This window comes from Actinoplanes sichuanensis, from assembly GCF_033097365.1.
Lineage (GTDB): Bacteria > Actinomycetota > Actinomycetes > Mycobacteriales > Micromonosporaceae > Actinoplanes > Actinoplanes sichuanensis.
This window is the reverse complement of record NZ_AP028461.1, coordinates 1,664,481-2,125,853: the sequence shown is the minus strand read 5'-3', so window position 1 is coordinate 2,125,853 and position 461,373 is coordinate 1,664,481. Positions and strand designations below refer to the sequence as shown.

The 461,373-nt window shown below is 70.3% G+C and carries 396 protein-coding genes and 6 pseudogenes (2 of these 402 running past the window's edge); 194 read left to right on the top strand and 208 right to left on the bottom strand.

The features are described 5' to 3' along the window. Positions 1-367, top strand: partial view of a DoxX family protein gene (locus tag Q0Z83_RS09305; protein WP_317793427.1) — the 3' portion only. The gene continues 38 nt to the left of window position 1, outside the view; 367 of the gene's 405 nt are visible here — the last part of the coding sequence; its start codon lies off the left edge, out of view; the stop codon is at positions 365-367. Here Q0Z83_RS09305 and Q0Z83_RS09300 read toward each other — a convergent pair. From Q0Z83_RS09300 to Q0Z83_RS09275, 6 genes are read right to left on the bottom strand one after another with little or no spacing between them, the layout of a single operon-like run. Next, positions 336-1,112, bottom strand: a complete 777-nt coding sequence (locus tag Q0Z83_RS09300) for a hypothetical protein (protein WP_317793426.1) — start codon at positions 1,110-1,112, stop codon at positions 336-338. The genes Q0Z83_RS09305 and Q0Z83_RS09300 overlap by 32 nt on opposite strands. Next, entirely contained in the window at positions 1,109-2,200 is a 1,092-nt protein-coding gene (locus Q0Z83_RS09295; RefSeq protein ID WP_317793425.1) for a glycosyltransferase family 4 protein, read from the bottom strand. Before Q0Z83_RS09295 ends, Q0Z83_RS09300 begins: the two co-directional genes overlap by 4 nt. Next, positions 2,200-2,538 (bottom strand): hypothetical protein, encoded by a 339-nt coding sequence (locus Q0Z83_RS09290; protein WP_317793424.1) that lies wholly within the window; start codon positions 2,536-2,538, stop codon positions 2,200-2,202. Before Q0Z83_RS09290 ends, Q0Z83_RS09295 begins: the two co-directional genes overlap by 1 nt. Beyond that, entirely contained in the window at positions 2,535-3,245 is a 711-nt protein-coding gene (locus Q0Z83_RS09285; protein WP_317793423.1) for a hypothetical protein, read from the bottom strand. Before Q0Z83_RS09285 ends, Q0Z83_RS09290 begins: the two co-directional genes overlap by 4 nt. Positions 3,246-3,257: 12 nt before the next feature. Continuing rightward, positions 3,258-4,403: a glycosyltransferase gene (locus tag Q0Z83_RS09280; protein WP_317793422.1), complete on the bottom strand. Its 1,146-nt coding sequence runs from the start codon at positions 4,401-4,403 to the stop codon at positions 3,258-3,260. Next, positions 4,396-5,385, bottom strand: coding sequence for an NAD-dependent epimerase/dehydratase family protein (locus Q0Z83_RS09275; protein WP_317793421.1), 990 nt, complete (start codon positions 5,383-5,385; stop codon positions 4,396-4,398). Before Q0Z83_RS09275 ends, Q0Z83_RS09280 begins: the two co-directional genes overlap by 8 nt. A gap of 147 nt (positions 5,386-5,532) precedes the next feature. On the opposite strand from Q0Z83_RS09275, the gene Q0Z83_RS09270 reads away from it, so the two are divergent. Both Q0Z83_RS09270 and Q0Z83_RS09265 read left to right on the top strand, forming a co-directional pair. Beyond that, positions 5,533-6,930, top strand: coding sequence for a hypothetical protein (locus Q0Z83_RS09270; protein ID WP_317793420.1), 1,398 nt, complete (start codon positions 5,533-5,535; stop codon positions 6,928-6,930). Then, on the top strand, positions 6,927-7,265 hold the full coding sequence (locus Q0Z83_RS09265; protein WP_317793419.1) for a hypothetical protein: 339 nt from the start codon (positions 6,927-6,929) through the stop codon (positions 7,263-7,265). Before Q0Z83_RS09270 ends, Q0Z83_RS09265 begins: the two co-directional genes overlap by 4 nt. 4 nt (positions 7,266-7,269) lie before the next feature. On the opposite strand, the gene Q0Z83_RS09260 is transcribed toward Q0Z83_RS09265, so the two are convergent. Continuing rightward, positions 7,270-7,494, bottom strand: a complete 225-nt coding sequence (locus Q0Z83_RS09260) for a hypothetical protein (protein ID WP_317793418.1) — start codon at positions 7,492-7,494, stop codon at positions 7,270-7,272. 175 nt (positions 7,495-7,669) lie between these two features. Here Q0Z83_RS09260 and Q0Z83_RS09255 point away from each other — a divergent pair, with 175 nt between their 5' ends. Further along, positions 7,670-8,992: an alcohol dehydrogenase catalytic domain-containing protein gene (locus tag Q0Z83_RS09255; RefSeq protein WP_317793416.1), complete on the top strand. Its 1,323-nt coding sequence runs from the start codon at positions 7,670-7,672 to the stop codon at positions 8,990-8,992. Here the strand turns inward: Q0Z83_RS09255 and Q0Z83_RS09250 are convergent. Further along, positions 8,985-9,773, bottom strand: a complete 789-nt coding sequence (locus Q0Z83_RS09250) for an SAM-dependent methyltransferase (RefSeq protein ID WP_317793415.1) — start codon at positions 9,771-9,773, stop codon at positions 8,985-8,987. The two genes, Q0Z83_RS09255 and Q0Z83_RS09250, sit on opposite strands and share 8 nt — an antisense overlap. A 263-nt stretch (positions 9,774-10,036) precedes the next feature. Here Q0Z83_RS09250 and Q0Z83_RS09245 point away from each other — a divergent pair, with 263 nt between their 5' ends. Further along, positions 10,037-11,614, top strand: coding sequence for a flavin monoamine oxidase family protein (locus Q0Z83_RS09245; RefSeq protein ID WP_317793414.1), 1,578 nt, complete (start codon positions 10,037-10,039; stop codon positions 11,612-11,614). A 92-nt stretch (positions 11,615-11,706) separates the two neighbouring features. On the opposite strand, the gene Q0Z83_RS09240 is transcribed toward Q0Z83_RS09245, so the two are convergent. The 14 genes from Q0Z83_RS09240 to Q0Z83_RS09175 form a co-directional block, all read right to left on the bottom strand. Continuing rightward, positions 11,707-14,388, bottom strand: a complete 2,682-nt coding sequence (locus Q0Z83_RS09240) for an FtsX-like permease family protein (protein ID WP_317793413.1) — start codon at positions 14,386-14,388, stop codon at positions 11,707-11,709. After that, positions 14,385-15,140 carry an ABC transporter ATP-binding protein gene (locus Q0Z83_RS09235; RefSeq protein WP_317793412.1) on the bottom strand — a complete coding sequence of 252 codons (756 nt, stop codon included), beginning with the start codon at positions 15,138-15,140 and terminating at the stop codon, positions 14,385-14,387. Before Q0Z83_RS09235 ends, Q0Z83_RS09240 begins: the two co-directional genes overlap by 4 nt. 100 nt (positions 15,141-15,240) lie before the next feature. Continuing rightward, positions 15,241-15,885, bottom strand: a complete 645-nt coding sequence (locus tag Q0Z83_RS09230; RefSeq protein ID WP_317793411.1) for a response regulator transcription factor — start codon at positions 15,883-15,885, stop codon at positions 15,241-15,243. Then, complete coding sequence (locus tag Q0Z83_RS09225; RefSeq protein WP_317793410.1) at positions 15,873-17,102, bottom strand: sensor histidine kinase; 1,230 nt, start codon at positions 17,100-17,102, stop codon at positions 15,873-15,875. The genes Q0Z83_RS09230 and Q0Z83_RS09225 overlap by 13 nt, the downstream gene beginning before the upstream one ends. Positions 17,103-17,234: 132 nt before the next feature. Further along, entirely contained in the window at positions 17,235-17,669 is a 435-nt protein-coding gene (locus tag Q0Z83_RS09220; protein ID WP_317793409.1) for a hypothetical protein, read from the bottom strand. Beyond that, entirely contained in the window at positions 17,666-20,215 is a 2,550-nt protein-coding gene (locus tag Q0Z83_RS09215) for a putative bifunctional diguanylate cyclase/phosphodiesterase (protein WP_317793408.1), read from the bottom strand. Before Q0Z83_RS09215 ends, Q0Z83_RS09220 begins: the two co-directional genes overlap by 4 nt. Before the next feature lie 81 nt (positions 20,216-20,296). Continuing rightward, on the bottom strand, positions 20,297-21,817 hold the full coding sequence (locus Q0Z83_RS09210; protein ID WP_317793407.1) for a S8 family serine peptidase: 1,521 nt from the start codon (positions 21,815-21,817) through the stop codon (positions 20,297-20,299). Positions 21,818-21,904: 87 nt separating this feature from the next. Beyond that, positions 21,905-22,246, bottom strand: a complete 342-nt coding sequence (locus Q0Z83_RS09205; protein WP_317793406.1) for a hypothetical protein — start codon at positions 22,244-22,246, stop codon at positions 21,905-21,907. 9 nt (positions 22,247-22,255) lie between these two features. Continuing rightward, positions 22,256-22,894: an alpha/beta hydrolase gene (locus tag Q0Z83_RS09200; protein WP_317793405.1), complete on the bottom strand. Its 639-nt coding sequence runs from the start codon at positions 22,892-22,894 to the stop codon at positions 22,256-22,258. A 66-nt stretch (positions 22,895-22,960) separates the two neighbouring features. Beyond that, the gene (locus Q0Z83_RS09195) at positions 22,961-24,124 is read right to left on the bottom strand and encodes an RNA polymerase sigma factor (protein ID WP_317793403.1); all 1,164 of its coding nucleotides are present in this window, start codon (positions 24,122-24,124) and stop codon (positions 22,961-22,963) included. A gap of 9 nt (positions 24,125-24,133) precedes the next feature. Then, complete coding sequence (locus Q0Z83_RS09190; RefSeq protein ID WP_317793402.1) at positions 24,134-24,541, bottom strand: YciI family protein; 408 nt, start codon at positions 24,539-24,541, stop codon at positions 24,134-24,136. 83 nt (positions 24,542-24,624) lie between these two features. Next, positions 24,625-24,840: a hypothetical protein gene (locus tag Q0Z83_RS09185; protein ID WP_317793401.1), complete on the bottom strand. Its 216-nt coding sequence runs from the start codon at positions 24,838-24,840 to the stop codon at positions 24,625-24,627. Positions 24,841-24,853: 13 nt separating this feature from the next. After that, on the bottom strand, positions 24,854-26,092 hold the full coding sequence (locus Q0Z83_RS09180) for an MFS transporter (protein WP_317793400.1): 1,239 nt from the start codon (positions 26,090-26,092) through the stop codon (positions 24,854-24,856). A gap of 18 nt (positions 26,093-26,110) precedes the next feature. Next, on the bottom strand, positions 26,111-26,572 hold the full coding sequence (locus Q0Z83_RS09175) for a MarR family winged helix-turn-helix transcriptional regulator (RefSeq protein ID WP_317793399.1): 462 nt from the start codon (positions 26,570-26,572) through the stop codon (positions 26,111-26,113). Positions 26,573-26,683: 111 nt separating this feature from the next. Here Q0Z83_RS09175 and Q0Z83_RS09170 point away from each other — a divergent pair, with 111 nt between their 5' ends. Together Q0Z83_RS09170 and Q0Z83_RS09165 are read left to right on the top strand one after the other, a co-directional pair. Next, positions 26,684-27,985, top strand: a complete 1,302-nt coding sequence (locus tag Q0Z83_RS09170; RefSeq protein WP_317793398.1) for an MFS transporter — start codon at positions 26,684-26,686, stop codon at positions 27,983-27,985. 21 nt (positions 27,986-28,006) lie between these two features. Continuing rightward, on the top strand, positions 28,007-29,326 hold the full coding sequence (locus Q0Z83_RS09165; protein WP_317793397.1) for a hypothetical protein: 1,320 nt from the start codon (positions 28,007-28,009) through the stop codon (positions 29,324-29,326). Positions 29,327-29,427: 101 nt separating this feature from the next. On the opposite strand, the gene Q0Z83_RS09160 is transcribed toward Q0Z83_RS09165, so the two are convergent. Together Q0Z83_RS09160 and Q0Z83_RS09155 are read right to left on the bottom strand one after the other, a co-directional pair. After that, positions 29,428-30,153 carry a phosphatase PAP2 family protein gene (locus tag Q0Z83_RS09160; protein ID WP_317793396.1) on the bottom strand — a complete coding sequence of 242 codons (726 nt, stop codon included), beginning with the start codon at positions 30,151-30,153 and terminating at the stop codon, positions 29,428-29,430. Next, complete coding sequence (locus tag Q0Z83_RS09155) at positions 30,153-31,142, bottom strand: hypothetical protein (protein WP_317793395.1); 990 nt, start codon at positions 31,140-31,142, stop codon at positions 30,153-30,155. Before Q0Z83_RS09155 ends, Q0Z83_RS09160 begins: the two co-directional genes overlap by 1 nt. Before the next feature lie 50 nt (positions 31,143-31,192). Here Q0Z83_RS09155 and Q0Z83_RS09150 point away from each other — a divergent pair, with 50 nt between their 5' ends. From Q0Z83_RS09150 to Q0Z83_RS09135, 4 genes are all read left to right on the top strand, one after another. Continuing rightward, complete coding sequence (locus tag Q0Z83_RS09150) at positions 31,193-31,675, top strand: metalloregulator ArsR/SmtB family transcription factor (RefSeq protein ID WP_317793394.1); 483 nt, start codon at positions 31,193-31,195, stop codon at positions 31,673-31,675. Beyond that, positions 31,672-32,169, top strand: coding sequence for an SRPBCC family protein (locus Q0Z83_RS09145; protein WP_317793393.1), 498 nt, complete (start codon positions 31,672-31,674; stop codon positions 32,167-32,169). The genes Q0Z83_RS09150 and Q0Z83_RS09145 overlap by 4 nt, the downstream gene beginning before the upstream one ends. A gap of 58 nt (positions 32,170-32,227) precedes the next feature. Next, positions 32,228-33,646, top strand: a complete 1,419-nt coding sequence (locus tag Q0Z83_RS09140; RefSeq protein WP_317793392.1) for a GGDEF domain-containing protein — start codon at positions 32,228-32,230, stop codon at positions 33,644-33,646. A gap of 63 nt (positions 33,647-33,709) precedes the next feature. Continuing rightward, positions 33,710-33,895 (top strand): hypothetical protein, encoded by a 186-nt coding sequence (locus tag Q0Z83_RS09135; RefSeq protein WP_317793391.1) that lies wholly within the window; start codon positions 33,710-33,712, stop codon positions 33,893-33,895. Here Q0Z83_RS09135 and Q0Z83_RS09130 read toward each other — a convergent pair. Then, entirely contained in the window at positions 33,889-34,449 is a 561-nt protein-coding gene (locus Q0Z83_RS09130) for a TetR/AcrR family transcriptional regulator (protein ID WP_317793390.1), read from the bottom strand. The genes Q0Z83_RS09135 and Q0Z83_RS09130 overlap by 7 nt on opposite strands. A 91-nt stretch (positions 34,450-34,540) precedes the next feature. On the opposite strand from Q0Z83_RS09130, the gene Q0Z83_RS09125 reads away from it, so the two are divergent. Next, the gene (locus Q0Z83_RS09125) at positions 34,541-35,443 is read left to right on the top strand and encodes an SDR family oxidoreductase (protein ID WP_317793389.1); all 903 of its coding nucleotides are present in this window, start codon (positions 34,541-34,543) and stop codon (positions 35,441-35,443) included. A gap of 10 nt (positions 35,444-35,453) precedes the next feature. Here Q0Z83_RS09125 and Q0Z83_RS09120 read toward each other — a convergent pair whose 3' ends face one another. Beyond that, positions 35,454-37,391, bottom strand: a complete 1,938-nt coding sequence (locus Q0Z83_RS09120) for an ABC transporter ATP-binding protein (protein ID WP_378078620.1) — start codon at positions 37,389-37,391, stop codon at positions 35,454-35,456. Positions 37,392-37,501: 110 nt separating this feature from the next. On the opposite strand from Q0Z83_RS09120, the gene Q0Z83_RS09115 reads away from it, so the two are divergent. Then, on the top strand, positions 37,502-38,515 hold the full coding sequence (locus Q0Z83_RS09115) for a hypothetical protein (protein WP_317793388.1): 1,014 nt from the start codon (positions 37,502-37,504) through the stop codon (positions 38,513-38,515). Here the strand turns inward: Q0Z83_RS09115 and Q0Z83_RS09110 are convergent. Both Q0Z83_RS09110 and Q0Z83_RS09105 read right to left on the bottom strand, forming a co-directional pair. Beyond that, complete coding sequence (locus Q0Z83_RS09110) at positions 38,496-38,924, bottom strand: PPOX class F420-dependent oxidoreductase (RefSeq protein WP_317793387.1); 429 nt, start codon at positions 38,922-38,924, stop codon at positions 38,496-38,498. The genes Q0Z83_RS09115 and Q0Z83_RS09110 overlap by 20 nt on opposite strands. 15 nt (positions 38,925-38,939) lie before the next feature. Continuing rightward, the gene (locus Q0Z83_RS09105) at positions 38,940-39,446 is read right to left on the bottom strand and encodes a TetR/AcrR family transcriptional regulator (protein WP_317793386.1); all 507 of its coding nucleotides are present in this window, start codon (positions 39,444-39,446) and stop codon (positions 38,940-38,942) included. 121 nt (positions 39,447-39,567) lie between these two features. Between Q0Z83_RS09105 and Q0Z83_RS09100 the strand changes: the two genes are divergently transcribed. Continuing rightward, positions 39,568-40,497 carry an oxidoreductase gene (locus Q0Z83_RS09100; protein ID WP_317793385.1) on the top strand — a complete coding sequence of 310 codons (930 nt, stop codon included), beginning with the start codon at positions 39,568-39,570 and terminating at the stop codon, positions 40,495-40,497. Between the two features lie 158 nt (positions 40,498-40,655). Here the strand turns inward: Q0Z83_RS09100 and Q0Z83_RS09095 are convergent, their stop codons facing one another. Next, positions 40,656-41,720: a flagellar M-ring protein FliF C-terminal domain-containing protein gene (locus Q0Z83_RS09095; RefSeq protein WP_317793384.1), complete on the bottom strand. Its 1,065-nt coding sequence runs from the start codon at positions 41,718-41,720 to the stop codon at positions 40,656-40,658. A 673-nt stretch (positions 41,721-42,393) separates the two neighbouring features. Here Q0Z83_RS09095 and Q0Z83_RS09090 point away from each other — a divergent pair. The 4 genes from Q0Z83_RS09090 (at position 42,394) to Q0Z83_RS09075 (ending at position 46,218) form a co-directional block, all read left to right on the top strand. Next, positions 42,394-43,350 carry a pectate lyase family protein gene (locus Q0Z83_RS09090; RefSeq protein ID WP_317793383.1) on the top strand — a complete coding sequence of 319 codons (957 nt, stop codon included), beginning with the start codon at positions 42,394-42,396 and terminating at the stop codon, positions 43,348-43,350. An 89-nt stretch (positions 43,351-43,439) separates the two neighbouring features. Next, positions 43,440-43,937 carry a GNAT family N-acetyltransferase gene (locus Q0Z83_RS09085; protein ID WP_317793382.1) on the top strand — a complete coding sequence of 166 codons (498 nt, stop codon included), beginning with the start codon at positions 43,440-43,442 and terminating at the stop codon, positions 43,935-43,937. Between the two features lie 126 nt (positions 43,938-44,063). After that, positions 44,064-44,387 (top strand): STAS domain-containing protein, encoded by a 324-nt coding sequence (locus Q0Z83_RS09080; protein ID WP_317793381.1) that lies wholly within the window; start codon positions 44,064-44,066, stop codon positions 44,385-44,387. A 226-nt stretch (positions 44,388-44,613) separates the two neighbouring features. Beyond that, entirely contained in the window at positions 44,614-46,218 is a 1,605-nt protein-coding gene (locus Q0Z83_RS09075; RefSeq protein WP_317793380.1) for a GGDEF domain-containing protein, read from the top strand. Between the two features lie 48 nt (positions 46,219-46,266). Here the strand turns inward: Q0Z83_RS09075 and Q0Z83_RS09070 are convergent, their stop codons facing one another. From Q0Z83_RS09070 to Q0Z83_RS09055, 4 genes are read right to left on the bottom strand one after another with little or no spacing between them, the layout of a single operon-like run. Then, positions 46,267-47,589, bottom strand: coding sequence for an NAD-dependent succinate-semialdehyde dehydrogenase (locus Q0Z83_RS09070; protein WP_317793379.1), 1,323 nt, complete (start codon positions 47,587-47,589; stop codon positions 46,267-46,269). Further along, entirely contained in the window at positions 47,586-47,966 is a 381-nt protein-coding gene (locus Q0Z83_RS09065; RefSeq protein ID WP_317793378.1) for a YybH family protein, read from the bottom strand. The genes Q0Z83_RS09070 and Q0Z83_RS09065 overlap by 4 nt, the downstream gene beginning before the upstream one ends. Next, positions 47,963-48,934, bottom strand: coding sequence for an agmatinase (speB, locus tag Q0Z83_RS09060; protein ID WP_317793377.1), 972 nt, complete (start codon positions 48,932-48,934; stop codon positions 47,963-47,965). The genes Q0Z83_RS09065 and speB overlap by 4 nt, the downstream gene beginning before the upstream one ends. 8 nt (positions 48,935-48,942) lie before the next feature. Next, positions 48,943-50,475: a purine-cytosine permease family protein gene (locus Q0Z83_RS09055; RefSeq protein ID WP_317793376.1), complete on the bottom strand. Its 1,533-nt coding sequence runs from the start codon at positions 50,473-50,475 to the stop codon at positions 48,943-48,945. Between the two features lie 158 nt (positions 50,476-50,633). Between Q0Z83_RS09055 and Q0Z83_RS09050 the strand changes: the two genes are divergently transcribed. From Q0Z83_RS09050 to Q0Z83_RS09040, 3 genes are all read left to right on the top strand, one after another. Continuing rightward, complete coding sequence (locus Q0Z83_RS09050) at positions 50,634-51,806, top strand: RNA-guided endonuclease InsQ/TnpB family protein (protein WP_317793375.1); 1,173 nt, start codon at positions 50,634-50,636, stop codon at positions 51,804-51,806. Between the two features lie 183 nt (positions 51,807-51,989). Then, complete coding sequence (locus tag Q0Z83_RS09045; RefSeq protein WP_317793374.1) at positions 51,990-52,640, top strand: cyclase family protein; 651 nt, start codon at positions 51,990-51,992, stop codon at positions 52,638-52,640. Continuing rightward, positions 52,641-53,219 (top strand): helix-turn-helix domain-containing protein, encoded by a 579-nt coding sequence (locus Q0Z83_RS09040; protein ID WP_317793373.1) that lies wholly within the window; start codon positions 52,641-52,643, stop codon positions 53,217-53,219. 62 nt (positions 53,220-53,281) lie between these two features. Here the strand turns inward: Q0Z83_RS09040 and Q0Z83_RS09035 are convergent, their stop codons facing one another. The 3 genes and pseudogenes from Q0Z83_RS09035 to Q0Z83_RS55745 all read right to left on the bottom strand — a co-directional run. Continuing rightward, positions 53,282-53,992, bottom strand: coding sequence for a CPBP family intramembrane glutamic endopeptidase (locus tag Q0Z83_RS09035; RefSeq protein WP_317793372.1), 711 nt, complete (start codon positions 53,990-53,992; stop codon positions 53,282-53,284). A gap of 62 nt (positions 53,993-54,054) precedes the next feature. Beyond that, complete coding sequence (locus tag Q0Z83_RS09030) at positions 54,055-54,762, bottom strand: amidohydrolase family protein (protein ID WP_317793371.1); 708 nt, start codon at positions 54,760-54,762, stop codon at positions 54,055-54,057. Between the two features lie 163 nt (positions 54,763-54,925). Continuing rightward, positions 54,926-55,066, bottom strand: a pseudogene (locus Q0Z83_RS55745) (amidohydrolase family protein); the annotation flags it as partial. Between Q0Z83_RS55745 and Q0Z83_RS09025 the strand changes: the two are divergent. The 5 genes from Q0Z83_RS09025 (at position 55,037) to Q0Z83_RS09005 (ending at position 58,905) form a co-directional block, all read left to right on the top strand. Continuing rightward, positions 55,037-55,411 carry a hypothetical protein gene (locus tag Q0Z83_RS09025; protein WP_317793370.1) on the top strand — a complete coding sequence of 125 codons (375 nt, stop codon included), beginning with the start codon at positions 55,037-55,039 and terminating at the stop codon, positions 55,409-55,411. The pseudogene Q0Z83_RS55745 and the gene Q0Z83_RS09025 overlap by 30 nt on opposite strands. A gap of 9 nt (positions 55,412-55,420) precedes the next feature. Continuing rightward, positions 55,421-55,921, top strand: a complete 501-nt coding sequence (locus Q0Z83_RS09020; RefSeq protein WP_317793369.1) for a MarR family winged helix-turn-helix transcriptional regulator — start codon at positions 55,421-55,423, stop codon at positions 55,919-55,921. A gap of 83 nt (positions 55,922-56,004) precedes the next feature. After that, a complete protein-coding gene (locus tag Q0Z83_RS09015) occupies positions 56,005-56,583 on the top strand; it encodes a Pr6Pr family membrane protein (protein ID WP_317793368.1) in 579 nt (192 codons plus the stop codon). A gap of 78 nt (positions 56,584-56,661) precedes the next feature. Further along, positions 56,662-57,690, top strand: a complete 1,029-nt coding sequence (locus tag Q0Z83_RS09010) for a hypothetical protein (RefSeq protein WP_317793367.1) — start codon at positions 56,662-56,664, stop codon at positions 57,688-57,690. 24 nt (positions 57,691-57,714) lie between these two features. Then, complete coding sequence (locus tag Q0Z83_RS09005; protein WP_317793366.1) at positions 57,715-58,905, top strand: CaiB/BaiF CoA transferase family protein; 1,191 nt, start codon at positions 57,715-57,717, stop codon at positions 58,903-58,905. Here the strand turns inward: Q0Z83_RS09005 and Q0Z83_RS09000 are convergent. From Q0Z83_RS09000 to Q0Z83_RS08980, 5 genes are read right to left on the bottom strand one after another with little or no spacing between them, the layout of a single operon-like run. Beyond that, positions 58,856-59,068 carry a ferredoxin gene (locus Q0Z83_RS09000; protein ID WP_317793365.1) on the bottom strand — a complete coding sequence of 71 codons (213 nt, stop codon included), beginning with the start codon at positions 59,066-59,068 and terminating at the stop codon, positions 58,856-58,858. The genes Q0Z83_RS09005 and Q0Z83_RS09000 overlap by 50 nt on opposite strands. Further along, positions 59,065-60,216 carry an NADH-ubiquinone oxidoreductase-F iron-sulfur binding region domain-containing protein gene (locus Q0Z83_RS08995; protein ID WP_317793364.1) on the bottom strand — a complete coding sequence of 384 codons (1,152 nt, stop codon included), beginning with the start codon at positions 60,214-60,216 and terminating at the stop codon, positions 59,065-59,067. Before Q0Z83_RS08995 ends, Q0Z83_RS09000 begins: the two co-directional genes overlap by 4 nt. Positions 60,217-60,227: 11 nt before the next feature. Continuing rightward, positions 60,228-60,803, bottom strand: coding sequence for a ferric reductase-like transmembrane domain-containing protein (locus tag Q0Z83_RS08990; protein ID WP_317793363.1), 576 nt, complete (start codon positions 60,801-60,803; stop codon positions 60,228-60,230). After that, positions 60,800-61,714, bottom strand: a complete 915-nt coding sequence (locus tag Q0Z83_RS08985) for an FAD:protein FMN transferase (protein ID WP_317793362.1) — start codon at positions 61,712-61,714, stop codon at positions 60,800-60,802. The genes Q0Z83_RS08990 and Q0Z83_RS08985 overlap by 4 nt, the downstream gene beginning before the upstream one ends. 1 nt (position 61,715) lies before the next feature. Beyond that, on the bottom strand, positions 61,716-61,961 hold the full coding sequence (locus Q0Z83_RS08980) for a hypothetical protein (protein ID WP_317793361.1): 246 nt from the start codon (positions 61,959-61,961) through the stop codon (positions 61,716-61,718). A 111-nt stretch (positions 61,962-62,072) separates the two neighbouring features. Between Q0Z83_RS08980 and Q0Z83_RS08975 the strand changes: the two genes are divergently transcribed. From Q0Z83_RS08975 to Q0Z83_RS08965, 3 genes are all read left to right on the top strand, one after another. Next, complete coding sequence (locus Q0Z83_RS08975) at positions 62,073-62,918, top strand: NAD(P)-dependent oxidoreductase (RefSeq protein ID WP_317793360.1); 846 nt, start codon at positions 62,073-62,075, stop codon at positions 62,916-62,918. Between the two features lie 65 nt (positions 62,919-62,983). After that, positions 62,984-63,679: a tyrosine-protein phosphatase gene (locus tag Q0Z83_RS08970; protein ID WP_317793359.1), complete on the top strand. Its 696-nt coding sequence runs from the start codon at positions 62,984-62,986 to the stop codon at positions 63,677-63,679. 62 nt (positions 63,680-63,741) lie between these two features. Then, complete coding sequence (locus Q0Z83_RS08965) at positions 63,742-63,915, top strand: CsbD family protein (protein WP_317793358.1); 174 nt, start codon at positions 63,742-63,744, stop codon at positions 63,913-63,915. 53 nt (positions 63,916-63,968) lie between these two features. Here the strand turns inward: Q0Z83_RS08965 and Q0Z83_RS08960 are convergent, their stop codons facing one another. Beyond that, positions 63,969-64,418, bottom strand: a complete 450-nt coding sequence (locus Q0Z83_RS08960) for a lamin tail domain-containing protein (RefSeq protein WP_317793357.1) — start codon at positions 64,416-64,418, stop codon at positions 63,969-63,971. A 182-nt stretch (positions 64,419-64,600) separates the two neighbouring features. Between Q0Z83_RS08960 and Q0Z83_RS08955 the strand changes: the two genes are divergently transcribed. Genes Q0Z83_RS08955 through Q0Z83_RS08940 form a run of 4 tightly spaced genes read left to right on the top strand, consistent with a single transcriptional unit; the run spans position 64,601 to position 68,918 of the window. After that, positions 64,601-65,623: a cation diffusion facilitator family transporter gene (locus Q0Z83_RS08955; protein WP_317793356.1), complete on the top strand. Its 1,023-nt coding sequence runs from the start codon at positions 64,601-64,603 to the stop codon at positions 65,621-65,623. A 9-nt stretch (positions 65,624-65,632) separates the two neighbouring features. After that, positions 65,633-65,989, top strand: a complete 357-nt coding sequence (locus Q0Z83_RS08950) for a VOC family protein (RefSeq protein WP_317793355.1) — start codon at positions 65,633-65,635, stop codon at positions 65,987-65,989. Between the two features lie 50 nt (positions 65,990-66,039). After that, positions 66,040-66,690, top strand: a complete 651-nt coding sequence (locus Q0Z83_RS08945; RefSeq protein ID WP_317793354.1) for an AbfB domain-containing protein — start codon at positions 66,040-66,042, stop codon at positions 66,688-66,690. Positions 66,691-66,716: 26 nt separating this feature from the next. Beyond that, positions 66,717-68,918, top strand: a complete 2,202-nt coding sequence (locus tag Q0Z83_RS08940) for an ATP-binding protein (RefSeq protein ID WP_317793353.1) — start codon at positions 66,717-66,719, stop codon at positions 68,916-68,918. Here the strand turns inward: Q0Z83_RS08940 and Q0Z83_RS08935 are convergent. Both Q0Z83_RS08935 and Q0Z83_RS08930 read right to left on the bottom strand, forming a co-directional pair. Then, positions 68,837-69,295 carry a response regulator gene (locus tag Q0Z83_RS08935; RefSeq protein ID WP_317793352.1) on the bottom strand — a complete coding sequence of 153 codons (459 nt, stop codon included), beginning with the start codon at positions 69,293-69,295 and terminating at the stop codon, positions 68,837-68,839. The two genes, Q0Z83_RS08940 and Q0Z83_RS08935, sit on opposite strands and share 82 nt — an antisense overlap. Next, entirely contained in the window at positions 69,288-70,886 is a 1,599-nt protein-coding gene (locus Q0Z83_RS08930) for a PP2C family protein-serine/threonine phosphatase (RefSeq protein WP_317793351.1), read from the bottom strand. The genes Q0Z83_RS08935 and Q0Z83_RS08930 overlap by 8 nt, the downstream gene beginning before the upstream one ends. 235 nt (positions 70,887-71,121) lie before the next feature. Here Q0Z83_RS08930 and Q0Z83_RS08925 point away from each other — a divergent pair, with 235 nt between their 5' ends. The 3 genes from Q0Z83_RS08925 to Q0Z83_RS08915 all read left to right on the top strand — a co-directional run bounded on the left by Q0Z83_RS08925 (position 71,122) and on the right by Q0Z83_RS08915 (position 72,796). Further along, complete coding sequence (locus Q0Z83_RS08925) at positions 71,122-72,294, top strand: helix-turn-helix domain-containing protein (protein WP_317793350.1); 1,173 nt, start codon at positions 71,122-71,124, stop codon at positions 72,292-72,294. 143 nt (positions 72,295-72,437) lie between these two features. Continuing rightward, positions 72,438-72,605: a hypothetical protein gene (locus Q0Z83_RS08920; protein WP_317793349.1), complete on the top strand. Its 168-nt coding sequence runs from the start codon at positions 72,438-72,440 to the stop codon at positions 72,603-72,605. Between the two features lie 59 nt (positions 72,606-72,664). Beyond that, positions 72,665-72,796, top strand: coding sequence for a hypothetical protein (locus Q0Z83_RS08915; protein WP_317793348.1), 132 nt, complete (start codon positions 72,665-72,667; stop codon positions 72,794-72,796). On the opposite strand, the gene Q0Z83_RS08910 is transcribed toward Q0Z83_RS08915, so the two are convergent. After that, entirely contained in the window at positions 72,775-77,265 is a 4,491-nt protein-coding gene (locus tag Q0Z83_RS08910; protein ID WP_317793347.1) for a glycoside hydrolase family 2 TIM barrel-domain containing protein, read from the bottom strand. The two genes, Q0Z83_RS08915 and Q0Z83_RS08910, sit on opposite strands and share 22 nt — an antisense overlap. A 174-nt stretch (positions 77,266-77,439) precedes the next feature. Between Q0Z83_RS08910 and Q0Z83_RS08905 the strand changes: the two genes are divergently transcribed. Then, a complete protein-coding gene (locus Q0Z83_RS08905) occupies positions 77,440-77,721 on the top strand; it encodes a hypothetical protein (protein ID WP_317793346.1) in 282 nt (93 codons plus the stop codon). 9 nt (positions 77,722-77,730) lie between these two features. On the opposite strand, the gene Q0Z83_RS08900 is transcribed toward Q0Z83_RS08905, so the two are convergent. Then, positions 77,731-78,672 (bottom strand): S1 family peptidase, encoded by a 942-nt coding sequence (locus Q0Z83_RS08900; RefSeq protein WP_317797056.1) that lies wholly within the window; start codon positions 78,670-78,672, stop codon positions 77,731-77,733. A gap of 199 nt (positions 78,673-78,871) precedes the next feature. On the opposite strand from Q0Z83_RS08900, the gene Q0Z83_RS08895 reads away from it, so the two are divergent. Together Q0Z83_RS08895 and Q0Z83_RS08890 are read left to right on the top strand one after the other, a co-directional pair. Then, positions 78,872-79,348, top strand: coding sequence for a nucleoside deaminase (locus Q0Z83_RS08895; protein ID WP_317793345.1), 477 nt, complete (start codon positions 78,872-78,874; stop codon positions 79,346-79,348). A 49-nt stretch (positions 79,349-79,397) separates the two neighbouring features. Continuing rightward, on the top strand, positions 79,398-79,886 hold the full coding sequence (locus Q0Z83_RS08890; protein WP_317793344.1) for a hypothetical protein: 489 nt from the start codon (positions 79,398-79,400) through the stop codon (positions 79,884-79,886). On the opposite strand, the gene Q0Z83_RS08885 is transcribed toward Q0Z83_RS08890, so the two are convergent. Then, positions 79,876-80,748 (bottom strand): alpha/beta hydrolase, encoded by an 873-nt coding sequence (locus Q0Z83_RS08885; RefSeq protein ID WP_317793343.1) that lies wholly within the window; start codon positions 80,746-80,748, stop codon positions 79,876-79,878. The genes Q0Z83_RS08890 and Q0Z83_RS08885 overlap by 11 nt on opposite strands. A gap of 53 nt (positions 80,749-80,801) precedes the next feature. Beyond that, positions 80,802-81,245, bottom strand: a complete 444-nt coding sequence (locus Q0Z83_RS08880) for a PRC-barrel domain-containing protein (protein ID WP_317793341.1) — start codon at positions 81,243-81,245, stop codon at positions 80,802-80,804. A 180-nt stretch (positions 81,246-81,425) separates the two neighbouring features. Between Q0Z83_RS08880 and Q0Z83_RS08875 the strand changes: the two genes are divergently transcribed. The 3 genes from Q0Z83_RS08875 (at position 81,426) to Q0Z83_RS08865 (ending at position 82,978) form a co-directional block, all read left to right on the top strand. Continuing rightward, complete coding sequence (locus Q0Z83_RS08875; protein ID WP_317793340.1) at positions 81,426-81,806, top strand: YciI family protein; 381 nt, start codon at positions 81,426-81,428, stop codon at positions 81,804-81,806. Between the two features lie 48 nt (positions 81,807-81,854). Continuing rightward, positions 81,855-82,373 carry a hypothetical protein gene (locus tag Q0Z83_RS08870; protein WP_317793339.1) on the top strand — a complete coding sequence of 173 codons (519 nt, stop codon included), beginning with the start codon at positions 81,855-81,857 and terminating at the stop codon, positions 82,371-82,373. 128 nt (positions 82,374-82,501) lie between these two features. Continuing rightward, positions 82,502-82,978 (top strand): hypothetical protein, encoded by a 477-nt coding sequence (locus tag Q0Z83_RS08865; protein WP_317793338.1) that lies wholly within the window; start codon positions 82,502-82,504, stop codon positions 82,976-82,978. On the opposite strand, the gene Q0Z83_RS08860 is transcribed toward Q0Z83_RS08865, so the two are convergent. Together Q0Z83_RS08860 and Q0Z83_RS08855 are read right to left on the bottom strand one after the other, a co-directional pair. Further along, positions 82,969-83,403: an SRPBCC family protein gene (locus tag Q0Z83_RS08860; RefSeq protein ID WP_317793337.1), complete on the bottom strand. Its 435-nt coding sequence runs from the start codon at positions 83,401-83,403 to the stop codon at positions 82,969-82,971. The two genes, Q0Z83_RS08865 and Q0Z83_RS08860, sit on opposite strands and share 10 nt — an antisense overlap. 45 nt (positions 83,404-83,448) lie before the next feature. Next, on the bottom strand, positions 83,449-84,108 hold the full coding sequence (locus tag Q0Z83_RS08855) for a hypothetical protein (RefSeq protein WP_317793336.1): 660 nt from the start codon (positions 84,106-84,108) through the stop codon (positions 83,449-83,451). Positions 84,109-84,313: 205 nt separating this feature from the next. Here Q0Z83_RS08855 and Q0Z83_RS08850 point away from each other — a divergent pair, with 205 nt between their 5' ends. The 4 genes from Q0Z83_RS08850 (at position 84,314) to Q0Z83_RS08835 (ending at position 88,538) form a co-directional block, all read left to right on the top strand. Then, the gene (locus Q0Z83_RS08850) at positions 84,314-84,805 is read left to right on the top strand and encodes a CAP domain-containing protein (RefSeq protein ID WP_317793335.1); all 492 of its coding nucleotides are present in this window, start codon (positions 84,314-84,316) and stop codon (positions 84,803-84,805) included. A 120-nt stretch (positions 84,806-84,925) separates the two neighbouring features. Further along, a complete protein-coding gene (locus tag Q0Z83_RS08845) occupies positions 84,926-85,930 on the top strand; it encodes a 2-dehydropantoate 2-reductase (protein ID WP_317793334.1) in 1,005 nt (334 codons plus the stop codon). Between the two features lie 24 nt (positions 85,931-85,954). Then, a complete protein-coding gene (gene gcl / locus Q0Z83_RS08840; RefSeq protein WP_317793333.1) occupies positions 85,955-87,640 on the top strand; it encodes a glyoxylate carboligase in 1,686 nt (561 codons plus the stop codon). A 157-nt stretch (positions 87,641-87,797) separates the two neighbouring features. Further along, a complete protein-coding gene (locus Q0Z83_RS08835; RefSeq protein WP_317793332.1) occupies positions 87,798-88,538 on the top strand; it encodes a GntR family transcriptional regulator in 741 nt (246 codons plus the stop codon). Between the two features lie 110 nt (positions 88,539-88,648). Here Q0Z83_RS08835 and Q0Z83_RS08830 read toward each other — a convergent pair. Both Q0Z83_RS08830 and oxc read right to left on the bottom strand, forming a co-directional pair. Further along, a pseudogene (locus Q0Z83_RS08830) lies at positions 88,649-89,872 on the bottom strand (RNA-guided endonuclease TnpB family protein). A 55-nt stretch (positions 89,873-89,927) separates the two neighbouring features. Next, a complete protein-coding gene (gene oxc / locus Q0Z83_RS08825) occupies positions 89,928-91,664 on the bottom strand; it encodes an oxalyl-CoA decarboxylase (protein WP_317793331.1) in 1,737 nt (578 codons plus the stop codon). A gap of 236 nt (positions 91,665-91,900) precedes the next feature. Here oxc and Q0Z83_RS08820 point away from each other — a divergent pair, with 236 nt between their 5' ends. Then, positions 91,901-92,110 carry a hypothetical protein gene (locus Q0Z83_RS08820; RefSeq protein ID WP_317793330.1) on the top strand — a complete coding sequence of 70 codons (210 nt, stop codon included), beginning with the start codon at positions 91,901-91,903 and terminating at the stop codon, positions 92,108-92,110. A gap of 3 nt (positions 92,111-92,113) precedes the next feature. Here Q0Z83_RS08820 and Q0Z83_RS08815 read toward each other — a convergent pair whose 3' ends face one another. The 5 genes from Q0Z83_RS08815 to frc all read right to left on the bottom strand — a co-directional run bounded on the left by Q0Z83_RS08815 (position 92,114) and on the right by frc (position 98,640). Then, positions 92,114-93,070 (bottom strand): TerC family protein, encoded by a 957-nt coding sequence (locus Q0Z83_RS08815; protein WP_317793329.1) that lies wholly within the window; start codon positions 93,068-93,070, stop codon positions 92,114-92,116. Then, positions 93,067-93,618: a hypothetical protein gene (locus Q0Z83_RS08810; protein ID WP_317793328.1), complete on the bottom strand. Its 552-nt coding sequence runs from the start codon at positions 93,616-93,618 to the stop codon at positions 93,067-93,069. Before Q0Z83_RS08810 ends, Q0Z83_RS08815 begins: the two co-directional genes overlap by 4 nt. Beyond that, positions 93,618-95,141 (bottom strand): Nramp family divalent metal transporter, encoded by a 1,524-nt coding sequence (locus Q0Z83_RS08805; RefSeq protein WP_317793327.1) that lies wholly within the window; start codon positions 95,139-95,141, stop codon positions 93,618-93,620. Before Q0Z83_RS08805 ends, Q0Z83_RS08810 begins: the two co-directional genes overlap by 1 nt. An 88-nt stretch (positions 95,142-95,229) precedes the next feature. Further along, complete coding sequence (locus tag Q0Z83_RS08800; protein WP_317793326.1) at positions 95,230-97,383, bottom strand: acetate--CoA ligase family protein; 2,154 nt, start codon at positions 97,381-97,383, stop codon at positions 95,230-95,232. 27 nt (positions 97,384-97,410) lie between these two features. Continuing rightward, entirely contained in the window at positions 97,411-98,640 is a 1,230-nt protein-coding gene (gene frc / locus Q0Z83_RS08795) for a formyl-CoA transferase (protein WP_317793325.1), read from the bottom strand. A 192-nt stretch (positions 98,641-98,832) separates the two neighbouring features. Here frc and sucC point away from each other — a divergent pair, with 192 nt between their 5' ends. Both sucC and sucD read left to right on the top strand, forming a co-directional pair. Further along, positions 98,833-99,999 (top strand): ADP-forming succinate--CoA ligase subunit beta, encoded by a 1,167-nt coding sequence (gene sucC / locus Q0Z83_RS08790; protein WP_317793324.1) that lies wholly within the window; start codon positions 98,833-98,835, stop codon positions 99,997-99,999. A gap of 5 nt (positions 100,000-100,004) precedes the next feature. Beyond that, positions 100,005-100,877 carry a succinate--CoA ligase subunit alpha gene (gene sucD, locus Q0Z83_RS08785; RefSeq protein ID WP_317793323.1) on the top strand — a complete coding sequence of 291 codons (873 nt, stop codon included), beginning with the start codon at positions 100,005-100,007 and terminating at the stop codon, positions 100,875-100,877. Positions 100,878-101,045: 168 nt separating this feature from the next. On the opposite strand, the gene fdhD is transcribed toward sucD, so the two are convergent. Together fdhD and Q0Z83_RS08775 are read right to left on the bottom strand one after the other, a co-directional pair. Next, positions 101,046-101,897 carry a formate dehydrogenase accessory sulfurtransferase FdhD gene (gene fdhD, locus Q0Z83_RS08780; RefSeq protein WP_317793322.1) on the bottom strand — a complete coding sequence of 284 codons (852 nt, stop codon included), beginning with the start codon at positions 101,895-101,897 and terminating at the stop codon, positions 101,046-101,048. Positions 101,898-101,985: 88 nt separating this feature from the next. Further along, positions 101,986-103,338, bottom strand: coding sequence for an MFS transporter (locus Q0Z83_RS08775; protein ID WP_317793321.1), 1,353 nt, complete (start codon positions 103,336-103,338; stop codon positions 101,986-101,988). Positions 103,339-103,492: 154 nt separating this feature from the next. Here Q0Z83_RS08775 and Q0Z83_RS08770 point away from each other — a divergent pair, with 154 nt between their 5' ends. After that, the gene (locus Q0Z83_RS08770; protein WP_317793320.1) at positions 103,493-104,710 is read left to right on the top strand and encodes a molybdopterin molybdotransferase MoeA; all 1,218 of its coding nucleotides are present in this window, start codon (positions 103,493-103,495) and stop codon (positions 104,708-104,710) included. Here Q0Z83_RS08770 and Q0Z83_RS08765 read toward each other — a convergent pair. From Q0Z83_RS08765 to Q0Z83_RS08735, 7 genes are read right to left on the bottom strand one after another with little or no spacing between them, the layout of a single operon-like run. After that, a complete protein-coding gene (locus Q0Z83_RS08765) occupies positions 104,705-105,601 on the bottom strand; it encodes a 2-hydroxy-3-oxopropionate reductase (protein ID WP_317793319.1) in 897 nt (298 codons plus the stop codon). The two genes, Q0Z83_RS08770 and Q0Z83_RS08765, sit on opposite strands and share 6 nt — an antisense overlap. Beyond that, positions 105,598-106,428 carry a hydroxypyruvate isomerase family protein gene (locus Q0Z83_RS08760; protein WP_317793318.1) on the bottom strand — a complete coding sequence of 277 codons (831 nt, stop codon included), beginning with the start codon at positions 106,426-106,428 and terminating at the stop codon, positions 105,598-105,600. The genes Q0Z83_RS08765 and Q0Z83_RS08760 overlap by 4 nt, the downstream gene beginning before the upstream one ends. A gap of 9 nt (positions 106,429-106,437) precedes the next feature. Then, positions 106,438-106,644: a formate dehydrogenase subunit delta gene (locus Q0Z83_RS08755; RefSeq protein WP_317793317.1), complete on the bottom strand. Its 207-nt coding sequence runs from the start codon at positions 106,642-106,644 to the stop codon at positions 106,438-106,440. Positions 106,645-106,647: 3 nt separating this feature from the next. After that, on the bottom strand, positions 106,648-109,419 hold the full coding sequence (gene fdhF, locus Q0Z83_RS08750) for a formate dehydrogenase subunit alpha (protein ID WP_317793316.1): 2,772 nt from the start codon (positions 109,417-109,419) through the stop codon (positions 106,648-106,650). Continuing rightward, a complete protein-coding gene (locus tag Q0Z83_RS08745) occupies positions 109,416-110,546 on the bottom strand; it encodes a complex I 51 kDa subunit family protein (protein WP_317793315.1) in 1,131 nt (376 codons plus the stop codon). Before Q0Z83_RS08745 ends, fdhF begins: the two co-directional genes overlap by 4 nt. Then, the gene (locus Q0Z83_RS08740; protein WP_317793314.1) at positions 110,543-110,965 is read right to left on the bottom strand and encodes a thioredoxin domain-containing protein; all 423 of its coding nucleotides are present in this window, start codon (positions 110,963-110,965) and stop codon (positions 110,543-110,545) included. Before Q0Z83_RS08740 ends, Q0Z83_RS08745 begins: the two co-directional genes overlap by 4 nt. Then, a complete protein-coding gene (locus Q0Z83_RS08735; protein ID WP_317793313.1) occupies positions 110,965-111,405 on the bottom strand; it encodes an NAD(P)H-dependent oxidoreductase subunit E in 441 nt (146 codons plus the stop codon). The genes Q0Z83_RS08740 and Q0Z83_RS08735 overlap by 1 nt, the downstream gene beginning before the upstream one ends. A 210-nt stretch (positions 111,406-111,615) precedes the next feature. On the opposite strand from Q0Z83_RS08735, the gene Q0Z83_RS08730 reads away from it, so the two are divergent. Then, positions 111,616-115,065 carry an NACHT and WD40 repeat domain-containing protein gene (locus Q0Z83_RS08730; RefSeq protein ID WP_317793312.1) on the top strand — a complete coding sequence of 1,150 codons (3,450 nt, stop codon included), beginning with the start codon at positions 111,616-111,618 and terminating at the stop codon, positions 115,063-115,065. A 60-nt stretch (positions 115,066-115,125) separates the two neighbouring features. On the opposite strand, the gene pntB is transcribed toward Q0Z83_RS08730, so the two are convergent. The 4 genes from pntB to Q0Z83_RS08710 form a co-directional block, all read right to left on the bottom strand. After that, entirely contained in the window at positions 115,126-116,559 is a 1,434-nt protein-coding gene (gene pntB / locus Q0Z83_RS08725; protein WP_317793311.1) for a Re/Si-specific NAD(P)(+) transhydrogenase subunit beta, read from the bottom strand. 2 nt (positions 116,560-116,561) lie between these two features. Further along, a complete protein-coding gene (locus Q0Z83_RS08720; protein ID WP_317793310.1) occupies positions 116,562-118,076 on the bottom strand; it encodes a Re/Si-specific NAD(P)(+) transhydrogenase subunit alpha in 1,515 nt (504 codons plus the stop codon). Positions 118,077-118,286: 210 nt separating this feature from the next. Next, positions 118,287-118,853: a hypothetical protein gene (locus Q0Z83_RS08715; protein WP_317793309.1), complete on the bottom strand. Its 567-nt coding sequence runs from the start codon at positions 118,851-118,853 to the stop codon at positions 118,287-118,289. Beyond that, positions 118,850-119,605: a hypothetical protein gene (locus Q0Z83_RS08710; RefSeq protein ID WP_317793308.1), complete on the bottom strand. Its 756-nt coding sequence runs from the start codon at positions 119,603-119,605 to the stop codon at positions 118,850-118,852. The genes Q0Z83_RS08715 and Q0Z83_RS08710 overlap by 4 nt, the downstream gene beginning before the upstream one ends. Before the next feature lie 178 nt (positions 119,606-119,783). Between Q0Z83_RS08710 and Q0Z83_RS08705 the strand changes: the two genes are divergently transcribed. After that, positions 119,784-121,346 (top strand): pectate lyase family protein, encoded by a 1,563-nt coding sequence (locus Q0Z83_RS08705; protein WP_317793307.1) that lies wholly within the window; start codon positions 119,784-119,786, stop codon positions 121,344-121,346. A gap of 205 nt (positions 121,347-121,551) precedes the next feature. Here Q0Z83_RS08705 and Q0Z83_RS08700 read toward each other — a convergent pair whose 3' ends face one another. Further along, positions 121,552-122,253: a hypothetical protein gene (locus Q0Z83_RS08700; RefSeq protein ID WP_317793306.1), complete on the bottom strand. Its 702-nt coding sequence runs from the start codon at positions 122,251-122,253 to the stop codon at positions 121,552-121,554. 204 nt (positions 122,254-122,457) lie between these two features. Next, positions 122,458-123,336 carry a helix-turn-helix transcriptional regulator gene (locus tag Q0Z83_RS08695; RefSeq protein WP_317793305.1) on the bottom strand — a complete coding sequence of 293 codons (879 nt, stop codon included), beginning with the start codon at positions 123,334-123,336 and terminating at the stop codon, positions 122,458-122,460. A 185-nt stretch (positions 123,337-123,521) separates the two neighbouring features. On the opposite strand from Q0Z83_RS08695, the gene Q0Z83_RS08690 reads away from it, so the two are divergent. From Q0Z83_RS08690 to Q0Z83_RS08670, 5 genes are all read left to right on the top strand, one after another. After that, a complete protein-coding gene (locus Q0Z83_RS08690) occupies positions 123,522-124,415 on the top strand; it encodes an oxidoreductase (protein ID WP_317793304.1) in 894 nt (297 codons plus the stop codon). 155 nt (positions 124,416-124,570) lie between these two features. Beyond that, positions 124,571-125,008, top strand: coding sequence for a chemotaxis protein CheW (locus tag Q0Z83_RS08685; RefSeq protein WP_317793303.1), 438 nt, complete (start codon positions 124,571-124,573; stop codon positions 125,006-125,008). A 51-nt stretch (positions 125,009-125,059) separates the two neighbouring features. Then, on the top strand, positions 125,060-125,257 hold the full coding sequence (locus Q0Z83_RS08680; protein ID WP_317793302.1) for a helix-turn-helix transcriptional regulator: 198 nt from the start codon (positions 125,060-125,062) through the stop codon (positions 125,255-125,257). A 10-nt stretch (positions 125,258-125,267) separates the two neighbouring features. Then, complete coding sequence (locus tag Q0Z83_RS08675; protein WP_317793301.1) at positions 125,268-125,867, top strand: YdeI/OmpD-associated family protein; 600 nt, start codon at positions 125,268-125,270, stop codon at positions 125,865-125,867. 30 nt (positions 125,868-125,897) lie between these two features. After that, positions 125,898-126,593, top strand: coding sequence for an MmpS family transport accessory protein (locus Q0Z83_RS08670; protein WP_317793300.1), 696 nt, complete (start codon positions 125,898-125,900; stop codon positions 126,591-126,593). Between the two features lies 1 nt (position 126,594). Here the strand turns inward: Q0Z83_RS08670 and Q0Z83_RS08665 are convergent, their stop codons facing one another. Both Q0Z83_RS08665 and Q0Z83_RS08660 read right to left on the bottom strand, forming a co-directional pair. Further along, on the bottom strand, positions 126,595-127,248 hold the full coding sequence (locus tag Q0Z83_RS08665) for a hypothetical protein (protein ID WP_317793299.1): 654 nt from the start codon (positions 127,246-127,248) through the stop codon (positions 126,595-126,597). After that, positions 127,238-127,648, bottom strand: a complete 411-nt coding sequence (locus tag Q0Z83_RS08660; protein ID WP_317793298.1) for an MmcQ/YjbR family DNA-binding protein — start codon at positions 127,646-127,648, stop codon at positions 127,238-127,240. Before Q0Z83_RS08660 ends, Q0Z83_RS08665 begins: the two co-directional genes overlap by 11 nt. Positions 127,649-127,766: 118 nt before the next feature. On the opposite strand from Q0Z83_RS08660, the gene Q0Z83_RS08655 reads away from it, so the two are divergent. Further along, positions 127,767-129,539: a S8 family serine peptidase gene (locus tag Q0Z83_RS08655; protein WP_317793297.1), complete on the top strand. Its 1,773-nt coding sequence runs from the start codon at positions 127,767-127,769 to the stop codon at positions 129,537-129,539. Positions 129,540-129,599: 60 nt separating this feature from the next. Here Q0Z83_RS08655 and nadE read toward each other — a convergent pair whose 3' ends face one another. Further along, positions 129,600-130,421 carry an ammonia-dependent NAD(+) synthetase gene (gene nadE, locus Q0Z83_RS08650; RefSeq protein ID WP_317793296.1) on the bottom strand — a complete coding sequence of 274 codons (822 nt, stop codon included), beginning with the start codon at positions 130,419-130,421 and terminating at the stop codon, positions 129,600-129,602. A gap of 35 nt (positions 130,422-130,456) precedes the next feature. Continuing rightward, positions 130,457-131,458: an NAD(P)H-dependent glycerol-3-phosphate dehydrogenase gene (locus tag Q0Z83_RS08645; RefSeq protein ID WP_317793295.1), complete on the bottom strand. Its 1,002-nt coding sequence runs from the start codon at positions 131,456-131,458 to the stop codon at positions 130,457-130,459. Between the two features lie 170 nt (positions 131,459-131,628). Here Q0Z83_RS08645 and Q0Z83_RS08640 point away from each other — a divergent pair. Further along, positions 131,629-132,621: pseudogene (locus tag Q0Z83_RS08640) on the top strand (MFS transporter); the annotation flags it as partial. Between the two features lie 16 nt (positions 132,622-132,637). On the opposite strand, the gene Q0Z83_RS08635 reads toward Q0Z83_RS08640, so the two are convergent. Both Q0Z83_RS08635 and Q0Z83_RS08630 read right to left on the bottom strand, forming a co-directional pair. After that, positions 132,638-133,837, bottom strand: a complete 1,200-nt coding sequence (locus tag Q0Z83_RS08635; RefSeq protein WP_317793294.1) for a hypothetical protein — start codon at positions 133,835-133,837, stop codon at positions 132,638-132,640. Further along, positions 133,834-134,946: an XRE family transcriptional regulator gene (locus tag Q0Z83_RS08630; RefSeq protein WP_317793293.1), complete on the bottom strand. Its 1,113-nt coding sequence runs from the start codon at positions 134,944-134,946 to the stop codon at positions 133,834-133,836. Before Q0Z83_RS08630 ends, Q0Z83_RS08635 begins: the two co-directional genes overlap by 4 nt. A gap of 695 nt (positions 134,947-135,641) precedes the next feature. Between Q0Z83_RS08630 and Q0Z83_RS08625 the strand changes: the two genes are divergently transcribed. From Q0Z83_RS08625 to Q0Z83_RS08610, 5 genes and pseudogenes are all read left to right on the top strand, one after another. Further along, a complete protein-coding gene (locus Q0Z83_RS08625) occupies positions 135,642-136,646 on the top strand; it encodes a multicopper oxidase domain-containing protein (RefSeq protein WP_317793292.1) in 1,005 nt (334 codons plus the stop codon). Continuing rightward, on the top strand, positions 136,643-140,563 hold the full coding sequence (locus tag Q0Z83_RS08620; protein ID WP_317793291.1) for a ThuA domain-containing protein: 3,921 nt from the start codon (positions 136,643-136,645) through the stop codon (positions 140,561-140,563). Before Q0Z83_RS08625 ends, Q0Z83_RS08620 begins: the two co-directional genes overlap by 4 nt. A gap of 153 nt (positions 140,564-140,716) precedes the next feature. Beyond that, positions 140,717-141,550, top strand: a pseudogene (locus Q0Z83_RS56070) (cupredoxin domain-containing protein); the annotation flags it as partial. Further along, positions 141,545-142,123 carry an OmpL47-type beta-barrel domain-containing protein gene (locus Q0Z83_RS56065; protein WP_449701865.1) on the top strand — a complete coding sequence of 193 codons (579 nt, stop codon included), beginning with the start codon at positions 141,545-141,547 and terminating at the stop codon, positions 142,121-142,123. The pseudogene Q0Z83_RS56070 and the gene Q0Z83_RS56065, both read left to right, overlap by 6 nt. After that, a complete protein-coding gene (locus Q0Z83_RS08610) occupies positions 142,120-143,094 on the top strand; it encodes a hypothetical protein (RefSeq protein ID WP_317793289.1) in 975 nt (324 codons plus the stop codon). Before Q0Z83_RS56065 ends, Q0Z83_RS08610 begins: the two co-directional genes overlap by 4 nt. 115 nt (positions 143,095-143,209) lie before the next feature. Here the strand turns inward: Q0Z83_RS08610 and Q0Z83_RS08605 are convergent, their stop codons facing one another. Beyond that, positions 143,210-143,791 carry an AAA family ATPase gene (locus tag Q0Z83_RS08605; RefSeq protein WP_317793288.1) on the bottom strand — a complete coding sequence of 194 codons (582 nt, stop codon included), beginning with the start codon at positions 143,789-143,791 and terminating at the stop codon, positions 143,210-143,212. A gap of 73 nt (positions 143,792-143,864) precedes the next feature. Here Q0Z83_RS08605 and Q0Z83_RS08600 point away from each other — a divergent pair, with 73 nt between their 5' ends. Further along, positions 143,865-145,322, top strand: a complete 1,458-nt coding sequence (locus tag Q0Z83_RS08600; RefSeq protein ID WP_317793287.1) for a cryptochrome/photolyase family protein — start codon at positions 143,865-143,867, stop codon at positions 145,320-145,322. Between the two features lie 16 nt (positions 145,323-145,338). On the opposite strand, the gene Q0Z83_RS08595 is transcribed toward Q0Z83_RS08600, so the two are convergent. Next, complete coding sequence (locus Q0Z83_RS08595; protein ID WP_317793286.1) at positions 145,339-145,599, bottom strand: 2Fe-2S iron-sulfur cluster-binding protein; 261 nt, start codon at positions 145,597-145,599, stop codon at positions 145,339-145,341. After that, positions 145,590-146,441 carry an FAD binding domain-containing protein gene (locus Q0Z83_RS08590; protein ID WP_317793285.1) on the bottom strand — a complete coding sequence of 284 codons (852 nt, stop codon included), beginning with the start codon at positions 146,439-146,441 and terminating at the stop codon, positions 145,590-145,592. Before Q0Z83_RS08590 ends, Q0Z83_RS08595 begins: the two co-directional genes overlap by 10 nt. Positions 146,442-146,568: 127 nt before the next feature. Here Q0Z83_RS08590 and Q0Z83_RS08585 point away from each other — a divergent pair, with 127 nt between their 5' ends. Genes Q0Z83_RS08585 through Q0Z83_RS08575 form a run of 3 tightly spaced genes read left to right on the top strand, consistent with a single transcriptional unit; the run spans position 146,569 to position 148,893 of the window. Beyond that, positions 146,569-146,889, top strand: coding sequence for a PadR family transcriptional regulator (locus Q0Z83_RS08585; protein WP_317797055.1), 321 nt, complete (start codon positions 146,569-146,571; stop codon positions 146,887-146,889). Positions 146,890-146,912: 23 nt separating this feature from the next. Further along, positions 146,913-147,980, top strand: a complete 1,068-nt coding sequence (locus tag Q0Z83_RS08580) for a hypothetical protein (RefSeq protein ID WP_317793284.1) — start codon at positions 146,913-146,915, stop codon at positions 147,978-147,980. 28 nt (positions 147,981-148,008) lie between these two features. Further along, complete coding sequence (locus tag Q0Z83_RS08575) at positions 148,009-148,893, top strand: phosphotransferase family protein (RefSeq protein ID WP_317793283.1); 885 nt, start codon at positions 148,009-148,011, stop codon at positions 148,891-148,893. 101 nt (positions 148,894-148,994) lie between these two features. Here Q0Z83_RS08575 and Q0Z83_RS08570 read toward each other — a convergent pair whose 3' ends face one another. Beyond that, a complete protein-coding gene (locus Q0Z83_RS08570) occupies positions 148,995-149,759 on the bottom strand; it encodes a 2-phosphosulfolactate phosphatase (protein ID WP_317793282.1) in 765 nt (254 codons plus the stop codon). A 39-nt stretch (positions 149,760-149,798) separates the two neighbouring features. Here Q0Z83_RS08570 and Q0Z83_RS08565 point away from each other — a divergent pair, with 39 nt between their 5' ends. Beyond that, positions 149,799-150,869 (top strand): hypothetical protein, encoded by a 1,071-nt coding sequence (locus Q0Z83_RS08565; protein ID WP_317793281.1) that lies wholly within the window; start codon positions 149,799-149,801, stop codon positions 150,867-150,869. Here Q0Z83_RS08565 and Q0Z83_RS08560 read toward each other — a convergent pair. After that, on the bottom strand, positions 150,866-151,609 hold the full coding sequence (locus Q0Z83_RS08560) for a TIGR03943 family putative permease subunit (RefSeq protein WP_317793280.1): 744 nt from the start codon (positions 151,607-151,609) through the stop codon (positions 150,866-150,868). The genes Q0Z83_RS08565 and Q0Z83_RS08560 overlap by 4 nt on opposite strands. Next, a complete protein-coding gene (locus Q0Z83_RS08555) occupies positions 151,606-152,604 on the bottom strand; it encodes a permease (protein ID WP_317793279.1) in 999 nt (332 codons plus the stop codon). The genes Q0Z83_RS08560 and Q0Z83_RS08555 overlap by 4 nt, the downstream gene beginning before the upstream one ends. 83 nt (positions 152,605-152,687) lie before the next feature. Between Q0Z83_RS08555 and Q0Z83_RS08550 the strand changes: the two genes are divergently transcribed. After that, complete coding sequence (locus Q0Z83_RS08550) at positions 152,688-154,319, top strand: sensor domain-containing diguanylate cyclase (protein ID WP_317793278.1); 1,632 nt, start codon at positions 152,688-152,690, stop codon at positions 154,317-154,319. A 57-nt stretch (positions 154,320-154,376) separates the two neighbouring features. On the opposite strand, the gene Q0Z83_RS08545 is transcribed toward Q0Z83_RS08550, so the two are convergent. Together Q0Z83_RS08545 and Q0Z83_RS08540 are read right to left on the bottom strand one after the other, a co-directional pair. Beyond that, positions 154,377-154,535, bottom strand: a complete 159-nt coding sequence (locus Q0Z83_RS08545) for a hypothetical protein (protein ID WP_317793277.1) — start codon at positions 154,533-154,535, stop codon at positions 154,377-154,379. Between the two features lie 40 nt (positions 154,536-154,575). Further along, entirely contained in the window at positions 154,576-155,202 is a 627-nt protein-coding gene (locus tag Q0Z83_RS08540) for a flavodoxin family protein (RefSeq protein WP_317793276.1), read from the bottom strand. 148 nt (positions 155,203-155,350) lie between these two features. Here Q0Z83_RS08540 and Q0Z83_RS08535 point away from each other — a divergent pair, with 148 nt between their 5' ends. Next, positions 155,351-156,610, top strand: a complete 1,260-nt coding sequence (locus Q0Z83_RS08535; protein ID WP_317793275.1) for a flavin monoamine oxidase family protein — start codon at positions 155,351-155,353, stop codon at positions 156,608-156,610. Positions 156,611-156,618: 8 nt separating this feature from the next. Here the strand turns inward: Q0Z83_RS08535 and Q0Z83_RS08530 are convergent, their stop codons facing one another. Continuing rightward, complete coding sequence (locus tag Q0Z83_RS08530; protein ID WP_317793274.1) at positions 156,619-157,569, bottom strand: ABC transporter substrate-binding protein; 951 nt, start codon at positions 157,567-157,569, stop codon at positions 156,619-156,621. A gap of 101 nt (positions 157,570-157,670) precedes the next feature. Here Q0Z83_RS08530 and Q0Z83_RS08525 point away from each other — a divergent pair, with 101 nt between their 5' ends. The 12 genes from Q0Z83_RS08525 (at position 157,671) to fxsT (ending at position 174,969) form a co-directional block, all read left to right on the top strand. Further along, positions 157,671-159,515, top strand: a complete 1,845-nt coding sequence (locus Q0Z83_RS08525; RefSeq protein ID WP_317793273.1) for a sensor domain-containing diguanylate cyclase — start codon at positions 157,671-157,673, stop codon at positions 159,513-159,515. Between the two features lie 40 nt (positions 159,516-159,555). Beyond that, positions 159,556-159,948, top strand: a complete 393-nt coding sequence (locus Q0Z83_RS08520; RefSeq protein ID WP_317793272.1) for a hypothetical protein — start codon at positions 159,556-159,558, stop codon at positions 159,946-159,948. Further along, a complete protein-coding gene (locus Q0Z83_RS08515) occupies positions 159,945-160,898 on the top strand; it encodes a hypothetical protein (RefSeq protein ID WP_317793271.1) in 954 nt (317 codons plus the stop codon). Before Q0Z83_RS08520 ends, Q0Z83_RS08515 begins: the two co-directional genes overlap by 4 nt. Then, the gene (locus tag Q0Z83_RS08510) at positions 160,895-161,845 is read left to right on the top strand and encodes an AAA family ATPase (RefSeq protein ID WP_317793270.1); all 951 of its coding nucleotides are present in this window, start codon (positions 160,895-160,897) and stop codon (positions 161,843-161,845) included. Before Q0Z83_RS08515 ends, Q0Z83_RS08510 begins: the two co-directional genes overlap by 4 nt. Then, entirely contained in the window at positions 161,832-163,634 is a 1,803-nt protein-coding gene (locus Q0Z83_RS08505; protein WP_317793269.1) for a hypothetical protein, read from the top strand. The genes Q0Z83_RS08510 and Q0Z83_RS08505 overlap by 14 nt, the downstream gene beginning before the upstream one ends. Then, a complete protein-coding gene (locus tag Q0Z83_RS08500; RefSeq protein WP_317793268.1) occupies positions 163,631-164,887 on the top strand; it encodes a hypothetical protein in 1,257 nt (418 codons plus the stop codon). The genes Q0Z83_RS08505 and Q0Z83_RS08500 overlap by 4 nt, the downstream gene beginning before the upstream one ends. Beyond that, complete coding sequence (locus tag Q0Z83_RS08495; protein ID WP_317793267.1) at positions 164,884-165,972, top strand: TIR domain-containing protein; 1,089 nt, start codon at positions 164,884-164,886, stop codon at positions 165,970-165,972. Before Q0Z83_RS08500 ends, Q0Z83_RS08495 begins: the two co-directional genes overlap by 4 nt. 335 nt (positions 165,973-166,307) lie before the next feature. After that, the gene (locus Q0Z83_RS08490) at positions 166,308-168,473 is read left to right on the top strand and encodes an FxsB family cyclophane-forming radical SAM/SPASM peptide maturase (RefSeq protein WP_317793266.1); all 2,166 of its coding nucleotides are present in this window, start codon (positions 166,308-166,310) and stop codon (positions 168,471-168,473) included. Next, entirely contained in the window at positions 168,470-169,264 is a 795-nt protein-coding gene (locus tag Q0Z83_RS08485) for an aminoglycoside N(3)-acetyltransferase (protein ID WP_317793265.1), read from the top strand. The genes Q0Z83_RS08490 and Q0Z83_RS08485 overlap by 4 nt, the downstream gene beginning before the upstream one ends. Continuing rightward, entirely contained in the window at positions 169,261-169,944 is a 684-nt protein-coding gene (locus tag Q0Z83_RS08480) for a TIR domain-containing protein (RefSeq protein ID WP_317793264.1), read from the top strand. Before Q0Z83_RS08485 ends, Q0Z83_RS08480 begins: the two co-directional genes overlap by 4 nt. Beyond that, the gene (locus tag Q0Z83_RS08475) at positions 169,941-171,116 is read left to right on the top strand and encodes a TIR-like protein FxsC (protein WP_317793263.1); all 1,176 of its coding nucleotides are present in this window, start codon (positions 169,941-169,943) and stop codon (positions 171,114-171,116) included. The genes Q0Z83_RS08480 and Q0Z83_RS08475 overlap by 4 nt, the downstream gene beginning before the upstream one ends. Next, entirely contained in the window at positions 171,109-174,969 is a 3,861-nt protein-coding gene (gene fxsT / locus Q0Z83_RS08470; RefSeq protein WP_317793262.1) for an FxSxx-COOH system tetratricopeptide repeat protein, read from the top strand. The genes Q0Z83_RS08475 and fxsT overlap by 8 nt, the downstream gene beginning before the upstream one ends. Here the strand turns inward: fxsT and Q0Z83_RS08465 are convergent. Both Q0Z83_RS08465 and Q0Z83_RS08460 read right to left on the bottom strand, forming a co-directional pair. Further along, positions 174,966-175,622: a response regulator gene (locus Q0Z83_RS08465; RefSeq protein ID WP_317793261.1), complete on the bottom strand. Its 657-nt coding sequence runs from the start codon at positions 175,620-175,622 to the stop codon at positions 174,966-174,968. The genes fxsT and Q0Z83_RS08465 overlap by 4 nt on opposite strands. Further along, positions 175,619-176,842 carry a sensor histidine kinase gene (locus Q0Z83_RS08460; RefSeq protein WP_317797054.1) on the bottom strand — a complete coding sequence of 408 codons (1,224 nt, stop codon included), beginning with the start codon at positions 176,840-176,842 and terminating at the stop codon, positions 175,619-175,621. Before Q0Z83_RS08460 ends, Q0Z83_RS08465 begins: the two co-directional genes overlap by 4 nt. 156 nt (positions 176,843-176,998) lie before the next feature. Here Q0Z83_RS08460 and Q0Z83_RS08455 point away from each other — a divergent pair, with 156 nt between their 5' ends. Both Q0Z83_RS08455 and Q0Z83_RS08450 read left to right on the top strand, forming a co-directional pair. Then, positions 176,999-177,655, top strand: a complete 657-nt coding sequence (locus Q0Z83_RS08455) for an ABC transporter ATP-binding protein (RefSeq protein WP_317793260.1) — start codon at positions 176,999-177,001, stop codon at positions 177,653-177,655. Continuing rightward, positions 177,652-179,982 (top strand): ABC transporter permease, encoded by a 2,331-nt coding sequence (locus Q0Z83_RS08450; RefSeq protein ID WP_317793259.1) that lies wholly within the window; start codon positions 177,652-177,654, stop codon positions 179,980-179,982. Before Q0Z83_RS08455 ends, Q0Z83_RS08450 begins: the two co-directional genes overlap by 4 nt. A gap of 58 nt (positions 179,983-180,040) precedes the next feature. Here the strand turns inward: Q0Z83_RS08450 and Q0Z83_RS08445 are convergent, their stop codons facing one another. Then, positions 180,041-180,949: an alpha/beta fold hydrolase gene (locus tag Q0Z83_RS08445; protein ID WP_317793258.1), complete on the bottom strand. Its 909-nt coding sequence runs from the start codon at positions 180,947-180,949 to the stop codon at positions 180,041-180,043. A gap of 238 nt (positions 180,950-181,187) precedes the next feature. On the opposite strand from Q0Z83_RS08445, the gene Q0Z83_RS08440 reads away from it, so the two are divergent. Both Q0Z83_RS08440 and Q0Z83_RS08435 read left to right on the top strand, forming a co-directional pair. Beyond that, the gene (locus Q0Z83_RS08440; protein ID WP_317793257.1) at positions 181,188-182,570 is read left to right on the top strand and encodes a class I SAM-dependent DNA methyltransferase; all 1,383 of its coding nucleotides are present in this window, start codon (positions 181,188-181,190) and stop codon (positions 182,568-182,570) included. Continuing rightward, complete coding sequence (locus tag Q0Z83_RS08435; protein WP_317793256.1) at positions 182,567-183,823, top strand: restriction endonuclease subunit S; 1,257 nt, start codon at positions 182,567-182,569, stop codon at positions 183,821-183,823. The genes Q0Z83_RS08440 and Q0Z83_RS08435 overlap by 4 nt, the downstream gene beginning before the upstream one ends. Here the strand turns inward: Q0Z83_RS08435 and Q0Z83_RS08430 are convergent. Genes Q0Z83_RS08430 through Q0Z83_RS08420 form a run of 3 tightly spaced genes read right to left on the bottom strand, consistent with a single transcriptional unit; the run spans position 183,748 to position 187,117 of the window. Beyond that, positions 183,748-184,662 carry a pectate lyase family protein gene (locus Q0Z83_RS08430; protein ID WP_317793255.1) on the bottom strand — a complete coding sequence of 305 codons (915 nt, stop codon included), beginning with the start codon at positions 184,660-184,662 and terminating at the stop codon, positions 183,748-183,750. The two genes, Q0Z83_RS08435 and Q0Z83_RS08430, sit on opposite strands and share 76 nt — an antisense overlap. Continuing rightward, a complete protein-coding gene (locus tag Q0Z83_RS08425) occupies positions 184,662-185,579 on the bottom strand; it encodes a pectate lyase family protein (protein ID WP_449701864.1) in 918 nt (305 codons plus the stop codon). The genes Q0Z83_RS08430 and Q0Z83_RS08425 overlap by 1 nt, the downstream gene beginning before the upstream one ends. 2 nt (positions 185,580-185,581) lie before the next feature. Continuing rightward, complete coding sequence (locus tag Q0Z83_RS08420) at positions 185,582-187,117, bottom strand: pectate lyase family protein (protein WP_317793253.1); 1,536 nt, start codon at positions 187,115-187,117, stop codon at positions 185,582-185,584. A 287-nt stretch (positions 187,118-187,404) separates the two neighbouring features. Between Q0Z83_RS08420 and Q0Z83_RS08415 the strand changes: the two genes are divergently transcribed. After that, a complete protein-coding gene (locus Q0Z83_RS08415) occupies positions 187,405-188,586 on the top strand; it encodes a right-handed parallel beta-helix repeat-containing protein (RefSeq protein ID WP_317793252.1) in 1,182 nt (393 codons plus the stop codon). 758 nt (positions 188,587-189,344) lie between these two features. Further along, positions 189,345-191,435: an ATP-binding protein gene (locus Q0Z83_RS08410; RefSeq protein ID WP_317793251.1), complete on the top strand. Its 2,091-nt coding sequence runs from the start codon at positions 189,345-189,347 to the stop codon at positions 191,433-191,435. Between the two features lie 186 nt (positions 191,436-191,621). On the opposite strand, the gene Q0Z83_RS08405 is transcribed toward Q0Z83_RS08410, so the two are convergent. The 3 genes from Q0Z83_RS08405 to Q0Z83_RS08395 are packed head-to-tail and all read right to left on the bottom strand — an operon-like array spanning position 191,622 to position 194,696. Next, the gene (locus Q0Z83_RS08405; RefSeq protein WP_317793250.1) at positions 191,622-192,551 is read right to left on the bottom strand and encodes a WD40 repeat domain-containing protein; all 930 of its coding nucleotides are present in this window, start codon (positions 192,549-192,551) and stop codon (positions 191,622-191,624) included. A 10-nt stretch (positions 192,552-192,561) separates the two neighbouring features. Beyond that, positions 192,562-193,530 carry an acetylxylan esterase gene (locus Q0Z83_RS08400; RefSeq protein WP_317793249.1) on the bottom strand — a complete coding sequence of 323 codons (969 nt, stop codon included), beginning with the start codon at positions 193,528-193,530 and terminating at the stop codon, positions 192,562-192,564. Positions 193,531-193,538: 8 nt separating this feature from the next. Further along, a complete protein-coding gene (locus Q0Z83_RS08395; RefSeq protein ID WP_317793248.1) occupies positions 193,539-194,696 on the bottom strand; it encodes a LacI family DNA-binding transcriptional regulator in 1,158 nt (385 codons plus the stop codon). Positions 194,697-194,898: 202 nt separating this feature from the next. Here Q0Z83_RS08395 and Q0Z83_RS08390 point away from each other — a divergent pair, with 202 nt between their 5' ends. The 6 genes from Q0Z83_RS08390 to Q0Z83_RS08365 are packed head-to-tail and all read left to right on the top strand — an operon-like array spanning position 194,899 to position 202,553. Further along, positions 194,899-195,870, top strand: coding sequence for an ABC transporter permease (locus Q0Z83_RS08390; RefSeq protein ID WP_317793247.1), 972 nt, complete (start codon positions 194,899-194,901; stop codon positions 195,868-195,870). Next, on the top strand, positions 195,864-196,736 hold the full coding sequence (locus Q0Z83_RS08385; protein ID WP_317793246.1) for a carbohydrate ABC transporter permease: 873 nt from the start codon (positions 195,864-195,866) through the stop codon (positions 196,734-196,736). Before Q0Z83_RS08390 ends, Q0Z83_RS08385 begins: the two co-directional genes overlap by 7 nt. 12 nt (positions 196,737-196,748) lie before the next feature. Then, a complete protein-coding gene (locus Q0Z83_RS08380) occupies positions 196,749-198,389 on the top strand; it encodes an ABC transporter substrate-binding protein (protein ID WP_317793245.1) in 1,641 nt (546 codons plus the stop codon). Further along, a complete protein-coding gene (locus tag Q0Z83_RS08375) occupies positions 198,386-199,864 on the top strand; it encodes a GH39 family glycosyl hydrolase (RefSeq protein WP_317793244.1) in 1,479 nt (492 codons plus the stop codon). The genes Q0Z83_RS08380 and Q0Z83_RS08375 overlap by 4 nt, the downstream gene beginning before the upstream one ends. A gap of 5 nt (positions 199,865-199,869) precedes the next feature. Further along, the gene (locus Q0Z83_RS08370; protein WP_317797053.1) at positions 199,870-200,508 is read left to right on the top strand and encodes a hypothetical protein; all 639 of its coding nucleotides are present in this window, start codon (positions 199,870-199,872) and stop codon (positions 200,506-200,508) included. Beyond that, positions 200,505-202,553 (top strand): beta-galactosidase, encoded by a 2,049-nt coding sequence (locus Q0Z83_RS08365; protein ID WP_317793243.1) that lies wholly within the window; start codon positions 200,505-200,507, stop codon positions 202,551-202,553. The genes Q0Z83_RS08370 and Q0Z83_RS08365 overlap by 4 nt, the downstream gene beginning before the upstream one ends. On the opposite strand, the gene Q0Z83_RS08360 is transcribed toward Q0Z83_RS08365, so the two are convergent. Continuing rightward, entirely contained in the window at positions 202,466-203,032 is a 567-nt protein-coding gene (locus Q0Z83_RS08360; protein ID WP_317793242.1) for a hypothetical protein, read from the bottom strand. The genes Q0Z83_RS08365 and Q0Z83_RS08360 overlap by 88 nt on opposite strands. Positions 203,033-203,086: 54 nt before the next feature. Further along, positions 203,087-203,773, bottom strand: coding sequence for a hypothetical protein (locus Q0Z83_RS08355; protein WP_317793241.1), 687 nt, complete (start codon positions 203,771-203,773; stop codon positions 203,087-203,089). Between the two features lie 199 nt (positions 203,774-203,972). On the opposite strand from Q0Z83_RS08355, the gene Q0Z83_RS08350 reads away from it, so the two are divergent. Further along, a complete protein-coding gene (locus tag Q0Z83_RS08350) occupies positions 203,973-204,299 on the top strand; it encodes a hypothetical protein (protein WP_317793240.1) in 327 nt (108 codons plus the stop codon). Between the two features lies 1 nt (position 204,300). Then, positions 204,301-205,227 (top strand): hypothetical protein, encoded by a 927-nt coding sequence (locus tag Q0Z83_RS08345; RefSeq protein WP_317793239.1) that lies wholly within the window; start codon positions 204,301-204,303, stop codon positions 205,225-205,227. On the opposite strand, the gene Q0Z83_RS08340 is transcribed toward Q0Z83_RS08345, so the two are convergent. Together Q0Z83_RS08340 and Q0Z83_RS08335 are read right to left on the bottom strand one after the other, a co-directional pair. Continuing rightward, complete coding sequence (locus tag Q0Z83_RS08340; protein WP_317793238.1) at positions 205,220-205,894, bottom strand: LiaF transmembrane domain-containing protein; 675 nt, start codon at positions 205,892-205,894, stop codon at positions 205,220-205,222. The two genes, Q0Z83_RS08345 and Q0Z83_RS08340, sit on opposite strands and share 8 nt — an antisense overlap. A gap of 70 nt (positions 205,895-205,964) precedes the next feature. Further along, a complete protein-coding gene (locus Q0Z83_RS08335; protein WP_317793237.1) occupies positions 205,965-207,977 on the bottom strand; it encodes an alpha-glucuronidase in 2,013 nt (670 codons plus the stop codon). A gap of 270 nt (positions 207,978-208,247) precedes the next feature. Between Q0Z83_RS08335 and Q0Z83_RS08330 the strand changes: the two genes are divergently transcribed. Next, complete coding sequence (locus Q0Z83_RS08330; protein ID WP_317793236.1) at positions 208,248-210,446, top strand: rhamnogalacturonan lyase; 2,199 nt, start codon at positions 208,248-208,250, stop codon at positions 210,444-210,446. On the opposite strand, the gene Q0Z83_RS08325 is transcribed toward Q0Z83_RS08330, so the two are convergent. Together Q0Z83_RS08325 and Q0Z83_RS08320 are read right to left on the bottom strand one after the other, a co-directional pair. After that, entirely contained in the window at positions 210,389-211,597 is a 1,209-nt protein-coding gene (locus Q0Z83_RS08325) for an NAD(P)-binding domain-containing protein (protein WP_317793235.1), read from the bottom strand. The genes Q0Z83_RS08330 and Q0Z83_RS08325 overlap by 58 nt on opposite strands. A gap of 2 nt (positions 211,598-211,599) precedes the next feature. Further along, entirely contained in the window at positions 211,600-212,145 is a 546-nt protein-coding gene (locus Q0Z83_RS08320) for an OsmC family protein (protein ID WP_317793234.1), read from the bottom strand. 87 nt (positions 212,146-212,232) lie between these two features. Here Q0Z83_RS08320 and metX point away from each other — a divergent pair, with 87 nt between their 5' ends. The 4 genes from metX (at position 212,233) to Q0Z83_RS08300 (ending at position 216,041) form a co-directional block, all read left to right on the top strand. Beyond that, complete coding sequence (metX, locus tag Q0Z83_RS08315; RefSeq protein ID WP_317793233.1) at positions 212,233-213,351, top strand: homoserine O-acetyltransferase MetX; 1,119 nt, start codon at positions 212,233-212,235, stop codon at positions 213,349-213,351. Continuing rightward, positions 213,348-214,646 carry an O-acetylhomoserine aminocarboxypropyltransferase/cysteine synthase family protein gene (locus Q0Z83_RS08310; protein WP_317793232.1) on the top strand — a complete coding sequence of 433 codons (1,299 nt, stop codon included), beginning with the start codon at positions 213,348-213,350 and terminating at the stop codon, positions 214,644-214,646. The genes metX and Q0Z83_RS08310 overlap by 4 nt, the downstream gene beginning before the upstream one ends. Beyond that, positions 214,643-215,113, top strand: coding sequence for a CoA-binding protein (locus Q0Z83_RS08305; protein ID WP_317793231.1), 471 nt, complete (start codon positions 214,643-214,645; stop codon positions 215,111-215,113). The genes Q0Z83_RS08310 and Q0Z83_RS08305 overlap by 4 nt, the downstream gene beginning before the upstream one ends. A gap of 91 nt (positions 215,114-215,204) precedes the next feature. Further along, positions 215,205-216,041, top strand: a complete 837-nt coding sequence (locus Q0Z83_RS08300) for an SGNH/GDSL hydrolase family protein (protein ID WP_317793230.1) — start codon at positions 215,205-215,207, stop codon at positions 216,039-216,041. An 88-nt stretch (positions 216,042-216,129) separates the two neighbouring features. Here the strand turns inward: Q0Z83_RS08300 and Q0Z83_RS08295 are convergent, their stop codons facing one another. The 3 genes from Q0Z83_RS08295 to Q0Z83_RS08285 form a co-directional block, all read right to left on the bottom strand. Beyond that, a complete protein-coding gene (locus tag Q0Z83_RS08295; protein ID WP_317793229.1) occupies positions 216,130-217,023 on the bottom strand; it encodes a helix-turn-helix transcriptional regulator in 894 nt (297 codons plus the stop codon). Between the two features lie 70 nt (positions 217,024-217,093). Beyond that, positions 217,094-217,867 (bottom strand): SDR family oxidoreductase, encoded by a 774-nt coding sequence (locus tag Q0Z83_RS08290; RefSeq protein ID WP_317793228.1) that lies wholly within the window; start codon positions 217,865-217,867, stop codon positions 217,094-217,096. A gap of 102 nt (positions 217,868-217,969) precedes the next feature. Further along, entirely contained in the window at positions 217,970-218,986 is a 1,017-nt protein-coding gene (locus tag Q0Z83_RS08285; protein ID WP_317793227.1) for a zinc-dependent alcohol dehydrogenase, read from the bottom strand. Between the two features lie 57 nt (positions 218,987-219,043). On the opposite strand from Q0Z83_RS08285, the gene Q0Z83_RS08280 reads away from it, so the two are divergent. The 3 genes from Q0Z83_RS08280 (at position 219,044) to Q0Z83_RS08270 (ending at position 221,648) form a co-directional block, all read left to right on the top strand. Next, positions 219,044-219,931 carry a LacI family DNA-binding transcriptional regulator gene (locus Q0Z83_RS08280; protein ID WP_317793226.1) on the top strand — a complete coding sequence of 296 codons (888 nt, stop codon included), beginning with the start codon at positions 219,044-219,046 and terminating at the stop codon, positions 219,929-219,931. A 200-nt stretch (positions 219,932-220,131) separates the two neighbouring features. Then, a complete protein-coding gene (locus Q0Z83_RS08275) occupies positions 220,132-221,106 on the top strand; it encodes a helix-turn-helix domain-containing protein (RefSeq protein WP_317793225.1) in 975 nt (324 codons plus the stop codon). Further along, entirely contained in the window at positions 221,103-221,648 is a 546-nt protein-coding gene (locus tag Q0Z83_RS08270; protein ID WP_317793224.1) for a cysteine hydrolase family protein, read from the top strand. The genes Q0Z83_RS08275 and Q0Z83_RS08270 overlap by 4 nt, the downstream gene beginning before the upstream one ends. Here Q0Z83_RS08270 and Q0Z83_RS08265 read toward each other — a convergent pair. The 5 genes from Q0Z83_RS08265 to Q0Z83_RS08245 all read right to left on the bottom strand — a co-directional run bounded on the left by Q0Z83_RS08265 (position 221,611) and on the right by Q0Z83_RS08245 (position 224,170). Then, a complete protein-coding gene (locus Q0Z83_RS08265; protein ID WP_317793223.1) occupies positions 221,611-222,411 on the bottom strand; it encodes a hypothetical protein in 801 nt (266 codons plus the stop codon). The two genes, Q0Z83_RS08270 and Q0Z83_RS08265, sit on opposite strands and share 38 nt — an antisense overlap. Beyond that, a complete protein-coding gene (locus Q0Z83_RS08260) occupies positions 222,405-222,590 on the bottom strand; it encodes a hypothetical protein (RefSeq protein WP_317793222.1) in 186 nt (61 codons plus the stop codon). Before Q0Z83_RS08260 ends, Q0Z83_RS08265 begins: the two co-directional genes overlap by 7 nt. Before the next feature lie 261 nt (positions 222,591-222,851). Continuing rightward, positions 222,852-223,469: a hypothetical protein gene (locus Q0Z83_RS08255; protein WP_317793221.1), complete on the bottom strand. Its 618-nt coding sequence runs from the start codon at positions 223,467-223,469 to the stop codon at positions 222,852-222,854. Next, positions 223,357-223,749, bottom strand: coding sequence for a hypothetical protein (locus Q0Z83_RS08250; RefSeq protein ID WP_317793220.1), 393 nt, complete (start codon positions 223,747-223,749; stop codon positions 223,357-223,359). The genes Q0Z83_RS08255 and Q0Z83_RS08250 overlap by 113 nt, the downstream gene beginning before the upstream one ends. A gap of 10 nt (positions 223,750-223,759) precedes the next feature. After that, complete coding sequence (locus Q0Z83_RS08245) at positions 223,760-224,170, bottom strand: hypothetical protein (RefSeq protein WP_317793219.1); 411 nt, start codon at positions 224,168-224,170, stop codon at positions 223,760-223,762. 194 nt (positions 224,171-224,364) lie between these two features. Here Q0Z83_RS08245 and Q0Z83_RS08240 point away from each other — a divergent pair, with 194 nt between their 5' ends. Then, entirely contained in the window at positions 224,365-224,670 is a 306-nt protein-coding gene (locus Q0Z83_RS08240; protein WP_317793218.1) for a hypothetical protein, read from the top strand. Between the two features lie 143 nt (positions 224,671-224,813). Further along, the gene (locus tag Q0Z83_RS08235) at positions 224,814-226,295 is read left to right on the top strand and encodes a cellulase family glycosylhydrolase (protein WP_317793217.1); all 1,482 of its coding nucleotides are present in this window, start codon (positions 224,814-224,816) and stop codon (positions 226,293-226,295) included. An 82-nt stretch (positions 226,296-226,377) separates the two neighbouring features. Here Q0Z83_RS08235 and Q0Z83_RS08230 read toward each other — a convergent pair whose 3' ends face one another. Next, on the bottom strand, positions 226,378-227,232 hold the full coding sequence (locus Q0Z83_RS08230) for a LysR family transcriptional regulator (RefSeq protein ID WP_317793216.1): 855 nt from the start codon (positions 227,230-227,232) through the stop codon (positions 226,378-226,380). A gap of 69 nt (positions 227,233-227,301) precedes the next feature. On the opposite strand from Q0Z83_RS08230, the gene Q0Z83_RS08225 reads away from it, so the two are divergent. The 4 genes from Q0Z83_RS08225 (at position 227,302) to Q0Z83_RS08210 (ending at position 231,538) form a co-directional block, all read left to right on the top strand. Next, positions 227,302-228,192, top strand: coding sequence for an EamA family transporter (locus tag Q0Z83_RS08225; RefSeq protein WP_317793215.1), 891 nt, complete (start codon positions 227,302-227,304; stop codon positions 228,190-228,192). 825 nt (positions 228,193-229,017) lie between these two features. Beyond that, positions 229,018-229,518 (top strand): hypothetical protein, encoded by a 501-nt coding sequence (locus Q0Z83_RS08220; protein WP_317793214.1) that lies wholly within the window; start codon positions 229,018-229,020, stop codon positions 229,516-229,518. Positions 229,519-229,695: 177 nt separating this feature from the next. After that, positions 229,696-230,115: an SHOCT domain-containing protein gene (locus Q0Z83_RS08215; protein ID WP_317793213.1), complete on the top strand. Its 420-nt coding sequence runs from the start codon at positions 229,696-229,698 to the stop codon at positions 230,113-230,115. Positions 230,116-230,233: 118 nt separating this feature from the next. Then, positions 230,234-231,538 (top strand): vanadium-dependent haloperoxidase, encoded by a 1,305-nt coding sequence (locus Q0Z83_RS08210; protein ID WP_317793212.1) that lies wholly within the window; start codon positions 230,234-230,236, stop codon positions 231,536-231,538. A gap of 28 nt (positions 231,539-231,566) precedes the next feature. Here the strand turns inward: Q0Z83_RS08210 and Q0Z83_RS08205 are convergent, their stop codons facing one another. Then, positions 231,567-232,946 (bottom strand): SGNH/GDSL hydrolase family protein, encoded by a 1,380-nt coding sequence (locus Q0Z83_RS08205; RefSeq protein ID WP_317793211.1) that lies wholly within the window; start codon positions 232,944-232,946, stop codon positions 231,567-231,569. Positions 232,947-232,994: 48 nt separating this feature from the next. Here Q0Z83_RS08205 and Q0Z83_RS08200 point away from each other — a divergent pair, with 48 nt between their 5' ends. The 3 genes from Q0Z83_RS08200 to Q0Z83_RS08190 are packed head-to-tail and all read left to right on the top strand — an operon-like array spanning position 232,995 to position 235,520. Next, positions 232,995-233,837: an oxidoreductase gene (locus tag Q0Z83_RS08200; RefSeq protein WP_317793210.1), complete on the top strand. Its 843-nt coding sequence runs from the start codon at positions 232,995-232,997 to the stop codon at positions 233,835-233,837. A gap of 28 nt (positions 233,838-233,865) precedes the next feature. Further along, entirely contained in the window at positions 233,866-234,567 is a 702-nt protein-coding gene (locus tag Q0Z83_RS08195) for a TetR/AcrR family transcriptional regulator (RefSeq protein WP_317793209.1), read from the top strand. 44 nt (positions 234,568-234,611) lie between these two features. After that, complete coding sequence (locus tag Q0Z83_RS08190) at positions 234,612-235,520, top strand: hypothetical protein (RefSeq protein WP_317793208.1); 909 nt, start codon at positions 234,612-234,614, stop codon at positions 235,518-235,520. Between the two features lies 1 nt (position 235,521). On the opposite strand, the gene Q0Z83_RS08185 is transcribed toward Q0Z83_RS08190, so the two are convergent. The 3 genes from Q0Z83_RS08185 to Q0Z83_RS08175 form a co-directional block, all read right to left on the bottom strand. Next, on the bottom strand, positions 235,522-236,124 hold the full coding sequence (locus Q0Z83_RS08185; RefSeq protein WP_317793207.1) for a TetR/AcrR family transcriptional regulator: 603 nt from the start codon (positions 236,122-236,124) through the stop codon (positions 235,522-235,524). A gap of 72 nt (positions 236,125-236,196) precedes the next feature. After that, positions 236,197-236,778, bottom strand: coding sequence for a hypothetical protein (locus tag Q0Z83_RS08180; RefSeq protein ID WP_317793206.1), 582 nt, complete (start codon positions 236,776-236,778; stop codon positions 236,197-236,199). A gap of 79 nt (positions 236,779-236,857) precedes the next feature. Beyond that, positions 236,858-237,055 carry a ferredoxin gene (locus tag Q0Z83_RS08175; RefSeq protein ID WP_317793205.1) on the bottom strand — a complete coding sequence of 66 codons (198 nt, stop codon included), beginning with the start codon at positions 237,053-237,055 and terminating at the stop codon, positions 236,858-236,860. A gap of 91 nt (positions 237,056-237,146) precedes the next feature. Between Q0Z83_RS08175 and Q0Z83_RS08170 the strand changes: the two genes are divergently transcribed. Next, positions 237,147-238,325, top strand: coding sequence for a cytochrome P450 (locus tag Q0Z83_RS08170; RefSeq protein ID WP_317793204.1), 1,179 nt, complete (start codon positions 237,147-237,149; stop codon positions 238,323-238,325). A 42-nt stretch (positions 238,326-238,367) separates the two neighbouring features. After that, entirely contained in the window at positions 238,368-242,381 is a 4,014-nt protein-coding gene (locus Q0Z83_RS08165; protein ID WP_317793203.1) for a PAS domain S-box protein, read from the top strand. A 6-nt stretch (positions 242,382-242,387) separates the two neighbouring features. On the opposite strand, the gene Q0Z83_RS08160 is transcribed toward Q0Z83_RS08165, so the two are convergent. Then, on the bottom strand, positions 242,388-243,464 hold the full coding sequence (locus tag Q0Z83_RS08160; RefSeq protein WP_317793202.1) for an ROK family transcriptional regulator: 1,077 nt from the start codon (positions 243,462-243,464) through the stop codon (positions 242,388-242,390). A 46-nt stretch (positions 243,465-243,510) separates the two neighbouring features. Between Q0Z83_RS08160 and Q0Z83_RS08155 the strand changes: the two genes are divergently transcribed. Then, positions 243,511-244,740 (top strand): MFS transporter, encoded by a 1,230-nt coding sequence (locus tag Q0Z83_RS08155; RefSeq protein WP_317793201.1) that lies wholly within the window; start codon positions 243,511-243,513, stop codon positions 244,738-244,740. Between the two features lie 244 nt (positions 244,741-244,984). Here the strand turns inward: Q0Z83_RS08155 and Q0Z83_RS08150 are convergent, their stop codons facing one another. Continuing rightward, entirely contained in the window at positions 244,985-245,827 is an 843-nt protein-coding gene (locus Q0Z83_RS08150; RefSeq protein ID WP_317793200.1) for a glycosyltransferase, read from the bottom strand. Next, positions 245,778-246,071: a hypothetical protein gene (locus Q0Z83_RS08145; RefSeq protein ID WP_317793199.1), complete on the bottom strand. Its 294-nt coding sequence runs from the start codon at positions 246,069-246,071 to the stop codon at positions 245,778-245,780. Before Q0Z83_RS08145 ends, Q0Z83_RS08150 begins: the two co-directional genes overlap by 50 nt. Before the next feature lie 81 nt (positions 246,072-246,152). On the opposite strand from Q0Z83_RS08145, the gene Q0Z83_RS08140 reads away from it, so the two are divergent. Further along, positions 246,153-246,410 carry a DNA-binding protein gene (locus Q0Z83_RS08140; protein ID WP_317793198.1) on the top strand — a complete coding sequence of 86 codons (258 nt, stop codon included), beginning with the start codon at positions 246,153-246,155 and terminating at the stop codon, positions 246,408-246,410. Here the strand turns inward: Q0Z83_RS08140 and Q0Z83_RS08135 are convergent. Further along, the gene (locus tag Q0Z83_RS08135) at positions 246,358-247,215 is read right to left on the bottom strand and encodes a Clp protease N-terminal domain-containing protein (RefSeq protein WP_317793197.1); all 858 of its coding nucleotides are present in this window, start codon (positions 247,213-247,215) and stop codon (positions 246,358-246,360) included. The two genes, Q0Z83_RS08140 and Q0Z83_RS08135, sit on opposite strands and share 53 nt — an antisense overlap. Positions 247,216-247,504: 289 nt before the next feature. Next, complete coding sequence (locus tag Q0Z83_RS08130; protein ID WP_317793196.1) at positions 247,505-248,533, bottom strand: calcium-binding protein; 1,029 nt, start codon at positions 248,531-248,533, stop codon at positions 247,505-247,507. Positions 248,534-248,643: 110 nt separating this feature from the next. Here Q0Z83_RS08130 and Q0Z83_RS08125 point away from each other — a divergent pair, with 110 nt between their 5' ends. Next, the gene (locus tag Q0Z83_RS08125; RefSeq protein ID WP_317793195.1) at positions 248,644-249,402 is read left to right on the top strand and encodes a group II truncated hemoglobin; all 759 of its coding nucleotides are present in this window, start codon (positions 248,644-248,646) and stop codon (positions 249,400-249,402) included. Positions 249,403-249,427: 25 nt separating this feature from the next. Here the strand turns inward: Q0Z83_RS08125 and Q0Z83_RS08120 are convergent, their stop codons facing one another. Next, complete coding sequence (locus Q0Z83_RS08120; RefSeq protein ID WP_317793194.1) at positions 249,428-251,278, bottom strand: AfsR/SARP family transcriptional regulator; 1,851 nt, start codon at positions 251,276-251,278, stop codon at positions 249,428-249,430. 146 nt (positions 251,279-251,424) lie between these two features. Between Q0Z83_RS08120 and Q0Z83_RS08115 the strand changes: the two genes are divergently transcribed. Beyond that, positions 251,425-253,017: a methyl-accepting chemotaxis protein gene (locus tag Q0Z83_RS08115; RefSeq protein WP_317793193.1), complete on the top strand. Its 1,593-nt coding sequence runs from the start codon at positions 251,425-251,427 to the stop codon at positions 253,015-253,017. A 4-nt stretch (positions 253,018-253,021) separates the two neighbouring features. Here Q0Z83_RS08115 and Q0Z83_RS08110 read toward each other — a convergent pair whose 3' ends face one another. From Q0Z83_RS08110 to Q0Z83_RS08100, 3 genes are all read right to left on the bottom strand, one after another. After that, positions 253,022-254,401 (bottom strand): DUF4082 domain-containing protein, encoded by a 1,380-nt coding sequence (locus tag Q0Z83_RS08110; protein WP_317793192.1) that lies wholly within the window; start codon positions 254,399-254,401, stop codon positions 253,022-253,024. A gap of 93 nt (positions 254,402-254,494) precedes the next feature. Next, complete coding sequence (locus tag Q0Z83_RS08105) at positions 254,495-255,892, bottom strand: family 43 glycosylhydrolase (protein WP_317793191.1); 1,398 nt, start codon at positions 255,890-255,892, stop codon at positions 254,495-254,497. A gap of 102 nt (positions 255,893-255,994) precedes the next feature. Beyond that, positions 255,995-256,810 carry an NAD(P)H-binding protein gene (locus tag Q0Z83_RS08100; RefSeq protein ID WP_317793190.1) on the bottom strand — a complete coding sequence of 272 codons (816 nt, stop codon included), beginning with the start codon at positions 256,808-256,810 and terminating at the stop codon, positions 255,995-255,997. A 61-nt stretch (positions 256,811-256,871) separates the two neighbouring features. Here Q0Z83_RS08100 and Q0Z83_RS08095 point away from each other — a divergent pair, with 61 nt between their 5' ends. Then, the gene (locus tag Q0Z83_RS08095; protein ID WP_317793189.1) at positions 256,872-257,453 is read left to right on the top strand and encodes an AraC family transcriptional regulator; all 582 of its coding nucleotides are present in this window, start codon (positions 256,872-256,874) and stop codon (positions 257,451-257,453) included. 22 nt (positions 257,454-257,475) lie between these two features. Here Q0Z83_RS08095 and Q0Z83_RS08090 read toward each other — a convergent pair whose 3' ends face one another. The 5 genes from Q0Z83_RS08090 to Q0Z83_RS08070 are packed head-to-tail and all read right to left on the bottom strand — an operon-like array spanning position 257,476 to position 261,498. Further along, positions 257,476-258,378 carry a quinone oxidoreductase family protein gene (locus tag Q0Z83_RS08090; RefSeq protein ID WP_317793188.1) on the bottom strand — a complete coding sequence of 301 codons (903 nt, stop codon included), beginning with the start codon at positions 258,376-258,378 and terminating at the stop codon, positions 257,476-257,478. Next, a complete protein-coding gene (locus Q0Z83_RS08085; protein WP_317793187.1) occupies positions 258,375-258,737 on the bottom strand; it encodes a hypothetical protein in 363 nt (120 codons plus the stop codon). Before Q0Z83_RS08085 ends, Q0Z83_RS08090 begins: the two co-directional genes overlap by 4 nt. Continuing rightward, positions 258,734-259,597: a DODA-type extradiol aromatic ring-opening family dioxygenase gene (locus Q0Z83_RS08080; RefSeq protein WP_317793186.1), complete on the bottom strand. Its 864-nt coding sequence runs from the start codon at positions 259,595-259,597 to the stop codon at positions 258,734-258,736. The genes Q0Z83_RS08085 and Q0Z83_RS08080 overlap by 4 nt, the downstream gene beginning before the upstream one ends. 12 nt (positions 259,598-259,609) lie before the next feature. Further along, positions 259,610-260,377 (bottom strand): citryl-CoA lyase, encoded by a 768-nt coding sequence (locus Q0Z83_RS08075; protein WP_317793185.1) that lies wholly within the window; start codon positions 260,375-260,377, stop codon positions 259,610-259,612. Further along, a complete protein-coding gene (locus Q0Z83_RS08070; RefSeq protein ID WP_317793184.1) occupies positions 260,362-261,498 on the bottom strand; it encodes a CaiB/BaiF CoA transferase family protein in 1,137 nt (378 codons plus the stop codon). The genes Q0Z83_RS08075 and Q0Z83_RS08070 overlap by 16 nt, the downstream gene beginning before the upstream one ends. Positions 261,499-261,674: 176 nt before the next feature. Here Q0Z83_RS08070 and Q0Z83_RS08065 point away from each other — a divergent pair, with 176 nt between their 5' ends. The 4 genes from Q0Z83_RS08065 (at position 261,675) to Q0Z83_RS08050 (ending at position 267,180) form a co-directional block, all read left to right on the top strand. Continuing rightward, positions 261,675-263,099 carry an amidohydrolase family protein gene (locus tag Q0Z83_RS08065; protein ID WP_317793183.1) on the top strand — a complete coding sequence of 475 codons (1,425 nt, stop codon included), beginning with the start codon at positions 261,675-261,677 and terminating at the stop codon, positions 263,097-263,099. A gap of 13 nt (positions 263,100-263,112) precedes the next feature. Beyond that, positions 263,113-263,931, top strand: a complete 819-nt coding sequence (locus Q0Z83_RS08060) for an IclR family transcriptional regulator domain-containing protein (RefSeq protein ID WP_317793182.1) — start codon at positions 263,113-263,115, stop codon at positions 263,929-263,931. 97 nt (positions 263,932-264,028) lie between these two features. Continuing rightward, on the top strand, positions 264,029-265,201 hold the full coding sequence (locus tag Q0Z83_RS08055; RefSeq protein WP_317793181.1) for a UDP-N-acetylglucosamine--N-acetylmuramyl-(pentapeptide) pyrophosphoryl-undecaprenol N-acetylglucosamine transferase: 1,173 nt from the start codon (positions 264,029-264,031) through the stop codon (positions 265,199-265,201). Between the two features lie 20 nt (positions 265,202-265,221). After that, complete coding sequence (locus Q0Z83_RS08050) at positions 265,222-267,180, top strand: HEAT repeat domain-containing protein (RefSeq protein ID WP_317793180.1); 1,959 nt, start codon at positions 265,222-265,224, stop codon at positions 267,178-267,180. Positions 267,181-267,380: 200 nt separating this feature from the next. Here Q0Z83_RS08050 and Q0Z83_RS08045 read toward each other — a convergent pair whose 3' ends face one another. Then, positions 267,381-267,953 carry a TetR/AcrR family transcriptional regulator gene (locus tag Q0Z83_RS08045; RefSeq protein ID WP_317793179.1) on the bottom strand — a complete coding sequence of 191 codons (573 nt, stop codon included), beginning with the start codon at positions 267,951-267,953 and terminating at the stop codon, positions 267,381-267,383. 63 nt (positions 267,954-268,016) lie between these two features. Between Q0Z83_RS08045 and Q0Z83_RS08040 the strand changes: the two genes are divergently transcribed. Beyond that, positions 268,017-269,063: an FAD-dependent monooxygenase gene (locus Q0Z83_RS08040; protein ID WP_317793178.1), complete on the top strand. Its 1,047-nt coding sequence runs from the start codon at positions 268,017-268,019 to the stop codon at positions 269,061-269,063. Here the strand turns inward: Q0Z83_RS08040 and Q0Z83_RS08035 are convergent. Both Q0Z83_RS08035 and Q0Z83_RS08030 read right to left on the bottom strand, forming a co-directional pair. Next, complete coding sequence (locus Q0Z83_RS08035; RefSeq protein WP_317793177.1) at positions 269,025-269,246, bottom strand: hypothetical protein; 222 nt, start codon at positions 269,244-269,246, stop codon at positions 269,025-269,027. The two genes, Q0Z83_RS08040 and Q0Z83_RS08035, sit on opposite strands and share 39 nt — an antisense overlap. Positions 269,247-269,374: 128 nt before the next feature. Beyond that, positions 269,375-270,052: a hypothetical protein gene (locus Q0Z83_RS08030; protein WP_317793176.1), complete on the bottom strand. Its 678-nt coding sequence runs from the start codon at positions 270,050-270,052 to the stop codon at positions 269,375-269,377. 64 nt (positions 270,053-270,116) lie between these two features. Between Q0Z83_RS08030 and Q0Z83_RS08025 the strand changes: the two genes are divergently transcribed. Continuing rightward, complete coding sequence (locus Q0Z83_RS08025) at positions 270,117-271,040, top strand: hypothetical protein (protein WP_317793175.1); 924 nt, start codon at positions 270,117-270,119, stop codon at positions 271,038-271,040. 171 nt (positions 271,041-271,211) lie between these two features. On the opposite strand, the gene Q0Z83_RS08020 is transcribed toward Q0Z83_RS08025, so the two are convergent. Both Q0Z83_RS08020 and Q0Z83_RS08015 read right to left on the bottom strand, forming a co-directional pair. Then, a complete protein-coding gene (locus Q0Z83_RS08020) occupies positions 271,212-273,428 on the bottom strand; it encodes a DUF6055 domain-containing protein (RefSeq protein WP_317793174.1) in 2,217 nt (738 codons plus the stop codon). Between the two features lie 186 nt (positions 273,429-273,614). Then, positions 273,615-275,039: a hypothetical protein gene (locus Q0Z83_RS08015; protein WP_317793173.1), complete on the bottom strand. Its 1,425-nt coding sequence runs from the start codon at positions 275,037-275,039 to the stop codon at positions 273,615-273,617. Between the two features lie 193 nt (positions 275,040-275,232). Here Q0Z83_RS08015 and Q0Z83_RS08010 point away from each other — a divergent pair, with 193 nt between their 5' ends. After that, entirely contained in the window at positions 275,233-277,485 is a 2,253-nt protein-coding gene (locus Q0Z83_RS08010) for an RNA polymerase sigma factor (protein WP_317793172.1), read from the top strand. A gap of 92 nt (positions 277,486-277,577) precedes the next feature. Here Q0Z83_RS08010 and Q0Z83_RS08005 read toward each other — a convergent pair whose 3' ends face one another. Both Q0Z83_RS08005 and Q0Z83_RS08000 read right to left on the bottom strand, forming a co-directional pair. Next, positions 277,578-278,807 (bottom strand): RNA polymerase sigma factor, encoded by a 1,230-nt coding sequence (locus tag Q0Z83_RS08005; protein WP_317793171.1) that lies wholly within the window; start codon positions 278,805-278,807, stop codon positions 277,578-277,580. Then, positions 278,804-279,127 carry a YciI family protein gene (locus Q0Z83_RS08000; RefSeq protein ID WP_317793170.1) on the bottom strand — a complete coding sequence of 108 codons (324 nt, stop codon included), beginning with the start codon at positions 279,125-279,127 and terminating at the stop codon, positions 278,804-278,806. Before Q0Z83_RS08000 ends, Q0Z83_RS08005 begins: the two co-directional genes overlap by 4 nt. A 105-nt stretch (positions 279,128-279,232) precedes the next feature. Between Q0Z83_RS08000 and Q0Z83_RS07995 the strand changes: the two genes are divergently transcribed. Then, positions 279,233-279,616 (top strand): ankyrin repeat domain-containing protein, encoded by a 384-nt coding sequence (locus Q0Z83_RS07995; RefSeq protein ID WP_317793169.1) that lies wholly within the window; start codon positions 279,233-279,235, stop codon positions 279,614-279,616. Here Q0Z83_RS07995 and Q0Z83_RS07990 read toward each other — a convergent pair. Next, positions 279,613-281,133, bottom strand: a complete 1,521-nt coding sequence (locus tag Q0Z83_RS07990; protein ID WP_317793168.1) for a class I SAM-dependent methyltransferase — start codon at positions 281,131-281,133, stop codon at positions 279,613-279,615. The two genes, Q0Z83_RS07995 and Q0Z83_RS07990, sit on opposite strands and share 4 nt — an antisense overlap. 222 nt (positions 281,134-281,355) lie before the next feature. Here Q0Z83_RS07990 and Q0Z83_RS07985 point away from each other — a divergent pair, with 222 nt between their 5' ends. The 6 genes from Q0Z83_RS07985 to Q0Z83_RS07960 all read left to right on the top strand — a co-directional run bounded on the left by Q0Z83_RS07985 (position 281,356) and on the right by Q0Z83_RS07960 (position 287,574). Beyond that, on the top strand, positions 281,356-282,645 hold the full coding sequence (locus Q0Z83_RS07985) for an ABC transporter substrate-binding protein (RefSeq protein WP_317793167.1): 1,290 nt from the start codon (positions 281,356-281,358) through the stop codon (positions 282,643-282,645). Between the two features lie 14 nt (positions 282,646-282,659). Next, entirely contained in the window at positions 282,660-283,628 is a 969-nt protein-coding gene (locus tag Q0Z83_RS07980) for a carbohydrate ABC transporter permease (protein ID WP_378078618.1), read from the top strand. 2 nt (positions 283,629-283,630) lie between these two features. Then, complete coding sequence (locus tag Q0Z83_RS07975; protein ID WP_317793165.1) at positions 283,631-284,473, top strand: carbohydrate ABC transporter permease; 843 nt, start codon at positions 283,631-283,633, stop codon at positions 284,471-284,473. Positions 284,474-284,503: 30 nt separating this feature from the next. Then, positions 284,504-285,106 (top strand): TetR/AcrR family transcriptional regulator, encoded by a 603-nt coding sequence (locus Q0Z83_RS07970; RefSeq protein ID WP_317793164.1) that lies wholly within the window; start codon positions 284,504-284,506, stop codon positions 285,104-285,106. A gap of 153 nt (positions 285,107-285,259) precedes the next feature. After that, the gene (locus tag Q0Z83_RS07965; protein WP_317793163.1) at positions 285,260-286,018 is read left to right on the top strand and encodes a 3-hydroxyacyl-CoA dehydrogenase; all 759 of its coding nucleotides are present in this window, start codon (positions 285,260-285,262) and stop codon (positions 286,016-286,018) included. Between the two features lie 176 nt (positions 286,019-286,194). Continuing rightward, positions 286,195-287,574 (top strand): stress response protein, encoded by a 1,380-nt coding sequence (locus tag Q0Z83_RS07960; protein WP_317793162.1) that lies wholly within the window; start codon positions 286,195-286,197, stop codon positions 287,572-287,574. A gap of 240 nt (positions 287,575-287,814) precedes the next feature. Here Q0Z83_RS07960 and Q0Z83_RS07955 read toward each other — a convergent pair whose 3' ends face one another. The 9 genes from Q0Z83_RS07955 to Q0Z83_RS07915 form a co-directional block, all read right to left on the bottom strand. After that, entirely contained in the window at positions 287,815-288,762 is a 948-nt protein-coding gene (locus tag Q0Z83_RS07955; RefSeq protein WP_317793161.1) for a COG1470 family protein, read from the bottom strand. Positions 288,763-288,773: 11 nt separating this feature from the next. Further along, entirely contained in the window at positions 288,774-289,382 is a 609-nt protein-coding gene (locus Q0Z83_RS07950; protein WP_317797052.1) for a hypothetical protein, read from the bottom strand. Positions 289,383-289,387: 5 nt separating this feature from the next. Beyond that, a complete protein-coding gene (locus Q0Z83_RS07945) occupies positions 289,388-292,411 on the bottom strand; it encodes a family 43 glycosylhydrolase (protein ID WP_317793160.1) in 3,024 nt (1,007 codons plus the stop codon). Between the two features lie 42 nt (positions 292,412-292,453). Next, positions 292,454-297,871 (bottom strand): Ig-like domain-containing protein, encoded by a 5,418-nt coding sequence (locus Q0Z83_RS07940; protein WP_317793159.1) that lies wholly within the window; start codon positions 297,869-297,871, stop codon positions 292,454-292,456. A gap of 15 nt (positions 297,872-297,886) precedes the next feature. Next, positions 297,887-300,340, bottom strand: a complete 2,454-nt coding sequence (locus Q0Z83_RS07935; protein WP_317793158.1) for a beta-L-arabinofuranosidase domain-containing protein — start codon at positions 300,338-300,340, stop codon at positions 297,887-297,889. Positions 300,341-300,415: 75 nt separating this feature from the next. After that, entirely contained in the window at positions 300,416-302,299 is a 1,884-nt protein-coding gene (locus Q0Z83_RS07930) for a glycoside hydrolase family 127 protein (protein ID WP_317793157.1), read from the bottom strand. 8 nt (positions 302,300-302,307) lie between these two features. Continuing rightward, a complete protein-coding gene (locus tag Q0Z83_RS07925; protein WP_317793156.1) occupies positions 302,308-303,114 on the bottom strand; it encodes a carbohydrate ABC transporter permease in 807 nt (268 codons plus the stop codon). A 4-nt stretch (positions 303,115-303,118) separates the two neighbouring features. Beyond that, a complete protein-coding gene (locus Q0Z83_RS07920; RefSeq protein ID WP_317793155.1) occupies positions 303,119-304,027 on the bottom strand; it encodes a carbohydrate ABC transporter permease in 909 nt (302 codons plus the stop codon). Beyond that, positions 304,024-305,316: an ABC transporter substrate-binding protein gene (locus Q0Z83_RS07915; RefSeq protein ID WP_317793154.1), complete on the bottom strand. Its 1,293-nt coding sequence runs from the start codon at positions 305,314-305,316 to the stop codon at positions 304,024-304,026. The genes Q0Z83_RS07920 and Q0Z83_RS07915 overlap by 4 nt, the downstream gene beginning before the upstream one ends. A gap of 259 nt (positions 305,317-305,575) precedes the next feature. On the opposite strand from Q0Z83_RS07915, the gene Q0Z83_RS07910 reads away from it, so the two are divergent. Together Q0Z83_RS07910 and Q0Z83_RS07905 are read left to right on the top strand one after the other, a co-directional pair. Continuing rightward, on the top strand, positions 305,576-306,394 hold the full coding sequence (locus Q0Z83_RS07910; RefSeq protein ID WP_317793153.1) for a hypothetical protein: 819 nt from the start codon (positions 305,576-305,578) through the stop codon (positions 306,392-306,394). A gap of 108 nt (positions 306,395-306,502) precedes the next feature. After that, a complete protein-coding gene (locus Q0Z83_RS07905; RefSeq protein ID WP_317793152.1) occupies positions 306,503-307,045 on the top strand; it encodes a 2'-5' RNA ligase family protein in 543 nt (180 codons plus the stop codon). 86 nt (positions 307,046-307,131) lie between these two features. Here Q0Z83_RS07905 and Q0Z83_RS07900 read toward each other — a convergent pair whose 3' ends face one another. The 3 genes from Q0Z83_RS07900 to Q0Z83_RS07890 are packed head-to-tail and all read right to left on the bottom strand — an operon-like array spanning position 307,132 to position 309,731. Next, positions 307,132-308,292 (bottom strand): hypothetical protein, encoded by a 1,161-nt coding sequence (locus Q0Z83_RS07900; protein WP_317793151.1) that lies wholly within the window; start codon positions 308,290-308,292, stop codon positions 307,132-307,134. 18 nt (positions 308,293-308,310) lie between these two features. Further along, a complete protein-coding gene (locus Q0Z83_RS07895) occupies positions 308,311-308,823 on the bottom strand; it encodes a SigE family RNA polymerase sigma factor (protein ID WP_317793150.1) in 513 nt (170 codons plus the stop codon). Between the two features lie 50 nt (positions 308,824-308,873). After that, on the bottom strand, positions 308,874-309,731 hold the full coding sequence (locus Q0Z83_RS07890) for a phosphotransferase (RefSeq protein ID WP_317793149.1): 858 nt from the start codon (positions 309,729-309,731) through the stop codon (positions 308,874-308,876). 79 nt (positions 309,732-309,810) lie between these two features. Between Q0Z83_RS07890 and Q0Z83_RS07885 the strand changes: the two genes are divergently transcribed. After that, on the top strand, positions 309,811-310,407 hold the full coding sequence (locus tag Q0Z83_RS07885) for a hypothetical protein (protein WP_317793148.1): 597 nt from the start codon (positions 309,811-309,813) through the stop codon (positions 310,405-310,407). Between the two features lie 3 nt (positions 310,408-310,410). Here Q0Z83_RS07885 and Q0Z83_RS07880 read toward each other — a convergent pair whose 3' ends face one another. The 5 genes from Q0Z83_RS07880 to Q0Z83_RS07860 are packed head-to-tail and all read right to left on the bottom strand — an operon-like array spanning position 310,411 to position 317,501. Then, positions 310,411-312,204 (bottom strand): protein kinase domain-containing protein, encoded by a 1,794-nt coding sequence (locus tag Q0Z83_RS07880; RefSeq protein ID WP_317793147.1) that lies wholly within the window; start codon positions 312,202-312,204, stop codon positions 310,411-310,413. Beyond that, entirely contained in the window at positions 312,201-313,991 is a 1,791-nt protein-coding gene (locus tag Q0Z83_RS07875) for a vWA domain-containing protein (RefSeq protein ID WP_317793146.1), read from the bottom strand. Before Q0Z83_RS07875 ends, Q0Z83_RS07880 begins: the two co-directional genes overlap by 4 nt. Continuing rightward, positions 313,988-315,286 carry a hypothetical protein gene (locus Q0Z83_RS07870; protein WP_317793145.1) on the bottom strand — a complete coding sequence of 433 codons (1,299 nt, stop codon included), beginning with the start codon at positions 315,284-315,286 and terminating at the stop codon, positions 313,988-313,990. Before Q0Z83_RS07870 ends, Q0Z83_RS07875 begins: the two co-directional genes overlap by 4 nt. After that, complete coding sequence (locus tag Q0Z83_RS07865; protein ID WP_317793144.1) at positions 315,283-316,353, bottom strand: hypothetical protein; 1,071 nt, start codon at positions 316,351-316,353, stop codon at positions 315,283-315,285. The genes Q0Z83_RS07870 and Q0Z83_RS07865 overlap by 4 nt, the downstream gene beginning before the upstream one ends. Positions 316,354-316,412: 59 nt before the next feature. Further along, a complete protein-coding gene (locus Q0Z83_RS07860; RefSeq protein WP_378078617.1) occupies positions 316,413-317,501 on the bottom strand; it encodes a hypothetical protein in 1,089 nt (362 codons plus the stop codon). Between the two features lie 190 nt (positions 317,502-317,691). Between Q0Z83_RS07860 and Q0Z83_RS07855 the strand changes: the two genes are divergently transcribed. Next, entirely contained in the window at positions 317,692-318,573 is an 882-nt protein-coding gene (locus Q0Z83_RS07855; protein WP_317793142.1) for a hypothetical protein, read from the top strand. A 125-nt stretch (positions 318,574-318,698) separates the two neighbouring features. Continuing rightward, positions 318,699-319,265, top strand: a complete 567-nt coding sequence (locus tag Q0Z83_RS07850; RefSeq protein ID WP_317793141.1) for a GNAT family N-acetyltransferase — start codon at positions 318,699-318,701, stop codon at positions 319,263-319,265. Here Q0Z83_RS07850 and Q0Z83_RS07845 read toward each other — a convergent pair. After that, positions 319,260-320,102 carry a LacI family DNA-binding transcriptional regulator gene (locus Q0Z83_RS07845; protein ID WP_317793140.1) on the bottom strand — a complete coding sequence of 281 codons (843 nt, stop codon included), beginning with the start codon at positions 320,100-320,102 and terminating at the stop codon, positions 319,260-319,262. The genes Q0Z83_RS07850 and Q0Z83_RS07845 overlap by 6 nt on opposite strands. Beyond that, complete coding sequence (locus tag Q0Z83_RS07840) at positions 320,102-322,570, bottom strand: glycoside hydrolase family 2 protein (RefSeq protein WP_317793139.1); 2,469 nt, start codon at positions 322,568-322,570, stop codon at positions 320,102-320,104. Before Q0Z83_RS07840 ends, Q0Z83_RS07845 begins: the two co-directional genes overlap by 1 nt. Positions 322,571-322,679: 109 nt before the next feature. On the opposite strand from Q0Z83_RS07840, the gene Q0Z83_RS07835 reads away from it, so the two are divergent. The 3 genes from Q0Z83_RS07835 to Q0Z83_RS07825 are packed head-to-tail and all read left to right on the top strand — an operon-like array spanning position 322,680 to position 326,812. Then, complete coding sequence (locus Q0Z83_RS07835) at positions 322,680-324,812, top strand: alpha-galactosidase (RefSeq protein WP_317793138.1); 2,133 nt, start codon at positions 322,680-322,682, stop codon at positions 324,810-324,812. Next, positions 324,809-326,221, top strand: a complete 1,413-nt coding sequence (locus Q0Z83_RS07830; protein WP_317793137.1) for an ROK family transcriptional regulator — start codon at positions 324,809-324,811, stop codon at positions 326,219-326,221. Before Q0Z83_RS07835 ends, Q0Z83_RS07830 begins: the two co-directional genes overlap by 4 nt. A 24-nt stretch (positions 326,222-326,245) precedes the next feature. Beyond that, positions 326,246-326,812 (top strand): hypothetical protein, encoded by a 567-nt coding sequence (locus Q0Z83_RS07825; RefSeq protein WP_317793136.1) that lies wholly within the window; start codon positions 326,246-326,248, stop codon positions 326,810-326,812. Positions 326,813-326,845: 33 nt separating this feature from the next. Here Q0Z83_RS07825 and Q0Z83_RS07820 read toward each other — a convergent pair whose 3' ends face one another. Then, the gene (locus Q0Z83_RS07820; RefSeq protein ID WP_317793135.1) at positions 326,846-327,427 is read right to left on the bottom strand and encodes a hypothetical protein; all 582 of its coding nucleotides are present in this window, start codon (positions 327,425-327,427) and stop codon (positions 326,846-326,848) included. Between the two features lie 103 nt (positions 327,428-327,530). Here Q0Z83_RS07820 and Q0Z83_RS07815 point away from each other — a divergent pair, with 103 nt between their 5' ends. Both Q0Z83_RS07815 and Q0Z83_RS07810 read left to right on the top strand, forming a co-directional pair. Next, entirely contained in the window at positions 327,531-328,169 is a 639-nt protein-coding gene (locus Q0Z83_RS07815) for a HEAT repeat domain-containing protein (RefSeq protein ID WP_317797051.1), read from the top strand. Positions 328,170-328,232: 63 nt separating this feature from the next. Next, a complete protein-coding gene (locus Q0Z83_RS07810) occupies positions 328,233-329,213 on the top strand; it encodes a HEAT repeat domain-containing protein (protein WP_317793134.1) in 981 nt (326 codons plus the stop codon). A gap of 7 nt (positions 329,214-329,220) precedes the next feature. Here Q0Z83_RS07810 and Q0Z83_RS07805 read toward each other — a convergent pair whose 3' ends face one another. Both Q0Z83_RS07805 and map read right to left on the bottom strand, forming a co-directional pair. Beyond that, the gene (locus Q0Z83_RS07805) at positions 329,221-330,027 is read right to left on the bottom strand and encodes an endonuclease/exonuclease/phosphatase family protein (RefSeq protein WP_317793133.1); all 807 of its coding nucleotides are present in this window, start codon (positions 330,025-330,027) and stop codon (positions 329,221-329,223) included. A gap of 88 nt (positions 330,028-330,115) precedes the next feature. After that, positions 330,116-330,883, bottom strand: coding sequence for a type I methionyl aminopeptidase (gene map, locus Q0Z83_RS07800; protein WP_317793132.1), 768 nt, complete (start codon positions 330,881-330,883; stop codon positions 330,116-330,118). A 64-nt stretch (positions 330,884-330,947) separates the two neighbouring features. On the opposite strand from map, the gene Q0Z83_RS07795 reads away from it, so the two are divergent. Beyond that, positions 330,948-331,214, top strand: a complete 267-nt coding sequence (locus Q0Z83_RS07795; RefSeq protein WP_317793131.1) for a helix-turn-helix domain-containing protein — start codon at positions 330,948-330,950, stop codon at positions 331,212-331,214. Here the strand turns inward: Q0Z83_RS07795 and Q0Z83_RS07790 are convergent. From Q0Z83_RS07790 to Q0Z83_RS07770, 5 genes are read right to left on the bottom strand one after another with little or no spacing between them, the layout of a single operon-like run. Then, positions 331,202-332,008, bottom strand: coding sequence for an ABC transporter ATP-binding protein (locus Q0Z83_RS07790; RefSeq protein WP_317793130.1), 807 nt, complete (start codon positions 332,006-332,008; stop codon positions 331,202-331,204). The two genes, Q0Z83_RS07795 and Q0Z83_RS07790, sit on opposite strands and share 13 nt — an antisense overlap. Continuing rightward, positions 332,005-332,919: an ABC transporter ATP-binding protein gene (locus tag Q0Z83_RS07785; protein WP_317793129.1), complete on the bottom strand. Its 915-nt coding sequence runs from the start codon at positions 332,917-332,919 to the stop codon at positions 332,005-332,007. Before Q0Z83_RS07785 ends, Q0Z83_RS07790 begins: the two co-directional genes overlap by 4 nt. Then, complete coding sequence (locus Q0Z83_RS07780) at positions 332,916-333,794, bottom strand: ABC transporter permease (RefSeq protein WP_317793128.1); 879 nt, start codon at positions 333,792-333,794, stop codon at positions 332,916-332,918. The genes Q0Z83_RS07785 and Q0Z83_RS07780 overlap by 4 nt, the downstream gene beginning before the upstream one ends. Beyond that, the gene (locus Q0Z83_RS07775; RefSeq protein ID WP_317793127.1) at positions 333,791-334,780 is read right to left on the bottom strand and encodes an ABC transporter permease; all 990 of its coding nucleotides are present in this window, start codon (positions 334,778-334,780) and stop codon (positions 333,791-333,793) included. Before Q0Z83_RS07775 ends, Q0Z83_RS07780 begins: the two co-directional genes overlap by 4 nt. Positions 334,781-334,784: 4 nt before the next feature. Continuing rightward, positions 334,785-336,452: an ABC transporter substrate-binding protein gene (locus Q0Z83_RS07770; protein WP_317793126.1), complete on the bottom strand. Its 1,668-nt coding sequence runs from the start codon at positions 336,450-336,452 to the stop codon at positions 334,785-334,787. 205 nt (positions 336,453-336,657) lie between these two features. Here Q0Z83_RS07770 and Q0Z83_RS07765 point away from each other — a divergent pair, with 205 nt between their 5' ends. Both Q0Z83_RS07765 and Q0Z83_RS07760 read left to right on the top strand, forming a co-directional pair. Next, positions 336,658-338,034: a cellulase family glycosylhydrolase gene (locus Q0Z83_RS07765; protein ID WP_317793125.1), complete on the top strand. Its 1,377-nt coding sequence runs from the start codon at positions 336,658-336,660 to the stop codon at positions 338,032-338,034. A 93-nt stretch (positions 338,035-338,127) separates the two neighbouring features. Further along, positions 338,128-339,741: a methyl-accepting chemotaxis protein gene (locus Q0Z83_RS07760; protein ID WP_317793124.1), complete on the top strand. Its 1,614-nt coding sequence runs from the start codon at positions 338,128-338,130 to the stop codon at positions 339,739-339,741. Between the two features lie 20 nt (positions 339,742-339,761). On the opposite strand, the gene Q0Z83_RS07755 is transcribed toward Q0Z83_RS07760, so the two are convergent. The 3 genes from Q0Z83_RS07755 to Q0Z83_RS07745 form a co-directional block, all read right to left on the bottom strand. After that, positions 339,762-340,829: a DUF2855 family protein gene (locus Q0Z83_RS07755; protein WP_317793123.1), complete on the bottom strand. Its 1,068-nt coding sequence runs from the start codon at positions 340,827-340,829 to the stop codon at positions 339,762-339,764. 60 nt (positions 340,830-340,889) lie between these two features. After that, a complete protein-coding gene (locus Q0Z83_RS55740; RefSeq protein ID WP_378078599.1) occupies positions 340,890-341,258 on the bottom strand; it encodes a ClpX C4-type zinc finger protein in 369 nt (122 codons plus the stop codon). Between the two features lie 106 nt (positions 341,259-341,364). Next, positions 341,365-341,790 carry a hypothetical protein gene (locus Q0Z83_RS07745; protein ID WP_317793122.1) on the bottom strand — a complete coding sequence of 142 codons (426 nt, stop codon included), beginning with the start codon at positions 341,788-341,790 and terminating at the stop codon, positions 341,365-341,367. A gap of 115 nt (positions 341,791-341,905) precedes the next feature. On the opposite strand from Q0Z83_RS07745, the gene Q0Z83_RS07740 reads away from it, so the two are divergent. The 13 genes from Q0Z83_RS07740 to Q0Z83_RS07680 all read left to right on the top strand — a co-directional run bounded on the left by Q0Z83_RS07740 (position 341,906) and on the right by Q0Z83_RS07680 (position 351,082). After that, positions 341,906-343,135 (top strand): ROK family transcriptional regulator, encoded by a 1,230-nt coding sequence (locus tag Q0Z83_RS07740; RefSeq protein ID WP_317793121.1) that lies wholly within the window; start codon positions 341,906-341,908, stop codon positions 343,133-343,135. An 88-nt stretch (positions 343,136-343,223) separates the two neighbouring features. Further along, on the top strand, positions 343,224-343,709 hold the full coding sequence (locus Q0Z83_RS07735) for a flavin reductase family protein (RefSeq protein ID WP_317793120.1): 486 nt from the start codon (positions 343,224-343,226) through the stop codon (positions 343,707-343,709). Positions 343,710-343,733: 24 nt separating this feature from the next. Continuing rightward, a complete protein-coding gene (locus Q0Z83_RS07730) occupies positions 343,734-344,798 on the top strand; it encodes an ABC transporter substrate-binding protein (RefSeq protein ID WP_317793119.1) in 1,065 nt (354 codons plus the stop codon). Further along, a complete protein-coding gene (locus Q0Z83_RS07725; protein ID WP_317793118.1) occupies positions 344,795-345,637 on the top strand; it encodes an ABC transporter permease in 843 nt (280 codons plus the stop codon). The genes Q0Z83_RS07730 and Q0Z83_RS07725 overlap by 4 nt, the downstream gene beginning before the upstream one ends. Further along, positions 345,613-346,347, top strand: coding sequence for an ABC transporter ATP-binding protein (locus Q0Z83_RS07720; protein WP_317793117.1), 735 nt, complete (start codon positions 345,613-345,615; stop codon positions 346,345-346,347). The genes Q0Z83_RS07725 and Q0Z83_RS07720 overlap by 25 nt, the downstream gene beginning before the upstream one ends. 51 nt (positions 346,348-346,398) lie before the next feature. Continuing rightward, the gene (locus Q0Z83_RS07715; protein ID WP_317793116.1) at positions 346,399-347,730 is read left to right on the top strand and encodes an LLM class flavin-dependent oxidoreductase; all 1,332 of its coding nucleotides are present in this window, start codon (positions 346,399-346,401) and stop codon (positions 347,728-347,730) included. Then, positions 347,730-348,788, top strand: coding sequence for an LLM class flavin-dependent oxidoreductase (locus Q0Z83_RS07710; RefSeq protein ID WP_317793115.1), 1,059 nt, complete (start codon positions 347,730-347,732; stop codon positions 348,786-348,788). Before Q0Z83_RS07715 ends, Q0Z83_RS07710 begins: the two co-directional genes overlap by 1 nt. Positions 348,789-348,792: 4 nt before the next feature. Beyond that, positions 348,793-349,110 (top strand): hypothetical protein, encoded by a 318-nt coding sequence (locus tag Q0Z83_RS07705; RefSeq protein WP_317793114.1) that lies wholly within the window; start codon positions 348,793-348,795, stop codon positions 349,108-349,110. Continuing rightward, on the top strand, positions 348,996-349,424 hold the full coding sequence (locus Q0Z83_RS07700) for a PAS domain S-box protein (RefSeq protein WP_317797050.1): 429 nt from the start codon (positions 348,996-348,998) through the stop codon (positions 349,422-349,424). The genes Q0Z83_RS07705 and Q0Z83_RS07700 overlap by 115 nt, the downstream gene beginning before the upstream one ends. Next, on the top strand, positions 349,421-349,702 hold the full coding sequence (locus Q0Z83_RS07695; protein ID WP_317793113.1) for a sensor histidine kinase: 282 nt from the start codon (positions 349,421-349,423) through the stop codon (positions 349,700-349,702). Before Q0Z83_RS07700 ends, Q0Z83_RS07695 begins: the two co-directional genes overlap by 4 nt. Further along, positions 349,680-350,084: a YccF domain-containing protein gene (locus Q0Z83_RS07690; protein ID WP_317793112.1), complete on the top strand. Its 405-nt coding sequence runs from the start codon at positions 349,680-349,682 to the stop codon at positions 350,082-350,084. The genes Q0Z83_RS07695 and Q0Z83_RS07690 overlap by 23 nt, the downstream gene beginning before the upstream one ends. A 19-nt stretch (positions 350,085-350,103) precedes the next feature. Then, a complete protein-coding gene (locus Q0Z83_RS07685; RefSeq protein ID WP_317793111.1) occupies positions 350,104-350,442 on the top strand; it encodes a hypothetical protein in 339 nt (112 codons plus the stop codon). 64 nt (positions 350,443-350,506) lie between these two features. Next, positions 350,507-351,082 (top strand): alpha/beta fold hydrolase, encoded by a 576-nt coding sequence (locus Q0Z83_RS07680; RefSeq protein WP_317793110.1) that lies wholly within the window; start codon positions 350,507-350,509, stop codon positions 351,080-351,082. A gap of 5 nt (positions 351,083-351,087) precedes the next feature. On the opposite strand, the gene Q0Z83_RS07675 is transcribed toward Q0Z83_RS07680, so the two are convergent. The 3 genes from Q0Z83_RS07675 to Q0Z83_RS07665 are packed head-to-tail and all read right to left on the bottom strand — an operon-like array spanning position 351,088 to position 354,703. Continuing rightward, positions 351,088-351,297, bottom strand: a complete 210-nt coding sequence (locus Q0Z83_RS07675; protein ID WP_317793109.1) for a dodecin — start codon at positions 351,295-351,297, stop codon at positions 351,088-351,090. Between the two features lie 41 nt (positions 351,298-351,338). Then, positions 351,339-352,208, bottom strand: coding sequence for a LysR family transcriptional regulator (locus tag Q0Z83_RS07670; RefSeq protein WP_317793108.1), 870 nt, complete (start codon positions 352,206-352,208; stop codon positions 351,339-351,341). Beyond that, on the bottom strand, positions 352,208-354,703 hold the full coding sequence (locus Q0Z83_RS07665) for a LuxR C-terminal-related transcriptional regulator (RefSeq protein ID WP_317793106.1): 2,496 nt from the start codon (positions 354,701-354,703) through the stop codon (positions 352,208-352,210). The genes Q0Z83_RS07670 and Q0Z83_RS07665 overlap by 1 nt, the downstream gene beginning before the upstream one ends. A gap of 290 nt (positions 354,704-354,993) precedes the next feature. Here Q0Z83_RS07665 and ppk2 point away from each other — a divergent pair, with 290 nt between their 5' ends. The 9 genes from ppk2 to Q0Z83_RS07620 all read left to right on the top strand — a co-directional run bounded on the left by ppk2 (position 354,994) and on the right by Q0Z83_RS07620 (position 364,679). Then, complete coding sequence (gene ppk2 / locus Q0Z83_RS07660) at positions 354,994-355,854, top strand: polyphosphate kinase 2 (RefSeq protein ID WP_317793105.1); 861 nt, start codon at positions 354,994-354,996, stop codon at positions 355,852-355,854. A 151-nt stretch (positions 355,855-356,005) separates the two neighbouring features. Continuing rightward, on the top strand, positions 356,006-357,043 hold the full coding sequence (locus Q0Z83_RS07655) for an iron-siderophore ABC transporter substrate-binding protein (RefSeq protein ID WP_317793104.1): 1,038 nt from the start codon (positions 356,006-356,008) through the stop codon (positions 357,041-357,043). Continuing rightward, complete coding sequence (locus tag Q0Z83_RS07650; RefSeq protein WP_317793103.1) at positions 357,043-358,086, top strand: FecCD family ABC transporter permease; 1,044 nt, start codon at positions 357,043-357,045, stop codon at positions 358,084-358,086. Before Q0Z83_RS07655 ends, Q0Z83_RS07650 begins: the two co-directional genes overlap by 1 nt. Further along, positions 358,083-359,117: a FecCD family ABC transporter permease gene (locus tag Q0Z83_RS07645; RefSeq protein ID WP_317793102.1), complete on the top strand. Its 1,035-nt coding sequence runs from the start codon at positions 358,083-358,085 to the stop codon at positions 359,115-359,117. Before Q0Z83_RS07650 ends, Q0Z83_RS07645 begins: the two co-directional genes overlap by 4 nt. 358 nt (positions 359,118-359,475) lie before the next feature. Further along, positions 359,476-360,288: an ABC transporter ATP-binding protein gene (locus Q0Z83_RS07640; RefSeq protein WP_317793101.1), complete on the top strand. Its 813-nt coding sequence runs from the start codon at positions 359,476-359,478 to the stop codon at positions 360,286-360,288. A 337-nt stretch (positions 360,289-360,625) separates the two neighbouring features. After that, the gene (locus Q0Z83_RS07635) at positions 360,626-361,165 is read left to right on the top strand and encodes a GrpB family protein (protein ID WP_317793100.1); all 540 of its coding nucleotides are present in this window, start codon (positions 360,626-360,628) and stop codon (positions 361,163-361,165) included. 45 nt (positions 361,166-361,210) lie between these two features. Then, entirely contained in the window at positions 361,211-361,732 is a 522-nt protein-coding gene (locus Q0Z83_RS07630; protein ID WP_317793099.1) for a PadR family transcriptional regulator, read from the top strand. Between the two features lie 20 nt (positions 361,733-361,752). Continuing rightward, complete coding sequence (locus tag Q0Z83_RS07625) at positions 361,753-362,436, top strand: ABC transporter ATP-binding protein (protein ID WP_317793098.1); 684 nt, start codon at positions 361,753-361,755, stop codon at positions 362,434-362,436. Beyond that, positions 362,433-364,679 (top strand): ABC transporter permease, encoded by a 2,247-nt coding sequence (locus Q0Z83_RS07620; RefSeq protein WP_317793097.1) that lies wholly within the window; start codon positions 362,433-362,435, stop codon positions 364,677-364,679. Before Q0Z83_RS07625 ends, Q0Z83_RS07620 begins: the two co-directional genes overlap by 4 nt. 333 nt (positions 364,680-365,012) lie before the next feature. Here the strand turns inward: Q0Z83_RS07620 and Q0Z83_RS07615 are convergent, their stop codons facing one another. The 3 genes from Q0Z83_RS07615 to Q0Z83_RS07605 form a co-directional block, all read right to left on the bottom strand. Next, positions 365,013-365,897 (bottom strand): VC0807 family protein, encoded by an 885-nt coding sequence (locus tag Q0Z83_RS07615; protein ID WP_317793096.1) that lies wholly within the window; start codon positions 365,895-365,897, stop codon positions 365,013-365,015. 276 nt (positions 365,898-366,173) lie between these two features. Next, positions 366,174-367,697: a histidine kinase N-terminal 7TM domain-containing diguanylate cyclase gene (locus Q0Z83_RS07610; RefSeq protein ID WP_317793095.1), complete on the bottom strand. Its 1,524-nt coding sequence runs from the start codon at positions 367,695-367,697 to the stop codon at positions 366,174-366,176. Positions 367,698-367,817: 120 nt separating this feature from the next. Then, positions 367,818-368,354, bottom strand: coding sequence for a hypothetical protein (locus Q0Z83_RS07605; protein ID WP_317793094.1), 537 nt, complete (start codon positions 368,352-368,354; stop codon positions 367,818-367,820). 17 nt (positions 368,355-368,371) lie between these two features. Between Q0Z83_RS07605 and Q0Z83_RS07600 the strand changes: the two genes are divergently transcribed. Further along, the gene (locus Q0Z83_RS07600) at positions 368,372-369,010 is read left to right on the top strand and encodes a TetR/AcrR family transcriptional regulator (protein WP_317793093.1); all 639 of its coding nucleotides are present in this window, start codon (positions 368,372-368,374) and stop codon (positions 369,008-369,010) included. Between the two features lie 75 nt (positions 369,011-369,085). Here the strand turns inward: Q0Z83_RS07600 and Q0Z83_RS07595 are convergent, their stop codons facing one another. From Q0Z83_RS07595 to Q0Z83_RS07580, 4 genes are read right to left on the bottom strand one after another with little or no spacing between them, the layout of a single operon-like run. Beyond that, positions 369,086-370,066, bottom strand: a complete 981-nt coding sequence (locus Q0Z83_RS07595; RefSeq protein WP_317793092.1) for an ABC transporter permease — start codon at positions 370,064-370,066, stop codon at positions 369,086-369,088. 29 nt (positions 370,067-370,095) lie between these two features. Further along, entirely contained in the window at positions 370,096-371,052 is a 957-nt protein-coding gene (locus tag Q0Z83_RS07590) for an ABC transporter permease (RefSeq protein WP_317793091.1), read from the bottom strand. Beyond that, a complete protein-coding gene (locus tag Q0Z83_RS07585; RefSeq protein ID WP_317793090.1) occupies positions 371,049-372,578 on the bottom strand; it encodes a sugar ABC transporter ATP-binding protein in 1,530 nt (509 codons plus the stop codon). Before Q0Z83_RS07585 ends, Q0Z83_RS07590 begins: the two co-directional genes overlap by 4 nt. A gap of 59 nt (positions 372,579-372,637) precedes the next feature. Beyond that, positions 372,638-373,723, bottom strand: coding sequence for an ABC transporter substrate-binding protein (locus Q0Z83_RS07580; protein WP_317793089.1), 1,086 nt, complete (start codon positions 373,721-373,723; stop codon positions 372,638-372,640). A gap of 316 nt (positions 373,724-374,039) precedes the next feature. On the opposite strand from Q0Z83_RS07580, the gene Q0Z83_RS07575 reads away from it, so the two are divergent. Both Q0Z83_RS07575 and Q0Z83_RS07570 read left to right on the top strand, forming a co-directional pair. Then, positions 374,040-375,578 (top strand): ricin-type beta-trefoil lectin domain protein, encoded by a 1,539-nt coding sequence (locus tag Q0Z83_RS07575; RefSeq protein ID WP_317793088.1) that lies wholly within the window; start codon positions 374,040-374,042, stop codon positions 375,576-375,578. A gap of 122 nt (positions 375,579-375,700) precedes the next feature. Beyond that, positions 375,701-377,080: pseudogene (locus tag Q0Z83_RS07570) on the top strand (diguanylate cyclase); the annotation flags it as partial. Positions 377,081-377,097: 17 nt separating this feature from the next. Here the strand turns inward: Q0Z83_RS07570 and Q0Z83_RS07565 are convergent. Further along, the gene (locus Q0Z83_RS07565) at positions 377,098-377,730 is read right to left on the bottom strand and encodes a gamma carbonic anhydrase family protein (RefSeq protein ID WP_317793087.1); all 633 of its coding nucleotides are present in this window, start codon (positions 377,728-377,730) and stop codon (positions 377,098-377,100) included. A 142-nt stretch (positions 377,731-377,872) separates the two neighbouring features. Between Q0Z83_RS07565 and Q0Z83_RS07560 the strand changes: the two genes are divergently transcribed. Both Q0Z83_RS07560 and Q0Z83_RS07555 read left to right on the top strand, forming a co-directional pair. After that, the gene (locus Q0Z83_RS07560) at positions 377,873-378,214 is read left to right on the top strand and encodes a hypothetical protein (protein ID WP_317793086.1); all 342 of its coding nucleotides are present in this window, start codon (positions 377,873-377,875) and stop codon (positions 378,212-378,214) included. 52 nt (positions 378,215-378,266) lie between these two features. Beyond that, positions 378,267-381,173 (top strand): sensor histidine kinase, encoded by a 2,907-nt coding sequence (locus Q0Z83_RS07555; RefSeq protein ID WP_317793085.1) that lies wholly within the window; start codon positions 378,267-378,269, stop codon positions 381,171-381,173. On the opposite strand, the gene Q0Z83_RS07550 is transcribed toward Q0Z83_RS07555, so the two are convergent. Continuing rightward, positions 381,154-382,464: a lipase family protein gene (locus Q0Z83_RS07550; RefSeq protein ID WP_317793084.1), complete on the bottom strand. Its 1,311-nt coding sequence runs from the start codon at positions 382,462-382,464 to the stop codon at positions 381,154-381,156. The genes Q0Z83_RS07555 and Q0Z83_RS07550 overlap by 20 nt on opposite strands. 79 nt (positions 382,465-382,543) lie before the next feature. Next, positions 382,544-383,227, bottom strand: a complete 684-nt coding sequence (locus tag Q0Z83_RS07545) for a TetR/AcrR family transcriptional regulator (protein WP_317793083.1) — start codon at positions 383,225-383,227, stop codon at positions 382,544-382,546. A 74-nt stretch (positions 383,228-383,301) separates the two neighbouring features. Between Q0Z83_RS07545 and Q0Z83_RS07540 the strand changes: the two genes are divergently transcribed. From Q0Z83_RS07540 to Q0Z83_RS07530, 3 genes are all read left to right on the top strand, one after another. Further along, positions 383,302-384,081: an SDR family oxidoreductase gene (locus Q0Z83_RS07540; protein ID WP_317793082.1), complete on the top strand. Its 780-nt coding sequence runs from the start codon at positions 383,302-383,304 to the stop codon at positions 384,079-384,081. Positions 384,082-384,165: 84 nt separating this feature from the next. Further along, a complete protein-coding gene (locus Q0Z83_RS07535; RefSeq protein ID WP_317793081.1) occupies positions 384,166-384,807 on the top strand; it encodes a hypothetical protein in 642 nt (213 codons plus the stop codon). A gap of 43 nt (positions 384,808-384,850) precedes the next feature. After that, positions 384,851-385,255 (top strand): hypothetical protein, encoded by a 405-nt coding sequence (locus Q0Z83_RS07530; protein ID WP_317793080.1) that lies wholly within the window; start codon positions 384,851-384,853, stop codon positions 385,253-385,255. Here Q0Z83_RS07530 and Q0Z83_RS07525 read toward each other — a convergent pair. Next, positions 385,219-386,823 carry an FAD-binding protein gene (locus Q0Z83_RS07525; RefSeq protein WP_317793079.1) on the bottom strand — a complete coding sequence of 535 codons (1,605 nt, stop codon included), beginning with the start codon at positions 386,821-386,823 and terminating at the stop codon, positions 385,219-385,221. The genes Q0Z83_RS07530 and Q0Z83_RS07525 overlap by 37 nt on opposite strands. A 97-nt stretch (positions 386,824-386,920) precedes the next feature. On the opposite strand from Q0Z83_RS07525, the gene Q0Z83_RS07520 reads away from it, so the two are divergent. The 4 genes from Q0Z83_RS07520 (at position 386,921) to Q0Z83_RS07505 (ending at position 389,623) form a co-directional block, all read left to right on the top strand. Continuing rightward, positions 386,921-387,457, top strand: a complete 537-nt coding sequence (locus tag Q0Z83_RS07520) for a TetR/AcrR family transcriptional regulator (protein ID WP_317793078.1) — start codon at positions 386,921-386,923, stop codon at positions 387,455-387,457. Next, on the top strand, positions 387,457-388,056 hold the full coding sequence (locus Q0Z83_RS07515) for a class I SAM-dependent methyltransferase (RefSeq protein WP_317793077.1): 600 nt from the start codon (positions 387,457-387,459) through the stop codon (positions 388,054-388,056). Before Q0Z83_RS07520 ends, Q0Z83_RS07515 begins: the two co-directional genes overlap by 1 nt. A 121-nt stretch (positions 388,057-388,177) precedes the next feature. Next, positions 388,178-388,885: a VIT1/CCC1 transporter family protein gene (locus tag Q0Z83_RS07510; protein WP_317793076.1), complete on the top strand. Its 708-nt coding sequence runs from the start codon at positions 388,178-388,180 to the stop codon at positions 388,883-388,885. 15 nt (positions 388,886-388,900) lie between these two features. Then, a complete protein-coding gene (locus Q0Z83_RS07505; protein WP_317793075.1) occupies positions 388,901-389,623 on the top strand; it encodes a helix-turn-helix domain-containing protein in 723 nt (240 codons plus the stop codon). On the opposite strand, the gene Q0Z83_RS07500 is transcribed toward Q0Z83_RS07505, so the two are convergent. Next, entirely contained in the window at positions 389,605-390,183 is a 579-nt protein-coding gene (locus Q0Z83_RS07500) for a dihydrofolate reductase family protein (protein ID WP_317793074.1), read from the bottom strand. The two genes, Q0Z83_RS07505 and Q0Z83_RS07500, sit on opposite strands and share 19 nt — an antisense overlap. 147 nt (positions 390,184-390,330) lie before the next feature. Here Q0Z83_RS07500 and Q0Z83_RS07495 point away from each other — a divergent pair, with 147 nt between their 5' ends. From Q0Z83_RS07495 to Q0Z83_RS07480, 4 genes are all read left to right on the top strand, one after another. Next, positions 390,331-391,029, top strand: a complete 699-nt coding sequence (locus tag Q0Z83_RS07495; protein ID WP_317793073.1) for an SDR family NAD(P)-dependent oxidoreductase — start codon at positions 390,331-390,333, stop codon at positions 391,027-391,029. A 74-nt stretch (positions 391,030-391,103) separates the two neighbouring features. Then, positions 391,104-392,090, top strand: a complete 987-nt coding sequence (locus tag Q0Z83_RS07490; RefSeq protein ID WP_317793072.1) for an ATP-binding cassette domain-containing protein — start codon at positions 391,104-391,106, stop codon at positions 392,088-392,090. Beyond that, complete coding sequence (locus tag Q0Z83_RS07485; protein WP_317793071.1) at positions 392,087-393,094, top strand: ABC transporter permease subunit; 1,008 nt, start codon at positions 392,087-392,089, stop codon at positions 393,092-393,094. The genes Q0Z83_RS07490 and Q0Z83_RS07485 overlap by 4 nt, the downstream gene beginning before the upstream one ends. A 308-nt stretch (positions 393,095-393,402) precedes the next feature. Beyond that, positions 393,403-394,275 carry a LysR family transcriptional regulator gene (locus Q0Z83_RS07480; protein ID WP_317793070.1) on the top strand — a complete coding sequence of 291 codons (873 nt, stop codon included), beginning with the start codon at positions 393,403-393,405 and terminating at the stop codon, positions 394,273-394,275. 8 nt (positions 394,276-394,283) lie between these two features. Here the strand turns inward: Q0Z83_RS07480 and Q0Z83_RS07475 are convergent, their stop codons facing one another. The 3 genes from Q0Z83_RS07475 to Q0Z83_RS07465 form a co-directional block, all read right to left on the bottom strand. Then, positions 394,284-395,498: a hypothetical protein gene (locus Q0Z83_RS07475; protein ID WP_317793069.1), complete on the bottom strand. Its 1,215-nt coding sequence runs from the start codon at positions 395,496-395,498 to the stop codon at positions 394,284-394,286. A gap of 70 nt (positions 395,499-395,568) precedes the next feature. Continuing rightward, positions 395,569-396,342 (bottom strand): hypothetical protein, encoded by a 774-nt coding sequence (locus Q0Z83_RS07470; RefSeq protein WP_317793068.1) that lies wholly within the window; start codon positions 396,340-396,342, stop codon positions 395,569-395,571. Between the two features lie 190 nt (positions 396,343-396,532). Further along, complete coding sequence (locus tag Q0Z83_RS07465) at positions 396,533-397,339, bottom strand: MBL fold metallo-hydrolase (protein ID WP_317793067.1); 807 nt, start codon at positions 397,337-397,339, stop codon at positions 396,533-396,535. A gap of 207 nt (positions 397,340-397,546) precedes the next feature. Here Q0Z83_RS07465 and Q0Z83_RS07460 point away from each other — a divergent pair, with 207 nt between their 5' ends. Next, positions 397,547-397,999 (top strand): hemerythrin domain-containing protein, encoded by a 453-nt coding sequence (locus Q0Z83_RS07460; protein WP_317793066.1) that lies wholly within the window; start codon positions 397,547-397,549, stop codon positions 397,997-397,999. Between the two features lie 30 nt (positions 398,000-398,029). Here the strand turns inward: Q0Z83_RS07460 and Q0Z83_RS07455 are convergent, their stop codons facing one another. After that, positions 398,030-398,992 carry a winged helix-turn-helix domain-containing protein gene (locus Q0Z83_RS07455; protein WP_317793065.1) on the bottom strand — a complete coding sequence of 321 codons (963 nt, stop codon included), beginning with the start codon at positions 398,990-398,992 and terminating at the stop codon, positions 398,030-398,032. 64 nt (positions 398,993-399,056) lie between these two features. Between Q0Z83_RS07455 and Q0Z83_RS07450 the strand changes: the two genes are divergently transcribed. After that, positions 399,057-400,037: an aldo/keto reductase gene (locus Q0Z83_RS07450; protein WP_317793064.1), complete on the top strand. Its 981-nt coding sequence runs from the start codon at positions 399,057-399,059 to the stop codon at positions 400,035-400,037. 73 nt (positions 400,038-400,110) lie between these two features. Here Q0Z83_RS07450 and Q0Z83_RS07445 read toward each other — a convergent pair whose 3' ends face one another. The 6 genes from Q0Z83_RS07445 to Q0Z83_RS07420 all read right to left on the bottom strand — a co-directional run bounded on the left by Q0Z83_RS07445 (position 400,111) and on the right by Q0Z83_RS07420 (position 408,685). Beyond that, entirely contained in the window at positions 400,111-402,726 is a 2,616-nt protein-coding gene (locus Q0Z83_RS07445) for a S8 family serine peptidase (protein ID WP_317793063.1), read from the bottom strand. Positions 402,727-402,870: 144 nt separating this feature from the next. Continuing rightward, positions 402,871-403,794 (bottom strand): hypothetical protein, encoded by a 924-nt coding sequence (locus Q0Z83_RS07440; protein WP_317793062.1) that lies wholly within the window; start codon positions 403,792-403,794, stop codon positions 402,871-402,873. Between the two features lie 175 nt (positions 403,795-403,969). After that, complete coding sequence (locus Q0Z83_RS07435) at positions 403,970-404,617, bottom strand: carboxypeptidase-like regulatory domain-containing protein (RefSeq protein WP_317793061.1); 648 nt, start codon at positions 404,615-404,617, stop codon at positions 403,970-403,972. A 19-nt stretch (positions 404,618-404,636) separates the two neighbouring features. Continuing rightward, complete coding sequence (amaB, locus tag Q0Z83_RS07430) at positions 404,637-406,151, bottom strand: L-piperidine-6-carboxylate dehydrogenase (RefSeq protein ID WP_317793060.1); 1,515 nt, start codon at positions 406,149-406,151, stop codon at positions 404,637-404,639. Next, positions 406,148-407,545 carry a 2-oxoadipate dioxygenase/decarboxylase gene (hglS, locus tag Q0Z83_RS07425; protein WP_317793059.1) on the bottom strand — a complete coding sequence of 466 codons (1,398 nt, stop codon included), beginning with the start codon at positions 407,543-407,545 and terminating at the stop codon, positions 406,148-406,150. The genes amaB and hglS overlap by 4 nt, the downstream gene beginning before the upstream one ends. Before the next feature lie 9 nt (positions 407,546-407,554). Then, a complete protein-coding gene (locus Q0Z83_RS07420; protein WP_317793058.1) occupies positions 407,555-408,685 on the bottom strand; it encodes an NAD(P)/FAD-dependent oxidoreductase in 1,131 nt (376 codons plus the stop codon). 72 nt (positions 408,686-408,757) lie between these two features. Here Q0Z83_RS07420 and Q0Z83_RS07415 point away from each other — a divergent pair. After that, a pseudogene (locus Q0Z83_RS07415) lies at positions 408,758-409,579 on the top strand (LysR family transcriptional regulator); the annotation flags it as partial. A 9-nt stretch (positions 409,580-409,588) separates the two neighbouring features. Here Q0Z83_RS07415 and Q0Z83_RS07410 read toward each other — a convergent pair. Further along, entirely contained in the window at positions 409,589-410,632 is a 1,044-nt protein-coding gene (locus Q0Z83_RS07410; protein WP_317793057.1) for an NAD(P)H-binding protein, read from the bottom strand. A 41-nt stretch (positions 410,633-410,673) separates the two neighbouring features. Here Q0Z83_RS07410 and Q0Z83_RS07405 point away from each other — a divergent pair, with 41 nt between their 5' ends. Next, positions 410,674-411,288 (top strand): TetR/AcrR family transcriptional regulator, encoded by a 615-nt coding sequence (locus tag Q0Z83_RS07405; RefSeq protein ID WP_317793056.1) that lies wholly within the window; start codon positions 410,674-410,676, stop codon positions 411,286-411,288. A gap of 379 nt (positions 411,289-411,667) precedes the next feature. Here the strand turns inward: Q0Z83_RS07405 and Q0Z83_RS07400 are convergent, their stop codons facing one another. The 11 genes from Q0Z83_RS07400 to Q0Z83_RS07345 all read right to left on the bottom strand — a co-directional run bounded on the left by Q0Z83_RS07400 (position 411,668) and on the right by Q0Z83_RS07345 (position 453,088). Next, a complete protein-coding gene (locus Q0Z83_RS07400) occupies positions 411,668-412,153 on the bottom strand; it encodes a hypothetical protein (protein WP_317793055.1) in 486 nt (161 codons plus the stop codon). Positions 412,154-412,237: 84 nt separating this feature from the next. Then, positions 412,238-412,627, bottom strand: coding sequence for a hypothetical protein (locus Q0Z83_RS07395; RefSeq protein ID WP_317793054.1), 390 nt, complete (start codon positions 412,625-412,627; stop codon positions 412,238-412,240). 199 nt (positions 412,628-412,826) lie between these two features. After that, on the bottom strand, positions 412,827-414,041 hold the full coding sequence (locus tag Q0Z83_RS07385; RefSeq protein WP_317793053.1) for an ISAs1 family transposase: 1,215 nt from the start codon (positions 414,039-414,041) through the stop codon (positions 412,827-412,829). Positions 414,042-414,442: 401 nt separating this feature from the next. Then, on the bottom strand, positions 414,443-415,105 hold the full coding sequence (locus Q0Z83_RS07380; RefSeq protein ID WP_317793052.1) for a hypothetical protein: 663 nt from the start codon (positions 415,103-415,105) through the stop codon (positions 414,443-414,445). Further along, complete coding sequence (locus tag Q0Z83_RS07375) at positions 415,090-426,615, bottom strand: LamG-like jellyroll fold domain-containing protein (RefSeq protein ID WP_317793051.1); 11,526 nt, start codon at positions 426,613-426,615, stop codon at positions 415,090-415,092. Before Q0Z83_RS07375 ends, Q0Z83_RS07380 begins: the two co-directional genes overlap by 16 nt. A gap of 306 nt (positions 426,616-426,921) precedes the next feature. After that, positions 426,922-427,182: a hypothetical protein gene (locus Q0Z83_RS07370; RefSeq protein ID WP_317793050.1), complete on the bottom strand. Its 261-nt coding sequence runs from the start codon at positions 427,180-427,182 to the stop codon at positions 426,922-426,924. A 44-nt stretch (positions 427,183-427,226) separates the two neighbouring features. Beyond that, positions 427,227-428,021, bottom strand: a complete 795-nt coding sequence (locus Q0Z83_RS07365) for an RHS repeat-associated core domain-containing protein (RefSeq protein ID WP_317793049.1) — start codon at positions 428,019-428,021, stop codon at positions 427,227-427,229. A 294-nt stretch (positions 428,022-428,315) separates the two neighbouring features. After that, positions 428,316-439,787 carry a ricin-type beta-trefoil lectin domain protein gene (locus Q0Z83_RS07360; RefSeq protein ID WP_317793048.1) on the bottom strand — a complete coding sequence of 3,824 codons (11,472 nt, stop codon included), beginning with the start codon at positions 439,785-439,787 and terminating at the stop codon, positions 428,316-428,318. A gap of 196 nt (positions 439,788-439,983) precedes the next feature. Beyond that, on the bottom strand, positions 439,984-448,296 hold the full coding sequence (locus tag Q0Z83_RS07355) for a DUF7507 domain-containing protein (RefSeq protein ID WP_317793047.1): 8,313 nt from the start codon (positions 448,294-448,296) through the stop codon (positions 439,984-439,986). Between the two features lie 221 nt (positions 448,297-448,517). Next, positions 448,518-450,716, bottom strand: a complete 2,199-nt coding sequence (locus tag Q0Z83_RS07350; protein ID WP_317793046.1) for a DUF6055 domain-containing protein — start codon at positions 450,714-450,716, stop codon at positions 448,518-448,520. Between the two features lie 152 nt (positions 450,717-450,868). Continuing rightward, the gene (locus tag Q0Z83_RS07345; protein WP_317793045.1) at positions 450,869-453,088 is read right to left on the bottom strand and encodes a putative bifunctional diguanylate cyclase/phosphodiesterase; all 2,220 of its coding nucleotides are present in this window, start codon (positions 453,086-453,088) and stop codon (positions 450,869-450,871) included. A gap of 133 nt (positions 453,089-453,221) precedes the next feature. On the opposite strand from Q0Z83_RS07345, the gene Q0Z83_RS07340 reads away from it, so the two are divergent. Next, positions 453,222-455,426 carry an ATP-binding cassette domain-containing protein gene (locus Q0Z83_RS07340; RefSeq protein WP_317793044.1) on the top strand — a complete coding sequence of 735 codons (2,205 nt, stop codon included), beginning with the start codon at positions 453,222-453,224 and terminating at the stop codon, positions 455,424-455,426. Positions 455,427-455,542: 116 nt separating this feature from the next. Beyond that, positions 455,543-456,586 (top strand): NAD(P)-dependent alcohol dehydrogenase, encoded by a 1,044-nt coding sequence (locus tag Q0Z83_RS07335; RefSeq protein ID WP_317797049.1) that lies wholly within the window; start codon positions 455,543-455,545, stop codon positions 456,584-456,586. Between the two features lie 302 nt (positions 456,587-456,888). Here the strand turns inward: Q0Z83_RS07335 and Q0Z83_RS07330 are convergent, their stop codons facing one another. From Q0Z83_RS07330 to Q0Z83_RS07320, 3 genes are read right to left on the bottom strand one after another with little or no spacing between them, the layout of a single operon-like run. Beyond that, entirely contained in the window at positions 456,889-457,872 is a 984-nt protein-coding gene (locus tag Q0Z83_RS07330) for an aldo/keto reductase (RefSeq protein ID WP_317793043.1), read from the bottom strand. 47 nt (positions 457,873-457,919) lie between these two features. Next, positions 457,920-458,804, bottom strand: a complete 885-nt coding sequence (locus Q0Z83_RS07325; RefSeq protein ID WP_317793042.1) for an aldo/keto reductase — start codon at positions 458,802-458,804, stop codon at positions 457,920-457,922. Then, the gene (locus tag Q0Z83_RS07320) at positions 458,801-459,211 is read right to left on the bottom strand and encodes a DUF2255 family protein (RefSeq protein WP_317793041.1); all 411 of its coding nucleotides are present in this window, start codon (positions 459,209-459,211) and stop codon (positions 458,801-458,803) included. Before Q0Z83_RS07320 ends, Q0Z83_RS07325 begins: the two co-directional genes overlap by 4 nt. A gap of 100 nt (positions 459,212-459,311) precedes the next feature. On the opposite strand from Q0Z83_RS07320, the gene Q0Z83_RS07315 reads away from it, so the two are divergent. Next, positions 459,312-460,184, top strand: coding sequence for a helix-turn-helix domain-containing protein (locus Q0Z83_RS07315; protein WP_317793040.1), 873 nt, complete (start codon positions 459,312-459,314; stop codon positions 460,182-460,184). Positions 460,185-460,422: 238 nt separating this feature from the next. Here the strand turns inward: Q0Z83_RS07315 and Q0Z83_RS07310 are convergent, their stop codons facing one another. Then, positions 460,423-460,929: a GNAT family N-acetyltransferase gene (locus Q0Z83_RS07310; protein ID WP_317793039.1), complete on the bottom strand. Its 507-nt coding sequence runs from the start codon at positions 460,927-460,929 to the stop codon at positions 460,423-460,425. A gap of 54 nt (positions 460,930-460,983) precedes the next feature. Between Q0Z83_RS07310 and Q0Z83_RS07305 the strand changes: the two genes are divergently transcribed. Beyond that, positions 460,984-461,373, top strand: partial view of a TetR/AcrR family transcriptional regulator gene (locus Q0Z83_RS07305; protein WP_317793038.1) — the 5' portion only. Its footprint extends 327 nt past the window's final position; only the first 390 of its 717 coding nucleotides appear in the window; it begins with the start codon at positions 460,984-460,986; its stop codon lies beyond the right edge, outside the window.

The following is a 461,373-nucleotide window of genomic DNA, read 5'->3' as shown; positions in this document are numbered from 1 at the left end:
CCGGACCCTCTGGGCCTTCCAGGGACTGCTCGGGGTGTTCCTGATCGTCGCCTCGGCGGCGCCCAAGCTCGTCGGCGAGGCCTACGCCGTGCAGACGTTCGAGGACATGGGCGCGCCCACCTGGTTCCGCTACTTCATCGGCGTGGTCGAACTCGCCGGTGGCATCGGCCTGCTCGTCCCCCGCCTGGCCGGGCTCGCCGCGATCGGGCTGGCGCTGCTCATGGTCGGTGCCGGCATCACCCAGGTGTTCATCCTGCACAACGGCGCCCAGGCGCTGACCCCGGTGATCATCTTCGCGATGTGCGTCTTCATCGCCTGGGGCCGCCGCGACTCGATCAGCCGGCTCTGGCGGCGGCGGCTCGGGTGAACTGGTCGTCGAAACGGCGCGGGAACGGCAGCATCAGGTGCCGGGACCGCCAGGGGGCCATCTGACGGACGGCGTTGAATCCGGCCGCGGTGATCACCCGGTCCGCGGTGGGGAACAACGGCCACGCGGGGTACGGGCTGACGTGCGCGACGTCCACCGGCAGGTCGGTGGGCCGAGCCGGGGACACCAGGACCAGCCGGGGGTGGACTCCTTCGGCGGCGGCGCAGTCCCGGGCGTACCCGATGAGCTCGTGGATCTCCGGCGGCGGGCCGGAGTGCACGATCAACCAGGAGCCGTCGGGGACGTCGCGGACCGGCGGGCACGGCGGGTCGGTCAGCTCGAGTGGCGTGCACCGGCCGGTGAGGTATGAACGATGGTCCGGCGTCAGGTCCTCCAGCAGCCGGGTCTCATCGAAGGCGATCGGTTCGTCGGGGAGCCGGGGCCGGTAGGCGTCCCAGCGCAGCAGACGGGCCAGATACACGGTCCGGGTGCCGGCCGGGACCGACGCCGCGGACAGTTCGCCGTCGAGCCCGGCCGGGAAGGCGTCCACCACGAGCGTCGACGGGCGCAACGACGCCAGTGCGGCGGCGGGCATGATCCGGTGCGGGCCGAGGACGCGCGGGTCGGCGGTGAACGGCGACGTGGTCAGGATCGTCGCCGTCTCGCCGGGATGGCACGTGTGCAGGTAGGCACGGATCCGGGTGAGGTGCCCGAGCCCACCGCCCTGCACATAACAGGCGATCACCGCACGGATTCCAGGACCTTCAGGTAGCCGTCGGTCTCGCCGGTGACGCCGAACCGGTCGCGGACCCGCCGTGCACCCGCCGCGCCGAGAGCCGCCAGATCGGCGTCGGTGGCGGTCGCGGCCCGGTGGACGGCGGCCCGGCAGGCGTGCGGGTCGCCGGCCGGGAACCGGAAGCCGATCTCGTCGTCGACCAGGTCGGCGAGGCCGCCCGCGTCCGAGGTGAGCAGCGGGACGCCGAGGGCGGCGGCTTCCAGGGCGACGTTCGGCAGGCCGTCGTAGAACGACGGCAGAGCGACCAGGTCGCACGACGCGTAGACGGAAAGCAGCTGGTAGCGGTCCCGGAACGGCAGGACGGTGTGCGCAACCGACGGATGCGCGGCCAGCCACTCGCCGATGCCGGGCTCCAGGTCACCGGCCAGGATCAGGTGGAAACGGTCGGCGGGCAGGGCGTCGAGCAGCAGCCGTACGCCCTTCTTGTTCTTGAGCTGCCCGATCACGCCGATCGTGCGGTGGTGTGCGGCCACGTGCGCGGCCCGCCAGGTCTCGGCGGCGCGCTGTTCGGACGGCAGGATCCGCCACTCGGTGGTGTCGATGCCGTTGGCCACCCAGGTGACCGGGGTGGCCGGGGCGAGGGCGGTCACCTGCGGCGCCGTCGACGCGGCGACGACACACACGTGCGCCGACGAGCGCAGCGCCTCGAGGACGATCGACTGGCGGCGCAGGGAGAACACGCCGGTGTCGAAGTCGTTGCCGCGCAGCAGCGTGACCAGGGGCAGGCCGCCCCACCTGGCGTAGACCGGCGCGGCCAGCATCGGATAGGTGCCGCCGAACGCGACGACGTGCGTGTAGTCGCCGATGCGCGGCTGCAGCGTGGTCCAGAGGTGGCGCAGCGCGTGTTCCGGGTCGTCGGTGAGCGGCACCACGAGCAGGCCGTCCTCCCGCGACGCGGTGGTCGACGTGCGGCGGCTCAGGTGCACGACGTCGACGGCGACACCGGCGGCGCGCAGCCCTCGGACGATGCGATCGCACGAGTTGGCCATGCCGCCGGGGCTGGGAGGGTGATTCTCGGTCACCCAGAGCAGCCGCATCAACTGTCCACCAGGGCGTCGTCACCGTCGTCGAGGTAGTCCTGCGAGGCACCCGCGTTCGGGTCGAAGGCGGCCCGGTCGTAGCTGTCGAAACTCGTGTACCAGACGGTGTCGGCATACTGCTCGGCGGACCGGTGGCGGTAGGCGCGACGGCGCTGGGCGGCGACCGCGGCCGGGTGGCTGAGCTGGTTGCGGGCCGCCGCGCACTCCGGGCACTGGCCGCCCTCGGCGATGTGGTCGGCGCAGATCGCCCGGCCGCAGGCGGGACAGCCGGCGACGGCCATCCGCCCGCACTTGCCGAGGGTGAAGAAGCCGGTGGTGACCGCACAGGGCGTCATCGTGCACTCCAGCGGAACGGTTCGGTGGCCACGGCCAGGATCCAGTCGACCTGCTCGTGCGGGCTCTGCGGTTTGCGGGTCACCTTGGCGGCGGCGGTCACGCTGCGGCGCGGGCCGTCGCGGACCACCGTCCGGATCCAGGGCGGCGGCGGGGACGCGGGGCGTCGGCCCGGTGCGTCCGGGGGCAGCTTGCGCCGTACCTTGATGATCTGCACCTGCTTGGTCTTGCGTTTGATCTTGGTCTTGCCGCGCGGGTTGCGTTTGGTGACCCGGCGGGTCCGGACCCGGTCGACGACCAGCACCTCCAGGACACTGCCGTCGCGCAGGTCGGCGCGCAGCCGCAACCACGGATCGATGCTCCAGGTGTCGGTGGCCGACTTCACCGGCGGGCGAACCGGCAGGTCACGCGGCGGATGGCTCTTGCCCGGCGCCTCGTGGCCGCGCAGGTCGGCGGTGACCGACAGGGTGCCCTTACGGCCCAGGTCGGTGCAGATCTCGGCGATCAGCGGCACGATCACGTCGAGCATCCGCGGCGGCAACGCCCATTTCGAGCGGGTGACCAGGCCGGCGTGTCGGTGCAGGCTGGCGGTCAGCGCCAGCCATCCGTCGGCGGGCTGCGTCGCGGTGAACCCGCGCTCGTGGATGAGCGCCTGGTGCAGCGGATGGAATCCGGCGATCGCGGCCTTCTGCTTGCGCCAGAAGAACATGACCGGAACCTATCAGTGCCCCACTACCAGGTCATAGACGCCGGACAGCCGGGATCGCGCGTGCTTCCAGGTGTATCCGTCGATGATCTTCTGCCGGGAGCGGTCACCGAGGTCGCGGCCGATTTCCGGGTATTCCAGGAGCACCCGGATGGCACGGGACAGTTCGGCGGGACGACCCGGCGGCACGAACCGGCCCAGATCACCCAGAACCTCGCGGATCACCGGCAGATCGGAGGCGACCACCGCGGTGCCGGCCGCCATCGACTCCCACACCTTGATCGGACTGCAGCCCTGCACCAGGTTGCGCGGGGTGGCGGTCAGCGGCGCCACCGACAACTCGGCGTGGGCCAGCCAGCCCGCCACCTCCTCGTGCGGGAGCTGGAAACGCCAGATCACCGGGATGTTCAGATTCTCCGCCAGGCGGACCAGCGGGCGGGCCCGCGACCGCGTCACCGACGAGCACACCACGAGCGACAGGTCGGTCAGATCGGCCAGCCGGGCGAACGCCCGCAACAACACGTCGACACCCTGCCACGGTTGCAGCGCGCCGACATAGACCACATATCGGCCCGGCGCGTCAGGTGGGCGCGGCACGTCGGGCGCCACCGGATCGGCACCGTTCGGGATCAGATGCACGCGGTCCGGCGTCACGCCGCGTTCGGTCACGGCATTCTTGATCTGGTACGACGGAACGACCACCGCCTCGGCACGACGCAGGCAGTGCTCCTCCATCTCACGAATCTTCGCCAACGTCGACGGGGCGGCCATCGGCCACGCGTAGGGCAACTCGATCGACGGCAGACCGTTCGCCTCGTAGACCAGTCTCGCGTCCGTGGTCAGGGCCGGCAGGGCGCTCCACGGATCGCGGACATGGCAGATCTCCAGGGTGTCCAGGTGCGCGGCGAGCCGGTCGGCGGCCCAGGTGGAGAAGGCCTGCGCGCGGTCCAGCAGGTTCGGCACGGCCTCGGTGAACCGGACGATCTCCACGCCGTGCTCCCGCTGGTAGGCGGGCAGGTCGCCACCACCCAGCACGCACAGCAGGCCGCCGCCGTAGCGCTCGAACAACTCGGCCGCCATGTGCCGGATGTGCACCGCCGAGCCCTTGGCCGACGGAAACCTGTCGAACGCGAGATAGGCGGCGCGGTGCCCGTCAGCCACGGTCTGCTCCCTCGCTGCCCTGCCTCGGCCGGCTGTCCTGTCGGTCCTTCTCTCGGTCCTTCTCTCGGTCCTTCTCTCGGCGCTGCTGCTCGTGCCACGCGATCTGCCGGGTCAGGCCCTCGTCCAGGTCGGTCGTCGCGGTCCAGCCGAGCACGGTGGCCGCGCGGGCGGTGCCGGCCCAGGTGCGGGTCACGTCGCCCGGGGCCGGGTCCTTCGGCACCAGCGGTGGTGGGGTGCCGAGCAGCGTACCGATGCGATCGAGGGCGTCTCGCAGGCGGACGGTGACCGGATGGCCGACGTTGAGAATGGTGCCGGCGGGCAGCGGCGCGGTCGCCGCGCGGATGGTCGCGTCGACGACGTCACCGACGAACGTGAAGGACCGGCTCTGGCCGCCGTCACCGTAGAGCGGCGCCGGCGAGCCGTCCAGCGCGGCCTCGATGAACCTGTGAAACGCCATGTCCGGGCGCTGCCGCGGCCCGTAGACCGAGAAATACCGAAGGATGACGACGTCGCCACCGGCTCGCCGCGCGAGATCCTCGGCGTCCGATTTCGATCGCGCGTACGGGCTACGCGGGTCGATCGGGTCGTCCTCGGTACAGGGCCGGTCGGCGTCGCCGTAGACCGACGAACTGGACGCCAGCACGAAGCGGGGCCGGGTGGCCGCGCACGCGTCGAGCAGACGCGCCGTGGCGGTGACGTTGTCCCGCTCGGTATCGGCGGCACCCGCCCCGAACGACGTCCGCACGCCGGGACGACCGGCCAGATGCAGGACGGCGTCGGCGTCGGCCAGCGGCGCCAGATCAGCCGTCGCGAGATCACAATCAGTCACCGTGATGCCGGTCCGGGCGAGCTCGGCGAGGTTGGCCGGGCAGGCGCCCCGCGATCGGGCGTCGACCGCCAGCACCTCGTGCCCGACGGCGGCCAGCGCCTGGGCGAGGTGACTGCCGATGAAGCCCGCCGCCCCCGTGACCACAACCCGCACAGACGCACTGTAGTGGCTGCCCGAACTGGCACGGTCCGGTCATCCCCTGTCCGCGCCGGTCGCGGAGTGCCAGTCTCGATGCAGCACACGGAGTCTGGGGGGTGTCCGGTGTACCGAGAGCAGCGACGGCAACGCGAGTCCCGACCGGTGTCGAGTCCCCCAGCACAACCCCTGACCGACCAGGTCCCGGCCGACTCGCTCGGCGGCTACCTGCTGCGCAACCAACCGGTGCCCCGGGCGACCGGGCTCGGCAGCTCCCTGGCCGCCTGGCTGCTGCGGCCCCGCGACCCGGAGCCCGACCCCGAGTCCGGCTTTCCGCTGGACCGGGTCGTCGAAACCCGCGGGTTGGAGGTGGAGAGCCGGCCGGATCGGGTCTACCCGCGGCGGTGGCCCGGCGCGGCACGCGCCGACGAGGTGCGGCCGGACTACCACGGGGTGGGGAGACTGCAGGTCGCCACGCACGCGCACGGCGAGATCAACACCCGGGGGCTCGGGCTGATGTTCCCGGCGCACACCGTGCACGCGCGCAACTCGACGGCGGTCGTCGTCGGGAACGACTGCGAGCTCACCCAGGTCGACCACGTCCACATCCGGCAGGCGGTGATCGCCGACGACGACGCGCTGCGGTCCCGGCAGGTCGCTCGGATTCTCGCGAAAGCCGAACCGGGGAAGGACAACACCCGGGTGGTACGTGCCCTGCGATCGGTCCTGCGACGGCTGGTCGAGCGGCCGGAGGAGAAGGGACCGGTGCAGGCCTCGCGGCGCCTTCGGGCGGACTGCACCGCGGAGATCTACGACTGCGAGTCGGTGCAACTCGGGGACGACGCGATGACCCGGCTCGACTCGCACTACGTCGTCGAGCGCACGGTGATCCCGGCCGGAGCGCTGCTCGCCGACAGCGAGGAACTGGCCGCCCGGTATGTCGGCGTCGTCGCCGGGACGGATCCGGATCCGGGTGTGCTCGCCGAGTTCCTCTGCGACCTGGTCGGCGCCGCCGCGGATGCGACGGACGACAACCTGCTGGGGTACGCCGACGGGCTGCCCCGGCAACCGGCGACCCTGCTGGGGCTGTTCGGGATGTCGACGGTCGACGACATGACCAGCATCATGATCGGTACCGGCAATCGACTGCACGCCGAACTCGACCTGACCACGGCACGGTTGAACCTCGCCGACTCGCTCACCGATCGGCTCACCGAGCATCGCGCCGATCTTGCGGATGCCGCTTCCCGGCCGCCCGAACCACCGGCTCCACCTTCGGTCTCCCGCCCGGCCCAAACACCGGCTCCACCCTCGGCCTCCCGCCCGCCCCGACCACCGGCTCCACCCTCGGCCTCCCGCCCGGCCCAACCACCTATTCCGCCTTCGGCCTCCCGTCCGGCCGAACCACCGGCTCCACCCTCGGCTTCCCGCCCGGCCCAACCACCGGCTCCACCCTCGGCTTCCCGCCCGGCCCAACCACCGGCTCCACCCTCGGCTTCCCGCCCGGCCCAACCACCGGCTCCACCTTCGGAGGATGAGCTCGGCTGGGGGTGGTGGCGGTGAGGATGTGGCTGGCCGCTGGTGGTTTCGCGGTGGCGTTCGTGTCCGCCGGGGTCTTCTTCGGGACCCGTGACTCGCTCAGCGACGCCGATCAGTGGGCGAGTATCGGCAGCTTCCTACTCGCTCTGGCCACGCTGGGGACGACCGCGGTCCTGGCACTGCGCCAACGGCCCCCGGACGAGGCACCGCCCGACCGGATCACCATCAAGAACCTCCGCAGCAGCGGAAACGTCCAAATCGGCGATGGTACGAGCGCGACGGTCACCAGCAACCACTACTCGACGCCGCCGATCCCCTCGTCGCCTCACCCTTCGGTGCCGCCCGGCTCTGCGGAGTGACCGGTCAGCGGCGGTTACGTGGATGGTTCTTCGCGGTGCGCTCATTGCCGTGCCGATAATTGCCGGTCAGGCGGGCCATCAGCTCCTGCGGGTCCTCATTGTCGACGTCGGCCAGGAACCGGGCCGCCTTCGCGCCGCGCAACAGTCCGGCCGGGCGGCCGTGGTGCAGCATCTCCACGTCGCCGTTCTTGCGTATCCGGTAGGTGAATCCCTCAGGAGCATTCGTCACCGGCGGATCCTCGCCCACCCACGGCGCCTGGCACCAGCGAATTAGCAGGTCACTCGGACCGTCGGGGTCGGCGTCGACGACGGTACGGACGGCTCGATCAGCTGGTGATCGTCTTCGGTCGGTTGCCGGTAGGGAATCGGCATGCGGCGACGGTGGCGGCTGAGAGGATGTGTCGATGCGTGCCGTGGTGTTCGATGCGATCGAGGGTCAGCCCGAGGTTCGGGAGGTGCCGGACCCGACGCCGCCGCCGGGTGGGGTGGTGGTCCGGGTGATGGCGACCGGGCTGTGCCGCAGCGACTGGCATGCCTGGGCCGGTCATGACGAGATCACGTTGCCGCACGTGCCCGGGCACGAACTGGCCGGGGTGGTGTCGGCGGTCGGTGCGGGCGTCTCCCGGTGGGCGGTCGGGGATCGGGTGACGGTTCCGTTCGTCTGTGGGTGCGGGCGCTGTTCGTGGTGTCTGAGCGGGCAGGCGCAGGTGTGTCCCGAGCAGCAGCAACCTGGTTTCACACACTGGGGGTCGTTTGCTGAACAGGTCCTTCTGCACGCTGCCGACACTAATCTCGTGGCCGTTCCGGATCGGGTCGGCTTCGAGGCGGCGGCCGGGCTGGGGTGCCGGTTCGCCACGGCGTATCGGGCGCTCGCCCACCGCGCGAATGTCACCGCAGGCGAATGGGTGACCGTCATCGGCGCCGGCGGCGTCGGATTGAGCTCGGTGATGATCGCCCGCGCCCTGGGCGCCCGGGTGATCGCCGTGGACCGCAACCCGGCCGCTCTCGCCGTCGCGGCCGGCCTCGGGGCGGAGTACACCCTGCTCACCTCGCCGACCGGCGAGGCCTCACCCTTCTCCCTCACCGCAGCCACACCCGCCGCCGGCGCCCCTGCTCTGACCCCAGGCACCGCCACGCCCACCGCCGGGGCCTCCGCCCTGACCTCCGGCATCGCCGCGCCCGCCTTCGGTGCCTCTGCTCTCACGCCGGACACCGCCACGCCCACCGCCGGGGCCTCCGCTCTGGCCCCAGGCATCGCCGTGCCCACCGCCGGGGGCCTTCCTCTCGCGCCGAACATCGCCGCGCCCACCGCCGGGGGCCTTCCTCTCACGCCGGTTTTCGGCGTGTCGGACGCTGTCGCCGAACTCACCGGCGGTGGCGGCGACGTCTCCGTCGACGCGGTCGGTGGGGAACAGACCTGCGCCGACGCGATCCTGAGCCTGCGCCGCCGGGGTCGGCATGTGCAGGTCGGGCTCCTGCCGCCGGTCGACGGGCATCCCCGCGTACCGATGGCCCGGGTGATCGGCTGGGAACTCGATGTCCTCGGCAGCCACGGGATGGCGGCGGCCGACTATCCGGAGATGATGGCGCTCATCGCCGCGGGTCGTCTGGAGCCCCAACGCCTGATCGAGCGGACCATCGGCCTGACCGAGGCGGCCACCCTGCTGCCGGTCTTCGACCAGGCCACCGTCGCGGGCATGACGATGATCGACCCGCGTCTCATTTGAGGGCCACTCCCCCGTACATGTAAACGGCCGCGTCGTCGACGCCCTTGTCGGCGGCGACCGGTTTCCAATGGTGCACCGGGACCACACCCGGCTCCACCAGGTCGAACCCGCTGAACAGCGCCTCGACCCCCTCGCGGGTGCGGGCGATCACCGGCACCCCGTTCTGGTTGTAGGTCCGAACCGTCCCCGCGCCCGCCGGATCGTTCTCGACCGTGACCGCCGACAGCGCCAGCGCACTCCCGGCCGGAAGCGGCGCCATCAGCTGTCCGATGATGGCGCGCGCCTGGTCGTCGTCGATCACATGTTGGAGCACCGCGATGATCGTGAGCGCAACCGGCCGGGTCAGGTCGAAGCCCTTGACCACAGCGTCGTCCCGCAGAATCGACTCCGGCTGCCGCAGATCGGCGTCCAGGTAGGAGACCGCACCGGTGCCCACCGGGGTGAGCAGCGCCCGGGCATGGCTGAGGACGAGCGGGTCGTTGTCCACGTAGACGACAGTCGCCTCCGGAACCATCCGCTGGACGACCTCGTGCAGATTGGGCGAGGTGGGCAGCCCGGTGCCGACATCGAGGAACTGCCTGATCCCGCGGTCGGCCAGGAACCCGACGACCTTCGCCATGAACCTACGATTGGCCCGCATCGAGATCGGCAGCGCCGGTGTGTGTTTCAGGATCTCCTCGGCCACCCGCCGGTCGGCCTCGAAGTTGTCCTTACCGCCGAGCAGGTAGTCGTAGATCCGTGCGGAATGTGGTCGATCGGTCTGGAGGTCGCCGGGCGGCATGGAAGCTCCTCGAAACGTTCAGCGGGGCTTTAACTTGACATACCGGGCATGAATCTCGCTACCCCACCCAACCGACCCTCCGCGCTCGCGCTTCTCCGCTCGTACTTTGTGGCCGCCTCGCTTCATCGATTCCGCAACCCCTCCCCATTTCGCCCCTTTTAATACCTCTCGGATATCGACTGTCGCCGCTTCCGGATCCGCCGGTTACCAAGCCGCAACAATTGATAGACGTCTGTGTTATTCGTCAGCGCAAGGCTCAGACGATGAGTAACGGGGAACTCACACGCCGTCGCTTTCTCACCTCGGTCGGTGTCACTGGTGGCGCCGGCGCCCTCTTCGCCACGATGGGTGCGCTCGGACAGGCCCCGGCCCGCACCCCGACCCCTGAGTTCAACGCGCCGCGACAGGCCGACTTCCATCTGACCGGCCGCGCAGCACGCCGGGTCGTCATCCTGGGCGGCGGCATCGCCGGCCTCACAGCAGCCTACGAACTGGGCAAAGCCGGCTACGACTGCACGATCCTGGAAGCCCGCGACGTGGCAGGCGGCCGAAACCTGACGATCCGTGGTGGCCGCACCGAGACCGACCTCGACGGCCACACCCAGCGGGCCGACTTCTCCTCCGGCACCTATCTGAACGCCGGTCCGGCCCGGATCGCGCAGTGGATGGTCACCCTCGATTACTGTCGCGAACTGGGCGTACCGATCCAGCCATTCGTCAACGCCAACGCCGACACGCTGATCTACAACGAGGCGGCCGGAGCTCCGGTCCGATTCCGGACCGCGAAGGCCGACGTCTACGGGTACGTCTCCGAGCTGCTCGCCAAGGCCACCGACCAGGGCGCGCTCGACACCGTACTGACCGCCGAGGACAAGGCCCGGCTGCTGTCCTTCCTGGAGGACTTCGGCGACATCGGGGCCGAACACGATTATGTCGGGTCCACCAGGCGGGGCTTCTCCCCGTACCCCGGCGCGGGCGAGGACCATGGCACGCCGCTGCCCGGACCGGCGTCGCTGTCCGACGTCTTCGCCAGTGAGGTCGGCCGGTATCTCAGCTTCGAATTCGGCTACGACCAGGCGATGATGATGTTCCAGCCGGTCGGCGGCATGGACCGGATCGCCGCCGCTCTCACCACGAAGATCGGACCGCGGCGGGTACGCCTCGGCGCCCAGGTCACCAAGATCACCACTCGGGCCTCCGACGTGACGGTCGGCTACCGCCAGGACGGCCGGGACCAGTCGATCACCGCGGACTTCTGCATCGTCGCCCTCCCGCCGAACGTGATGACTCGCGTCCCGCACAACCTGGGGCCGGACATCACCGCGGCCCTCGCCGCGTTCCTCCCCTTCGCCGCCGGCAAGATCGGTCTGGAGTACCGGAGCCGCTGGTGGGAGACGGACCTGCGGATCTACGGCGGCAGCACCCAGACCGACCTCGACATCGGCCAGATCTGGTACCCGTCGCATGACTTCCATGCCCCACGCGGCCTGCTGGTCGGCTACTACAACTTCGGTGAGACGGCCGAGTCCTACGGCTCCCTGTCTCCGGCCGAGCGAACCGCCCGAGCTCTCACCCAGGGCGCGAAGATCCACGGCGCCAAGTACCGCACTGAGCTGGCCTCGTCCTTCTCGGTCGCCTGGAACCGCACGCCCCACCTGGAGGCCGCCTGGAACTACGCGCCGTGGAACGACAGCACCGCCTTCCGTCTGCTCCTGAAGCCGGCCGGCCGAGTCTATTTCGCCGGCGACTGGCTTTCTCAGGCCGTCGCGTGGCAACACGGAGCCTTCCTCTCCGCCCGAGCCACGGTGACCGCCCTGCACAAACGAGTCCTCACCGCTTGACCCACCCACCTCCGCACAGTTGCTCGCCGACGGACGGCCGGCGCACGGATCCATCAAGTTCGTTGCGTAGGACGAAGCGGTCATGCGAACTGCTACTCCTTCATTCCGATGTGCTCGACCGGCGGCACACGGAGCAGGCGGGCGATCGGAAGGATCGTCGTCGCGAGAGCCAGGAATGCCGTGCCACCGAGGACGGCGACCAGGCCCATCGGCGGCACGTAGGGCACGACACTTCCGGTGAGCGCGCGCACCACGCTGCTCAGGGTGAGTGCTGCGATCGCCCCACCGAGCAGAACCGCGACACCGAGCAGTCCGACCTGTTCCGCGTTGATCATGAGTTTGATCTGGCGCCGCGTCACGCCGGTCAGCCGCAACACGGCGATCTCGCGGCGCCGCGCCAGGGCGGCCATGACCATCGTGTTGGCTGCTGCGACCACGGTGTATCCGACCATCACGGCGATCAGCAATCGATTGAGCCAGGCGCTGAGCGCCAGGTCCTTCGCGAGACCACCGGTCAGGGCAGCGGTGTCGACCAGAGCGCTTCCCGGATGGGCCGCCGCCATCTCGCGCAACGCGGCATCAGCGGACGGCGAGGCGCTGATCAAGATCTGATCGTCGAGGTTCGTCGCAGTGTGTCCCGCCACGGTGGTCCGGGGCAGGACCACATCCCCGAAGCCGAGACCGCGCTCGTAGATCGCGGCGATCCGGACGTCGACCGGTGTGCCGTCACCGAGCCGCAACGCGACCTTCTCGCCCAGCTCCCAGCCGAACGTCGAGGCGTGCGTCCGCGACACCGCCACGGTCCCGTCGTGCAGGTCGGCGAGGCTACCCTCGGCCACCCCGAGATCGAGCGTCGCCGCCAGCCCGGCCGGGTCCACCGCCCGCGCGCCGATCGTCTCGCCGTCGCCCATCAGGGAGACGACGACGCTGGTGTGCCGGACGGGAGTCGCCGCGCGTACCCCCGGAATCGCACGAACCTCGACCACCGCGGAGTCGGACAGGCCCACGCCGGCGACCAGCGCTCGCGTAGCGAGCAGCCCGGACCGGCTCTGCGCGACCGCCTGACGCTCCAGGTTGTTCTGCAGGAACCACACCGACCCACCGAACCCGACCGCTAGAACCAGCGAAGTCAGGACAGTGGCCGCACCTCGCGCGTTGGCACGCAGATTGGCCGCAGCCAGATAGCCGCTGGTCCCGAACACCATCCGCAGTGGTGAAGCGAGCGCCCGCGAAGTCGCGGCGTTGATCCACGGCGCCAGCAGAGCAACCGCGAGGACGAACAGGTACAGCATCCCCAACGCGGCTCCGAGAGCGGTCTGACCGCTGGCGGCGACCGCTGCGAACGCCGTGGATCCAGCGGCCGCCAGCGCCGACAGCCCGCTGATCCATCGAGCCCGTCCGGCGGGCGCCGGTTCGGCCGCCACCTCGCTCAGGGCTTCAGCCGGCTTGATGCCGCTGATCCGCCGCGCGGCCAGCAGCCCGGCGAGCACTGCCGAGACCAGGATTACCGCTGCGGCCGCCGCCCCCGCGATCACACCCGGCGACATCGGGAAGCCGACAGGAACGAACCCCCGGCCGGTGATTTCGCCGGTCAGCCAGTGCGTAGTCACCAGACCCACCGGGACTCCGACTGCCGAGGCCACCAGCGCGAGCAGCGCGGACTCCATCATGATCATGCGGCGCACCTGGCCCGGTGTGGCCGCGACGGCCCGCACCAAGGCCAGATCACGGCGGCGGTGGCGCACGCTGAGGCCGATGGTCGCCGCGACCACGAAAACGACCAGCAGAATCACGTAACCGCCGAACGACGCCCCGACCTGGATCAGCAGTCCCGCGGCGGCTTGATCTGCCGACCGTTCGGCACGCCCGCTATCCGCACGGCTCAACACCTGAAGGTCCTCGGACATCTGTCCTCGCGGCACGCCGATGTCCTCTGACGCGGGACCACTCGGCGCCCCGGTGCCCTCGGATGCGCGACCACTCGGCGCCCCGATGTCCTCGGATGCCGAATCGCTCGACACCCGGGCCGCCCCGACGACCTGGTTCACCCGCTCACCGAGTCGGCCCAGGTCGGTGCCGGGAGCGGCGACCACCCCAACAGCACTGACCGCCCCGCGATGCGGCGCGAGATCCGCAGCGTGCGCGTCAGTGAAGAACACCGCCGCGCCATCGTTCCCTCGGGCCAGACCACTGATCCGATACGTCCGAAGCACTCCCCCGACGACCAATCGGACCTGCTCACCGACCCGAACCGGCCCGGTGCCCAGCCCGGCCCCGCTTTCCGGGCCGGGAGCTGTGTCCGGGTTGGCGGGCGTGCCCTGGGTGTTACCGAGGACCACCTCGTCGTCGCGGGCTGGCGCCTGGCCGTCCACCAGCGCGAACGGGGTGAGCACCGAACTTGCCCACCCACGGCCCGACAGGGGTGACCCAGTGGTGGTGTGGACCGGGATGTTCTCGTCGACCGCGACCCTCGCGACGCCCTCGATGTTCCGAAGTCGGCCGGCGAGTTCGGCGGGCACGGTGCCGCCCTCGGGCAGCGCGACGCTGCTGCGATAGATCTCCCCGTCGAACTCCCGGCTGGTGAAAGTGGTTTCGGGCTGGGCGATGACGAGATCGGCGGCCGCATAGCGAGCCGGAGCAGGGTGGTACCGCAATCCGGATTCGACGAGCGTGCCCATGGCGGTGAGGATCAGGGCGCCCAGGGCCAGCGCCAGAAGTGTGGCGACGGACGAGCCGGGACGGTGACGCAGCATCCGGGCGGCGAGCGAGATCATCGGATCACCGCCCGGCTACGGCCGAGGGCGGCGAGGTGCTCGGCGATCCGGTCGGCGCCGGGCTGTGGGATGTCGTGCACGATCCGCCCGTCGGCGAGCACCAGCACCCGGTCCGCGTAGGAGGCCGCCACCGGGTCGTGAGTAACCATGACGACGGTCTGGCCGTGCTCGTCGACGATGCCGCGCAGCAGGATCATCACCTCGGCGGCCGTGTTCGTGTCGAGTGCTCCGGTCGGCTCGTCACAGAAGATCACTTCGGGCCGGGAGGCGAGCGCACGGGCGATCGCGACGCGCTGCTGCTGGCCACCGGAGAGTGCCGACGGTCGGTGCCGCAGTCGGTGACCGAGACCGACCCGTTCGACGACCTGGGTGATCCAGGCCCGGTCGGGGCGGACGCCGGCCAGGCGCAACGGCAGCAGGATGTTCTCCTCGACGGTGAGTGCGCCGATCAGGTTGAACGCCTGGAAGACGAACCCGATCCGGCTCCGGCGCAACTCGGTCAGCCTGGTCTCGGAAAGCTGGGACAGCTCGGTCCCGCCGATCCACACGCTGCCCTCGGTCGGCCGGTCCAGGCCGGCCGCGGCCTGCAGTAACGTGCTTTTCCCGGACCCGGACGGCCCCATGATCGCGGTGAAGGTGCCGCGATGGAATGCCGCCTCGACTCCGGCGAGCGCGTGCACCGGTTCGCCGTCGGCGTGATAGGTGCGAGTGAGCCCGGTGACGCGTACCGCGGGCTCGGTGTGGACGGACATTCGCTGGCCTCTCCGTATGTTTTCGGTTCCGCGGAGAAGTCTGTTGTCTCGGGCAGTCGCACAAAATGAAGCGAACTGCCCAACACCGGTACAGCAGGCACTACTTCTCGAGGTAGCGCAGCACGGCGGTCACCCTCCGATCGGCACGGTCGTCGGGAGCGAGCCCGAGTTTGGCGAAGATGCTGCGGATGTGTTTGTGGACGGCGCCGTCGGTGACGAAGAGCCGCTCGGCGATGGCCGAGTTGCCCAGTCCCTCGGCCATCAGTGCGAGCACCTCACGCTCCCGTGCGCTGAGGGAGGCGAGCGTGTCGTCGGGCCGGGAGCGGGCCAGTAGCTGGCCGACCACTTCCGGGTCGATGGCGGTGCCTCCGTCGGCCACTCGGTGCAGCGCGTCGAGGAACTCCTCGACCCGACCGACACGTTCCTTGAGCAGGTAGCCGAGTCCTGCTGAACCGTTCGCCAGCAGATCGGTGGCGAACGCCTGCTCCACGTAGGCGGAGAGAACGAGAACGGCCAGGCCGGGCTGTCGGCGGCGGGCCTCGACCGCGGCGACTATGCCCTCGTCGGTGTGGGTCGGCGGCATGCGGACGTCGACGATCGCCACATCGGGTCGGTGCTCGCCGACAGATGTCAGGAACGGGCCCGGCGAGTCGGTGGTGGCGACGACGTCCAGTCCCTCGGCCCGAAGCAGCAGGGCCAGGCCCTCACGCAGCAGGGCATCATCCTCGGCGATCACGATCCGCACGGCAGCTCCACATCCAACGTCGTCGGCCCACCAGAGGGGCTGGAGATCAGGAAGCGGCCATCGTAGGCCTCGACACGTCTACGAATGCCGCCCAGACCGGAGCCGCCGGTCTCGTCAGCACCACCCTTGCCGTCGTCGCTGACCCGCAGGCGCAACCGGTCGCCGCCGCGACGCACGGTCACCGTCACAGCGGTGGCGGCGCTGTGTTTCACCACGTTGGTGAGTGCCTCGGCGACCACGAAGTAGGCGGTCGCCTCGACCGACACGGCGCACCGGCCGGGCACGTCCACATCGATTTCGCACGGCACCGCGCAACTGCCGGCCAGCCCGGCCAGGGCCCCGGTCAAGCCGCGGTCGTCGAGCACCGGCGGAAGGATGCCGCGCACCACCGTCCGTAGCTCGGCGAGTGCCTGCTCGGTGGCCTCCTGTGCGCGGTCGAGGATGTCGGCGACCGCGTCCGGGTTACGGGTCTGGGCCCGGCGGGCCGCACCGATCAGCACATTGAGAGCGACCAGGCGATTCTGTGTGCCGTCGTGCAGAGAACGCTCGATGCGACGCAGCTCGACAGCGTGCGCGTCGAGGGCCGCCGCTCGGGTGGCGGTCAGCTCGGCCACCCGACGGGACAGGTCGACATCACCGGCCGGCGGAAGCAGCCGTCGGCCGGGCAGCGCCTGGAGCCGAGCGATCCTCGGCCCGAGGAGCACGGCCACGACGGCGAACCCGACACCGACCAAGGCGACGCCCAATGCGCCGGTCAGGTCGTCGACCCGCCACCAGACCATGCCGGGTGCGCCCAGCTCGGGGTCGATCGCCCAGAACCACAGCGGAAAGGTGACGTCCTCCACCGCGTAGACGGGAAGGCTGATGCCGATGGCGCCGAGCATGAACCCGACGGTGCCGTGCCAGGTCAGCCAGGCCAGCTCACGACGCACGCCCTGATCGCGCAGCGCCTCGCGCAGACCGGCGGGCAGCGGCGGCGGACCGACCAGCGCGGGACCCCACCTGCTGAGCCGGGCGCGCTCACGGTCGGCAACCATTCGGGCGACCCGGAACACCGTCGGAACCAACGGCAGACCGACACCGACCAGGCTCAGCGCCGCCACCACGGCCGCCCAGATCAAGGCGCCGAGAGCGAGCAGGGCGGTGCCCAGACCACCGACGACACGCTCGAGGGCATCGACGGCGGCGCGTAGTCGGCGCCAGTTCTCCTGCGGCATGCGACGAACGATAGGCCGCCGCAACGGCCGCGGCAGTAGCGCAGGCTATACCTCGGAGAGTAACTCTGGCGGGATGGTCGGAGCCCACCGGCGGCTCATAACGTGGCCGGCATGGATGAGACCCGCACCTGGCTACGGCCGGCGCTCTGGGCGCTGCTGATCGTCTGCCTCGCCGCCAATGGCATCACGTCCAGCCTGGGCGTCGACGTCTTCGTCGCCTCCGGATTCGGTCTGGCGACGCTCGCTTGCGCCGCGGCCCTGGCGGCGCAGCATTACCGATCCCGCTGACCAGATCACCCGCAGGTAACAGCCGGCCACCACGGCCAGGAGACCGAACGCGAGGACGTTGACATGCACCGGGACCAACTCGGTGTAGGTGCCGTCGGCCCAGTGACACCGGTGCGAGAGCGGCACCCACGACCAGCTGGATGACGGGTGGCCCAGCGGCTTCCCCGAGCAGTATTCGCTGAGTGCCCGCAGGTCGAGCAGGTGGCTCACCCACATGCCGTAGAGGTAGGCGCTGACCGAGCCGACCAGTGCCGCGAAGAACAGGACGGCGTGCTTCAAACCGACAGCCGCCCTCCGGCCCGGGTGGTGGTCAGCCAGGTGAGGAACTCGACGGGAGGGATCGGCTTGGAGATCAGATATCCCTGGATCGCGTGGCAGCCGTGCCGGCGTAGGTAGTCGAGCTCGTCCTGCTCCTCGACACCTTCGGCGACGACGGTCAGGTCCAGGGCATGCGCCAGTTGCAGAGCAGCGTCGGTGACAGCACGCCGGGAACGGTCGGTGACGATATGTCGTACGAAACTCTTGTCGATCTTCACCTCGTGGATGGGCAGGTGCGCGAGCCGCCCCAACGACGAATGGCCGGTGCCGAAGTCGTCGATGGAGAGCTTCACGCCGAGGCCGTGCAGGGCGTCGAGGGTGCGCCGGGCGTTGGTCGGGTCGGCCATCAAGGCGTTTTCGGTGATCTCCAGGGTCAGTGCGGCCGCGGGCAGCCCGTGCCGGTGCAGGGCCTGTTCGACCCGGCCGGTCAGGGCCGCGTCGGTGAGCATGTCCGGCGACAGGTTGACCGCGACCGACAGTTCGTGGCCCAGTCCCCGCCAGGTCGCACAGTCGGCGAGTGCCGTGTCGAGCACGTGGCGGGTCAGTGGCTCGATCAGGCGAGCCTGCTCGGCGAGGGGGATGAACTCGTCCGGCGGGACCGGCCGGCCGTCGTGCTGCCAGCGGACGAGTGCCTCGGCGCCGAGGACCCGGCCGGTGGTCGGGTCGACCTTCGGCTGGTAGACGACGGTCAGCGTGCCCGCGTCGACGGCGACGCGGAGTCCGGCCATCAGGGCGAGGCGGCGCGCAGTGTCGTGGTCGTCCTCCGGGCGGTAGACGCGAACACCACAGCGGGAGTCCTTGGCGGCGTACATGGCGAGGTCGGCGCGACGCAGCAGGCGGTCGGCGTCGACGCCGTGTTCTGGAGCGACGCAGACGCCGATGCTGACCTGCACGTCCAGTTCGAGGTCACCGACCGGGGCGGGCAGTTCGACGGTACGGCGGACGTCCTCGGCGAGCGCGACGATCGCCTCCTGGCTGCCGGCGTCCCGGATGATCAGGGCGAATTCGTCGCCGCCGAAGCGGGAGACCATGCCGAGGTGGCCGTAACGGTCCTGCAGACGATGGCCGATCTGGCGCAGCAGGTCGTCGCCGGTGTCATGGCCGAGGCCGTCGTTGACATCCTTGAAGCGGTCCAGGTCGAGGAGCAGGACCCCGACCGTCCTGTTGTCGGCGACGGCGGCATCGGTGGCCTGCTGGAGGTCGGCCAGGTAGCTTTGCCGATTGGGCAGCCCGGTGAGCGGGTCGTGCGCGGCGGTGTGCCGCAGCCGCTCCAGCAGCCGCGCCTCGGACAGAGCGCCGCCGGCATGAGACGCCATCGTCTGAAGCAGGCGCAGGTGGTCGTCGCTGAATTCGGGAGTGTCGGCCATGCCCTCGACGAGGTAGAGGACGCCCGTCAAGTCGCCGAGACGTACCGGCACCGCAATCGAGTCGGGCAGCAGCACCGGCGTACCCGAGCGGGCAGGCTGCCACCATTCGCCCCCCGAGACCGGCCCGACACCAGCCGAAACGGGCTCGGCACCGACACCTCTGAGGATCGGCTCGGCACCGGGTCCGGGGAAAGGGCCGCTGATGTCAGGACCACCGCTGATCGGCGTGATGTCGAACTGTTCGCGGCCGTGCAGGCGCATCCGGACCAGTCGGCCGTCCTGCGGGACGATCAGAGCGGCCTCCTCCGCGCGGACCACGTCGCGGGCCTGGCCGAGTACGGTGCGGGCCACCTCTCGGGCATCGGTGAGGCCGTCCAGCGAGCTAGTGAACCGGTAGAGGTCCTCGACCTGCTGGTGGGTTCGGGTCTGCTGGGCGTAGCGGTCGAAGACCCGGTAGGCGGCGAAGACCAGCACGCCCAGCAGCAAGCCGGCCCAGATCTGCTGGCGAACCAGCAGAGCGGTCACGAGCGCGAGCGTGGTGGAGACCGCGACCAGTGGCATCTGCAGGAGTTCTTTGACGTCGGCGCTCATCAGCCGGCGCCATTCCCGGCTGTCGTCGTGCAGCGCGATGACCGCGCTGATCAGCACGATCGAGACCAGGTCGGCGACGAAGGTCGCGGCGAACGCCGCCGCCCATCCGAGGGGCCCGTACGGGTCGGCGGCGCCGCCGAGCAGGTGGAAGACCGTGGCGGCCATGGTGGCCTGGGTCAGGTAGAGGGCCGTGTTGAAGACGAGCTTGCTGCCCCGCTGGCCTCGGAGCACGGTCAGCCCGGCGAGCCCGCCGATCAGCCGCACCAGCACCAGCAGCGCTGGATGGATCATGAGGAAGCTGAGGACCAGCGGAATCTCGCTCAGGCTCATCGTGTGCGCACCCCGGCGGACCGGGAACTTGACGGTGAACCGCTCAGCCAGGGCGAACAGCACTGCCAGGACGCCGAGCAGCACCGGACTCGCGCCGTGCGGCGGGGGCGGCCCGATCAGCCGCCACGTCGCCGCCTGCACGAGCACGACTACGACGGCCAGCGCCGCCGAGAGGGCGAGGACACGGGCGCGGGGTGTACGAGCTCCCTCGCTTGGCATGTTCCTCCCCTCCCGGCTGTTCGTCCTCCATGTCGGCTGTGTTGCGCCGAGGTTGAGCGAACGTGCGCGGTGGTGCCTTGGTCAGGCCCAGCTTCGGCCCGCCCACGACCGGCCGGCCCAGGTGCCGCCGTTCCAGGAGCGGCCGGTCCAGGTGCCGCCGTTCCAGGAGCGGCCGGCCCAGCTGTCGCCCGCCCAGGAGCGCCCGGCCCACGATCTGCCGGTCCAGGTGGCGAGGGCCCAGGTGCTCGACGCCCAGGACGTGCCGGTGTAGGACGACCCGGACCACACCGAACCGTTCCAGGTGCCGCCGGTCCACGCCTTGCCGTTGCGGGCGTTGACCACCCAGGTCACCGGCACCCACGGCATGCCGAAGATGTCGCGTTCACCGGTGAGTTCCACACCGGTTGCACCGTCGGCGACGTGGCTGGTGCCCCGGGAGGCCTCCAGCGATCCGAGTCCGGTCGCGGCCGGCCACACCTGCGTAGCGTTCAACGGTGCGATCAGGGTGGCGGCCTCCGCGATGTCCAGCTGTCCGGCACCCGAGCCGATCGGGTCGGGCTTGGCCAGCGGGTCGGCGGTCCTGATGAGCAGTTGCTTGACCTGGTCAGGAGTGAGTCCGGGGCGCTGCTGAAGAAGAAGGGCCACCGATCCGGAGACCACTGCGGCAGCCTGCGAGGTGCCACTGCCGCGGAACAGCTTGTCGCCGACGCGGGCGGCCGGGTATTGGGTGTCGATGTACGAACCGGGTGCCCGCAGCGACACCAGGGACCGGCCGGTGGCGATCAGATCGGGGTGCCGGAGGACGGTGCCGCGGTTGCTGAACGTGGCAAGTGTGTCGTCGGTGCGGGTCTCCGTGCCGTTCGAGTCGGCGGCGCCGACCGCGAGGACGTAGGGGTTGGCCGCGGGCATGGTCACTCGGGCGGTGCCGTCGTTGCCGGTGCTGGCAACCACGACGATGCCCTTCTTCCAGGCTGTCTCGACCGCGTACGACAGCGGGTCGATCAGCGACGGTTGGATCGAATCGGTGCCGAACGACAGGTTCAGGACCCGGATGTTGAGGCCCGGATCGTTGCGGTGTGCGACCACCCAGTCGATGGCCGCGATGACCTGGGAGACATCGACGGCGCCGTCGTAGGCGGCGGTCTTCACATTGATCAGGTGCGCGCCGGGGGCCACGCCTTCGAAACCGCCGGCCGGGTCGGAGCCGGCGATGATGCCGGCCATGTGGGTGCCGTGCCCGTAGGTGTCGGAGTATTGCAGGCCGGGAGTCTGCGATTCGAACGACAGGTCTGGGCCGTTGATCACCTTTCCGGGTTGGTTCAGGCCGGGCACCGGGGCGATTCCCGAGTCGATCAGAGCGACGCCGATACCGGCGCCGGTCAGCGATGCCGTGTCGACGGTTCCGTTCTTCACCTTGCCGCCGGCGGCGCTTCGCACCGCGGCGATGGCGGCGTTGCCCCCACCGATGTCGATCCAGGCGTTGCCGGCCAGCTCCACTGCCGGCTCGGCCGCCTGCGCCGGGCCGGCGCCGAACGGGGTCGTGGCCAGCAACGCCGCCATCACACCCATTCCGGTTCGCCGGACCCACCGTCTGGTCTCCACCATCCGCTCCCTTCCTCCCATGACGCGTTGCGGTGCATCGGCAGGGCGCCCCGGGACCTGAACCTTTCGGCTGGGAAATGCTCCGGCTCACCCCACGAACCGGAACGCGGGGCAGACCGGCGAGGCAGGACAGACGCGCCGAGAGGAGACAGAAGGGACGAAGGTCAGGGAGTGGTAGAGCGGGCTGGGAAGGACCGAGCCGTCCGAGCCGAACACGCCGTGAGCCCGCAGGTGCGTAACGGTCAGGGCCGACACCGAGTGGTAGAGCAGCGCGCCCTCGATGGTCAGGTTCCGCGGGGCGGTCGAATTCTGCCACTCGGCGTGTCCGGCGAACCCCTCGTCGCCGTGGTCGAGCGGGTCGATGACCCGACCGGTCGAAGTGATCGCGGAGCGCCAGGATCCGGCGGCCGGCAGCTCCCCCAGACGCATTTTGGGAGGCTAGCGGTATCCCACGAGGCGATCGGCCAGGTCGCCGGGCCGGCTCAGCGCTGGAGTGTGCCCACCGTCGATCTCGTCGGGGACGATTCCGAGACGTTCCCGGGCGACGCGGCGCTGGTAGGCGACCGGCAGCAGACGGTCGTCGCGACAGATCAGGACCTTCGTGGGTACGGCCGGCCAGGCTCGCATCGGCGTCGGCTCGCCGAGACGCGTCTCGGACTGTGCCCGGCCCCGAGCCCGGGCCTCGGCCGCCAGTTCCGGCGGGACGTCCTGATAGAAGACGTCGTCGTGGGGCTCGCGCGGCTCCCGGTCCCAGCCGGTGGCGGCCCAGTAGGCGGTGACGGCCTCACCCGGCGCCGGGATGAGCGGCGCGACCAGGATCATCAACCGCGCCGATACCTGTTCGCAGACCAGCGGTGCGGTGAACCCGCCGAGCGACTGCCCGACTATCACGAGGTCGGTGCGGTCCCCGATCGCCGAGATCACCGAGTCGGCGTATTCGGCGAGCCCCGCGGCGTCGTCGTCGCAGGGCAGGTCCGGCGCGATGCTGTCGTGCCCACGAGCGCGCAGTTCGGCCTGCACGAGGTGCCAGTACCAGCCGACGTCGCCGGCCCCGTGGATCAGCACGAACGTGGACACCGTGTCCTCCTTGATCTCCTGGGAGAGAACCTGATGTTGATCATCAATCGGACGGGACTCGGAAGGTCAGGAATCGGGCGGCCGCGAATCGCGGGCGTTGAGGCGCGCCGCCTGCCGTGTCAGATGATCGCGCTCGGCCAGGTTGGTGGCCTGGCGGGCGGCTACGGCGTACATCTGGGCTGCCTGGTTGTGATCGCCTGCCTTCTCGTGCAGGTAGGCCGCCGCCGCCGTGTGACGCGGAAGGGTCGCGTCGAGTTCGGCGAGGGCCGCCAGGCCCGCATGCGCACCGTCGGCCTCGCCGACCGCCACCGCCCGGTTGAGCCGCGCCACCGGATTGCCGGTGAGCTGGACGAGTTCGTCGTACCACTCGACGATCTGTACCCAGTCGGTCTCGTCCGCAGTCGGTGCGTCCGCGTGCAGCGCCGCGATCGCGGCCTGTGCCTGGAATTCGCCGAGCCGGTCCCGGGAGAGCGCCGTCTGGAGGATCGCCACGCCCTCGCTGATCATCGTGGTGTCCCAGCGGTCCCGGTCCTGTTCGGCGAGGGGCACGAGGCTGCCGTCCGGGGCGGTTCGGGCGGCACGGCGCGCGTGGTGGAGCAGCATGAGCGCGAGCAGTCCGGCGACTTCCGGATGGTCGATGGCGGTGGCGAGCCGGCGGGTGAGCCGGATCGCCTCGGTGGCCAGGTCGACGTCGCCGGTGTAGCCCTCGTTGAAGACCAGGTAGAGCACACGCAGCACGGTGGCGACGTCGCCCGGCCGGTCGAGGCGCACCCCGGCGACGGTCCGTTTGGCCCGACTGATCCGCTGTGCCATGGTCGCCTCGGGTACCAGGTAGGCGTCGGCGATCTGCCTGGTCGTGAGCCCACCGACAGCCCGCAGGGTGAGCGCGACGGCCGACGCCGGAGTCAGCGACGGGTGCGCGCACAGGAAGTAGAGCTGGAGCGTGTCGTCGGTGAACGTGGCCGGCCCGGCCGGCGGTTCCTGGTCGACGAGGTCCTCGCGCCGACGCCGGGCGGCGTCGGCGCGAGCCACATCCAGGAACCGCCGCCAGGCGACGGTGATGAGCCAGCCTTTCGGATCACGAGGCGGATCATCCGGCCAGACACGCAGGGCTTCGACCAGAGCGTCCTGCACGGCGTCCTCGGCCGCCGCGAAGTCGGCTCCGCGACGGACGAGGATCGCGAGGACGGCCGGTGTGAGTTCCCGGAGTCCCGCCTGGGCGAGTGTCATGGGGTGCCGTCACTCCGTGACGGTCGGCGGCATGTGCAGGAACGGACGCAGTTCGAGCCACTCATGAATCGGCTTGCCGCCGGCGCCGGGTGCCGCGGACAGTTCGCCGGCGAGTTCGACGGCCCGCTCGTAGCTGTCCACGTCGATGATCATCCAGCCGGCGATCAGGTCCTTGGTCTCCGGGAACGGCCCATCGGTGACCGGCGGACGGCCCTCGCCGTCGTAACGGACCCAGGCGCCTTCGGGGGCGAGCGCGTCACCGCTGACGAACTCGCCGCTCTCCTCGAGGCGGGCCGCGAAATCGTTCATGTACTTGATGTGTGCGGAGATCTCCTCCGGCGTCCACTTCTCCATCGGCACGTCGTTGACCGCGGCCGGGCCGCCACGGTAGTGCTTGAGCAGCAGGTACTTCGCCATGATGGGTTTCTCCCGGGTTCGGTGTGCGACCCATTGTGGTCGCGCTTCGTCCCGGGGACGGAGCCGCACACGCGTTCTCGACATCAGTCCTCGGAATTTCTTCCCGGGTTGATGCGGGAGCGGGCGAACTCGAAGACGGCGATCACCGCGACGGAGATGCCGAGCGCCACGTACCAGCGGCTGACCAGGGTGCCTTCGAAACGCTCCAGGCGGAACACCACATTGAGGACGGCCAGGACGACCAGCCAGCTGATCTCGACGGTCCAGTCTTTCCAGGTGACCTTGCGCTCCGTTGTCATGCCGGAAATTCTTCTAGGCGGCGGCCTTCGGCGGATCTTGCTGCGGCTGGATCTCGGCATATACCTCAGGTGGTATCCGGATCAGGAGAAGCGGGCTGACCAGGATCAACACTCCGGCGACGACAAGACCGATCCGCGCGCTGGTCAGATCGGCGAGGAGTCCGGCGAGGGCGCTGAGCGCGGCGATGGCCAGGCCGGTGCTGATCGCCCAGGCGGTGAGGGTGCGGGCCAGCAGCGGGGCCGGCGTGTGTTCGAGCCGGTAGGTGCCGAGCACCGGGTTGTACAGGCTCATGCAGATGATGATCACCAGTTCGAGCACGATCACGGTCACCAGGCCTGCCACACCCGGCTGCACGAAAGCGAGCCCGAGCAGCCACACGGCCCGCAGCGTGCCGACGACTCGCAACACCCACGGTCGGCCTCGGGTGGCCACGACCCGGCGGGCGAGGCGGGAGCCGATCAGACCTCCGAGGCAGGGTACGGCGAAGGCGAGCCCGTATTGCCAGGGCGGGAACCCGAGCTCACCGAGCATGAGCACGGCCAGCAGCGGCTCGGTGGCCATGATCAGTCCACTGACGAGCAGGTGGTTGAGAAAGAGCGCCCGCAGCCCCGGATGGCCGAGCAGGTGCCGCCAGCCGTCGACGACCTCGCGGGCGCGGAGCCGGGCGGCGGCCCCGGCGAGGGGCGGCGTTTCCGGCACCCGGATCCCGAGGAGGCACAGCGCCGACAGCAGATAGCTGACCGCGTCCGCGATGACGGTGACGACCGGCCCGAACAGTCCGATCGCCGCCCCACCGAGCGGCGGCCCGACCGCGATCGAGCTCCAGTTCGTCGACTCGAACCGCGAGTTGGCCACCAGCAGTTCAGCGGGCGGCACGAGCCCTTTGAGGTGTGCCCCGGCGGCGGCGTTGAACGCGATCTTGCCGGCCGCGGCGACAGCCGAGACGATCAGCAGCTGACCGAAGGTGAGTGCGTCGAGGGCGTACGCGAGTGGGATGGTCAGCAGCACCCCGAACCGTACGAGATCCATCAGGATCATGACGGGCCGTTTGCGCCGGAACTCCATCCACGGTCCGAGAGGCACCGCGAGCAGCGCCCCCACGGCCGGCCCGATCGCCGCGAGCGCCGACACCTGCCCCGGCCCGACTTCGAGTACGAGCACCGCGATCAGCGGCAACGCCCCGAAGGCGAACCCCGACCCGTAGGCACTGACCGCATACGACGCCCACAACCACCGGAACCCCCGCGACACCCGAGCAGGTTACCGGCGTCAGCCCTCAGCCGCGCGACCGCCGAACGCCACTTTCGTGAGCAATCCGGTGAGCGTCTTCCGCTCGTCGTCGGTGAGGCCGGCAAAGGTGGAGTCGCCCGCCGCCCGTATCTCGACGAGCGCCTGTTCGAGCAGTTCGAGTCCGGCCTCGGTGGCCACGATGATCCGCGATCGACGGTCACGTTCGTCCGGCCGGCGCTCGACGAGACCACGTCCCTGGAGGTCGTCGACGAGGGCGACCACCTGGCTGGGGTCGAGCCCGAGGAAGTCGCTGAGCTCGCGCTGCGACGGCCCGAATCCCTGACTGGCGAGCCACAGCACGGACAGCGACCGGACTTTCAGCTGAAACCCCGCGAGCCGTGCGTTGGCCACCCCGCTGGTCACCGCGCGCGCCCGGGCCAGCAGGAACGCCGGGTCCGCAGCGAGGTCCGAACCGAGCAGTCGATGAGGGGGGTCGGTCATGGTTCGGAGCCTATCCGAGTCTCGCACAGAAGTTGAGGAGTCCAATCATTGACTTTCTCAACTAAATGGGTCCACGATGGCCCGAGATCCCTCCCATCGAGGCAGGCCAATATGGATCTCGCAACGAAAGAAACCAGTGAGGTACGCCGGGTCGTCTTCTCCAGCTACCTCGGAAGCACCATCGAGTTCTACGACTTCCTCCTGTACGGCACCGCAGCCGCCCTGGTCTTCCCGGCCGTCTTCTTCTCCGGCCTGGATCCGCTGACCTCGGTGCTGTTCTCGTTCGGCACGTTCGCCGCCGGCTACCTGGCACGGCCGGTCGGCGGCATCCTGTTCGGCCACTTCGGTGACCGGATCGGCCGCAAACGCATGCTCGTGGTCACCATGTTCCTGATGGGCGTCGCGTCGTTCCTGATCGGCCTGATCCCGAGCGCCGCGGTGATCGGCGGCTGGTCCGCGGTCCTGCTGATCACCCTGCGTGTGGTGCAGGGCATCGCGGTCGGCGGCGAGTGGGGCGGCGCCGCCCTGATGGCCCTGGAACACTCCGGCGGCAGCCGCCGCGGCCTGGCGGCGTCGTTCGTCAACGCCGGCGCACCCAGCGGCGCAGTGCTCGGCAGCCTGATGCTGGGCCTGTTCTCGCTGCTGCCACCGGACCAGTTCCTGTCCTGGGGCTGGCGGATCCCGTTCCTGATGTCGGCGATTCTGCTGGTCATCGGCTTGTGGGTGCGCGCGTCGGTCTCGGAGAGCCCGGTTTTCCTGCGGGCGCTCGACGAAGCCGCCCGCAAGCCACCGAGCCTGCCGATCCTGTCGGTGCTGCGCCGCCCACGGGCGCTGATCCTGACCACGTTCGGCGCCGGCGCGGCGTTCGCGTTCCAGGTCGGCATGGCCACGTTCGCCCAGACCTACGCCGTCTCGCACGGCACGGCCCGCCCATCGGTGCTGCTCGGCTTCTCGGTCGCGTCGTTCTTGGCGATCTTCGCGGTGATCGGTGCCGGCTGGCTGTCCGATCGCTTCGGCCGCCGCCCGGTCCTGCTCGCCGGGGCGATCGGCTGGGGCCTGCTGGCCTTCCCACTGTTCAAGCTGTGGGGGTCCGGCAACGGGTTGTTGGTCTTCACCGGCTTCGCGGTGGGTCTGGGTCTGCAATCGCTGATGTACGGGCCGCTGGGCGCCTTCATCTCCGAGCAGTTCGGCACCGGCGCCCGCTACACCGGAGCGTCCCTCGGCTACCAACTGGCCACCCTGATCGGCGGCGGCTTCACCCCGGCCATCCTCGCCTCGCTCTACGCCGGCACCGGCGGCACCACGATCACCCCGGTCGCCACCTACCTGATCATCGCGGCCGCCGTCAGCGCGATCGCCGTCGTGCTGATCCGCGAGGGCCGCCGCCACGACCTGACCACCGTCACCCACTGACCCCGACAGTAGGGAGACGCGATGAAACGCCTGCTCCTGACGCTGATCCTGGCCGTCGCCACGCTGGCCGGCCTGCCGTCGGCCGCATCCGCCGCGCCACCCGGCGAGTATCAGGGCACCCTCGCCAGCGGCGCGACCTGGCTCGGCCACGTCCCCGCCGACTGGAACGGCACGGTCCTGCTCTTCGCCCACGGCTTCGGCCCGCTGCGCCCACAGGACGCCCCCGACGATCAAACCCGGCAGATCCTTCTTTCCGAGGGGTACGCCACTCTCGGTTCCTCCTACTCGGGGCCGACCTGGTGGGCCCTGGAGACGGCGGAGGACGACCAGTTCGCGGCCCTCGACGCGTTCACGGCCGTCCTCGGTGCCGAGCCACGGCGCACGATCGCCGTCGGCCGGTCGATGGGCGGCCTGGTCAGCACCAGGCAAGGGCACCGGCCGCGCGGCGAGATCGACGGGGTGCTCACGACCTGCGGCATCGTCGCGGGCGGCGTCAACCTGAACAACTACCAACTGGACGGCCTGCACGCCATCACCGAATTGCTGGCCTCCGACCGTACCATCCCTCTTGTCCGTTATGACTCGCCGGAGCAGGCCGCGCAGGCCGCAACCGACGTCGTCGCCGCCGTGACCGAAGCCCAGGCGACGCCGCCGGGACGGGCCCGGATCGCGCTGGCGGCCGCGTTGTTCAACGTGTCCGGCGGAGCCGGCACGCCCGCCGCCCAACAGGAGCGGCAGTTCCAGCAACTGGTGGCCGGTGGCGCACTGAACCGGTATGTGACCGCGCGGCAACAGATCGAACTGTCCGCGGGCGGCAACAGCGCCTGGAACCGTGGGGTCGACTACCGTGCACTGCTGGCGGGCAGCAGCCGTGCGGGCCATGTGCGAGCGCTGTATCGGGAGGCCGGCCTGGATCTACGGGCCGACCTGAACCGGCTGACCGCCACCGCCGACATCACCGCCGACCCGTGGGCGGTCGCCGACCTGGGCAGATCGTCGATGCCGAACGGTGAGCTACGGGTGCCGCTCCTGACGATCCACACGCTGATCGACGAACTGGTGCCGGTCGAGCAGGTCGACTGGTACACCGAGCACGGCCGGCATCGTGGTGACCTGCTGCGCAGCCTGTATGTCGACGGTGCGGGTCACTGCACGTTCCGGACCAGCGAGAATCTGGCCGCACTGCACGTTCTGGAATACCGTCTCGATCATGGCCGCTGGCCGGGTGATCCGGCCGCGTTCGGCGCCGGTTACCCAGGCGGCGATCCAAGGTTCGTCCGATTCGCCCCGGACAGGCTGACCGGCGGGATCGGAGAGCCGGGTCGGCTCGGCCGCGTATGAGGCCGGGAGGGCTGGGCCGTGGGTGAGGCCGGCCGGGACGGCTCGGCCGCGGATGACGCCGGCCGGGACGGCTCGGCCGCGGATGAGGTCCGCCGGGCTGATCAACCGGAGGGAGAGTGAGACGAGTCCGGGCGCTCGGCCGGTGGATGCGCTGAGCCGGGCCAGGGTAGGAACGCGGTCAGGGTGATCGCGGTGGAGACCAGCAGAACACTGCCCACGATGTCGAGGACGTAATGGTTTGCGGTGGCGATCACCACGGCCACCATGAGCAGCGGAAAGGTCCACGCGAGCAGGGCCGCGCGGGGGTGGGTGACCCGAAGCGCGGTCCACACCGCGAACGCGCACCACAGTGACCAGCCCACGTGCATGCTCGGCATCGCCGTCCAGCCGCCCGCGCGGGAGGCGTGGCCGACGATGCCGTAGAGCGCGACGATGTCGACCGTCCCGGGCAACGCGAACCGGGGCGGCGACATCGGCACCGCCCAATAGACCGGGAGGACCAGGACCATCATCAGGATCATGGCCCTACGCACCCGGCGGTAGACGGCGACGTCGCGGCGGAACACCCAGATCAGCACGCCCGCCACCACCAGGTAGTAGGCGCGGTAGAACCAGGCCGCCGCCTGGGCGAGCCCGACGTGCCCGGCCAGCCACTGGTTGACCGGCAGCACGATGTCGAGGTGCAAGGCCCGTTCGATCGACTGCAGGGTCGACGCGTTGGCGGTCGCGGCCAGATGCGCACGTCCGACCAGACTGTGCAGCCACGCGAACACCCCGAACCAGGCCAGCAGCCCGAGCACCTCGGCGATCGTCCGCCGACGTGACATCAGCCCAGTTCCCACAGGTGCACGGCGTCCCGGCTCGCCGTCGCCCAGACCCCGGGACCGGCCGGAAGAGCCGGACCGGCCGAAAGAGCGGCACCGGCCGGTGCGACCGGATAGGTGATCGGCCCGTCGGCGGTCATCGTCGCAAGGTCGATCAGCCAGTGCTCCCCCTCGTCGATGCCGACCACAGCCGCCGACTCCCAGGGAAAGGCGCCCTGAAAACCCCAGACCACCTCGCCGGTACGGAGGAGGCCCAGCTGTGTGTCGTCGGCCGTCAGGTGCAGGTTGATCCCGCGCATGTCGAGGTCGGCGGTGAGGAACCGCTCACCGGACGGGCTGACGTCGAGCAGGATGCTCTCCGGCAGATGCCGCACGGTGAGCTCCTCACCGTCCCAGTGCCCCCACAGCACCGGCGAGTCCTCCTCGCCCTCGGCGATGGTCAGTCCCATAAGCGCCGGGTCCGGATGCGGGCAGTGATACGACGCCGAGGCGACGGTCCCGGTCGGCACGCGGGCCAGCACCGTGCCGTCGGAGGCGTCCAGGACCAGCCATTCCTCGGGTTCGTCCTCGTGGTCGTCGGTGCGCACGTGGGCCCAGACCAGCCGCCCGTCCGGCGAGAACGCGGCGGAGCCGTGGCTCGGATACCGGTGATCGGGGTCGTCGGCGTACTCCTCGAACGACGTGTGGACGACGTCGCACATCGCGTCGGACCAGCAGCCGTGCCGCAGCTCCCAGCGGACGGCTCCGGCGCTGTCGACGGCCCGCAACGCGTGGGTGCCGGCGAAGACGACCACGTCGCCGTCGGGTGCGACCGCCACCGAGCCCCAGCGACGCGGCCAGGGTGCCGGGAAGCGGCGATCCCCGACGGCGACCTCGGCGTTACCTCGCTGGACCAGCAGAGTCCGCCCGGCCAGACGGCGCACCTCGGGTTCGTCGGCGGTGGACGGATCCAAGGGCGCGGGCAGCGTGGCGACAAGGCGGGCGACAGGCATGCCACACGATAGCGTCGCCGAAAGCGTAACTAGTAGGTTACGCTTCACGGGTGGACGAGGTGGCGGGCGCGATCGCGGATCCGGTGCGGCGGGAGATCCTGCTCATGCTGCGCGACGAGCCGCTGTCGGCCGGGCAGATCGCCGCCCGGTTCGCGATCAGCCGGCCCGCGATCAGCCGCCACCTGCGGGTGCTCCGCGACGCCGGGCTGGTGCGCGACACCGCCGACGGCCGCCGCCGGGTCTACACGCTGGTCACCGAGCCACTCGACGAGCTCACCGGCTGGCTGGCGCGACTGACCAGGCCGTCCGGGTGGCAACACCGATTCGACGCCCTGGAGACCGAGGTCCACCGCACCCGCCGCGAACGGCGCACCACGGCACCCGCCGAAACCGCCGCCGCACCCACAAGAGCAGCCGCGCCCAGAAGAACAGCGACCGCATCCACGAACACAGCCGCGCCCACAAGAACAGCCGCCGCATCCACAAGAACAGCCGCCCTGCCCGCAGAGGCAGCAGAAGAGGAGATCGCGTGAGCCCGACCCCGACCGGACGCCTGTTCGGCGACGACCTGGTTCTGACCCGTACCTTCCGTGCCCCCATCGACGACGTGTGGGCGAGCGTGACCGAGCCGGAGCGCACGGCCCGATGGTTCGGCCCGTGGAAGGGCGACGCCGCGCCGGGCAACTCGATCCAGGTGCAGATGGCCCTCGAGGAGGGCGCGCCCTGGATGGACATGACGATCGACGCGTGCGAGCAGCCGCACAGACTGGGGCTGTCAGCCGTCGACGACTACGGAGCGTGGCACCTGGAGTTGGAGCTGACCGAGACCGACGGGGTGACCGAGCTGCGGTTCACCCAGCACCTGACCGGCACCGAGAACGTCGGCGAGGTCGGCCCGGGCTGGGAGTATTACCTGGACACGCTGGTCGCCTCCCGGGAGGGCCGGCCACTGCCGGACTTCGGCGAGTATTTCCCGGCCCAGCGGGAGCACTTCGAGTCACAGCGGACGGCGAAGCCGGGCGACTGAGGCCGGGCTCACTGACAGTCGTTCACAGATCCTGAGCCGGCCTGCCGACGGTGTGCACATGACGACCGGCAGGATCTGGGGCTTTCTCGGCGGGGCGACCTCCGCCGTGACCGGCCTGGTGATCACATACGACACGACCTTCGGCAACGTGCTCTACCTCATCACCTACGTGACGATGTGCGTGATGGCGTGGATCGCCGTCGCGCGCATCGAGGCCGGCCCGGACCGCCACCCGTGGGTGCTGGCCGCCACCGCGCAGGCGTTGTGGCTGCTCGGCGACGTCATCGAGATGGCCTACTTCTACCTGTCGTCGACGGGTGTGCCGCCGGTGGGGCCGGCCGACGCGTTCTGGCTGGCCGGCTACCCGCTGCTGGCGGTCGCGTTGACCATGATGGCCCGCCGCCGGGCGCCCGGCCAGCTGCGCGGAGCGGTGCTCGACGGGCTCACCCTGACCGTGGCCGCCGGGCTGGCGAGCTGGCAGTTCCTGATCTCGCCGATCCTCGGCACCGGCCTGGGCCTGGCCGAGTCGGTCGTGCCGCCGCTGTACCCGATCGCCGACGTGGCGCTGCTCGCCGGTGTGCTGTTCATCGCGCTGTCCCCGGGCGGCCGGGGCACACCGACCCGTCTGCTGCTCGGCGCCGTCGGCCTGTACCTGGCGATCGACATCGGGTACAACGTGCTGCCGCTGTTCCTCGACTACAGCGTCGTCGCCCGGATCGGCCCACTGATCATGCTGGGCAACGCGCTGATCATCGCGGCGTCACTGCACCCGGCGCGGGCCGAACTGACCCGTCCCGGCCGGCGGGTGAACGTGCTGCACCCGTCCCGGGTCCTCTTCCTCGGCCTGGCGTTCCTGAGCGCGCCGACGCTGAGCGTGGTCAAGTCGGGTGTCGACCACAACGCGGTGATCGCGCTGGTCGCGACCGCGTTGAGCACGGCTTTCGTGCTGACCAGGTTCACCATCGCGGTCCGGGAGCAGGAGAGGGCCCAGGCACAGCTCGCCTATCAGGCTCGGCATGACCCGCTGACGGGTCTCGCCAACCGCAGTGTGCTCACCGACCGGCTGGAGCGCCCCGGCCCGGTCGCCGTCCTCTACCTGGACCTGGACGGGTTCAAGGAGGTCAACGACTCGTACGGGCACGAGGCGGGCGACCTGGTGCTGTCGACCGTGGCGACCCGGTTGTCGGCTGCGGTCCGTACCACCGACCTGGTCGTCCGTCTCGGTGGCGACGAATTCGTGCTGCTCTGCCCGGACCTGCCGCAGACCGAGGCGGTCCGTCTGGCCGAACGGGTCCTGGAGGACGTGGCCCGGCCGATCGAGTTCCAGGGGGCGGTCCTGGACATCGGCGCGAGCGTCGGCATCGCCGAGGACGCGCCGGACCGTGACGTGCTGCGCACCGCCGACATGGCCATGTACGAGGCGAAGAAGCAGGGTCGCGGCCGCTGGGTGGTGGCCGGGGCATCGTCCGATCACTGACAGTGCGTATTAGTCACGTGGTCGGCGGCCTCTGGAAGCTGAAGCCCTCGAAGGGAGTGTCGGATGGCCGCAACACGGGCGGACCTGCTGGAGATCCGCCACCACGACGATCGCATCAGCCGGTACGAGGAGGTCACCTACTGTGCCTGGGTCGGCGGGGTGACCGTCTACCGCGACGGCGCCGAGATAGCCAGGCACGACGACGTCCTCGGTGCGCTGGCGTTACGGCGCGCGGCCACCGGTCACTGAACGAGCAGGGCCTGCAGGCGGGCGAGGACCGCGTTCTGGATCTCCTTGAAGGTGCGGCGCTCGCCCTCGGCCACCCACAGGGCGAACGACGTGCGGAACACGGTCACGCCCGCTTCGGCGGCCAGGGCGGCGCTCGCCGCGTCGACACCGCGGGCGGTCAGCGCGCGGGTCAATGACACCGCCAGCGACGACATCTTGAGCAGCTCGCGTTCCTGCAGGGCGACGTTCGCCGCGATCACCGACCGGCGGGCCCGGGACCAGGGCCGGCGCTCCTCGGGGAAGAGCGTGGCCGCGCCGTCGAGGACGCCGACGATCATCGTCATCGGCTCGTCGGTGTCGTCCGGCAGGGCGCTGAGGAACACCCGCTCGAATTCGTCCTGGTCGACGAAGAGCACCTCACGCTTGTCGGCGAAGTGGCGGAAGAAGGTCCGCTCGGTCAGTCCGGCGGCCGCCGCGATCTCGGCGACGGTCGTCCCGTCATATCCCTGGGTGAGGAAAAGGCCGAGTGCCGCGTCCCTGAGGCGCTCGGAAGCGCCGCTCTGCCATCTCCCCATGATTCCCATCATAGTGATGTCAGAAGCTGACATCACGGTGTAGCGTCATGTCAGTCACTGACATCACCTGCTTCACCTGAGGAGGCACGCCATGCGCGTGTTCGTCACCGGAGCCACCGGCTGGATCGGCTCGTACACCGTCGACGAGCTGCTCGCCGCCGGCCACCAGGTCCTCGGCCTCGCCCGCACCGACTCCGGCGAGGCGTCACTGCGGGCCAAGGGCGCGCGCACTCTGCGCGGCGACCTCGACGACCTGGCCGCGCTGCGCCGCGGCACCGAGGACGCCGACGCGGTCGTCCACCTGGCCAACAAACACGACTGGGCGAATCCGGCGGAATCCAACCGGGCCGAGCGCGCCGCCGTCGAGACCCTCGCCGAGGCACTCACCGGCTCGGACCGGCCGTTCGTCTTCGCCTCCGGGCTCGCCTCACTGGCGCTCGGCCGTCCCTCGACCGAAAGTGATCCGTCACCGTTCAGCGGACCCGACGCACCGCGGGGCGGCGCCGAGAATCGAGCGTTCGAGTACGCCGAGCGCGGCGTCCGGGCCATCGCGGCGCGCTTCTCCCCCACCGTGCACGGCACCGGCGACCACGGTTTCATCGCCTTGCTGGTCGCGGCCGCCCGCCGGACCGGCGTCTCCGGCTACGTCGGCGACGGCACCTCGGCGTGGTCCGCGGTGCACGTCACCGACGCGGCCCGACTGGTCCGACTCGGCCTGGAGAAGGCACCGGCGGGCACCCGCCTGCACGTCGTCGCCGAGGAGGCGGTGACCGCCCGGGACATCGCCGAGGCCATCGGCCGCCACCTGGACCTGCCGGTGAAACCGATCGCCGAGGACGACGCGGTCGACCATTTCGGGTTCATCGGCCGGTTCTTCGCCCTGGACATGTCGGCGTCCAGCGCGATCACCCGGTCGACCTTCGACTGGCACCCCACCGGCCCCACCCTGCTCGAGGACCTGGCCGCCGGCGCCTACGCCCACGCCGGCCGGTAGTCGGCGGACCTCACGACGCGGTCTGGTAGCCGGACGCCTGCATGGTGAACAACTGGGCGTAGAGGCCGGCCGCCGCCATCAACTCGTGGTGGGTACCGGACTCGACGAGCGCCCCACGATCCAGGACGAAGATCTGATCGGCGTGGGTGATGTTGGCCAGCCGATGCGTGATCAGGATCGTGGTGCGCTTGCCCTGGCGGTCACGCAGCGCCCGGAACAGCGCCTCCTCGGCCCGCGGGTCCAGCGCCGACGACGGCTCGTCCATGATCAGTAGTGGCGCGTCACGGAGGAAGGCACGGGCCGCGGTGATCCGCTGCCACTGCCCACCGGACAGGTCCTGTCCGTCTTTGAATGTCCGGTCGAGCAGTGTGTCGTACCCATGCGGGAGGTCTTCGATCATCTGATGGGCCGCGGCCCGCAGCGCGGCAGCCTCGATGCGCACCGGATCAGCAGGCGCGTCGACATCACCCATCGCGATGTTGGTCGCCGCACTGAACGGCCACCGATTGTGATCCTGCAGGGCGACCGCGACGTGCGAGAGCAGTCCCGCGCCGTCCCACTCGGGATAGGGCCGCCCGTTCCAGGAAACCGTCCCGGACGTGGGAGCACGCAGCCCGGCGACGATGGCGGCGAGCGTCGACTTGCCCGAACCGTTCTCCCCGACCAGCGCGATCGTCTCCCCGGCACGGATACTCAGCGTCACCTCGTCGAGCGCCGGTTTGTCACGGTCCGGATAGCACAGCGACACGTTGTCGACGGCGAGGACCCGCAGCGCCTCGGGAACCGGCGCGGTCCGCGCCTCCGGCAGGTGAGCGGCGGCCGTCGTCAGGAACCTGATGTACTCGTTGAAGAACTGGCCGCTGGCGTACACCCGGTCGATCTGGAACGTGACCTGCGCCAGCGACCGCTGGGCGGCCTGCACCGCGATCACACACGTCGCGGCGGCCGCGAGCGGGATCCGCCCGTTCAGCAGCAGAGCGCCGAGCAGCACGTACACCCCGGTCAGAGCGATGCCGCCGATCGCCGCACCGACGCTGGTCGTGGTGGTGACCCGCTGCGCGACCCGCAGTTCCGCCGCGATCTGCGCACCCATCACCCGGTCATAGAGACCGAGCAGAAAACCCCTGAGGCCGTACGTCCGGAGTTCCGCCGCCGCATCCCGTTCCGCCATCAGGCGCTGGAGCACCCACTGCCGGCGCCGCCGGGTCGAGCTGGCCAGATAGCTCTGGAATCGGACATGCCCGGCCCGCAGCGCGGCGTACCCGGTCGGCACCGTGGCCACCACCAGCGCCAGCAGCAGCATCGGGTGGACGGTGACCACCGCGACCGTGACGGCGATCAGGCTGACCAGACCGGCGAACAGGTTCATCGTGTTCTGTACCAGTTCGATCGCCGCCTCGGTGCCACGGGTGGCCCGCTCCATCCCCTCGGCGAACGTGTCGTCGTCGAACGCCTTCAGGTCCACCGCCGTGGTGTGCTCGAACAACTCACGCTCCACCAGCAGGTGCACGCGTGGGGTGAGGCCGTTCAACCCGTACCCGGTGAGCATGCCCAACCCACCGCGGACCGCCGCCGCGGCAGCCAGCCAGATCAGCGCCGGCATCGCGGCCCGCACCCGATCGGGTGTCGGACCCCCGGCGAACAGCTCGATGAGGACGCGCTGGGTCGCGATGAGGCCGAAGGCCGCCATCGCACCGGCGCCGGCCGTGGCGACCGTGACCAGCAGCGTGCGCGCCGGGTCGGCCCGCCAGGCCACCCGGACCGCCTTCGCGATCAGGCCCGGTAGCTCGGTGAACAGGCCGAGCATGCCGGATTCGGCACGGGCCCGGACGCCGGTCTCCCACCAGCTCGGGCGTAGTTCGGGCAGGACGGCGTCGGTGCGCGGGGCGGGGATCCGAGTCACCCCTCTACCGGTACCGGACGGCGGGCCGACCCGGCTGCCGGCCATCCCGCCGGGTCCCCCGATCCGGGGGTTGGTCAACCCGGCGGACCTGCTGTGCGACAGCCGGCGCATCGACGCTCGCAACATCGACGGTTGCCGGATCACGAGGGAGTCACATGCTGCTGCTGAGTGCGGCGCTCGGGTTGGTGCTGCTGGTAGCCCTGGTCACGCCCGGACCCGCCAACCGCGCCGGTCGGCGATACCCGTGGGCCGGTTTCGGCGCGCCGTTCGCGGTGCTGGCCGGTTCGCTGGTGATGCCGCTGCCGATCGTGCCGCTGCTGGCCGGCGCGCAGCCGTGGCAGTGGGCGCCGGCGGTGGCCGCGCCGTTCGCCGCGTACGCGATGGCCCGCCGGGTCAGCCCGCCGTGGTGGAAACGCTGGCACGGCTGGCTGGTAGGCCGGGCGGCGCTGCTGTCGTTCCTGGTGGCGGGGGTGGAACTGACGGTGGTCAGCCGGGCCGTGCCGGCGACCGAGCAGGCCGCCCGGATCTGGATCGTGTCGCTGATCGCGACCGCCGGATATCTGGCCTGCTGGCGGGTGGCGGACACCGGGTACTGGCCGGTGCTGCTGATCCGGGACGCGGTGGGCCTGCTGGTCGTCGCGGGGGCGGGCACCTGGTGGCAGCGGCGGTACGACCTGGACGGTCCGGCCACCACGCTGCTGATCGGGGCGGTCGCCGCGGTGGGCGTGTCGTCGCTGCTGGCCGGGCTGTGGCGGCTGGTCCGCTGGCTGCGGCACGGACCGCCGTCGTGGCCGCGACCACCCGGTCTCGCCACCTGGCCACCGCAGCCCGGTCAGGTGTGGAACGCCACGGTCGACCGGGAGGACCGGCCGGTCGTGGTGTGGGAGCTCAAGCGGCACTGCGCCTACGTACTGCCGGTCGATCCGGTCGAGGGGCCGCGCGAGCACATGCGGCTGCCCCTGGCCGAATGGCATCGGGTGCTCAGCGACGACGCCTGGCTGTCGCTGCGGATCACAGCGGTGCCGTACACCGGTTTCCGCAGCGTGCGGGGCCGATGCCCGGATCGGTTCTGGGAGCGGATGGGCCGCCGGACCCTCAGCGGGCCGGACGCTCCGGAGGCGCCCACCCTGCGGTCGGCGGCCGGTTTTCTCAGTCGGCCACGCCGGTGAAGCCGCTGACCTTCTCCAGACGGAGGCGGACCAGCAGCTCGCCCTCGACGGCGTTGCGGGCGCCGTAGCCGTCGGCCAGGTCCGGGCCCATGTATCGCTCGGCGATGCGGGTCGCCCAGACCCGCATGTCGGCCAGGTCGGTGGTGATGGTCACCGGGCCGCGGACCGTCACATAGGCGTACGGCGCGGCCTCCTCGTCGACACACAGTGCGGCCCGGCCGTCGCGCGCCAGCGCTCGGCCCTTCACCGTGTCGGCGCCGGTGTTGAAGACCAGGTCGTCGCCGTCGAGCACGAACCAGATCGGCACGACGTGTGGGGACCCGTCCGCCCGTACCGTCGCGAGTTTTCCGGTCCGCGTGCCGGCCGAGAGGAAGTCGCGGACCTCGGCCGTCGTCATCGCTTTCGCCATGCCTGCATTCTGCCGTCAGCCGGTTCGCAGGCCGGCGCACACCACGTCGATGATCCGGTCGAGGGATTCCCGGTCGGCGGCCGGATGGGCCTGACAACCGACAATCAGCGCTTTCAGGTCGGGATAGACGATATCAGCCCGGACCGCACCGGCCTGCTGAGCGCGTCCGAGTAGCTCCTGAAGCCGGCCACGGACATCGTGACCAGCCTCGGCCCCCGCTTCATCGAGGTCGAGGCCGGCGCCGGCGAGCGCCTCGGCCAACCCTCGATTGTCCGCCCCGGCACGCACCAGCGACGCGAAGAACCTGAAGAACGCCTCACCCGGCGCCCGCTGCTCGGCGAGCTCGTCGGCCTCCGCGGTCAGCCCGGCCATCCGCTCCAGCAGGATCGCCGCGAACAGCGCCTCCTTGGTCGGAAAATGCCTGCTCACGGTCCCCGTCCCGACCCCTGCACGGCGGGCGATCTCATGCACCGGAACGGCCAGCCCTTCGGCGGCGAACACCTCCGCGGCGACCTCCAGCACCCGGGCACGGTTGCGGCGGGCGTCGGCGCGCAGCTCTCTCGGCACTACTGCTCCATTGGTAAACGGGACGGCCATCCCGTATATTCGGTTCACGCTTCTCATCCGGAATGGGAGTGACAGCATGGCACGACGCTGGACCGAAACGGATGTTCCCGACCTGCACGGCCGCATCGCGGTGATCACCGGGGGCAACACCGGCCTCGGTTTCGAGACCGCCCGAGTTCTGGCCACCCGAGGCGCCACCGTGGTCCTGGCCTGCCGAGATCAAACCCGTGCGACATCCGCGGCGGCCCGGCTTCCCGGGCACGCCGAGACCCTGCACCTAGACCTTTCCGACCCCCTTTCGGTACGCCGTGCGGGCACCGAGCTACGCGAGAGGCATCCACGGGTCGACCTGCTCATCAACAACGCCGGAGCTCTGCAGCCTCGGCACGCGCTGACACCTGACGGCTGGGAGCTGACCCTGGCCACGAATCATCTGGGGCCGTTCGCATTCACCGGCCTGATCCTCGACACCCTGCTGCCGGTCGCCGGTTCCCGCATCGTGACCGTCAGCAGCATCGGCCACCGATACGGCTCGGGGGTGATCAACTTCGACGATCTGCACGCCGGCCCGCCCCGAGCCGCCTATTTCCAGTCCAAACTGGCCAATCTGATGTTCACCTACGAGCTGCAGCGCCGCCTCACCGCCGCTGGAGCCCCGACGATCGCGGTGGCGGCCCACCCAGGCAACGCACGCACCGAGTTCGGCCGCGCACTACCCCGCGTGCAGCAGGCGCTGATGAGCCCACGGTTGAGCTTCCTGACATGGTGGTTGATGCAGAGCCCAGCCGTGGGCGCCCTGGCCACCCTACGAGCAGCAACCGACCCGGCCACGTCCGGCGGCGATTTCTACGGCCCACCGGGTCGCCGGCAGTTCACCGGCCATCCAGAGCTGATCGAGCCATCACCGGAGGCCCGTTCCGCGCCGGCCCAGCAGCGCCTGTGGCAAGAGTCCCAACGCCTCACCGGAATCACGTATCCGCTACCCCAGCCCGCATCCGCCCCCTGAGCGTCAACGCAGCCGTCGATCGCCGCGCCGGCGTTTCGGCGCGGCGGCGTTTCGGCGCGGCGGCGTTTCGGCGCGGCGGCGTTTCGGCGCGGCGGCGTTTCGGCGCGGCGGCGTTTCGGCGCGGCGCCCTCGTCCTGGGGGTGGCGCCGCCTGCTCCGCTACGGTCTGCCGTCGGCTCCAGGGGTAGTCCAGCCTCGGAGTACTGCCGCGGCACGGTCCGGGTCCGCACTGGTCAGCTGCTGGATGGTGCGTTGCCGTCCGAGGGTGTCCGGCTTCGAGTCCACGGCTGCGGCGGTGACGGTCACGGCCTCGACGACGATCGGAGCCCGCCTGTTCAGCTGGGCGCGTGCCTGCTGCAGGCGGTCGTTCTCCAGCGACATTTGGGCGCGGTGCCGGCTTCGACGCCGACCGGCCAAGGCCAGAAGCAGGCCCAGGAGAAGCAGCCCGCTCAACCCGCAGGCCGGCAGCGCGTAGCGGCTGAGCAGCGTGCCGCCGTCGGCAGCCGCGGCGGACGTAGTCGGCGCTGCGGTCGTCGGGAATGGCACGGCGGACACGGCCACCACATCGCCGCGGGCAGGGTCGACGCCGGCCGCCGCGCTCACCAGTTTCCGCAGTTGCACCAGGTTGATGTTCTGGCCGGCGGCGGCGTCGACCAGAACGGCGATGTTCAGCTTCTTGACGGACCCGGGGGCGTTGCGACGGGATTCCCGGACCGAGTTCAGCGCATTGGTCCGTTCGGTGCTGCTGCTCTCGTAGCGAGTACCGCCACCACTGGTGTAGACGCGGCTGCTGAGGCGTTCGGTCAACGCGCCGACAGACGGATCCCGGGTGTAGGTCGTGCTGACCGACTCGACCTGGCTGAAGTCCAGTTCGGCGGCAGTGGTGACGACGGCATGCCCGGGGCCGACGAGCGTGTCCAGCATCCGCTGCAGTGAGGTGTCGAGACGGTCCTGGAATGCCGCGGTGGCCGTGTCGTTTCCGGTCACGAGGCGGGGAGCCGACTGCACGGGCGCGACCGCCCGCACAGGGGCGCCCCTGACCGAGACAGCCTGCGCAGAGGCGACCCCGACCGAGACAGCCTGCGCAGAGGCGACCCCGACCGAGACAGCCTGCGCAGAGGCGACCCGGACCGAGGCAGCCTGGGCCGGGGCAGCCACCAGGACGGCCGCGAGAGCTGCGGCCGCGATGCCTCCGAACGCGGCCCGCGCGTGACGGACCGTCATGACGGCCCTTCTCCCCGATCCACCGAACCGGAGACGATCCGGACCGGACATGGCAACCCTTTCGATCGACGGCGTCGTGCCGTGCCGCCGGGGCGACGAGGTGCACGTCTCCACAGCGGCGTTGCAGGAGATCATCGACCGGCCCGACCGAAACTGAACCATTCCGTGACAGGGCCACAACGGCGTGCCGTCCCGCCGGATCCGAAAGTCGGAAACATCGCTCACACCGAAGCCCGGCGCTCCGCCGAACTCGGACATTCACCCCCGCCGGGAACGGGCGCGACCGAGAACGCCGGGGCGAGCGCACCCGACCGGCGACCGCGTTCACCGACCGGAACCCGACACCATCAATCGATCTTGAACGGCGGTACCCACCGGCGGCATCCGGGCATCCAGCACGGACGATGCGAATACACCGTCCAGACGATCAACCGCGCAGGTGGGCGCAGGGAACGACCCGACGAGACTCCGGGGCGGGAACGTTCCCAACACTCATTGACAGAGTTCGATTGCAGCGCTTACCGTCACCCGAGGAAAGCGCTTACCCGCAGCGTACGGCCGGACCCACCGATCCGGCCGCGCGCCGGTCGCCATTCCCCAGGCGAGGGTCGGCGCCGTCCACCCCCATTGCCGCCACCCCGGGCGGCATCCGTCCCCCAACGGAGGATCCCCCATGTCCACACGGAGAACCGTCCTCTCCGCCCTGTCCGCCGGCGTCCTGGCCGCGGGTGGACTCGCCGTCGCCACCCAGGCGCCGGTGTGGGCCGCCGAGTCCAGCCCGGTCGGCTTCGCCAGCATGAACGGCGGAACCAGTGGCGGCTCGTCGTCCACCGTGGTCACCGTGACCACCGCCTCGGCGCTCAAGTCGGCGCTGAGCTCGAGCACGTCGCAGACCGTCCGGGTGTCCGGCCTGATCTCGATCTCCGGCATGTACAGCGTCGCCTCCAACAAGACGGTCATCGGTGTCGGATCCGGTTCCGGCATCACCGGCGGCGGGCTCAACCTGTCCGGCGTACGCAACGTGATCATCCGCAACATGGTGTTCCGCAACGCCAGTGACGACTCGATCAACGTCCAGTCGTCGACCACGAACGTGTGGATCGACCACAACGACCTGGCCAGCGGCTACGACGGCCTGATCGACATCAAGCGCGGCTCGGACTTCATCACCGTCTCGTGGAACCGGCTGCACAACCACGACAAGTCGATGCTGCTCGGCCACAGCGACGACAACGCGTCCGAGGACACCGGGCACCTGCGGGTGACCTACGTGCACAACTGGTTCGAGGGCACCGGACAGCGCCACCCCCGGGTCCGGTTCGCGAACCCGGTGCACGTGCTGAACAACTACTACAGCAACATCGGGTCGTACGGCGTCGCCTCGACCGAGAACGCCGGCGTCTACGTCGAGCGCAACTACTTCGAGAACGTCGCTACCCCGACGGTCACCCAGACCGGTGACTCGGACTCCGGCAACCTGAAGGTCCTCAACAACTACAAGGTCAACTCGGGTACGGAGCAGGTCCGCAACGGCGCCAGCGTCGCGGCGATCCCCTACTCGTACACCCCGGAGGCCAACAGCTCGGTCAAGGCGACCGTCACCGCGGGCGCCGGCACCGGAAAGATCTGACCCCCTCTGCCCCACCCCGGCGGTGCCCGCTCCTGTCGAGCGGGCACCGCCCCTTTTTGGCAGGATCATCCCCGCGGAGGTGGTGAGGGATGACCGGGATCCGACTGGCCGAGATGACCGACGAACACGCCGACCAGGTGCTCGACATCTACCGCCTGGGCATCGGCACGGGCGACGCGACGTTCGAGACCGAGGCGCCGACCTGGGCGAGGTTCCTCGCCGGCAAGCTGCCCGGTCACCGTTTCGTGGCACTCGACGAGTCCGACCGGGTCGCCGGTTGGATCGGCTGCGGACGGGTCTCCGAGCGCGCCGCGTACGCCGGGGTCGTCGAGCACTCCGTCTACGTACACCCGGATGCGGGCGGCCGGGGCATCGGCCGCATCCTGTTGCGGACCTTGATCGACTCCACCGAGGCGGCCGGGATCTGGACGATCCAATCGGGCGTCTTCCCGGAGAACACGCCGAGCCTCGCACTGCACGCGGCATGCGGTTTCCGGGTGATCGGCACCCGGGAGCGGGTCGGCCGTCTGCACGGCCGCTGGCGTGACGTGACCCTGCTGGAGCGCCGGAGTCCGGTCGTCACCTGAAGGCGTGATCCGGAACCTGGGAATTCCCCATGACTGCGGTGAATCGGACGCACCATGGGTCGACGTCGACGGCGGAAGGACCTACCGTGGACGGCCCGGAAACATTCGGGTAACTGGAGGTTCGGCATGACCGCCAGCGCACTCGACGTCACCACCACCTCCGACGGAACCCTCGTCATCCACCTCCGCTGCCTGAGCGCCGACGAGGACGCGACCGAGCTGAGGCGGACCCTGATCCACGCCATCCGGCACATCCGCCCCTCGTTTCTGGTGCTGGATCTGGCCGACGTCCGCGAGTTGGACCCGATCAACCTGGGCGCCCTGGCCGCGGCCTGCAACCTCGGCGACGACCATCAGGTGACCGTCTTCGTCGACCACATCTCGGCGCCGACGGCGATGCGCCTGACCGCGGCGGGAGTACCCACCCACCGCATCCGCCACATCCTCTGACCGGCTGGTCCGCAGAACTGCCCGGGCCCTCGGGAGAACAGCACGGGGAACCAGCCGTAGAGGTTGACGGCGACCGGCAATATTCTTTGCTGATCGGTGAACGGTTCGCGGGCAAGTCCGCTCAGATCGCCCCGGGCCGGGCCGACGGAAAGGAAACGTCACAGCCTCGGGGAGTTCGTATGCCGCAGTCGTGGAACCCATGTCGCGACGGCGGCCGGGACGAATCATGACCCGTGCCCTACCGGCCGCGGCACCGGGCCAGGCCGACCTTCTCCAGCAGGCCCTCGTCCACTTCGATCAATCCGAGCCGCTCTCGGCACGGGAGCTCGCGACGACCGTGGCCGAGGGGGACGACGACGCGTTGCGGGCGCAGGCGCTGGCCCTGCTGGTCCGGTGCCATCTGGTGCTCGACGAGCACGTCGAGGTGCTGGCGCTGGCCCGGGACGCGCTCGACCTGTGCTGGCGGATCGGTGACCGGGCCAGTGAGGCCATCGTGCACGCCACCGTCGCCCGGAGTCTGCTGTTCACCTGTGACCCGGTGAGTGCGATGGAAGAGATCATGACGGCGATCGAGGTGGCCGAGGCCAGCGGCGACCTGACCGCCCGGATGCTGTCCACCGGCACCGCCGGGACGATCTACTACTACCTGGAGCAGTACCACCACTGCATCGAGTTCTGTGAGCGGGCCGCGGAGATGGCCCGGATCCTCGGCGACGAGATCACCAACGGCGCCATGATCGACACCATGGCCTGCGCCAACATGTGTCTGGCCGAGGAGGCCCGCGCCGAAGGGGACGAGGATCGTGCGCAGGCGATCAGTGGGATAGCGCAGGACCAGTCGCGGGAGGCCATCACGATCGCCCGCCGCCGGGGACATCGCCGGCACGAGGTGATCGCGCTGGGCAATCTCGCCGAGAGCCTGTCCTTCTCCGGCCGCACCGACGAAGCCCTGGAACTGCTCAGCGGCTGGCAGCTCGACCCGGCCCGGGAGTCGCAGTCGATCATCACGCACCTGCTCGACACGCACGGCAGTGTCTGCCTGGCCAGCGGCCGGTACGACGAGGCGATCGGCCACCTGCGCGCGGCGATGGCGGCGGCGGAGAGCAAGAACAGCAAGATGGTGTCGGCCGAGCACCTGGCCGACGCCTACGAACGCAACGGCGATCTGCGCGGGGCGCTGGACACGTACAAACTCTTCCACGCGCTGTCCAAGGAGGTGGCGTCCGAGGCGGCCAAACGCAGCGGGAGCATCGCCGTGGTGCGGATGGAGACGGCGCAGGCCAAGGCCGCGGCCGAGGAGGAACGCGCCCGGGTCACCGCGTTGCAGCACGCCAATCAGGAGCTGCTGCGGCAGAGCCTGGAGGATCCGCTGACCGGGCTGGCCAACCGCCGGCACCTGGACGAGGTGATGGCCGCCGGGCTCGCCGGCCACGCGATCATTCTGGTCGACGTCGATCACTTCAAGCGGGTCAACGACGAGTACTCGCACCTGGTCGGCGACCGGGTGCTGCGGCTGCTCGCCGGTCTGCTGCGGTCCGCCTGCCGGGCCGAGGACACCGTGGTGCGGTTCGGCGGCGAGGAGTTCGCGGTGCTGCTGTCCGGTTCTGATCTGGCCAACGCGATGGCCACGGCGGAACGGCTGCGCTCGGAGGTGGCCGCCCACTTCTGGGGCGAGGTGGTGCCCGACCTGACGGTCACGGTGAGTATCGGCCTGGCTCTGGGTGACGAGTCGATCGACCCGGCTGTCGTGCTCGGGCACGCCGACGAGCGTCTTTACGCCGCCAAGCGGGCCGGCCGCAACCGGGTGCACGGCCCCACCGAAACGCCGTAGTGAGAAGCGGCGCGCAGCCCCAGGGGGCCGGGCTGCGCGCCACCGGACTCAGGCGACGGTGCGGATCAGCTTGCGGTTGAGGAACTCCTCGATGCCGTACCGTCCGAGCTCCCGGCCGAAACCGGACCGCTTGACGCCGCCGAACGGCAACTCGGGCCCCTCGGCCCCGACCCCGTTGATGAAGACCATGCCGGTGTCGAGGCGGTCGGCGACGCGGCGGGCCTGCGCGGGGTCACCGGTGAAGACATAGGATCCGAGGCCGTACGGGCTGTCGTTCGCGATCTCCACGGCATGATCCTCGTCGCGCGCCCGGATCACGACGGCGACCGGCCCGAACAGCTCCTCGTGGAAGCTCTCGAGCCCGGTCAGCACACCCGGCGGGTACCAGGCGCCGTTGCGCTCACCGGCCGTGGCGAGGCTGGCGCCGCCCGCGACCGCATCGGCGACCTGCTCTTCCAGCCGGACGGCGGCGGCCGCCGAGGACAACGGAGCGGCCGGGGTTGCCAGCACCGCCGCGGTGAACCGCTCGACGAATTCGTCATACAGGTCCTGGTGGACGATGAACCGCTTGCCGGCGTTGCAGGCCTGCCCGTTGTTGTCGACCCGGGCGGTGACCGCGGCCGCCACCGTGGCGTCCAGGTCGTCGGCGCCGAGGACGATGAACGGGTCGGACCCGCCGAGCTCGAGGACGACCTTCTTCAGGTGGCGGCCGGCGATCTCGGCGACCGCGGCGCCGGCCCGCTCCGAGCCGGTGAGCGAGACGCCCCGCACCCGCGGGTCGGCGATGACCTGCTCGATCTGCTCGTTGGTGGCGTAGATGTTGACGTAGGCGCCGTCCGGGAACCCGGCGTCGGCGAAGATCTTCGCGAGCAGGGCCGCCGACGACGGGCACTGCGGGGCGTGCTTGAGGACGACCGTGTTGCCGGCGACCAGGTTGGGGCCGGCGAATCGGGCGACCTGGTAGGCCGGGTAGTTCCACGGCATGATCCCGAGGATCACACCGACCGGCCGCCGCTGGATCACCGCCGACCCGTCGCCGTCGAGCAGCTTGATCTCCTCGTCGGCCAGGAACCCGGCGGCGTTGTCGGCGTAGAACTGGTAGATCGACGCGCTGAAGTCGACCTCACCGAGCGCGTCCTCGAAGGGTTTGCCCATCTCCTGCTGGATGGTGCGGGCCAGCTCGTCGCGGCGCTCGGTGTGCAGCTCGGCGACCCGGGCGATCAGGGCGGCCCGTTCGGCGACGGACAGCGACGACGTGCGGTACGAGTCGTGCGCGAGACCGACGGCGGCGGCCACGTCGGCGTCGGTGGCTGTGGGGTAGGTGGTGACGACCGCGCCGGTGGCGGGATCGACGACTTGGTAGAGGCTCACTCGGGGGCTCCGCTCAGGTGCTCGTGGACGGCCAGCCACTGTCCGTCACGCTTGTGGAAGACGATGGTCTCCCGTTCGTCGAGGGTCTGCTCGGCGCCGTCGAGACGGACGACCGTGCGGACCCGGTGGGTGAAGATCGCGACATCCTCCCCCACAGGCTGCACGTGCTGGTCCGTGGACTCGCAGGAGAGCACCCGGAAACCATCGCGCTCCCATCCGTACCACAGCTGCTCATAATCGGACAGCGACCGGACGGGCTGCGCGGTGGTGTGGAAGACGAACGTCGCGTCGGCGGCGAAGCCGCGGAAGTAGCCGACGGTGTCGTGGGCGCCGAACGCCGCGACGATGCGGGCGGCCGCTTCGAGGACCTGGGTCATGAGTCTTTCCGGGGAGCGAGGGCGGACAGGATCTCGTAGACGGTGTGAGCCGCGGCGATGCCGGTGATCTCGGCGTGGTCGTAGGCGGGAGCGACCTCGACCACGTCAGCGCCGACCAGGTTGAGGTCGGCGAATCCGCGCAGCGTGGCGAGCAGCTCACGGCTGGTCATACCGCCTGCTTCGGGCGTGCCGGTGCCCGGCGCGAAGGCCGGGTCGAGCACGTCGATGTCGATGGAGAGGTAGACCGGCCGGTCACCGACCCGGTCGCGGATGCGCTCGACGATGCCGCGCGCGCCCAGGTCGTCGATCTCCACGCTGGGCACCACGTGAAAGCCCAGCTCGCGGTCGTCGTGCAGGTCACGGCTGGAGTAGAGCGGGCCGCGGGTGCCGACGTGCAGGCAGCCGGACGTGTCGATCAGGCCCTCCTCGGACGCCCGCCGGAACGGAGTGCCGTGGGTGTGTGACGCCCCGAAGTAGGTGTCCCAGGTGTCCAGGTGGGCGTCGAAGTGGACGACCGCGACCGGTCCGTGTTTCGCCGCGACCGCCCGGAGCAGCGGCAACGCGATGGTGTGGTCGCCGCCGAGGGAGACCAGGCGACCGGCCCGTTCCAGCATCGCCCGAGCCCCGGCCTCGACCTGCGTGATCGCCTCGTCGAGGGAGAAGGGGTTGACCGCCAGGTCGCCGGCGTCGACGACCTGCTGGCTCGCGAACGGCGACACGTCGGCGGCCGGGTTGTAGGGCCGCAGCAACCGTGATGATTCCCGGACATGGGTGGGGCCGAACCGGGCACCCGGACGGTACGAGACACCGGCGTCGAACGGGACACCGATGATCGCCACGTCGACGTCGGAGACCTCGTCGATACGGGGCAGCCGGGCGAACGTGGCCGGGCCGGCGAACCGGGGGACGACGGTCGCGTCGACCTGACCGACGCGACCGTCCTGGACGATACGGGGAACGGAGGACATGGACTTCCTTACTCGGTGGCGCCGGTGCGCGCCTTGACGCGGTGCTCGGAGGCGGCGTGGTCGTCGACGATCGCCGGCATCTCGGCCTCGGCGGCCGGGACACCGCGCGGCCCGTCCGGACCGAAGACGTAGCGGGGCTCGGGGAACAGATGGATCAGTGCGAGGTACAGGACGGCGGCGGTGCCGATGGAGACCGGGAGGCTGATGTCGATGCCGCCCGCGACGTTGCGGAACGGGCCCTCGATCAGCGGTGGGTAGTTGGCGAACAGCAGGCCGAGGATCGCGGCCGGGATCCAGGCGGCCATGCCGCGCCAGTTGACGCCGTTGCCGAACCAGTAGGCGCCGCCGATCCGGCCCTGGTTGAACACCTGCAGGTCGGCCTCGCGGTAGTGGCCGCGCCGGACGACATACCCGATCGTCATGATGATCATCCACGGGGTGGTGCAGATGACGATAGCGCCGACGAACGCGTTCACACTGGCCAGCAGGTCGAAGGCGAGCCGCCCGACGAGGATGAAGACGAAGGCCAGGCCGCCGATGACCAGCGACGCCTGCACCCGGTTGAGCCGCGGGAAGACCGACGAGAAGTCCAGGCCGGTGCCGTAGAGCGAGGTGATGCCGGTGGACAGGCCGCCGAGGAACGCCACCACGATCAGCAGCAACGCATACCACGCCGGGGAGACGTTGATCAGGGCGACGATGTAGTCGGCCTCGCCGGCGACCAGGGTCGCGGTGAAGACGCCGAACAGGAACGGCACGAGCGTGGCGAGCTGAGCGCCGAAGGTGGCCGCGAGCAGGCGGGACGGCTTGGTGGCGGCCGGGATGTAGCGGGACCAGTCACCGAGGAACGCGCCGAACGAGATCGGGTTGCCCATCACGATCAGGGCGGAGAGCACGAACGTCGGCCAGAACGAACCCAGTGCGTACGCCTCCGGGCCCGGGTTGTAGCCGAAATCGAGCGTTCCACTGTACGCCAGAACGCCGAGGAGTATCAGGGCCGTGTTGCCGTAGACGACGATTTTGTTGACCAGCAGCATGAACGCGTAGCCGTAGATCACGACGACGATGACGATCGCGCCGAGGATCGCGTAGACCACTCCGCGCAGCAGGTCGGAGTCGTCCACGCCGGCCAGCCGGACCAGTGCGCCCACCACCGCGTCGCCGCTGACCCACACCGAGATCGAGTAGAAGGCGATCGCGGTGAGCAGGGACAGGAACGAGCCGACGATCCGGCCGCGGACCCCGAAGTGTGCGCCTGAGGCGACCGCGTTGTTGGTGCCGGTGAGCGGCCCGAACAGGCCCATCGGGGCGAGGAAGACCGATCCGACCAGGACACCGAGGACGGTCGCGGCGACCGCCTGCCAGAGGGAGAGACCGAGGAGTACGGGAAAGGTGCCCAGGATGACGGTGGCGAACGTGTTCGCCCCGCCGAACTGGATGCGGAAGAGGTCGAGGGGACGGGAGTGCCGGTGTGCCGCCGGAATGGTGTCGATGCCGTGCTGCTCGACCTCGGTGACCCTGGGTCGCTGTATGTCTGTCATCGGATTCCTTCCGGGGATACTCCGGCCTTCAGGCCGGGGAGGAAACGGAATGTCCTGCGTAGCAGGGCAGGGGTAGCCGATTCGCCGTCCCGGCGGATCGGCGTCAGGACGACTGCCCCTCTGCCGAGGCACTCGTACGGGTGTTCTATCCTTTGTGGATGGCCGAGGGGGTGGAGCGCGGTTACCGCTACCGCTTCTACCCCACCCCGGCCCAGGCGCAGTTGTTGACGAAGACGTTCGGGTGTGTGCGGCTGGTCTACAACCTGGGGTTGGAGGCCCGCCAGGACGCCTGGCAGTCCCGGCAGGAGACGCTCGGTTACGGTGCGACGTCGGCTTTGCTGACCGGCTGGAAGAAGACGCCGGAGTTCGCGTTTTTGAATGAGGTGTCGTGTGTGCCGTTGCAGCAGACACTGCGGCACCTCGATACCGCCTACACAAAGTTCTTCGCCGGCCAGACGAGGTTTCCGCGGTTCAAATCGAAGAAGCGGTCGCGAAGGTCGGCGGAGTTCACCAGCAGTGCCTTCACGTTTCGTGACGGTGAGTTGCGGCTGGCGAAGCTGATGGACACCCCGTTGGCGGTGGTGTGGTCGCGGCCCCTGCCCGCCGGTGTGGCGCCGAAGACGGTGACGGTGTCGCAGGACCGTGCCGGCCGCTGGTTCGAGTCGTTGCGGGTCGAGGTGCCCTCCGCCATCGCCCCGGCCGCTACCGGCAGGGTCGGGATCGACGCCGGAATCAACCGGCTGTTGACCCTGTCCACTGGTGAGCCGGTGGACAATCCACGTCACGAGCGGCGGGAGCGGGCCGCTCTGGTGCGGGCGCAGCGGGAGTTGGCGCGTAAGGAGAAGGGTTCCCGTAACAGGGAGAAGGCGCGGTTGAGGGTGGCGCGGGTGCATGCCCGCATCGCTGACCGGCGCCGGGATGTGTGGCATCAGGTGACGACTCGGCTCGTGCGCGAAAATCAAGTGCTCGTGATCGAGGACCTCGCGGTGTCCAACATGCTCCGCAACCACACGCTGGCGCGGGCGATCAGCGACGCGTCCTGGCGTATGTTCCGCACCCTGCTGGAATACAAGGCCGCCGAGTACGGGCGGACGCTGATCGCGGTGCCGCGTTGGTATCCGTCGACCCGGTTGTGTTCGGTGTGCGGGGTGCGGGCGGACAAGATGGCGTTGTCGGTGCGGGCATGGACCTGTACCGGCTGCGGGACCGGGCATGATCGGGACGTGAATGCGGCCCGCAACATTTTGGCCGCCGGGCAGGCGGTGACGGCCTGTGTAGCTGATGTCAGACCTCAACGGGGAACCACCTCCCGGGCGGGCAGCCGGCGATGAAACAGGAACGACTCTGGGGCGACCCAGTGGAATCCCCGCCCCTTCAGGACGGGGAGATGTCAAGGCGGTTGTCCTTCGCTGAGGAACGCTGTTGCGGGGAGAGTAGGCGTAAGTTTCATCCCACGCAACGGCTGTTGCATGGAGGGCTACTCGGTTTGCCATCCTGTTAACGAAGGGAAAAACATGCGCGTCCGCCGCATCGTCGATCTGTCCGTGCCGGTCGGCGCCGGAACACAGATATATCCGGGCGATCCTGAACCGCGGCTGAACGTGCATGCCACCGTGCCGACCGACGGTTTCAACCTGCTGCGCATCGAGATGGGTTCGCAGACCGGCACCCACGTGGACGCGCCGTACCACTTCCGGGATGACGCGCCCCGCCTGCACGAACTCGACCTGGGCCTGTTCACCGGGCCGGGCGTGGTCCTCGACGTGCGCGGCCTGGCGCCCCGCACCCCGATCACCTGGGACCTGATCGACCCGGCCGGTCTCGGACCCGGCGTGATCGCGCTGATCTGCACCGGATGGTCACGGTTCTACGGCACCGAGGCGTACTTCGATCACCCGTACCTCGACGCCGACGCCTGCCGGAACATGCTCGACCTGGGTGTCCGCACGTTCTGTGTGGACGCCGTCAACATCGACGAGACACCTTCGGAGATCGGCTACCCGGTGCACCACCTGATCGCGAAGGCGGGCGGCGTGATCGGCGAGAACTTCCGCAACCTGGAACTGATCGACTTCCCCGACCCCCTGGTGTCCTGTCTGCCGATCGCCTTGGAGAATGCAGACGGGGCGCCGGTACGGGCGGTCGCGTGCGAGTTGGAGGACTGAATGGCTGGCCAGGTCCGGCGGGTGGCCCAGCCACCGGCCTCCGGCGCGGCGATCGGCGGCCGGCTGCGCGCCGCCCGGCAGACACGCGGTCTCACCCTGCAGCAGGTCGCCGACGCCACCACCCTGAACAAGGGTTTCATCAGTCGGCTGGAGCGCGACGAGGTGTCGCCGTCGGTGGCGTCGCTCGTCTCGATCTGCGAGGTGCTCGGCATCCGGGTCGGCGAGCTGTTCGAGCCGCCCGCGACGTCACTGGTCCGCGCCGGCGAGGGCCGCCCGATCAACTTCGGCGGCACCGACGTCCGCGAGCTGCTGCTCACCCCCGGCACGCAGAGCCAGCTGCAGGTCATCCACTCGACGATCGCGCCCGGCGGCAACGGTGGCGAGGAGCTGTACACGCTCGACTGCGAGGTCGAGTTCGTCTACGTGATCAGCGGCAGCCTGGAGATCCGGCTCTCCGCGGAGACCGTCCTGCTGAGCAGCGGTGACGCCTTCACCTTCCCCGGCCGCGAGCCGCACACCTGGGTGAACGCCACCTCCGGCGCCACCGAGGTGGTCTGGGTCCTCGCCCCCGCGCCGTAACCGGTCCGGCCGGCCGTGAGTGCTGTCCCGCGACGCCCGCGCCGGCACTCACGACCAGCCGGCTAGGTGAGGCGGGCGGCGGCCAGGCCGGCGGTGATCAGCAGGCCCAGGCCGTTCGTCGCCCAATGCAGGGCCGCCGCGGCCAGCAGACTGCCGCTGCGACGGCGCAGCTCGCACAGCAGCAGACCGGCCAGTGCGGTGAACCCGACCGCCCCCGCGACGGCCAGCACCTGGCCGGTCAGCCCGGTGCCGAGGACGCTACTGACCGCGCCGTTCGCGCTGTTCAGACGCAGGGACGGCAGAATGTGCCACAGACCGAACAGCGCCGACGACGTGATGCTCGCCCAGACCGCGCCGCGATGCCGGTTGACCAGGCCCATCAGCACTCCCCGGAAGGCGACCTCCTCCAGCAGGACGGTGCCGAGCGGCACCACCACGAACGCGGTCAGCAGCGCGGCACTCAGATGCAGGTGGTAACGCACGTCCTGGAAGGCGGGCCGGGTGAACGGGATCGCCGCGCCGACGGCGTAGACGACGGCGACCACCGCGATGGCGCCGAGGGCATATTTCAAACCCGGCACCAGGGTACGGCGGGACAGCCCCAACTCGTGCCAGGTGAGGCCGGTGCGGCGGGCGAACAGGACCAGTCCCAGCGCGACCAGCGGACCGGCGATCAGGCCGGTGCCGTGCGGGCCGTACTTGTTGGCGACGTTGACCGTGACGAGCACGGCCACGACGGCGCCGAGAACGAGAAGGGAACGGGGACGGGTCACGAGGACAAGACGGTACCCGGGAACCGCGCCACAATCCGGGTAAACGTCACGGCGTGTGAACTTCAACTCGTCACGGAGAGAATCCGGCGAGTGGCACGGCGGAGTTCGGGCAGGTCGAGGACGGTCAGGCGACCATCGTGTTTCACCACCCGGCCGTCGACGATCACGGTGTGCACATCCGGCACACCCAGACAGGTGACCACCGCACCGGTGACGTCGGTGTCACCCGGCAGGGGGGCGAGCCCGTCGAGCAGGATCAGATCGGCACGGCGACCGGTTTCGATCAGGCCGATCTCGCCGCCCAAGCCGATCGCGCGGGCGCTGTCGATGGTGGCGGCGGCCAGCACGTCGGCGGCCGGATGCATGGTTCCGGAGTCCATGCGGTGCTGACGGAGGGTGTCGCGCATCGGCTCGAACAGGTCGGGCGGGGCGTTGACCACGACGTCGGTGCCCAGCCCGGCTCGGCCACCGGCGGCGCGCAGAGTGGACCACGGTGACCGGCCGTGACCCATGGTCGCCTCGACGATCGGCGTGACGGTGACCCCGGTGCCGGTGTCGGCCAGCAGTTTCGCCTCGTCGGAGGTCATCCCGTTGACGTGGACGAGGTTCAGGTGCGGGCCGAGCAGGCCGGCTCCGTCCAGCGCCGCCACCTGGCCACCACCGGCGTGCATGGTGGCGAGCACCCCGCTCTCTCTGGCGGACGCGATCTCTCGCCTCGCGTCGTCCGGGGTGCCGATGGCCGTACAGAAAATGGCTTTTGCTTGGGTCACGCGCCCTCGTGTGGCGGCCGGGTGATCGTGACCGACGACGGCGCGGATGCCGGCGGCGCCGTAGGCGTCGAGGACCGCTTCGGCGTGCGACGGTGACCTGATACACGTTGTTGAAGTCGAGGACCGTGGTGATGCCCGCGTCGAGGGCCTCGGCCGCGCCGAGCAGGGTGGCGAGGCGCGCCTGCTCGGGGTCGAGGCGCCGGGCCAGCACCTGGTCGAAGTAGGCGGGCAGGGTCATGTCCGGGCCGAGGCCGCGCAACGGAGCCTGCCAGACATGCCGGTGACCGTCGACGAGGCCGGGCACCGCGACGAGCCCGGTCGCGTCGATCACGCGCCCGGGCGCGCCGTGAGCGTGACCCGATCCGCCATGAGCGTGACCGGACCCGTCGTGAGCCTGACCGGACCCGCCGTGAGCGTGGCCCGACCCGCCATGAGTGCGATCGGGTCCGAATCGAGCGCGATCGGGTCCGAAATGCGCCTCGACGAACCGGCCGCCGTCGATGCCGATGTCCGCGTGGCCGCCGGTGAGCAACCGGGCGTTGCGAATCAGAAGATCCACTTTGCCTCCCTAGAAAGCTTTTTCAAAAGCTATTACAGAAGCTTTCATAAATGCAAGCCGGATCGTCCGGCGACCGACGGGCGCACGTAGGATTGCTCGGTGACCAGGGACGTGGTGGACGAGATCGCCGGAGCGTGGGACGCCGAACTGCCCGGCGTCGTCGGCGCCGAACTGGCCGTCAGCAAACGCGCCGCCCGACTGTCCGCGCTGCTCAACGCCCCGGTCGAGGCCCGGCTGGCGCGACTCGGACTGACCAAGGCGGAGTACGACATTCTGGCCGTGCTGCGGTCGGCCGGCGAACCCTACCGGCTACGTCCGTCGGTGCTCACCCAACGGCTCGCGCTCACCTCCGGCGGCACCAGCAACGTGCTGCGGCGGCTGACCGCCGCCGGGCTGATCGAGCGCGACCCGGACCCGTCCGACGCGCGCAGCTCCTGGGTGCGCCTGTCGGCCGACGGCGCCGTCAAGGCCGAGGAGGCGGTGCGCGCGGCGAGCGCCGCCCAGACCGCGCTGCTACGCGACGTCCCGCCCGAGGTCACGGCCACCGCCATCACCGCCCTGCGGGACATTCTGATCGCTCTGGGTGACACGGCCGACTGAACTCCTGGCGGCCGGACGGCGTACGACCGGGCATGGGAACGCGCGTGCACGCCAGTCCGCAATGGTGGTGGCGGATATCGATCGTGCTGGCAGCCGTCGTCGGGCTGTACAGCGCCGACTACCCGATCCTGGCGTACACCACGCAGAGTTCGGTCATCGCGATCGGCTACTACTGCGGGGTCCTCTACTGGATGCACCGCCGGGTGACGGTCGAGGCTGCGGCACCCCGGCTGCGGGTGGCGGTGCTGTCCTGGGTCCTGCTGAGCGGGCTGGTGCTGCACTTCGTGCTGGCCGGCGGCGCGAACCCGATTCCCGGCGTGCTCACCGGCGATCCGGCCGACGTCTCGTCGTTCCTGCTGCACTACGTGCTGCCGATCATGGTGTTCGCCGACTGGCTGCTGTTCCGCCCGTACGGCCAGGCCCGCTGGCGTGACCTGCCGGGCTGGATGCTGTTCCCGCTCGGCTACGCGGCGATCGTGCTGGCCCGCGGCGCGCTGGTGACCGGGCGCTACCCGTACCCGTTCCTGAATCCGGACCGCCGCGGCTGGGATGGCGTCGGTCTGTGGATCGCCGCGCTGGCCGTCGCGTTCGCCCTGGTGGCAGCCCTGCTGATCGCCACCGATCGACTGCGCCGCCCGAAAATGCCCACGCAGGGTCATTAACTGATCGCGCGTTTGAACCGTCGACGCTACGTGTCCGTATCTTGCACGGGGAATCACATCGATGGGGGGACGGGCGTGGTGGATCGCGACGACGGGCAGCGCCCGAGACTGCGGATAGCCGGCTACGTGTCGGGTCACGCGGAACCGGTGGACGGCCAGGAGCCCGCCCCGGTCGCCGAACCCGGCCCCACGCCGCGACCACTGCCCATGACGCTCCCGAACATCTCCGACTACTGGCCGGACCGGGGTCGACGGCCGGCACCCGCGGCACCGCCGGAACCCCGTGAGCGGCACCGGAAACGGCCGGTCATCACGGTCGGGCTACTCGCCGGGCTGGTGATCACCGGCACTCTCCTGCTGACCCGCCCCGATTCCCCGCCCGACCGGCAGCAACAGGAGCTGGCCGCACCGGCGAGCACCACCACCACTCAGCCGACCACCGCCCCGGTCAGCGTCGCTCCCTCCACCACCGCGCCGACCACACCGGCCGCCCCGGCCCCGGCGCCGCCGCCCGATCAGCCCGAGAAGATCACCGCGGCCAGGTTCGTACTCACCACCGGCGTCACCCGGCTCGACGTCCGTACCGCCGACCTGGACGGCGACGACTTCCGGGTCACCACCCCCAAGGACTCCGGCCTCGACGTGGACGCCGACTTCAAGGACGGCACCCTCAGCGTCAGCGCCGAACCGGACGGCCGGGAGAACGGCAGCGGCCGGGTCGACGTGCTGCTCAGTAAGGACATCGTGTGGCGGCTGCGGATGGGCGCGGGCGTGCACACCGCGACGTTCGACATGAACGGCGGCACGGTCAGCGACATCGACCTGATCGGTGGCGCGCAGACCATCGAGATCGAACTGGGCCGCCTCGACCGTACGCTGCCGATCCTGATGGCCGGTGGAGTGCACACCTGGAAGATCCGCACGTCCGAGAAGGTGCCGGTGAAGGTGGCCTTCACCGGCGGCGCCGGTGACGTCACCCTCTACGGCGACGAGAAGGGCGGGGTGAGCGGCGGCGACACCGTCCGCAAGGGCGACCTGGACGACGAACCGGGGCTGAACATCGACGCCGAGGCGGGTATCGGCTTCCTTGACATCTCCCGCGACTGACGTCTCCTCGGTAGCGTCCCGGTCATGACCGCTCCCCTGGACGGCCTGCTGGTCGCCGACTTCAGCCGGGTCCTGGCCGGGCCGCTCGCCACGATGACGCTGGCCGACCTGGGCGCCACGGTCGTCAAGGTGGAACGCCCGGGCAGCGGCGACGACACCCGCGGCTGGGGTCCGCCGTGGACGGCCGGTTCGTCGGCGTACTTCGACGGACTCAACCGGAGCAAATACAGTCTCGCCCTCGACCTGACCGCCGACCGGGACCTGTCGGCCGCCCGTGAGCTCGCGGCCCGCGCCGACGTGCTGGTGCACAACCTGCGACCGGCCGGGATGCGCGGGTTCGGGCTCGACTACGAGACGGTCGCGGAGATCAACCCGGCGGTCGTCTACTGCACGGTCACCGGATTCGGGCCGGACACCGACCTGCCCGGCTACGACTTCCTGGTGCAGGCCGTCGGCGGCCTGATGAGCATCACCGGCGATCCGCACGGTGATCCGACGAAGGCCGGGGTCGCGCTGGTCGACGTGCTGACCGCCAAGGACGCGACGATCGGCATCCTGGCCGCGCTGCACAAACGCGAACGTACCGGCCACGGCGACCACGTCCAGGTGAACCTGCTGTCCAGCCTGCTCGGCAGCCTGGTCAACCAGGCCTCCGGATACCTGGCGACAGGCACCGCGCCGGGCCGGATGGGCAACCGGCATCCGTCGATCGCCCCCTACGAGACCCTGCGTTGCGCGGACGGGCCGATCGCGGTGGCCTGCGGCAACGACCGCCAGTTCGGCCGGCTCTGCGCTGAGCTGGGGATCGCGTCGGTGGCCGGGGATCCGCGGTTCGCCGACAATCCGGCCCGGGTCGCCCATCGCGACGAACTGGTCGCCGCCCTGGAGAAGGCGCTGGCCGCCGACACCGCCGCGAACTGGGAACGGCGTCTGACCGCCGCGGGGGTCCCGGCCGGGCTGGTCGGCGACATCGGCGACGCGATCCGCCGGGCCGACTCCCACGGTCTGGAACCGCTGGTCGCGCTGCCGAGCGGCGGTGCCCAGATCCGCCACCCGATCACCTGGACCCGGGCGTCGGTCGCCCGCGCCGCCGACCCGCCCGCCCTCGGCGAGCACACCGAGACCCTGCGGGCCTGGCTCTCCGACACCTCCGGAGCACCACTCCCTAGCCTTCCGCGCGGACCAGGCGCAACGCCAGCGCCGGGCAACGGCTGACCGCCTCGCGGGCTTCGCCCGCCAGAGCCACCGGCACGGTCAGGTCACCGCCGGTCCGCGCGGCCGGATAGCCCCAATCGTCCTCCACCAGCAGTTCCGGCAGGAGTTCGGTGCACAGCCCCCGCCCGTCGCAGGCCGTCCAGTCGATGTGCAGCCGGTTCATCGCCCCTCCTCGGCCAGGCAGTGTCCGGACAGGTGCGCGGCGACGTCGGTGTCGAAGGCGCGCATCGCGCTCAGGACCAGACGGGCCGTGCCGTCCGGGTGGCGGCAGGCACCCCGGCCGGTGACCAGCCGGGCCAGGCGGTCCACCTCGGCGGGCAGCCCCGGCCGAACCCGGCGCAGCGCCAGGTCGGAGAGGGTCTGCGCCATCCGGGGCAGGCCGTTGACACACGGGCCGCACTGCCCGGCGACCGCCCCGGCCAGGTAGCTCGCGATCCGGGCGCTCTCCACCAGCCCGCAGGACCCGGCCGGCAAGGCGACCACCACACCCGCGCCCGGGGAGGCGCCGTAGCGGGCCATCGCGGCCCGGCTGACCGGTAGATCGGGGTCGGCCGGCACCCAGCCGCCGTGATATCCGCCGACCAGGACCGCCCGCAACCGGCCGGTCGGTCCACCGGCGGCGGCGATCAGGTCACCGAGCCGGACGCCGTACCCGGCTTCGACGACCGCCCCGGGCCGTCGCACCGCGCCGCTGATCGTGGCCAGGAAGGTGCCCGGCTCGTCGGCGGTTCCGGCGGCCCGGAACCAGCCCGGCCCGTACCGTGCGATCAGCGCCAGATGGGCGAGTGTCTCGACGTTCTGGACCAGGGTCGGCGCGCCGCCGGCGCCGGACTCGGTGATCCGGATCCGCTTGTCGGCCGGCACCGCGTCGCGCCCGGTGACCGCCGCGACCGCCGCCGACTCCTCACCGGAGACGAACGCGTCGGGCGCGGTCCGGAGCTCGACCGGAAGCGATCTCAGTGAGCTGTGGGCCCCGGCCGGTGCGTACAGGTAGGTGGTTCGCGCTCCGACCGCCCGGGCGACCAGCTCGAGCCCGTCCACGATCAGGTCGGGCGCCGCGGTGAGCAGGGCCTTGTCCTTGCCGGAAGCCGGTTCGCCCTCGGCGGCGTTCGCGATCACCACGGCCGGTCGGCCGGCGGCGGCGACCGCGGCGAGTTTGCGCCACACCGGGAAACCCGCTCCCCCACGCCCGGTGATCCCGGCGTCGCGGGCCATGGCGATGATCTCGGCGCCGGTCAGTGCGGGCAGCGGTCCGTGCCCCGAACCGCTCGACAGTCGTGACTCCGACGCGACGACCGAACTGGTGGTCATACGGCTCTCCTTCAACGAGAAAGGGTCAAGGGGCGACGGCGGGCCGCTCGGCCCGCGAAGGCCTCGAAACCGGCGGAGGTACGCCAGACGACCGCCGCCACCACGACGGCGAGGCAGGCGAGCGAGATCGCCCACAGCCACCAGGTGCCCGAGTCACTTCCGGCGCCGAGACCGTGGGCGAGGGCGACCGGCCAGCAGAGGTAGCCCGCCCAGTGCACGGCCCGCCAGGCCGGGGCTCCGATCCGGTGCCGGAGCAGGCTGGTCGCCACGATCGCGAGGATCAGGTCCAGGGCCACCGTGCCGAGCCCCTGCCAGAACGGGCTGTACTCGCCGACGAACGGCACCACCAGATCGATCAGGTCCAGCTTCGCGTACGAGTCGAACAGCAGCGCGACCACGTGGCCGGCCAGAAACACCACGCTGAGCAGGGCGGCGTTGCGGTGGACCAGGCTGACCGCGAAACGCGGCAACCCGAACGCCGGCCGTCCGGACCGGGCACCGACACCGAGCGCCACCACCACGGTCAGCAGGATCAGCGAGACGACCCCGCTGCCCCGGGCGAAATACCAGAGCGCGTCGTCGCTCATCGCGGCCACCCGCCGAGTTCGACGACCTCCAGCGACGGGCTGACCAGCCGGCTCGGCACGTCTCGCAACAGTGCCGGGGCGTCGTGCCCGCGAACGATCGCGGCCGTGCTGAGCGTATTGGCCCGCAGGCAACTGAACGCCGCCACCGACACCGTCCGCCAGACGCGCGCCGCCGGCCGCCCGGTGGCCGGGTCGACGATGTGGTGCACCAGCTCACCGGGCCGCCCCCAGGTGCGCCCGGCGGTGCTGGAGGTGGCCAGGGCGGCCCCCGCGGGCAGCCGGATCGTGCACGCCGGGTCACCGGACCGGTCCTGCACCAGCACCTGCCAGCCACCGTCCGGGGCGGGTCCGGCGGTGGCGATGTCCCCGCCCAGCGCGACCAGCACCCCGGTGCCGAGCCGTTCGGCGATCCGGGTGGCGGCCCGGTCGGCGGCGACCGCCTTGGCGGTGGCCCCGAGATCGAGCAGAACCCCGTGCGGAACGGTCAGCTCCCGCCCGAGCAACCGGACCGACCGCCAGTCCGGAGCCGGGAAGACCCGGACGCCGGTGCCCACGACCCGACCCGCGAGCCGCGCGAAGTCCCGGTCGTAGCCGAGTGCGCAGAGCGCGCCGCCGACGGTCGGGTCGACCGCCCCGCCGGTCTGCCGGGCCGCGTCCAGGGCGGCGCCGACCAGTTCGGCGAGCAGTGAGCTGACCACGATCGGCCGCCCGCCGCCCCGGCACACGTCCCGGATCTCGGAGTCCGGCCGGAACCGGCTGCACGCCGCGTCGACCGCTGCCAACTCGGTCCGGAGCAGGTCGGCGGCCCGGTCACGCCGTGCCGGGTCGGTGACGACCAGCCGGGCCACGGTTCCCCAGACGTCCCACTGCGCGGTGTCCGCGCCGACCGGGAGTGTCTCGACGAGCGGCATCTCAGGAACCTCCCGAGGTCGCCTGCGAGCTGCTGCCGCTGTCGCCGCTGGAGACGACCGGCGAGTCGGTGGCCGCCGAGGAGCTCGAAGACGATGACGATGACGATGACGTCGACGAAGCCGACGTGGTCGACGACGAATCGGCCGCCTGTGCCGCCAGGCCGATCCCGGCGGTGGCCGCCAGACCCGCCACGACCAGGGCTCCGGTCACCAGTGTGGCGCGTCGTCGCCCGATGTCCCGCTGCATGTGATCCCCCTTCATCCGGTTCCGGGGACAACCCTGCGCGCGAAGTCTCGCCGACACCTTTGTGATCCCTGTGCGGTGTCTGTCAGTGTCGCCGGGCAGTAGGTTGCGTAGATGAAGATCATTGGGCTGGTCGGTGCCGGCCACATGGGTGCGGGACTCGGCTGGGCGTTGCGAGCGGGCGGGCACGATGTCGTCACGTCGCTGGCGGGCCGTTCGGAGCGCACCGGCCGCCTGGCCCGCGACGCCGGGTTGCGGCTGCTCCCCGGTCTCACCGACGTGCTGGCCGAGGCGGACGTGGTCCTCGTCGTCACCCCGCCCGGTGCCGCGCTCGACGCGGCCCGGGAGATCGCCGCTGCCGCCGAGGGAACGGCCCGTCCGCTGGTCGTGGACATGAACGCCGTCTCCCCGTCAACCGTGACCGCGTCCGCGGAGGTGCTGACCGCGGCGGGTTTCGACCTCGTCGACGGCGCGATCTCCGGCCCGCCGCCCACGGTCCGGCCCGGAGCGCGGCTCTACCTGTCCGGGCCACGGGCCGCCGAGGTCGCGGATCTGCGGTGGACACACGCCGGCCCGGTGGTGGTCGGCGACCGGGTCGGCGCGGCGAGCGCGGTGAAGATGTCCACCGCGTCGGTGTACAAGGGGCTGATGGGCCTGATGACCCAGGCGGTACGGGCGGCGGCCGCACACGGTGTGCTGGAGCCGGTGATGGCCGACCTCGGGGAGGAGTTCGGTACGCCGTACGAGATGGCGCTCGCCGCGGCCAAGGCCCACCGTTACGTCGCGGAGATGCGGGAGATCGCGCTGTCGCAGTCGGCGGCGGGTCTGCCGCCGGCGTTGTTCGAGGCGTTCGCCGAGGTCTGGTCGGACATCGCGACCCGGCCGCTGGCCGCAGACGATCCGGAGACCGTGCCCCGGGAGATCACCGCCCGCCGGATCGCCGACGGCCTGACCGACTGATCGGATCCACTCGACCGCGACCCGCGACAGTCCACTGCGGAGCCCCGCTGTGGCAGGCTCTCGGCGTGGGCATCGATCGGGATCTGGACTGGGACGGCTGTGTCAACGTCCGCGACCTGGGTGGGCTGCCGACCGGCGACGGTCGGGTCACCAGGCGCGGTTCGATCGTGCGGGCGGACAGTCTGGATCGGCTGAGCGCCGACGGGTGGGCGGCCCTGCACGCCTACGGTGTCCGCACGGTCGTGGATCTCCGGGAGGCCGACGAGCGTACCGCCGAGGTGGTCCGCCCGGACGGGATCACCGTGGTGACCGTGGCGCTGGACGACAACGACGACGCCGACTTCTGGTATCGGCTGATCGACGACGAGGCCGACGGCACACCGCTCTACTACCGTTCGTTCCTGGAGCACAAGTCCGATCGCTGTGTGCTGGCGCTGACCGAGGTGGCCCGGGCCGCGCCCGGTGCGGTGGTGGTGCACTGTGGGATCGGCCGGGACCGGACCGGGCTGATCGCTCTGTTGCTGCTGGCTCTGGCCGGGGTGACCGCGGACGCGATCGTCGCCGACTACACGTTGAGCGAGGCCCGCCTGCGCGCCTATTTCGGCGACGAACGGGATCCGATCGCCGAGCGGCTGGCCGAGCAGGGCACCACGATCGGCGAGGTGCTGCACCGGCTCCTCGACGGCTTCGATGTGGACTCCGGGCTGGCACTGACGGACGCGGACCGGGCGGCGATCCGGGCACGACTTCTGGGTGACTGACGATTGAGGCCGGGATTCACGGGTATGGCCATACACGTACATCCGTGATCTGGAGGTGTCCGATGGCTTTCGATGACAAGGTCGACAACAAGGCCGAGGAGATCGGCGGCAAGGTCAAGGAGGGCGTCGGCAAGGCCACCGACGACGAACGCCTCGAGGCCGAGGGCAAGGCCGACCAGAGCAGCGCGAACCTCAAGCAGGCCGGCGAGAAGATCAAGGACGTCTTCCGTTCCTGACGGACCTCCTCACCGTGGGCCCGGACCGCTGCGGCGGTCCGGGCCGCAGTGTTTCAGCAGTTCACGTTGGTACGGCCGACCTGCGCCGTCCACCCGCAGGTGTCCTGGACGGTGCCGCCCCGGGTGCGCAGGGTGGCCGTGTCGCCGGCGTTGTTCCACACGTAACCGCCGGAGTTCCAGTACCGGTGGGTGGCGGTGTCGGTGCCCTTGCCGGTGTGCAGGTAGAGCACACCGCCCCGGCCGGCGATGGTGACGTTGTCGAAGGTGTAGGACCGCACCTCGTCGGCGACCCGCCAGCCTTTCAGGTTGACCGCCGTCGTACCGGTGTTGACCAGGGCGATCCACTCCGCGTTGAGGCTGCCGTTGGTGCGGTCGTCCTTACCCGGCGAGTCGTACTGGACACTCTGGAACCGCAGTGCCGGGGCGGCGGCCTGGACGGGCGCGGCCAGGGAGAGGGCGGCTCCGAGGGCGACGATGACGACCCCGGGCAATGGGCGAAGCATGCGATCTCCTGTCAGGCTGGTCGGAAAGCCGCATTCTTCCCGTCCGACCTGATAATCCGCTGAACAACACGCGCGGTTCACTCTTCCGAGGCACCCGACCACAACTGCCAACTCCGCGTTTCTGCAGGTGATTGGCAGTTGCCGGGTTGTCGCGGCGCTAGTGGCGGGCGTACGGTGTCCGGGTGGCCGAACACGAGCACCACCACCCGCACCGGCACGGTCTCCGCCATCTGCTGAAACCGCACTCGCACGACACCGCCGACCGGGTCGACAGCGCCCTGGAGGCCTCCCGTGACGGCCTGCGGGCGCTGTGGATCTCCCTGGCCGGGCTCGGAGTCACCGCCGCCGTGCAGGCCGTGATCGTGGCGATGTCCGGTTCGGTGGCCCTGCTCGGCGACACCGTGCACAACGTCGCCGACGCGCTCACCGCGGTTCCACTGGGTCTCGCGTTCTGGCTCGGTCGGCGGGCCGCGACCAGGGCGTACACCTATGGTTTCGGCCGTGCCGAGGATCTCGCCGGGGTGCTGATCGTGGCGGTGATCGCCGCGTCCGCGGTCGCGTCGGCGTGGTTCGCCGTCGACCGGCTGATGCATCCGCAGGCCCTCAGCCACCTGCCGTGGGTGCTGGCCGCCGGGATCGTCGGGTTCGCCGGCAACGAGATCGTGGCCCGCTACCGGATCGCGGTGGGCCGCCGGATCGGCTCGGCGGCGCTCGTGGCCGACGGGCTGCACGCCCGGACCGACGGGTTCACCTCGCTCGCCGTGGTGGCCGCCGCGGGTGGCGCGTGGCTCGGCTGGGGCTGGGCCGACCCGGTGGTCGGCATCGCGATCACGGTGGCGATCCTGTTCGTGCTCAAGGGCGCGGCCCGGCAGGTCTACCACCGGCTGATGGACCGGGTCGATCCGGATCTGGTCGACCACGCCGAGCAGCATCTGCGCGAGATCGACGGGGTGCGTGACGTGTCCGGGCTGCGGCTGCGCTGGATCGGCCATTCGCTGCACGCCGAGGCCGGCATCGTCGTCGACGCCCACCTGTCGCTGCTGGCCGCGCACGAGATCGCCGCCGACGCCGAGCACCAGCTCACCCACCACGTCCCCCGCCTGACATCGGCGATCGTGCACGTCGACCCGGACAGTCATCCCGGCGACGGCCACCACACCGAGCTGTCCCACGAGCCGCGGAGGAATGCCGTACCGGCGGGCTGATGTGCCCCGATGAAACTTCGCCATCTCGGCCTGCCGGTGCGTGATCACGAGCGCAGCCTGGCCTTCTACACCCGCTGGTTCGGTTTCGACCCGGCGAGCGCCACGACGTATCCGGACGGCACCGTGATCGTCCGTGACGCCGACGGTTTCGATCTCGCACTGCACCCCGTCACCGAGGTCGGGCCGGCGCCCGGATTCCTCCATTTCGGGTTCGCGCTGGCCGACGCCGAGGCCGTGCGTGACCTGCACGGCCGGCTACTGGCCGCCGGTGTCCCGGTGATCGAGTTCGACGAGGAGCCCGAGCTGGTGTCCCTCAAGTGCCTCGACCCGGACGGCTGGCGCGTGGAGGTCTACTGGGAGCCCTGATCCGCGCCCGGTAACGTTCGCGGACGGAAGCAGTGGAAGAGGAGACATCGATGACCGACCAGGCTCCCGGGCCGCAGCGGCCCGGCACCGTCTACGGGCGCGGCGGTGTGGATGTCCGTAAGGGCGAGCCGGACCGGCTGCCCCGGGCCATGATCGCCGGCGTCGGTGTGGGTGTGGTCGCCGTCCTCGGGCTCGGCTACGCGGCGTGGAGCAGCACCGGCGGCGGCGAGGAGAAACCCGCGGCCGCGGCGACGACGACCGCCCCGGCCGCCCCCACGGCCGTCCCGGAGTCGACAGTGACGGCGAAACCGCAGCTGGCCGCCGGTTCCTGGCTGCTGTCGCCACTCGGTGACGAGGACACCTATCTGACCGCCAACGGGGATTACGCGAAGATGTCCCCGGCCGATCCGGCCACGCTGACGGTGAGCGCCGGTCTGGCCGACGACACCTGCTTCTCGTTCCGGCTCGAGGATGGCCGCTACCTGCGGCATTTCGACTACCGGCTGCGGTTCGACGCCTCCGACGACTCGGATCTGTTCCGGTCCGACGCCACGTTCTGCCAGGAGGCCGGCACCGACGTCGGCACGGTCCGGCTGCGCTCCAAGAACTACCCGGACCATCTGGTGCATCGGCGCGACGACGAGTCGCTCTACATCGACAAGGAATCGGGGACGTCGTTCATGGTGCAGGTGCCGTCCTGAGCACGCCGGGCTGGCTACCCGAGCGTGTGGTCGCGGCCGAGCACGAGGCCGGCGGCGGTTTCGACCTGACGGCCTGTGTGCAGGAGCCGATCCATCTGCTGGGCGGCGTCCAGTCGTACGGCGCCCTGATCGCGATCCAAACCGGCATGATCACGGTGACCAGCGAGAACGCCGAGCGGATGCTCGGCGTCACCGACCTGCTCGGCACCCCGGCGACCCGTCTGCTGGACGCGGCTCAGCTGACCGCGTTGGAGGCACTGACCGACGCGGACACCGGGCAGACCGCGATGATGCCGGTGACCACGACGGCCGAGGCCGGCGCCGCCCGGTTCGACGTGACGGTGCACCGGTCGGACGGGTTGCTGGTGCTGGAGTTCGAGCCGGCCGGCGCGGCCCACGACTTCCCGGCGATCTACACCCCGATCCGGCAGGCGCTGATCCGGCTGCAGATGGCGGGCACGGTGGTCGAGGCCTGCCGGGCCGCGGTGCGCGAAGTCCGGGCGATCACCGGATACGACCGGGTGGTCGCCTACCGGTTCGAGACGCTGGACGGCCCGGGTGAGGTGATCGCCGAGGACGTGGCCGACGGCGGGGAGCCCTGGCTGGGCCTGTGGTTCCCGGCCACCGACATCCCGCCGCAGGCCCGCCGGCTTTATGAGCGCAACTGGATCCGGGTGATCGCCGACGCCGACGACACGACCGCGCGCCTGTCCGGGCCGATCGACCTGTCGATGTCGGTGCTGCGCACGGTGTCGCCGTTCCACCTGGAGTACCTACGCAACATCGGGGTCCGCTCGTCGATGTCGGTGTCGCTGCTGTCCGGCGGCCGACTGTGGGGGCTGATCGCCTGTCACGGCCGCGACGTCACCACACTGAGCCCACAGGTCCGGGCGGCGTGCGAGTTCTTCGGGGTGGCGTTGTCCCTGCATCTGGCGGCGCTGCGGGAGCGCGACGGCGCGGCCGCACGGGACCGGTCGCGAACCTTGATCGCCCGCCTGCTGGAGAACGCGTCGGCCGGTCCGACCCGGTCGTGGCCACTCGATCCGGACGGCATGGCCGGGGTCATCGGCTGTGACGCGGTGCTGATCCGCGCCGAGGGCCGGGTGTCGGTGCACGGCACCGATCCGGGGCCGGAGCTGGTGGGCGCGCTGCTCGCGGCGCTGCCGGTGCCGCACGGGGGCACGCTGTGGCACAGCGATCGGCTCGGTGAGGATCTGCCCGAACTGGCCGGCCGGTCCCCGGCGCTGTGCGGTGCGCTGGTGCTGCCCTCCGGCCCGGACGGCGATCTGATCGTGTGGCTGCGCGGCGAGCGGACCGTGTCGCGGCGCTGGGCCACCGACCCGGACCAGCCGGTGATGCTGGGTCCGCACGGCCGGCGGCTGACCCCGCGCGGGTCGACGGCGGTATATCTGGCGTCGGTACGAGGGCGGAGCCTGCCCTGGTCGGCGAACGATCTGGCGATGGCGGTCGAGCTGGGCCGGGCCGTGGTCGGGGTGGCGGTGGCGCAAGCCCGGCGGGTGTCCGCCCTGAATGTGGAGTTGACCCGGAGCAACGTCGACCTGGACTCGTTCGCGCACGCGGCCGCCCACGACCTGAAGGAACCGTTACGCGGGATCGCGAACACGGCGACGTTCATCGCCGAGGACGCGGCCGACGCGCTGGACGAGGTGACCGCACGGCGGCTCGCGTCCATCCAGCGGCTCGCGGCACGGATGGATGAGCTGCTCAACGCCCTTCTGTACTACTCGCGCCTGGGGCGTACCGACCTGCATCGGGAGAAGCTGGACCTACGGGAGGCGGTGACCCGGGCGATGGAGGTGGCCGGTCCACGGCTGCGGGAGGCCGACATGACGGTCGCGTTGCCCGCCTCCGGCACGACGATCACCGCCGACCCGGTGCTGCTCGATCAGGTGCTGGTGAACCTGCTGGTGAATGCGGCGAAGTACGCGCGCCCGGACGGTCCACGGTCGGTGTCGGTGACCGGTGGCGACGAGCTGGTCGTCCAGGACAACGGCATCGGCATGCCGCCGCATCTGCGGGAGCAGGCGTTCCAGCTGTTCCGGCGGCTGCATCCGGCGACCGCCGGGTTCGACGGCTCGGGCGCGGGCCTGGCGATCGTGCGCCGGATCGTGGAGCGGCACGGCGGTCAGGTCTGGGCGGAGGACTCCCCCGGCGGCGGCGCGACCATCCGGGCCACGTTCCCCGACCGGGCCCGCGATCTCCAGTAGTCGAGGGTCTGGCTGAGCACGCTCTGGAAGAGGGCGAAGTTCAGCGGCTTGTAGACGTAACTGTCGGCCCCGGCGGCGTGGCAGGCGTCCGCCTCGGCCTGGTCCTCCGACGACGTGAACACGACCAGGCGCAGTTCGTCGAGGTCGGGCCGGGCCCGGATCGAGCGGATCACGTCGAGGCCGCTCTCGCCGGGCATGTTGAGGTCGAGCAGGACGAGCCATGGCCGTTCCCGGCCGGGTTCGGAGAGCCCGGCCAGCACGTCGGCGCCGGAACGGTGGAACTCGCGCCGCAGCGCCGGGTGCGACCGGCTGATCGCCCGTTCGATGGCCTCGACGTCCTCGTCGCTGTCCTCGACCACATAAATGAGGTCACTCATCGTGAACCGGCCCTTTCGCGCGGATCGCCAGGACCGCGATGTCGTCGGTGCCTGACCCGCCGAAGGCGGCTGATGCCGTGCTCAACTGGTGGACCAGTTCGCTCAGCGGGCGGCCCCGGAGCCGGTCGAGAGTCTCGCCGAGCGCCTGGTCCTCGAACATCACACCGTGCGTGTCGCGGCTCTCGGTCAGCCCGTCGGTGAACAGGATCAGCGTGTCACCCGGAGCCAGGACCAGCCGGGACTCACCGAGCCGCGGTTCGGGGAGCACCCCGAGCGGTGACCCGCCGCCGGTGCCGCGCTCCGGGCCGGAGGCGTGCCGCATCACCACCGGAGCGGGATGCCCCGCGGACACCCAGTCGACCTCGACCCCGTCGCCGGTGAGCCGGAGCCGCGCCACGCCGGCCGTGACGAACCGCCACGATCCGTCCAGCCGCAGTCGAGCGTTGAGCCTGGTCATCGCCCGGATCGGGGTGGCACCCTCCTGCAGCAGCGCGGCCAGCGTGTGCCGGGCCATCCCGGTCAACGCGGCGGCGTCCACACCACGCCCGCAGACGTCACCGACCAGCGCGGCCACGCTGCCGTCAGCGCCGGACACCACGTCGTAGAAGTCACCGCCCACCTCGAGGATCCGGTCGCCGACCAGGTAGGAGGCGGCGAGCTCGAGCCCGCCGACGTCCGGCAGCCGGGTGGGCAGCAGATGCTGCTGCATGGTGACGACATCCCGGCGCCGCCGCTCGTACCGGGTGCCGTTGTCGATCGCGAGCGCCGCCCGGGACGCCAGGTCACGCAGGAACGAGGTCGGCGGAATCGCGCTCGCGTCCCGGTCGAAGAGGAAGACCAGCGCACCGACGATCTCCCCGCGGGCCCGCAGCGGTTGCAGGTCGACCGACCGGGTGGACAGCAGGGTGGTGTCGGCGGGCGGCGCCGTGCCACCGAGGATCGTCCGGCCGACCAGGTGGTCCAGGTGGGCGACGACGGCCGGATCGGCGAGCAGCGCGGACAGCCGGCGCATGTCGACGTGCACCGAGCTGCGCAGCACCGGCCGCCCGTCCTCGGTCACGAACACGAGACAGCCCTCGGCGATCGCCGGAACCGCCATCCGCGGCACCCGCTGCATCGTCTGGGTGGTGTCGAGGACCTGATCCATCTGCAGCGAGGCCTCGGCCAGCAGCGCGTCGCGAGTCTGCTGCGCCTGCTCGACCCGCCGCTGCCCGAGCAGCCGGATCGCCTCGCGGGTCACCTCGATCACCTGCCCGAGACAGGCGCGGACGACCGGCACGTCAGCGCTCGCGTCGACGGCCACGAGGATGGTGCCGGCGGCTTCCCCGGCCAGGTCGAACCGGTCCCGCAGCACCTCCGAGAAGCCCAATTCGGACAACCCTCCAGCGGTACGCCCAGAGGCGATCGCCCGAGCCAGCTCCCGATTGGCCCCTTCCAGCGGAACACCGGTCCACCGGTATTCGAGAACCGAGTCGTCCGGCCCGTGCCGCAGCCCCCAGACGGCGACCACACCGGACAGCGCCTGCAGGGGCGGCAGAATCAGCTGGGCGAGCTCATCCCGGGCACTGATGCGCCCGACGGAGGTCCACATCCGGTGCAGCGTCGCAGCCCACCCCAGATCGGCATCCCCCACCGCCAGTCACCCTCCCAGCCCCCACCAACCACGCCCTGTTTATATCGCCGATCCGTGATCAGCGTAAACGGCCCCGCTCGCCACACCCCGCCGAGTGGCCGGGCCGTCGCCGTCCTGGAGTACCTTCGACCCCGGCGGCCGAGTTCCTGCCGCTGTGTCACCCGCCCTGACCGGAAAGCAGGGATGTGAGCCTGTGACCGACCGCTTCGCCGGTGAGCTGAACCGGCTCCGGACTCAGCGCGACCTGTCCTATCGCCGGTTGGCCGCGCTCTCCAGCGTCAGCTCCAGCCACATCTGTGACCTGGAGAAGGGTCTGCGCCGACCCACTCGCGAGATAGCCGCCGCTCTCGACCGGGCGCTCGACGCCCGTGGTCTCCTGTCCGCGGCGCTGCGTGTTCCGATACGCGACGACGTCGAGGGAGAGTTCGAGGCACTGGAGTTGGCTCAGCGTGCGGCTGCTTCGGATGTCAGCGGGGCAGTCCTCGACCGGCTCGACACCATCGCCGACCAACTGGCGATGTCCTATGCCACGACCGCTCCGGCCGAGTTGTTGCCGCGTGTGCGGAGGCATCTGCGCTACATCGATCATCTGCTGGCCGGCCGGAAGACACTGGAACAGCATCGGCGCCTGCTGATCGCCGGTGGCTGGCTGTCGCTGTTGCGGGCCACTCTGCACATCGACTTGAGACAGCGGGCCGCGGCCGCCGCGCATCTGGACACCGCCGCCGCGCTCGCCGATCAGGCCGATCATCCGGAGATCGCCGCCTGGTGTCTGGAGACGCAAGCGTGGGATGAGCTGACGCGCGGAAACTATCGGGCCACCGTCGAATTGTCCCAGCACGCCCAGGCGATCGCCCCGGCCGGTGGGTCGGCGATCGTGCAGGCGACCGCCCAGGAGGGACGGGCGTGGGCGCGGCTCGGCCAGCAGACGGCCACCCGCGACGCACTGGCCCGGGTGGAGTGGATGGCGGAGCATCGCCCGGCCCCGGAGCATCCGGAACATCACTATCAATACGATCCGGGAAAGATGCACAGCTACACCGCGACCACTCTGTCGTGGGCGGGCGACCCGGCGGCGGAACGGGTCGCGCGCGAGGTGATCACCGAACTGGAGGCCGAGGACGCCCGGCCCCGGCGCATCGCGTCAGCCCGGCTGGACCTGGGATTGGCACTGCTCTCCAGCGACCGCCCGCGCCCGGATGAGGCAGCCGCCGAGGCACGCACCGCGATTCGCTCGGGAAACGTGGTTCCGTCCAACTGGTGGCGCGTCGAGGAACTGGTGTCCGGTGTGGTGCATGCGGGCGCGCCGGAAGGCCCGGATTTAGTCGAGGAGGCCACGGCAGCCCGGCCCGCCCGGGGGGACTGACCCACGCTGTCCGCACAGCTGCGGACACCGCAGCACCTCTTGCGGACAGCGAATCCCGCCGTCCGCGCCCTTCGCTCCGCGACGATCGGACCACCAGCGGCACCATGAACCCGCCGCACCGATCCGTTGGGCAGGAGACGTCGATGCTGACCGAGTTGTTGCGATTGTTGTTGTGGCGGCGGCGGGTGCGGAACGCCCGAGCGTGGCGGGAGGCCGAGCGGCGGCAGGCCGCCGAGCGTTCCGGCGCGATCCAGAGGATTCTCGACCAGGCAGTCGGCGAGTCCGATCGTGTCCGGCCGGGTGGGGCATGAATCTGCGGCCGATCCTGACCGTCGGCCCACGGCGGCTACCGGAAGACGGATGGGCCCCCGTGTGGATCGACACCGGCGCCGGACCCGGCTATGTGACTCTGGTGCCGAACCACTGGCTGGCCCTCTCCCCCGCCGACGACGGCGAGGGAGAGGGCGCGATCTACCGGCTTCAGCCCTGCGACGAGGGCTGAGGAGCGCACAGGAGGCGGGCGGCGGCCCAGTCGCCGTGGTCGGCTCCGTTGCCGTCTCCGGAATCGGTGATCCGGAGTTCCAGGCGGGTCCCTCCGGTCACGTCGGCCTCGATCGGCTGGGCCGACGCCGAACCGGTCAAGCGGCCGGTGGAGGCCTTCCGGACACCGTCGACCCAGACCTCGAACGTGATCGAGCCGGAGTTGCCCATCTCATCGTCTACGCCGACGTCGGCGCGGAACGTGGTGCAGGAGCGGCCGGTCAGGTCGAGCGCCACCTTCGACACCGCGTGGGCGCCGAGGCCCTTGTCGTAGACGACACCGCCCAGGGTGAGCGGGCGGCCGTCGCCGGCCGGTTGTTCGGCGTTGCTGCGGTCGCGTTCGACCGGGCCCCAACCGTTCGTCGTCTCCAGGAACGGCAGGTCACTGACCCAGGACGAGCCGGCCGGCAGCGGGGTGCCGACCGTCGCCGAGGCGGTCACCGTGCTGTCGAAACCGGTGGTGGTCGTCGAGGTCACCGACGCGGTCAGGGTGTGCCGGCCCCAGTCGGTTCCGGCGGGGACGGTGATCTGGAACGTCGCGGTCTCGGGGCTCCCGGCCGCCACCTCGCCGAGCGGTACCGAGGCCGGGGTGATCTGCCAGCCGTCCGGTACGTCCAGGGTCACCGCCACGTCTCGCAGCGGTGCGGCACAGCGCGCGTCCACCCGTACCGTCGCGGTGGTGGTGTCTGCCGTGAGGGTGACGTCGGGCGGGCAGGGAGCGGCCGCGGACGGTGACGGTAGGCGACCGTCGGCCAGGGGCCGGAGGATCAGCGAGTAGTCGTAGGCCGCGGTCGGTGACAGCCGGTAGGGAGTGAGGACCGAGTTGGGGGTCTCGCCCATGCCCGTCTCACCGGTTGCCGCGTGCAGGGTCACCCAGCCCTTGTTGCGGACGAAGGGCAGCTGGTGGGCGTATTCGGCGCGGTCCAGGTCGTCGTGGCGGGTGACGCTGACGTCCAGGTCGGCGCCGGTCGGGCTACCCACCAGCAGACCCGTGCGGTGACCGTCGGTGAGGGCGGCCCAGCGGGTTCCGGTGTGGTTGCCGCCGGCCTGCGGACGGGCGTAGGGGACGTACTGGTCGTCGACCGTGCTGCGCCAGACGCCGACGGTGGCGGCGCTGACCCGGTCGTTGTACGTCTCGTGCGGCCCGGTCCCGTACCAGGTGAAGTCGTCGAGCGACTCGGGCACCTTGACCTGGACGCCGACGCGGGGCAGGTAGGGCAGTGCCCCGGCCCGGCTGCCGCGGGCCTGCACCTGATGGTCGAGGGTGATCGTGCCGTTGCCGTCGACGCGGTAGCGCAGGGTCTGCCCGACGGCGAAGACGTCAGCCAGCCCGGGGGCCGCCGCCGTGCTACGGACGGTGACGATCACCTGATCGCCGTCGACCTTCGCGGTGACGTCCTCCACGGTGGTGGCCAGACGGTCGAGGCCGACCTCGTGCCAGATATTGCGGTCGGCGGTGCCCCAGCCGTACGTCTCGTTGCTGGTCGGCGGCCGGTAGACGTCGAGTTCCGGGCCGGCGTTGAGTAGTTCGCGTCCGTCGGCGGCGAGTGAGGTGAGTGCACCGTTCTCGAACCGGTAGCGCCAGCCCTGACCACGAACGGTGATCGTCTTCGAAGAGAGGGAGAGCAGCGGGGCACGGCGGGCGACGGCGGGCAGGATGCCGGGCACGACCCGGCCGCCGGCGGCGAACTGTTCGCGGGCCACGACCCAGCCACGCTCGGCCCAGGGCAGGTCCTGGACGGTCGCGGCGGACACGTTCAGCCAGCGTTCCCGGTCGTGCGGGTTGGCCGGGACCGAGCCCAGGTCGAGGTCGACGCTCTGGCCCGCGGCGAGGGTGACGTCCCGGGTGCCGCCGCGCAGCCGCTTGTCGATCTCGGTCAGTGACCAGGTGAGCCGCAGTCGTCGGGTGCCGGCCGGCTGTTCGTTGAGCACCCGGACCCGGCCGGCCGACACGTCCACGGCGGTGATCCGGATCGGTGAGTGCGACCAGGCCACCTCCTCGGTCTCCGGCTGCAGAACCCGGCCGGAGGAGACCATGCCGTCGGTGCCGGACAGGCTCAGGCCGAGGCTGAGGAAGTCGCCGCGCCGCTGGGACCGGTCGAAGTCCAGGGCGAGGACCGGGTCCGGGCCGGTGCCGTAGATGCGCACGTCGTCGACCAGGCCGCGCCCGGTCCGTACCTTGAGGTCGTCCTGCTGGGTCTCGGCGTTGCGGCCGATGTTGACCTCGTAGAGTCCGGGGTCGATCGCGCCGGTCCGGGCGGTGGTCGCGACCGGCGTGTCGTCGATCCGCAGTTCCAGCTTCGCGCCGTCGTACACGCCGGTGACCCGGTGCCATTGGCCGTACCAGTCGGCGGGCACGTCGGCGGCGGCCCAGACGTTGTTCACGCCGAATTCGAGGGTGTCCTGGTCACGCATCTGCAGGGCGTAGGCGCGGCCCTTCGTGACGATCGGGAAACTGCCCGCCCATTCGCCGGGCTTCACCCAGGCGTCGAGGGTGACCTTCTCGGTGAGGTCGAGGCGCCGGTCGCGGAACACGTCGACGAAGTCGTCGAGGCTGGACAGGCTGATCGCCTTACCGCGGTGGCCGTCGACGAAGGTGGGCTTGCCGACCAGGAACGACTGGATCCGGTTGGCCGACGTGTCGGGGGTCAGGATCAGCGGCTGGCGCAGGTCCTGTTCGGCCCAGTCCCAGACGAAACCGCCCTGCATCGACGGTTCGCGGCGGGCGATGGCCCAGAACTCGTCGAAGTTGCCCATGCTGTTGCCCATCGCGTGGGCGTACTCGCCCATCACGATCGGTTTGGTGCCGGTCTTCGCCTTGTTCTCGACCGATGCCGGGGTCGGGTAGCGGGGGCCGCTGACGTCGGCGAACGGCGCGTCACCGTCGGGTGAGTTCGACTGGTGGTAGAGCGGGCGGGTCGGCTCGTTGGCGTCGGCCCACTCGGCCATCGCATAGTGCGCGGTGCCGAGGCCCGCCTCGTTGCCGGTGTCCCAGAGGATCACGCTGGGATGGTTCTTGTCGCGGGCGATCATCGCCTGGAACCGGTCGGCGAACGCGGCCGCCCATTCCGGTTTCGACGCGAGACAGACGCTCGGGCAGTTCTCCCGCGAGTGGGTCTCGATGTCGACCTCGTCGTCCACGTACAGGCCGTAGCGGTCGGCCAGGTCGTAGAAGTACGGGTCGGCCGGGTAGTGGGAGGTGCGTACCGCGTTGACGTGCAGGCGTTTCATCAGGAACACGTCGTTGCGCTGCGCCTCGCGGGTGACGTGCCGGCCGGTGTCCGGGTCGGTCTCCGAACGGTTGACACCCTTGATCAGGATGCGTTTCCCGTTGACCAGGAGCTGCTTGTCCCGGATCTCGATCTCCCGGAACCCGACCGTCTGCGCGGTGATGTGCGCCGCCCGTCCGTCGGGTTCGAGCAGTTCGAGGGCGAGCGTGTAGAGGTTCGGGTCCTCGGCGGTCCACTGCGCCGGGCTCGTCACCCGGGCGGTCAGCGTGATCCGGTCCTGGTCGGCCGGCTGGGTCATCGTGGTGACGGTCCGCCCGGCGGCGTCCCGCAGCGTGCCGCGCACCGTCCAGCCGTCGTGGGTGGCGCCGGCCAGGTCGATCCGGGCGCTCAGGGTGGCATCCCGGAAATCAGGATCAAAGTCGGTCGTGATGTACGCGTCCCGAAGGCGCACCGGTTCGGTCCGGTAGAGCGTGACGTCGCGGAAGATGCCGCTGTACCGCCACTGGTCGTAGTCCTCCAGGTAGGCGCCGGCACCCCAGCGGTGCACCTGCACGGCGATGGTGTTGCGTCCGGGCTTGAGCAGTTCGGTCACGTCGAACTCGGCCGGGGTGTAGCCGCCCTGGTCGTACCCCGCGTAAACGCCGTTGACCCAGACGAAGTAACCGCTGGTCACACCCTCGAAGCGAAGGAATTCCCGGCCGCCGGCCCAGTTCTTCGGCACGTCGAAGGTGCGCAGGTAGGCGCCCGTCGGGTTGACGTCCTTCGGCACGAAGGGCGGGTTGTCCGGCCAGATCTCCTCCGGGATGTTGCGGAACATCGGGTGGTCCACGAAGTCGGACTGCCAGGTGTGCGGCACGGTCACCTTCGGCCAGCCGGAGCTGTCGAAACCGTCCGCGGCGAACCCGGCCGGTACGTCGTCGGGCCGATCGAAGAGCTTCATCCGCCAGCCGCCGTTCAGGCTGGTCACATACGGCGACCGCGCGTCGTGCGAGGTGGCGTCCCGGACCGCGGTCGCCACGTCGCCGTAGGGCCGCAGGTCAGCGTGCGGGGCCTGCTGCCCCTCGCCGGTCATCCGCGGATCCTCCAGGTAGCGGTACACGTCGGCCGGGCTCTGCGGTCCGGCCGCCGCCTGCGCACCCGTCGCTGGAACCGCTATGAATCCGACAAGAAGCGTCAGAACCGAACCCACGATCCGCCACATTCGGGCTCCCTCCGATGGCACGGCGATCAGACTCGTAACATGTTCGACCAGAACTGAACATGTTCGAAGCGATTGCGACGTTACAACAGAGTCACGGAACATGGAACCGGGTCGATGCGGGCTCATTCGCGGCGGATGACGACGCGCCCGAATCCGAGCGGGGAGCATGACGGCATGCGCTTCATGGCGAACTCGCGCCCCGGACCGGGCGTGACACCCGAACAGCTCAGGATCTTCTTCAAGGAGAACGCGTTCTCCAGGCCGTCCTGGAACCTCGTCCAGCGGCGGGTGGTGGTTCAGGTCGCGGTCAAGACCGGCGACGTCCCCGGCGTCGTGCTGTTCCTCGACGTCGACACCCACCAGGAGGCCGCCGACGTGGTGAACGACCTCGACGCGGTCCGCAAGGGCCTGCTCACGTTCGACCTCGACCCGATCGGCGAGGACCTGCGGCTCTGAGCGGACCGGTCAGCGGCGGCGACGGTGGTGGCCGCGGTTGCGCCTGTTACGGCGACCGGAAGCGATCAGCACCACGACGAAGCCGACCGCCACCGCCGGGATGGTCACCAGGACGACCGGTGAGAACCCGCCGAGGGTCGCGGCAGGCGTCGGGGGTGCAGCCTGGACCGACGATCCATCGGTACGGCCGGACGGCTTGCGGGTCTTCGACGGCGCGGTCGTGGCCGCCAGATCGTCCTTGATCACCGACTTGACCCACGGGGCGATGGCGTCCACCCGGGTGGCGATGTCCGGCCCGGCGTGCGGGCAGTCCGGGCCTCGGCTGACCACGCCGATGAGCACGACCCCGTCATCGCCCTCGGTGAAATACGGCCCACCGGAGTCCCGCTCGCACGGGCTGGTGGTGGCTCGGGGCGCGACCCCGGACAGGCCCATCTCGGTGTCGTCCACCGACGTGACCTCGAATCGCCCGGTGCGCAGCCGGTCGGGGGTCTGCGTGGCCTGTGGGTTCGTGAAGCCGTACCCCACCAGCCTGGCCTTCTGCCCTTCGGCCGGTTTTCTGCTCCCCAGCGTGAGCGGGTCGATCTTGGTGATCGCCTTGTCGATCCGGATCAGGGCGACGTCGGCCTGGCCGTGCTGGACCACCTCGACGACGTCCGCGGTGAACCCGTCCTTGCTGGTCAGATCGGCCCGGCCGACGGCGACGAAGGTCTTCTCGGCGACCGTGTGCGACACCCGGTTGCCGTCGAGGTCGCGGAAGCAGTGCGCCGCGGTGATCACCCAGTGGGGTGAGATCAGCCCGCCGGAGCAGGAGCTGTCACGCTTGCCGCCGTCCGCCGTGGGGATGCCGATCGTGGAGATCTTGACCGCGAACGGATAGCGCCCGTCGGGCACCGCCTCACCGTTGGCGATGGCGTAGGCGGGCGCCGGTAGAGCGGCCGCTCCGATCATCACGGCGGCCACTCCGGCGAGAAATCTCCCTGTCGTTTTCAACGGCTGTGGAGCGTAAACGAGCCGCGCAAGCCCCCGCATGCATGAACCTCCTAGAACGTCTGCCCGGCAAGACGAGCCGGGACGCCGGAAGGTTGCATCACGCAGAGTGGTACGTGACGTGAGCGACGGTCGTTCACCACCGATAGGGTTGAGCCTCATGGGAATCACCGACGACGATCTGACTCACCTCCGCCGCTGCGTCGACCTGGCCCGCGAAGCGGTCGCCGACGGTGACGAGCCGTTCGGATCGGTGCTGGTCGCGGCCGACGGCGAGGTCCTTTTCGAGGACCGTAACCGGGTCCGTAACGGCGACGCCACCCAGCATCCGGAGTTTGCGATCTCCCGGTGGGCGGCGGCCCACCTGACTCCCGAGGAGCGGGCCGCGGCGACCGTCTACACGTCGGGTGAGCACTGCCCGATGTGTGCGGCAAGTCACGGCTGGGTCGGTCTGGGGCGGATCGTCTACGCGGCGTCGAGCGGCCAGCTGGTCGGCTGGCTCACCGAGTGGGACGTGCCGCCCGGCCCGGTGGCGCCGCTGCCGATCGCCGCGGTGGTGCCCGGCGCCCGGGTCGACGGGCCGGCGCCGATCTTCGAGGCCGAGCTGCGTGACCTCCATCGAGGCCGTTTCCAATAGCCGCCCACGCGAGACCCGGCCGCCAGCCATGATGGCTGGGGGTGAAATCATGAAAATCACGACATACGCGCTGGTGGCGGCGCTGTCCACGGCCGGTCTCGCACTGACCGGGACAGCGGCGCGGGCCGAGACCACCTGCGGCACGCAGCACGCGATCGAGTTCGACACGCCCGGGTTCGACACCGATTTCCGGGTCCGGATCTGCATCTACCACGGGTCGTCGACGCGCGGGGCGTACGCGGGCGTCTCGTGGCAGAACGGCGGTGACGACACCACCGACGGGCGCCGCAAGTTCGACCTGCTGGATGTCCATTTCGATCTGCGGCAGGGCACCGAGTCGCTGGGACACGGGTCGTGTGACCTGACCCGGCGGGTGAACAGTGACGAGAGCGCCCTGTTCACCTGCGAGGCCGTGTACCGGGAGTCACCGGTCCAGGGCGGCTGGAGCGCCACCGGGTATCTGCTCTACAACGTGGACCGGGACGGGGCCGGCGACATGCGGGTCGACCTGCCCGGCTCACCCACCGTCAGGAACTGACCGGCTTCTCCAGGGCCGACCGCAGGAACTCGGCCGTCTCGTCGACGGCCTGCGTCACGTAGGGCTCGACGTCGTACAGGTCGATGTGCCGGCCGGCGTCGAGCCAGTGCATCCGTTTCGGGCCGGTGGCCTGCTCGTACAGCGCCTCGGCCAGTTCCGGAGAGCAGTAGTCGTCCTTGCGGCCGTGCACCACGAGCAGCGGCGTACGGGCCAGCAGCGGCGCCGCGCCGAGAGCGTCGAAGGTCATCAGCGAGTGCAGCGAACCGTGGGTGACCCGGTTCTCCCAGTGCTCGGCGGCCGACCGTTCGGTGCCGTAGTAGGCGTACGGCTCGTCGCCGCCCATCGCCGCGGGCGCCCCGCCCGACGCCACCGCCGGCAACTCCTCGTCCCAGCGCTCGATGAACGAGGCGAGCGCCTGCCGGTAGCCGTCCGGGTCGCCGGCCGCGAACCGCGCCGGGCTGTTGTAGGCGCCGGCGATCCCGGCCACCGCCCGCAGCCGGGGGTCGGCGGCCGCGGCCCGGACCGCGTAGCCGCCGCCGAGACAGATGCCGACGACCCCGATCCGGTTCGGGTCGACCGCCTGATGCTCGGCCAGCACGGTCACCGCGGCCCGCAGATCGGCGAGCTTGCCCTGGGTGTCCTCGTGTGCCCGGCGTCCCGCGCTCTGCCCGAAGCCCCGATGGTCGAACGCCAGAGTGGTGATGCCACGCTCGTGCAGGCGGGCCGCGTACAGCCCGGTGACCTGCTCTTTCACCCCGGTGAACGGCCCGGTGAGCACGACCGCGGGCGCACCGTCGCCGGCCACTCGCAGATCACCGGCGAGCGTGAGGCCGTCGGCGTCGAAAGTGATGTGTGTCAGCATGCCTGCGACGTTAATGCGACGGGCCCTCTCGCGAGGACCCGTCACCCGTCGGGTCAGCGGACCGGCGGTAGTCCCGGGCTGCCGGGCAGTCCGGTCAGGCCCGGATACATCGACCCGGGCGGAGCCGCCGGCAGGTGCCCGTAGTGGCCGTAGATCTTCTCGTAGTAGTCCTGCTGGTCGACGAGATCCGGGTCGTAGCCCGGCCCACCGGCGACATGATCCTTCGACGACGTCACGTACACCTCGTCCTCGGTCACTCGCGCGATCGACTCGACCGGAATGAACGACGACTGCGCCCCGAAACCGAGAACGCCGCCGTGTTCCACGCGCAGGAACCGCACATGATTGGTCAGGGTGTCGACCAACAGGTCCGCCACCGTACCGATCTTCTCGCCGTCACTGTCGATCACCGACCGGCCCCGGACGTCCAGGGTCGGATCGGCGATCAGCTGACCGGTGTCGCTCAGCGGCGTCAGTGTGCCGACCGGTTCTCCCATCACAGTCACCTCCCTATACCTACGGGTTACCCCATTTCAGGGCTTTCATGTCCGGGTACGCCGGAATCGGTGAGCGTCCGCAGATCGGTTCCGGGATGATGTCGGATCGAGGCGCGGCCGTTCGTGGAACAGGTGTGCGGCGGCCGGTCGGCCGCCGCCGGCGATCAGAAGGAGACGACGATGCCGGAGTACCTGATCACCTTCAACGACGAATGGGTTCCCCCGCACACCGAGGAGCAGATCAAGGCCAAGAGTGTGACCAGCCGGGCGGTGATCGCCGAGATGCAGGCCGCCGACGTGCTGCTCTTCTCCAACGGCGGCCTCGACAGGTCCACCGCGCTGTTCAGCGTCGAAGCGGTCGACGGGGAGGCGATCTTCAGTGACGGGCCGTTCGTGGAGACCAAGGAGCACCTCGGCGGCTTCGCCGCGATCGACGTGCCCGACGACGAGACCGCCCGGTACTGGGCCGGGCGACTCGCGGTCGCGTTGGAATGGCCGCAGGAGGTGCACCGTTTCGGCGGCCCCGGCGAGGCCCGGCGACTCGGGTCCGGACAAGGCTGACGGCATCCTGCCCGAAGTCGTCCGGCCGGGTCCGGCCATGATGGTGCGATGTCCGAGACGTGGTTTCTGATCAGTGTCGACGCCGGGATGAGCTCGATGCCCTGGCGCATCCGCGCCGATTCGGCACGGCAGATCCGGGAGACGTTCGCCGAGGTCGCGGTCGTCGCGGGGCCGGCCGAGCGCGCCACGGATCTGGCTGCGGGGATCGACGACGTCGACATCGACTCACCGGTCCTGCCCTCGGCGCTGGCCGCGCTGCGCGCGACCCGCGACGCGCAGCGTGACCGGCCGGGTTTCGGGGCGCTCCTCGATCGGGACGTCATCCACCTGCGGGCCCGGGACGACGAGTCGGACGACGACACCCTGCCGGAGATCTATCTGATGGAGCTCGGCCCGGACGGGCATCGGCGTCGCCAGGTGGAGATCTTCCGGGACGGCACCTCGGTCCGGATCCGGCCGGAGGACATCCTGTTCGACCCACCGGCCGACCTGTACGACCCGGACCTGGCCGCACAGGAGATCACCGCCGCCGAGTTCGAGGAGGGCTGGCGCGCGGCGGGCCGGTAGCGGACCGGCCGAACTCCGGGTCCGGCCGGTCCGCGCGGCCGACGACGACGACGATCGGGTCGGCGTCGTCGGCGGCGGCGACCGGTCCGGGCGAGCCCTGGCTCGGGGAGGGCTCTAGGGTTTGCGGCGTGGGTATCTATCTGGTGTCCGTCAGCGCCGCCGGCTGGGCGGAGGGCGAGTGCGGGCCGCTGCTCGACGAGGCGCTCGGCGACCGCGGCCGGCCCGCCTATCCGGGGCCGCCGGCCGGCGCCGCGGATTTCGAGGAGAAGCTGATCCCACCGATGGACGCGTTCGCCGAGGTGTGCGAGCGGCATGGGGTCGGTGACGTCCTGAACGCGTCGCTGCTCGTGCCGGTGGATTTCCCCGGGCTGATCGAACTGCCGGTCGCGACCTCGTTCGACGATGTCACCAACGTGGTCAGCGCGCAGTGGTTGCGGGCCGCGATGGCCCCGATCGCCGCCGAGGCCGGCCTGCCCGGTGACCTGCCGACCGGCCCGCTGGCGCTGACCCTCGCGATCGAGGACCCGCTGCTGTTCTACGTGGCGCTGTTCCGGCAGGCCGCCGAGCACTCCCTGCGGTACGGCTGCCCGCTGACCTACGTCTGAGCGAGGGCGGCGAGCCGGTCGATCGAGGCCAGGAGCCTGTCACCGGTGTTGGCCTCGGCTCGGGGGATGCGGCGTTCGTCGGTCAGGCCGGTCCAGTCGTAGGTGTGGGTGACCCGGGTCAGCGCGGGGCCGATCGGTTTGAGCTCCCACCGCCACAGGTGACCCGGGGTGTCCCGGCCGACCTCGGACGGCTTCCAGGCGATCAGCCGGCCCTCCTCGAACTCGACGACGTGATTCTCCCGCCGGTCGCCGGTGCTGATCGTCATGATGAAGACGTCACCGACGGCGCGCACCCGCTGGCCGACCTCGGCTGAGGTCAGGTTGCCGTTGCCGTCCCAGCTCGGCTGCCGTGAGGGGTCGGCGATGAGTTCGAAGATCCGGTCGGCCGGGGCGTCGACGTCTCGGGTGGCGCTGACGATTCGCATGGTCATTCCCTCATCGAAGCACTGCCGGTCGGGTGGTGGGGACCCTCAGCAGCCGCGGACCGGGACGACCGGGGTGAACCTCTCCTCGGTCGTCTCGCCGTCGGAGCCGTTGAAGACCACGTCGCCGACGCCGTAGCCCGGTTGCAGCTGCCAGCGGTAGCTGCCGCCGGTGACTCCGGCCAGCGGCTTGATCCCCTCGACCTCGGCCCACGACCAGTCGGCGCCGGTCGAGCGGTAGAGCACGTCGTTCTCGATCATGTAGTCGGCGCCGAATCCGGCCGGGATCTCCAGCACCGCGTACCCGGTCTTGGGGTCGCCGTCGGTGTCGATGAAGACGTGCCGGTAGCCGAACTCCTCGGCGAAGGTGGCGGTGAAGACGACCGTCCGGCCGTTGGAACACGCCGAGTAGTCGCTGATCGGCTTGCCGGGTGTCGCGGTGCTGGGCGGTGCGGACTTGCGGACCGACGACGGGGAGAGTTTCGCCGGGCGTGGGACGGCGGTGGTGGCGGCGGCTGACGGTCCGTCGAACGACGGCGGGAGCACCGGTGGGAAGCCCTCGGCCACCTCGACCGGCGCGAACTGCGGCGCACCGGTGTCGCCGACCACGGCTCGGTAGACCACGGCCAGCACGGCGACGACGAGCGCGAGCACTCCCCCGGCCACGGCGAGCGGCCACTTCGAACGGGGCGCACCGTCAGCACTCACGGTAACTCCAAATTGTCTTAAATGATGTTCGATGTCCGACGGCACGGTACACCGGGAACGTTCCCAATCGATATGCGGTCCCATGATCCGCCGCAACCCGACCGAGACCATCACGCACCGTGTTCGCGATCACCGGGGCGGGTGCGGGGCCGAAGTCATCGGTGAGCCCGAAACGCGGGCCTCGTACCACTGAAAGGGTTTGCTCTTGCGCCAGCTTCTCCGCAGCCTCGCCGTGACCGCCCTCCTCGCCCCCGCCGTCGCCGGCGCCCTGACGATGATCGCGACCCCGGCCGAGGCAGCCCCGGCGAAGGCCTCGGAGCAGGCGCTGCAGACCGAGGTCAACCGGCTCACCAACGTCGAGCGCACCAAGCGCGGCTGTGGCGCCCTCAAGGTGAACGCGCAGCTCACCACGGCCGCTCGCGGTCACAGCGGGTGGATGGCGCGGACCGGCACGTTCTCGCACACCGGCGATGCCGGCACGTCGTTCGTCGCACGGGCCAAGGCCACCGGATACGGTCGGCCGTCCGCCGAGAACATCGCGTGGGGGTACCAGACCGCCGCGTCGGTGGTCGACGGCTGGATGAACAGCCCGGGCCACCGCGCGAACATCCTCAACTGCAAGTCGAAGTCGGTCGGCGTGGGTGTCGTCTACTCCGCGAGCGGCACCCCGTACTACACCCAGGACTTCGGTTACTGATTCCGCCAGCGAGCGTGCCCCGGCCGACCATCGGCCGGGGCACGCTTGTTCTTCGCCCACCGATTGCATACTGTACTCCCCATAACGCATACACATCCGTGTGCAAACAGGGGGTGGCCCATGCGAGTTGCAGTGCTCGGAGCCGGTGCCATCGGCGCCTATGTCGGCGCCGCGCTGTGCCGGTCCGGAGCAGACGTCCATCTGATCGCCCGCGGGGCGCACCTGGCCGCGCTGCGGGCCCACGGGGTACGGGTGCTCAGCCCGCGCGGAGACTTCTCCGCACATCCGCACGCCACCGACGATCCGTCGACGATCGGCCCGGTGGACTACGTCTTCCTCGGTCTGAAAGCCCACTCGTACGCCTCGGCCGGTCCGCTCCTCGCTCCCCTGCTCGGCCCGCAGACGGCTCTGGTCGCCGGGCAGAACGGCATCCCGTGGTGGTATTTCCACCGGCTGCCCGGGCCGTACGAGGGGCACCGGATCGAGGCGGTGGACCCGGACGGCGAGACCTCCGCGGTGATGGCACCGGAGCGCGCGATCGGCTGCGTGGTCTACCCGGCCACCGTGATCAAGTCACCGGGGGTGATCCAGCACCTGGAGGGCACCCGGTTCTCCATCGGCGAGCCGGACGGCACGGTGTCGCAGCGGTGCCGGTGGTTCAGCGAGGCGATGATCGCCGGCGGCCTGAAGTGCCCGGTCGAACCCCGACTGCGCGACGACATCTGGATCAAGCTGATGGGCAACGCCTCGCTCAACCCGATCAGTGCACTGACCCGGGCCACCATGGTCGAGATCTGTGAGAGCGCCGGCACCCGCCGGGTCGTCGAGCTGATGATGGAGGAGATCCTCGACATCGCCGCCCGCGTCGGCAGCACCCCGGAGATCTCCATCGCGCGACGCCTCGACGGCGCGCAGCGGGTCGGGCATCACAAGACCTCGATGCTGCAGGACCTGGAAGCCGGCAAACAGTTGGAGCTCGACGCCGTGGTCGCCGCGGTGGTCGAGATGGCCGACATCACCGGGGCGCCTGCCCCCACGCTGCGGACCGTGCACGCCGCGACCGACCTGCTGGCCCGGACCATGGCCAAGCGGGCGCCGATCATCCCCACGCCGGCTCCGGCCTGACCCGTCTCTCGGAGGTCTGAATCCATGCCGAAGATCCCCTGTATGGACGCGGTCGTCGCGGTGCTCGCCTCGGAGGGGGTCGACATCGCGTTCGGCTGCCCGGGCGCCGCCATCCTTCCGCTCTACGCGGCGCTGCGGCGCAGCCAGATCAAACACCTGATCGTCCGGCACGAGGAGGGCGCCACCCACATGGCCGACGGCTGGGCCCGTACCAACGGCCGGGTCGGCGTGGCCATCGGCACCTCCGGGCCGGCCGGCACCAACATGATCACCGGCCTGTACACCGCACACGCCGACTCCATCCCGATGCTCTGCATCACCGGTCAGGCGCCCACCACCAAGCTGCACCAGGAGGCGTTCCAGGCGGTGGACATCGTCGAGATCGCCAAGCCGGTCACCAAGTGGGCGGTCCAGGTCAAGGAGGCGGCCCAGGCGCCGTGGATCTTCCGGGAGGCGTTCCGGATCGCCCGCTCCGGACGACCCGGGCCGGTGCTGATCGACTTGCCGGTCGACGTGGCCCGGCAGGAGATCGAATGGGACGCCTCGATCGACGCGCCGCTGCCGGTGCCGGTGGTCGAGCCGCATCCACCCCGCGTGGAACGGGCCCTCGACATGCTGCTGGCCGCCGAGCGCCCGCTGATCCTGGCCGGCGGCGGGGTCATCATCGACGAGGCCGGCGGGCTGTTGCGGGAGGTCGCCGAGGCCCTGGACATCCCGGTGCAGGTGACCCTGATGGGCAAGGGCGCACTGCCCGAGGATCACGATCTGTTCGCCGGGATGACCGGCATCCAGACCACCCAGCGGTGGGGCAACGCCTCCTTCCTGGAGTCCGACCTGGTACTCGCGGTGGGCGCCCGCTTCGGGGACCGGCACACCGGCGATCTGGAGACCTATCGCGGCGACCGGCGGTTCATCCACGTCGACATCGAGCCGACCCAGCTCGGTAGGGTGTTCGGGCCGGACCTCGGCATCGTGTCGGCGGCCGGGCCGTTCCTGGCGGCGCTGCTCGACGCGGCCCGGCGGCGTGGCACCACTCGTGACCGCGGCGCCTGGGTCTGCACGGTCCGCGGGCTGCGCGAGACGCTGGGCCGCCGGGACGACTTCGACTCGGTCCCGATCAAGGCGCCCCGGGTGTTCCGGGAGATCAACGAGTTCTTCGGGCCGGACACCTACTTCGTCACCGCGATCGGGCTGTACCAGATCTGGTCCGGGCAGTTCCAGCGGGTGTTCAAGCCCCGGCACTATCAGGTCTGCGGCCAGGCCGGGCCACTCGGCTGGGAGATCCCGGCCGCGATCGGGGTCAAGTCGGCGCGGCCGGACGCCGAGGTGGTCGGTGTGGTCGGTGACTATTCGTTCCAGTTCCTGGTCGAGGAGCTGGCCGTCGCGGCCCAGTACGACATCCCCTTCGTGCTGATCATGTTGAACAACGAGTACCTCGGGCTGATCCGCCAGGCGGAGATCGGCTACGACATGAACTACGAGGTGGACATCCACTACGACCGATACGGCACGGACAACGTCAAGATCATGGAGGCGTACGGGTGTGCCGGCCGCCGGGTGCACGAACCGGGCGAGATCGCCGACGCCCTCGCCTGGGCCACCAAGGAGGCCCGTCGGACCAGCCGGCCGGTGCTGGTCGAGGTGATGATCGAGCGGGAGGCGAACACCGCGCACGGCCTGTCCATAGCCGCGGTGAAAGAGTTCGAGTAGATCGCGTCGACAGCCGTAGGGGTGGGCGGTGCAGACCGTCCACCCCTACGGCTGATCCGTCATTGCATCTCGGCGACTGTATGCTATAGCCCAGTTCGATCGTTTCTTTCCGCCTTTCGTTTCTCGCCTTTCGTTTATCGCAGCCGGAGGTATTCCCATGACCGATCGGAGAGGCGCGACCTCGCCAGCCGGCGCGCGACGTTCACTGGGTGGGGCCCGGGCCGCACGTCAGCCCCTGGAGCGGCCGGCCCCGCTGCGCCAGGCGGTCTACGACGCCCTGGCCGAGATGATCATCAATCGTGAGCTGCAACCCGGTGAGCACCTGGTCGAGAACGAGCTGGCCGCCCACCTCGGGGTGAGCCGACAGCCGGTCCGCGAGGCCCTCCAGCGGCTGCACAACGAGGGCTGGGTCGACCTGCGGCCCGCGCTCGGCGCCTTCGTCCACGTGCCCACCGAGGAGGAGGCCGACCAGCTGCTCAGCACCCGCACCCTGCTGGAGGCGGAGTCGGCACGGCTGGCCGCGAAGAACGCGACGCCCGAGCAGGTCGAGCGGCTCCGCGAGCTGCAGCGGGCCGGCGAGCAGGCGCTCAGCGAGGACAGCCAGGTGGCGCTGGTCGAGGCGAATGCGGCGTTGCACGCGCACCTGGTCGACATGTCCGGCAACAAGGTGCTGGCCCAACTGATCGCGATGGTCGACCGCCGCACGCGGTGGTATTACTCGCCGATCGCCCGGACCCGGGGCCGCGAGGCGTGGGATGAGCACGCCGCCCTGATCGAGACGATCGCCGAGGGCAACAGCCGGCGGGCCGGTGAGCTGATGCGCAAGCACACCGAGCGCACCCGCGAGTCGTACCACCAGAGGCGTAAGGAGTCCGGTTCACCGAATTCCTTAACCTGACGGGCGCTGCCGATACGACCGCCCCCACACGGAGATCGACTTCTTGTTCTTGGCCTCTCCCCCCTGAAGGGACGGGGATTCCACTGGGTCACCCCAGAGTGCTTCCTGTTTCATCGCCGGCTGCCCGCCCGGGAAGTGGTTCCCCGTTGAGGTCCTCTGTCAGCTCCACAGGCCGTCACCGCCAGCCCGGCGGCCAGAATGTTCCGGGCCGCATTCACGTCCCGATCATGCCTCGTGTCACAGCCGGCACAGGTCCACGCCCGCACCGACAGATCCATCTTCTCCGCCCGCACCCCACACACCGAACACAACCGGGTCGACGGATACCAGCGCGGCACCGCGACCAGCGTCCGCCCATACTCCCGCGCTTTGTATTCGAGCAGGGTGCGGAACATCCGCCAGGAAGCGTCACTGATCGCCCGCGCCAAGCTGTGATTCTTGAGCATGTTGTTCACGGCGAGGTCCTCGATCACGAGCACTTGATTATCGCGCACGAGCCGAGTCGTCACCTGATGCCACACATCCCGGCGCCGGTCAGCGACCCGGGCATGCACCCGCGCCACCTTGATCCGCGCCTTCTCCCGATTCCGGGAACCCCTGCTCCTTCCGCGCCAACTCCCGCTGCGCCCGTGCCAGGGCGGCGCGCTCCCGGCGTTCGTGCCGCGGGTTGTCCACCGGCTCGCCGTCTGCGAACGTCAGCAGCCGGTTCAGCCCGGCGTCGATCCCAACTATCCGACTGGTGACCACAGCGACCGGAACGGGCCGCTCAACCTTCAGAGACACGAACCAGCGGCCCGCCCGGTCCTGCGACACCGTCACTTTCGACGGCACCGCGCCGTCGGGCAGCGGCCGCGACCAGACCACCGCCAACGGCGTGTCCATCAACTTCGCCAGCCGCAACTCACCGTCGCGGTAGGTGAAGGCACTGCTGGTGAACTCCGCTGACCGCCGCGACTTCTTCTTCGACTTCAATCGTGGAAGCCGCGTCTGACCGGCGAAGAACTGCTGGTAGGCGCTGTCGAGGTGTCGCAGTGTCTGCTGTAACGGCACAGATGACACCTCGTTCAGGAACTCAAACTCGGCGGTCTTCTTCCAGGCGGTCAGCAGCGCCGACGTCACCGCGTAGCTGAATGTCTCCTGCCGCTGCTGCCAGGCGTCACGGCGGGCCTGCAACCCCAAGTTGTAGACCAGCCGCACACACCCAAACGTCTTCGTCAACAGCTCGGCCTGGGCCAGGGTGGGGTAGAAGCGGTATCTGTACCCGCGATCCGCGCCCTCAGCCACCCACAAAGGATAGAACATCCGTACGATTGCCCGAGTAGCGGGCCAGCCACCGATGCCGATCAGCCGGGCGGCCCGCGCTGGCGGGCCGCCCGGCTGGTGTCGATCTCACCGCTGGACGGTGATCCCCTTCGGGTTGAGGTGCGCGATGTTGCCGCTCTCGGTGCCGTCGGCGGGGTCGATGACACAGTCGATGAGCGCGGGCTTACCGAGCGCCAGCGCCTCCCGGAGGGCCGTGGTGACCTCGTCGGGGGTGGTCGCCCGGTAGCCCCGGCCGCCGAACGCGGCGATCATCAGGTCGTGCCGGGCCTGCAGGGCGGTCGGTGCCGGATCGCCCGACTCGGAGGCCGCCGCGTCGCCGCGGTAGACGCCGCTGTTGTTCAGCACGACGGTGACGATCGGCAGGTCGTAGCGGCAGATCGTCTCCAGTTCCATGCCGCTGAACCCGAACGCGCTGTCGCCCTCGATGGCCACCACCGGGTCGCCGCTCTCCACCGCGGCGGCGATCGCGAACCCGAGGCCGATGCCCATCACGCCCCAGGTGCCGCTGTCCAGCCGGTGCCGGGGCACCTGCATCCCGATCGTGTTGCGGGCCAGGTCCAGTGCGTTCGCACCCTCGTTGACCAGGTACGCCCGGGGGTTGTCGCGCAGGACGTCGCGGATGGCCTGCAGCGCGCCGAGGAACTTCATCGGGTGTGCGGTCTCGGCGGCGGCCAGGCGCTTGGACATCTTGGCGACGTTGTCCGCGGAGCGCGCCGCGAGTTCGTCACGCCACGGGGCCGGCACCGTGATCCGGCCCGGTCCGGTCCGCTCGCTCAGGGCCGCCAGCACCGAGCCGACGTCGCCGACCAGCGGCGCCGCGATGGGTTGGTTGCTGTCCAGCTCGGTGCTGGCGATGTCGACCTGGATGAACTTGACGTCCGGGTTCCACTGCGGGGCGTCGCCGTGGCCGAGCAGCCAGTTCAGCCGGGCGCCGACCAGCATCACCACGTCGGCCCGGCGCAGGGCCAGCGACCGGGTGCTGGCCACCGACTGCGGGTGGTCGTCGGGCAGCAGGCCCTTCGCCATCGACATCGGCAGGTACGGGATGCCGGTGCGCTCGACGAACTCGCGGATCTGGTCGTCGGCCTGGGCGTACGCGGCGCCCTTGCCGAGCACGACGAGCGGCCGCTGAGCGCTCGCGAGCAGCTCGATCGCCCGGTCCAGGGCGGCCGGCTCGGGCACCTGCCGTGGCGCCGGGTCGACCACCCGCCACAGTGACGCCGCGCCCAGGCCGGCGTCGATGACCTCACCGAGGACCGCGGCCGGGATGTCCAGGTAGACCCCGCCGGGTCGGCCGGACACCGCGGTCCGGATCGCGCGGGCCACGCCACGGCCGATGTCCTCGGCCCGATGTACCCGGTACGCGGCCTTGGCGAACTGTCGGGCCGCGGCCAGCTGGTCCATCTCCTCGTAGTCGCCGCGTTGGAGGTCGACCAGGTGCCGCTCGCTGGAGCCGGAGATCTGCACCATCGGGAAGCAGTTGACGGTGGCGTTGGCCAGCGCGACGAGTCCGTTGAGGAAGCCCGGCGCGGACACGGTCAGGCAGATGCCCGGTTTGCGGGTCAGGAAGCCGGCCGCCGCGGCGGCGTGCCCGGCGGCGCTCTCGTGCCGGAAACCGATGTAGCGGATGCCGGACGCCTGTGCCAGGCGGGCCAGGTCGGTGATCGGGATGCCGACGACCCCGTAGACGGCCTCGACCTCGTTGAGCTTGAGCGCGTCGACGACCAGATGGATTCCGTCGGTGAGTCTCTGCGCGCCGACGGTGTCGCCGGCCTCTGTTTCCCGGAGTGATGCGATGGTCATGATCCGAGCCCTCCATGGTCGCGCTACTTCGGCATGCGGTCAGGTGGCGACGCACCGCGCCCTCCTCGACACCTGCGATTGCATACCGTATGGGGTAGACACCAATCGTGGACCATGGCACGGCGGGGTGTCTAGGGGGCGCGGTGGCTTTGGTCACTAGATCGTTTATTGTATACCGAAGCCTGTATGCTGGAGTTGCCTCTCAGGCACGACCGACAAGCAGGAGTGATGTAGTCATGACCACGTGGCGGAAGTTCACACGTACCCTGAACCGCCTCACCGACCGGCTGGCGCTGCCGTCCGGCTCCCCCGCCGACGGCCGCACCCTCGGGCTGGGCCTGGCGGCCGCCCTGGAGAACCAGCGGCGGGCCGCCCGGCCCAGCGACGAGGAGATCGCGCGTTTCCTCAGCGGCTCCGCCCCGGAGGAGGGTCTGATCAACGCCTGACGATCACGCCGGCTGCTCCTCCTTCTCCACCCTGCGGGATTTCAGCAGGCTGGCGACGGTGGTGATGATCAGCGTGCCGACGATCACGCCGAGCGAGACGGTGATCGGCACCGCCGGCGCCCACGACACCCCGTCGTGATGCGCCGCCTCCAGCATCAGCTTCACGCCGATGAAGGCCAGGATGAAAGCCAGGCCCTTGCTGAGGTAGACCAGCCGATCCAACAGCCCGCCGAGCAGGAAGTAGAGCTGCCGCAGGCCCATCAGCGCGAAGGTGTTCGCGGTGAACACCAGATACGGCTCCTGGGTCAGCCCGAAGATCGCCGGGATCGAGTCGAGCGCGAAGAGCAGGTCGGTGGTGCCGATCGCCACCATCACGATCAGCATCGGCGTGACCATCCGCCGGCCGTCCACCCGGACCAGCATCGAGGCGCCCCGGTAGGACTCGGTGGTCGGCAGGATCCGCTTCGCCGTACGGAGGGCGAAGTTCTCCGAGAACTCGTCCTCCTGCTGCGGCCCGACCAGTTTCACCGCGGTGTAGATCAGGAACGCGCCGAACAGATAGAACAGCCAGTCGAACCGGGCGACCGCCGAGGCGCCGGCGGCGATGAAGATCCCGCGCATCAGCAGCGCCAGCACGATGCCGATGAGCAGCACCTTCTGTCGGTACTTCACCGGTACCGCGAACCGGCTCATGATGATGATGAAGACGAACAGGTTGTCGACGCTGAGCGAGTACTCGGTGAGCCAGCCGGCGAAGAACTGCCCCCCGTATCCGGCCCCGTAGGTCCCGATGAGCAGGAACCCGAAGGCGACCGCCGCCAGCACGTAGAAGCTCACCCAGGCGACGCACTCCCGGAAGGACGGCTCCCGCGGGTTCCGGGCGACCAGGTAGAAGTCGAAGGCGATCATGACGGCGAACCCGATGATCGTCACGGCCCATACCCAGAGCGGTAGATTCATGAGGCTCCCTTGGATCGGGCGGCGGCCCGGGACCGGCGGCGGCTCTCGCGTGCCTTCCACTGGGCTTCGGCGTGCCGCAGGTAGAACAGGTACAGGCGCTCGGCCTTCGGGTTGCCGTGCCGGATCCGGCGCAGCCAGCCCGGCGCCACCCGCTCGTGCAGCCAGCTGAAACCGATCGCGAAGCCGAGGCTCACGATCGCCTGGTAGGCGAGGAAGCCGAGCATGTCCGGCGGCAGGGTGGGCCGACCGACCAGGAGCAGGCCGACCAGCACCTCATGCGTGAGCCGGGCGACGGGGAACCCGAGGAGCCAGTACAACGCGGTCGGGGCGAACACCCCGGGTGCGATGACCCCGGCCGCCAGCAGCAACCCGAAGCCGCCGCCGAGCAGCGCCAGCGGGAGTCCGAGCGCCAGACCGGTGGCCAGCGCCCAACCGACGGGCTGGCCCGAGATCAGGGCCAGTCCGACGGCGGCGATCCCGGCCAGCGCGCCGATGCCGGCGCCGGGCAGTGCGAGCTGACCGAGGTGACGCATGTTCGCCCCGGTCATCAGATGACCACGCCGAACCGCACCAGGCTGTAGATCAGCATGCCCAGGTAGAACACCGCACCGAACCCGATCACGACGTTCTGCACGATGCCGGGACGGATCGGCTTGGGCAGCATCCGGTTGTTGACCAGCAGCAGTACGACGCAGTAAGCGCCCATCGCGAAGGTGGACAGGAAGGCCAACACGTCGAGGATGGCGCCCGGACCGTCGGCGGGGCCGAAGTTCAGGATCAGGATGCCGAACGTGATGACGCCCCAGAGGAAGCCGGCGTACAGCTTGGACATGCTGAACCGCTTGGCGCCGGGGACGAAGTGGTAGGTCATGTCGGCCTGACCGCGGGAGAACGAGTCGAACAGGCCGAGCGTGGCGTTGAGCCCGATCAGTGCGATGAAGCCGAGGAACACGCCGTGCAGTACCGGCGCGCCCGCCGAGGCGAAGGCGTCGGCCATGGCGGTCAGCGCCACCTCGCGGTCGCCGTCGCGGATCAGGTCACCGACGTTCGGGTTGACCCGTACGGCGGTCTGGGCCAGCACCGTGAAGGAGACCGTGACCAGCATGGTGACACCCCAGAAGAGCAGGAGGGCGTCGAAGGTCACCCAGCGCCGCCAGCCCTTCCACTTCTTCATCTCCTCCGGGTTCGCGGTGTCGAACATGAAGCCCCGCGACGGCATCTCCTCCTGCTCGTCGGCGTGCCGCAACCCGCGGATCTGCGGGATGTGCGAACCCATGCCCGCGCCGGAGTCACGCAGATGCAGCGTGTACCACATCTGCTGCATGCCGGACGGTCCGGCGAAGGCGATCGCGCCGACGATGACCGGGAACCAGGTCGCCGACATCGCCTCGTCCGGCAGGTAGCCGAAGTGGAACATGCCGCCGAGGGTCGAGGTGACGTCGGCCCACCGGCCGACCAGTGAGGCGACGATCGAGGTGCTGACCACGAGCAGGCCGATCAGCACACCGAGCAGGCTCTCCAGCAGCGGGTAGATCACTTTGGCCAGGCTGAACAGCACACCGACCAGGATCAGTCCGACACAGGCGGTGACGGTCCATGGTATGCCGGTCACCTGTTCGAAGGCGGCGGCGCCGGTGGAGAGGTGTCCCGGCCAGATGTAGACCAGGATCGCCGTGACGAAGAAGAACCACATGAGCGGTTTGAAGACCCGCGCGGCGCCGAAGAAGATGCTCTCTCCGGTCGCCATCGCGTACCGGGCCATCTCCAGCATGACGAAGGCCTGAAGGGTGACGCCGATCAGGAACAGCCACCTGATCTCCGGGCCGAAGATCAGGACCAGGCGGGGCCACATGTACGACTCGCCCATGCCCACGCCGAGCGCGACGAGGAACACGGTCGGGCCGAGCAGGTGGACCGAGGGCGGCGCCTTGGGTAGTTCCCGAATCGGCATCGGTTCGAGCCGACCCGCCCGCCATACTCGTTCGTCCGGTGCGGTGGCGGTGGCGGTGGCGGTCGGTGGTGCCGTGCTACTCGTCGGTTCGTTGGGCGAGGGAGAACTGGAAGCCTCCATGTTGGACCTCCTGGGGATTGGCCGCGGAGCGGTCGCTGTGTCGCTAGTGGCCCCTCCAACTACCGGGTGAGAGGAAACGGTGCACGGCTCAGCGGTCGTCCGATCGGCCGCCGAGCAGGCCGGCGGAGCGTGCCCACCGGTATTTCGCGCCGAGCACGGCGACGGGCTTCTCCGTGGTGTACGGATAGGCCACGATGCCGTGCCGGTACAGGTGTTCGCTGGCCGCCTCGACCTCGACGTCGCCGGCGAGGGAGGCGACCACGGGTTTGTCGATGCCCTTGGCCCGGAACTCCTCGACGACGTCGACGACCAGCTCGGCGAAGACCATCGGCGGTGTGACGATGGTGTGCCAATAGCCGAGGATCAGCGAGTGGATGCGCGGGTCGGACAGGCCGAGCGCGATGGTGTTGCGGTAGGTCGACGGCGGTTCGCCGCCGGTGATGTCGATCGGGTTGCCGGCGGCACCGAACGGCGGGATGAACTTGCGGAACGCCTCGTCGAGGTCGGCCGGGATCTCCATCAGCGTGAGCTGATTGTCCACGCACGCATCGGAGAGCAGGACTCCGGAGCCGCCGGCGCCGGTGATGATGACGACGTTCTCGCCCTGCGGGGTCGGCAGCAGCGGGATGCCGCGGGCGTACTCCAGCAGATCGTTGAGACCGGGCGCGCGGATCACGCCGCTCTGTCGCAGGATGTCGTCGTAGACCTTGTCGTTGCCGGCCAGCGCGCCGGTGTGCGAGCTGGCGGCCTTGGCGCCCTGGTCGGTGCGACCGGCCTTGAGCACGAGCACCGGTTTGGTGGCCGAGACCCGTTTGGCGGCGCGGGCGAACGACCGGCCGTCCTTGAGGTCTTCCAGGTGCATGGCGATGAGCCGGGTATCGGGGTCGCTCTCGAAGAACGTGAGCAGGTCGTCCTCGTCGATGTCGGCCTTGTTGCCGACGCCGACGATCGCGGACACCCCCATCTGCGCGGACCGGCTGAAGCCGAGGATGGCCATGCCGATGCCGCCGCTCTGCGAGGAGAGCGCCACGCCGCCCTTGACGTCGTACGGGGTGCAGAACGTCGCGGACATGCTCGCCGGGGTGTAGTAGTAGCCGTAGATGTTCGGTCCGAGGATGCGGACGCCGTGCCGGCGGGCGATCCCGAGGACCTCGGCCTGCAACTCGTGGTTGCCGATCTCGCCGAAACCGGAGGGGATCATGATGGCGCCGGCCACGCCCTTGGCACCGACCTCCTCCAGCGCGGCCGGTACGAACCTGGCCGGGATCGCGAAGATCGCGACGTCGACCGGGCCGGGCACGTCGGAGATGCTCGGGTACGCCTTGCGGTCCAGGATCTCGGCGGCCTTCGGGTTGATCGGGTAGATCTCGCCCTGGTAGCCGCCGTTGACCAGGTTCTTCATCACCGAGTTGCCGATCTTGCCGGCCTCGGCGGACGCTCCGATCACGGCGATCGAGGCGGGCCGCATGATCCGGTTCATGCTCGCCAGGATCTCCTCGTCGGTGAACTGCTGCGGCCGCTCGGCGGCCTTCGGGTCGACCAGGATCCGGACGTCCACCGCGGTCGCGCCGGCCGCGGTGGCCAGCACCGGGTTGAGGTCGACCTCGGCCAGCTCGGGGAAGTCGGTGACCAGGTCGGAGAGCCGGACGATGAGGTCGGACAGGATCTCCCGGTTCGCCGGTTCGGCACCCCGGACCCCGCGCAGGATCTCGGCCGAGGCGATGCCGTCGATCATCGACAGCGCGGTGGCGTGGTCGGCCGGGGCGAGCCGGAAGGTCACGTCCTTGAGCACCTCGACCAGGACGCCGCCGAGTCCGAAGGCGACGATCTTGCCGAATGTCGGGTCGGTGACGGTGCCGACGATCACCTCGTGGCCGGTGCTGAGCTGTTGCTGCACCTGCACCCCGACGATCCTCGCGTCGGCGTCGTACGCCTGCGCGTTGGCGATGATCGTGTCGTAGCCGGCGGCCACCTCGGTCGCCGAGCCGAGCCCGACCAGGACTCCGCCGGCTTCGGTCTTGTGCAGGATGTCCGGTGAGACGATCTTCAGGACCACCGGGAGGCCGATCTTCTCGGCCAGGGCCACCGCCTCGTCGGCGCTGCCAGCCAGTCCCTCGCCGGGGGTGGCGATCCCGTAGGCCTCGACCACCAGCCGCCCCTCCGGTGCGGTCAGCGCGTTGCGGCCCTCGGCGTCGGCCCGGTCGAGCACCCGGCGTACGGCTTCACGGTCGTATTTCGACATGTCGTCGTCTCCCTGGTGACTAGTGAGTCAGATGACGCCGGCGGCCCGCAGGTCGCCGATCCCCTGCTCGGTGAAGCCGAGCTCGCCGAGGACCTGCTCGGTGTGCTCGCCGAGCAGCGGCGAACGCTCGATCTCGACCGTCGAATCGGACAGTTTGATCGGGTTGCCGACGGTCTTGAACGGGCCCCGCTCCGGGTGGTCGACCTCGACCACCGAGCCCAACGCGGCCAGGGTCTCGTCCTCGATCAGCTCGGCCGTCGACAGGACCGGCCCACACGGGACGTTGCAGGCGTTGAGCCGCTCCATGACCTCCTGCTTGGTGTGCCGCTCGGTCCACTCCTCGATCAGCGCGAACGCCTTGTCGAGTTTGTGCAGGCGGGCCTGCGGGGTGCTCCAGGCCGGGTCCTCGGCCAGCTCGGGTCGGCCGATCAGGTCACAGATCGGCTTCCAGCCGACCGGCTGGATGATCACGTAGATGTAGTCGTTGGGCCCGCCCGGAGCACAGCGCACCGCCCAGCCGGGCTGGCCGCCGCCGGAGGCGTTACCGGAGCGGGGCACCGCGTCGCCGAAGTTCTCGTTGGGGTACTCCCCCAGCGGCCCGTGCGCGAGCCGCTGCTGGTCGCGCAGCTTGACCCGGCACAGGTTGAGCACGGCGTCCTGCATGGCGACCTGGACGCGCTGGCCGCGGCCGGTGCGGGTGCGCTGGTAGAGCGCGGCCAGGATGCCGGCGACCAGGTGGATGCCGGTGCCGGAGTCACCGATCTGGGCGCCGGTCGCGGTCGGCGGGCCGTCCTCGAATCCGGTGGTGCTCATCGCCCCGCCCATCGCCTGGGCGATCACCTCGTACGCCTTGAAGTCGGCGTATCGACCCGGTCCGAAGCCCTTGATGGAGGCGTACACCAGCCCGGGGTTGATCTCCTGCAGTCGCTCCCAGGGGAAGCCGAAGCGTTCGACGACGCCCGGCCCGAAATTCTCCACCAGGATGTCCACGCCGGACACCAGCTTGGTGAAGATCTCCTTGCCCTCCGGGTGCTTCATGTTGAGGGTGATGCTGCGCTTGTTGGCGTTCAGCATCGTGAAGTAGAGGCTGTCCACTCCGGGGATGTCCCGCAGCTGGGAGCGGGTGATGTCGCCCTGCCCCGGGGCCTCCAGTTTGATGACGTCGGCGCCCAGCCACGCGAGCAGCTGCGTGGACGAGGGACCGGACTGCACATGTGTCATGTCGAGGACCCGAACGCCCTCAAGTGCCTTGCCCATGAGCGAACCTCCTGTGTGCGCCACCGCTGGTGGGGGTGCTGATCCGCTGCCAGCTTCAGGGATTGCATACCGTATGGGGTAGGCAATATCGTGGCGCATGTAACAGCCAGGTGTCTAGAGGGTCGCGGAACGTTTTCCGCGCTCGGCACCTCATTCACATCCGGTCCCGATCACCTCCTGAAGGGAGGCCCGGTGGATCTGTTGGAACATCAGGCACAGGAGCTCTTCGCCACGCACGGCGTACCGGTCAGCCGCAGCCGGGTCGCCGCCACACCCGACGAGGCCTACGCGGCCGCCGCCGACATCGGCGGGCGCGTGGTGGTGAAGGCCCAGGTCAAGACCGGCGGCCGGGGTAAGGCCGGCGGCGTCCGGCTCGCCGACGGCCCGGACGACGCCCGCACGGTCGCGTCCGCGATCCTGGGCATGGACATCAAGGGCCACACCGTCCACCAGGTGCTGATCACCGAGGCGAGCGACATCGTCGAGGAGTACTACGTGGCGTTGCTGCTCGACCGGTCCCACCGGTCGTTCCTGGCGCTCGCCTCACGACAGGGCGGCGTCGAGATCGAACAGGTGGCGGCCGAGGATCCGGACGCGCTGGCCCGGTTCGAGGTGAACCCGGACGCCGGGCTCGGCTGGGAGGACGCGCTGCGGCTGGCCGCCGCCGCCGGGCTCCCCGACGACGTCCGCGACCTGGTCGCCACCGTCCTGGTCCGGCTCTGGAACGTGTTCCGCGCCGAGGACGCCACCCTGGTCGAGATCAATCCGCTGGCCAAGCTGGCCGACGGCACGGTGCTCGCGCTGGACGGCAAGGTGACCCTGGACGACAACGCCCGCTTCCGCCGGACCGGGCACCCGCAGTTCGTCGACGTCACGGCCACCGATCCGCTGGAGGGCCGGGCCGCCGAGAAGCACCTGAACTACGTCAAGCTCGACGGCTCGGTCGGGGTGATCGGCAACGGCGCCGGTCTGGTGATGAGCACTCTGGACGTGGTCGCCTACGCGGGCGAGCGGTACGGCGGTGTGCGGCCGGCGAACTTCCTCGACATCGGCGGAGGCGCCTCGGCCCAGGTGATGGCGGATGGCCTGGAGATCATCCTGGGCGATCCGGACGTCCGCAGCGTGTTGGTCAACGTGTTCGGCGGGATCACCGCCTGCGATGCCGTCGCCGACGGCATCGTCCAGGCGATCGGCCTGCTCGGGACGATCTCCAAACCGGTGGTGGTACGGCTGGACGGCAACAACGCGGCGCGGGGACGCCGGATCCTCGCCGAGGCGGCACTCCCCGGCGTGATCAGCTCGGACACCATGGACGGCGCGGCCCGGCTCGCGGCCGAACTCGCCGGCAGAGGGGCGTGACCATCATGGCGATCTTTCTCACCGACAAGAGCCGGGTGCTGGTCCAGGGCATCACCGGCGCCGAGGGCACCCGGCACACCCGCCGGATGGTCGCCGCCGGCACCAACGTCGTCGCCGGGGTCACGCCCGGCAAGGGCGGTCAGGACGTCGACGGGATCCCGGTCTTCGGCAGCGTCGCCGAGGCGGTCGACGCGACCGGGGCCGACACCTCGGTGGTCTTCGTGCCCCCGCGGTTCGCCAAGGCCGCGGTGATCGAGGCGATCGACGCCGAGCTGGCCCTGGCCGTGGTGCTGACCGAGGGCATCCCGGTACACGACACCGCCGCGTTCTGGGCGCACGCCCGGGACACCGGCACCACCCGGATCATCGGGCCGAACTGTCCCGGACTGATCAGCCCCGGACTCTCCAACGCCGGGATCATCCCGGCCGACATCACCACCCGCGGGCGGATCGGCCTGGTCAGCAAGAGCGGCACGCTGACGTACCAGCTGATGTATGAATTGCGGGATCTCGGCTTCTCCACCTGCGTCGGCATCGGCGGTGACCCGATCGTCGGCACCACCCACATCGACTGCCTGCAGGCGTTCCAGGACGACCCGGAGACCGACGCGATCGTGATGATCGGCGAGATCGGCGGGGACGCCGAGGAACGCGCCGCCGACTACATCCGCGAGCACATCAGCAAACCCGTGGTGGGCTACATCGCCGGGTTCACCGCGCCCGAGGGCAAGACCATGGGGCACGCCGGCGCGATCGTCTCCGGGTCGTCGGGCACGGCGGCGGCCAAACAGAAGGCCCTGGAGGCGGCCGGGGTCAAGGTCGGCCGGACACCGTCGGAGGCGGCCGCTCTGATGCGCGAGACGTTACCGGCACGCTGACCGGTCCGCGCACGGCGCCGGGCCGGTCGGACCACCCCTCCGGCGGGCCGGCCCGTGGGCGCCGCGCGGGCGGCAGCGTCGGTCCGGGCGGAGGCCGCCGCCTCCGCCCGGATCTCGCATCTCCGGCGTCTCCGTCAGGCCGGCGTCTCCGTCAGGCCGGCGTCTCCGTCAGGCCGGCGTCTCCGTCAGGCCGGTGTGTCGCAGGACGCGGTGGGCGCCGGTGTACACGTTCATCGACGTGCCGCGGAGGAATCCGATCAGGGTGAGCCCGGCGTCGTCGGCCAGGTCGGCGGCGAGCGAGGACGGTGCGGAGACCGCGGCGAGGGCCGGGATCCCGGCCATCACCGCCTTCTGCACCAGCTCGAACGACGCCCGGCCGCTGACCATCAGGATCGTGTCGCGAAGGGGCAGCCGACCGTCGCGCAGCGCCCAGCCGACGGCCTTGTCGACGGCGTTGTGCCGGCCGACGTCCTCCCGCAGGCAGAGCAGCCGGCCATCGGCGGAGAACAGACCGGCGGCGTGCAGGCCGCCGGTGCGGTCGAAGACCCGCTGCGCGGTGCGCAGCGTGCCGGGCAGGGCGGCGATCACCGCCGGGTCGAGACGGATCGGATCGTCGTGGACCGACCAGGAGGCGACGGTACGGACGGCGTCCAGGCTGGCCTTGCCGCAGAGCCCGCACGACGAGGTGGTGTAGAAGTTGCGTTCCAGCGACGGATCGGGGGGTCGCACCCCGGCGGCGAGGGCCACGTCGACCACGTTGTACGTGTTGACACCGTCCGCGGTGGCGCCCAGGCAGTATCTGATCCCGGCGATCTGACCGGCCCTGTCGATCACTCCCTCGCTGACCAGGAAACCGGCGGCCAGGTCGAAGTCGTCGCCCGGGGTACGCATGGTCACCACCAGGGATCTTCCGTTGACCCGGATCTCCAGCGGTTCCTCGGCGGCCAGGGTGTCGACCGGTTCGGCGGCCGTCCCGTCGACGATCCGTGTGACCCGGCGACGGGTCGTCACTCGTCCCATCTCCTCACCTTCTCTTTCCAGCTCTTTCCAGGGAACTGCCGACCCCTTCCCGGGGAGGGCCGGACCTTTCCAGGGAGCGGCCGACTTTTCAGGGGACGGCCGACGGCAGGCGGACCAGGGCCGGGCCGGGCTGGCGCATCCAGCGGGTCAGTACCGCGCCGAGCAGACCGAGGCAGCCGGCCACCACGAACGGCACGACCGAGTCCGGAGTGGTCACCACCAGGCCGGCGAGCACGGTCCCGGCCAGGCCGCCGATCGCCTTGCCGCTGTAGACGATGCCGTAGTTGGGCACCGTCGCGTCGTCGCCGAACCAGTCGCGGACCAGGCTGACCAGCAGCGAGTAGCCCGCACCGGCACCGGCGCCGGCCAGCGCGGCGAAACCGATCAGCGCGGCCGGGTGGTTGTCGTTGCGTGCGGCCGCGAGCAGCCCGAACTGGGCCACCCCGCCGGCCAGCAGGGACAGCCCGAGAGTGGCACGGCGGCCGATCCGGTCGGCCAGCGAGCTGGTCACCGCACGGCCGAGACCGTTCGAGGCGGCCAGCGCGGCCATCGCGGCGACCAGGGTGGCGGCAGGCAGCCCCCGGGTGTACGCCGTGCCGGCCAGGTAGGCGATGTCGAACAGGGCCATCGCGGCGGTGAGCACCACCACCACGAACATCATCGGGAGCATGCCGCTGCGCATCGCGGCCATCGGCGGGTACGGGCGGGACGCCGGCCGGTTGTGCGGGACGCTGCGGTTGAGGCGCCGGTCGAGGGCCCAGCGCTGCGGGTCGATCTGTTGCGGCCACCAGTGGCGCGGCGGCCGGCGCATCAGCAGTCCGCAGGTCGCCACCACGGCGCAGACGAGCACCGCGGTGGCGTCGAGCACGACCGTCCGGTTCGCCGGGGTCAGGAGTAGGCCGGCGACGACGACGAACGGGATCGCGCCGTAGCCGAACGCGGCGCCGACCATCGCCACCCGCGACGCCAGCCGCTCCGGGAACCACTCGGTGACGGTGGCTATGCAGGTCATGTAGATCAGGCCGGCGCCGAGGCCGCCGAGCAGGGAGTAGCCCACCAGGACGACGGCCGGGTCGCCGCTGTGGGCCAGGGTGGCCAGGGCGATCAGGCAGCAGACGGCGCCCGCGAGCATCGTCACGGCCGGGCGCACCCGCTGATACAGCCAGCCGCCGAGCGGGGAACCGGCCGCCTGCGCGACCACCCACAGCCCGAGCACGGCGAGTGCCTGCCACACGCTCCAGCCGTCGGCGGCGGCCAGGGTGGGCAGGGCGGCACCGTAGCCGTACTGGAACAGGCTGATCGCCAGCATCGCGGCCCAGGGCAGGCCGGCCATCCAGGATCGCGACCGTCCCAGCAGGAGTCGGTCGCTCTCCCCGATCCGGTAGCGACGGCCGTAGAAGTCTCTGACCTCGCGCACCGCGGTGTCGTGGGGATCCGTCATCTGGCACCTCCGACCGATCATCGTATACAGTATGTGGAATGCACATTGTCTACCCGGGGACGGGGAACTGTCCAGATTCGAGACGTCGCTTCGCCATCTGATGAGGAGCAGGGATGTTCGTGCCGAAGGACCCGATCCGCCCGGTGCTCGACCGGTGACCGGCATCGACTGGCAGCGGGCCCGGCGGTTCGCCCGCGAGGCCGGTGTGCCGCTGCCGGCGGTCGAGATGCCGCTCGACAGAGCGACCGGCGCCACGCTCGCGGTGCCGCTGGTGGCGCTCTCGCCGCTGCCCGCCCACGACGCCGCCGCCATGGACGGATATGCCGTGGCCGGTCCGGGGCCGTGGCGGGTCGTCGGGCGGGTGCTGGCCGGTGACCCGGTGCCGCCGCCGCTGCCGGCCGGCAGCGCGATGGAGATCGGCACCGGTGCGGTGGTTCCGGCCGGTGCCGACGCCGTGCTCCCCTATGAACGGTCCACCCGGACGGGTGTCGCGCTGACCGGCGAGTTCCGCCCGGGCCGACACATCCGCCGCCGGGGTGAGGACTGTCCGGCCGGCCGGCAGGTGCTCCCGGCCGGCACGGTGGTCGGTCCGGTGGTGCTCGGGCTGGCGGCCAGCCTCGGGCATGACACGCTGGCCGTGCATCGCCGTCCCCGGGTCGGGATCGTGGTCACCGGGGGTGAGCTGTGCCGGAGCGGGATCCCGGCGGCCGGTCGGGTGCGTGACGCGATCGGACCGATGCTGCCCGGCCTGATCCGGGGTGCCGGAGCCGAGCCGGTGTGGGAGTCCCGGGTGACCGACGATCGCGACGCGATGGTCGACGCGCTGCTGCGTCGCGACGCCGACGTGCTGGTGGTCTGCGGGGCCACCTCGGCCGGAGCCGCCGATCATCTGCGTGGCGCACTCGACCGGCTGGCCGCGCGGGTGCCGATTCACGGTGTCGCCTGCCGGCCCGGGCATCCGCAGTTGTTCGCGGTGCTGCCGGACGGGCGTTTCGTGGTCGGGTTGCCCGGTAACCCGTTCGCGGCTCTGGTCGCCGCGTCGACCCTGCTCACGCCGTTGCTGGAGGGCCTGGCCGGCCGCCCGTCGAAGCCGTCGCCGACCGCTGTGCCGGCCGGTCCGGTGACACCGCACGACCACCACACCCGCCTGGTGCCGGTGACCCTGGTCGGCGCGACGGCCCGGCCCGTCGGGCACGACCGTCCGGGTTCGTTGTGGGGCGCGGCCGGGGCGGACGCGCTCGCGGTGGTGCCGCCGGGCTGGACCGGCGGCGAGGTCGAGCTGCTCCCGCTGCCCGCCGGCACGTCACCGATCGGTGTCACGGCGCCGGAGACCGACCGACCGCCGGCCCAGGTCCTCGGTTCGCCGCTATGACCCCGGGCGGACCGTGGAGCGGCCGGAGAGCTGTTCGACCAGTTTCAACAGGGCGCTGTGGTCGAGGCCGCCGTCGCCCTGTGCCTTCAGCGCGGCGATCAGCTGCGCCACCGCCGAGCCCAGCGGGATGACCACTCCGGCGTCGCGGGCGGCGGTGGTGACGATGCCCATGTCCTTGTGGTGCAGGTCGATGCGGAAACCCGGTTCGAAGGTACGGGCCAGCATGCCGGCCGCCTTGCGGTCCAGGATCCGGTTGCCGGCCAGGCCACCGGCCAGCACCCGGACCGCGGCGTCGGTGTCCACTTCGTAGGCTTCGAGGAAGACGATGGCCTCGGCGACGAGTTCGATGGTGCCGGCCACGATCAGCTGGTTGGCGGCCTTCACCGTCTGGCCGGCACCGTGTGGGCCGACGTGTACCACGGTCGCGCCGACCACCTCCAGGACCGGTAGGGCCGCCTGGAAGTCCTCGGCGTCACCACCGACCATGATCGACAGACTGCCCTCGATCGCGCCCGACTCCCCGCCGCTGACCGGGGCGTCCAGTGCCCGTACCCCGAGGAGTTCCGCCTCCGCGGCGACGTCGCGCGACGTGGTGGGCGAGATGCTGCTCATGTCGATGTAGAGCAGCCCGGGCCGGGCGTGGGCGAGGATGCCCTGCTCGCCGAGGGCGACCGTCTCGACGTCGGCCGAGTCGCGGACCATCGTGACGACGACGTCGGCTTTCCGCACCGCCTCGGCCACGCTGCCCGCGATCCGGCCGCCGGCCCGGGTCAAGAGGTCGTTGCGGGGTGGGACCACGTCGAAGCCGACCACGTCGAAGCCGGCTTCGGCCAGGTTGACGGCCATCGGGCCGCCCATGATCCCGAGTCCGATGAAACCGACCGTCGTCATGCCGAAGTTCCTTTCGTCGCGGCCCGGCGTTCCCGGGGCAGCCAGTCGAAACACGGCCCGGTCGCGACGTACTCCAGGCTGACCCAGCCCCGGTAGCCGGACTGTTCGAGGCGGCTCAGGTGGCCGTCGATGTCGATGTCGCCGGTGCCGGGTTCGTGTCGGCCGGGTGCGTCGGCGATCTGCACGTGCCCGATCCGGTCGAGGTGTTCGGCCAGGACCTTGGACAGGTCGTCGCCGTTGACGGTCAGGTGGTAGAGGTCGGCGAGCAGGGCCAGGTTCGGTGCCCCGCGTTCGGTCCGGACCCGGTCCAGCACCGCGACGACGTCGGCGGCGGTGCGCAGCAGGTAGGGGAACGGCCCGCTGACCGGTTCGACCAGCACCGTGCCGCCGATCCGGGCCACCGTGTTCGCGGCGAAGGCGAGGTTCGCGACCGCGGTGTCGTCCTGCAGTTCGCGGGTGATGAACGGGATCCGGTTGCCGTACAGCGCGTTGAAGGACCGGCAGCCGGTGGCGGCACCGATCATCGCGACCAGTTCGACGTTGTCGCGGAACTCGGCCGAATGCGCCGGTGAGGACAGCACGCCCCGGTCGCCGCCGGGCATGTCACCGGCGAAGAAGTTGAGCCCGATCAGCCGGACGTCGGCGTCGTTGACGGCGTCGACGAACGCCCGCACGTCCGGGTCGGGCGGCACCGCTGCGGTGAACGGCCACCAGAACTCGACCGCGTCGAATCCGGCCGCCTTCGCCGCCGCCGGCCGCTGCAGCAGGGGCCGGTCGGTGAACAGGATCGAGCAGTTCACGGCGTAGCGGAGGTGATGTGCGGGCACGTGGTCTCCCTAAGGTGACGTGAGCAGCAGGGCGGCGGCCAGGGCGAGCGGATCCAGTGACTCCGGCTCGGCGTCGACCCGGCGCAGGAGTTCGGCGCGCATCCGTGGGTCCCAGAACGCCCGGACGTGTTCGGCGATGGCGGCCGCGGCCGTGTCCAGCCCCTGGTGCCGGAACTGGACGGCGATGTCGTTGATCATCCGGACCTGCGGTGACATCGGTCAGCCCGCCATCGCCGGGCTCGTCAGCCCGACCTGGACGGCGGTCACCTTGTACTCCGGGCAGTTGGTGGCCCAGTCGGAGTTCTCCGTGGTCACGACGTTCGCGCCGGTCACCGGGTGGTGGAAGGTGGTGTAGACGACACCGACCGGCATCCGGTCGGCGAGGACCGCGCGCAGCGACGTGGCGCCGACCCGGCTGGTCAGCATGACCTCGTCGCCGTCGCGGATGCCGCGCACCTCGGCGTCGTGCGGATGGATCTCCAGGACGTCCTCCGGGTGCCAGGCCACGTTGGCGGTCCGCCGGGTCTGCGCGCCGACGTTGTACTGACTGAGGATGCGCCCGGTGGTCAGGATCAGCGGGTATTTGCGGGTGCTGCGTTCGCGGGTCGGTACGAACGGGGTCTGCACGAACCGGCCCCGGCCGCGGACGAACCCGTCCCTGTGCATGATCGGGGTGCCCTCGGGGGCGTTGTCGTTGCAGGGCCACTGCACGCTGCCCAGCTTGTCGAGTTTCTCGAAGGACACCCCGGCGAACGTGGGGGTGAGCGCGGCGATCTCGTCCATGATCTGGCTGGAGCTGTCGTAGTGCATCGGGTAGCCCATGGCCTGGGCGATCTCGGCGACGATCTGCCACTCGTGTTTGCCGGTCTTGGGGGCCATCACCGGCCGGACCCGGTTGATCCGGCGTTCGGCGTTGGTGAACGTGCCGTCCTTCTCCAGAAAGGAGGTGCCGGGCAGGAACACGTGCGCGAACTTCGCGGTCTCGTTGAGGAACAGATCCTGGACCACGACCAGTTCCAGGGCGGCCAGCGCGGCGTGCACGTGTTTGATGTTCGGGTCGGACTGGGCGATGTCCTCGCCCTGCACGTAGAGGGCGCGGAAGCTGCCGTCGATGGCGGCGTCGAACATGTTGGGGATGCGCAGGCCGGGTTCGGCCTGCAGGGTGCTGCCCCACATGTTCTCGAACACGCCGCGCACGACGTCGTCGGAGACGTGCCGGTAGCCGGGCAGTTCGTGTGGGAAGGAACCCATGTCGCAGGAGCCCTGCACGTTGTTCTGCCCGCGCAGCGGGTTCACGCCGACGCCTTCACGGCCGATGTTGCCGGTGGCCATCGCGAGGTTGGCCATCCCCATCACCATGGTCGAGCCCTGGCTGTGCTCGGTGACGCCGAGCCCGTAGTAGATCGCGCCGTTGCCGCCGGTGGCGAACAGCCGCGCGGCCGCCCGCACCTCTTCCGCAGGTACGCCGGTGAGTTCCTCGACCGCTTCCGGACTGTTCTCCGCACACGCGATGAACTCGGCCCAGTCGTCGAAGTCCTCGCAGCGCTCGTCGACGAACGTCCGGTCGACGAGTCCCTCGGTCAGCACCACGTGGGCCAGCGCGTTGACGATCGCCACGTTGGTGCCGGGGGCGAGCTGCAGGTGGTGTCGGGCCTCGATGTGCGGCGACCGGACCAGGTCGATGCGGCGCGGGTCGATCACGATCAGCTGGGCGCCCTCGCGCAGCCGGCGTTTCATCCGGGACGCGAAGACCGGGTGCCCGTCGGTCGGGTTGGCGCCGATCACCATGATCACGTCGGACTCGGCGACCGACCGGAAGTCCTGCGTGCCGGCCGACGTGCCGAAGGTCTGTTTCAGGCCGTACCCGGTCGGTGAGTGGCAGACCCGGGCACAGGTGTCGACGTTGTTGTTGCCGAACGCGGCCCGGATCATCTTCTGAACGACATAGACCTCTTCATTAGTGGTACGCGACGAGGTGATCCCACCGATCGCGGCGACGCCGTGCCGCGTCTGGATGTCGCGCAGCTTCGCGGCGGTGAACGCGATCGCGGTGTCCCAGTCGACCGGCTGCCACTCGTCGGTGATCCTCGCACGGACCATCGGGGTGAGGACCCGGTCCGGGTGGGTGGCGTAGCCGAACGCGAACCGGCCCTTGACGCAGGAGTGGCCCTCGTTGGCGCCGCCGTCCTTGTAGGGCACCATCCGGACCAGTTCGGCGCCGCGCAGTTCGGCCTTGAACGAGCAGCCGACCCCGCAGTACGCGCAGGTGGTGATCACACTGCGGCTCGGCATCCCGAGCTGGATCACCGACTTCTCCTGCAGCGTCGCGGTCGGGCAGGCCTGCACACACGCGCCGCACGACACGCATTCCGAACTCATGAAGTCGGTGCCACCGGCGGACACCTTCGACTCGAAGCCGCGGCCCTCGATGGTCAGCGCGAACGTGCCCTGCACCTCACCGCAGGCCCGGACGCAGCGGGAGCAGGAGATGCATTTGGACGCCTCGAAGTCGAAGTACGGGTTGCTGGTGTCGGTCTTCTCGTCGCGGTGGTTGGCGCCGTCGTAGCCGTAGCGGACCTGCCGCAGACCGACTGCGCCGGACATGTCCTGCAACTCGCAGTCGCCGTTGGCCGAGCAGGTCAGGCAGTCCAGCGGGTGGTCGGAGATGTACAGCTCCATCACGCCCTGCCGGAGTTTCTCCAGCTTGGGGGTCTGGGTGCGGACCCGCATGCCGTCGGTGACCGGGGTGGTACAGGACGCCGGGGTGCCGCGCCGGCCGTCGATCTCGACGAGGCAGAGCCGGCACGAGCCGAACGCCTCCAGGCTGTCGGTGGCGCACAGTTTCGGCACGTCGATGCCGCAGAGGGCGGCGGCCCGCATCACCGAGGTGCCCTCGGGCACGGTCACCGGCAGCCCGTCGACCTCGATCGACACGGTGGCCGGGCCGGGCCGGGCGGGGGTGCCGAGGTCGGGTTCCTTCAGCAGGCTCATGAGGGGCGCCTTCCGTTCGGGCCGAAGTCGTCGGCGAAGTGCAGTAGCGCGCTGCGTACCGGCATCGGGGTCAGGCCGCCCATCGCGCACAGCGACCCTTCGGTCATCAACTCGCAGAGGTCGCCGAGCAGGGCGAGGTTGTCGTCGGTGTCCTGCCCGGCGACGATCTTGTCGATCACTTCGACGCCGCGGACCGCGCCGACCCGGCAGGGGGTGCATTTGCCGCAGGACTCCTCGGCGCAGAACTCCATGGCGAAGCGGGCCATCGCGGCCATGTCCACGGTGTCGTCGAAGACCACGATGCCGCCGTGCCCGAGCATCGCACCGGCGGCGGCGAACGCCTCGTACTCCATCGGCAGGTCGAGGCCGTCGGCCGGCAGATACGCCCCCAGTGGGCCGCCGACCTGCACCGCGCGGATCGGGCGGCCGCTGCGCGTACCGCCGCCGTAGTCGTTGATCAGGTTGTGCAGTGTCATGCCGAAGGCGGTCTCGAAGACGCCGCCGCGGGCGATGTTGCCGGCCAGTTGGAAGACCTGGGTGCCGCGGGAGCGTTCGACGCCGAGGGCCTGGTAGGCGGCGGCGCCGCCGGCGACGATCGCCGGGACCGACGCCAGGGTGAGCACGTTGTTGACCACGGTCGGCATGCCGAACAGGCCGGTGATCGCCGGGATCGGGGGTTTGGCGCGGACCATGCCGCGTCTGCCCTCCAGGCTCTCCAGCATCGCGGTCTCCTCACCGCAGATGTACGCGCCCGCGCCCTCGCGCACGAACAGGTCGAACCGCAGCCCGGTGCCGAGGATGTCGTGGCCCAGCCAGCCCTGCTCACGGGCCACGGCGATGGCGTCGCGCATGGTGCGGATCGCGTCGGGATACTCGGAACGGATGTAGAGGTAGCCCTCGGTGGCGCCGACCGCGTAGGCGGCGATGGTCATGCCTTCGATCAGGGTGAACGGGTCACCCTCCATCAGCATCCGGTCGGCGAACGTGCCGCTGTCGCCCTCGTCGGCGTTGCAGCAGACGAACTTCTGGGCGCTCACCGTGTCGGCGACGGTCTGCCATTTGATGCCGGCCGGGAATCCGGCGCCGCCGCGGCCGCGCAGCCCGGACGCGGTGACCTCGGCGATCACGTCGGCCGGGGTGTCTCCAGGGCGCGGCGCAGGCCGGCCAGTCCGCCGTGGGCGAGGTAGTCGTCGGGTGCGAGCGGGTCGGTGACGCCGACGCGGGCGAAACAGAGCCGGGTCTGGTCGCGCATCCACGGCAGGTCGGTGACGACGCCCTGGCACAGTTCGTGGTCGGCGCCGTCGAGTAGTCCGGCGGCGACGAGGTCGTCGACGTCGCCGGGGGCGACCGGGCCGTACCCGATCCGGCCGCGGTCGGTGACCACCTCGACCAGTGGTTCCAGCCAGAGCATGCCGTGCGAGCCGTTGCGGACGATCCGGACCGGGCGGCCTTCCGCTGCCGCTGCCAGTTCGAGCTCGGCGGCGACCTGATCGGCGCCGAGCGACAGCGCGGCCGAGTCGCGGGGCACGTAGATCGTGGTCACCATCAGCGCACCAACTCCTGCAGAAGGGCCGGGCTGAGCCGTCCGCGGACCTGTCCGTTGATCTGGCCGGCCGGGCCGAGCGCGCAGTTGCCCAGGCAGAACACCTGCTCCAGGGTGACCGCGCCGTCCGGGGTGGTCTGGCCGACCTTGATCCCGAGGACCTGCTCGGCGTGGGCGATCAGCTTCTCCGCGCCGACCGACTGGCAGGCCTCGGCGCGGCAGAGTTTGACGACCGTGGCGCCGGCCGGCTCGGACCGGAAGTCGGTGTAGAAGGTGATCACGCCGTGCACGTCGGCGCGGGAGATGTTGAGCTCGGCGGCCAGCACCGGCACGACACCCGCGTCGACGTAGCCGAACTCGGCCTGAATCGCATGCAGGATCGGCATCAGCGCGCCGCGATCACCCCGGTGCGCGGCGACCAGCGCCCGCACCCGATCCGTCATCGAATTGACCACGAGGATCCGCCTCTCGTTCGGCTGCGGATTCACCATACTGCGGCGTGAATACCGTATGCAATATCGCGGGACTGCGAGCCTCGGGATGCCGGGACCCGGGCCCCACATCTCCCCCATCGAATTACGAACACCTCGTTAGGTCGAATATCGGTCACAGACCGTGAAAATGGACAGGAGACCAGACCATCAGGGGCAGCTATGACACTTCGGCGCTTACTCGGCGGGCGGAAGATTCGAGCCGCGGCGGCCGTCGTCCTCGGCGTCGTCGCGATCGCCTTACCGCTATTCGTGGCGATGACCGACAAGACCCAACGCGACACGCTCCTGGCGGTGACCGGGATAGCCGTCTCCCTCACCGCTGCCGGGCTCTCGGTGTGGTCCCACTTCTTCCGCACACCCGCGCCTGAGCGAAGCACCGAACAACAGGTGAACGATCTCGCCGACATCGTCAGCGCGGAATGGCGAGCGGAGGCGTCCACCCGGCTGCTCGACTCCCCCGGCGTGCTGCCGCTGCGCTGGAGCTACGACGGCGACGAACGGACCTACCGGTTCGAGGGTCGATTCGACGACTTCGCCGGTCAGCTCGCGTCGGTGTTCGCCACCGGCAACCAGCGCCTGCTGATCCTCGGCGAACCGGGGGCGGGCAAAACGGTTCTCGCGATCATGCTGGTCCTGGGACTGATCGAAGCCCGTCGGCCCGGCGCGGCCACACCCGTGCTGCTGACCGTCTCGTCGTGGGATCCGCTGTCGGAGAAGCTGACGGACTGGCTCGACCGGACGCTCGGCACGGTGTACTACGGCGGACGGCGAGAGATCCCCGCTGCATTGCGGCACGAACGGCTCGTCATCCCGGTCCTCGACGGGCTCGACGAGATGCCCGAGTCGGCCCGACGATCCGCGGTCGCGGCGATCAACGAGGCCCTCGGCGGCGACGAGGCGATCGTGCTCACCTGCCGGACCGCCGAATACCTCGACGTCATCGCCGGCGGCTCGGCGAACCTGGTCCAGGCGCCGGTCATCAACGTCCAGCCGGTCGCCGTCGCGGAGGCGATCACCTACCTGCAGCGCGTCGCCTGGCCACGGGGCACCGACTGGACCCCGGCCTTCGCGGCCTGGACACAGAATCCGGGTGGGCCGTTCGCCGCCGCTTTGTCGACACCGTTGATGATCTCAGTGGCCCGGACCGTGTACGAGCGCGGCGGTGGGCGTCCGTGCGAGTTGCTCACCGTGGCGACCCGGCACGCCGTCGAGGACCACCTGCTCGATCGGCTGGTCGACGCGGCATACGTGCCGCGGCCCGGCCCGGACGAGTCGGCTCTCGAGCACCGCGATCAGGCCAGGATCGCCGCACCGGCACGCCGCTACCTGACCGAACTCGCCCAGTACCTGCACACCCACGGCAAACGCGAACTCGCCTGGTGGGAGATGAGCCGAAGCCTGCTCTCCCCCTGGGCCGGGCCCCTCATCGGCCTGGCCGGCGGCCTGCTCATGATGATCTTCACCGCCGCCTGCTACGCCGTGGCCGCGCACCTCGGCCCGCAGGACACCTCGGAGATCAGCGACGCCGCCGTCGCCTACGGCACGTTCTGCGGGGTCATCTTCGCCATCGGCACCACGCTGATCTGGTACACCACGGCGACGGCGACACCCGGAATGCTGTCGTTCCGGCTGCGTGGATCCGCCGGCAGGCTGCGAAGCGGATTCGTCAACGGTGCCGCACTGATCGCCGTGCCGGCGGTCCCGCTCTTCGCCGTCAGCGGCGCCATTCCCTTCGTCATCGGCGGACCGGATCTCGACACGGTCATCTCCTTCACCGGATCGGCGGCCGTCGCCGTGGCGGTCGCGGCCTTACTCGGCCTGGCGACTGCCGCGCAGCGGTGGCTCCATGCGCCGATCGTCCACGCGGCACAGGCCGATCCCGCCCAATATCTGCGGCAGGACCGGCGCTCGACGCTGGCCGGCGCCGCCCTGGCCGGTCTCATCTCCGCGGTGGGGTTCGCACCGCTGCTCGTTTGCGCACTCGTGCTCGGCGGTGCGGCCGGGCGGGCCGTCACCGGCTGGCCCGGCGTTCCCGCCTCGTTCGACTGGCGCTCCCTGGTGCACTCCACCGTCGGTGAGGCGGATCCGTGGCATTCGCCGGAGGAAGCGGTCGTGCTGATCGTCACCCCGGGGCTGATCGTGGCCACCTGGTCGCTCTCCACGCGAGCATGGACGAAATTCCTGGTGATGCGGTTCATGCTCGCCATGCAGCGGCGCCTGCCCTGGCGATTGTTCAGGTTCCTCATCGATGCCCGGCAGCGCCAGCTGGTTCGCTATTCGAGTGGATGCTTCCAGTTTCGACACGTCCGTCTTCAGGAACATCTCGCCAATCGAACGCGCCCGGTCGCTCATCGAACCACCACCACCGGCTCGGTCTTGGTGCGCCGGTCGGCTTTCGCCGCCGTCGTCATCGTTCTGGTCGCCCTACCCGTGCTCCAGAGAACCCTGCCTCACGACGGCGCGACGGCGGTGCTGACCGGCCATCATTCACCGATCGAAGTGTTGGCCTTCAGCGAGGACGGTTCGCTGCTGGCCAGCGGCGACAGCACCGGCGCGATCATGCTGTGGACCACCAGAGAGCCGGGCCGCCTGCTTCGTCCGCTGTCACCGGCAGCGCCATCGCCGGACTCCGACAGGTCTTCTCTCGAACACCGGGTCACCTCTCTCACATTCGCCCACGGCGGGCACTCGTTGATCAGCGTGAGCGACACCGCCGCCTACCTCTGGGATGTGCAGACCGGCACAAAGATCCTGTCGCTCCCGAATCCCGAATCCATTCGGTACGCCTCCTTCAGTCCACGAGGTGACTACGCGGTCGCGCATTATTCCGACAGGTTCCGGATCTGGCACGCCGACGGCCGGCCTACTCCACTCGGCGAGATTCGACCGGAGGGAAGTCCCCTGGTGGAATTCTCGAGCGACGACACGAAGGTTGCGGTCGCCGGCACCGAGGACAACCGGGTCACCATTCGCAGGACCGCGTCCGGCAGCCTGGTGGAGGAGCTGCCGATCCTGGCCGACGAGGTCTCCTCCATCACCTACTCGCCCGACGACGAGGTGCTCGCTGTCGGCGCCGGCACGACGGTGAGGTTGTGGAGACAAGGCGGAGGCTGGTTGGACCGGCCGATCATCCACACCTACGGCATCGGCCCGGTCACGTTCAACAAAACCAGCGAGGTCCTCATGACCACCGACGGCGACAGTCGTGTGCTGCTGCGCCACAGCAGACCAGGTAGCCCCATCCAGGAACTGAATGACATCGCCGCCTACCCGCCACCGATGTTCAGCCCGGACGGAAGTAGCATTCTGTCATTCGACGATGGGGGAGACGCTCGCCTCTTCGAAGCACTCACCGGTCGGCCTCTCACCCGGTTGGCTTTCCCGTGCTCGAACACGAGCTACGACGACACTCTCTTCTCGCCCGATGGCCACACGATCGTCACGAATCATTGCGAGGGCCTACAGACCTGGAATGCCGCGGACGGTCATCTGCTGACCGACCTGGTCGGCCACCTCGGCGGGGTGCGATGCATCGCGATGGACCCTCGCGGTGAAGTGCTGGCCTCCGGCGGCTACGACACCTCCATCCGGCTCTGGAGACTGCCGTGACCGGGCCAGCCGCGATGCCGATGGAGGCCGTCCGGCCCCCATCGGCACAGGACACCGGGATCAGACCGTGGTCAGATGGCGGACGGCGTTGAGGATGTCCTCGACGCGGTCCTTGGCGTCGCCGAAGAGCATGGCGCTGTTCTCGCGGAAGAACAGCGGGTTCTGGACTCCGGCGTAACCCGAGGCCATCGAACGCTTGAAGACGATCACCTGGTCGGCCTCCCAGACCTTGAGCACCGGCATCCCGGCGATCGGGCTGGTCGGGTCCTCGGTGGCGGCCGGGTTGACGGTGTCGTTGGCGCCGATCACCAGGACCACCGAGGTGCCGGTGAAGTCGTCGTTGATCTCGTCCATCTCCAGCACGATGTCGTACGGCACGCGCGCCTCGGCCAGCAGCACGTTCATGTGTCCGGGCAGCCGGCCGGCGACCGGGTGGATGCCGAAGCGGACGTCGACGCCGCGGTCGCGCAGGGTGCGGGTCAGTTCGGCCACGCCGTACTGCGCCTGGGCCACGGCCATGCCGTACCCGGGGGTGATGATCACCGTGTCGGCGCCGGCCAGCAGTTCGGCGACGCCCTCGGCGTTGATCTCGCGGTGTTCGCCGTACTCCTTGTCCTGGGCGGGGCCGGCCTCGATGCCGAAGCCGCCGGCGATCACCGAGATGAACGACCGGTTCATCGCCTTGCACATGATGTACGACAGGTAGGCACCGGATGAGCCGACCAGTGCCCCGGTGACGATGAGCAGGTCGTTCTCCAGCAGGAACCCGGCGGCCGCGGCGGCCCAGCCGGAGTAGCTGTTGAGCATCGACACCACGACCGGCATGTCGCCGCCGCCGATCGAGGCGACCAGGTGCCAGCCGAGCGCCAGGGCCAGCAGCGTGACCACGATCAGCAGCCACAGCTGCGGGTCGATCACGAACCAGGTGGTGAGTACGGCGAAGACGGCCAGCGCGCCGAGGTTGAGCAGGTTCTTGCCGGGCAGCATCAGCGGGCTCGACTTGATCTTCGCGGAGAGTTTGAGGTACGCCACGATCGAGCCGGTGAACGTGACCGCTCCGATGAAGACGCCGATGAACACCTCGGCGTGGTGGATGCCCAGCATGCCGTCGGCGTCCAGGGTGCGGGCCGCGGCGCCGTCCGGGTCCGCGGCGTGCAGGTAGCCGTTCCAGCCGACCAGCACCGCGGCCAGGCCGACGAAGCTGTGCAGCAGGGCGATCAGTTCCGGCATGCCGGTCATCTCGACCTTCGCGGCCCGCTGCAGCCCGATCGCGGCGCCGATGACGAGGGCGACCACGAGCAGGGCGAGATTCAGCGCGCCGATCTCGCCGTCGACGGCCAGCCCGATCGTCGCGATCAGGGCCAGCGCCATGCCGGCCACCCCGAAGGTGTTGCCCGACTTCGCGGTCTCGTGCTTGGACAGCCCGGCCAGGGCCAGGATGAAGAGCAGGGCCGCGACGATGTACGCGGCGCTCGCCGCGGTGGCGATGGTCATGGTCAGCTCCTCGAGAACATGGCGAGCATGCGGCGGGTCACCGCGAAGCCACCGAAGACGTTGATGCCGGCCAGCAGGATCGCCACGAAGCTGAGCCCGGTGACGACCGGTCCGCCGTGGCCGAGCTGGAGCAGCGCGCCGACGACGATGATCCCGGAGATCGCGTTGGTGACCGACATCAGCGGGGTGTGCAGGGCGTGGTGCACGTGCCCGATCACGTAGTAGCCGATCACGATGGCCAGGGCGAAGACCGTCAGGTGCCCGCGCAGCGCGGCCGGGGCGGCGGCGATCAGCAGGAACAACGCGGCCGCGCCGACACCGGCGGTGAGCAGCGGGTTGATCTTCCGGGCGGGCTTCGCGGCGACCTCCACCGGCTTCTCGGCCACCGGTGCGGGTGCGGCCGAGACCGACACCGCGGGCGGCGGCCAGGTCAGCTCGCCGTCGCGGACCACGGTCATCGACCGCTGCACCACGTCGTCGAAGTCGAGGACCAGCTGCCCGTCCTTGCCCGGGGTGAGCAGCTTCATCAGGTTGACCAGGTTGGTGCCGTAGAGCTGGCTGGCCTGGGCGGGCAGCCGGCCGGGCAGGTCGGTGTAGCCGATGATGGTGACGCCGTTGGCGGTGACCACCACCTCGCCGGGCACGGTGCCCTCGACGTTGCCGCCGTTGGCCGCGGCCATGTCGACGATCACGCTGCCGGCCTTCATGGTGGCGACCATGTCGGCGGTGATCAGTGTCGGGGCGGGGCGGCCGGGGATCAGTGCGGTGGTGATGACGATGTCGACCTCGCGGGCCTGGTCGGCGTAGAGCCGCGCGGCCCGGTCGTTGTAGTCGTCGGACATCTCCTTGGCGTAGCCGGTGGCGGAGACCTCGACGTCGGCGGCCTCGATCGACAGGTATTCGCCGCCCAGCGAGCGGACCTGGTCGGCGACCTCGGGGCGGGGGTCGGTGGCCCGGACGATGGCACCGAGGCTGCCGGCCGCGCCGATGGCGGCGAGCCCGGCGACACCGGCGCCGGCGACCAGCACCTTGGCCGGGGGTACCTTGCCGGCGGCGGTGACCTGTCCGGTGAAGAACCGGCCGAAGGCGTGGGCCGCCTCGACGACCGCGCGGTAGCCGGCGATGTTGGCCATCGAGGACAGCACGTCCAGTGACTGGGCCCGGGAGATGCGCGGCACCGCGTCCATCGACAGTGCCGTGATCGGCCGCCGCGCGAGGTCCTCGACGAGGTCGGGTGCGAGGCGCGGGTTGAGCATGCCGATCAGGGTGGTCCCCTCGGCCAGCTTGTCGAGCCGCTGCAGTGGTGGGTTGATGGTGAACACGACGTCTGCGGTCAGCGGGTCGCCGATCGCCGCGCCGGCCTCGGCGTAAGACTCGTCGGAGAACGAGGCCTCGGCGCCGGCGCCGGGCTCCACCACTACCTGATATCCCAGTTTGGCCAACTGCTCCACGGTGGCGGGAGTGGCCGCCACACGACGCTCACCCGGATCCGGGTCCCTCAGTACACCGATGATCACCGTCGACTCCTCGGTAGATGTTGACCATGGAAACGGCAAGCCAGGGCCGCCGGTTCAATACGCCGGGTGATTGTTACTCACCAGTACGCCAATATCCAGGGGCGTCTCACCACCGTCTCACGGCAACCGCACGGTCACCATCGCGCACCGTATCGGTGATCGCGCCGCCTGGGAACGGGCCGAAGGTAATGGTGAGCGTGCGATTTCCGGTCAGTCGCCCGAGGACCGCGATGCCCCAGCCGATCCCCCTGCGGCTGGGGCATCGCCGCGTTTGCGCAGCGTCCAGCCCGCGGCCAGACCGGCGAGCAGGCCCGCGACCGTCAGCGGCGCCCACCGGACATGCACCTCGAAACGGAAGGCCAGCGCCGCTTCCGGAGTGCTGCTGACGATCTCGGCTCCGCACTCGCCCGGGTCCCGCGGCCCGCACAGGGCGGCGCGGTAGACGCGCACCGACAAGCCGGCACCGGCCGCCACGAGGTCACCGTCGGCGTCGTCCGACGTGGTCCAGCCCATCCGCCGGAAACCCTGCTCGGCGCGGTCGCCCAGGTCGGACTCCATCGCGTCGTCCGGATAGTTGATCGTGACGGTCACGTGGCCCGCGCCGAACGTCGGGTCGAACCGGTCGACGATCGGCGCCTGCTGATCAGGAACGGCCGCGGCGAGGATGGCCCGGGCCTGTTGCTCGCTGGGCAGGTCGACGAGCCACAGCCAACCCGACCGGGCGGCCGAGACGGTCAGCGCGGCCACCGTCAGCGCGACGAGGATCGCCCGGATCATGCGCGGCGGCCCTTCACCAGGGCCACCGTCAGCAGCACCGCGCCGGCTGCGGCGAGCGGGCGCAGCAGCAGGTACATGTAGCCCTCCCAGACCGGGTCGTCGCCGGGGACCAGGGCGAAAGCGGTCACCATCATGGTCGCGGGGGCGGTCAGGGTCAGGCCGTGCCACCACAGGCGGCGGTCCGGGGCGAGCATCGCCAGCAGCCATCCGGCGCCCAGACCGAGCAGCCATCCGGTCACCGTCAGCGCGACGGCCAGCGGTGGGCGGGTGCGTTCGAATGCGAAGGCGATCGCGGGGTACGGGCCGGACGACCGTGGCGAGCCGCAGGATTCCACATCGTCCGGGGTGCAGGCGTGGGCGCCGTAGGTGGTCACCTTCAGACCGTCGCGCCGGGCCACGAAACCACCGTCACCTGCCGGATCGTCCGCCGTTCGCCAGCCGAGCGACTCGAGACCTCTTCTCGACCGGGTGACCAGTGCGGCGTACCCCTCGGGTGGGGTGTTGATCGTGACCACCGCGAACCCGGCCTGATACTCGTCGCCACCCAGCAGCTGATCTTCGGGGTAGGGGTGACCGAAGATCTCGTCGAAGCGCTCCACGAACGCCGCCGGCACCTCGGACGTCGCGGCCGTGACCAGTGCCCGGGCCTGCTCGTCGGTGGGCAGGTCGGCCGGCGAGCGCCAGGCGAGCCAGGCGCCGGTCGCGGCGCCCAGCGCGGCGACCGTGAGCGCGGTGAGGATTCTGCGGAGCATGCCCGGCACCTTAGGCGCCCGGCGCTTGCCTCATTCACCGCAGTCGCTCTATTCTGCGTAATCAGGCAGGAGGAAAGCGCTTTCCTGCACCTAGCGGTGGTCATCCCCTTTACCGGCCACCGCGCCATCCCCCATGCGCGCGTCCCGACTGCGCGCTGAGAAAACAGGTGAATCGAAGATGAGACGATCAGTCGCTCTGCGACTCTCCGCGGTGGCCGGTGTGGCCGGGCTGGCCGGGGCGATCGCCCTGGGCCTGCCGCAGCACGAGGCCTCGGCCGCCACCGGTGGTGTCACCGGTTTCGCCACCCAGAACGGTGGGACCACCGGCGGCGCGGGTGGTGTCACCGTCAAGGCGACCACCGGCACCCAGATCCACAACGCGCTGTGCACCCGGGCGGCCGCCAACACGCCGATCATCATCCAGGTCGAGGGCACGATCAACCACGGCAACACCACCAAGGTGTCCGGCGACAGCTGCAACACCGCCGCCGACAAGATCGAGCTGAAGGAGATCAGCAACGTCACCATCATCGGTGTCGGCGCCGGCGCCACGTTCGACCAGCTGGGCATCCACATCCGGGACTCCAGCAACATCATCGTCCAGAACGTGACGGTGAAGAACGTCAAGAAGTCCGGGTCGCCGACCTCCAACGGCGGTGACGCGATCGGCATGGAGAGCACGGTCCGCAACATCTGGGTCGACCACGTCACCCTCGAGGCGTCCGGCGGCGAGTCGGAGGGCTTCGACGGGCTGTTCGACATGAAGGACGACGTCGAGTACGTGACGCTGTCCTACGCGATCCTGCGCAACTCCGGCCGGGGTGGCCTGATCGGCTCCAGCGAGACCGACACCGGCAACAGCAACATCACGTTCCACCACAACAAATACGAGAACATCGACTCTCGTACGCCGTTGCTGCGGGGCGGGGTCGCGCACATCTACAACAACCACTACTACAGCCTGAACGAATCCGGCATCAACTCGCGGGCCGGCGCCAAGGCCAAGGTGGACAACAACTACTTCCAGAACTCCAAGGACGTTCTCGGCACCTTCTACACCTCCGAGGCCGGCTACTGGCAGACCTCCGGCAACATCCTGGACAACGTGACCTGGTCGGCGGCCGGTTCGGAGAACAACCCGGCCGGGCCCGCGATGGCGTCGACCACGACGGTGAGCATCCCGTACTCGTACACCCTGGACGCCGCGTCGTGCGTGCCGTCGGTGGTCGCCGCGACCGCCGGAGCGGGCAAGGGCCTGGCCGTGTCGACCGGCAGCTGCTCGGTCACCACCGGCCCGACCACGTCGCCGTCGGCTTCGGCCAGCGCGTCCCCGTCGACCTCGGTGTCGCCGTCGACGTCGCCCAGCACGCCGACCGGTACCAACCTGAGCCTCGCCTCGGGGGCCGGTGCGGACGGTTCCAGCAAGGCCAGTGGCACCAGCTACGGCAACGTCCGCGACGGCAGCCTGACCACCATCTGGTCGCCGAGCGGCGCCACCGGCGACATCTCGATCAAGTGGGGTTCGGCGGTCACCGTCTCGAAGATCAACATTCGGGAGGCGTCCGGCTCGTCGATCGGCAACTTCCAGATCCTCAACGGCGCCACCGGCGCGGTCCTGGCGTCGGGCACCGGCGGCGGCGTGAAGACCTTCACGGCCACCTCGACCACGAAGATCACCTTCAAGATCACCAGCTCGTCCGGCACTCCGAAGATCGCCGAGTTCGAGACCTACGCCTCCTGATCCAGCACCACCTCTCCACCCCTCCCGGGTCGGCCCGTCCGCCGACCCGGGCGGGACCATGCGGAGCCGAGGCCCCTGCCGCCACGTCGATCCCACGAGGGCGGGCCGGTCCGCACGCCGCGAACGACCGCGCGGCCCGCCACCGAAGTGGCGGGCCGCGGGTTGGTGCCGAACCGTCGGGGCAGGACGGTTCAGCGGGCGGGGGTCACTTGTGCAGCAGCTTCCCGTCGACCATCTGGTCGATGGTGCCGTTGTAGTGGCCCCACTGCTCGGTCAGCGTGGACACGTCCGGAACCTGCCACTGCTTGTTGGTGAAACGGATGTTCGTCTTGTGGTGAATACCGCCGGGGTTGTATTTACCGAGCTTGTAGGGAATGAAATCGTTCTGGCTGCAACCGTCGAACGACCACAGCAGCGCCTTACCCCATTTACTGACGGTTCCCCGGCACTCGCCCGACCAGTCGGACACCTTCTTGCCGTTGTAGCACCAGTTCAGCGTTTGAATGGCGGTCAGCGTTCCACCGCCCAGCTTGTGGGTCAGCTGATATCCGGAGACGCACCGCTTCTTCGGCTTCGCCGCCGCCGACACCGACGCCGCCTTCGCCTCCGCGGGGTCCGGGTCGTCGTCGTCGACCTCGTACCAGTTCGCCGACTCGGGCAGGGTGACCAGCGCGGGCGGGTTGGCGGCGAGCTCCGCCTCGATCTTCTTGACCAGGTCGGCCTGCGCGATCCGCGGGTCGCACCGGTAGCGGTCGGCCTGGAACCTGGTGATCTCGCCGCGCCCGAGAGCCAGGTCGACCTCCGAACGGAACGGCGCCCACGTCGACGCGCCGGTCTCGAAACAGGCCGGAATGAACGGCCCGGACTCGGCCCTCGCCGGCTGGGCTCCGGATGCCACGACCGCCATCGACGCGACGATTCCGACTAACAACTTCCTCAGTCTTTTCACGCTTTCCCCCGTACTTTTCGTCTCCACTGAATGAGTCGCCGAAGGCTAGCGCGTCCACTGTGTATTCACCGCCCCACAGAAAGCGGCTTTATTGACAATCGTCATTCACCCGGGGCGGCGGCCCGGAAACCCGGACAAACCACCCCGCATTTGTGACCCGGGTCACTCATCAACCAGCCGGTTGGGGGGTGCGACCCGGGTCGCGTGCAACGACGCCAGCAACCGCAGCCGGTCCGCCCCGGAACTACCCGGCTGCGCCGTCCAGACCAGCATCACCGGGCCGGGACTGCCGGGCAGCGGATAGCTGTCCCAGTCCAGGACGATGTCGCCGACCTCCGGCACCCGGAACGTCTTACGCCCACTGACCTGCACCCGCACATCATGGCGCGCCCACAGCCGCCGGAACTCGGCACTGCGGATGCTCAACTCCCCCACGATCGCGGTGGCCCGCGGATGCGCCGGATCAGTGGCCACGGCGGCCCGCATCATGCCGATGTAGTCCAACGCCTGCCGCTCCCAGTCCGAGCAGGTCCGCCCGCCGGTACGGTCGTCGTCGAACATCAGCAGCAACATGTTCAGCCGGTCCACCGGCAGGCCGGCCGGATCACCGAGCAGCGCCTCGGCCATCGGGTTCCAGTCCAACAGATCCAAATGCCGGCCCAGCACCACGGCCGGGGTGTCCATCACCCGCAGCAGCCGGCGCGTACCGTCCGGCACCCGCTCCGGACCACGGTCCACCCGCACCGGCACCGGCCTGCGGGCGGCCCGGGCCAGGGTGAACAGGTGCCGGCGCTCGTCGTCGTCGAGTCCGAGCGCGGCGGCTATCGCGTCCAGCACGTCGTCGGACGGCCGTACCTCCCGGCCCTGTTCCATCCGCTGGTAGTAGTCGGTGCTCAGACCGGCCAACAACGCCAGCTCCTCGCGCCGCAACCCGGTGACCTTACGGCGGCCGCCCGGCTCCAGGCCGACGTCGGCAGGCCGCAGCCGGCTGCGCCGAGCACGCAGGAAATCACCCAGCTCACGGGCGTACGGATGGGTCATCTCGCCAGTGTGCCGCCCCGGCGGCCACCGAAGGTAGGTCCCGCGGACCTAGGCAACCGGGTACGACCGAGACGCCGCCCACCGCTCCTACCGTCGTCCCATCGCCACGGGGAGAAGCAGGACCTCGGCACATCGCCACCCGGCGAAGCAGACATGGCGAAGCAGACATGACGAAGGAGCCAGACATGGACAGCATTCCCGACCTGACCGGCCGGACCGCCGTGGTGACCGGCGCCAACTCGGGCCTCGGCCTGGTCACCGCCACCGAACTGGCCCACCACGGCGCCCACGTGATCCTCGCGGTCCGCAACACGGCCGCCGGACGCGACGCGGCCGGGCGGATCAGCGCGCCGGTCGAGGTCCGCGCCCTGGATCTCGCCGACCTCGATTCGGTACGCACGTTCGCCGACCGCCTGACCGCCGACCACCCCACGATCGACCTGCTGATCAACAACGCCGGAACGGTACTGCTCGGCCCCCGCCACACCTCGGCCGACGGACACGAACTGCACCTGGCCACCAACATGCTCGGCCACTTCGCCCTCACCGGCCTGCTCCTGGACAACCTGACCAAGGCCCCGGCGGCCCGGGTGGTGAGCCTCAGCTCGATCACCCACCGCAACGCCCACCTGGACTTCGGCGACCTGATGTTCGAGAACCGGTACCGCGCGTCGACCGCCTACGGCCGCTCCAAGCTCGCCACCACCGTCTTCGGCGTCGAACTGGACCGCCGGCTGCGCGCCGCAGGCTCCCCCGTCATCTCCGTGCTGGCCCATCCCGGCCTGACCCGCACCAATCTGACCCCACGCGCCTGGCAGCACCGCGGCCGGATCGGCAGGCTCATCGCCCGACTCGGACTGCTCGTCACCCAGCCCGTCGAACAGGGGGCGCTACCCCAGTTGCGCGCCGCCACCCGGCCCGGCCTGACCGGCGGCACGTTCCTCGGCCCGGCCGGACTCGGCGAGACCCGCGGCCCGGTCACCGACGCCCGGCTCAGCCGCGACGCCGCCGACCCCGCGATCGGGCGCCGACTGTGGGCCGTGGCCGAGCAGCTGACCGGGGTCACCTACCCGGTTTGATCAGCCGGCCGACCCGGACCCGGCCCGGTTGACACCGAGATGCCGAAAACGCGAAATGATCCGCCGGATTCCTTGGCTCGGGTACCCGATCTTCCGATAGTCCTGGTGATCCGTCGCCACCGGTCTCTCGACGGGCATCATCTCAGGAGTCGCGCATGTCGAGTCGCCAGTTCGTCACCTTCGAGGTCGCCGGTCAGTTCTTCGGCGTGGACGTGGACGCCGTGCAGGAGGTTCTGTCGTACAGCGAGTACACACCGGTACCGATGGCCCCGAACGCGGTCGGCGGCCTGTTCAACCTGCGCGGCCAGGTCATCGCCGCGGTCGACCTGCGCGTGCAGTTCGGCCTGCCCCGCCGGGACATGTCGGGCCTGGTGATGAACGTGATCGTGCGCTACGCCGGCGAGCCGGTGAGCCTGCTGGTGGACCGCATCGGGCAGGTCGCCTACCTGGACGCCCAACTGTTCGAGGAGCCCCCGGCCACCCTGACCGGCCCGTCCCGCGCACTGGTCACCGGCGCGTACAAGGTCGAAGGCCGGCTGCTGCTGGTACTGGACGTCGCCGAATGCGTGAACACCTCCCGCGTCCCGGCCTAGCAACCCTCCGGGAGTCGCACGAACACCTGACGGGAGACTATAGTCGTCTGCATGACGGACAACCGGTTCCTGGTGGGCGCCCACGAGATCCGCCTCCTGCTCGGCGGCGTCACCCGCCAACGCGCCTACCAGCTCACCTCCCGCCCCGACTTCCCACCACCGGTCGCCGACCTCGGCCAAGGCAAGATCTGGCTGACCATCGAGGTCGAGAAATGGATCGCCACCCACCGCCGGGCCCACCGACGCTAACCTGCCCGCTATGGGTAAGACCGAACTCGACGAACTGATCGTCACCGACGCCGCGGCACTGCGCGCCTGGCTGACCGACAACCACACCACCTCCGACGGGGTGTGGCTGGCGCTGACCAAGAAAGGCGGCACCGTCACCACCCTCACCTGGCAGCAGGCCGTCGACGAGGCACTCTGTTTCGGCTGGATCGACGGCCAGGCACGCCGCCGCGACGAGCAGTCCTCCTGGATCCGGTACACCCCACGCCGCGCCCGCAGCTCCTGGTCCCAACGCAACGTCGAACACGTCACCCGCCTCGAAGCAGCCGGCCTGATGTACCCGGCGGGCCGCGCCGCAGTCGACGCCGCGAAAGCCGACGGCCGATGGGCGGCCGCCTACGCCCCCGTGTCACAGACCGTCGTCCCAGACGATCTGGCCGCCGCGATCGCCGCCGTCCCGGCCGCTCAGGCGATGTTCGACGTGCTCACCAAGACCAACCTGTTCGCCCTGGTCCACCGGGTCACCTCGGTGAAACGCGCCGAGACCCGCGAACGCAAGATCGTCGAGTTCGTCGCCATGCTGGCCCGCCACGAGACCATCTACCCGCAGAAAGCCCGCCCCGCACCCTGACCGTTGCACCCGGAACCTAGCCTCGGCAGCGTGACCAGTCTCGATGACGACGGTTCCACCCAAGACGAGGTACGGCGCACCGCCCCCGCCGACCCCTGGATGACCGAGGCACCCACCACGGCCATCAACGCCGAGGCACCCACCTCCGCCACCAACGACACACCCGACCCGACCGCCACGGCCCCGTACCCCGACTGGTACCAGGCACCGGACCCCGACCGCCGCCGACGCCGACGGCTCGTCACCGTCCTCGCCGTGATCGCGGTGCTCGCCGCCGCACCACTCGCCATCGACCAGTTCGGATCCGACGACAACGGCGACACGGCCGGCCCCCGCCCGACGAACTCCACCACCCCGGCCACCGAGAAAACCACCGCGAACACCCCCACAGCGGTACGCCCGGCGGCCAACCCACCAGCCACCACCGGCAACTCCCCGGCCCCGCAGGTCGTCTACGAGATCACCGCCAGCGGCACCGAGAACACCGGCAGCATCGCCTACACCGACCAGGACGGCCAGACCATCCGCCGCCACGGCATTCCCCTACCGTGGCGTACCACCTTCCCGGTCGGATCCAGCCGCAAGCCGCTCATCCTCGACGCCCAACGCAAAGGCGGCGGCGACGCCGGCCCCCTGACCTGCACCATCACCGTCGACGGCAAACTGATCGCCAGCACCACCGCCGACGGCCGCTACGCCTCCGCCCTGTGCAGCGGATCCGCCTGACTCACCCCACCCGGACCGGCGACCGCCCGTCCAGCAACGCCTTCTCCACCAGATCCCGCACCGGACGGCCGTCCTCGTCGAGGAACTCGGCGACCACACCGTCCGCGAACCCCTCCACCACCGCACCCGCACCGAAATACGGACCATCGGCCGCACCGATCAGCCGCGCACCCGACACCTCCGGCAGGTAGATCGCGCCACGCCCACCGCCCTCGATCCACACCCCCGCCGAGAACGAACCGTGCACCACCAGATGCCCCGCATCATCGAACCGGGTGAACAACACACCCTCGACCACCAGCGCCCCGCCGACGAACAACTGCCCGTGCCAGGAACACGCCAGATCCCGCACCCGCACCGACCCGGTCACATACAGCGCCGTGTTGCTGTCCATGTTCCGGAACACCGCCGGACCGTGCACGGTCAGATCACCCTCGATGACATACATCGTGCTGATCTCGTCACCCCAGTCGTCCTCCGCGACCAGCGGACCCGCCACGGTCACGTCACCACGATGGACGAACAGATACTCCGGCTCCTCGCCGTACAGATCCTCCAGATACACACTCTCCTGGCTGATCTCCCCCAGGTCGTGACCCGCCTCCCCGACCGGCACCCGCTCCCACACCGGCCGCGGCTCACCCTCAAAGAACATGCCTCTCCCCCACCACCCGCCGGACCAGGAACTTCGGAGCCATCTCGCAATAGGAGTCGGTCACCAGCTCGGCGACCTCCGTCCAGTCGGTGTGTTCCCCCAGCACCACCGCGGCCACATTACGACCCCAGTCAGCACGGAAGAACGGAAAACCGGCCGCCGTCAAACCGTGCAGATCCTCCAGCGGCACCCGGAACGTCATCACCGTCGCCGGACCCGTCAGATGCGCATACACCCGATGCCGACCCGGCTCCGGCGTATACACATGCGCCACCGTCCGCGCCCGGATCCGCCACCGCACACCGATCCACGCCGGCTCCTCATACACCTCCGGCAGCCCGCCACAGATCGACCGCAACCGCTCCAGAATCTCCGGTGACACGTCCCCAGGCGCCGACACGCCCCCGACCCTAACGCCCCGCACCACCGCTACCGGAGCGCACCCGGCCGATATCTCAAGTCACAACCCCTCCCCCGCAATCTGGCTCCTGTCAGTCATTCGGGGGAAGGACGTCATCTTGAAGGTTCAGATCCGTAGGTATGTCATCGCCGCCGCCGCGGCCGGTGCGTTCACCGCCATCGGCGCCGTCGCCCTGCCGACCGGCTCAGCCGGCTGGGAGCCCGTCACCTACGGCCTGACCGCCACCCCCGACCAGCTGCTCCCGGCCACCGTCTCGGCCGACCGACCGGCCCGCGTCGTCACCACCACCGTCGGGCGCGACGGCCGCCCGGTCGTCACCGTCAAGGAGGCCACCGACAAGCCGTCCGCCGCCCGCCTCGTCCAGGACGCCCAGCACACCGACGACGCCGTCAGCGTCGAGGTCGACGCGCCGATGTACGCCTACGAGGCACCCACCGGCACCGACCCGAACCGCGCCCAGCAGTGGAGCCTCACCAAGCTCAAGGCCGACGACGCCTGGAAGAAGTCGACAGGCACCGGCGTCACCGTCGCCGTCATCGACAGCGGCGTCGACTCCCGCCACCCGGACCTCGCCGCCAACGTCCTCAGCGGCTACGACGCCACCACCGACACCGCCGGACCCACCACCGACGCCCACGGCCACGGCACCCACGTCGCCGGCACCATCGCCGCCGTCACCGGCAACGGCGTCGGCGTCGCCGGCATGGCCCCGAACGTCAAGATCCTCCCGGTCAAGGTGCTCGGCGCCAACGGCAGCGGCAACATGTCCGACGCCGCCGAGGGCATCATCTGGGCCACCGACCACGGCGCCCAGATCCTCAACATGTCGCTCGGATCGACACAGAAGGTCACCGCGGTCACCAACGCGATCAACTACGCCCGCAGCAAGGGCGTCACCGTCATCGCCGCGATGGGCAACTCCCGCACCTCCGGCAGCCCGACCTCCTACCCGGCCGCCGACACCGGAGTCATCGGCGTCGCCGCCACCGACGCCAACGACCGCATCGCCACCTACTCCACCGCCGGCACCTACGCCGACGTCGCCGCCCCGGGCACCAACATCCTCAGCACCTACCCGACCAGCCGCGGCGGCTACAAGACCATGAGCGGCACCTCGATGGCCTCGCCGCACGTCGCGGCCGTCGCCGCGCTGCTCAAGAGCGTCGACCCGGCGCTCACCCCGGACCAGATCGAGACGACGCTGGAGAAGACCGCCACCGACCTCGGCACCCCCGGCTTCGACAAGGACTTCGGCAACGGCCTGATCAACCCGGTCGCCGCCCTCGCCGCGATCGCCCCGACCACCCCGGTCACCAAGGCCCCGACCACCCCGGTCACCAAGGCCCCGACCACCGCCCCGGTGACCAAGGCACCCACCACCGCACCCACCAAGGCGCCGACCACGGCACCGACCACCAAGGCGCCCACCACGGCACCGGTGACCAAGGCACCGACCACCGCACCGACCACCAGCGCCCCGACCGGCACCGCCGCCTACGAGGCACAGGTCATCACCCTGACCAACGCCCAGCGCACCGCCAACGGCTGCACCGCCGCGCGCACCGACGACCGACTCACCACCGCCGCCCGCGCCCACAGCACCGACATGGTCACCAACGGCTTCTTCAGCCACACCGGCTCGGACGGCAGCACCTTCGTCACCCGCGCCAACCGGGCCGGCTACACCGCGCCCTCCGGCGAGAACATCGCCTACGGCTACCGCACCCCGCAGGAGGTCGTCACCGGCTGGATGAACAGCCCCGGACACCGGGCCAACATCCTCAACTGCCAGAGCATCGCCATCGGCGTCGGCCTGGTCACCAAGGCCGACGGCACCGCGTACTGGACCCAGGTCTTCGGCCGGGCCTGACCCGAAACGAAGCCCGAAACGAAGCGCGGCCGGACACCGTCCGGCCGCGCTCGCACATACCTACCGCCACCACCCGTCGAGCGGCGTCACCGGAACCGTCCGCTTGTGCCGGGTCGCCAGGAACGTCGCCTCCAACTTCGCGGCCACCTCCGGCGCCACCTCGGCCCCTTCGAGAAAATCATCGATCTGGGCGTACGTCACACCCAGCGCCACCTCATCCGGCAGAGCCGGCCGATCGTCCTCCAGATCAGCCGTAGGCACCTTCTCCCAACTGCTCGACGGCGCACCCAGCTCCCGCAACAGCGCCGCACCCTGCCGCTTCGTCAACCCGGTCAACGGCGTCACATCCACCCCGCCGTCACCGAACTTCGTGAAGAACCCGGTCACCGCCTCAGCCGCATGATCAGTCCCGGCGACCAGCATGTTCAGCTGCCCCGCGATGGCGTACTGCGCCACCATCCGCTCCCGCGCCTTCACATTGCCCCGGACGAAGTCCCGCAGCCCCGCCTCACCCAGACCGGCCGCCGCCTGCGCCGCCGCCGCGTCGGCACCGGGCTTCACGTCCACCGTGACCACCCGGTCCGGCCGGATGAAACCCAGCGCGATCTGCGCATCCGCCTCGTCCGCCTGCACCCCGTACGGCAGCCGCACCGCCACGAACGTCGCCGCCACCCCGTCCGCCCGCAGCTCCTCGCACGCCAGCTGACACAACCGCCCGGTCAACGTGCTGTCCTGGCCACCACTGATCCCCAACACGTACCCGGTGGCCGGCGTCGACCGGAGATAGTCCTTCAGGAATCCGACCCGCTGCCGGATCTCGTCAGCGGGGTCGATCGAGGATTTGACGCCGAGCTCGGCGATGATCTGCGCACGAAGGTTCACCCGCGTACTTTATGCCCAGCTCGAACCAGCGCAGGTCAGCCCGGCTCGGACTCGTGCCCGGCCGGATGCGAGCGCAGCAACCCGTCATAGGCGCGGACCGCGGTGATGTCGCCGGTGATGACGCGGTGGATCGTCCGCGTGATGGGCATCGCCAAGCCGTGCCGATCGGCCAGCTGAACCGCCGCGTGCACGGTCTTGACACCCTCGGCGACCTGGCCCATCTCGGCCAGGATCTCCTCCAGGGTCCGCCCCCGGCCCAACTGCTCGCCGACGTGCCGGTTCCGGCTGTGCGGGCTGATGCACGTCGCCACCAGGTCACCCATCCCGGCCAGCCCGGCCAGTGTGCTCGGCTCCCCGCCCATCGCGACGGCGAGGGTGGTCAGCTCGGCGAGCCCGCGGGAGATCACCCCGGCCCGGGTGTTGTCGCCGACCCCCAGCCCCTGCGCGATGCCGGTGGCGATGGCGACGACGTTCTTCAGCGCTCCACCGACCTCGCAGCCGATCACGTCGTGGTTGGTGTAGACGCGCAGCAACCCGCGCCGGAAGACTCGCTGGATCTCGCTGGCGACGGTCAGGTCCTCGGTCGCGATGACGGTGGCCGCCGCCATCCCGGCCATGATCTCCTTGGCCAGGTTGGGCCCGGTGAGCGCGGCCGCCGGATGCCCCGGCAGCACCTCCTTGATCACCTCGGTCATCCGTAGCAGCGAGTCGCGTTCCAACCCCTTGCTGAGACTGACCACCGGAATCCACGGGTGCAGCGCGGGCCGAACCTGTTGCAGGGTGTCGCGGAATGCGCCGGTCGGCACCCCGACCACGAGCAGCTCGGCGTGCGCGGCGGCTTCGGCGAGGTCGGAGGTGGCGCGCAGCCGGTTCGGCAACGGGAAGCCGGCCAGGTAGCGCTCGTTGACGTGCTTGGCGTTGATCTCCTCGGCGGTCTCCGGATTGCGCGCCCAGATCAGCGACTCATGATCCCGGCGGGTGAGGACAGAAGCGACCGTGGTCCCCCACGACCCGGCACCCAGCACGGTGATCCGCATGATTCGCCTTTCGGTAGGCAGGCGCCGGCGACGGTGGACCGCGGCGCGAATCGAGAATACGACCGCACTCACACCGCCTACAGCATCCTAGGAGGATAGCCTGTTTCCCGTACGCTGACGGATCGACGTGGAGCGATACTCGCGGTTACAGTCATCGGCGGGGGTGACCTGTGCGGCCGACTCGGGCCATCAGTCTCGTGTTCGCCGGTAGTGGTGCGACGCAGGCCTCCTGGATGTCCCGACTTCCCGCGATTCTCGAGCAAACCCACACCGATGTGGTACGGCTGAGCGCCGGCCTGGCCATGCTGGGCATCGGCACGCTCGCCGCGATGGCGCTCACCGGGTTCGCCGTGACCCGCCTCGGTCACCGACCGGTCGTCGTCACCGGGTTCGCGCTGACCATGGTCTCGCTGGTCACGATCGCGGTGGCGCACTCACCGCCGACACTGGCCGCAGCGATGCTCAGCATCGGCGTCGGCGGCGGCATCTGGGACGCCGGCATGAACATGCAGGCCTCCGCCCTGGAACGGGACCACGGGATCCACCTGATGAGCCGCTGCCACGGCTGGTGGAGCATCGGCAGCATGGCCGCCGCCGGGGTGGGCGCGGCCGCCGCGGCCCTGTCGATCGGCCTGCTGCCACACCTCACCGTGGTCCTGCTGGCCACCGCGGTGCTCTGCGGGGTCGGGGTCTCCGCGTTCGGCGAACCCAAGACCGGCCCGCCGGACGCCGCGGTCACCACCCGCCGCTTCCCGGTTCGGCGGCTCGCGGCGATCGGCACGCTGCTGTTCTGCGGCGCCGTGGTGGAGGGCGCCGCGGGCGACTGGCTGGCCGTCTACCTGCATCAGGAACGGCAGCTCAGCCACGCCGGGGCGGCCCTCTGGTACACCCTGTTCGTGTCCGCGATGGCGGCCGGCCGGCTGATCGCGGACCGACCGCACCGGCACTTCGGCGCGGTCGGCCTGGTCCGTACCGGCGCGCTGGTCACCGCCCTGAGCATCGGCCTGGTCGTCGCCGGTCCCACCGGGTCCTGGCTGCACCTGACCGCGCTGGGCTGGGGTGTGGGCATCTGCTGGGTGTTCCCGGCCGCCCTGAGCGCGACCGGCAACGTGGCCGCCCCGTCGACGGTGGGGGCGATGACCGCCGTCGGGTACAGCGCCAGCGTGGCCGGCCCGTTCGTCATCGGACGACTGGCACACTTCGCCGGACTGGAGACGGCGATAACGGCACTGTTGCCGCTAGTGCTGGCCGTGGCGCTGTTCGCTCCGGCTTTGACCGGCGCCGACCCCGAGGAGCAGACGTGAAGCTCGACAGGTCGAAGGCGCCCACCGCCGCGTCGAGCCCGACGTTCGGGGCGAGGTCACCGATGAAGTCGCGCCAGGTCTTGCGGTCGTTCTGCCAGGCCTCGATGTAACGGACACAATCGACCGGCCGGATCGACCGCAGCCGGCCCTTCGCCGCGTCCAGGGCCCGGAGCATCGCGACACCCTTCGGTGTGGCCGGATCGATCCGCTTCGCGATCCGCTCGATCAGCCCGAGCCGCGCCCTGAGGAAGTCACTCCAGTAGCCGGTCTCCGCGGCGATCGGCAGGTGCTGGTCGAGCCGGGCGAAGATCCCCTCGGCCAGCACGTCACCGAACTCCTCACCCCGTGCCCGGTCCGGGTCGGAGAACGGATCGTAGGAGCGCTGCAACGCGTGCCCGACCTGGCTGACCGGCCGCAGGGCGGTGTCACCGAGCAGGAAGAACCAGTCCTCGTTGTAGATCTCCGGGAAGAACGAGTCGATCCGGTCGGCGGGCACCGCCAGCGCGCCCCCGCCGACGAAGGTGTCCTGCAGCTCGCCGGTCTCCCGGTTGGCGTGGCAGACCACCGAGTTGTCCGGGAAGCCGCCCAGCCGCAGGCCGACCCCGTCGTGGACGTCGAGCAGCGCGACCGCACGTTCCAGGTCGGCCGCGTCCGGCACGACGATGTCGTCGTCGAGGAAGACCACATTGCGCCACCCGGACATCCGGGCCAGCGCCAGCCCGAGATTGCGTTTGGCGCTCGTGTCGGCCTTGCGTTGCAGATGCGAGCGGCCGAGCACGGTCGACGTCTCCAGCACCGGCATGTCCCGCACCCCGGCCGCCGGGAAGTCGACCGCGACCACCTGAAGGGTCGACAGCCGAGCCAGCCGGTCCGGTACCGCACGGGCCCGGGAGTATCCGCTGGAGAGCACCAGCAGCGTGGCGTCCAGCAGCGCGGCCAGGCGTCCCGCCTCGACGAGCGCGAACTCCGGCCGGCCGCTGGGGACGATGATCGCGTCGACGGGTGCCCGGCGGTCGACCGGCCCGGGCTCCTGGATCAGGCCGCGGTGGGAATTATGGTGACCGACCCCGCTCATGCCTCGATCACGGACGGCCACTCGTGCAGCCGCTCATCATCCTGAGTCCAATCGGGCGTCACCACGGTTCCGTTCGGGTTGATCCGGACCCGCATCAGGATGCTGAACGCGGAGACGTCCGGGAAGCGTTGCCGGATGAAATTCTCGTTTCGATCCCGGAACTTCGCATCGGTCAACGCGCGGACCGCACCGTACGTTCCGCGCCCATACATGCCATTACACAATGTCACTGTTCGTCGAGAGTTGTACGGGCTTTTCCCACGGAAGAAGTGCGCGACGTCCTCCAGCAGCATCCCGTTCGATGGATCGAGCAGCGGCTCGAAGATCTGTCCCGCCCCGGCCGAGAAACAACCGGCGTCCTCGTCGTGCGGCCGGTCCCGCTGCCGGACCGGCAGGTCGAGGCGCCGGGCGATGTCGCGGTTCACCGCGTTCCAGTCGACGCCGCCGATCAGTACGAGGTGGGAGGTGAAGTCGTCCTCCTCCATCTCCTCGGAGCGGCAGATGCGGACCTCGGCAGCCGGGTTCACCGCCCGGATGTGCCCGTGCACCTCGAGAAGCGCGTCGAGGTCGGCGAGGCTGTAGGACCGGACGTAGTCGGGATCCTTGGTGTCGGTGAACGGCATCCGCTCCCGGAACCGCTTCGGCAGGCTCCCGCTGACGATGACGATCGGCCGTTGATCCGGGAAGAACCAGGTGCCGCTGCCGGCCACGCCCGGGTCCAGGCCGGCCAGCGTCGATCCGGCCGGCTCCGGCTCGGTGGACTCGCCGTCGACGAATCGCATGCCGAACAGCTCGGAGTGCAGCCGATCGCGCTCCTGCCGTTCGTCGTCGCTCAGGTCGTGCTCGCTGAGCAGACGGGCCGGGCTGCTCTCCACCGATCGCCGGGTGGCGAAGAACATCGCATATCCGGCCAACCGGCTCGCCGGTGGCAGGGCGGGATTACGGAGCGACTCCCAGGACGAGATCAGCGACAGGCTCAGGGGACCGTTCTCCCCGCCGAGCGCCTCGGCGATCTGATGCTGGGTGACCTTCAGGTCCGGCCAGTGCTCGGTGCGCAAGCTGCGCAGACGCCGAGCGAGGCGCGCGCTTTCGGGCACTCCCGGCTGCATGAGTGAATCCTTCACTGAACTTCAGACAATCCGCAAAGCCTAGGGGAAGCGCTTCCTCTACGACCAGTAGGTAACTGGAAACTCTGCGCTCAATGCGGAAGAGCGTGGTGGAACGTGAGTGAACCCCGGTCGCCACCTTGCTTCATCCAACTACAGGCGCCTAACCTGAACTTCATTGAAGAACCCTGAAGTCGGGCGTTGCGGCAACAACACCGACTAGGTCCCGCGGAAGCCGAGGGGGGCGGCCGCGGGACCTTTTCATGTTCGCCGACCGCCGATCACACGCGAGGCGATCACTCAGGGTCATATTCGATGGTATCGCTCCCATGAGGACGAACCGCAGGCGAGGCCGCGACCGATCGATCATCGCGGATGACATAAAGCCTGATCTTGCATTGACGCAACGTCATCGAAACAAACATCGCGCTCACCGATCGAACACCGCTCGACGGCGCGCCGACCCCGTCGATGCCCCCTGAAGTGCGAAGACTCCGGCAACGAACCGGTGCACTTATCGCTTAGGGACCTTTACTTTCGTCGATACGGCGCATAGCTTGATGCCATCCAGCGAAAGTTATGGATTTCCTGAGCGACACCTCGACATCACCCTTCCCTATCGACGGCGTGTCCGGTGGGACGACCTCCCGCGACACTCCGTGATGTCGCGCTGCCGTCTCACGAGTGGAAGGAGACGCATGGACGACGCCGCCCTCTCCCGTCGTTCCCTGCTCGCCACCGGCGCCGTCGGTCTCGCCGTGCCCGCCATCGGGGCGGCCGTGGCACTGACCGGCAGCGCGGCGAACGCGGGGGCGACCAGGCGGATCACCATCTGGGCCGAGGCCTTACCGGGCGGGCTCTTCGGATACGGGTTGGCGCCGGGACAGGCCACCGTGCCCGGCCCGCTGCTCGAGATGTACGAGGGCGACACCCTCGAGATCACGCTGGTCAACACCACCAACCAGCGGCTGTCCATCCACGCGCACGGCGTCGACTACAGCACCACCTCGGACGGCAGCCCGCTGCACGAGTCGTACAACGATCCGGGTGAGATCCGCACCTACGTGTGGCGGTCGCGGGAGATGTTCGCGGCGGCCGGCCGGCGGTTCATGCCGGGCAGTGCCGGCTACTGGCACTACCACGACCACGCGATGGGCACCGACCACGGCACCGGCGGTGTCGCCAAGGGCCTCTACGGCGGACTGATCGTGCGGCGGCGCGGCGACATCCTGCCGGACAAGCAGTTCACCGTGGTCTTCCACGACATGACGATCAACAACAAGGCCGCCCCGAACACGCCGATCTTCGAAGCGAACCTGGGTCAGCGCGTCGAGTGGGTCGCCATCGGCCACGGCAACCTGTTCCACACCTTCCACCTGCACGCGCACCGCTGGGTCGACAACCGCACCGGCATGTTGGAGAGCGTCGGCGACCCCAGCCCGACGATCGACAACAAGGACCTCAACCCGGGCAGCTCGTTCGGTTTCCAGGTGATCGCCGGCGAGGGCGTCGGCCCCGGCGCCTGGATGTACCACTGCCACGTGCAGAACCACTCGGACGGCGGGATGTCCGGGATCTTCCTGGTCCGCAACGCCGACGGCAGCATGCCGCCCGGCGCCGAGGAGGCGATCCACCGGTTCCAGGGCCACGCACACACCACCACGTCGCAACGCACCGACGATCATGGGGGGCACGGCGCATGAGATCAAGAACCATTCATCCGGTACGGAGGACGCTGGCCACTGCCGCCGCTCTCCTGGTCGCCGTCACGGGCTCGATTTCAGCAGTGGCGGCACCCGCTCCGGCGGCGGCACCCGCGAAGGAGTCCGTGCTGGTCTTCCACGGCGCGGCCACCAGCCAGGACGATCCGGTCGTCAAGGCCACCGCCACCATCGACGCGCTCGCCGACTCGGCCGGGCTGACCGTCACCGAGTCCACCGACCCGGCCGTGTTCACCACGTCCGGGCTGGCCGCGCACCGGGCGGTGGTCTTCCTGTCGGCGGCCGGGGCCGACCTCACCCGCGATCAGGAGGGCGCGCTCCAGTCGTACATCCGAGGGGGTGGTGGTTTCGTCGGCATCGCCGACGCGGCCAAGGCCCAGCTGGACTCGACCTGGTTCACCGGCCTGATCGGCACCCGCCCGGCCGGCTCCATCCCGGCCGCCGAACCGGTCACCAGGGTCACCGCGAGCGGCGAGAACCCGCCCAACGAGACCAAGGAGAAGCTGACCGACGCCGACAACGCGACGAAATGGCTGGTCCGCACCGCGACCGGCTGGGTGACCTACGAGCTGGCCGCCGCGAAGGCGATCACCGGGTACGCGCTGACCTCGGCCAACGACTTCCCCGGCCGGGACCCGAAGGACTGGACCCTGCAGGCCTCGGCCGACGGGCAGAGCTGGACCGAGGTCGACAAACGGACCGGGCAGAGCTTCCCGGACCGGTTCCAGACCCGCCGGTTCGACCTGTCGGCGCCGCAGAACTTCCGGTTCTTCAAACTGGACGTCACCGCCAACAGCGGGGAGCCGCTGATCCAGCTGGCGAACCTGCGGCTGTTCACCGCCGAGGCCGTGGTCCCGCCACCGCCGGCGGTCAACCAGGCGGTCGTCGACGTGCTGGACACCCGGCACCCGTCCACCGCGGGCCTGCCGCGCACCATCACCAGGTCCGACCGCTGGTACAACTGGGACCCGAACCCGCTCGGCACCGTGCACACCGTGGCCCAGGTCGAGGAACGCCACTACAACGCCGGGACCAGCGCCAACGGCCCGTTCCACCCGATCTCCTGGTGCCGTGACTACGACGGCGGCCGGTCCTTCTACACCGGCATGGGCCACACCGCGGGCAGCTACGACGAGGACGCCTTCCGTAAGCACCTGACCGGCGCCCTGAAATGGGCCTCCGGCATCGTGCGCGGCGACTGCCAGGCCACCATCGCCGCCAACTACAAGGTCGAACGGCTGACCACGGCCAACCAGACCGGGCAGCTGGACCAGATCGGCGAGCCGCACGGCCTGACCATCGCCGCCGACGGCACCGTCTTCTACGTCGGCAAGGCGGCCTGCCCGACCGGCCCGGTCGTCAGCTGGGACGACCCGAAGGTGGGCCTCGGCTGCGGCACCATCCACTCCTGGAACCCGCGTACCAAGCAGGTGAAACTGCTGACCACGTTGCCGGTGATGGGCAACCGGGGCAGCGGCACCGAGCTGGTCAAGAACGAGGAGGGCCTGCTCGGCATCGTGCCGGACCCGAAGTTCGCCGAGAACGGCTGGCTCTACGTCTACTGGATGCCGCACGACTCGGTCGACCGCACCAAACGGGTCGGCGAGCGGACGGTCAGCCGGTTCACCTACGACCACGCGGCGCAGACCATCGACCAGGCCACCCGCAAGGACCTGCTCAAGTTCCCGGTGCAGATCCACAGCTGCTGCCACGCCGGTGGTGGCATGGCCTTCGACAAGGCCGGCAACCTCTACATCGGGTCGGGCGACAACAACTCGTCCGAGGGCTCACAGGGCTACTCCGGCAACAACTGGACCCAGGAGTACGCCGGCATCTCGTTCCAGGACGCCCGGCGCACCTCGGGCAACACCAACGACCTGGCCGGGAAGATCATCCGCATCCACCCGGAGGCGGACGGCACCTACACGATCCCGCCGGGCAACCTGTTCCCGCCGGGCACCGACAAGACCCGGCCGGAGATCTACGTGATGGGCGTGCGCAACATCGCCCGCCTGCAGATCGACCCGGAGACCGACTGGCTGACCGCGGGCTGGGTCGGCCCGGACGCCACCAACCCGAACCCGGAACTGGGTCCGGCCAAGTACGAGACGGCCACCATCATCACCTCGGCCGGAAACCAGGGCTGGCCGTACTGCATGGGCAACCGGCAGCCGTACCGGGACCGCAGCACCACCGACGCCACCCAGCTCACCGGCTGGTACGACTGCAACAACCTGAAGAACAACTCGCCGCGCAACACCGGCCTCGTCGACATCCCGCCGGCCCGGGACAACATGATCTGGTACGCGCCCGGTGGTGGCGGCCCGGTCTTCCCGCCCCGCGCCGACGGCAGCGGCGTCCCCAACTACGTCAACGCCGACGCCGTCTACACCCAGCCGTACCTGCGCGGCGGCGGCCAGGCCGTGATGTCCGGCCCGACCTACCACCACGACCTGACCGACCCGAACAGCACGGTGAAGTGGCCGGTCTACTGGGACGACAAGTGGTTCATCGGCGACCAGTCGAACGCCGCCAACCGGGTCGCGATCACCGTCGACCCGGCCGGGGTGCCGCAGCAGAAGCCGCCGCTGTTCGGTGAGACACTGCGCGCCATCCTGCCCGGCGGCAACGCCGACAACCGGCTGATGAGCTGGATGGACGCCAAGTTCGGCCCGGACGGGGCGCTCTACCTGCTCGACTACGGCGGCGGGTTCTTCAGCCTGCACGCGGCGCAGAAACTGCTGCGGGTGACCTACACCGGCGGGGCGGCCACCCCGGCACCGCAGGCCACCGCGGTCGCGGTCCAGAACAAGCCGCTGACGTACGCCTTCACCGGCTCGAAGTCCGGCGGGGTGAGCCACCGCTGGGAGTTCGGCGACGGAACCTCGTCCACGCTGGCCGACCCGCGACACGTCTACACCGAGATCGGCGCCTACACCGCCCGGCACACCGTCACCTACGCCGACGGCGAGACGGTCACCACCCAGGTCACCGTCGACGTGGGCTGCGCGGTCCCGGACACCCGGACCAACGTGTGGCTGGCCGACACCGACACCGGGGTGCCCAGCAAGCAGGTCGGCGGCGGCTGCACGGTCAACGACCTGATCGACGACGAGAGCACCTGGCCCGACCACGACGGTTTCGTCCGGCACGTGACCGCGGTGGCCCGCGACCACGTCGGCGGCCGGGACGCCGGTGTGCTGACCCGAGCGGCGGCTGCCACCTCGATCGGCCGGCCGGGTCACACCGGATACGAGCCGCTGTTCGACGGCACCGCCTCCTCGCTGGCCGGCTGGCAGCAGGCACCGAGCGGCCAGTTCGCCATCCGGCCCGACGGATCGCTACGCCCGTCCGGTGGGCTGGGCATGCTCTGGCACACCCGGGAACTGGCCGACTTCTCCCTGAAACTGCAGTTCAAGGACGTCGCCGCGGGAACCACCCGGGCCAACAGCGGGGTGTTCACCAGGTTCCCGGATCCGCGGATCCCGCTCGCCGACCGCCCGGCCGGCAGCTGCGGCACGGTCGGATCGGCCCGCACCTCGCAAGCCTGGGTGGCCATCTACTGCGGCCACGAGATCCAGCTCTACGACGGTGACACCGGTGAGCCGCAGAAGACCGGATCGATCTACAACTTCGACCCGGTGACCCTGGCCGACGCCCGCGTCACCCCGAAGAACCAGTGGAACGACTACGAGGTACGGGTCGTCGGGCAGCACTACACGATCCTGCGCAACGGCGTGGTCATCAACGAGTTCGACAACACGCCCGGCAAGCAGTCGTCGCGGGCCGGTGATCCGGCCACCGACCTGCGGCAGTTCCTGCGCGGGCACATCGGGCTGCAGAACCACGGCGACGCCGACCTGATGGAGTTCCGCAACATCCGGGTGCGCGCCCTCTAGAACAGACAGGAAGTTGCCGTGAACCGAACCATCCCACGCCTGCAAGCGGGAGCGGCGCTGATCGTCGCCCTGTTGCTGGCGGTACTCGCGGGCGCCACCCCACCGGCGGCCGCGGCGCAGACCCTCACCTGGACCGCGGGCGACGACATCACCGCCTACCGTTCGGCGCCCACCACCGCGGTCGCCGGAGCCACCACGATCGTGTGGGAGAACAGCGCGGCCACCGGCAACACCACCGGCATGCCGCACACGCTGACCTTCGACACCAGCACCGACGGCTACAACCACGACGTCAACCTCAACATCCTGGCCAGCCCGTTCGACACGAACAACGGCCGGCACACGGCGACGGTGACCCTGACACCCGGGAAGTACCGGTACTTCTGCACCATCCCCGGGCACAGCACGATGGTCGGCGAACTGACCGTCACGTCCGGAAACCCCGACCCCGACACCACCGCGCCGACGGTCACCGCACAGGTCTCCGGCAACCGGGACAGCCAGGGCGCCTACGTCGGGTCGGCGACCGTCACCGTCACCGCGAGCGATGCCGGCTCCGGCGTCCGCGGCGTCGAATACCAGATCAACGACACGAGCTGGCAGCCGTACGCCGCACCGGTCCCGATCACCACGATCGGCGACTACTCCGTGCAGTTCCGGGCGACCGACAACGCCGGGAACACCTCGCAGCCCGGCTCGGTGGCCTTCCGGGTGGTCGCCGGCCAGCCGCAGGACACCACGGCCCCGGTGGTGACCGGGCAGACCACCGGCACCCGCGACAGCGCCGGGAACTATGTGGGGACGGCCACCACCACGGTGACCGCGACCGACACCGGCGGGTCCGGGGTGGCCCGGATCGAGTACCAGCTCGACGGCGGCGCGTGGCTCGTCTACAGCGCGCCGGTCGTGGTCGGCTCGGTCGGGGCGCACATGCTGCACTACCGGGCCACCGACAACGCCGGTAACACCGCGGCCGAACAGATGGCGGCCTTCACGGTCGTGGCGCCGCCGGTCGAGGACACCACGCCGCCGCAGGTCACGGCGACGGTGACCGGGGAACGTGACACCGGGGGCGACTACCTCGGCAGCGCCACCGTCACCGTCACCGCCAGTGACACCGGCGGGTCCGGGGTGAAGGCGATCGAATACCGGCTCGACGACGGCGCCTGGACGGCGTACACCCAGGCGGTCGGGATCTCGACCTCGGGTTCGCACACCGTGCGTTATCGGGCCTCGGACAACGCCGGGAACACGGCGGCCGAGAAGTCGGTGGCGTTCACCGTCGTCGAACGCGGCTCGGACGCCTGCCCCGACTCCGACACCCGCGACACCGTGATCATCGGCGGCAACGACACCCGGATCCGCAACGTCGACACCGGCAACGGCTGCACCATCAACGACCTGATCGCCGAACGGGCCGACTACCCCACTCGCGCGGCCTTCGTCAGGCACGTCGAGGCGGTCACGAACACGCTGGTCACGGCCGGAAAACTCACCCAGCGGCAGGCGGGGACCATCGTCCGCGCCGCGGCGGCATCGGACAGAGGAGAACAAGCATGAGGCACATCGCCGCGACCTTCACCGCCGTGCTCGTCACGGTCGCGCTCACTCCCGCACCGGCCGGAGCCGCGCTGGTCACCCACTGCATCGGCACGGGCGGGGCGGTCACCGTACCCAATGATCTGTATGTCCCGGCCGGCGAATCCTGCGACCTGACCGGCACGGTGATCACCGGAAACGTCAGCGTCGCGGCCGGCGCCAACCTGGTCATCGACGGCGGTCGCGTCGACGGCGACGTCCGGGTCGCCGCCGACGGATACCTCGACGCCTCCGGCAGCACGGTCGGCGGTGCGGTGGTCCTCGCCGCCGGCGGCTACGGCCTCTACCTGCGAGACGCTTCGACCGGACCCGTCACGGTACGGCCGAAGGGCACCGCCACGGTCGACAGCTTCCTGTTCGCCGAGGCGACCACGATCACCGGCTCGGTCAACTCGCAGGCCGGTGAGGTGCGCCTGGACCGGGGCAGCGAGATCACCGGCGGGGTGAGCACCACCGGCACCTACTACACCGACGTGCACGACTCGTTCATCGACGGGGTGCTGTCCGTGCTCAACAGCTCCACCGGCAGTGTGGTGTGCGGCAGTGCGGTCCGGGGGCGGTCGACGTTCGCCGGCAACCTCGGCGGGGTGCAGCTCGGCCCGAACGGCGGGCTCGACAGCTGCGCCTCCGGTGGGTACTTCGGCCGGGACGTGAGCATCACCAACACCACCGGCGGGGTCAGCGTCGAGGACACCATCATCGACGGCACCCTCACCGTCAACAGCAACAACCCGGCCGCCCGGATCGGCACCGACAACCGCATCCGCGGCGGCGTGATCAGCACCCAGGCGGCCGGGACGGCCGGTCTCGCCTCGGCGCAGCGCCGGGCCACGGCCGCCGCCCGCGACGGTGACGCCGCCGCCGAACGCACCGAGGAACGGCGCGCCGAGGCCGTCCAGGAGGCGACGGCCGCCGGTCAGGCCGACCTGTAACCCGCACCCGGGCCGGGAGCCGTGACGGTTCCCGGCCCGGCCCGGCCCTTCCCGACCGGCGTCCGCCTTCCCGCCCGGCCCTCCTCAACCGGCACCCCTTCCCGCCCGGCTCTTCTCAACCGGCGGCTCGGGGCAGGTCGAAATGGATGACGGCCAGGTCGGCCACCTCGGCCGGGGAGAGGTGGGTGTTGTCGATGCGCAGGTGGTCGTCGCGGCCGTCGAACTCGCCGTCCGACCTGAGCCGGTACCGCCGGTCCAGGTCGAGCAGGTTCTGCCGGGAGAACACCTCGTCCCGCTTGGACGGTTTCTCCGCCAGCCGCGACGCGCCGCCGTTGCGTTTGAGGCGTTCCTCCTGGTCGGCCTGCAGTTCCAGAAACAGCACCCGGCCGCCACGGGACCGGAACGGCTCGGCGAAACCGTCGACCGCCCGCCCGTCCTCCGGGTGGTCGAACGCCCACACGAACGTGAAGATCAGCCCCGGCAGGTCACTCGCGGCGACCTCCTCGATCAGCTGCCGGCGGAACCCGTCGACGAGCCGGCCGAACGGCGGGCTCCCGAACGGGAAGAACCGCAACACCGGCTCGATCGCCATGTGATTGTGAAACAGCCGCAGGCCGGTCCGCTCGCCGATCTCGGCGCCGACGGTCATCTTCCCGACGGCCGGTGGGCCGACGATGAACAGCATGGTCCCGGTCACGCTGCCGGACTCTATCGGCCCCATCGGCGCTGTTGTCACCGGCTTCTCACCGGCGGCGCGGAAGAATGGCGGCATGAGGACGAGGTGGCTGTTCGCCGACCAGCTGGGGCCGCATTTCCTCGACGCCCCGGGGCAGCCGGCCCTGCTGATCGAGTCGAAGGCGGTCTTCCGGCGACGCGCCTTCCACCGGCAGAAAGCGCATCTCGTGCTGTCCGCGCTGCGCCACCGGGCGCACGAGGGCGACGTGCGGCTGGTGCGCGCGGAGACGTATCGCGAAGTGATCAAGGAACCGCTGACCGTCTGCCATCCCACCTCGCGGGCCGCCCGCGGTCTGGTCCGGCGTCTGCCGGGCGTCGAGATGCTGCCGCCGCGCGGTTTCGTCACGGCCCCGCGGGATTTCGTGGCCTGGGCCGACGGCCGCGACCACCTGCGGCTGGAGGATTTCTACCGGCACGCCCGGCGCCTGCACGACGTGCTGATGGACGGCGGCGAACCGACCGGCGGCCGGTGGAACCTCGACGCCGACAACCGCGAACCACCGCCGCGAGGCGTCCGGCGGCTCGACGCACCGGCGGCGCCGCCGATCGTCGAGGACGAGATCGACCGGGAGGTACGGGCGGAGCTGGACCGCTGGCAGCACGACGACGGCATCGTGTTCGTCGGCAACGACGGCCCCCGCCTGTTCCCGGCGACCCGGGCCGAGGCACTGGCCCGGCTGCGGCATTTCATCGAGCACCGGCTGCCGCTGTTCGGGCCCCACGAGGACGCGATGCTCGCCCACGACCCGTGGATGGCGCACAGCCTGCTCAGCCCCGCGATCAACCTGGGCCTGCTGGACCCGATGGAGGTGATCGAGGAGGCCGAAGGGGCCTACCGGTCCGGGGCGGCACCGCTGGCCGGGGTGGAGGGCTTCATCCGGCAGCTACTCGGCTGGCGCGACTTCGTCTGGCATCTGTACTGGTATTTCGAGCCACGCTACCGGTCGGCCAACGAACTGCGGGCCCGCGGGCAGCTGCCGAAATGGTTCGCCGAACTGGATGCCGACGCGGTCGGCGCACGATGCCTGTCCGATGTGCTGGCCGGGGTCCGCGACCGCGGCTGGGTCCACCACATCCCGCGGCTGATGGTGCTGGGCAACTACGCGATGCAGCGCGGCTGGCGGCCCGCGGCCGTCGCGGACTGGTTCCACAGGTGCTTCGTCGACGGCTACGAGTGGGTGATGACGGCCAACGTCGTCGGGATGAGCCAGTACGCCGACGGCGGCCGGATGAGCAGCAAACCGTATGCGGCCGGCGGCGCGTACGTGAACCGGATGAGCGACTACTGCGGTGGTTGCCGCTACGACCCGAAGGTGCGCTCCGGCCCGGACGCCTGCCCGTACACGGCGGGCTACTGGAGTTTCCTGGCCCGCCACGAGCAGGACCTGGCCGGCAATCATCGGATGGCCCAGCCGCTGCGCGGCCTGCACCGCCTGAGCGACCTGGAGGCCCTGCTGGAACAGGAGAAGGCACGCGGCTCACGCGCCCCGTGACCCGCTCCGGATCGATTCAACGCGGCCCCAGTATCGCTCGTGGCGGCCGCCCGCCGGCTGATGTGCCGCCGCCGGGTGTGGTGACGACCCGGGAGCCGGAAGCCTGGACGGCCAGCATCAGGCAGGAGCGGATCTCGTCGCCGTCGAGGGTCAGGGTGCAGCTGCCGCAGGTGCCGTCGGAGCAGGCGGCGGGGTGGGCCAGGACGTCGGCCAGGGTGCGGCCGGGGTCTACGTCCAGGGCTCGGGTCGTGCCGTTCACGGTCAGCGTCACCCGCATCGGGCGGCCCCCTGCCGGGCGTGGCGCAGTGCCCGGCGGGTCAGCACCTGGAACGCGCTTCGGCGGTCCGGCAAGCGGGCGTCGTCGTCGAGGCGGCCGGTGTCCTGTTCGGCCGCGGCCTCCGCGCTGGAAGCGATCGCGGTGTCCGAAAGGGTGGTTCCGGCCAGCTCGATCTCGGCGGCTGTCGCCCGTACCGGATGAGGCCCGGAATTGACCAGGCAGATCGCCGCCGCGCTGACCCGGCCCTCGGTGACGGTGACCGCCGCCATCGTCGCCGCCTGGGGGTAGACCGAGGACCGGCGGTCCTCCGCGTAGCCGACACCGGTGCCCTCCGGCAGCACCGGCAACCGGGCCTCGACCAGCAGTTCGTCCGGCCGCCGGACGGTGCTGAACGGGGCCGTGAAGAAATCGTCGGCCGGTACGGTCCGCCGCCCGTCCGGGCCGTGCAGGACGAGCCGCGCGCCGATGGTCACCGCCATGGCCGGCCATTCGGCGGCCGGATGCGCAAACGCGAGACTGCCCAGCATCGTCCCGCGGGCCCGGATCGGCGGGTGCCCGTTGTGGCGCACCACGACCCGCAGCAGGTCGCCGAGCGGCCCGCCGACCAGATCCGACTCGAACGTCCGGTGCCGGACCAGCGGCCCCACCCGCAGGTGCCCGTCGGTCTCGGCGAGCGTGTCGAGTCCCGCGACCCGGTTGATGTCGACCAGCCGGTACGGCGGCGCGCCCGGCCTGGTCACGGCCGGGACCAGGCTCTGTCCCCCGGCCAGCACCGACGTCTCCCCGTCGGCGAGTGCCCCGAGCACCTCGTCGACGGTTCGCGCGGCAAGGTAATGCGTCATCCGCGTCTCCTCCCCGATTGCGGGACGGTATGGACCGGCGGATCGCGCCGCAAACGTCGGGACTTCGAATTCGCTCGAACGATTGACCATATATTGATCAGCAATATATGTTGCCGCGGTGAGTGAGATGCGCGAGACGACGTTCCTGATCCTCACCGCGCTCGCCGACCGGCCACGCCACGGGTATGGGATCGTCCAGGAGGTCTCGGTCCTGTCCGGCGGCCGGGTGGCGCTCCTGCCCGGCACCCTCTACACCGCACTGGACCGGCTGACCGCGCAGGGTCTCGTCGAGCTCAGCGGCGAAGAGGTGGTCGACGGCCGGCTGCGCCGCTACTACCGGCTATGCGCCGACGGCCGGGCCGAGCTCGCCCGGCAGTCCGAGCGGCTGCGCCGGCTGGCGTCGGCCGCCGACTCCCGGCTCAAGACGCTGCGCCCCGACCCCGCCTGACGCGACGTTCCCAGGGAGCGATGATGCACCGCTGGCTGCTGCTGGCCTACCCCCGTGACTATCGTCGCGAGCGCGGGGCGGAGATCCTCGAAACGGTTCGTGCCATGGCCCCGGCCCGGCGCGGCCCGCGCCTGGTGGCGAACCTGATCGGCCACGGCCTGCGGGCCCGGCTCGGGCGGCCGGCCAGCCGCAGCGTGGCCGTGTGGGCGACGGTGTTCACGCTCGCCTGTGCCCTGTTCGGCGCGTCGTTCGCCACCTGGGTGGCCTGGACCGGGTCCCGGCCGCTCGACCACTCCGAGCTCGCCGGTGTCGTACGACAGCTGTATCCGGGTGACCCGGCGGGCGACATCGCCGACGCCGAGCCGCCGGCCGTGTTCGTCGTCTACGGCAGTCCGCTGAGCTGGGACTCGGTGGACGACCTGCTGTTCGGTGACGGCGGCGAGTACGCGCCGGCCACGATCGCCGCGTCCTTCGACCGCCTGCCCGGCGGCGACCGCGCGCAGACCCTCACCGGCCTGCGGCAACGCCTGGAGGCGGCCGGCTGGGACAGCCGCGGCCCGGTCTACTCGAACTCGTACGAATGCATCCCCGACGCCCCGCAATGCGACCCGGCGACGATCCCCTCCGACATCACGGTGTACGCGATGCGCGGCGACAACGTCCTCGACATCCACCTCTACGGCCCCGGCACGACCCCGGTGATGGACCTCGCGATGGCCCGGGCGACACCGTGGACGGTGTATCCGGCCGGGATCGCCGGGTTCCTGGTGGCGGCGCTGTCGGCCTGGTTCCTGTTCGGCTGGGCGAGCCGCCGCACCGAGCACGGCGGGCCACTGACCAGGGCCTCGGCGAATCTCCTGTACGGCACGGGCATGTTCCTGTGGTGGGCGCCGATCCTGTTCAGCGCGCCGCTGGTGCTCCTGCACCACACCGGGGAGCCGCACTTCCGGTGGCATCCGCTGTGGGAGTGGCTCGGCCAGCCGACCCTGTCCCTGCCGTTCCTGCTCGGCGGTCTGTCGTTGACCGCCGCGCTGACCCTGACCGCCCTGCCCCAGCGCCGCCCGGCCGACCGCCCCCTGGCCCACAGCTGATGGCTCGGGATCTGCCGCAGGCGCAGCCGTGCTGATTCCGCCGCTCGATCAGGTGCTGCCCGATGGCAGTGTCGTCACCGAGGTCGTACCCCGTACCGGCGGATCTCTGCACTCGGTCTTCGAAGTGCGCCGCGCCGGAGCGGAGCCGTTGGTGGTCAAGCGCTACACCGACGATTTCCGGGCCAAGCAGGCCAAGGAGTTGTACGTCTACGAGCTGCTCGCCGACGTCGGCTCGGTCCCGCGCGTGGTGGGCGCCGATCTGGCGTCGGGGTTGACGGCGTTCACGATGGTGCCGGGCCGGCCGATGTGGGAGCACCCGTCGTCGCCGGCCACCGACCGGGCCGCCTACCTGCGGATCGGGCGGTTCCAGGCGGCGCTGCACCGGATCGCGCTGCCCGGTTACGGGGATCTGGCGGCCGGGGTGGTGGATCCGGTGAGCGACAACCTGACGTACATGCGGCTGAGGTTCGCCCGGCAGCTGGCCGAATTCCGGGCGGCCGGCGGACCGGTTTCGCTGCACGACGCCGTCGCCCGGCGGGTGGCGGACGCCGATCACCACTTCGCCGCGTGTACCGGCGCGGTGCTGTGCCACCTCGACCTGCACGAGGGGAACGTCCTGGTCGACGACGCCGGGACGGTCACCGGTTTCATCGATGTCGAGAACGCCCAGGCCGCGGACCCGATGGCCGACCTGGCCAAGACGATCCAGTTCGAGACGAGCGGTTCGGCGGCCAAACGGGCCGCACTGCTCGAGGGGTACGGCCCGCTGCCCCCGTTCGGTGCCGAACGCATCGACCTGTACCGAATGTTCCACGCCCTCGAACTGTGGACCTGGTACTCCTCGATCGACCACACCGAACCCCTGCCCGCCCTGCTGGAAGACCTCCGAACCCTCTCCGGACGTCCCGCATGAGCGGCGGAGCGAGCGCGACCTGCCGCGGGACGAGGAGCGGCCGCCGTCCTTCTCGATTCATTGCTCCACCGGGAGGCGGTGCCGGCGGCCGAGGCCCGTTGTCAGCGGCCGGACACCGGGCGGAAGCTCTCGCCGGTGAGCACCGGCACGACGTCGCCGGCGTCCGCCTCGGCGGCGATCTCCACGTCCCGTGTGAAGCCCTGTTCGGCGAGCTCCCGGCCGCCGACGCAGTCGAGCAGGACGCTGCGGATGTCCGCGCGGACGTTCCGGTAGGCGACGGCCGCCATCTCGGCCTCCGGCGACGAACCGGCGAACCCGAGATCGATCAGGCCCTGGATGTACGCCCCCGCGCCCCACAGATCCTCCGCGGCCGGGCGCAGCGAACCGTCCGGCCAGCGTTCACCGGACGCCACCACGGCGACAGCCGCCCCGTCCGCGACCCGCGCCGCCGTCCACGACGCCGCCGCCCCCGCGTTGCGCAGCGACACCCCGATCACCGTCGCTCCGGCTTCGGACAGGCGCCGGGCGATCGTCGACCCGTTCGGCGACGGCAACACGAGCCGCTCCAGCGCCTGCGCGGAACGGATGGTCACCGGCGACAGGCTGACCGGCCGGCCGGGCCCGACCTGGGATCGCCCGACCACCAGCACCGCCCCACGGGATTCGGCGAACGCCACCGCCCGCTCATCACGCCACCGGTAGGGGAAGACCTCCACCCCACGATCGGCCGCGACGGTGAGCGCCGTGGTGAACGAGAGCACGTCGACCACGGCGACGACCGAAGCACCCGCCCCGATCGCGTCCGCCCCGGCCGGCCCCCAGTCGCACCGAACCCGATACTCCGCCTGCCCGTAGAACCCGGTCACGCCGGAGATCATCGCAGAGCCCCGAGCTAGGATCGCCGGATGCCTGAGCGTGCCCCCCTGCTGCGTACGCTGGTCGCGCTCGCCGTGACACTGGTCGCGGGGGCGGCGCTGCTGTTCGGGCAGCCCGCGACCTCCGGCCCGCCGCAGCCGCTGTCGGTCGGGGCGGCCTGGCCGAACGCCCAGCGGGGCAGCATCCCGTCGCATCTGGCCGACGGGAGCACGTACACCCCGGGTTGGTTCTTCGACGCGCGGACCTCGGCCGGCACCGCCCGCACGGCCGACAACAAGTTCCTGCGCCTGGTCGTCCTCGGACCTGACGAGACCGAGCGTGAGCTGCGGCGGGTGCCGTCCACCGACCGGGGTCCCTTCTCCGCCCTGACCAGCGAGGGCGACACCCTGGTCTGGGTGGAGACGATCAAGAGCAAGCCGCAGCTGTGGACCGCCGACCTCAAATCCGGAAAGCCGGCCCGCCGGCTGACCGAAGACGTCGGCGCGCTGCGGCTGTACGACTCGCAGTACGACCTGACGGTGACGAACGGCACGGTGCGCTGGACGGCGGCGGCCGGGGACGGCACCGAGTTCCGGTCGATCGCGGTGACCGGTGGCCCGGTGGCGATCCAGCGGATCACCGGCGACTGGGGGCTGTCGGCCTGGCCGTGGGCGGTCGACGGGCAGACCGCCGCCACCGGCGCGACCACCCTGCACAACCTGACCACCGGCCAGGAGGTCACGGTGCCGACCGGACGGCGGGCGGTCACCGCGTGCAGCCCCGGCTGGTGTGAGGTGGTGTCGCTGAACGCCGACGGCGACACCCGGATCGAGCTGTCGCACGCGGACGGTTCGGCGCGCCGCACGATCGCCGAGGGCACGTTCCAGACGGTGATCAGTGACGTCGCGGTGCTGGACCGGTTCCAGGTGATCGGGCGGGTCGGCCCGCAGTCGGAGCTGAGCGGCAACCAGGAGCTGCTGGTCTACGACCTGACCGACCGGAGCACGGTGCTGATCAGCCCGGACGCGGCCGACATCGCCTACCGCGGCGGGGTGCTGTGGTGGTCGACCGGCGACCGCAACTCGTACGTCCGCAACTCTCTCGACCTGCGGACGATCTAGGCGTAGGGCTGTTTCGGCTGGTCGATCTCCTGCCACGACCGCACGTCGAGGTAGGCGAGTTGCGCCTGGTTGACCGGGTCGGTGCCGACCTGCGGGCTGTAGACGCCGACGACATCCACCCAGGCGTCCGGCGGTGCGTCGATCGGAGCACCGGCCAGACCGATTTTGATCGGGCGGCCGTCGGCGGCGCAGCAGGCCAGCACCATCCGGGCGAGCATCGGCTTACCGTCCGGGCCCGGGGTGATGAAGCCTCTCAGCTTCACGTTGCGGCCGGTCAGGCTCTTGCCGCCGTCGAAGACCGCCCGTCCGGCGTAGTCCATCAGCCCGACCTCGACCGGATCGCCGTCGGGCAGCGGCGGATAGTCCGAGGCCGCGGCCGGGCCGACGCTGCCGGACTGCCCGGCCGCGAACGAGCCCAGCGCCGGCGGGGAGAGCAGCAGCAGGGCCATCACCGGCGCCAGCAGCAGCCAGCCGACCCGCGGCTCGTGACCGCCGTGCCCGTGGCCGTCGTCGTGTTCGTGGTCGTCGTGGCTGTGCTCGTCGCCGGACCGCTGCGAACGGGCCGCGCGGAGGTCGTACCACAGGGTCATGATCGCGGCGGCGACCAGCAGGATGCCGGCGCCGAGCAGGAAAGGCCGTAGGCCTTCTTTGACGTAACGCAGGAACGTGTCGGTGACGGTGGACCTGATGATCGCGCCGCCGAAGAGCAGCATCACGACCGCCTGGGTGATCCGGGTCACAGTAAGACCGCACCGAACGCGGTACCGACCACGATCGCCGCGACGAACGTGGTGGGCGCGAACCGGACCATGAACCGGCGCCCGAAGACCCCGGCCTGCATCGAGATCAGCTTGAGGTCGACCATCGGGCCGACGACCAGGAAGACCAGACGCGACGTCAGCGAGAACTGGGTCAGCGAGGCGGCGACGAACGCGTCGGCCTCACTGCAGATCGAGAGGAGTACGGCCAGGGTCGCCAACACCAGGATCGACACGATCGGGTCGTCGGCGAGTTTCTGCAGCCAGGCCCCGGGAACGACGACGTTGATGGTGGCCGCCGCGGCGGCGCCGAGAACCAGGAAGCCGCCCGCGTGCATGACGTCGTGCCGGCAGGCCGCCCAGAACGCCCGCGCCTTCGAGGCGTCGTCGAGATCGGGCCGGTGCGGCAGTTTGATCCACTCGGTCTTACCCAGGCGCAGCCACAGCCAGCCCATCGCGACCGCGACGACCAGGCTGGCCAGCCCACGGGCGACCGCCATCTGCGGCTGGCCGGGGAACGCGATCACGGTGGCGGTCAGCACGATCGGGTTGATCGCGGGCGCGGCCAGCAGGAACGCCAGCGCCGCGGCCGGGGTGACACCACGCCGGATCAGCGAACCGGCGATCGGGACACTGCCGCACTCACAGCCGGGCAGGACGACACCGGCCATGCCCGCGGCCGGAACGGCGAGCGCCGGATGGTTCGGCAACGCGCGGGCCCAGAAGCTGCGGGGCACGAACACCGCGATCACCGCGGACAGCACCACCCCGAACACCAGGAACGGGACGGCCTGCACCATCACCGACACGAACACCGTCGTCCAGGTCTGCAACCCCGGCCCGGACAGCCACCCGGCCAGCCGGTTACGCACCAGCAGCAGCAGGACCAGCACCACGGCCAGCCACTCCAACGACCCGATCTGCCACGAATCGGCAGCCGGCTCGGGACGTGTCTTCGTGCTCTCGGTGGTACTCACAGGCGGCTCCCCTCGGACCGGGTCACAACCTACCCGCTCCCGAAAGTGTTCAGTTCGCCGCCGGGCCGCCGATCGGGAACCACATGGCCGACAAGCAGATGATCAAACCCGAAGACCTGGACGCCGTATTCACCACCCTGCTCACCCAGCAGCCGGACGCGTTCGTCGCGGCCATCGGCCGGAACGGGTTGTTCACCACGATGCCACCGGAGATCGCGGCCACCGGCCTGCGGCCGATCGAGGGCGCGTCGTCCATGCTCGGCCTGGTCGTCACCGACGACCACCGGGTGGTCATCGACACCTGGTCACAGGCCCTCGTCGAAGGCGCCGCGAGCTGTATGGTCCACCTCACGGCCGCGCCGGACCGGCCGGCCCGGCTGCATCTGGTCGATCTCAGTCACCGGTACGGGGTACTCGTCGGCCTGATCAGCGGATCGGGTCTGGCCGCCGATCTGACCCTGACCCCGGAACTCGTCCGGCCGCGCATGGTCACCATGGTCAAGAACCCGACCTCGCTGGTCACCGAGGTCGGCCCGGAGATCCTCCCGCTGCTCGGCTGGGCACCGGAGGAGCTGGTCGGGCAGCGCACCCTGGAACTCGTGCACCCCGGCGACCAGCAGCGGGCCATCGCCGGCTGGATGGACATGCTCGGCACCCCGAACGGCTCGGCCCGCCGGGTGCGGCTGCGGCACCTGCACCGGGAGGGCCACACCGTGTGGTTCGAGGTGACCAACCACAACCACCTCGCCGACCCGGACAACCCCCGGGTGGTCGCCGAGATGCTGGACATCTCCGACGAGATGGCGGCGCAGGAGGCGGTCCGTGCGGCCGAGCAGCTGATGCGCCGGCTCACCGAGACGATCCCGCTGTCCATCCTCCAGGTCGGCCCGGACGGCGCGATCACGTTCCTCAACGAGCAGGCCGCGCGGCAGGTCCGGGCCCAGATCGGCGACGACCTCAACCGGGCTCTGCTGGACCTCGCCGAACCCGTCGACCGTCAGCAGGTCGGCGCGGCGCTGGCCGGCGTTCTCACCGGGACGGACACCGATTTCGAGTACGGCCACCGCGAACCCGGCGCGGGCATCCGCCGGATCCGCGCCAACCTGCGGGCGCTGACCGACGACGCCGGGGCGGTCACCGGCGCGATCATCTGCCTGGCCGACGTCACCGAGGAGGTGCTGCTCCGCGAACGCCTGTGGCGCCAGGCCACCTTCGACGCGCTGACCGGCTGCCACAACCGGGCCGCGACGGTCACCGCCCTCGAGGACGCCCTCGGCGCCACCGACCGGCACGCCGGCACCGCGGTGATCTTCCTGGACCTCAATTCCTTCAAACCCATCAACGATCGGTACGGCCACGCCGCCGGCGACCTGCTGCTGAGCCAGGTGGCGACCAGCCTGCGCAGCGCGGTCCCGGCCTCGGGCATCGTCGGGCGGATCGGCGGCGACGAGTTCGTGGCGGTGTGCCGTGACGTGTCCGGCCGCGAACACGCCGACCGGATCGGCGCCGACCTGCTGGCGGCGCTGAGCGCGGCCCGGGTCCGGGTCGACGGGGCCACCCTGGTTCCGCAGGCCAGCCTGGGCGTCGCCTGGTCGCCGTACGGCGAGGGCAACCCGGACGAACTGATGGCCCAGGCCGACGCGGCCATGTACGCGGTCAAGCGCACCCGCGGCGGCTCCCGGCAGGCCGGCCTCGCCCCGGCCGGCGCGAGCTGACCGGCGCGGCGGCTCGGTGTCGCCGTCACCGTCATCGCTCGACGCGGGCCGGTTCGTTCACCGCAGGCTCTGGCGGCCCTTGATCACGCCCATCGCGATGGAGGCGACCAGCGCGATCAGCCCGATGATCAGGAGCCACTTCACGGCCTTCAGGAGCAGACCGAGAACGATCAGCACGACGGCGGCGACGGCGAGGGTGAGGATCAGGGAACGCATGGACCCGGGCTACCCGTGGGCCGGAACCGGCAAACCGTTCTCAGGCCGGTGGCGCCTGCATCGGCGTCACGCTCAGGGCCCGGGCCACGGTGACCAGGTTCGCCGCCATGGCCCGGCCGGTCTTCGCCGCCCAGTCGTGGCCGCGCTGATCGTCCAGGTAGTCCGGCCCGGCGCCGGGACCCAGATGCCAATACGTCCAGGCCTGCCCCGGAATGGTGAACCCGATGTCCCCGAGCGCCCCGGCGATCTCCCCGATGACGTGGTGCGCGCCGTCCTCGTTGCCGGTGTTCACCACCCCGGCCACCCGGTTGTAGGCGACCGGCCGGCCGTCGTCGTCGGTCTCCGAGATCATCGCGTCCAGACGCTCGATCACCCGCTGCGCCACCGACGACGGCCGGCCCACCCACGTCGGCGACGCGATCACCAGGATCTCACTGGCCAGAATCCGCTCCCGGATCGCGGGCCAGCCGTCCCCGGGCCCCATGTCGGACTCCACACCCGGCTTGATGTCGTGATCCACCGCCCGGACCCAGCCGACCTCGACCCCCTCCTTCTCCATGGCTTCCGCCACCACGCGGGCCAGCGCCTCGGTGTTGGACGGTGCCGGCGCCGGCTTGAGAGTGCAGTTGATGATCAGAGCTCGCATACCCGCCGCATGCCCAGACATCGATGGATCATGCACCTGGCCGCCACCCCGGAGCACCCGGCACCGCCGGACGGCGGCACACGCCGAGGGAAATTCGGTGGCGGAGGGCTCTGCCGGGGGTGAGCATGCGCGAGTCGATCGTCGGTTCAGGGGATGGGTGGGTGCCGGGATGGGACGGCTTGTCGGGTCTGCGGTCTCGCACTGGGGAGAGGATCCGTGGGCGCGGGGGTCGTGGAGCCTGATCGGACGGGACGGTTCGCCCGAGGATCGGGTCGCGCTGGGTGCGCCGATCGGTGGGCGGCTGCGTATCGCCGGGGAGGCCACGCATCCGACGCGGGCGGGGATGACGCACGGGGCGTACGAGCAAGGGGTTCTTGCGGCGGCCTGGGCCGCGGATCGGAAACCGGACCGCGTCGCCGTGGTCGGGGCCGGCATGGCCGGGCTCGGGGCCGCCCGGTCCCTGACCGAACTCGGTGTCGACGTGGTGGTCTGGGAGGCCCGGGATCGGATCGGCGGGCGGACCGCTCCCGCCGAGATCGGCGGTTCCGGTTTCGACCTGGGCGCCAACTGGCTTCAGCAGTATGACGACAACGTTCTGGCCCGGCTCGCCGAGCGGCTGTCGCTGCGCACCGTGCCGACCGACTTCCACGATCCGCTGATCCTGGACGGATCGGGTGCCGGCGCGGCGGACGACGCTGAGCTCATCGGGGCCGGGCTCCGGGACCGGCTCGAGGCGGCGCCGGACGGGGCCTCGATGGCTGACGTTCTCGAGCCTTGGATCGAGGGTCTCGAAGAGGGGGCGGCGCGGGCGGTGCGACGGTCGGTGGACGCCGAGATCGTGATGGACTCCGGGGCTCCGCTGTCGTGGCTGAGTGCCCGGCACGGGTTCGAACCGGGTGTCGGGGCGGGCGACCGGTGGATCGTCGGCGGGTATCGGCTGCTCACCGATCATCTGGCGGCAGGGCTGGACGTACGGCTGGGGCACCCGGTCCGCCGGATCGTGGTCGATGCGGACGGGGTGAGGTTGTCCGGTGACGCCGGATCGGTGCGGGTCGACGCGGTGATCGTCACCGTGCCGCTGGGGGTGCTGGCGGAGGACGGCATCACGTTCGAACCGCCGCTGCCCGCACCGCATCGCGCCGCCCTCGGCCGGCTCGGCATGGGTCGGGTGGAGAAGGTGGTGCTGCGGTTCGGTGAGCGGTTCTGGCCGGCGCATCCGGCCGGTTACTACCGGGTGCACGGCCCGGCGGTCACGTGCGTCAGCGAATGGCTCGACGCCACCGAAGCCGACGGTGTGCCGACGCTGGTCGGCCTGTTCGCCGGGCCGTGGCTGGACGACCTGTGGACCGGCGACGACGAGGAGATCGCCGCCCGCGCCGCGGCCGTCTTCACACAGGCCGCGGGCGGGTCGTCGGATCACGACGGATAGCGCCGTGGTCAGGGCAGCAGGGTGGCCAGGTCCGGTTTGGCGGTGAGGAGACCGTCGGTGACGGCGAGGCCGGCCAGCGTGTCGACCGAGGCCTTGTTGATCTCGGCGGGCCACTTCGGGAGGACCAGCGCCGCCCGCACCTCGGGCGTGATCTTGGTGTAGGCGGCGAGGACGTTGCGGACCTCGTCCGGGTGCGCGTCGGCGTACGCCAGGGATTTCTTCATCGCCGTGGTGAAGCGGGCCACCAGGTCCGGGTTGCTGCTGATCAGCTGCTGGGAGGTGAAGTACATGGCGACGGTCAGGTCGGGCGCCGCGTCGACGTAGCTGGAGGCGATCCGCCTGGCGCCCGCGGCCACAGCGGCCTGCTGGAACGGCTCGACCACGAAGATCGCGTCGACGCTGCCCGACTCCAGCGCCGGAACCTGGTCGGGGAAGGCCAGCTCGGTGAACTTCACCGCCGCCGCGTCACCACCGTCCTTGCGGACGGACTCGCGCACGCTCGTCTCGACGATGTTCTTCAGGGTGTTCGCGGCGACCGTACGACCGGCGAGGTCTTTCGCGCTCTTGACCGGGCTGTCGGCCTTGACGAACAGGCTGCCGAAGTCCTGCCCGTCGACACCCGTCGAGTTGGTGCCGTTGGAGACCACCTTGACCGGCAGGTTCTTGGAGGCGCCGAGCAGCAGCGAGATGGTGTTGCTGAAGCCGAACTGGTACTCGCCGTTCAGTACCGCGGGCACGATCGCGGCGCCGCCCTGGGCGGTGGTCAGGGTGAGGTCGATCTTCTGCTCGGTGAAGAAGCCCTTCTCCTTGCCGAGGTAGATCGGTGCGACGTCGACGATCGCGATGACCCCGGTGTTGACCTTGTCGAGGGCGGCGGAGGGTGTCGTGGGTTCTTCGCTGCAACCGGCGGCCAGCAGGGTCGCCGCGGTGAGGATCGCGAGCAGGCGGGATCGTCGCATGGACACGGAACCTAGACCGGCCATTCGCATCCGTCAATTACCTTCAGGTCGGCCCGCCCCCTGCCGACAGTTCCGCGAAGGCTGACGGAGGTGGCGGGGGCATGTCGCAGGTGAGCGGTAGACGGCGCGGCGACGCCGCGACCCGCTGGATCCGTGGTGCTCTCGCCGGGGTGTACCTGGCGCTCGCGGTCACCAACTTCCTGATCCTGACCGGTACCGCCCGCACCGTGATGACCGTGCTGGACGGCGTGACCGCCCTGTTCATGGGGATCGCCGCGACCCGTCGCCGGCCCGGCCGACGCGGGGAACTGCTGGCGTTCCTGCCGATCATCGACAGCGTGGCGCAGGTGGCCGTCACCGGCCGGCTGCAATACAGCACGACGCTGATGCTGACCCTGCTCGGCGTCGGTGCGGCCGTCACGTCCCGGCGGATCTTCACGGCGGCGGCGCTCGTCGGAGTCGGCGGCTGGGGGCTCACGGTGGCCGCCGAGGCGCAGCTACGCGGGCCGGACACCGTCTACTACAGCGTGCAGGTGGTGTTCGCGGCACTGCTCGGCGCGCTGATGCACGAGGCGCTGCGCCGTCGGCAGCTGGCGCTCAAACGCGCGCACGAGAAGGTCACCACGGTCGCCGAGCGGTTCGAGCGGCTGTTCAACGCGTCACCGACCGGCGTGGCGATCGCCGACGAGACCGGACGGATGGTGGCCGCCAACCCGGCCTTCTGCGAGCTGGCCGGGCGGTCCGAGAGCGAGGTCCTCGGAGCCGACGTCACACCCTTCCGGACCGAGGGCGAGCAGCGGATCGTACGGCCGGACGGGTCCACCCGCTGGGCGTACGCCACGGTCGCGATCAGTGACGTCGCCGGCCGGCCGTGGACGCTGCTGCAGATGCAGGACATCACCGACCGGCACCTGGCCGAGGAGGAGGCCCGGCACTCGCACAAGCTGCTGGCCGCCGTGGCGGCGGCGGCGCGCCGGATCCGTACCGGGGAGGACGCCCGCGCCACGATCATCGCCGCGATCCGGGACCTGGCCGCGGCCGACAGCGTGTCGCTGCTGGAGGCGCCGTCGGACACCGGCTCCCGTACGCCGGCCGGCCCGGTCCGGGAGGTCGTGGTGACCGACGCGGACGGCGCCGCCGTGATCGGCACCCGGGTCCCGCTGGACGGCACATCGATGATCGCCCGGGTGTGGCTCAGCGGCGAGGAGATCTTCCTGGCCGATCCGGCGTCCGACCCGCGGGTGTCGGCCGAGCTGCTGAAGAAGGTCGACGGGAAGTCGATGATGTGGCAACCGGTGGTCGTCGACGGGCAGGTCACGGCGGTGCTGGCGGTCGGCTGGTCGCGCCGGGTGGAGTCGGTGAGCGACTACCGTACGCGCGCGGTGGCCCTGCTCGCCGACGAGACGGCGCTGGCGTTGGAGCACGAGCGGCTGCTGCGCCGACTGGAGCGGATGGCGTTCACCGACACGCTGACCGCGCTGCCGAACCGGCGGGCCTGGCAGGAGGCGATGGACCGGATGGTCGCCGACGCCGAGGAGTCCGGCGAACCGCTGACCGTGGCGATCGCCGACCTGGACCATTTCAAGCGCTACAACGACACGTACGGCCACCAGGCCGGCGACGAGCTGCTGCAACGGGCCGCGGCGGCGTTCGCGGCGGGCATGCGCGACGAGGACTTCCTGGCCCGCTGGGGTGGCGAGGAGTTCATGTTCGCCCTGCCCGGGACCGGCTCCGACGACGCGGTCACGGTGTTGGACCGGATGCGCGCCGCGATGCCCGACGCCCAGACCTGCAGCATCGGCGTGGCCACCTGGGACGGCCGGGAGACCCTGGCCCAGCTGCTGCAACGGGCCGACGCCGCGCTCTACACGGCCAAGCACGAGGGCCGCGACCGGGTCCGCGCGTCGGCACGCGCGCTGAGCACGTTCCGGAGCCCGGCCGCGTAAGTCATTGACGGCCTTGATCCGGTCGTGTGATGTGGACGCTGTGGACTCCGACGATCTGATTTTCGAGCTGGGGACGCTCGTCGACGAGTCCGCGGCACCGGCTCCGGACACCGTGGACGTCACCGGGTCGGGCACGCTGCGGGCCGCCGAGCGCCGGCTCCGGGACTTCTTCCTGCACTCCTCGGCACCGGCGGTCACCGTCACGGTCGGCGGCCGGACGGCCGGGGTGGTCACCAGGCGGTCGCTGGACGCCGCGGGCGGCACCGCGGCCGAGCCCGGCGCCGGTGAGCGCCTCGAGCCGCTGGGTGACTCGACCCGCTACCGTCTACTCGTCTTCGCCTGCCGGCCGTGCGACCGGACCGAACACCGCATGCACTACGACCTCCGCGACCTACCGGAATGCGCCCACGGCCGGATGGAGCTGCAACGTTGAGTCTCGACGCCCTCGCCAATCCACCGGACGTCCTGGCCTCGCCGCGTTTCTTCCGGACCGCCTACCTGCCGACGTACGCCGTCGCCGTCTTCCTGATCGCCCTGGTCTGGGCGGGCGCGCCCGGGCAGCGGGTCCACTTCGACGACGCCTGGGCGACGGCCAAGGACCTCGGCGTGCTCGAAGCGGTCCTGATCGCCCTGGCCGTCGTGCTGGTCGCGGTGGTCCTCCAGCCGTTGCAGACCTCTCTGGTACGGCTCCTCGAAGGCGACTTCCCGCGGTGGCTCGGCGCCTCGCTGCGGCAGCGTCGGCACGTGACGCTCCGGACCCGGATGGCCGAGCGGGCGACCGCGGCCCTGACCGCCGCCGTGCAGTCCGGGCAGCAGCGGCTGATCAACGAGGCCGGGGAGGCGTCGGCACGGCTGCGGTCCCGGTACCCGGCCGAGCACGCGGTCCGCGCCACCCGGCTGGGCAACGTGCTGGCCGCCACCGCCGACACCGCCGGTCAGGATCACGGCCTCGACCCGATCGTGGTCTGGCCGCACCTGTATCCGCTGCTCGGCGAGAACATCCGCGGCGTGGTCGACGACCTGCGGGACGCGCTCGACGCCGCGGTCCGGATGTGTGTGGTGACGGCCCTGACCTCGATCGCCGCGGCCGGGCTGCTGGTGTGGCGGTCCGGCTGGTGGACGCTGCTGGCGCTGGTGCCGCTGGGGATCTCGGTGCTGAGCTACGCCGGGGCGGTGCGGGCCGCGGTCGCCTACGGTGCCGGGGTGCGGGCCGGGCTCGACCTGCACCGGTTCGACCTGCGGACCGCACTGCACCTGCCGCTGCCCCGTAACCCGGCGGCCGAACGGATCGCCAACGAGGAACTGTGCGACCTGCTCCGGCAGGGTGTCCCGCTGCGCGGCTCGTACGAGCACCCACCCCAGCACGACCAGGAGAAACCGTGACCGACCAGCCGTTCGTTCTCCCGTACAGCCGGATCGTCGCGCAGGACGGCCTGAAGCAGGCACTGGAGATCGCCTACGTCTCCCCCGCCGTCGGTGGGGTGCTGGCCACCGGCCGCCGGGGCACCGCCAAGTCCACCACCGTACGGGCCTTCTCCCGGATGGTGTTCGGGGATCTGCCGGTCACCCTGCCGATCGGCGCCACCGACGACCGGGTGGTCGGCGGTTGGAACGTCGACCGGCTGCTGCGCGGCGAGAGCACCTGGATGCCGGGACTGATCGAGGAGGCCGGCGGCCGCGGCAAGACCGGCATCCTCTACGTCGACGAGATCAATCTGCTGGAGGACCACCTCGTCGACATCATTCTGGACGCGGCCGCGACCGGGATCCTGACCGTTCAGCGGGACGGCATCTCCCGCACCAACGTCCCGGTCCGGTTCAACCTGGTCGGCACGATGAACCCCGAGGAGGGCGGCCTGCGGCCCCAACTGCTGGACCGGTTCGGCCTGGTGGTGTGGGTGGACTCGGTCGCGTCGGCGAGTCAGCGGGCCGAGATCCTGACGACCGTCCTGGAGTTCGAGCGGCTGTCGGCCGGGCCGCCGGAGGAACTGCGGGCGGCGTACGCGGCGGACGAGGAACACCATCGCCGCCTGGACGCCGCACGCAGCCGGGCGCCCGGGATCGTGATCCCGGAGAAGGCCGCCACCATGGCGGCCGCGATCGCCGTGGAGTTCGACCTGGACGGGCATCGTGGTGAGCTGGCCATGCTGCGCGCGGCGCGGGCGATCGCCGCCATCGCCGGGGACGGCGAGGTGGACGCCGGCCATCTCACCGAGGCGGCGCCGCTAGCCCTGGTCCACCGGCGGGGGACAAGCGAGAGCGGCACGCTGCGCCGGTGGTCGGCCGAGGACGACGCGATCGTGGCGCGGGCGACAAGTGCTGCCGGCTGACACCGTCGCGGACCGGATCGCGGGCACGCTGACGTGCGCCGCGTTCGATCACCGGCTGGGCGGCGTCCTGCTGCTGGACCTGCGCCCGGACCTGATCGACGGCCTGGCGGCCGGGCTTGCGGGCGCGGTCGGCGGCCCGGCCCGGGTCGTGACGCTGGGCGCCGGCGACAGCGACGACACCCTCTGGGTGAGCGCGGGCGCCGGGTTCGTCCCCGCGGCCGGTCGGTTGCGGGAGTCGCCGGGCGAGACGCTGATCGTCGTCGTTCCCGACCTGTCGCGTGCCAACCTGGCGGTGACCAGGGCCGCCACCGTGCTGATCGGGGCCGACGGGGCGGTCGCCGACCGGCACGGCACGCATGCGGCCTGGCGCCCGCGGGCCCGGTGGCTGGCCGCCTGCCCGGCGGCTGCGGCGGAGCGGTTGTCACCGCACCTTCTGGACCGTTTTCCGGTACGGGTGACCGCCGCTGGCTTCGGGACCCCGCCGCACACGTCCGCGCAGGTTCGGACCGCTCTGGATCAGGACGCTCCGGGCCTTCCGCCCGGGCTGGCCGTGCCGTCGCCACTGATCGGCCCGCTGCCGGTGATGTCGGCCACGGCCGCCACGGCCGTCACCGGGGTGATCGGCGAGTCGCCGTCCCCGCACCGCCGGGATCTGGCGCTGGCCCGCGTGGCTCGGGTCGTCGCGGTCTCGGACCGGGCCGACATGGTAGAACCGCGCCATGTCCACCGGGCCGCCGAGCTGCTCGGTCTCCGCAGCCCCGCGCCGGTCTCCCCGACTCCTGCCAGCGTCGAGCCGGCGTCTTCTCCCGAGCCGGCGACGACAGGCGACGGTACGGCTGCGTGGCCCGCGGGTCCCGAGACCGTCGAGACCGTCGAGACCGTCGAGACCGGCGCTGCGGCCGGACAGCCCTTGCGGCCGGTCCCCATCGGCGTCCTCCCGCCCGCAGCGGGACCGGCGGCCGTACCGAAGCAGATACTTTATCCGGAGGACTCGCCGGACGCTCTGCCCGACTTCGCCAGTCTGCGGCTGCCCTGGCAGCGGGCCGGAACTCGGCGGCCAAGCCGCGGCCCGATCATCGGCGCCGAGCCGACCGGCCGCCCGGTCGACATCGCCTATCTGGCGACGGTCCTGGAGGCGGCCAAGTTCCGCCGGATCCGCCACGGCACCGCCGCGCCGCTGCGGATCCATGCCTCGGATCTGCGGTCGAACCGCCGGCAGCCGCAACCGGACGCCGCGCTGGTGCTGCTGCTCGACCACACCAGCCGGCGCGGCTGGGACGTCACCGCCGCACTCGCGCCGTACCTAGGCTGGGCCTACACCCGGCGGGCCGCGGTCAGCCTGATCGAGATCGGGCACCGGGACGCGGTGTCCGATCTACAGGCCGAACGGCGGCGGCTCTCCGGGGTGCTCGACCCGGTGCTGAACGTGGCGCTCGACCGGGCGCCCGCACGCGCCACGCCGCTGGCCCACGGCCTCGACCTGGCACTTCAGGAGATGCGGCTACGGCGGCGCAACCTGCCGATCCGGGACGGCGAGGCCTGGCTGGTGGTCGTCTCCGACGGGCGAGGCAACGTGCCGCTGGAGGCGAGCCAGCGTGACATCCGGCCACGATCGGTCAGCCGGGCCGGCGTCGACGACGCCCTCACGGTCGCCGCCGGTTTCTCGGGACTGCGGGCGGTACGCGCGGTCGTGCTGGCCCCGCCGGAGCTGAGCCATTACCGGGATCTGCCATTCGCCCTGGCCGGCGCGATGGCGGGCATCGTCGCCCGGCCGGACGGCGCGCCGTGACGGCGAACCGGGTGGTCGGGGCGCTCCAGGGCAGGTCCACGCCGGCCCCGCTTGCGCCGGTGGCCGCCGAACCGGCCGGCGAGATCCGTCCGGCGGTCGCGGCGGACGCGACCGGACTCTCGATGCCATCGGCCGCGCCCGATCTGAGCCGGGAACTGCCCCACGATGTCGCCCTGCTCAAAGTCATCGCCGTCGACGACGCCCCGGACCGCTACCGGTTCCGGCTGGAGGGCTACTTCCGCGGCCGGATGTGGAGCAGCACCGAATCCGACGAGAAGGCCCACCTGCGGCCCGGCCTGGCGATGGACGACGCGCTGACCGCGGACAGCGAGGCCGCGCTGGAGGCCGCCGTCGAGTACTACGAGTTCATCATGGGCTGGTCCGCGACCAAGCACGGGCTGGGCAACTGGCTGCGCGGGCTGCGGGCGGCCGATCCGGCCGGGGTGCGGCTGATCATCTGGGACGACACCGACACCGGCCTGCCCTGGGAGCTGTACCGGTTGGTCGACGGGGCGGCGCACCGGTGGCTTGGCGAGGCGTTCCCGGTGACCCGGTGGACCACGATCCACGACCCGGACCGGCACGGCCAGTTCAGCGCGTTCAGCGAGCCGGTGCGGTCCGGCGGCGGGATCCTGTGCTTCGAGGACGGCGAGCTGGTCGCCGGGGCCGGGCTGAGCATCACCTCGGTGGCCGCCGTCAGCCGCGCGGACACGCTGGTCGAGCTGCTGCGGCGACTCGACGACGAGGGCCAGCGTTTCGGTCTGGTCTACGTCCGGGCGCACGGCCAGCACGGTGCGGACGTCCGTAGCGCCCGGCTCGGCGGCATCCCGCTGGCCAGGTTCGAGACCCTCGGGCTACGGGCGGTACACGCCTCCGGTTCGGTGGTGCTGCTGAACGCCTGCAACTCGGCCCGTCCCGTCGTCGACCCGGCGATGGGCGACCGGGCCAACCGCAACTTCGCCGAGATCTTCCTGCGCCGGCGGGCCCTCGCCGTCGTCGCCACCATGGGCGAGGTGCCGACCGGCTCGTCGGCGGCCCTGGCCCGCAGTGTGATCGCGCGGGCCCGCGCCGGCGGCGTGCGGATTCCCGAGTTCCTCCAGGGCCGGCGCGCCGAGGCCGCGCGTGAGCTGCCGGCCGACACACTCGTTCTGGGGCCGGGCGACCGGGAGGCGATCCAGGATTTCCTGTACGCCTCCCGGTACGTCTACTTCGGTCACCCGGACACCCTGTTCGTGCTCGGAGAACCGTCGTGAGCCCGGTCAATGGCGTGAACATCCAGCCGTTGGTCAGCTGGCATCCCGACGAAGGATCGGCTTCCTCCTGGATCATCTCAGTGGATCTTCAACTCTCCGATCCGGAGGGCGAATGGCCTTACGACGAGGAGGAATTCCTGGTCGGCTGCATGATCGACGGGCGGCCCTGGTACACGGTTCGGGCGCTGGACACCGCCGGAGTGGTCCTGCACCGGTTCGGCGGCACGTATGGCCCCACATATTTTCGTGCCGAACTGACCGCCTCCTCCGCTGGTCTGAGCACCGCGCGCTTGTGGTTGACCCTGACCACCGCTGGAGGCGTGCCGTTCTACACCGCCGCCCTCTCTCTCGACGAAATCGGCTCGGATCTCATCGCGAAGCCCGTTCGCCCTGCGCCCCGCCGACCGGCGCGGACAGAACCCGTGAGACCAGAACCCCGTCCGGCGACGGACACCCAGACTGGACCCGTCTTCTTCCTGAGCTATTCCCGGCCGGACCGGACCCGTTCGGTCGGCCCGCCGCGCGAGCCCAGCCGCAACGTGATCCGGCTCTTCGACGACCTGAGCGAGCTGGTCAACGAGCTGATCGGGTCGCCGCTCGGCGGTGAGCCGGGTTTCCTCGACCTGGGCCGGGGCGGCGGCGACTTGTGGCAGAAGACGGTACTCCAGGCGGCCGGCACCTGCCAGGTGATGGTGTGCCTGGTCTCCTACCCCTACCTGTTCAACAGCACCTGGTGCCCGCTGGAGTGGGACGTGTTCGCGCGCCGCCGGGTGGTGCCGCGCGGCGGGTCGGTGCCGGGCAGCGAGAGCGCGATCGTACCGGTGCTGTGGACCCCGGTCGAGCAGGAACTGCCCCCGCCAGTCGCGGCCGTGAAGATGTTCACCCCGACCGGACTGCCCGATGAGGACTGGACGGCCCGCTACCTCACCGACGGGCTGCTCGGCGTCGCCCGGACCGGGCAGACCGCGATCTACGACGCGATCGTCTGGAAACTGGCCATGCACATCCAACGCATCCACGGGCGGTACCGGGTCGAGCCGAAGGTCCCGGAAAGCATCGACGGCCTCCACACAAGCTTCCAGTAATGACGCACCAGCTTGGCATGGTCACCATCCGTGCAGAGGCGGGTGACTTTACGTCGAGGTCTGTCTATGCTCTAGGAACCGCTCGTCCCGATCGGGCGAGCTTCCGTGCCCACCACCGGTCACCGGGGAGACAAGCGCCGTGGAAGAACCCACATCACGCCAGATGACCGTGCTCGTCCCGCTTGATCGCGGGGCCGCGCGGGACGTCACCGGAATTGTCAATCGGATCATGCGGTCGGCCGCTCCGGCGGACCGGGTGGCGGCACGGGAGCGGCCTTCTGACGTCTCCGCGTTCCAGTCGGCCATCTGAGCGCGCGGCGCCGCCGGTCCGGCCGGTGCGCCAGTTCGTCCTCAAGGTTCACGAGCTCTGCAATCTGGCCTGCGATCACTGCTATGTCTACGAGCACGCGGACCAGACCTGGCGGGAGCGACCGGCGATCATGTCGGCGGCCGTGGCGGAGCGTACGGCGGCCCGGATCGCCGACCACGCGGCGCGGCACCGGCTGCCGGCGGTCGGGGTGGTTCTGCACGGCGGGGAGCCGCTGCTGCTGGGCCGGGCCCGGCTGCGGGAGATGCTGACGGTTCTCCGGTCGACGGTGAGCGCGGTGACCGATCTGGATCTGCGGATGCAGACGAACGCGATCCGGCTCGACGAGCCGATGGCCGAGCTGCTGCTGGAGTTCGGGGTCAAGGCCGGGGTGTCGCTGGACGGTGACCGGGCGGCCAACGATCTGCACCGGCGCTACCGCAACGGGGCGAGCAGCCACGACCGGACACTGCGCGGGCTGGCGCTGCTGCGGTCGCCGCGGTTCCGGGCCGCGTACGCCGGGATCCTGTGCACGATCGACGTGCGCAACGATCCGATCGCCGTCTACGAGGCGTTGCTGGCGCAGGAGCCGCCCCGGATCGACCTGCTGCTTCCCCACGCGACCTGGGACCGACCGCCGCCTCGTCCGGTAGGCGGTACCCCGTACGCCGAATGGCTCTCGAAGATCTATCGCCGTTGGTTGTCCGACGGGCGCCCGGTGCCGATCCGGCTGTTCGACGCGCTGCACGCCACCGCCGCCGGCCGGGACAGCGGCGTCGAGTCGGTCGGCGCCGACCGCGGTGACCTGGCGGTGGTCGAGACCGACGGGTCGTGGGAGCAGCCGGATTCGATGAAGACCGCGTTTCACGGGGCGGCCGCGACCGGGCTGACCGTTTTCGATTCCTCGGTCGACGACCTCGCCGGGACCCCGTCGATGCGACTGCGGCAGAGCGGCCTGGCCGGTCTGGCGGCGACGTGCCGCGCCTGCCCGGTGGTGGCCCGCTGCGGCGGCGGCCTGTTCGCGCACCGGTTCCGGGCCGGTTCCGGCTTCGACAATCCGTCCGTCTACTGCTCCGACCTGAAGGGACTCATCACCGCGATGGCGACCCCCGGCCCGTCCGATCTGCCCCGATCCGTCTTCGACGAGCTGGCCTCGGGCGGCGGCGGCGCGGACGCCGTCGCGCACCTGACCGCCGGCCAGGAGGCGATCACCAGATCGCTGCTGGTCGCGGCGGCGGATCGGCTGCCGGACGCGTCGTGGTCGCTGTTGGCCGAGATCGACGAGCAGAACCCGGCGGCGGTACGGCGGGTGCTGGCTCACCCGTTCGTCCGGGCGTGGGCGGTCCGTCTGCTGAGCGGGCACGACGGCCCGGACCGGTTCGCCGACGTGGTCGCGGCGGCCGCGGTGATCGCCGGGGTGGACGCGCGGGTGCCGGTCACCGTCCGCGACGGTCGGGTGCACCTGCCGACTCTCGGCACGCTGTCCGTGCCACCCGGGGTGACGAGCCTGACCATCCGCGGCGACCACGCGGCCCGGCTGACCCCGACCGCCACGGTGACGGCGGGTGATCTGAACGTGCGCCTGGAGGACACCGACCCGTACCGGGACTGCCACGGCTGGCCACCCACCGGCAGGCTGACCGCGACCGACCGGGCGGAGTGGGCGGACGTGCTGCGGGCGGCCTGGCCGGCGGTGCTACGCGACGCCCCCGAGCAGGCGGCCGGGCTGGCCGCGGGGCTCTCCGTGATCACCCCGCTGGTCCCGGACCCGGTGACTCTGCGCAGCGCCACGTCCCGGCAGGCGTACGGCGCGCTCGGCATCGCCCGTACCCCGGACCCGGCGGCGCTCGCGGTGATGCTGGTGCACGAGTTCCAGCACACCAAGCTGGGCGCCGTCCTCGACCTGATCGACCTGGTCGACCCGGACACCGACGTGCTGGTCGAGGTGGGTTGGCGGCCCGACCCGCGACCGGCCGAACTGGTGTTGCAGGGCATCTACGCACACCTGACGGTGGCCGGGATGTGGCGGCACCGGGCCGGGCGCGGCGAGGCGGGCGCGGAGAAGCACTACGACATGTACCGGGACTGGACCGTGACGGCGATCGGTCGCCTGTCCGGCTCGGGGGCGCTGACCGCGGACGGCCGACGGTTCCTGGACCGGCTGGCCGCGACGATCGAGGAGTGGCCGGGGTGAGACCGGACCGGGCGGGCCTGGTGGCCGATCTGCGGGCACTCGGGCTGCCCGCAGGCGACCTGGTGGTGCACGTGTCGCTGCGCCGCCTCGGCCCGCCGCCCGATGGCCCGCGGGCGCTGCTGGCGGCGCTGCGCGAGGTGGCCGGGCCGGACGCGACGATCGTGGTGCCCACGCACACCGCGCACAACTCGACGACCAGCCCGGTGTTCCGGGCGGCGACCCGCGGAATGGGTCCGTCGGAGCTGGCCCGCCATCTGGACGGCATGCCCGGCTTCACCCCGGCGATGCCGTCCACCGGGATGGGCGTGTTCGCCGAGCATGTCCGCACCGCGGCGGGTACCGTCCGCAGTGGACATCCACAGACGTCGTTCGCGGCCACCGGGCCGCGGGCGGCCGAGTTGATGGCGGTACACGACCTGGACTGTCACCTGGGCGAGCGGTCGCCGGTCGGCGCGCTCTACCGGGCCGGGGCACACGAGCTGATGATCGGCTGCGGCTGGGAACGGTGCACCGGCCTGCACCTGGCCGAGGCGCGGGTGCGGTGGCCGCGGCGCAAGCAGTACACCTGTTTCGTCGAACGCGACGGTAAGCGGGTCACCGAGCACTTCCTCGGCATCGACCACGACGACCGGGACTTCGCGGCGCTCGGGGCGGCCTTCGACCGTACCGGTGGCTCGCGGCGCGGCCGGATCGGGCGGACCGAGGCGCTGCTGACGCCGTTGCGCGAGGCGGTTGATTTTGCGGTGCGATGGTTGACTGACAACCGGCGATGGGAGGAGGACGGCGCGTGACCGGACCGATCGCGGACGACCCGGGCGCACCGGTGTTCTTCCTGAGCTACAACCGGCCGGACCGGACCCGTTCGGTCGGCCCGCCGCGCGAGCCCAGCCGCAACGTGATCCGGCTCTTCGACGACCTGAGCGAGCTGGTCAACGAGCTGATCGGCTCACCTGTCGGCGCGGATCCGGGCTTCCTGGACCTGGGGCGCGGCGGCGGTGAGCTGTGGCAGAAGACGGTGCTGCAGGCGGCCGGCACCTGCCAGGTGATGGTGTGCCTGGTCTCCTACCCGTACCTGTTCAACAGCACCTGGTGTCCGCGGGAGTGGGACGTGTTCGCGCGCCGCCGGGTGGTGCCGCGCGGCGGGCCGGTGCCGGGCAGCGAGAGCGCGATCGTCCCGGTGCTGTGGACCCCGTTCGAGCAGGCACTGCCGCCGCCGGTGGCGGCCGTGCGGATGTTCACCCCGACCGGGCTGCCGGAAGAGGACTGGATCGCCCGCTACCTGACCGACGGCCTGCTCGGCGTCGCCCGGACCGGGCAGACCGCGATCTACGACGCGATCGTCTGGCGGCTGGCCATGCACATCCAGCGCGTCCACGGCCGCTACCGGGTCGAACCGGCCGTCCCGGACGGTGTCGAGGGCCTGCGTACCAGCTTCACGGAGGGCACGTCTTTCACGGAGGGCACGTCATGAACCCGATCCCGCCGCCGGACCGCTGCCGCTTCTTCCTCTCGTACGCCAAGTCGGCCCCCGGCACGTCGTCCGGGAACCGGGACACCGACATCTGGGTCCGCAACTGCTTCGACGACCTGTCCACCGCGGTGGCCGGGCAGCTCGGCGCCGATCCGGCGACCGTCGGCTTCCTCGACGACCTGCTCGCCCCCGGCGCCACGTCGAAGGCGACGATCGCCGAGCAGTTGGGCCGGGCCGAGGTGTTCGTGCCGCTCTACTCCCCCGGCTACTTCCTCAAGTCGTGGCCGATGCGGGAGCGGGCGGTCTTCCTGGAGCGGCTCCAGCGGGTCTTCCCCGGTCGGCCGGCCCAGGCCCGGGCGCACATCGTGCCGGTGCTCTGGCTGCCGGTCACCGACCGGGCCCAGCAGGCCGAGGCGACCGCGGCGCTGCCGCTCGGCGCCGGCATCCCGGAGTACGCGGAGAACGGCCTGCGGGCGCTGGGCCGGCTCAGCCCCTACCGCCACCTCTACCGCCGGATCATCGACCGGCTCGCGCTGCGGATCGTCGAGGTGACCCAACGACGGTGGCTGCCGCCCGGCCGGACCCTGCCGTTCGACGAGGTTCCGGTGCCCGACCTACCGGCCAGGGAGACGCCGTTCGTGGTGGCGGTCAGCACCGGTCGCGGCGCCGCGGCGACCTGGCAGCCTTACGGCGGCACACCCGACGTGCCGGTCGCCGAGTTCGCCGCGACCCGGGCCGAGCAGCAGGGCCTCGCCGTGCGGATCGTCGACCGGGCCGACGAGCTGAAGATCCTGGACGACTCGCCGGCGATGATCCTGGTCGACCCGTGGCAGCCGGGTGGCGCCGCCGCACTCGACGTCCTCCGTGGTCACCTGCACCGCTGGGTCACCCCGGTGCTGGTGGCCGACCAGTCCGACCCGCGGTACCCGGGCCGCGGCGCGGAGCTCCTCGCGGAGGCGCAGGCGCGGCTCCAGGGGCTCGGCGCGGCCCGTGTCTACCATGCGCTCGATGTGGAACAGTTGGCCCGGCTGATGCCGTCGGTGGTGAGTGAGGCCCGCCGCCATTTCATCCGGCGGGCCGATGTGCAGCATCAGGAGGGCACCACCCGGCCACGCCTCGGCATCAACGACCCATCGCAACGAAGCGGATTCGAGAAGAGCGACGATGAGTGAGCAGCGGCCCGGCAAAGTGGTGACCTTCTACTCGTTCAAGGGTGGCACCGGGCGGACCATGGCACTGGCCAATGTGGCCTGGATCCTCGCCGCCAACGGTAAGCGGGTGCTGGTCACCGACTGGGATCTGGAGTCGCCCGGCCTGCACCGGTTCTTCGGGCCGTTCCTGCGGGCCGAGGCGGTGGAGGCGGCCAGCGGGGTCATCGACATGGTCCGCGCCTACGAGTGGGAGGCCCGGAACCCGCTCGAACCGGAGGACCTCCGCCGGCTGGCCCGGGTGCACACGCACGCGTTCTCGGTCGACTGGGACCACTTCCCCTCCGGCGGGCACCTGGACTTCCTCTCCGCGGGCCGGCAGAACCCGAAGTACGCGGCCAGCATCGCGGGCATGAACTGGGACGACTTCTACGAGAAGCTCGGTGGCGGCCGGTTCCTGGACGCGCTGCGCCAGGACATGCGGGCCAACTACGACTACACCCTGATCGACAGCCGGACCGGGCTCAGCGACGTGGCCTCGATCTGCACCGTCCAACTGCCGGACGTCCTGGTCAACTGCTTCACCCTGAGCGAGCAGGGCATCGTCGGCGCCTCCCAGGTGGCCGGCGACGTCGCCCAGAACACGTTGCGGCGCGACATCCGGATGCTGCCGGTGCCGATGCGGGTCGACCCGGCCGAGAAGGACAAGGCCGACGCCGGGCGGGCGCTGGCCATGCAGCGGTTCCCCGGTCTGCCCGACGGCATGTCACCGGCCGAGCGCAGCCGCTACTGGAACGCGGTGGAGGTGCCGTACCGGGCGTTCTACGCCTACGAGGAGATCCTGGCGACCTTCGGCGATCCGCCCGGGCAGACCACGTCGCTGCTCGCCGCGTACGAACGCCTCACCGCGAGCATCACCGGCGGTGAGGTGACCGCCATGCCGGTCCTCGACGAGGCCCTGCGGACCCGGACGGTGAACCGGTTCGTGCGGCAGACGCCGGTCACCGAGGAGGAGGTGACCCTGGAGTACGCGCCGGAGGACCTGGCCTGGGCCGAGTGGATCGGTGGCCTGCTGGCCGCCGCCGGGATCCGCGTGCACGACCTCGGTGGACACCCGTCGGGCGAGGTCACCGGGCGACGGATGACCCTGGTCTCGCACTCCACCGCCGGCGCTCCGAACGACGTGATGCCCCGCAACCGGGTCGACGCGCGACCCTCGCTGGCCGTGTACGTCGACGACATCTCGCCGTTGCCCGCCTATCCCCTCGCGGCGTCCGCGTTCATCAGCGGCAAGCCGATGGAACTGGCGATGGAGCGGGTGTTGCGCCTCGTCGGCCGCAGCGTCGGAGACATGGATCCGCAGGCGATCGGCGTCAGGTTTCCGGGCCGGCCGCCCGCGGTGTTCAACCCGCTGGTCCGCAACGCCCGGTTCACCGGCCGCGAGCAGGACCTGCGCGAACTACGGGCCCGGCTGCGCGGCGGCCGTCCGGTGGTGGTGTCCGGCAACCCGCCGCCGACGCTCCAGGTGGCGTTGCAGGGCATGGGCGGCATCGGGAAGACCCAGGTGGCCCTGGAGTACGCGCACCGGTTCAAGAACTCGTACGACGTGGTGTGGTGGGTCGATGCCGAGCAGACCAAGTTCATCGACATCGCCCTGTCCGACCTGGGCAAAGCACTCGGCCTGACCACACCGCAGACGAGCGTGCTGGACGCGGCCCGGTCGGTGATCAGCGCCTTGGAGCAGGGCAGCCCGCACACCCGCTGGCTGATCATCTTCGACAACGCCGAGGAGGTCGAGGAGGTTCTGCCGTTCCTGCCGCACGGCCCCGGCCACGTGCTGATCACCTCCCGCAACCGAGAGTGGGGCGAGCGGGCGCAGCCGATGACCATCGACGTGTTCCAGCGTCACGAGAGCGTCGCCCACCTCAAGGCGCGTGTCGCCACCATCCGTACCGACCAGGCCGAACGGATCGCGGTGGCGCTCGGTGACCTGCCGATCGCGGTGGCAGCCACCGGTGCATGGCTCGCCGAGACCGGTGAGCAGGTCAACGAGTACCTGCGCCGGGTCGAGCGGGAAGGCCCGGACCGAACCGTCGACCAGGTGTGGAGCCTGTCGCTGGAACTGCTCCAGGAGCGGTCCCCGGCGGCGTATCGGCTACTCCAGCTCTGCTCGATCCTGGCCCCGGAGATCACCCTCGACCTGGTCATCAGCGACGAACTGGCCGAGTTGCTGGGCCGCTACGACAAGGAGATGTCGGTCCGGCTCTACCGGCACGCGCTGGTCCAGCACATCAACCGGCTCGCGCTGCTGAAACTCGACCGGGCGCGCAGCCAGATCCAGGTACACCGGCTCCTGCAGCACGTGGTCCGCAACCGGATGTCCCCGCAGGAGCTGCGCCAGGCCCGGCACGAGATCCACCTGGTTCTGGCCGGGCTGCGGCCGCGTGACGAGATCGACGACTCCCGGTCGTGGCCCCGGTTCCGGATGCTGTGGCCGCACCTGGAGATGTCCGACGCGGCCGAGTGCGACGACGAGCAGGTCCGCCAGCTGATGATCGACCGGGTGCGGTACCTCTGGTACAACGGCGCCCTGCCCGAGGGTCGCCAGCTCGGCGAGCAGGTCGACCGCCGATGGAACGAGATGCTGCTCGACCAGACCGACGAGGCCGGCCGGACGTCGCTGCGCCGCCAGATCCTCAACCTGCGGTTCAACGTCGCCAACATCCTGCGCGAATCGGCCCACTTCGAGGAGGCCCGCGCCCTCGACGAGCGGGTCCTCGCCGAACAGTCCGAACTGCTCGGCCCGACCCACCCGCACACCCTGATGACAGCGGGTGGCCTCGGCGGTGACCTGCGGGCACTGGGTCGGTACAGCGAGGCGCAAGAACGTGACGAGAAGACCTACGCCGCCTGGATGGACTACTTCGGCGAGGACTCGTCGCGAACCCTGTCCGCGCTCAACAACCTGGCCACCACCCAGCGACTCGCCGGTGACTTCCGCGCGGCGCGGGCCCGCGACGAGGAACTCTACGAGCGGAACAAGACGATCAACGGCGAGGACCATCCGCGTACGCTCGGCACCGGCACCAACCTCGGCCGTGACCTGCGTGAAGCCGGCGAGTACCACCTCTCCGCCGAGCTGCTGGAAGAGATCGCCCACAAGCACGAGCGGGTGTTCGGTTCGTCCTCGTACCGGACGCTCAGCGCCAAGGCCAACTGGGCGGTGTCATTGGGTTCGCTCGGCCGCCAGCGGACCGCGGCGGCCCTTCTGGAAGAGGCGTACGAGCAACTCAATGAGGTGGTCGGGCCCACTCACCCGGACACCCTGGCCTGCCGTCTGAGCCGGGCCGTCAGCCTGCTGGCCGGTGGCGAGGTGAGCAGCGCCATCAGCGAACTGGAGGAGGTGCGCCTGGCCTACGGTGCGAGCCTGGGCCTGCGGCATCCACACACCCTGGTCTGTCTGAACAACCTGGCCGCGGCGCACCGGGCCAAGGGCGAACTGGCCACGGGTCTGGAGTTCGCCCGGCAGGCGGCCCGGGAGCTCGGTGACGTGCTCGGGGCGCGGCATCCGTACACGCTGGCGGCCGAGCTGAATCTGGCCGTGCTGCACGCCGAGACCGGCGAACTGGCCACCGCGCTGCGCATGATCGAGCCGACCATGCAGCGGCACCGCGAGGTGCTCGGTCCGGATCATCCGGACACGCTGCGCTGCGCCGCCAACCGGGCGCTGATGCGCCGCGCGGCGCACGAACCGATCATCGAGGACGCCGACGTCGCCGACCGGATGGAACACGCCCTCGGCGGCTCCCACCCGGCGGTGGTCGCCCTCGGCCAGCGCCGTTACCTGCACCGCATGCTCGACCCGCACCCGTTCTAAGGAGTGATCAGGCCGGTCCGGTAGGCCAGCACGACCGCCTGCACCCGGTCGCGGAGGCCGAGTTTGGCCAGGATGCGGGCGACGTGGGTCTTCACCGTGGCCTCGGACAGGTGCAGGTGGGCGGCCAGCTCGGCGTTGCTCAGGCCCTCGGCCAGCAGCCGTAGCACCTCCAGCTCGCGTGGGGTCAGGACGGCCAGGTCACGGTGCCGGGCCGGAGCGGGGTCGCGGTGGGCGAACCGTTCGACGAGGCGGCGGGTGATGGCCGGGGCGAGCAGCGCGTCCCCGGCCCGGACCATCCGCACCGCCGCGACCAGGTGCTCCGGGGTGACGTCCTTGAGCAGGAAGCCGCTGGCCCCGGCGGTCAGTGCGGCGTACACATAGTGGTCGAGGTCGAAGGTGGTCAGCATCAGCACCCGCGGGTCGTCGTCACCGCCGGCGACGATGCGGCGGGTCGCCTCCAGGCCGTCCAGGTCGGGCATCCGGATGTCCATCAGCACCACGTCGAGCCGGATCCGTCGGACCGCGTCGACCGCCTCCAGCCCGTTGACCGCCTCGGCGACCACGTCGATGCCGTCGGCCGACAGGATCATCCGGAAACCGGCCCGGACCAGCGCCTGATCGTCGGCGATCACCACCCGCAGGGGTCCGGTCACGTGTCCTCCAGGGGGATCCGGGCGTCGACCCGGTAACCGCCGGACACCCGTGGCCCGGCGCGCAGGGTCCCACCGTAGACGGCGAGCCGTTCGCGCAGTCCGATCAGTCCATACCCGCCTCCGGTGGCCGCCTGCGTGCCGGCCCGGCCGCCGGTGTCGGTCACTTCGACGCGCAGGTGGTCGTCGCCGTACTCGACGTGCACGGCCGCGCCGGCCCCGGCCGCGTGCCGGATCGTGTTGGTCAGCGCCTCCTGGGCGACCCGGTAGGCGGTCAGCGCGATCCCGGCGGGCACCGGCCGGGGGCGCCCGGAACGGGTCAGCGTGACCGGCAGCCCACTCTCCCGGACCCGCCCGACCAGCGCGTCCAGCTGGTCCAGGCCCGGCTGCGGAGCCAGGTCGGGGTCGTCCTGCGCCATCGTGAGCAGGCCCATCACGTGCCGCAGCTCGGTCATCGCGGCCCGACCGCCGGCCTCGATCGCCAGCAGGGCCTCGCGGGTCTGGCCGGGTGCGGTGTCGAGCACCTTACGGGCGGCGCCGGCCTGGATGACCATCATGCTGACGTTGTGGGTGACCACGTCGTGCAGCTCTCGGGCGATCCGGGCGCGTTCGTGCTCGGCGGCCCGATCGAGTGCCTCGATCTGCTCGCGTTCCAGCTCGGCCATCCGTTTCCGGTCGTCGTCGGCCTGGCTCCGCCAGCGGCGCAGCCCGTTCGCCGCGATCGCGATCGTGGTCAGGATCAGCAGCGGCACGAACGACGGCGGCACGCCCGGTGGCCCGTCCTCCAGGTTGCCGTAGAGCAGGATCGCCACCGGCAGCCCGGCCAGCGCCACGATCCGGTACGGGCTGTGGACGACCGCGGTGTAGGCGGCGATCACGCAGCTGTAGAAGGACAGGCGCAGGGCGGCGTCGTCCTCGGCGACCAGCGGTGCCATGGCCATCACCACCCACAGCACCGGCAACGGATAGCGGCGGCGCAGCACCAGCGGCGCCACCACGAGCAACAGCACCACCATCGCGGCGCTGCCGTCGTCGGGTCGGATCGGCTCGAACAGTGGCTCCGGCAGGCCGGGGGCGGGCGCCCGCTGCGGACCGACCCGGGTCACACCGGCGGAGACGGCGGCGGCGATCAAAGCCGCCGCCACGAGCACGTCGAAGACCTGGCCACGCCACGACAACGGTGGCAGTGTGCCGGAACGGCGCAGCAGGCGGCCCACGTCCATCACCGCCCCAGTATCGCCGCCGGAGTCCGCCCGCGAATCCATCTCCGGTCTACATCGGAAGGATGACGGCCGTCGCGAAGATGCCTCCTCGGGCTGACGCATGGCCGGTGGCGCCGAACCTAGCGTTCGAGCCCTCACCGACTTCAGGAGGACTCGATGATCGAGTTGCGCGATGTGACCCGTCGATACGGCGACGGGCCACCGGCACTACGCGACGTGTCGCTGACCATCGCCGCGGGCGAGGCGGTGGCGATCCTGGGCCCGTCCGGGAGTGGCAAGTCGACGCTGCTCAACCTGGTCGCCGGCCTGGACGTACCGAGTGCCGGTTCGGTCACCGTGGACGGGATCCGGGTCGACACGCTCAGTGAGGCCCGGTCCGCCCGGTATCGCCGGACCACGATCGGGATGGTGTTCCAGTTCTTCAACCTGCTGGACGACCTGACCGTCGCCGACAACGTGACGCTGCCCGCCCAGCTGGCCGGGATGTCGCGGGGCGCCGCCCAGCGCCGGGCCGCCGAACTGCTCGGCACCCTGGGGGTGGACCGGCACGCGACGGCCTATCCGGGTCGGCTGTCCGGCGGCGAGCGGCAGCGGGTCGCGGTGGCCCGGGCGCTGATGAACCGGCCGGCGTTGTTGCTGGCCGACGAACCGACCGGTGCCCTCGACTCGGCCTCCGGCGAGGACGTCCAACGACTCTTCAACGACCTGCACGCGGACGGGCAGACGATGGTCCTGGTCACCCACGACACGGCGCTCGCCACGGCGTGTGCCACCCGTACCGTGCGGCTGGAGGACGGGCAGGTCGCCCGGTGAGCGTGCTGAGCCGGTTGGTGCGTTCCGGGATCGGTCGGCGCCGGGTGCAGACGGTCGTGATCGCCCTGGTCACGCTGATCGCGGTGACGTCGTCGGTGCTCGGCGGCACCCTGCTGGTCGCGTCGACCGCCCCGTTCGACAGGGCGTTCGAGCAGCAGCACGGCGCCCACCTGACCGTGCAGTTCGACGCCGCGAAGGTCACCGCGGATCAGCTGGTGGCGTCGGCGCGGGCGGGCGGGGTGTCCGAGACCGCCGGGCCGTTCCCGACCGCGACGATCGATCCGGTCGACGACGACCGCGAGCCGGTCGCGCCGTTCGTGGTGGCCGGCCGGGCGCAGCCGACCGGCGGAATCGACGCGGTCACCCTGGTCCGCGGCCGGTGGGCCACGAAGCCGGGCGAGATCGTGCTGTTCGACGACGGCCGCTCGCGCAGCCGTTCGCGGTCCGTCGGCCGGGTGTGGACACTGGCCGACCTGCCCGGCGGCCCGACGCTGACGATCGTCGGGCACGCCCGGTCGATCAGTGCGACGGCCGGCGGCTGGGTGGTCCCCGAGCAGTTCGCCACACTGACGCCGACCGGCCGTCAGATGCTGTACCGGCTCACCACGGCCGGCACCGACGCACAGGTCGAGGCCGGGCGGGCCGCCGTGGCCGCGACCCTGCCGGCCGGGGCGCTGACCGCGTCCCGATCGTGGCTGATCGCCCGGCAGGACGCCGCCGGTGAGGCGGCACTGTTCGTGCCGTTCCTGATGGCGTTCGGGGTGATCGGGTTGGCGATGGCGGTGCTGATCGTCGGCAACGTGATCGCCGGGGCGGTCAGCACCGGCATCCGCCGGATCGGCATCCTCAAGGCGCTCGGCTTCTCCCCCGGCCAGGTGACCCGTGCTTATCTGGCGCAGGCGCTGATCCCGGCCGCCGTGGGCGCGCTGATCGGGGTGCTGGCCGGCAACGCGCTGGCCGTCCCTGTGCTGGCGCAGACCAACGACCTCTACGGCACCAGCGACTCCGGGGTGGAACCGTGGGTGGACGTCGCCGTCCTGGCCGGGATGCTGGGCCTGGTGGCGGTGACCGCGCTGGTGGCGGCGTCCCGGGCCGGGCGGTTGCGGACCGTCGACGCGCTCGCGGTCGGCCGGACCCCGTCGGCCGGGCGCGGCCGGTGGGCGGCCCGGCTGACCGCGCGGCTGCCGCTGCCCCGGCCGGTGACGCTGGGGCTGGCGCATCCGTTCGCCCGCCCGGTCCGGTCGGCGACGATCGTCACGGCGATCGGGTTCGGCACCGCGGCGGTGGTCTTCTCGGTCGGGCTGGCCGCCTCACTCCACCAGATCCAGGCCGCCGAGGCGCTCGCCGACGTGACGGTGGAGGCCGGGCAGCGGGAGGGGCCGAAGCGCGTCGAGCACGAGACCGGCAAGCCGGTCGACACCGCGGCGGTGCACCGGGCGATCACCGGTCAGGCCGGCACCCGGGGTCACTGCGGCACGGTGCGTGCCGAGGTGAGCTCGCCCGCGCTGACCGGCGAGCTGGAGACCCTGGCCACCACCGGCGGCGACTGCGCGGAGTCGTACCGGCTGGTGAACGGCTCCTGGTATGCCGGGCCGGGGGAGATCGTGGTGGCGACACCGTTCCTGACCCGCACCGGCACCGCGGTCGGCGACACGGTCACGCTGACCTACGCCGGAGCGCCGGTCACCGTGCGGATCGCCGGGGAGGCGTTCAACACCGAGAACGACGGCCTGCAGATCCTCACCCCGATCGAGACGTTCGCCGATCCGGAGCTGCGGCCCCGGGAGTTCCGGGTCTACCTGGAGCCGGGCACCGACGTGGCGGCCTACCGCGATGAGCTGGACATCGCGCTGGCCCCGCAGGGCGCGTTCGTCGGGATGACCGAGCAGGGCACCCCCGAGGCCATTCTGATCATCAACAGCCTGACCGCGCTGCTGTCGCTGCTGCTGGTGGCGGTGGCGGCGCTGGGTGTGCTCAACACGGTGGTGCTGGAGACCCGGGAGCGGGTGCACGATCTCGGCGTGCACAAGGCGCTCGGGATGGCCCCGCGGCAGACGATCGCCATGGTGATCGCGTCGGTGGTGGTCACCGGTCTGGCCGGCGGGGCGTTGGGCGCACCGGTGGGGCTGTGGCTGCAGCAGACGATCGTGACCGAGATGGCCTGGTCGGCCGGTTTCCGGCTGCCGACGGCGATGCTTCACACCTATCAGCCCTGGCAGCTGCTGCTTTTCGGGCTCGGCGGCCTGGTGATCGCCGTCCTCGGCGCGCTGCTGCCGGCCGGCTGGGCAGCCCGCACCCGGACCGCGACCGCGCTGCGCACCGAATAAAAAGCACCGACAAAAAGCACCGAACAAAAACACCCGGACCGCGCACCGCGTGACCGGGTCAGTGCCGGGCGGCCACCAGCGGCCGCCCGGCGACCAGCCAGTGCAGCACCTCGGGTAGCACCTCGACCGCGCCGAAGTGCGCTGTCGACGCCTGGATCCGGACCTCCGCCTGCGGGATCTGCTCGGCCAGCCAGCGGGCGTGACTGACCGGCGAGAAGTTGTCGTCGGCGCCGTGCCAGATCAGCACCTCGCCGGTGACCTCGGAGAGCTGGAACTCCCACGCCGACCGGAACGCGGCGACGTCGTCGATCCAGCCGAACGGGCCCTGGGCGAACGCCTCCACATACGTCTCGGTGAGCAGCCGCCGGATCGCGATGTCGTCGACCACCTGCCGGTCCGCGGCGGTCATCTGGCGGCGCAGATTGTCGACCATGAACTCCGGGTCGCGGCGGGCCCGGTCGGCCAGCAGTCGGAGCCGCTCGACGTGTTTCGGCCAATCGTTGTCGGCCGTCTCATACTCCCGGACGTTGCCGTCGGTCATGCCGTTGAGCCAGTCGAGGCCCTCGGCGTCGGACGGGGCGATCCCGACGAGCACCGCGGTGCGGCTCACCCGCTCCGGCAGCCGGGCCGCCGCGGCCAGGGCGTGCGGGCCGCCGCCGGACCGGCCGACGACCGCGAACCGCTCCAGGCCGAGCCCGTCGGCGATGGCCCCGATGTCCTCGGCGGCGTCGGCGACCGAGCGTTTCGGATGGCGGGTGGAGCCGCCGTAGCCGGGCCGGTCGTAACTGATCAGCTGGATGCCGAGGCGGTAGAGGACGCTGCCGCGTGGGCGCGGGCCGATCCGGCTGCCGGGCGATCCGTGCAGCAGGAACACCGGTGAGCCGTCCGGATGACCGGTCACCTCGAAGGTGAGGACACGGTCGTCCCGGGTCTCGATCTGATGTCGGCTCACCCGGTCCTGGGACACGCGCACTCCCTGTCCATCGATCGTTGCCGCGGCGAGCGACAATGCCAGCGTATTTCATCGACCGTCGTCACCGGAACGGTCCGGAAGACCAGGTCTTCCCACCGATTACGGCCCGATTCTGACACGGCGCGGATTTCCGTTAGGTGAAATCGCCCGCGTGCCGCCGGGTAGTACGTGCCGGGTCACCCCCTCGGTTCGACGTACGGTACGGGTTCCCCCGCGACAGAACGGACCAGAGTTGATCCAGGACATCCTGTGGAAGGCGGCGAACAAGCTGCGCGGCTCGATCGACGCCGCCCAGTACAAGGAGTTCGTGCTCGGGCTGGTCTTCCTCAAGTACGTCTCGGACACCGCGGGCAGCGTGTTCCAGGTGCCGGCCGACGCCCGCTGGGAGCACCTGGCCGCGCACACCGGCGACCGGATCGGAGCGCCGCTGGACGCCGCGATGGACGCGATCATGCGGGCGAACCCGGCGTTGGCCGGGGTGCTGCCGCGGATCTTCGACCGGGACAACGTCGACCAGGACCGGCTGCGGGAGCTGGTCGGCGTGATCGGCGACGCCCGGTTCACCGGGGACGCCCAGGACGTGCTGGGTGAGGTGTACGAGTACTTCCTGGAACGGTTCGCCCGCGCCGAGGGCAAACGGGCCGGCGAGTTCTACACCCCGGCCAGCGTGGTGCGACTGCTGGTGGAGATGCTGCGGCCGGACCACGGCCGGGTGTACGACCCGTGCTGCGGCTCCGGCGGCATGTTCGTGCAGGCCGGCCGGCGGAAACGGATCACCGTCTTCGGGCAGGAGGCGAACGAGCGCACCTGGCGGCTGGCGAAGATGAACCTGGCGATCCACGGCATCGATCCGCACGGCCTCGGCGACCGCTGGGCGGACACCTTCACCGACGACCGGCATCCGGCTCTGCTCGCCGACTTCGTGCTGGCCAACCCGCCGTTCAACATGAGCGACTGGCCGCGGCGCCAGGACGACCCGCGCTGGCGGTACGGGCTGCCCCCGCGCGGCAACGCCAACTACGCCTGGCTGCAGCACATCATCGCGAAACTCGGTCCGACCGGCCGCGCCGGTGTGGTGCTGGCCAACGGCTCGATGTCGTCACGGCCGGCCGGTGAGGGCGGCATCCGCCGGGCGATCGTCGAGGACGACCTGGTGGAGTGCATGGTGGCGCTGCCGCCGAACCTGTTCCGCACGACCGCGATCCCGGCCTGCGTCTGGTTCCTGTCCCGGGACAAACGTGAGCGCAGCGGGCAGGTGCTGTTCATCGACGCGCGCGGGCTGGGCACGATGACCGGCCGGACCGAGCGGGTGCTGACCGACACCGACGTCATGCGCGTCGCGGATACCTTCCACGCCTGGCGCAACCCCACGATCAACACCACCATGTCGTACGAGGACACGCCCGGCTTCGCCTACGCGGCGAACCTCGACGAGATCCGGCAACGTGACCACGCGCTGAGTCCGGGGCGGTATGTGGGCACTCCGGGCACCGACCCGGCCGCCGAGCCGCTGCCCGACCGGATCGCCCGCCTGACGAAGGAGTTGGAGGCGTGCCTGGACGAGTCGCGCCGCCGGGAGGACGTGCTCCGGGACCGCCTCCGGGATCTGCCGTGACCCGTCGTCCGTACCGTGACCTGGTGCTCTTCGCTCGTGGCGGTGGCTGGGGCGCCGACCGGGAGACCGACGGGCACGCCCCGGTGGCGGTGATCCGGGGCACCGACTTCGCGGCGGTGCGCTCCGGCCGTACCGAATCGGTCCCGCGCCGTTGGGAGAAACGCACCCTGATCGAACCGCGGCGGGTGCGGCCCGGTGACGTCCTGCTGGAGATCTCCGGCGGCAGCGCCGCCCGGGGCCAGAGCACCGGCCGGGCGCTGTTCATCGGTCCGGATGTGCTGCCGGCGTTCGAGCATCCGGTGATTCCGGCGAGTTTCTGCCGCCTCGTCCGTTTCGACACGACCGTGGTCGACGCCCGGTACGCCTACTACGGCCTGCGGGACATGTATCTGTCCGGGCGGGCCGGCGACTACGAGAACCAGTCGACCGGGATCGCGAACTTCCAGTTCGGGCGGTTCCTGGACGCCGAACTGCTGCGCGTGCCGCCGCTGGCCGACCAGCGCCGGATCGTGGCGGTGCTGTCCGCGCTGGACGACAAGATCGAGATCAACGACCGGGTGGTGACCGCCTACGAGGAGTTGCTGCGGGCCGCGTTCGAGGCCCTCGCGGTCACCGGCGGCGGCACCGTGCCGGTGACCGAACTGGTCGAGTTCAACCCGCGGACACCGCGACCGGATCGCGACGGTGCGCCGTACGTCGACATGGCCGCCCTGCCCACCCACGTCGCCGGGATCCGCTCGTGGTCACGCCGTCCGCCGCGCGGTGGCAGCCGGTTCCGCAACGGCGACACGCTGCTGGCCCGGATCACCCCGTGCCTGGAGAACGGCAAGACCGGCTACGTCGACTTTCTCGACGACGACGAGACGGCGACCGGGTCGACCGAGTTCATCGTGCTGCGGGCCCGGCCCGGCGTGCCGCCGCAGTTCCCGTACTTCCTGGCCCGGGACGTGCGGTTCCGGGATCACGCGGTACGCAAGATGGCCGGGTCGTCGGGGCGGCAGCGGGTGAACGCCGCCGACGCCGCCGACTTCCGGATCACCGTGCCCGATCCGCGGCGTCTGGCCGCGTTCGGTGCGCGGGCCGGTGCGGCGTTCACGCACATGGCCGCCCTGCGCACCGAGACGCGAGCCCTGGAGACGCTGCGGGACACCCTGCTGCCGGAGCTGATGTCCGGCCGTCAGATCCTGCCCGCCCCGGCGCCCGCCGACACCAGCGACGGGACCGACGAGGCCGGATCCAGCGTGTACGAGTAGTAGGTGGACGGTTCGACGACGGTCCCGCCGGCCTGGCAGGCGCCGGACGAGGTGAACACGTTCGACCGCTGGACCAGCCGGCCCGGCCCGCTGTCGGCGTACCCGCCGGTGGAGAAGCACGGGTACGGCACGTTCGCGAAGTGGTTGGCCTCGGCCACCACACCGCCGTTCATCGTGGACGCGATGCCGTACAGCTCGTTGCCGTCGAAGTAGTTGTTGTAGACGTGCACCGGCTCACCGAACCGGACCCGCGGATGCCGCTGCCGCGACCCGTCGAACCAGTTGTGGTGGATGGTCACCTTCAGATGGCCGACGTCGGTGCCGGACGCCCCGTCGGAGTGGCCGATCAGCATGCTCTTGTCGGTACCGGCGAAGTGGTTCCACGACACGGTCACGTAGTCGGCACCGCGCACGATGTCGATCGACCCGTCGACCGGGCGCACGAAGGTGTTGTGGTCGATCCAGATGTGATGCGACTGCTGACCGACATTGATCGCGTCGTCCTCGGCGTCGACGAAGGTCAGATTCCGGACGATCACGTTGTACGACTTGTAGAAGTCGAAGCCGCCGCCGGTGATCGTGGCGTTCGAGCCGAGGCCGACGATCGTCTTGTTCGGGCGGACACCCTGTTTACTGGTGATCGCGATGGTCCCGGACACCTGGATGACCAGCGGACCGACCGTGTCGATCGCGGTCAGCAGTTCGTCGGTCGTGTCGACGACCACGGTGGCCCCGCCGACCCCGCCGGTGGTGCCGGCCGCGAACCCGTCCGGGGCGGCGGCCGCCATCGGGTTCACCAGGCCGGAACCGAGAAGAAGCGCTGCCAGAATGCCGTGCATCAGATCCTCCCTGTGCCCGCGCCGGCCATGACCAGCGACGGGACCGACGTCGCCGGGTCCAGCGAGTACGAGTAGTAGGTGGACGGCTCGACCACGGTTCCGCCGGCCTCACAGACGCCCGAGCCGGCGAACGCGTTGGCCCGCTGCACCAGCCGGCCCGGGTTGCTCTCGGCGTAACCACCCGTCGAGTGGCACGGGTAGGGCACGTTCTCGAAGTAGTTGCCCTCGGCCACCACCCCGGCGTTCTCGGTGGACGCGATCCCGTACAACCCGATGTTGCGGTAATAGTTGTTGTAGACGTGCACCGGCTCACCGAACCGCACCCGCGGATGCCGCTGGTTGGAGCCCTCGAAATAGTTGTGGTGATAGGTGACCCGCAGATAGCCGACGTCCGCGGTGTACGTGTCCGAGTGCCCGAGCAGCATGGTCTTGTCGGTCCCGGCGAACCGGTTCCAGGACACGGTCACGTTCGTCGACTGCCGTTTGATGTCCAGCGAGCCGTCATAGCCGGGCAGGAACTCGTTGTGGTCGATCCACACGTGGTGCGCCTTGTTGGTGACGCTGATCGAGTCGTCCGAGGCGTTGCTGAACCTGATGTTCCGGATGATCACGTTGTTGCCGGGCCGGGTGGTCGTGCCCAGTTGCAGGCCACCACCGGTGATCTCAGCGGTCGACCCGACCCCGAGGATGCTCTTGTTCGCGACCACCGTGATCATGCCGCTCGCCGTGATCCGGCCGCTGACCATGATGGTGTACGGGGTGTTCGCACCGGCGTACCGGGCGAGTTCGGCCGCGGTGGTGACGGTCACGGTCGGACCGGCCACTCCCCCGGTCGTACCCGTCGCGAAGCCGTCGGCGGTCGCGGCGGTGACCGGAACGGCCGGCAGGGCCAGCAGCGCCGCGAAGAGTCCATGCAGCATCACAGTCTCCCCACGCCCGCGCCGGCGGTGACGATCGACTTGACCTGATTCGGGTCGTCGAGGGTGTAGGCGTAGTACGTGGACGGTTCCTGGACGGTTCCGCTGCAGTCCGGGGCCCCCGACTCGCCCACGAAGACGTTGTTGCGGGCCACGCAGCGGCCGGCCGGTCCGGCGTACGTGTTGGTGACCGGCTCCTCGACGTCTTCGAAGTAGTTCCCCTCGACCACGCAGCCCGCGTTGTTCTGGCAGGCCACACCGGTGTCGGTGTTGTACACGTAGTAGTTGTTGTAGACGTGCACCGGCTCACCGAACCGCACCCGCGGGTTGCGCTGCGGAGTCCGGTCGAACCAGTTGTGGTGGTAGGTCACCTTGAGCCGCCCGGTGTCCTGCGCGCCGTTCGCGTCGTCGTGGCCGAGCAGCATGTTCTTGGTGTGCTGGTGGGTGTGGTTCCACGACACGGTCACCAGCGACGAGCCGCGCTTGACGTCGATCAGCCCGTCGTAGCCCTGCGCCAGGTCGTTGTGGTCGATCCACACGTGGTGCGAGAACATCTGCACGTTGATCGAGTCGTCACTGGCGTTGCGGAACGACAGGTTCTGGACGATCACGTTGTGCACGGCGTTCGCGGGTGGTGCCGTCACGTCCGACACCGGCAGCCCGATGTTGAAGCCGCCGCCGGTGATCCCGGCCGTCGCGCCGACCCCGACTATCGACTTGTCGCTGGTCACGTCGTACATGCCGGCCGGCAGGGTGATCGTGCCGACCACGCAGATGGTCAGCGGGCCGGTCGTGGCGATCGACGAGAGCAACTCGGCGGCGGTGTCCACCTGCACGGTCGGCCCGCCCGCGCCACCGGTCGTCCCGGCCGCGAACCCGGTCGCCGTGCCGGTGACCGCGCATCCGCCGGGCGGCGGCGGGGTCGGTGACGTCGGCGAGGTCGACGGGCCCGGCCCGGGCGCCGTGGTGTCCACGGTGACGTCGTCGAAGCCCGCATTCGAGGTGGTGGTGACCAACCCGATCCGCCCCGAGCCGAACGTGCCGTCGGTGGCCGACAGCACCTGGATGCCGTCGACGTGCCCGGTCAGCGTGTTGCCGCGCACGGTGAGTGCCAGGGTGCGCCACGTTCCGGCGCCGACCGGCGCGGTGCCGAGACTGGTCGCGGTCCCGCCGGAGACCCGCAGGAGCTGGGCGGTGCCCGCGGCGGTGACCACGAGCGTGTAGTACTGGCTGGTCGAGGTGGCGCGGGCGGCCACCCCGGCGGTTCCGGTGGTGTTCACTCTCGCCCGCACGGTGTAGTCGGTCCACGAGGTGGTGCCGGCCAGCGCCCGGGCGGTGCCGCTAGTCGAGGTCTGCTGATAGACGCCGCCGACGACCGACCAGGCGCCGCCGTTACGGCTCCAGCCGGCCGCGTCGCCGTCGTTGAAATCGTCGCCGAAGAGAGTCTCGGCACGGGCCGGACCGCTGAACACCGCGCTCAGGAGCACGGCGGAGGCGGCCACCGCGACACTGCCGGTGAACCATCGAGCTCGTCTCATCTTCTCGTCCTTGCGCCGTTGGGGGAACGGGGACGGGCGCGCGGAGTCCTCGCCGCGGGTCGCGTGCGATAAAAGCGGGAATGGGCTGCGTAATCTCCGCGAAACCTTGGGCCGACAGTAAAATCGGCCATCCGAGGGCGTCAATGCTTTCGCGTTTGCAGGATTGTTGCAGTGCACCCATCGTGAACCATGACCGATTGACTTGTTCCGATGGGTGTCGTACGGTCCGGGCGGGAAAGCGCATTCCCCCTTGTCGCGCCTCCCCCGTCCCCACCAGGAGAATCCCCATGAAATTGCGGAATGTGCTGACCGCGACGATCACCGGAGTGGTCCTGTCCGCTGTATTCCAGGTGCCCGCATCGGCCGCCACCACGCTCTATGTGGCACCCGGCGGCAACGACGGCAACGCCGGCACCCAGGCGGCGCCACTCGCCACGATCCAGAAAGCGGTCAGCCTGATCACGGCCGGCGGCACCATCGCGGTGCGCGGCGGCACGTACGCGCTCGGCTCCAACATCCAGATCACCAAGAGCGGCACGTCGTCGGCACCGATCACCCTCACCGCGTACGGCACCGAGAAGGTGATCATCGACGGTGAGGCGCTCGGTTACACACCCGGCGCGGTCGGCTCGACCATCCCGGCCGCCCAGCGCGGGGCGATCCACATGGAGGCCTCCTACTGGAGGCTGATCGGCCTGGAGATCATCAACGGGCCGTACGGGATCTACTGCGCCAACTGCAACAACAACACCTTCGAACGGCTCGTGACCAGGGACAACTACGAGACCGGCTTCCAGCTGCAGAACAGCTCGGCGAACAACCTGATCGTCAACCTCGACTCGTACGGCAACCGCGACCCGCGCAAGAACGGCGAGAGCGCCGACGGTCTCGGGATCAAGGAGGGCAGCGGCACCGGCAACGTGGTCCGCGGCGCCCGCCTGTGGAACAACGTCGACGACGGTTTCGACGCGTGGAGCTTCAGCTCGCCGATCACGATCCAGAACAGCCTCGCCTACGGCAACGGCTACAACAGGTGGAGCATCCCCAACTTCTCCGGCGACGGCAACGGCTTCAAACTGGGCGGCAGCAGCGGCACCGGACCGGCCGCGGCGCACGCGGTCGGCAACACGTTCGCCTGGAGCAACGCGGCGCACGGGTTCACCGACAACGGCAACACCGGCGCCATCACGATCACCCGCAGCACCGCGTGGAAGAACACCAAGACCGGTTTCGACGTCGACGGCGGCTCGACCTCGAAACTCACCGCCAACCTCGCGGTCGGCAACACCACGGCGGTCGCGCTGGGCTCGTCCACCGCATCCGGCAACTCCTGGAACATCGGCGGTACCTGGACCCTGACCAGCACCGACGCCTCAACGATCACCGGCGCCCGCGCCGCCGACGGCTCGATCCGCTCCTCCAGCTTCCTGGTCCCGTCCAACAACCCGTCGGTCGGCGCCAAGATCTGACCCCGGCAGCGGTACGCCCACCGCCCGACCGGGCCATCCCCAGCAGTCCCCCACGGTGAGCGACGGCTCGCGGTCCACCCACACCGCGAGTCGTCGCCGACGTCCTCGGCACCCGGCCGTCCTGGTTGCCCGCTCCTACCGCCGGCCGTCCTCACGTGCCGGTTGCCCACTCCAACCGCCGGGCGGCGTCGCGGACCGTGTCGGCGAGGGAGGCCGTCACGTTCGGCACTCGACGGGGAGGCACGTCGCTCCGGGGCTCAGCGACACAGGGTGGCTGCTTCCCGGCTGCATCGGCGGTCGGAAAGCGGGCCGGCGGCACAGCACAGCTGCTTCAGAGGTCGGAAAAGCGGGCCAGCGGCACAGCACAGCTGCTTCAGAGGTCGGAAAAGCGGGCCGGCGGCACTGCACGGCTGCTAAAACGGTCGGGAAGCGGGCCGGCGGCACTGCACAGCTGCTAAAACGGCCGGGAAGCAGCCCTCCTGTGCCGCCGAGCGATCGTTTCCGGCGGGAAGGGTCCACGTCGTGCCGCCGGGCGACCGATCTGCGGCGGGACGGGGCCATGCTGGGCGCTGGCGCTCGGCGGTGCGGGGCTGGAGCGTGATCGCCCTCGTTGCGGGGCGTGGCCTCCGGGGCTCTTCGTGATCGGCGGTGCGGGCCGACAGCCTTTTGCGCGACCGGAGGGCTCGATGGCCGTACCGCCGAATGCTTTTGGTTCTGGGTCGTCTGCCGAAAGGCAGGGAGTGACGGGAAACGGCGAGGTGGGGATCGGTCTCGCGCCGGCGCCTCGGCTCGGGGTGCGTGCGGAGGCGCTGCGCTCGGCCGCCTTCGCCGTCCTGTACCTGGTCGCCGCCTATGTCGGGCGGCTGACCGTTATGGATCACACCAACCTGAGCCTCATCTGGCCGGCCGCCGGGGTGGCCGCCGTGTGGTTCGTGGCGCAGCGCCGGTCGCGGCTGTTCGCCCTGGACGTGGCCCTGCTCGCCGCGGTGACCATGGCGATCAACACGGCCACCGGCGCCTCGGCCGGGCTCGCCGGATTCTTCGTGCTCGCCAATCTGGCCCAGGCCGCGGTGTTCGCCTGGCTGTTCGGGCGCTGGCTGCCGCAGCTGTGGGGCGGTGGCGGCGCCGAGGCGATCTCCCGGCTGCCGCACCTGTGGCGACTGCTGTCGATCTCCGCGATCAGCACCGCCGTCGGTGCGCTGATCGGTCCGACCGGTCTGTGGCTGATCACCGGAAACTACTCGGTGGCGGCGACCGCGGTGTGGCTGACCCGCAACACCGCGAGCATGCTGCTGATCGGCGCGGCCGGGCTGCGGATCGGCTTCCTGTTGCACCGCTACTGGACCGGCAACCCGGGCCGCCGCCGGGCCGCCCTGTGCGAGGCCTGGCAGCGGACGTCCTGGTCACACCGCGCCGAATACGTCGCCCTGCTGGTCGTGTCGGTCACCGCCTACTCGGTGGCGTTCGGGTTCCGGCACGGCCTGCCGCTGGCGTTCCCGCTGCTGGTCGTCACCGTCTGGGCCGGTCTGCGGCTGCACACGACGTTCGTGATCGTGCACGACCTGCTGTTCGGCAGCCTCGCGGTGATCTTCACCCTGCACGGCGACGGCCCGTTCGCCTCGATCCCGTCACATCCGGCCCGCGCCCTGGTGGTGCAGCTGTTCGTCGGTGTGGTGGCGGTCGTCGGGCTGGCCGTGGCCCTCGGGCGCGACGAGCGTACCCACCTGGTCGACGATCTGCGGACCGCCCGGCGGGAGGCCACCGACCAGGCCGAGATGCTGCGCACCGTGGTCGACTCGATGACCGAGGGCTTGGCCGTGATCGACGCCGAGGGCCGTTTCCTGCTCCGCAACCCGGCCGCCCGCGATCTGCTCGGTGGGGTCACCAGCGGTTCCGACCGGATGCGGGAGAGTGCCTTCTACGGCCTCTACCGCACCGACGGCACTCTCGTCCCGGACGGCGAGTTTCCGTACCAGCGGGCGCTGGCCACCGGCGAACCCCATGCCATGGACATCGTGGTGCGAAACCCGTCCGTCCCGCAGAGCCGGACACTCGCGGTCCACGCCACCCTGATGCCCAACAAGATCAATGGCATCCGGTACGCCGTGACGGTCTTCTCCGATGTCACCGCCGAGCGGCGCCGACGTGACGAGCTGACCGCCTTCGCCGGTGTGGTGGCCCACGACCTGAACAACCCGCTGACCACCGTCGAAGGCTGGTCCGAGGAACTGATCGACGTCCCCGGGGCCGGTCCGGCCGTGACCCGGATCCGCCGGGCCTCGGCCCGGATGCGCAACCTGATCAACGACCTGCTGAACTACACCACCGCCCGGGACGGCCGCCTGGAACTCACCGATGTCGACCTGAGCCCGCTGATCACCGACATCGCCGCCGCCCGGGTCGACCAGGCGGAGTCGACGGGCGCCCCCGTCCCGCGGATCACGCTGGGTTCGCTGCCGGTGGTCCGGGCCGACGAGGCGCTGATGCGCCAGCTCTTCGAGAACGTGATCGGCAACGCGATCAAGTACACCGCTCCGGGTGTGGTCCCGCGGCTGACGGTCTACGCGACGGCCGACGGCGACGACATCCGGGTGTGCGTGGCCGACAACGGAATCGGCATCCCGGCCGGCCAGCACGCGGCGGTCTTCGAGAACTTCCACCGGGCCCACCGCACCTCCGACTACGCGGGCACCGGTCTGGGCCTGGCCATCTGCAAACGGATTACCGAACGACACGGCGGCACCATCACGGCCGCCGACAACCCGTCGGGCGCCGGAACCGTCGTCACCATCACGATCCCGCTGGCCACCCAGCCGTCCCGCCCGCGCCCGGCCCCGCTCACCGCCTGAGCCGACGGCATCCGGCCCGCCCACGCCCGGCCCGGCTCGCCGCCTGAGCCGACGGCACCCGACCCACCCGCGCCCGGCCCCGCTCACCGCCTGAGCCGACGGCACCCGGCCCGCCCACGCCCGGCCCCGCTCACCGCCTGAGCGACGGCATCCGTCCCGCCCGAGGCCGTGGCCGCTCGGCCCCGCTCAGCGCGGCAACGGATGCAGCCGGATCCCGTCGTCGCATCCGGCCGCGATGGTCGGGACGCCGTCGAGGTCGAGCAGGACGGCGCCGTAGCCCTCGGCGACGTCGGCCAGTGCGACGCCGGTGACGGCATCCCACTGACGAATGATGCCGTCACTCGTGACGAGGATCCGGGGCCGGCCATCGGCGTTGATCATCAGCAGATTACGGCCGAGGCCGGAGAGCCCGAGCCCGTCGATCACGGCGCCGACCGGTTCGCCGGTCTCGGCGTCCCAACGCCGCAACTCGCCGTCGCCGTCGAGGGACGCCAGCAGGAGATCGCCGCCGGGCAGGAGCAGGCCGCCCAGTTCGTGGACGAAGGCGTCGTGACCGAGCAGCGGTGGCCCGCACGTCGCACCGGTCACCGCGTCCCAGCGCTGGATGCCCTCCGCCCAGCCGGCCGTGACGACCATGTCCGTGCCGCCGGACCGGGTCAGGGCCGCGACCGTGACGAGATGGTCGTCATGGCGGCCGAGGGGCGGAAGCATCGTGCCGGTGGTCGCGTCCCACCGGTGGACCGGTGCCGGCGGGAAGAATCCGGCGGCGTACAGCACCTCACCACCCCGGCCCACGGCGAGACGACAGTGGGTGTCGTCCACCGTGGGCCAGCGACACGGGTCGCCGGAGACGGCGTCGAACCACTCCACGCCGTCGTCGGTCGCGACCGCGAGCACCGGCTCACGTCCCGGACGCCGGCATACCGCGATGTCGTTGGCGCCCCGCACCTGGTGCAACGTGGTGGCCGGCTCGCCACTGACCGGGTCCCACACCTGGACCGAGGCATCGGCGCAGACCACCAGCAACCGCAGCCGGCCGTCGGCCCGACGAAAGGCGACCATCTGGTCCACACTGTGCCGAGTCTTCAGCGCCGCACCCGGCCCGTTGATCACCATGGCGGGCAGCCTAGTGGCGCGGGGCGAGCCAGCGCAGCTGACGGCGTACGTGGACCGCGTCGCCGTGTTCGTGGCCGTTGTACGGATAGGTGTGCATGATCTTGTCGGCCGGGGCGTAGCTGTTGTAGGCGGCGAAACCGGTGCTCGGCGGGCAGACCGTGTCCCGCAGGCCGATGCCGAAGTGGGCGGGGGCCGTGGCCCGGCGGGCGAAGTGGACCGCGTCCATGTAGGACAGCGTGTTCCACACCTCGGGCTCGGCGTCCCGATGGACGGACAGGTAGGTGGCTATCTCGCCATAGGGAGCGAGGTCGGTCAGGTCGACGGCCCGACGGATGTGGCACAGGAACGGCGCCGAGACCAGGACCGCCGCCAGATCGGGGAGCAGACCGGCCACCGCCAGGGCCAGACCACCGCCTTGACTGTTTCCGATCACCGCGATGCGGGCCGGGTCGGCGCCGGGCAGTTCGCGCAGCGCCAGCACGGCACGGACCGCGTCGGTGATCAGCCGACGGTAGTAGTAGTCGTGCGGGGACCGGATCCCGCGGGTGACCACACCGGGGCCGCCCATCGCCGTTCCGGATACGGGGTCCGGGGTGTCGCCGCCGCAGCCGTAGAGGTCGCCCTGCCCCCGGTTGTCCATCAGCAGGTGGGCGTAGCCCGCCGCGGGCCAGGTCAGGCGTTCGTGCGGCAGCCCGCGGCCGCGGCCGTAGCCGGCGAACTCGACGACCGCCGGTAGCGCGTCGGAGCGGGCGGCCGGGCGGGTGTACCAGGCGCGGACCGGCTGGCCGTCGAAGCCGCCGAACGTCACGTCCCAGCAGTCGAAGAGGGCCAGCTCGTTGGGCTCCGGGCGGACGTCGAGGACGACCGGTCCGGCCGCCGCGTCGAGGGTCTTCGCCCAGAAGGCGTCGAAATCATCGGGTTCCACCAGGTCGGGAACATACCGCTCCAACCGGTCGAGCGGCAGATCAAAAGCGGCCATGGCGATCCTCAAGCGAAGGGCGACGGCGACGGCGACGGCGAGACGGACGGTGCGGGTGCGGGCGAGACCGCGGGCGAGGGCGAGACCGACGGCGCGGGAGCGGGCAGGGGCCCGGCCGACGGCGCGGGAGCGGGCAGGGGCCCGGCCGACGGCGACGCGGGTGGTCCGGTGGTCTCGCGGACGATCAGCTCGGTGACCAGGTCGATCCGGGTGGTCGGGACGTCTATTCCGCGAGCCAGGTCGAGCAGCATCCGGGCCGCGGTTCCGGCCATGTCGGCGACGTGCTGGTCGACCGTGGTCAGCGGGGTCGCCGCCCACGCCGAGATCGGGACGTTGTCGTACCCGACGATCGAGACGTCGGCCGGAACCGCCAGGCCCAGCCGCCGGGCCGCCCGGATCATGCCCATCGCCTGGGTGTCCGAGCCGGCGAAGACCGCGGTCGGCCGGTCGGCGGAGCCGAGCAGTTGCATCCCGTGCTCGTATCCGGCCTGCCCGGTGAACGCCCCGTACCGCACGAACGCCGGGTCGACGGGCAGACCGGCCTCGTCGTGGGCGGACCGGAAGCCGGCGACCCGGGCCCGGCTGCAGAGCACGTCGGCCGGGCCGGAGACCACGGCGATCCGGCGATGGCCGAGTTCGATCAGGTGGCGGGTGGCGAGCAGGCCGCCGTTGAAGTTGTTCGAACCGACGGTCGGGACCGATGCCGCGGTGGCGCTGTCGGTGTCCAGGACGACGAACGGGATCCGCTGTCGGGCCAGCAACCGCCGCTGCGACTCGGTCGGATGGCAGAGCACCAGCAGCACTCCGAGCGGACTGCGGTGCAGCACGTCGTCGGCCCAGTGCCGGGGCGGTCGGTGTCGGCCGCCGAGCTGGGAGATCACCAGCTCGACCCGGGCCGGCGAGGTGACCTCCTCGACACCGCGGATGACCTCCATGGCCCAGGCCGTGTCGAACTCGTGGAAGACCAGGTCGACGTGCCCGGTGACGGCGGGCGGGCGGCGGCTGCGCCGGCGGTAGCCGTGCCGCTGGAGGCTGGCCTCGACGAGCTCCCGGGTGCGGGCGGCCACATCGGAGCGTCCGTTGAGCACCTTCGAGACCGTCGTCACCGACACCCCGACGTCACTCGCGATGAGGGCGATGGTCGCGGACCCGTCAGACTTCGTCATCGAAAATCACGCACCACCATCGGTAGTTGCGAATGAGGTTTCGCTCGAACCTGCACGCACCCTAACCCTGAAAGATCGATGTAGTCCACTGTTGATCGCCATCCGATGAGCGTTCCCAGCAGGCTTGACATCGATTCGTAACGGACTTAGGTTCGCCGCCATACATCCCGGTCCTTCGATGAAAGTTTCGGAAGGCTGGCTCATGCTGACAGCCCAGGCAAGCCCACCCCAGTCCACTGAAGACCCACCCGACACCCCACTGCGGCCGCGTCGCCGGTCCTGGGCGCAGGCTCTGCGCCGGGATTGGCAGTTGTACTCGCTGGCCGTACTCCCGCTGCTGTTCTTCTTGATCTTTCGTTATCTGCCGATGCTCGGGAACGTGATCGCGTTCCGGCGGTACGAGCCCGGCGGCGATCTGCTCGGCGAGTATTGGGTGGGGCTCCGGTATTTCCGGATGTTCCTCGCCGATCCGACGTTCTGGCAGGTCTTCACCAACACGGCGGTTATCGGCACTCTCACGCTGCTGTTCTGTTTCCCGCTGCCGATCATCCTGGCCCTGCTTCTGAACGAGGTCCGGACCCGCTGGCTGAAGGGTTTCGTGCAGACCGTCTCCTACCTGCCGCACTTCCTGTCGATCGTGGTGGTGGCCGGCCTGATCCTGCAGACCGTCTCGATCGACGGTGTGATCAATCAGGGTCTGCGCGCGTTCGGGCAGGATCCGGTCGCGTTCATCCAGGAACCGGGCTGGTTCCGGACCCTCTACGTGTCGTCGGAGGTGTGGCAGACCGTCGGCTGGGGCACGATCCTCTACCTGGCCGCGCTGACCACGATCGACAGCGACCTGTACGACCAGGCCCGGGTCGACGGCGCGAACCGCTGGCGGCAGACCTGGCACGTGACCCTGCCGGGCATCCGGCCGACCATGATCACGCTACTGATCCTGAACATCGGCACGTTCCTGGCGGTCGGGTTCGAGAAGATCCTGCTGCTCTACAACCCGCTGACCTACGTGACCGCGGATGTCGTCTCCACGTACCTCTACCGCGTCGGCATCGTGTCGGGAAGTTTCAGTTACGCCGCCGCGATCGGACTGTTCGAGTCGCTGATCGGGCTGGCGCTGGTGCTCGGCGCCAACTCGCTGTCGCGTCGCGTGGCAGGGACGAGCCTGTGGTAGGCGTGACCCGGGGCTACCGGGTGTTCCAGCTGGTCAACGGTTTCGTGCTGACGCTCGTGGTGCTGGTGACCCTGTTCCCGTTCGTCAACATCGTGGCCCGCTCGTTCAGCGGCGAGCAGGAGATCCGGTCCGGCCAGGTGAGCATCTGGCCGAAAGGCTTCAACCTCACGACGTACGAACGCGTCATGTCCGACGCCATGTTCTGGACCAACTACCGCAACACCGTGTTCTACACCGTGGTGGCCACCGCCATCGCGCTGGTCCTGACCACCTGTTACGCGTACGTGCTGTCGAAGCGGAACCTGAAGGGCCGGGGCCTGCTGGTCGGGATCGCGGTGTTCACGATGTTCTTCAACGGCGGCCTCATCCCCAACTACGTGCTGGTCAGCTCACTGGGCCTGCGCAACACCCTGTGGGCGATCGTGCTGCCGAACGCGATCAGCGTCTTCAACCTGCTCGTGATGAAGGCGTTCTTCGAGAGCCTGCCGGTCGAACTGGAGGAGGCGGCCGCGGTCGACGGCACCGGCACGTACGGCACGCTGCTGCGGATCGTGCTGCCGCTGTCCAAGGCGGTGCTCGCCACCATGCTGCTGTTCTACGCGGTGAGCTTCTGGAACTCCTGGTTCGCCGGGTTCCTCTACATGGACCGGCAGGAGCTGTTCCCGGTCACCGTCTACCTGCGCAACCTGATCGCCGGCGCGACCTCGGGCACCGACAACACCGCCACCAGCGAGGCCGCACTGCAGATCGCCGCGAGCATCCAGGCCGTCACGATCGTCCTGATCATGCTGCCGATCATGCTCGTCTACCCCTTCATCCAGCGATATTTCGTCTCCGGCGTCATGCTCGGCGCCGTCAAAGGCTAGGAGTCCTCCCCCATGATCCAGCTGACCAGACGTCATCTCCTGACCGCCGCGGGTGCCGCTGCCGTGGCCGGGCTCGCCGGTTGCAGCGACGACGGCGGCGACACGTCGACCGACGACAAGCGGGCCGGCGCGATGGACGGTTTCAAGGTCGGTGACCAGTTCAAGGCCACCGAGCCGGTCACCTTTCCGATCATGATGCTGAGCAACCCGGCCTACCCGTACAAGGCGGACTGGCCGTTCTTCAAGGAGCTGACCGCCCGCACCAATGTGACGCTGGAGGCGACGGCCGTACCGGGCAGTGACTACAACCAGAAACGCAGCGTGGTGGTGAGCGCCGGGGACGCGCCGTTCATCATCCCGAAGACCTACCACCCGGACGAGGAGGCGTTCATCGCCGGTGGGGCGATCCTGCCGGTCAGTGACTACGTCGACCTGATGCCGCACTTCAAGGACAAGGTCGCCCGCTGGAACCTGCAGGGCAACCTGGACGGGTTCAAGGCCGAGGACGGCAAGTACTACCTGCTCCCCGGCCTGCACGAGAACGTCTGGCAGGACTACTCGCTGGCGGTGCGCACCGACATCATGACCAAGCTGGGCCTGACCGCGCCGCAGACCTGGGACGACCTGACCGGCGTGCTGCGCGAGATGAAGAAGGCCTACCCCGACCAGTACCCGCTGTCCGACCGCTGGAGCACTCCCCCACAGCCGGGGGCCAACAACCTCTTCAATCTCATCGGCCGGGCGTACGGCACGAAAGCCGCCTGGGGCTGGAATCCGATGTACTGGGACGCCACCGCGACCAGGTTCGTCTTCACCGGGGCGATGGACCAGTACCGGCAGATGCTCGAATACGTGCACACGCTGGTCAAGGAGGGCCTGCTCGACCCGGAGAGCTTCACCCAGACCGACGACGTCGCCCGGCAGAAGTTCGCCACCGGCAAGTCGTTCGTGATCAGCGCGAACGCGCAGACCGTGGTGAACGAGGCCCGCAAGGACATCGCCAAGCTGCCCGGCGCCACGGTGGCCAAGATGATCCTGCCGATCGGCCCGGCCGGTGCCACCCTGCCCGGCGAGACCCGCCTCGAGAACGGCATCATGATCTCCAAGAAGGCCCTGGAGTCGAAGAACTTCGTGGCCATGATGCAGTTCATCGACTGGCTCTGGTATTCCGACGCCGGCCTGATGTTCAGCAAGTGGGGCATCGAGGGCCAGACCTATTCCGGCAAGGTCGACGACGGCACGTTCAAACTGGACCCGGGCATCAAGTGGGCCGGCCTCAACCCGGGTGCCGCCAAGGATCTGCAGGTCGACTTCGGGTTCTTCAACGGGGTCTTCGCGTACGGCGGCAGCACCGCCATGCTCAACTCGCAGTTCTCCGACGAGGAGAAGGCGTTCCAGACCGAGATGAACAAACGGCAGATCCTGCCGCCGCCGCCGCCCGCGCCGCTGACCATCGAGGAACGCGAGCAGGTCACCCTCTGGGACTCCGGCCTCAAGGACCACGTCTTCCAGAACACGCTGAAGTTCGCGCTCGGGCAGCGGCCGCTGTCGGAATGGGACGCCTACGTCAAAGAGCTGGAGGGCAAGAACTCCGCCAAGTACGTCGACATCGTGAACAAGGCGTACGAGCGCTACAAGAAGGCGCACGGGTGAGCCGGTTGCCGGCCGCCTGGCGCGCGTGTGTCGGGACCGGCCGGATGGAACTCGCCCTGCGCCGCGACTATCAGGATTCGCTCGCTCTCGTCCAGCGGGAGATCGGGTTCCGGCACATGCGCGGGCACGGCCTGTTCAGCGACGGAATGGGCATCCACCGGCCGTTCACGCACCTCGGCCACGAGCACGTGCGGCACTCGTTCACCTATCTGGACCAGGTCGTCGACGCGTACCTGGAACTGGGCGTCAGGCCGTTCCTGGAGCTCGGTTTCATGCCGGACGGGCTCGCGTCGGGTGATCAGACGGTGTTCTGGTGGAAAGGCAACATCACGCCGCCGCGCTCCTGGTCGGCGTGGGCCGATCTGGTCCGGGACACGGTCACCCACCTGGTCGACCGATACGGCCTGGCCGAGGTCAGGCAATGGCCGATCGAGGTGTGGAACGAGCCGAATCTGACCCAGTTCTGGCTCGGCGCGGACGCCGACGCCTATCACCGGCTGTACGAGATCAGCGCCATGACGATCAAGGACGTGGACGCGGAGCTGCAGGTCGGCGGCCCGGCCATCTCGCCCGGCTCGGACAAGTGGCTGGAGACGTTCGCCGAATTCGTGGTCGCCCGGGACGTTCCGGTCGATTTCGTGAGCCGGCACGCGTACACCTCGGGTCCGGCTCAGCACGTGCCGTTCGGAACGCATCAGACGCTGGCCCCGGCCTCGCGACTGCTCGACCAGTTCGCGCTCCCACGTCAACAGTTGGCCGGCACCCGGCTGGCCGGACTGCCGGTGCACATCACCGAATTCAACTCGTCCTATCGTCCGGACAACCCGATCCACGACACGGCCTTTCACGCCGCCTATCTGGCGCCGGTGGTCGCCTCCGGCGGCGACCACGCCGACTCGTTCTCCTATTGGACGTTCAGCGACATGTTCGAGGAGGAGGGCATTCCGGTCGCGCTGTTCCACGGCGGGTTCGGCCTGCTCACCCATCGGCAGGTCAAAAAGCCGACCTTCCATCTGTACGCGTTCATGGCGCGCATGGCCGACGAGATCCTGTCCCGCGGCCCGCATCATCTGATGACCTCCGATTCCACCGGCCGGGTGACGGTTCTCGCGTGGGCGCCGGTCGACCACGAGGATCTGCGGAATTCACCGTCCTCGCATTCCCTGCGGCTGTCGGCGCCGATGACCGGATCGTCGGCCTTCCTGATGCGCTCGTCGGTCGACGAGGAACGCGGCAACGCGTGGACGGCGTGGCGGGCGATGGGTCGCCCGGCCTCACCCACCTCCGGGCAGCTCGACGCACTGCGGGAGGCCGCCGAACCGGTCCGCGGCCACCGCGCGCTGCCCGTCGTCAACGGCCGTGTCACGCTCGACCTGACGCTGGCCCGGCACGAGGTGACCCTGCTGGAGATCACGCCGGTGTGCGACCAGACGCCGTCGTGGTGGGACGACGGCCGCCTGCTGGGGGCGTCGTGACCACCATGCTCGGGGAACGGTTCGGGACCGGGCTGCTGTCCCGGGCGGCCGCGTTGATCTACACCCTGCTCGCCGTCCAACTACTGGTCCTGGTGACGGCCGGGCCGGGACTGGTCCTGCTGGTGTTCCTCGAGCGGGACGTGTCGAACCTGCCGCTCGCGGCACTCGGCGGGCTCCCGGCCGGGCCGGCGCTGTCGGCGGCGATCTACGCGCTGGACCGGCGGCGGCTCGACCTGACCGATCTTCATCCGGGTACGGCGTTCGTCCGCGGCTATCGGCTGAACGCGGTGGGTGCGCTGAAGGTGTGGGGGCTGTGGCTGCTGGTGGTCACCCCGAACCTGGTCGATCCCGGGGTCCCGCAGCTGATCGTGATCGCCGGGGCGACGCTGTGGATGCTCAACGCTCTCGTCGTCACGTCACTGTTCGTGTTCCGTTTCCGGGATGTGGCGCGGCTTTCGGCGTACCTCCTGATCCGCTCTTTCGGGGTGACGGTGAGTAACGCCTGCCTGATCGTGGTCGCTCTCGCCGTGGTCTGGCTGTGGTCCGAGGCCGCGCTTGCGCTGGCCATGTCGCTGCTGGTCCTGATGCTGCTGAGCAATGCCCGGCCGCTGGTCGAGGTGGTCCGGAAGGAGTTCGTGGCGTGAAGATCCGGTACGGCGGCGACTACAACCCGGAGCAGTGGCCGAAGGACGTGTGGGAGGAGGATCATCGGCTGTTCGACGCCGCGCACATCGACACGCTCACCGTGGGTGTGTTCACGTGGGCGCTGACGCAGCCCGGCCCGGACGTCTACGACTTCAGCACCCTGGACGCGATCATCGAGCGGGCGGCGGCCGCGGGCCGGCGGATCTGCCTGGCCACCGGCACCGGGGCGCATCCGGCCTGGATGGCCCGCGCCCATCCGTCGGTGACCCGGACCGATTTCGAGGGGCGGAAGCACCGGTTCGGGCAGCGGCACAACTCGTGCCCGAGTTCGCCGGACTTCCGGCGTTTCTCGGTCGAGGTGGCCCGCCGGATCGCTCGGCGATACGCCGGAAATCCGGCGATCGTCGCGTGGCACGTCGGCAACGAGTACGGCGGAGCCTGCTACTGCGACCTCTGCGCGGCCGGTTTCCGGGAGTGGTTGCGCGCGCGGTACGGCTCGCTGTCCGCCCTCAACGCCGCCTGGTACACCACGTTCTGGTCACACACGTTCACCGACTGGGACGAGATCGAACCGCCGTCGGCGCTCACCGAGCACTGGCGCGGGCCCGATCACACCGCCTTCCAGGGGATCACCCTCGACTATCTGCGGTTCATGTCGGACGCGATGCTGGCGAACTACCGGGACGAGAAGGCGGCGATCCGGCAGTCGGATCCGGACACGCCCGTCACCACCAATTTCATGGGGCTCTACCGGCCGATCGACTACCACCGGTGGGCGGCCGACCTCGACTTCGTCTCCTGGGACAATTATCCGCCCGACGACAGGTCGGCGGCCCGGATGGCGCTCGCCCATGATCTGATGCGCGGACTCAAGGGCGGGCAGCCGTTCTGGCTCATGGAGCAGACACCCAGCGTGACCGCGTGCCGTGACGTCAACCCGCTCAAACGGCCCGGCGTGATGCGGTTGTGGAGCTGGCAGGCGGTCGCCCACGGAGCCGACGCGGTGCTGTTCTTCCAGATGCGAGCCGGTCGCGGGGCCAGCGAGAAGTACCACGGCGCGGTGATCGGTCACAGCGGCCGCTCCGACACCCGGGTGTTCCGGGAGGTCGCCGACCTCGGCGCCGAGTTGTCGGCACTCGGGCCGGTCACGCTCGGTGCACGGACACCGGCGCGGGTGGCGCTGCTGTTCGACTGGGACAGCTGGTGGGCGCTGGAGATCTCGGACGGGCCGACCCGTCTCGTCCGCTATCTCGACGTGGTCACCGCCTACCACCGGGCACTGTGGCAGCTCGGCGCCGACCTCGACGTGATCCCGGTGACCGCCCCGCTGGACGACTACGACGTGGTGGTGGCGCCCGCCCTCCATATGATCAAGAACGGTCTCGCGGATCGGCTCGCCGCGGTCGCCTTCCGCGGCGGGACGGTGCTCACCACGTTCCTGTCCGGACGGGTCGACGAGGACGACAACGCGTTCCGGACCGAACCGCTGTCCCCACTTCTCGGGATACGGGTCGACGAGTGGGACGCCCGCGAAGCCTCCTACGTCAACCCGGTGACGATCAACGGCTCGACGTTCGAGTCCCGGTTACTGTTCGAGCTGGTCATCCCGGAGGGCGCCGACGTCGTCGGGACCTACCGGACGGACTTCTACGCCGGTACGGCGGCCGTCACCCGCAACGAGTGGGGCGCCGGCCATGCCTGGTATGTGGGGGCCGCGCTCGACGACGCCGGAGTCTCCGCGGTGATCCGTGAGGTGCTGTCCCGACACGGGCTGCTCGGCCCGTGCGCCGACCTGCCGGACGTGGAGACCGCCGTCCGCGTCACCCCGGACGGCGACCGTCTCCTGTTCGTCCTCAACCACGGCGCGGCACCCGTCGAGCTCCCACCGGCCTGCGCCGGCGTCGACCTGCTGTCCGGCCATCCGGTCCGCACCCTCGGCCCCAACGGGGTCGCGATCTATTCGATCTCGGCCAGCCCGGGCGTCTCCTCCGCCTGGAAGACGGCCACGGCCTCCCCGCCGGGTCCGGCGATCACCCAGATGTGACCGGCGTACGTGTCCTGGTGGTAGCCGTGTCCCGGTTCGATCTCGGCGTACCGGATCCGCTCCTCGTCGCCGGCGAGCCGGTGGACGGTGACCTTCTGATCGGTGTCGTTCGCGAAGTAGATCGACGTCGGGGCGCCCTCGGTGAACCGCCAGCGGCGGGTCCGTTCGGCGCTGCCGGGCAGGGCGTCGAGCCTCTGCACCGGGGTGGTCGCGGCCGCGGGCGCGGCGGCCGCGGGGGCCGACGTCGACCTGGGGGCCCGCTCCGGTGCGGGTCGGGCGATCGCCCAGACCACGGCCCCGGCCAGCAGGACCAGCCCGAACGCCACGAGCAGACCGGTCCGGCTCCGGCGACGCGGTGCGACGGGCGCCGGATCGTCGGGGACGGGTGTGGGATCGTCGGGCGGGACGAGGGACGGCTCGGACGCGTCGGCCGGGGCGCTCGGCGGCGGCTGATAGGCCTGGGGCAGCTTCTCGCTCACGATCTCACGTTAGAAGGACCACGCTCCCCGGCCCGCCGCCGCCGACCTCCTGCGCTACGGCTGGTGGGCGAGGGCCAGGCGGGTCGCCTCGGCTTCGGTGCCGATCTCCTCACGCCGGGCCGGTTCGTGCTGGTAGGTGTGTATCGAGAAGCCCAGGAACCTCGGGTCGATGTGCAGGCCCGGGCCGGGGATCTTCAGGTCCACCAGGTCGGCCGGGAGATCATCCCAAGGGGTCCGGGTCGTCCGGAACACCCGTCGGAACGTCACGGCCTCACGGTCGAGCGCCAGCCAGGGCCACCGGCCCACCACCAGCCAGATCGCCACCAGCAGGAACACCACCGCCAGCACGGTCATGACGGTGGTGAACGAACCGAGTTCCGCGATCCGCTTGCGCTCCTCGCCTGGCACCCGCTCGGTCGGGACGAGGCCTCCGGCGAGCCACCCGATGAACACCGCCCGCACACCCGTACCCGCCACCGCCGGCTCCGCCGTGAAACGGCGGCCCGTGGCGCCGATGTCCCAGGCCACCGGCCGTTTGCGGGCCTTCCGGGTGACCAGCAGAAAAATGCCGAGCGGCACGCCGAGAGTGGTGGTCCACATCAGGATCGCGGCGAGGAACCCCGCCGCGTCCGACTCGAAGCGCCAGGTTAGTGGTTGCAGCCAGAGACTCTCGACGAAACGCAGCACGAACGCGAGCAACACGAACGGAACCGCCGACAGCCGGGCGGCACGAGCAGACATCGACGCAGCCTAGAGCAGCGATGATCCTCTGCGACAGGGCCGTGTCCGCGGTCTCCGGGAAAGTACCTTCGGCCCGGCTCGACCGGATTACCATCGAAGGCGCTGACTCCGGCCCTCTGACATTCTGGTCGATCGATCGATGCCGTCCGGCTGCACCGGCAAGTAGCGTCCGGATCACCCTCAGCCTCGGGGAGACGGCGTGCGCGGCAGGTCGAGTTGGTCCCGCCTGACGATGGCGGCCGCCTTCGGCCTGGTCATCCTGGCCACCGGCGCCCTGCCCGGAATCGGCCCGGGTCTTCTGGCGGTGTGCACCGGATCGGGTTGCGGCTGGGCCGAGTTCCTCAACAGCAGGACAGACACCCGGTCCTGCCGTCGGCATCCGCGCGGATTGCGGAAGTTCGCCACCAGTGGCATGGAGATAACTCCGGATTGTCAGACGTGCGGCAAGCGCCTGCCGTCCTTCCGGTACGCCCGCGAAGAGAACACCCTGTCCCGCTTGCGCTGCGCCCAACACGGTGGAGGCTGACATGCCCGGTGCGGACCTCGCCTCGGTCGACTTCCCGTTCCGGTTCAAGGTCGTCAATGTCATCCCGGTCGCCGCGGTGCTGCTCACGGTCGGGACCGCGGTGCTGGCCGGAGCTCCGGGCGAGGCTCCTCAGCGGCAGGTGCTGCTCGACAACGCCCGCGAGTTCGGCTGGGCCGGAGCCGCTGGGGCGCTCGCCGCGACGGTGGTCATCGCCCTGCTGGCCGAGCCCTTGGAATTGGCATCGATCCGGTTCCTGGAGGGGTACTGGCCGAGAACCGGAGCGCTCGGCCGGATCCATGCGGCCGGGCTCCGGTCTCAGATGCGGAGGTTCACCCGGCTGCGCTTCCTTGCCGAGAGGTCCGCGGATCCGGCGTTGCGCCATCTCGCGGCTGTTCAGCTGGACGAGCGGTATCCCCCGGAGCCCGGCCGGTTGCTTCCCACCGCGCTCGGAAACCGGTTACGAGCCTTCGAGGACCGAGCCGGGAAAGGCTACGGCCTGGAGGCCGTGCCCTGGTGGCCGCGGCTCCACCACGTGCTGCCGGAGCAGGTCCGCGGCTCTGTCGACAGGCATCGGGATCAACTCGACGTCGCATCCCGCCTGACCATCGCCTGGGCCGTCGGCGCCGTGGCCCTGGCCGTCCTTCTCGCGCAGCACCCGGCCTGGTGGTGGGTGCCGGCACTGTCGGCGGCGCTCTCCTGGTTCGCCTATCGCAGCGCTCTGGGCGCGGCCGGCGTCTACGGCATCGCGGTCACCGCGGCGATCGACGTTTACCGCCTGCACCTGCTGCAGGAGATGCGGGTCCAGCCGCCCGCCGACACCGACGCGGAGCGGATCGTCAACGAGAGACTGCTGCTGCTCTGGGCCGGGATCCCGGAGAACGTTCAGTATCAGACGACGGACAGCGACCACCATCTGCGGATCACGTAGCCGCCCGGACCACCACCTGGCCGAGGAACCGCTGGGACTGGATCTCCAGGTCGGCCGTCGCCGCGTCGGCGGCCGCCGGAACACCCGGTGCGCGGCGGGCACCGCCGTCCGGTTCGACGAAGACCGCCCACCCGGCCGGCACGACCACCTCGACGTCGGACAGCAGCGCGGTGATCTCCATCCGCGCGGCGCGGGCCGATCCGGCCGGGATGGTGATGATCGAGCCGCCGGCCAGGGCGCGGACGTCGAGGATCGACGGGGTGGCGACCGGCCATTCGAGGCGGCGGCCGAGTCCGATCAGCAGGACACGTTCGAGGGTCCGGGGCGGGCTGGCGACCGCGCTCATCACCCGGCCGACCAGGATCGCCACCCCGAGAGCACACAGGCCCAGCGGTGGCAGGGCCGGACGCCAGTCCTCCGGAACCGGATTGTGGATCACCAGCAGGATGGCGATCCCGAGCAGCGCGAAGATCGCCGGGCCCTTGGCCGGGCCGAGCGGCTCCCGCAGGTTCCAGGCGCCACCGAGGCCGACGGCGATCATCGCGAGCGGCCACCAGTCACGCAGGACGCCGGTCAGATCGAGCGCCGGCGCGAGACGGTTGAGCAGCCAGACCAGCCCAGCGACCAGCAGCAGCATCGCCAGCCACACCGAGCCGTACCGCTTCACCGCGACCTCCGTATCCGCGGGTGAACTCTATCGGCATCACTGCATGCCTTCGGTCCGTTGACGCCGAGACTCAGTGGATCGGGCGGCCTTTGGCGTCGGGGATGCCGGACTTGCGGTGGAAGTAGGTGTTGAGCTGGTCGCGCCACTCCTCGGCGCTGCGGCGCTGCTCGGCCAGGCGCTCGGTGACCCGCGTGTGGACGGCCGGGTCGACCAGTTCCGCCGCCTGTGCCCAGGCGGCCTGCATCTCGGCGACCCGCTGCGCGCCGGCGAAACGGGTGTCGTAGATGTGCTGGATCACCGTCGAGCCGCTGTGCAGCACATGGGTGTAGGGGACGTGGTGGAAGAAGAGCAGCAGTTCGTCGGGGCAGGTGTCCGGGTGCTCGTAGCGCTCCGACCACGGGCGGGGGTACTGGGCGGTGTAACCGGTTCCGGTGGCGACGGTCCGGTCGACGCCTAGACCGTCACGATCGGCGAAGTGGTAGGTGCCCCACGGGGTGTACTCGTAGCCGTCCACGTCCGGGCCGTAGTGGTGGCCGGGCCGGACCATGAAACCGACTCCGAGCGGGGCGGTGTACTGCTCGTACGTCTCCCAGGAGTCGTCCATCAACGCGTGTAGGAGGTGCCGCGGGGTGCCCGGGAACGTCAGGCCGATCCACTCGTCGAGGATCTCCGCCGGGTCACGGCCGGGCGTCCAGCCGAGGCGGCCGACCGCGTAGAGGTTGGCCTGCGCCAGCGGGTGCCCGGTCCAGAACGGGTCGTCACCGACGTTGGCGACCGCCGACAGGACACCGCCGGACAGTCGTGTCGCCAGGGTCGGGCCGTCGTCGCCGGTCGGCTGGAAGCCGAGCACCGAACTCCACATCGGGGGCAGGTAGCAGACGTGTTTCTGCTGGCCGGTGTACTCCTGGGTGACCTGCAGCTCGACCGCCAGGCGGGTGTCGGACATGGCGAGCAGGACCGGGGACACCGGCTCGCGGGTCTGGAAGTCCATCGGGCCGTGCTTGACCTGCAGGATCACGTTGTCCCGGAACCGCCCGTCGAGCGGCGCGAAGTGGTCGTACGCGGCGCGGGCCCGATCGGTGGAACGGTCCCGCCAGTCCTGCCGGTGGTTGTAGACGAACGCCCGCCACCGGACCGGGGCATCGTACGGGGCCAGAGCGTCGGCGAGCATGTTGGCGCCGTCGGCGTGGGTACGGCCGTAGCTGAACGGGCCGGGCCGGCCCTCGGAGTCGGCTTTCACCAGGTAGCCGCCGAAATCGGGGATGGTCTCGAACACCCGCTCGGTGGTGTCCGACCACCAGCGGCGGACGTCCGGGTCGAGCGGGTCGGCGGTCGGCAGGTCACCCAGGATGACGGGCGCGGCGAAATTGATCGACAGGTGCAGGCGGATCCCGTACGGCCGCAGGGTTGAGGCGATCGTGGCGACCTCGCCGAGCCGGTCGGTGAGCAGGTGGGTCTCGCCCGCGTGGACGTTGACGTTGTTGACGGTGACCGCGTTGATGCCGGAGGCCGCCAGCAACCGTGCGTAATCGCCGACCCGGGTGAGGTCGTCGCGCAGGCGGCCGTCGTCCCAGAAGAGCGAGCCACCGGCGTAGCCCCGTTCGACCTGGCCCATCACCCGGTGCACGAAGACGTTGTCCCAGTGGTCCAGGACGCGGAGGCCGAACGCGGGTTCGTGTCGTTCGTCGGCGAGCCCCGGGTCGAAGGCGGCCTCGCCCCGGCGGACCACCTCGAACAGGCCGTAGAACAGTCCGGCCGGGCCGTCCCCGGTCACGACCGTCGACGCACCCCGCCGCCCGATCCGGAAGCCGTCGAGGTCTCGATCCGGTCGAGGGCCACCATGGCGTGCCGCGTCTCCCCGAGATCGCGGAGCGAGGGTGAGGACGAGGTCGGCGGGGGCCTCCGGCGGCTGGACGCTTCCACCGAAGCGGGCGCAGGCCCGGGACACCTCGGCGAGGACGGTGCCGACGAGAAGTCCGGCATCGCCGGCGGTGTCGACCCGGACGCGGCGGGAGCCCAGGGCGCGGAACGCCTCCGCCGGCAACCAGGCCGGATGGATCACGGGTGACGGTGTGGAGGTCACGTTTGCTCCGGCGGGTTCGAGGCGGTCCGGCTGGTTCGCCGGTCGAAATCCATTGAAACCACCTGATGTCCCACAGTCGAGCACGTCTTTCGGCGCGTCGCCGCGTGAGCATTGAACTGTTCCAAGTTGATCATGGAGGACCTGTGACCAGACCTACTGAAACGATCCATGACTTTACTGGCCGGAAACGTTGACGGCTTCCGATGCTCCATTGCAGACTCCCTGGAAAGCGCTTTCCTACCGCACATCCCCTCGGGAGGAACGAAGAGCATGAGTCCCCGTACCGGAAGATTGTGGAAAGCGTGCGTCGCGGCCGCCGTGCTGGCCGCCGCCCTGCCCGCGTCGCCCGCCGCCTCGCATCCGCGCGGCGGACCGCGGATGGAACGCCTCGACCGCGGCCTGGTCGCGGCCACGACCGGCGAGGGCGTCTTCCTGAGCTGGCGCCTGCTGGCGAACGAGGCCACCGGCTCGTCGGCGACCGGCCTGACCGGCGCGAACTTCACCGTCTACCGGGATGGCAGACGGATCGCGACGGTCACCGACAGCACCAACTTCCTGGACCGCGAGGGTACGGCCACCTCCCGCTACCGGGTCAGCGGAGCAGAGTCGGTCACCCCGTGGCCGACGAACTACACGGAGCTCCCGCTGCGGAAACCGGCGGACGGATCCGACTACACCTACTCGGCGAACGACATGAGCGTCGGCGACGTGGACGGCGACGGGCAGTACGAATACATCGTCAAGTGGGACCCGTCCAACTCCAAGGACGTCTCCCAGGTGGGGTACACCGGGCCGGTCTACGTCGACACCTACCGGGCCGACGGCACCCTGCTGCACCGCATCGACCTGGGCGTGAACATCCGGGCCGGCGCGCACTACACCCAGTTCCTGGTCTACGACTTCGACGGCGACGGCCGCTCCGAGATGATGATGAAGACCGCTCCCGGCACGAAGACGATCCGTAACGGTCGCGAGCGGTTCATCACCACACCGGGGCACGCTCCGACCGAGGACTACCGGCTGAGCGCGGCCGGCTACTACGAACACGTCGTGCAGATGTTCCTCGGCTGGGACCGGCACCCGGAGGTGGTCGCCGGGCACTGGCCCGCGACGCTGGAGCAGGCGTTCGGCATCGCTCCGCAGTATCGGTACCCGCTGAGCCGGGCCGACGCCGAGAAGCTGACCGACTACTTCATGGACGTGTACGCCCCGTCCCGCAGCACCCGCAACAACCTGCGCGCGTTCGAGGGTTTCATCGTCGACGGCCCCGAATATCTGACGGTGTTCGACGGGGCGACCGGTCGTGAGCTGCAGACGATCGAGTACAAGCCGGGCCGTCACGACGACGGTCTGATGTGGGGCGACTACGCGATGCCCCGGATCGAGCCGGCCAACCGGGTCGACCGGTTCCTGGCCGGGGTGGCGTACCTGGACGGCAGGCATCCGTCGGCGGTGTTCGCCCGGGGCTACTACACCCGCACGACGCTGGTCAGCTACCGCTGGACCGGCCGCAAGCTGGTCGAGGACTGGTACGTGGATTCGGGCTGGACGCCGATGACGAACCCGTTCAACGACTCCCCGCACGGGCGGGACGGCACGTCGGCGAAGTACGGGAAGATCACCACTCAGGGCTTCCACTCGCTGAGCGCGGCGGATGTCGATCAGGACGGCAGGCAGGAGATCGTCTACGGCTCGGCCACCATCGACGACGACGGTGACGTGCTGTACTCCTCGTTCGACACGCTGCCGGACGGTGTGACGCAGGCCCGGCTCGGGCACGGCGACGCCATGCACGTGACCGACATCGACCCGGACCGGCCGGGCCTGGAGATCTTCACCGTGCACGAGGGTGCCACCTCGGCCCCGTACGGCATGGCGATGCGCGACGCGAAGACCGGCGAGGTGCTGTTCGGGACGTACTCGGGCCGCGACACCGGCCGGGGCATGGTCGGTGACGTGCTCCCGGGCACCCGGGGTGTCGAGTCGTGGGCGAGCATGCCCGGCGGTTCCGAGGCGCTCGGCCTGCACAGCGCCACCGGCGAGGTGTTGACCGGCACGATCCCCGGCACCAACGCGAGCATCCGGTGGGCGGCCGACCTGACCACCCAGATCGTCAACGGCGCGCAGGAGGTGACGCCGACGATCGACGACTGGACCCGGGGGCGGCTGCTGACCGCCGACGGGACCCGCACGAACAACGGCACGAAGGGCAACCCGAGCCTGGTCGCCGACGTCCTCGGTGACTGGCGGGAGGAGCTGCTGGTGCGGACGGCGGACAGCTCGGCGATCCGGATCTACCTGAGCACCGAGGTGACGAACCACAAGCTGTACACGCTCATGCAGGACCCGCAGTACCGGGTCGAGGTGGCCCGCCAGCAGACCACCTACAACCAGCCGTCCTACCCGAGCTTCTACCTGGCCTCGGACACCGACTGGTCGAAGGTGCCGCGCGACGTACGGATCAGGTGATCGACGACGTAGCGGGCGTCGTCCTCGATCCCGTGCAGGAAGGTCGACCGACGGCGGCGTAGCACCGGCAGACCCAGGGCGTACAGCCCGGGGATGTCGGTCACGCCGCCGTCGTGGCGCAACCGGCCCCGGTCGTCGAGGACCGGCAGGTCCAGCCAGGAGTAGTCGGGCCGGAAGCCGGTCGCCCACACGATCGTGCCGATCTCGCCGCCGCCCAGGTCGAGGCGTAGCCGAGGCTTCGCCGGAACTCGGGTCGGCTCCAGCGGAACCCGATCGGTCAGCCCGGCCCACTCGTCGAAGCCGGCCAGCATCCGGTTCGCCTTCAGGTCGGCGAGCGAGCACACGTTGCGCAGCCCGCCGGAGAACAGCGCCACCCCGTCGCGGACCGTGGCCAGCCGTCCGACCAGCTCCACCCCGGCGTCGGTCAGCGTGTTGAGGTCGACCTCGAGGCCACCGGCGAGCTGCGGCGACGGCAGCCGCCGGGCCCGGTCGAGGTCGTCCACCTCGTCGTAGCGCTGCGCCCACAGCCCGGTCTCGTGCATCCACCACAGCACGTCGCGGTCGCGGTGCCGACGCGGCATCCGGGTGTGCTCCCCCACCGAGAGCACCACGTGCCGCCCGGCCGCCCGCAACTCGGCGGCGAGTTGCACGCCGGTGGCCGAGGCGCCGACGACGAGCACACCGCCGTCCGGCAGCTTGTCGGGATTGTGGTAGTCGAACGGCGTGACCTGATGGACGCCGAGGTCCCCGAAGTCGGGCACGACCGGCACGTTGCACGCGCCGCTGGCGATCACCACCGACCGGCAGCGCAGATCATCGACGGCGAAACCTTCGTCGGTACGCCGTACCGACGTCACGTTCACCCCGGTCCGGACGGGCGCCCCGGCGGCGAAGCGCTCGATGAACGCGACCACCTCGGCCATCGTCATGTACCCGTCCGGGTCGTCGCCGTCGTAGTCCTGTCCGGGCAGCCGGCTCAGCCAGTTGGGGGTGAGCAGCCGCAGCGAGTCCCAACGCTCGGTGCGCCACGAGTTGCCGACCTGCCCCCGTTCCAGAACGACGTGGTCGACGCCCCGCTCGCGCAGGAAGTGGCTGGCCGCCAGCCCGGCGTGCCCCGCGCCGACGACGACCGTGGTGACGCTGTCGCCCAAGGTCAGGCGACCTCTACCGTCACGTCGGTCGGGTTGGTGAGCGCGTCGAAGACCGCCGACCGCTTCTGTGACTGGGCCACGATCGCCTCGATGTCCGCCTTGGAGGCGTCGGCGTCGATGTCGAAGGTGACCTTGATGTCGTTGAAGCCGTTGCGGACGTCGGGGTCGCCGAGGATGCCGCGGATGTCGTGGTTGCCCTCGACGACGGCGGTCACCGAGCGCAGCTGGATCCCCCGGTTCTGGGCGACCGACGCGACGCCCGCGGTGAGGCAGCCGGCCAGGCCGACCAGCAGGTACTCGATCGGGGTGATGCCGTTGTCCTCGGCGGCGAACACCTCGGGGTGGTCGGCGGCGAACTCGGTCTTCGCCTTGTGCGACTGCTCGGCGCCGAGGCCGTAGAAGTTCTCGATGGTGGTGGTGCTGTGCACGCCCCGGTCCCACTTCGAGGTGGCCCGCCAGGTGAACCGGGCGGCCTCTGGTGCGCCCTTGAGGGCTTCGCGCGCGTCGAGCAGCGCCTGGACGTTGACTCCGTTATCGGTGACGGTCATGGCTGGATCCTCCCTGGTGAAGCCTTGATCTACAACACCCATCGGGACACTAGACAATGATCTTGTGCACGCCTAGCGTTGGAGGCCGTGAAAAGTGTCGGAGTCGTCGAGACCCGTTTCCTCGACCTCCCCCGCCCGCTGCCACTGGACTGCGGACGGGACCTTACCGGGGTCCGGGTCGCCTACGAGACATACGGAACGCTGTCCCCCGATCGGGACAACGTGATCCTGGTGTGCCATGCGCTCTCCGGTGACGCGCACGCCGCCGGGATCGCCGCGACGCCGCCCGAGGAGGGCACCCGGGAGGGTTACGCCAAGGGTCTGGGCTGGTGGGACGGCATGATCGGGCCGGGCAAGGCGTTCGACACGGACCGGTATTTCGTGGTGTCGACGAATCTGCTGGGCGGCTGCCGGGGCACCACCGGACCGTCCTCGATCGACCCGGCGACGGGTGAGCGGTACGGGCCGGACTTCCCGGTGATCACGGTGGCCGACATGGTCCGGTGTGAGCGCGCGTTCCTCGACGAGCTCGGCATCGAGCGGCTCGCCGCGGTGGCCGGCGGCTCCCTCGGCGGGATGCAGGCACTCGAATGGGCGGTCCGGTATCCGACTCAGGTCGACTCGATCGTGGTGATCGCCTCCACCCACGCGCTGCAGCCGCAGGGGGTGGCCTGGAACGCGATCGCCCGCGAGTCGATCATGCGGGACCCGGACTGGCAGGGCGGCCGCTACTACGGGACCGGCCGCACCCCGGACGCCGGGATGGGGGTGGCCCGGATGGTCGGGCACATCACCTACCTGTCCGCACCGGGGCTCGCCGAGAAGTTCGGGCGGCGTCTACGGGACGGGCTCAACTACACGATCACCGAGCCCGAGTTCGAGGTGGAGAGCTACCTGCGGCATCAGGCGGCTGCGTTCGTCAGGCGGTTCGACGCGAACACCTATCTCTACCTCTCCCGGGCTCTGACCTATTTCGAGCTGGGGCCACTGGACGGGGTGCGGGCCCGCACGCTGCTGATCTCGTTCAGCTCGGACTGGCTCTACCCGCCGGCCGCGTCCCAGGAGATCGCCGACACGCTGACGAAACTCGGCAAGAGTGTGGAGAACCACGTCATCGACGCGCCGTACGGGCACGATTGTTTCCTGCTGGAAGAGGCCCGGCAGACACCCATCGTCAGGCGGTTCCTTCAGGAGGGCACCGAGTGAGCAGAGAAGAAGTGCCGCACGAGTTCGGGTTCGAGACCCGGCAGCTGCACGCCGGGCAGCGGCCCGACCCGAACACCGGCGCCCGGGCGGTGCCGATCTTCCAGACCACCAGCTACGTGTTCGAGGATCCGGAGTCGGCCGCGGCCTACTTCAACCTTCAGGAGTACGGGAACACGTACTCCCGGATCATGAATCCGACGACCGCGGTCTTCGAGGAGCGGGTGGCCAACCTGGAGGGCGGCAGCGGGGCGGTCGCGTTCGCCAGCGGGATCGCGGCCCAGGCGGCGGCCCTGTTCACGCTGCTGGAGCCGGGTGACCACGTAGTCGCGTCGCAGGCGCTCTACGGCGGCACCGTCAACCAGCTCAAACACCTGCTGCGCAAGATGAACGTCGAGCTGTCGTGGGTGGATCCGGACGACGTCTCGGCGTGGGGCAAGGCGGTGCGGGAGAACACCAAGGCGTTCTTCGGCGAGACGATCGGCAACCCGGGCGGGAACGTGCTCGACATCGAGACGATCGCCGGGATCGCGCACGAACACGAGCTGCCGCTGATCGTGGACAACACGTTCGCCACGCCGTATCTGTGCCGGCCGATCGAGTGGGGCGCCGACATCGTGGTGCACTCGGCCACGAAGTTCATCGGCGGGCACGGGACCAGCATCGGCGGCGTAGTCGTGGAGGCCGGCACGTTCGACTGGTCGAACGGGCGGTTCCCGGTGGTGGCGGAGCCGTCTCCGGCGTACCACGGCCTGAAGTTCCATGAGACGTTCGGGACCTACGGTTATCTGATGAAACTGCGCGCGGAGACACTGCGCGACCTGGGCGGGGCACTGTCGCCGTTCAACGCGTTCCTGTTCCTGCAGGGCCTGGAGACGCTGTCACTGCGGATGGACCGGCACGTGGCCAACGCCCGGCGGATCGCCTCGTTCCTGGCCGGGCATCCGCTGGCCTCGAACATCACCTACGCCGGGCTGCCGGACAGCCGGTACCGGCCGCTGGTGGAGAAGTATCTGCCGCTCGGCCCGGGCGCGGTGTTCTCCTTCGACGTGGCCGGCGGCCGCGACGGCGGGCAGGACCTGATCCGCGGTGTGCGGCTGTGGTCGCATCTGGCGAACGTCGGTGACGCGAAGAGCCTGATCATCCACCCGGCGAGCACCACGCACCGGCAGCTCAGCGACGACGAGTTGCGGGCGGCCGGGGTCGGGCCGGGCACGGTCCGGCTGTCGGTCGGCACGGAGAGCGTGGACGATCTGATCTGGGACCTGACGCGGGCCTTCGAGGGGGTGACGGCATGAGCTACCAGGACGCGCTGACCATCCAGCGGGTGCTCAACTCGGCGAAGACGATCGCGATCGTCGGGCTGTCCGGCAACGAGCTGCGGGCCAGCTACTTCGTCGGCTACTACATGAAGCGGCACGGCTATCGGGTGATCCCGGTCAATCCGCGGGAGACGTCGATCCTCGGCGAGGTGTCGTATCCGTCGCTGGCCGACGTGCCGGTCCCGATCGACGTGGTGAACGTGTTCCGGGCGCCGGCCGCGCTGCCGCAGATCGCCACCGACGCGGTGACGGCCGGGGCGACGGCGTTGTGGACCCAGTTCGGGGTGATCGACCAGGAGGGCGCGGACATCGCCGAGCGGGGCGGGCTGACCGTGATCATGGACCGCTGCCTCAAGGTCGAGCACGCCCGTTACGTGGGCCGGATGCACTGGCTCGGGTTCAACACTCAGCGCATCACCTCGGTACGCTCCGGCCTCCAATAGGGTGACTTTTTTGGTGTTTGTGGCGTTTGTCCGATTGTGAGCCCTCCCCGGTTCACCGCGCAACCCACCGCATCGAAGACGGAGAACCGCAATGCCCTATCCCACCGCGATCTACCAACGTGTCGTCGCCGTCTGCGCGACGGTCGCGCTGACCGCCACCGCCTGGGCCGCCCCCGCGACCGCCGTGGCCGTGGCCGTCGCGCCGACCCCGCTCCAGTACGTCGCGCTCGGCGACTCCTACGCCGCCGGGTTCGGCGCCGAACCGACGAACGACCCGTGCGGTCGGACCTCGGCCGGTTACCCGGCCCTGCTCGCGCGCGAGGCGCACGGCGGCATCTCGATGCGCAACGCCGCCTGCGCCGGCGCGACCACCGCCGACGTGATCCGGCAGGCGTCCGCGCTCAGCCGGCGGACCCAGCTGGTCACCGTCACGGCCGGCGCCAACGACCTCCAGGTCAAGCAGCTGCTGACCACGTGCATCAACCGGTTCGCGGCGGTGGCCTGCCAGAACGACGCTCTGGCGCTGGACCGGAGGCTGACCGCCGCGCTGCCGCGTGACCTGAACCGCATGCTGCACGCGGTCACCACCGCCGCGCCCGAGGCCCGCGTGGTCATCACCGGGTACCCGCTGCCGTTCGCGCGGAGCCGGCAGTGCCCGGGCGTGCCGGTGGCCGCCCGCCTGCGTACCCGCGCCAACCAGGTGGTCACCCGCCTGAACGCCGCCATCGCCGCGGCAGCCGCCCGCAACCGGGTCCGCTACGTCGACGTCGAGCCGGGCTTCGCCCGTCACGGGCTGTGCAGCCGGAAGCCGTGGCTGGTCGGCCTGGAGGGCCTGCGCGACAACCGGGTGCTGCACCCGACCGCGACCGGCCAGGCCCGCGGCTACCTTCCGGCGATCGCCGGAAGCGGCCTGACCGACCGCGCCTGATCGCGGGTCACGTCCCCGGCACCGCCGTGCCGGGGACGGATCGGACCCGGCAGCCTCTCGTGAGGAGACGACCCGGGCCGGAGCCGTTCTACGCGAGCCCGGTCGACGGGGCCCGCGACCACGCACCCGCCCCTCCGGCACCCGTCTCCTGAGCGTTCCAGCTGGCCAGCAGCCGCAACGCCGCATGCGACGGGGACCCGGACCGCGCCGTGTAGACGAACAGCGTCTGGTCCGGGTCCTCGGGCAGCTGCAGCGCCTGGAAGTCGATGGTCAGCTCACCGACCACCGGATGCCGGTAGAGCTTGCTGCCCGACGTGCGGACCAGCACCTGATGGTCGGACCACCAGCGGCGGAACTCCGCGGACTTCACCGACAGCTCCTCGATCAGTGCGGCCAGCCGCGGGTCGTCCGGATACCGCCCGGCCTCCACCCGCAGCACCGCGACCGTCTCGGCGGCCACCTTGGCCCACTGCACGTAGAGGTCGCGGGCCCGCGGGTCGAGGAACATGAACCGGACCTTGTTGCGCTGCGCCGCCGGCAGCAGGTTGAAGTCGCAGATCAGGGCACGGGCCATCCGATTGGCGGCGAGCAGATCCATCCGCCGGCCCAGCACGAACGCCGGCGACGCCGCGTCGTCGAGCGTCTCCAGCATCTGGTACATCCCCGGGCGCACCCGCTGCGGCCGGGCCGCCGACCGGCCGGTCCGGGCCTGGACCAGGTCGAACAGGTGCGCCCGCTCGGTGTCGTCGAGCCGCAGCGCCCGGGCGATCGCCTCGATCACGGTATTCGACGGGTTGAGGTCACGGCCCTGCTCCAGCCGTACGTAGTAGTCGACGCTCACCCCGGCGAGCGCGGCGATCTCCTCCCGCCGCAGCCCCGGCACCCGCCGCCCGGGAAAGGCGTCGGTGATCCCCGCGTCCTGCGGGGTGAGCCGGGCCCGGCGGGTCCGCAGGAAGTCCTTGAGTTCGAGGTTCTTCTGCACGGTCCCAGTCTCCCGCGCCGGGCGGGCCCGGCGGCACCGCTGACTGGTACCGCCGGACCCACCCGACCGATCAGGCGGCCTGCCGGGTCGGCATGATCGTGACCTGCTGCAGGTTGACCCGCCGGGGCAGGGCCGCGGCGAACGCGATCACCTCGGCCACGTCCTGCGGGGTGAGGAACTCCACCGACGCGGCCGCACCGGCCAGCCAGTCGCGGGCGCCCTGGTCGGTGACGTGGCTCTGCAACTCGGTGCCGACGATGCCGGGCTCGATCGCCGACACCCGCACGTCCTTTCCACCCAGTTCGGCGCGCAGATGCCGGGACAGGTGGGTGATGAACGCCTTCGTCGCCGAGTAGACGGCGAACGTCGGGAAGATGTTCTGCGCCGCGATCGACGACGTGGTGAACAGATCGGCGGTACGCCCACCGGCGGCCGCCGCCACGAGCAGCGGTGTCACCGCGCCGACGGTGTGCACGGCGGCCGTCACGTTCAGGTCGATCTGGGTCTGCCACTGGTCGGCGCGCTGCTCCTCGATCGGCGCGGGCAGCATGATCCCGGCGTTGGCGACGACCAGGTCCACGCCACCGAACACCTCGGCGACCTGGGACACGGCAGCCCCGAGCGCGCTGCCGTCGGTGACGTCGACGGGCACCGCGAGCGCCGTGCCACCGGCCGCGGTGATCCGGCCGGTCAGTTCGTCGAGGCGGTCCTTGCGTCGGGCCAGCAGCGCCACCCGGGCGCCCCGGGCGGCGAGCAGTTCGGCGGTGGCGGCGCCGATCCCGCTGGACGCGCCGGTGATCAACGCGGAACGGCCCAGCAGCGGCTGCGGGGAGTTGACGGTCATGGTGTTCTCCTTTGCTCGGACACCATGCAACCGCCCCGACCGCCCGTGCGGACGGCGCTGATCGGCCCTGCCCTGACCAGGACCGGCAGACCCACCCGGCGCTCAGGGCAGGGTCACCACCACCTTGTCGGCGGCGCCCGGCGTGGCGGCCAGCGTCAGGGCCCGTTCCACCTCGGTGTACGGAAGCACGTCGCTGACGATCAGGGCGTACCGCTCCCAGTGCTCGACCAGGTCCTTGGTGACCTCGAAGATCTCGGTCGGGTAGCCCATCGCCAGCGCGATGGTGAGTTCGCTGGTCAGCAGCGCCCCGAAGTCGACCTCGACCGGCTTCTTGTGCACCGCCACGATGCTGAACCGGGCCCCGTGCCGGGCGGTGGCCAGCACCGTCTCGATGACCGCCGGCACCCCGGCCGCGTCCAGGTAGAGGTCGGTGGCGGGTCGGCCGTGCCGGCCGAAGTAGCGGGGCGCCTCGCCGTGCAGGTCCAGCAGCCGGGCCGCGACATCCTCCGCGGCCGAGTCGATCACCGCGTCGGCACCCACCTTCAGTGCCTTGGCCAGCCGGTTCGGCACCACGTCGACCACCACCACGTGGGCGACCCCGCGGAGTTTGAGACCGATCACCGCGCCCAGGCCGATCGGGCCGGCACCGAACACGACGGCGGTCTGGCCGGCCTGTGGCTCGAGACGGTTGACGGCGTGGGTGGCCACGGCCATCGGCTCGTTGAGGGCGGCCACCTCGAACGGGATGTGCTCGGGCACGGTCACCAGATGCGTGCCGAGCTGCGCGTCCCGGATCAGCACGAACTCGGAGAGCCCGCCCTGCGCGCCGCCGCTGCCGATGATCCCGTCGGCGGACGCCATCGGATTCAGTACCACGTGGTCGCCGATCGCCAGGCCGGTCACGTCGGCGCCGACCGCGGCGATCTCACCGGCCGGCTCGTGGCCGAGTGGGGTGGCGCCCTGCCGGGGCGGGATGCCGCCGACCGAGATGTAGAGGCCGTCGGAACCGCAGATCCCGCAGGCCCGGATGCGCACCAGGACGTCGGTCGGGCCGACCTCGGGCTCGGGCGCGTCGACGATCTCGGTCCGGCCCGGGGCGGTCACCATCACTGTCTTCATGAGCACCACTAAATCGCTTTAGTTGACCGGTAGGGTATCGGTCGGAAGGGGGATGTCGTGCCGCGTACCCGAGTGACCTTGAAAGACGTCGCCGCCGCCAGCGGCGTCTCGCCGACCACCGCGAGTTTCGTCCTCAACCGGGTGACCGGGCAGACGATCCCGCCCGCCACCCAGGAGCGGGTCCGCCGGGCCGCCGCCGAGCTGGGCTACGTGCCGCACGGCAGCGCCCGCGCACTGCGGGAGGGCAGCTCCCGGCTCGTCCTGCTGAACGCGGGACAGCTCCCGGTCGCCGGCAGTCTGCGCAGCTTCATCGACGGCCTCGACGGTGAGCTCATCGGTCACGGGTTCACGCTGCTGGTCCGGCACGGGCCGACCGATCCGGAGTCCCTGCGGCAGGCGGTGCGGACCGCCGATCCGCGCGGCGTCATCGACCTGGCCCTGCTCTACGCGACACCGGAGCCGGACCTGCTCGACGGCGGCTGGATCGACGGGCTGGCCGCGCACACCGCCACCCAGATCGACCACCTGGCAGCCCTCGGGCACACGTGCATCGGCTTCGCCATGCCCGCCGATCCCCGGCTCCAGCGGATCGCCCGGCTGCGACTGGACCAGGCCCGCGCGGTCGCCGCGACCCGCGGGCTGCCCCCGCCGGAGCCGTTCGACCTCGGCCGGCGTGGTGCCGTCACGGCGGTCGCCGCCTTCGATGACGCGGTGGCGCTCACCCTGCTCAGCGCCATGGCCGACGCCGGCCTCAGTGCACCCCACGACCTCGCGGTGATCGGTTTCGACGACACCGGATACGGCGGCCTGTGGCGTCCGGCCCTGACCACCGTCCACATCGACGCCGCCGGTTTCGGCCGCCGCGCCGCCCGCGCCGTGCTCGGCCTGCCCACCGACGAAGTGCCACCGGCTCCGTCGACAGTCGTCGTGCGTGCCACCACCTGACGGCCGCACCGAGCCGTCCGGAGACGGCGATCGGCTGTTCGGCCAGCGAAAACGCACCGTGTGCCTACCGTCCGTGGTGGCCGGACCGGAGGATGCTCGACTGGTCCGCCCCGAATCCCCGTGCGGGGCGGACACCCCCCAACCTGCCAGGCACTGTCTGTTCCTCCCAGGCGGTGACCAGCGCGTTCTATGGTCGGGCGGTGAGCGTCAAAGACGAGATCCGGGACTTCCTGCTGTCGCGCCGGGCACGCCTGTCGCCGGAGCGGGTCGGACTCCCCCGCCACGGCGAACGCCGGGTCGCCGGGCTGCGGCGCGAGGAGGTCGCGCAACTGGCCGGGGTCAGCGTCGAGTACTACACCCGCCTGGAACGGGGCAACACCCGCGGCTACTCCGACGACGTCCTCAGCGCGGTGGCCCGGGCGCTGCACCTGGACGACGCCGAACGCGAGCATCTGTTCGACCTGGTCCACGCCGCGAACATGCGCGCCCGCCCGGCCCGCGAGACCGGTGAGCTGCGGCCCAACGTGCAGCACCTGCTGGACGCCATGACGGCCGGTCCGGCCTACGTCGGCAACACCCGGCTCGACGTGCTCGCCGTCAACCCGCTCGGCCGGGCACTGTTCGCGCCGCTCTTCGCCGGCCCGCACCAGCCGGTCAACCAGGCCCGGTTCCTGTTCCGGGACCCGGCGGCCCGCGACCTCTTCCCGGAATGGGTGGAGATGACCCACGACGCGGTGGCGGTGCTGCGCACGGCCACCGGGCGACGCCCGGACGATCAACACCTGTCCGCCCTGGTCAGCGAGCTTCTCACGGCGAGCGAGGCCTTCCGCTCACTCTGGCGGCTGTACGACGTACGCCATCGCCGGTCCGGTCTGAAGCTCTTTCACCATCCCGTGGCGGGGCGGCTGACCGTGCGGTTCGAGTCGATGGCCCTGCTCTCCCATCCCGGCCTGCGGCTGCACGCCGGGACGGCCGACCCCGGCAGCCCGTCCGCGGCGGCCCTGCAGTTCCTGGCCAACTGGGCCGCCACCCCTGGAGTCCCGGCCGACCGGGCCGCCACCCCCGGAGTTCCGGCCGACCGGGCCGCCACCCCCGGAGTTCCGGCCGACCGGGCCGCCACCCCCGGAGTTCCGGCCGACCGGGCCGTCCTCCCTACCGAAATGGATCAGCGTTGAGCCGTACCGCCCTGCTCGTGATGGACGTCCAGCCCGCCGTCGTGGCCCGCTACCCGGACCCCGGATATCTGCCCCGGCTGCGTACCGCGGTCGACGTCGCCCGTACCGCCGCCCTGCCGGTGATCTTCGTCGGGGTGGGTTTCCGGGCCGGTGCGCCCGAGGTCGACCCGGCCAACCGGATGTTCGGCGGGCTCGCCGGCCGTGACCTGCCGGCCACCGGCACCGAGTTCCACCCCGCGGTGTCGCCGCTGCCGACCGAGCCGGTGGTCACCAAGCGGCGGGTGTCCGCGTTCGCCGGCAGCGACCTGGACCTGCTGCTGCGCGCCCAGCGGATCGACCACCTGGTGCTGGCCGGGATCGCGACCAGCGGCGTGGTGTTGTCGACGGTGCGGCAGGCGGCCGACCTCGACTACCGGCTGACCGTCCTCGCCGACGCCTGCCTCGACAACGACCCGGCCGTCCACGAGGTCCTGGTCGGCAAGGTGTTCCCGACCCAGGCCGACGTCACGGCCACAGATACATGGTCACGTCGGCCGGTCTGACGTCCGGCGGCAGCAGCACCGGGAGGGTGTGCCGGCTGGTGCCGTCGCGGTACTCGTCGGTCTCCCCCGCCGGCAGCGACTTCTCGATGTCGACCCAGTGCGCCCGGTCGACGAACCAGCCACCGATCAGGCGCCCCTCCGGCGAACGGAACACCAGCACATAGTTCGGTTCCTTGATCCGCCCCCAGGTGTTGTCCACATCGAACGACACGTAGTCCCACCCGCCGTTGACGGCCGGCCGGGGCAGCAGCTTGTCGATCTTCGCCCGCAGCAGCACCGAGCGTTCTCGCGCCGGGCTCTCCCCGATCAGGTACAGCACGATCCGCGCGACCCGGCCCGCCTCGCCCGCGTCGATCTGTTCGCCGTCGCCGAGTTCGACCGACTGCCCGGGCGGCAGATAGACCCAGCCCGCGCTGACCACCCCGGCCCAGTCGTTGAGCTCGGCGGACCGCCATCCGTGACCGGCGCTGTCGACGAATCGGTACCGGACGTGGATCCGCATCGGCTGGTCGGTGGTGTTCCGGAGAACCGCAGCCGTGCTGATGACGCGGCCGGTGTCACTGCCACCCGGAACCGGGAAGGTGGAGAAGCCCCGATCCTCGACGGTGATCCCGTCGACGAGGTCGTCCTGCAGCAGCGAGGAGTCGGCGCTCGGCGACGGCGCGGGCGGGCCGTCGCCGGGTGGTCTCGTACAGCCGGCGACCACGGCGGCGGTCACGACCATCCCGAGCACAGCGGAGAGCAGGCGCCGGATCTTCACCATTCCCTGTCCTTGTATGTCAGGTACAACTCGTGGCGCAGCGCCGTGTTCGCCCGCCGATGGTCCGCCCGGAGGTCACTCATCGCGGCGTCGGCGAGCTGGAGAAAACCCCGCTCGTCACGCCGGTCCAGCACCTCGGGCGCGATGCGCAGGTGGAAGTCCATCAGACCGACGGCCGTCACCTGGATCTCCTGGTCACGCGAGCTGCCGTGCGCGGTGATCTCCGGGCCGCGCCGCAGGTATTCCCGATGCCGGGACGAGAACGGCGGCCGCAGTTCGCTGTAGCATGACTGCCCGCCGTGCTTTCTGATAGGCCACCGCCATCAACGTCGCTCCAGCGATTCCACAAGCCCTTCGATTCGTCCGTCGGGTGAGGTCGCTGTGACGACTATCGCCCTGAGATCCTCCGCGATGGCGGCCATCGTGTTCACCTCCGATGTGACTCAGAAATCCGGGGAATGCGCCGGGTCCGGGTTGTCCGAACCCATCAACGGCCGGTCCAGCCTCGTCGTGCCGGCGCCCAGCGCCGCCGACCGGAACGCCTCCATCGCCGGTATGTTCACCTTCCAGCCGTCGCCGGCCTTGCCGAGCCGGATGTTCCCGTTGACGACACCGGCGTGGAAGCCGGCGATGATGTCGTGCAGTTCCCGCTCCGACGCCTCGAACTGCAGGCGCAGCTTCTCGGTCGCAGTCAGGATGCTCTGCCAGATCGCAGCCATGCTGTCGCCCCCGATGTCCGCATCCCGAGGGGCAGCCGGCTCGTAGGCGTCCTTGGCCACGCCGAGGACGGCGCCACCGACCGCGGCGACGACGGAGGCCACGGCCATTCCGGCGGCGCCGGCTCCCGCGGACAGGACACCCAGCACACCGATGGCGATGTTGAAGGTCAGGTTCTTGCTGTCGGTCGAGCCGCACAGAGACGAGGGGTCGTAGGCGTCGATCACCTCCTCAGCGAGGTTGACGAGCTTCACCACGTCGTTCTGCGCCTGCCGCACCTGCTCCTGATATCCCTGCAACACCAGCCAGAGCAGGGCAATGGTGTTGGCCTGAAGGAACACCATCCCACCCCACCGATCGAGGTACCGGCTGCGCGTCGGCCAGCGCCTCGATCGCCGGATCGAACGACGAGGGTGGCGGAAGCTCCATGTAGGGGCCCCAGATCTCCTTGGCCTTCTGGTCGGCATAGTTCCGGACCGTGACGTCGGTGACGTAGGGAACTCCGGTGACCGCGACGAACTCTTCGAGAGCGTCGCTGTCGCCCTCCCGCGTCATGATCCGGTAGACGAGCGTGTTGACGAGGCTGCTGATCGCCAGTTCGAGACTCTGCGGGAACTCCGCCATCACACGACTCCTATTCCGGGTACGGGCCGCTGTCGTAGCCGACCGTCCATTCGTCGTTGGCGGGCGACCGATCACTCTGCAGTCGGCCCTGGATCCTGCGCATCTCGTCGCCCGCGACGGTGTCCTCATAGGCGAACCGGTTGACCGCCGCGTCCAGCCCCAGCGACAGTTCCCACAGGTTCTTGCCGGTTTCCCCGGCGGCCGACCACAGGACGTCCCGCAGCTGGACCCAGACCCCTTTGAGCGCGGGTGACCCGAAATACGCCGGACGGTCCATCCGATCGTCGTAGCCCTTGGTGGTCTCGCATGCGTTGCGGATCTGGGCGTACTCGTCGGCCAGCCGTGGCAGGTCGACCCGGGCCGCCTGCCGGAGCCGTTCGAGCGGCCCGCCGAACACCACACCCCGCATCTCGTCGGCCATGACCGAACCTCCCCGTGACAGCCGGACTACGATGCTGACTACAGCGCCCGATCCGGTTCCGGTTCGATGTGCCGGCCGGGTGAGGCGCGATTGCGCAGTTGGTGAAGGACGCCGTCGACGGCGCCGTGACCCTGGCCCAGGAGCCGCCGATGTTCCCGATCTGGGTGATGGGCCCTCCGGATACGATCTCCGCCGTGAGCAACCCGATTACGCCGCTGCGCTGGTACGCCGTCCTCGCCGTGCTGTTCTTCGGCATTCTGCCGACCGTGCTGGTGGGGCTGTTGGTGGCCGGCGGCGACACGCCCTGGCAGGTCGGTCTGCTGCTGGTCGGTGGGATTCCGCTGGTGATCTGCGGCATCATCCTGGTCGTCCGCGGTTTCCGGGCCGGCGATCCGGAGCTCGCCGAGCAGCTGCTCAAGCGCGGCATGGCGTTCATCGCCGGGGCGGACGTCGTACTCCTGGGCGGCAACGCGCTGATCCGGATGGCAACCGGCGCCTGACGACCGAGACCGCAACCCTCCGATCCGGATCGCAACCAGCGACCGAACCGCAACGCCTCTGCCCTCTCCAAGCTCTGCCACCGGCGTGGAATCACGCCGATCAGTAGGCCATTCCGCATCCGCGAGAAGGGGCCTATTCCTCCATGCGCAGCGCTCGATTCCGCGCGGCCGTCCTGGCGTCCGCGCTCACTCTAGGCGTGGCCGTTCCGTCGGTGCCGGCCTCGGCCGACGCGGTGACCGGTCTATCGTCGGCGGTCCTGCCGACGCTGGCCGGGCGGCTCGCGTCGGTGCGCGTGGCGAAGAGCCTCAACTACTACCCGTCGAACGCCGCCTGGTCGTCGATGTGGACCGAGTTCGACGCGCCGCGGATCGAGGCCGACCTGGCCAAGGCGGCCGCGCTGGGCGCGAACAACGTGCGGGTCATCGTCTTCCCGCAGGCTTTCGGTTACCCCAAACCCCTGAGTCTGTACGCCGAGCGCCTGAGCACCTTCGTCGGCATCGCCGCGAAGAACCGGATGACCGTGAAGCTGACCCTGTTCGACTGGTGGGACGGCTACACCGAGACCACCCGCAGCATCACCTGGGCGAAGACGGTGCTCGCGCCGTACGTCAACGATCCCCGGGTGATCGCGGTCGAGTTGAAGAACGAGTTCCAGCCGGACGACACCGCGGCCGTGGCGTGGGTGCGCAAGCTGATCCCGGCGGTCCGGGCGGCCGCCCCGGCGATGCCGCTGACCCTGTCGGTGGACGGCACGACCGGCGCCCCCGGCATGGCCAAGATCAAGAAGGCGTTGACCGGCACCCCGCTGGACTACTACGACTTCCACTTCTACGGCAGCTCGGAACGGTCGCTGGCGGAGATCCGCAAAGCGCAGGCCGCGGTGTCCCCGTCGCCGATCGTGATCGGCGAGACCGGCCTGAGCAGCGCCGTCGACACTGAAGGTGAGCAGGCGGCGTTCCTGGCCCGGGTGTTCCGCGCGGCCCGGGAGGCAGGTGTCGGCTCGGTGTCGCCGTGGACGTTCACCGACTTCCTGCCGGGGGCGATCCCGGAGCATTCGGCGGTGTCCGCGAAACCGGCCCAGTACAAGTTCGGCCTGCACCGCACCGACGGCACCCCGAAGGCGGCGGCCAGTGTGGTGAGGAACGCCTGGACCACCGGGACCACCCAGAACACGGTGCTCAACCTGAGCTTCGAATCCGCGGCCCGCGATTCGCCGTGGCGGCAGAACCTGCCCGCGGCCGGCGGTGCCCGGATCACCACCGGGGTCGCCCGGACCGGAAAGGCGGCGGCCCGGTTCACCGGCACCACCCGAACCGCGGCGGGCCTGCCGTCGCTCGTCACGTCACCGATCACGCCGGTGCAGGCCGGTCACCGGTGGCGGGCCGAGGCGTACGCCCGGGGCACCGCCGCGACCGGGATCACCGAGATCACGTTGAGCTGGTTCGACGCCGAGGGCCGCTGGATCAGCCAGCACAACTCGAACCGGCTGCCGACCGGCACCACGACCTGGACGAAACTGTTCGTCGAGACGGTCGCCCCGCCCGGTGCGGCGGGTGTCCAGCTGCACCTGAAGTCGGGCGACAACACCGGCACGGTCTGGTTCGACGACGTCGCGATGTCCTGACCGTTTCACCGGCGGTGAGCGGGGCGGATCGTCGCGCGGTCCCGGGAGCCGTCCGCCGCGCCGGACGGCCCGGACGCGACGGTCACCCTGCCTGCAGTCTGCGCAGGAGTCTGATCAGGGCCGGAACCGCCGGATGGGTGGCCGGCTCCCGCCAGGCGACGTGCAGGTGCAGTGGTGGGGCATCGGTCAGCGGGACGTAGGCGACCGCCGGATGCGGGTACATGGCGGCGGTCGCGACGCTGGTCACTCCGGCCGCCCGCCCGGCGGTGATCGCGGCCAGCCAGTCGTCGGTGTTCGCCACCTCCACCACGGCGGACGGGCCGGTGCCCGGTGGCCACAGGTCCAGGCTGGTCGTACCGGTCACCGTGTTGATCGCGATCGGGTGGGCGGCCAGGTCGGCCAACGTCACCGCGGGGCGTCGGGCCAGGTCACCGTCGGCCGGGACGGCGGCCAGCCGGGCCTCGGTCACCAGGCACTCGGTGTGCACGCCCGGGATCTCGCCCGGGTCGCGCAGCACCGCGACGTCGGTCCGGCCGTCGGTCAGCCCGGCCGCCCGGTCGTCGATCCGCAGCAGCCGCAACGGCACGTCCGGGTACGCCTCGTCCCACGCCCGCAGCAGTCGACCGGTGTGTTCGCCCAGCGCCGACCAGGCATGCCCGAGCCGAAGCGGCCACGTGCCCACCCGTACCGGATCGAGAACCTCGTCGACCGCCGCGACCGCGGCGGCGGCCCGGTCCCGGAACGCCAGCCCGGCCGGAGTCAGTTCCAGGTGATGGGTGGACCGGTCGGCGAGCGTCACCCCGAGATGGGCCTCCAGTTGGCGCAGGGTGCGCGACAGCGCGGGCTGGGTGATGTGCAGGCGAGCCGCCGCCCGGGTCACGTTGCCCTCGGCCGCGACGGCCAGGAACGCCCGCAGGTGCCGCAGGTCCACGGTCATGACCGCAGAGCATAACCACAGCTGGGGACGGCATTTCCGGTACGGTCCGGGCCCGATTAGCGTACGGCTGTGACTTCGGTGGGTACGGCACTCGTCCTCGGCGCGGCGCTGTCCGTGCAGTTCGGCTCGGCGGTGGCGGCGCTGCTGTTCCCCCGGGCCGGTGCCGCCGGAGTGGTCGCGCTGCGGCTGCTCATCGCCGCGATCGTGCTGCTCGCGGTGTGCCGGCCCAGGCTGCGCGGGTACCGTCGGGACGACTGGCTCTCGGTGCTCGGGTTCGGTGTCGCCATGGCCGGCATGAACGGGCTGTTCTACCAGGCCATCGACCGGATCCCGCTCGGGCCGGCGGTCACCCTCGAAGTGCTCGGGCCGCTGACCCTCGCCGTCGTCACCGCCCGCCGCCGGTCCGGCTGGTGGTGGGCCGGGCTCGCCCTCGCCGGGGTGGTGCTGCTCGGATACCAGGGGTTCGACCGGCTGACCCCGGCCGGGGCGGCGTTCGCGTTCGGCGCCGGGGCGATGTGGGCGGGTTACATCGTGTTCAGTGCCCGCACCGGGCAGCGGTTCCCCCGCGCCGACGGGCTCGCGCTGGCCCTCGCGGTGGCCGCGCTGATCACCCTGCCGTTCGGGATCGCCGACGCCGGCGACGCGCTCCTCGACCCGGTGACCATCGGACTGGGCGCGGTGGTGGCGCTGATGTCGTCGATGCTGCCGTACACCATGGAACTGCTGGCCCTGCGCCGGATCCCCACGTCCACGTTCGCGGTACTGATGAGCCTCGGCCCGGCGGTGGCGGTGCTGGCCGGTCTCGTCGTCCTGGGCCAGCGCCTGTCCCCGCTCGAACTGCTGGCCGTAGCCCTGGTGATCGTGGCCAGCGCCGGAGCCGTCCAAACCCCGCGCGCCGACCTACGGTCCGATTCGCACCACCGCGCACCACATCGGGGGTCCGCCGAACCCGTGCGGTGAGCGGCGCCGGGGCCGCGCCTGCCTTCTCACCTGGCCGTTCCCTCGCACGCCCCCCTCGGCCGCCCTTTCACCGGCCTCCTTCGGGCGCTCCTTTCCGCTTCGCCCCACCCTCGCCTCCCTTCCTTCGCCCGCCCTCGCCCGCCCCCTCTCGCACGCTCTCCCTCGGTCGCCCCTCCCTCGCACACCCTCCCTCGCACGCTCTCCCTCGGTCGCCCCTCCCTCGCACACCCTCCCTCGCACGCTCTCCCTCGGTCGCCCCTCCCTCGCACACCCTCCGCACGCCCTCTCGCCCTCTCCCCTCGTGCGTCCCCGTCCCGCACCTCCCTCGCACGCCTCCTCTCTCATCTCCCTCGCGCACCTCCCTCGCACGCCTCCTCTCTCACCTCCCTCGCGCACCTCCCTCGCGGGTTCCTCCTCTCTCACCTCCCTCCCGCCTCCCTCTCTCATCTCCCTCGCCCGCCTTCCTCGCGGGCGCCCCCTCTCACACCTCCCTCGCGATCTTGTGAGGTTGCGGATTCTGGGGCGTCGCCGCCTCGCAAGATCCGGGTCCGCGGGCATGTCGCGACCGGGATGACGGCGGGCGGGGCGGAACTTGTCATACGGGACGGGCATGATGGCAGCCATCCTGTTCCCGCCCGCGACTGACGGCCCGACCGGAAGGCCTGCCATGGTGCCCATCACCGAGCCCGTCGAACTCGTCGACCTGACGCCATCCGGAAAGGCCGGCGCGGACGGCGTTGTGATCCCACTCCGCAGCCGTGCCCCACAGGCGAGCGCCGACCCAGGTCTGCGACCCCGCCGCCGGGAGCCGGCTGAGCATCTCGAGTGACCGCGAGCTCCCGCTGGGGGCTGCGTCCGCGCGACAGCATCGAGGCCGAGTGCGGTCGGCGGGGAGCCGCAGCCGTGATTGCCGGGTGCATCCGCCTAGCCCGGGGTGACGACGCCGATCCCGCCCTGATCCTGGCGCTGGGCGGCCCGGCCGCCGGGCGGTTCCTGGCCGGACCGCCCCGCCCGGACAACCACTCGATCGAACTGCCCCGCCCGGACAACCACCTGGCCAGGCTGCCCCGCCCGGACAGCTACTGGCTGCGGGTCTGGGGGCTGCGCGGCCTGCTCTGGGTGTGGGACGACAGCGCGGCGCCGGTCGCCGTGGCGGCGCTGGCCGACGAGGCTTGGCGGGTCCGTGAGATGGCCGCCAAGGTGGCGGCGAGACATCTGGTCGGCGAAGCCCTGCCGGTCCTGGCCTCGATACGCGGTGACCCGGTCGAGCGGGTCCGGCGAGCCACCGACCGGGCGATCCGGGTCCTGACCGGGGCAGGCGCCTGACCGGTGCGGGCCGGACCGGTGCGGGCGCCGGACCGGTGCGGGCGCCGGACCGGTGCGGGACCGCAAAGTAATCCGCTCGGGATGAGGGCCGCCGGCCCGGCAAGCGCTGCACTTGACGGACGAGACGCCGACCCGGATTCCTACCGGGGGCGGCGCTCCTTCCGGAAGGGAAATGGCGTGTTCGACGACAACGGTTCGTTCCTGCTGGCGCTGCTCGAGTTCTTCATCTTCGTCGCCTGGTTCATGTGTCTGTTCTGGGTCTTCGGCGACCTGTTCCGGAGCAAGGACCTCGGCGGGGTGGCCAAGACGTTCTGGTGCCTGTTCCTGATCTTCCTGCCGATCCTGGGCATGTTGATCTACCTGATCGCCCGGGGTGGCGGCATGACCGAGCGCGCCCTGGCCGCGCAGGCCGAGGCGGTCCGCCGGCAGGACGCGTACATCAGGCAGGTCGCCGGGCCGTCCGGTGGCAGCGTCACCGACGAGATCGCGTCCGCCAAGCAGCTCCTCGACTCCGGTGCGATCAGCGCGGCCGAATACGAGCAGCTGAAGACGAACGCCCTGGCCAAGACCAAGACCACCGCGGCCTCTGCCGCCTGACACCGTGGCGAGCCCACGCCCGCACGGCCGGAGGTGAATCAGCGCCGGCCGTGCGAGCGGCAGTCGTATCGGCTACACATCGACCCTCATGACGGCCTTGACGCGGGAGGCTCCGACTGTGCGAAGACTCCTAGTCGTGATCATCTCGGCGCTGACCGGCGCCGGATTCGCAGCATCCGCAGCCGCCGCTCCACCCGCGGCCCTCACCCCGCTCAGGACACCTGAAGTCATCACCGCCGTCACGGCGCCCTCGGCTGTCGCCGGACGTCCGGCGGATACCTCGGAGCCGGACATCGCGGTGGTCGCCGGCTGGAACCAGTCGGCCCTCGACGCGGTTCGGGTGACCCGGGCCTCCGATGCCGACGCGGCCCGCCTGTACGCCATGGTCAACGTCGCCGTCTACGACGCGGTCAACGGCATCTCCGGCTCGCGCGAACCGGCCCTGGTCACCGGGCGTGGACCGCGGCACGCCAACCCGCAGGCCGCCGCGGCCGCCGCCGCCCACGCCGTCCTGGTACGCGTCGACGCCGCCCGCGCCGCACTGTACGACGCCCGCCTCGCCGCCGACCTGGCCCGCCTGCACCGGGGTGTGGACAGTGGCGTCACCTGGGGCGAGCACGTCGGCGCCGCCGTGGTCGAGGCCCGAACCGATGACGGCTCCACGCCGGTCGAGACGCAGCCCGCCGGATTCGGGCCGGGCGTGTTCCGTACCGCCTGGTCCGGGGTCCAATATCGCCATGTGCGTCCGTTCGCCGTCGCCGACCCGGCCCGCTACCTGCCGTCCGGACCGCCGGCGCCGGACTCCGCGGCGTACGCGAGCGCGTATGCCGAGGTGGCCGACCTGGGCAACGGCGCCGTGGACCGACCGGACCTGCTGGCCACCTACCAGTTCTGGTCGTTGCCGGCCGGTTCGAGCCAGCCGCCGGGCGAGTGGCTGCGGATCACACTGTCCGTCGCCGAGGCTCGTCACCTGCGACTACCGGACGAGGCCCGGCTCACCGCGCTGCTCACGATGGCGCTCGCCGACACGACTGTGGTGACGGTGTCGACCAAGTTCACGTACCGGCACTGGCGCCCGACCACGGCGATCCGGGAGACCACCGACCCGGCGTGGACGGCCCGCGCCGGCAGTGTGGGCGGTTCTCCCGAGTACGTCTCCGGCCACAGCTCGTACAGCGGGGCGGCGGCGACCGTGCTGGCCGGGTTCTTCCACACCGACCGGATCACCTTCAGTCATGCCACCGACTCCGCTCCGGGCGGCACCGCACGTACCTATCCGGCTTTCTCGGCCGCGGCGGCCGAGGCGGGTCGCTCCCGGGTCTACGGCGGCCTGCACTTCGATTTCAGCAACCGGACCGGCCTGGCCCTGGGCGGCGCGGTAGCCCACGAGGTCCTGGCCACCGCCCTGCGGCCCCGCCACTGAAGGCGCGGGGCCGCGGGGCGAGGGGCGGTCAGGAACGGACGGGGTACGCCCGGACCGTGGTGGCGGCGGTGAGCGAGCCGAGACCGCCGTACCGGGAGGCGACGACCTTGTAGTTGCGGCACTGCTCGAAGACCAGTTCCTGGGTCCAGCTGGTCTTCCCGCCGAGTCCCCACTGTTGTTCGGTGAACGCGCTGGGTGCCGGCACGTTGAGATCGCAGCCGGGTGCCGAGTACACGTGGTAGTCGTCGGCTTCGGCGACCGCGCCCCAGCTGATCGTGATCGTCCACGGGCGGCCCGGGTTGCCGGTGGCGGCCACGTTCGGCACGTTCGGCATGGGGCGTGCGACGGCGGCCGCGACGGGTGAGTATCCGCCGACGGTCGCGGTGCCGCGGACCGGCCGGACCCGGTACTCGAAGCCGTGCCCGGCGGGCAGCCAGTCGTCGGTCCAGCTGTCGGCGCCGATGTCGAACACGCCCTTCGCCCAGGTGCCCTGCGTCGTGGTGTCGCGCTTCCAGAACTCGTACCCCGTCGCCCCGAAGGAATGAGCCCAGCTCACCCGGACCTTGTCGCCGACCGGGACCGCGGTGATCGTGGCCGGCGCAGCCGGTGTCAGGTCGGCCGGCAGCGACGCCGGCACCGGACCGTAGGCGCCGCCCAGGCCGAAACCACCGGCGATCCGGTCGGCGAACGCCTTGGCGATGACGTGTTCGCCGCGCACGTTCGGGTGCAGGCCGTCGTAGGCGTCGGTGTATTCGTCGAACGGCCCGTCGACGTCGGCCAGCACGATCGGCGAGGTGGCCGTGGAGAGTTCCGGCACACGGGCCGCGAGCAGCGCGTTGTACTGCGTGATCAGCGCGGGCAGGCCCGGGTTGACGTCGAGCGGGGTGCGGTGTGGCACATTCGCGACGGCGATCCGGATGCCCGGTTTCGCGGCGCGGGCGGCGGCGACGAAGTGCTCGAAGTCGGCGAGCAGCCCGGCCGCGTCACTGACGCCCCAACCGAGGTCGTTGAAGCCGAGCTCGACCAGCAGGTAGTCGGGGTCGTGGGTGGCGACGTTACCGCCGATCACGGCTTTGGCCTGGTGCATCTGCCAGCCCCACTGGGCGAGGTTGGCGCCGTCGAAGCCGATGCCGGCCCGGTAGGCGCCGTGGTGCGAGCTCGACTGATCGGTGTGGTCGGCGGGCAGGACGTGCGTGCCGGTCCACGGTCCGACGAAGTCGGCGGCCGCCACCAGATGCGAAGCGATCCGGTAGCGCCAGGTGAAGTCGCCTTCGGCGCCCTGGCTGATCGAGTCGCCGACGACCATGATCCGGGCGGCGGGTGCGGCGGCGGCGGGTGCGGCGGAGACGGCGACCACGGCCAGGGCCGCGGTCAGGGCGATTCCGATCAGACGCTTCGAGCGGCCCATGCACCGGACCCTATCAATGCCTTGCAGGTGTACGGTACCGTACCGTACATGGCAGTCATCATCGTGACCGGCGCATCCGGTGGCATCGGCATTCACATCGCTTCCGCACTCGCGGAGCAGGGCCACGAGGTGGTCATCGCGGCCCGCGGCCGGGAGCGCGGCGAGGCCGCGGCGACCCGGATCGGCGCCGAGTGGCGGCACCTCGACCTCGGCGACCTCACCTCGGTGCGGCGCTTCGCGCAGGATTTCGGTCAGCGGTACGGGCGACTCGACCTCCTGATCAACAACGCCGGGGTGATGGCCGTCCCGCGGCGGGAGCTGACCACCGACGGTTTCGAGCGCCAGTTCGGCGTCAACCACTTGGGCCACTTCGCGCTCACCGGCCTGCTCCTGCCCGCCCTCGAGGCCGGCGACGACGGTCGGGTCGTCACCGTCACCAGCGGCCTGCACCGGCGTGGCCGCATCGACTTCGACGACCTGATGGGCGAGCGGCGGTACCGGCAGTTCGGCGCGTACTGCCAGTCGAAACTCGCCAACGTGCTGTTCGGGCTGGAGCTCGGCCGGCGTACCGGGCTGACCAGCGTCCTCGCCCACCCGGGCGTCGCGCACACCGATCTGGCCCGCACCGGCAGCCGGGCGCGTGACCTGGTCATCGCCCTGGTGCGCCGGTCGGCGCAGTCCGCTGCCGCCGGCGCCCAGCCCATCCTGCGGGCGATCGAGGGCAAGACCGGGGAGGCGTACGGGCCGGACGGCCCCGGTGAGCGACGAGGCGAGCCGACCCGTATCGAGGTGTCGGCGGCCGGCCGGGACGAGGCCGTCGCCAGGCGGCTGTGGGCGATCTCGGAGGAGCTGACCGGGGTGCGATACGGTACCTTGACCACCGCTCAGTGATCTTTTGTCGTGCTCAGGGAGGCCGGGGATGTCACAGTCGCCGGCCGCCTCTTCACCGGCCGCGCCAGGCACCCGGCCTTCCGCCGCCGCCGCGCCGCCGGCCGCCTCTTCACCGGCTGCGCCGGACACCCGGCCCTCCGCCGCCGCGTCGTCGGCCGGGCGGCATCGGCTGGCGCCGGATCGGGAGGCGGCCATCCTCGACGCGATCCGGGAGTTGCTGGCCGAGGTCGGCTACGACCGGATGTCGATCGACGAGGTGGCCCGCCGGGCCCGGGCCAGCAAGGCCACCATCTACCGCCGCTGGTCCGGCAAGCCGGACATGGTCGCCGCCGCCCTGCACGGCCTGATGGTCGACCACCCGCCACTGCCGGACACCGGTTCGCTGCGCGGCGACCTGATCGCCGCGATGACCGGTTTCTGCCGGGTCTACGAGCGCAAACAGCCGATCGTGCTGAGCCTGCTGGCGGCCATCCGAGCCGACCCGTCGCTGGGCCGGGTGCTGCACGAGCACGTCCTGTCGACCGGCGTGACCGAGTCGGCCGAGGTCATCGACCGCGCCGTGGCCCGCGGCGAGCTCACCGGCAGCCCCGACGTGACCACCCTGGTCGAGGTCGGCAAGGCCCTGCTCTGGCATCGGCTGCTGCTGTCCGGCGAACCCCTCGACCACTCCTGGGTGCTGCACGTCGTCGACAACGTCCTGCGCCCCCTGCTCGGAGTTGCCGACCGGTAGCGATTTCCCTCAGGTGGTTCACCGACCGGCCGATCCTCGGGCCCGTGTCGCAGCCCCGCCCACCGGAACCGAACCGCCGCCCGTCGTTCGTCGACACCCTGGCCGCCGCCTGGGCCGCACGAAGCGCCGAGGCCACGCACCCCGTCGACGCCTCTCCCCCGACCGACCCGCGAGGCACCGCCGCGCCCCATCCACCACCGGCCACCAGCACGGCTTTCCCGCCATCAGGCACCAACTCGGCCTTCACCTCACCGGGTAGCGCTGCGGGTCTCCCGCCATCAGGCACCGGCGCGGCTGGCCGTTCGCGACGGTTGCCGCGCCCCGCGGTCTGGGCCGCCTGGACCGGTGGCATCACGCTCGCCGCCGTCGCCGCGTGGGGCGCGCTCGACGAACCGCGCTCCGACGCGGAGGGGTACCGAACCGACACGACCGGTGCCGTCGCCTGGACGCAGAACCCGCCCAACCCGCTCGCCGGCGTCCTCCCGGCTGACGACACTGCGTACCGGCTGTTCCCGACCAGAACCCCGGAACCGCCCGCCGAGGCGCCCGTCCCGATCGGCGGCGAACTCATCCGGGAGGATGATAAACGCCTGATCTTCGAGGGTGACTACGGCGAACGGGCCCGGATCACGCTGGTCCGGGTCGGCGATCCGAAACCCGACCGTGACCCCGGCGGCCCGGACATCCCCGAGATCGACCCGGCGTCCGGCGACCGGATGATCGCGGTCGAGGTGAAGGTCGAGAACCTCGGCCTGATCCGACTGCACACCGACATCGAGGAGAACGTCTGGCTCTTCGACGATCAGGACCACGAGTACGAGTACGACCGTGAACGGACCCAATCCGAGGCGGCCGGCCAGCCCGAACTCCTCGACCCGGGCGCGACCCTCACCCGGCTGGTCATCTTCAAGGTGGATCGGTCGGCGACCGGGATCCGCGCCCTGGTGGCCTGAGTCAGACGGCGCCGATGCTGGTCAGGTGGGCCTCGAAGGCGGCGACCATGTCGAAGTCGGGGTCGAGCAGCCACTGGGTCTGCAGGCCGTCCATCACCGCCAGTAATCCGGCGGCGAGATGGGCGGCCGGCGGCCCGGGCGGCAGGCCACCCTGCTCGCGAGCGGTCTCGACGCCTTCGGTCGCGGTTCGGCGCACCTCGTCGTACCGATCCCGGAAGAACCTGTGGGCCGGATGATCGGAAGCGGTCGCCTCAGCGGCGAGGGTGCTGAAGAGGTGGACCATCGCGCGGTCCGCCGCGTTGCGGCGGACCAGTTCGCGCAGGCCGGCGACGAAGCCGCCGGAGGTCGCCGCGAGCTCCAGGCTGTCGCCCCGGTCGCGTTCCTCCAGCAGGGCCACCAGCAGGCGTTCCTTGGAGCCGAAGTGGTGGATGATGTTGGCCGCGCTGACGCCGGCCCGCTCGGCGACGTCCCGCAGGACGCCGCCGCGGAAACCTCGTTCGGCGAAGACGTCGCGGGCGGCGTCCAGGATGGCCCGCTGGGCTTCACGACCGGAGACGTACGGGCCACGCGGGCCGCGTTTACGGGACTCGGCGGCGTTCGTCACCCGTCGACCGTACTGGGTGCGATTCGCCGGTTCGTCCCGGGTTCCGATTCGGGCGTTCTCCTCCGAAAAGCCTCAGGCGAGGCCGGTGAGCGCCTGCCTGGTCAGTTCGGTGGCGGTGGTGAGCGCGTCCTTTCCGCCTTCCGGGTCGGTGTAGTCGACCTGGATCAGGGCGTTGGCGCTGCGCACGTAGACGCGCACGCCCCGTTTCGGGACCAGCCGGGCGAACGCGTTGTCGCCGAGATCTTCGATCGGCTCGGTCGACGCGGTCGGCGCGGTGGATCCGGTGACCGCCGGCCGGGCGGTCGCCGTGGCGGTGGCGCGGTTCTTCTCCATCACCGCGATGGCGAGCTGCTCTGCCGTACCGCCCCCGCTGGCGGCACGGTAGACGGTCACGCTGAGGGCGACCTTCTCCTGCTTGTTGTCCGCGGTCCGGTACTGGCAGCGGACGCTGAACAGGGTCGGGCTCCGGTAGGGGGCGGCGTTCCGCTTGCCCGGCTCCTGGCCCGGCAGGAGTGGACATTCCTTGGCGTATCCGGACCATTTGGCGGCGGCGTCCGGGGTGCTCGCGGCCTTCGGCGTTTCCCCGTCGTCACAGGCGGAGACGGCCAGAAGAGCGGTCCCGAGCAGGATCAGTGGCCGTACGGCTATGTTCACCGCCGGAATGGTAGAGATCCGAAATCAGCGGCGCCGTCCCGGAACGCGTGTGGATCACCACATGTGAGATGCGCCCGGATCAGTCACCGGAAACGGCGATGGCCGCGACCGGACAACCGGCCGCCGCGGCACGGGCCGCGGGCTGTTCCGATTCGGCCGGGGACGCATCGAGAACCACCGCGACCGCGTCGTCGTCACGCTGGTCGAACACGTGTGGCGCGGTCAAAACGCATTGACCAGCACCGATGCATTTACCTTCGTCGACGGCGATCCGCACCTGACCTCCCGGTGACCGTTTTGACCGTTTGCTACCTCGTCGTCCTCGTCGTACGCTACCAAGTAATCAGACGTTTACTCGAGGAGACGGCATGCCGGATCAGGAGAACGTGCTCGATTACCCGTTCACACCCCCGACGGCGGTGGACCCGCCCGCGGAGTGGCAGGAGCTGCGCGACAAGTGCCCGGTGGCCCAGGTGCGGACCGCCGCCGGCACCGACGCGCTGCTGCTGACCCGCTACGAGGACGTCCGCACGACGATCACCGACCGCCGGTTCGTCCGCAACACCCCGGCCGGCAGCAACGCCATGGGCACCGGGCCGGAGTTCCTCAACGAGGAGGCTCAGCACCAGCGTTGGCGGCGCCTGCTGACCCGCTCGTTCACCGCCCGGCGGATGACCGCCCTGCAGCCGGGCATCACCCGCATCGCGCACCAGCTCGTCGACGACATGCTCGACGGCGGGGCGCCGGCCGACCTGCGGACCGCGCTCGGCTTCCCGCTGCCGGTCTACGTGATCTGCGACCTGCTCGGGGTGCCGGCGTCCGACCGGGAGCGGTTCGCCCACTGGTCGGACCGGTTTCTCAACATCACCCGGTTCACCGCCGAGGAGACCCAGCGGTCCGGGCGGGAGCTGTGGGCGTACATGCAGGCCCATGTCGAGGCCAAACGCGAGAACCCGGGCGATGATCTGCTCTCCGAGCTGGTGACCGTGGTCGACAGCGAGGACGGCCGGCTGTCCGAGCCGGAGCTGGTCTTCACCGGGCAGGCACTGCTGGTCGCCGGCCACGAGACCACCGCCAACATGATCGGCAAGATGGTCGCCATGCTGCTGGCCCGGCGGGAGCGCTGGGAACGGCTGCTCGCTGATCCCGGCCTGGTGCCGACCGCCGTCGAGGAGGTCCTGCGGTTCGACGCCAACCTCGGATTCGGTACGCACCGGCTGGTCACCGAACGCGTCGAGATCGCCGGCACGGTCGTCGAGGCGGGCACGACCGTACTGTCGGCGATGCCGTCGGCCAACCGCGACGAACGGGTCTTCACCGACCCGGACGAGATGGACCTGGCCCGCTCCCCCAACCCGCACCTGACCTTCGGCGCCGGACCGCACTCCTGCCTGGGCCAGTCGCTGGCCCGGATCGAGCTGCGGACCGTGCTGAGCGTGCTGCTGGAACGCCTGCCGACGCTGGACCTGGCGGTCGAGGTCGGTGCGCTGCGCCGCCGTCAGGGCCTGCTGGTCGGCGGCCTGGAGGAGGTGCCGGTGCGCTGGTGAACGGCCCCTCACGATCCGGGCGAACCGGCCGATCGTGTACATGTGCATGTCGGGATCCTCGAACGCGTCGACGGTCAGCCGTTGGAGCTGCTGGTGGGAGCATTCACCGCCAGCCCGGTGCCGAAGGTGGTCCTCACACTCGCCGAGGGCGAGGTCGGCCGGTTCGTCGCCGCCAACCAGGCGTTCGGCGACCTGCTCGGCTACGACAGGTACGAACTGATCGGGCAGTCCTCGCAGATCGTGGTCGCCCCCGAGGACCGGGACGCGGTCGGCGACGTGTTCGAGGGCATGATCGCCGGCCGGATCCGGGAGGCCGTGGTCGAGCGGGTGCTGGTCCGCCGGGACGGCTCCCGGGTGTGGATCTCCAGCCGCAACTTCCTGGCCCGCGACCGGTCCGGGGCGCCGTTCCTGATCGCCGAGATCGTCGACAGCAGCAGCCGGCAGGCGCTCGCCGACAGTGAGGCCTGGTTCCGGTCGCTGGTCGACGCCTCCCCGATCGGGATGGCCGTGCTCGACGAGGACGGCCGCTGGACCAGGGTCAACCCGGCCGTGTCGGCCCTGCTCGGCTACACCGGCGACGAGTTGGCCGGACGCACCCTGTCCGACGTCACCCACCCCGACGACCGGGACACCGACGGCCCGGTGCCCGACGATCTGGTCTCCGAGGCCGGCCGGCAGGTGACCCGGCGACTGCTGCGCAAGGACGGGCAGGTGCTCTACTGCCTGGTCACGGTCACCGTGCTGACCGCCGAGTCGGGAGTGCCGGTCCGGTTCCTGGCCCAGATCGTCGACGTGACCGCGGGGCGGCGCAGCCAGGACCTCCTCGACATGATGATCACCGCGAGCCCGGACCTGCTGGCTCTCACCACGCTCGACGGGACGGTGCTGCGGGTCAACGCGGCCTGGCGGCACATTCTCGGGTGGAGCGAGGACGAGCTGACCGGCACCCGGCTCGCCGAACTTCGCCACCCCGAGGACACCGGCACCGGCACCACCTCCGGCGAGGGCACCTACCGCTACCGGGCCAAGGACGGCCGATACCGGTGGGTGCAGTGGTCCGGCCGGGTGGTCGCCGACCAGCAGGTGATCATGGCGACCGGGCGGGACGTCACCGACGCGATCGTCGCCGAGCAGTCCGCCGCCCGCGAGACCGACCGGCTCCGCACCACGATCCGGGTGCAGCGGGAGATCACCGCGGTGGCCGCCGACCGGGATGCGGTACTACGGCTCATCTCCGACCGTACCCTCGAGGTGATCCCGACCGGCGAAGCCGCGGCGGTCCATCTGATCGACCCGGGCGGCCGCACCATGCGGATGGTCGCCGGAACCGGCGACCTCGCCGGCCGTGACGTGCCGGCCATCGCCCTCACCGGATCCATCGTCGGCGCCGCGGCCGCCGGCGGTGTCACGGTGCGCTGCGACGACACCAGCGTCGACCCGCGCGCCAGCCACACCCTGTCCCGCACGATCGGCATGCGGTCTCTGGTGGCCGCGCCGTTGCAGGCGCCGGGCGGGCCGGTGTTCGGGGCGCTGCTGGTCGCCAGCAGCCTTACCGGCGCGTTCGACGACGGCGACGAGCAACTGCTCACCCTGCTGGCCGACGCCCTGACCGGCGCGCTGCGACATGCCGAGGAGACCGCGGCCCGCGCCGCGATGACCGACGCGCAGGTCCGCCGCCTCAAGGACACCCTGCAGGTGCAGCGGGAGGTCACCGCGGCGGCCGCCGACCGGCAGGCGGCCATGCACACCGTCGCCCGGCGCGCGGTCGACCTGTTCCCGGCCGCCGACGGCTCCGCCGTCGAACTCCTCGAAGACGATCATCTGTCGTACGTGGCAGCCGCGGGCACCCTGGCACGGTTCTCCGGTTCGGTGATCCCGCTCACCGGCTCGCTCAGTGGCGCCGCCCTCGCCGGTGACACCCCCGCGCACTCCCGGAACACCCTCGCCGACACCCGGGTCAACCAGGAGACCTGCCGGCGCCTCGGGATCGGCTCGATGATGGTGGCGCCGCTGCACGCCGAAGGCACCCCGATCGGCATCCTGAAGATCTCGGCGAGCCGTCCGGACGCGTTCGACGACAGTGACGAACAGCAGTTGCTCCTGCTCGCGGACAGTCTCAGCTCGGCCCTGCGGCACGCCGACGAGGCCGCGCACACCGCCCGCGCATTGGCCGAACTGGCGGTCAGCGAGAACCGGTTCCGGCTCACCTTCGACAACAGCCCGGTCGGACTCACCCTGTCCAGCCTCCAGCCCGGCGAACTGGGCCGCTACCTGCACGCCAACGCCGCCATGTCGGCGATCACCGGCTACTCCTCCGAGGAGCTGAGCCGGATGTCGTACGCCGACCTGCAGCACCCCGACGACGTCGCCAGCACCGACGAGTACGCCCGCCGACTCCGGGCCGGTGAGATCGACACGGTCCGTATCGAACGCCGCTACCGGCACAAACAGGGCCATGTCATCTGGGTGGCGATCCGCGTCGCGGTGGTCCGCGACGAGCAGGGCCGCGCCCGGTACGTGGTCAACCAGGTCGAGGACATCACCGCCCGCCGCGCGGCCGACGCCGAACTGCGCCGCCAGGCCCGCCTGCTGGAGCTCATCCCGGCCGCGGTCATCGTCCGCGACCTCGACGGCACGATCAGGTGGTGGAACGCCCGGGCCACCGAGTTGTACGGGTGGCCGCTCACCGCCGCCACCGGCAAGACCGCCGACCGCCTCCTGGCCACCTGCCACCCCGCCCACAGCACCGCCACCGAGCAGCGTGAACGGCTCGAACACGACGGCCGCTGGGAGGGCCGGCTCCAGCACGTCACCGCCGACGGGCGGCTGCTCACCGTGATGAGCCGCCAGGTCCTGCACCAGCCCGAACCCGGCCCCGACGGCCACCTCGACCCGGTCCAGGTCCTGGAGATCAACAGTGATGTGACCGCGGCCCGGGCCGCCGAGCTCGCCCTCGCCGACAGCGAACAGCGGTTGCGTGCCCAGTTCGACAACTCGGCCGCCGGGCAGGTGATCCGCGCCCTCGACGGCACGCTGACCGCGGTCAACCGCGCCTACGCCGACATGCTCGGGCACACCATCGACGAACTCACCGGTCGTCCGGAGGCCGGCCTGCTCGATCCGGCCGAGGTCGAGGAGAACCGGCACCTGCTGGCCGGGCTGTTCGCCGGGGACGCCGACTCGTACACCCGGGAGGGCCGGCTCCGGCACGCCGACGGCCACCGGGTCGACGTCGAGGCCACCGTCTCCCTGGTCCGCGACGACACCGGCCGCCCGAAACACCTGATCGGCGTGGTCACCGACATCAGCGGCCGGCGCGCCGCCGAACGTGCCCGGGACAACGCGGCCGCCGCCCTGGCCGAGCGCAACACCGAACTGGAAGCGGCCAACCAGCTGAAACTAGACATCATCGGGATGCTCGGGCACGAGATCGGCAACCCGCTCACCACGATTCAGGGTCAGGCCGAGATCCTCTCCGACGACTGGGCACGCCTCGACGACAGCCGCCGGGGCCGGGCCATCGACGCGATCGGTCGGCAGGCGGCCCGGCTCGACGACATCGTGCGCGAGGTGCTGGCGATGGTCACGATCGACGCCGGCAGCATCCGCGCCGACCGGCGGGAACTGTCGGTCCGCGGGCAGATCGACAGCGCCCTGTCGGCCTTCCTCACCTCGGATCCGCTGCCCGTGCACGGGGACGACGCCCGGGTGCTGTTCGCGCCCGGCCACCTGCAGCAGATCCTGGTGAACCTGCTGTCGAACGCGGCCAAGTACGGCGGCGGTGCCACTGCCGTACGGATCGGCCGCAGCGAGGGCTGGGTGCACGTCACCGTCGAGGACAGCGGGCCCGGCGTGCCGGAACAGTTCCGCGACCGCCTGTTCGACCGCCTGACCCGGGCCGAACGCGACGCCACCACGGTGAAGGGCACCGGCCTGGGCCTGTACATCGTGCGGGGCCTGGCCCGCGCCAATCACGGCGACGTCCACCACGAGCCCAACCCGGCCGGCGGTTCCCGTTTCATCCTCGACCTGGAGGCCTTTCCCGGTACGGCCTGACGCGCGCTAGCGGAGACCGGCCGGAGCGGGCAGGCCGTACCGGGAGTTGAGCACCTGCATCGCCGCGCCGGCCGCGATCACGTCGGTGCCGAGGCCGGTCAGGCTCACCTCGACGGTCAGCCAGTCGGCCCGTGGCACCTGGGTGCGCACGGCCCGCTCGACCACCTCGAGGTAGAGGTCGCCGTGGTCGAGCAGGTCGGCCCCGGCCAGCACGACATGCCCGAGGTCGAGGGTCTGCAACAGGTTGACCACGCCCACCCCGAGCACCGCGGCGGCCGCGACCGGGTCGGCGGCCTGATCGTGAACGGCTTCGAGGCAGCCTCGCCGCCCACAGACACACGGCGGGCCGTCGAGCTGGACGACCGTGTGCCCGAACTCACCGGCATTGGTGTGTGCGCCCCGATGCGCCGCGCCGCCGAGCCACAGACCGGCCCCGACACCGCTCTCCACCATGATCAGGGCAGCGTCCCGGAACGCCGGCCCGCGACGCCAGGCCTCGGCGGTCACCGCGGCGGTGACGTCCTTGTCGACGACGACGGGCAGGCCGAGTGCCTTTCCGGCCAGGTCGGCCAGCGGGATGTCGTGCCAGTGCCGCAGCCGGTGGGCGTCCCGAACGGTTCCGGTGGCCTGGTCGAGCGGCCCGATCATGCCGATCCCGACACCGGCGAGATCCGGCGCCGACCGGCCGTTCGCGGTGATCATCTCGGTGACGCCGGCCACCAGACGGGTCAGCAGCTGGTCGGGCGTGAAGTCGGCCGGGAGCGGCATGGTCGCGCGATCGTGGATGTCACCGGCCAGGTCGGTCAGGGCCAACCGCAGGTTGCGGCGGGTGACGTGGGCGCCGATCGCCCAGCGGCTCTCCGGCACCAGGCGGTAGACGGCGGCCGGCTTGCCCAGGGCCGGACGGCGAACCCCGGCAGGGGCGATGACGCCCTCCTCCAGCAGGCGGGCCAGCACCTTGGAGACGGCCTGCGGGGTGAGCCCGGTGACCTCGGCGACGGTGCCGCGCTCGATGACCGGCCGGGCCCGGGCCAGGGCCAGGACCTGGGCCTCGTGATAGTCGCGGAGGAAGGCGAGGTGCACCGGCTCACACTACAACTAACGCAACAGCGTTGCTAAAGTCCGCGGCATGCCCCACATAAGCAACACTGTTGCGGAAGTCGAGACCCGGCACCGCCTGCCGGCCCTGCTCGCCCTGGCCTTCGGCGCGGTCGCGATCGGCCTCACCGAGTTCGTGCCCGCCGGACTGCTGCCGCAGATCGCCCAGGACGTGCTCGGCAGCGAATACGCGACATCCCCACCCGACGCGGTGGCACACGCCGGGTGGATGGTCACCGCGTACGCCCTCGGGGTGGTCGTCGGCGCACCGACGATCGCCGCGCTCACCGCCCGCGTCCCCCGCCGCCGGCTGGTCCTCGCACTGCTCGTGACGTTCGTGGCGGGCACCGTCGCGTCCGCCGTCGCACCCAGCTTCGAACTGGTCATCGCCGCCCGGTTCGTGGCCGGGCTGCCGCACGGCGCCTACTTCGGGGCGGCCGGGCTACTGGCGGCCTCGCTGATGGGTCCGGGCAGCGAGGGCCGCGGCTTCGCCGCAGTCCTCAGCGGGCTCACGGTGGCCAACGTGGTCGGCGTGCCGGCCATCACCCGGCTCGGGCAGGCTGCCGGATGGCGTACGGCGTACCTCGTCATCGCCCTGGTCTTCGCCCTCGCCCTCGTCGCCGTCGCGGCGACCGTGCCCGACGCACCCGCGACCGACGGCTCCCCCGCCGCCGAGCTGCGATCCCTGCGCCGCCCGCTGGTCTGGCTGACCGCGGTGACCGCGGCGGTCGGGTTCGCCGGATTCTTCGCCGTCAACAGCTACATCGCACCGGTCACCACCGAGGTCACCGGCCTGTCCAGCGGCACCGTCCCGTGGGTGCTGGTCGCGATGGGCCTCGGGATGACCGTCGGCAACGCGGCCGGCGGGTGGTACGCCGACCGGAACCTGCCGCGCGCGACTCTCCTCGGATTCACCGCGATGATCGCCACGGCGGTGCTGTTCGGGCTGACCGCCGACACCACCGCCGGACTGTTCGCCGGCGCGTTCCTGATCGGCGGCACCAGTCTGTTCCTCGGGCCGGCGCTGCAGTCGCGGCTGATCGCGGTCGCGCCGGGCGCCCAACTGATGGGCGCGGCCGTCAACCAGTCGGCCATGAACATCGCGAACAGCCTGGGCGCCGCCCTCGGCGGCGCGGTCATCGCGGCCGGCCTCGGTTATCGCGCCCCGGCCTGGGTCGGCGTGGGCCTCGGGGTGGCCGGGCTGATGCTGGCCGCGATCGGTTTCGCCGCCGACCGCCGCCGCCCCAAGACGACGGGCTAGAGAGTCTCCGGAATCTCTGTCTGGTCGGTTCGCCTGTGTCCGATCCCGCCAAACCCCGGCACCGGCGCGCCGTAGGCCGGGCGGCCGTCGACACCACACAGCTGCCTCCGAGCTTGATCAACCGGCCGACAGGCGACGGACCGGCGGGCCAGCGGGCGGCGGGCAAGCGGGCGGAAGGCGACGGAACGGCGAGCCGGTAGGTGGTGGGCGCGGATCGCTCGCCGCGCCCCGCGTCGAGGTCGCGTCACAGCAGGGATTCGACCTCGGAGGCGGCTGCGGCGGCGCCGGGCGTGGTGCGGATCTCGGCGCCCAGCCGGGCCGCCGCGGTCCGGTGCGGGCCCGGGGCGAGCAGACGGTCGACGGCGGCACGGATGACCGCCGTCCCGGCCTGCCGGGGCACCACCGCGGCGGCCCCGGCGCGTTGGAGAACCGAACCGACAAGCGGCTGGTCACTACGGTCGAAGGCGGGCAGGATCACCAGGGGCAGATCGTGGGCGAGCGCCTGCATCGTCGTGCCGTGTCCGCCGTGCCCGATCACCAGGGAGGCGGCCGGCATCAGCTCGGCGTGCGGCACGTATCCCCGGACGTCGACGTTGCCGGGCGCCCGGATCTCGTCGGGCCGCACCGAGTTTCCGGTGGTGACGACGACCGGCAGCGGCAGGTCGGCGACCGCGTCGACCACCGACTGCAACGTTGCGACCTGACCCGGATAGTGCAGCGAACTGAGACTGACCAGCACCCGCCCCGGCGACCGGGCGGGCACGGCGGGTGGCACCACCGGCCCGACGACCCGGGTGTTGGGCGGCAGCGGTGACAGTGGCTCCAGCGACGGCAGAGCGGTGACGAGGACCCGATCGGCGCGGTCCCAGAGACGGCGCGGCGGCAGTCCGTTGAGGGTGGCGATCGCGTTGAGCGACCCGGCGCCGAACTCCCGCCGCATGTATCCGTAGAAGGTGTGCACGAGTGAGACGTGCCGGATCCCGGCCCGCTGGACCGCGGCGAACGCCCCGAGCAGCATGCAGTCGACGACCGCGACGTCACATCGGAACTCGCGGAGCAGGTCGGTGACGTCCCGGCCCGGGCCCACGGTCGACGCAGGTGGCGAGATAGGCGAGCTCGGCCCGACGGGTGCTGAGTCGCGCCTCCGGCCGCCAGGCCCGGGCTCGCCGGTAGGCGTGGAAGGCCGGCCCGTGCGCCTCGATCCGGGCGCGCATCGACGGATGACCGAGAACGCGCACCCGATGTCCGCGATCACGAAGCTCCGACGCGATGCCGAGGGCGGGCGCGACGGCTCCGCCGCCGTCCCACGTGACGATCAGGACGTCGCTCATGTCAGCGGACCCTATCGCCGGTTCCGGCCATCGTGGACCCCCTTGCATGGGCCATCTAGTCCTCGGCCTATAGTCCCTTGCATGGCGCGGCCACCTTTGTACCTCGTGGGCAGCTACGAGATCGGCATTCTGCTCGGCAACCTCAGCCGGCAACGGACCTACCAGATCACCCGTCGGGCGAGTTTCCCCGAGCCGGTCGCGGGCCTGGCCCAGGGCCAGGTGTGGCTCGGCGACCAGGTCGAGGCGTGGATCGCGGCCAACCGCGGCGAGCCGTCCCGTCGAGGGCTCACACCAGGTTCTCCGCCAGCAGACGACCCGCCCGATTCCCCGGATGGCTGACCAGCACGCCGAGCAGGGCACTGGTGTCCTCCGGCCAGTCGGCTCCGGGTTTGAGGAGCTCCCGCACCGGGATCCGGTCCTCCGCGCGGTCTCGCCACCCGGCGACGTGCCGCCAGTCCACCCCGACCTCGACCAGCGCACGAACGCCCTCGTATCGTTCGTGCGCCGGGCTGAGCAGGTGCGGATAGGCGCAGACCACCTCGTATGTCATCAGCATGGCCCGGAGCACGTCGTCGGTCCGTTTCGGACCGCCGCGGGCCTTGGCGATCAGGTCGGCTTCGAGCGACGCCCACAGCACCGGCGTCTCCGCGTAGTTGATGCGGACCCGCACGATCGCCGTCAGAAGATAGTCACGCACACCCCGCCCGCGGAATCGGGCCCGACCGATCAGCCGGTCCCGGACGGCCACGAGATCCGCCGGAACCCGCTCGGTCCGGGCCGGGGCCCGGCCGGAGAGCAGCGCCGCACGCACGGCCTCCACATCGGCCCCGCACTCCCGCAGCAACTCCCCCGCATGCGACCGTGGGTCCTCCAGCAGCACCGCGAGCAGCTGCTCGGCGCTGGGCTCACCGTGTGCGAGGCGGGCGCGCTCGACGGCGGCCGGGCCGTCGTCAGGTGCCGGCCACCGCCCGGCGCGCGTCCGGAGGACGGCGTGCAGCACGGTCGGTGTGATGTCGTAGGCGTCGAGCACCCGCCGGACCCCGGCCCCGGCTCTCAGGGTGCCGGCCAGCAGGTGATCGGTGCCTATCCGTTCGCCGCCGAGTGCCTTCGCGACGGTCATCACCGCGGAAACCTTGTCAGTCATGACCAGAGACTAGAAATCGACCGCCATACTCCGCGTCGGCCTACAGACCGATATCGCCTATGACTCTGGTCGTACTCGGAGGTCGCGCACCCGAGGTCCGGCGAGGTCCGGGCGGGCGGTGGTGGTCCAGCGAGAAGCCGTAGATGGGCGTCGCTCAAGGACTTCACGAAAGTCGCCGGTCGGAATCGGTATCTGATGATCGTCGAAGCCATCGGCGCCAACCGCCTGCAGCCGTAGCGCCGACCCCATGGACGAGCCGCCCCCGGCCAGGGGGCGGCTCGTCACGGGTTCAGCAGTCGAACAGGGACTCGACGTCGGTGTTCTGGATGCAGTCGTCGTCGTAGTCGCCGCCGTCCAGGTAGTCGACGACGCCGTCCTGCTGGCCGTTGAGGGTGTCGTAGCCGCCCTCACCGTAGAGATGGTCGACTCCCGAACCGCCGTTCAGGACGTCGTTGTGCCAGTGACCGTTCAGGATGTCGTCGCCGCCGAGGCCGTACAGCCGATCCGGACCCTTGGTGCCGTCCAGACGGTCGTCGCCGTCGCCACCGAAGATCTCCTCGATGGCGAGCACGGTGTCGCCCTCGCCCTTGCGGCCGTCGTCCTTCCGGCCGCTGTCGGAGTCGACACTGACGGCTCTGGTACGCGCACCGTAGGTGACCATGTCGTTTCCGGTGCCGCCGTCGATCAGGTCGGCGTCCGCACCGGACGGCTCCCCGCCCTGGTTGTGACCGTCGTGGCCGGCACCACCGTACTCCCGGTCGCTACCCGCGCCGCCGGCGATGTTGTCGTTTCCGGCACCGCCGGCGATCACGTCGTCGCCGCTCTGACCGGCCAGGTAGTCGCTGCCGCCGTTGCCCCAGATCCGGTCCTTGCCGGTGCCACCCCACAGCGAGTCGTAAACCGAACCGCCGACCAGGTCGTCGTTGCCGGAGCCGCCGGCGGCGCGCATCGACAGTCCGGTCCGGTTGGTGGCCTTGTCGTGGCCCGAGCCGAGGGTGACATCGAGGATGCGGATGTCCTGGCTGATCGTGCAGCGGACCCGGGTCTTGTCGCCCTTGACCTGCTTACAACCGGTTCCGGCACGGAGCGTGACCCGGTCGTCGACGGTGATGGTCCGCCCCGAGCGGGTGATCACGACCGAGTTCCGTTTGCCGGCACCGGCCGTGAACACCAGATCGACGGGCTGGCCCGCGTCCCGGAACCGGACGTACGCGACCCCGGTGGCGGCGGCCTCGGCGGGCAGCGCGAACGCGCCGACCGTGGCCGTAGTGGTGAGCAGGGACGCACCGATCCTGCGTAGCCACACATAGGTGGACATGTTTTCTTGTTTCCTCCCCGTTCATCGAACGTCTGCGGATGGTAGATCATCAACAGTGAGGACAGTTGCCGATTACATAGTTACAACGTTGCAGGGTCTATGGTGGACGGATGACGGTCGAGTACATCCGGTATCGCATTCCCGGTGACACCACGGCTTTCGAGGAGGCGTACGGCCGGGCCGCCCGGTTTCTCGCCCTCGCACCGCAGTGTGTCGACTACGAGCTGAGCCGCTGCACCGACGAGCCGGACGTCTACATCCTGCGGATCACGTGGACGTCCACCGAAGACCACCTGAAGGGTTTCCGGGGCGGCGACCTGTTCCCCGGGTTCCTGGCCGAGATCCGCCCGTGGATCGAGGCGATCGACGAGATGCGCCACTACGAGCGGACCGCGGTGCGCGGCCAGGGCGGCTCGATCCCCAGCATGTACGAGTGGGCCGGCGGCACCGAGGCCCTGGAGCGACTCACCGAGCGCTTCTACCAGCTGGTGATCGCCGACGACGTGGTCGGGCCGCTGTTCGCGCACATGGATGCGGGCCATCCGAAACACGTCGCGATGTGGCTGGCCGAGGTGTTCGGCGGTCCGGCCCGCTACACCGGCGAGCGTGGCGGCTATCCGGCGATGCTCGGCCATCACCTCGGCCGGGGGATCACCGAGCGGCAGCGGCGCCGTTGGGTCGACCTGCTGGTGGACGCGGCCGACGAGGTGGGCCTGCCCGACGATCCGGAGTTCCGGGCCGCGTTCATGGGCTACATCGAGTGGGGCACCCGTCTGGCACTGGCCAACTCGCAGCCGGGCGCGACCCCACCGCGGGAGGCTCCGGTGCCGCACTGGGGCTGGGGCGTGGCCCCGCCCTACAACGGCTGACCCGCCCTATGACGGCTGACCCGCCCTACAACGATGGAAACGACGCCAGGTGGTCGGCGACCGGGCCGAGGGTGAGCAGTCCGCTGCCCGCTCCGGCCCACTCCCCCGCGGCCGGGGCCAGCGCGGTCCGGGCCCGCGACACGGCGACCCGGTCACCCGCGGCGACGGCGGCCCGCCCATACAGGCACCACAGCGCCTCGGCGAGCAGGTCGGCGGGCGGGTCCGGGACGGTGGCCAGATCGGTGCCGGGCGGGTACGCATCCCAGCCGGGGTCCGGCGTGCCACGGCGCAGATGCAGTCCGAGCAGCGCCAACGGCAACAGCCCCTCGGACATCCCGGGCATTCCGGAATGCTCCAGCCGTACCGCCGCGGCCCGATAAAGGTCCTCAGCCGACGGCGACGCCTCGACCACATCGGCACGCAACGCCCGATACCACTGGGTGAACACGCCGACCAGCGGCAGCCCGTGCCGGTCGGCCAGGTCGTCGGCGGCCCGGGCATGCTGATCGGCGTCCCGGAACGCGACCACCGCGCATGCCGACTGCAACCGGATCAGATGCCCGAGCACCTCCATCGTGACCAGCCCGTGCCGCCGGGACAGCCCGACCAGTTCCGCCCCGATCCCGTCCCGCAGCCGTGACCCCCCGGTCTGCCGGCAGCTCTGCATGAAGACACCGTTCAACGCGAACGCCAGCAATCCCGGATCGTCCAGCTCCCGGGCGATCGCCTCGGCCTGCCGGGCACAGTCGCGCGGCCGCGGATCGCGGCTCCCGCGGGACTCGACGGCGATGGTGGCCAGCAGCCGGGCCCGCACCGGCCGGAAGCCGTCCACGGGCAGCGCGGCCAACGCCCGTTCGGCGGCCGCGACGATCCCGGCCGACTGCACCGGATCGTCGGCACGGGTCCAGACCGCCGGCACGTCGTAGGCGCCGATCACCCGCGCGGTCAGCTCCGGATCACCGAGTTCCTCGGCCGCCGACACCGCCGCCGCCCGCTGCTCCCGGGCCACTTCGAGGCCGCCCGGACCGGTCACCGCGAGGTTGCGCAGCAGCCCCACCGCCGACTCCAGCCGGCCCTCCGGCCGCACCTGCCGATAGGCCGCGGCGGCCCGCGCCCACACCGCGTCAGCCGACGCCGCGGCGCCGTCCAGATGCGGCTCCTGCCGCAGGATGTCGCCCTCCAGCGCGCGCAGCGCCGGGCCGGGCTCCACACCCAACTGTCCGATCAGCAGCTCACGGGCCCGGCGCAGCACGGCGAGGGCGTCACCCTGTCGGTGTGCGCGGTACAGGGCCAGGGCCAGCAGCCGCCAGCCGTCCTCGCGCCACGGGTGCGCGGTCACATGCGCGTCGAGGTCCGGGACGGCCTCGGCCGCCCGGCCCGACTCCAGCCGGGCCGACGCCAGCCGCTCCACCGCCCGCAGCCGCAGCTCGGCCAACCGGGAACGGTCGGCTCGAGGCCACGCGGCGTCCGGGAAGTCGGCGTAGGCGGGGCCACGCCACCAGGCCAGAGCTTCGGCGAGCCGGGCCTCGTCGGCGGCGGTCACCGCCTGCTCGAACCGCCAGGCGTCCACCTGATCGGGGGCGGCACGCAGGGCGTACCCCCTCCCCTGGGTGACCAACAGCGTCGCCGGCGCTCTCGCCGGACGGCCGGGCTCGATCGCCCGCCGCAACGCGGCGATGAAGGTGCGCACCGCGACCACCGCGCCTTCCGGCGGCGAGATCCAGAGATCAGCCACAAGATCATCGAGGGGTACGGTCCGCCGGCGCGCCACGATCAGTCGGGCCAGCACCGCCCGATGCATCGGACCCTTCAGTGGTACGGCCGAGCCGGTCCCGTCCTCGGCGATCACCGGCCCGAGCACCCCGAATCGGATCACCGGGCCACCGTACTCCGGACTCGTCGGCTGCTCCTCGACACCCGGGACGGTCCGCGATCCGGTGGATTATCCGAACCGCCCTCACGTCATGTCTGCGGGGGAGATAGTGAGGGTTCGAGTTCTCCCCATCCGTGAGGGGCCCGGTCGTGGCGACATCGTTCTTCGATGATCTCAGCGTCAACGTCAAGATCCTCGCCGCGGTCGTGGCCGCGGTGGTGGTGGCGGTCGTGGTCGGCGTGTTCGGGCTGATCGAGCTGCGCACCAGCAGCCAGGCGGCCGAGCTGATCCTGACCAGCAACGTGGCGAGCATCAAGGCGGTCGGCGAGATCAAGACCGCCTTCTACCGGGCCCGGCTGTCCACCGCCAACCAGGCGATCGCCCAGAGCCCGGCCGAGATCGAGTCGTACACCAAGGAGTTCGACACCCGGATCGAGCAGTTCGACACGGCGATGGCCGCCTACCGGGCGAGCGAGCCGGCGACCCCGGTGGCGACCATCGACGCCGTTCAGGCCGCCTGGGATTCGTATGTGACGGTCGCCCAGAACGAACTGCTGCCGGCCGGCGCACGTAACGACTTCGCCGGTTGGGCGGGTATCCGTGACGCCAAGGTCGCCCCGATCATGAAGGACGTCGACGGCTACCTGGTCGAGATGGACGCCACCGAGACCGGCGACGCGGTCAAGAACGGCGACGCCGCCCACGCCGGCTACGACTTCGGCCGCCGCGCCTCGATCATCATGATCGTGGTGGGCGCGCTGCTGGCACTGGCCATGGGCATCGCCGTGGCCAGGCGGATCGTCAGGTCGCTGACCAGGGTGAAGGTGGTGTGCGAGGCGCTGGCCGACGGTGACCTGACCCGGACCAGCGGGGTGACGTCCCGGGACGAGCCCGGTCAGATGGCGCAGGCCCTGGACCGGGCGGTCGACAATCTGCGCCGCACCGTGCAGACCATCGACGGATCGGCGACCGCCCTGGCCAGTGCCGCGGAACAGATGTCCAGCACCGCGCTGCAGATCGCCGGCTCCGCCGAACAGGCGTCCTCGCAGGCCCAGACCGTGTCGGCGGCCGCCGAAGAGGTGTCGCGCAGCGTCGAGACGGTGTCGGCCGGCAGCGAGGAGATGGGCGCCTCGATCCGGGAGATCTCGCAGAACGCCGCCGAAGCCGCCCGGGTCGCCTCCGAGGCCGTCGACATCACCACCGCCACGTCGGCGACGATGAGCAAACTCGGCGACTCGTCGGCCGAGATCGGCAACGTCATCAAGGTGATCACGATGATCGCCGAGCAGACGAACCTGCTGGCCCTGAACGCCACCATCGAAGCGGCCCGGGCGGGCGACGCCGGCAAGGGTTTCGCCGTGGTCGCCTCCGAGGTCAAGGACCTGGCCCAGGAGACGGCCCGGGCCACCGAGGACATCTCCCGCCGGATCGAGACCATTCAGGCCGACACCACCGGCGCGGTCACCGCGATCGAGGAGGTCTCCCTGGTGATCGCCCGGATCAGCGACTTCCAGACCACCATCGCGTCCGCGGTGGAGGAACAGACCGCGACGACGGCCGAGATGAACCGCAGCGTCGCCGAGGCGGCGACCGGCACCAACGAGATCGCCCAGAACATCACCCTGGTCGCCACCGCCGCCCAGAACACCAGCCGGGGCGTGAGTGAGACCCGTCAGGCCACCGACGACCCGGCCAGGATGTCCAGCGAACTGAACACCCTGGTCGGAGCCTTCCGCTACTGATCGGTCAGGCCGGGTCCACGGTGCCGCCGTCGGACCAGGTGTTGCCGGTCCAGACGTTGCCGGGGCCGGTGGTCAGGAAGCTGGTCACCGGGCCGACGCCACCACAGTGGCCGGACGGGCCGCGTTCGAAGACGTTGTCCCGGACGACGACACCGGACGGGTTGTCGCCGTGGGTCTTGCCCGGGTTGTAGCCGAAACTGCCGCAGTAGGCGGCCGGTGTGGCGTGGAAGTAGTTGTTCTCCACGGTGACGTTCGTGATCGGGGCGAAGTCGCCGAACAGCGACAGGTTGGTCGAGCAGCCGCCGCCGATCTCGTTGTCCAGCGGGGTGCACCACAGCGTGTTGTGCCGCAGCACCATGCCGGAGCCGCCGTTGGAGAGGAACCCGTTGTTGTGGTAGCCGAAGCTGCTGTTCGGGTCGTTGAACTGGTCGTGCAGGTACGAGTCCTGGACCAGGCAGTCGCCGTCACAGCGGACGCTGTGCTGACCGCCGGTGATCTCCGAACGGAGCACGGTGACGTCGGTGCCGCTGACCGCCGCCCAGCTGGTCGCCCCGGCCCGCACCTCGGAGTCGACGATCGTGATCGAGGCGCCGGCGGCGTTGGTCTCGATGGCCCGGTTGATCACACTGTTGCGGAACGTCACGTTGCCGGCGTAGACCTGGATCCCGTCGGCGCAGTCGACGATCTTGCGGTCGATCACCTGGTTGTCGGTGTGGAAGTTGCACGGCTCGGTGAACGGCGTGAGCGTGACACCGGCCGGGACCCCGGTGTTGTCCGCGTTCGGGAACCCGGTCTGGACCGGCGGCTCCTCGGGGATCGTCGGCGTGGGGGTGAACGTGACGTCCACCCAGTAGTTCGTCGAGGCCCACGTCGAGGTCGGGAACCCGCCCGGACCGTACCGGAAGCGGCCGTTGAAACGGTCCGGAGTGTCGGCCGGAGCGTGCAGCGGACCGCTGTCACGGGCCTGCGCGAAGCCGTTGTTGTCGGCCGAGTAGTGGCCGGTCGTGGTGTGGTAGGAGACGACGTAGTCACGGTCGGCGTCGATCGGCACCGGTTGCGCGAAGGCCGCGGTCTGCCACCCGGACGCCGTCTCGCCGGTGAAGGTGACCTGCGCCAGCCGGTCGCCGTCCCCGGTCCACAACGAACCGGTGTGCGGGCCGGTGTTGGCCGCCGACTTGTAGAACCGCACGCCGGTCACCGTGCCGCCGACGTCGGACCGGAAGAGTGTCCCCAACTCGACGGCCGACGAGTCGTCCACATCGATCGTGCCGGGTGTGTCCGCGTCCGACCACAACGACACCGAGTCGTCGGCGTTCGCCGGCGCGGCGAAGAACGCCACGATGGTCGCGGCCATGAGCAGGACCGCTTTACCACGATGTTTCACTTCAGCTCCCCCTGACTGAGTTCGATCACCGATCCGGAGGATATCGATCACTGCGCGTGCCGTGGGCCCCGCCCGGGACGGGGCCCACGGACGTCACAGTGTCGGAGTGACCGGGCGGATCGTGCCGTCGGTGTTGAACTCCAGGCGGTCGATGGCGGTCTCCCGGTTGGTGCCGTCGCCGGCCGGGACGGCGAAGCGGTGGTAGGCGATGTACCAGGTGTCGGTGCCCGGGGCCTGCACCACCGAGTGGTGGCCGGTGCCCTTGATGCCCAGGTCGAGGCGTTTCTGCAGGATCACGCCACGGTTCGTCCACGGGCCCAGCGGTGAGGTGCCGGTGGCGTACGCGACCCGGTAGTCCTCGCTGCGGGTGTCGTTCTCCGACCACATCAGGTAGTAGACGCCGTTGCGTTTGATCACGAACGGGGCCTCGTTGTAGCCGGCGGGTGTGATCGTGCGTACCTGAGTGGTGTCGAAGGAGGTCATGTCGGTGTTGAGGCGCACCGCCCGGCACACGCCCTGCCCCCAGTAGAGGTACGACTGCCCGTCGTCGTCGGTGAACACCGCCGGGTCGATGGCCTGCCCACCGGAGAACTGACCGCTCGTCACCAGCGGGCGGCCCAGCGCGTCCTTGAACGGGCCGGTCGGCGAATCGGCCACCGCCACCCCGAGCTGCTTGGCGGTGTTGCCACTGGCCAGGCCGCCGGAGAAGTACAGGTAGTACTTACCGTTGCGGGTGGCCACGCCCGGTGCCCAGGCCGAGTTGTCGGCCCACGACACGTCCGGGCCGTGGTCGAGGATCACACCGTGGTCGGTCCAGTTCACCAGGTCGGCCGAGGAGAACGCCTTGTAGTAGGTGCCGCCCCATCCGGCGTACCCGTCGGTGGTCGGATAGAGGTAGTAGCGGCCGTTGAAGTTGACGATCTGCGGGTCGGCGAACAGGCCCGGCAGCACCGGGTTCTTCGCGGTCTTCGGCGCCCACGGGGCGGCCGGTTTGAACGAGCTGTCCGCGCGGAACGTCGCGGTGTCCTGGTAGGCGTCCAGGTAGAGCGCGAAGTCCCGGTGCCGGATCCGCCGGTCCGGATAGTTGTACGAGACCAGCGCGACCGATCCGCTGACCGAGCCGTCGACGGCGCAGAACGTGGCATCGCCGCGGAACGTCGCGTCGCCGGTGTTGGTGTCCAGTCGCAGTCGGTAGTCACGGTGCCGCAGGAACTGGCCGTTCTTCGCCTGGAACGAGTAACACGACGGCGAGGCCAGCCCGTTGACCACGGTGAAGGTGGCGTCGAGCTTGGCCTGTGCCGTGCTGCTCGCGGTGATCGGGTCGATCCGGCCGAGACTGTCGAGGTGGCGCACGAACCGGCCGGGATAGTTGACCGACTCCAGCGACCGGGCGCCGGTGGCGATCGTGGCGGCCTGGGCCGGGGAACTCGACAGCACCACGACGAATCCCGTCAGTAGTAGGGACGCGGCGAACAGGGAGCGGGCGGACATAGGCGTTCCTCCGAGGCGGGTGGTGAGCCGACACCGAGGACGTTAACGATCACAGATTCGCAGTCAACGATTCGAACATGTTCGATCACAGGCGTTCGAAGCTCACTCTGTGATCGATAACAAGACCCAGTCCCGAAAGGTCGACGGCGGACGGCCGAGAACATCCGCCACGTCACCGGTCAGAACCGCGTTGTGCCCCGCCCGGGCCCAGGCCGACCCGAGGACGGTGGCATCGACCGCGGCCGGCGGCAGCCCGGCGGCCAGCAGGTGCGCGGCCGCCTCGGCGGGCGGGAGGTCCACGGTGGCGACCGGCCGGCCGAGGATCTCGCCGAGTTGCCGCGCCTGATCGGGAACGGACAGCAGCTCGGGGCCGGTCAGCGTGTAGGTCCGGCCCGCGTGGGCCGGACCGGTGAGCGCGGCGACCGCGACGGCGGCGATGTCGCGGGGGTCGATGACACCCTGCCGTCCGTCGCCGGTGAGGTTGGGCACCGGTCCGCCCGCGAACCAATGCCGAGCGTTGCTGGCGAAACTCGACGGCCGCAGGATCGTCCACGCCAGGCCGGACTCCCGGACCGCCTGTTCCGCGGCCAGATGCCACGCTCCGACGGTCGCTCCCTCGAACACCTCACCGGTTCCGATCGCGGACAGTTTCACCACCGACGCGACTCCCGCTTCCCGGGCCGCCGCCAGCAAGGCGAGATCAAAATCGGGCGATGGTACGGCCGGAGCCGTCAGCAGGAACACCGCTCGGACATCGGCCACCGCCCGGCGTAACGAACCGGGATCGTCGAAGTCGGCCCGCACCACCCCCGGCCCGGACGGTTTGCGGCTCATCGCCCGGAACGGGTGTCCACCCTGGTGGAGAAGCTGCACGACATGCCGCCCGACGGTTCCGGTGGCTCCGGTCACGAGAATCATGCCGGTCACGGTTCCAGGCGGCGGACCTCCGGGCCTAGGAACTTTCGGTACGGTCCGGGTCATGACCGTCCTGGAAGCGCCCGATCCCGACGTGACCCTGATCTGGCGACGGCCCGGAGAGCTGGTCGTCGCCGGCCCACGGACGACGGCCCGCTACTACGCCGATCAGCCCGGCCGGACCTGTCACCTCATGCGCTTCCAGCCCGGGCGGGCGGCCGGGTTCCTCGACATCCCCTTGCGGGAGCTGGTCGACCGTGCCGTCCCCGCCGCCGAGGTGCTCAAGCGGCGGCGGGTCGGTTCGACCCACCGGGGTCTGGTCACGGCGGCGATCCCGCTGCTGTCCGGTGGCGCGGCCCGCCGGCCGGTCGCCGAGGCGGCCCGCGAACTGCACGTCAGCGAACGGCACCTGCGCAACGTGTTCACCGAACAGACCGGGCTGACACCGGCTCAGTTCGTCCGCATCGACCGGGTCCGGCGGGTTCTGGCCGGTCTCGGGCGACGCCTGCCCGAGGTCGCCGCCGACGCCGGTTACTACGACCAGTCCCATATGGGCGCCGAGTTCCGCCGGGTCATGGGCACCACTCCGGCCGCCTTCCGCAACCACGACTGGCCACCCTCCGAAACCTGCCACCCCGACCGCTAGAGCTTCCGGGGCCGACCGTCCGTCAGAAGGTCAGGACCCGGCGGGTGGGGGTGGTGTCGGTCCAGGCCGACGCTACCGAGCTGAACGGGACCGGCGAGTGGGTGACGGTCAGGTGGCCGGCGGCGGCGTGGGTGGCCACCTCGGTGATCATGGTGGCTCGGCGGCGCCAGGACAGGGCGTTGTTGGTGTAGCCGAGGATCTGCAGGGAGCCGCTGCGCAGCGTCGCCGAGTCGATCGGGGCGGTCGGACCGGCCGAGGAACCCAGGTTGACCAGGGTTCCGCCGGGGCGCAGGACCCGCAGCGCCGCCGCGGCGGGTGCTCCGAAGACCGGGTCGATCACCAGGTCGGCCGGGCCGTCCAGGTCCTCGATCGGTACCGCCGTCGCGCCCAGGCTCTCGGCATGCCGGCGGGCGTCGGCCGAGCGGGCGACGGCGATCACCCGGCGCGCACCGGCCAGCAGCGCCAACTGGATGGCGGCCTGCCCGACCGTGCCGCCGGCACCGAGGACCAGCACGTGTTTGCCCTCCGGGCTGCCCGCCGCGTGCAGCGCCCCGAGCGCCGCGACCGCCGACAGCCCGAGCGCGGCGACGGGCACCAGCGGCGCGCCCGGTGGGAGGACGACGACGTCGTTCTCCGGCACCGCCACGACCGACGCCATACTGCCGTCACCCGGGCGCATGCCGGCCGAGGTCGCGAACCATACGGCCGTGCCGTCGGCGAGATGCCCGACGCCCTGCACACCCGGTACGTAGGGTGTGGCGGGCGCCCCGAAGTAGCTGGTCCCGGATGCGCACAGCAGGTCGAGCGGCGTGATCGGCGCCGCCACCACGTCGACCAGCACCGACCCGTCGGCCGGGACCGGGGCGGGCCGCTGTTCGAGAACGGGCGGCCGCCCGCATTCCCGCAGAACCGCCGCGGAGATCATGTCGCGATGTCCGGGTACGGCAGCGAGAACCCGGAGAGCGCCGCCCCGTACGCCTTCTGGTATTCGAGGGGTTCGGTGTTGTCGCGTTCGAACACGGCGATGAACAGGGTCAGGGTGAGGAACGGATGCGCGCCCATCTCGAACAGCCGCACATGGTCGCGCTCGATCAGTGCGTCCCGTTCGGCCGGGGTGAACTCGAGCCACGTGCTCGCCTCACCGGAATGGCAGTTGAGCAGCGAATTGGCGACCGTCGACTCCCACCAGGTGACCAGTTCGCGCGGGTCCTCGCGATAGCGTTCGACCAGTTCCGGGTCGCGGTCGACGGTGAAGAGGAATTTGTTCAGCAGATACTTGCTCATGCCGGAGCCCCGTTCGGGTACCAGGTGAAATACGCCTCCATCGTGTGGAACAGGTCGAACGTGTCGACGTAGTCGGCTTTCGCGCCGGCTCCGGCGACACCCATCATCAGCATGAAGTCCATGAATCCGTGGGTGGCGTTCCCGGGCGCGTGCAGGCTGTCCAGGGTCACCTCCCGCAGGCATCCGTCGAGGTCGCCGTTGGCGATCCACGCCACGGCCCGTTCGTCGAACGCCGGGTCCGGTCCGTGCGGCCCGAACTGCCGGGGCCCGCCGAGTTCGAGTGACAGATGACCGGTTCCGATCACCGCGACCCGCAGGTGCGACGGCCACTCCTCAATGATCTTGCGGATGGCGACGCCGAGGTCCACGAACCGGGTCGGGCGGGGCAGCGGCGGCGCGAAGATGTTGGTGTAGATCGGCACGATCGGCAGGTCCGCTTCCGGTCGCAGCGTGATGATCGGGCAGGTGATGCTGTGGTCGATCCGCAGTTCGTTGCTGAACGCCAGGTCGAATCCCTCGTCCAGGCCGGCCCGCAGGATGTGCGACGACAGGTCCTCCTGCCCCTTCAGCGTCATGCGCGGCAGCCCGAACTCGCGTTCCTCGTTATACCAGTTCGCGTCGTACACGGGTGCCTTGCCGACCAGGAACTGCGGCATGTTGTCCAGCCACAACTGGTGGAAATGATCAGAGCCGACCATGACCAGGACGTCCGGGTTGGCGCGGGTCAGTGTCTCCCGGAAGGCGAGGATCTTGCGGGTCCACTCGTCGGCGAACGGCGGCCGGTCCGCCCCGGTCGACGTGCTGGCCCGATAGTAGAAGGGGTGGTGCGTCGAGGCGATGACCGCGACGATGCTGGCCATTGATGGTCCTCCCTATGCCTCGTAGACGGCATTACGGTCGACGGTCAGATAGATCTGGTTGGCGATCGGGCGGCGCCGTTCCTCGGCGATCTGCCCGAGCAGTCCGGCCGCGCGGGCCAGCAGCGCGAATCCGCGCAGCATCTCCACCGGCAATCCCAGATCGGCGAGCGCAGCGCCGCAGACTCCGGCGCCGTTGAGTGGCAGCCTCCGATGCAGAACCTGCGGATGTACGCGGCCGATCGCCTCGAAGAGACGCAGGTGCGGTCCGTAGATCCCCTCTTCGGTGGCGATCCGGATCAGGACCGGAGTGCGCGGGTCCTCGACTTTGTGAACGGGATGCCCGAGCCCCGGCACGAACCGTTTCTCCGCCTTGGCCCGGGTGACGGCGTCGAGGGCGATCGCGTCGAAATCGTCACCGGAAGCCTCGGCGAGGACGGCGGCGAGGAACCTCCCGCAGTCCTCGGTCACCCCGAGGAATCGCGAGCCGCCGCCGAGCAGCCCGGCCGCGAGAGCGCCCTGCAGGGAATCCGGCGCGGAGAGGTACGTCAGCCGCGCCGCGATCGCGGTCGGGGTGAACCCGTGATCGGCCAGCGCGACCAGCACCGCTTCGAACAGCCGCACCTCCCCCGCGCTCGGCCGCCGCCCGGCGACCAGCCAGAACGCGAGTTCCCCGAACCCGACCCGCCCCATCAGGTCGGCGGCCAGGTCCTGCCCGAGCAGCGAGATCGTGTCGGCGTCCGAGGTGCCGAGTCCGGTGGGAAAGCTCAGTTCGTCAGCCATCTGCGGATCTCCTCGCCGTGTTCGTCCAGTCCGGGCGGCGGTAGCTCGTACCGCGCCGGGGTCTGCGAGAACGTGATGGGGTTGCGGACGCCGGGCACGCCGCCGACGGTGACCACCGGATTCAGGCCGAGTTCCTCGGCCATGGCGACGCCGCCGTCGATGGTGTTGATCGGCGCGCACGGCACGCCGGCAGCCATCAGGTCGCGGAACCATTCGTCGCGGGTCCTCGTCCGGAGGCGTTCCACCAGGATCGGCCGCAATTCTTCCCGATTGGCCGTACGGTCCTGGTTGCGACCGAATCGCGGGTCCTCCGGCAGGCCGTCGAGTCCGAGGACCTGGCACAGCTTGCGGAACTGCCCGTCGTTGCCGGCGATGACGATCAACTCGCCGTCGGCGACCGGCAGCGGCTCGTAGGGAAAGAGGCTCGGGTGCGCGTTGCCCATCCGGTACGGGACGGTGCCGCCGGCGACGTACCCGCTGGAGTGGTTGACCAGGCCGGACAGCGCCGAGCTGAGCAGGTTGACCTCGACGTGCTGGCCCTGCCCGGTGTCCGCGCGCCGGTGCAGCGCGGCCAGGATGCCGATGCTCGCGTGCAGGCCGGCCATCACGTCGAAGACCGAGATCCCGGCCCGGTACGGCGAGCCGTCCGGATCACCGGTGAGGCTCATCAGCCCGGAGATCGCCTGGACCATCAGGTCGTACCCGGGCATGCCCGCGCCCGCGCCCGAACCGAACCCGCTGATGCTGGCGTAGACGATCCGCTCGTTGCCACCGCGCACGGTGTCGTAGTCGAGGCCGAATCGGGCCAGACCGCCCGGCCGCATGTTCTCGATCAGCACGTCCGCGCGGCGGGCCAGTTCCTGGGCGGCGGCCCGGTCATCGGGGTCCTTGAGGTCCAGCGCGATCGACCGCTTGTTGCGGTTGATGCCCAGGTAGTAGGTGGAGACGCCGTCGCGGACCGGTGGCATCCAGGTACGGGTGTCGTCACCACCGGGTCCCTCCACCTTGATCACCTCGGCGCCGAGGTCGGCCAGGAGCATCGTCGCGTACGGCCCGGCCAGGATCCGGGAGAAGTCGGCGACGAGCAGGCCGTCCAGTGGGCCCTTGGATTGCTGAGCCATCAGTTACCGCCCGTTCTACGGACACTTGTCCGCTCGACCAGACTGCTCGGTGTCGAGGTCGGTGTCAACGGTTTCCTAACCGCGTCGAAACAAATCCTTGACATCGCAAGTGACCGGGAACACGCTGGCCTGACCACGCTGACCGCCATGCGGACAGCAGTCCGAAAGGAGCGCAGATGAGCGTCGCAAGACCGGTGATCTTCCGCAACGGACTGGTCCTGACCATGGACGACACCCACTCGGTGCTGGCCGGCGCCGACGTGCTCGCCATCGACGGCCGGATCGCCGCGATCGGCCATGCCCTGCCCGCCCCGGACGACGCCGAGGAGATCGACGCGTCCGGCGGCATCGTCATGCCCGGCATGATCGACACCCACCGCCACATGTGGCAGACCGCCATGCGCGGCTACGGCGCCGACTGGACCCTCACCCAGTACTTCGTCTGGTACTACCTGGAATCCGGGAGACACTTCCGGCCCGAGGACATCCACGCCGGCAACCTGCTCGGCGCCATCGAAGCCCTCGACGCCGGCGTCACCACCACCGTCGACTGGTCACACGGCCTGCAGACCCCGCAGCACGCCGACGCGGCGGTCGACGCGCTCGAAGCGGTGCCGGGACGGTTCATCCTCGCCTACGGCAACATCCAGCAGGGCCCCTGGGAGTGGTCGGCCTCCGACGGCTTCCGCGACTTCCACCGCCGCCGCATCGACGGCGGCAGACTCGAAGGCTTCCAGATGGCCTTCGACGTCACCGGCGACCCCGCGTTCCCGGAGAAGGCCGCCTTCGAAGTGGCCCGTGAGCTGGGCGCCACCGTCACCACCCACGCCGGGGTGTGGGGCGCCACCAACGACGACGGCATCCGCCTGATGTACGAGAACGGCTTCATGACCCCGGGCACCGTGTACGTCCACGCGGCCACGCTCGGCGCCGACTCGTACCACCGGATCGCCGCCACCGGAGGCTCGGTCAGCGTCTCCACCGAGAGCGAGCAGAGCGCCGGCCAGGGCTACCCGCCCACCTGGGCGCTGCGCCGCTACGGCATCCCGGTGTCGCTGTCGATGGACACCAGCGTGTGGTGGAGCGGCGACCTGTTCACCGCCATGCGCACCACGCTCAGCGCCGACCGCTCCCGCGAACACCTGGAAGCGCACGGCAAACAGGAGACCGTCACCCACCACCACCTGCGGGCCGAACAGGTCGTCGACTGGGCCACCCGTGGCGGCGCCAAGGCGCTCGGCCTCGACTCCCGACTGGGCGCGCTCACCCCCGGGCGGCAGGCCGACATCGTGCTGCTCAAGAACGACGCCTCGCCCGCGATGTTCCCGATCCTGCACCCGTACGGCCACGTCGCGTTCCAGGCCCAGCGCGGTGACGTGCACACCGTCGTGGTCGGCGGGAAGATCGTCAAACGCGACGGCAAGCTGGTCGGCGTGGATCTCGCGGCCGCCCGCGCCCGGGCCGACGGCACGATCTCGTATCTGCGCGAGACCCTCGGCGAGGAGGCCTGGCTGCGCGGCCAGAACCCGGACCTGCCGCAGGCCGAACTGTTCGACAACCCGTACCAGTACACCGACTACACCGCGGGTTCACCCGAATGAAAGCATTGCCGGGATGACTGACACCGGAAGGGGCACGGGTCCCGACTTCATCGAGGCGCTCGCCCGCGGCCTCGACGTCCTGCGCACCTTCCGGCCCGGCACCCCGTCGATGACGCTCAGCGAGATCGCCGGGGTGACCGGCCTGGCCCGCCCCACGGTCCGGAGGATCCTGATCACCCTCGAGACCTTGGGGTACGTGCGGGGCGCCGGCCGTGGCTACGCGTTGACCCCGCGGGTGCTCGACCTCGGGATGGCCTACGTCAACTCGCTGAGCATGTGGGACGTGGCCCGGCCGCACATGGAGAAACTGGTCGCGCAGACCAACGAGTCGACGTCGATGGCTCAGCTCGACGGGTCCGACATCGTCTATGTGGCTCGGGTGGCCGTACCGAAGATCGTGACTTTGGCGGTGAACATCGGCACCCGCTTCCCCGCCGCCGCCACCTCGATGGGCAAGGTCCTGCTGGCGGCCCTGCCGCCGGCGGCCGTCGACGGTGTCCTCGCCGAGGCCTCCCGGTCCGGGATCGCCGCCCGCTGGCAGCCCGACCCGGCCGAACTGGAGGCGGCGCTGCGGGAGGTCCGGGCCAAGGGGTGGGCGCTCGCCGATCAGGACCTAGCGCCGGGCATCCGATCGGTGGCCACCGGAGTGCGCGACGGCGACGGCAACGTCATCGCCGCCGTGAATGTGACGGTGCACGCAGCCGAGACGTCGGTGGAGACACTGCTCGACGACCACCTGCCGAAACTGCTGCGTACCGCGGCCGACATCGGTCACGACTGGGCGCTGGCCGCGGCCGTCCCGTCGGTGACTTTCGTCGGCGGCCGCCGGTGACTTCCGTGGGCGGCCGCCGGTGACTTTTGTGGGCGGCCGCCGGTGACGGCGTAGACTGCGGCGTCCCATCGGCACGGCACGCTCGGAGTGGTTTCACATGTCCGTCTACGGCACCCAACGTCTGCGCGGACTGCGCATGATCGTCACCGGTGGCGGCACCGGCGGGCACACCTACCCCGCCCTGACCACGGTCAACGCCCTCCAGACCCGGCTCGCCGAGACCGGGGCCGCCCCCGAGCTGCTGTGGGTCGGCGTGGCCGAGGGTCTGGAAGCGAAGATCGCGGTCCGCAACCACATCCCGTTCAAAGCGGTCACCACCGGCAAGCTGCGGCGCTCGGTCAGCCCCCGTGACCTGGGCCGCAACTTCGTCGACGCGTTCCGGATCCCGCTGGGCATCCTGCAGGCCGCGTTCACCGTCGCCCGGACCCGCCCGGCGGTCGTGCTCAGCACCGGCGGCTTCGTGTCGGTGCCGATCGGGCTGGCCGCCGCGCTGTTCCGGGTGCCCTATCTGATGCACGAGCAGACCCTCAGCCTGGGCCTGGCCAACCGCATCCTGGCCCGGGTCGCCACCCGTATCCTGCTCAGCCACGAGGCGTCGCTGGAGCACCTGCCGCCCAAGGCGCGCGCCCGCGCGGTCGTCACCGGCAACCCGATCCGGCCCGCCGTCCTGACCGGCGACGCGGCCAAGGGGCTGGCGGCGTTCGGGCTCGACCCGGCGGTGCCGCTCGTGCTGGTCACCGGGGGCGCGGCCGGCGCCCAGCAGATCAACCGAATGCTTTCCGGGGCGCTGCCCGACCTGCTCCAGCACTGCCAGATCGTGCACCAGTGCGGCAGCCTCAGCCTCGCCGAGATGCAGCAGGTCGCCGCCGGTCTGCCACCGCACCTGGCGCACCGCTACCACGTTCTCGACTTCATCCACGACGAGCTGCCCGATCTCCTGGCCGCGGCCGCCGTCGTGGTCGCCCGCAGCGGCGCCGGCACGGTCGCCGAACTGACCGCCCTCGGCAAGGCCTGTGTGCTGGTCCCCTACCCGCACGCGGCGGGCGACGAGCAGCGGATCACCGCCCGGCACCTGTCCCAGCAGGACGCGGCGGTCATGCTCGACGGTGCCGAGGCCACCCCGGAGCACCTGCGCGACACACTCAACCTGCTGCTGGCCGACCCGCAACGGCGGGAGACGCTGGCCCGCAACGCCGCCGGCCACGGCAAACCGGCCGCCGCCGACCAGGTGGTGACCGAGATCCTCACCGCCGCGGCGGGGGCCTTGTAGCGATACGGTGCAATGTCCTGATGGGACTCGGGAAGGCACGCCGGATCGCGGGCCGGGCACATCGTGGGCAGACCTTCGGCGACGGGCTCTTCACCGATCATCTGGAGCGGGTTGCCGGGCACGTCGCGGCGGCCGGGGGCAGCGCCACGCAGGTGCAGGCGGCCTGGCTGTATGCGGTGCCACGGCGCGGGGTCACCTCGACCGAGCTGTACCGGGCCGGTGTGCCGGCGGCGGTGGTCCGGCTCGTCGAGACCGTTCAGCAGGGGCCGGCCGACTGGCCGGAGACGTTCACCGAACGACTTCTCCGTGACCCGGCGGCGGCCCTGATCCGGTATGCGGTGCTCACCGAGAACGGCGATGACCACCCGCACCTGTTCGGCCGGCAGCACCTACGCCTCGCCGAGTCGTTGGGCCTGGCCGCCCCGCCGTCGGCGCCCGCTCCGCCCGCGCCGGACGCCCTCGCCACCCCGCCGTCGGCGTCCGTGCCCGTGCCGGTGCCGATGCCGGACGCCCTCGCCACCCCGCCGTCGGCGTCCGTGCCGGTGCCGGACGCCCTCGCCGCCCCGCCGACGGCGCCCGTGCCGGGCGCCCTCGCCCCGGGCGAGCATCTCGGACCGTTCGCGCGGGGCCGCCAACAGCGCGCCGACGCGCAGGCGGCGGCCGAGCTGCTGGCCGCCTACCGGGCGGAGGTCGCGGGGCCGGCCCGCACCTGCTGTCTCACCGCGGTTCGCGGTTCGATCTACGCGCTCGCGTCGAAGCCGGACACCAGCGCTCTGGAGCCGATCCGCCGGATGTCCGAGCAGTGGTGGGATGCGGCCGACGACTGGGAGCGGTCGGTCGCGGTGGTGGCCCGGGCCGCCGCCCGGAACCCGGCGGACCGCGCGCTGCTGCTCAGCCGGGTCGACCTCGCCGACCCGAACGTCGCGACGGCCGCCATCAGCGGACTGGCCGGGCCCGGCGACGACGCGGAGATCAGCCTGCTCCGGCAGGTGGTGAGCGGCATCGAGCCGCGACTGCGCTGGACCCGGCGTGAGGCGGTGCGGCGCCTGCGGGCCATCGGCGGTCCGGCGGCCGAGGCAGCGCTGCGGGACCGTCCTCTGGATCCGGTCGACCCGCCGTGGCGCGACGACCGGGGCTGGCTCGCCGCGAACCGCGACCGCGCCCTGCCCCTCCTTCTGGAACAGGTCACCGAGCAACTGTGGTGGCACGAGGGGCCGTTCGCGCTGGGTGAGCTGCGAGCCGTCGAGGCCGTGCCCACACTGTCCCGGATGGCGCAGGCGGGATCCGCGCAGATCTCGTCCATCGAGGCACTGGGCAAGATCGGCTCCCGCGACGCCGTACCCACGCTCATCGACCTGGCGGGCCACACCGACCCCGAGGTCCGCGACCACGCGCTGCGGGCGCTGGATCGGATCGGCGGCCCCGAGGTCACCGCCGTCGCTGTCACGGCCTGCGATGATCCGGATCCGGTGGTCCGGGACCGCGCGGCCCGGGTCCTGGCCCGGCACGGCGACGAGCGGGCGGTGACCGCGCTGATCCGGCTGTGCGACACCGTTCACGTCGGCCGGGCCGCGGCGGCACTGGGCCGGATCGGCGACCCCCGGGCGGTGCCGACCCTGTGGCAGGTGTTCCGGACCTCCCCGGGCCGCCGCGCCCGGCATGCCGCGGGCCGCTCACTGGCCGCGATCGACGGGCCGAAGCAGTACCTGTACCTGGCGGGATCGGACGTCCATGTCCGGCGCGCCTATTTCTGGCTGCTCGGCCGCAAGCCCGACTGGAAACCACAGAAAGAGCTGCTGGAGGCGCTCACCGACAGTGATCCGATCACCCGCGTGAACGCCATCGGCGCGTTGGCCCGGCTCGGCGACCGAGCCGCCGCCGAGCCGGTGCGGGAGCTTCGTGACGACCCCGATCCGCGGGTCCGCGCGGCGGCCGGAGCGGCGTCACATCAGCTCAGGCGACACTTCGGCATCTGCTGACCGGCTCGCCGCCCGGGCGCCCCGCCGCGGCACAGCAGGTCCGGCCCGGTCCGACACCCCAACGCCCCGCCGGGCCGGTCCGCCGCCAGCGCACCCCGCCGGACACGGCCGGTCCGGTCCGCCGCCCCGGGCGCTTGCCGGGGCACGGTCGGTCCGGCCGGGCCCACTCTTCCGGCGCCCCGGCACCTTTCCGGTCCGGGTCAGGGAGCGGCCCGGTTGACGGTGATCAGGGTGCGGACGGTGCGGTCGATGGCCGCGGCCAGGGTGTCGGGTGGGCCTGGGAAAGCGAGCTGGTGCAGGATCAGCCCGTCGAGGTAGTCCATTATGGCCGTACAGTCGGCGTCGGGTTGGGTTGAACCTATCGCCCGTAACCATTGCGTCGCCCAGCGGCGCAGCTCGGCCGCGGACTCCGCGAGATGCTCCTGTAGTGCGGGCCGAAGGGCCGCCTCGATGAACAGGCCGTAACGGGCGACGGTGACCGGCCGCTCCGGACCGAGTGCCCGCAGCACATAGCCGGTCAACGCGGTGGCCAGCTCGCCCGGATCGGACGGCTGGACGAATCCGGCGATCGCGCGCCAGGCGATCCGGTCACGTTCGGCGAAGCGTTCGACGACGGCGCTGATCAGCGCATCCCGCGTCTTGAAGTAGTTGGCGGCGGATCCGAGCGGCATCCCGGCGGCGGCGTCGACCGCTCGGTGGGTCAGCGCCCGAACGCCCTGGTTCCCGAGAACGCCGATGGCCGCGTCGAGCAGGTCTTCCTGACGGGAGGGCACGTGATCACCCTACCGCTCACAACACCTGTAGTCGAAGAACTACATCTGTTGTACGGTGTGGGTATGCGACGACATGCGGCGATCATCGGCGGCGGCATCGGCGGACTCGCCACCGCCATCGCTCTCGGTAATGACGGTTGGCGGGTCACCGTTCACGAACGGGACTCGGCCCTGCCGATCACCGGCACGGCACTGGGCATGTGGCCTGCCGCTTTGCGGGCACTCGACGCTTTGAAGACAGGTCATGCGGTACGCGAAACGGGCACCCGGCAGGAGTCGGGCGAGGTACGCCGCCCCGACGGCTCACGGATCGTCACCATCCGTACCCCGGCCGCCGACCCGATCCACCTGATCTCCCGGCCCGCCCTGCTCAAGATCCTGCACGGCACCGCCACCACCATCGCGGACCTGCGCTTCTCCGACCCGGTCGACCGGATCGACAGCCTCGACGCGGACCTGGTCGTGGTGGCCGACGGCGTGTTCAGCCGGACCCGAGAGCAGCTGTTCGGTTCCGGGTATCGGGCGCGCTACTCCGGCGGCACGGCCTGGCGCGGCACCGTCGACGGCATGGCGACCAGCACGTTCGTCGAGGTGTGGGGCTGCGGCGTCAAGTTCGGCGTGACCCCGCAGGAGGGCGGCCGGACCAACTGGTTCGCGGCGGGCGGCGCCCCGGAGGGCGACTTCCATCCCGGCGCGGAGGCCGCCGCGTTGCGACGGATGTTCGGCGGTTGGGCGGCGCCGGTGAGCCAGGTCCTCGACACGGTCACCGAGGGCGGTATCCTGCGCCACGATGTGTACGTCACTCCGCCTCTGCCGACCTATGTCAGCGGAAACGCCGCCCTGATCGGCGACGCCGCGCACGCGATGACCCCGGATCTGGGCCGCGGCGCCTGCGAGGCCCTGATCGACGCGGTCGCCCTGGCCGACTGCCTGCGCGAGACCACGGCGATCCCCGTCGGCCTGGCCGCCTACGACCGTCGCCGCCGCCCGGCGACCAGGCGCCTGGCCCGGATGGCCGCCGCCGCAGGCCACCTGAGCCGCGTCAGGCGCGCCCTGCCGATGCGTGACGGCCTACTGCGGGCGAGCATGCTCGCCGGCCCACCGGCCTGACCGACGCCGCCGCAACCCGACGAGGATCCCACCCGACAGCACCGCTACGGCCCCGATCATCAGGGCGTCCCGGCCGACCGCGCTGAGTGCCGACCAGAGCCCCACGACGAGGGCGATCAACACGACTCCCAGGATCACGAAACCGGCGGCGGCCACCGGCTTACGCGCCGCGTCTCGTTCCATACCGTCACAAACGCCGCCATCTGCCCGACGACACCGCTCGGCGATAGATCAACTCGCGGTCTTCACTGTCCATATTCGGACTCGATCGCGCCGAATTCTCCGGCGTTGACGTCCCCGTCCGGCCCGGATCAGTCGCCGGTGGTGCCGGGGAACATCGGGGTGAGGAGGAGCGCCAGCGTGACCAGCGGGGCTGCGGCCACGGTCAGCGCGGTCAGGCGGCGCAATGGCTTTGCGAGCCAGGCGCCGGCGGCCAGGCAGGCGCCCCAGGGTAGGGACCACGCCAGTGCGATCTGACCGGTGAAGGCCATCTCCGTGAAGTCCGACAACACCGCCCACCAGGCCGGCAGCACGGCCGCGACCAGGACGCCGATCACCAGCCAACCGGGGTGCCGCGGGCGCCACGTCGCGGCCGGTCGGCGGAACAACAGCAGGAGAGCCGCGCCGGCGACCACCGTCATCGCCATCACCACCAGGACGGTCAACGGCATCACCAACCTGAGCACCTCGGGCGCGACGAACTGGAACCAGTCCCGGGACGCCACCAGCCCGCCGCCGATCAGCTGAACCGCGCAGACCAGGATCACTACGGCAGCGGCCCGGTGGTGGCGCGGCCACACCAGCAGGATCAGTGCGGACACCAGCACCGTGGCGAGCAGCGGCCAGAACGCGGGCACCGTGTGATCCCAGCCGGACCGGCCCTCATCGCGCAGCAGCACCGCGGTCGCGAAGGCGGCGGCGATCGTCGCGGCGGTGGCGCAACCCAGGATCACCGAACCGGCGGGTCGTGGCGCTGTGTCTTGGTCCATACCGGGACAACGCGTGGGCGGCGGCGTTGACTCTGCCACCGTGTGAGGGGTTTGGGTGAGTGGCATGCCTTCCTACCTCGGGTCCGGTCCCTACTGTTACGCCAACTCGCTGGCCATGGTTCTCGGGGAACACGCTCCGCCGCCGTCGGTGGTCGAGGTGCTCACCGGGTCGCCGTTCGGGTTCGAGTTGCTCGGTGGGCGGCTTCCGCTCTTCGATCCGTACGGCTGGGACCCCGATCAAGGACTCGACGAGGCGATCCGGCTGCTCGGCTGGACGTGTCGGCGCGACGGGGCGGACGACGAGCAGACCGCGCTGGCCAGGCTGCGCGACGCGGGCGGGCCGGTGCTGGTCGGGCCGGTGGAGTTCGGGCTGCTGCGGCATGTTCCGGGGATGACCGGGCCGATCCGGTCGGATCACTTCGTGGTGGTGCTCGAAGTGGACGGGGACGTGGTCCGGTTCCACGATCCGCACGGTTTTCCCTACGCGACTCTGCCCGTCCCGGATTTTCTGGCGGCCTGGCGGGCCGACACGATCGGGTATCGCGATCGTCCGTACACCATGCGCAGTGGTTTTGATCGGGTTGTCGCGGTGCGTGCCGATGCCGCGCTGCGCGCCGCGCTGCCCGGTGCCGCCGCCTGGCTGCGCGGCCGTGACCTGCCGGTTCCGCCGGGGACTGTGGGCGGCGCGGACGGGTTGTACCGGCTGGCTTCGCAGATCGACGCCGGGCTCGAACCGTCCGTTCGTGATCATTTGATCCACTTCGCGGTGCGGGTCGGCGCGCGCCGCCTCGCCGACGCGGCGACCGGGCTGGCCGGGATCGGCCTCGGCCCGGCGGCGGCGATCGCGACCGGTCAGGCGCGGCTGGTCGGCAGCCTGCAGTTCGACCTGGTCAGCGGCAATGACAAGGCCGCCGCGGCGACGCTGCGCCGGCTGGCTCCGACCTATTCGGCCCTGGCCGACGAACTCCCCGGATCCCCCACGACCTGACTCATCGCCGGTATCCCCGGCCGTCGACGGCGGTCCGGAGGAGACGGCCGGTGTGGGAGGTTCAACGGCCCGGTGCGGAGGTTCAGCGGACCAGCCGCCGCAAGGGGTTCCGGGGCCGGCAACCGTGAGGGGTTCCGGCGGGGCCGGAACCCCTCACGAGACCGAAAGCGGTCAGGAGGCGAAGGCCTTAACCTCTAGCAGGCCGACCGAGCTGGTTCCGTTCGATTGGAGTACGACCCGCAGCGCGCTCGTGTCGACAGGTGTGAACGTCACCGTGTTGTAGGCGTTGACCGCCGCCGGATACCCGCCGGCCCCGGAGACGTCGACCCAGGTGGAGCTGCCCGACCGGTATTGGAGTCGCCACGACGCTGGTGGGCGTACCCCTCCGTTGTCGTCGAAGAGGTAAACCTGGACGCGCCCGACCCGCACCGTGTTCGCCCACGTCAGCGCCGCCCACTGTTCGCCGCTCTCGGGCCAGGTGCCCCAGCGCGGGTTGGTGGTGTCGTTCGACGAGGGCGGTTCGAGGCCGTCGTTGATGGCGGCGATGCTCTCCCACGACGACGTGTACGAGGCCGATGCGGTAGCGCTGCGAGCGAGGTTGCTGTCGGCCGGCGGGGTAGTGGTGCCGCCGCCGATGGCGAGTTCGTCGGTGCTGAACGTGCCGTGTGCCGGGTTGATGTCGGACTCGCCGCCACCGCCGTCGCAGCCCCGGGTGGTGCTGAACATCAGGTAGGTGCCGGACGAGCAGGAGATCGCGAGTTCGGCGTCCCCGCCGACGACGATGTTGCCGGACAGGTTGGCGCCGCTCTGGATGAGTGCGTTGTCCTTGATGATCGCGTTGCCGCCGACGGTGCCGCCGTTGACCCAGCCCAGGCCCTCGATCCGGGCGTTGCCGGTGACGGTTCCGCCCATCACCGCGGCTTTCGGGCCGACGTAGGCGGTGGAGGCGACACTCGCGTTGCCGGCCACCCAGCCGCCGCCGTTGGAGTGCCAGCGCCCGCCGTTGGTCGCGGCCGGCTTGACATAGCCCGGCTCGAAACCGGACGGCGTGGCACCGGAGACCCGGAACTCGTACGGGTACCGGCGGGCCTTGGTGTAGCCGTCGAGGAACCCGTAGTGCGGGACGGCGTTGGGCGTGCCGGTGACGACCAGCCAGACCTCGCTCTCCCCGGACTGGAGCTGGAAGTCGACCTGCCCGTCCGTGCCGGTGACCAGCGACGAGTAGCGCGGCGTGCCGTTGCGCACCGCGACCAGCCCGAACGTCCACCCGGTCGCCCCGGTCTCGGCGTGTCCCTTCAACCGCAGCTTGACCAGCCCGCCATCGGTGGACGGCACCAGCTTGATCTTGTTGAACCCGTAGTCGGACGGCGCCACCCTCGTATTGATCCGGTAGTGGCCTTGACTTGAGTCGACTGCATCGACATTGCCGCCGTTGTACGCATTGAGGAACCCGGCCCCGTACACACTGTTGATGAACGGCATCAATGTCGACCGGTTGCCGAAGTCGTACGTGACGGTTCGGGTGGCGTACTCCCCGAGACGTCGATTGAGCTCGGTCTGCGTGATCCCGGAGATCCGCCGGTACGTTTCGAGGGGATGCTCGTTGCCGGCCGCCTCGTTCCAGATCCGGTTGAACATCGCGAGCCCGTCGCGGTCCTTGATGTACTGCGCCAGCATCCAGTTGCCGTAGTGGTGTCGGCTGGAGCTGTAGTAGAGGTTCTCCGAACGCAACCACCTGGTCAGGTCACCGGCCGCCGTCGTCGGCAGCGCCTGCATGGCCATGAACTCGGCGCTGGTCTCCCAGAACGTACCGGCGGTCGCGTCGATGAACCCGGCGCCCGGCCGGTTCATCGTGGTGTAGGCCTGGAACACGTGCCCGAGTTCGTGGGCGAGTCCCCACGATCCGGGCTGTGCGGCGCGGGGGTCGATGTTGATGATGCCGACCTGTCCGTCGACCGAGCCGCCGGTGGCCCAGGCGTTGAGCTCGGTGCGGTTCCAGGTGTTCGTGACGATCACAATGATCTTGTATTGGGCGAGTTTCCCGGTCTCCGGGGTGAACTTCATCGTGCTGACGTAGAACGTGTACAGGTTTTCGAGCTGGGTGATGATGCTGTTCGGGTCGAAGTTGTACGGCGACGGTGCCGACACCGGGTTGGTGCCCGATTTCTCGCCCCACAGCAGGACGAAGTTCGTCGACTCCCGGCTGCGACTCGACGACCAGGGGACCTCGCCGGTCTGCACCCAGCGCGACGGGATGTACAGGGTCTTGGCCGCCGCCGATGCCTGTGGCATGAGCTGCGGAATCACGGAACCGAGGACGAGTAGCACCGCCGCCAGCGCGATGGTGAGGCGGGTCCGGGAACGGGGAAGTGCATGGAGAAGCCGCATTGGGGGAATGCCCTCCTGCTGTCGAAGACCAGACCTTGGGGATGTACGGGTCATCAGTGATCTTTCATCCGATAGCCCGCGGTCTATGACAGGTCACCTTGAACTACGAAAACGTTTTCGGCAAGGTTTCGACAATTTTAAATATGAACTGGTGGGCCGCCGCCCGGACAGACGGCGGCCGACCGGTCAGGCCTGCGGGAGGACGCGGGCGATCTTGATGGACGAGGTCGAGGCGCCCGCCGCCGGGTAGGCCACGCTGCCGTCGGCGTACGCCTTGAACGCCTGGTAGGAGTGGTCCTTCACGGCGATGCTCAGACGGCTGCCGACAGTCTTGCCGGTGCCCGCGTCGTACACCTGCGCCGCGATGCCCGAACCCGACTGCCACGCCAGCAGCATCCGGCCCGAGCCGTAGGACACCAGATGCGGATGCTGGGTGGCGGCGCCGGTGCTGATCGTCGTGGTCGACTTCCCGGTGGTGAACCTCTCCAACCGGGCCTTGCCGCCCTGACTCCAGGCGGTCCAGTACCCCTTCGACTCGGCCGGCACCAGGTCACCACCGAAAAGGGTGCCGTCACAGGTCCCGGCCGCGACCGTGCGGTACGGGTTCGGCTGCGCGATCCGGCACGAGTTGTCGGTGGCGCAGACGGTGACGAAGCGCTTGGTCCGGGGATCCCACACGATCCGCGAGGTCCAGGCGTGACTGCAGCCGACCTCGAAGGCGTCCTTGTGGCCGGAGACCAGCTTCCCGCTCGCGTTGACGACCTGCATCCGGTCACCCTCGTGGATGTCGACGCAGTCGCCGTTCTTCACCGTGATCGCGACACCGAAGTAGGCGGCCCAGTCCGAGCCGTTGGTCGCGAGCCGGCCGTGGTGCTGGTACCACCAGATGAACCGGGCACCGTCGTCGTAACCCGTCCTACCACCGGTCAGGTTCGTGACCTGCCGCTCCCACACCAGCTTGCCGTTGTTGTCGAACCGGACCATGTGCATCGTGTTGCACGGGCTGGACGCTCCCCCGCACAGGGCGCCACCACCGCAGTCACCCTTACGCGTCAGGAGAAGGACCCCGCCCTTGGCGTCGGCCTGCACGTCCTGCAGGTCGATACCGGTGAAGCTGGTAGGGGTACCGACCAGCTTGTCGTCGCACCCCAGTCGGCCGAGGTAGACCTTGCCGTCGGTGCCGAGCCAGGCCAGCCACGACCCGCCGTCCGGGCGGGCGGCCAGGGCCATCGGCAGGCTCTCGGTGTCACCCTCGTTGCCGTAGCCGACGACCTTCGACGGCAGCGACACCTGCGTCACCTTCACCGCCGGAGCGGCCGACACCTGGCGCGCGCACCCACCGGCGACCGCGGCGGTGGCCGTGGCCTTGGGCGCGGCGGCCGAACCGGACACCGGGGCCGAGGGTGCGACCGCGCCGGCGGAGGCGACGGCACCATCCGACGGGGCGGGCGCGGCGCCGGCCGCCGCGACCTGCTCACCGGGCACCGGGCCGACGGCGTCACCGGAACCGGAGTCCCCGGACGAGGTCGTCGAGCATGCGGCCAGGGCGACGACCGCGACCGCCGCGGCGATCACCGTCCTGGTCGCCCGCCATCGCGCGAATGGTTTCATCGTGTTCTCCTGAGGTCCGAACGTCCTTACGCCGGATATGGCGGGGTGGCCCGCCATCGCATAACAGGAATCGGAGAAGGATTTTCGGGACGAGGTCCCCGGGCGGAACAGCGACGCCGCTCATAACAGGAATCCGGGGAGACGAATCTCAAACCGCCGGAAGGGGTATCCGGGCGGTACCCTCCCTGACGCCATGACCACCACAGAACAGATCCCCACCGACGTCGTAGTGGCCGCCCGCTCCGGGGACCGCAAGGCGCTGAGCGCGCTGGTAACCGATCACCTGCCGCTGGTCTACAACTTCGTGGGACGCATGCTGGGCCGGCACGCGGACGTCGACGACGTGGTGCAGGAGACGATGCTGCGCGCGGTCCGCGACCTGCCGGCGCTGCGCGAACCGGACCGGTTCCGGCCGTGGCTCATGGCGATCGCCCGGCACCAGGTCACCGAACGTCACCGGTCCCGACAGACGGTCGCGAACCGGACCACTCCGTTCGACGAGGAGTTGCAGGAGCCGGACCCCGACTTCGCGGGGGTGACCGCACTGCGGCTCGACCTGTCGACGCAGCGGCGGCAGACCGCCGAGGCCACGCTGTGGCTCGACGACGATCACCGGGAGACCCTCGCGCTGTGGTGGCTGGAGGCGGCCGGTGCGCTCACCCGGGCCGAGGTCGCCGAGTCGATGGGGCTGTCGCCGGCGCACGCCGGGGTCCGGATCCAACGCATGCGGGAACAGCTCGATCTGGCCCGTACCATCGTGGTCGCTCTGGCCGCCCCGGACCGCTGCCCGGGCCTGACCGCGGCGCTGGCCGGCTGGGATGATGTGCCGGGCCGCCTGTGGCGCAAGCGGATCGCCCGTCACCTGCGCGAATGCGACGCCTGCGGCGGTGCCGGGAAGGTGCTGGTGCCGACCGAGAGGTTGCTGGCGGGCGCCGCCCTGATCGCCGTCCCGATCGATCTGAAGTCGCGGATCACCACGCTGACCAGCACCACACCGACCAGTGCGGTTCCGGTCGGGAAGCTGGTCGCCGCCGGGACGGCGGTCGTCACGGCGGTGGCCGCGATGCTGCTGCTCATCGACCGGGATCCGGAGCAGCCACCGCCGGTCGTGGTGGCCGCTCCCCCGTCGGTCGTGGCCACGCCGAGCGCGGCCCCGACACCGTCACCGTCCGTGGCCAAGAAGCCGATCACCACGACGACGATCACTCTGCCGGTTCCGTTCGCCTACCGGATCCCCGGTTACAGCGGCAAGCAGCACAGCCGCCGGACACCGTTCGCGGTGGCGCCGAACGGCACCGCGTGGCTCGCCTGGCTGGCCGCCGACGGCACGAACGTGCACGTCACACCGCTCAACAAGGATCTGCAGCGGAGTGGTGACGACGTCGTGGTGCCCGGCCGGGAGGCGAGCGGCCTGATCGCCCACGACGACGGTTTCGCCCTGCTGACCCGGCGCGCCGATCCGAACGGCAACACGTTCGGTGACAGCAGCGCCTATCTGCTCCGTTACCGCAGTGGGAAGCAGGCGTGGTCGTCGGTGCTGACCGACGCGGCCACGTCGACGCCGATGCTGGTCGGTGATCTGGCCTGGAACGGCACGGTGTACGGGGCGTACTTCGCGGTCCGCGACGAATCCGGGCACTTCGGTGACCGGCTGTCGTATCGCAGTGCGGACGGTGACCCGGTCTCCGGCGGCTGGACGTGGGGTTGCAGCCACAACACCGGCATCGCGCTGGCCGCCGAGAAGAAACCGCCGTTCGCGTCGGTCTGCGCCAACGACTGGAAGGACGGCCTGTTCCTCAACACGGGCATCGGCTTCCCGCGGCCCGGCGCGGCCCGTCTCGACCACGAGGAATGCGTGGCGGGTTACTGCGGTGAGCCGTTCGGCGGCGACGGGGGAAGTTACAGCAACCTGGTGCGCTTCACCGACGGGAGGTATCTGCTGGCCTGGCAGTCGCGCGGCTGGTCCGAGACCTCCCCCGACCCGGCCGACGACTACGGGTATCTGGTCACCGCCCGTTGGAAGAACCACAACGTCGCGGTCACCTCCCTCAGCGACAAGAACTCACCGGCCATCCCCCTGACCACCGACCCGTCGACGCGCGCGATCCGCTACCTGACCAGCACCGCGAAGTCCGATCACGTCAACGTCCGGATCGGTCGCTTCGGCAGGAACGCGTTCGTCGTCTGGGATCAGGTCGCGGTCGGCGGTTGCAGCGCCGGCGTCTGCGACGGCCGCTACACCGGCACGTACGGCCAGGTTCTCACGGCTGCCGGCGCTCCGGTCGGAACGGCCCGCAGACTCGACGTCCAGGTCGGCGGCGATCTGGTGCCCCGGGCCGACGGCTCGCTGGCCTGGCCGTTCGTCGACAAGACCCCGGACTACCGCAGCCGCGGCAAGGCCTCGCCGACCACCAAGACGATCACCATCGCGGTCATGACCAGCTAAAACCCTCATATCGTACGGCCAGAAGGAGCACCCTGGCCGTCCACGCGAGGCGGCCGTCGGGTACCGACCGAAACGCGACCGCCGGGCTGATCCTATGGCCGTAACTGGTCACGGCGGCGGGTCAGGTAGGCGGTTTCGGCGGTGTTGCCGGCCAACGAGATGGCCCGGTCGTAGGCGTCCCGAGCGGGTGCGCTCCGACCGAGGCGGCGCAGCAGCTCGGCGCGGGTCGCGTGATAGGCGTGGTAGCGGTCCAGGCGGTCCCCGAGCCGGTCGACGGCGGCCAGTGCGACCTCGGGTCCGTCCAGTTCGGCCACCGCGACGGCGCGGTTCAGGGCCACGATCGGTGACGAGTCGATCCGGACGAGCTGGTCGTAGAGAGCCACGATCTGCCCCCAGTCGGTGTCGCGCACATCAGGCGCCGACGTGTGCACCGCGTTGATCGCGGCCAGGATCTGGTAGCGCCCCGGCGCCACTCCGGACGACAGCCGTTCCCGGACGACCCGGTGCCCTTCGGCGATCAGTTCCGCGTCCCAGGCCCCGCGATCCTGTTCGGCCAGCGTGACCAGCTGACCCGCCGATACCCGGGCGGCCCGGCGCGCCTCGGTGAGCAGCATCAGCGCGAGCAGGCCGGCCACCTCACCGTCGTCCGGCAGCAGGCCACGGATCAGCCTGGTCAGCCGGATCGCTTCGGCGGTGAGCTCCTGCCGTACCGGATCGGTGTCCTCTCCCGAAGCGAGATAGCCCTCGTTGAAGACCAGGTAGAGCACAGCGAGCACACCCGAGACCCGCCGCGGGAGGTCGTCCACCGACGGCACCCGGTACGGGATCCGCGCCGCCTTGATCTTGGCTTTGGCCCTGGTGATCCGCTGCCCCATCGCCGCCTCCTGGACGAGGAACGCCCGGGCGATCTCCGGCATGGTCAGTCCGCCGACCATCCGCAGGGTCAACGCGACCCGGGACTCCATGGCGAGCGCCGGATGACAGCAGGTGAAGATCAGCCGGAGGCGTTCGTCGTCGATCGCGCCGACCGGTTCGGGCGGGTCGTCGTCGTACATCATCCGGGCCTCCCGCTGTTTGTCGTCGCGTTTGAGCTCCCGCCGGATCCGGTCGATGGCCTTGCGGTTCGCGGTGGTGGTCAGCCAGGCGCCCGGGCTGGGTGGCACCCCGTCGGCCGGCCACCGTTCGACAGCCGTCGCAAACGCCTCGGCGGCGGCCTCCTCAGCCACGTCGAGATCACCGAATCGCCTGGTCAGACCGGCGACGATCCGCGCCCACTCGGTACGGTGGGCGCGGACGACAGCCGCGTGGACGTCACCTGTCACAGGAAGGGCCGTACCTCGACGCGCCGGTTGCAGGCCTTCGATCCGGCGGCCGCGAGTTTGAGCGCCACGTCCAGATCGGGCGCCTCGAACACCCAGAAACCGGCGAGGAACTCCTTCGTCTCGATGAACGGCCCGTCGGTGAAGACCGGCTCGGCGCCGCGCCCGTCGATGACCGTGGCGGTGGCCGGATCGGCGAGCCCACCGGCGAAGACCCAGTGCCCGTCGGCCTGCGCCTGCGCGTTGAACACGTCGATGGCGGCCATCTCGCTCGCCGTGCCGGAGTTGCTCTCGTCCGCGATGACCGAGACCAGGTACTGCATGTCGACCTCCCGTGTTTCAGGCTTTCTCCTGCTACGAACGCCGCGACCTCGATCCGACACCGGCCCGGCGATTTCTCGGGCGGGATCCCGGGTACCCCTGCGTACGTGACCCAGCTGGATGACAAGACGATCGCGTACGCCCACCGCATGTTCGACCTGGCCCGTTTCGGTGACGGCCCCGAACTGGTCGCCCACGTCGCCGCCGGACTGCCGCCGAACCTGACCAACGACAAGGGTGACACTCTGCTGATCCTCGCCGCCTACCACGACCACCCGGAGACGGTCGCCGCGCTGCTGGAACACGGCGCCGACCCGAACCGGACGAACGACCGGGGTCAGACCGCCCTGTCCGCGGCGGTGTTCCGGCAGAACCCGATCACCGTGCAGACCCTGCTGCGGGCGGGCGCCGACCCGGCCGCCGGCGCCCCGTCCGCGCTGGCGATCGCCGACTACTTCCGCCTCCCGGAGATGGCCGCCCTGCTGCGCTAGCTGTTGTGCGGGCGGCGGGCGACCACGAGCAGGTGGGTGGTGGGCCAGTCGATCGGGTCGCCGTCGAGTTCGATCAAGGCGGCGACCGGGGCGATCCGGTTGTCGATGATCCAGTCGTTGCGGATCGGGGTCGACGCCGGATCCAGCTCGAAACCCACCTCGGTCAGCAGGTCGGACCACTCGGCGAAGGACAGCCCGCAGAACTGCTCCTTCGTCTCGGACAGCCAGTTGTCGACGTAGTCCTTGCGGGTCAGGAAGTCCATCGCCGCGCCCAGCTCCAGGCGGACCGTGTCGTCGCCGACCGCCTCGAACGTGAACGGGAACGCGAAATCGGCCGCGAACTGGTCCAGCCGGGCTCGGGTGGAGAGGCCTTCCACGTACCGCTTGACCGGCCCGGATTCGAGAGTGTCCAGATCGAGCCGCGGGCCGACCGGGTTGTCGCCGTCGTCGACGGCCAGGCGCAGCAGCACCGTCCGGCGGCGGTCGGCGGGGCCGCACACGTCGCTGTTGATCCAGACGCCGCCCGGCGCGGTGTGGTCGAAGATGCGGCGGGCGAACTGGAGCAACGACTCGCGCTGCCGGCCGTACGACCAGATCTCGTGGGTCAGCGCGAAGGTGAGCGTGGTGTCCACCGACCGGTCCGCGAAGATCGCGCCCCCGAGGACGTTGCGCTGGTAGAAGTACACATTGGCGTTACGGAACACGCCCTGCGCCTTCTTGTGCACACACTCCGAGTACAGGTGGCGGGCCACCTCGACACCGATCAGGTCGCTCTCGTGCAGGCCCGGTTCGCGGTCGGCGAGCTCCAGGACGGCGCCGGCACCGCAGCCGATGTCGACGATCCGGCCGGGCCGCACGTGCCGGCGGACCGCCGTCCACTTGCGGTCGGCGGCGTCGGCGAAGGCCTCCACGTACGTCCGGTAGTCGCGGGTCGCGGTCAGACCGCCCTCGTCGCCGACGAGCGGGTCGTTGACGACGGTCCGGACCGTGTCGACCAGCCGGTACCGCTCGAAGACGTCGATGGTCGCCGGGTGGGCGAGTTTGCGCCACTCTTCGTCACCGGCGGCCAGTCGCAGCAGCACATCCCAGGGGCGTTCCGGCGCGGTACGCAACTCCGGATCCGCCTCGACCGGCGCGATCGGGAAGCCGAGCCGCTCGTAGAGTTTCGCGACCTCGGGCGTGGAGCACGCGACCACGGTGTCCTCCGGGGTCAGCTCGATCCCGGTGGCCACCGCGATGCTCTTGAGCGTGACGTCGGCGAACGCGTCGGTCGGCGCGGTGTCGAAAACCGGCACAACCAGTGACCGCAGGCCGCTGACCAGGCTGAACCGCTCGATCGCGGCCTCCCGACGGTGGTACGGCACAGGGTTGCGTCGGGTGTTGTCGTGGTTGGCCGACGTCACCGCCCACACGATGGTGGCCCCGTGGTCGGCGGCGAGCCGGTGCAGGTACTCGGCCTGGAACCGGGTCAGCAGGTGGTGGCGGCCGGGAAACAACACGAAGTCGATGTGGATCACCCCATGGCTTGACGACCTCGGAGCATACCGGCCCACCGGGCTCGCGGCGGCCGAACGGGGAGACTGATCGTAACTTCCGATAGTTCTCGGTTGCTATCCGTCACCGCTGGCGTGCCACTTCTGCTTTCCCCCACGTCTTGACATCCATGTTTGCCGCTCCATATTTTGAGCGACATCTTCCGGAAACACTCCGAAACTTTCGATAGTGATGAGGTGGGCTTCATGGCACCCAGAAGAACCCTTGCGGTGGCTGTCGCGGTGGCGCTGAGCGCCCTGGGCATGAGCGCCTGCACCGACGACGGCTCCTCCGACGGCGGTAGCGGCGGCAATGTCGAGATGCAGCTGTGGCACAACGCCACGACCGGCCCGGGCAAGGCGTTCTGGGAGAAGACGGTCGCCGACTTCCAGACCGCACACCCGAACGTCAAGATCAAGATCCAGCAGGTGCAGAACGAGGACCTGGACGGCAAGCTGCAGACCGCGCTGAACTCGGGCTCCGCACCGGACATCTTCCTGCAGCGCGGCGGCGGCAAGATGGCCGCGATGGTCGAAGCCGGCCAGCTCAAGGACATCACCGCCGACATCACCGACGCGACGAAGCAGGCGGTCGGCGAGGCGGCCCTCAAGACCGGGCAGGTCGACGGGAAGGCGTACTCCGTACCCGTGTCGATCCTGCCCGGGGGTCTCTGGTACTCCAAGGACGTTTTTGCGAAGGCCGGTGTCACCGCCCCGCCGGCCACCCTGGAGGAGCTCAACGCCGCGGTGACCAAGCTCAAGGCCAACGGCACGCCGATCGCTCTCGGTGCCAAGGACGCCTGGCCGGCCGCGCACTGGTACTACTTCTTCGCCCTGCGCGCGTGCAGCCCGGCCGCGCTCGACGCCGCCGCGAAGGACAAGACGTTCACCGACGCGTGCTGGACCAAGGCCGGTGAGGACCTCAAGGCGTTCGCCGACACCAAGCCGTTCAACGAGGGCTTCCTGACCACCTCGGCCCAGCAGGGCGCGGGCAGCTCGGCCGGTCTGGTCGCCAACTACAAGGCGAGCATGGAGCTGATGGGCGCCTGGGACCCGGGTGTCATCGCCTCGCTGACCAAGGACACCAAGCCGCTGCCCGACCTCGGCTACTTCCCGTTCCCGTCGGTGCCCGGCGGCCAGGGCGACCCGGCCGCGATCATGGGCGGCGCGGACGGCTACTCCTGCTCGGCGCAGGCGCCGAAGGAATGCTCCGACTTCCTCAACTACATCCTCACCAAGGACGTCCAGGAGGGCTACTACAAGGCGTTCAACGCGCTGCCGGTCAGCAAGGACGCCCAGGGTGCGGTCACCGAGGACTACCTCAAGGCGGTGCTGGAGGCCTACAACAAGGCGCCGTACGTGTCCCAGTGGCTCGACACCATCTACGGCCAGAACGTCGGCAACGCCCTGAACGTCGGCGTGGTGAACCTGCTGGCCGGCAAGGGTGACGTCGCCGGGATCATCCAGGCCGTCAACGACGCGGCCAAGAAGGGCTGAGTGGGTTGGTCTCCCTGAGCACCCGAGTCCGGGACGGGGGCGGCGTCGCGGCGCCGCCTCCGGCCCGGCCCCGCCGGCGCGGCATCGGCTGGGCACAGCGCCTCGAGATCGCGGCGCTGTCCGGCCCGGCCATCCTGATGTTCCTCGGCTTCGTGATCACCCCGGTCATCCTGGCCGGCTACTACGGTTTCTATCGGTGGAAGGGCTTCGGCCCGCCGACGAACTTCGTGGGGCTCGACAACTACGTCACGATCCTGCAGGACGAACTGTTCCACGAGGCGCTCTGGCACAACGCCCAGATCGTGGTGCTGTCGTTGGTCCTGCAGGGACCGATCGCGCTCGCCTTCGCTCTGCTGCTCAACCAGAAGATCCGCGGGCAGTCGATCATCCGGGTGCTGATCTTCGTCCCGTACGTGATCTCCGAGGTGATCGTCGGTACGGCGTGGGCCCTACTGCTGCAATCCGAGGGTGCGGTCAACGGCGTCCTGCGATCGATCGGCCTGGAGGGGCTGGTTGAGGACTGGCTGGCGAACCCGTCCATCGCCATCTGGACGCTGATGCTCATCCTGACCTGGAAGTACGTCGGGTTCGCGGTGATCCTGTTCCTGGCCGGCATGCAGAACATCCCGGAGGAGTTGTCCGAGGCCGCCGCGATGGACGGCGCCTCGTACTGGCAGACCCAGTGGCGGATCACCCTGCCGCTGCTCGGGCCGACCATCCGGATCTGGGGCTTCCTGTCGGTGATCGGCGCGTTGCAGCTGTTCGACCTGGTCTACATCATCTGGGGCCAGTACGTCGCGTCGACCGCCGGCACGTCGACGATGGCGACCTACATGGTCTCCGAGGGCCGTAACGCCGGCAACTACGGGTACGGCAACGCGGTGGCGGTCGTGCTCTTCATCATCTCGATGATCATCGCGCTCGTGTACCAGCGTTTCGTGTTGCGCCGGGACACCCAGGGCGCGCTCACCGGAGGACGGTAGACATGGCCACGGCCACCCACGCCCAACGCGCCCAGCGCGGCAATCCGGTCGTCTACGTCGCCGCCCTCGCCCTCATCGGTGTCATGCTCGGCCCGGTCGTCTACATCATCATCGGGGGCTTCCGGACCAACTCGCAGATCACCACCGATCCCGCCGGCCTGCCCGACCCGTGGCAGTTCGGCAACTACATCGACGTCCTGACCGGCGACACCTTCTGGTTGCAGGTCACCAACTCGACGATCGCCGCCGTGGTCACCACGGCCGGTGTCGTCACCCTGGGCGTGATGGCCAGCTACGTACTCGCCCGCTATCACTTCCGGGGTCGCGGCGCGATGTACGCGCTGTTCGCGGCCGGTCTGATGTTCCCGCCGACCGTCGCGATCACCCCGCTGTACGTACTGATCAAGAACCTGGGTCTGGTGAACACCCTGCCCGGCATCATCCTGCCGCAGATCGCCTTCACCCTGCCGACGACCGTCATCATCCTCGTGCCGTTCCTGCAGGCGATCCCGAAGGAACTCGAGGAGGCCGCGGCCATCGACAGGTGCAGCCGGCTCGGGTTCTTCTGGCGGATGGTGCTGCCGTTGTCGGTGCCGGGCCTGATCACCGTCGGCATCCTCGCGTTCGTCAACAGCTGGAACTCGTACCTGCTGCCGCTGTTCATCCTCAACGACCAGGAGTCGTTCACGCTGCCGTTGGGGGTGCAGGCGTTCGCGTCGCAGTACTCGGTGGACACCGCGAAGGTGCTCGCGTTCACGTCGCTGTCGATGATCCCGGCGCTGGTGTTCTTCAGCCTCTTCGAGCGCCGGATCGTCGGCGGCCTGACCGGGGCGGTGAAAGGCTGAACAGTCAACCTTGACCGGTATTCTGGCTCCATGACCACATCGACCCGGGGCCTGGAGTCCCGCTCCCGGATCCTCGACGCCGCGGTCACCTGCCTGCTGCGCGACGGCTACGCCCGGACCAGCACGATGTCGATCCAGGCCGAGGCGGGCATGTCGCGCGGTCGGCTGCTGCACCAGTTCCCCTCCAAGGAGGAGCTGCTGGTCGCGGCGGCGCACCACATCTTCACCGCGCAACTGGAGGCTCCGGTGCCGGGGCCGCTCACCGAGCGGATCGCCGAGGCGTCCGGCCCCGGGTCGCGGATCACGGTGGTCATCGACTGCCTGTGGGCCGGCTTCCAGGAGCCGAGCTTCTGGGCGGCGACCGAGTTGTGGGTCGCCGCCCGGACCGAGCCGGCGCTGGCCGCGGCGATCCAGCCGGCCGAGCGGCGGCTCGGCCAGGCCATCCGCGAGCGGATGGACCAGCTCTTCGGGCCCGATCTGGTCGCCCGGCCCCTCTATCTTCCGGTCCGACCGGTGCTTTTCACGAGCATGCGGGGTACGGCACTCAGCTACGCCTTCGACTCGAGGGATCCACGGACCGAGCCGATGCTGGGGCACTGGAACGAGATCGCCCGGCACGCACTGCTCGCCTGAGCTGCGCCCCTCGCCGCCCGGACCTCGCCCTCGCCGCCCGGCCCTCTCGCCGCCCGGCCCTCGCCCTTGCCGCCTGAAACAGACAGCCTTGACTGTTTCCGCTGTCTCGGGCGAGACTCAGCACGGACTGCCGCACTCCGAAGGGGACCCACCGTGAGACTGACCCAGAACGACGTCGCGCTCGTCACCGGTGGCGCCTCCGGCCTCGGTCTCGCCACCGTCCAGGCGCTCGCCGCCCAGGGTGCGCAGGTGGTGATCGTCGACCTGCCGTCGTCGGACGGCAAGGCGGTCGCCGAAAGCCTCGGCGGCGTCTTCGCCCCGGCCGACGTGACCAGCGAGGAGTCCGTGACCACCGCCCTGGACGCCGCCGACACACTGGGGCAGTTGCGGATCGCGGTCAACTGCGCCGGAGTGGGCACCGCCGCCCGCGTCGTCGGTAAGAACGGCCCGTTCCCGCTCGACCTGTACCGCCGCACCATCGAGGTCAACCTGATCGGCACGTTCAACGTGATCCGCCTGGCCGCCGCCCGGATCGCCCATGCCGAACCGGTCGACGGCGAACGCGGTGTCATCATCAACACGGCGTCGGTGGCGGCGTTCGACGGTCAGATCGGCCAGGCCGCGTACTCCGCGTCGAAGGGTGGCGTGGCCGCGATGACCCTGCCGATCGCCCGCGAGTTCGCCCAGTCCCTGATCCGGGTGGTCACGATCGCCCCGGGCCTCTTCGAGACCCCGATGCTGGCCGGACTCCCCGAGGACGCGAAGGCCTCGTTGGGCGCCCAGGTCCCCCACCCGGCCCGCCTCGGCAAGCCGTCGGAGTTCGCCGACCTGGCCCTGGCCGTCATCCAGAACCCGATGCTGAACGGCGAGACCATCCGCCTCGACGGCGCCATCCGAATGGCCCCGCGCTGAGCCGGCACTCGATCGACGGACATCACATCGCGCGTTCAGGCGAACGGCCGTCCACTGTTCACGGTGGACAGTAGCGACATGGCGGTTTAGAACTGACTGGTCGTCAGCCGTCACCACCCGCTCCGCAACCCTCGTCAGATGTAGGTTTCGCGAAGGTTTCGTGACGAGGAGTGACAATGGCGGAAGAGAGCTGGCACGCCGCACGACTGATTCCGACGTCCGGCATCAACGGTGCCGACGAACAGGAACGGCGGGCCACATCGGCGCTGCTCGCGGTGATGAGCGCAGTCCGGGAATTCGGACGGTCCCTGACCCAGCCGTATGGCGCGCCCGCAGGCCTGGTGCAGACCTTCATCGAGGTGCCCTTTACCCTCGGTGACGGCAAGTCGTTCCCGGACGGTCTGATCCGGGTGACCCGGGGCCAGCGACAGTGGACGGCGCTGGTCGAGGTCAAGACCGGGTCGAACGAGCTCCAGACGGAACAGTTGGAGCGATACCTCGATATCGCCAAGGAGCAGGGCTTCGACGCACTCATCACGATCTCGAACGAGATTCCGCCGATGGCCGGGCAGCACCCGACCCGCATCGACAAACGCAAGCTGAAGAAGGTCGCCCTCCACCACATTCCCTGGTCAGAGGTGCTGACCGTGGCGGTGATGCAGAAGGAGTACCGCGGTGTCGCGGACCCGGACCAGGCATGGATCCTCGGTGAGCTGATCCGCTACCTGGAACACCCCAAGTCCGGTGCGCTGGAGTTCAGCGACATGGGATCCTCCTGGGTGCCGGTGCGCGAATCCGTCAGCGCCGGAACGCTGCGCCCGACGGACAACGCAGTTCCGGAGATCGCCGGACGGTTCGACGCGCTGGTCCGGTACGCGGGCCTCCGGCTCGGCCGGCAGCTGGGGACCGATGTGGTTCCCGCACTGACACGCCGCGAGCTGGCCGAGCCGATGACGCGGACGCAGGCTCTGGTCAGCCAGCTCGCCACGACCAGCACGATGACTGCGGCCCTGCGGATCCCCGGAGCGGTCGGCACGTTGTCGGTGACCGCGGACCTTCGCGCCGCACGGATCACCTGCCACGTCGACGTCGAGGCTCCCCGCGAAGGCCGTCAGACGACCCGGGTCAACTGGCTCGTCCGTCAGCTCAAAGACGCGCCGGAGACGGTCCGTCTGGAGTCGTATGCCGCGCACGCCCGAGGCGCGGGCAGCGCCGAGCTGTTGCGGGTGGTCCGGGAGAACCCGGCAATCCTGATCGGCGACCCGTCCAAGGAACTACGCACGTTCCGGATCGCGCTGACCTCGGCCGCGGGCACGAAGCGCGGACGCGGCCGTGGGTCGTTCATCGACTCAGTGCTCGACGCCATCGACGACTTCTATGCTCAGGTCATTCAGAACCTCAAGCCGTGGATGCCCGCAGCGCCGCGAATGCGTTCGGCCGACGAGGTTGTCGCGGTCGAGCCGGTGCCGGCAGCCCTGTCGTCCACTGCCCTGTCGTCCCAGGACGACCCGGCGCCGATGGCGGCGCCGCCGGAACCGGCTCCGGCGGCGTCCTGACTCGATCTCGGCCTCAGCTACGAGCGGGTGCGGGCCTCGCATCGGCGACCGTGGGGTCCAGGAAGCCGTCGCGTTCGATGATGGCCGCCCACTCTCGGGACAGGGCGTCGCCTGCCCTGCGGCCGCGGACCCTGCGGCGGATCTCGGGGCGTTCGGTGGCGGCGGCCGACCCGCCACTTCACCCACTCGCCGGATCGGGACCGGCACAGGACCTTCATGCGTCAAGGGTGATCGACTTCGTCAACGCGTCGCGGAGCGGCGGCCCTCCTCGCGGGCTCGGGCCAGCATCGACCTGAGGTGCCGACGGCGGAGGCGCCAGGCCGCGATCAGCAACGCGGCGGCCACCACGACCAGGAGTTGGGGCCACGGCATCACCCAGGTGGTCAGGGTGGCCGTCGCCGGTGGGGCGCCGGCCGGGGTCAGGGTCACCGTGGTGCGGAGGCGGCCCAGACCCCACACGCCGTCGATCCGGGTGGAGACCGAGCGCGTTCCGCCGGGCAGCAGCTCGCCCGCCGTGACCTGGACCGTCCGGGTGCCGGCCGGCGAGGACACGGCCGCGGTGCCGGGCACCTCCAGGCGTACGTTTCCGGTGTTCGCGGACGTGTAGGAGACCTCCACCGCGCCCGGCTGGAACGGGTTCCAGGTGCCGGCGTACCGCATGTTGATCTCGTCGGCGGTGACCGACGGCCGGAGGGTGCCCGACGCGCGCAGCAGCAACCGGAAGCCGACCCGGCTTTCGATCTGGACCGTGCCCTGGCGGCCGGCGATCGAGGCGGCGATGCCGGCCGGATGGTCACCGGGTGTGATGCCGACCGGGGCGGTGATCGAAAACGGAACCACCACGGTCTTGCCGGCGCCGACCGTCACCGACTCGGGGACACTGACCCAGGTGCCGCCACCGACCGACTTCTGGTCGCTGGGCAGCATGTTGAAGCGGCCCTTGGCGGTCAGGTAACCGTCGGCGGCGCTCAGGGCGAACACCGCCGACGTGTCGCCGAGGTTGCGGACGGCGAGGTGTTCGGTGATCCGCCGGCCGGGGTCGAGGGTGCGTTCGATCCAGCGGCGCCCGTCCGGTCCGGCGGCCGACGCGGGCTGAACCGTCCACGTCACACTGGTGGGCGCGGCCGCCGCCGGTGCCGCGGGAAGCAGCACGGCCAGGGCGGCGAGAACGGCGACGGCACGGCGCACGGTGGGTGTCCTTACTCGAACAGGGACAGGGTGAGGGTGGACCGGTAGGAGCCGGCGGCCACGTCGACGGGGGTGCGCAGGGTGAGACCGGCGTTGACGGTGTACGCGCCGCCGGTCACCTCGGCCGAGTCGTAGGTGGAGACGAGCAGCTCCTGGTCGACGAGGCCGACATTGTTACCGGGCTGGGTGGGCTGATCGAGAACGGTCACCACCTCTTCACCTTCGGAGACCAGGCCGCTGTTGCCGCCGTTCAGCAGGCGCGGTTTCCAGCCGAGGTGGGCGGCACTGATCGGGGCCTGCCCGGCGGTTCCGGTGAAGTCGCTGGAACTACCGAGGACGGCCCACGCGGCACCGGCCGGAATCTCGTCGACGGTGCGGGTGTCGGTGACGGTGACCGTCGGCAGGGTGCCGGTGAACTGGCGAACCAGCAGGTCGGAGCCGTTCTCCTGCAACGCGACGGAGTTGCCGGCGACGGTCAGGGCGAGCACGCCCGGTTCCTCGATCTCGGTGATGTCGACGGTCACCTCGACCTGGGCGGGATCGCCCGGGTCGGCGGACGCGACCGACGGCACGGCGGCGACGAACAGCGAGCAGGCGGCGGCCACGCTCAGCCGGGTTATCGATTTCAACTGCTTCCTCCAGAGCACTGCAAGGCGTTGTATGGGGCGGTGAGGACGCTGGTCCCGGCGGTCGCGGTGGCCGATCCGGCGGGCACCGAAGCCACCCGGGCGGCGAACGACTGGTAGACGTTCGCGCCGGGCGCGACACCGACAAAGACCTTTTTTCCGTACGGCGAATCGAGCTCGATGTCGAGCGGTGCGGTGTGGCCGTTACGTGCCGCGACGGCCAGGTAGACCTTCCCGGCCAGACATCGTGGCTGCGCCGTGACGGTCACCGGCACCACTGGCGACTCGTCGGCGGTCACCCGCCACTCGGTGACGGCCACCGCCGAGTAGGTGCTTCCGTTCCCGTCGGCCGCGATGACCGCCCGCAGCCGGGACGTGACGACCGGATCGAAGGTGACCGTGTTGAAGGCGGTGCTGCTGGTCCCGTACCCGGAGGCGTTGGTGACGTCCTGCCAGGCGGAACCGTCCCACCATTGCAGCTGCCAGCCGTCCGGTTCGGCGACGCCGTCGCCGGTGCCGGCCGCGCTGTCCCGCCAGAACTTGATCGAGGCTCCGGTGAGCCGGATCGCCCGCGTCCAGTCGTACTGGATCCACTGGCTCGCCGGCCGGGTCCCGGACCAGGTGCCCCAGATCTGCGCCTGGCCCGGCGAGGCCGGGTCGGCGTCGTCGTTGAGCGCGCCGACGCTGTTCCACCCGGCCGTGTAGGACGCGGTGGGTACGGCGATCGGCCCGACGTTGCCGGTGAGCGGCCCGGACAGGTCGGCGGGAAGCACCGCCTGCTGCACGGCCGACGTGTTCCCGGCCTGGTCGACGGCCCGGAACGACACGGTGTGCTTCCCGGAGTCGGGTGCGCCGACCGGGCCGGTGTAGACGGTCCATGCCCCGGCACCGATCGCGTATTCGAGCCGGGCCAGTCCCGAGGTCGCATCGGCGCCGCTGACGGTCACCCGGCGATCGGCGACGGCCCCGGACACGGTCGGCGCGGTGGCGTCGATGTGCACGCCGAGCTGGGCGGCGTCTGAATCGTTCCCGGCCCGGTCGGTGGCCACGGCGCTGACCGTGTGCCGCCCGTCGCCGGTGACCGTGGTGTCCACGGTGCGGACGGCGGACGCCACGGATTCGACGCCGTCGACAGTGGTCCGGATCGTCATCCGTCCGCCACGGTCGTCTACTGCGGCGGCCCGCACGTTCACCGCCGACCGGAACCATCCGCCGGTCCCCGCACTGCCGCTGGGGGTGAGGGTGAGCGCCGGTGCGGTGACGTCCCCTTCGGTGTCCCCCGGTGAGATCACCGTGACCTGGGCGTTGACCCTTCCGGCCGCATATCCGAGCACACTGCCGCCGACCGTGAACGTCCCCGGTTGTGCGACGTCGGCCGGGTCGACCGCGTCCCAGTACACCGGCACCCGCAGCGTCTGGTCCCCGAAGACGACGGGCACCGCACCGGGCAGCGCGGTCTCGCCCACCTCGACGGTGACGTGTGCGGACGCGATCGAGGCGGGTTGTGCCGCGAGTACCTTCCACTCCTCGACGGCGACCGCCGAATACGTGCTCCCGTTCGTCGACGCGTCGAAGACCGCCCGCACCTGGCTGGTGGTGACCGGATCGAACGTCGTGTTCTGGAAGCCCTGGGTCCCGGTCGGATAGCCGCTCGGGTTCGGCACGTCCGTCCACTGGCCGTCAGCCCAGTACTGGATCTTCCACTTCGCCGGTGCGGCGACTCCGACTCCGGTGCCTTGCGGCTGGTCGTTCCAGAACTCGATCTGTGACATGGTGATCCGCATGGGTTGATCCCAGGTGTACTGGATCCATTGTTGATTCGGGTTGACCGCGGTCCAGGTGCCCCACATGTCCGGCGGCAGCGGGTTGGCGCGCACGATCTCGTCGTTGAGTGCCTTGATCCAGTACTGGGTGGGGACCGGATCGTTGGACACGGTCACCTCGGCGGCCTGGGCGATGTTGGCGCGCGGTGTCCGGTCGGCCTGCTTCACCGGCGTGACGACGACCGGCTTGATCCGCGCCGGTGTGACCGTGTCATCCCACTCGACCTTGTCGATCGCCACCGACCTGCGGAAATGACCGCCCCCGGCCGCGTCGGCGGTGTGGTAGACGAGGTACCACTGGCCGTTGAACTCGATGATCCCCGGGTGGCTGGTCGTCGACGACACCGGCGGCAGGATCGTCCCGCGGTAGGTCCACGGGCCGTCCGGTGCACTCGCCGTGGCGTAGGCGATGCAGGCGTGATAGCTCGCCGGGGTGCACGCCGAGGTCGGCCCGGCGTTGTTGCCGGCGTAGGCCAGGTAGTAGGTGCTGCCGCGTTCGAACAGCCACGGCGCCTCGAAGTAGCCGGTCAGTCCGGTGACCGTCCGCTGGGTGCCGACCGGTGTCTTCATGTCGGCCTGGAATTCGAGCATCCGCAGCTGCCCGAAGGTTCCCCAGTAGACGAACACCCGCTGGCCCTCGACGAGGATGGTCGGGTCGATGTTCTCGATGGTGTTGGCGGTCGGGACGCGTTGCGAGATCAGCGGCCTGCCGATGTGGTCGGTCCACGGCCCGGTCGGGGTGGTCGACACGGCGACGCCGATGGCGAACTTGTTGGGCGCGGGCGAATCCCGTTCGTGGATGGGGACGTACCAGTAGTAGCGGCCGTCGGGTCCGCGGACGACCTGACCGGCGTAGGCGCGGCCGGGCGACGCCCAGGCGAAGACCCCGTCCGGGCGCATCAGTGACGGGTGGTGCGTCCACTCACCCTCGGCGACGTCGGAGGTACGCAGTACGCCCCACTCGTTCATGACGAAGTCGTTGACGGCCGGCCCGGCCTCGTCATGGCCGGTGTAGATGTGCAGCTGCCCGTCGGCGACGAGAGGTGCGGGGTCGGCGGAGTAGTAGGAGCCGTCGGCGAGGATCGGATTCACGGTCCGGGTGAACGTGTACGGGTCGGCCGCGCGGGCCGGTGCGGCGGGCGCTACGAGGAGCAGCCCGGCCGCGACCAGCCCGGCGACCGCCGCTTTGAGCGGTCTCACGGTGGCGATTCCTGTCCGGATGATGAGGGGTCGGGGAGACGATCAGCCGCAGCTGAGGGCCGCGTAGGGGGCGGACAGTTCCACGTCGCCGACCCGGACCGTGGCGGTGCCGGCCGGCAGGATCGCCAGGCGGCTGTTGAACGCCTGGTAGGCCGGTTTCCCGGCGGCCACGTCGAGCACGGTTCGGGTGCCGTACGGCGTGATCAGCTGGATGTTCAGCGGCGCGGTACCGGTGTTGCGGGCGGTGACGGCGACGTACACCTTCCCGGCCGTGCACTGGGCCCGGGCCTGGACCTCGACGTCAGCCGACGGTGGGGTGGCCGGCACGTCGTACACCTCCCACTCCTGGACTCCCGGCGCGCCCTTGCCCTCCTCGGTGCCCGCGGCGGTGAGCAGCGCCCGCATCCGCGTGGTGGTCACCTTGTCGAACGTCACCGTGTTCCACGAGGTGGCCGACGTGCCGTAGGCGCCGGGGTGACCGACATCCCGGAACGCCGTCCCGTCCCAGTACTGGAGTTTCCAGACGCTGGGCGGCGCCACCCCGGCCCCGGAGTCGTCGAGGTCGGAGGTGAACCAGATCCGGGTCCGGTCGACGGTCACCGGTGCGGCCCAGTCGAGCTGAATCCACTGGTCCCCGACCTGCGGCCAGGTGTTCCACACGTCCGTGTTCGGTCCGTTAGCCCCGGTCGGTGGCACGCCGTCGTTGAGGTTGTCGACGGTGATCCAGGCCGGGGTGTAGGACGCCGACGCGGTGCCGGTGCGGGCCACGTTGACCGGCGACTGACCGGCCGCGACCGGCAGGGTCCCGACGTCGGACGTGTTGCCGGCCAGGTCGGCCGAGCGGTAGTCCACGGTGGTCGCCGACGATCCGATCGGCACGGCGCCGGAGGCGGTCGTCCAGTCCTGGGTGACGACCCCGCCGACGGTCAGCCGGTACTGCACCGCCCCGATCCCAGACAGCGCGTCCGTGCCGGTGATGGTGACGGCCCGGGCCGCGGAGTCGAACGTCGCCGACGCGGTGGGTCTGGTCCGGTCGATGCCGACGATCCGCTGGGTGACCGCCGAGACGTTCCCGGCGTCGTCGGTGGCCCGCGCCTTGACGGTCGTCGCGCCTTCGTCGTCGACGGTGACCGGCCCGTTGTAGTCGCGCCAGTCCCCCGAGCCGACCGCGACCTCGATCGACGGCGACTGGTCCCGGTTGTCGGTGGCCGTGGCGGTCACCCTCACCGAAGCCGCGGAGGTCCACGCGTCGGCCGGATCGGCGGTGAGCGTGGTGACCGGCGATGACGTGTCAGCCGGTCCGCCGGAGCCGACGGTGACGGTGGCGGTGGCCGGTTTGTCGGTGCCGGCGACCTGCCCGGACACCTCGAACGTGCCCGCCGCGGCATACGACGCCGGATCGATCGCGGCCCAGGTGACCCCGATGCCGCTCTGCCGCGAGCCGTCGTTGTAACCGACGGTCACCCCGGCGGGCAGTACCGGCGCGACCCCGACGCTGGTCGTCACGGCGACCGGGTCGACGGTGTTGATCTGCACAGGGTCGGTGCCGCGCACCCACACGTGGGCGGACGCGGTCAGGGTCGTCCCGGCGACGAACCCGGTCACCCGGAAGTCGCCGACCTGCGCCACCTGCGATGCCTCGACGGCACCCCAGGCCACGGCGACCGGCAGGCGTGTCCCGTCGGCGTAGGTCACCTCGACGGTCGCCGGCAACTGCGGCAGGACCCCGGTGTCGGTACGCACGTCGACGCCCTGAATCGAACTCGCCGCCGCCGCGTACACCCGCCACTCGGAGACGCCGACCGCCGACCAGGCGGTACCGGTCGCGTTCGGCAGGGCGTTGAACGTGGCCCGCAGCCGCGTCGTGGTGACCGGGTCGAACGACACCTCGTTGGTCCGGCCACGAACAGCCGCGACGAAGCCGTTGGCGTCCTGCCAGTTCAGCCCGTCCCAATACTGGATCTTCCAGGAGGACGGCACGGCGACACCGCTGCCGCCGGTGGTGCTGTCGGACCAGAAGTCGATCGACGCCCGGTCCACCCGGACAGCCTGTGGGAAGTCGTACTGCAGCCAGCGGGTGGCCGGTTCGTTGCCGGTCCAGGTGCCCCACAGGTCGGTCTGCGCGCCCCCGGTGAACAGCGACGGCTTACCGTCGTTCACCGCGTTCACGTTGTTCCACCCGGCCGTGTAACCGGCCGAGGGGGTGGCCGTCGACGCCACGTTGATCTCACCCTCGGCCAGTGCGGTCGCGTCGACCACGACGTCCTTCGTGGACTGTCCGACGGTCAGGCGCAACGTGTAACGGCCGGAGACGGTGAACCGGGCGACGGTGGCCGGCGAGGTGGCCGGGTCGAACGCCACCGAGCCACCGGCCGGTGCGGACACCACCGACCACTGCGCGGCCGGTGGGGTGCCGGGTACGCCGTCGTCCTGGGCCAGTCCGATCAGGCGTACCGATCCGGCCTGGCTGTAGGTGGAGTCGAGCCACGCGTCGGCGAGCGGCGGAGCGTTCACCGCGTCCGGCGCGGGCACGCCGGTGTCGTACGCCTGGATCTCCTTGATGCCGGTCTTGAAGCCGGGCGCGTGCTGCACGGTGACCCGCAACTGCGTCGCGGTGACCGCCGGGAACCGGACCTGGTTGAGGTTGCCGCGCGGGTAGGCCGGGAACCGGCTCTGCCCCGGCACGACCTGCCACGAGGTGCCGTCGTGGTACTCGACCAGGAACTGCGCGGGTGGCGCGTAGCCCTGGACGGTGGCCGTGGTCGTCGACTTGTAGAAGTAGACGCGCACGTCGTCGACCGTGCGGGAACCCTGCAGGTCGATGGTGAACTGGTCGGACGCGGAGGTCGATCCGGCCGTACCCCAGAAGGGCTCGTTGATCGTCGTGCCGTTGACCGCGCCGGCCGGGCCGCGACCGGACGCCGAGTAGGAGGCGGTGGTCGGGCGGCTCTGTGCGACGTTCACCGACGGGTCGACACCGGCCTTGGCCAGCACGTCGGTGATCCGCGCGTCGGCGGCGAAGGTGACGTCCTGCGGCGCCTTGACCGCGGGCGCGGAGCCGACGGTGACCGGGACGGCGGACTCGACGTCGCCGGTGGCCGGGTCGAAGACGACCTTCCCGAGGGCGGACGCGGTGAACGCGAGCTGCCCGTCGAGATACACCGAGTAGCCGTCGGGCGCCGACTCGTAGTAGTCGGTACCGCCCGGCGCGTCCCAGACGACGGTCAGGTCACGGTCGCGGTAGCGGACGTTGTTGGCGGTGAAGTGGTCCCAGCCGATGTCGATCGGGTCCAGTTCGATCTTCGCGTCGGAGCGCGGGCGCAACCCCATCGCGTCCTCGATGACGGTGAAGTTGGTGGCCCCGAGGATGGTGTGGTGGATCCAGGACCGGTAGCCGATGCTCTGGTTCGCCGCCGACCCGTCGGCCCAGAACTCGTTCTGGTCCGGGTACCGGTTGTCGCCGTTGCCCTGGTAGTGGGCCCAGGCGTTCCAGTAGAGCAGCTTCTTGTACCACTCGGCGTTCACATAGGACGTCGGATAGTTGCGCAGCACCGAGGAGAGCATCCGGAACGTCACCGTCGAGTTGATCACCGAGAAGTTGTTGCTGCCCGGGTCGCCCTGCGCGGCCGCGGCGGCCTTGTCGGCCTGATTCGCGGTCGTGAACGGGAAGATCGGGTACTGGGCGTCGTCGGCGAACAGCCGCAGCCCCTCCCGGTACTCGGCGGTGTTCGGCATCAGCCCCACCGAGTACGGGTAGTAGTTGTTGATCTCCTTCCACGGCACCAGGTCACCGGAGGCGACGTGCCGGTGCTTGAGCAGGTTGCCGTAGTGGCCCATCTCGTCGGGCGTGGTCCGGGCCGGCTCCCACAGGTACTGCAGGACGGCGGCCTTGATCCGCTCGGCGAACGCCTCCATCTCGGCCTCTTTTGCGGTGTCCCCGGCGGTCCGGTAGGCGGCCGCCGCGGCCTTCGCATTCGAGTAGAGGTAGGCGCTCTCGGTCCGGTCCAGGTTGCCGGCCCGCCAGTCGAACGACACCGCGTCGGCGTCGTTGCCGGTCATCGCGCCCCAGTTGTACTCGATCAGTCCGTTGCCGTCGTTGTCGTAGGCGTCGAGCAGCCCTTTGACGTCGTACTCGGCGTACTCGCCGAGGTTGCGGGCGACCGCGGCCGGGCCGCCGTGCAGCTGGTAGGACCGCCACGCCGCCTCGGAGATGTACTGGGTGTAGCTGTTCGACCAGTTCGCCGGGTCACCCGGGTTGTCGACGTACTTTCCGCTCTCGGCGACCTCACCGGCGGACAGCCACGGCCCGTAGGAGTAGGCCGGGTCGCGGAAGTACTTGAGGTCGTCGACGAACATGCCGACGGTCAGGACGATCGCGTTGTTGTAGCCCAGCACCCCCTCCATCGAGGTCGGGAACTGGTAGTCGTTTCCGGGCAGGTCGGCGTCGAGGAAGTTGTAGCGCATCAGCCACCACCGGTAGAACAACGTCTTGTCGATGTTGTCCTCGGGGGTGTCCAGGTAGGGCACGTTCTGCGCCCACCATCTGTTGTAGGCGGTGACGTGCTCGGTGAACGCCGCGCCCGGCGCCAGCCCACGCACGTGGGCGTAATCGGTCGCCGACGCCGGCACCTCCTTGGCCACCAGGCCGAGCTGCAGCTTGGTGGCGGCAGCGCCGCTCGCGGGCACCGACACGGTCCGCCGCAGCGTTCCGTCGGCGGGCGCGAACCCGTCACCGGAGAAGCGCGGGAACAGGTCGGTGAGCTTGTTGAAGGCCCGCACGGCCCCGGTCAACTCCGGATCGGACCCGGCGGCGGTACGGGCCAGCGGCGACCGGGCGGTGAGGACGACGTCCTTGGCCGCCCCGTTCGTGGCCGACAGCTCCAGGTTCGTGACCGCGACGTTCGCGTCGGTGATGAACTTGGTCTGCACCACCTTCAGCCCGGCACCGCTGTCGGTGAACACGCTCTGCCAGTAGCTGGGCGTCTGCCGCCGCTGGGCCGGGTCCTCGGTGAGCGCCACCTCGGTCCCGCCGACCGACGCGGTGATCGTGTAGCCGCTCTGGGCCAGCGACTCGATGTAGGCGATCTCACCACCGAACCCGAGGACACCGGGCTGGTGGGTCTTCATGAACACGGCCCGGCCCCGGCTGAACAGGTACTGGTTGGCGTCGCCGTTGGAACCGCCGGGCTGGTTGCCGGTACGGGCCAGCATCCGGTCGATCCAGAAGTCCCGGCCCGGCGCGCTGCCGGCCCCGGCCGCAAGGTCGGCGTCGAAGATCGCCTGAAGCTGGTTACGGGTGTGGTATCCGGTGCGGTCGTCGGGGACCGGGTTCGCGTCGCCCTTGAACACCGGGTAGGGGGTGTTCGCATTCGGGGCCGCGTGCGCGGCGACCGGGGAGAGGACGGAGAGCAGGAGAAGGGCGGTGGTGGTGGTGCCGATTATGGAGCGGGGTGTCGGCATGGACGGAGACACCTCTCAGGTACGGCGGAAATAGGTGTGATGAACGGCGTTGTCGCCGAGCAGGAGCGGCTCGAACAGGACGTCGCCGAGGGTGAAGGTGAGCGGGCGGGGGCCCGGGACCGCGGTGGTGGGGTCCGCGGAGATCTGCAGGTAGTCGGTCGCGGCTGATTTGGCGACCAGGGTGAGCGGGCCGTAGAGCAGCGCCTGCAACGAGGGATCGTCGATGGTCTGCTCGACGTGCAGGCGGAACGGGAAGGTGACCTCGACCCGGTCGCCGGTACGCCAGTCCCGGTGGAGGCTGACGTAACCGCTTTCGGTCACCCGTACCCTCTGAGCCTTGCCGTTGATCTTGATGGTGAAGTCAGTCCGGGCCCACGACGGAACCCGCAACCGCAGGTCGAACCGGGCCCGGCCGGTGATCGTCAGCGTCGCCGAAGGCGACCTCGGGTAGTCGCCGGCCAGGGTGACGGTGACGCCCCGCTCGGCCCACCGCAGCGTGGAGGCGATGTAGAGATTGACGTGCAGGGTGCCGTTGTCGGGTGATCGGAACCAGACAGCGTCCTGGTACTTGGTGTGGTTCTCCAGGCCGGTGCCGCCGCAGCAGGTGCCGATGTTGCCGTAGCCGCGCCGCACCCCGGGACCGACCGGAAGCATGTAGGTGACCAGCGGATCGGTGGTGCTGTCGGCGTCGCGCCGCGAACCGAGGATCTGGTTGACCAGGGTCCGTTCGTAGTAGTCGAAGAACCGTGCGTCCGGGGTCAGGGCGAACAGGTTCCGGGCGACCTTGAGCATGTTGTACGCCGCGCACGTCTCGGCGTTGGTCGAGGTCACGATGCTGCCCGCGATGACGTCGCGTTTGCGGAACACCTCGCCCTGGCCGGTGCCGCCGTGCACGTAGGTGCGGTGCCCGACGACCATCTCGTAGAAGTTCGCGGCCGCCGCCCGGTAGTCGCGGCTCGCGCCCTGCTCGAACATCCGCAGGTAGCCGAGGAACTGTGGGATGTGCTGGTTGGCGTGCTTACCGTCGAGGGTGTCGGTGTCCGCCGCGCAGTCGGCGAGCAGCTTCGTGTTGTCGAAGTAGCCGGCCGTGGTCAGGAACGTCCGGTCGCCGGTCAGGGTGGCCAGGTCGGCCATCACCTCGTTCATCCCGCCGTACTCACCGGCGATGTAGAGCGACCACATTCGGTCGAGCTGCTCGCGGGGCAGTCTGCTGAGCCGGGAGTGCACCCACTCCCCCATGCCCCGGGCGACGGTCAGGGCGGTGGCGTTGCCGCCGAGCGTGTGCGCGTCCAGCAGCCCCCGCATGATCTTGTGACAGGTGTAGTAGGGAGCCCAGATCGCCGGATAGGTCACGTACTGTTCGAGCTGGATGAACTGGGTCTCCGGGTAGGCGGCCAGGAACCCGGCGTGACTCGGGCCGGGCGGGCCGCCGGCGCCGGTGACGACGGCGGCGTCCCAGCCCCGGCCGGACGAGTCGGCGACCGTGGTCCCGGAGGTCTCGTCGAACCGGTACCAGGCCAGGTTGCCGGTCGCGGTGGCCAGTTCCTCGGCGGACAGTGCCCGGTCGAACAGGTGGAACTCGTCGACCACGGCTTTCAGGCCGGCGTCGCCGTACTGGGACCGGCCGATCCAGTTGTTCTTCGGGGCGCCCAGGTCGGCCGGGGTCAACGTCATCGCCGGGTTGGTGCCGGCCGCGACACCGTTGACGTAGAGGGTGCCGACCTGACCGTCCAGCGTGACGGCCAGGGTCACCGGCTCGCCGACCGGCAGTGCGGTCGCGACCGGGATGCGCTGCTCACCGCCACTGCCGGAGGTGGTGATCGCGAACCGCGGGCCGGTGCCGTCGTGGATCGTCAGGAACATGTTGACGGCCGGGCCGACCCCGAAGTCGAACGCTCGCGACCAGGTCCGCAGCTCGTCGATCCGCAGCCGGATCACGATGGTGGCCGCGGTCAGCCCGTCGATCGTGGCGTCCGGCAGCCCCACGTACTGGCCGTCGCCGGACAGTTCCAGACCGCCGCCGGTCCAGGTCGCCGGCGGTGGCGGGGTGCCGGGCAGGCCGACCTGGGTGGCCCACGCGTCCTGGCACTGCTTGAGCGCCGTGACGATGTGGTCGAGTTTCTCCTTGAAGACCGCCTCGCCGGTGCCGGCCCACGCCTGCGCCAGCATCGACAGGAAGTGCCCGCTGTAGTGGCCACGCAGGTTACCGGTGGCGTCGTCCCAGCCTCCGGGCGGCTGCGCACCGAGCGTGTCCAGCCCGGCCGCGGCCCGGAAGTTGGCCACGATCCGGTCGGCCGGGTAGGCGCGGGCGTACGCCAGGATGCGGTCCCGTTTCTCGGTGAAGACGCTCGGCGCCAGGTCGACCTGGTTCAGCGAGAACGGCACCGCCCGCCAGGAACGGGGCACCGGCAGGCCGTTGACGGAGGTGGCGCACTTGGCGGGGGCGGCGTCGGCCGGGGAGGGGATCATGGTCGCTACCGTGGCGGCGGCGCCCGCTTGGAGCAAGAGCCGGCGGCTCATGGCGTTGTCGGACATCTGGTGGACTCACCTCTCGGGGGTCAGGGGGATCCAGACGCGCATGGTGGACGGGCCGCGGCGGGCCCACCGGTGATAGGGGTGCAGGGCGACCCGCACCGGCGTGGCGTCGGTCGGGGGTGTCGCCGGGCGGTACGGCCAGTCGTGGTCGGCGGCGGCGGCCGGGCGGCAGGTGACCAGGACGGTGCCGTCCGCGTCGACCGGGACGGTGCCCGGGTCCAGGCGGAGCGCGTCGAACGCCACGTCCGGTGGCACGTCCACCGACTCCAGGCAGTAGACGACCGGGCCGCGTTCGACGGCGGCCGCCCCGCGTACCGCATCGATCCGATCGTCTCCGGTGACCAGCCGGGGTTGGACCGGAAGCCGAAGTTGCAGGACCTGGCCCGCGGTGAAGTCGCGGCGCAGCTGCACCAGACCGCGGCTGATCGGCAGGCCGTCCAGGGTGGCGCCGGACGCCCAGGCCGGGACGCGCAGGCTGAGCGTCCACGGGGTGTCCGGACCGGCCACGATCCGGATCGAGACCAGGCCGTCCTCCGGGTAGGCGGTGTCGATCTCGACGTGGTAGGCGCTGGTCCGGATGACCGCCGAGGTGTACTGGTGGATCTGCAGGCCGTCGTCGTCGACGGTCGCGATGTAGGCGGCCAGGCTGGCGAAGGTGCGGGCCAGGTTCGTCGGGCAGCAGGACACGTCGAACCAGGGGGCGCGCAGGTTGGAGGCGGCCCGGGGCACCTGCACGTCGGCCGGCGGTTCGGCGCCGAGAGTCCGCTGGTGCAGCGTGTTGGTGTAGAAGAACCGGTCCCCGCCGTCGCCGGGCGAGGTGGCGATGACGTTGAACAGGGTCCGCTCGATCAGGTCGGCGTACCGCGGATCGCCGTGCGCCAGCAGCAGCCGCCAGGACAGCAGCACCGACCCGACCCCGGCGCACGTCTCGCTGTAGGCGCGGTCCGGCGGCAGCACGAAGTCCTCGCCGAACGCCTCGTCCTGGTGCCGGGACCCCATGCCGCCGGTGATGTAGGTACGCCTGGCGACCGTGTTGCGCCACTGCCTGGTGACCGCGTCGAGGAGCCCGGCGTCCCCGGTCTCGACCGCCACGTCGACCGCCCCGGCGGCCAGATAGGTGGCCCGGACCGCGTGCCCGCGGAACACGTCGGCGTCGCGGACCGCGATGTCGTCCTGGAAGTAGGACCGACCGAACTCGATGTCGGCCAGCGTCCCGTGCCCGTGCCGCTCCACGAACAGCCGGGCCTGGTCGAGGTAGCGGCGCACCCCGGTCAGCCGGTACAGCTCGACCAGGGCGAGCTCGATCTCGGCGTGGCCGCAGATCCCGTTGCGGCCCTCCGGACCGAACTCGGCGCACACGTGGTCGGCGGCCCGTAGCGCGGCCTCCAGCAGCTCGTCCGGGCCGTAGGTGCGGGCCCGGGCCACGGCGGCCTGGATCAGGTAGCCGAACGAGTAGAGCTCGTGCCCCCACTCCAGGTCGCTGTAGCGGGGCGCCTGGCCGGGGCGGCCGTACAGGGTGTTGAGGTAGCCGTCCGGCTCCTGGGCGGCGACCACCCGGCGCACGATCGCCCGGTACCGGTTGTCGATCTCCGGGTCGCGGGTCCGGCCGTACTCCCAGGCCAGCGCCTCCAGATACTTGTAGACCTCGGTGTCGGCGAACTCCCGCCCCCGCCGATCCCCCACGTCGACCAGTTCGAAGTTCGCCAGCCAGCCGGCCTTCTCCAGCCAGCGTTCGATGTGCGCCAGCGTGTGCGCCGAGTTGGTGTCCTGGCGCCGCTGCCAGAAGCCGGACCGCAGGGTCACCTCGCCCACGCCCAGTGGCCGCAGCCGGCCCCGGGTGGGTGCCACCGGCATTCCGGACACGGCGGTGGCCAGTGTTTCGTCGATCGTCATGTGAATCATCAGCCCTTGAGTGCGCCGGACATGAAACCGCGGACGTAGTGCCGTTGGAGTGCGAGGAACAGGACGACGCAGGGCAGCGCGAGCACCACCACGCCGGCCTCGGTCGCGCCGTAGTCGACGATCCCCATCACCTGCTGGCGCATGTTCGCCACGGCCAGCGGGAGCGGCATCTTCGCCGAGTCGCTGATCAGCACGAGCGGGGTGATGAAGTCGTTCCACGCGGCGAGGAAAGCGAACAGGCCGACCGTGATCAGGCCCGGTTTGACCGCCGGGACCAGCACGTACAGCAGGGTGCGCAGGGTTCCGCAGCCGTCGACCTGCGCCGACTCGGACAGGTCCTTGGGCACCGACTCGAACGAGATCCGCATCATGAACGTCGCGAACGGCAGCTGGAACATGGTGAGCACCAGTGCCAGGCCGAGCAGCGAGTCCTGCAGGCCGAGCTGGTTGAGCAACACGTAGAGCGGGATCAACAGGGTCGCGTAGGGCACCATCAGGATCGCCAGCGTGACCAGGAACAGCAGGTCCCGGCCGGGAAACCGGAACTGGGCGAACGCGTAGCCGCCGAGCAGCGACACGAACAGCGTGAACGCCACCGTCATCAGCGACACCGCGGTCGAGTTCAGCAGGTACTGACCGATGCCGGCCTGGTAGTTCGCGAGAGTCCGGTAGTTGCCCAACCCCCACCCGTCGATCTGCGCCGAGCCCGCCTGCGGACTCACCGACGCGACACTCGCCCAGAGCAGCGGGAACAGGAACAACAGGGCGAGACCGCCGGTCAAAACCTTCTGCGGGGTACGGATCACCGCGTCACCCTTCTTTCCCGCGCAGTCCCCGGAACTGCAGGACGTTGGCGATGAGCAGGGCGGCCAGCAGCATGATCGACAGTGCGGCGGCGCGGCCCAGGTCGTTGCCGCCGAAGAACGCGAAGTTGTAGATCAGCTGGACGATGGTCAGCGTGCTGTTGTCCGGACCACCCTTGGTGAGCAGGTAGAACTGGTCGAACGCGAGCATCGACCCGGTGACGCAGAGGATCGTGCACAGCGCGATCGACGACCGCAGCAGCGGCAGCGTGACGTAGCGGAACGTCTGCCAGCGGCCGGCGCCGTCGAGCCGGGCCGCCTCGTACACGTCGGCTGAGATGCCCTGCAACCCGACCAGGAGCAGCAGCATGTAGAAGCCGGCGAACCGCCACACGATCAGCGCGACCGTCGACCACAGCGCCGCCGTCGGGGTGCCCAGGAACGACACCCCGAGGAACCCGAACGGGCTGCTCTGCGGTGAGTAGAGGGCGTAGAACAGCAGCGACGCCGACGCCAGGCCGAGCGCGCTGGGCACCAGGAACGAGGTGCGCAGGAACCCGGTCCAGCGGCTCGACTCCTGCACGATCAGGGCGAGCAGCAGGGCCAGGCCGAGCAGGATCACCGTGGTGACCAGGGTGTACTTGACGGTGAACCAGACCGCGGGCCAGAACAGCCGGTACTCGGCCACGTCGGTGAAGTTCTCCGGCGCGTTCAGGCCGCGGTTGCCGGCGAACAGCCCCCAGTCGGACACCGACATCCGGCCCACCAGCAGGATCGGCGTCACGAAGAAGATCAGCACGAACAGGGCGGTCGGTGCCGCGTACGCCCAGCCGGTCAACTTCCGCTTCCGGGCGGCGGCCGGCCTGGAGACCAGGCCGGACCGCTCGGTGACGCTGATCCGTGAAGCCACGCTCACTGGCCGAGAACCTGGGTGACTGCTTCGTTGTCCTTCTCCAGGGTGGACGCGTCGCCGTACACCTGGTTGCGGAGAAGGGTGACCCACGGGCTGCCCGGCGCGTTGAACGCCTGCTGGAAGTTGACCGCGACCGGGGTCTTGCTGGTCGGCAGGCCGGCGACCTTGTTGATGGTGGCGACCCGCGGGTCCTTCGCCGAGTACTGGTTGTCGGCCAGGTCGGTCCGGGCGACCGTGCTGTTGCCGGCGGCGAGCACGTCGACCTGTGCCTTCTCGGACATCAGCCAGGCCATGAAGTTCCACGCCTGCTGGGTCTTCTCGGCGTCCTTGGAGATGCCGATGCCGTCGCCGCCGACGAACGTCGACTGGCCGCCGGAGACGCCCGGGATGCCGGTCACGCCGACGTCGACCGTCTTCGACGCGGTCGGCAGCAGGGTCGCCGGGTACGGCATCACGCCGATCTTGCCCTCCTGGAACGCGGCGACCCAGGTGGCGCCGGTCTCGTCCTTCGAGCCGGGTGCGATCGCGCCGGCCGTCTGCAGGTCACGCCAGGTGCTGTAGACCTTCTGCGAGGCGGAACCGTTGAGCAGCGACTTCTTGCCCTCCGGGTCCATCACGTCCTCGCCGCTGGCCCAGACCATCGGGAACCAGGTGAAGACGTTGCAGCCACCGCAGTTGCCGCCGAAGTAGGTGCCGTAGGTGTCCGCCTTCTTCAGGTTCTGCACGGCCAGGGCCTGCTGCTTGAACTCGTCGAGGGTGGTCGGGCCCTTCTCCGGGTCGAGGCCGGCCTCCTTGTAGAGCGCCTTGTTCCAGAAGATCACCGACAGGTCGAGGACGAACGGGAGCACGTACTTCTTGCCCTCGTGCGTGCCGGCCGTCAGGTGCCCCTGGTTGATCTTGTCGGCGTACGGCAGCTTGGCGATGCTCTCGGTGAGGTCGGAGAAGAGCCCGGCCTCGGTCCAGTTCGGCACGTAGACGATGTCGGCCGCGAACAGATCGGGCAGGTCACCGCTTCCGGCCGCGGCGCCGACCTTGGCCACGTAGTCGTCGTTGGGGACGATGGTCAGCTTGACCTGGTTCTTGTGGGACTTGTTGTAGGCGTCGACCAGGGCCTTGGCCTGAAGCTCGAGCGGAGCCCGGGTCCACAGCGTCAACTCGGAGCCGTCGTCGACACCGTCCACCCCGGCTCCGGTGGGTGCCTGCGCCTCACCCTGGCCGCCCTCCGACGAACAGGCCACGAGCGGGCCCGCCATCAGGGCCGCCAGCGCGGTCCACACCAGGATTCTTCGCACGGAGTACCTCCATGAATCGCTTTCAGAAAGTTTCGGAAGGTTTCAGCAGCCGCGATGGAATCCTGCGGCTCACCTGGAATATCTGGCGTCCATGCTGTACCGAAAAGGTTTTCAGGAACGTAATACTCCAGCAAACGCCCTGTCAAGGCTTCGCGGCGCGGCGCGTAACCCGGCGGACATCTTGCCGAAAACGGTTTCGTAAGGCAGCGTGGCCGGAACATCGAAACGGTTCGATGTTACGTCCTAGAAGGAGGGATCCATGCGCAGGAGATTGATCGCCATCCTCATGGCGATCTTCCTGACCCCGGCCTCGGCGGCGCTGGCCGCGCCGGCCACCTGGAGTCCGCCGGCCAACCTGGTCACCCCGCTCAACCAGGTCTGGCAGCACCAGGAGCAGACCTACAACAACGGCAACCTGTACGGGTTCCGCAACTACGGCTGGGACCAGATCATGGCCAACCGTGGGTACATCAACTACTGCGTCCGCTGGGACTCGTCGGCGTCGGTGACGGCCGCCCAGCGCGACCAGATCCACGCCACCCTGGCCCGGCAGCACAAGAAGTGGATGGACGAGCTGGTCGGGCACAACGCCTGGCCGTACGGTGACGTGCCGGTCAAGGTCGTCGGCTGGGCCGTCCGCAACCGCTCGCAGCTGCAGTGGACGGACACGTCGGTCGACATCTACGTCAACGACATCCGCGAGAACGCCCCGCAGTGCTCGACCCCGTGCGGGCGGTTCTTCAACCAGAACGGGCAGTACCCCAACTGTCCCGGTGGCTACGCACGCCACTACGACCAGTCACTGTGGCTGACCGACGGTTTCGGCGGCGGCGCGGGCGGCGACTGGGGTCAGCGGATGGGCCGCGAGTACTTCATGAACAACCTCAACGCGGCCAACATGACGATTCTGCTGCACGAGATCGGCCACACCTGGGGTCTGGACGACTTCTACGACTGGACCCCGAGCGGCGTCAGCAACTTCATCATGAAGGCGGGCAGCAGTGCGTCGATCACCGAGTTCGACGCCTGGATGTTCCGCGACTGGTGGCGGCACCTGAAGAGCCGCTACGGATACTGACCGCGCCGTCCCCCACAAGTAGGTGAACCCCGTCCCGGCCGGCTTCCCCGCCGGCCGGGCGTCACCATCGACGCCGAGCGTGGCCCATACCGTGAGAGTCTGACCGTCGTGCCCCATGCGATCGAGCTCTTCCTGGACGAGCAGTCCGACCGGCGGGTCAGGCAGATCTGGACGGCCCTCGACGAGCACGGTGTCCCCTCGCTCGGCAGCCGCCCCGGCGCCGACTACCACCCGCACGTGAGCCTGTCCGTCCTCGAACACGACGACCCCGCGCGGATCGCCGACGCCCTGCGGCCGGTCCTCGCCACCGCCACCGGGCTCCCGCTGCCGCTGGCTAGCCTCGGCTTCTTCCTCACCGACGAGTCGGTGGCCTTCCTCGGCGCCATCCCCTCGCAGCGGTTCCTGACCCTGCACCGGCGGGTCCACGAAGCCGTCGAGCCCATCGCCGAGGACATCCGGCCCTACTATCGGCCCGACCGTCTCCTGCCGCACTGCACGCTCGCCACCGGGGTCACCGATCGGGCGGCAGTCCTCGACGTCATGTCGGCCTTCCCGCTCCCGATCCTCGCCGTGACCGAATCGGCTCAGCTCGTCGAGGTGCCGGGCGGCCACCACCGGATCGCGCTCACGCCTCCGGGGCCGCCCAGGTGATGCTTTCGCTGATCGGGAAACGGCAATCGGACCCGGCCGGAACCCGAGCGGGGACCGGCCCGAAGTGGCCGGCCCCCGCTCCCCCGTCAGTTGCAGTGCCAGATCACCGAGCGGCGCGCGGCGGACGCGTCGACGATCAGGCCGGTGATGGTCCGGCCGTCGTCGCTGATCGAGAACTGCGCGTCGGCCGCCGCCATGGCTCCCCCGGGAAGGGGAAGGTCCAGCGTGGTCGTTCCCGCCACCAGCACCGGGCCCCGGCCGCTCGCCATGCCGACCAGCCAGCCTTCCGCGCTCACCGCGGTCGGCTCCAGCTGCGTCGCCGGGAAGATCTTGGTCTCGCCGGTGTGCACGTTCCACCGCATCGACACCGTCTGCCGGGCGATCACCGAGGCGCTCCCGGACGGCGGACGCTCAGTGGTGGCGGCCCAGCCGACGACCCAGCCGTTACGGATCCCGAAGATCGTGCTCATCGACGCCTTCTCACCGCCGATCTCCGGCAGGGGCAACGCGAACCGGCGGCCGTCCGGCATCCAGACGAACCCCTTCCAGTCGACGTCACCGACCACGGTGCCGTCCTCGTCGACGTCGATCGCGCTACCCCGCACCGCCCCGGGCGGAAGCGCCAGACGAACCGCCTCACTGGTCGCCGACGACCACCGCACGGGGTGCCCGCCGGAGTCACCCACGATCGTCCCGGCGTCGTTGATCGCGAGGGGCAGGCCGTGCCCGGAACCCGGCAGCGGCGACACCTTGCCGTCCTCGACCACGAACGGGACCGGCTCGGGCCGGCCGTCCGCCTCGAACCGCCAGCCGACCGCCGTCCCGGAGCTGTTGACCCCGGTCAGAGCCGACCGCCCGGCGCCGGGCAGATCCACGACGGCGCCGCGACCGTCCCGCCAGAGCACCGCCTCGGCGGTCGGCTCGGTGCGCCCGACCAGGTAACGGCCGGTCGGGTCGGATCCCCGGACCACCGACCCGGCCACCCCGGCCGGATCCTGCACGGTGCAGGCCGTCGGGACCGGGACCGGACCGGCGAACTCGTCCGGGGCCGGGCCCGGGACGAACAGGTTGCTGCTGACCGCGACGACACCGGCGACGGCCAGCGCGGTCACGGAGGCCCCGGCGAAACCGGCGTTGCGGATCGCCCGGCGACGGCGGCCGGTGGCGATCGCACCACGGACGTCGACGGCGGACGGAGTGGGTGGCTCGTCGTCGAGCAACTGGATCAGGTCATGCTCGGTGCGCATCATCGCTCCTGGAAGTAGTCAGCTCGCGAACTGGAAAGCGGCCGCGTCGGAGTCACCGAGCAGGCGCCGGAGCGTGGCCAGGCCACGTGAGGTGTGGGTCTTGACCGTGCCGGAGGTGCAGCCGAGCATGGCCGCGACCTCGTCGACAGGCAGGTCGTAGTAGAAGCGCAGCACCAGGACGGCCTGCTGGCGCCGGGGTAACCGGGACAGCGCGGCGCGTACCACCTGGCGGTCCTCTGCTCCGCCGTCGGCGACCGGAGCGGACTCCGGCGCCTCACGGAACAGGCCGACCCGGGCCCAGGCCAGGCGTTTCTCGTCCACATAGGTGCGCACCAGCATCTTGCGCACGTAGGCGTCCAGGTTGTCGGCCGCCCTCGCCCGCTGCCACTTCACATACAGCGTCGTGATCGTCTGCTGGACCAGATCGTCGGCCCGATGACCGTCACCGGTCAGGAGATACGCCAGACGCCGCAGCACGGGAATCCGTGCCGTGACGTATTCGGTGAACTCGTCATCCGAGCCAGCCCTCATCGTCGTACCCTCCCCGTCAGGTGTTTCGCGACTGAGACGGGTTCGATGGATCAGCCGGTTGACACGTCAGACGAAGAATTTTCCGCGAGCGCCTCGGCGATCATCCGGTGGCCCTGCGCCTCGAAGTCGTCGATGCCCTGCGCGTAGGCCCAGCAGGCGGTGCCGATCGCCTCCCGCATCCGGCCCCGATCCCATCCGCCGGGCGTGCGCGGATCCGACCCGTACCCCTCGAAGAACGCCGTCTCCAGAGCGGGATCGTCGCGGAAGTCCTGGGCCGCCAGCCGGGACAGGTCGGTGTAGGCGGGGCGCAGCGCGGCCCGGCCGAAGTCGATGACGGCGACCACGCCCTCGTGGATCAGCCAGTTGCGGGGCTGCCAGTCACCGTGCGTGGGTACGACGGGTTCGGGCTCGGCAGGCCAACCGGTGATCAGCTCGCGCAGCCGGTCGACCGTGGCCGGGGCGATGCGGTGCGGGCCGTCCAGGAGTCTCAGGCACTTGGCGTTCTCCCGGCGCTCGTAGTCGTCGGTGCCGGACGGGCGGTCGTGCAGCATCGCCAGCAACTCGCCGGCCTGACGGAAGACGTCGGGGCTGACCGCCGTCACCAGCTCACCCGGCAGATAGGTGGTGACCAGTAGTTTCGCGTCGACGTCGCCGTGCACCAGAGACGACGCCCGGCCCCGGCTCGTCCACGGGGTCAGCCACTCGCGGTGGGCGCGAAGCTCACGGGCGATGTGGTGGTCGGTGGCGCCGCCGGCTTTCAGGATCAACCGCCGGTCACCGTGGGTGAGCTCCAGAACCGTGGTCTCCACGATGCCCCAGCTGTGGTCGCGCACCACCCGCGCGCCGGGGAGCCAGGTGTCCAGCAGAGCCCGCTGGTGTGGCGCGAGTTTGCCGATCGGGTCAGACACTGTGGGGGCTCCCTGGGTGGCCGTGCGGTATTTGTAGCATTTTGCAGCACCGCGACAACCCCGGCGTATGCTGTCCGGCATGCGCAGCACCGACGCGCTCACGGTCCATTCCTCGGGTGTCCTGCGCGGCTTCTTCCCCGCCGGTGAACAGGTCTTCCCGGTCGGGCGCGACGATGTGATCACCCTCGACGCCATCGTGCGCGAAGTGGTCCGCGGTTTCCGGGTGGTGCCGGCCACGACGCCGGACGAGTGGGCCGGGCTCGACGATCTGACCGGCTGGATCCGGCGCCGCTGGCCGGCTTTCGAACGGGGCCCGATCGACCCGGGCGTCTGGATTCCGGACGTCGCCGAGGTGGCGGCGGCGGTCGATCACGAGCACTGGCCGGTTCGTCCGCCCGTCGTCTACGCCGACATCTCCGATCTCGTGCTGCTGGCCGCGTTGTGCGCGGTCGGCCCGGCCGCCGAGCCGGTCTCCACCGGGCCGCTGCCCTGGCGGGGCCTGGGCGGTTTCGGCGAAGACGAGGACGAGGTGGATCCGGGCGACCTTCCCCAGGGCGCGGTCGTGGTCCGCTTGTCGATCCACGACGACACCGTCGACCGGCTCGAATACGCCGTCACTCCGGACGGTGCCTACCTCGCCGTCGCCCTGCCGACCGGCCACGACAGCCCGGGTTGACCGTCAGTCGCCGGGGGACTTCAGGAAATGGGCTCTCGGGGGCCAGCGGTCCGGGGCGTCCTCCTCGGCGAACAGGACCCGGCCCTCGGCCAGCGCGACCAACTGGACCCGCCAGCCGTAACCCTGGACCGCGGCCACCTGCTGGACCGGCTCCGGCCAGAGGCAGGTCCAGTCGCCCCGCTCGGGGCGGACCCACAGGCCGCTGTCGGCGGCCACCGCCAGCAGCAGACCGGTACGCAGGCACAGGCACGACACGTCACGAATGCCGGGACGGCCCGGGAGCGGGCGCCGGCCGGCCCGGTCGGCGGATGCCGGGTCGGTGATCTCGGTGAGTTCGGCCGCTCCGACCTGGGCGGCGATGAGGACCGGCTCGTCGTGGTTGTTCACGCACAGGGCGGCCGTGTCGACGTCGGCCAGACCGGCCGGGCGCAGGCCCCCGACCGGGCCGCACCGTACCTGTCCGGTGTGGTCCTCCACGGCGAGGTGGACGTCACCGGCCGGGCCGGACGCGACCGCCAGGACCCGGCGGGCACTCTCGGTCAGGTGCTCGACCGTCGGCTCCCCGTCGAGGCCCACGGTGAGCACGGTCAGGCCGGTAGCACCGGCGAGGTAGGCGCTCACCCCGCCGTCGGCCCTGGTCGCGGCCCGCAGCGGCCCGTGTGCGGTCACCCCGGGTAGGACTCGCCAGGTGCCGTCGACACGTACCGTGACACTTCGGTCGTTACCTCGGGCGAAGACCGCCACATCGCCGTTGCCTCGGCGGGCGAGCGCGATCGCCCGTACCCCCTGGGGTGCCGGAAGCGGCAGGTGGTCGAGCAGCGGCTGGTGACGGCTTCCGGCCTGGGCCACCGCGATGCGGCGGCCACCGGCCGCGGCGATCTGCGTGGTCCCGGTGGCGTCGACGGTCAGGGCCAGTTCTTCGAAACCGTCGGAGTGGTACGCGCCACCGATGAGCCGCCCCAGGTCGCGGGCCCACGCGCTGAGCCGGGGACGCTGCTCCGGCCGCGGATCCAGCAGGGCCGCCACGTGGTCGGCCAGGGCTTGCGGATACCCGTACCGGGGCAGCTGCCGGCGCACCGTGCGGGCCGCGTCCTGATGTGCCGGGTCGACCCCGGCGAGCAGGAAGTACGCGACCGTGCCGACCGCGTACCGGTCGATGGCCGGGTCGACACGGACACCGGGACGGCTGAGCTCGGGCGCCATGTACCCGCGGGTGCCGCCGGGCAGGACCGGGGTGGCGTCGGTGTGGGTGAGTCGGGTGAAGTCGATCAAACGTACCTCACCGTGTTCGACCATGATGTTGCCCGGTGTCAGGTCGCCGTGGACCATGCCCTCGTCGCCGAGGCTCTCCACGAGCGTGCAGATCTGGTCGAGGAGCCCTCGACAGGCGGCCACCTCGAAATGTCCGGTGCGCCAGCGGTCGAGGTCCTGACCGCCGTCGACCCAGCGGCTGACCATGTAGAGCGCGCGGCCGGCCGAGTCGTCCGGCCCGCCGCCGGTGTAGGGACGCGGCCCGGTGAACACACCGGCCGGGAAGACCACACCGGGCAGGTTCAGGGCACCGACCCGCATCATGGTCTGCTGCCAGCGGCGCATCCACTCGTTGAGCACGCGGCGGGGGTTGCGGTCGGGTGCGATGCGTTCCGGCAGCAGGATCTTGACCGCCCATCGGGCGGTGACGTCGTTGTCGGTGCGCTCGGCCTGCCAGACCTCACCCTCACCGCCGCTGCGAACGCGCCGGACCAGCCGGAACTCCCGGCGGCCGAGTGGCCCGTCGACCCACAGGGCGCCGCTCATGACCGGAACGAGAGGGTGCCGGTGCGTTCCAGCGCGCGGACGGCACCGCCGGTGACGGGACGGCGGGTGGTCGGCGCCCCGGCCGAGCGGGTCGGCAGTCTCCGCAGCCCGTCGTCGACGGCCCGCAGCTGCCGGCACAGCGTGCCGAGCACGGCGACGGCGACGTCCGGGATCTCCCGGGACGGGCACTGGCAGACCCGGGACACCTCGCTGAGGTCGCGTTCGGCGACGAGCGCCTGGTTGAGCCGCTTCATCAGAGCGGTCCACTCGCGTACACACGCGGCGTCCGAAGCCCCCGGCGGCAAGGGGCCGAGGCGCCGCAGGTGGCTGCTGAGCTGCCTGGTGAACTCCGCGATGTCGGCCGGCACATCCCGCAGCAGCAGATACTCGACCTGCGGCAGCACCCCACGCTGGAACAAGGCCCCGCCGAGCGCTTGCTGGCTGCGCTCGTTGACCGACCGGACCAGCCCGGCGAACTCGTCGGCGAGCTTGTCGCGGTCCGGCCCGGCCGCCCGGCGGACGGTCAGCTTCTGCAGCATCTTCCGGTCCAGGCGCAACGCCGGCAGTGCGGTCAGCCGGCCGGTCACCGGGTAGCGCAGGCCGGTGCCGACCTCGGAGAAGTAGTCGCCGACGTCGTCGACCCCGCCGATGGTGGGCCGTCCGCCACCGGCCGCGAGCAGCAGCTTCTGCAGCAGGCGATGGTCGGGGACGAGGCGGGCGTTGGGTTCGCAGCGCTTGTGGAACCACTCCTCGGTGCTGATTCCGACGGCGTGCAGCCGCACCTTCATGTCCCGGTGCAGGTGCTCCATCAGGCTGACCGGCTCGTCCAGCGCCCCGAACACCCGGCCGGTGTCCTCGGGGCGCCGCGGCGGACAGTCGGCACCGTCACTGACCAGCACGATGACCCGTTCGTTGGCGGGCCGTCCGTGCCGGTTGAGCAACTCGGCGGCGGCGTGCAGGGCGCGCTGGATGTCGGTGTGGCTGCCGGGCCGCGGCGCGAGCTGGTCGACGGCCTTGCGGAAACTCTCGGTGACCGCCTTCGGTGACGCCGAGTCCAGGGTGGCCATCCCACCGGCGGTCGGGAACCGGGTCCGCGCCTTCGAGTCGAACGCGAGCAGTGCCACCTGCGACGCCGGGCCGAGCGCCGCGGCCCGCACCGTGAGCAGCGCCCGCAACGACCGTTTCAGCACGTCGATGCGTTTGACGTACCCGCCGGACGGTTTCGGCACGTCGGCGACGTCCATCGATTCGCTGACGTCGGCGAGGATCACCATGTCGACGCCGGCGCGAGCGCCCGGCGCGAAGATCTCCACGGTGGTCTCCGGGCCGATCCGGACGATCGAGTCCCGGCCCGCGCCCCGGACCTCCTTGATCTCGTACGTCGACCCGCCGACCACCAGCGGCTCCCAGCCCCCGGGAGCGGGCGTGAGCAGCGCGCCGGCCAGCCCACCGGTGGCGATCTCCCGGGTCATCCGGTCCGGCGCGCGCACCGTGGCCGGTTCCAGCACCAGACCGCGCGCCTGCACCGCGGGCCGTTCCCGCAGCGTCCACCGGCCGCCGTCCAGACCGAGTTCGTCGTGCAGTTCCTGGGGCACCACGAGCGCCCCGTCCGGGACACCGTCATGACGGTGCACGTCGACGGCGACCGCGGTCCGTCGCCCGCCGTCGTCGACCTCCAGCAGGGCCGGCCCTTGCGGTCCTTTCCGAGACACCGCCAGTTGTACGGACACACCGGCGGCGATCGACGGCACGGCGACCGTGCGATGGGTGGTGGAGTCGACCTTCACCGGACGCCCCCGCTCCCCCGGTCCGGCAGGACCAGGATCTCGCTGCCTTTACGTTGCGTGAGGTCTCGGCTCATCGCGGACTGCCATTTCCGGAACAGGTCCCGCCGGTGGCGGGGCACGAGCAGGTACAACTGGCCGGGCCGGTCCTCGCCGCCGATCCGGCGGGGCGCGATGTACCCGCCGAGGCTCAGCTCCCCGGCCAGTCGGGCGCCGTCCCGGCCGCCCTGGGCCCGCAGCACCGCCCGGGCCTGGTCGAGCAGCTTCTCGCCGCTGCCGCGGACACTGTCGAGTTCCTCGATCTCGCGCTTCCACGGCCGCGGCAGACCCTTCTCGTCGCGCTGTCGCACGAACTGGCGTACCTTCTCGGCGCCCGGCCCGAAGGCGTCACCCGAGGTCTGCAGGGTCTTACGGATCCAGTGCGGGTCGTTGGCCTGGGTGAAGTGCTTGAAGTTACGCAGTGTGTAACCGACCGCCCGCAGGCTCGGCAGCGGGTCGGCGTTGCGGTCGCCCTGGTGCCGGGCGTAGGTGCCGCCGACGATCCGCCGGACCAGCTCGGCCGCCGGGACACCGCCGAGAGCCGTCTCGTGGCGGGCGCACAGGGCCAGGCCGAGACGTTCCGGGCCGAACACCTGCCAGCGGCGCAGATGCTCAGGACACAGCCGCCGGCCGCAGCCGCGCAGCCGGTCGTCGGTGAACTCGCAGCCCGCCGAGCCGACGTTGCCGCACTCGGTCATCGCGCAGTCCGGGAACAGCGTGCCGTGGCAGCCCGGGCAGTACCCCCACCCGGAACCCCCGGCCGGGTTGCGTCGGTGCTGGTCACAGTGTGTGGACTGACCCCGGCAGCCGGGGCCGGCGCAGCGGTAGGTGGCCGCCTTGCCGCACTCGACACAGGCCGGGCGGTGTTTCCGGCAGGTGCCGATCAGGGCGCCGTCGAGCACCTGGGCGTGGCCCGCGCACAGCCAGCCGGCGCTGTCACAGCCCGGGCAGCGGAAGACTCCCTCGCTCTGCGCCCCGGGAGCGGTGCAGGCCCGGCACGGGTGCTGCAGATGTGGTCTCTCCAGGACGTTCACCACCCGGACGGCGGTGTCCGGACGGATCACGGCGGCCGACTCGGCCCGGGCCAGGTGCACGGCCACCACACCGCGGGGCAGGGTCACCCGGCTGATCGGGCGGCGGCGCAGATCGGTGCCGTTCAGGGCTCGTTCCACCTGGTCCCAGAGGGCGGTCAGACCAGCCGGGTCACGGACTCGGTCCGGCCAGGACCGCAGGTCGAGGATCACGTCCACGGCTGTCATCGGCGCGCTCCGGCCGTACCCCTCGATGGTTCGACGCCTCCGCCGCGGGCCGCGATGACGCCCGCCCACCTCTCCACCAGCAACCAGGTGCGGCCCTCGGCCGCGCGGCGCGCGGCGGCGAGGCAGGGGCCGCCGGCCGTCGTGTCGGTGAGTGCGCGGCTGATCGTGTCCGGGTTGCCGGTCAGGACACTGTCGTCGTCGGCCAGGCGCTCGATCGGAGCCAGGATCGGAAACAGCTCCTCCGGCTGGGTGTCCAGATTGTCCAGCTCGATGGCCAGCACGTCGGCGAGCAGCCCGCGGGTACGGTGGCGCAGCGTGGACCCGACGTCGTCGGTCGGTCGGGCCCGCAGACCGCTGGCGACGGCACGGGCCCGGTTCTCGTCGACGACACGCTGCGGCACCGTCTCCACCGCGACGCCCTCCTGGACCAGCCGCCGGGCACGCAGCGCGAACGCGGCCAGCAGCAGGGCGTGCGCGCGGACCGCGGCCAGGGTGGCGGCGGCATCGACACACTGGACGGTCACGGTGGGTGTGCCGTCCGGTTCGGTGGACGGATGGACGTCGGTACGGTCGATCGCCTCGAAGCCCTCGACCCGGCGCAGGTGCGCCTCCAACAGGGTGCGGAACTCGGGGTCGGCGGCGTCCAGGTGCCGGGCGGCGACCTGGTCACGCGCCGCGCCCAGCCGTCGCGTACCGGTACCGGACCGGCCGGTCAGAGCGATCAGCACCGGTGAGTGTCGGCGGATCAGATTGCACAGCACGGTCTGCTCGGCGGCCGAACCCACCTCCAGCACATGCCGGTCCACGGCCGAGGCGATGCCGTTCACACCGGGCGGCAGCGGCCTACCCGGGGCCGCGGTCAGGGTGGCGGCCATCGCCCGCACCCAGTCCTGGCGGGCGGCGGGGCTGCCCAACCAGGTCATCGGCGGGCGCAGCACCGAGAGGCCCGCGGTCGTGGTCATCCCGACCGGACCCCGGGCCTTCCCGGTGGGTGCCGGGCCGTGCCAGCCGATCGCCTTCTCCACCCGCTGACGCAGGGCACCGACCAGGATCACACCGTTCAACATGTCTCGCTCTCCCCGCTCACGCGTTCCGGGTGGTCCGGCATGTCCCGCTCCCCTCCCGCTCAGGCGTTCCGGGTGGTCCGGTCGTCGGCGGACGGGCCCAGGGCGCCCCGGGCAGTCGGCACATACCGGCGGGCCGAGCGGACCAGGCACAGCGCGCCGGCCAGCACGATCCAGCCCTTGTCGCGGACGATGCGGGACTCGTCCGGGTCGAGGGTGTGCGACTGCCGGGTGCTGTCGTGCACTGTCGTCCGGCGCTTCCATCCCAGGTCGGTGGCGGTCAGCTCACCGTGCTCGTCCACGCTGAGCAGCACGTGCTGGCGGCTCACCGCGCGCGGCAGCTCGGTGTCGCCGAGCACGTCGGCCAGCAGGTCGAGGCTGATGCCGTTGGCGCTCAGGCCCCGGCCGACCACCACCGGGTCGCCGGCCTCGACCAGGAAGCGGTGCCAGACGACGGTACGATCCAGGTCGGTGACCTTGATCTCGGCCCAGGCGTCGCGGGGCTGTCGATCCTTCAGCGGGCCGCCGCACTCCCAGCACCTCGGGCGGCCGTCACGACCCGGGACCGGGATCATCTGCCGTTCCCAGTCCGGGTTGCGGGCCGTCCAGCAGGCCGGCTCGTGGCACTGCCAGCGGAACTTGAACCACTCCAGCCGGTGGTCGTGGCGGTCCGCGGAGAAGCCGAACCCGCGCAGGTAGTCGGTCTCCTCGCTGTAGGTCTTGACGTGGTCGGCCTCGGGCTTCACCCCGGACGGCACGAACCGCATCGCGTCGCCGGTCAGCTTCGGTATCAGGAACCGGTCCGGGTACCGCTCGATCCAGCGGGCGCTGCGCCGATGACCGCGGAACAGATCGCCACTCAGCACGAAGCGCTGTTCGGCGGCGGCCCGATCGAGAATCTCCGGATCGGCGTACGACTCGATTCTGAAATCGAATTCACGAATGAGGGAATCCCATTCGTCGGACGCCCGACAATCGTCGAAACGGTGGCGCAGACTGCGGTCGGCGACGAAGGTGAGATCGGCTGACCGGCCGTGCTGGCGGCGCCACTCGGCGACCACCCGGCGCAGCCTGGAGGCCGACGGGCGGCCCCCGGAACGGCCCTGCACCGGCAGGTCCCGCATCCGGCACACATTGGATGCGTCGATCACCACGCGCCCACGGATCGCCGGTCGCACCGTCTCTTCGGTCTTCTCTGCCACACCTTCCTCGGCCACGTCGCAGAACAGTAGTTCAGAACGGGCGTCGGGCGCGGTCACTCATTCGCAGCAATCATTCATCCGCACGGGTCATACATTTCCATTCACCGAACCGGCATCATTAGGCTCCGCTGTCGTGCCCGTGAAAGCTGCATCCCCAGGCGTGGCCGGCTGCCTGTCGTTGGTCGGTCTCTGCCTGTCACCGGTGGTCGGGTCGACGCTGGCGATGCCGGCCACGGCGCTGTACGTCTCCCGGCACCATCCCGCCGAGCTGGCGAAATCCGACCACTGGCTGCTGTTCGCCTGTCTGGCCCTGCCGCTCGCCGGGTTGATCGCCCTCTGGACCGCCCGCAACCGGGGCAGACTCCCCCTGACCGTCACCGTCCGCACGGTCACGCTGCTCCTGGCCGCCTTCGTCGTGACAACGTGGACGCTGGAGCACTACGTGGTCCCGGTCGAGTTGCTCAGCTTCGTGCCGATCCTCACCGGGTGGGGTGCGATCCTGGTCCTGCTGATGCTGATTCCGCTGCTGAACCGGGCGTTTCCGGCGCCGCTGCGGGAACGCCCGGCACCGACCACCCGACCGGCATCCCGGTCCCGCTCATCCACCGGCGACCAGCGTCACCGCTCCCGCCGCACCGACTCCCCTCGACGCTCGCCGTCGCCGCGCCGCTCGACTTCCGCCGGCCGCCGCGACGGCCGAGCCGGGTATCGCTCCCGCGACGGCCGGCCTGAATACCGGTCCCGCGACGCCCGGACCGAAAATCGCTCCCGCGACGGGAGGGCCCAGAACCGGTCCCGCGACGGGCAACCGGAATACCGGTCCCGCGACGGGCAACCGGAATACCGGAAGGAGCGCCCGGAGCCCCGGCCGGGTGACGGTGCACCTCGATACCGCAACGAGTCCGTCGGTCGCCCGCCGCAGCAGCCCCGCCAGGGCGACGGCAAACCCCGGTACCGCGCCGAGCCGCCCCCACCGCGCCGCCCGTCCGGCGACGGCAAGCCCGTCTACCGGGACGACTGACACCCGAGATCTCGATCCGGCCGGTCACCAGGGCTGCGTCGAAGCCCCCGGCCGTCGAACTGATCGGTTTGCGCCACGGGTGACAGCATGAGGAGGCTGTCACCGACTCGAAGGGCGTCACGTCCATGATCACCGATATCGCCGCGCTCGCCGCCGACCCGTCGCCGCTCGCTCGGACGATCACCGTGGACGGTGCCGGGTTGAGCATTCGCGCGCTGCTCCCCGGAGACGGCGAGGCCCTGGTGGCGTTCCTGGCCGGGCTGTCCGGGACGAGCCGCCGGTTCTGGCACGGTGACACCGACCACGAGGTCGCGGCGGCGGGCTGGATCGAGGCGATCGGCCGTTACGACAAGCTGCGGCTGGTCGCCGTCGACCGGGTCGGCCTGGCCGGGGTCGTCGATCTGAGCCTGTCGCTGCCCGAGGGACACGAGATCACCCGGTACGCCGAGCACGGCATCCACCTCGACCCGGAGCGCACGGCCCGGTTCGGCCCGTGTGTGGCCGACCGGTGGCAGGGCCGTGGACTGGCCGACGCCCTGATCCCCCCGGCCTGGGAGGCGATCCGCCGGCTCGGCCGGGACGTGGTGGTGCTGTTCGGTGGGGTGCACGAGGACAACGCGCGGGCCCGGCGGTTCTACCGGCGGCACGGGTTCACCGAGGTGGGCGCCCTGGACATGTGGCGCCGGCTATGACGGGGCGGGGCCGGTGCTCTCCCGGCGCAGGACGCGGATCGGCGGGCCCGGATATTCGGCCGGTTCCGCCCCGTCGAGGGCGGCGACCACCGCCCGGCCGACGGTGATCCCGTGTTCGTGCACGTCGATGCTGAGCGCCGACAACGGCGGCACGGCCAGTTCACACAGTGGCGAATCATCGTGCACCAGCAGGCTGACCCCGCCCGGAACACCGATCCCGGCCCGGATCAGTTCCTGTTCGGCGGCCACCGCCATCACGTCGTTGTCGAAGACGACCGCGGTCGGCGGTGGGTCCGCTTCGAGGAGGGCGCGCACTCCCCGTACCCCCGCCTCGGGTCCGTAGTCTCCTTCGACGATGTGCACCCGGACGTCGTGGTCGGCGGCCGCCGCATGCATGCCCGTGGTCCGTTCGGCGGTGTGCACCAGGTCGGCCGGACCGCTGACCCGGCCGATGACGCGGTGCCCGAGCCCGGCCAGCATCTCGACGGCGATGGTGGCGGCGCCCGCGTCGTCGGTGACGACCCGCCCGAACGTGGGGGCGTCGGCTCGTCCGGCGAGCACGGCCGGCAGCCCGAGCGCGGCGAGGTGGCCGGGACGGGTGTCGCCGTGCACGAGGTTGACGACCACGACCGCCTGCACGGTGTGGTCGCCGGCCCACCGCCGGTAGGTGTCGAGTTCGGCGTCGAGGTCGGGCACGACCAGGAGCAGGACGGTGACGCCGTGCGGGGACAGCGCCTCCTCCATCCCCGCGATCAGCTCCATGATGAACGGTTCGACGCCGATCCGGGCGGTGCTGCCGGTGAGGACGAGCCCGATCAGGCCACCCGGTGCGGGCATCAGCCGACCTTGGCCGGCAGGGTGAGCGCGTTCGCCGAGCGCAGCACCTCGGGTGCGCTGAAGGCCTCGCCGTCGACGGTGGCCGCGGTGCGGACGGTGAACGTGTGGGTCTCGCCGGGCAGCAGGTCGATCAGCATGTCGTCGACGACGGCGTCGGGCGCGACCCGGTCGGCGAGCAGCGCGATGTCGCGGGCGAACGATGCGGCGGTCACGGTCACCGAGTATCCGCCCTCGATCGCGACGGTGTGCGCCCGGACCGCGGCCGGGTCGTAGTGCAGGTCTTTGTCCTCGGCGAACAGGTGGATCGCGCGCAGCCCACCGGCGTCGGCGACCAGCACCTCACGATCGGTTTCGGACACCGCGAGCAGTTCGGCGTCGAGTTCGATCAGCGCCACCGACCTCGGCGCGACGTCGACATCCACGGCGGTCTCGAACTGGACGGCGCCGTCGAACCGGACGCGCCGCAGGCGGGCGCCTTCGCGCCAGGGTTCCGCACGGTCGTTGATCACGGCCAGGACGATCCGTCCGTCCCGCTCCCGGATCGAGAGCAGGACCGGGTGGTACGCCCGACGCAGCGCGAACCACGAGGGTTTGAGTCGCCCGGCCCCGTCCACGACGGCCCACGAGGTGACCGGCCAGCAGTCGTTGAGCTGCCAGATGACGCTGCCCATGGTGCGTGGGGCGTGGCTGCGCAGGTGCTCGACCGCGTAGGTGGTGGCGCGGGCCTGGTTGAGCTGGGTGGCCCAGTGCCAGTCCCCGAAGTCGGTCGGCACCCGCATGTGGTGGGCGAGCCCGCGGTCGAGTTTGCCGTTGCCGTCCTCCGCCTTCTGGTGCAGCAGGAACACCGGTGATTCCTTGCGCAGGTCCTCCGGGGCGATCGCCGAGGTCAGGGTGGCCCAGGTGGGTGGCGCCTGCCAGCCGAACTCGGAGCAGAACCGCGGCACGAAGTTCGCGTGGTGGGTGTAGTCCTCCCGGTTCCAGGCGTCCCACTCGTGCCGTGTGCCGTACCGGTCGTCGTTGGGGTGCACGGTCTCCGGATCGTGACCGGGGCTGGACGGGCTGCCCGGGTGGTAGGGCCGGGACGGGTCGAGCTCGGCCAGCAGCGCCGGGAAGTCCTCGTAGTAGTAGCGGGCGCCCCAGGTGGCGCCGTTCAACTCGGCCTTCCAGTCCCAGTCCTCGTGGCCCCAGATGTTCTCGTTGCCGCCGTTCCACAGGATCAGCGACGGGTGCGGGGCGAGGCGGGCCACATTTTCCCGGGCCTCGGCGAGGATCTCCGACCGGATCGGGTCCTCCTCGCTGTACGCGGCGCAGGCCAGCGGGAAGTCCTGCCAGACCAGCACGCCACGCTCGTCGCAGACCTGGTAGAACTCGTCGGACTCCCAGATGCCGCCGCCCCAGATCCGCAGCAGGTTCGCGTTCGCGGCGACGGCCCGGTCGACCGCGGCTTCCAGATCGGCGCGGGTGATCCGGGTCAGGAGGTGGTCCTCGGGGATCCAGTTCAGGCCGCGGACGAAGATCTCCCGCTCGTTGACGACCAGGGTGAACCGGCTGCCGTACGCATCGGGGGTCTCGTCGAGGCGAACGGACCGGAAACCGACCCGGGTGGCGTAGGTGTCGAGTGTCTCCGATCCGCTGGAGAGGGTGACGGCGACGTCGGTGAGCGGTTGGTCACCGTGGCCGGTCGGCCACCAGACCGGTGCGCCGGGGACTTCCAATTCCAGGACGGTACGGTCGGAGCCGGGCGCGATGACGGCCTCGGCGCGCAGAAAACCGGCCGTCAGCTCGACGCGGAGTTGCTCCTCGGCGGCGCGTTCGACGGTGACGTGCACGGTCAGCCGGCCGGTGCGCCCGTCACTGTCGAGGGTGGCCAGCGGGCGGACCTCGGCGAGCCGGGCGGTGTGCCAGCGCTCCAGGCGCACGCCCTTCCAGATGCCGGCGGTCTGCAGGTCGGGGCCCCAGTCCCAGCCGAACGAGCAGGCCATCTTGCGGACCGCGTTGAACGGGTGCGGGTACGGCCGGGGGCGGCTGCCGAGCTGCTGCTCGATCCGCTCGGCGTACTCCAGGGCCGAGTCGAAGCGGATGCCGAGCGGAACGTCGCCGCCGGTCACCAGGTGCCGCACGTCGAACCGGTATCCGCGGTGCATGTTGGCGGTGCGACCCAGTTCCTCGTCGCCGAGGGTGATGGTGGCGACCGTGTCGAGGCCGTCGAACACCAGGTCGAGGCGCTCGCCGGGCCCGGCCGGGGCGGCGGTGACCGTGGTGTCGTAACGCCAGGCGCTGCGGTGGAACCAGCTCAGGTCGGCCTCGTTGCCACCCAGATACGGGTCGGGGATCAGACCGGCGTCGAGCAGGTCGGTGTGCACGGTGCCGGGGACGGTTGCGGGCACCGGGGCGGCGGCGATCTCCGGCGGGACCGGTCCACCGGCGGCCCGGACGGTCCAGCCGGTGTGCAGGTCGGTCTTGAGCATGTCGGGAGACTCCCTGTCGAGTGGGGTTCGGGGGTTGCCGCCGCGCCGGGGCCACCCCATTCTTAAGCAACTGAACGAAGTCCGTCAACGCTGGTGGAGCGGAGGTACGGTGGCCGATTTCGCCCATCTGAGCAGGGACGGTGTGAGTGTGGTGCTGGACTGTCGGGGTCCGGCACTGCCGGCGATCGTGCACTGGGGAGCGGCACTCGGTCGCGTCGACCTCGACTCGCTGGCGCTGGCGGCGGCGCCCCAGCCGATCGGGTTCTCGGTGGACGGGACGGTCCGCATCTCGATCCTGCCGGAGCAGTCGGCCGGATGGCTGGGGCTGCCCGGACTCGCCGGACACCGGGATGGCCGTGCATGGTCCAGCGCATTCGTGGTGTCCGGCATCGATCAGGTTGGCGTAGCCGTACAAATCAATGGGTTTGATCGGGAAGCGGGCCTGGACCTGACCGTCGACCTGGAGTTGCTGCCCGGTGGGGTGTTGCGCGCTCGCGCGCGGCTGACCAGTGTGGCGCCGGGGACGTACTGGCTTCAGCAGTTGATGGTTTTTCTGCCGGTTCCGGATTCGGCGGTGGAATTGCTGGATTTCACCGGCCACCATCTGCGGGAGCGGGCGCCACAGCGGACCGCGTTCACGCACGGGCTGCGGGTGCGGGAGAACCGGACCGGGCGGACCGGATACGACTCCGCGTATGTGCTGTGCGCCGGGACGGCCGGCTTCGCCAATCGGTCCGGGCAGGTCTGGGGCGTGCATACGGCGTTCTCCGGTGGGGCCCGGACGGTTGCCGAGCGTGACTATCACGGGCATGCGGCGCTGGGTGGTGGCGAGTTGCTGCTGCCGGGTGAGGTGGGGCTCGGTGCGGGTGAGTCGTACACCTCGCCGTGGGTCTACGGGGTGTACGGGACGGACGGGCTCGACTCGATCGCCGACCGTTTCCACACCTATCTACGGTCTCGCCCGCATCATCCCACCCGCCCGCGGCCCGTCGTCGTCAACACGTGGGAGGCCGTCTACTTCGATCACGATCTCGACCGGCTGACCGCCTTGGCCCAGGCCGCGGCGGAGGTCGGGGCGGAACGGTTCGTGCTCGACGACGGCTGGTTCGGGTCTCGGCGCGACGACACCTCCGGGCTCGGCGACTGGACGGTTTCGGCCGACGTGTGGCCGGACGGGCTCGGGCCGCTGATCCGGGTGGTCCGGTCGCTGGGGATGGAGTTCGGGCTGTGGGTCGAACCGGAGATGGTCAACCCGGACTCGGACCTGGCCCGGGCCCACCCGGACTGGATCATGGGCGTTGGTCACCGTCGGCCACCGGCGGCGCGGTCGCAGCAGGTTCTGGACCTGCACAACGCCGACGCGTTCAACCATGTGCTCGAGCACCTCGACGCCCTGCTGACCGAGAATGACATCGCCTATCTCAAGTGGGACCACAACCGGGATCTGGTCGAGGCCGGACATCCCGGAAGCGGGCGGGCCGGGGTGCGTGACCAGACGCTCGCCGTCTATCGACTGCTGGACGAGCTGCGGACGCGGCATCCCGAGGTGGAGATCGAGTCGTGCTCGTCCGGGGGTGGGCGGGTCGATCTGGAGATCCTGGAGCGGACCGACCGGGTGTGGGCGTCCGACTGCATCGACGCACACGAGCGGGTGATGATCCAGCGCTGGACGTCGTTGCTGGTACCGCTAGAGTTGATCGGTTCGCACGTGGGGGCACCCACGTCGCACACCACACACCGGACACTGCCGTTGTCGGTACGAGCCGCCTCCGCCGTTTTCGGACACTTCGGTATCGAGTGGGATCTGTCGCTCACCTCGCCGGAGGAGCGGGACGAAATGACGGCCTGGGTCGCGCTCTACAAATCGGTCCGCGGGCTGCTGCACACCGGGACGCTCGTGCACGGTGACGTGGCCGATCCCGCCTACTCGGTCACCGGAGTGGTCGGACCCGAGGACGCGCTGTTCGCCCTGACCGCGACGGCGACGAGTGTGTCGTACCCACCGGGTGTGGTGACCCTGCCCGGCCTCGATCCGGACCGCGTCTATCACGTCCGCCCGCAGCCACCGGGCGACGTCCCCGACGGCAACGCCGCAGCCTGGGGCGCTGCGCTACCCTGGTGCACGCCGCACGGCGTCCGCCTCAGCGGGCGCGCGCTGGGCGCCTCCGGGCTCCGGCCGCCGGTGCTCTATCCCGACCGTGTCCTGCTCGTCCGTGTGACCCCGACCGAGGTGGCTGAGTGAGGGAAGCGGTCGGCGAGCCGGCACCGAGCCGCCCGGGCCGAGGCCGCCGGCCCGCCGCACGCGAGAGCATCCTCGACGCCATCCGGGCTTCCGAGCAACTCAGCCGGGTCGAGCTCGCCGCCGTGACGGGCCTGACCGAGGCCGCCGTGTCGATGACCGTCCGCCGCCTGTTGGACGAGGGCCTCGTCGTCGAGACCGGCCGCACCCCGACCGGCGGCAAACCGCGCACCCTGCTGCGCCTCGACCCGGCCGCCCGGCTGGCCGTCGGCGTCCACCTCGACCGGGACGTGACCACCTTCGTCCTGACCGGCCAGACCGGCGGCGTGATCTCCCGTCTGACCCGCCCCGCTCCGTCCGCCCCCACCGTTCCCCCGCAACTCCCCGTCGCCTCCCCGGCCTCATCCGCCATCGTGTCGCCGGCCCCGCCTGCCGCCGCCTCGGCCTCATCCGCCATCGTGTCGCCGGCCCCGCCTGCCGCCGCCTCGGCCTCATCCGCCATCGTGTCGCCGGCCTCGCCTGCCGCCGCCTCCCTGGTCTTGTCTTCCACCCCCGCCGGTGGTGACCTGCTCGCCCATCTCGTCGAGGGGATCGGCACGCTGCTCGCCGGGTCCGGCGTGGATCATGCGCGGTGCCTCGGCATCGGCGTCGTCTGGCCGGCCCCGGCCGGCGGCCTGCCACCCGGCTGGGACTCCCCACCGCACCTGCGCGACTGGGACGCCGACCGACTCGGCCGCCGCCTGGCCGACGAGACCGGCTGGCCGGTGCTGGTCGAGAACGACGCGACCGCCGCGGCGGTGGGCGAATACTGGGTGGCCCGCGTCGGCCCGGAACGCGCCTTCGCCGCCCTCTACATGGGCAGCGGGATCGGCGCCGGCATCGTCGCCGACGGCCGGGCCCTGCGCGGCGGGCGCGGCGCGGCCGGCGAATTCGGGCACATCTGCGTCGAGGTCGACGGCCCACCCTGCTGGTGCGGAAGCCGCGGCTGCCTGGAGGCCCTGGCCGGGCCACGCACTGTGGTGGTCGCCGCCCGCTCCGACCCGACCGCGCTGGCCGAGACGGGCCTGGGCGACGCGACCGGCCGCGGCGTCGCCGCCGACTTCGCCGCGGTGGCCCGGGCCGCGCGGGCCGGTGCACCCCATTGCCTGGCCCTGCTGCAGAATTCCGCGCGGTACGTGGCAGCCGCCGCCGAATCGGTGGTGAACCTCCTGGACGTGGACCTGGTGGTGCTGACCGGCCCCGGTTTCGCCGCGGCGTCCTTCGTCTACGGTCCGGCGATCATGCGCCGGGTCGCCCCCGCCGACACCAAGACGTGGCGCCGATCAGTGACGGTCACCGTCTCACTGGCCGCCGCCACCGCCTCGGCCACCGGCGCCGCCGCCCTGGTCCTGCAGTCCCACCTGCGCCGCTGATGGGCATCGATAGGATCATCGTCCATGACGGGGACTCGACGGCCTGATGGCATGGTGATCGGATCGCTCATCGCGATCTCGTTCGGCACGGTGTTCATGATGGTGAACAGCAGCGGGTTGCCGGCGCCGTGGCCCCTGGTGATCCGCGCCGCGGGCGCCGTGATCGCGGCGGTCCTGGTGGTCGCGCTGCTCCGGACCGCGCGTACCGGCCGGACCACGTCACCCGAGGGCGCCGGCTTCGCCGACCGGCGCTATCAGGTGATCGTCGCCGTCGAGGTGATCGCCCTGTTCGGCGGCCTGTATGTGATCAATCAGGTGCTGCAGCGCCCGGAGACCGGGATCGCCTGGGTGGCCGTGGTGGTCGGCACCCACTTCTTCGCCCTGGCGTGGGCCTGGCGCCTCCCCCTCTTCCACTGGCTGGGCGCCGCGATGACCCTGCTCGGCCTGGCCGGCTTCGTCGCGTACGCCCTCGGCGCCTCCGCCGCCACGGTCGCCCTGATCGCCGGAGTCGGCTCCGGCCTCAGTCTCTACGGCACCGTCGCGGCCGCCCTGCTGCAGGCACGCGATTCCCGCTACACCGCGCCGGTGTAGGCGTTCGGACCACCACCCGACATTCGGAACTCCCTAGCTGGGGAAGACCCACTCGGCGCGGGGAGTGCCGCCCATCGGATGCACGATCGACAGCAGGAACGGCTTCGTGTCCGTGCGGACCGGGACGACGAGGGCCAGGTCGGCCTGGTCACCCGGCTCCAGCTGCCAATCGTCGGCCAGGGTGGGGTCGATCGGGACCGAGCGCGAGAGGTCGGCCGGGTAGGAACCGCCGGAGCCGTCGAGCAGTCTCGTTCCCGGGGCGAGTTCAGCCGAGGCCCGGACGGGGCCGGTGTTCTTCAGGCGCACGGTGAAGAACAGGGTGCGCTCCGGGCCGATGTCCAGCGGCGGCCGGTCCGGGTCGAGGCGGGCGGCGATCTCGACGCGGGTGCCATCGGCGCCGGTCAGAGTCTGGGACGCACCCAGCCCTCTCATGATCTTGACAGTGGTGATGACCAGCTCGGATTCGGGAGTCTGTGCCACCACGAACGGCGGGACAGCCGATCGGTCGGCACCCACGACTTCGAACACGACGGCGGCGGCGATCCCCGCAACGGCGAGGACTCCGGCGCCGACGGCCACCCGACGGGCGAGGGGAGAAAGTCGCGGCGGCGTCACGGACACGGCATCGGCGGCCGGCCCGGAGAGCCGAGGAGAATCGGCCTTGACCTTGACACTGTGGTAAGGCCTTCACTGGGTCGTGGAGGTGATCTCGGTGATCATGCAGGCTCTCCAGGGGTTGGAGAACACCAGTTCGTCGGTGCGGTTGCAGGCCGTGATGGCCATCGGCACCGCGCCGGACCCGGGGTATGTCGACGGGCTCATCGGCAGGTGCGCGGTGGAGCCGGACTTCTACGTGCGGGACATGCTCACCTGGGCGATCACCCGGCATCCGGCGGCGGTGACGGTGCCACGGCTGGTCGAGCAGGTTCGGTCGGCGAATCCGCGGGCACGTAGTCAGGCGCTGCACACGCTGTCGAAGGTCGGGGACCGGGCGGCGTGGCCGGCGATCACCCGGGAGCTGCTGACCGACGGTGACGACGAGGTGGCCCGGACCGCGTGGCGGACCGCGGTCGTGCTGGTGCCCGAGGACGAGAAACCGATGCTGGCCGAGGTGCTCATGTCGCAGCTCGGGCGGGGTGACCGGGCGACCCGGCTCAGTCTGAGCCGGGCGCTGATCGGGCTCGGTGCGACAATCGTCCCGGCCCTGGAGGCCGCGAAGACGAGCACCGACCCGCACGTCGCCGGGCACGCGGTCGCCACCCGGCGGCTGCTGGACGACCCGGACGCCGGGTTCGAGCTCGCCGTCGACGAGGCGATCCGCATCGTGGCGCTCGGCCCGGACGCGCAGGAGAAGTGACGGAGACGTGCTGATCGGTGAGGCGGCGCAACGGCCCGGACGCGCAGGAGAAGTGACGGAGACGTGCTGATCGGTGAGATGGCGCAGCGGTCCGGGGTGAGTGCCCGGATGCTGCGCCACTACGAGTCGCTCGGTCTGCTCCGGCCGACCGGGCGCAGTCATGCCGGCTATCGGGAGTACACCGGGGAGGACATCCGGCGGATCTTCCACATCGAGAGCCTGCGGTCGCTGGGGCTGTCGCTGCGGGACGTCGGGCGGGCGCTCGAGGATCCCGCGTTCACCCCGTCCGGCCTGGTCGAGGATCTGATCCGCCGGACCCGGGAGCGCATCGCTCGGGAGACCGAGCTGCTCACCCGACTCCAGCGGATCGTGACCGCGGAACCGGCCGGCTGGCCGGACGTCCTCCAGGTCGTCGCGCTGCTGCACGCGCTCGGCTCGGACCGGCCGGAGGACCGGCAGCGCGCGGCCCTCGCCACCGACACGGCACCGGTGCAGGCCCTGGTCGAGGCGGCCCTGAACGAGTCGGACCCGAACGTCGCCGGCGCCCTTCGGTGGGCGCTGGCCCAGTCGGGGGACGCCGGGCCGGAGCTGCTGGCCGACGGCCTGCGCTCGCCACTGGCCGAGGTTCGCCAACGTGCCGTGCGGACGCTCGCCGAGATCCCCTCCGAAACGGCGACCGCGCTTCTGCACGAGGCCCTGGGCAGTACCGACGTCGCGGTCCGGCGGCACGCGGCCCTGACGCTGGGTCCCCGTGGAGTCGCCGAGACGGTCCCGATCCTGATCGACATGGTCGTACACGAGGTGAACGACGTCGACGCCGCCGATGCCCTGGGCGTATTGTCTGCCGACCCTACCCTGGCCGAGACCATCGCGGCCGGGCTGGTCGGCTGCCTCTCGCCCGGTGACGCGTCGGTACGTCGCCGTGTCACCCAGGCTCTCGCCGACATCCCCGGCGACACCGCCACCCGGGCGCTGACGGAACTGTCCCGGGATGACGACCGTGGTGTCGCGCTGACCGCCGCGTACATCCTGGGAATGCGCTGACCGACCGTCAGCCGTGCCAGCGCAGGTCCACGGCGACGGCCCGATGATCGGAAGGGTGTACGCCGCCCACCGGCTCGCCGCCGGCGAGCCGCACCGCATCGACCGCGACCTGCTGGTTCTCGCGTCCGGCGCGGAAGAAGACGTGGTCGATCCGGCGGTCGATCAGCTGCGGGCCGGCTTCCATCGGAGCGTACGGGTGGGTCGACGGCAGTGTGATCGCGTCGGGGTCGCCGTCACCGGCCGTCCAGGCGTCGACCAGCACGTCCCGGATCGGCCGGAGCACCGGGGAGTCGACGGCGGCGTTCAGATCGCCGAGCAGCAGGACCGGTGTCGGCCCGTCGAGCGACGGATCAGTGGCCATCTCGGCGAGGGCGGCACCCTGCGCGACCCGGTCGTCGGTGTACGGAACGGCGTGCTCCAGACAGGCCGCGACCACCGGCAGCGGACCGGCCGGATGAGCGGTGCGCACGGTCAGCGCCACCGGATCCCACCGGCGGTGCCGGGCCGGGAGCACGCGGGCGGCACTGTCCAGAATCGGCCATCGGGTGAGCACGGCGATGCCCAGTTCGAACTCCTGGTCGGCGGGTGCGGCCGGGTAGGAGGGTCCGGCGAACACGGCGTGCATACCCAGGGTGTCGGCCAGCTCGTCGGCCTGGCCGGGCCAGGTCTCCTGCAACGCCAGCACATCCGGACGCGACTCGGTCAGGACCGCCCGGATGCCGGCTTGCCGGGCCGCCCGGTCCGGCCCGAACCGCCACCAGAGGTTCCAGGTCATCACCCGGATCGTGTGCCGGGTCGCCGCGTCGTCGTTCACTGCGCCCAACCTAACGCCGGAGCGGTTCGCCGGCATGTCGAGCCGGCTGACCGGCGCCGGGCCGGAGCGGTTCGCCGGTGAAGTCCTTTCAGGGGCGGCGGGTGAGGACCTGCGGGCCGGCGGCGGTGATGGCGACGGTGTGTTCGGAGTGGGCGGTGCGGGAGCCGTCGGCGGAGCGGATCGTCCAGCCGTCCTTGTCGAACTTGATCTTGTCAGTGGATCGGCAGAACCACGGCTCGATGGCGATCGTGAGACCCGGGTCGAGGCGCATGCCACGGCGGGCCCGGCCGCTGTTCGGGACGTGCGGGTCCTCGTGCATGGTGCGGCCGATGCCGTGGCCGCCGAACTCGCCGTTGACGCCGTAGCCGTAGGAGCGCGCGACCTCGCCGATCGCCGCCGACACGTCGCCGAGACGGCCGCCGGGCCGGGCCGCCGCGATGCCCGCCTCGAGGGCGACTTCGGTGGCCTCGATCAGCTTCAGGTCGGCCGGGTCGGGGGTGCCGACGATGACCGAGAGCGCCGAGTCGGCGACCCAGCCGTCGATGCCGACCGCCATGTCGATGCTGACCAGGTCGCCGTCGCGCAGCACGTAGTCGTGCGGCAGGCCGTGCAGGACGGCGTCGTTGACCGACAGGCAGAGCACGTTACGGAACGGGCCGCGGCCGAACGACGGTGCGTAGTCCCAGTAGCAGGACTCGGCGCCGCGCTCCTTGATCCGGCTGCGGGCGTGGTGCTCGATGTCCATCAGGTTGACACCGACCGCGGCGACCCCGCGCAGCTCGGCGAGCAGTTCGCCGACGAACTGCCCGGCCACCGCCATCCGGCCGATCTCTTCGGCGGACTTGAGCTCGATCACGACAGCCTCCCTCTCCCTGTGCGGTATTTTTATACCACGCAGTTGGAGCGGCTATCCTGCGGGCATGGTTCGCCAACCGCTCACCGCCGAACAGATCGCCGCGGGCCGGCGTCTCGGGGCCGCGCTCCGGGCCGCGCGAGGCGCACGCAGTCTGGTCGAGGTGGCTCTGGCGGCCGGCATCTCGCCGGAGACCCTACGCAAGATCGAGACGGGCCGGCTGCCCGCACCGGCGTTCGGCACGGTCGTCTGCCTCAGCCAGGCCCTCGACATCCCGCTCAGCGATCTGGCCGACGTCTGGCTCGCCGACACCCTGATCAGTCAGGCGTCCTGAGGGCCGAGCGACCCGGCCGGGCCGAAACGACGGGACGGGCTCGGGGTGGCATCGGCCAGCAGCCGGGTGTACTCGTGTCTCGGGTTGAGGATCACCTCGTCGGCGGGTCCGCGCTCGACGATCCGCCCGCGGTACATGACCAGGATGTCGTCCGAGAAGTGCCGGGCCGTGGCCAGGTCGTGGGTGATGTAGAGGACACCGAGGTCCTCCTCGCGCTGCAGGGTGGCCAGCAGATTGAGCACACCGAGCCGGATCGAAACGTCGAGCATCGAGACCGGTTCGTCGGCGATCAGGATGCCCGGCGCCGGGGCCAGCGCCCGGGCGATGGCGACCCGCTGCCGCTGGCCGCCGGAGAGCTCGTGCGGGCGGCGACCGGCCAGTCCGGGGTCGAGCTGGACGCGTTCGAGCAGCTGACGGATCCGGGCGTCGATGTCGGCACGACTGAGCTCGGGGTGGTGCAGGCGCAACGGACGGGCCAGGTGGTGGGCGACGTCGTGATGCGGGTTGAGCGACGCGAACGGATCCTGGAACACCATCTGGACCAGTCGCCGGTAGCGGACCAGCCCGGCGCCGCGGCGGGCGACCGGCTGCCCGTCGAGCAGGATCTCGCCGGCGGTCGGGCGTTCCAGCTGGAGCAGCAGTTTGGCGATCGTCGACTTGCCGCTGCCGCTCTGCCCGACCAGCGCGACGGTCCGGCCGTGGTCGAGGGTGAACCCGACGTCGTCGACGGCCCGCAACCGGGTCGACCGTGACCGGTACTCCTTGACCAGGCCACGGGCCTCCAGCCGGGTCACGAGGCGGCGCCCCGGACGAACGCGGCACGGTCGCCGGTGAGGCTGGGGAAGGACGCCAGCAGCTTGCGGGTGTACTGGTGCCGGGGCTCGTGGTAGATCCGCGCGGCGTCGTCGAGTTCGACGATCTCACCGTGCCGCATGACGGCGATCCGGTCGCTGATCTCCAGCAGCAGCGGCAGGTCGTGGGTGATGAAGATGACCGCGAACCCGAGTTCGTCCCGCAGCCGGCTGATCTCGCGCAGGATGTCGCGCTGCACCACGACGTCGAGGGCGGTGGTCGGCTCATCCATGATCATGATCTGTGGTTCCAGGGCCATGGCCATCGCGATCATCACCCTCTGCCGCATGCCGCCGGAGAGCTCATGGGGATAGGACCTCAATCTCGTACGGTCGACGCCCACTCGTTCCAGCAGGTCACCGCAGCGCCGCCGCCGTTCGCCGCGGGACATCCGGGGACGGTGCGTGACGAACACGTCCTCGAACTGGTCCAGGATGGAGATCACCGGGTTGAGCGAGTTCATCGCGCCCTGGAAGACCATCGAGATCCGATCCCACCGCGCCATCCGCAGCTCCTCCGCACTCAACTCACCCCAGTCGATGTCGCGGGCGGAGGGGACCGGGGAAGGGGAAGGCGCCGCGAGGGAAGGGGAAGGGGTCCCGGAGGGGGACGGGGTCGCGGGGGATGTGGAGCCGGCGTGGAACACCACCCGGCCCGCGGTGATCGCGGCGGGTGGTTTGAGGAGGCGGACCATCCCGTACGCCAGGGTGCTCTTGCCGCAACCGCTCTCGCCGGCCAGGCCGAGGATCTCGCCCCGCCGCAGCGTGAAGGACACGTCCTTGACCGCGTGCACGACCGGCTCCACCAGGTAGTCGACGCTCAGGTTCTCGATGGTCAGCACCGGCCGGCTCACAGCGTCGCCTCCCGGGCCTGACGCAGTTGCTCCCGCGACATCCGCCAGCCACGACGCGCGGCCCGGGTCTGGTTCCGCAGCTTGGGATTGATCGTCTCGTCGATCGAGAAGTTGATCAGCGCGAGGGCGGCGCCGAAAAGAGCCAGGAGCAACCCGGGCGGTACGAACCACCACCAGGCGCCGAGCCGCAGGGCGAGCCCGTTCTGCGCGTAGTACAGCATGGTCCCCCAGGTGAACGTGCCGCTGGCGCCGAGCCCGAGATACGACAGCCCGGCCTCGCCGAGGATCGCGAAGATGACCGCGAACACCACCTGTGAGGCGAGCAGCGGGATCAGGTTGGGCAGGATCTCGACCAGCAGGATCCGCCACCGTCTCTCCCCGGCGACCCGGCTGGCCAGCACGTAGTCGCGGCCGCGCAGGCTGAGGGTGGACCCGCGCAGCACCCGCGCCGACCCGGCCCAGCTGGTGATGGCGAGGACGATCGAGACGAGCAACAGGCTCCGGTCCGGCATGTAGGCCGAGATCACGATCACCACCGGCAGCCCCGGGATGACCAGCATGACGTTGATGAACAGGGAGAACGACTCGTCCAGCCAGCCACCCGCGTAGGCGCCGACGATTCCGAAGAAGCCGGACAGCAGCAGGGTGAGCACCCCGACGACGGCGCCGACGATCAGCGAGCCGCGGGTGGAGTACGCCAGCTGAGCGAGCACGTCCTGCCCGGTCTGGGTGGTACCGAGCAGGTGCTCGGCGCTGGGCGGGGTGAGGCCGATGTCGTCGACGCGCAGCGGGTCCTGCACGACCAGTGGGCCGAGCAGGCCGAACAGCGCGATCGGCACCGCGATGGCCAGGCCGGCGGCGAGTTTGCCGGTCACGAGCCGGTCCGGATCCGCGGGTCGACGACCGAGTAGAGCAGGTCGACGAGCAGGTTCGCGCCCAGCACGGACAGCGTGATGATCAGGAAGATGCCCTGCATGAGGGCGTAGTCGTTGCCGCCGACCGCCTGCAGCAGGGCCGACCCGATACCCGGGTAGGAGAAGACCGCCTCGGTGACGATCGACCCGGCGACCACGAAACCCAGCGAGATGGCGAACCCGGACACCGACGGCAGGATCGCGTTGCGTGCAGCGTACCGAATCATGATCTTCCTGGGTCTCAGGCCTTTGGCCTCGGCGGTGATCATGTAGTCCTCGGAGAGCGTGGAGACCATCATGTTGCGCATGCCGAGCATCCAGCCGCCGATCGACGAGATGATGATGGTGAGCGCGGGCAGGGTGCCGTAGTAGAGGACCGAGCCGAGGAACGGCCCGTTCCAGCCGGGTGTGACGGTGTAGACGTCGTAGCCGCCGTTGAGCGGGAACACCGGATACACGCTGCCCAGCAGGAAGAGCAGGATCAGGGCGAGCCAGAAGTACGGCACCGACTGGAACATCGTGGTGACCGGGATCAGGTTGTCGGTCCACGATCCGCGTTTCCAGCCGGCGACCGTGCCCAGACCGACGCCGGTGACGAACGAGATGACGGTGGCCAGGCCGATCAGTCCGATCGTCCAGGGCAGCGTCTGCCCGATGATCGTGCTGACCGGCGCCGGGAAGAACACCAACGAGACGCCCAGGTCACCGCGGGCCAGCCCGGCCAGGTAGTCGCCGTACTGGGCCAGGATCGACCGGCTGGAGTCGGCGCCGAGCAGCGCCTCGATGGCCTTGCGGGTCTCCGCGGTCACCGGGCCCTTCTGGCCCATCTTGGACAGCATGATCTCCACGGGGTCGCCCGGCATCATCCGCGGGATCGCGAAGTTGACGGTCAGCGCCGCCCACAGGGCGACCACGTAGAACCCGAGCTTGCGGGTCAGGTGACGCACCGGGCTACTTCGCGGGCTGGAGGTTGGCCAGGACGATGCCGTTGTCCCAGATCTTCCAGGAGGCGGGCAGCGCGTACTTGTTGTCGTTGGTCGGCCAGCCGGTCGCGCGGCTGGTGTTGAACTCGGTGAGCAGTGAGTTCACGTAGATCGGGATGTACGGCAGGTCCCGCACGATCTCCTTCTGGATGATCGCGTACTGCTCCTTCTGCGCCGCCTCGTCGTTGGTGCCACCGGCGATGTCGAGCGCGGCGTCCACCGTGGCGTTGCTGTAGCGGGCGAAGTTGCCGCTGGTCTGGGCCGCCTCACCGACCTTGGCGGTGGTGACCGTGGCGTATTTGGCCTGGTACGTGTGGTACGGGTTGGAGTTGGCGCCGAGCCCGATCGAGTCGAGGGAGAGCTGGTAGCGGCCCTGCACCTGGTTGTTGTTCCACTCGTTCCAGGACAGCTGGGTCGGCTTGAGCTCGATGCCGACCTCCTTGAGCTGCTGACCCATCGCGTCGTTGAGGGAGATGAAGTCGCTCCACCCGGTGACCGTCTGGATGGTCAGGGACAGGCGCTGCCCGTCCTTGCTGCGGATGCCGTCGCCACCCTTGACCCAGCCCGCCGCGTCGAGGATCTGGTTCGCCTGCGCCACGTCGGGTGTGCCGGGCACGGTCACCTGGGCCGGATCGGCGATCCACTTCTTGTCCCGTTCGGGCAGCAGCAGTGTCGGCGAGGCGACCGCCGCGTAGCCACCACCGGCGAGTTTGTTGAGCTGGTCGCGGTTGATCGCGTGGTAGATGGCCTGGCGCACGGCGGTGTCGGTCTGCGGGCCGGAGCATCCGTAGGCGGTGCTGGAACACGTGAAGATCGAGGCGGTGAGGACCGGCGTGTTCACGTACGACAGGTCCTTGTGGTTCTTCAGCAGTTGCTCCAGGCCGGGCAGGAAGGAGCTCATCCAGTCGACCTGGCCGGCGGTGAGCGCCGCGCTGGCGGCGTCGGCGGTGGCCAGCGAGATGTAGCGGACGTTCTGGATCTGCGGTTTGCCCGGCTGCCAGTAGTTCGGGTTCTTCTCCAGCACATAACTCTGGGAGGAGAACGACTTCAGTTTGTACGGGCCGGTGCCGACCGGGTTCGGGTTGATCGTCTTCGCCGGGTCGTCGATCGTGCTCCAGACGTGCTCGGGGACGATCGGGGTGTGGCCGATGATCGACGCCTCATCGGTGAACGACTTGGTGCCGAAGGTCAGGACCGCGGTCTTGTCGTCCTTGGCCACCGAGGACTTCAGGTCCAGGCCGGTCGCGTTGATCGCCTTGGTGCGCCGGATCAGGTCGAAGGTGAACGCCACGTCCTTGGCACTGAACGGCTTCCCGTCGTTCCAGGTGACGCCCTCGCGGGTGGTGACGGTCAACTCGGTGCCGTCGGCATTCCACTGGTAGGCGGTGCCGAGCATCGGCTGCGGCGGCGCCTCACTGGCCACGTTGTACCAGAACAGGGCCTCGTGCATGGTCCCGTTGGTGGGCTGCAGCTGCGTCGGCGAGAACGGATTCCAGTTCTCCACGATGGTGCCGTTGGCGCCGTTGAAGATGGTGATCGAGCTGTTCGCGGCGTCCGGCTTACCTTCGTCGCCGGAGCTGGAGCATCCGGCGAGAGCGAGCATCACCGCGGCGGCCGCCGCGACGGTCTTCTTCATCGGCGGGTTCCTCGTTCCAAGGCAGGGATCAACTTCGATGTGGCTCATTATTAAGCGGCTTAAGTTTGCGATGTCAAGCGCGGGTTCTCATCGAAGATCATTAGCCTTCCGCCCCTTGACCGGCTTAGTTAAGTCCTTTTAGATTCTCGACGACCGTCCCCGACATCTGTCCGTCGCGTCCCCCGCCGGACAGGGAGGAATCCCCATGAAAGCCAAATGGTGGGGCGGCCTCGCGGCCGTCCTGACCGCCGCCGCGGCGGTCCTCACCCTCGCCCAGCCGGCACAGGCCGCCGCCGGGTTCACCGTCTCCGGCACCCGCATCCTCGACGCCAACGGCAACACGTTCCTGATGCGCGGCGTCAACCACGCCCACACCTGGTACGCGAGCCAGACCGGCAAGTCACTGGCCGACATCAAGGCCCTCGGCGCCAACACCGTCCGGGTGGTGCTCGCCAGCGGCCAGCGCTGGACCGCCAACTCGGCCGCCGACGTCGGCAACGTGATCACCCAGTGCAAGGCCAACCGGCTGATCTGCGTGCTCGAGGTACACGACACCACCGGTTACGGCGAGCAGTCCGGCGCCGCCACCCTGGCCCAGGCCGTCGACTACTGGATCTCCGTCAAGAGCGCCCTGACCGGCCAGGAGAACTTCGTCATCCTCAACATCGGCAACGAGCCGTACGGCAACGGCACCGCCTCGACCAGCTGGACCGCCGACACCAAGTCCGCGATCAGCCGACTGCGGGCCGCCGGGTTCCAGCACCAGATCATGGTCGACGCGCCGAACTGGGGCCAGGACTGGCAGTTCATCATGCGCGACAACGCCGCCTCGGTGTTCGCCGCCGACCCCAACCGCAACACCGTCTTCTCCATCCACATGTACGGCGTGTTCGACACCGCCGCGGAGATCAACGACTACCTGGGCCGCTTCCAGTCGGCCGGCCTGCCGATCGTGGTCGGCGAGTTCGGGCACAACCACTCCGACGGCAACCCGGACGAGGACACCATCCTGGCCACCAGCCAGCAGCTCGGCATCGGCTACCTGGGCTGGTCGTGGTCCGGCAACGGCGGCGGCGTCGAATACCTCGACCTGGTCACCAACTTCGACCCGGCCCAGCTGACCAGCTGGGGCCAGCGGCTCTTCAACGGCGCCAACGGCATCAAGGCCACCTCGAAGGAGGCCACGGTCTTCGGCGGCGTCAACCCGTCACCGAGCCAGTCGTCGTCGCAGCCGCCGTCCCCGTCGAACCCGCCGTCACCGTCGCCGTCGAACCCGCCGGCCGGCGGCTGCACCGCCACCTACGCGGTCACCAACTCGTGGACCGGAGGTTTCCAGGGCAACGTCACCGTCAAGGCGGGCAGCAGCGCGATCAACAGCTGGACCGTCACCTGGACCTGGCCCAACGGGCAGCAGTTCACCAACACGTGGAACGCCACCGTCACCACCTCCGGGACGGCGGTCACCGCCCGCAACGCCTCCTACAACGGCAAGCTCGCCGCCGGCACCGAGACCAGCTGGGGCTTCACCGCCTCCCGCGGCGCAACCAACAACAACCCGACTGTGACCTGCGCCGCAGCGTGAGCGTGAAAGGCGCCGTTCGCGGCGCCTTTCACTCAGGTCGATCAGGCCCCCGCCGAGAAGGAGGTACACACATTCATTAGGAGAAGACTTCCGATGCGTCTCGGTGACATCAGTGTCGGCACGCGCCTCGCCGTTTCGTACTGCTCTCTGACCGCCCTCATCGTCACGTCCGCGGGTGTCGGCTGGTGGGGATTGCGGCAGCAGGCCGCCGCCGAGCAGAAGCTCGGCGGCATGGAGCAGCTCCGCGACGCCATTCAGGACGCCAAGTACAACGCCGCCGACGTGACCGGCTGGCAGGGGCTGTGGATCTCCGACGTCGCGGCGTTCGGGTACGAGTACGCCACCGGCCCCGACGGCTACAACCGGCAGGGTGAACTCAAGTCGAAGAAGGCCCTCTACGACGGCCTGAAGGCGACCGACACCAGCAGCATGACCGACGCCGAACGAGCCCGGTTCGACGAGCTGAAACCGGCCTGGGACGACTTCTTCGGCTGGGACGACAAGCTCGACGAGTGGCTGTCGGCGGACGACCGGGCCGCCCTCGCCAAGACCATGAAGAGCGTCAACGGCGGAGAGGCCTCCGAGGCGTACGGCAAGGTCCTGGAGATCACCGCCGCCCTGGACGAGTCGGTGAACTCCCGGGCCGCGGCACTGCGCGCCGAGGTCGACGAGGTCCGCGCCGCAGCCCTCGCCATGCTCGGCGTCGCGCTCGCGCTGGCCGTGCTGGTCGCGGTGCTGATGGGGTTCTGGGTCACCCGGTCCGTGGTCGGCCCGCTGGCCACCATGGTCGCGGCGCTGCGGCGCCTGGCCGACCGTGACCTGACCGTCAGCGTCGACCTGAACCGCCGCGACGAGCTGGGCCGGCTGGGCGATGCCGTCAACGAGACCGCCGCATCGCTGCGGGAGACCGTCTCGGCGATCGCCGGGCACGCCGGCGCGGTCGCCACCGCCTCGCAGGAGTTGTCGGCGGTGTCCGAGCAGATCGCCGACGCCAGCACCGAGATGGACGCCCAGGCCGCGACGGTCGCGTCGTCCGCCGGTCACGTCTCCGGCAACGTGCAGACCCTGCAGGCCGGCAGCGCCGAGATGAGCCAGGCGATCGACGAGATCGCCCGCAACGCCGGCGCGGCGGCCCGGGTCGCCGGTGAAGCGGTCGCCGTGGTCGACCAGACCAACCAGACCGTGTCCAAACTCGGCGACTCGTCAGCCGAGATCAGCACCGTCGTCGCGATGATCACCAAGATCGCCGAGCAGACCAACCTGCTCGCCCTGAACGCCACCATCGAGGCGGCCCGCGCCGGTGAACTGGGCAAGGGCTTCGCGGTGGTGGCCGGCGAGGTCAAGGAACTCTCTCAGGAGACGGCCCGGGCCACCGACGAGATCTCCCGGCTGGTCCAGGCGATCCAGATGGACTCGCACAACGCGGTCGGCGCGATCAGTCAGATCGGCGACGTGGTCACCCGGATCAGCGACTTCCAGACCCTGATCGCCGCGGCCGTCGAGGAGCAGACCGCCACCACCAGCGAGATGACCCGTAACGTGGCCGAGGTCGCGGACGCCAGCGCCGACATCGCCGGGAACATCGCCGGGGTCGCGGGCGCGGTCGGCGCCACCACGACGGTCGCCACCAAGGCCCGGGAGAACGCCGGCAACCTCAGCCGCACCAGCAACGAGCTGCGCGAACTGGTCTCCGGTTTCACCCTCTGACGGCGCTCGCCGGATCGGGGTCAGAGCTGCACCACGTGCCCGACCCGCGGCGGCGTCCGGCCCGCGAGGACCTCCAGCCACGCCTGGCGGAGGTCCTCCGGCCCGGCTCCGGCGTGCACGTCGACCCAACCGGCGGCGACCGCGGCGAACCGCTGCCAAGCATCGGCGAACCGCTGGTCCAGGCCGTCGCGACCCCAGTCCCGACGGCGTTTGCGCATCTGGTTCGGGGCGAAGAACACCTCACCGGCGGCGTCCGCGTTGGGAATACCGGTGGTGAGACCGACCGCGATGTCCCGGATCAGCCGGTCACCGAGGCACTCACGCAGGGCGGCCCGGACACCGGGCGCTCCGGACAGGTCCAGGTAGACGGTCGGGTCCAGGTCGAGATCGACGATCCGGTCGTACGGAAGGACCGTGTCGTAGCAGCCCAGCGACTCGGTGAAGGCGACGTTGCCGGGTGAGGTGAGCCCGACCAGGCGAGGTCCCCGGCCGTGCAGTTCGAACGCGGCGGCATAGGCGGTCTTGCTCGACGCCGAGGACAGCACCAGGGTCCGCGCGCCGTAGAAGTCGTTGTCGGCGACCTGGTCGGCGAGCATGAAGGAGGTGAAGAACAGCGGCCGGAACAGGATCAGCAGGTCCTCCCGAGCGGCCTGGTAGGCGGCGTCGCCGGTGGTCAGGCGATAGGCGTTGTACGGTGACGGCAGCTCGGCCCGGTGCACGCTGCCGTCCCGGAAACCGCCGGCGTCGACCCGTTCCGGCCGGACGACCAGGTGCCCGGCCGGTGGCAGGTAGCCGTAGACCCGCTGCCCCGGCTCGACACCCCGCACCGTCGAGGCGACCACCTCGGCGAAGCCCCACAGCGGAGGCAGTCCCCACTCGGCGCCGAGCCCGCGTGGCCCGGCCGGGAAGAACTCCCAATACCGCATCGTCTCGCCGAGGACCGCATAGGTGACGTTGTTGGCGGTGATCCCCACCCGGTCGACCCGTAACAGGGCCTCCCCGTCGGCGAGTTCCGGCGCCGGGCCGTCGGCGACCGTGGTGCGCCCGAGATCGTCACGGCCGACGGCGAAAGTCCAGGAGGGAGTCATGCCCCGACGCTAGGAAACCACCATCCGCCAAACAAGTGGCACGGGGAGTGCAAAATCCCACTACTCCTCGCCGGAGAACCGCTCCCATGCCGACTGGCGGGTGATCTGCAGCGCGGCGCCGATCCGGGCCCAGGTCACCCGCCGTTCGCGCAGGATGGTGACCAGTCGCTGGAGGCTCGCCTCGGTCTGCACACCGACCGCGGCGATGCGGGGCAGCACCTCGAGGATCTGCTCGTCGGTCATCGACTCCTCCCACACCGGCAGCGGCGTGGACGGCTCGTCCGGCGCACGCTGCTGCTCGATGCCGAGCACGTCGTTGCAGAGGCCGACGCACTCGTTGCAGATGTAGACGCCCGGCCCGGCGATCAGCTTCTCGACCGCCTCGGCGGGCTTGGCGCAGAACGAACAGTTGAGCTTGACGTCGGTCATCACACCTCCCGAAAACCTGTCAGGCAAGCCCTGACATCGTCAGGCTAAACCTGACAAGCCGCGGCATGGAAGCACCTCGGGCACGAACGGCGCCCGGACCTCCCGATCAGGCCCCACCGGCAGCCGGCGGGCGGTCGGGGAGCAGCAGCAGGATCGCGAGCAGCAGCATCGCGGCCAGCGCGACCACGTTGCCGATGCGGTCGGCGGGCGGGAAGACGCCCAGGTGGAAGACGTGCCAGAGGAAGTGCTCAGCGGTGAAGACGGTCCAGGCGCCGCCGGTCACCCGCAGCGCGGCCGGGGTCGGGCGGCGCAACGCCCAGACGCTCAGCACCAGTAGGGCCAGGAACAGCCCGCCCACGTCGCGGGTCAGGTGCTCGTTGTACGGGCCGAGCGCCGACACCCAGTGCCGACCGGGGAGCGGGAAGTCGTCGTAGAAGGACAGCGGGAAGGCCGCCGCCCACACGCCGAGGACCGCCGCCGAGACGGCCAGGGCGGCGGCGATCAGGCGCTTGGTGAAGATCGTGATGCTCATGGCACAGGGACGAACCGGCCCGACGGTACGTGACAGCCCCGGCGGTTGTTACCGACCGTGAAACGACCGGTAACCGGAAGCGACATCGACGAGAACCGGGATCTACGCTGGTCGGATGATCGACGGCCGGCGCCCGACCCGGCGCGGTGACCTGCCGCCGGCCGAGTCGCGCCGGCCCCGTGACTCGGCCGGTGCGGTGCTGCGTGCCGTTCTCGACCACGGGCCGATCGCCCGCAGTTCGGTGGCCCGCGTGACCCGGCTGTCGGCGGCGTCGGTGTCCGGGGTGGTCGGGTCGCTGATGGAGCGCGGGCTGGTGCGCGAGGTGCCGGAGGCGGCCGGACCACCGGGGATCGGGCGGCCGCACGTGCCGCTGGATCTGGCGGCCGACGGCCCGGCGGTGATCGGCGTGCACATCGCGGTTCCGCGGATCACGGTGTCCCTGATGGATCTGCGCGGCCGGATCGTCGCGCAGATCCAGGAGCCGCACGGCAGCACCGATCCGGTGAGCGTGATCGGGGCCGTCGCGGCCCGGGTCGCGGCGATCCGGCGGCGGCCCGGAGCCCGGGGGCGGATCCTCGGGCTGGGTGTGGCGACCGGCGGCTGGGTGGACTCCCCCAACGGCACGATCGTCGAGCATCCGGCGCTCGGTTGGCGGGACGTGCCGGTCGCGGCGGCGCTGGGCGAGGCGACCGGGCTGCCGGTGCGGGCGGACAGCAACTCACGGGCGCTGCTGCGTGGAGAGCTGCTGTTCGGCCGGGTCGCCGGCCGGGCCCGGGAGAGCGCCGTGCACCTGTTCGCGGGCAACGTGGTGGATGTGGCGTTCGCGACCGGTGGGATCGTCCACCAGGGTCCGCGGTCGGCGTCGGGGGCGGTGGCGCATCTGCCGGTGGAGGGCTGCCGGGAGGCGTGCTCGTGCGGGCGGGTCGGCTGTCTGCAGGCGGCGGTGTCGGAGCGGGTGCTGATCCGGCGGGCGATGGCCGACGGCCTGATCGACCGGCCGGAGATCCCGGCGCTGGTGGCGGCGGCCGCGGCGGGGAGTACGGGCGCCGTCGAGCTGCTGCTGGAACGAGCCCGGCTGGTGGGCCGGGCGGCGGCGCTGCTGCTGGACCTGTTCGACCCGGAGGTGCTGATCGTCGCCGAGGCGGGCGCGAACCAGCTGCCCGAGTCACTGGCGACGCTGCGGGCCGAGATCGCGGCGTGGTCGTCGGCGGGTGCCGTCGTGGAGCGGGTGGTGTGCCCGTCGAGTTTTCCCGGCGCGGTGCTCGGGGTGTCCGGTGGCGCGGTCGCTCTCGACCAGATCTACGCGTCTCCGCTCGATCTCCAGGCGCGCCTCAAAGCGTCCTGAACTGCGCGTATTTAATTCATCACGATGCATGCTTGCCTTCTAATCCTAGCTGCATAGTATGAATTAAGCCGCAGGACGGGAGCCCACCATGACCATCACTGTCTCCGCCGAAGCCGACCTCTTCCGCAAGGCCTTCCGGCGCCACGCCGCCGGGGTCGCGGTCGTCACCGCCGACGCGGGCCGCGGCGCCGCCGGTGTCACCGTCACCTCGCTGGCCTCACTGTCCGCCGAGCCGCCGCTGCTCTCGTTCAGCGTCCTGGCCACCGCCTCGGCCTGGCCGCATCTGCGCGACGCCGGGACCGCCGTGGTGCACCTGCTGGGCGCCGGACACACCGAGCTGGCCCGCACGTTCGCGACCAGCGGCATCGACCGGTTCGGCGCGCCCACCCGCTGGCGGCGGCTGCCGACCGGCGAGCCGGTGCTGGACGGCGCCGCGGCCTGGCTGCGCGTCGTCATCGAGCACCGGCATCCGGCGGGCGCCGCACACCTGGTCATCGGCCGGGTCGAGGAGATCAAGCTGGCCGATCTCAGTGCCCCGCTGCTGTACCACGACGGCGCTTTCCACACCCTCTGACGCCCCCGAAAAGAAGGAAAAATCATGATCAAATACCATAGGGGTACGGCGATGGCCGCGCTGGCCGCCGCCCTCGCGCTCGCCGCCGGGTGTTCGGAGGAGCAGGCCGTCACGAAACTCGACCTGGCCGCCGCACTGCCGGATCAGGTACCGGGCGGCACCGTGCTGCGCCTCGGCGACCCGCAGATCCAGGCCATCGTGGGCGCGGCCGGGCTGGAGAAGGACCTGTCCGCCGCGGGTGTGCAGATCGAGTGGGCCAACATCAGCGGCGGTCCGCAGAGCATCCAGGCGTTCCGGGCCGACAAACTGGACTGCAGCTCGGTGGCCGACATCCCGTCGCTGTTCGCGGCGTGGACCGGCACCTCCACGAAGATCGTGTTCCAGTCGGTCACCGTCGACCCGCTCGAGCACCCGATCTACAAGCTGGGCGTCGCTCCCGGGGTGAGCGTCTCGTCGCCGGCCGACCTGCGCGGGAAGAAGATCGCCTACAGCGCCGGGCAGGCACAGGGTGCCCTGGTCCTGCGGGTACTGCAGAAGGCCGGGCTGTCCCAGTCCGACGTCCAGCTGGTCGAGCTGACCAGCACCGGCGACTCGTATGTGACCGCGCTCGGCAGCAAGGCGGTCGACGTCGCCCCGATCGGCGCGCAGAACATCAAGCTGTACGAGGCCAAGTACCCGGGCGCGAGCTCGATCTTCACCGGCATCCGCGACGACGCGGCCACCCTGTACTGCCTCACCTCGGCGGTCGAGGACGCGAACAAGGCGGCCGCGCTGAAGGCGTACGTCGCGGTGCGGACCCGGGCCCTGCTCTGGGCCAACGACCACCAGGCCGAGTACGCGAAGGCGTACTACCAGGACACCCAGGGGCTCAGTGAGGCCGACGCGAGGGCGGTCGTCGAGATCAGCGGCACCAAGGGCATCCCGGCGAACTGGGACGCCGCCATCACCCGCCTGCAGGAGACCGCCGACCTGCTCGCCACCGAACAGAGACACGACAGGCTGGACGTGCACACGCTCGTCGACCGTCGCTTCGAGAAGGTGCAGGCGGATGCCGCGGGCGCCCAGGTCGTGAGCGGTGACGCGGCATGACCACGACAGTCCACCCCGTCGCACCGGCGGCCGAGCGGTCCCGGGCGGACTCGCGGGTCGTACGCCGCAGATTGGGTCCCGGCCGCCGGATCCGTTTCGCCTTCTGGATCGGCCCGGTCCTGGCCCTGGCCGTCTGGGCGGCCGGTTCCGCGTCCGGCGTGATCAAACCGGCGATCCTGTCCGCGCCGTGGGACGTGGTGATCGCCTTCGAGGACCAGTGGGTCCACCACGACCTGCTCGGCAACATCCTGTCGTCGCTGGAACGCTCGGCGATCGGCCTGACCCTCGGTGTGGTCACCGGCGCGGTGCTGGCGGTCGTCTCCGGCCTGTCCCGCTTCGGTGAGTCGCTGATCGACGGCCCGATCCAGATCAAGCGGTCGGTGCCGACGCTCGCGGTGATCCCGCTGTTCATCGCCTGGTTCGGCATCGGCCAGGAAATGAAGATCATCACGATCGCGCTGATCAGCCTGGTCCCGATCTACATCCACACGCACAACGGGCTGCGCAGTATCGACGGCCGGTACGCGGAGCTGGCCGAGACCATCGGGATCAGCCGCGGCGAGTTCGTCCGGCACGTGGTCCTGCCCGGCGCGTTGCCCGGGTTCCTGCTCGGCATGCGGTTCGCGGTCACGTCGTCGCTGCTCGGGCTGGTCGTCGTCGAGCAGTACAACGCGGTCGCCGGCATCGGCCACATGATCACCCTGGCCGAGCAGTACGGCCAGACCGACGTGATCGTGGTCGGCCTGGTCATCTACGGCGTCTTCGGCTACTGCGCCGACAGCGCCGTCCGTCTCACCGCGAGGAGGGTGCTGTCGTGGCGGCAGACGCTGGAGGGCTGACCACCGAACCCGCGGTCCGGGTCCGCAACCTGCACCGCAGCTTCAACAAAGACGGTGGGGTCCTCAACGGACTCGACCTGGACATCGCCCCGGGTGAGTTCGTGGCCCTGATCGGGCGGTCCGGGACCGGCAAGAGCACCCTGCTGCGGGCGCTGGCCGGGCTCGATCGGGACGTCGACGGGTACGGCCGGATCGAGGTGCCGCCGTCGGTGTCGGTGGTGTTCCAGGACTCCCGGCTGCTGCCCTGGAAACGGATCCTCGACAACGTGGTGTTCGGGCTGCGGGGCGCGGACGCCGGTGACCGTGGGCGGCAGGCGTTGGCCGAGGTGGGACTGGCCGGGCGGGAGCGCGCGTGGCCGTACCAACTCTCCGGGGGTGAGCAACAGCGAGCCGCCCTGGCGCGCTCGCTGGTCCGCGAACCGCAACTGCTGCTCGCCGACGAGCCGTTCGGCGCGCTGGACGCCCTCACCCGGATCCGCATGCACGCCCTGCTGCGCAAGCTATGCGAGACCCACCGCCCGGCGGTGCTGCTGGTCACCCACGACGTGGACGAGGCGATCGTGCTCGCCGACCGGGTGATCCTGCTCGACGCCGGTGTGGTCGACACCGACGTGCGGGTGGAGCTGGCGAACCGGAACCGATCCGACGCCGGGTTCGCGCGGCTGCGCAGCCTGCTGCTGGACCGGTTGGGGGTCACCGCCGATGAGTAGGACCCCGCATCTCCCGCCGTGCCTCGCCGATACCTTGGAGCTGATCACACCGTGACCCGGCAACTGCACTTCAACCTGTTCCTGCACGACACCGGGCACCACGAGGCGTCCTGGCGGCTACCCGAGTCGGATCCGCACGCCAACCTGTCGCTCGCGGCCCATCAGCACCTGGCCCGGGTGGCCGAGGACGCCAGGTTCGACTCGGTGTTCCTGGCCGACAGCCCGGTGCTGTGGAGTGACCCCGGCCGCCGCCCGGCCGGGAAACTGGAACCGACCCTGCTGCTGGCCTCGCTGGCCGCGACCACCACCCGGATCGGGCTGATCGCGACCGCGTCCACGTCGTACAACGAGCCGTACAACCTGGCCCGCCGGTTCGCCTCGCTGGATCACCTGTCCGGCGGTCGGGCCGGTTGGAACATCGTCACCACCGCGGGTGAGGCGGCCGCCCGCAACTTCGGCCTCGACGAGCAGCCCCGACACCGGACGCGCTACCAGCGGGCCGACGAGTTCCTCGAGGTGTCCACGAAACTGTGGGACAGCTGGGCCGACGACGCGGTGATCGCCGACAAGGTGGCCGGGGTGCACGCGGTCCGCGACCGGGTCCGCGCGATCGGTCACCGCGGCGAGTTCTTCCAGGTCGACGGACCGCTCAACGTGCCCCGCTCCCCGCAGGGCCATCCGCTGCTGGTGCAGGCCGGGTCGTCGGAGAACGGTAAGGAGTTCGCCGCCAGATGGGCCGAGGCGATCTTCGTGGCGCAGCCGACGCTGGCCGAGAGCCAGGCCTTCTACGCCGATCTGAAACGCCGGGTGGTGGCGGCCGGACGCAACCCGGACCATGTGGTCGTCCTGCCCGGCATCGTGCCGGTCATCGGCGACACACCGGCCGAGGCACGGGAACTGGAGGCCGAACTGGAACGGCTGATCGCGCCCGAGTTCGCGGTGGCCACCCTGGCCGACGTGCTCGGGGTCGACCCGGCACGGCTCGCGCTGGATCAGCCGCTGCCGGTCGACCTGCCGCGGGAGGACGAGCTCGAGGGTCACAAGAGCCGCCGCACCCTGATCGTCGACTGGGCCCGGCGTGACAACCTGACGGTCCGCCAGCTGATCGGCAGGCTCGGCGGCGGCCGTGGGCACCGCACCTTCACCGGCACACCCGTCCAGGTCGCCGACACCATCCAGCACTATTTCGAGAACGGCGCGGCCGACGGCTTCAACATCATGCCCGCGGTGCTGCCGTCCGGCATCGAGGCGTTCGCCGCCGAGGTGGTGCCGATCCTGCAGGAGCGTGGCCTGTTCCGCACCGAGTACACCGGCCGCACGCTGCGCGAACACTACGGCCTGCCGCGGCCCGCGAACCGCCTGCTCGCCCTCCAGGAGGCATGATGACCCGAACCTTCCTGTGGTACATCCCGAACACCGTCGAGCCGGGGCATCGCGGGGACGACACGGCCGCCGGATACGGAACCCTCGACCACAGTGTCGACCTGGCCCGCACCGCCGAGGAGCACGGCTGGGCGGGCGCGCTGATCGGCACCGGCTGGGGACGGCCCGACACGTTCACCGTGGCCACCGCGATCGCCGCGCGGACCCGCACGTTCCGGCCGCTCGCGGCGATCCGTCCGGGCTACTGGCAGCCGGCGCACTTCGCGAGCGCGGCGGCCACCCTCGACCACCTCAGCGGCGGGCGGCTGCTGATCAACATCGTCAGCGGGCGGGACGACCTCGCCGCCTACGGCGACCTCGAGGGCGATCAGGCGCAGCGGTACGCACGGACGCGCGAGTTCATGCGGCTGGTGCGACGGCTGTGGACCGAGGAGAACGTGACGTACCAGGGCGACTACTTCCGGGTGACCGGCTCGACCGTGGCGCTCCGGCCGTACCACGGTGGTCCCCGCCTCTATTTCGGTGGCGCCTCCCCCGCCGCCGAGAGGGTCGCGGCGACCGAGGCCGACGTGCAGTTGTTCTGGGGTGAGCCGCTCGACGGCATCGCCGAGCGTGTCGACCGACTGCGCGGGCTGACCGACGAGCTGGACCGGGATCTGCCGCCGCTGGAGTTCGGGCTGCGGATCACCACGCTGGTGCGTGACACGCGCGAGGAGGCGTGGCGCGACGCCGAGGCGAAGGTCGCCGAGATGGCCGGGCAGCACGTCACCGATCCGCTGCGCCGGCCGGCGGTCGGCCAGCAGCGGCTGCTCGACCTGGCCGAACGCGGCGACGTCCTGGACACGTGTCTCTACACCGCCCCCGGGCGGTACGGCGGTGGCGGCGCCGGCACGACCTGGCTGGTCGGTTCGGCCGACGATGTGGCGGCGGCCCTGCGGCGCTACGCCGATCTGGGGATCAGCCATTTCGTGTTGTCCGACACGCCGTACCGGCGGGAGACCGCCCGGGTCGGTGACGCGCTGATCGGACGCCTCCGCGAATCAGTACCTATAGGCTGAAAAGGTGGTAAGCGGTTCCCGGTTGTACGTCATCGTCTGGCTCACACTGGTCACCGTGCTGGCGATGCTGTCGGCCGCGACACCGCCCCGGATGCTCACCTTCGGCATGCTCGCCCTCGGCCCGGCGCTCGCCGCGGTCTCGGCCGGCCCGGGCGCGGTCCTCGCGATCGGCGCCTCGAGGAGATCGTCGGCGGCGACTTCAGCCGGATCCTGCCGCCGGAACGACGTGACCTGCTCGACCGTTCACTGGCCGAGCTGGCCGCCGGTCGGCGGTTGCACCTCGACGAGGTCCGGCGGATCCGTCGCGACGGCAGCTCGGTGACCGTGTCGATGGCGGTGGCGCCGATCCGTGACGCCACCGGTGCGATCGTCGCCGTCGCCGCCACCGAGCGTGACGTCACCGAGAAGCAGCGACGGATCCGTGCCGAACGGATGGAAAGCCTCGGCCAGCTCGCCGGTGGAGTCGCGCACGACTTCAACAACCTGCTGGCGATCATCGTCAACTACGCCGACATGATGGCCGACGAGGTCACCCCGGCCGGCGCCCGCGACCTGACCCGCATCCGCGACGCCGCCGACCGCGCCGGGACCTCGTCATCAACGCCCGCGACGCGATGCCGGACGGCGGCGACGTGATCATCGAGACCGATCTGGTGGAGACGTTCGGCCGGCTCACCGTGCGCGACACCGGCACCGGCATGACCGCCGAGGTCAAGGAGCGGCTGTTCGAACCGTTCTTCACCACGAAACCGGTGGATCGGGGCACCGGGCTCGGGCTCTCCACGGTCTACGGCATCGTCACCGACGCGGGTGGGCAGATCAGCGTCGAATCGGCGCCCGGCGCGGGCACCACGTTCGTGATCATGCTGCCGGCGCTCTCGCGGGTGACGCTTGGCGCGGGTAGGTCATCATGAACTCGTGCGCCTGATCCTCAACGTCCTCTGGTTCATCTTCGGCAGCGGCTTCCTGCTCGCGATCGGCTACGGCTTCGCGGCTCTCATCTGTTTCGCCCTCATCGTGACCATCCCGTTCGGTGTCGCGTCGATGCGCCTCGCGGTGTACTCGCTGTGGCCCTTCGGCCGGACCATCGTCGACCGCCGGGACGCCGGTGTCGGCTCCGGCATCGCCAACATCCTCTGGCTCGTCCTGTTCGGCTGGTGGATCGCCCTGGCCCACATCACCGCGGGCGTCGCCCAGTGCGTGACGATCATCGGCATCCCGTTCGGCATCGCCAACTTCAAGCTCGTCCCGGCCGCCCTGTGGCCCCTCGGCCGGGAGATCGTCGACCTCGACTGAGGGTAGGTATTCTGGGGCGGTGACCGTGCGCCCACACCCGACAGTCCGGGGGGCGTTCGCGGTCGTGGTCATGGCGGTGCTCCTGCTGGCGGCCAGTTCGCTGTTCTCGGCGGCCGCCCCGCATCACCGGGGTGGCGCGCCGACGGCTGTGGCCAGTGCTGATCAGCAGCACGGGGCCGCGGTCGTCGCCGAGGACGAGCATCAGCACGGCAACGACTGGACTCCGCGGCTCAATCAGCGGGCCCGGAGTGTGACGGTGGCGGCCGTGCCGTACCACCGCGGTGAAGTCGATCTTCTGATTCCCGCCTCGGCGGTGCCCGGTGTGGTGCTGAGTCGGCTGGGTGTGCTGCGGGTGTAGGAGACGGGTCCGTCCGCCCGCCACTCCCCCCCGTTGCGCCTGCCGATCAGGAAGACCGACCATCGTGCACCCTCGACCCCCTCGGCGTACCTCCCATTCCTACGGCACACCGCGAGACCGGCTCGTCTACGACCGATGGGGCCGTTCCGGCCGGCCGGTCGTGCTGCTGCACGGGCTCCACTACGACCGCACCATGTGGTGGCCGATGGCCGCCGAGCTCGCCGACGACATCACCGCCGTGGCCGTCGACCTGCCCGGGCACGGCGAGTCGGCGGCGCGCGACCACTGTGACGTCGACGATCTGGCCCACGACCTGGCGATGCTCGTGCACCGGCTGGACCTGCGGCGCGCCCCGATCCTGATCGCGCACGCCGAGGCGGCCTACCTGTCCGAGCGGTTCGCGGCCCGGTACAGCACGCAGCGGGTGGTCACGGTCGGCAGCGCCGGGCCGGCGCCCCTGGACGACGTTCCGGAGGTGTATCGGCAGTTCGCCGTACCCCGTCGGGATCCGGCCCTGGCCACCGCCTACCGTGACTGGCTCACCGAGGCCCTCCCCCGGTCGACCCACCTGGGCGCCGAGGCCTTCCCGCATCTGCGGGACCCGGCCGGGTTCGCGGCGATCCTGCACACGCTGCGCTGAGCGGGTCAGTCGTCGACGCGGAAGCCGAGCTTGACCAGCACCTGGTAGTGGGCGACCTCGCCGTCGACGACCTGACCGCGGATCTCCTTCGCCTCGAACCACTCGATGTTGCGGACCGTGGCGGAGGCCTTCCGCACGGCGGTCCGGATGGCGTCATCGACGCTTTCCGGGCTGCTGCCGACCACTTCGGTGAGCCGGTACACGTGGTGCGTCACGACGATCCCCTCACTCTTTCGGTATATGTCCGGTTCCGACCCTATGCCAGATCGAGGAAGGCCCGCAGGAGTGCCGACTCACCACCGGCCGGCCACACCGTCGCCCACCGCACCGGCGGGAGGTCGGGCATCGGCACCAGGACGACGTCGGGGCGCGGGGAGAAGCGGGCCGCCTGCTCGCCGACCGGGAAGACACCCCGCCCGGCGGCGACCAGGGCCAGCGCCTCCGGGAAGGTGCCCGCCTCCGGCCCGCGCCGCATCGAGCCCGCCGGTGGCCGGTAGATCCGGGACTCCTCGACGGCGCCGTCGCGCAGCCGGATCACCGGATGGTTGATCAGCACGTCCCGGGTGACCTCGGCCCGGGCGGCGAGCGGATGGCCGCGGGCGACCGCCAGCACCCACGGCTCGGCGAGGAGCACCGGGCCGACCCGCATGCCGTCCACCGGTGGGGCGGTGATGAGGAAGTCCAGGCCGTGGGCGGCGTCGGCGATGCGCGTCTCGTGCACGTGGACCGTACAACCGGGATGCCTGTCGTTGAACGTCGCGACCGCACCCAGCAGCAGCCGCCCGGCGACCGCGCCGGCGAACCCGGCCCGCAGGGTGCCCCGGATCCCGCGGCTCGCCTCGACGGCCCGGCGCACGGCGGCCTCGATCCCGGCCACGTGCGGGGCGAGGTCGCCGACGAGCCGCGCGCCGACCGGGGTGAGCCCGACGACCCGGCTGTTGCGGACGAACAGGCTCGCCCCGATCCGGCGTTCCAGGCGCTGGATGATCCGGGTGACGCGGGCGCTGGGCAGGTGCAGGCGTTCCGCGGTACGCCCCACGTGCAGCTGTTCGGCGAGGGTCAGCAGTACCTCGATCTCGTTGCGGTCGAGCACGTCGGTCCCGCCGCCGCCGGTGGCCGGCCGCATCAGATCAGGCCGGCCTGACGTGCGGCGATCACGGCTTCCCGGCGGCGGCCGACACCGTACTTGCGATAGATCGACCGCATGTGGGCCTTCACCGTGTTGACCGAGATGCCGAGGTTGGCGGCGATCTCGGCGGCGGTCAGCACGGTCGGCAGGTACTGGAGCACGTCGACCTCACGCTCACTGAGCGGCCCGGCCGCGGGCACCCCCGGCAGCACCGGGATCTCGCCGGTGATCTCGGCGAGCACCGTGCCGCCACCACCGGCCGGTCCGCGCAGCTCGGTCAGCCACTGCCGGCGCTCGGCCAGGACCAGCACCCGCTGGGCGTCGTAGGTGCGGAACGGGCGGCGGATCCGCTCCGGTTCGGCGATCGCGAGCGCGCGGGCCAGCGCCTCGCTCGCCACCGAGCTGCGGCCCTGGGCGTCGGCGGCGAGCGCGGTGAGGATCCAGGCGCCGACCGCGGAGACCCGGTCGGAGCCCGCCCGGACCCGGCCGAGCAGCGTCTCGGCGGCGGCCTGGTTTCCGGTGGCCTGGTAGGCGCGGGCCAGACAGAGTTGTTCCGCGGGCAGCAGCCCGGCCCGGGCCCGGTAGCGGGCCAGCACCACGCCGGAGTCGCCGAGCATCAGCCGGATCTCCGCGTCGGCCAGGGCGAGCAGCCGGTTGAGCAGGGGCGCGGACACCGGCGGGCCGATCTCGGCGGCGATCCGGGACAGTACGGCCCCGGCCGCGGCCGTCTCCCCCCGGTCGGTGAGCAGGCGGACCCGGACCAGCCCGGCCAGCACCGACTGGGCCACCTCGGGTCGCTCGCCGATCGCGTGCAGCGCCCCGCGCAGCTGTTCCTCGGCCTCGGCGTCGCGGCCACGCTCCGACTCCACCAGCGCCCGGGCCAGATACGCCGGGCCCATCGCCATCCGGTACTGCACGTCGAGCCGCCGGGCGACCTGGTCGGCCGCGTCGGCGTGCCGCTCCGACTCGCGCAACGCACCCTGCACGAAGGCGAGTTGGGCCAGCAGCGCCAGCGAGTTGATCTCGAAGAGCGGCACGTCGGCGGTGCGGGCGGAACTGGTGGCGGCCCACAGGTAGCGGTCGGCATGGTCGAGGCGGCCGGTCCAGAGCAGTCCGGCGCCCTTGCAGTTGAGCATCATGGCCCGGTACTGGGTCAGTGCCGGCAACTCGTCGAAGGTACGCCGGGCCAGGTCGTTCAGCGTGGCGGTGCTGGTCTCGACCAGGTGGTTCATGTCGCCGCGCCAGCGCACCACCGAGGTGGCCCGGAGCACGGCGAGCGCCGCGCCGACCTCGGTGCGGGCCGCCTCGTCACGGCCGGCGAGCAACGCCTCGGCGGTGGCCACGGCACGGGGCATGGCCGCGTGGTCGCCGTGCGCGTAGACCAGGACCGCCCCGCAGACGGCCAGTTCGGCCGAGTCGGACAGCCGCTCCAGCGGGATGCGGCGGAGCGCCTCGACGAACTGGGGGCGGTCGGCCGAGGTGAACAGGGGCAGGCCGCGGCGGACGGCGTACCGCGCGGTCATGTCCCAATCGCCGGATTCCGCGGCGTGCGTGATCGCGGTGAGCACGCTGCCGTTCTTCACGTGCCAGGCGGCCGTGGCGCGGTGTAGCCGCGCCGGCTCGGCGGGCCGGCGCCGGGCCAGGCGTCGGCGCAGCGCCGACCGGAACAGCGGGTGGTAGCGGAACCAGCGGTCGTCACCGCAGCGTTCCACGAACAGGTTGCGCTGGACCAGGTGTTCCAGCATCCGGTGGCCGTCGTGGTCACCGGTGAGCGCGTCGGCGAGATGCCCGCAGATCCGGTTCGGGATGCTGGTCCGCATCAGGAACTCCCGGGCCCGGTCGTCCAGGCCGGGCAGCACCTCACGGATCAGGTACTCCTCGACGATCTCGTCGGCCGCGGCCGGATCCGGAGTGTCCAGGATCAGCCGGAGCCCGGCCGGCCAGCCCTCGGTCCGGCGGACCACCTCGGCCAGATCGTGCCGGCTCATCGTGCGGCCGCGAGTCTGGAGCAGCTCGGCCGCCTCGTCCAACTGGAAACCGAGGTCGGCCGACCCGATCTCGGTGAGGTCGCCACTGATCCGCAGCCGGTGCAGCGCGAGGTCCGGTCGGCGGCGGCTGATCAGCACGAACCGCAGCCGCTCGGAACGGCGGTGGACCAGGCCGGCGAGGATGCCGAGGACCCGCTGGTCGGTGATCGCCTGAAGATCGTCGAGGATCAGCACGCCCGGTTCGTCATGCAGGGCCAGATCCAGATCGGCCTGGAAGTGGTCCGGGTCGTTGTGCCGCGCGTCCAGGGTCAGCCATCCGGCCGCCCGTTCGGCCGCCCAGGTGGCGGCCGATGCGGTCTTGCCCCAGCCCGGCCCGGCGCAGATCAGCGTGACCGCCCGCTGGACCCCGGTGTCCAGTGCCGCGATCAGCCGGGCACGCCGGCTCGCGCCCGCCGGCAGACTCGGTAACGGCGCCACGACGCGCCGGTCCGTCTGTTCTCTCATGAAGCCCCCCAGACCCCCGCACAGGTGATCGACGATCTTCCCTGCCCCCGGGCCACACCGAATCACAGTGCGCGCATGGGCGGCAACCGCCGGTATTCGCGCGTTTCGCCGAAGAAGCTCGTTTCCCCTGCGTGCAAGTTGCAGATGCGGCGCACAGTTCATCCGCCACGGATGAGGGCGCGACCTCCGCCGGAACGGACCGGATCACTCGGCAGGGATGACGCGCACCCGGTCCGGCCTGGCCATTCTGGGAGTGCCATGTCCCGACGGCACGCTGGAGGAGGCCCACCTTGGCCGAGACGACACCACCGGCGCCGCCGGATCTGGCCGCTGCATACGAACAGGCGAAGCTCGAGATCAACCGGCTCCGGCGCCGCCTCGACGCCGAGGGGATGCTCCGACCCTGGCAGGTCGAGCTGCTCAAACTCCAGCAGCATCTGGAGGCGCAGAACCTGCGGATGATCGTGCTCTTCGAGGGGCGCGACGCGTCCGGCAAGGGCGGGGCCATCCGCCGGGTCGCGCGCTACATGAACGAGCGACACTGCCGGGTGGTCGCGCTCGGCCGGCCCACCGCCGAACAACGTTCACAGTGGTATTTCCAGCGCTACGTGGCCGCGTTCCCGACCGGCGGCGAGCTCGTCCTGTTCGACCGGAGCTGGTACAACCGCGCGATGGTGGAGCGGGTCTTCGACTTCTGCACCGCCGACGAGTACCACAACTTCCTGCGCGGCGTCACCGGCTTCGAAAAGGACCTGACCAGGCAGGGAACCATCCTGGTCAAGCTCTACTTCAGCGTCACCAGGGCGGAGCAGGCCCGGCGGTTCGAGCGGCGCCGCACCGATCCGCTGCGCCAGTGGAAACTCAGCGAGATCGATCTCCAGGCTCAGGATCGATGGGACGACTTCACCAACTTCAAATACGAGATGCTCAGACGTACGGATACCCGCCCCGCCCCGTGGGTGATCATCCGGTCCAACGACAAGCAACTCGCGCGACTGAACACGATGAAGGTCATCCTCGGCGCGGTCGACTACAAGGACCGCTCGGCCGACCTGGACTTCACCCCCGACCCACGGATCGTCGTGGCAGGCGTCGACGAGGTGGCACTGATGGAGGCCGAACGGCGTCGTCTCGGCCGGTTCACCGGGTAGCCCGGCCGGCCTTCTCCGCCGCGGCGGCCGCGCAGCGGCCGTGGCGGCGTACCGCTCTGAGCAGCACCGCCGCGCCGGGTTGATCATGCGACGCCACCACCATGGTGTTAGGTTAGGCATTCCTTACCCCGTGAAGTGGAGTTCCCCTCGCATGCGCGCCACCCGATTCCTCGCCGGGATCATCGCCGTAACCACCGCTCTCGCGCTCACCGCTTGCGGTGAGTCCGCCGACGACAAGGCCGCACCGGCTTCGTCGGGCGCCGCCTCGGCCGCGTTCCCGGTCACCATCACCCACGCGTTCGGCAGCACCACCATCGAGAAGAAGCCCGAGCGGGTCGCCACCGTCAACTGGGCCAACCACGAGGTGCCGCTGGCCCTTGGCATCGTCCCGGTCGGTTACGCCAAGGCCAACTTCGGCGACGAGGACGGCGACGGTCTGCTCCCCTGGGACGCCGCCAAGCTCAAGGAACTCGGCGCGTCGACCCCGGTGCTGTTCGACGAGACCGACGGCATCGACTTCGAAGGTGTCGCCAACACCAAGCCCGACGTCATCCTGGCCGCCTACTCCGGGCTCACCCAGCAGGACTACGACACCCTCAGCAAGATCGCACCGGTCGTCGCGTACCCGAAGACCGCCTGGTCGACGTCGTGGCGCGAGAGCATCCGACTGGAGAGCAAAGCGCTCGGCCTGGCCACCGAGGGTGACGCGCTGATCGCCACCATCGAGAAGCAGATGACGGACGAGGCCGCGCGTTACCCGAAGCTGGCCGGCAAGTCGGTGATGTTCCTGACCCACATCGACCCGACCGACCTCAGCAAGATCAGCTTCTACACGACGCACGACACCCGCGCCCAGTTCTTCACCGACCTCGGCATGAAGCACCCGGCCAGCATCGAGAAGGCGTCCGCCACCACCTCGGAGTTCAGTCTCACGCAGAGCGCCGAGCAGGTGCAGAACCTCAGCGACGTCGACATCATCGTCACCTACGGCGACGCCGAGGGCACCATGCTGGGCGCCCTGCAGAAGGACCCGCTGCTGTCGAAGGTCCCGGCCATCGCCCGCGGCTCGTTCGTGTCGCTGCCCGGCAGCACCCCGGTCGCCACCGCCGCCAACCCGACGCCGCTGGCCGTCTCGTTCGTGCTCAAGGACTACGTCGACCTGCTCGGCAAGGCCGCCGACAAGCTCTGATGACGCAGACGGAAATCCCGTCCGGGCCGGACGTCGCCACCGTGCGGCGCCCGGCCCGGGTGCGCCTGGCCTGGCTCCTCGTCGTCGTCGCGCTGCTGCTCCTGGTGATGCTCGCCTCGGTCGCCTTCGGCTCCCGCATCGTCGGCTGGGCCGACATCACCGCCGCGTTCGGCGGGACCGACGAGACGCTCAACCAGGCGGCGGTGGTCAAACGCATCCCGCGTACGGTCCTCGCCGTGCTCGTCGGCGCCGCCCTCGCCCTGTCCGGCGCGGTCATGCAGGGCGTCACCCGCAATCCGCTCGCCGACCCGGGCATCCTCGGCGTCAACATGGGCGCCATGCTGGCGATCGCGGTCGCCATGGTGACGTTCGGCCTGACCACCGCCACCCAGTACATCTGGGTCGCGATCGCCGGGGCCGCCGTCTCCACCCTGTTCGTCTACGGGGTCGGGTCGCTCGGCCGCGGCGGCGCCACCCCACTCAAGATCGCTCTCGCCGGCGCGGCCACCTCGGCCGCGCTCGCCTCCCTGGTCGTCGCGGTGGTGCTGCCGCGCGGCGACATCGCCGAGAACTTCCAGTCCTGGCAGGTCGGCGGAGTCGGCGGCGTCGGCTGGGAGAGCATCACCACGGTCCTGCCGTTCCTGACCGCCGGGCTGATCGTCTGCCTGCTCTGCGCCCGCCCGCTGAACTCGCTGGCCCTCGGCGACGAACTCGCGGCCGGCCTCGGTGAACGGGTCGCCCTGATCCGCGGGGTCGCGGCCCTCGGCGCGGTCGTCCTGTGCGGCGCGGCCACCGCGGTCGCCGGGCCGATCGCGTTCGTCGGGCTGATCGTCCCGCACATGTGCCGGCTGCTCGTCGGGCTCGACCATCGGTGGCTGCTGCCGTACGTCGCCCTGGCCGGTGCCGCCCTGCTGACCGCCGCCGACGTGCTCGGCCGTGTCGTGAACCGGCCCGACGAGATCGCCGCCGGCATCATCACCGCGCTGGTCGGGGCGCCGTTCTTCATCTACATCGTCCGCCGTCAGAAAGTACGTGAGCTGTGAGCACCACGACCCTCGAGGCCGTCACCCGCGGCCGGGTCCGGCGGGCGCGACGGCGGCAGGCGGTGCTGACCGTTCTGGCCGTGGCGGTGTCCGCGATCTTCGCCGTATCGCTGATGGTCGGCCAGACCTTCTACCCACCCGCCGACGTGCTCGCCGTCATCCTCGGCGAGACGGTGCCCGGCGCGTCGTTCACGGTCGGGGAACTGCGCCTGCCCCGGGCCGTGCTCGCTCTGCTCACCGGCCTGTGTTTCGGGCTCGGCGGGGTGACCTTCCAAACGATGCTCCGCAATCCGCTGGCCAGCCCCGACATCATCGGCATCAGCTCGGCGGCGGGAGCGGCGGCCTCGTTCGGCATCATCGTGCTCGACCTCAGCGACGGCGAGGTCTCGGTCTTCGCGATCGTCGCCGCACTCGGGGTGGCCATCGTCATCTACGTCCTGTCGTTCAAGGACGGCGTGGCCGGAACCCGGCTCGTCCTGATCGGCATCGGCATCGCGGCCATGCTCAACAGCGCCACGTCCTACATCCTCGACCAGGCCGGGCAGTGGGATCTCCAGGCGGCCACCCGGTGGCTCAACGGCAGTCTCAACGGGTCCACCTGGGACGAGGTCGTCCCGGTCCTGTTCGCACTGGCCGTCTTCGGGCCGGTGCTCCTCGGCCAGGGCCGCAACCTGACCATGCTCCAACTGGGTGACGACACGGCGGCGGCCCTCGGCACCCGGCTGGAACGAACCCGCCTGATCGCCATCGTCGCCGCGGTCGGTCTGATCGCCTTCGCCACGTCGGCCACCGGCCCGATCGCGTTCGTGGCCTTCCTGGCCGGACCGATCGCCGCCCGTCTGGTCGGGCCGGGCGGCTCGTTCCTCCTGCCGGCAGCCCTGGTCGGGGCCCTGCTCGTCCTGGCGGCGGACTTCCTGGGGCAGTTCGCTTTCGACACCCGCTTTCCGGTCGGGGTCATCACCGGGGTGCTCGGCGCCCCGTACCTGATCTTCCTTTTGATCCGCACCAACCGCGCCGGCGGCTCCCTGTGAACGTGCTCCTCTCCGCCGCGGGTCGCCCTTTCACCTACCGGGCTGTTCCCTCCCACCGGCCGAGCATCGCCTTCACTCGCCGACCCGTGCCTTCTGGCTGGTCGACCGCCCTGCTCACTCGCCGACCCCAACCTTCCGGCCAGTCGACCGCCCTGCTCACTCGCCGACCCCAACCTTCCGGCCAGTCGACCGCCCTGCTCACTCGCCGACCCCAACCTTCCGGCCAGTCGACCGCCCTGCTCACTCGCCGCCCCCGATCCCCAGGTCGGTCGGCCGCTCTATTCACTCGCCGGGCCACGTCGCCCGCCGCGGCGGCCTCGTCGGAGGTCGCCCGCACCGAATCCGCCGGAGGCCTCCTGTGACCAGCGACCACACGCTCACGGTGGAGCGCCTGACGGTCGGATACGCCGATCGTCAGGTCATCGAGTCCCTCGACCTGCTCGTACCGCCCGGCCGCATCACCGCCATCGTCGGCGCGAACGCCTGCGGCAAGTCGACGCTGCTCCGCTCGATGTCACGGCTGCTCGCACCACGCGCCGGCCACGTCCTCCTGGACGGCCGTGAGGTCCACCGGATGCCGGCCAAGGAACTCGCACGCACTCTCGGCCTGCTCCCCCAGTCACCCATCGCCCCCGAAGGCATCACCGTCGCCGACCTGGTCGGCCGCGGCCGTAACCCACACCAGCGACTCCTGTCCCGCTGGAGCCGCGACGACGACCGGGCGGTGGCGGCGGCCCTCGACGCCACCCACACCGCCGACCTGGCCGACCGCTCCGTCGACGAACTCTCCGGCGGACAGCGCCAGCGCGTGTGGATCGCGATGGCTCTCGCTCAGCAAACCGATGTGCTGCTACTCGACGAGCCCACCACCTTCCTCGACGTCAGCCACCAGATCGAGGTCCTCGACCTGCTCACCGACCTGAACACCAACCGTGGCACCACGATCGTGATGGTCCTGCACGACCTGAACATGGCGGCCCGCTACGCGGACCACCTGATCGCGCTGGCCGGCGGAGGCCTGCACGCGGCGGGCACGCCGGGCGAGGTCCTGACCGAGGCTTGCGTACGGGCGGTCTTCGGCCTGGACAGTCGGGTGATCACGGACCCCGTCTCCGGCAAGCCCCTGATGCTCCCGATCGGCCGCCACCACGTCCATCCGGCTCGGGCTTGACCCACTCGCACGTCCAGCGGTCCGACCTGCTGGCAGGTCCCCGGTCCCACCTGTGCCACCTCCAACGGTCCGACCTGCTGGCAGATCCCCGGTCCCACCTGTGCCGCCTCCAGCGGTCCGACCTGCTTTTACGTCCATTCGGGCTGACCCGCTCGCACGTCCACTCGGGCTGACCTGCCCGCATGTCCTTCGGTCCCGGCTCGATCTGTCCCCCCTCTCGGTCCGCTCCGGCCACTCATCCGTACCCCTCCTCGCCTGATCAATCGCGCTTCGCGCCCGGCACAGCATCGGCCGCCGGTGTGGCGGCACGGCCGGCGGATCGCCGGACAATGCCTCCATGAGCATCGAAGTGATCGATTACGACCCGGCGTGGCCGGACATGGCGGCTGCCGCGATCACCGAGCTGCGCCCGGTGCTGCACGGCGTCGTGGCCGCGATCGAGCACATCGGCTCGACGGCCGTCCCCGGTTTGGCGGCCAAGCCGACGATCGACCTGATGGCCGCCGCGGCCGACTTCGACGAGGTGGACCGGCGCGCGCCCGCATTGGCCGAGCTCGGCTATCAGCGGCACGCCAACGGCATGACCGACCGCCTGCTCTACGTGCGCTTCGCGCGGGGCCGGCGGACCCACATCCTGCACGTGGTGGCCGAGGACAGCTGGCCGACCCGCAATCAGCGAATCCTGCGTGACTATCTGCGAGCCCATCCGCGGGAGGCCGCACGATACGCCGAATTGAAGCGGAACCTGGCGAAGGCGGGCACGCATCCCGGCGACTACGCACGAGCGAAGACCGCGCTCATCCAGGAACTGACCGATCGGGCCCGCGCCGAACGCGGCCTGCCCTCGCTGCCGGTCCGGGAGAAGGAACAGCGCTGAGCTGGGTATACATCATGTTTATACATGGTGTGTATAGTAGCGCACATGTCAGTCACCTTCGCCTTGCTGGGTCTGTTGGAAAACGGGCCACGCCACGGCTACGACCTGAAGCGCACCTATGACGACACCTTCGGCCGTGACCGGGCACTGCACTACGGGCAGGTCTACTCGACCATGGCCCGGCTGCTGAAGAACGGCCTGGTCGAGGTCGAGTCCGAGCCGGGCGACGGCCCCGACCGCAAGCGTTACGCGATCACCCATGCCGGCGTCACCGACGTGGCGGAGTGGATCGGCCGTCCGGAGAAGCCGGAGCCGTATCTGCAGAGCACCCTCTACACCAAGGTCGTGCTGGCCCTACTGACCGGCCGCGACGCCAACGAGGTGCTCGACTCCCAGCGGGCCGAGCACCTGCGGATGATGCGGGAGCTGACCCGGCGTAAAAGCGACGGCGACCTCGCCGACGAGCTGATCTGCGATCACGCCCTGTTCCACCTCGAGGCCGACCTGCGCTGGCTGGAGCTGACCGCCGCCCGCCTGGACCGTCTGGCCGCCCGCGTCCGCCCGTGAATCCCCAGGGAGATCCCCCGATGACCGATCAACCGCTGCTGGTCGCCGAGAATCTGCGGCTCAACTTCGGCGAGACCAAGGCGCTCGACGACGCCTCTCTGCACGTCTGGCCGGGTGAGGTGGTCGCGCTGATGGGCCCGTCCGGCTCCGGCAAGTCGACCCTGCTGCACTGCCTGGCCGGCATCCTTCAGCCCGAGTCCGGCCGGGTCGGTTATGACGGCCGCGACCTGACCGCGATGTCCGACAGCGAGCGGAGCGCCCTGCGGCGTGGGGAGTTCGGATTCGTCTTCCAGTTCGGGCAGCTCGTGCCGGAGTTGACCTGTGTGGAAAACGTGGCGCTTCCGCTGCGACTGTCCGGTGCCGGCCGGCGGGAGGCGCATCGCACCGCCACCGACTGGCTGGAGCGCCTGGAGGTCGGTGAGGTGGCCGGTAAACGTCCCGGTCAGGTCTCCGGCGGCCAGGGCCAGCGAGTCGCCGTGGCCCGGGCGCTGGTCAGCCGTCCCCGAGTGGTGTTCGCCGACGAGCCGACCGGCGCGCTCGACTCGCTCAACGGCGAGCTGGTGATGAAGCTGTTCATCGCCGCCGCGCGTGACACCGGCGCCGCGGTCGTGCTCGTCACCCACGAGCCCCGGGTCGCGGCGTATTCCGACCGGGAGGCCGTGGTGCGTGACGGCCGGGTCCGCGAGCAGGAGTATGCGCAGTGACCAGCCGTGGCCGGTTCCGCCGGTGGATCTTCGAGCTCGGGCTGGGTGCCCGGATGAGCGTCGCCGGCGGCCGAGCGGGTTGGGCCCGGCTCGCGTTGATCGCGGCCGGCACCGGAGTCGGTGTCGCCCTGCTGCTGTGCATAGCCGCCCTGCCGTCCGCGCTGGAGGCGAGCAGCGCCCGCGAGGAGGCCCGCACCGAAGCGATCGACAGCGAACGTGAGGTCGCGCGGGGCGACGACACGCTGCTGCTCGGCATCGCCACGACCACCTTCCGCGATGACGCCATCCACGGGCGGATGCTGCAGCCGGAGGGCACCCGGCCACCGATCCCGCCCGGCATCACCGCTCTGCCGAAACCCGGCGAGATGGTGGTCTCCCCCGCTCTGCGGCAGCTCATCGCCGCCAATCCGGTGCTGGCCGAGCGATGGGACGCCGAAATCGTCGGGACGATCAGCGACGAGGGCTTGACCGGTCCCGCCGATCTCGCCTTCTACCTGGGCACTGACACTCTCACCGAGGAGACCGGTCACCGGATCGACGCGTTCGGGCATTCCTTCGAGGCCGAGGGGGTGTCGCCGATGATGGTGCTGCTCACCGCGGTCGGCATGGTCGTGCTGCTGACGCCGGTGATCGTGTTCATGGCCAGCGCGGTCCGGTTCGGCGGAGAGGCCCGCGACAAGCGGCTGGCCGCGTTGCGCCTGGTCGGCTCGGACGCCGGCATGACCCGCCGGATCGCAGCCGGGGAGACGCTCGCGGGGGCCGTGCTCGGTCTGCTGGTCGGCGCGGTTCTCGCGGTCGTAGCGGCACTGCTGGCCAATCGGTATGCGACCGGGCCACTGAGCTTCTTCCTGTCCGACATGCGCCCGGTACCAGTGCTGGTCGTGCTGATCGCACTGGGTGTGCCGGCCGTGGCCGTGCTGGTGACGCTCTCGGCGATGCGACGGGTCGTGGTGGAGCCGCTCGGAGTGGTCCGGCTCAGCGTCACCATCCGGCGGCGGCTGTGGTGGCGGCTGCTCCTGCCCGCGGCCGGCATCTTCCTGCTCTGGCCGCTCAAGGACGGCCTCGGTGAGTCGTCGGGTTCGCTCGAGTTCCAGGCGGCCACGGGGGTCGCTCTGTTGCTGATCGGCCTGGCACTGCTGCTGCCGTGGCTGGTCGACGCGGTAGTGCACCGACTCGGTGGCGGCGGCGTCGCATGGGAGCTGGCGGTGCGCCGACTTCAGCTGGACAGCGGCACCGCGGTGCGCGCGGTGTCCGGAATCGCGGTCTCGGTGGCCGGGGTGATCGCGTTGCAAGGCCTGGTCACTGGCATCGAAGCGCAGGTCGGCGGCCCTGGTCAGACAGCCTCCAGCACGTCGCGGCACCAGGTCATGCCGAATTCGGACCTACCGGTCAGCACGTGGACCGAGGCGCTTCAGTCGACCGCCGGTGTCCGGAGTGTCGAGCCGGTGCGCCTGGCACGGGCGGCCCAGGCCGGGGTCGAGACCGAGATTCGGATCGGCAGCTGCGCGGCCCTCGCCGGATATGCCGAGGTGCCCGGTTGTGTCGACGGTGACGCCTACGCCATCAACATCGCCAACAGTGGAGTCTTCACGATCGAGGGCGGCGGGCAGTGGACGGCGCCCGCGTCCACCCGGGACGTGACGGCATTCGACACGCTGCTGGACTATGGACCGCTCATGCTGATCACTCCGGCGGCGGCGGGAGACGCCTTCCCGGCCGGCGAAGCCCGGTACACGTTGACCCTCGACAACCAGACTCCGGATGCGGTCGACCGGCTGCGCAACACGGCGGCCCGGCTGGATCCGCAGGCGCTGGTGAACGGCCCCGGCAACGACGCCGTGGCCAACGCGTTGCGGACCATCCGGCAGGGTCTGCTGGCGGGCACGATCGCGATGCTCGCCCTGATCGGGGCCAGTCTGGTGGTCAACGTGGCCGAGCAGATGCGGGAGCGGCGGCAGGTTCTAGCCGTGCTGGTCGCGTTCGGCACGAGACGACGCACGCTCTCCGGGTCGGTGCTGGTGCAGGCCGCGGTCCCGGTGCTGCTCGGCATGACACTTGCGATCGGTTTCGGCAGCGGGCTGTCCTCGGTGCTGATGGCGGCGGTGGAGGCGCCGGTCACCGTGGACTGGTTCGGAATCGGCACGACATCCGGGATGGCCGCGCTGGTCGTCCTCGGAACTACGGCCGCTGCGCTGCCCACTCTGCTGCGCCTGACCCGACCAGGCAACCTCCGCAGCGAATAGCGCCGTGCGGCTCTCCCTGCTGTCTCACGCAGTTGGGACAGCAGGGAGAGCCCAACAAAATCCCGGACGTACTTCCGGCGCGGGCCTCTGCGGCACGCGGACCTTCTGCCGCACGCAGGCCCCCGCGGCACGCAGGCCCCCGCGGCACGCGAGCCCTCCGCGGATGTGAGCGGCCGGCCGACGGGGCTCTCGGGCCGCAGCCGAGATCCGTTGAACGAGGTCGACACCGAAATTCGCTTCCGGGTGGTCGGCGTCAGCGTTGGAGTCACCACACGCGAAGGCTCCGGCTCGCTCCGAGTGGGAGCTTGCCGGAGCCAGGAGCTGCGTGGCCGGTCAGACGAGGGCGTGGCCGGGTACAGCGGTTGCCGCTGGTGCAGGAGCGACGGCCGAAACCAGACCGAGAGGCTGAGCCGAACCGACTACCGGAACCAGATTGCCGGCCAGGCTGGCGCCCGGCACCGGACCGGTGGCCTGAGCCGAACCGGTGGCCTGAGCCGAACCGGTGGCCTGAGTCAGTGCGGCGGACTGAGCCGAAACAGCGCCCGAATCCCGGGCTACGGCCGGGACCCGACCGACCGGCGGGACCGGACCGACGGCCTGGGTGGGGCGATGGGTGGCCAGGTAGCGGGCGTTCCAGGCGATCAGCAGGGCGAATGTCACCACGGTCAGGCCGGTGGACACGCCGACCATCACCTCGATCGGGAGGAGGTAGACCAGGGCGACTCGGATCACGGCCTCGGCGAGCAGGCCGCCGCCCCATACCAGGGAGGCGAGACGGTGGCCGTGGCGGACGTCCGGGTTGGTGGCGTAGGCCTGGGCCAGTTCGCCGGATTTGCCGGGCATGAAGGTCTGCTGTGCGGCCAGAGTCAGCGGTCGTCCGCCGTGCAGTCCGGTGACCAGGAACGCCAGGCCGATCGCGGCGGCCATCGCCGAGTGCTTGATGATCAGGAACCGTGGGTCGCCGGTGAGGACGGTGAAGAGCAGCCCGACTCCGAAGACCGCGGCCATGACCATCGAGAACGGGCTGAGTGCCCGACTTCGTACCGCCACCCACCCCATGCGTAGGGCGGCGCCCGCGGTACCGGCCAGCAGAGCCGCGGTGTCGGAGGCACCGGCCGCGTGCAGCCCGTAGTAGGTGACGAGCGGCAGCCCCAGGTCCCAGACCAGTCCACGGATCATCTCGCCGAGCCCGTTGGCGTGTTTCCCGTCGTGCTGCATCACAGTCCCCCTCGGTGGCGGCCCCCGATTCCGGCGGCGATGCATCAATGCTGTCGGGAAGGGGTGCCGCGCCGGGACGACCGAGCCGCTGAGCCCGGTTGTCCACCGACCGGTGGACACGGCCGACGGCGGGCTTCCGGATGCGAAGCCGGTTCGAGACCGACCGCGCACGACCAGCGAGCGAGACCGACGACAGCCAGACGACCGACCGGGCACGAGTGGCCGGGAAGACCGACCGGGCACGAGTGGCCGGGAAGACCGACCCCGGCCGGGCGGTCAGTGGTGCAGGGCCAGTGAGCTGTCGGTGACGACCTGGTTGCGGCCCTGCTTCTTGGCCGTGTAGAGCGCACGGTCGGCCCGCCGCAGCAGAGGCTCGACCCCGGTCCCGGGCAGAAGCTCGGCGACCCCGGCGCTGAAGGTGACCCGCAGCGGGCCCCTCGGCGTGTCCAGGGTGGCCAGCTCGCAGCATCGGCGCCATTGTTCGGCCAGTTCGGCGGCGGTGTCCGCGCCGACTCCGGGAAGGATGACGGCGAACTCCTCGCCGCCGTATCGGGCCACCGTGCCGGTGTCGCCGACCGCCACCGTCAACTGCTGTGCCAGCCGGATCAGCACCTCGTCGCCGACGGCGTGGCCGTACGTGTCGTTGATGTTCTTGAAGTGGTCGACGTCGAGCATGACCACCGCGAGCCGGTCGGCCTGTTCGCGTAGCACCACGGTCAGGTGGCGGCGGTTGTACACACCGGTCAGGCCGTCGCGTACCGCCTGGTCGGTGAGTTCGGCGCGGAGGCGTTCCAGTTCGGTGACGTCCCGGACCACGACGACCGCGCCGGGCGTGCTGCCGTCGGCCGTACGCATGCGGACCACGCGAACGTCGTACATGGTGCCGTTTCCGCTGGTCAGGGTTTGCTGTTCGGCGCCGCCGGCAAAGGCCGCGGTGAGGTCCGGGCCGACCACCTCGAACCACATCCGGCCGACCACGTCGCCTTCCGGCACGTGGCCCTCCACGGCGAGCATCTCGGCGGCGGCCGGGTTGACGTCGAGGACCCGGCCATCCTGGTCGAGCACCATCACGGCGTCCGTGATCGCGGCGATGACCTGCTCGTACGCGACCGGCATCCGGCGCGCGGGCGTGCCGGAGCGGTCCGCCCAGAACCACATCGACGCGGTGATCAGGAACAGGACCGGGGTGAGGTCGACCTGCCGGGCGCCGAGGTCGGCGAAGATGGTGAGCATGTTGCCGCCCAGCGGGGCGAGCGCGCCGGCCAGGAAGACCACGAACACCCGGCGGTGCCCGCGGACCGCTCGGCGCATGGCGCCCACCGACCGGACCGTCCCGATGCCGATCATCGCGTAGCAGTACGCGGTGTGCAGCCAGTACAGCGGCCCGAAGTGGACGATGACGCCCTCGACCGGGTCCACCGCCGCGGAGGTGAAGAACAGGTGGTGCCACGGGTCGGTGATCACGGCGGCGGTGAGGAGCACCGGATGGACCCAGAGCACGGCCCGCCGCCGGCGCAGCAGTTCGACTCGCCGGCCGGTGAAGACCGTGGAGTGCCACAGGAATCCGCCCACGACCATGGCGACGCCGGGGAACATGACGTAGGTGGCCCCGATCGCGACGGGCGCCGCGTCGGCTCCGACGGCGACCGCCTGGGCCAGCGACCACAGCGCGGCCCCGGCGGTGATCAGCGCCAGTGACGGCGCCAGCGGCGTCCGGTGACGCCGTCGCCAGGACAGCACCGCGTAGGTCGCCGCGACCAGGGTCGCGGCGGCATACACCGTGACCAGTGCGGCTCGCATGCAGTCTCCTTCGTTCCGGCGTTGCGCATCGGCCGGACGGAAACCGAGTTGAGGAAAAGTGGTCCCCGGCCCCCGGGTGCATGGCGACGAGGGACGGCGGCGCTGCCCACGCCTCGACGTCTACCCGTAGAGGCGCTCGAACAGCCGGAACAGCGGCCGGTCGTAGATTTTCAGGGCGGCCCGGGTGTTGATGTGGTTGTGCACGCCGTCCCCGCCGATCGGCCCGATGTCGCCGGCGCCGAAGTAGGTCTCCAGGCCGTGCGCGAAGTACTCGTCGACGTGGCCGGCCGCGCTGGTGTTGAGCCACAGCCCGAGACGACGGGCGGCCCGGTGGGCGGCGGCGAGTTCGTCGTCGAGGGCGGGGTCGAGGCGGCGCAGCGCCACCCGCAGCAGGACGTGCCCGAACCGCCTGACGAACCGACCCTCGGTCGACACCAGCAGCGGAGAGGCGACGACGGGACAGCGCGCCGTATCGGGGACGACGATCACGTGCACGCCCTGCCGGACGAGTTCCGGCATCACCTGGTGTGAACGGAGCCGGACCAGCACACCCACTCGTTCCCGGACACGGGAGACGACGTCATCGGGGCCGAACACCGGCAGTCCCCAGGCGTCGACATGTCGGACGTGCCAGGTGGGCTCGGCGAGGCGGTTCATGCGGCTACCCTGTTAGCGTGAACATTTCGCCGACCGCGGGCCGGGAGCTGTATGCGGGCCGATCCCGTGAGCAGCGGGAGTCCGAGCGGTACGACAAGATCGTCGCCGCGGCCGTGCATCTGTTCGCCACCCGTGACTTCGACGAGGTGACGGTCGCCGACGTCTGCGCCGAGGCGAAGGTGTCGAAGCGCTACTTTTACCACCATTTCACCGACCGGGCCGATCTGCTCTTCCGGGTGCACACCGCGCAGAACGCGTGGCTGCTCGACGCCCTGGTGGCGGCCGGGCCGCCCAGCGGGACGGTGGAGGAGCTGGTCACGCCGGTGATGCACACGCTGACCAGGTTGCTGCGGGAGCATCCGGAGCGGGCCCGGGTGATCTACATCAACGCGCCGCGGATGGAGTTGCGCCGGCGTGGCCTGCTGCGCGAGGAGGCCGTACTCCTCGGTGATCTGATTCTGCGGTCCGGCGGTGAGCCGGCTGACCTGCGGTTGTTCGAGCGGGCCGTGCTGGCTCTGGTCGCCGGGGCCACCGAGCTGATCATCGAGTGGGTGGTGCAGGATTTCACCGAGCCGGCCGAGGAGCTGGCCGATCATCTGACCCGGATCGCCGTGTCGATGCTGGCGGGCGTCGCCGTGACGCCGGAGCCGGTCTGAGCACGAGTTGAGCCGCGCGTTGCCGCCGGGCGCGGCCATGGTCAGAACCGGGAGGAAGCGGCGCACGGGGAACTCCTAGGAGGCGCGGCGGAGACGATCGAGGACGGTCTGAACGACGACCACGACGGCGAGGAAGACGCCGCTGATCACCTGCTGCCAATTGCTGTTCAGATCACCGACCTGGTTGATCATGTTCTGGATGACACCGAGCAGCAGCACTCCGGCGACGGTTCCGGCGATGCTTCCGGCTCCGCCGGTCAGCAGCGTTCCGCCGATCACCACGGCGGCGATCGCGTCCAGTTCCATGCCCGCGCCGAGAACGGTCACCCCGGATCCCAATTTGGCGGCGTTGATGGCCCCGGCCAGGCCGGCGAGCAATCCGGAAAGGACATAAACCCAGACTTTGGTACGGCGTACGCCCACCCCCATCAGGGCTGAGGCGTCCTCACTCCCGCCGATCGCGTACACCGACTGCCCGAACCCGGTCCGGGCGAGCACCAGCATCCCGATCAGCACCAGGACCACGGCCAGCCACACCTGGTAGCCGAGGCCGAGCAGGGAGCCGGTGCCGAGCGTGCCGAACGCGTCGCTCTGCACCACGTAGGTGGTCGACCCCTCGTCGCTGAGCGCGCGCATCAGTCCCCGGGCGCCGAGCAGCGCCGCCAGCGTGACGATGAACGGTGCCATCCGGGTGTAGGCGATGAGCAGCCCGTTGACCAGCCCGATCGTCGCGCACACGGCCAGCGGCACGAGCACCGCCGCGACCAGTCCGTACCGTGAGGCCCAGGCGGCGAGCACCCCGCCGAGCACGTAGAGCGACCCGACCGACAGGTCGATGCCGCCGGTGAGGATCACGAAGGTCATGCCGAGCGCGATCAGCATCGGCGGCGCCGCGGCGACCAGGATCGTCCCGGCGTTGTCGAGGCTGCGGAAGTCGGGGAACACCGCGAGCGCGAACACCACCACCGTGACCAGCACGGCGAACGCCCCCTGCCGCTGGACGACACCGACGATCCGGTCGGTGCGCTCGCTGCGGGCGGTGTCGGTGGCACTCATGGCCGGGCTCCCCTCGAGCAGGGCCGGGGTCATCGGGTCTTCCTCTCCCGGGCCACGTAGACGGCGACGAGGATGATGACCGCCTGGGCCATCTCGGCCGTCGACGGCCCCAGATCGTGCTTGATCATGGTGGCGATCACGAGCTGCATCAGCAGGGCGCCCGCGACGGTGCCGAGGATCCGGACCTTTCCGCCGGTGAGCGGGGTGCCGCCGACGACGACCGCGGTGATCGCGGACAGTTCGATGAGCAGGCCCACCGCGGAGGCGTCGCTGGACTGGATCCGGGCCACCGACAGCAGACCGGCGATCGAGGCGAGAACCGCGCAGACCACGTAGACGGTGATCAGCACCCGTTTGACCGGCAGTCCGGCCAGTTCGGTGGCCCGCCGGTTACCGCCGACGGCCAGCAGCCGGCGGCCGAACACGGTGCGGCGCAGCACGAACGCGACGATCGCGACGAGGACGGCGGCGATCCACACCAGCACCGGGATGCCGAGTAGGTCCCCCGAACCGAGGTAGAGCAGCTCGGGGTTGCGGATGTCCTTGAGCTGCCCGTCGGAGATCACCACGGCCAGGCCGCGACCGCCGACGAACACGGCCAGCGTGGCGACGATCGGCTGCAACCCGACCCGGGCCACGAGTACGCCGTTGATCAGGCCGACCGCGATCCCGGCGGCCAGTGACACCCCGATCGCGGCGACCACCCCGTACCCCAGATAGAGCGGGATCAGCGCGGCGGCCAGCGCCATCACCGACCCGACCGACAGGTCGATGCCCTCGGTACCGATGACCAGCGCCATCCCGAGCGCGACGATCACGATCGGGGCGACCTGGATCAGCTGGATCCGCAGGTTGCTGAGGGTGAGGAAGTACGGGGTGAAGAAGACGTTGTAGAGAACGAGCAGCCCGACGGCGAGGTAGACGCCGTATTCGGGCAGCCAGGACCGGACGTCGGTGCGCCGGGCGGAAAGAGTCGACGTGGTCATGAGTGTTCCTCGGAGGGTGCTGCCGCGGCGATGCCGGCCATCAGGTCTTCGGTGGTCACCTGGTCGCCGGTGAGGTGGCCGACGACCACGCCGTCGCGCAGTACCACCACCCGGTCCGAGCCCTCGACCAGTTCTTCGGCGTCGGAGGAGACCAGGACGACGCCCAGGCCCTCCCCGGCCAGTTCGTCGATCAGGCTCTGCACCTCGGCCTTGGCGCCGACATCGATGCCGCGGGTGGGCTCGTCTAGCAGCAGGATCTTGGGGTCGGTGGCGAGCAGGCGGGCGAGCAGCACCTTCTGCTGGTTGCCGCCGGACAGGTTGCCGACCAGTTGGTCCGGGCCGGACGCCTTGATCCGCAGCCGGGTCATGTACCGCTCGACGATCCGGTCGATCCTGGCGTCCGAGACGATGCCGAGGCGCGACATGCGTGGCAGCACGGCCAGGGCGATGTTGTCGCGGACCGACAGGCCGGCCACGATGCCCTCGGCCTTGCGGTCCTCCGGCTGCACGGCGATGCCCGCGGCGACGGCCTGGACGGTGGTCGGCCGTTTCAAGTCGGTGCCGTCGACCTCGACGGTTCCGGAGTCGATCGGGTACGCCCCACCGATCGCCTTGATCGTCTCGCTGCGCCCGGCACCGAGCAGCCCGCCCAGCCCGACGACCTCGCCGGGCCGCACGTCGAAGCTGATGTCGTGCAGCCTGGTCCGGCTGGTCAGCCCGGTGACCCGGAGGACCGGCCGGGCGTCGCCGTCGGTGTCGTGGTCACCGGCGAACGCGGTGAAGCCCTGCCGCCGGGTCGGCGACATCTCCCGGCCGAGCATCATCGACACGAGTTCGATGCGTTCCAGGTCGGCGAGCTTTCCGGTGTGGACCAGCCGGCCGTCGCGCAGGATGGTGACCGAGTCGCAGATCTCGTAGAGCTCGTCCATCCGGTGCGACACGTAGACGATGCCGATGCCCTGGCCGTGCAGCCGGCGGATCACCGAGAACAGCGTCTGCACCTCACGCGGTTCGAGTGAGGAGGTCGGCTCGTCCATGATGACGACCTTCGCCTCGATCATCACGGCCCGGGCCAGGGCGACCATCTGCTGCGCGCCGAGTGCCAGGGTGCCGAGCCGGCGGCGTACGTCGGTGGTGACGCCGTAGTCGGCGAGGACGTCGCGGGCCTCGCGTTCCATCCGGCGGCGGTCGATCAGGCCGAGGGAGTCACGGGGTTCCCGGCCGAGGAACAGGTTCTGGGCCACACTCATCAGCGGGATGAGGTTGACCTCCTGATAGATCGTGGAGATCCCGGCGCGCTGGGCGTCCATCGGAGCGGCGAACGACACCGGCCGACCCTGGTAGCGCAGCGAGCCCGCGTCCGGCTGGTAGACGCCGGTCAGCACCTTGATCAGGGTGGACTTGCCGGCGCCGTTCTCACCGACGAGGGCGTGCACCTCGCCGGGCCGCAGGGTGAAGGACACGTCGTCGAGCGCGCGGACCCCGGGGAAACTCTTGGACACGCCGGTGACTTCGAGCAGCGTCACGCGTACCTCTCAATGGGGTTGGGAAAGGGCGCCCGGCGCGATGCCGGACGCCCTCGCGATCAGTAGGCGCTGCCGATGTCGGTCTTGGCGTTGGTGGTGTCGTAGGCCCGGTCGGCGATGATGATGTCCTGGCCGACCGCCTCGCCGCCGAAGAACTTGGTCGCGGTCTCGAAGGCCAGCGGGCCGAAGCGCGGGTTGGACTCGATGACCGCGGAGATCCAGCCGTCGACGATGCCCTGGACCGCGCCCTCGGTGCCGTCGATCGACACGATCTTGACGTCGCCGGCCTTCTTGCCCGCGCCCTTGAGCGCGGTGACCGCGCCGAGGGCCATCTCGTCGTTCTCGCCGTAGATGCCGTTGATGTCGGGGTTGGACTGGAGCAACTGCTCGGCGACCTTCTGGCCCTCCTCGCGGGAGAAGTTGCCGGTCTGCTCGAAGGTGACCTTGATATCCGGGGCGACCTTGGCGATCTGGTCCTTGAAACCGCTGGTCCGCAGGGTCGTCACGTTGTTGCCGGGCGCGCCGAGCAGGATCGCGACCTCGCCCTTGTTGCCCAGCGCCTTGGCCATCTCGTCGGCGGCGCGCTTGCCCTGCTCGGCGAAGTCGGAGCCGATGAAGGTCAGGTAGTCCTTGCAGGCGGTGGCGTTGATCTTGCGGTCGATCGTGACGATCGGGACCTTCTTGGCCGACGCCTTGGCGAAGACCGAGTCCCAGCCGTCGGAGTTGAGCGGTGCGATGATCAGCAGCTGCACGCCCGAGTCGATCATCTGCTCGACGTCGCTGATCTGCTTGTTGAACTGTGAGTTCGCGTTCGCTGTTGTGAGGTTGGTGATACCCAGCCTGGCGGCTTCGTCCTCGATGGACCGAGTCTCGGCGATCCGGAACGGGTTGGCCTCCTTCTCCGACTGGGAGAAGCCGACCTTGGCCGTCTTGAGATCGACCTTCGTGCCGCCGTACTGGTCGATGGTGCAGGTGGCGGCGCCGGGGGCGGCCGACTGGACGACCTGCGAGGCAGCCGGCGCCGGGCCCGCGGCACTGCCGGCCGGGCTCTCCTCGGACTTGGCGCAGGCGCCCGCTCCGGCCAGCACCATGGCAGCACCGAGCACGGCGGCCGCAGGCCGCCACCTGTTCGACCGAACACTCATTGCGTGAACTCCTTGCGAGAGAAGCGGCTGCTGGCCGCGGTGATGTCTCGTCGGGGGTGACCGCAGGGTGACTCGCGGTGGAACACATTCACGCATCATCGAACTTTTTCTGTCAAGGACTTGCGTGGAAAACTAACTGAAACGAACATGTTCCAGATGACAGCCTCGCGCATCGTCGAACACCTGGCAACAGACCCGCCCTAAGGCATCGACATATTTTGTTGAACCTTGTTGACAGTTACCTTAACCATCACGAGACTCTGCCGGTGAGAGCGCTCTCTTCCCCCCGTCAAGTGTGTGCAAGAAAGGACGAACCATGCACCGTCCCGCACTGCTCGGCGCCGCGCTCCTCCTGGCCGCCACCCTGAGTCCGACCCCCGGCTACGCCGCTGGATTCGCCGCGCCACCAGCGCCGCAACCCGCCGCCGGCACCCCGGCACTCTCCCCCGGCATGATCGCCGCCATGCAACGCGATCTCGGCCTCGACGCCGACGAGATCGCCGAGCGGCTGACCGTCGAGGCCGCCGCCCCGGTCGTCGAGAAACGGCTGCGGGCCCAGCTCGGCAAACGGTTCGCCGGCGCCTGGATCCCGGCCGGCGCCACCCGCTTGACCGTGGCCGTCACCAGCGCCGCCGACGCCACCGCGGTCCGCGCCGAGGGTGCCGTCCCGAAGCTGGTCGAACGCGGTGAGAGCGACCTCGCCGCGACCCGGTCCAAGCTCGACGAGCGCGGCGGCGCCGCCCCCGACAGCGTGCACGGCTGGTACGTCGATCCGGCCTCGAACAGCGTCGTCATCACCGCCGCGCCCGGCACCGAGGCCCAGGCCCGGAAGTTCGCCGAGGCCGGTGGCGCGACCGGAGTCACCGTCCGGACCACCACGGCGGCCCGCCCGCAGCCGATGTACGACACCCGCGGCGGCGACCAGTACGTGATCAACGGCAACACGCTGTGCTCGGTCGGGTTCTCGGTGGCCGGCGGTTTCGTCACGGCCGGACACTGCGGCGGGACCGGCAGCCCCACCCTCGGCTTCAACAACGTCGCGCAGGGCACGTTCGCCGGCTCGTCCTTCCCCGGAAACGACTACGCCTGGGTGCGTACCAACGGCAACTGGGTCTCCCAGCCGTGGGTCAACAACTACTCCGGCGGGAACGTACTGGTCGCCGGTTCGCAGGAGGCCGCGATCGGCAGCTCGATCTGCCGCTCCGGACGGACCACCGGCTGGCGCTGCGGCACCCTGCTGGGCAAGAACGAGACGATCAACTACGCGCAGGGCGCGGTCTCCGGACTGAGCCGCAGCAACGCGTGCGCGCAGCCCGGCGACTCCGGCGGGTCGTGGATCTCCGGCAACCAGGCACAGGGCGTCACCTCCGGTGGCTCGGGTGACTGCACCTCCGGCGGCACCATGTGGTTCCAGCCGGTCAACGAGATCCTTTCGGTGTACGGCCTGTCGCTGACCACCTCGGGCGGCGGCGGTGGCGGCGCCGTGATCAGCAACTGGAACAACAAGTGCCTCGACGTGCCGAACGGTGACTTCGCCGACGGTGTGCTGGTCCAGATGTGGAACTGCAACGGCTCGGCGGCACAGCGCTGGGAGGCGGTCGGCGGCACCCTGCGCACCGGCAACAACAAGTGCCTCGACGTGCCGTGGGGCTCGACCGCCAACGGGGTGATCCTGCAGATCGTCACGTGCAGCGGCAACCCGGCCCAGCAGTGGGTGCTCAGCGCCGCCGGTGACCTGGTCAACCCGCAGGCGAACAAGTGCATCGACATCCGGGACTGGAACGACACCGAGGGCGCCCGGGTGCAGCTCTGGGACTGCGCCGGAACCCTCAACCAGAAGTGGCGTCGCGGCTGACGTCCCTCCTCGGCGGCGTTACCTGACCGGTCCGGGCGGCGGGCCCGGCCGGTCAGGTGACGCTCCGGCGGTTCACCCCGTGGGCCTCAGGAGGACACCCGACCTGCCGACCTGTCAGCTCGATGAAGCGGACCCCGTGGTCGGTCTACGTCGCGTTCGCCGTGCTGGTGCTCGCGGCGTACACCGTCGCCCTGATCCTCTCGGCGCCCGACTCCGTCACCGGCGTCCTGGCGCTGGTGGCACTGGCCGGCGGCACCGTCGCCATGCTGTACGGCATCCGCCGACACCGCCCGGCCTCGCGGTGGCCGTGGCTGCTCGTACTGGGGCAGCTGATGGTCGCGACCGCGGCCGTACTGCCGCCGAGCGTGATGGAGGTCGGCGGGCACCGGACGCCGAGCATCACCGACGCCGTGCTGCTCGCCGCCAACGCCATCGGGACGTTCGTGCTGCTGCGGATCGTGCGGCGGCGTACCCCCGGGTGGGATCTGCCCGGCCTGATCGACGCCGGGATCCTCACGGTCGCAGCCACGCTGCTGTCCTGGATCTACGTCATCGATCCGGTCGTCGGCGACGGCACCGATCTGGCGGTACGGGTCGTCTCCGCCGCGTATCCGCTGACCGACCTGCTGCTGGCCGCACTCGGCGCCCGCCTGCTACTGGACGCCGGCCCGAAGCCGGTGGCGGTCCGCGCGCTCACCGGCTACCTGGTGCTGATCATCGTCCCGGACACGATCAGCACCCTCGCCGCGTTGAACGGCGACGACGGCTGGATGCCGCTGGCCTACCTGCTGTGGAGCGCGTCCGCGCTGCTGCTCGGCATGATCGGCATGCACCCGTCGCTGCGCGATGTGGACGCCCCGGCCGCGCAGATCACCCAGGACCTCGGTCCGGCCCGGCTCACCGCGCTCGCGATCGCCTCGCTGCTGGCCCCGGCCGCGTTGCTGGTCCAGTACCTGCGCGGGGCACCGCTGCACGTCCCGCTCGTCTGTGCCGGGTGCGGGGTGCTGTTCCTGCTGGTCATCGGGCGGTTGGCGGGGCTCGTGGCGGTGCAGCGGCGGATGGCGATCACCGACGAGCTGACCGGGCTGCGCACCCGCCGGCACTTCCAGAACGCCCTGAACGGCACCCGCGGGACGGCCGCGGTGCTGTTGCTCGACATCGACCACTTCAAACGGGTCAACGACACGTACGGCCACGACGGCGGCGACCGGGTGCTGCGCGAGGTGGCCCGGCGGCTCGCCGTGGCGGTGGACGCCGGGGTCCTGGCCCGGTACGGCGGGGAGGAGTTCGCCGTACTGCTGCCGGAGGCCGGTCCTGAGCGGGCGCGGGCGGTCGCCGACCGGATTCACGCCGCCGTCCGGGACGTCCCGGTGCCGGTCGGGCCGACCGCGATCACCGTCACCGTGTCGGTGGGCGTGGCCTGTTGTCCGACCGACGCGGAGCAGCCCGGGCAGCTGCCGCTGATCGCCGACCAGCGGCTCTACCAGGCGAAAGCCGCGGGCCGGGACCGCGTCGCCGACTATTCGACCTCGGCCGAGGACGAGGACGAGGTCGAGGACGAGGACGAAGGCGAGGACGAAGGCGAGGGCGAAGGCGAGGGCGAAGGCGAGGGCGAAGGCGAGGGCGAGGTCGAAGGCGAGGTCGTGTCGGTCGCCGCCTGATGCTGCTTCGCCAACTCGACGTAGACCAGGGCGTTGGCGGCGATCGCGGCGTGCTCGTCGGCGGTGGTCTCCCGGCGCACCCTGCCCGGAGCGCCGAGCACGAGTGATCCGGCCGGAATCGTCACGCCCTCCGGGATCAGGGCGCCCGCGGCGATGATCGAACGGGCACCGACGCGGGCGCCGTTCATCACGATCGCACCCATGCCGATCAGGACGTCGTCCTCGATGACGCAGCCGTGCAGGACCGCGCGATGGCCGACGCTGACGTGGTCGCCGATGCTCGCCGGATGACCCGGATCGGCGTGCACCACCACGCCGTCCTGGAGATTCGTGCCGGCGCCGATGCTGATCGCGTCCAGGTCGGCGCGGATGACGGTGTGGTACCAGACGCTGCTGTCCGGGCCGACGGTGACCCGGCCGGCGACGATCGCACCCGGCGCGATCCAGGTGGTGGGCGAGGCTTGCGGGACGTGGCCGCCGATCTCGATCATGAAGGCATCTTACGTACGGTCTACCGACCGATCACTCGCCGCCTATCCTGAAACTAGACTGACAAACATGTTTACGGTTGCCGATCTTGGGTGGGGGCCCCTCTCAGGAGCATCGACACCGTCAGCGAGAGGTATCAGCAGCGTGATCGTCGAGGACACCACCGCCGCGGCCTGGGTGTGGCCGCGCTGCGCCGTCGCCACCACGCTCACCACGGCCGAGCTGGACGACCTGGACGGGCTGACCGAGCGCGTCGGCACCACCCCGTCCGACCACATCGCCTGTGAACTCGCCGCCGGCCACGAACAGATGCACGCCGCGTTCGTCCTCGCCGACGACGGCGGCGACCGCTGGTGGTGGATCCGCTGGAACCGGCATGGCCGCGAACTGTGCCATCTCGACACCTGCGACCACGCCGACCGCCCGAGCGGCGACGACTGCCTACTGCCCGCCACCCACCCGGGGCGACACAGCTTCCAGATGTGAACACGCGCCCGGGCGGCTTAGCTGTGGCCGAGAGTGGCCGATGTGACTTCATGTGACGGCTCACGTGATCGAGGATCCGGAGCGGCTGCGGGCTCTGCGCGCGACCGGGCTGCTCGAGCACGGCACGGTCGTGACCGGGCTGGATCGACTCACCCGGCTGGCGACCCGCCTGCTCGATGTTCCGGCCGGTGTGGTCACCCTGATCGAGCCGGACCGGCAGGTCTTCGCCAGTCACTGCGGGCTGACCGGGGAACTGGCCGAGAACCGGCAGACCCCGATCGCCTATTCCTTCTGCCAGTACGTCGTGGCGGACTCCGCTCCGATGGTGGTACGCGATGCCCGTACCGATGAGAGGCTCTCCGGAAATCCGGCGATCGGTGAGTATCAGGCGATCGCCTATGCCGGATTTCCGCTTCGTGGCCCGGACGGGCACGTCCTCGGGTCGTTCTGTGTGTTCGACGGCGAACCGCGGGCCTGGACCGACCGTGACGTCGCGGTCCTCGGTGATCTCGCGCAGGAGGCCGAGGCGGAGATCGCGCTGCGGGTCAGTCAGGGGCAGCTGCTGCTGGCCGCGGCCCGCACCCAGGCGATCCTGGACACCTGCCCGGACGCGTTCATCTCGATGGACCACGCCGGCCGGGTGACCGCCTGGAACCATGCCGCCGAGCTGCTGTTCGACTTCCCGACGGCCGAGGCCCTGGGTCGCCTGCTGGCCGAGTTGATCATCCCGGAGTCGTTTCGGCAGGCGCACACGCTCGGCCTGGCGCGGGTCGCCGAGACCGGTGCGTCGGTGCTGGTCGGGCAGCGCACCGAACTGACCGCCGTGAACCGGGGCGGGCGGGAGTTCCCGGTGGAGATGAGCCTGTCCGTGGACACCTCCGGGGACCGGCCGATGTTCCACGCGTTCGTGCACGACATCAGCGACCGCCGGGCCGAGCAGCAGAAGCTCGCCGAGGAGCGGTCGTTCCTGGAGGCGCTGCTCGACAGCCTGGACACCGGGGTGGTGGCCTGCGGCAGCGACGGGCGGCTGCGGCTGTTCAACCGGGCGCTGCGGGAGGCGCACGACGCCACCGAGGAGCCGCTCGGCCCGGAGGACTGGGCGCGGACCTATCAGCTGTACGGGGCCGACGGTCGGACCCCGCTCGAGCCCGCAGAGGTGCCGCTGGCCCGCGCGTTCGCCGGCGAGCAGGTGCACGGTGAGCAGCTGGTGGTGCGCCCGCCGGGACGCCCGCTGACCCGGTACACGACGAATGCCCGGCCGATCCAGTTGGCGGACGGCCGCCGGGCCGGTGCGGTCGCCGCCATGCACGACATCACCGCCGCGTACCGGGCCGACCGGCTGCTGCGCTGCCAGCACGCGGCCGCGGCGGCGCTGGCCGAGGCGACCACCGCGGGTCAGGCCGCCGCCGCGGCCGTCGCCGCGGTCGGGGAGCAGCTCGGCTGGGCGTGCGCCGAGTACTGGGAGGTCGACGAGGAGCGCGAGCACGTGGTGCGGGTCAGCTCCTGGGCTCGTCCCGGCCTGAACCTGGCCGCGTTCACCGGCACCGGCCCGCTCACCTTCGAACGCGGGCAGGGCCTGGTCGGCCTGGTCTGGAAACGCGGCGCCGAGGTGTGGAGCAGCCGGATCGCCGAGGAGGCCGACCAGCCCGGCAGGCTGCGGGAGGCGGTACGGGCCGGGCTGGTCACCGGGATCGGCCTGCCGGTGCGCAGCGGCCGCCGCTGCGCCGGGGTGATCGCCTTCTACCTGGACGAGCCGACGCCGTGCGACCCGGACGTGCTGGACATGCTGCGGGTGGTGGCCGCCCAGGTGAGCCGGTTCGTGGAACGCCGCCGCGCCGAGGATCTGACGCTGGCCCTGTCCGCCGCCCGCCGTGACCTGGACCGGATGATCGAGCACGTCGACGACTACCTGTGGACCGTGCAGGTGCATCCGGACGGGCGGGTCGAGTCGGTCTACGCCAGCCCGAACGGCACCGGTGTGTTCGGCTCGGTGCTGCCCGTCGACGCCGACATGGCCGAGGTTCTCGCCGCCCGCGTGCATCCCGAGGACCGGCCGCTGTTCGTCGGGTTCCACGAGACCGTCCGCACCGGGCAAGCGGCCGAGGTCGAGGTCCGGGTGATCGGCTTCGACGGGGTGGTCCGCTGGGTGTGGACCCGGGCGACCTGCCGGCACGACGACGGCCGCCTGTTCGTGGACGGCATCTGCACGAACATCACCGAACGCCGGGAGCTGGCCGACCAGCGGGAGCAGCACGTCGTACAGCTGGAGCGGCTGGACCGGATGAAGGACGAACTGGTCGCGGTGGTCAGTCACGAGCTGCGCAACCCGATCGGGGTGATCGCCGCCTACACCGAGGAGCTGCTCGACGATCCGGCCCTGGCCGGTCGGCGTGAGCTGCAGGTCATCGAACGCAGCAGCGCCCACCTGCTGAACCTGGTCCAGGACCTGCTCGACCTGGCCCGACTGGACGCCGGTCACGACACCATCGACCCGCGGCCGGTCACCGTGGCTCGGCTGCTGCGCGAGGCGGTGCAGGCGCACCAGCCGTCGGCGGCGACCGCGAACGTCACGATCACCGCCGACCTGGCCCCGGTGCCGATCGTCGACGGCGACGCCGGGCGGCTGCGGCAGGTGCTGGACAACCTGCTGTCGAACGCGGTCAAGTACACCCCGGCCGGCGGCACGGTGACGGTGACCAGCCGCGACGACGGCGACACGGTGACGATCACGATCGCCGACACCGGTATCGGCATCCCCGCCGAGCAGTACCCGAAGCTGTTCACCAGGTTCTTCCGGGCCAGCACGGCGACCAGCCGGGGCATCAAGGGCACCGGCCTCGGGCTGGCCGTGACGCAGGCCATCGTGACCGCGCATCACGGCACCATCACCGCCCGGCCGCGCCCGCGGGGCGGAACCGAGTTCGTCGTCACGCTGCCGGTCAGGGCAGCAGCGGCATGACCCCGCAGTTGCTCTTCACCGTGCCGCCGGCCAGGCGCTGGGACAGCCAGTCGACCGCCGGGCCCTGGTCGGTGAGCAGCGGGCCGAAATGGTTGAGCAGCGGACTCACCGTCCACGGCAGGGTCACCGGGGCGTAGACCACCGAGCCGCCGAGGCGGCACCAGGACGCGGCCATGGTACGGGCCTGGCCGTGCGGCACCAGGTTGTCGAAGACTCCGGTCGCCACCCGGACCACACCGGCCGGTTTCCGGGTGCCGATCAACTGCTTCCCGATGTACGCCTGCAGCACCGGCTCGGCGTTGATGATGTCGGTGACCGACTTCCCGCCGGTGGTCCAGGCGGTGCTGCGGCGGCCCGCGTAGGCGAAGATCGCGTCACCCACGCACATGGTGGACAGATCGGCCAGGACGGCCTTTCCGGATGCGCTCAGGTATCTGTCGAGCAGTGGCCGCAGGCCCGGCTCGGACTGGGCGAACCCGTTGACCGACCAGCCCAGCGCGCCGAGCAGCTCACTGCCGTCGATCGCCTTGGTGACGGCGGCCAGGTCGGCCGGGGGCGCGCCGGCGTACGTGGCGGTCACCTTGACGTCGGGCGCGTACGTCGACTGGAGCTCGGCCGCCGACGCCACCGCGCCGCCGCCCTGGCTGTAGCCGTAGAGCCCGATCGGTGAGTTCGGGGTGAGCGAGGTGCCGGGCAGGGCGCGGGCGGCACGGGCGGCGTCGAGCACGGCGTGCCCGGAGTCGACCCGGTTGACGTAGGTGTGCAGCCGGTCGGTGGTGCCGAGTCCCGGGTAGTCGGTCTGCACCACGGCGATGCCCTTGGCGAGCAGCCGGTAGGCGGCCAGCACCTCGTAGCCGATCGAGACCGTGGTCTGCCCGTCGTCGGCGCCGAGGACCAGCCCGCGTTGCAGGGCCAGCGAGGTGGAGCACTGGTCACCCTGGCCCATCGTGCCCGGGGCGAGGACCACGAGCGGACGGGCGCCCCGATATGAGGCGGCCGGCTCCAGGTAGGCGCCGGTGACGGCGACCGGGTTGCCCGCCGAGTCGGTGGACTTGTACATGATCCGGGTGGCCCGACCGGGCAGCGGGCCGTCGATGCCGGGCAGGGACAGCGCGAGCGGCAACGGTTCGGTGCGGATCAGGGCGCCGTCGGCCGCCGGCAGCGTCGCCGGCGGTGTGTAGAAATCGGGAACGGTGACACCGCGGGAGACGACCGCGGCGTTTGCGGGGCCACCGACGCCGATCAGCGCGGCAGCGATCAGAGCGACGGAGAGACGGGTGCGTACGGACATGTACGGCCTCCGGGAACTCAGCTGTGTTACCGGACGGTAACCAGACGAACCGAGGGTTCCCAGAGGTTTCATTTCTCGGCTACATGCGGTCGGCCAGCCCGTCGAGGATGCACTCCAGCCCGAAGCCGAAGCCGTCGTTGTCATCCGGGCCGAACGCGCCGTCGTCGGCCGCCTCGGTCAGCGCCGGGAAGTCGGCGGCCCGCTCGCGCAGCGTCTCGGCCAGCGCCGTGGCCAGATGGATCCCGTCGTCGGCGGCGATCCCGGCCTCGGCCTGGACCTGATTGCGGACGTGGCCGGTGATGACCAGGACCGCGTCCACCCGCTCTCCCCCACTGAGCCCACCACCGGCCAGGACGGCGACCGCCCGCTCCAGCCAGCTCAACTCGTTCGGCCCGATCGGGCGGGCCTGCACGGTGACCTGGGCGATCCACGGGTGACGCCGGAACACGTCACGCAGGCAGCCGGCCCACTCGCGCAGCGCCGGTCGCCAGCCGTCCGCGGTGCCGACCTCGGGCGCCACGCCCAGCGCGCTGTCGATCATCAGCGCGACCAGTTCGGCACGGCCGGGCACGTACCGGTACAGCGACATGGCGGTGAACTCGAACCGGGCCGCGACCCGCTGCATGGTCACCGCGGGCAGCCCCTCGGCGTCGGCGATCTCGACGGCGGCCTCGGCGATCTGGGCGACCGTGAGCACCGGCCGGGGTCCGCGGCTGCGCCTGGCCTCACGTCCCCACAGCAGGTCCATGGCTTTCATCGACATCCCTCACATCTCGGTTGACGCTCCGCGGCGAAACTGTGTATAACATAAACATGACTGCTTACACGATAAACAGTTTGCTTGCCGGTCGGACCGCGCTGGTCACCGGCGGATCCCGGGGCATCGGCCGGGGCATCTGCGAGCGCCTCGCCGCCGACGGCGCCCTGGTCGCGGTGCACTACGCGAGCAACGACGCGGCCGCCAAGGACACCGTCGACACCATCGAGGCGGCCGGCGGCCGGGCCTTCCCGGTCCGCGCCGAGCTGGGCGTCGACGGTGACGCCGACACCGTGATCCGGGCCGTCGAGGCCGAGCTGCGGGCCCGCACCGGGCAGGCGCGACTCGACATCCTGGTCAACAACGCCGCCATCAGCGACTCCGACGGCGGCATCGACAGCGAGAGCCCGCAGGCGTTCGACAGGCTCTTCGCGGTGAACGTGCGGGCGCCGTTCTTCCTCATCCAGAAGGCGCTGCCGCTGATGGGCGACGGCGGCCGGATCATCAACATCGGCTCCGGCGTCACCCGGATCGCGCTGCCGGGCGAGTTGGCCTACGCGATGACCAAGGCCGCGATCGCGACTCTCACCCGCAACGTCGCCAACCAGATCGGCTCGCGGGGCATCACCGTCAACACGGTCGCACCGGGCCCCACCCGTACCGACAAGACCGCGTTCTTCTTCGACCGGCCGGAGGCCCAGGCGATGATCGCGGGCAGTCAGGCCCTGGAGCGGGTCGGCACCCCGGCCGACATCGCCGGCGTCGTCGCGTTCCTGGCCGGCCCGGACAGCGCCTGGCTGACCGCCAACGTCATCGACGCCACCGGCGGCAGCTACCTCGGCCCGAAACAGCTGGGCTGACCCGCCCTGGGAGCTGCCCGCAGAACCCGCTCCCGACTCTGGCCACCGAGGCCGGCCGGTTCGACGCCGCGGTAGCGTGTCGGCGTGATCGACAACACCGGTTCGCTCTCCTGGGTCGCCCGGATCGGCAACGAGGGTGGGCCGCTGCTGATCTGCGCGGCGGAGACGTTCGACGACTGGACCGGCGCGGTCTTCGACGCCGAGTGGCAGCTCGACCCGGCCTGTGATCTGGCGCGAGCCGAGGCCGTCCTCTCTCCGGACGACGACGAGGAGGAGGCCGGGCTGCTGCGGTTCGGGCCGGACGGCCGGCACAGCGGACTGGTCTGGCAGATGGACGGCGGCGGTGTCGCCGAGATCGCGACGACCGGCGACGGCCTGCTGATCATGCGGTCCTGGGTCGGCCGCGAACACGAGGGCCCGCGCCGGCACGTCACCACACCCGGCGCACGGATCGGGGAGGTCGACGACGGCGAGATCGATCTGCCGACCGGCCGGGTCGCCGTGGTCTGGGCCGCAGCCCCGGCCGCCGAGGTGGTCCGCTCCTCACCGGATCAGCTGGACCTGCCGGAACTCCTCAACATCGGCGCTCTCACATCGGTGCCCCCGGGCCGCTACCGGATCGGGCACGGCCACCACGACGGTGCGGACGGCCGCTACGCCCCGGCCGGGCCGCCCGTCGGGGGTGACCACAGCTGTCGCTGGATCCGCCTCGAGCGCAGCGCGTAGGCTGCGGACTGGACGCGGCGACCTCGCGACGAAAGGACCGCTCATGCGGGACAAGCGGAACGCCATCGCCCTGCACGCGCTCGCCGTGGTGATCTTCGGCCTGCTGCTGTGGACCGGCGTCACGTCGATCGGATCGGGCGCCGAGGCCCTGGGCATCCCGATGATCATCACCGGCGGTGCGGGCTCGGCCGGCTCCCTGACCATCGTGGTGTCGATGCTCCGAGACCCGACCCGCCCGACGACTCGACAGGTCGCCCGTCTCGGCATGGTGATCGCCGCCGCGGTGGCGGTGATCATCGGTGTCGTCCTGGCCCCGGCCGACACCGACCGGAGCTTCGTCATCGCGGTCGACGTCCTGATCGGCACCTTGCTGGCGACCTTCGCCGCGCTGGCCGGCGACCGGCGGCCGGCTCAGCTCTTCGACGCGGCGTCGCGACCGGCCAGGTAACCGAAGACCACGGCCGGGGCGATCGTCGATCCCGGCCCGGGATAGGTCCGCCCCATGACCGACGCGGACGTGTTACCGGCCGCGTAGAGGCCCGGAATCACCGCGCCGGACACGTCGAGGACACGACCCGCCGCGTCGGTGAGCAGCCCGCCCTTGGTGCCGAGATCACCGGGCACGAGCTGCACCGCGGTGAACGGCCCCTTCTCGATCGTCCCGAGGTTGGGGTTCGGTTTGACGGTCGGGTCGCCGTAGTAGTTGTCGTAGATCGTGCGCCCCCGACCGAAGTCCTCGTCGACGCCTCGACGGGCGAACCCGTTGAATCGCTCGACGGTGGCCCGCAGCCGCCCCGGTTCGATGTCGAGCACCCCGGCGAGTTCCTCGATGGTCGCCGCCGACCGGACGATCCCCGCTGCCCGCAGCTTCTTGGTGCCCTGCAGGAAAGCGTTGAACAGATACCGCCGGCGGTGCCTGGTGTCGAGGATCAGCCACGCCGGAATGGTGTCGCGTTGCAGCAGCGCGTGCCCGAAGTCGATGTAGCTGGCCGACTCGTTGGTGAACCGGTCTCCGGTCTGGTCGACGACGATGCTGTACGGCATCGACCGCTCGGAGAGCACGAACTGATGGTGCCCGTCGCCGAGCGGCACCGACGCGCCCCACCAGGCGTCATCCATCAGGGCGACCTCCGCGCCGACCTCCCGGGCGATGCGGATCGGATCGCCGAGGTCACCGTCGGCGGCGCTGCTGTAGCCGGTGATCCCGTGGTGCTCCTTGCGCCATTGCGGGTTCTGCGCGAAACCGCCGCCGCCGAGGATCACGCCGCGGCGCGCCCGGATGCGGGTGCCGTCGCCGACGATCGCGCCGGTCACCACGCCGTCGTCGTCGCGGACGAGCCCGGTCAGCGGTGTGCTCAGCCGGACCTCGACGCCCTGTTCGAGAAGCACCGACATCAGGTTCGCGGTCAGCGCGCCGCCGATCCCGAAGAGACGTTTCCCAGAGACCAACCCCCATATCGTACGGAAGACGAATCTCGCCCCACGCCGGAAACCTCCGGTCGTGGACCAGGCCCGGGACAGCAGCCACACGTCGTCGGTCTTGAGGGGAGCCGGGATGCTGTCGCGCCCCCGGAAACTGGCGAACCAGTCCCCGAGCCGCCGGGTGTCGAAGGGCTCGGCCTCGATTCCGCGTCCGGTCATGCCGCCCGGCCGGTCCGGGTAGTAGTCGGGGTACTCCTTGGCGACCGTCCACCGCACCCCGAGTCTCTCGAGGAACGTGTACACCTCGGGAACCGTCTCGACGAACGCCCGCCGACGCTCGGGGGAACTGGCCGGCCCGACGTCACCGATGGCCGCCGCCATGTAGGTGAGTGCCTTGTCGACCGAGTCGGTCCCGCCCATCGCCGGATGCGTCGGCATCCACAGTCCGCCGCCGCTGAGCGCCGTGGTCCCGCCCCACTTGGCGGTGCTCTCCACGATCAGCACCTCGGCACCGCTGTCGGCGGCGGCGATGGCGGCCGTCATACCCGCCGCTCCGGTGCCGACGACCAGCACGTCCACTTCACGATCCCACACGGCGCCCCTCCGCATCGACTAGCCGAACGGCTATCTTGATGTTGTCGGAAAGCTAGCCGAGCGGCTAGCCTGAGGCAAGGGCCGATAGGGTGATCCGATGGCCGAGAAACGTGCCCGGGAGCGACTGCTGTCCGCGGCCCTGGACCTGTTCACCGAGCACGGCGTGACCGGCACGTCGCTGCAGATGATCGCCGACCGGTTGGGAGTCACGAAGGCGGCCGTCTATCACCAGTTCCCGGCCAAGGAGGAGATCGTCCTGGCCGTCATCGGCCCGCCGTTGGCGGAGCTGGCCCCGATCGCCGAGGTCGCCCGGCTCCGCCGCACCCCGGCCGCCCGCCGCAAGGCCGCCCTGACCGGGATCATCGACCTGGTGGTACGCAACCGCCGGATCGCGGCCGCCCTCACCTTCGATCCGATGGTCAACCAGCTGGTCCGCCGGCATCCCGCGATCGGCGTCATCGAACAGCTGCAGGACCTGCTCACCGGCCCCGACCCGGACGACACCACCCGGGTCGCGGTGAGCCTGGTCAGCGGCGGCCTGATGATCGCCGGGTCGGACCCGCGACTGGCCGCCCTCGACGACGAGACGCTGCGCGACCACCTGCTCGCCACGGCCCGGAGGGCTCTGCGCTGATGGATCACGTCCGCGAGGCGTACGGCTCGGTCGCCGGCCTCTACATCGACCTGTTCGGCGCCGAGGACAAGGTGCACGCCGACGACCTCGCACTGATCGGCCGGCACCTGACCGGGCGCCCCGGCCCGGTGCTCGACCTGGGCTGTGGGCCCGGCCACATAACCGCCCACCTGCGCTCGCGCGGCGCCGAGGCGATCGGTGTCGATCTGACGCCGGAGTTCGTCGAGCATGCCCGGGCGACCTATCCGGACGGGGACTACCGGCTCGGCTCGCTGACCGACCTTCCGTTCGCCGACACCTCGATCACCGGCATCCTGGCCTGGTATTCCACGATCCACCTGCCGCCGCCGGACCTGGACGGGGTGCTCGCCTCCTTCCACCGTCTGCTCGCGCCGGGCGGCAAGCTGGTGCTCGGTTTCTTCACCGGTGACGAGCTCGGCCCGTTCGACCACAAGGTGACCACGGCGTACCGATGGCCGCCCGGTGAATTGAGCGACCGACTCACCGCGGCCGGATTCACCGAGGTGGAGCGGCTGCTGCGAGCCGACGACCCGGCGCACCGGCCGCACGGGGCGATCACGGCCGTCGCCGGGTCGTGAGACCCTTCCGGATCCGGGAATCCACCGCGGATCATCGCGCTTGAACAGGCGGGCGGTGGATCGGCCGAGGAGGCGCTGTTCGTCGAGCGGCACTCGGCGCGCGGCCCGGTGAGGAGGGATCGTGGTCCTGCATCCTGGCGAGCCGCACGACGCGGCCGTGTCCGGGCGGCTCAACTGGCTGCGAGCCGGAGTTCTCGGCGCCAACGACGGCATCGTGTCGACCGCCGGCCTGGTGATCGGCGTGGCCGGAGCGACCACCGCGACCGGGCCGATCGCGACCGCCGGTCTGGCCGGGCTGGTCGCCGGGGCGGTGTCGATGGCCCTGGGTGAGTACGTGTCGGTGAGCAGCCAGCGCGACACCGAGCGGGCCCTGCTGGACAAGGAGCGGGCCGAGCTGGCCGAGTTCCCGGACGAGGAGTTCGAAGAGCTGATCGAGCTGTACCGGGCCAAGGGCCTGAGCGCGGCGACCGCCCGCCAGGTGGCCCGGGAGCTCACCGACCGGGACGCGTTCGCCGCGCACGCCGACGTGGAGCTACACCTCGACCCGGACGAGTTGACCAGCCCGTGGCAGGCGGCCGCGGCCTCGGCGGTGGCGTTCACCGTCGGCTCGCTGCTGCCGCTGGGTGCGATCCTGCTGCCGCCGCCCGATGTCCGGGTGCTCGCCACGTTCGTGATGGTCATCGTCGCCCTGGCCGCCACCGGCTACCTGAGTGCCCGCCTCGGCAGCGCCCGCCCCGGCCGTGCGGTGGCCCGGCTGGTTGTCGGCGGCGCGGCGGGCATGGCCGTCACCTACGGCATCGGCACCCTGGTCGGCACGGCGGTCGGCTGACGTACCCTTCGGTCCGTGGGGTTGCTCTTCGGGTCACGCCGATCCGACTCGCCGTGGGTCGACAGCGTGTGGACCAGCACGAGCCGAGGGGTCACCGAGATGACCTCGGTCGCCGGGGTGCACTGGGGCCTGGTGTTCTGGGCGCGGGCCGGCCGGTCGTTCGCCGCCGTCACCGGCCCGGAGACCCGGACCGGCACGGCCCCGGTGCCGGAGGACGCGACCTTCACCGGCATCGAGTTCGCGGTCGGCACCTCACTGCGGGCGCTGCCCACCGCCGCCCTCGTCGATGGGGGCATCGAGCTGCCCGACACCTCCCGCCGGACGTTCCGGCTGGACGGCGGCCGCTGGGAGACACCCGGCCCCGACGACGCCGAAGCCCTCGTCGAGCGGCTGGTCCGGGCCGGGATCGTGGTCCGCGATCCGCTCGTCGCCGAGGTGTTGCGCGGCGCGCAGCCGGATGTGTCCGGGCGTACCGTCGAGCGCCGGTTCCGCGCCGCGACCGGCCTGACCAGGGGCGCGGTCCGGCAGATCGAGCGGGCCCGTACCGCGGCCGAGTTGCTGGCCGGCGGCGCCCCGCCCGGCGACGTGATCACCAAACTGGACTACTTCGACGAGCCGCACCTGGCCCGGGCGCTGCGGTCGTATGTCGGGCGCACGGTCCGGCAGTTACGGGAGGGCGCCGGCGGCCCGATCGCCCTGGAACTCGCCGACGAGCGGGATCAGCGCCGCACGTCGTAGATCAGCTTCAGGATGCCGTTGGCGTAACTCTGCGACTCGCGCAGCGTCAGCATGTGCTTGTCCCGGTCGACCCGCCCGAACAGGCTCTTGCCCGCACCCAACAGCACCGGGAAGACCAGCAGGTGGTAGCGGTCGATCAGGCCCGCGTCGGACAACCGCCGGGCCAGCTCCGCACTGCCGTGGATGAAGATCGCCCCGCCGTCGCCCTGCTTGAGCGCGGCCACGTCGTCGGTCGAGCGCAGGATCGTCGTCGGCCCCCACCCGTCGGCCAGTGCGTCGTCCGTCAGCGTCGACGACACCACGTACTTGGGCAGGTCCTTGTAGGCGGCGTGGTCCTCGGAGCCGGGCCAGACCGGGGCGAACGCCTGATAGCTGCGCCGGCCGAACATCAGCGCCGTGGTGTCGGCGAGCTCCTCACCCTTCAGGGACCAGGCCTCCGGCACGAACTCGAGGTCCTTGAACACCCAGCCACCGCCGCGATGCTCCTCGCCGGGCCCGCCGCCGGGCGAGTCCACGACGCCGTCGAGCGACATGAAACCGGTCCAGACCAGGTCACGCATGGTGTCTCCTCGTACTCGGGGGCTGTGGATTCCACGCTAGGCCCCGGCCTCGGCCGCCGTCTTGGACAGAAACGACAGGGTGGTACTCGCGGTCCTACCGAGGAACGGTCTCTGGATGGGGCTCCCGCGGCGGCGGAGGGTGAAGGCATGTCAAAGATCGTTCTCATCACCGGCGCCAACAAGGGACTCGGCTTCGAGGCCGCCCGCCGACTCGCCCAGCTCGGGCACACCGTTCTGGTCGGGGCCCGGGACGCCGACCGGGGCCGCAAGGCCGCCGCCGAGATCGGTGGCCGGTTCGTGGCACTCGACGTCACCGACGACGCCTCGGTCGCCGCGGCGGCCGCCGACGTCACGGCCACCGAGGGGCGGCTCGACGTGCTGATCAACAACGCCGGCATCGCCGGACCCCAGACGCAGGCCACCGATCTCGCGGCGGGCGACGCGGTCCGGGTCTTCGAGACCAACGTCATCGGCATCGTACGGACGACCGGCGCCTTCCTGCCGCTGCTCCAGGCGGGCACCGACCCGGCGGTGGTGAACGTCAGCAGCGGCCTGGGCTCCCAGGCGCTCACCCACGACCCGAACCGGATCGAGTCGTCGGTGGTGGCGCCGCTCTACAACGCGTCGAAGGCGGCCGTCACCATGATGACCACCCAGTACGCGAAGGCGTTCCCCGGCATCCGGTTCAACGCGGTCGACCCGGGATACACCGCCACCGATCTCAACGGGCACAGCGGCCCCCAGACGGTGACCGAGGGAACCGACGCGATCGTGACGTGTGCGACCGAGGATCCGGGTGCCGGCACCGGCCGTTACCTGGACCGATTCGGCCCGCTGCCCTGGTGATCTGTCACCCGTACCGATGAATGGCATTTTCCCGGGACATCGAAGTGTGGCGCCGGTGATCTAGGGTCCCCCGAGTGACCCCCGTACTCGAGATATCAGGACTGCGAAAGACCTATCGCAGCCGTAAAGGTGTCCGGAACGCCCTGGACGGCTTCGACATGGTCGTCGAAGCCGGTCAGGTGCACGGATTCCTCGGGCCCAACGGCTCGGGCAAGACCACCACGCTGCGTACGCTGCTCGGGCTGATCAAGCCCAACGGCGGCCGCATGGCGATCCTCGGCAAGGAGGTGCCGCACCACCTGCCCGAGGTGGCCGGGCAGGTCGGTGCCATCGTGGAGAGCCCGCAGTTCTTCGGCAACTTCACCGCCGAGACGACGTTGAGCCTGCTCGCCGACGCCGGCGGCGTGAACCGCAACCGGGTGCCGGCGGTGCTCGACCTGGTCGGCCTGCGCGACCGGTCCAAGGAGCGGGTGAAGACCTACTCACTCGGCATGAAGCAACGCCTGGCCGTGGCGTCGGCGCTGCTCAAGGAGCCGAAGCTGCTGATCCTGGACGAGCCGGCGAACGGCCTGGACCCGGGCGGCATCCGGGAGATGCGCACGCTGATGCGTGACCTCTCCACATCCGGCATGACGGTGCTGCTGTCCAGCCACATCCTCGGCGAGATCCAGCTGATCTGCGACTCGGTCACGATCATCTCGGCCGGCCGGCGGGTGACCTCGGGTTCGGTGGCCGAGGTGCTGGCCCAGCACACGTCGGGCGTGGTCCGGGTCCGGTTGGAGGCCGGCGTCGACCTGCTGGCCGCGGCGAACACGCTGCGGGAGGCGGGCGCCCAGGTGAACCTGGAGAGCGACTACATGACGGTCGCGAACGCCCCCAACCCGTCGACCATCACCCGGGTGCTCGCCCAGAAGGGTGTCTACCTCAGTGAGCTGACTCCGGTCTCGGCCGACCTCGAGGACGTCTTCCTCGAACTGACCGGCACCGCGCCGATCGCCGGGCAGAACCGGCAGGTCGACGAGTCCTCGATCAGCGGCGCCAAGAACGGATGGGGCCAATGAGCCTGGTACGCGCGGAAACCCGGCGCCTGTTCAAGCGCCGTTTCACCACGGTGATCCTGCTCGGCGTGGTGCTGATCATGGCGGCGGTCGTCGCCGGCACCTTCCTCAGCAACCGGAAGGTCACCGACTCGGAGATCACCGCGGCGAAGGCCGAGGCCACCGGGTACTACCAGGAGGCGCTGAAGACCGCCGAAGCCGACAAGGTGAAGTGCCTGGCGGCGGCGGGCACCCCGGAGGCGAGCAACTATCCGGCCGACTGCGACGAACTCTGGGTGCCCACCCCGGAGGAGTACGACTACAAGTGGTACATGCCCGAGACGTTCGAGCTCCGGGACGAGTACGGCAACATGATCACCCTGCTCGCGGTGCTGCTCGCGTCGGCGGCGTTCCTCATCGGCGCGTCCTTCGTCGGCTCCGAGTGGAACAGCGGCGGCATGATGAACCTGCTGCTCTGGCGGCCGAAGCGACTCCAGGTCCTGGGCACCAAGCTGGGTGTCGTCCTGGGCTGGTTCACCGGCCTGTCGCTGCTGCTCGGCGCGTTCTGGACGGGCGCCTTCGTACTGATCGCCAGCCTCCGCGGCAGCACCGAGCGGATGACCTCGGGCGTGTGGCAGTCGTTCGGTCTGACCGGGCTGCGTGGTCTGGCCCTGGTGGTGGTCGGCGGTGCGCTCGGGTTCGCGCTGGCATCGCTGGGCCGGCACACCGGTATGGCGCTGGGCGCGCTCGTCGGCCTCGGCGCACTGCAGATCGGTGTCGCCATCATGGCCAGCATGGCCGGCGCCAAGTATCCGGACGCGTGGCTCGTCCCGATGTGGGGCTTCGCCTGGATGTACAAGGAGTACCTGGTCGAGGACTACAACTCCTGCAACTTCTCGTCCGACGGCGGCTGTAAACCGGACACGTTCCTCATGACGTGGCAGACCGCCGGTATCGGCATGGCGGTGGCGACGGTCCTGGTCGTGGCCGCGGCCATGTGGGCGATGCGCCGCCGCGACATCTCCTGACCCGTTCCCCGCGGACGAGCCCTCGGCCCTGATCAGGGTCGGGGGCTCGTCCGTGTCAGCCGTGACCGCAGGTGACGATCATGCACAGGTGTGGGCGGGTCATGTGGCTGCGCACCCACGGTAGGAAGCAACACAGATCCGGTTCGAGGTAATGGGGATCCCCTGGCCGGCCGGGCGACGACCGGGCCCGTCGCGGGCGGCGGCTGAGAGCGTCTGCCGAGCAGTTCGTCATGGCCCGGCCCTCCTCCACGTACTGTTCTTTCCGGGTGAATCGTAGGCGGCACTGTTCGTCCGGGGAGAATGAACCGGTGGAACTGCGGCAGCTGGAACAGTTCGTCGCGGTGGCCGAGGAGCACCATTCCGGCCGCGCGGCGGCGAGGTGCAACGTGGTGCCGTCGGCGTTCTCCACGTCCATTCGTGGGCTGGAGCGCGAGTTGGGCGTACCACTGCTGCGACGGACCACCCGGAGCGTCTCGCTCACCGAGGCCGGCGCCCTGTTCCTGGCCGAGGCCCGGCGGTGCCTGGCGGCCGCCGCCGCCGCCCGTTCGGTCGTCACCGACGTGCGCAACCTGCTGGCCGGGTCGTTGCGGGTCGGCGGGATCCCCACGTTCGACCTGCTGGACCAGCCGGCGCTGCTGCAGCGGATCCGTCGGGAGCATCCGGCGCTGGCCGTCCGCTACACCCCCGGCACCACCGAGCACTTGATCGACGCGGTCCGCGGCGGCCGGCTCGACGTGGCCGTCGTGTCGCAGCCCGACCCGGCGCCGGCCGACCTGACCGTCGTCGAGGTGGCCACCGGCCCGCTGGTGGTCGCCTGCCATCGTGGGCACCGGTTGGCCGGGCACACCGGCGTCGGCCCGCACGAGCTGGCCCGGGAGAGTTTCGTGGCCACCCCGCCGGGTTCGCAGGGCCGCGCGTTGATCGACCGGATCTTCCGGGAGGCCGGTCGGGAGCCGGACATCCCCTACGAGGTGACCGACGTGGCCGCGATGCTCGATTTCGTGGAGACCGGGCTGGGCGTCGCCCTGGTCACCGACTCCCTCACCGCCGGCCGGCCGGACCTGCGAACGGTGCCGATCGACGAGCCGTCGTACACCTGGACCCTCGCCGTGATCGCCCCGCCCACCGGCCAGATCCCACCCGCCGCCGAGGCCTTCCTCGACCTGCTCCCCCAGCGGTGAGCCGGTGCTCAGGAGATCCCCAGCACGTCACGATGCCGCCAGGCGAGATCCAGGCACGCGGAGGCACCCCGCCTGGTGTTCGGATCACCCGAGTAACGCCTGACCGTTGCGGCGTCGAAACGCAGGCCTCTGCCGTCGGTACCCCGGAGAACAGTTCCCTCCCAGGTGCGCTTCACGGCCGCCTGGAAGATTCGCTCCGCCGCACCCGGCTCGAAGACACAGACCGTGAACAGTTCCGGCTTCCAGGTGAGAGGGTCCAGACCCAGGCCGAGCGCGTACACGTGCAGGGCACCACTGCGGCGCGCTTCCTCCAGTTCACGGAACGGCGGCTCGTCGGCGTAGTGCAAGCCGGAACCCTCCTTGCCGTACGCCTCCTCCCGGTCGAGCAGTTCCTCGGCGTACTCCCGCATGATCGTCCGCCAGATGTCGAAGTCCTCGGCATCGGCTTCCAGATACACCGAGGCGGGCGTGAACTCCCCCGCCGGCACGACATGCATCGCCTTCGAGCCGACCACCACCTGGTTGTCGTCCCGCGAGTGCATCAGGAAACGGGCGCCGTCATCCGTCTTGATGACGGTCAGTGTCAGCACCCCCAGGCTCGTGGCACGGGCATGCAGATCGAACGGGTCACCCAGGCTCCGCCGGTAACTCCGCCGGAGCGGAAACCGCCGGCCCCGCCCGGCGGCCGTCTCGAAGGCGAGGATCTCGGATGTGTCGAGGTGGTCGAAATACCTGCCGCCGATGAAGTCGATCGACAGGCCTCGGCCGTCCGCCTCGACCGCCACCGGCCGGTAGACGTTCCCGTTGTGCAGGTGGTCGAGACCGTCGATGTCCACCAGGGCCTCGCTGTATCTCAGCCTCCCGCGGTTGCTCTCACGCCGCGGAAGCAGTCGCGCCGCTCGTTCGGCGCTCGGCCCGCTGCGGTCGGGCACCTCGGAACCAGGCAGCAGGCGCAGGCCGACCCGGTCGAGAGGCAGCGGTGTCTCCAGGATCCAGCCCGGCCTGGTCAGGACCGGAACCGGGGCCGCCTTCCACGCCGGATCAGCCGTTTCCCAGGCCACCGCCCCCAGCCGGCCCTGCCGGCTCCGGACCACCTTGCGCACCTCGCGATAGCGCGAGACCTCCTGCTGGCGGGTGACACCACGACGGTTCAAGATCGCAATCGTCAGGCCGGCGACTCCGACGACCGGGCCGATGATCGGCAACACGACGCTCAGGTCCATGGGAGCCCCTCCATGCCGGTGGCGCTCCATAGTGACGGGTCGATCACAGAAATGCCACAACGGCGGGCGGCTATGGGGCGCGGCGGGGATCTCCGGTGGGGGCGAAAACGGCGGTCAGGCTCAGGGCGGTCGCGGCGACGGCGCTGAGCACCAGAACCACGATGTACGGGTCGACGATCTCGATCCGGCTCTCGGCGATCTGGCGGCCGGCCGGAGCGTGCGGGGTCACGTTCGGGATGAGCGCGTCCGGCCCCCAGTGCGCCAGGGCGACCACCGCGGCGAAGATCAGCGCCAGCGTCCCGGCGACGGCGAGCAGCCCGGCGATCAGCCCACCCGCGGTGGTTCCGGACGGCCTGGCGTCGGCCAGGACGGCGGTGATCGCGGCGGCACCGGCCGCCGCCAGAGCCCATCCGACGGTGGCCGGGATCGGTGCGGCGATCACCACGGCGGACAGCCAGATCAGGGTGGCGGCCAGGCTCCCGCCGATGGCCGTGTACCGGACCCGGGCGGGCACCGCCGGGCTGAACACCAGGGCCAGGGCGGTCACGAAGGCGGTCGCGACGGTGGCCAGGGTAAGGATCGCGGCCCCGGTGTCGGCGGCTTCGAGGGTGGCCGGATGGGTGTGGACGATGGCGAACCCGGCCACCGCGACGGCGAGGGCGTAACCGGCGGCGCGCAGCGTCCAGGCGACGGCGCCGTTGTCGAGCGGCCCGAGCAGCCCGGTGCGGCGGGCCTGCCAGAACACCGCGGCCAGGGCCGACACCAGCACGGCCAGGAACCCGGCCAGCGGCGAGTAGTCGATGGTGGCGGCCCAGGCCAGCAGAGCCGTCACGGTGCCCAGCACGACGAGCAGATGCAGGATCGGCAGGCGGGCCTTGAGCAGGGTCAGCGGGGCTCCCTCGGCCGGCGCGGGGCGGACGGCATCACTCTATGGAGGACGTATGCCCCGGTCACTCGGCGGAACGGTCACGGCATGGCGGCCCGCCCACCGGCGGCGCCCGCGAACTGTTCGAAGCGGACGATCGGACGGCCCGTCAGCCCCACGTCATCTCGCCCTTGGCGACCTTCGCACCGATCTGGGCGGCGATCAGCATGCCGTGCTCGGGGAACCGGGCGATCAGGGCCTCGGTGAGAGCCGGGCCGTCGGCCGCCGCGGCCAGTTCCTCCTCGAAGGCGACCAGGTAGTCACGGGTGCCGGTGACCGCGGTCAGGTCGGCGGCGGTGCCGGGCAGCCGGTGACCGGGAACCACCAGCACCGGGTCGAGGGCGGTGATCTCGTCCAGCTGGGCGATCCAGGCGGCGCGCTGCTCGGGGCGGGCGGTGTCCGCGGTCCAGACGTGTTCCTGCTGGAAGAGCAGCACCCCGCCGATGACGGCCCGGTGCTCGGCCTGCCACAGGTAGTGCCGGTCGGGCAGTTCGGCCGAGCCGCCGCGCAGCTCGAACCGGTGCCCTTCCAGGGTGAGGTCACCGGTGAGCGGGGTCAGGTCGACCAGCCGGGTCGGCAGGTTGGCTCCGGCCGACGCCCACGCGGTCAGCTTCTTCTCGTAGGACCGCTGGATGTGGGCGATCACCTGAGGCGTCGCGACGATCACGGCGTCCGGGAAGGCGTCGGCGACCACCTCGGCGCCGAAGTAGAAGTCGGGGTCGCCGTGACTGATCACGATCGTGGTGAGGCGCTTGCCGGAGTCGAGGATCGCGGCGGCCAGGCGGTGGCCGTCGGCGCGGGTGAATCCGGCGTCGACCAGCAGCGCGTCGGTCTCGCCGGTGACCAGGGTGGCGGTCTTGTTACGGCTCCCGACCGGGAAGTCGAGGTCGAAGACCTGGAAGTCGAGCGTGCTCATGGGGTGCCTCCTCGAAGAAACTGTCTGATGCAACAGTAACTGATGAGTCAGGTAATAGGGAGAGGGGTGTGCGCACCGACACCACGGCGCGATAGGGTCTCGGCAGCGTCGCGTGCCGGTGGCAGACCGTGTCAGGCATGGAGGCGCCGTACCGAAGGAGGTCGACTTTGATGTCGCGCCCTTCGTTCTCGCAAAGCTGAGGCCGGCGTGTCTGAGCGCGAGACGACCAGGCTGGTGGCCTGGGCCCAGGAAATGCGCGCGGTGCACGCACGTCTGCGTGCCGCGTTGCGACTGACCCTCGAGTCGGACGAGATGGCGATCGACGACCTGCTGCTCTACTGCCGCGGGTTCTGCGCCGCCCTCGACGGCCATCACCGCGGCGAGGACCGCACCCTGTTCCCGGCCATCGCGGCCGCCCACCCGGATCTGCGTCAGGTGCTGCGGAAACTGACCCAGGACCATTCGATGATCGACTATCTGCTGGGCAGCCTGCAGGCCGCCGCGGGCCGCTCCGCCGGGCCGGACGAGCTGCGGCGGCATCTGGAGGGCATCGGCGCGATCATGGAAAACCATTTCCGGTACGAGGAACGCATGCTCCTGACCGTGCTGGAGTCCCTCGACCTGCACGTGGACCCGCAGGAGGCACTGGGCCCCCTGTGACCCGCCCGCCACCAGGCCTGCCAGGCCGAGTTACTGGCCGGCCAACTGGTCGCCGAGGTGGGTGCGCTCGTAGAGCAGCCGCCGCCCGGACCGGGAGGCGGTCGCCAGGCCGGCATCGCGCAGCGTCGTGAGGTGATGCGACGCGGTGCCGGCCGACAGGTCGAGGCGGGCCGCGACGTCACCGGTGCTGTGCGGGGCGGCCAACAGCGTCAGCACCGCCGCCCGGGTCGGCCCGAGCAGCGCCGACAGCCGGGCGTCGGCCTTCGGCGCGGCCTCGGCGGTCCACACGTTGCCGAAGCCGCGCGGTCCGTACCAGAGGGTCCGCCCGACCGGCGAGTCGGGCATCGCGTAGATCTCGCCCCCGGCGAACCCGGTCGGCAGCAGGGTCAGCCGGTGTCCGTCGAGGCTCCATCGACCGTGTTTGTGCGGGTAGCGCAGTTGCAGCGCGGCACCGTCCCAGCCCAGCCGCGGGTGCAGTCCGTCGACGAGCCGCCGGGCGCCGTGCTCGGCGGCGACCCGACCGCGCACGGCGATCTCGGTGGCCGCGGCGGCCCGCAGCCGTGGCCACAGTGGCCGGATCGCCACCTCGAAGTAACCACGGATCTCCGCGACGAGACGCGCGAGTGCGGCCGCCGGGTCGCGGGTGAACCATTCGATCTCCGGCGGCGCGGAACGGCCCGACCACCCGGCGGCCACCTGTTCGGCGACCACGTCGAGCGGTGTCGCGGCCACCTCGGCCAGTTCGTCGGCGAACGTGGGCCGGCTGCCGTGCGGCGGCGGGGTCAGGAAGTCCGGCGCATACCCGAGCGGGCCGCACAGCACGGCCCGGAACGTCGGCCATCGCGACAGCTCGGGAGCGACCCGGCGCCGCCACGCCTCGTGCGGCCCGCCGACCGCACGCAGAGCGAACACGCCGGCCACCACCTCGGCCATCGGCGAATGGGCGAACCGCAGCCCGGCCACGTCGGCCGGTCCGAACTCCCACTCGATCACGGTGGCATTCGAGCACAGTCGAACGGATTCCGCCACGACGACCGGATGCCTACGGTCTCCCGGCATGGAATACACCCGTCTGGGCCGGACCGGCCTGACCGTGAGCCGGCTCTGCGTCGGCACGATGAATTTCGGCTGGCAGATCGACGAGGAACAGAGTCACGCGATTCTCGACCGGGCATTCGAGTCCGGCATCAATTTCGTGGACACCGCGAACATGTACGGCCGGGAGACCGGCGACGGGCTCAGCGAACGGTTCATCGGCAACTGGCTGGACCGGACCGGAAACCGGGACCGGGTGGTGCTGGCGACGAAGGTGTACGCGCCGATGAGCGACGACCCGAACGACCGTGGCCTGTCGGCGCGTCACCTCATCGCCTCCTGTGAATCGTCGTTGCGCCGGTTGCGTACCGAATGGATCGACGTCTTCCAGATGCACCACATCGATCGCCGGACGCCGTGGGAGGAGATCTGGCAGGCGATGGAACTCCTGGTCGCGCAGGGCAAGGTGCGCTATGTCGGCTCGTCGAACTTCGCCGGCTGGCATCTGGCCCGCGCGCAGGCCGCGGCCGACCGCCGTCATTTCCTCGGCATCGTCTCCGAACAATGCAAATACAATCTGGTGATCAGGTATGTCGAGCTGGAGGTGCTGCCCGCGGCGGCCGCACTCGGCATCGGCGTCCTGCCCTACTCACCGCTGCATTTCGGTGCCCTCTCCGGCGCGTTGCGCAAACAACGCGACGGGGTGCCCGGGCGCGCGGTCCAGCACGCGCCCGAGCGGGTCGTCCCGCATCGAGCGGCCATCACGCGGTACGAACAATGGTGTGCCGAGATCGGCCAGGACCCGACCACGATCGCCCTGGCCTGGCTGCTGTCCCGCCCGGAGGTGACCGCCCCGGTCCTCGGCCCGCGCACCGCCGACCAGCTCGACCTGCCGATCACCGCCCTGTCCACCCCGTTGGACGCCGACGCCCTGGCCACCCTGGACGCGATCTTCCCGCCGATCGGCGACGGCGGCCCGGGCCCCGAGGCCTGGGCCTGGTGAGGTTCAGGCGTCCGGGGCGGCGTGGACCCGTTCGCCGGACACGTAGGTGAGGGCGACACCGTCGCAGGCGCGATCACCGCAGCCGGGTGGCCCTCGGGGTCAGGGTTCCGGCGAGGTAGCCGGGGATCGCGGACGCGTCGGTGGTGGCGAGCACCGCGTAGGTGCCGTCCGCCGACAGAGCGGCGCCGTCCCAGGCGTACCTGGTGGTCAGGAAGTCGTCGGTGACCGCCGGATACCAGTCGGCGACCCGGGTGGCGGTGCCCGCGGGCAACGTCACGGAGAGCAATGACGATCGGTCGGCGGTCGGGTCGAACGGGTCCGAGCGGTGCACGCCGACGATCGCCCGCGACCCGTCCCGGGACAATGTGCCGGAGATGATCTGGTCCTCCGTCGCACCGGCCACGACCGTCGCTCCGGTGGTCAGGTCACGGCGGTAGGGCTGGGTGTGGAACGAGCCGTGCCCGGTCAGGTCGTCCATCGAGGTGAACAGGGCATATCGGCCGTCGGCCGACAGATCGAGCAGCTCACCCCAGGCGTCCGGGTCGCCGTTCGCCCATGCCGAGACCATCGCGGTGGTACGGGTGACAAGGTCCCGCCGATACGCGTGTGAGGTGTACGAGCCCGGCTCGTCGGCGGTCAGGCCACCGGCCAACGACGTGAACGCCACGTACCGGCCGTCGTCGGAGATCACCGGACGGTCGCTGGTGGCATCCGCCGCCGCCCCGGCCCGGGTCACGCTGACCAGGGTGTTCGTGCCGTTCGCGGCGACCAGCACCTGGTCGGTGACGCCGTAACCGATGCCGCCCCACAGTGCCGGCTCGGACGCCAGGTAGGCGACCGCCGTACCGCCGGAGGAGACTGACGGGGAGTGACCGCCGCCCGCCGCCGGTCCGCCGGCCGGGCGGCTGATCAGTTTCACCGCGCCCGTCGTGCGGTCGGCCAGGTAGACGTCGTCGCTGTCGTTGGTGTCCTCGGCGGTCAGCCGGGCCGCCGAGGTGAACCCGATCCAGCGGCCGTCGGCGGAGATGTCCGGCTCCCGGCTCGCGCCGTCACCGGCTGTCCCGGCCGAGGTCCGGCTGATCAGGATGGTCGTCGCGGTGGCCAGGTCAGAGACGTAGACGTCGGCCGGGTTGGCGTCACTGGCGGTCACGAAGGCCACGTAACGGCCGTCGGCGCTCAGCGACGGTGAGCCGGCGTCCGACGGCAGTGGGCCGCCGCCCGCGTCCCGGGCTATCGGGAGCGACTCGTTCAGCGCCGGGAGCCCGGGTGCCCGCACAGCCACGGTCACCGCCGCCGTCATCGTCGTGTTCGCGGCGTCACGTAGCCGTACCGTCGCGGTGGTCGCCGTTGCGGTGGAAGCCGGTGTGCCGGAGACCGTGCCGGCCGTGCTGAGGGTGAGTCCCGCCGGCAACGCGCCGCCGGTGACGCTGAACGTGTAGGGTCCGACGCCGCCGGTGGCCCGCAATGTCGCCTGGTAAGGGCGGCCGGCCAGGGCGTCCGGGAGACGCCGGGTCGCCGCGGTGGCCAGCGGCAGCGGCGTGGTCAGGGTGGCGAGCAGCAGGTTCGGGGTGCTGCCGGGCACCCCGGTGATCTTGTCGGGCGTCGCCGAGGAGGTCAGCCGGGCGGCCACCACCGCCGGGGTGAGTTGCGGCTCGCGGCCCAGCATCAGCGCGGCGGCGCCGGCCACGTGCGGGGTCGCCATCGAGGTGCCGGACATCGTGGTGCTCGCCGTCGACGACCACGTCGCCGCCGACAGCACACCGTCGCCGGGGGCCAGCAGGTCGACGCACGGGCCGCGGTTGGAGAACCAGGCCAGCGAGTCGTCGTCGTCGGTCGCGCCGACCGTCACCGCGGCCGGAACCCGGGCCGGGCTGTGCCCGCAGGCGTCGGCGCCGTCGTTACCGGCCGCCGCGACCACCACGATGCCGTCCGCGATCGTCGCGTTCACCGCCTGCTCCAACGCCGGGGACGGGTCGCCGCCCAGGCTCAGGTTGACCACCGCGGGGCCGGTCGTGTGGTTGGCGATCACCCAGTCCAGGCCGGCGATCACCTCCTCGTCGGTGCCGGTGCCCTGGCAGTCCAGCACCCGCACGCCGACGATCGTGGCCCGTTTCGCCACGCCGTAGGTGGTGCCGGCCAGCGTGCCCGCCACATGTGTCCCGTGGCCGTGGCAGTCGGTCACACCGAACGGGTCGTCGACCGTGCTGACCGGCGCCGACGCCCGGCCGCCGAAGTCGCTGTGGGTGGGCAGCACACCGGTGTCCACGACATACGCGGTGACCCCCTCGCCGCCGCCGGTCCAGGTGTACGAGCCGTCCAGCGGCAGCGCCCGCTGGTCAGTCCGGTCCAGCCCCCACGGCGCGTCGGTCTGCGTGTCGCTGATCTGCACCCGGCGGACCGGTTCGACCGCGGCCACCGCCGGGTCCCGGCGCAGTTCGGCGGCCCTGGCCGGGGTGAGGTCGGCGGTGAACCCGGGCAGCGCGGCGCCGAACCAGCGGTGCACCCGCACCGTCCGGCCGCTCGTGGTGAACATCGTCCGCCCGCTCGCGATGACCGGCTTCTCGCCGTCGGTGGCCAGCCGGACGATGAAGCGGGTCTGCCCGGCGGACGCGGCGGCCGCGGGCAGGGCCGGCGCCGGTATCGCGAGGATGGCCGCGAGCGCCGCGAATCCCCATCGTCGCTGGTCCATCCCGGCCTCCCCGACCCGCCCGAGCATCGAAGCTCATCGTGCCCGACAGCGCGCGGCCGGACCTAGGACCGATGTCCCGGGTGACGGATGGCGGACATCCGGGTGGCTCGCGCGGATCGCCTTCGGGCCGGTGGGGCGACGCGGTCACGGTGTCGCGGCGGCGACCAGTTCCTGATAGGCGGCGACACCGTCGGCGTCCGGGTAGCCGCCGGCCGGAACCGTGGTGGCGCCCAGATACCAGTTGTCCAGCTGCCAGTAGTTGATCACCCGGAAGTTGCGGGCGGTCAGCCACGTGCGGGACGCCCGGATCGCCGGACCGCGGGAGGCCCGTGTCCCCTGGTCGTCGTCGATGCCCCACTCCGGCAGGGTGAGTGGCCGGCCCTGCCCGGAGAAGGCGTTGTACCAGCGGGTCATTCGCGGATCGCTGCCGACGCTGACCGGATCGTCCGGCTCACTGCCGCGTGTGCTGGCCTGCCAGTAGAGGTCGAAGCCGTAGGCGTCGGCGTAGAGCGGGGGCACGATCCAGTCCTGGATCTCCCGGTCACCGCCGGTCCCGTTGTTGGTGACCTTGGTCGATCCCGGCCGCCACTGGTACGACATGTGGATCGGCACGATGTCGACCGCCGCGTTGATCGCTTTCGCCACCCCGTAGACATGAACGAAAGCGGCCACGAACTGTGTGCCGGTCATGTCGTCCTCAGGCTCGTGGAAGTAGGTGAGCAGACTGCCGGCCGGCATCGCCGCGGCGATGTTCTGGATCTCACCGTCACAGCCGCCGGTGGCCACCACTGTCGGCGTGCAGGACGTCTTGAACGAGTACCAGAGCTTGGCCCCGCTGTTGTTGTGGCAGCCGACCGCGTCGGCCGGCGGCAACTGCCCCGCCGACGCGAACACCCGCCGGACCCCCAGATTGCCCAGGTGGTTGCGCTCATCGAGAAAGCCGGCACAGGTGTTGCCACTGCCGACCGTGTCATTGACCGAGGTCGTCGCCCCGACCGCGAGAGTGGGTAGAGCGGCCGCGGCCGGCGACGGCACGAGCAGGATCAGTACCGCGGCAACGGCAGTCATCCGAGACATGTTCCGAGGGTAGGCGTGGAATCGAGAACCGCAGATACATGAATGCGTGAATGCGGCGACTCATGCGATTTCCGCCTCCGCATTTCCACCCCGACCCGCCCCCACGAGATCCGGCGCCCCTCCGGGGAGCGGCGCCGCATCGTCGCGATGTCGCAGCGGAGTCGGGTCAGAAGGCGGTCAGGGTGAAGTGGTTCACCTGGTCGGCTGCGGTGGTGGTCAGGTCGAAGGCGGTCGCGTCGGCCGTCCACGCGGCAATGAGGTAGTCGTCGGCCGGCAGGTCGGCCAGGAGCAGGGTGCCCGACTCCGTGCAGCCGGTCTCGACGAAGTTGTCGCCGGTCGCGTCGGCACAGAACGCGTCGATCGGCTCGCCCGCCGCGTCCTGCAGGGTGAGCGACAGCGAACCGGTCCGGAACCGGGTCTCGTCCACGACCAGGTCCGCCCCGGCGGTGACGGTGAAACGGGACGCCTGGGCGGGCCAGGTCGCCTGGTGGGCCCACTGGTGCCAGCTCGAACTGGTGTTGCGCTCCACCCAGAACTGCACGCGGTAGGTCCCGGGCGGCAGGTCGGCCACGCGGTAGTGGCCGGCACTGTCGGTGCGGGCCGGGGCGCCGGCCGCCGGGCCGGCGAGGGTGTGGACGCTGACGCCGACGTCGGCCATCGGGGCGCCGTCGGCGGTGGTCAGGGTGCCGCTGAGGGACCCGGTCGCCGGGTCGGCGTGTGCGGCGGAAGGCGCCGACAGGGTCAGGACGGCGGCGGCGAGGATGCCCGCCGCCGCCGTTCGTGCCGGATGCTTCCCATGCGTATTGATCAGCATGGAGGTCAACGTACCTGGATCAGAGGAAGCTCACGTTCTGGGCCAGGGACAGGGTGCTCGAGTAGTTGACGGTGTTCGTGGCCCGGCGCATGTAGGCGCGCCAGGCGTCGGAGCCCGACTCCCGGCCCCCGCCGGTCTCCTTCTCCCCGCCGAACGCGCCGCCGATCTCCGCGCCGGAGGTGCCGATGTTGACGTTGGCGATGCCGCAGTCGGAGCCGTCGGCGGCCAGGAAACGCTCGGCCTCCTGCTGGTCGCGGGTGAAGATCGACGACGACAGGCCCTGCGGTACGTCGTTGTGCAGCTCGACGGCCTCCTCGAAGGTGTCGTAGGTGAGCACGTACAGGATCGGCGCGAACGTCTCGGTGCGGACGATCGGGGACTGCCGCGGCATCCGGACGATCGCCGGTTCCACATAGGCGCCGCCGGCCGTGTCGAGGCGGCGGCCACCGGCGACGATCTTGCCGCCGTCGGCCTGGGCGCGTTCCAGGGCGGCGGCCATCGCGTCCGCGGCGGAGTCGGTGATCAGCGGTCCGACCAGGGTGGAGTCCTCGAACGGGTCCCCGATCGGCAGGCGCCCGTAGACGGTGGCCAGCTTCTCGACGAGCTGGTCGACGACGTCGCGGTGCACGATGAGGCGGCGCAGGGTGGTGCAGCGCTGTCCGGCGGTTCCGGCGGCGGCGAACACGATGCCCGACAACGCCAGCTCCAGGTCGGCCGACGGGGCGACGACGGTGGCGTTGTTGCCGCCGAGTTCGAGCAGCACCCGACCGAACCGGGCGGCGACCCGTGGCGCGACCTCACGGCCCATCCGGGTGGAACCGGTGGCGCTGACCAGGGCCACCCGCGGGTCGTCGACCAGCTGTTCGCCGACGGCGCGGTCGGCGAGCAGCAGCCGGTGCAGTTCGCGAGGCGCGCCGACCTGCTCGATCGCGCGGTCCAGCAGGTGGCTGGAGGCGAGCGAGACCAGCGGCGTCAGCTCGCTGGGCTTCCAGACGACGGCGTCGCCGCAGACCAGGGCGACGGCCGTGTTCCACGACCAGACGGCCGCGGGGAAATTGAAGGCCGAGATCACTCCGACCACACCGAGCGGATGCCAGGTCTCGGCGAGACGGTGGCCGGGCCTTTCCGAGGCGATCGTACGGCCGTAGAGCTGCCGGGACAGACCGACCGCGAACTCGCAGATGTCGATCATCTCCTGCACCTCACCGAGGGCCTCGGAGCGGATCTTCCCGGCCTCGATGGTGATCAGGTCGGCGAGGTCGGATTTGTGGGTACGGAGCAGTTCGCCGAGGGTGCGCACGAGTTCGCCACGGGCCGGCGGAGGTGTGACACGCCAGGTGCGGAACGCCTCGGCCGCCTCGCCGATCGCCTGTCCGGCCTGCTCGGTGGTGGTGGCCCGGAGTCCGAACAGCCGCTCGCCGGTGATCGGGGACCGCGCGTGCAGGTCGTCGCCCTCGGGCACGGTCACCCCGATCCGGTCGAGGGCGGCCTGGGCGCGGTCGCGTAGCTGCTGGGTGGTCGGCAGGAAGCTCATCGGATGTCCTTCAGCGTCGTCAGGTTCAGGTGCGCGGCGACCGCTTCGACGGAATCGGCCTGCTCACGTGCGTACAGATGGAAGGGGTTTCGAATGTCGCGGTCTATCGCTGCGGCGAGCCAGTCCTGGTCGTAGCCGACACCCTCGGCGAGCGTGTCGCGGCTGCCCTCGCCGCTGAGGTTGGACTGGAAGATCCCGGCCGCCGAGCGGGGCAGGAAGTCCTCGTAGACGATCGGCGTGGCCGTCACCCAGCCCTGTCCGACCAGTTCGGAGAGGCTTTCCGGGGGTACGCCGCCGGGGCGCGCCGGGTTGACCGTGTAGGTGAAGTACGCGAGCTCCTGCTCGCGCAGGCCGGCTTCGGTGTCGGGCAGGCCCTGCTCCCAGACCTCGACGGCGATGTCGGCCCGGCTGCGCCCGGTGCTGTCGGCCAGCCTCCTGTCGATCTCGGTCAGCAGTTGGTCGTACAACTCGCGGCCTTGCGGGGTGAGGGCCACGCCGCGTGCCTCGACCTCGCCGAACCGGACCCGCAACGCACCGGTGTCGATCCGGCCGTCGGCCTCGCGCATCGCGCGCGGCTCGGCCAGCGCCCGGAAGGAGGTCTGGCGCAGCAGCACGTCGGGGCCGCGCCACAACGGCGGGCCCTGGATGGTGTCGATCATCTCGATGCCGCGTTCGGTCATCCGCCGGTACAGGTCGTCGATGTCGAGCACCCGCGGGGTGAGGTGGTTGATGTGCGTGCTGCGGACTCCCCCGATGTCGGCGGCGACCGCGGAGACGGCCTCGAGTTCGGCGTACCAGGCGCGGTCGACGGGTTCCGGGGAGAGTTCGAAGGCCTGGACGGCGAGTTCGAGGAACCGTTCGGCGTCGGCCTCGGGCAGGCCCTGTTCGGCTTCGGCACGGCCGGCGAGGGCCAGCAGTTCGGGGCCGAACAGCTGCCGGGCGGCGAGGAAGGCCTCCAGCCGGGCGCGCAGGTCGGCGCTGAAGAACCGCGGATCGGCCGGGGTGAGCATCGAGGTGAAGACCCGGAACGGGTTGCGGGCCAGCTCGTCGGCGTCGACCGGCCGGAACGCGGTGGAGATCACCGGGACGGCGCTCTTCGCCGCCTCACGCAGGTCGTAGAAGCCGACCGGGTGCATGCCGAGGGCGCCGAAGATCCGGGCGACCTGGGCCAGCTCGGCCGGGGTGCCGACCCGGATGGCGCCGTGCCGCTCGGCGGTGATCCGGTCGATCGTGCCGAGCCGTTGGGCCCGGTCACCGTCGCGGCCGACGACGTCCCGGTTGACCTCCTCGGAGACCTCGACGAGCGTGTTGTAGGCGGGCACCTCCCGGCCGTACATGGTGGAGAGGCTCCGGGCGAATCGGGCCCGCAGCTCCCATTGCTCGATGATGCTCATCGGGTCCCCTCAGACGATGTGCGTTTCCGGGCGGCCGAGCGCTCCGGCGGCGAAACGGTCGACGGACAGCGGGGCCACATCGACGAACGGCTCCCGGTCCAGGTAGAGGTCGCGGATCACCTCGCCGACGGCGGGCGCCTGCAGGAACCCGTGGCCGGAGAAGCCCGTCGCGTACAGGAAGTTCCCGGTCCGGCCGATGATCGCGTTGTGGTCGGGGGTCACCTCGTACAGCCCGGCCCAGCCGTGGCCCAGGCCCACGTCGAGCAGGCCCGGCGCGCGCCGGCCCATCGCCGCGCCGAACCGGGGCAACCACTCGTCGGTGTAGTCGAGGTGGAAGCCGGGTTCCTGCTCCGGGTCGGACATGCCCATCAGCAGACCACGGCCCTCCCGGTGGAAGTAGAAGGTCGAGGCGAAGTCGATGGTGAACGGCACGACCCCGGTCAGCTCGGGCATCGGTTCGGTGAAGATGATCTGCCGGCGCAGCGGGGTGACCGGCAGATCGACGCCGGCCATCGCGCCGACCGCCGCCGACCAGGCGCCCGCCGCACAGATGACGGCGTCGGCGTCGATCGGGCCGCGGTCGGTGTGCACGGTACGCATCTCGCCGCCGGCCGTGTCGATGCCGGTGACCGTGACCCCGGTCAGCACGGTCGCGCCGTGCCGACGGGCTCCCGTGGCGTAGCCGAGCACCACCGACTCCGGGGTGCAGTGCCCGTCGTCGGGTGACCAGGCGGCGGCCAGCAGCCCGTCGGTGTCGATCAACGGGGACAGGGCCTTGGCCTCGGCGACGTCGATCATGCGACTGTCGACGCCGAGCTCGTTCTGGAGTTCGACGTCCGCCTCGAACGACTTGACGTCCTCCGGGGTGGACAGCAGGAACAGGTAGCCGACCCGGTGCAGGTCGATCTCCTGCCCCGGATGCTCGGCGAACCGCCCGAACGCGGCCAGGCTGCGGGCGCCGAGCTCGATGTTGATCCGGTCGGAGAACTGCGCGCGGACGCCGCCCGCCGCCTTGCAGGTGGAGCCGGCGCCGAGTTCGCCGCGTTCCAGGAGCACGACATCGCGTACGCCCGCCTCGGCCAGATGGAAGGCGATGCTGGTGCCGATCGCACCGCCGCCGATGATCACGACCTTGCCCATGTCTCATGGTCGGCCGCACGCTTCGTTGACGTCCATTCCTGATTTGCCGACGAAATCCTTTAGCTTTTCTATATGGACTGGACGAGTGTGCAGCTGCGGTCGCTCGTCGAGTTGCGCCGCCTCGGCACGGTCACCGCGGTCGCGGGCGCGCTCGGCTACACCCCCGGGGCGATCTCCCAGCAGCTCGCGGCCCTGGAGCGGGCGGCCGGGGTGCCCCTGCTGCGGCGGGTGGGGCGGCGGGTCGAGCTCACCGACGCCGGGCTGGCGTTCGCCGGCCACGCCCAGCAGATCCTCGACATCGAGGCGGCCGCGACGGCCGCGCTCGAACGCAGCGCCGGCCGGGTCGCCGGGGAGTTGCAGATGGCGGTGTTCGCGACGGCGGCGGCCGAGATCCTTCCGGTGCTGCTCGCCCGGCTCGGCCGCAGCCACCCCGACCTGGTGGTCCGCAGCCGGGAGCTGGTCGTCGACGACGTCTACGACACGGTCGCCTCCGGGGCGGTCGACCTCGCCGTCGGCCTGGAGTACCCGGACGTGCCGATCCGCCGGGACCCGTCACTGCGGGTGATGCTGCTGTACCGGGAGCGCTTCTTTCTGGCCGCCCCGATCGGGACGCTGCCGCCGGGGCCGGTGAGCCTGGCCCGGACCGGGCCTCCGCTCGGCTGGATCCTGCCGCCCGAGGACACCCATTACGGCCTGGCGATCCGTACGGTCTGTCGGCGCGCCGGGATCGAGCCGGAGCTGCGGCACGAGGTGGTCGACACGGCGGTGTCGCTGGCGCTCGTCGAGGCCGGGATCGGGCTGAGCACGGTGACCGACCTGATGCTGCGGTTACGGCCGTCCCGGTTCGACGTGCGGCCGCTCGTGGAGCCGTTCGAGCGGCACATCGTGGCGGTGATCCGGTCGTCAGCCGAGCACCGGCCGAACGTCGCCGCGGTGGTCCGCGTGCTGCGGGAGCTCCAGCTGGAACCCGTCGCCGGTCAAGGCGGTCAGGAACTCGGTGGGGTCGACCAGGTCTTCCAGGTGGGCGATCCCGGGGCGTAGCTCCGGCAGGCGGCGGATCACCTGGGCGGCGACCAGGCCGGTGGCCCGGCTCTGGCCGTGGCCGGTGAACGACGCCCGCAGGCCGCCGGCCTCGGCGATCACCGCGAATCCGTCGGAGCCCAGGTGGAGGCCGCCGAAGATCCGGTCGGTCAGCGGCCGCATCGCGGGGCGTTTGAGGAACTTCGCGACGCCGGGCCGGTTGGCGGCGCCGAGCAGCGCGGTCGAGGACCGCGAGTCGAGAGCCAATCCGGTACGGACGTCGGGCAGCTTGAGGGTGTGCTGGTCGGAGAAGGGGAACCGGTGCACGGTCCGGCGCCCGAACGGGGCGGGGAAGTCGGCCGTCCAGGAGCCCTGTTCCTGTCCGAGGCCGTCGACGGTCCAGGCGACGGCGGCGGTGCCGTGGCGCTCCCCCGAGCCGAGCAGCACCCCGATCCGGACCGGCTCGCCGGGGGCGAGGGTGCTGACGTGGCTGGCCAGCAGGTTGGTGACGCCGGGGGCGATGCCGACGCTGAGCACGGCGGCCGCCGTTCCGCTGCCGGGCACCTCCGGCCCGCTATTCTCCCGGCCGCTCTTCTCCCCGCCGCTCTTTTCCCGGCCACCGGCCTGCTCCAGGTCGGCGATCACTGACGGGGTGGCGGTGACGTCGGCGTAGCCGATGCCGCGGGCCAGGCACGCTCGGGCGAGGTGGGCGTTGCCGGTCTCGACACACATCAGCACGGCGTCGACCCCGTCGAGGGCAGCGTCGATCTGTTCGGGGTCACGCAGGTCGAGGCGGATCGCGGTGGGATGTTTCGCCTGGTCCGGGTTGCGGCCGGCGACGACGACCTCGGTGTGCCCGGCCAGCCCGGCGGCGGCCTCCCGACCGACTGCGCCGTACCCACCGACGATCAAGGTTTTTGTAGTCATGCTCTAAGAATGTTTTTGTAGTGCCGCTATAGTCAAGTGCTGTGACCGGAAAAACCGACGGCCGGACCGAACGCGCCCGAGCCACCCGAGCCCGCATCATCGCCGCCGCCACGGCGACGTTCACCGCGTCCGGGTATGCGACGACCAGCATCAACGCCATCGCGGCGGCGGCCGGGGTGAGCGAGCAGACGATCTACTACTCGTTCGGCAACAAGCGGGCGGTCCTGGTCGCGGCCCTCGATCAGGCCATCGCCGGCGACGACGAGCCGATCCCGACGCTCGATCGCCCGTGGGTGCACGCGGCTCTGGCCGAGCCGGATCCGCATCGCCAGATCGCCTTGCAGGTCGAGGGCGTGGGCGAGGTGTTACGGCGCGCGGCCCGCCTGCTGGACATCATCCGAAACGCGGCCACCGACCCCGAGTTGGCCGAGGTCTGCGCAACGAGCATCAACCATCACCGCGAGGTCCAGCGAACCTTCGCCGAATCCCTCACTACAAAAGCCCCATTGCGTACGGACGTGACGGCCGCCGCCGACACCGCGGTGGCCCTACTCTCCCCCGAAACATATCTGCTGCTCGTGGACCACCTGGGCTGGCCACACCACCGCTGGCGCACCTGGGCCGCCGACTGCCTGACCCGCACCCTCATAGCCTGAGATCGGGGAATACTCCCATTCCGACGTCGCCCGCCCACACACGAGAATCTCGCGGATTCGCCCCGCGTATCCGTTGCGAAGATCTGTCGAGCCGCTCCTCATCCACTCGATTGCAGCACCGTCCACCTGGCGGTCCGGGGCAGCGAGATAACGAAGATCCGCGACTTGCCGGTCGGTTTTGAGGTCAGCGAAAGGCTTGGCGGACGGCCCACACCGGTCGACCTCCAGGTAGTCCGCAACGGTGTAGGCATACAGACGGTCCAGGACCTCACCGGCATCGCCGTCAGCCGCCCCGCCGCCGAGCGGTCGGCGACAGCCGACCCAGAAGGCTGCGGCCCAGGTCTTGGTTGTAGGACATACCAGTACTCAACCTCGGAGCTCACGGAAGCCCACTGATGGTTCCCGCGAAGATCCACATCGACAGGCGCAAGGGGACTTCCTTGTCCTCGTGCTGGAAAGAGACCATTAGCGACCACGGCGCCATCGACCACACAGCGGCACGATCGAACTGGCCGGGCACCGGCAGTGGCGGATCATCGTACTCGGATTTCAAGCACGGCACCCCGAGGCAATCTTCGGCCGAAGCGACCAGGCGATCGAACTCGCCTTCGAATCGCTCATAGAGAGCATCGAAGTCGGCGCCCTCCTCCGGATCGACGAGAAGCACAGGCACCCGAAATCCGTCGACCGCGCCGAACCTCTCCCGGACCCCTTGAAGGTCGCCGTGCCCCCACTCCTCCCAGTTGCCGGCTTGTCTGCCGGCAACGCGCCACCCGAGGTCGGCCAGGACTTGAGGAAGGGGCGTGGCAGCCTGCACTTCGCCGCTCACGAACGTCTTCAGCAGGGCTTGGAGAGCAGGTTCCACCGTCGCATCATGCCAAAGGCCGAAGCCCGAGGGGCCCTCAGCGGCCTCCTCGAATACGTCATCGATCGGATCCCCCCGCAGGCCCTAGCCGAACTCGAACTCGTACCTCCCCGTCGGCCGTGAGTAGTGAACCGCCACCCGGACTGGCTCCAAGTCGAATTCCTCGACAACCCACGAGATGACCGCCGCCGTTACCGCCTCGTCCTGGAAGTCGGTCACTACGAAGTCGACCGAATGGACCATGATCTCGGCGCCACGATCACCGTGGCGCCTGCGAAAAGCGTCCTCCATCATCCGAAACCCGGAATGCAAAGCGTCCAATGCGGGCCCGCCGACATTCGCGGTCGCAGTGTCGACACGGAACACCGTGCCAGACAGGCCGGAAACTCGATCGGACAGTGAGCCACTCGCGGTCAGGGCGACACGCATACCCCATGCCACGGTCTCCCGGTACTTGAAAACAACAGTCCGCATGCTAGCGCCTTCCGAAGTTCAACATTCCGTACACGGACTTATCTCGATGCTCGACCGTCCCTGGGTTCATGCCGCCCTGGCCGAGCCGGATCCGCATCGCCAGATCGCATTGCAGGTCGAAGGCGTAGGCGAGGTGCTGCGGCGCGCGGCCCACCTGCTGGACATCCTCCGAAACGCGGCCACCGACCCCGAGCCAGGGTCATTGCATGTTCCGGTAGCTGCTCGTCACGGCCGTGATGAGGTCGTTTGAACGGCGGTCGGCGCGGCGGTTGGCGCGGGCGATGTTGGTTTCGCCGTTGATGCGGTGCCAGCCGATCGCGGTGTTACGCAGTGTCGCCATGACGGCGGGTCCGGTGCCGGTCCGGGCTTGATGAAGATCTTCACGGAACGTGACATCTCGGATGTTGTGGACCTGGTTCTCGATCAACCATTCCGATCTGGCCCACTTCTGCAGGTCAGCGGGCTGAGCGTCGGCAGCGGGAAGGGACGTGACCAGATAGGCGGTCTCCCGGCTGGTCTTGCCGCCGGTGGTGCGGGTCCGGGTGATCCGGACGGCTTGCCGGGCGTGCGGGAACGCGATCCCGCCCGGGGTCTGCAGGGTGACGGCCTTGACCGTGCGGGTCTCCTTGCGGCCGTGACCACGCTCGCGGGTGCGGTCACCGACCGGGATCTGCGCCCAGGGAACGGCTTTGAGCTGGGCATGAAGGCCGGGCTGGTTGCCTTTGGCCTGCAGTAGCAGGTGTGCGCCGCGGCGGGTGATCTGCTCGGCGTGGCCGGTCTGGGTGTGCAGGGCGTCGGCGACTATCAGCACCCCGGTAAGGCTGCCCAGCAGGTTCTCCACGGCGTCGAGCAGTGGTGTGAACGACGGGATCTCGTTGCTCTTCGTATCGACCGTGACCTGGGCGAGGACGATGCCGGTGCTGGTGTCCAGCGCGGACAGCAGATGCGTTTGACGCCCGTCGGGCAGACGGGCGCCGCGCAATGTCTTGCCGTCGACGGCGATCACGGTCCGGTAGCGGCGCGGCCGGGGAACGGCGAGCGGTGGTGTGCGGGTGCGGAGCCAGCCCGCCAGGACGCTGCCGACCAGGGCATCGTCGAGCCGGGTCAATAGTCGCCATACCGTGGTGCCGGCAGGCAAGCCCCGGTCGAACCCGAGCCGTCGCTGGTCCGGCTCGTCCAGGTCGTACAGCCAGTCGGCGATCGCCGTGAACGAGGTGGCGCCGGCCAGGACGGCGCAGACCGCGACGGCGAGCAGCGCTGCCAGCGGATATCGCACCCCGCGAGGATTCCGCGGGTCCGGGACCAGGCTCGCGGCGGCCAGGAGCCCGCCGTGTTCACCGTCGGTGACCGGCGGCGGTGGCGTGTCGATGCCAGGGGTTGTCACGGTCAGTACGCAGATCAGAGATGATGCCATCGGCGGGTGGAGTCCTCGGTGGTCGTGCAGCGTCAAGAACTCCATGATCACCTTGAGGGCTTCACCCGCTCCATCCGCCTCCATATAGGCCGATCACTCGACATCATCCCAGCTCAGAGAGCCTGCCCGCGAGAACGCAACGGCCCTGCTGCCCGGTTCCAGACTCACACCTCGGATCGACGGACGAATCAACGTTTGAATGACTTCGCCATGTCTTCTCTATTCCGGCCGCACCAGGATCGGCAGCATTCCAGATTAGCTCAAGGAACTCGGCCGGCATTTCGTCGATACTAAGGTCATCACGCACAAGAAAATTGGAGAAGTTTGGCAATCGCTCAACACTGAGCGGAAAGGAATCTTTCGGGCAATCAGCCTCAACTTTGCAATTCCCCGGAATATGATCATCCGGAAATAAGATCGTCACCAATTCCAAAATGACCTACATACGAAGAGACGAAGTTCCAAGTGCACGATCGAGCAGGATCTTGCTGGCGATCAGCCTCCGCAGCATAAGAACGCAAGGCCGAAAGGGCCGACTCTTGGTGGCCAAGAAGGGCTGCGACGATGGCTAAGTGTCCATTAAGAGCCTGATACCTGGACTGATCGTTCTCTAAACGCGAAAAAATGTCGGCGGCGCTGCTCAAGGTCGACAGGAAGCGCAACCCGGCACCGAGCAGGTCCGAGACCATGACCTCTGCGACGCGTGCAACGTCGGATTCTTCGTGAAGCCTCCAGCGGTGCGGAACAGCGACTCCCTGCCCTTCCCATCGAACGAGGTCGGCAAGTCCTTGGCCGACCGAACAGACGCCGAAGGATACTTCAGGCTCCGGGGGCAGACCCTGAAACTTCACATAAAGCCGGCTCGTCTCTGGATGACGAGCACCTACAGCGGGTGAAAACGAAACCGGCCCGTCTCCTGATGCGTTCAAACCAAATTGCCAGAACACGTCACCCACGCCGTGCGAATATCGCGGCTCGCGGGCAACAGGATCCAGCCGCCAGCCCTCTGCCGAGAGTCGCTGCGTCAGCTCAGACTGAAGCAATGAACCTAACAATGCGGACATAGTTTGCTGCTCTTTCCAAAGTTCGAGACGGTGAATCTGGCCCCATGACTGAAACCGTATTGGGATAGCTTATCCGTCGCTAAGGTCAGCCCGCCATGTACAAGATCGTAATATCCGGTAACCTGATCTATGCCCATCTTGGACACCACATCAGGTCCCGCCAGGCGGCCAGAGGCACCGCCTCCGCTGGTCTTGGTCTCGATGGCAATCCAGTTCCCAGCTGGATCCTTCGCGATGAAGTCCGCTCTGAATGGGTTTCCGTTCCTGTCCGTGAACGTGACCTCATCGGTGATATTAGTGTATCCACCGGCCTCCAAATCAGCACGAGTCTCATCCTCTCCGTAGGCACCGTGCCGCAGTTTGTTAACCGGATACTTGACCGGGCATGCATCATATGGCAGACCGTTGTTGTTGTTGTTGTGCACTAGTACCGGCGTTGCACCGGCGATCACATAGTACGTGTGAATGTCGTCGACGGTGAGGTCACGCATCACCTTGGCGGACGTGTAGTTCCGAACCGCGGTGACGTACTGGATCTGGCCATCCGGGCCGACCAGCGTGGATTCGCCCGCGACCAGGTCGGCCGCGTCGACCCAGGCGCCGGTGGTGGCGTCCCAGAACGGGTGGTGTGCCGTCGTCTCCAGCAGTGCCGACTCGGTCGGGCCGCGGGTGCTGCGGTCACCCTTGCCCTCGTTCGCCGATTTACCGGCGCCGACCAGCGGCCGGTCGGAGACGGTGACGTCGGTCAGTTCGAGGTCGCGGTTGGAGTGCAGCAGGGTGACCTGTCGCGCGCCCGCCTCGCCGGTGACCGGGTCCTTGGCCTGGACCTCATCACCGACGGTGACCTCGGAGATCGGCCGTGCGGAACCATCAGCCATTAGCACCAGGGTCGACGGATCGAAACTGTGTGTCTCCGAAGGCGGCGGCTGCGGACCGTCCCCCTTGCACCCGCGCTGGGCCGGCTCTGGTCTGTTTGCCTCGTCCGGCTTGTCGTCCGGGCGGTTGGCCTCGGATTGGCGCTTCGCAGGCTGGTCGTTCTGGGCCTTCGGCTTAGAAGCCTTCGTCTCGGTCGGCTTCTTCTCCTTCTTCGGCTCGGTCTTCGGCTTCGGCTGCTTGGCCTGCTTCGCCGGCTTGGGCTTGGGTTCGGGCTTCGGCTTCGGCTTGGGCTTCTTCTTCGCCGGGGGCTTGACCTTCTTCTTCGGCGGCTTCGGCTTCTTCGGGACCTTCTGCATGATGTCGTTCAGGTGCTTACGCGCCTGGTTCATCAGGTCCTGCGAACGCCGCATCACCGTCTGCGCACCGTCGACGATGCGCTTCCACGTGCGGTAACCCGTCAACGCACGGTCGGCCGCGTTGAACAGGGAGCGGCCGATCTTCAACGCCTTGATCGGACCGAGAGCGCTCATCGCCAGGTCGACACAGTCGAAGATGCTGCCGCCCAGACAACCGACCACCGAGTTGTAGCCGATCATGTCCAGCAGCATGCCGACGCCGACCTGCAGCAGGATGTCCAGCAGCGACGTCTGGCTCTCCGCCACCGCCCGCTGATACTCCGCCTCCTGCGCGGCGATCTCCGAACCGACCGCCTTCATGTCCCGGTCGCGCTGTTCCATCTGGCCCGTGTAGACGGCCAACTCCGCCTGGTACTTCTTCACCGCGCAGGCGTAGTCGTACTCACCGCACTTACCGTCGACCGCGTTGCCCGTGGTGTCGGTGTTCGACATCGGGTCACCCTCGGCATACGCGAACCGATTCGCCGCACCCGATGTCGGAGCCGGGCTGTTGGTGGCCGTGTCACGGGTGTCGAAGGCGCCGGTCTCCGGGTCGTACCAGCGCGACCACATGTTGACCTTGCCGGTCGTCTGATCCGTCCACTCCTGCTGATAACCCAACCGACCGGTCATCCCACCGGCAGCCAGCACCTTGCCCCACGGGTCATAGGACACCGACCCGGACAACGCCGTCCCGGTCGCGGTGAACTCACCGACGACATCCGTGTGCGTGTCGGTCCAGGCGTACCGGTTGCCGGCCGAGGACGAGACCCCGATCAGCTGGTCGGCGACGTCACGGACGTAGACGGAGCTGCCATCGGCGGCCACGTCGTTGCCCAGACCGGTGTACGTCAGACCGGCCTGGATGACCCGGCCCAGACCGTCGTAGGTGTAGCTGCTGCGGCCACCGTTCTTGGAACCCTGCGTGACCACCTGGTTGAACGCGTCGGTGGTCGTCTCCACCGTCTGACCGTTCTGCATCGTGGAGGCCAGAGTGCCACGAGCCGTGTACTGGTAGGTCGTTCCGTCCGAGTCGGTGGCCAGCTGGTTGCGCTGGTCGTAGGTGAACGTCTTCGTACCGGCCTGGACCCGGTTACCGGACTTGTCGTACGCGTACACCGTCGGGGTGACGCCGTTGTCCCACCCGATCAGCCGGTCAGCGAGGTCGTAGGTGTAGGTGTTCGTCGACGCCCCGTTGAAACCGGTCGTCGTCTTCTTCGTCAGGCTGTCGTTGAGGTTCCACTCGTAGGCGAGCTTGCCGACACTGACCCCGGCCGATGTCTTCAGCTCATCCGACGCCAGACGCTTCAGATTGTCGTACTTCAACGTCCGGGTGTTACCGCCGTAAGCGATCGTTTCCAGCTGCGACAGGTTGTTGTAGCCGTAGGTCATGCTCACGCCGGCCGCGGTGTTGTCGACCTTTGCCGGGCGACCTGCCGTGTCGTACTGGTATGTGGTCGTTCCGGCGCCGTCGGTCCGCTTGGACAGCTGCCCGTCGGCGTTGTACTCGTAGGCCGAGTTCCCCGAGACACCGCTGATCGTCTTGACCAGACCGCGGTCGTCGTACGCGATGGTGTTGGTGCCCGCCGACCCGGTGAACGCGGTCATCCGGCCGACGAGGTCGTAGTCGTAGGTCTTGTCGGCGGTCGCCACCTGCGCACCGGTGCCGGAGCTCTTCTTCAGGCGGCCCATCACGTCGTACTCGGACGTGACGCTCACCCCGCCCGGCGAGTCCAGGCGAGTGACCCGCCCGGCCTTGTCGTAGGCGAGCTTGAAAGTGCGGTCGGCCGCGTTCGGCGTGCTCGTGGTCGCCGGCTCGATCTGCGACTCGACCAGACCCCACGAGTTGTACGTGGTGACGAACGTGTTCCCACGGCCGTCGGTGTACCTCGTCGGTTTGCCGGCCTTGTCGTAGCCGAAGGTGGTGACGATCGAGTCGCCCGAGCTGATCGGCTCGTACTGCTTGGTCAACTGGCCGAGCACGTCGTATTCCAGGTACCGGTAGGTGCCCCGGGCATCCGTCGTGCCGGTCAGGTTGCCGGCGATGTCGTAGTCCTGGCTTCGCGTACGCAGCGCCGTCGTCCCACCCGGCGCGTAGTCGGCCGACCGGACCGCGCGACCCGCGAAGTCGTACGCCGTATTGGTGAACGAACCGTCCGGTGAGGTGACCCGCACCGGGCGGCCGGCGCCGTCGTACTTCGTCTTCGTGACGTTGTTCGCGGCATCGATCATCAGCGTCGGCTCGCCGACGGTGTTGTACTTCGCCTTGGTGACGACGTTGCCGGGGCTGGTCACCTGGGTCGGCCACGGACTGGTGCCGTAGGTGTACTTCGTCGTGTAACCGGCGCTGTTCTGACGCACCGCCGACGTGCTCTCGATGGTGCGGCCGAGGTAGTCGTAGGTCGAGGCGACCGCCGAGCCGTTCGGGTCGGTGTGCTTCAGCAGGTCACCGTTCGGCGTGTACTCGTACCGGGTGATCCCGCCGTCCGGAGTTGTGATCTTGGTGGTCCGGCCGAGCACGTCGTACTCGTAGTCGGTCTCCGCACCGTTCGGATCGGTGGTCAGCTCGACCTGACCGGCCTGGTTGTACTCGACCCGCTTGAACGCCGTGACCGGCTCGCTGCTGCCGGGCGCGGTGTACGCCGGGGACTGCGTCTCGACCAGGTTGCCGACACCGTCGTACCGGTTGATCGTGACCTTCTTGTGCGGGTCCTCCTGCTCGGTCGCCTCACCGAAGGTGTTGTAACCGACTCGGGTGACCGACACCGAGGTGACCGGGGTGCCCTCGCCCTCGACGGTGGTCACCGCCGGCAGAGTGGTGGTGACCGGGCGGCCGACCTCGTCGTTGTAGATGTAGGTGGTGACGCCCTTCGGGTCGGCCACCGAGTTGACGTTGCCGTCGCGGGACAGGTCGTAGCTGGTCCGGGAGACCCGGGCGGTGTCGGCGGGCGCGGTGCCGGCGACGAGCTGGCCGACCTCGGCCGCGGTCAGGGCCTTCTGGTACGTCTGGACGTCGTCGATCTGGCCGGAGAACATCCCGAAGTCCGGGTTGGCGGTGCCGATGAGCAGCCCGATCGCCCGGTTGTTGAACTGGAACTCGGTGGTCGAGATCTTCGCCTTCTCGACACCGTCAACATACAACTGCGCGGTGCTGGCGCCGCCCGCGGTGGTGGCCGGGGTGACTGCCACGGCCAGGTGCTGCCAGGCCGTCGTCGCCGAACCGGTCGTGTACGTGCTCTGCAGCGTCGTCCTGGTGCCGTCCGGCTTCCGAACGACCATCTCGGCGCGCCACGCGGTGTTCGTCTTGTCGTAGTAGACCCGCAGCGCGTCGTCGACGATGTCACCGCCGATGGACGCCACGTACCGGTTCGCGTCGGTCGCGCCGAGCTTGGCCCACGCGCTGAGGGTGAACGCCCGCTGGGTGTCCACCGGCGGGCGAGCCGACAGGTACGACTTCGCCGTGCCGTTGAAGGACGCCGCGCCGCTGCGCTCGGCCGACCAGGTGACCGCGCCGGTCACGGTCGCGTCGTTGTTGCCGGCCGCGTCGGTGGCGGTGGTGCCGGAGGTGTGGTTCATCTTCCAGCGCGCCGTCGGCGTCAGACCACTGCTCAGGTACGTGGTCTGCTGGTGGGTCCGGCCCATCCGGTCGTAGATGATGTCGGACTCGGCGAGCACCGTGCCGCCGTCGAGCAGCTGGGTGTTCACCACGTCGTCATCGGCCGAGTAGGCGTACTTCGTGGTCCGGGTCGTGGTCGTGGTGACCGCCGGGGTGACCGTGTCGTCGGTGTCGGTGACGACCACCGACGCGGCCGTTCCGCGCCCGACATTGTCGTAGGTGTGGTTCGTCGTGGTCAGGCCGTTGTTGGTGACCTGCTTGGTCCGGTTGCCGGCCACGTCGTAGGTGTTGCTCTCCAGCACGTACGACTCCAGGGTGCAGCCCGGAGTCACCGCCGTGTCGCAGCCGTTCGTCCTGGTCACCGTGGCCAGCAGGTTGTTGTCGGTGTACGTGTACTTCGTGACGTAGTTCATCGCGTCGGTCTCGGACGCGAGACGCCCGGCCGGGTCGTAGGCGAGCGAACGGATCCGGCGGTTGCGGTCCGCCTCGACCTCCGCGTCCGGGTCCTGCACCCAGGTGGCCAGCTCGTTGCCGGCCGCGTCGAACTCGGTCAGCTGGATCGTGCCGTCGGCACTGATCTGCTTGTTCATCCGGCCGAACGCGTCGTAGGCGTACTCGGTGGTGAAGTTGCGCTGGTCGGTCTCCGACACACGCCGGCCGAAACGGTCGTAGCCGTAGACGACCCGCCGGTCGGCGTCGCCACCTGTCGCGTCGGAAACGGTCTCGGAGGCGAGCAGGCCGTCGACGTTGTAGTTCAACGTGGTGACCGGCTTGTGCTTGGCACCGGTGACCGCGTTGGTGACCTCGGTGTCGGTCGTCTTCACGACCCGGTCCAGGCGGTCGTGCTCGAACAGTGTCTGCGAGCCGATGTCGTCGACGCCGTCGGTCGTGCCGAGGTACTCGTACTCCTTGACGGTTCGGCCGACACCGTCGTACTCGTACCGGGTGATCGCGCCGGCCGGGTCGGTGGTCTGGGCGATGTCACCGCTGGCGAAGTAGAGGATCTCCTGCATACCGCCGTTGGGCTTGACGATCTTCCACGGCAGGTCGGGCGGGGCGGTGCCGCCCTTGTAACCGCCGTCGGTGCCGCCGTCGGTGTAGGTGATCGACGTCCGGCGGCCGAGCGGGTCGGTCTCGCTGGTCCGGTTGCCGCGGGTGTCGTACGTGAAGGTGGTCAGGTACTTGTTGTCGCTGACCGACGCCGAGCCGGGTCCGCGCTGCTGCAACAGCCGGTCGTTGCGGATGTCCGACGGGTTCGCGGCGTCGAGGTAGTACGTGGAGTACGACGTGGAGCAGTTGTTCGCCGACCGGTCCTGACAGTTCGTCGCCGACACCACGTTGCCGCGCGCGTCGTGCTCGTTGATCGTCATGTTGCCGTTGGCGTCGGTGATCGTGCGCAGGTTGCCCTTGCCGCTGTAGCCGTAGCGGGTGACGTTCTTCAGCGCGTCGACCTCGGCGACCTTACGGCCGTACATCAGATCGGTGACCGTGGTGGTCTGGACGTTGTTCGGGCCGGTGATCGTGTAGTCGATCTCGCCGGCCGGTGCCGCCTTGGCGGCGTGCCGGGCCTTGAACTGGTACGACGCCTGCGCGTCGTCGAGCGCCGAGGAGTAGAAGGCGGCCTCGGCGATGCTGCCCTTGAAGAACGAGCCGGCCTGCGCGTTCAGGTAGTAGAAGTTGCTGGCCGCGTTGTCGACGTAACCGCCGCCGAGGATGTACGTCGGGGTCTGGTCCGGGTCCATCGGCCGGGTGCCGGCGGAGGACTGGGTCTTCACACCGTCGACGTACAGGGCCTGGTTCGTGCCGTCCGTGGTCAGCGCCACGTGGTGCCACTTGCCGTCGTTGACCGCGGTCTTGCTGGTCAGCGACGGAAGCCACTTCTGCGCTCCGGTGCTGTTGCAGTCGTACAGCTGAAGGTCGGTGCCGTTGGTCTTGGAACTGCCGGGGATGTCGATGCAGCGACCGGAGGACGGGTTGTAGAGCGCCTCGGCCGAGGCGTAGAACTGCTGGGAGGCGCTGTTGTTGCAGGTCCACAGCTTGAGCAGGGTGCCGTTGGCGGTGCCGGCACCGTTCGGCGTGATGCACTTGCCGTACAACTGGAGGGTGAACCGGTTGCTGTTGGCGGCGGTCTGCACGATGGACACGTTCTGCGGGGCGCTGCCGTTGCAGGCCCAACTCTGGATCGCCGTGCCGTCGGCGGTGTTGCCGTTGTCGACGTCGATGCACTTGCCGGCGATGCCGATCGAGTTCATCGGGCCGGTGGGCGTCTTCGACGGGGACAGACCTCGCAGCTTGCCGTCCGCGGTGATCCAGAGCGTCGGCACGTCCAGGTAGTTGAGGGTGCCGAAGGCCGAGTACTTCATGCCGAGCAGCGTGGTCTTGGTGCTGGTGGTGTTGATCCACATCGACACCGAGTTGTTGCCGGCCGGCACCACCTGCGACGGCAGCGTCAGGTAGGAGTCGGTGCCGTTGAACGAACCGGCCTTGCCGGCCGCGCCGAACGGGCCGTCCACCGACCCGAGCCCGACCTTGTTGTACGTGGCCACGTTGCCGTTGACCTGGTTCACCGCGTCGGTGACGCCGGGAGTGGTCTCGGCCATCCGCCAGTAGTTGGTCGGCGCGCCGCCGAGAACCGCGCTCTCGTAGACCTTCGAGGTGCCGCCGAGGACCGGTTCCTCCGGCTTCCAGCTGGTGCCGTTGCCGTCGACCAGTTCGCTGACCCGGCCGCTCACCCCGTCGTACAGGATGATCGCGGCGTCGGCGCCGGACGGGCGCACCACCCGGGTCAGCTGCTTGACCGGGTTCCGGGCCGCCCACAGGTCGTCGACGACCTGCTTGTCGACGGCGGTGTCGAAGATCGCGACCTCGGCGATCGTGCCGTTGAAGCCGTCCCGGGTGCCGACGTTGCTGTTCGCGTTGGCGAGTGTCGTCTGCGGCCAGCCGCCACCGAGGAAACCACGGCCGACGTACGAGCTGTTCGCGCCCAGGTCCTGCACGGTCACGCCGGTCTCGGAGGCGACCTCGTCACCGTTGATGTACATCTTCTGCGTGTTGCCGGAGGCGGTCAGCACGACGTGCTTCCAGTCGCCGTTGTTGACCGTGACCTTCGACTCCATCGGCTTGTGCACGCGGGCAGTGAACAGCTGGTCGACCGGCCGGTTCTTGCCGCAGACCCAGATCTGCATCAGCGCGCCGGCCTGGCTGCCGTCACCGACGGAGTCCATGCACAGGCCGGAGGCGTCGTTGACGATCTGGCCGTCGACCTGCACGTCCCACTTCTGCGTGGCGTAGGTGCTGTAGCAGGAGTTGATGATCAGGTCGGCGCCGTTGGTGAAACCCTGGTCCTCGGTGTCGATGCACTTGACGACGCCGCCGGTGGTCACCTGCAGGCGACCGTCGGTGGTCCAGGAGAAGCTCTGGTTCGCCGCGGTCGAACAGGTAGCCAGCGCCAGCACGGTCCCGTTTGTCGACGAGTTACCGGGAACGGTGAGGCACTGCCCCTGACCGGCGGCCAGCAGGGTGCCCAGCGAGGTGCCCGGGGTGGCCGCCTTCGGGAAGCCGCCGAGCAGCTTGCCGTTGGTGCCGATGTAGAGCGTCGGGTTGTAGGCGGTCTTCGTGGTCGCCGCTGTCGACGTGGTCGGCTCCAGCGACTGGCCGTACAGGACGCCGTCGGTCGCGGTGGTCTTGAACCACATGCTGACCGCCTGGTTGGTGGCGTCGCTGGCCGCCTTCGCCGGCACCTGCAGGTGCGAGGTGGTGCCGTTGAACCAGGCCGCCCGCGCGGTCGAGCCGGCCAGCGGGCCGGGCTGGTTGAGCGACAGGTCGACGTGTGGGGCGACGTCGGTGCCGCCGTTCTCCAGGATCTCGCTGTCGGCGGAGGTGCCGGTGGTGTGGGTCATCCGCCAGTACGACGCGGGGCGGGCGTTGAGCATCGCGGTCTGGTACAGCGACCGGGTGACCGTGTACTGGTAGGTGTGGCAGTCGCCCCAGTTGGTCGGCGGGCACACCTTGGTCAGCTGGCCGTCGACGTAGTCGTACCACCAGGTGTTGACGCTGTCCCAGTCACCGGGGACCACCGGGTCGGTGGCGACGTAGTTGACCCGCTTCGGGGTGGTCGAGGTCCAGTGCAGGTCCAGGGTCCGGCCGGACGCCGCGGTGATCGTCGACAGCAGGTTGTCGGTGTAGGCGAACGTCTGCTTGCGCCCTGAGACGTCGGTGATCGACGAGATCGCGAAGCGTCCGTCGGCGACCTTCTGCGCGTACTCGGTGACCGAGCCGTCCTTCTCCCGCAGCCGGTAGCCGGCGCCACCGGCCAGTTCGGTGAACGAGGCCGCGAGCCCGGCCGGCGAGTTGAAGGTGCCGTCGGCGTTGCGGCCGTACGCCATCTCCCGGCCGTTCGGGCTGGTCACCACCACCGTGTTGACCGCCGTGACGCCGCCCACGGTCGCGGTCTTCACCACTGCCTTCGCGTCGACCACGCTCGACCATCCGGCGCCGAACGCCTGGTCCGAACGCGGGTCGATGCTGTTGTAGGCGCGGGAGATCTCCAGCGGCGGACCGACCGTGGCGACCATCGCGTCGCGGACCGTCGTGGTGTAGTTGCCGATCACCGGGTCGAAGCCCTGACCGGAGTTCTGCGACAGCCCCGAGGTGATCGACGGCTGCGGCACCGGTGTCACCAACAGATGCTTGGACAGATAGTCCTCGTTGTTGGTGAGACCGTCGGAGACCATCGCGGTCCAGTAGTAGGTCTCGCCCCAGACCATCTTCCCGGCCGGGACCGTCCACGACTTCTTCGAGATCCAACCCGAGTTGGTGATCTCGGTCTTGGCGTCCTTGCTGTACAGGATGAACTTGTACGTCAGCGTCTTGGGCCAGTTGTCCGGGTCGTGCGCGTCCGCGATCAGCTCGGGACGCAGCGTCTTGGCGGCCGCGCCGTACGCGGGGTACTGCTCGTCGACCTGGGCGTCGACGTTGTAGTCGTAGGTCAGCTCCAGGTACGGGTCGGTCGCCGCGCCACCGTAGTTGGCCGAGGTGAACCGCTTGAACGCGGTCGAATCGGTCTCCGACGCGGTCAAAGCCAGACCGAAGTTCGACATGGTGCCGCTGGACCAGCCGTTGAACGTCTTGACCGGCAGCGACGCCGACCGGAACTTGCCGGTGCCCCGGTTCGAGCCCGTGTTCTCGCAGGCGGGGTAGTTGTCGGTGATGTTGAGCTGGCCGATCGGCGCCGAGTAGGTCGGGCCGTCGGCGAGCTTGCCGTTGTCCTCCAGGCCGGCCACGGTCCAGGTCTCGGTGATCTGGCGGATGTCGACCGGCTTGTGGGTGGCGCAGTTGTACGACCAGGTGTGGAACAGGAACAGCTTCGCCGACCGGATCTGCGTGCCCATCAGGCCGTCGTTGTCGAAGTCGTCGAAGTGGATGAACGACCGCGACCGGGTGGTGCCGCCGTCATAGGTGCCGACCGGCAGGTTGTCGCCGTTGTGGTTGGTGGTGGACGTGCTGTCGTCGGTGAAGACGTCACCGGTGTCCGGCGTACTCCACTCGGCGGTCGGGTCGACTCGCACCGGGTACTTGCGGGCCGGGTCGTTGAGCCAGGCCGCGTCGGCGGTCACCTTGAGTGCCTGGCCGCCGTCCCGGGTGATCAGCTCGTACTGGACGCCGGACGACTCGGCCGGGGCGCCCGACTTCGGGTCGACGTTCGAGTCCTGCATCCAGCCGCGGGGCACCCGCATGGCCACCGCGCCGGTCGAGGTGACCAGGTTGATCGAGCCGTCGGCCTGCCTCTTCGGTGTGAGACCGTCGAGCTTGAGCGGGAACACCCATTCGTTGCCGGCGGCCGGCGACTTCAGGATCAGGGTCTCTTTGAGACCGTCGTTCAGTGACCGCAGCTCGAGGTCGGTGCCGGGCAGGATCTCCGGGTACGTGGCGGTGTCCCCGTTGATCCGGGCCTGCACCGGGGCGGCGCCGTCGAGGTCGTAGGCCAGGGTGTGCCCGGACGCCGTGGTGATCGAGGCGAGCGGGTCCTCGTCGGTTGCCGGCGTGACCGGGGTGGACGGCGAGACCGACGGCGACGGGACCGGCTCCTCAGTGGCGTCGGTGCCGACCGCGCTCAGGCTCACGTCGATCGAGTTGGCGCCCGCGTCGAGACGGTCGCCGTTACGGGTCAGCGACGTGTCGATCGGCTGGTAGGAGCCGTCAGCGGCCCGATAGTTGACCCGCGAGTCGTGAATCTGGCGGGTGATCGACCCATCCTCGTTCTCGAACTCGGTGTACGTCGCCGTCGACTTCTCCGGCAGCCGCTCGCTGGTCTTCGGGTCGAAGCTGTTCTCGTCACCGGGCTTGGTGCCGGTGGTGAACGCCTCGGCCTTCGGCTGTGTGGGCGGGGCCGGGTCGACAGCGCCCTTGCCACGGCCCGGCGCACGCCCGGCACCGCCCTCGGCCTGGGTCTCGTCCGTCGCCACATAGTGGTCGTCACCGGTACCCGCACCGAGCTTCTGCTCAGGCAGACCAGTCACCGCACCCAGCGCCGCAACCTGCCGGAACGGAGACAGCAGCCCGGCCACCGGCCAGCCACCACCCTCCGGAACAACCTCCGGTGGCACACCGAGCGACAGCGCCACAGCCAAAGCGGTAGCGCCAGCGATCCCCCGCAGCATCGCAATCCCCGATTCTCACAGCATCTATTCAGGTGCCGCGAGATCATGACGGAGAAAATCGAGAGTTTCAAGATCTTGCATAAAGTGGCCCTGAGGTGCCTACCCGCTGGTCACAGCCACCGCACAGCGAGGTCAGGGCCGGCCGACGACCCGCCCGAGATCCAAAACAGCCTGGTCCGGCAGGCGGCGAGCCGAAATCGGGACCACGCCGACGCCACCCCAAAGCCACATCGGCGAGTAGGCAGGCAACGACACCCGGTGATCCAGTTCTCACGTCGACCGCCGACGCCTCCACCCGCGACGGCACTGCAGACCAGGCACGCCCAGTTCAGCAGGCACCGATCCGGCGGCGCCGTTGCAGCGCCGCACCGCCCCGTCCGGGCCGATCAGCGTAAATTCGCCCGCTACCAGGTCGGCCGCGTCGACCCAGGCGCCGCTGGTGGCGTCCCAGAACGGGTGGTGAGCAGTCGTCTCCAGCAGTGACGATCCGGTCGGACCGCGGGTGCTGCGGTCGCCCTTGCCCTCGTTCACCGACGTATCAGTATCCGCTGGCTGGTCGGACAGGGTGACATCGGTCAGTTCGAGGTCGCGATCAAGTCCTGCGAACGCCGCATCACCGTCTGCGCACCGTCCACGATGCGCTTCCACGTGCGGTAACCCGTCAACGCACGGTCGGCCGCGTTGAACAACGAACGGCCGATCTTCAACGCCTTGATCGGACCGAGAGCGCTCATCGCCAGGTCGACACAGTCGAAGATGCTGCCGCCCAGACAACCGACCACCGAGTTGTAGCCGATCATGTCCAGCAGCATGCCGACACCAACCTGCAAGAGGATGTCCAGCAGCGACGTCTGGCTCTCCGCCACCGCCCGCTGATACTCCGCCTCCTGCGCGGCGATCTCAGCGCCGGTCGCCTTCATGTCCCGGTCGCGCTGCTCTACCTGACCGGTGTAGACGGCCAACTCGGCCTGGTACTGCTTCACGGCGCAGGCGTAGTCGTACTCACCGCACTTACCGTCGACCGCGTTGCCCGTGGTGTCGGTGTTCGACATCGGGTCACCCTCGGCATACGCGAACCGATTCGCCGCACCCGAGGCCGGTGTCGGGCTGTTGGTGGCCGTGTCACGGGTGTCGAAGGCGCCGGTCTGCGGGTCGTACCAGCGCGACCACATGTTGACCTTGCCGGTCGTCTGATCCGTCCACTCCTGCTGATAACCCAACCGGCCGGTCATCCCACCGGCAGCCAGCACCTTGCCCCACGGGTCGTACGACACCGAACCGGACAACACCGTCCCGGTCGCCGTGAACTCACCGACCACATCCGTGTGGGTATCGGTCCAGGCGTACCGGTTACCGGCTGCCGACTTCACACCCACCAGCTGGTCGGCGACGTCACGGACGTAGACGGAACTGCTGTCGCCCGGACCCTCATCGCCTGAGCTGCCTCGAGCCCAGGCTCCGTCGGCTCAGCCGAGCGGTCCCGTCATTCCCACCAGACCTCGATGCCGTCGTAAAGTCTCTCCCTCAGGCATGTCGAATGTGTGTACATCTGCTGCTTGTGACCCAGTCCTAGCAGTTGATCCAAGCGAATTCGCATCGCATGCTCATCGTCCTCGACACGGATCACCTCGAAGCAGAAACAGCATGTCGGATTTTTACTGTCGTCAGTCATCGATCCATCTGCTTGTCTTAATCCTATTAAGCAACGAATTCTTCGAGAGTTCGAAACTGGTCACTGGACCGCCGTCGTCCGCTCGGCGAATGACCGCATAGAAGCGGCCCTGCGCGAGATCCCTAATATATACCGCAGCATTGTCACTAGCCTGCCGTAACCTGCGGTCCGGGTTATTGATGATATCCAGGAGATCACTCTCATCCTTTCCGTCGTCGCCCGCCGCGAGCACGCCGTGGGTATCCCGTTTCACAGCCGGCGGCTCGACGACCGCACTGTCGCCTTGATCCCAGAGGTCATCACTCAGAGCGTCCTGCCGCGGCTTGGGAGTGTCCCCGTAATCGCAGTAGCAGTCGTCCTCGTGCGCCGAGTCATTGCAGTTATGGACGAGGATCGGTGTTTCCTGGGCGACGACGAAATAGGTGTGGATGTCGTCGACGGTGAGGTCACGCATCACCTTCGAGCCGGTGAAGTTCCTGACTTCGGTGACATATTGGATCTGGCCGTCCGGGCCGACCAGCGTGGATTCGCCCGCGACCAGGTCGGCCGCGTCGATCCAGGCGCCGGTGGTGGCGTCCCAGAACGGGTGGTGAGCCGTCGTCGCGAGCACCGCCGGCTCGGTTGGGCCGCGAGTGGTCCGGTCACCCTTGCCCTCGTTTACCGACTTGCCATCAACTGCCGTCGGCTGGTCCGACACGGTGACGTCAGTCAGCTCGACGTCACGGTTGGCATGCAGCAGCGTTACCGGTCGCGCCCCTTCCGCACCGGTCAGGGGGTCCTTGGCCAGAACCTCATCACCAGGGTTGATCTCAGAGATCGGCCTAGCGGAGCCGTCAGCCATGAGGACCAGGGTGTCCGGATCGAAGCTGTGCTTCTTTCCCGGCACCGGAATACCGGCCGTTCCCTTGCAGCCACGCCGGGCCGGTTCCGGGCGGTTGCCCTCGTCCGCCTTCTGATCAGGCCTGGCGTCGTCGGACTGACGCTTCGAAGGCTGGCTGTTCTGCGACTTCGGCTTGGCGGCCTTGGTCTCGCTGGGCTTCTTCTCCTTCTTGGGCTCCGTCTTCGGCTTCTGTGGCTTGGACTGCTTTGCCGGCTTCGGTTTGGGTTCGGGCTTCGGCTTGGGCTTGGGCTTCTTCTTCGCCGGGGGCTTGACCTTCTTCTTCGGCGGCTTCGGCTTCTTCGGGACCTTCTGCATGATGTCGTTCAGGTGCTTACGCGCCTGGTTCATCAAGTCCTGCGAACGCCGCATCACCGTCTGCGCACCGTCCACGATGCGCTTCCACGTGCGGTAACCCGTCAACGCACGGTCGGCCGCGTTGAACAACGAACGGCCGATCTTCAACGCCTTGATCGGACCGAGAGCGCTCATCGCCAGGTCGACACAGTCGAAGATGCTGCCGCCCAGACAACCGACCACCGAGTTGTAGCCGATCATGTCCAGCAGCATGCCGACACCAACCTGCAAGAGGATGTCCAGCAGCGACGTCTGGCTCTCCGCCACCGCCCGCTGATACTCCGCCTCCTGCGCGGCGATCTCAGCGCCGGTCGCCTTCATGTCCCGGTCGCGCTGCTCTACCTGACCGGTGTAGACGGCCAACTCGGCCTGGTACTGCTTCACGGCGCAGGCGTAGTCGTACTCACCGCACTTACCGTCGACCGCGTTGCCCGTGGTGTCGGTGTTCGACATCGGGTCACCCTCGGCATACGCGAACCGATTCGCCGCACCCGAGGCCGGTGTCGGGCTGTTGGTGGCCGTGTCACGGGTGTCGAAGGCGCCGGTCTGCGGGTCGTACCAGCGCGACCACATGTTGACCTTGCCGGTCGTCTGATCCGTCCACTCCTGCTGATAACCCAACCGGCCGGTCATCCCACCGGCAGCCAGCACCTTGCCCCACGGGTCGTACGACACCGAACCGGACAACACCGTCCCGGTCGCCGTGAACTCACCGACCACATCCGTGTGGGTATCGGTCCAGGCGTACCGGTTACCGGCTGCCGACTTCACACCCACCAGCTGGTCGGCGACGTCACGGACGTAGACGGAGCTGCCGTCAGCGGCCACGTCGTTACCCAGACCGGTATAGGTCAGGTTGGGCTGGATCACCCGGCCCAGACCGTCATAGCTGTAGGTGCTGCGACCACCGTTCTTGGAACCCTGCGTCACCACCTGGTTGAACGCGTCGTTGACGGTCTCCACCGTCTGGCCGTTCTGCATCGTGGAGGCCAGCGTGCCGCGAGCCGTGTACTGGTACGTCGTCCCGTCCGAGTCCGACGTCAGCTGGTTGCGCTGGTCGTAGGCGAACGTCTTGGTACCGGCCTGGGTCCGATTGCCCGACTTGTCGTAGGCGTACAACACCGGGGTGACGCCGTTGTCCCACTGGGTCAGGCGGTCGGCCAGGTCGTACTTGTAGGTGTTGGTGGAAGCCCCGTTGAAACCGGTGGTGGTCTTCTTGGTCAGGCTGTCGTTGAGGTTCCACTCGTAGGCGAGCTTGCCGACACTGACCCCGGCCGATGTCTTCAGCTCATCCGAGGCCAGGCGCTTCAGGTTGTCGTACTTCAACGTCCGGGTGTTACCGCCGTAGGCGATCGTCTCGACCTGCGACAGGTTGTTGTAGCCGTACGTCATGTTCACGCCGGCCGCGGTGTTCTGCACGCTCGCCGGCCGCCCGGCGTTGTCGTACCCGTAGGTGGTCGTCCCGGCGCCGTCGACCCGCTTGGTGGGCAGGCCGTCGTTGTTGTACTCGTAGGACGAGTTCCCCGAGACACCGCTGATCGACTTGACCAGACCGCGATCGTCGTACGCGATGGTGTTGGTGCCCGCCGACCCGGTGAACGCGGTCATCCGGCCGACGAGGTCGTAGTCGTAGGTCTTGTCGGCGGTCGCCACCTGCGCACCGGTGCCGGAGCTCTTCTTCAGGCGGCCCATAACGTCGTACTCGGACGTGACGCTCACCCCGCCCGGCGAGTCCAGGCGAGTGACCCGCCCGGCCTTGTCGTAGGCGAGCTTGAAGGTACGGTCGGCCGCGTTCGGCGTGCTCGTGGTCGCCGGTTCGATCTGCGACTCGACCAGGCCCCACGAGTTGTACGTGGTGACGAAGTTGTTCCCGCGACCGTCGGTGAACCGGGTCGGGTTGCCGGCCTTGTCGTACCCGAATTTCGTGACGATGTCGGTGTTCGGATCGGAGCCGGTCGGCTCGTTCTGCTCGGTCAGCAGCCCGAGAGCGTTGTAGTAGAAGGTCCTCTCGGTGCCCACACCATCGGTGGTGAGACGAAGGTTGCCGGCGTAGTCGTAGGTCTGGGTCCGGGTACGCAGAGCGGTGGTGCCACCCGGCGCGTAGTCGGACGACCGCACGGCCCGGCCTGCGTAGTCGTACACCACGGATGTGAAGGATCCGTCCGGTGAGGTGGTCCGAACCGGGCGGCCGGCGCCGTCGTACTTCGTCTTCGTGACGTTGTTCGCGGCGTCGATCACCTGCGTCGGCTCGCCGACGCTGTTGTACTTCGCCCTGGTGACGACGTTGCCGGGGCTGGTCACCTTGGTCGGCCACGGGCTGTTGGTGTACTCGTACTTCGTCGTGTACCCGGCACTGTCCTGACGCACCGCCGACGTGCTGTCGGTGGTCCGGCCGAGGTAGTCGTAGGTCGAGGCGACCGCCGAGCCGTTCGGGTCGGTGTGCATGAGCAGGTCACCGTTCGGCGTGTACTCGTACCGGGTGATCCCGCCGTCCGGAGTTGTGATCTTGGTGGTCCGGCCGAGCACGTCATACTCGTAGTCGGTCTCCGCACCGTTCGGGTCGATGGTCAGCTCGACCTGACCGGCCTGGTTGTATTCGACCTTCTTGAAGGCCTTGACCGGCTCGGTGCTGCCCGGGGCGGTGTACGCCGGCGACTGCGTCTCGACCAGGTTGCCGACACCGTCGTACCGGTTGATCGTGACCTTCTTGCGCGGGTCCTCCTGCTCGGTCACCTCACCGAAGGTGTTGTAACCGACCCGGTTGACCGACACCGCGGACTCCACCGAGCCCTCGCCCTCCACCGTGTAGAACGCCGGGCTGGTGGTGACGACCGGACGGCCGACCTCGTCGTTCTTGATGTAGGTGGTGTTGCCGTTCGGGTCGGTCACCGAGTCGACGGCGCCGTCGGCGGACAGCGCGTAGGTGGTCCGGCTGACCGAGGCCGACGTGGACGGCGCGGTGCCGGCGACGACCTGGCCGATCTCGGTGGCGGTCAGCGCCTTCTGATAGGTCTGCATGTCGCCGATCAGGCCGGCGAACGTTCCGCTGTCCGGGTTGGCGGTGCCGATGAGCAGCCCGGTAGCCCGGTTGTTGAACTGGAACTCGGTGGTCGAGATCCGGCCCTTCTCGACACCGTCGACGTAGAGCTGCGCGACGCTTGCCTCGCCGGCCCGGGTGGCGGGTGTGGCGACGACGGCGAGTTGCTGCCAGGTCGACAGGGCTGCGGACCCGGTGGTGTAGGTGCTCTGCACGGTCGTGGTGGTGCCGTCCGGCTTGCGTACGGCCATCTCGATCCGCCAGGCGTCGTTGGCCCGGTCGAAGAAGATGCGCATCGCGTCATCGCCGATGTCACCGGAGACCGAGGCCACGTACCTGTTGGCGTCCTTGATGCCGAGTTTGGCCTTGGCGGTGATGGTGAACGGCCGCAGGGTGTCCACCGGCGGGAGGGCCGAGAGATAGGCAGGCCCCGTGCCGGGGAACGAGAGTGCCCCGCCGTTCTCGCTGGTCCACGTGGCGGCGCCCTGGTAGGTGGCGCTGTACCGGCCGACCCAGTCGGAGGCGGTGGTGCCCGAGTGGTTCATCTTCCAGCGCGCGGTCGGCTTCAGGCCGCCGCTGAGATATCGGGTCTGCTGGTGGACCCGGCCCAGCCGGTCGTACGAGGTGTCGGCTTCCAGCAGCACGGTGCTGCCGTCGATGACCTGGCTGTTCACCACGTCGTCGTCGGCCGAGTAGGTGTACTTGGTGGTGCGGGTGCCGGTGGTGGTGACGGCCGGGGTGACCGTGTCGTCGGTGTCGGTGACGGTCACTGACGCGGCCGTTCCGCGCCCGACATTGTCGTAGGTGTGGTTAGTGGTGGTCAGGCCGTTGTTGGTGACCTGTTTGGTGCGGTTGCCGGCCTCGTCGTAGGTGTTGCTCTCCAGCACGTACGACTCCAGGGTGCAGCCCGGAGTCACGGCCGTGTCGCAGCCGTTCGTCCTGGTCACCGTGGCCAGCAGGTTGTTGTCGGTGTACGTGTACTTGGTCACGTACTTCATCGCGTCGGTCTCGGACGCCAGACGTCCCGCCGGGTCGTACGCCAGTGAACGGATCAGCCGGTTACGGTCGTCCGCGTTCTCGGCGTCCGGATCCTGCACCCACGTCTTCGTCTCGTTACCGGCCGCGTCGAACTCGGTCAGCTGGATCGTGCCGTCGGCATTGGTCTGCTTGTTCATCCGGCCGAACGCGTCGTACCCGTACCGCGTCGTGAAGTCCCGTTCGTCGGTCTCGGAGTCACGTCGGCCGAACGCATCGTAGGTGTAGGTCACCTCGCGCGACATGTCGCCGCCGCGCTCGTCGGACACCTTTTCGGAGAGCAACAGACCGTCAAGGTTGTACGCGAGAGTGGTGACCGGCCGGTGGACGGCGCCGGAGATCTCGTTGGTGACCTCGGTGTCGGTCGTCTTCACGACCCGGTCCAGGCGGTCGTGCTCGAACAGCGTCTGCGAGCCGATGTCGTCGACGCCGTCGGTCGTGCCGAGGTACTCGTACTCCTTGACGGTTCGGCCGAGGCCGTCGTACTCGTACCGGGTCACCGCACCGGCCGGGTCCGTCTGTTCCGCGATGTCACCGCTGGGGTAGTACAGGATCGTCTGCATGCCGCCGTTGGGCTTGACGATCTTCCACGGCAGGTCGGCCGGAGCGGTGCCCCCCTGGTAGCCGCCGGCCTTGTCGCCGTCGGTGTAGGTGATCGACGTCCGCCGGCCCAGTGGGTCGATCTCGCTGGTCCGGTTGCCGCGGGCGTCGTACTCGAAGGTGGTCAGGTATTTGTTGTCGGTGGCCGACGCCGAGCCGGGTCCGCGCTGCTGAAGCAGACGGTCGTTGCGGACGTCGGCGGGGTTGCCGGTATTGAGGTAGTACGTGGAGTACGACGTGGAGCAGTTGTTCGCCGACCGGTCCTGACAGTTCGTCGCCGAGACCACGTTGCCACGGTCGTCGTGCTCGTTGATCGTCATGTTGCCGTTGGCGTCGGTGATCGTGCGCAGGTTGCCCTTGCCGCTGTAGCCGTAGCGGGTGACGTTGGTCAGCGCGTCGACGTCGGCGACCTTACGGCCGTACATCAGGTCCTGGATGGTGCTGGTCGACGAGTTGTCGGGGCCGAGGATCGTGTAGTCGATCTGTCCCGAGGGGGCGGATTTGACCGCGTCGCGGGCCTTGAACTGGTACGACGCCTGGCTCGCGTCGAGTTCGGAGGCGTAGAACGCGACCTCGCCGATGGTGCCCTTGAAGTAGGAGGTGGCCTCGGAGGTGAGGTAGTAGAAGTTGCTGCTCGCCCGGTCCATGTAGCCGGCGCCGACGGTGTACGTGTGCTCCTGGTCCGGGTCCATGGCCCGGGTGCCGGCCGAGGACTGGGTCTTCACGCCGTCGACGTACAGGGCCTGGTTCGTGCCGTCCGTGGTCAGCGCCACGTGGTGCCACTTGTCGTCGTTGACCGCGGTCTTGCTGGTCAGCGACGGAAGCCACTTCTGCGCTCCGGTGCTGTTGCAGTCGTACAGCTGAAGGTCGGTGCCGTTGGTCTTGGAACTGCCGGGGATGTCGATGCAGCGACCGGAGGACGGGTTGTAGAGCGCCTCGGCCGAGGCGTAGAACTGCTGGGAGGCGCTGTTGTTGCAGGTCCACAGCTTGAGCAGGGTGCCGTTGGCGGTGCCGGCACCGTTCGGGGTGACGCACTTGCCGAGCACCTGGAGGGTGAACCGGCTGGCGGCGGCGTCGGTGGGAACCAGCGACAGGTTCTGTGCGGTGCTGCCGTTGCAGGCCCAGCTCTGGATCGCTGTTCCGTCGTTGGTGTTGCCGTTGTCGACGTCGATGCACTTGCCGGCGATGCCGATCGAGTTCATCGGGCCGGTGGGCGACTTCGACGGCGAGAGTCCTCGCAGCTTGCCGTCCGCCGTGATCCAGAGGCTCGGCATCTCGAGACGGTTGAGGGTGGCGAAGGCAGAGTACTTGGGGCCGAGCAGCATAGTCTTGGTGCTGGTGGTCTTGAACCACATCGACACCGAGTTGTCGCCCTTCGGCGCTGACCCGGACGGCAGCTCGACGAAGGAGCTGGTGCCGTTGAGGCCCGCGGCGGTGCCCGCCGTTCCGAACGGACCGGCCGATCCGAGGGTGATCATGTTGTAGGTGGCGGTGCTTCCGTTGACCTGGTTGACCGCCTGGGCGACGCCGCCGTACTTCTCGGCCATCCGCCAGTAGTTCGTCGGCGCGCCACCGAGGACCGCGCTCTCGTACACCTTCGACGTGCCACCCAGGACCGGGGCCTTGGGTTCCCAGGCCGAGCCGTTGCCGTCGACGACCCGGCTGACCCGGCCGGTCACGCCGTCGTAGGAGATGATCGAGGCGGCGGCCGTGGACGGGCGTACCACCCGGGTGAGCTGCTTGACCTCGGACTTCGCCGCCCACAGGTCCTTTACCAGCCGCTCGTCGACGGCGTTCTCGAAGAGCGCCACCTCGGCGATCGAACCGGCGAAGTAGTCACGGGTGCCGACGTTGCTCGTCGTGTTGCCGTGCGACTGGTTCGGCCAGCCGCCGCCGACGAAGCCCTTGCCGACGTACGAACTGTTCGGGCTCAGGTCCTGAACCGTCACACCGTTCTCGAAGTCCACCTGATCGCCGTCGACGTAGAGTTCCTGACGGTTGCCGGCGGCGGACAGCACCACGTGGTGCCACTTGTTGTTGGCGACCGTCGCCGTCGACTCCATCGGCGTGTGGTTGCGGTAGGTGAACAGCTGGTCGACCGGCCGGTTCTTGCCGCATGTCCAGATCTGCATCGCCGCGCCGGCCTGGCTGCCGTCGCCGACCGAGTCCATGCACAGGCTGGACCCGACGTTGATGATCTGCCCGTCCACCTGCACGTCCCATTTCTGGGTGGCGAAGGAGGCGTTGCAGCTGTTGATGATCAGGTCGGCGCCGTTGGTGACGCCCTGGTCATCGGTGTCGAGGCACTTGGTCACCCCGCCTGTGGTGACCAGCAACTGCTGATTCGTGGCCCAGGAGAAGACCTGGTTCGCCGCGGTCGAGCAGTTGGCCAGGGCGAGGACGGTGCCGTTGGTCGAGGTGTTCCCGGGGACGGTCAGGCACTGTCCCTGGCCGGCGGCGAGGAGCGTGCCCAGGGTCGTGCCGGGTTTGGGCGCCTTGGGGAAACCGCCCATGAGCCGGCCGTCGGCGCCGATGTACAGCGTCGGGTTGTAGGCGGTCCGCGTGGTCGCCGCGGTCGAGCTCGTCGGCTCCAGGGACTGGCCGTACAGCACGCCCTCGCTGCCGGTCTTGAACCACATGCTGATCGCCTGGTTGGTGGCGTCGCTGGCGAGTTTCGCCGGCACCTGCAACTGCGACGACGTGCCGTTGAAGCCGGCCGCGGTCGCCGACGTGCCCGCCAGCGGGCCGGGCTGGCCGAGCGTCACGCCGGTGTGGGTGGCGACGTCGGTGCCGCCGTTCTCCAGCATCTCGCTGTAGGCCTTGTCGCCGCTCGTCTCGGCCAGTCGCCAGTACGAGTGCGGTCGCGCGTTGGTCGTCGCGGTCGGGAACAGAGATCTGGTGGTCTCGTACTGGTAGGTGCGGCATTCGGTGGTGCCGGTCGGTGGGCACACCTTGGTCAGCGCGCCGTCGGCGTACTCGTAGGTCCAGGTGTTGATCGTCTCGGTGTTTCCGGGGGTGGCCGGGTCGGTGGAGACGGAGGTGACCCGCTTCGGCGCGGTGGCGTTCCACTGGAACGTCAGGGTGCGGCCGGAGGCCGCGGTGATCGTCGTTAGGACGTTGTCGGTGTAGGTGAACTTCTGTTTGCGCCCGGAGACGTCGGTGATCGACGAGATCGCGAAGCGTCCGTCGGCGACCTTCTGCGCGTATTCGTAGACCGAGCCGTCCTTCTCCCGCAGCCGGTAGCCGGCGTCGGCGGTCAACTCGGTGAAGGACGCGGCGAGCCCGGCCGGCGAAGACCAGGTGCCGTTGGCGTTGCGTCCGAACGCCATCTCGCGGCCGTTCGGGTAGGTCACCACCACGGTGTTGACGACCGCGGTGCCACCGATGGCCGCGCTCTTGACCACGGCCTTCGCGTCGAGCAGGCTCGACCATCCGGCGCCGAACGCCTGGTCCGAACGCGGGTCGATGCTGTTGTAGGCGCGGGAGATCTCCAGCGGCGGACCGACCGTGGCGACCATCGCGTCGCGGACCGTCGTGGTGTAGTTGCCGATCACCGGGTCGAAGCCCTGACCGGAGTTCTGCGACAGCCCCGAGGTGATCGACGGCTGCGGCACCGGTGTCACCAACAGATGCTTGGACAGATAGTCCTCGTTGTTGGTCAGGCCGTCGGACACCATGACGGTCCAGTAGTAACTCTCGCCCCAGACCATCTTCCCGGCCGGCACGGTCCACGACTTCTTGGTCGACCAGTTGCCGGAGTTGGCGATCTCGGTCTTGGCGTCCTTGCTGTACAGGATGAACCTGTACATCAGCGACTTGGGCCAGTTGTCCGGGTCCTGTGCGTCCGCGATCAGTTCCGGCTGAAGTGTCTGCGCCGCCGCGCCGTACACCGGGTACTGCTCGTTGACCTGGGCGTCGACGTTGTAGTCGTAGGTCAGCTCCAGGTACGGGTCGGTCGCCGCGCCACCGTAGTTGGCCGAGGTGAACCGCTTGAACGCGGTCGAATCGGTCTCCGACGCGGTCAGCGCGAGACCGAGGTTCGGCATCGTGCCGCTGGACCAGCCGTTGAACGTCGTGACCGGCAGCGACGCCGCCCGAAATTCACCGACGCCACGGTTGCCCGCGGTGTTCCCGCATGCCTTGGTGTTGTCGTTGATCTGCAACTGGCCGATCGGCGCCGAGTAGGTCGGGGCGTCGGCGAGCTTCCCGTTGTTCGCCAGGCTCGTCACAGTCCACGGCTCGGTGATCCGGTGGATGTTGACCGGCTTGAAGCTTGAGCAGTTGTAGGACCAGGTGTGGAACAGGACCAGCTTCGCCGACCGGATCTGGGTGCCCTTGAGGCCGTCGTTGTCGAAGTCGTCGAAGTGGATGAACGACCGCGACCGGGTGGTGCCGCCGTCCCAGGTGCCGACCGGCAGGTTGTCACCGTTGTGGTCGGTGGTGGACGTACTGTCGTCGGCGAAGACGTCACCGGTGTCGGCGGTCTTCCAGGTCGACGTCGGGTCGACCCGCACCGGGTACTGCCGAGCCGGGTCGTTGAGCCACGCCGCGTCGGCGGTCACCTTCAGCGCCTGACCACCGTCCCGGGTGATCAGCTCGTACTGCACGCCCGACGACTCGGCCGGTGCGCCCGACTTCGGGTCGACCTTCGAGTCCTGCATGTAGCCGGGCGGGATCCGCATCACGACGGCGCCGTTCGCGGCGACCAGGTCGATCGAGCGGTCGGTCTGCCTCTTCGGCGTGAGGCCGTCGAGCTTGAGCGGGAACACCCATTCGTTACCCGCGGCCGGCGACTTCAGGATCAAAGTCTCCTTGAGACCGTCGTTCAGCGACCGCAGCTCCAGGTCGGTTCCCGGCAGGATCTCCGGGTACGTGGCGGTGTCACCGTTGAGCACGGCCTGCACCGGGGCGGCGCCGTCGAGGTCATAGGCCATGGTGTGCCCGGACGCCGTGGTGATCGAGGCGAGCGGGTCGCCCTCGGACGTCGGTTCGACCGCTGCGGACGGCGTCGGCGTCGGCTCCTCGACGGCGTCGGTGCCGACCGCGCTCAGGCTCACGTCGATCGAGTTGGCGCCCGCGTCGAGACGGTCGCCGTTACGGGTCAGCGACGTGTCGATCGGCTGGTAGGAGCCGTCAGCGGCCCGATAGTTGACCCGCGAGTCGTGAATCTGGCGGGTGATCGACCCATCCTCGTTCTCGAACTCGGTGTACGTCGCCGTCGACTTCTCCGGCAGCCGCTCACTGGTCACCGGGTCGAAGCTGTTCTCGCCACCCGGCAGCGGCGGCGTCGTGAACCTCTTCGCCGCGGGCTCGGCGGGAAGAGCCGGGTCGACGGCGCCCTTGCCACGGCCCGGCGCACGCCCGGCGCCACCCTCAGCCTGGGTCTCGTCCGTCGCCACATAGTGGTCGTCACCGGTACCCGCACCGAGCTTCTGCTCAGGCAGACCAGTCACCGCACCCAGCGCCGCAACCTGCCGGAACGGAGACAGCAGCCCGGCCACCGGCCAGCCACCACCCTCCGGAACAACCTCCGGTGGCACACCGAGCGACAGCGCCACAGCCAAAGCGGTAGCGCCAGCGATCCCCCGCAGCATCGCGATCCCCGATTCTCACAGCAACTTCATGGATGCCGCGGCAGCATGCAGGGAAAGATATATATTTTCAAGATCTTGCACAGACCGCCCGGGAAGACCTATGCGCTGGTCAGCGCTCCGCTATGGCGCAAGTCACCGAGCAGACATCGACCATGCGGGTTCAGTCCGGGAGTTCGAAGCGCCTGGTCCGGGCTGCGCTCAGCAGGGTCAACAGGATGCCGCCGCCGACCAGGAACAGGCCGCCGACCAGCAGGGGCAGGCCGTCGCCGCCGGTGATCGGGTTCTCGCCCGGGTTACCGCCGTCGTCGGTTCGCGTCGGAGACGGCGACGGGGAACGCGACGGCTTCCGCGACGGGGTGGCCCGGGACGGGGAACGGGACGGCGGCGCCGACCGTGACGGGGAACGCGACGGTGACACCGACGGCGACGGGGTACGGCTAGGCGACACGGACGGTGATGGGGAGGCGGTCGCCGACGGCGAAGGGGACGGTGTCGGGGCCGGTACGGTCGGGTCGATCGAAGCCGGTGCGTCAGCCTGCGCCCCACCCGAGTTGTCCGGGGTGGTGCCGTTCGCCCGTACCAGGAAACTGCCGTGACCGGCCGCGATGTCCTCTGCCGTGAGGTGGTAGGGGTCCGATGTGCACGTCATGCTCTCACCGGGCGCCAGGGTCGTCTTCGGGCAGGTGACACCGACCGGCAGCCCACTGAGGGTGATGTTGTGCAGGGTGACGTTGCCGCTGTTGGTGACGACGATCGTCGAGGTGACGTCGTCGCTGGTGCCGAGGATCCCGTCACCGTCGGTGTCCGCCCACCCGACGGTCTGTTCCGCGCCGACGGCGGGTACCTGCGGCTCGACCGGGTTCTCGGCGGCTGCCGGGGCGGACTCGGTCGGGGTCGTGGCGCCCGGTTCGAGTCCGCTGGTGGTGGCCGCGGTGGTGATGATCCGTTTGCTGTCGATGTCGGCCTGGGTGACGATGTACAGCTTCGGGGCGACGCAGGTCATCATCTCCCCGACCGCCAGGGTGGGCTGCGGGCACGGGATCGCCCCCATCGTCACGTCGGTCACGGTCACCGTCGACATCGTCACGTTGCCGTTGTTGACGACCAGGTAGCGGTAGCGGATGCCGTCGCCGACCGCCGGCATGCCGTTGGTGGACGCGATGTCGGCCGGACGTAATGCCCTCTCCTCGATCGTGGCGGAGATGTCGAGGCCCAGGCTGCCGCGCCCGACGACCAGGCGGACCGTGGCGGCGTCGGTGTCGTAGGGGGTGTCGGTGACAGCGCCGTTGCGGCGGCCGGTCACCGTGGCCGGTTCCCGGATGGCGCGGTCGGCGTCGATGTCGGCCTGGGTGATCTTGTACGAGGCCTGGCTGGTGCAGATCATCGTGCCGCCGACCGGCAGGGTGGTGCCGGGGCATTGCGCGAGCCCGACCAGCCGGTCGTCGACGGCGATGTCGATGACCTCGAGGTCGCCGTCGTTGACGACGGTGTACCGGAACGCGACCGTGTCACCCACCTGCGCGGCGACCTGGTGTGCGGTCGGGGTGACCACGGCGACCACCGACAGGTCCAGGGAATCGGCGGCGACGGCCATCTGCTCGGTGTCGGTGGCCGGCCCGAACGTCTGGTCCGATGTGGCACCCGGGGCACGTGCGGTGACCGACACACTCTCCACGATCGGCTGGCCGGCCTCGACGTCGGGCTGGGTCACCCGGTACGGCGTACCCGCGCTGCAGGTGGTGGAGGCGCCCGCGGCGAGGGTCGCGGCCAGGCAGTTCGCCACACCCGTGCGGATGCCGGTGACGACGATCCCGGTCATCGTGACGTTGCCGGTGTTCCGGACGGTGAACTCGTAGTCCACGATGTCGTCACGGATCAACTGGTCGCGGTGGGCGCCCGGGGTGACCACGGCGTCGGCCAGGATGGTCAGCCCGGGTGCGGCCGGGACCACCGGGACACTCGCCTGTGGGGTCAGCAGCGCGGTGGCGGCCGGGTCGGACGGGCGGCGGCCGGAGACGGTCACGGTGGTGAGCACCGGCGTGTTCGTGTCGATGTCACCGGCCGTGACGGTGTACGAGGACGCGCTGTTGCAGATCATCGACGCGCCGGGGGCCAGACTGGTGCCGGGGCAGGTGGCCGTACCGGCGCGGGTGTCGTTGACGGTGATGTCGGTGATGGTCTGGTTGCCGTTGTTGGTGAGTGTCGTCCGGTAGCGGACCGTGTCGCCCACCTCGGCCGCCGTCTGGTGCCCGGCCGGGGTGACGAGCGCGTCGACGGTGGCGGTCAGTGACGGCGCACCGGTGGCGACGCCGGTGGAGGCGGTGGACGGGCCGTACGAGTGCGGTGCCGGGTTCCCGGTCTGTTCGCCGATCACGTAGGCGGTGGCGACGATCGGCTGCCCGCCGTCCACGTCGGACTGGGTCACCGAGTAGAGCGGGCCGCCCGTGCAGGTCACCGTGCCGAGTGGTCCGATCGAAACGTTGGGGCAGGTCACCGCACCGATCAGGCTGTCCGTGACGGCGAAGTTGTGCATCGTCACGTTGCCGTTGTTGGTGACCGTGTAGGCGTACGAGATGGTGTCGCCGGCCGCTGCGGCGCTCTGCCGGGCCGGATCGGAGACGGTGGCCGCACTGGCGATGGTCAGCGACGGTGCCGCCGCGGCGACCGGGGCGCTGGAGGTCCGCGGTCCGAAGATGACGTCGGTGAGGGTGCCGACCCGGCGCGCGGCGGCCTGGGCGGTGTCGGTGATCGGCAGGCCGACGTCGATGTCGCCCTGGGTGATGGTGACGGTGTTGGCACCGGTGCAGGTCGTGAAGGCGGTGGGCGCGAGCGACACGGCCTGGCAGGACGCTGCTCCGGAGAGGTTGCCGCTGACCACGAGGGTGTTCATGGTGACGTTGCCGATGTTGCGCACCGTGAAGGAGTACGTGATGGTGCTGCCGAGGGTGTCTCCGGTGGGTGCTGCGGTGGGAGTGAGCTGCAGCAGCGGGTTGGCCGGGGCGACCGGCACGGTGGCGTCGAACGGGCCGTAGCCGACCGGGGAACCGTCGGACGACTTCTCCGCGTTGACGGTGATCCGGGAGGTGACCGGGCCGCCGGTGTCGAGGTCGCCTTGCGTGACGGTGTAGGGCGAGCCGCTGGTGCACGTCATCTGGGCGCCGATGGCCAGCGAGGTGAACGGGCAGACCACGGCGGCACCGGTCAGCGCGTCGGTGGCACTGATCTGGTTCATCACCTGGTCGCCGTTGTTGGTGACGATGACGCTGTGCGTGATGGTGTTGCCGACCGCCGCCGCATACCGGTTGCCCGCGGGGTTGACCGCCGGGGTGATGGCGACCGTGAGGGAGGCGGCCGCCTGGGCCAGCGCGACGGTGTCGGAGCCGGTGGCGTAGGTGCTGGACGCACCGGCGCCCGGGGCGCGGGCGGTGAGGACGGCGTTGTCGGTGATCGGCGTCGCGGCGGTGATGTCGCCCGGCTGGACCGTGTACTGGGAGGCGCTGTTGCAGGTCATCAGCGCGCCGACGGCGAGTGTCGTGAACGGGCAGTTTGCGCCGCCGGCGATCGGGTCGGCCACCGCGATCGAGGACATCGTCACGTTGCCGGTGTTGGTGATGTCGTAGGTGTAGGCGATGGTGTCGCCGGCCTGTGCCTGGCTCTGCCGTGATCCCGGCGTCACGAACGCCGTGACCAACATGCTCAGTGCCGGGACGGCGGGTGCGACGGCGACGGTCGCGGTGAACGGCCCGAACGACGGGGTCGCGTTCGCCGGTGTGGTGCCGGTCGCGGTGGAACTCGCGGTGATCGGCTGGCCGGCGTCGATCCGGGCCTGGGTGACCGTGTACGGCATCGCGCTGGTGCAGGTCATCGACGCGCCGACCAGCAACGAGGTGCCCGGGCAGGTGACGGTTCCGGCGAGCGCGTCGGTGAGCCCGATCCCGGTCATCGTCACGTTGCCGTCGTTGACCACCGTGTATGTGTAGGTGATCGTGTCACCGACCCGGACGGCGTTCTGGTGTGCCGCCGGTGACACGGTCGCCACCGCGGTGACCGAGAGCGACGGTGCGGCGCCGGCCACCGGCACCGTCACGGTGTTCGACCCGTAGACGGTGTTGCTGACCGCTCCGGGATGGCGCCCGGAGACCGAGGCGGTCGACGCCACCCCGGTCGCCGCATCGACGTCGCTCTGGGTGACGGTGTAGCTGCCGACCGACGTGCAGGTGGCGGTGGCTCCGGCTGCGAGCGGGCCGGCCGGGCAGGTGGCGGCGCCCAGCCGGGTGTCGCTGACCACGATGTTCGACATGGTCACATTGCCGTTGTTGGTGACCGTGTACGAGTAGGCGATGGTGTCGCCGGCCCGGACCGCGTTCTGTCGGGCGATCGGGTTGACCGTCGGGACGACCGCTACGGCGAGCGCCGGTGCCGCGACGGCGACCGGCACGGACACCGTGAACGGGCCATAGGAGCCGGTGGACGCGCCGGGCGCCCGGCCGGTGACGGTGGCGCTGTCGACGACCGGGGTTCCGGCGTCCACGTCGGACTGGGTCACCCGGTAGGACGAGGAGCTGGTGCAGGTCATCGTCGCGTTCACGGCCAGGGTGGCGGACGGGCATCCGGCGGTGCCGGTCTTCGTGTCGGTGACGGCGATCGAGGACATCGTGACGTTGCCGTTGTTCGTCACCGCGTACGAATAACCGATCGTGTCGTTGGGCGCCGCGGCGCTCTGCCGGGCCGGCGGCGTCACGCTCGCGATGACCACCGCGGTGAGTGACGGCGCGGCCGCGACCACCGGGACGCCGGTGGAGAACGGTCCGAAGGTGCGGGTGGTGTTCGAGCCGGCCAGCCGTCCGCCGACGGTGGCCGAGTCACGGATCGGCACCCCGTCGTCGACGTCACTCTGCGTCACCACGTACGGGCTGCTGCTGGTGCAGGTCATCGACGCGCTGACGGCGAGCGTGGTGCCGGGGCAGGTGACCGGCCCGCCCTTGGTGTCGGTGACGGAGACCTGGCTGAGGGCCGCGTTGCCGTCGTTGACCACCACATACGAGTAGGTGACCGTGTCGCCGACCTGTGCCGCACCGGTATGTCCGGCCGGGTTGACGGTCGCGGTCACCGTCGCCCGTAGTGACGGGGAACCGGTGGCGAGCTGCACGGTGACCGGCGCCGGGCCGAAGCTGACCGGGGCCGCGCCGCCGGGCGGGCGGCCGGTGACCGTCGCGTTGTTGTAAACCGGCTGCTGCGCGTCGAAGTCGGCCTGGGTGATGGTGTACGGGACGGGACTGTTGCAGACCATCTGGGCGCCCGCGGCCAGCGTCGTGCCCGGACAGTCCGCGGTCCCGGTCAGCGCGTCGCGCACCACGAGCTGATTCATCGTCACGTTGCCGTCGTTGACCACGGTGAACCGGTAGGTGACGGCGTCTCCGGTGACCGCCGCGTTCTGCCTGCTGGACGGGGTGACCGTGGCGACGCCGGTGATCTTCAGGGAGGCGTTGCTGGGGCTGATGGTGACCGCGGTCTGTGCGGTGTCGTTGCCGGACGCCGGGTCGGTGCTGTCCGCCGACACCACCCGGACCACGTTGTTCGGAGTGCCGGCGCTGAGCGCGGTGCCGGACAGGGTGAGGGTGACCGATCCGCCCGAGGCGAGCACCGGGATCGACCAGCGGCCGGTGCCCGGGTCGTAGCTGCCGGAGCCGGTGCCGGAGCTGATCAGCAGTCCGGTCTGCGGCTGCACCTGGATCACCACGTTGGCGACGTCGGACGGGCCGGTGTTGCGGGCGGTCACGGTGAACTGCACCGGGTCGGTGGCGACCACGGTCGGGGTGCTCGTGGTCTGGGTCAGCTCGAGGTCGGAGATGTGCTCGACGGTCGCGGTCGTGGTGGTGCTGTTGTTGCCGGCGGTCGGGTCGGCCGAGGTCGACGACACGGTCACGGTACGGGCGAACGAGTTCCCGCTGTAACTCGTTTTCAGCAGCGTGTCGAAGGTGATGTCCCAGGTCGTCGAGGCGTACATCAACGGTCTGGTGCAGATGAACACGCCGCCGTCGGGGGTGATGCCGTTGAGGTCGGTGGTGCCCTGGAACGAACAGGTGCCGGTGCTGGTAGTGGCCGTCGGCACGGTCTGCCCGGCCGGGACGGGCCGCTGGACCACGACGCCCTCGGCCCGGGTCGGCCCGGCGTTGCTGACCGTCACCACGCTGCGGATCCGCTCGCCGGGCACCAGCGTGGTGCCGCCGCGGTCCGGGTTGACCAGGGTCTGCGTCACCGACAGGTCGCCTTTGAGCAGGACCGTGAAGTTGGCTGTCTGCTTGTCGTTCGCCGAGTTGTTGTCGGTGGTGGTGGTGACCACGGTGACCGTGGCGGTGCCCGGCCCGGCCTGCGCGTCGGGCCCGAGTACCACGGTGCCGCCCAGCATGATCGGCGGCCCGGGCGGCAGGTGCGGGATGGTGCAGGCGGTCGGGGTGCAGTAAGCGGCCATCGGCCCGGTGGCCGGCCGGACGATCGTCACCCCGGGTGGCAGGACCGGGATGAACGAGATGTTGTCGGCCATCGACGGGCCGTTGTTCTTCACCGCGAGGGTGTACGTGGTGCTCTCCCCCGCGTGCGCCGTGTAGGTGCCGAGGGTGAGGGTGATTCCCACGTCGGCGACCAAGGCGCTCGCCCCGGTCACGGTGGCGATGTTGTTGTTGACGTCCGGGTCCGGTGTGGCCGCCTTCAGCGAGACCGCGTTGTTGACGACCGGATTCGCGTTGTTCAACGTCATCGTGATGGTGGCCGTCACCGAGGCCCCGGAGGCCAGCGAGGCGAGCGAGCATTCGATGGTGCCGGTCGTCGTGGTGGCGCAGGTGCCGCCGGGCAGGGTCGCCTGCGCGTTCGTCGAGCCGACGGGGATCACCTCGGACAGCACGATGGTCCGGGCCGTCGACGGACCGGTGTTGCTGACCACCACGGTGTAGGTGATGGTGTCGCCACCGGCCGGGTTCGCCGGCGCATAGGTCATGGTGACGCCGAGGTCGGCGCTGCCGGTCACGGCGCTGCTGGTGGACGCCGTGTTGTCCGACTGTTTCGTCTCGTAGGTGGCACTGGTGATGGCCGCGCCGACCGTGTAGGCGGTGCCGGGTGTCTCCCCGGAGGGCACGTTGCCGGTGATCGTCATGGTCCGGTTGGCGCCCGACGCAAGACTCGGATAGTTGCAGGTCGCCTTGGTTCCGCTGACCGAGCAGGTGCCGCCGGTGGATGTCGCGGTCACCCCGGTCAGTCCGGACGGCACGGTCGCGGTGAGCACCACCGAGGCCGCCGTGCTCGGACCCGCGTTACCGGCGGTGACGGTGTAGGTCGCCGATTGACCGGCGACGACCGTCGAGCCGGACAGGGCCGCGGTCACCGACAGGTCGGCGGCAGGGTTGACGGCGATGGTCGAGGTGTTCGAGGTCGAGGTGGGCGAGGTGTTGGTGACCACCTCGGTGTAGCCGGCGGTCGCGTCGTTGGACAGCGTGCTGCCGGCGATCGACGAACCGACCACCACCTGGTAGGACAGCGTCTGCGACTCGCCCGGGGCGAGGGTGCCGCCGACCGACCCGGTGGCGCCGGTGCCGACCCGCAGTTTCACGGTTCCGGTGCCGCTCACGTACTCGCCGACGTCGTCACCGGACGCGTCCGTCGGTTTCGTGGTCGTCGTTCCGGTCACCGAGCGCAGCGAACCCGGCACATAGGTGGTGCCGGCCGGCAGCACGTCGGTGATGGACGACAGGGTGGCCGGGGTGCCTCCGTCGTTACGGGTGGTCACCGAGTAGGTGAGCGTGTCGCCGACATTCGCGGTGGTGGCCCCGGAACTGTTGGCGACCGACGTGGTGGTGGTCAGACAACCGGCCGAACCGAACGACACCGCGTCGAGGAAGTTGCCGATACTCGGGTCGACGCTGGCCGACGAGACCGACTTGAACGCGAACCGGGTCTTGGTCTGCCCGGCCGGAACCGTGTACGTGCCGGTATAGGAACCCCACGTGTTCTTGTTGTCGGACAGGTTGGCGCCCTGCTGCACGAGCGTCCCGGTGGGCGGCCCGATGATCACCGCCATCGTGTCGGTGCCGGTCCGGCCGCGGTGGTTGAGCTGCCAGCGCAGGATGGTCCCGGGAATCGTGTCGAGATCCTGGTACAGCGTCGACACCATGTTGGCGTTGAGCTCGGCGTGCTGGCTACCGGACGCCGGGAGCACCCCACCGTAGCCGCGCCACAGTTCGATCATCTTGTCGGTCGCGGTGGTCAGCCAGCCCGGCACCAGCGTCTGCGCCATGATCGACACCTGGCCGGCCGAGATCACCGGCTGCTCGAAGTCGCCGTTGGTGAGCGACACCGCCGTCGGGCAGACCGTCTGCGCGGCCATCGCGGGCGTCGTCCGGAACGGCAGGACCAGGGACAGCGCCAGAATCATGGCGAACGCGGCGATGGTGAACCCGACACGCCTGACTAGCCCACGCACGGACTCCCCCGTTGCTCTGGTGACGCAGGCCGGAAGCCCGGCCCTACCCGGGCCATTGCAGGCTAATACGACATCAAGACCACAAAAAAGAAATTCCTCATATTTGTACGGCCACCCGAACCGTTCCAGTCGGTGCAATCGTCAGGCATTTCGGGTATAGGAAGAAACGCGCAGAAACGGCCGGGTGAGGTCATCACCCGACCGTTTCCCGAAAAGCGCTGTTATGTGGAGAATGCCGTCGTTTCGAGCAGACCGACCGAGCTCGTGCCGGAGGCGCGCAGCACGAACCGCAGCCGGGTGGTGGTCACCGGCGTGAACGTCACCGTGTTGTAGGCGTTCGCGGCCCGCGCGTACCCGCTGGCCTTCGGCACGTCGGCGTAGGCGGTTCCGGTCCAGTACTGGAGCCGCCAGGAGGCGGGCAGGCGCACCCCGTTGCCGTCGTCGAAGAAGTAGGTCTGCGCCCGGCCGACCGTGACCGCGGACGGCCACTGGAGTTCGGCCCACTGGCGGCCGGTCTCCGGCCACGTTCCCCAGCGGCGGTTGACGGTGTCGTTGGACGCCGTGGGCACGATGCCGTCGTTGATCGCCGCGACCGACTCCCAGGCCGACGTGTAGGAGGCGGATGCGGTGGCCGTACCGGCGAGGTTGCCGCTTCGGGTGGAACCAGACGGCGCGGGCGCCGTCGTCGTCGGTGCGGCGGTCGTCGGGGTCGCCGTCGGCTCGGTGGTCGCGACGTCCTGGATCGCCAGGTCGGCGCTGGCGAACGCGGTGAACGACGGATTGACGTCGGTCTCGCCGGCGCCGCCGTCACACTTACGGTCCGGGTTGAACAGCAGATAGGTGCCGGACGAACAGGCGAACGCGATCTCCGCGTCACCGCCGACCACGACGTTGCCGGACAGGTTCGCCCCGTCCTGGATGAGCGCGTTGTCCTTGACGATCGCGTTGCCGCCGACGGTGCCGCCGTTGACCCAGCCCAGACCCTCGATCCGGGCGTTGCCGGTGACGGTTCCGCCCATCACCGCGGCTTTCGGGCCGACGTAGGCGGTGGAGGCGACACTCGCGTTGCCGGCCACCCAGCCGCCGCCGTTGGAGTGCCACCGCCCGCCGTTGGTCGCGGCCGGCTTGACGTGACCCGGCTCGAAACCGGACGGCGTCGCCCCTTCGACCCGGAACTCATAGGGGTAGCGGCGAGCCTTGGTGTAGCCGTCGAGGAACCCGTAGTGCGGGACCGCGTTGGGGGTTCCGGTGACGACCAGCCACACCTCGCTCTCCCCGGACTGCAACGGGAAGTCGATCTGCCCATCCGTGCCGGACTTCAACGTGGAGTACCGCGGGACGCCGCCCTTGACCGCGACCAGCCCGAACGTCCACCCGGTCGCCCCGGTCTCGGCGTGTCCCTTCAACCGCAGCCGGACCAGTCCACCATCGGTGGACGGCACCAGCTTGATCTTGTTGAACCCGTAGTCGGACGGCGCCACCCTCGTATTGATCTGATAGTGGCCCTGACTCGAGTCGACTGGATCGACATTGCCGCCGTTGTACGCATTGAGGAACCCGGCACCCCATACGTTGTTGATGAACGGCATCAATGTCGACCGGTTGCCGAAGTCGTACGTGACGGTCCGGGTGGCGTACTCGCCGAGTCGACGGTTCAGTTCGGCCTGGTCGATGCCGGCGATCCGCCGGTACACCTCGAGCGGATGCTCGGTGTTGCGCGCCTCGTTCCAGATCCGGTTGAACATCTCCAGGCCGTCGCGGTCCTTGATGTACTGCGCCAGCATCCAGTTGCCGTAGTGGTGTCGGCTGGAGCTGTAGTAGAGGTTCTCCGAACGCAACCACCTGGTCAGGTCACCGGCCGCCGTCGTCGGCAGCGCCTGCATGGCCATGAACTCGGCGCTGGTCTCCCAGAACGTGCCGGCCGACTGGTCGGTGAACCCGTATCCGCTGCGGCCGAGGAACGTGTAGTTCTGGAAGACGTGAGCCAGCTCGTGGGCGAGTCCCCACGATCCGGGCAGGGCCGCACCGGGCGCGATGTTGATGACACCGACCCGGCCGTCGACCGAGCCGCCGGTCGCCCAGGCGTTGAGTTCGGTGCGGTTCCAGGTATTCGTGACGATGACGATGATCTTGTGTTCGGCGAGCAGCCCGGTCTCCGGCGTGAACTTCATCGTGTTCACGTAGAAGCTGTACAGGTTCTCCAGCTGGCTGAGCACATTGTCCGGATCGAACCTGTACGGGTCGCCGGCGGACGCCGGGTCGGTGCCGGACTTCTCACCCCAGAGCAGGATGAAGTTGTTCGACTCCTTGGTCCGCTCGGCGGTCCACGGGACCTCGCCGGTCCGGGTCCACGATTCGGGGATGTAGACGCTCTTGGTGGCAGCCGAGGCGCGGGACATGATCTGGGGGACGAGCCCCACGCCTGCGAGAAGCACGAATGCACACGCGATGACGAACCACGGCTGACGCCGTGATCGCGCTTGGGGAATCGGCATGACCCGGGACCCTAGACCACTTTTGGAAGCGCTCCCAAATTGTCTGAATAAGCCCTGTGAGCAGCCTTTACGCAGCCTTAAGCGCGCGTCGAGACGGCGGGCCGGGTGAAGGCCGGCTCGGCCTCCGGGCGGCCGAAGTGGTAGCCCTGCAGCAACCGGTAACCGATCCGGGTCAGGGCCTGCGCCTGCTCGGCGGTCTCCACGCCTTCGGCCACCGCGTCCAGGCCGAGACCGTTGCTGACCTGGATCATCGCCTCGGCGATGACGGCGTGCCGGCCGGCTTCGGTGATCCGGTCGACGAACGACTTGTCGATCTTCAGGATGTCGACCGGCACCGCCTGCAGCAGGCCCAGCGACGAGTGACCGGTGCCGAAGTCGTCGAGGGCGATCCGGACACCGAACGCCCGCAGCTCGTGCAACGCCGTCACCGCCGGGCCGCCGTCGAACACCGCGGTCTCGGTGACCTCCACGGTCAACCGGTGCGCGGGCAGGCCGGTCCGGGACAACACGTCGGCGACCGTCCCGGCGAACCCGGGACGGGCCAGCTGACGGGCCGACACGTTGACACTCACCCGGTCCGGCGCGTCCGAGCCCAGCTCCGCCGTCCACCTGACCAGCTGCTCGCAGGCCGTCTCCAGAATCCACGCACCCAGCTCGACGATCAGGCCGTTGCGCTCGGCGACCGGGATGAACCGGGCCGGGCTGACCATGCCGAGCCTCGGGTGATGCCATCGGACCAGCGCCTCGACGGCCGCCACCCGCTGCCCGGGCATCGCGACGATCGGCTGGTAGACCACCTGGAACTGGCGTTCGCCGAGGGCGTGCCGGATCTGGGCGCCGAGGCGGGCCTCCTCGACCGAACGCTCGTCGAGGGCGGGCGCCCACCTGCGGTACGGCTCGCCGCTCTCCTTGGCGGCGAACATCGCGACACCGGCCCGGCGCAGCACCTCCGCCGGATCGGCCGCGTCCGCCCCGCCGGCCACCCCGACCCCGGCCCCGACCAGTACCTCGTACCCCCTGGTGTTGATCGGATCGTGAACCGCATCCGCCAGACGCGCGGCAACCGCGTCCGCCCCGCCCTCCGGAGCGTCCCGGAGGAGGACCGCGAACTCGTCGCCGCTGAGCCGCGCGACCAGGACGTCCGGCCCGGCGAGCACGCGGACCCGTTCGGCGATCCGCACGATGACCTCGTCGCCGACCTGGTGGCCGAGTTCGTCGTTGATGGCGCGGAGCCGGTTCAGGCCCATCAGCACGATCTGCGGGCAGCCGTCGGTCAAAGCCTCGCCGAGCGCCCGGTAGAAACGCCTCCGGTTGTGCAGCCCGGTCAGGTCGTCCTGGTTCGCGAGCCGTTCGAGCTCGGTGGCCTGGCCGCGGACCTTGCTCATCACCCCGGCCATCCGCGCGACACCGAGCAGGAAGAGCATGGTGGCCCCGGCCGCGATGACGATGCGGTCGACGGTGTCGGCACCGACCGACGGAAGGAACAGCATGATCGGCGCCAGCACGGAACTGCCGCCGAGCACGACGAGCCGACCGCGGCCCACCCGGTCCGGCACGTCCGGCGCGTCCGGGGTGGCCGCGGTCATCGACGGGTGCAGCGCGGCGGCGGCCCACAACACGTAGGCCATCAGCCAGCACCAGTCGATCGCCCGACCGGAGTAGTCGAAGTACAGGCTGGCCACCGAGAACGCGACGTCCCCGACGAGCAGCAGAGCCGCCGCCACGCCCAGCAGATCGGTGCTCGGCGTACGCAGCCGCCTGTCGATCAGCAGCCCGGCCACCATCACCAGCAGCAGTGCGTCGAGTGACGGATAGGCGGTGCTGACCGCGCGTTCCAGCATCGACGCGGTGTCCACGGCCGCCACCGGGTGCAGCACGAACACCCACAGCACCAGGCCCAGACCGGTGGCCACCATGCTGGCGTCGATCAGGCTGCCGAGCTCCCGGCCACGCCGCCGCTGCAGCAGGAACAGGCCGGTGATCAGCGGCGGATACGACGCCAGATAGAAGACGTCGGCCACCGAGGGGTACGGCTCGACGTGCTGGACGCGCTCCAGATACACCCAGGTGAAGTCACCCAGCACCGAAAGGATCATGCCGACGCCGAACAGGATCCAGGCGAGCGGCCGTTGCGGGCGGTGCCAACGCACCGCGACCAGGATGATCAGCCCGGCCAGCAGCCCGATCGTGTTGTAACCGGCACTCGACCACAGGGTGCCGGCGGGCAGCAGGTAGTAGACGACGGTCGCGAGGAGCCCGGCCGTCGTGCACCAACGCCACTGGTCACCTGCACGCACGAACACCATCATCGGCGTCGCTGTCCGGCGCCTGAGGAAATCGGGAGGCGCCTCCGGACCCCACCGCCTAGGGTCGACCCCATGAGGACTACCAGCGAATCCCCCGCCCTGTTCGCCGCTGGAAAGGCCTTCCGTGTTCTTCTCGAACCCCATCGACCCGTTCCCCGCCGGTAACAGCCCCACCCCCGCCGCCGGCGTCCGGCGGTTCATCCTCCAGGAGTTCCGGCCGCTGCGGCCGGTCGTGGTGATCGCCGTGCTGACCACGGTCCTGTGCGCCGCCGTCGAGGTCTGGCTGATCGGCTACGCCGGCCGGCTCGTCGACCTGCTCGCCGCCACCGATCCGGCCACCCTCTGGGCCGAACGCGGCACCGAGTTGCTCGCCGTCGCCGCGTTCGTGTTGCTGGCCCGACCGGCGCTGATGCTGCTCGGGCAGGTGCTCGACGACATCACGTTCCGGGCCAACGCACGGCCGCTGGCCCGCTGGCGCGCGCACCGCTACGTGTCCCGGCAGTCGGTCGGCTGGTTCCGCGACGACCTGGCCGGCCGGATCGCCACCTGGGTCCGCGACGGCGGGGACGCGGCCGCCACCGCCGCCTACTCGGTGATCCACACGCTGGTGTTCGTGACCGCCTACATCGCCGGGTCGGTGTGGGTGATGTCCGCGATCGACGTACGGCTCCTGCTCCCCCTGTGTGCCTGGATCGTCGCGTACCTCCTGCTCATGGGTTTGATCGTGCCCCGCTTCCGGCGCGCCTCGGAGAACCTGCAAGCCGCCGAGTCGGCACTGACCGGCCTGCTCGTCGACTCCTACGCCAACGTCGACACACTGGCGCTGCTCGGCGACGCGGACGCCCGCACCGACCACGATCGGCGGGTGTTCGCCGAGGCCAGGCAGGCTCACCTGCGGCTGCAGCGGGTCGAGGTGACGATCAACAGCAGCATGATGGCGCTCGGTAGCGCGCTACTGGTCGGCCTGGTCGGCTACGGCATCGTGCTGTGGCGTTCGGAGGCCGCTCCGCTCGGCCTGGTCGCCGCCGCGCTGGCGCTCAGCTTCCGGATCACCTCGATGGCCGAATGGCTCCTCGACGCGGTCTCGTCCCTGTTCGGCGCCGCGGGCGCCCTCCGGCAGGCGTTGCGCACGGTCGCCCAACCACTCACGGTCGCCGACAAACCAACCGCCACCCCTTTGGTGGTACGGGCCGGAGCGATCCGTTTCTCGCAGGTCAGCCATCACTACGGCCGTGGTGCGGGCGGGCTCGACCGGCTCGACCTGGACATCGCGCCCGGCGAGCGGGTCGGTCTGGTCGGCCGCTCCGGCGCCGGCAAATCCACCCTCGTCGGGCTGCTGCTGCGCTTTCACGATCCGGAGTCGGGCACGATCACCGTCGACGGTATCGACGTCACCGACGTTACCCAGGACAGCCTGCGGGAGCAGATCGCCATGGTGGCCCAGGAGGCAACCCTGCTGCACCGCTCAGTGCGCGAGAACATCGCCGGCCCCACCCGTCCCGACAATGCCACCGGCCCCGGCAGTGCTCCTGGTGCCGCTGGTCCTGATACCGCCGCTGGTCCCCCTGCCGCCGGTAGTACCGCTGGTCCTGATACCGCCGCTCGTCCCCCTGCCGCCGGTAGTACCGCTGGTCCTGATACCGCCGCTCGTCCCCCTGCCGCCGGTAGTACCGCTGGTCCTAATGCCGCCGCTGGTCCCGCTACCACCGGTAGCGCCGCTGGTGCCAGTGGTGCCGCCGCCGCTGACGATGCCCGGATCGAGCTGGCGCTGGCCCGTGCCTCGGCCGGATTCGTCGGAACGCTGCGGGACGCGGACGGGCGCACCGGCCTGGACGCGCACGTCGGCGAACGCGGAGTCCGCCTCTCCGGTGGCCAGCGGCAGCGAATCACACTGGCCCGAGCGTTCTACCGGGACGCGCCGATCCTGGTCCTGGACGAGGCCACGTCAGCGCTGGACTCGGAGTCGGAGGCGGCCATCCACGACACACTCGGTGACGTGATGGCCGGGCGAACCGTCATCGCCATCGCCCACCGCCTGTCGACGATCGCCGGAATGGACCGAATCGTGGTCCTCGACGACGGTCGGATCGCTGAACAGGGCAGTCATGCTTCATTGCTCGCCCAGGGCGGCCTCTACGCCGACCTGTGGTCCCGGCAGTCCGGCGGTTTCCTGGGACTCCTCGACCCCGGGTCCCCATCCCCCACCGGGTCCCCTTCCACCACCCCACCATCCGGCCCCGCCGAGACCCTTCCCTCCGCACCACCCAGCCCCGCAGGGTCCCCTTCCATCACCGCGCAACCCGGCCCCGCCGAGGCGCCGCAATCTTGAATGGCTAACCACCCACAGCGGGGGTACTACTGGGGTACACGTATCAACAGAGCCTCCCTGCGCACCCGCGTCTGTGATGCCCTGGTTCCACAAACCGTTCGTCTTCGGAGGCCGTCATCTCTACCGTCAACGCCATCGCCGCGCCCTCGGCCACCGAACCGCTCGTCCGCACCACCATCGAGCGCCGGGCCGTCGGACCACGCGATGTTCTGATCGAGATCCGCTACGCCGGCATCTGCCACTCCGACATCCACACCGTCCGCGGCGAGTGGGGCCGAGTTCCGTACCCGTTGACCGTCGGTCACGAGATCGTCGGCCAGGTCACCGAGGTCGGCGCCGAGGTCACCAGGCACCGTGTCGGCGACCGGGTCGGCGTCGGCTGCATGGTCAACTCGTGCCGTTCGTGCGACAACTGTAAAGCCGGCCAGGAGCAGTACTGTCTGAACGGCAACGTCGGCACCTACGCCGGCACCGACCGGGACGGCACGATCACCCAGGGCGGCTACTCCACCCACATCGTCGTCGATGAGGATTTCGTGCTCCGCGTGCCGGAGGCCATCCCGTACGAGACGGCGGCCCCGCTACTCTGCGCCGGCATCACCACCTATTCTCCGCTGGCCCATTGGAAGGCCGGCCCGGGCCGCAACGTCGCAGTCGTCGGCATGGGCGGCCTCGGCCACATGGCCGTGAAGATCGCCGCCGCGATGGGCGCCGAGGTGACGGTCCTGTCGCAGACCCTGGGCAAGAAGGACGACGGGCTCGCCTTCGGCGCCAAGCACTACTACGCCACCAGCGACCCCTCCACCTTCGAGAAGCTGTCGAACACCTTCGATCTGATCATCAACACGGTCAGCGCCTCGATCGACATGGCCTCCTACCTACGTCTGCTCCGCCTGGACGGCACGCTGGTCGCCGTCGGTGCCCCGCCGGAGCCCCTGCCGGTCCAGGTGTTCACCCTGTTCGGGGCACGTCGCTCCTTCGCGGGCTCAAGCATCGGCGGAATCGCCGAAACCCAGGAGATGCTCGACTTCTGCGCCGAACACGGAATCTCCGCCCAGGTAGAGGTGATCACCGCCGACGAGGTCAACGAAGCCTACGACCGAGTCCTGAAGTCCGACGTCCGCTACCGCTTCGTAATCGACATCAACACTCTCCGCTAGCCCACCGAACGACGGCGGCCGGCCCGACTCCCCAGGCCGGCCCCGCCCCAGGCAAGGCAGCCGCCCCAGGCAAGGCACCCGGCCCGGGCAAGGCACCCGACCCGGGCAAGGCACCCGACCCAGGCAAGGCAGCCGACCCAGGCAAGGCAGCCGATCCGGAGAATGAACCCGGCCCGGAGAAGGCGGCCAGAAAGGCGAGCCCGGAAACGGCGGCGCGGAAGGCGGTTGCCCCGGAGAAGGCCGGGACAGGCAGCCGACCCAGGTCAGACCTCAGCCCCAGGGGAGGCCGCGAGCCCGCCCGGTCAACGTTCGATCATCTGCATCTGCGCCTCGTTGTGGTGACCGCCCTCGGCCGGGGTGAGTGCGTCGAGAGTCGCGACCTGGTCCTCGGTGAGTTCGACGGCAGCCGCGGCGGTGTTCTCCTCCACGCGGGACACCCGCTTCGTGCCCGGAATCGGAACGATGTCGCCGCCCCTTGTCAGAAGCCAGGCCAGCGCTACCTGGGCCGGCGTAGCCGCGACCTGGTCGGCGATCTCCTGCACCTGATCGGCGAGTCGGAGGTTACGGAGGAAATTCTCCCCGGTGAATCGAGGATTGTTCTTCCGGAAGTCGCTGTCGTCGAGGGCCTCGACATCCGCCGGCGTCCGCAGTGAGCCGGTGAGGAACCCGTGCCCCAGCGGCGAATACGCCACCAGGCCGATGCCCAACTCCCGGAGCAGCGGGAGGATCTCCTCCTGATCGCGGGTCCACAGCGAATACTCCGACTGGAGTGCCGCGATCGGGTGAACCGCGTGTGCCCGGCGGATCGTGTCGGCCCACGCCTCGGAGAGACCGATGTGCCGAATCTTCCCTTCCCGCACCAGCTCGGCAAGCGCTCCGACGGTGTCCTCGATCGGCGTTTCCGGGTCGACCCGGTGCTGGTAGTAGAGGTCGATGTGGTCGGTGCCGAGCCGTTTCAGCGACCCCTCGACGGCGATCCGGATGTTGGCCGGGCTGCTGTCCAGATTCCATAGGCCCCGGCCGCCGTGTGCGACCAGACCGAACTTGGTGGCCAGCACCACCTGGTCGCGCCGCCCTCGAAGGGCCCGGCCGACCAACTCCTCGTTGAGGTAGGGGCCGTAGATCTCCGCGGTGTCGATGAGAGTGACGCCCAGATCGATCGCCCGGTGGATCGTCCGGATCGACTCGGCATCATCGGTGCCGGCACCTGTGTATCCGTGCGACATCCCCATGGCGCCCAGCCCGATCCGGGCGACTTCCAAGCTGCCGAGTTTCGCGTTGCGCATGTCGTTCACTCCTTTCGGTGACACTGCCTCCACGAACCGAGGGCCGCTCAGGCTTCGGGGATCGTGAGGCTGAAGGTCTTGAGGTTGACGTCGGCCGGCTCGGGGCCGCCGCGCTTGCCGGTCTCGAGAGCGTCGATGGCGGCGAGTTCCTCTTCGGCGAGCACAAAATCGAAGACGTCGAAGTTCTCCGCGATGCGCTGTGGATTCGTCGACTTCGGGATCGCCGAGCGGCCCTGCTGCAGGTGCCAGCGCAGCATCACCTGTGCCGGGGACCTGCCGTGTGTCGCGGCGATCTCACCGATCGCCGGGTCGTCCAGGGTGCTGCGGTGGCCGCTGTCGCGGTAGAAGGTGATGCCGCCGATCGGCGCCCACGCCTGAGTGAGGATGTCGTGCTCGGCGCCGAGAGCCCGCACCTCGGGCTGGGTGAAATAGGGGTGTACCTCGATCTGGTTGACGGCGGGCACGACAGTCGCCGAGTCAAGGAGCGCCGTCAGGTGGTCGACCATGAAGTTGCTGACCCCGATGGCACGGACCCGGCCGTCGGCGAGAAGCGTCTCCAACGCGCGGTAGGCGTCGAGCGTCCGGGTGAACTCCGACGGCAGCGCCTGATGCAGGATCAGCAGGTCGATCTGGTCGACACCGAGCTTGCTGGCGCTCTTGTCGAACGCGTGCAGCGTCTCCTCGTACCCATAGTCGTTGATCCAGATCTTGGTCTCCAGGAAGACCTCGGCGCGGGTGAGGCCCGACGCGCGGAAGGCCTCGCCGACGCCGCGCTCATTGCCGTAGGCCGCCGCGGTGTCGATGTGGCGGTAGCCGGTCTGGAAGGCCGTCTCGACGGCGGCCCTCGTCTCCGCCGGCGGAGTCTGGAAGACGCCGAATCCGAGGGCGGGCATGGTCACACCGTTGTTGAGGGTGAGTTGCGGGACGGTCATGCGAGGCCCTCTCCTTCGGATCGGGGAAGCAGGCGCAGCGTGACCGCGCCGGCCTGCGCGCCGACGACGGAGCCGACGACGGCTTCTCCATAGCGGTCGTATTTGGCGTGGTAGGCGGCGTCGATCGCGGCGTGCACGTCGTCGCTCGGCCTCGTGAATGCGACATCGCGTTCCAGGCCGCCAGCCCGGATGCGACCGGCACCGCTGCGGACCGCCCCTGCGAACCAGCCGTTGCCGGCGCCGCGGGCGGACCTGACGAACAGGTCATCTCCGGCACGGACGACCCAGATGGTCACGTAGGGGCGCAGTGTGCCGTCAGGCCGCAGGGAGGCGAGCCGGAGCTCCTCGGCCCGGCCGATCGCCGTGAGGTCGCCGGGCGGCCATGGGGTTGCGGTGGTAGCGGACATGCGACCAGGAAAGCGCGAATCCCGATCGTGAGGGAGGCTCTGTTGATAGGGGTAAAAGCAGGGCCACCCTCCGGGCCCGCGGGCGGCCTAGCCTCGGGTCATGGACAACCGCAGCGAGGTCCGGGCGTTCCTCACCTCACGTCGGGCGAAGCTCAGCCCAGAGCGCGCAGGCATTCCGGCGTATGGCAGCCGCCGCGTCGCCGGGCTGCGCCGTGGGGAGGTCGCCGCCCTGGCCGGGGTCAGCGTGGAGTATTACATCCGGCTCGAGCGTGGCAATCTCACCGGAGTCTCCGACAGTGTGCTCGATGCCGTGTCCCGCGCGCTTCAGCTCGACGAGACCGAGACCACCCACCTACGTCATCTGGCCCGGGCCGCCGGGCCGCAGCCGGCTCGACCACGCAACCGCCGTGCGGGCGGCCCGGAGATCCGGCCCGCCGTGCGGCGGCTGCTCGATGCGATGACCGGGATGCCGGCGATCCTGCGCGACTTCCGGTTCGACATCGTGGCCGCCAATCCGCTCGGCCGGGCGCTGTATGCGCCGATGTTCGCCGGCTCGCCGACCACGCCGGTCAACACCATGCGGTTCACGTTCCTGGATCCGCAGGCGCAGGGGTTCTACCCCGAGTGGGCGCAAATGGCACGCTCGGCGGTCGGCGCTCTGCACATCGCCGCCGCACAGCATCCGGCTGATCAGCAGCTGATGAATCTGATCGGTGAGCTGTCCATGCGTAGCGACAGCTTCCGCACCTGGTGGGCCTCGCAGGACGTGTTCGTGCACCGGCACGGGGTCAAGCGGTTCCGGCATCCCGGTGTCGGTGAGCTGGAGCTCACCTACGAGGGGCTCGAGCTTTCCGGGGAGCGCGACCTGACCATCGTCACCTACTCCGCCGAGCCCGGCACCCCGTCGGGCGACGGTCTGCATCTGCTGGCGACCTGGGCCGCGACGCAGGAGGCAAACGCGAGCCGACCATGAGCCGTTGCTCGGCAACCGGCCCGCCGAGCACCGACCGAAAGGGCCGTCCGATCCGCCAGGCACCGACCGAAGGGCGACCCTGCCCCGCCGAGCACCGACCGAAGGACGACCCTGCCCAGCCGAGCACCGACCGAAAAGGCGGTCCGGCCCCGCCAAGCACCGACCGAAAAGGCGGTCCGATCCGCCAGGCGATGACCGAAAGGGCGGTCCGGAGCTTGAAAGGAGGCCGGGATCGGATTCAGGTGAGGTCGAGGGTCCAGGTCTGACCTACCAGGTGGTGGCCGAAGCTGTGGTGCGGGTCCTCGTCGACCAGGACGAATCCGTATGACTGATAGATCCGGCGAGCGGAGGTGAGGACGTCATTGGTCCACAGGGTGACGGCTCGGTAGCCGGCCTTGCGGGCGAAGCTCAAGCACTCGTCGACCAGGCGGGTGCCGAGACCGAGACCGCGGGCCGCCGGGGTGACGAGCAGGATGCGGAGCTTGGCCACGGTCGGGTCGCCGCCGGACACCAGGAAGATGCTGCCGGCCCGGGTGCCGTCGACGTCGGCGATCCAGGCGGCCTCGCGGGACGGATCGTGGTCGGTGGCGTAGTCGGCGACGATGCGGGCGACCAGGGCTTCGAAGTCGGTGTTCCAGCCGAACTGCTCGTCGTAGATCTCGCCGTGCGCCATCACGACCCAGCCGAGGTCGCCGGGACGGTCGGCGCGGCGGATGACCACGTCGGGTTGCTTCGTTGTCGTCATGTGCCCCTCCGAGCCTACTGACACGACTGTTTCAGTGAACTGTAGGCTAATCATATGAGCGAGCAGACTGCCAGCCCGTCCGCCCGGCAGGTGGAGCTTCTGGAGGCGGCCTATCGGTATGCGCTCGAACACGGCCTCGCCGATCTTTCGCTGCGTCCGCTGGCGGCGGCGATCGGTTCCAGCCCGCGGGTGCTGATGTTCCTTTTCGGCAACAAGGACGGCCTGGTCAGAGCATTGTTGGCCCGGGCACGGGCCGACGAGCTGACGGTTCTCGACAACCTCGGGGAGGCGCCCGAACGGACAAGCGGTGTACCGACCGGCGCGGAGACGACCGGCGCGGAGACGACCGGCGAGCTGATCGGGCCGGACGCGGACGGTCCGGTCACGGACGCCCCGAAGGCGGGCCGTCTGGCCACGGACGCCCCCGAGGCAGACCGGCTGGTT

Coding starts and splice junctions, on each gene's coding strand:
- Q0Z83_RS08415 (WP_317793252.1), top strand. CDS start 187,405: ATGAAATTGCGGAATGTGCTGACCGCGACGATCACCGGAGTGGTCCTG.
- Q0Z83_RS09050 (WP_317793375.1), top strand. CDS start 50,634: ATGGCCGAGGGGGTGGAGCGCGGTTACCGCTACCGCTTCTACCCCACC.
- Q0Z83_RS08930 (WP_317793351.1), bottom strand. CDS start 70,886: ATGTGGACCTCCGTCGGGCGCATCAGTGCCCGGGATGAGCTCGCCCAG.
- Q0Z83_RS07740 (WP_317793121.1), top strand. CDS start 341,906: ATGATCGACGGCCGGCGCCCGACCCGGCGCGGTGACCTGCCGCCGGCC.
- Q0Z83_RS09240 (WP_317793413.1), bottom strand. CDS start 14,388: ATGATCTCGCTCGCCGCCCGGATGCTGCGTCACCGTCCCGGCTCGTCC.
- Q0Z83_RS09140 (WP_317793392.1), top strand. CDS start 32,228: ATGACGACCGGCAGGATCTGGGGCTTTCTCGGCGGGGCGACCTCCGCC.
- Q0Z83_RS07550 (WP_317793084.1), bottom strand. CDS start 382,464: ATGTCCGTACGCACCCGTCTCTCCGTCGCTCTGATCGCTGCCGCGCTG.
- Q0Z83_RS07840 (WP_317793139.1), bottom strand. CDS start 322,570: ATGCTCAAGACCGACCTGCACACCGGCTGGACCGTCCGGGCCGCCGGT.
- Q0Z83_RS09110 (WP_317793387.1), bottom strand. CDS start 38,924: ATGGCGAAAGCGATGACGACGGCCGAGGTCCGCGACTTCCTCTCGGCC.
- Q0Z83_RS08025 (WP_317793175.1), top strand. CDS start 270,117: ATGCCTTCCTACCTCGGGTCCGGTCCCTACTGTTACGCCAACTCGCTG.
- Q0Z83_RS08085 (WP_317793187.1), bottom strand. CDS start 258,737: ATGAGCAAGTATCTGCTGAACAAATTCCTCTTCACCGTCGACCGCGAC.
- Q0Z83_RS08705 (WP_317793307.1), top strand. CDS start 119,784: ATGAGACGATCAGTCGCTCTGCGACTCTCCGCGGTGGCCGGTGTGGCC.
- Q0Z83_RS08010 (WP_317793172.1), top strand. CDS start 275,233: ATGACCACCACAGAACAGATCCCCACCGACGTCGTAGTGGCCGCCCGC.
- Q0Z83_RS09025 (WP_317793370.1), top strand. CDS start 55,037: ATGCCGGTGACCGTCGACGAGGCCGGGCACCGCGACGAGCCCGGTCGC.
- Q0Z83_RS08125 (WP_317793195.1), top strand. CDS start 248,644: ATGACGGTCGAGTACATCCGGTATCGCATTCCCGGTGACACCACGGCT.
- Q0Z83_RS07615 (WP_317793096.1), bottom strand. CDS start 365,897: ATGCAGCACGACGGGAAACACGCCAACGGGCTCGGCGAGATGATCCGT.
- Q0Z83_RS07845 (WP_317793140.1), bottom strand. CDS start 320,102: ATGCCCGCACCGGGTGGCCTGATCGGGCTCGTCCTCACCGGCAGCACC.
- Q0Z83_RS07770 (WP_317793126.1), bottom strand. CDS start 336,452: ATGAAGAAGACCGTCGCGGCGGCCGCCGCGGTGATGCTCGCTCTCGCC.
- Q0Z83_RS08590 (WP_317793285.1), bottom strand. CDS start 146,441: ATGACGCATTACCTTGCCGCGCGAACCGTCGACGAGGTGCTCGGGGCA.
- Q0Z83_RS07910 (WP_317793153.1), top strand. CDS start 305,576: ATGCGCAGGAGATTGATCGCCATCCTCATGGCGATCTTCCTGACCCCG.
- Q0Z83_RS07580 (WP_317793089.1), bottom strand. CDS start 373,723: ATGAGTGTTCGGTCGAACAGGTGGCGGCCTGCGGCCGCCGTGCTCGGT.
- Q0Z83_RS08080 (WP_317793186.1), bottom strand. CDS start 259,597: ATGGCCAGCATCGTCGCGGTCATCGCCTCGACGCACCACCCCTTCTAC.
- Q0Z83_RS08405 (WP_317793250.1), bottom strand. CDS start 192,551: ATGGTGATCAACGGGCCGGGTGCGGCGCTGAAGACTCGGCACAGTGTG.
- Q0Z83_RS07880 (WP_317793147.1), bottom strand. CDS start 312,204: ATGAGCGGCGCCCTGTGGGTCGACGGGCCACTCGGCCGCCGGGAGTTC.
- Q0Z83_RS09090 (WP_317793383.1), top strand. CDS start 42,394: ATGTCCACACGGAGAACCGTCCTCTCCGCCCTGTCCGCCGGCGTCCTG.
- Q0Z83_RS07960 (WP_317793162.1), top strand. CDS start 286,195: ATGGCGGAAGAGAGCTGGCACGCCGCACGACTGATTCCGACGTCCGGC.
- Q0Z83_RS07930 (WP_317793157.1), bottom strand. CDS start 302,299: ATGACGATCGACGAAACACTGGCCACCGCCGTGTCCGGAATGCCGGTG.
- sucD (WP_317793323.1), top strand. CDS start 100,005: ATGGCGATCTTTCTCACCGACAAGAGCCGGGTGCTGGTCCAGGGCATC.
- Q0Z83_RS08735 (WP_317793313.1), bottom strand. CDS start 111,405: ATGACGGATCGGGTGCGGGCGCTGGTCGCCGCGCACCGGGGTGATCGC.
- Q0Z83_RS07320 (WP_317793041.1), bottom strand. CDS start 459,211: ATGTCCGCTACCACCGCAACCCCATGGCCGCCCGGCGACCTCACGGCG.
- Q0Z83_RS08860 (WP_317793337.1), bottom strand. CDS start 83,403: ATGCGAATCGTCAGCGCCACCCGAGACGTCGACGCCCCGGCCGACCGG.
- Q0Z83_RS08995 (WP_317793364.1), bottom strand. CDS start 60,216: ATGACCACCAGTTCGGTCGTCGCGTCGGAGTCACGACTGTCGAGCGGT.
- Q0Z83_RS09250 (WP_317793415.1), bottom strand. CDS start 9,773: ATGCCGCCCGGCGACCTCCAGACCGATCGACCACATTCCGCACGGATC.
- Q0Z83_RS08370 (WP_317797053.1), top strand. CDS start 199,870: ATGCTCGGGGAACGGTTCGGGACCGGGCTGCTGTCCCGGGCGGCCGCG.
- Q0Z83_RS08285 (WP_317793227.1), bottom strand. CDS start 218,986: ATGAAGACAGTGATGGTGACCGCCCCGGGCCGGACCGAGATCGTCGAC.
- Q0Z83_RS08690 (WP_317793304.1), top strand. CDS start 123,522: ATGGACAGCATTCCCGACCTGACCGGCCGGACCGCCGTGGTGACCGGC.
- Q0Z83_RS08815 (WP_317793329.1), bottom strand. CDS start 93,070: ATGAATCTACCGCTCTGGGTATGGGCCGTGACGATCATCGGGTTCGCC.
- Q0Z83_RS08265 (WP_317793223.1), bottom strand. CDS start 222,411: ATGGTGAAGATCCGGCGCCTGCTCTCCGCTGTGCTCGGGATGGTCGTG.
- Q0Z83_RS09095 (WP_317793384.1), bottom strand. CDS start 41,720: ATGACGGTCCGTCACGCGCGGGCCGCGTTCGGAGGCATCGCGGCCGCA.
- Q0Z83_RS08015 (WP_317793173.1), bottom strand. CDS start 275,039: ATGAAACCATTCGCGCGATGGCGGGCGACCAGGACGGTGATCGCCGCG.
- Q0Z83_RS08600 (WP_317793287.1), top strand. CDS start 143,865: ATGAGGACGAGGTGGCTGTTCGCCGACCAGCTGGGGCCGCATTTCCTC.
- Q0Z83_RS07440 (WP_317793062.1), bottom strand. CDS start 403,794: ATGACTGCCGTTGCCGCGGTACTGATCCTGCTCGTGCCGTCGCCGGCC.
- Q0Z83_RS07330 (WP_317793043.1), bottom strand. CDS start 457,872: ATGCGCAACGCGAAACTCGGCAGCTTGGAAGTCGCCCGGATCGGGCTG.
- Q0Z83_RS08715 (WP_317793309.1), bottom strand. CDS start 118,853: ATGATCCGGGCGATCCTCGTCGCGCTGACGGTGGCCGCGCTGACCGTC.
- Q0Z83_RS08055 (WP_317793181.1), top strand. CDS start 264,029: ATGTCCGTCTACGGCACCCAACGTCTGCGCGGACTGCGCATGATCGTC.
- Q0Z83_RS07465 (WP_317793067.1), bottom strand. CDS start 397,339: ATGAGCACGCTCGACTTCCAGGTCTTCGACCTCGACTTCCCGGTCGGG.
- Q0Z83_RS07325 (WP_317793042.1), bottom strand. CDS start 458,804: ATGACCGTCCCGCAACTCACCCTCAACAACGGTGTGACCATGCCCGCC.
- Q0Z83_RS09160 (WP_317793396.1), bottom strand. CDS start 30,153: ATGTCACGTCGGCGGACGATCGCCGAGGTGCTCGGGCTGCTGGCCTGG.
- Q0Z83_RS08455 (WP_317793260.1), top strand. CDS start 176,999: ATGATCGAGTTGCGCGATGTGACCCGTCGATACGGCGACGGGCCACCG.
- Q0Z83_RS08230 (WP_317793216.1), bottom strand. CDS start 227,232: ATGACCGTGGACCTGCGGCACCTGCGGGCGTTCCTGGCCGTCGCGGCC.
- Q0Z83_RS09100 (WP_317793385.1), top strand. CDS start 39,568: ATGGCACGACGCTGGACCGAAACGGATGTTCCCGACCTGCACGGCCGC.
- Q0Z83_RS08095 (WP_317793189.1), top strand. CDS start 256,872: ATGACCGTCCTGGAAGCGCCCGATCCCGACGTGACCCTGATCTGGCGA.
- Q0Z83_RS07475 (WP_317793069.1), bottom strand. CDS start 395,498: ATGGACCTGAGCGTCGTGTTGCCGATCATCGGCCCGGTCGTCGGAGTC.
- Q0Z83_RS08585 (WP_317797055.1), top strand. CDS start 146,569: ATGCGCGAGACGACGTTCCTGATCCTCACCGCGCTCGCCGACCGGCCA.
- Q0Z83_RS09130 (WP_317793390.1), bottom strand. CDS start 34,449: ATGGGGAGATGGCAGAGCGGCGCTTCCGAGCGCCTCAGGGACGCGGCA.
- Q0Z83_RS07575 (WP_317793088.1), top strand. CDS start 374,040: ATGCACCGTCCCGCACTGCTCGGCGCCGCGCTCCTCCTGGCCGCCACC.
- Q0Z83_RS09285 (WP_317793423.1), bottom strand. CDS start 3,245: ATGTTCTTCTGGCGCAAGCAGAAGGCCGCGATCGCCGGATTCCATCCG.
- Q0Z83_RS56065 (WP_449701865.1), top strand. CDS start 141,545: ATGGCGGCCTTCACGGTCGTGGCGCCGCCGGTCGAGGACACCACGCCG.
- Q0Z83_RS08040 (WP_317793178.1), top strand. CDS start 268,017: ATGCGACGACATGCGGCGATCATCGGCGGCGGCATCGGCGGACTCGCC.
- Q0Z83_RS08820 (WP_317793330.1), top strand. CDS start 91,901: ATGACCACGTGGCGGAAGTTCACACGTACCCTGAACCGCCTCACCGAC.
- Q0Z83_RS07755 (WP_317793123.1), bottom strand. CDS start 340,829: ATGACTCCCTCCTGGACTTTCGCCGTCGGCCGTGACGATCTCGGGCGC.
- Q0Z83_RS07885 (WP_317793148.1), top strand. CDS start 309,811: ATGCGCAGCACCGACGCGCTCACGGTCCATTCCTCGGGTGTCCTGCGC.
- Q0Z83_RS07985 (WP_317793167.1), top strand. CDS start 281,356: ATGGCACCCAGAAGAACCCTTGCGGTGGCTGTCGCGGTGGCGCTGAGC.
- Q0Z83_RS07500 (WP_317793074.1), bottom strand. CDS start 390,183: ATGCGTGACCTGGTCTGGACCGGTTTCATGTCGCTCGACGGCGTCGTG.
- Q0Z83_RS08535 (WP_317793275.1), top strand. CDS start 155,351: ATGGGACGGCTTGTCGGGTCTGCGGTCTCGCACTGGGGAGAGGATCCG.
- oxc (WP_317793331.1), bottom strand. CDS start 91,664: ATGACCATCGCATCACTCCGGGAAACAGAGGCCGGCGACACCGTCGGC.
- Q0Z83_RS08250 (WP_317793220.1), bottom strand. CDS start 223,749: ATGGCGGAGTTCCCGCAGAGTCTCGAACTGGCGATCAGCAGCCTCGTC.
- Q0Z83_RS08895 (WP_317793345.1), top strand. CDS start 78,872: ATGGGAATCACCGACGACGATCTGACTCACCTCCGCCGCTGCGTCGAC.
- frc (WP_317793325.1), bottom strand. CDS start 98,640: ATGGGCAAGGCACTTGAGGGCGTTCGGGTCCTCGACATGACACATGTG.
- Q0Z83_RS08630 (WP_317793293.1), bottom strand. CDS start 134,946: ATGCAGCCGGGAGTGCCCGAAAGCGCGCGCCTCGCTCGGCGTCTGCGC.
- Q0Z83_RS09005 (WP_317793366.1), top strand. CDS start 57,715: ATGACCGCTCCCCTGGACGGCCTGCTGGTCGCCGACTTCAGCCGGGTC.
- Q0Z83_RS08680 (WP_317793302.1), top strand. CDS start 125,060: ATGACGGACAACCGGTTCCTGGTGGGCGCCCACGAGATCCGCCTCCTG.
- Q0Z83_RS08595 (WP_317793286.1), bottom strand. CDS start 145,599: ATGCGGGTGACGCTGACCGTGAACGGCACGACCCGAGCCCTGGACGTA.
- Q0Z83_RS09080 (WP_317793381.1), top strand. CDS start 44,064: ATGACCGCCAGCGCACTCGACGTCACCACCACCTCCGACGGAACCCTC.
- Q0Z83_RS09295 (WP_317793425.1), bottom strand. CDS start 2,200: ATGCGGCTGCTCTGGGTGACCGAGAATCACCCTCCCAGCCCCGGCGGC.
- Q0Z83_RS08305 (WP_317793231.1), top strand. CDS start 214,643: ATGAGCTACCAGGACGCGCTGACCATCCAGCGGGTGCTCAACTCGGCG.
- Q0Z83_RS08675 (WP_317793301.1), top strand. CDS start 125,268: ATGGGTAAGACCGAACTCGACGAACTGATCGTCACCGACGCCGCGGCA.
- Q0Z83_RS07970 (WP_317793164.1), top strand. CDS start 284,504: ATGACCACATCGACCCGGGGCCTGGAGTCCCGCTCCCGGATCCTCGAC.
- Q0Z83_RS08170 (WP_317793204.1), top strand. CDS start 237,147: ATGCCGGATCAGGAGAACGTGCTCGATTACCCGTTCACACCCCCGACG.
- Q0Z83_RS08255 (WP_317793221.1), bottom strand. CDS start 223,469: ATGGTGTTCCTTCAGGCCAACACCATTGCCCTGCTCTGGCTGGTGTTG.
- Q0Z83_RS07315 (WP_317793040.1), top strand. CDS start 459,312: ATGGACAACCGCAGCGAGGTCCGGGCGTTCCTCACCTCACGTCGGGCG.
- Q0Z83_RS07565 (WP_317793087.1), bottom strand. CDS start 377,730: ATGATCGAGATCGGCGGCCACGTCCCGCAAGCCTCGCCCACCACCTGG.
- amaB (WP_317793060.1), bottom strand. CDS start 406,151: ATGAGCTTCCTGCCGACCACCCAGCAGCTACGCGACCGCGCCCAGGCC.
- Q0Z83_RS08880 (WP_317793341.1), bottom strand. CDS start 81,245: ATGGGAGAACCGGTCGGCACACTGACGCCGCTGAGCGACACCGGTCAG.
- pntB (WP_317793311.1), bottom strand. CDS start 116,559: ATGACCATCGCCACCGCGGCGAGCGCCGCGTACATCGTCGCGGCCCTG.
- Q0Z83_RS08020 (WP_317793174.1), bottom strand. CDS start 273,428: ATGCGGCTTCTCCATGCACTTCCCCGTTCCCGGACCCGCCTCACCATC.
- speB (WP_317793377.1), bottom strand. CDS start 48,934: ATGTCCTCCGTTCCCCGTATCGTCCAGGACGGTCGCGTCGGTCAGGTC.
- Q0Z83_RS09185 (WP_317793401.1), bottom strand. CDS start 24,840: ATGACAACGGAGCGCAAGGTCACCTGGAAAGACTGGACCGTCGAGATC.
- Q0Z83_RS08320 (WP_317793234.1), bottom strand. CDS start 212,145: ATGACCGTCACCGATAACGGAGTCAACGTCCAGGCGCTGCTCGACGCG.
- Q0Z83_RS08710 (WP_317793308.1), bottom strand. CDS start 119,605: ATGCTCCGCAGAATCCTCACCGCGCTCACGGTCGCCGCGCTGGGCGCC.
- Q0Z83_RS08565 (WP_317793281.1), top strand. CDS start 149,799: ATGCCTGAGCGTGCCCCCCTGCTGCGTACGCTGGTCGCGCTCGCCGTG.
- Q0Z83_RS08620 (WP_317793291.1), top strand. CDS start 136,643: ATGAGATCAAGAACCATTCATCCGGTACGGAGGACGCTGGCCACTGCC.
- Q0Z83_RS08625 (WP_317793292.1), top strand. CDS start 135,642: ATGGACGACGCCGCCCTCTCCCGTCGTTCCCTGCTCGCCACCGGCGCC.
- Q0Z83_RS08545 (WP_317793277.1), bottom strand. CDS start 154,535: ATGCGTTCCCTGATCCTCACCCTCGCCGTCGCCGCCGTCGTGCTGATC.
- Q0Z83_RS07495 (WP_317793073.1), top strand. CDS start 390,331: ATGTCAAAGATCGTTCTCATCACCGGCGCCAACAAGGGACTCGGCTTC.
- Q0Z83_RS08740 (WP_317793314.1), bottom strand. CDS start 110,965: ATGGTGACCACGATCTACGTGCCCCGCGACTCGGCCGCGCTGTCGCTC.
- Q0Z83_RS07710 (WP_317793115.1), top strand. CDS start 347,730: ATGACCCGAACCTTCCTGTGGTACATCCCGAACACCGTCGAGCCGGGG.
- Q0Z83_RS08235 (WP_317793217.1), top strand. CDS start 224,814: ATGCGCAGCGCTCGATTCCGCGCGGCCGTCCTGGCGTCCGCGCTCACT.
- Q0Z83_RS09215 (WP_317793408.1), bottom strand. CDS start 20,215: ATGCCAAGCGAGGGAGCTCGTACACCCCGCGCCCGTGTCCTCGCCCTC.
- Q0Z83_RS07665 (WP_317793106.1), bottom strand. CDS start 354,703: ATGAGAGAACAGACGGACCGGCGCGTCGTGGCGCCGTTACCGAGTCTG.
- Q0Z83_RS08775 (WP_317793321.1), bottom strand. CDS start 103,338: ATGACGGATCCCCACGACACCGCGGTGCGCGAGGTCAGAGACTTCTAC.
- Q0Z83_RS08330 (WP_317793236.1), top strand. CDS start 208,248: ATGAGTCCCCGTACCGGAAGATTGTGGAAAGCGTGCGTCGCGGCCGCC.
- Q0Z83_RS07895 (WP_317793150.1), bottom strand. CDS start 308,823: ATGAGGGCTGGCTCGGATGACGAGTTCACCGAATACGTCACGGCACGG.
- Q0Z83_RS07545 (WP_317793083.1), bottom strand. CDS start 383,227: ATGTCGATGAAAGCCATGGACCTGCTGTGGGGACGTGAGGCCAGGCGC.
- Q0Z83_RS08985 (WP_317793362.1), bottom strand. CDS start 61,714: ATGCCGCTCGTCGAGACACTCCCGGTCGGCGCGGACACCGCGCAGTGG.
- Q0Z83_RS07420 (WP_317793058.1), bottom strand. CDS start 408,685: ATGGGCAAGGTCGTGATCATCGGCGGCGGTGCGATCGGCACCAGCATC.
- Q0Z83_RS07865 (WP_317793144.1), bottom strand. CDS start 316,353: ATGTTGAACGGTGTGATCCTGGTCGGTGCCCTGCGTCAGCGGGTGGAG.
- Q0Z83_RS08400 (WP_317793249.1), bottom strand. CDS start 193,530: ATGGCCGCTTTTGATCTGCCGCTCGACCGGTTGGAGCGGTATGTTCCC.
- Q0Z83_RS08800 (WP_317793326.1), bottom strand. CDS start 97,383: ATGTCGAAATACGACCGTGAAGCCGTACGCCGGGTGCTCGACCGGGCC.
- Q0Z83_RS09135 (WP_317793391.1), top strand. CDS start 33,710: ATGGCCGCAACACGGGCGGACCTGCTGGAGATCCGCCACCACGACGAT.
- Q0Z83_RS08875 (WP_317793340.1), top strand. CDS start 81,426: ATGCCGGAGTACCTGATCACCTTCAACGACGAATGGGTTCCCCCGCAC.
- Q0Z83_RS07485 (WP_317793071.1), top strand. CDS start 392,087: ATGAGCCTGGTACGCGCGGAAACCCGGCGCCTGTTCAAGCGCCGTTTC.
- Q0Z83_RS07745 (WP_317793122.1), bottom strand. CDS start 341,790: ATGAGCATCACGATCTTCACCAAGCGCCTGATCGCCGCCGCCCTGGCC.
- Q0Z83_RS08380 (WP_317793245.1), top strand. CDS start 196,749: ATGATCCAGCTGACCAGACGTCATCTCCTGACCGCCGCGGGTGCCGCT.
- Q0Z83_RS08525 (WP_317793273.1), top strand. CDS start 157,671: ATGTCGCAGGTGAGCGGTAGACGGCGCGGCGACGCCGCGACCCGCTGG.
- Q0Z83_RS07590 (WP_317793091.1), bottom strand. CDS start 371,052: ATGACCACGTCGACTCTTTCCGCCCGGCGCACCGACGTCCGGTCCTGG.
- Q0Z83_RS09055 (WP_317793376.1), bottom strand. CDS start 50,475: ATGACAGACATACAGCGACCCAGGGTCACCGAGGTCGAGCAGCACGGC.
- Q0Z83_RS08245 (WP_317793219.1), bottom strand. CDS start 224,170: ATGGCCGACGAGATGCGGGGTGTGGTGTTCGGCGGGCCGCTCGAACGG.
- Q0Z83_RS08635 (WP_317793294.1), bottom strand. CDS start 133,837: ATGAGCGGGGTCGGTCACCATAATTCCCACCGCGGCCTGATCCAGGAG.
- Q0Z83_RS08885 (WP_317793343.1), bottom strand. CDS start 80,748: ATGCTGACACACATCACTTTCGACGCCGACGGCCTCACGCTCGCCGGT.
- Q0Z83_RS09225 (WP_317793410.1), bottom strand. CDS start 17,102: ATGCCGCAGGAGAACTGGCGCCGACTACGCGCCGCCGTCGATGCCCTC.
- Q0Z83_RS08610 (WP_317793289.1), top strand. CDS start 142,120: ATGAGGCACATCGCCGCGACCTTCACCGCCGTGCTCGTCACGGTCGCG.
- fdhF (WP_317793316.1), bottom strand. CDS start 109,419: ATGAGCCTGCTGAAGGAACCCGACCTCGGCACCCCCGCCCGGCCCGGC.
- Q0Z83_RS08530 (WP_317793274.1), bottom strand. CDS start 157,569: ATGCGACGATCCCGCCTGCTCGCGATCCTCACCGCGGCGACCCTGCTG.
- Q0Z83_RS07435 (WP_317793061.1), bottom strand. CDS start 404,617: ATGCTGATCAATACGCATGGGAAGCATCCGGCACGAACGGCGGCGGCG.
- Q0Z83_RS08135 (WP_317793197.1), bottom strand. CDS start 247,215: ATGACTGACAAGGTTTCCGCGGTGATGACCGTCGCGAAGGCACTCGGC.
- Q0Z83_RS07445 (WP_317793063.1), bottom strand. CDS start 402,726: ATGGACCAGCGACGATGGGGATTCGCGGCGCTCGCGGCCATCCTCGCG.
- Q0Z83_RS08155 (WP_317793201.1), top strand. CDS start 243,511: ATGCCCCACATAAGCAACACTGTTGCGGAAGTCGAGACCCGGCACCGC.
- Q0Z83_RS08475 (WP_317793263.1), top strand. CDS start 169,941: ATGAACCCGATCCCGCCGCCGGACCGCTGCCGCTTCTTCCTCTCGTAC.
- Q0Z83_RS09170 (WP_317793398.1), top strand. CDS start 26,684: ATGGATCTCGCAACGAAAGAAACCAGTGAGGTACGCCGGGTCGTCTTC.
- Q0Z83_RS08070 (WP_317793184.1), bottom strand. CDS start 261,498: ATGGCTCAGCAATCCAAGGGCCCACTGGACGGCCTGCTCGTCGCCGAC.
- Q0Z83_RS08030 (WP_317793176.1), bottom strand. CDS start 270,052: ATGGACCAAGACACAGCGCCACGACCCGCCGGTTCGGTGATCCTGGGT.
- Q0Z83_RS08755 (WP_317793317.1), bottom strand. CDS start 106,644: ATGTCACCGCAGGTCCGGATGATCAACGACATCGCCGTCCAGTTCCGG.
- Q0Z83_RS08765 (WP_317793319.1), bottom strand. CDS start 105,601: ATGACGACGGTCGGTTTCATCGGACTCGGGATCATGGGCGGCCCGATG.
- Q0Z83_RS07515 (WP_317793077.1), top strand. CDS start 387,457: ATGGATCACGTCCGCGAGGCGTACGGCTCGGTCGCCGGCCTCTACATC.
- Q0Z83_RS07735 (WP_317793120.1), top strand. CDS start 343,224: ATGACCATCACTGTCTCCGCCGAAGCCGACCTCTTCCGCAAGGCCTTC.
- Q0Z83_RS09045 (WP_317793374.1), top strand. CDS start 51,990: ATGCGCGTCCGCCGCATCGTCGATCTGTCCGTGCCGGTCGGCGCCGGA.
- Q0Z83_RS09155 (WP_317793395.1), bottom strand. CDS start 31,142: ATGCCTGTCGCCCGCCTTGTCGCCACGCTGCCCGCGCCCTTGGATCCG.
- Q0Z83_RS08685 (WP_317793303.1), top strand. CDS start 124,571: ATGTCGAGTCGCCAGTTCGTCACCTTCGAGGTCGCCGGTCAGTTCTTC.
- Q0Z83_RS08060 (WP_317793182.1), top strand. CDS start 263,113: ATGACTGACACCGGAAGGGGCACGGGTCCCGACTTCATCGAGGCGCTC.
- Q0Z83_RS08580 (WP_317793284.1), top strand. CDS start 146,913: ATGCACCGCTGGCTGCTGCTGGCCTACCCCCGTGACTATCGTCGCGAG.
- Q0Z83_RS08200 (WP_317793210.1), top strand. CDS start 232,995: ATGGCAGTCATCATCGTGACCGGCGCATCCGGTGGCATCGGCATTCAC.
- Q0Z83_RS07730 (WP_317793119.1), top strand. CDS start 343,734: ATGATCAAATACCATAGGGGTACGGCGATGGCCGCGCTGGCCGCCGCC.
- Q0Z83_RS09165 (WP_317793397.1), top strand. CDS start 28,007: ATGAAACGCCTGCTCCTGACGCTGATCCTGGCCGTCGCCACGCTGGCC.
- Q0Z83_RS08835 (WP_317793332.1), top strand. CDS start 87,798: ATGACCGATCGGAGAGGCGCGACCTCGCCAGCCGGCGCGCGACGTTCA.
- Q0Z83_RS09075 (WP_317793380.1), top strand. CDS start 44,614: ATGACCCGTGCCCTACCGGCCGCGGCACCGGGCCAGGCCGACCTTCTC.
- Q0Z83_RS08890 (WP_317793344.1), top strand. CDS start 79,398: ATGAAAATCACGACATACGCGCTGGTGGCGGCGCTGTCCACGGCCGGT.
- Q0Z83_RS08910 (WP_317793347.1), bottom strand. CDS start 77,265: ATGTGGCGGATCGTGGGTTCGGTTCTGACGCTTCTTGTCGGATTCATA.
- Q0Z83_RS55740 (WP_378078599.1), bottom strand. CDS start 341,258: ATGACCGACGTCAAGCTCAACTGTTCGTTCTGCGCCAAGCCCGCCGAG.
- Q0Z83_RS07825 (WP_317793136.1), top strand. CDS start 326,246: ATGACGGGGACTCGACGGCCTGATGGCATGGTGATCGGATCGCTCATC.
- Q0Z83_RS08035 (WP_317793177.1), bottom strand. CDS start 269,246: ATGGAACGAGACGCGGCGCGTAAGCCGGTGGCCGCCGCCGGTTTCGTG.
- Q0Z83_RS07935 (WP_317793158.1), bottom strand. CDS start 300,340: ATGATCCCCTCCCCGGCCGACGCCGCCCCCGCCAAGTGCGCCACCTCC.
- Q0Z83_RS08980 (WP_317793361.1), bottom strand. CDS start 61,961: ATGCAGCGGGACATCGGGCGACGACGCGCCACACTGGTGACCGGAGCC.
- Q0Z83_RS07760 (WP_317793124.1), top strand. CDS start 338,128: ATGCGTCTCGGTGACATCAGTGTCGGCACGCGCCTCGCCGTTTCGTAC.
- Q0Z83_RS07870 (WP_317793145.1), bottom strand. CDS start 315,286: ATGACAGCCGTGGACGTGATCCTCGACCTGCGGTCCTGGCCGGACCGA.
- Q0Z83_RS08205 (WP_317793211.1), bottom strand. CDS start 232,946: ATGGGCCGCTCGAAGCGTCTGATCGGAATCGCCCTGACCGCGGCCCTG.
- Q0Z83_RS08920 (WP_317793349.1), top strand. CDS start 72,438: ATGCTGACCGAGTTGTTGCGATTGTTGTTGTGGCGGCGGCGGGTGCGG.
- Q0Z83_RS08460 (WP_317797054.1), bottom strand. CDS start 176,842: ATGGACGTGGGCCGCCTGCTGCGCCGTTCCGGCACACTGCCACCGTTG.
- Q0Z83_RS07725 (WP_317793118.1), top strand. CDS start 344,795: ATGACCACGACAGTCCACCCCGTCGCACCGGCGGCCGAGCGGTCCCGG.
- Q0Z83_RS08935 (WP_317793352.1), bottom strand. CDS start 69,295: ATGAGTGACCTCATTTATGTGGTCGAGGACAGCGACGAGGACGTCGAG.
- Q0Z83_RS08870 (WP_317793339.1), top strand. CDS start 81,855: ATGTCCGAGACGTGGTTTCTGATCAGTGTCGACGCCGGGATGAGCTCG.
- Q0Z83_RS07815 (WP_317797051.1), top strand. CDS start 327,531: ATGCAGGCTCTCCAGGGGTTGGAGAACACCAGTTCGTCGGTGCGGTTG.
- Q0Z83_RS09175 (WP_317793399.1), bottom strand. CDS start 26,572: ATGACCGACCCCCCTCATCGACTGCTCGGTTCGGACCTCGCTGCGGAC.
- Q0Z83_RS08965 (WP_317793358.1), top strand. CDS start 63,742: ATGGCTTTCGATGACAAGGTCGACAACAAGGCCGAGGAGATCGGCGGC.
- Q0Z83_RS07530 (WP_317793080.1), top strand. CDS start 384,851: ATGCGGGACAAGCGGAACGCCATCGCCCTGCACGCGCTCGCCGTGGTG.
- Q0Z83_RS08195 (WP_317793209.1), top strand. CDS start 233,866: ATGTCACAGTCGCCGGCCGCCTCTTCACCGGCCGCGCCAGGCACCCGG.
- Q0Z83_RS07610 (WP_317793095.1), bottom strand. CDS start 367,697: ATGCGAGCCGCACTGGTCACGGTGTATGCCGCCGCGACCCTGGTCGCG.
- Q0Z83_RS09000 (WP_317793365.1), bottom strand. CDS start 59,068: ATGAACCGGCTGCACATCGACTGGACGGCCTGCGACGGGCGGGGGCTG.
- Q0Z83_RS08140 (WP_317793198.1), top strand. CDS start 246,153: ATGGCGCGGCCACCTTTGTACCTCGTGGGCAGCTACGAGATCGGCATT.
- Q0Z83_RS09115 (WP_317793388.1), top strand. CDS start 37,502: ATGCTGCTGCTGAGTGCGGCGCTCGGGTTGGTGCTGCTGGTAGCCCTG.
- Q0Z83_RS08355 (WP_317793241.1), bottom strand. CDS start 203,773: ATGTCTGCTCGTGCCGCCCGGCTGTCGGCGGTTCCGTTCGTGTTGCTC.
- Q0Z83_RS07380 (WP_317793052.1), bottom strand. CDS start 415,105: ATGTCCGCATTGTTAGGTTCATTGCTTCAGTCTGAGCTGACGCAGCGA.
- Q0Z83_RS08390 (WP_317793247.1), top strand. CDS start 194,899: ATGCTGACAGCCCAGGCAAGCCCACCCCAGTCCACTGAAGACCCACCC.
- Q0Z83_RS09245 (WP_317793414.1), top strand. CDS start 10,037: ATGAGTAACGGGGAACTCACACGCCGTCGCTTTCTCACCTCGGTCGGT.
- Q0Z83_RS08395 (WP_317793248.1), bottom strand. CDS start 194,696: ATGACGAAGTCTGACGGGTCCGCGACCATCGCCCTCATCGCGAGTGAC.
- Q0Z83_RS07940 (WP_317793159.1), bottom strand. CDS start 297,871: ATGCCGACACCCCGCTCCATAATCGGCACCACCACCACCGCCCTTCTC.
- Q0Z83_RS09190 (WP_317793402.1), bottom strand. CDS start 24,541: ATGGCGAAGTACCTGCTGCTCAAGCACTACCGTGGCGGCCCGGCCGCG.
- Q0Z83_RS09125 (WP_317793389.1), top strand. CDS start 34,541: ATGCGCGTGTTCGTCACCGGAGCCACCGGCTGGATCGGCTCGTACACC.
- Q0Z83_RS08000 (WP_317793170.1), bottom strand. CDS start 279,127: ATGCAGTACCTGGTCTCGGTCATCGCGGACGAGAGCAACTCCGGCACG.
- Q0Z83_RS08905 (WP_317793346.1), top strand. CDS start 77,440: ATGCGCTTCATGGCGAACTCGCGCCCCGGACCGGGCGTGACACCCGAA.
- Q0Z83_RS08810 (WP_317793328.1), bottom strand. CDS start 93,618: ATGACCGGGGCGAACATGCGTCACCTCGGTCAGCTCGCACTGCCCGGC.
- Q0Z83_RS08300 (WP_317793230.1), top strand. CDS start 215,205: ATGCCCTATCCCACCGCGATCTACCAACGTGTCGTCGCCGTCTGCGCG.
- Q0Z83_RS08050 (WP_317793180.1), top strand. CDS start 265,222: ATGGGACTCGGGAAGGCACGCCGGATCGCGGGCCGGGCACATCGTGGG.
- hglS (WP_317793059.1), bottom strand. CDS start 407,545: ATGAGCATCATCGAGCAATGGGAGCTGCGGGCCCGATTCGCCCGGAGC.
- Q0Z83_RS07765 (WP_317793125.1), top strand. CDS start 336,658: ATGAAAGCCAAATGGTGGGGCGGCCTCGCGGCCGTCCTGACCGCCGCC.
- Q0Z83_RS08960 (WP_317793357.1), bottom strand. CDS start 64,418: ATGCTTCGCCCATTGCCCGGGGTCGTCATCGTCGCCCTCGGAGCCGCC.
- Q0Z83_RS08990 (WP_317793363.1), bottom strand. CDS start 60,803: ATGAGCGACGACGCGCTCTGGTATTTCGCCCGGGGCAGCGGGGTCGTC.
- gcl (WP_317793333.1), top strand. CDS start 85,955: ATGCCGAAGATCCCCTGTATGGACGCGGTCGTCGCGGTGCTCGCCTCG.
- Q0Z83_RS07595 (WP_317793092.1), bottom strand. CDS start 370,066: ATGAGTGCCACCGACACCGCCCGCAGCGAGCGCACCGACCGGATCGTC.
- Q0Z83_RS09065 (WP_317793378.1), bottom strand. CDS start 47,966: ATGACCCAGGTCCTCGAAGCGGCCGCCCGCATCGTCGCGGCGTTCGGC.
- Q0Z83_RS09195 (WP_317793403.1), bottom strand. CDS start 24,124: ATGACACTCGCCCAGGCGGGACTCCGGGAACTCACACCGGCCGTCCTC.
- Q0Z83_RS08900 (WP_317797056.1), bottom strand. CDS start 78,672: ATGATCGGAGCGGCCGCTCTACCGGCGCCCGCCTACGCCATCGCCAAC.
- Q0Z83_RS08730 (WP_317793312.1), top strand. CDS start 111,616: ATGACACTTCGGCGCTTACTCGGCGGGCGGAAGATTCGAGCCGCGGCG.
- Q0Z83_RS08950 (WP_317793355.1), top strand. CDS start 65,633: ATGAAACTTCGCCATCTCGGCCTGCCGGTGCGTGATCACGAGCGCAGC.
- Q0Z83_RS07850 (WP_317793141.1), top strand. CDS start 318,699: ATGATCACCGATATCGCCGCGCTCGCCGCCGACCCGTCGCCGCTCGCT.
- Q0Z83_RS08075 (WP_317793185.1), bottom strand. CDS start 260,377: ATGGCTGACGAACTGAGCTTTCCCACCGGACTCGGCACCTCGGACGCC.
- Q0Z83_RS07975 (WP_317793165.1), top strand. CDS start 283,631: ATGGCCACGGCCACCCACGCCCAACGCGCCCAGCGCGGCAATCCGGTC.
- Q0Z83_RS07635 (WP_317793100.1), top strand. CDS start 360,626: ATGAGCATCGAAGTGATCGATTACGACCCGGCGTGGCCGGACATGGCG.
- Q0Z83_RS09040 (WP_317793373.1), top strand. CDS start 52,641: ATGGCTGGCCAGGTCCGGCGGGTGGCCCAGCCACCGGCCTCCGGCGCG.
- Q0Z83_RS08290 (WP_317793228.1), bottom strand. CDS start 217,867: ATGACCGTCAACTCCCCGCAGCCGCTGCTGGGCCGTTCCGCGTTGATC.
- Q0Z83_RS08540 (WP_317793276.1), bottom strand. CDS start 155,202: ATGTCTGGGCATGCGGCGGGTATGCGAGCTCTGATCATCAACTGCACT.
- Q0Z83_RS08090 (WP_317793188.1), bottom strand. CDS start 258,378: ATGATCTCCGCGGCGGTTCTGCGGGAATGCGGGCGGCCGCCCGTTCTC.
- Q0Z83_RS07900 (WP_317793151.1), bottom strand. CDS start 308,292: ATGCGCACCGAGCATGACCTGATCCAGTTGCTCGACGACGAGCCACCC.
- Q0Z83_RS07520 (WP_317793078.1), top strand. CDS start 386,921: ATGGCCGAGAAACGTGCCCGGGAGCGACTGCTGTCCGCGGCCCTGGAC.
- Q0Z83_RS08065 (WP_317793183.1), top strand. CDS start 261,675: ATGAGCGTCGCAAGACCGGTGATCTTCCGCAACGGACTGGTCCTGACC.
- Q0Z83_RS07625 (WP_317793098.1), top strand. CDS start 361,753: ATGACCGATCAACCGCTGCTGGTCGCCGAGAATCTGCGGCTCAACTTC.
- Q0Z83_RS09255 (WP_317793416.1), top strand. CDS start 7,670: ATGCGTGCCGTGGTGTTCGATGCGATCGAGGGTCAGCCCGAGGTTCGG.
- Q0Z83_RS08700 (WP_317793306.1), bottom strand. CDS start 122,253: ATGGCGGTCGTGGCATCCGGAGCCCAGCCGGCGAGGGCCGAGTCCGGG.
- Q0Z83_RS07450 (WP_317793064.1), top strand. CDS start 399,057: ATGGAATACACCCGTCTGGGCCGGACCGGCCTGACCGTGAGCCGGCTC.
- Q0Z83_RS07670 (WP_317793108.1), bottom strand. CDS start 352,208: ATGCGGCCGGCCACCGGCGGCGGCGGGACCGACGTGCTCGACCGCAAC.
- Q0Z83_RS08430 (WP_317793255.1), bottom strand. CDS start 184,662: ATGCACGGCATTCTGGCAGCGCTTCTTCTCGGTTCCGGCCTGGTGAAC.
- Q0Z83_RS07310 (WP_317793039.1), bottom strand. CDS start 460,929: ATGACGACAACGAAGCAACCCGACGTGGTCATCCGCCGCGCCGACCGT.
- Q0Z83_RS08695 (WP_317793305.1), bottom strand. CDS start 123,336: ATGACCCATCCGTACGCCCGTGAGCTGGGTGATTTCCTGCGTGCTCGG.
- Q0Z83_RS09235 (WP_317793412.1), bottom strand. CDS start 15,140: ATGTCCGTCCACACCGAGCCCGCGGTACGCGTCACCGGGCTCACTCGC.
- Q0Z83_RS08145 (WP_317793199.1), bottom strand. CDS start 246,071: ATGAGCGACGTCCTGATCGTCACGTGGGACGGCGGCGGAGCCGTCGCG.
- Q0Z83_RS09205 (WP_317793406.1), bottom strand. CDS start 22,246: ATGCGTCTGGGGGAGCTGCCGGCCGCCGGATCCTGGCGCTCCGCGATC.
- Q0Z83_RS07385 (WP_317793053.1), bottom strand. CDS start 414,041: ATGGCATCATCTCTGATCTGCGTACTGACCGTGACAACCCCTGGCATC.
- Q0Z83_RS07630 (WP_317793099.1), top strand. CDS start 361,211: ATGTCAGTCACCTTCGCCTTGCTGGGTCTGTTGGAAAACGGGCCACGC.
- Q0Z83_RS07655 (WP_317793104.1), top strand. CDS start 356,006: ATGCGCGCCACCCGATTCCTCGCCGGGATCATCGCCGTAACCACCGCT.
- Q0Z83_RS07395 (WP_317793054.1), bottom strand. CDS start 412,627: ATGCGGACTGTTGTTTTCAAGTACCGGGAGACCGTGGCATGGGGTATG.
- Q0Z83_RS08845 (WP_317793334.1), top strand. CDS start 84,926: ATGCGAGTTGCAGTGCTCGGAGCCGGTGCCATCGGCGCCTATGTCGGC.
- Q0Z83_RS08345 (WP_317793239.1), top strand. CDS start 204,301: ATGCCCGGTGCGGACCTCGCCTCGGTCGACTTCCCGTTCCGGTTCAAG.
- Q0Z83_RS09120 (WP_378078620.1), bottom strand. CDS start 37,391: ATGGCCGGCAGCCGGGTCGGCCCGCCGTCCGGTACCGGTAGAGGGGTG.
- Q0Z83_RS08805 (WP_317793327.1), bottom strand. CDS start 95,141: ATGGAGGCTTCCAGTTCTCCCTCGCCCAACGAACCGACGAGTAGCACG.
- Q0Z83_RS08665 (WP_317793299.1), bottom strand. CDS start 127,248: ATGTTCTTTGAGGGTGAGCCGCGGCCGGTGTGGGAGCGGGTGCCGGTC.
- fxsT (WP_317793262.1), top strand. CDS start 171,109: ATGAGTGAGCAGCGGCCCGGCAAAGTGGTGACCTTCTACTCGTTCAAG.
- Q0Z83_RS08645 (WP_317793295.1), bottom strand. CDS start 131,458: ATGCGGATCACCGTGCTGGGTGCCGGGTCGTGGGGGACCACGGTCGCT.
- Q0Z83_RS08105 (WP_317793191.1), bottom strand. CDS start 255,892: ATGTCCGCCCGCTCCCTGTTCGCCGCGTCCCTACTACTGACGGGATTC.
- Q0Z83_RS08945 (WP_317793354.1), top strand. CDS start 66,040: ATGACCGACCAGGCTCCCGGGCCGCAGCGGCCCGGCACCGTCTACGGG.
- Q0Z83_RS08100 (WP_317793190.1), bottom strand. CDS start 256,810: ATGATTCTCGTGACCGGAGCCACCGGAACCGTCGGGCGGCATGTCGTG.
- Q0Z83_RS09290 (WP_317793424.1), bottom strand. CDS start 2,538: ATGACGCCCTGTGCGGTCACCACCGGCTTCTTCACCCTCGGCAAGTGC.
- Q0Z83_RS08550 (WP_317793278.1), top strand. CDS start 152,688: ATGGCCGACAAGCAGATGATCAAACCCGAAGACCTGGACGCCGTATTC.
- Q0Z83_RS07795 (WP_317793131.1), top strand. CDS start 330,948: ATGGTTCGCCAACCGCTCACCGCCGAACAGATCGCCGCGGGCCGGCGT.
- Q0Z83_RS08975 (WP_317793360.1), top strand. CDS start 62,073: ATGAAGATCATTGGGCTGGTCGGTGCCGGCCACATGGGTGCGGGACTC.
- Q0Z83_RS08420 (WP_317793253.1), bottom strand. CDS start 187,117: ATGAGACGAGCTCGATGGTTCACCGGCAGTGTCGCGGTGGCCGCCTCC.
- Q0Z83_RS08130 (WP_317793196.1), bottom strand. CDS start 248,533: ATGTCCACCTATGTGTGGCTACGCAGGATCGGTGCGTCCCTGCTCACC.
- Q0Z83_RS09085 (WP_317793382.1), top strand. CDS start 43,440: ATGACCGGGATCCGACTGGCCGAGATGACCGACGAACACGCCGACCAG.
- Q0Z83_RS07410 (WP_317793057.1), bottom strand. CDS start 410,632: ATGACTACAAAAACCTTGATCGTCGGTGGGTACGGCGCAGTCGGTCGG.
- Q0Z83_RS07650 (WP_317793103.1), top strand. CDS start 357,043: ATGACGCAGACGGAAATCCCGTCCGGGCCGGACGTCGCCACCGTGCGG.
- Q0Z83_RS07605 (WP_317793094.1), bottom strand. CDS start 368,354: ATGAACCGCCTCGCCGAGCCCACCTGGCACGTCCGACATGTCGACGCC.
- fdhD (WP_317793322.1), bottom strand. CDS start 101,897: ATGGGACGAGTGACGACCCGTCGCCGGGTCACACGGATCGTCGACGGG.